The sequence below is a fragment of the Pseudomonas sp. SDO5271_S396 genome, from assembly GCF_054071795.1.
In genome coordinates this window covers 1-351,134 of record NZ_JBSVWB010000001.1, presented here as the reverse complement: position 1 = coordinate 351,134, position 351,134 = coordinate 1, and the positions used below count along the sequence as shown (strand labels likewise).

Annotated in this window: 329 protein-coding genes, 1 tRNA gene and 3 pseudogenes; 169 read left to right on the top strand and 164 right to left on the bottom strand. The window is 61.9% G+C overall.

Translation table 11 applies throughout. The features are described from left to right. Positions 1–76 precede the first annotated feature (76 nt). Genes ACW9IN_RS01665 through ACW9IN_RS01650 form a run of 4 tightly spaced genes read right to left on the bottom strand, consistent with a single transcriptional unit; the run spans position 77 to position 4,649 of the window. Positions 77–1,315 (bottom strand): efflux RND transporter periplasmic adaptor subunit, encoded by a 1,239-nt coding sequence (locus tag ACW9IN_RS01665; protein ID WP_457364237.1) that lies wholly within the window; start codon positions 1,313–1,315, stop codon positions 77–79. Then, positions 1,305–2,783: a TolC family protein gene (locus ACW9IN_RS01660; RefSeq protein ID WP_457364236.1), complete on the bottom strand. Its 1,479-nt coding sequence runs from the start codon at positions 2,781–2,783 to the stop codon at positions 1,305–1,307. Before ACW9IN_RS01660 ends, ACW9IN_RS01665 begins: the two co-directional genes overlap by 11 nt. Continuing rightward, positions 2,776–3,975, bottom strand: coding sequence for an ABC transporter permease (locus ACW9IN_RS01655; RefSeq protein WP_457364235.1), 1,200 nt, complete (start codon positions 3,973–3,975; stop codon positions 2,776–2,778). The genes ACW9IN_RS01660 and ACW9IN_RS01655 overlap by 8 nt, the downstream gene beginning before the upstream one ends. Beyond that, on the bottom strand, positions 3,972–4,649 hold the full coding sequence (locus tag ACW9IN_RS01650) for an ABC transporter ATP-binding protein (RefSeq protein ID WP_457364246.1): 678 nt from the start codon (positions 4,647–4,649) through the stop codon (positions 3,972–3,974). Before ACW9IN_RS01650 ends, ACW9IN_RS01655 begins: the two co-directional genes overlap by 4 nt. 388 nt (positions 4,650–5,037) lie before the next feature. Between ACW9IN_RS01650 and ACW9IN_RS01645 the strand changes: the two genes are divergently transcribed. Further along, positions 5,038–5,790, top strand: coding sequence for a TetR/AcrR family transcriptional regulator (locus ACW9IN_RS01645; protein WP_457364234.1), 753 nt, complete (start codon positions 5,038–5,040; stop codon positions 5,788–5,790). A 256-nt stretch (positions 5,791–6,046) separates the two neighbouring features. Then, complete coding sequence (locus ACW9IN_RS01640) at positions 6,047–9,895, top strand: Ig-like domain-containing protein (RefSeq protein ID WP_457364233.1); 3,849 nt, start codon at positions 6,047–6,049, stop codon at positions 9,893–9,895. Between the two features lie 61 nt (positions 9,896–9,956). Here ACW9IN_RS01640 and ACW9IN_RS01635 read toward each other — a convergent pair whose 3' ends face one another. Together ACW9IN_RS01635 and ACW9IN_RS01630 are read right to left on the bottom strand one after the other, a co-directional pair. Then, positions 9,957–11,021, bottom strand: coding sequence for an FUSC family protein (locus ACW9IN_RS01635; protein ID WP_457364232.1), 1,065 nt, complete (start codon positions 11,019–11,021; stop codon positions 9,957–9,959). 165 nt (positions 11,022–11,186) lie between these two features. Continuing rightward, positions 11,187–12,803: an NADP-dependent glyceraldehyde-3-phosphate dehydrogenase gene (locus tag ACW9IN_RS01630; RefSeq protein ID WP_457364231.1), complete on the bottom strand. Its 1,617-nt coding sequence runs from the start codon at positions 12,801–12,803 to the stop codon at positions 11,187–11,189. A gap of 161 nt (positions 12,804–12,964) precedes the next feature. On the opposite strand from ACW9IN_RS01630, the gene ACW9IN_RS01625 reads away from it, so the two are divergent. Next, the gene (locus ACW9IN_RS01625) at positions 12,965–13,831 is read left to right on the top strand and encodes a Dyp-type peroxidase (protein ID WP_457364230.1); all 867 of its coding nucleotides are present in this window, start codon (positions 12,965–12,967) and stop codon (positions 13,829–13,831) included. 5 nt (positions 13,832–13,836) lie between these two features. Here the strand turns inward: ACW9IN_RS01625 and ACW9IN_RS01620 are convergent, their stop codons facing one another. The 3 genes from ACW9IN_RS01620 to ACW9IN_RS01610 all read right to left on the bottom strand — a co-directional run bounded on the left by ACW9IN_RS01620 (position 13,837) and on the right by ACW9IN_RS01610 (position 15,369). Then, the gene (locus ACW9IN_RS01620; protein ID WP_457364229.1) at positions 13,837–14,181 is read right to left on the bottom strand and encodes a hypothetical protein; all 345 of its coding nucleotides are present in this window, start codon (positions 14,179–14,181) and stop codon (positions 13,837–13,839) included. Between the two features lie 85 nt (positions 14,182–14,266). Beyond that, positions 14,267–14,788 (bottom strand): superoxide dismutase [Cu-Zn] SodC, encoded by a 522-nt coding sequence (gene sodC, locus ACW9IN_RS01615; protein WP_457364228.1) that lies wholly within the window; start codon positions 14,786–14,788, stop codon positions 14,267–14,269. 113 nt (positions 14,789–14,901) lie between these two features. Further along, positions 14,902–15,369, bottom strand: coding sequence for a winged helix-turn-helix domain-containing protein (locus ACW9IN_RS01610; protein WP_457364227.1), 468 nt, complete (start codon positions 15,367–15,369; stop codon positions 14,902–14,904). A gap of 708 nt (positions 15,370–16,077) precedes the next feature. On the opposite strand from ACW9IN_RS01610, the gene ACW9IN_RS01605 reads away from it, so the two are divergent. The 7 genes from ACW9IN_RS01605 to ACW9IN_RS01575 all read left to right on the top strand — a co-directional run bounded on the left by ACW9IN_RS01605 (position 16,078) and on the right by ACW9IN_RS01575 (position 21,782). After that, positions 16,078–16,239, top strand: coding sequence for a hypothetical protein (locus tag ACW9IN_RS01605; protein ID WP_016969018.1), 162 nt, complete (start codon positions 16,078–16,080; stop codon positions 16,237–16,239). A 127-nt stretch (positions 16,240–16,366) separates the two neighbouring features. Further along, positions 16,367–17,257 carry a SctD/MshK family protein gene (locus ACW9IN_RS01600; protein WP_457364226.1) on the top strand — a complete coding sequence of 297 codons (891 nt, stop codon included), beginning with the start codon at positions 16,367–16,369 and terminating at the stop codon, positions 17,255–17,257. Positions 17,258–17,283: 26 nt separating this feature from the next. Next, complete coding sequence (locus tag ACW9IN_RS01595) at positions 17,284–17,640, top strand: hypothetical protein (RefSeq protein WP_457364225.1); 357 nt, start codon at positions 17,284–17,286, stop codon at positions 17,638–17,640. After that, complete coding sequence (locus ACW9IN_RS01590) at positions 17,640–17,975, top strand: type III secretion protein (protein ID WP_457364224.1); 336 nt, start codon at positions 17,640–17,642, stop codon at positions 17,973–17,975. Before ACW9IN_RS01595 ends, ACW9IN_RS01590 begins: the two co-directional genes overlap by 1 nt. Next, positions 17,972–20,110, top strand: a complete 2,139-nt coding sequence (sctV, locus tag ACW9IN_RS01585; protein WP_457364223.1) for a type III secretion system export apparatus subunit SctV — start codon at positions 17,972–17,974, stop codon at positions 20,108–20,110. Before ACW9IN_RS01590 ends, sctV begins: the two co-directional genes overlap by 4 nt. Further along, positions 20,107–21,387 (top strand): type II and III secretion system protein family protein, encoded by a 1,281-nt coding sequence (locus tag ACW9IN_RS01580; RefSeq protein ID WP_457364222.1) that lies wholly within the window; start codon positions 20,107–20,109, stop codon positions 21,385–21,387. Before sctV ends, ACW9IN_RS01580 begins: the two co-directional genes overlap by 4 nt. Positions 21,388–21,401: 14 nt before the next feature. Beyond that, positions 21,402–21,782, top strand: a complete 381-nt coding sequence (locus ACW9IN_RS01575; protein ID WP_457364221.1) for a hypothetical protein — start codon at positions 21,402–21,404, stop codon at positions 21,780–21,782. Positions 21,783–21,859: 77 nt separating this feature from the next. On the opposite strand, the gene ACW9IN_RS01570 is transcribed toward ACW9IN_RS01575, so the two are convergent. Further along, on the bottom strand, positions 21,860–22,624 hold the full coding sequence (locus tag ACW9IN_RS01570; protein ID WP_457364220.1) for a tetratricopeptide repeat protein: 765 nt from the start codon (positions 22,622–22,624) through the stop codon (positions 21,860–21,862). 48 nt (positions 22,625–22,672) lie between these two features. On the opposite strand from ACW9IN_RS01570, the gene ACW9IN_RS01565 reads away from it, so the two are divergent. From ACW9IN_RS01565 to ACW9IN_RS01505, 13 genes are all read left to right on the top strand, one after another. Continuing rightward, the gene (locus tag ACW9IN_RS01565; protein WP_457364219.1) at positions 22,673–23,236 is read left to right on the top strand and encodes a type III secretion protein; all 564 of its coding nucleotides are present in this window, start codon (positions 22,673–22,675) and stop codon (positions 23,234–23,236) included. Positions 23,237–23,248: 12 nt separating this feature from the next. Next, a complete protein-coding gene (locus ACW9IN_RS01560) occupies positions 23,249–23,482 on the top strand; it encodes a hypothetical protein (RefSeq protein WP_457364218.1) in 234 nt (77 codons plus the stop codon). A gap of 9 nt (positions 23,483–23,491) precedes the next feature. Continuing rightward, the gene (locus ACW9IN_RS01555) at positions 23,492–23,926 is read left to right on the top strand and encodes a hypothetical protein (protein WP_457364217.1); all 435 of its coding nucleotides are present in this window, start codon (positions 23,492–23,494) and stop codon (positions 23,924–23,926) included. 4 nt (positions 23,927–23,930) lie between these two features. Further along, entirely contained in the window at positions 23,931–24,713 is a 783-nt protein-coding gene (gene sctJ, locus ACW9IN_RS01550; protein ID WP_457364216.1) for a type III secretion system inner membrane ring lipoprotein SctJ, read from the top strand. Continuing rightward, positions 24,710–25,324: a type III secretion protein gene (locus ACW9IN_RS01545; RefSeq protein ID WP_457364215.1), complete on the top strand. Its 615-nt coding sequence runs from the start codon at positions 24,710–24,712 to the stop codon at positions 25,322–25,324. Before sctJ ends, ACW9IN_RS01545 begins: the two co-directional genes overlap by 4 nt. An 11-nt stretch (positions 25,325–25,335) precedes the next feature. Then, positions 25,336–25,920, top strand: a complete 585-nt coding sequence (locus ACW9IN_RS01540) for a FliH/SctL family protein (protein WP_457364245.1) — start codon at positions 25,336–25,338, stop codon at positions 25,918–25,920. Then, positions 25,917–27,245, top strand: coding sequence for a FliI/YscN family ATPase (locus ACW9IN_RS01535; protein WP_457364214.1), 1,329 nt, complete (start codon positions 25,917–25,919; stop codon positions 27,243–27,245). The genes ACW9IN_RS01540 and ACW9IN_RS01535 overlap by 4 nt, the downstream gene beginning before the upstream one ends. A 73-nt stretch (positions 27,246–27,318) precedes the next feature. Then, positions 27,319–27,792 (top strand): hypothetical protein, encoded by a 474-nt coding sequence (locus ACW9IN_RS01530; protein ID WP_457364213.1) that lies wholly within the window; start codon positions 27,319–27,321, stop codon positions 27,790–27,792. After that, a complete protein-coding gene (gene sctQ, locus ACW9IN_RS01525; RefSeq protein ID WP_457364212.1) occupies positions 27,789–28,796 on the top strand; it encodes a type III secretion system cytoplasmic ring protein SctQ in 1,008 nt (335 codons plus the stop codon). The genes ACW9IN_RS01530 and sctQ overlap by 4 nt, the downstream gene beginning before the upstream one ends. Further along, positions 28,793–29,446 carry a type III secretion system export apparatus subunit SctR gene (sctR, locus tag ACW9IN_RS01520; RefSeq protein ID WP_457364211.1) on the top strand — a complete coding sequence of 218 codons (654 nt, stop codon included), beginning with the start codon at positions 28,793–28,795 and terminating at the stop codon, positions 29,444–29,446. The genes sctQ and sctR overlap by 4 nt, the downstream gene beginning before the upstream one ends. Positions 29,447–29,456: 10 nt before the next feature. Further along, positions 29,457–29,726 carry an EscS/YscS/HrcS family type III secretion system export apparatus protein gene (locus ACW9IN_RS01515; protein WP_457364210.1) on the top strand — a complete coding sequence of 90 codons (270 nt, stop codon included), beginning with the start codon at positions 29,457–29,459 and terminating at the stop codon, positions 29,724–29,726. Between the two features lie 6 nt (positions 29,727–29,732). Continuing rightward, positions 29,733–30,545: a type III secretion system export apparatus subunit SctT gene (sctT, locus tag ACW9IN_RS01510; RefSeq protein ID WP_457364209.1), complete on the top strand. Its 813-nt coding sequence runs from the start codon at positions 29,733–29,735 to the stop codon at positions 30,543–30,545. A 3-nt stretch (positions 30,546–30,548) separates the two neighbouring features. Beyond that, complete coding sequence (locus tag ACW9IN_RS01505; protein ID WP_457364208.1) at positions 30,549–31,595, top strand: EscU/YscU/HrcU family type III secretion system export apparatus switch protein; 1,047 nt, start codon at positions 30,549–30,551, stop codon at positions 31,593–31,595. On the opposite strand, the gene ACW9IN_RS01500 is transcribed toward ACW9IN_RS01505, so the two are convergent. The 6 genes from ACW9IN_RS01500 to ACW9IN_RS01475 all read right to left on the bottom strand — a co-directional run bounded on the left by ACW9IN_RS01500 (position 31,596) and on the right by ACW9IN_RS01475 (position 41,552). After that, a complete protein-coding gene (locus ACW9IN_RS01500) occupies positions 31,596–32,270 on the bottom strand; it encodes an amino acid ABC transporter permease (protein ID WP_457364207.1) in 675 nt (224 codons plus the stop codon). After that, on the bottom strand, positions 32,263–32,997 hold the full coding sequence (locus ACW9IN_RS01495; RefSeq protein WP_457364206.1) for an amino acid ABC transporter ATP-binding protein: 735 nt from the start codon (positions 32,995–32,997) through the stop codon (positions 32,263–32,265). Before ACW9IN_RS01495 ends, ACW9IN_RS01500 begins: the two co-directional genes overlap by 8 nt. A 16-nt stretch (positions 32,998–33,013) precedes the next feature. Further along, a complete protein-coding gene (locus ACW9IN_RS01490) occupies positions 33,014–33,661 on the bottom strand; it encodes an amino acid ABC transporter permease (protein ID WP_457364205.1) in 648 nt (215 codons plus the stop codon). A 3-nt stretch (positions 33,662–33,664) separates the two neighbouring features. Continuing rightward, the gene (locus tag ACW9IN_RS01485) at positions 33,665–34,408 is read right to left on the bottom strand and encodes a transporter substrate-binding domain-containing protein (RefSeq protein WP_457364204.1); all 744 of its coding nucleotides are present in this window, start codon (positions 34,406–34,408) and stop codon (positions 33,665–33,667) included. Positions 34,409–34,845: 437 nt separating this feature from the next. Next, positions 34,846–38,376, bottom strand: coding sequence for a hypothetical protein (locus ACW9IN_RS01480; RefSeq protein WP_457364203.1), 3,531 nt, complete (start codon positions 38,374–38,376; stop codon positions 34,846–34,848). 338 nt (positions 38,377–38,714) lie between these two features. Beyond that, positions 38,715–41,552, bottom strand: a complete 2,838-nt coding sequence (locus ACW9IN_RS01475; RefSeq protein WP_457364202.1) for an ATP-binding protein — start codon at positions 41,550–41,552, stop codon at positions 38,715–38,717. 574 nt (positions 41,553–42,126) lie between these two features. Between ACW9IN_RS01475 and ACW9IN_RS01470 the strand changes: the two genes are divergently transcribed. The 10 genes from ACW9IN_RS01470 (at position 42,127) to ACW9IN_RS01425 (ending at position 49,107) form a co-directional block, all read left to right on the top strand. After that, positions 42,127–42,399, top strand: a complete 273-nt coding sequence (locus ACW9IN_RS01470) for a BufA1 family periplasmic bufferin-type metallophore (protein ID WP_457364201.1) — start codon at positions 42,127–42,129, stop codon at positions 42,397–42,399. Next, the gene (locus ACW9IN_RS01465) at positions 42,396–42,803 is read left to right on the top strand and encodes a DoxX family protein (RefSeq protein WP_457364200.1); all 408 of its coding nucleotides are present in this window, start codon (positions 42,396–42,398) and stop codon (positions 42,801–42,803) included. Before ACW9IN_RS01470 ends, ACW9IN_RS01465 begins: the two co-directional genes overlap by 4 nt. Before the next feature lie 29 nt (positions 42,804–42,832). After that, on the top strand, positions 42,833–43,594 hold the full coding sequence (locus tag ACW9IN_RS01460; RefSeq protein WP_457364199.1) for an alpha/beta fold hydrolase: 762 nt from the start codon (positions 42,833–42,835) through the stop codon (positions 43,592–43,594). A 27-nt stretch (positions 43,595–43,621) separates the two neighbouring features. Continuing rightward, positions 43,622–43,894 carry a BufA2 family periplasmic bufferin-type metallophore gene (gene bufA2, locus ACW9IN_RS01455; RefSeq protein ID WP_457364198.1) on the top strand — a complete coding sequence of 91 codons (273 nt, stop codon included), beginning with the start codon at positions 43,622–43,624 and terminating at the stop codon, positions 43,892–43,894. Positions 43,895–43,955: 61 nt separating this feature from the next. Then, a complete protein-coding gene (gene bufB / locus ACW9IN_RS01450) occupies positions 43,956–44,780 on the top strand; it encodes an MNIO family bufferin maturase (RefSeq protein ID WP_457364197.1) in 825 nt (274 codons plus the stop codon). After that, positions 44,777–45,526 (top strand): HvfC/BufC family peptide modification chaperone, encoded by a 750-nt coding sequence (locus tag ACW9IN_RS01445; protein ID WP_457364196.1) that lies wholly within the window; start codon positions 44,777–44,779, stop codon positions 45,524–45,526. Before bufB ends, ACW9IN_RS01445 begins: the two co-directional genes overlap by 4 nt. After that, positions 45,519–45,971: an alpha/beta fold hydrolase gene (locus tag ACW9IN_RS01440; RefSeq protein WP_457364195.1), complete on the top strand. Its 453-nt coding sequence runs from the start codon at positions 45,519–45,521 to the stop codon at positions 45,969–45,971. The genes ACW9IN_RS01445 and ACW9IN_RS01440 overlap by 8 nt, the downstream gene beginning before the upstream one ends. Before the next feature lie 86 nt (positions 45,972–46,057). Further along, complete coding sequence (locus tag ACW9IN_RS01435) at positions 46,058–47,422, top strand: MFS transporter (RefSeq protein WP_457364194.1); 1,365 nt, start codon at positions 46,058–46,060, stop codon at positions 47,420–47,422. A 70-nt stretch (positions 47,423–47,492) separates the two neighbouring features. After that, positions 47,493–48,623: an MFS transporter gene (locus ACW9IN_RS01430; RefSeq protein WP_457364193.1), complete on the top strand. Its 1,131-nt coding sequence runs from the start codon at positions 47,493–47,495 to the stop codon at positions 48,621–48,623. A 10-nt stretch (positions 48,624–48,633) separates the two neighbouring features. Beyond that, positions 48,634–49,107, top strand: coding sequence for an MEKHLA domain-containing protein (locus tag ACW9IN_RS01425; RefSeq protein ID WP_457364192.1), 474 nt, complete (start codon positions 48,634–48,636; stop codon positions 49,105–49,107). Here ACW9IN_RS01425 and ACW9IN_RS01420 read toward each other — a convergent pair. Further along, positions 49,104–49,625 (bottom strand): DUF3087 domain-containing protein, encoded by a 522-nt coding sequence (locus tag ACW9IN_RS01420; protein WP_457364191.1) that lies wholly within the window; start codon positions 49,623–49,625, stop codon positions 49,104–49,106. The two genes, ACW9IN_RS01425 and ACW9IN_RS01420, sit on opposite strands and share 4 nt — an antisense overlap. A gap of 118 nt (positions 49,626–49,743) precedes the next feature. Here ACW9IN_RS01420 and ACW9IN_RS01415 point away from each other — a divergent pair, with 118 nt between their 5' ends. Both ACW9IN_RS01415 and ACW9IN_RS01410 read left to right on the top strand, forming a co-directional pair. Then, the gene (locus ACW9IN_RS01415; RefSeq protein WP_457364190.1) at positions 49,744–49,920 is read left to right on the top strand and encodes a hypothetical protein; all 177 of its coding nucleotides are present in this window, start codon (positions 49,744–49,746) and stop codon (positions 49,918–49,920) included. Between the two features lie 14 nt (positions 49,921–49,934). Further along, positions 49,935–50,132, top strand: coding sequence for a DUF6021 family protein (locus ACW9IN_RS01410; RefSeq protein WP_457364189.1), 198 nt, complete (start codon positions 49,935–49,937; stop codon positions 50,130–50,132). Between the two features lie 11 nt (positions 50,133–50,143). Here ACW9IN_RS01410 and ACW9IN_RS01405 read toward each other — a convergent pair whose 3' ends face one another. Continuing rightward, positions 50,144–50,665, bottom strand: a complete 522-nt coding sequence (locus ACW9IN_RS01405; RefSeq protein ID WP_457364188.1) for a hypothetical protein — start codon at positions 50,663–50,665, stop codon at positions 50,144–50,146. Positions 50,666–51,092: 427 nt separating this feature from the next. Between ACW9IN_RS01405 and ACW9IN_RS01400 the strand changes: the two genes are divergently transcribed. From ACW9IN_RS01400 to ACW9IN_RS01385, 4 genes are all read left to right on the top strand, one after another. Further along, positions 51,093–51,941 (top strand): hypothetical protein, encoded by an 849-nt coding sequence (locus ACW9IN_RS01400; RefSeq protein WP_457364187.1) that lies wholly within the window; start codon positions 51,093–51,095, stop codon positions 51,939–51,941. A 276-nt stretch (positions 51,942–52,217) separates the two neighbouring features. Beyond that, a complete protein-coding gene (locus tag ACW9IN_RS01395; protein WP_457364186.1) occupies positions 52,218–52,955 on the top strand; it encodes a hypothetical protein in 738 nt (245 codons plus the stop codon). A gap of 216 nt (positions 52,956–53,171) precedes the next feature. After that, positions 53,172–53,717 carry a hypothetical protein gene (locus ACW9IN_RS01390; protein WP_457364185.1) on the top strand — a complete coding sequence of 182 codons (546 nt, stop codon included), beginning with the start codon at positions 53,172–53,174 and terminating at the stop codon, positions 53,715–53,717. 184 nt (positions 53,718–53,901) lie between these two features. Beyond that, a complete protein-coding gene (locus tag ACW9IN_RS01385) occupies positions 53,902–54,198 on the top strand; it encodes a hypothetical protein (RefSeq protein ID WP_457364184.1) in 297 nt (98 codons plus the stop codon). Positions 54,199–54,870: 672 nt separating this feature from the next. On the opposite strand, the gene ACW9IN_RS01380 is transcribed toward ACW9IN_RS01385, so the two are convergent. From ACW9IN_RS01380 to ACW9IN_RS01365, 4 genes are all read right to left on the bottom strand, one after another. Further along, on the bottom strand, positions 54,871–55,080 hold the full coding sequence (locus tag ACW9IN_RS01380; protein WP_457364183.1) for a hypothetical protein: 210 nt from the start codon (positions 55,078–55,080) through the stop codon (positions 54,871–54,873). A 91-nt stretch (positions 55,081–55,171) separates the two neighbouring features. Continuing rightward, entirely contained in the window at positions 55,172–57,481 is a 2,310-nt protein-coding gene (locus ACW9IN_RS01375) for an AAA family ATPase (RefSeq protein ID WP_457364182.1), read from the bottom strand. Between the two features lie 306 nt (positions 57,482–57,787). Continuing rightward, positions 57,788–58,213: a GNAT family N-acetyltransferase gene (locus tag ACW9IN_RS01370; protein ID WP_457364181.1), complete on the bottom strand. Its 426-nt coding sequence runs from the start codon at positions 58,211–58,213 to the stop codon at positions 57,788–57,790. Positions 58,214–58,366: 153 nt separating this feature from the next. Next, a complete protein-coding gene (locus tag ACW9IN_RS01365; protein ID WP_457364180.1) occupies positions 58,367–59,317 on the bottom strand; it encodes a LysR substrate-binding domain-containing protein in 951 nt (316 codons plus the stop codon). A gap of 98 nt (positions 59,318–59,415) precedes the next feature. Here ACW9IN_RS01365 and ACW9IN_RS01360 point away from each other — a divergent pair, with 98 nt between their 5' ends. The 3 genes from ACW9IN_RS01360 (at position 59,416) to ACW9IN_RS01350 (ending at position 61,868) form a co-directional block, all read left to right on the top strand. After that, positions 59,416–60,633, top strand: coding sequence for an MFS transporter (locus ACW9IN_RS01360; RefSeq protein ID WP_457364179.1), 1,218 nt, complete (start codon positions 59,416–59,418; stop codon positions 60,631–60,633). A gap of 290 nt (positions 60,634–60,923) precedes the next feature. Beyond that, positions 60,924–61,334, top strand: coding sequence for a hypothetical protein (locus tag ACW9IN_RS01355; RefSeq protein ID WP_457364178.1), 411 nt, complete (start codon positions 60,924–60,926; stop codon positions 61,332–61,334). A 15-nt stretch (positions 61,335–61,349) separates the two neighbouring features. Next, a complete protein-coding gene (locus ACW9IN_RS01350; protein ID WP_457364177.1) occupies positions 61,350–61,868 on the top strand; it encodes a hypothetical protein in 519 nt (172 codons plus the stop codon). An 87-nt stretch (positions 61,869–61,955) separates the two neighbouring features. On the opposite strand, the gene ACW9IN_RS01345 is transcribed toward ACW9IN_RS01350, so the two are convergent. Further along, positions 61,956–62,459, bottom strand: coding sequence for an NUDIX hydrolase (locus tag ACW9IN_RS01345; RefSeq protein ID WP_457364176.1), 504 nt, complete (start codon positions 62,457–62,459; stop codon positions 61,956–61,958). A 242-nt stretch (positions 62,460–62,701) separates the two neighbouring features. Here ACW9IN_RS01345 and ACW9IN_RS01340 point away from each other — a divergent pair, with 242 nt between their 5' ends. Further along, positions 62,702–63,649: an alpha/beta fold hydrolase gene (locus tag ACW9IN_RS01340; RefSeq protein ID WP_457364175.1), complete on the top strand. Its 948-nt coding sequence runs from the start codon at positions 62,702–62,704 to the stop codon at positions 63,647–63,649. A 109-nt stretch (positions 63,650–63,758) separates the two neighbouring features. Here ACW9IN_RS01340 and ACW9IN_RS01335 read toward each other — a convergent pair whose 3' ends face one another. Continuing rightward, on the bottom strand, positions 63,759–63,995 hold the full coding sequence (locus ACW9IN_RS01335) for a DUF6555 family protein (protein ID WP_457364174.1): 237 nt from the start codon (positions 63,993–63,995) through the stop codon (positions 63,759–63,761). Positions 63,996–64,115: 120 nt separating this feature from the next. On the opposite strand from ACW9IN_RS01335, the gene ACW9IN_RS01330 reads away from it, so the two are divergent. The 4 genes from ACW9IN_RS01330 (at position 64,116) to ACW9IN_RS01315 (ending at position 68,061) form a co-directional block, all read left to right on the top strand. Then, complete coding sequence (locus ACW9IN_RS01330) at positions 64,116–64,934, top strand: arylamine N-acetyltransferase family protein (RefSeq protein ID WP_457364173.1); 819 nt, start codon at positions 64,116–64,118, stop codon at positions 64,932–64,934. A 96-nt stretch (positions 64,935–65,030) separates the two neighbouring features. Next, the gene (locus ACW9IN_RS01325) at positions 65,031–65,387 is read left to right on the top strand and encodes a c-type cytochrome (protein ID WP_457364172.1); all 357 of its coding nucleotides are present in this window, start codon (positions 65,031–65,033) and stop codon (positions 65,385–65,387) included. 77 nt (positions 65,388–65,464) lie between these two features. Further along, entirely contained in the window at positions 65,465–66,793 is a 1,329-nt protein-coding gene (locus tag ACW9IN_RS01320) for a D-arabinono-1,4-lactone oxidase (RefSeq protein WP_457364244.1), read from the top strand. Between the two features lie 59 nt (positions 66,794–66,852). Further along, the gene (locus ACW9IN_RS01315; RefSeq protein ID WP_457364243.1) at positions 66,853–68,061 is read left to right on the top strand and encodes a DSD1 family PLP-dependent enzyme; all 1,209 of its coding nucleotides are present in this window, start codon (positions 66,853–66,855) and stop codon (positions 68,059–68,061) included. 147 nt (positions 68,062–68,208) lie between these two features. Here ACW9IN_RS01315 and ACW9IN_RS01310 read toward each other — a convergent pair whose 3' ends face one another. Beyond that, positions 68,209–69,150, bottom strand: coding sequence for a SphA family protein (locus ACW9IN_RS01310; protein ID WP_457364171.1), 942 nt, complete (start codon positions 69,148–69,150; stop codon positions 68,209–68,211). Between the two features lie 204 nt (positions 69,151–69,354). On the opposite strand from ACW9IN_RS01310, the gene ACW9IN_RS01305 reads away from it, so the two are divergent. Beyond that, positions 69,355–70,392: an AraC family transcriptional regulator ligand-binding domain-containing protein gene (locus ACW9IN_RS01305; protein WP_457364170.1), complete on the top strand. Its 1,038-nt coding sequence runs from the start codon at positions 69,355–69,357 to the stop codon at positions 70,390–70,392. A 42-nt stretch (positions 70,393–70,434) separates the two neighbouring features. On the opposite strand, the gene ACW9IN_RS01300 is transcribed toward ACW9IN_RS01305, so the two are convergent. Next, positions 70,435–70,986 (bottom strand): RNA polymerase sigma factor, encoded by a 552-nt coding sequence (locus tag ACW9IN_RS01300; protein ID WP_457364169.1) that lies wholly within the window; start codon positions 70,984–70,986, stop codon positions 70,435–70,437. A gap of 473 nt (positions 70,987–71,459) precedes the next feature. On the opposite strand from ACW9IN_RS01300, the gene ACW9IN_RS01295 reads away from it, so the two are divergent. From ACW9IN_RS01295 to tagF, 16 genes are all read left to right on the top strand, one after another. Beyond that, a complete protein-coding gene (locus tag ACW9IN_RS01295) occupies positions 71,460–72,377 on the top strand; it encodes an anti-sigma factor family protein (RefSeq protein ID WP_457364168.1) in 918 nt (305 codons plus the stop codon). A gap of 51 nt (positions 72,378–72,428) precedes the next feature. Further along, positions 72,429–73,463 carry a catalase family peroxidase gene (locus tag ACW9IN_RS01290; protein WP_457364167.1) on the top strand — a complete coding sequence of 345 codons (1,035 nt, stop codon included), beginning with the start codon at positions 72,429–72,431 and terminating at the stop codon, positions 73,461–73,463. Positions 73,464–73,541: 78 nt separating this feature from the next. Beyond that, the gene (tssA, locus tag ACW9IN_RS01285; protein ID WP_457364166.1) at positions 73,542–74,588 is read left to right on the top strand and encodes a type VI secretion system protein TssA; all 1,047 of its coding nucleotides are present in this window, start codon (positions 73,542–73,544) and stop codon (positions 74,586–74,588) included. A 39-nt stretch (positions 74,589–74,627) separates the two neighbouring features. Next, positions 74,628–75,128 carry a type VI secretion system contractile sheath small subunit gene (tssB, locus tag ACW9IN_RS01280; protein WP_457364165.1) on the top strand — a complete coding sequence of 167 codons (501 nt, stop codon included), beginning with the start codon at positions 74,628–74,630 and terminating at the stop codon, positions 75,126–75,128. A 91-nt stretch (positions 75,129–75,219) separates the two neighbouring features. Continuing rightward, a complete protein-coding gene (gene tssC, locus ACW9IN_RS01275; protein WP_457364164.1) occupies positions 75,220–76,719 on the top strand; it encodes a type VI secretion system contractile sheath large subunit in 1,500 nt (499 codons plus the stop codon). 30 nt (positions 76,720–76,749) lie between these two features. After that, positions 76,750–77,232 carry a type VI secretion system tube protein Hcp gene (locus ACW9IN_RS01270; protein ID WP_457364163.1) on the top strand — a complete coding sequence of 161 codons (483 nt, stop codon included), beginning with the start codon at positions 76,750–76,752 and terminating at the stop codon, positions 77,230–77,232. Positions 77,233–77,353: 121 nt separating this feature from the next. Next, on the top strand, positions 77,354–77,872 hold the full coding sequence (gene tssE, locus ACW9IN_RS01265; RefSeq protein WP_457364162.1) for a type VI secretion system baseplate subunit TssE: 519 nt from the start codon (positions 77,354–77,356) through the stop codon (positions 77,870–77,872). Further along, positions 77,869–79,746 carry a type VI secretion system baseplate subunit TssF gene (gene tssF, locus ACW9IN_RS01260; protein WP_457364161.1) on the top strand — a complete coding sequence of 626 codons (1,878 nt, stop codon included), beginning with the start codon at positions 77,869–77,871 and terminating at the stop codon, positions 79,744–79,746. The genes tssE and tssF overlap by 4 nt, the downstream gene beginning before the upstream one ends. After that, positions 79,731–80,753: a type VI secretion system baseplate subunit TssG gene (tssG, locus tag ACW9IN_RS01255; protein WP_457364160.1), complete on the top strand. Its 1,023-nt coding sequence runs from the start codon at positions 79,731–79,733 to the stop codon at positions 80,751–80,753. Before tssF ends, tssG begins: the two co-directional genes overlap by 16 nt. Next, entirely contained in the window at positions 80,746–83,382 is a 2,637-nt protein-coding gene (gene tssH / locus ACW9IN_RS01250; protein WP_457364159.1) for a type VI secretion system ATPase TssH, read from the top strand. The genes tssG and tssH overlap by 8 nt, the downstream gene beginning before the upstream one ends. Positions 83,383–83,527: 145 nt before the next feature. Next, on the top strand, positions 83,528–85,489 hold the full coding sequence (locus ACW9IN_RS01245; RefSeq protein WP_457364158.1) for a type VI secretion system Vgr family protein: 1,962 nt from the start codon (positions 83,528–83,530) through the stop codon (positions 85,487–85,489). Between the two features lie 18 nt (positions 85,490–85,507). Further along, the gene (tagH, locus tag ACW9IN_RS01240) at positions 85,508–86,926 is read left to right on the top strand and encodes a type VI secretion system-associated FHA domain protein TagH (protein WP_457364157.1); all 1,419 of its coding nucleotides are present in this window, start codon (positions 85,508–85,510) and stop codon (positions 86,924–86,926) included. Positions 86,927–87,230: 304 nt separating this feature from the next. Then, entirely contained in the window at positions 87,231–88,562 is a 1,332-nt protein-coding gene (gene tssK / locus ACW9IN_RS01235; RefSeq protein WP_457364156.1) for a type VI secretion system baseplate subunit TssK, read from the top strand. A gap of 15 nt (positions 88,563–88,577) precedes the next feature. Next, positions 88,578–89,864: a type IVB secretion system protein IcmH/DotU gene (icmH, locus tag ACW9IN_RS01230; protein WP_457364155.1), complete on the top strand. Its 1,287-nt coding sequence runs from the start codon at positions 88,578–88,580 to the stop codon at positions 89,862–89,864. A gap of 2 nt (positions 89,865–89,866) precedes the next feature. Next, positions 89,867–93,430 carry a type VI secretion system membrane subunit TssM gene (tssM, locus tag ACW9IN_RS01225; protein WP_457364154.1) on the top strand — a complete coding sequence of 1,188 codons (3,564 nt, stop codon included), beginning with the start codon at positions 89,867–89,869 and terminating at the stop codon, positions 93,428–93,430. A gap of 9 nt (positions 93,431–93,439) precedes the next feature. Continuing rightward, positions 93,440–94,099, top strand: a complete 660-nt coding sequence (gene tagF / locus ACW9IN_RS01220; RefSeq protein ID WP_457364153.1) for a type VI secretion system-associated protein TagF — start codon at positions 93,440–93,442, stop codon at positions 94,097–94,099. A 41-nt stretch (positions 94,100–94,140) separates the two neighbouring features. Here the strand turns inward: tagF and ACW9IN_RS01215 are convergent, their stop codons facing one another. The 23 genes from ACW9IN_RS01215 to ACW9IN_RS01105 form a co-directional block, all read right to left on the bottom strand. Continuing rightward, complete coding sequence (locus ACW9IN_RS01215; protein WP_457364152.1) at positions 94,141–94,455, bottom strand: helix-turn-helix domain-containing protein; 315 nt, start codon at positions 94,453–94,455, stop codon at positions 94,141–94,143. Continuing rightward, positions 94,445–94,795 carry a toxin gene (locus ACW9IN_RS01210; RefSeq protein WP_457364151.1) on the bottom strand — a complete coding sequence of 117 codons (351 nt, stop codon included), beginning with the start codon at positions 94,793–94,795 and terminating at the stop codon, positions 94,445–94,447. Before ACW9IN_RS01210 ends, ACW9IN_RS01215 begins: the two co-directional genes overlap by 11 nt. A gap of 239 nt (positions 94,796–95,034) precedes the next feature. Next, a complete protein-coding gene (gene nuoN / locus ACW9IN_RS01205; protein ID WP_457364150.1) occupies positions 95,035–96,498 on the bottom strand; it encodes an NADH-quinone oxidoreductase subunit NuoN in 1,464 nt (487 codons plus the stop codon). A 7-nt stretch (positions 96,499–96,505) separates the two neighbouring features. Further along, positions 96,506–98,038: an NADH-quinone oxidoreductase subunit M gene (gene nuoM / locus ACW9IN_RS01200; protein ID WP_457364149.1), complete on the bottom strand. Its 1,533-nt coding sequence runs from the start codon at positions 98,036–98,038 to the stop codon at positions 96,506–96,508. 40 nt (positions 98,039–98,078) lie between these two features. Then, positions 98,079–99,932 carry an NADH-quinone oxidoreductase subunit L gene (gene nuoL, locus ACW9IN_RS01195; protein ID WP_457364148.1) on the bottom strand — a complete coding sequence of 618 codons (1,854 nt, stop codon included), beginning with the start codon at positions 99,930–99,932 and terminating at the stop codon, positions 98,079–98,081. Continuing rightward, a complete protein-coding gene (gene nuoK / locus ACW9IN_RS01190; protein ID WP_003174727.1) occupies positions 99,929–100,237 on the bottom strand; it encodes an NADH-quinone oxidoreductase subunit NuoK in 309 nt (102 codons plus the stop codon). The genes nuoL and nuoK overlap by 4 nt, the downstream gene beginning before the upstream one ends. Positions 100,238–100,239: 2 nt before the next feature. Continuing rightward, positions 100,240–100,743: an NADH-quinone oxidoreductase subunit J gene (nuoJ, locus tag ACW9IN_RS01185; RefSeq protein ID WP_457364147.1), complete on the bottom strand. Its 504-nt coding sequence runs from the start codon at positions 100,741–100,743 to the stop codon at positions 100,240–100,242. A gap of 9 nt (positions 100,744–100,752) precedes the next feature. Further along, positions 100,753–101,301: an NADH-quinone oxidoreductase subunit NuoI gene (gene nuoI, locus ACW9IN_RS01180; protein WP_003174725.1), complete on the bottom strand. Its 549-nt coding sequence runs from the start codon at positions 101,299–101,301 to the stop codon at positions 100,753–100,755. Positions 101,302–101,312: 11 nt separating this feature from the next. After that, complete coding sequence (gene nuoH / locus ACW9IN_RS01175; protein WP_457364146.1) at positions 101,313–102,320, bottom strand: NADH-quinone oxidoreductase subunit NuoH; 1,008 nt, start codon at positions 102,318–102,320, stop codon at positions 101,313–101,315. Continuing rightward, positions 102,317–105,031 carry an NADH-quinone oxidoreductase subunit NuoG gene (gene nuoG, locus ACW9IN_RS01170; protein ID WP_457364145.1) on the bottom strand — a complete coding sequence of 905 codons (2,715 nt, stop codon included), beginning with the start codon at positions 105,029–105,031 and terminating at the stop codon, positions 102,317–102,319. Before nuoG ends, nuoH begins: the two co-directional genes overlap by 4 nt. Before the next feature lie 135 nt (positions 105,032–105,166). After that, complete coding sequence (gene nuoF / locus ACW9IN_RS01165; protein ID WP_457364144.1) at positions 105,167–106,522, bottom strand: NADH-quinone oxidoreductase subunit NuoF; 1,356 nt, start codon at positions 106,520–106,522, stop codon at positions 105,167–105,169. Further along, complete coding sequence (nuoE, locus tag ACW9IN_RS01160; RefSeq protein WP_457364143.1) at positions 106,519–107,016, bottom strand: NADH-quinone oxidoreductase subunit NuoE; 498 nt, start codon at positions 107,014–107,016, stop codon at positions 106,519–106,521. Before nuoE ends, nuoF begins: the two co-directional genes overlap by 4 nt. Before the next feature lie 2 nt (positions 107,017–107,018). Next, positions 107,019–108,803 (bottom strand): NADH-quinone oxidoreductase subunit C/D, encoded by a 1,785-nt coding sequence (nuoC, locus tag ACW9IN_RS01155; RefSeq protein ID WP_457364142.1) that lies wholly within the window; start codon positions 108,801–108,803, stop codon positions 107,019–107,021. Positions 108,804–108,876: 73 nt separating this feature from the next. Next, entirely contained in the window at positions 108,877–109,551 is a 675-nt protein-coding gene (locus tag ACW9IN_RS01150) for a NuoB/complex I 20 kDa subunit family protein (protein ID WP_457364141.1), read from the bottom strand. A gap of 10 nt (positions 109,552–109,561) precedes the next feature. Next, a complete protein-coding gene (locus ACW9IN_RS01145; protein WP_457341178.1) occupies positions 109,562–109,975 on the bottom strand; it encodes an NADH-quinone oxidoreductase subunit A in 414 nt (137 codons plus the stop codon). Between the two features lie 646 nt (positions 109,976–110,621). Next, the gene (gene aceA, locus ACW9IN_RS01140) at positions 110,622–111,947 is read right to left on the bottom strand and encodes an isocitrate lyase (RefSeq protein ID WP_457364140.1); all 1,326 of its coding nucleotides are present in this window, start codon (positions 111,945–111,947) and stop codon (positions 110,622–110,624) included. Positions 111,948–112,434: 487 nt separating this feature from the next. Further along, on the bottom strand, positions 112,435–113,172 hold the full coding sequence (locus ACW9IN_RS01135) for a secretin N-terminal domain-containing protein (protein ID WP_457364139.1): 738 nt from the start codon (positions 113,170–113,172) through the stop codon (positions 112,435–112,437). Positions 113,173–113,386: 214 nt separating this feature from the next. Then, a complete protein-coding gene (locus tag ACW9IN_RS01130; RefSeq protein ID WP_457364138.1) occupies positions 113,387–113,809 on the bottom strand; it encodes a GNAT family N-acetyltransferase in 423 nt (140 codons plus the stop codon). Then, positions 113,802–114,968: a ribosomal protein uL16 3-hydroxylase gene (locus tag ACW9IN_RS01125; protein ID WP_457364137.1), complete on the bottom strand. Its 1,167-nt coding sequence runs from the start codon at positions 114,966–114,968 to the stop codon at positions 113,802–113,804. The genes ACW9IN_RS01130 and ACW9IN_RS01125 overlap by 8 nt, the downstream gene beginning before the upstream one ends. 83 nt (positions 114,969–115,051) lie before the next feature. After that, positions 115,052–116,422: an adenylosuccinate lyase gene (gene purB / locus ACW9IN_RS01120; RefSeq protein ID WP_457364136.1), complete on the bottom strand. Its 1,371-nt coding sequence runs from the start codon at positions 116,420–116,422 to the stop codon at positions 115,052–115,054. A gap of 125 nt (positions 116,423–116,547) precedes the next feature. Beyond that, on the bottom strand, positions 116,548–117,171 hold the full coding sequence (gene hflD / locus ACW9IN_RS01115) for a high frequency lysogenization protein HflD (RefSeq protein WP_457364135.1): 624 nt from the start codon (positions 117,169–117,171) through the stop codon (positions 116,548–116,550). Next, a complete protein-coding gene (mnmA, locus tag ACW9IN_RS01110) occupies positions 117,168–118,292 on the bottom strand; it encodes a tRNA 2-thiouridine(34) synthase MnmA (protein ID WP_457364134.1) in 1,125 nt (374 codons plus the stop codon). Before mnmA ends, hflD begins: the two co-directional genes overlap by 4 nt. 59 nt (positions 118,293–118,351) lie before the next feature. Then, complete coding sequence (locus ACW9IN_RS01105; protein ID WP_457364133.1) at positions 118,352–118,798, bottom strand: NUDIX hydrolase; 447 nt, start codon at positions 118,796–118,798, stop codon at positions 118,352–118,354. Between the two features lie 185 nt (positions 118,799–118,983). On the opposite strand from ACW9IN_RS01105, the gene ACW9IN_RS01100 reads away from it, so the two are divergent. Then, positions 118,984–119,850: an NAD(P)-dependent oxidoreductase gene (locus tag ACW9IN_RS01100; RefSeq protein ID WP_457364132.1), complete on the top strand. Its 867-nt coding sequence runs from the start codon at positions 118,984–118,986 to the stop codon at positions 119,848–119,850. Position 119,851: 1 nt separating this feature from the next. Here the strand turns inward: ACW9IN_RS01100 and ACW9IN_RS01095 are convergent, their stop codons facing one another. Continuing rightward, positions 119,852–120,757, bottom strand: coding sequence for a LysR family transcriptional regulator (locus ACW9IN_RS01095; RefSeq protein WP_457364131.1), 906 nt, complete (start codon positions 120,755–120,757; stop codon positions 119,852–119,854). Between the two features lie 98 nt (positions 120,758–120,855). On the opposite strand from ACW9IN_RS01095, the gene ACW9IN_RS01090 reads away from it, so the two are divergent. After that, positions 120,856–121,632, top strand: a complete 777-nt coding sequence (locus ACW9IN_RS01090; RefSeq protein ID WP_457364130.1) for an SDR family NAD(P)-dependent oxidoreductase — start codon at positions 120,856–120,858, stop codon at positions 121,630–121,632. A 32-nt stretch (positions 121,633–121,664) separates the two neighbouring features. Continuing rightward, positions 121,665–122,873 (top strand): MFS transporter, encoded by a 1,209-nt coding sequence (locus ACW9IN_RS01085; protein WP_457364129.1) that lies wholly within the window; start codon positions 121,665–121,667, stop codon positions 122,871–122,873. Positions 122,874–122,939: 66 nt separating this feature from the next. On the opposite strand, the gene ACW9IN_RS01080 is transcribed toward ACW9IN_RS01085, so the two are convergent. Beyond that, positions 122,940–125,165, bottom strand: coding sequence for an NADP-dependent isocitrate dehydrogenase (locus ACW9IN_RS01080; RefSeq protein WP_457364128.1), 2,226 nt, complete (start codon positions 125,163–125,165; stop codon positions 122,940–122,942). A gap of 493 nt (positions 125,166–125,658) precedes the next feature. Here ACW9IN_RS01080 and icd point away from each other — a divergent pair, with 493 nt between their 5' ends. Beyond that, complete coding sequence (icd, locus tag ACW9IN_RS01075) at positions 125,659–126,915, top strand: NADP-dependent isocitrate dehydrogenase (protein ID WP_457364127.1); 1,257 nt, start codon at positions 125,659–125,661, stop codon at positions 126,913–126,915. Positions 126,916–126,991: 76 nt separating this feature from the next. Here the strand turns inward: icd and cspD are convergent, their stop codons facing one another. Continuing rightward, entirely contained in the window at positions 126,992–127,255 is a 264-nt protein-coding gene (gene cspD / locus ACW9IN_RS01070) for a cold shock domain-containing protein CspD (protein WP_457364126.1), read from the bottom strand. 223 nt (positions 127,256–127,478) lie between these two features. Between cspD and clpS the strand changes: the two genes are divergently transcribed. Beyond that, positions 127,479–127,847 (top strand): ATP-dependent Clp protease adapter ClpS, encoded by a 369-nt coding sequence (gene clpS, locus ACW9IN_RS01065; protein WP_005789091.1) that lies wholly within the window; start codon positions 127,479–127,481, stop codon positions 127,845–127,847. A 29-nt stretch (positions 127,848–127,876) separates the two neighbouring features. Then, a complete protein-coding gene (gene clpA, locus ACW9IN_RS01060; RefSeq protein WP_457364125.1) occupies positions 127,877–130,147 on the top strand; it encodes an ATP-dependent Clp protease ATP-binding subunit ClpA in 2,271 nt (756 codons plus the stop codon). A 195-nt stretch (positions 130,148–130,342) separates the two neighbouring features. Here the strand turns inward: clpA and infA are convergent, their stop codons facing one another. The 3 genes from infA to aat form a co-directional block, all read right to left on the bottom strand. Beyond that, the gene (infA, locus tag ACW9IN_RS01055) at positions 130,343–130,561 is read right to left on the bottom strand and encodes a translation initiation factor IF-1 (RefSeq protein WP_002553999.1); all 219 of its coding nucleotides are present in this window, start codon (positions 130,559–130,561) and stop codon (positions 130,343–130,345) included. 100 nt (positions 130,562–130,661) lie between these two features. Continuing rightward, the gene (locus tag ACW9IN_RS01050) at positions 130,662–131,369 is read right to left on the bottom strand and encodes an arginyltransferase (protein WP_457364124.1); all 708 of its coding nucleotides are present in this window, start codon (positions 131,367–131,369) and stop codon (positions 130,662–130,664) included. A gap of 55 nt (positions 131,370–131,424) precedes the next feature. Continuing rightward, positions 131,425–132,105, bottom strand: a complete 681-nt coding sequence (aat, locus tag ACW9IN_RS01045) for a leucyl/phenylalanyl-tRNA--protein transferase (RefSeq protein ID WP_457364123.1) — start codon at positions 132,103–132,105, stop codon at positions 131,425–131,427. 497 nt (positions 132,106–132,602) lie between these two features. Between aat and ACW9IN_RS01040 the strand changes: the two genes are divergently transcribed. From ACW9IN_RS01040 to cysG, 6 genes are read left to right on the top strand one after another with little or no spacing between them, the layout of a single operon-like run. Next, positions 132,603–135,011, top strand: coding sequence for a DNA translocase FtsK (locus tag ACW9IN_RS01040; RefSeq protein WP_457364122.1), 2,409 nt, complete (start codon positions 132,603–132,605; stop codon positions 135,009–135,011). A gap of 54 nt (positions 135,012–135,065) precedes the next feature. Then, positions 135,066–135,689, top strand: coding sequence for an outer membrane lipoprotein chaperone LolA (gene lolA / locus ACW9IN_RS01035; protein WP_457364121.1), 624 nt, complete (start codon positions 135,066–135,068; stop codon positions 135,687–135,689). Positions 135,690–135,699: 10 nt separating this feature from the next. Continuing rightward, a complete protein-coding gene (locus tag ACW9IN_RS01030; RefSeq protein ID WP_457364120.1) occupies positions 135,700–137,022 on the top strand; it encodes a replication-associated recombination protein A in 1,323 nt (440 codons plus the stop codon). Next, complete coding sequence (crcB, locus tag ACW9IN_RS01025; protein WP_457364119.1) at positions 137,022–137,396, top strand: fluoride efflux transporter CrcB; 375 nt, start codon at positions 137,022–137,024, stop codon at positions 137,394–137,396. Before ACW9IN_RS01030 ends, crcB begins: the two co-directional genes overlap by 1 nt. Before the next feature lie 16 nt (positions 137,397–137,412). After that, positions 137,413–138,693, top strand: coding sequence for a serine--tRNA ligase (gene serS / locus ACW9IN_RS01020; protein WP_457364118.1), 1,281 nt, complete (start codon positions 137,413–137,415; stop codon positions 138,691–138,693). Continuing rightward, on the top strand, positions 138,694–140,088 hold the full coding sequence (cysG, locus tag ACW9IN_RS01015; RefSeq protein ID WP_457364117.1) for a siroheme synthase CysG: 1,395 nt from the start codon (positions 138,694–138,696) through the stop codon (positions 140,086–140,088). A 219-nt stretch (positions 140,089–140,307) separates the two neighbouring features. On the opposite strand, the gene ACW9IN_RS01010 is transcribed toward cysG, so the two are convergent. The 6 genes from ACW9IN_RS01010 to tusD all read right to left on the bottom strand — a co-directional run bounded on the left by ACW9IN_RS01010 (position 140,308) and on the right by tusD (position 143,744). Continuing rightward, a complete protein-coding gene (locus ACW9IN_RS01010) occupies positions 140,308–141,303 on the bottom strand; it encodes a glutathione S-transferase family protein (RefSeq protein ID WP_457364116.1) in 996 nt (331 codons plus the stop codon). Between the two features lie 88 nt (positions 141,304–141,391). Then, positions 141,392–142,375: a glycosyl transferase family protein gene (locus tag ACW9IN_RS01005; RefSeq protein WP_457364242.1), complete on the bottom strand. Its 984-nt coding sequence runs from the start codon at positions 142,373–142,375 to the stop codon at positions 141,392–141,394. Positions 142,376–142,389: 14 nt separating this feature from the next. Further along, complete coding sequence (locus ACW9IN_RS01000; protein WP_457364115.1) at positions 142,390–142,725, bottom strand: TusE/DsrC/DsvC family sulfur relay protein; 336 nt, start codon at positions 142,723–142,725, stop codon at positions 142,390–142,392. Next, the gene (tusB, locus tag ACW9IN_RS00995; RefSeq protein WP_457364114.1) at positions 142,722–143,000 is read right to left on the bottom strand and encodes a sulfurtransferase complex subunit TusB; all 279 of its coding nucleotides are present in this window, start codon (positions 142,998–143,000) and stop codon (positions 142,722–142,724) included. Before tusB ends, ACW9IN_RS01000 begins: the two co-directional genes overlap by 4 nt. Then, complete coding sequence (gene tusC, locus ACW9IN_RS00990) at positions 143,000–143,350, bottom strand: sulfurtransferase complex subunit TusC (protein WP_457364113.1); 351 nt, start codon at positions 143,348–143,350, stop codon at positions 143,000–143,002. The genes tusB and tusC overlap by 1 nt, the downstream gene beginning before the upstream one ends. Before the next feature lies 1 nt (position 143,351). Further along, positions 143,352–143,744 (bottom strand): sulfurtransferase complex subunit TusD, encoded by a 393-nt coding sequence (gene tusD, locus ACW9IN_RS00985; protein ID WP_457364112.1) that lies wholly within the window; start codon positions 143,742–143,744, stop codon positions 143,352–143,354. Between the two features lie 157 nt (positions 143,745–143,901). Here tusD and ACW9IN_RS00980 point away from each other — a divergent pair, with 157 nt between their 5' ends. Beyond that, positions 143,902–145,065 carry a CaiB/BaiF CoA transferase family protein gene (locus ACW9IN_RS00980; protein ID WP_457364111.1) on the top strand — a complete coding sequence of 388 codons (1,164 nt, stop codon included), beginning with the start codon at positions 143,902–143,904 and terminating at the stop codon, positions 145,063–145,065. Between the two features lie 113 nt (positions 145,066–145,178). Here ACW9IN_RS00980 and ACW9IN_RS00975 read toward each other — a convergent pair whose 3' ends face one another. Next, positions 145,179–145,673 carry a SprT family zinc-dependent metalloprotease gene (locus tag ACW9IN_RS00975; protein ID WP_457364110.1) on the bottom strand — a complete coding sequence of 165 codons (495 nt, stop codon included), beginning with the start codon at positions 145,671–145,673 and terminating at the stop codon, positions 145,179–145,181. Between the two features lie 128 nt (positions 145,674–145,801). Beyond that, on the bottom strand, positions 145,802–146,404 hold the full coding sequence (locus ACW9IN_RS00970; protein WP_457364109.1) for a Yip1 family protein: 603 nt from the start codon (positions 146,402–146,404) through the stop codon (positions 145,802–145,804). A 273-nt stretch (positions 146,405–146,677) separates the two neighbouring features. Here ACW9IN_RS00970 and ttcA point away from each other — a divergent pair, with 273 nt between their 5' ends. Together ttcA and ACW9IN_RS00960 are read left to right on the top strand one after the other, a co-directional pair. Continuing rightward, entirely contained in the window at positions 146,678–147,502 is an 825-nt protein-coding gene (ttcA, locus tag ACW9IN_RS00965) for a tRNA 2-thiocytidine(32) synthetase TtcA (RefSeq protein WP_064598661.1), read from the top strand. Between the two features lie 67 nt (positions 147,503–147,569). Further along, positions 147,570–148,241: a DNA-3-methyladenine glycosylase I gene (locus ACW9IN_RS00960; protein WP_457364108.1), complete on the top strand. Its 672-nt coding sequence runs from the start codon at positions 147,570–147,572 to the stop codon at positions 148,239–148,241. 94 nt (positions 148,242–148,335) lie between these two features. Here ACW9IN_RS00960 and ACW9IN_RS00955 read toward each other — a convergent pair whose 3' ends face one another. From ACW9IN_RS00955 to arsC, 3 genes are read right to left on the bottom strand one after another with little or no spacing between them, the layout of a single operon-like run. After that, positions 148,336–148,755, bottom strand: coding sequence for a DUF2069 domain-containing protein (locus tag ACW9IN_RS00955; protein WP_457364107.1), 420 nt, complete (start codon positions 148,753–148,755; stop codon positions 148,336–148,338). Next, a complete protein-coding gene (gene wrbA, locus ACW9IN_RS00950) occupies positions 148,739–149,353 on the bottom strand; it encodes an NAD(P)H:quinone oxidoreductase (protein WP_457364106.1) in 615 nt (204 codons plus the stop codon). The genes ACW9IN_RS00955 and wrbA overlap by 17 nt, the downstream gene beginning before the upstream one ends. Next, positions 149,350–149,703 carry an arsenate reductase (glutaredoxin) gene (gene arsC, locus ACW9IN_RS00945; RefSeq protein WP_457364105.1) on the bottom strand — a complete coding sequence of 118 codons (354 nt, stop codon included), beginning with the start codon at positions 149,701–149,703 and terminating at the stop codon, positions 149,350–149,352. The genes wrbA and arsC overlap by 4 nt, the downstream gene beginning before the upstream one ends. Before the next feature lie 115 nt (positions 149,704–149,818). On the opposite strand from arsC, the gene ACW9IN_RS00940 reads away from it, so the two are divergent. Continuing rightward, positions 149,819–150,280, top strand: a complete 462-nt coding sequence (locus ACW9IN_RS00940) for a redoxin domain-containing protein (protein WP_457364104.1) — start codon at positions 149,819–149,821, stop codon at positions 150,278–150,280. A gap of 185 nt (positions 150,281–150,465) precedes the next feature. Here ACW9IN_RS00940 and ACW9IN_RS00935 read toward each other — a convergent pair whose 3' ends face one another. From ACW9IN_RS00935 to ACW9IN_RS00915, 5 genes are all read right to left on the bottom strand, one after another. Beyond that, complete coding sequence (locus ACW9IN_RS00935; protein WP_457364103.1) at positions 150,466–150,867, bottom strand: META domain-containing protein; 402 nt, start codon at positions 150,865–150,867, stop codon at positions 150,466–150,468. Then, on the bottom strand, positions 150,864–151,304 hold the full coding sequence (locus ACW9IN_RS00930) for a hypothetical protein (RefSeq protein WP_457364102.1): 441 nt from the start codon (positions 151,302–151,304) through the stop codon (positions 150,864–150,866). The genes ACW9IN_RS00935 and ACW9IN_RS00930 overlap by 4 nt, the downstream gene beginning before the upstream one ends. Positions 151,305–151,375: 71 nt before the next feature. After that, positions 151,376–152,365 carry a 2-hydroxyacid dehydrogenase gene (locus ACW9IN_RS00925; protein WP_457364101.1) on the bottom strand — a complete coding sequence of 330 codons (990 nt, stop codon included), beginning with the start codon at positions 152,363–152,365 and terminating at the stop codon, positions 151,376–151,378. Between the two features lie 154 nt (positions 152,366–152,519). Beyond that, on the bottom strand, positions 152,520–155,273 hold the full coding sequence (locus tag ACW9IN_RS00920; RefSeq protein ID WP_457364100.1) for a response regulator: 2,754 nt from the start codon (positions 155,271–155,273) through the stop codon (positions 152,520–152,522). 168 nt (positions 155,274–155,441) lie between these two features. Further along, positions 155,442–155,957 (bottom strand): DUF2062 domain-containing protein, encoded by a 516-nt coding sequence (locus ACW9IN_RS00915; RefSeq protein ID WP_457364099.1) that lies wholly within the window; start codon positions 155,955–155,957, stop codon positions 155,442–155,444. A 135-nt stretch (positions 155,958–156,092) separates the two neighbouring features. On the opposite strand from ACW9IN_RS00915, the gene ACW9IN_RS00910 reads away from it, so the two are divergent. The 8 genes from ACW9IN_RS00910 to murB all read left to right on the top strand — a co-directional run bounded on the left by ACW9IN_RS00910 (position 156,093) and on the right by murB (position 162,938). Beyond that, positions 156,093–158,318, top strand: coding sequence for a DNA internalization-related competence protein ComEC/Rec2 (locus tag ACW9IN_RS00910; protein ID WP_457364098.1), 2,226 nt, complete (start codon positions 156,093–156,095; stop codon positions 158,316–158,318). Positions 158,319–158,416: 98 nt separating this feature from the next. Further along, positions 158,417–159,052 carry a MotA/TolQ/ExbB proton channel family protein gene (locus ACW9IN_RS00905; protein WP_065940046.1) on the top strand — a complete coding sequence of 212 codons (636 nt, stop codon included), beginning with the start codon at positions 158,417–158,419 and terminating at the stop codon, positions 159,050–159,052. Then, positions 159,049–159,477, top strand: a complete 429-nt coding sequence (locus ACW9IN_RS00900; RefSeq protein ID WP_457364097.1) for an ExbD/TolR family protein — start codon at positions 159,049–159,051, stop codon at positions 159,475–159,477. The genes ACW9IN_RS00905 and ACW9IN_RS00900 overlap by 4 nt, the downstream gene beginning before the upstream one ends. Further along, complete coding sequence (gene lpxK, locus ACW9IN_RS00895; protein WP_457364096.1) at positions 159,477–160,487, top strand: tetraacyldisaccharide 4'-kinase; 1,011 nt, start codon at positions 159,477–159,479, stop codon at positions 160,485–160,487. The genes ACW9IN_RS00900 and lpxK overlap by 1 nt, the downstream gene beginning before the upstream one ends. A 24-nt stretch (positions 160,488–160,511) precedes the next feature. Next, complete coding sequence (locus ACW9IN_RS00890) at positions 160,512–160,697, top strand: Trm112 family protein (RefSeq protein WP_187677807.1); 186 nt, start codon at positions 160,512–160,514, stop codon at positions 160,695–160,697. Continuing rightward, complete coding sequence (gene kdsB / locus ACW9IN_RS00885) at positions 160,694–161,458, top strand: 3-deoxy-manno-octulosonate cytidylyltransferase (RefSeq protein WP_457364095.1); 765 nt, start codon at positions 160,694–160,696, stop codon at positions 161,456–161,458. The genes ACW9IN_RS00890 and kdsB overlap by 4 nt, the downstream gene beginning before the upstream one ends. Continuing rightward, complete coding sequence (locus ACW9IN_RS00880; protein WP_457364094.1) at positions 161,458–161,922, top strand: low molecular weight protein-tyrosine-phosphatase; 465 nt, start codon at positions 161,458–161,460, stop codon at positions 161,920–161,922. Before kdsB ends, ACW9IN_RS00880 begins: the two co-directional genes overlap by 1 nt. Beyond that, the gene (gene murB / locus ACW9IN_RS00875) at positions 161,919–162,938 is read left to right on the top strand and encodes a UDP-N-acetylmuramate dehydrogenase (RefSeq protein ID WP_457364093.1); all 1,020 of its coding nucleotides are present in this window, start codon (positions 161,919–161,921) and stop codon (positions 162,936–162,938) included. The genes ACW9IN_RS00880 and murB overlap by 4 nt, the downstream gene beginning before the upstream one ends. Positions 162,939–163,012: 74 nt before the next feature. On the opposite strand, the gene ACW9IN_RS00870 is transcribed toward murB, so the two are convergent. Continuing rightward, entirely contained in the window at positions 163,013–163,684 is a 672-nt protein-coding gene (locus tag ACW9IN_RS00870) for a Bax inhibitor-1/YccA family protein (protein WP_457364092.1), read from the bottom strand. Between the two features lie 152 nt (positions 163,685–163,836). On the opposite strand from ACW9IN_RS00870, the gene ACW9IN_RS00865 reads away from it, so the two are divergent. Together ACW9IN_RS00865 and ACW9IN_RS00860 are read left to right on the top strand one after the other, a co-directional pair. Further along, positions 163,837–163,927: transfer RNA gene (locus tag ACW9IN_RS00865), tRNA-Ser, on the top strand. A gap of 315 nt (positions 163,928–164,242) precedes the next feature. Further along, on the top strand, positions 164,243–164,746 hold the full coding sequence (locus tag ACW9IN_RS00860; protein WP_457364091.1) for a hypothetical protein: 504 nt from the start codon (positions 164,243–164,245) through the stop codon (positions 164,744–164,746). A gap of 151 nt (positions 164,747–164,897) precedes the next feature. On the opposite strand, the gene ACW9IN_RS00855 is transcribed toward ACW9IN_RS00860, so the two are convergent. Beyond that, positions 164,898–165,809, bottom strand: coding sequence for a LysR family transcriptional regulator (locus ACW9IN_RS00855; RefSeq protein ID WP_457364090.1), 912 nt, complete (start codon positions 165,807–165,809; stop codon positions 164,898–164,900). A gap of 135 nt (positions 165,810–165,944) precedes the next feature. On the opposite strand from ACW9IN_RS00855, the gene ACW9IN_RS00850 reads away from it, so the two are divergent. The 6 genes from ACW9IN_RS00850 (at position 165,945) to ACW9IN_RS00825 (ending at position 171,014) form a co-directional block, all read left to right on the top strand. Then, positions 165,945–166,682, top strand: a complete 738-nt coding sequence (locus tag ACW9IN_RS00850; RefSeq protein WP_457364089.1) for an SDR family NAD(P)-dependent oxidoreductase — start codon at positions 165,945–165,947, stop codon at positions 166,680–166,682. 92 nt (positions 166,683–166,774) lie between these two features. Next, positions 166,775–167,626, top strand: coding sequence for a hypothetical protein (locus ACW9IN_RS00845; RefSeq protein ID WP_457364088.1), 852 nt, complete (start codon positions 166,775–166,777; stop codon positions 167,624–167,626). Between the two features lie 441 nt (positions 167,627–168,067). Beyond that, entirely contained in the window at positions 168,068–168,817 is a 750-nt protein-coding gene (locus tag ACW9IN_RS00840) for a hypothetical protein (RefSeq protein WP_457364087.1), read from the top strand. A 48-nt stretch (positions 168,818–168,865) separates the two neighbouring features. Then, the gene (yddG, locus tag ACW9IN_RS00835; protein ID WP_457364086.1) at positions 168,866–169,759 is read left to right on the top strand and encodes an aromatic amino acid DMT transporter YddG; all 894 of its coding nucleotides are present in this window, start codon (positions 168,866–168,868) and stop codon (positions 169,757–169,759) included. Positions 169,760–169,881: 122 nt separating this feature from the next. Further along, a complete protein-coding gene (locus tag ACW9IN_RS00830; protein ID WP_457364085.1) occupies positions 169,882–170,151 on the top strand; it encodes a hypothetical protein in 270 nt (89 codons plus the stop codon). A 365-nt stretch (positions 170,152–170,516) separates the two neighbouring features. Further along, a complete protein-coding gene (locus tag ACW9IN_RS00825; RefSeq protein ID WP_457364084.1) occupies positions 170,517–171,014 on the top strand; it encodes a hypothetical protein in 498 nt (165 codons plus the stop codon). Positions 171,015–171,064: 50 nt separating this feature from the next. Here ACW9IN_RS00825 and ACW9IN_RS00820 read toward each other — a convergent pair whose 3' ends face one another. Together ACW9IN_RS00820 and ACW9IN_RS00815 are read right to left on the bottom strand one after the other, a co-directional pair. Then, a complete protein-coding gene (locus tag ACW9IN_RS00820) occupies positions 171,065–171,691 on the bottom strand; it encodes a helix-turn-helix domain-containing protein (RefSeq protein ID WP_457364083.1) in 627 nt (208 codons plus the stop codon). A 5-nt stretch (positions 171,692–171,696) separates the two neighbouring features. Further along, positions 171,697–171,855, bottom strand: a complete 159-nt coding sequence (locus tag ACW9IN_RS00815; RefSeq protein WP_457364082.1) for a hypothetical protein — start codon at positions 171,853–171,855, stop codon at positions 171,697–171,699. A 224-nt stretch (positions 171,856–172,079) separates the two neighbouring features. Here ACW9IN_RS00815 and ACW9IN_RS00810 point away from each other — a divergent pair, with 224 nt between their 5' ends. The 3 genes from ACW9IN_RS00810 (at position 172,080) to ACW9IN_RS00800 (ending at position 175,949) form a co-directional block, all read left to right on the top strand. Next, the gene (locus ACW9IN_RS00810; protein ID WP_457364081.1) at positions 172,080–174,191 is read left to right on the top strand and encodes a TonB-dependent receptor family protein; all 2,112 of its coding nucleotides are present in this window, start codon (positions 172,080–172,082) and stop codon (positions 174,189–174,191) included. Between the two features lie 286 nt (positions 174,192–174,477). Continuing rightward, positions 174,478–175,020, top strand: coding sequence for a sigma-70 family RNA polymerase sigma factor (locus tag ACW9IN_RS00805; RefSeq protein ID WP_457364080.1), 543 nt, complete (start codon positions 174,478–174,480; stop codon positions 175,018–175,020). Further along, entirely contained in the window at positions 175,017–175,949 is a 933-nt protein-coding gene (locus tag ACW9IN_RS00800; protein ID WP_457364079.1) for a FecR family protein, read from the top strand. The genes ACW9IN_RS00805 and ACW9IN_RS00800 overlap by 4 nt, the downstream gene beginning before the upstream one ends. A gap of 1 nt (position 175,950) precedes the next feature. Here ACW9IN_RS00800 and ACW9IN_RS00795 read toward each other — a convergent pair whose 3' ends face one another. After that, positions 175,951–177,798, bottom strand: a complete 1,848-nt coding sequence (locus ACW9IN_RS00795; RefSeq protein ID WP_457364078.1) for a sigma-54-dependent Fis family transcriptional regulator — start codon at positions 177,796–177,798, stop codon at positions 175,951–175,953. A gap of 337 nt (positions 177,799–178,135) precedes the next feature. On the opposite strand from ACW9IN_RS00795, the gene ACW9IN_RS00790 reads away from it, so the two are divergent. Genes ACW9IN_RS00790 through ACW9IN_RS00765 form a run of 6 tightly spaced genes read left to right on the top strand, consistent with a single transcriptional unit; the run spans position 178,136 to position 184,061 of the window. Beyond that, entirely contained in the window at positions 178,136–179,230 is a 1,095-nt protein-coding gene (locus ACW9IN_RS00790; RefSeq protein WP_457364077.1) for an ABC transporter ATP-binding protein, read from the top strand. Continuing rightward, positions 179,230–180,327, top strand: a complete 1,098-nt coding sequence (locus tag ACW9IN_RS00785; protein WP_457364076.1) for an ABC transporter ATP-binding protein — start codon at positions 179,230–179,232, stop codon at positions 180,325–180,327. The genes ACW9IN_RS00790 and ACW9IN_RS00785 overlap by 1 nt, the downstream gene beginning before the upstream one ends. Continuing rightward, the gene (locus ACW9IN_RS00780; protein WP_457364075.1) at positions 180,324–181,190 is read left to right on the top strand and encodes a carbohydrate ABC transporter permease; all 867 of its coding nucleotides are present in this window, start codon (positions 180,324–180,326) and stop codon (positions 181,188–181,190) included. Before ACW9IN_RS00785 ends, ACW9IN_RS00780 begins: the two co-directional genes overlap by 4 nt. Positions 181,191–181,200: 10 nt before the next feature. After that, complete coding sequence (locus tag ACW9IN_RS00775) at positions 181,201–182,001, top strand: carbohydrate ABC transporter permease (protein WP_003232361.1); 801 nt, start codon at positions 181,201–181,203, stop codon at positions 181,999–182,001. Positions 182,002–182,012: 11 nt separating this feature from the next. Beyond that, positions 182,013–182,285 carry a DUF2160 domain-containing protein gene (locus tag ACW9IN_RS00770; RefSeq protein WP_457364241.1) on the top strand — a complete coding sequence of 91 codons (273 nt, stop codon included), beginning with the start codon at positions 182,013–182,015 and terminating at the stop codon, positions 182,283–182,285. Positions 182,286–182,318: 33 nt separating this feature from the next. After that, positions 182,319–184,061, top strand: coding sequence for an ABC transporter substrate-binding protein (locus ACW9IN_RS00765; protein WP_457364074.1), 1,743 nt, complete (start codon positions 182,319–182,321; stop codon positions 184,059–184,061). A gap of 229 nt (positions 184,062–184,290) precedes the next feature. Here ACW9IN_RS00765 and ACW9IN_RS00760 read toward each other — a convergent pair whose 3' ends face one another. Beyond that, complete coding sequence (locus tag ACW9IN_RS00760; protein ID WP_457364073.1) at positions 184,291–185,187, bottom strand: AraC family transcriptional regulator N-terminal domain-containing protein; 897 nt, start codon at positions 185,185–185,187, stop codon at positions 184,291–184,293. 138 nt (positions 185,188–185,325) lie between these two features. Between ACW9IN_RS00760 and ACW9IN_RS00755 the strand changes: the two genes are divergently transcribed. From ACW9IN_RS00755 to ACW9IN_RS00740, 4 genes are read left to right on the top strand one after another with little or no spacing between them, the layout of a single operon-like run. Next, positions 185,326–186,069, top strand: coding sequence for an SDR family NAD(P)-dependent oxidoreductase (locus tag ACW9IN_RS00755; RefSeq protein WP_457364072.1), 744 nt, complete (start codon positions 185,326–185,328; stop codon positions 186,067–186,069). Positions 186,070–186,085: 16 nt separating this feature from the next. After that, positions 186,086–186,487, top strand: coding sequence for a VOC family protein (locus tag ACW9IN_RS00750; protein ID WP_457364071.1), 402 nt, complete (start codon positions 186,086–186,088; stop codon positions 186,485–186,487). Continuing rightward, on the top strand, positions 186,484–187,443 hold the full coding sequence (locus ACW9IN_RS00745; protein ID WP_457364070.1) for a saccharopine dehydrogenase family protein: 960 nt from the start codon (positions 186,484–186,486) through the stop codon (positions 187,441–187,443). Before ACW9IN_RS00750 ends, ACW9IN_RS00745 begins: the two co-directional genes overlap by 4 nt. Positions 187,444–187,462: 19 nt before the next feature. After that, the gene (locus tag ACW9IN_RS00740) at positions 187,463–187,927 is read left to right on the top strand and encodes a nuclear transport factor 2 family protein (RefSeq protein ID WP_457364069.1); all 465 of its coding nucleotides are present in this window, start codon (positions 187,463–187,465) and stop codon (positions 187,925–187,927) included. 58 nt (positions 187,928–187,985) lie between these two features. Here ACW9IN_RS00740 and ACW9IN_RS00735 read toward each other — a convergent pair whose 3' ends face one another. Next, positions 187,986–188,108 carry a hypothetical protein gene (locus ACW9IN_RS00735; protein ID WP_457364068.1) on the bottom strand — a complete coding sequence of 41 codons (123 nt, stop codon included), beginning with the start codon at positions 188,106–188,108 and terminating at the stop codon, positions 187,986–187,988. Positions 188,109–188,255: 147 nt separating this feature from the next. Here ACW9IN_RS00735 and ACW9IN_RS00730 point away from each other — a divergent pair, with 147 nt between their 5' ends. Continuing rightward, a complete protein-coding gene (locus ACW9IN_RS00730; RefSeq protein ID WP_457364067.1) occupies positions 188,256–189,005 on the top strand; it encodes an SDR family NAD(P)-dependent oxidoreductase in 750 nt (249 codons plus the stop codon). On the opposite strand, the gene ACW9IN_RS00725 is transcribed toward ACW9IN_RS00730, so the two are convergent. Further along, positions 189,006–189,434, bottom strand: coding sequence for a hypothetical protein (locus tag ACW9IN_RS00725; protein ID WP_457364066.1), 429 nt, complete (start codon positions 189,432–189,434; stop codon positions 189,006–189,008). It lies immediately after the preceding gene. Positions 189,435–189,597: 163 nt separating this feature from the next. Between ACW9IN_RS00725 and ACW9IN_RS00720 the strand changes: the two genes are divergently transcribed. After that, the gene (locus ACW9IN_RS00720) at positions 189,598–190,611 is read left to right on the top strand and encodes an ABC transporter substrate-binding protein (protein ID WP_457364065.1); all 1,014 of its coding nucleotides are present in this window, start codon (positions 189,598–189,600) and stop codon (positions 190,609–190,611) included. 96 nt (positions 190,612–190,707) lie between these two features. Here ACW9IN_RS00720 and ACW9IN_RS00715 read toward each other — a convergent pair whose 3' ends face one another. Next, on the bottom strand, positions 190,708–191,496 hold the full coding sequence (locus ACW9IN_RS00715; protein WP_457364064.1) for an AraC family transcriptional regulator: 789 nt from the start codon (positions 191,494–191,496) through the stop codon (positions 190,708–190,710). 85 nt (positions 191,497–191,581) lie between these two features. Here ACW9IN_RS00715 and ACW9IN_RS00710 point away from each other — a divergent pair, with 85 nt between their 5' ends. The 3 genes from ACW9IN_RS00710 (at position 191,582) to ACW9IN_RS00700 (ending at position 194,223) form a co-directional block, all read left to right on the top strand. Next, positions 191,582–192,580 (top strand): bile acid:sodium symporter family protein, encoded by a 999-nt coding sequence (locus tag ACW9IN_RS00710; RefSeq protein ID WP_457364063.1) that lies wholly within the window; start codon positions 191,582–191,584, stop codon positions 192,578–192,580. Positions 192,581–192,667: 87 nt separating this feature from the next. After that, complete coding sequence (locus ACW9IN_RS00705; protein ID WP_457364062.1) at positions 192,668–193,852, top strand: sugar transporter; 1,185 nt, start codon at positions 192,668–192,670, stop codon at positions 193,850–193,852. 11 nt (positions 193,853–193,863) lie between these two features. Further along, entirely contained in the window at positions 193,864–194,223 is a 360-nt protein-coding gene (locus tag ACW9IN_RS00700; RefSeq protein WP_457364061.1) for a lysozyme inhibitor LprI family protein, read from the top strand. Between the two features lie 18 nt (positions 194,224–194,241). On the opposite strand, the gene nadS is transcribed toward ACW9IN_RS00700, so the two are convergent. Together nadS and ACW9IN_RS00690 are read right to left on the bottom strand one after the other, a co-directional pair. Further along, entirely contained in the window at positions 194,242–194,529 is a 288-nt protein-coding gene (gene nadS / locus ACW9IN_RS00695; RefSeq protein ID WP_457364060.1) for a NadS family protein, read from the bottom strand. A gap of 2 nt (positions 194,530–194,531) precedes the next feature. Next, positions 194,532–194,846, bottom strand: coding sequence for a type II toxin-antitoxin system RelE/ParE family toxin (locus ACW9IN_RS00690; RefSeq protein WP_457364059.1), 315 nt, complete (start codon positions 194,844–194,846; stop codon positions 194,532–194,534). Between the two features lie 280 nt (positions 194,847–195,126). Here ACW9IN_RS00690 and ACW9IN_RS00685 point away from each other — a divergent pair, with 280 nt between their 5' ends. Next, complete coding sequence (locus ACW9IN_RS00685) at positions 195,127–195,822, top strand: hypothetical protein (protein ID WP_457364058.1); 696 nt, start codon at positions 195,127–195,129, stop codon at positions 195,820–195,822. Continuing rightward, positions 195,819–196,718, top strand: coding sequence for a hypothetical protein (locus tag ACW9IN_RS00680; protein WP_457364057.1), 900 nt, complete (start codon positions 195,819–195,821; stop codon positions 196,716–196,718). The genes ACW9IN_RS00685 and ACW9IN_RS00680 overlap by 4 nt, the downstream gene beginning before the upstream one ends. Before the next feature lie 32 nt (positions 196,719–196,750). Here the strand turns inward: ACW9IN_RS00680 and tal are convergent, their stop codons facing one another. The 7 genes from tal to ACW9IN_RS00645 form a co-directional block, all read right to left on the bottom strand. Further along, complete coding sequence (gene tal / locus ACW9IN_RS00675) at positions 196,751–197,674, bottom strand: transaldolase (RefSeq protein ID WP_457364056.1); 924 nt, start codon at positions 197,672–197,674, stop codon at positions 196,751–196,753. A gap of 24 nt (positions 197,675–197,698) precedes the next feature. Continuing rightward, positions 197,699–198,652 (bottom strand): sugar-binding transcriptional regulator, encoded by a 954-nt coding sequence (locus ACW9IN_RS00670; protein WP_457364055.1) that lies wholly within the window; start codon positions 198,650–198,652, stop codon positions 197,699–197,701. A 45-nt stretch (positions 198,653–198,697) separates the two neighbouring features. Then, positions 198,698–199,498 carry a glucose 1-dehydrogenase gene (locus ACW9IN_RS00665; protein ID WP_457364054.1) on the bottom strand — a complete coding sequence of 267 codons (801 nt, stop codon included), beginning with the start codon at positions 199,496–199,498 and terminating at the stop codon, positions 198,698–198,700. Positions 199,499–199,522: 24 nt separating this feature from the next. Next, the gene (locus ACW9IN_RS00660) at positions 199,523–200,287 is read right to left on the bottom strand and encodes an SDR family oxidoreductase (protein WP_457364053.1); all 765 of its coding nucleotides are present in this window, start codon (positions 200,285–200,287) and stop codon (positions 199,523–199,525) included. 155 nt (positions 200,288–200,442) lie between these two features. Next, entirely contained in the window at positions 200,443–201,951 is a 1,509-nt protein-coding gene (locus ACW9IN_RS00655; RefSeq protein ID WP_457364052.1) for a sugar ABC transporter ATP-binding protein, read from the bottom strand. A 14-nt stretch (positions 201,952–201,965) separates the two neighbouring features. Further along, positions 201,966–202,898, bottom strand: coding sequence for a substrate-binding domain-containing protein (locus tag ACW9IN_RS00650; RefSeq protein ID WP_457364051.1), 933 nt, complete (start codon positions 202,896–202,898; stop codon positions 201,966–201,968). A 50-nt stretch (positions 202,899–202,948) separates the two neighbouring features. Beyond that, on the bottom strand, positions 202,949–203,956 hold the full coding sequence (locus ACW9IN_RS00645; protein WP_457364050.1) for an ABC transporter permease: 1,008 nt from the start codon (positions 203,954–203,956) through the stop codon (positions 202,949–202,951). A gap of 350 nt (positions 203,957–204,306) precedes the next feature. On the opposite strand from ACW9IN_RS00645, the gene ACW9IN_RS00640 reads away from it, so the two are divergent. Genes ACW9IN_RS00640 through ACW9IN_RS00630 form a run of 3 tightly spaced genes read left to right on the top strand, consistent with a single transcriptional unit; the run spans position 204,307 to position 207,545 of the window. After that, on the top strand, positions 204,307–205,143 hold the full coding sequence (locus ACW9IN_RS00640; RefSeq protein WP_457364049.1) for a transketolase: 837 nt from the start codon (positions 204,307–204,309) through the stop codon (positions 205,141–205,143). Next, the gene (locus ACW9IN_RS00635) at positions 205,133–206,065 is read left to right on the top strand and encodes a transketolase family protein (protein WP_457364048.1); all 933 of its coding nucleotides are present in this window, start codon (positions 205,133–205,135) and stop codon (positions 206,063–206,065) included. Before ACW9IN_RS00640 ends, ACW9IN_RS00635 begins: the two co-directional genes overlap by 11 nt. Positions 206,066–206,069: 4 nt before the next feature. Further along, positions 206,070–207,545, top strand: coding sequence for an FGGY family carbohydrate kinase (locus tag ACW9IN_RS00630; RefSeq protein ID WP_457364047.1), 1,476 nt, complete (start codon positions 206,070–206,072; stop codon positions 207,543–207,545). A 125-nt stretch (positions 207,546–207,670) separates the two neighbouring features. Here ACW9IN_RS00630 and ACW9IN_RS00625 read toward each other — a convergent pair whose 3' ends face one another. Together ACW9IN_RS00625 and ACW9IN_RS00620 are read right to left on the bottom strand one after the other, a co-directional pair. Next, positions 207,671–207,970 carry a YciI family protein gene (locus ACW9IN_RS00625; RefSeq protein ID WP_457364046.1) on the bottom strand — a complete coding sequence of 100 codons (300 nt, stop codon included), beginning with the start codon at positions 207,968–207,970 and terminating at the stop codon, positions 207,671–207,673. A 74-nt stretch (positions 207,971–208,044) separates the two neighbouring features. Continuing rightward, positions 208,045–208,989 (bottom strand): aliphatic sulfonate ABC transporter substrate-binding protein, encoded by a 945-nt coding sequence (locus ACW9IN_RS00620; RefSeq protein WP_457364240.1) that lies wholly within the window; start codon positions 208,987–208,989, stop codon positions 208,045–208,047. Positions 208,990–209,235: 246 nt separating this feature from the next. Between ACW9IN_RS00620 and ACW9IN_RS00615 the strand changes: the two genes are divergently transcribed. Further along, entirely contained in the window at positions 209,236–210,174 is a 939-nt protein-coding gene (locus ACW9IN_RS00615) for an aliphatic sulfonate ABC transporter substrate-binding protein (protein WP_457364045.1), read from the top strand. After that, the gene (locus tag ACW9IN_RS00610) at positions 210,171–211,490 is read left to right on the top strand and encodes an LLM class flavin-dependent oxidoreductase (protein WP_457364044.1); all 1,320 of its coding nucleotides are present in this window, start codon (positions 210,171–210,173) and stop codon (positions 211,488–211,490) included. Before ACW9IN_RS00615 ends, ACW9IN_RS00610 begins: the two co-directional genes overlap by 4 nt. A gap of 163 nt (positions 211,491–211,653) precedes the next feature. Here the strand turns inward: ACW9IN_RS00610 and ACW9IN_RS00605 are convergent, their stop codons facing one another. After that, on the bottom strand, positions 211,654–212,196 hold the full coding sequence (locus tag ACW9IN_RS00605; RefSeq protein ID WP_457364043.1) for a thioesterase family protein: 543 nt from the start codon (positions 212,194–212,196) through the stop codon (positions 211,654–211,656). Positions 212,197–212,304: 108 nt separating this feature from the next. Here ACW9IN_RS00605 and ACW9IN_RS00600 point away from each other — a divergent pair, with 108 nt between their 5' ends. Next, a complete protein-coding gene (locus ACW9IN_RS00600) occupies positions 212,305–213,264 on the top strand; it encodes a GlxA family transcriptional regulator (protein WP_457364042.1) in 960 nt (319 codons plus the stop codon). Positions 213,265–213,346: 82 nt separating this feature from the next. Here the strand turns inward: ACW9IN_RS00600 and ACW9IN_RS00595 are convergent, their stop codons facing one another. Together ACW9IN_RS00595 and ACW9IN_RS00590 are read right to left on the bottom strand one after the other, a co-directional pair. Then, the gene (locus tag ACW9IN_RS00595; RefSeq protein WP_457364041.1) at positions 213,347–213,772 is read right to left on the bottom strand and encodes a hypothetical protein; all 426 of its coding nucleotides are present in this window, start codon (positions 213,770–213,772) and stop codon (positions 213,347–213,349) included. Positions 213,773–213,928: 156 nt separating this feature from the next. Continuing rightward, complete coding sequence (locus ACW9IN_RS00590) at positions 213,929–214,651, bottom strand: pirin family protein (protein ID WP_457364040.1); 723 nt, start codon at positions 214,649–214,651, stop codon at positions 213,929–213,931. Between the two features lie 179 nt (positions 214,652–214,830). Between ACW9IN_RS00590 and ACW9IN_RS00585 the strand changes: the two genes are divergently transcribed. Both ACW9IN_RS00585 and ACW9IN_RS00580 read left to right on the top strand, forming a co-directional pair. Beyond that, positions 214,831–215,781 (top strand): GlxA family transcriptional regulator, encoded by a 951-nt coding sequence (locus tag ACW9IN_RS00585; protein ID WP_457364039.1) that lies wholly within the window; start codon positions 214,831–214,833, stop codon positions 215,779–215,781. Positions 215,782–215,930: 149 nt separating this feature from the next. Then, the gene (locus ACW9IN_RS00580) at positions 215,931–217,382 is read left to right on the top strand and encodes a winged helix-turn-helix domain-containing protein (protein ID WP_457364038.1); all 1,452 of its coding nucleotides are present in this window, start codon (positions 215,931–215,933) and stop codon (positions 217,380–217,382) included. Here the strand turns inward: ACW9IN_RS00580 and ACW9IN_RS00575 are convergent. Then, positions 217,329–220,091, bottom strand: coding sequence for an ATP-binding protein (locus tag ACW9IN_RS00575; RefSeq protein WP_457364037.1), 2,763 nt, complete (start codon positions 220,089–220,091; stop codon positions 217,329–217,331). The genes ACW9IN_RS00580 and ACW9IN_RS00575 overlap by 54 nt on opposite strands. A gap of 58 nt (positions 220,092–220,149) precedes the next feature. After that, on the bottom strand, positions 220,150–220,548 hold the full coding sequence (locus ACW9IN_RS00570) for a helix-turn-helix domain-containing protein (RefSeq protein WP_457364036.1): 399 nt from the start codon (positions 220,546–220,548) through the stop codon (positions 220,150–220,152). A 204-nt stretch (positions 220,549–220,752) separates the two neighbouring features. Between ACW9IN_RS00570 and ACW9IN_RS00565 the strand changes: the two genes are divergently transcribed. The 6 genes from ACW9IN_RS00565 to ACW9IN_RS00540 all read left to right on the top strand — a co-directional run bounded on the left by ACW9IN_RS00565 (position 220,753) and on the right by ACW9IN_RS00540 (position 227,225). Beyond that, positions 220,753–221,661, top strand: coding sequence for a LysR substrate-binding domain-containing protein (locus ACW9IN_RS00565; RefSeq protein ID WP_457364035.1), 909 nt, complete (start codon positions 220,753–220,755; stop codon positions 221,659–221,661). 150 nt (positions 221,662–221,811) lie between these two features. Then, positions 221,812–222,759, top strand: coding sequence for a hypothetical protein (locus ACW9IN_RS00560; protein WP_457364034.1), 948 nt, complete (start codon positions 221,812–221,814; stop codon positions 222,757–222,759). Positions 222,760–223,091: 332 nt separating this feature from the next. Then, positions 223,092–223,682, top strand: coding sequence for an antibiotic biosynthesis monooxygenase (locus ACW9IN_RS00555; RefSeq protein ID WP_457364033.1), 591 nt, complete (start codon positions 223,092–223,094; stop codon positions 223,680–223,682). Next, the gene (locus tag ACW9IN_RS00550) at positions 223,679–225,517 is read left to right on the top strand and encodes an amidohydrolase (protein ID WP_457364032.1); all 1,839 of its coding nucleotides are present in this window, start codon (positions 223,679–223,681) and stop codon (positions 225,515–225,517) included. Before ACW9IN_RS00555 ends, ACW9IN_RS00550 begins: the two co-directional genes overlap by 4 nt. A 33-nt stretch (positions 225,518–225,550) precedes the next feature. Next, complete coding sequence (gene ycaC / locus ACW9IN_RS00545) at positions 225,551–226,165, top strand: isochorismate family cysteine hydrolase YcaC (protein WP_457364031.1); 615 nt, start codon at positions 225,551–225,553, stop codon at positions 226,163–226,165. A gap of 172 nt (positions 226,166–226,337) precedes the next feature. Continuing rightward, positions 226,338–227,225, top strand: a complete 888-nt coding sequence (locus ACW9IN_RS00540; RefSeq protein ID WP_457364030.1) for a LysR family transcriptional regulator — start codon at positions 226,338–226,340, stop codon at positions 227,223–227,225. Here the strand turns inward: ACW9IN_RS00540 and ACW9IN_RS00535 are convergent, their stop codons facing one another. The 14 genes from ACW9IN_RS00535 to ACW9IN_RS00470 form a co-directional block, all read right to left on the bottom strand. Then, positions 227,226–229,682 (bottom strand): TonB-dependent receptor plug domain-containing protein, encoded by a 2,457-nt coding sequence (locus tag ACW9IN_RS00535; protein WP_457364029.1) that lies wholly within the window; start codon positions 229,680–229,682, stop codon positions 227,226–227,228. Between the two features lie 36 nt (positions 229,683–229,718). Further along, positions 229,719–230,210: a RidA family protein gene (locus tag ACW9IN_RS00530; protein ID WP_457364028.1), complete on the bottom strand. Its 492-nt coding sequence runs from the start codon at positions 230,208–230,210 to the stop codon at positions 229,719–229,721. Positions 230,211–230,235: 25 nt separating this feature from the next. Next, positions 230,236–231,810, bottom strand: coding sequence for an FAD-dependent oxidoreductase (locus ACW9IN_RS00525; protein ID WP_457364027.1), 1,575 nt, complete (start codon positions 231,808–231,810; stop codon positions 230,236–230,238). Between the two features lie 25 nt (positions 231,811–231,835). Then, positions 231,836–233,956: a TonB-dependent receptor gene (locus tag ACW9IN_RS00520; RefSeq protein WP_457364026.1), complete on the bottom strand. Its 2,121-nt coding sequence runs from the start codon at positions 233,954–233,956 to the stop codon at positions 231,836–231,838. Between the two features lie 396 nt (positions 233,957–234,352). Then, positions 234,353–235,297, bottom strand: a complete 945-nt coding sequence (locus ACW9IN_RS00515; RefSeq protein WP_457364025.1) for a D-isomer specific 2-hydroxyacid dehydrogenase family protein — start codon at positions 235,295–235,297, stop codon at positions 234,353–234,355. After that, positions 235,294–236,472, bottom strand: a complete 1,179-nt coding sequence (locus ACW9IN_RS00510) for an acyl-CoA dehydrogenase family protein (RefSeq protein WP_457364024.1) — start codon at positions 236,470–236,472, stop codon at positions 235,294–235,296. The genes ACW9IN_RS00515 and ACW9IN_RS00510 overlap by 4 nt, the downstream gene beginning before the upstream one ends. 27 nt (positions 236,473–236,499) lie before the next feature. Then, complete coding sequence (locus ACW9IN_RS00505; protein WP_457364023.1) at positions 236,500–237,510, bottom strand: ABC transporter substrate-binding protein; 1,011 nt, start codon at positions 237,508–237,510, stop codon at positions 236,500–236,502. A 13-nt stretch (positions 237,511–237,523) separates the two neighbouring features. Next, positions 237,524–238,207, bottom strand: a complete 684-nt coding sequence (locus tag ACW9IN_RS00500; protein ID WP_457364022.1) for a peroxiredoxin-like family protein — start codon at positions 238,205–238,207, stop codon at positions 237,524–237,526. Further along, positions 238,204–239,568 carry an LLM class flavin-dependent oxidoreductase gene (locus tag ACW9IN_RS00495; RefSeq protein WP_457364021.1) on the bottom strand — a complete coding sequence of 455 codons (1,365 nt, stop codon included), beginning with the start codon at positions 239,566–239,568 and terminating at the stop codon, positions 238,204–238,206. The genes ACW9IN_RS00500 and ACW9IN_RS00495 overlap by 4 nt, the downstream gene beginning before the upstream one ends. A 30-nt stretch (positions 239,569–239,598) precedes the next feature. Next, on the bottom strand, positions 239,599–240,573 hold the full coding sequence (locus tag ACW9IN_RS00490; protein ID WP_457364020.1) for an ABC transporter substrate-binding protein: 975 nt from the start codon (positions 240,571–240,573) through the stop codon (positions 239,599–239,601). A gap of 339 nt (positions 240,574–240,912) precedes the next feature. Continuing rightward, positions 240,913–243,366, bottom strand: coding sequence for a TonB-dependent receptor plug domain-containing protein (locus ACW9IN_RS00485; RefSeq protein WP_457364019.1), 2,454 nt, complete (start codon positions 243,364–243,366; stop codon positions 240,913–240,915). 158 nt (positions 243,367–243,524) lie between these two features. Continuing rightward, positions 243,525–244,355 (bottom strand): TauD/TfdA dioxygenase family protein, encoded by an 831-nt coding sequence (locus tag ACW9IN_RS00480; protein ID WP_457364018.1) that lies wholly within the window; start codon positions 244,353–244,355, stop codon positions 243,525–243,527. Between the two features lie 92 nt (positions 244,356–244,447). Continuing rightward, positions 244,448–246,031: a rhodanese-related sulfurtransferase gene (locus ACW9IN_RS00475; protein ID WP_457364017.1), complete on the bottom strand. Its 1,584-nt coding sequence runs from the start codon at positions 246,029–246,031 to the stop codon at positions 244,448–244,450. Continuing rightward, positions 246,028–246,639, bottom strand: coding sequence for a cysteine dioxygenase family protein (locus ACW9IN_RS00470; RefSeq protein ID WP_065906162.1), 612 nt, complete (start codon positions 246,637–246,639; stop codon positions 246,028–246,030). Before ACW9IN_RS00470 ends, ACW9IN_RS00475 begins: the two co-directional genes overlap by 4 nt. Before the next feature lie 219 nt (positions 246,640–246,858). On the opposite strand from ACW9IN_RS00470, the gene ACW9IN_RS00465 reads away from it, so the two are divergent. Next, positions 246,859–247,764: a LysR family transcriptional regulator gene (locus ACW9IN_RS00465; RefSeq protein ID WP_457364016.1), complete on the top strand. Its 906-nt coding sequence runs from the start codon at positions 246,859–246,861 to the stop codon at positions 247,762–247,764. Positions 247,765–247,951: 187 nt separating this feature from the next. Next, entirely contained in the window at positions 247,952–248,746 is a 795-nt protein-coding gene (locus tag ACW9IN_RS00460; RefSeq protein ID WP_457364015.1) for a class II aldolase/adducin family protein, read from the top strand. Positions 248,747–249,250: 504 nt separating this feature from the next. Here ACW9IN_RS00460 and ACW9IN_RS00455 read toward each other — a convergent pair. Both ACW9IN_RS00455 and ACW9IN_RS00450 read right to left on the bottom strand, forming a co-directional pair. Continuing rightward, entirely contained in the window at positions 249,251–250,333 is a 1,083-nt protein-coding gene (locus ACW9IN_RS00455; protein WP_457364014.1) for an LLM class flavin-dependent oxidoreductase, read from the bottom strand. 31 nt (positions 250,334–250,364) lie between these two features. Further along, entirely contained in the window at positions 250,365–252,785 is a 2,421-nt protein-coding gene (locus ACW9IN_RS00450) for a TonB-dependent receptor plug domain-containing protein (RefSeq protein ID WP_457364239.1), read from the bottom strand. Between the two features lie 342 nt (positions 252,786–253,127). On the opposite strand from ACW9IN_RS00450, the gene ACW9IN_RS00445 reads away from it, so the two are divergent. From ACW9IN_RS00445 to ACW9IN_RS00425, 5 genes are all read left to right on the top strand, one after another. Beyond that, positions 253,128–253,991 (top strand): ABC transporter permease, encoded by an 864-nt coding sequence (locus tag ACW9IN_RS00445; protein WP_457364013.1) that lies wholly within the window; start codon positions 253,128–253,130, stop codon positions 253,989–253,991. A gap of 1 nt (position 253,992) precedes the next feature. Beyond that, positions 253,993–254,751 carry an ABC transporter ATP-binding protein gene (locus ACW9IN_RS00440; protein WP_457364012.1) on the top strand — a complete coding sequence of 253 codons (759 nt, stop codon included), beginning with the start codon at positions 253,993–253,995 and terminating at the stop codon, positions 254,749–254,751. After that, positions 254,744–255,721 carry an ABC transporter substrate-binding protein gene (locus ACW9IN_RS00435; protein ID WP_457364011.1) on the top strand — a complete coding sequence of 326 codons (978 nt, stop codon included), beginning with the start codon at positions 254,744–254,746 and terminating at the stop codon, positions 255,719–255,721. The genes ACW9IN_RS00440 and ACW9IN_RS00435 overlap by 8 nt, the downstream gene beginning before the upstream one ends. 75 nt (positions 255,722–255,796) lie before the next feature. After that, positions 255,797–256,540 carry a class I SAM-dependent methyltransferase gene (locus ACW9IN_RS00430; protein WP_457364010.1) on the top strand — a complete coding sequence of 248 codons (744 nt, stop codon included), beginning with the start codon at positions 255,797–255,799 and terminating at the stop codon, positions 256,538–256,540. Between the two features lie 92 nt (positions 256,541–256,632). After that, positions 256,633–257,889: an MFS transporter gene (locus tag ACW9IN_RS00425; RefSeq protein WP_457364009.1), complete on the top strand. Its 1,257-nt coding sequence runs from the start codon at positions 256,633–256,635 to the stop codon at positions 257,887–257,889. Here the strand turns inward: ACW9IN_RS00425 and ACW9IN_RS00420 are convergent. The 7 genes and pseudogenes from ACW9IN_RS00420 to ACW9IN_RS00390 all read right to left on the bottom strand — a co-directional run. Then, positions 257,886–258,680, bottom strand: coding sequence for a thioesterase II family protein (locus tag ACW9IN_RS00420; RefSeq protein ID WP_457364008.1), 795 nt, complete (start codon positions 258,678–258,680; stop codon positions 257,886–257,888). The genes ACW9IN_RS00425 and ACW9IN_RS00420 overlap by 4 nt on opposite strands. Continuing rightward, positions 258,670–259,752, bottom strand: coding sequence for a Gfo/Idh/MocA family oxidoreductase (locus ACW9IN_RS00415; protein ID WP_457364007.1), 1,083 nt, complete (start codon positions 259,750–259,752; stop codon positions 258,670–258,672). Before ACW9IN_RS00415 ends, ACW9IN_RS00420 begins: the two co-directional genes overlap by 11 nt. After that, the gene (locus tag ACW9IN_RS00410) at positions 259,749–260,843 is read right to left on the bottom strand and encodes a hypothetical protein (RefSeq protein WP_457364006.1); all 1,095 of its coding nucleotides are present in this window, start codon (positions 260,841–260,843) and stop codon (positions 259,749–259,751) included. Before ACW9IN_RS00410 ends, ACW9IN_RS00415 begins: the two co-directional genes overlap by 4 nt. Next, a complete protein-coding gene (locus tag ACW9IN_RS00405; protein ID WP_457364005.1) occupies positions 260,840–266,311 on the bottom strand; it encodes an amino acid adenylation domain-containing protein in 5,472 nt (1,823 codons plus the stop codon). Before ACW9IN_RS00405 ends, ACW9IN_RS00410 begins: the two co-directional genes overlap by 4 nt. Continuing rightward, a complete protein-coding gene (locus tag ACW9IN_RS00400) occupies positions 266,308–272,691 on the bottom strand; it encodes an amino acid adenylation domain-containing protein (RefSeq protein ID WP_457364004.1) in 6,384 nt (2,127 codons plus the stop codon). Before ACW9IN_RS00400 ends, ACW9IN_RS00405 begins: the two co-directional genes overlap by 4 nt. Then, a pseudogene (locus ACW9IN_RS00395) lies at positions 272,688–273,992 on the bottom strand (salicylate synthase); the annotation flags it as partial. The gene ACW9IN_RS00400 and the pseudogene ACW9IN_RS00395, both read right to left, overlap by 4 nt. An 84-nt stretch (positions 273,993–274,076) precedes the next feature. Continuing rightward, positions 274,077–275,651 (bottom strand): annotated as a pseudogene (locus tag ACW9IN_RS00390) ((2,3-dihydroxybenzoyl)adenylate synthase); the annotation flags it as partial. 255 nt (positions 275,652–275,906) lie between these two features. Between ACW9IN_RS00390 and ACW9IN_RS00385 the strand changes: the two are divergent. Beyond that, entirely contained in the window at positions 275,907–277,688 is a 1,782-nt protein-coding gene (locus ACW9IN_RS00385; RefSeq protein WP_457364003.1) for an ABC transporter ATP-binding protein, read from the top strand. Continuing rightward, a complete protein-coding gene (locus tag ACW9IN_RS00380; protein ID WP_457364002.1) occupies positions 277,672–279,384 on the top strand; it encodes an ABC transporter ATP-binding protein in 1,713 nt (570 codons plus the stop codon). Before ACW9IN_RS00385 ends, ACW9IN_RS00380 begins: the two co-directional genes overlap by 17 nt. Before the next feature lie 3 nt (positions 279,385–279,387). On the opposite strand, the gene ACW9IN_RS00375 is transcribed toward ACW9IN_RS00380, so the two are convergent. From ACW9IN_RS00375 to ACW9IN_RS00365, 3 genes are all read right to left on the bottom strand, one after another. Beyond that, the gene (locus ACW9IN_RS00375) at positions 279,388–280,278 is read right to left on the bottom strand and encodes a helix-turn-helix transcriptional regulator (RefSeq protein ID WP_457364001.1); all 891 of its coding nucleotides are present in this window, start codon (positions 280,276–280,278) and stop codon (positions 279,388–279,390) included. A gap of 181 nt (positions 280,279–280,459) precedes the next feature. Further along, the gene (locus tag ACW9IN_RS00370; RefSeq protein ID WP_457364000.1) at positions 280,460–282,529 is read right to left on the bottom strand and encodes a TonB-dependent receptor; all 2,070 of its coding nucleotides are present in this window, start codon (positions 282,527–282,529) and stop codon (positions 280,460–280,462) included. A 100-nt stretch (positions 282,530–282,629) separates the two neighbouring features. Continuing rightward, positions 282,630–283,484, bottom strand: a complete 855-nt coding sequence (locus ACW9IN_RS00365; RefSeq protein ID WP_457363999.1) for an AraC family transcriptional regulator — start codon at positions 283,482–283,484, stop codon at positions 282,630–282,632. Positions 283,485–283,593: 109 nt separating this feature from the next. Between ACW9IN_RS00365 and ACW9IN_RS00360 the strand changes: the two genes are divergently transcribed. After that, a complete protein-coding gene (locus ACW9IN_RS00360; RefSeq protein ID WP_457363998.1) occupies positions 283,594–284,004 on the top strand; it encodes a hypothetical protein in 411 nt (136 codons plus the stop codon). 127 nt (positions 284,005–284,131) lie between these two features. Here ACW9IN_RS00360 and ACW9IN_RS00355 read toward each other — a convergent pair whose 3' ends face one another. Then, positions 284,132–284,482 carry a hypothetical protein gene (locus tag ACW9IN_RS00355; protein WP_457363997.1) on the bottom strand — a complete coding sequence of 117 codons (351 nt, stop codon included), beginning with the start codon at positions 284,480–284,482 and terminating at the stop codon, positions 284,132–284,134. A gap of 103 nt (positions 284,483–284,585) precedes the next feature. Here ACW9IN_RS00355 and glsB point away from each other — a divergent pair, with 103 nt between their 5' ends. Both glsB and ACW9IN_RS00345 read left to right on the top strand, forming a co-directional pair. Next, a complete protein-coding gene (gene glsB, locus ACW9IN_RS00350) occupies positions 284,586–285,494 on the top strand; it encodes a glutaminase B (protein WP_457364238.1) in 909 nt (302 codons plus the stop codon). 140 nt (positions 285,495–285,634) lie between these two features. Then, positions 285,635–288,610, top strand: a complete 2,976-nt coding sequence (locus ACW9IN_RS00345) for an amino acid adenylation domain-containing protein (protein ID WP_457363996.1) — start codon at positions 285,635–285,637, stop codon at positions 288,608–288,610. A gap of 23 nt (positions 288,611–288,633) precedes the next feature. Here ACW9IN_RS00345 and ACW9IN_RS00340 read toward each other — a convergent pair whose 3' ends face one another. The 5 genes from ACW9IN_RS00340 to ACW9IN_RS00320 all read right to left on the bottom strand — a co-directional run bounded on the left by ACW9IN_RS00340 (position 288,634) and on the right by ACW9IN_RS00320 (position 292,625). Beyond that, positions 288,634–289,077, bottom strand: a complete 444-nt coding sequence (locus ACW9IN_RS00340) for a cupin domain-containing protein (RefSeq protein ID WP_457363995.1) — start codon at positions 289,075–289,077, stop codon at positions 288,634–288,636. Positions 289,078–289,166: 89 nt separating this feature from the next. After that, a complete protein-coding gene (locus ACW9IN_RS00335) occupies positions 289,167–290,432 on the bottom strand; it encodes an NAD(P)/FAD-dependent oxidoreductase (protein WP_457363994.1) in 1,266 nt (421 codons plus the stop codon). After that, positions 290,429–291,181, bottom strand: a complete 753-nt coding sequence (locus ACW9IN_RS00330; protein ID WP_457363993.1) for an amino acid ABC transporter ATP-binding protein — start codon at positions 291,179–291,181, stop codon at positions 290,429–290,431. Before ACW9IN_RS00330 ends, ACW9IN_RS00335 begins: the two co-directional genes overlap by 4 nt. Then, positions 291,178–291,846, bottom strand: a complete 669-nt coding sequence (locus ACW9IN_RS00325; RefSeq protein WP_457363992.1) for an amino acid ABC transporter permease — start codon at positions 291,844–291,846, stop codon at positions 291,178–291,180. The genes ACW9IN_RS00330 and ACW9IN_RS00325 overlap by 4 nt, the downstream gene beginning before the upstream one ends. Then, the gene (locus ACW9IN_RS00320; protein ID WP_457363991.1) at positions 291,843–292,625 is read right to left on the bottom strand and encodes an ABC transporter substrate-binding protein; all 783 of its coding nucleotides are present in this window, start codon (positions 292,623–292,625) and stop codon (positions 291,843–291,845) included. The genes ACW9IN_RS00325 and ACW9IN_RS00320 overlap by 4 nt, the downstream gene beginning before the upstream one ends. Positions 292,626–292,840: 215 nt before the next feature. Between ACW9IN_RS00320 and ACW9IN_RS00315 the strand changes: the two genes are divergently transcribed. Further along, positions 292,841–293,620, top strand: coding sequence for an IclR family transcriptional regulator (locus ACW9IN_RS00315; protein WP_457363990.1), 780 nt, complete (start codon positions 292,841–292,843; stop codon positions 293,618–293,620). Between the two features lie 192 nt (positions 293,621–293,812). Here ACW9IN_RS00315 and ACW9IN_RS00310 read toward each other — a convergent pair whose 3' ends face one another. From ACW9IN_RS00310 to ACW9IN_RS00300, 3 genes are all read right to left on the bottom strand, one after another. Beyond that, positions 293,813–295,057, bottom strand: coding sequence for a saccharopine dehydrogenase family protein (locus tag ACW9IN_RS00310; protein ID WP_457363989.1), 1,245 nt, complete (start codon positions 295,055–295,057; stop codon positions 293,813–293,815). A 30-nt stretch (positions 295,058–295,087) separates the two neighbouring features. Beyond that, positions 295,088–296,185: a carboxynorspermidine decarboxylase gene (locus ACW9IN_RS00305; protein WP_457363988.1), complete on the bottom strand. Its 1,098-nt coding sequence runs from the start codon at positions 296,183–296,185 to the stop codon at positions 295,088–295,090. Between the two features lie 433 nt (positions 296,186–296,618). Beyond that, positions 296,619–298,262, bottom strand: coding sequence for a sensor domain-containing diguanylate cyclase (locus ACW9IN_RS00300; RefSeq protein WP_457363987.1), 1,644 nt, complete (start codon positions 298,260–298,262; stop codon positions 296,619–296,621). 141 nt (positions 298,263–298,403) lie between these two features. On the opposite strand from ACW9IN_RS00300, the gene ACW9IN_RS00295 reads away from it, so the two are divergent. The 5 genes from ACW9IN_RS00295 to ACW9IN_RS00275 all read left to right on the top strand — a co-directional run bounded on the left by ACW9IN_RS00295 (position 298,404) and on the right by ACW9IN_RS00275 (position 303,834). Next, a complete protein-coding gene (locus ACW9IN_RS00295) occupies positions 298,404–299,012 on the top strand; it encodes a LysE family translocator (RefSeq protein ID WP_457363986.1) in 609 nt (202 codons plus the stop codon). Positions 299,013–299,091: 79 nt separating this feature from the next. Next, the gene (locus ACW9IN_RS00290; protein WP_457363985.1) at positions 299,092–299,778 is read left to right on the top strand and encodes an epoxyqueuosine reductase QueH; all 687 of its coding nucleotides are present in this window, start codon (positions 299,092–299,094) and stop codon (positions 299,776–299,778) included. Positions 299,779–299,863: 85 nt separating this feature from the next. Then, the gene (locus tag ACW9IN_RS00285) at positions 299,864–300,361 is read left to right on the top strand and encodes a sigma-70 family RNA polymerase sigma factor (protein WP_457363984.1); all 498 of its coding nucleotides are present in this window, start codon (positions 299,864–299,866) and stop codon (positions 300,359–300,361) included. After that, positions 300,358–301,311: a FecR domain-containing protein gene (locus ACW9IN_RS00280; protein ID WP_457363983.1), complete on the top strand. Its 954-nt coding sequence runs from the start codon at positions 300,358–300,360 to the stop codon at positions 301,309–301,311. The genes ACW9IN_RS00285 and ACW9IN_RS00280 overlap by 4 nt, the downstream gene beginning before the upstream one ends. 90 nt (positions 301,312–301,401) lie before the next feature. After that, positions 301,402–303,834 (top strand): TonB-dependent siderophore receptor, encoded by a 2,433-nt coding sequence (locus ACW9IN_RS00275; RefSeq protein WP_457363982.1) that lies wholly within the window; start codon positions 301,402–301,404, stop codon positions 303,832–303,834. 38 nt (positions 303,835–303,872) lie between these two features. On the opposite strand, the gene ACW9IN_RS00270 is transcribed toward ACW9IN_RS00275, so the two are convergent. Then, on the bottom strand, positions 303,873–304,925 hold the full coding sequence (locus tag ACW9IN_RS00270; protein ID WP_457363981.1) for a HoxN/HupN/NixA family nickel/cobalt transporter: 1,053 nt from the start codon (positions 304,923–304,925) through the stop codon (positions 303,873–303,875). A gap of 132 nt (positions 304,926–305,057) precedes the next feature. Then, positions 305,058–306,503, bottom strand: a complete 1,446-nt coding sequence (locus ACW9IN_RS00265; protein ID WP_457363980.1) for a hypothetical protein — start codon at positions 306,501–306,503, stop codon at positions 305,058–305,060. Between the two features lie 175 nt (positions 306,504–306,678). Here ACW9IN_RS00265 and yfcF point away from each other — a divergent pair, with 175 nt between their 5' ends. Then, positions 306,679–307,311 carry a glutathione transferase gene (gene yfcF / locus ACW9IN_RS00260; RefSeq protein ID WP_457363979.1) on the top strand — a complete coding sequence of 211 codons (633 nt, stop codon included), beginning with the start codon at positions 306,679–306,681 and terminating at the stop codon, positions 307,309–307,311. Between the two features lie 2 nt (positions 307,312–307,313). Here yfcF and ACW9IN_RS00255 read toward each other — a convergent pair whose 3' ends face one another. Further along, the gene (locus ACW9IN_RS00255; protein WP_457363978.1) at positions 307,314–307,577 is read right to left on the bottom strand and encodes a hypothetical protein; all 264 of its coding nucleotides are present in this window, start codon (positions 307,575–307,577) and stop codon (positions 307,314–307,316) included. 142 nt (positions 307,578–307,719) lie between these two features. Here ACW9IN_RS00255 and ACW9IN_RS00250 point away from each other — a divergent pair, with 142 nt between their 5' ends. Continuing rightward, positions 307,720–308,364, top strand: a complete 645-nt coding sequence (locus tag ACW9IN_RS00250) for an ATPase (RefSeq protein WP_457363977.1) — start codon at positions 307,720–307,722, stop codon at positions 308,362–308,364. A gap of 34 nt (positions 308,365–308,398) precedes the next feature. Continuing rightward, positions 308,399–308,740, top strand: coding sequence for a hypothetical protein (locus ACW9IN_RS00245; RefSeq protein WP_457363976.1), 342 nt, complete (start codon positions 308,399–308,401; stop codon positions 308,738–308,740). Positions 308,741–308,882: 142 nt separating this feature from the next. Here the strand turns inward: ACW9IN_RS00245 and ACW9IN_RS00240 are convergent, their stop codons facing one another. Both ACW9IN_RS00240 and ACW9IN_RS00235 read right to left on the bottom strand, forming a co-directional pair. Then, on the bottom strand, positions 308,883–309,629 hold the full coding sequence (locus ACW9IN_RS00240; RefSeq protein ID WP_457363975.1) for a creatininase family protein: 747 nt from the start codon (positions 309,627–309,629) through the stop codon (positions 308,883–308,885). 29 nt (positions 309,630–309,658) lie between these two features. Then, positions 309,659–310,387, bottom strand: a complete 729-nt coding sequence (locus tag ACW9IN_RS00235) for a murein L,D-transpeptidase catalytic domain family protein (RefSeq protein WP_457363974.1) — start codon at positions 310,385–310,387, stop codon at positions 309,659–309,661. A 41-nt stretch (positions 310,388–310,428) separates the two neighbouring features. Between ACW9IN_RS00235 and ACW9IN_RS00230 the strand changes: the two genes are divergently transcribed. Next, entirely contained in the window at positions 310,429–312,024 is a 1,596-nt protein-coding gene (locus ACW9IN_RS00230; RefSeq protein WP_457363973.1) for a L,D-transpeptidase family protein, read from the top strand. 54 nt (positions 312,025–312,078) lie between these two features. Here the strand turns inward: ACW9IN_RS00230 and ACW9IN_RS00225 are convergent, their stop codons facing one another. Continuing rightward, complete coding sequence (locus ACW9IN_RS00225; protein WP_457363972.1) at positions 312,079–312,846, bottom strand: HNH endonuclease; 768 nt, start codon at positions 312,844–312,846, stop codon at positions 312,079–312,081. Between the two features lie 83 nt (positions 312,847–312,929). On the opposite strand from ACW9IN_RS00225, the gene ACW9IN_RS00220 reads away from it, so the two are divergent. Further along, positions 312,930–313,166, top strand: a complete 237-nt coding sequence (locus ACW9IN_RS00220) for a hypothetical protein (RefSeq protein WP_457363971.1) — start codon at positions 312,930–312,932, stop codon at positions 313,164–313,166. After that, positions 313,163–313,966, top strand: coding sequence for a diaminopimelate epimerase (dapF, locus tag ACW9IN_RS00215; protein WP_457363970.1), 804 nt, complete (start codon positions 313,163–313,165; stop codon positions 313,964–313,966). The genes ACW9IN_RS00220 and dapF overlap by 4 nt, the downstream gene beginning before the upstream one ends. Here dapF and ACW9IN_RS00210 read toward each other — a convergent pair. Together ACW9IN_RS00210 and ACW9IN_RS00205 are read right to left on the bottom strand one after the other, a co-directional pair. Continuing rightward, positions 313,963–315,096, bottom strand: coding sequence for a PAS domain-containing sensor histidine kinase (locus tag ACW9IN_RS00210; RefSeq protein ID WP_457363969.1), 1,134 nt, complete (start codon positions 315,094–315,096; stop codon positions 313,963–313,965). The genes dapF and ACW9IN_RS00210 overlap by 4 nt on opposite strands. Beyond that, positions 315,086–315,901, bottom strand: a complete 816-nt coding sequence (locus ACW9IN_RS00205) for an alpha/beta fold hydrolase (protein ID WP_457363968.1) — start codon at positions 315,899–315,901, stop codon at positions 315,086–315,088. Before ACW9IN_RS00205 ends, ACW9IN_RS00210 begins: the two co-directional genes overlap by 11 nt. 125 nt (positions 315,902–316,026) lie before the next feature. Between ACW9IN_RS00205 and ACW9IN_RS00200 the strand changes: the two genes are divergently transcribed. Next, positions 316,027–317,229, top strand: a complete 1,203-nt coding sequence (locus ACW9IN_RS00200; protein ID WP_457363967.1) for a TPM domain-containing protein — start codon at positions 316,027–316,029, stop codon at positions 317,227–317,229. A gap of 5 nt (positions 317,230–317,234) precedes the next feature. Here the strand turns inward: ACW9IN_RS00200 and ACW9IN_RS00195 are convergent, their stop codons facing one another. Further along, entirely contained in the window at positions 317,235–317,912 is a 678-nt protein-coding gene (locus ACW9IN_RS00195) for a class I SAM-dependent methyltransferase (RefSeq protein WP_457363966.1), read from the bottom strand. Between the two features lie 122 nt (positions 317,913–318,034). On the opposite strand from ACW9IN_RS00195, the gene ACW9IN_RS00190 reads away from it, so the two are divergent. After that, a complete protein-coding gene (locus tag ACW9IN_RS00190) occupies positions 318,035–318,571 on the top strand; it encodes a hypothetical protein (protein WP_457363965.1) in 537 nt (178 codons plus the stop codon). Between the two features lie 39 nt (positions 318,572–318,610). Here ACW9IN_RS00190 and ACW9IN_RS00185 read toward each other — a convergent pair whose 3' ends face one another. The 4 genes and pseudogenes from ACW9IN_RS00185 to ACW9IN_RS00170 form a co-directional block, all read right to left on the bottom strand. Continuing rightward, the gene (locus ACW9IN_RS00185; protein ID WP_457363964.1) at positions 318,611–319,036 is read right to left on the bottom strand and encodes a GNAT family N-acetyltransferase; all 426 of its coding nucleotides are present in this window, start codon (positions 319,034–319,036) and stop codon (positions 318,611–318,613) included. Next, positions 319,036–319,527 carry a GNAT family N-acetyltransferase gene (locus ACW9IN_RS00180; protein ID WP_457363963.1) on the bottom strand — a complete coding sequence of 164 codons (492 nt, stop codon included), beginning with the start codon at positions 319,525–319,527 and terminating at the stop codon, positions 319,036–319,038. The genes ACW9IN_RS00185 and ACW9IN_RS00180 overlap by 1 nt, the downstream gene beginning before the upstream one ends. Before the next feature lie 65 nt (positions 319,528–319,592). After that, the gene (locus ACW9IN_RS00175) at positions 319,593–319,967 is read right to left on the bottom strand and encodes a hypothetical protein (protein WP_457363962.1); all 375 of its coding nucleotides are present in this window, start codon (positions 319,965–319,967) and stop codon (positions 319,593–319,595) included. A 205-nt stretch (positions 319,968–320,172) separates the two neighbouring features. Continuing rightward, a pseudogene (locus tag ACW9IN_RS00170) lies at positions 320,173–321,589 on the bottom strand (purine-cytosine permease family protein). 249 nt (positions 321,590–321,838) lie between these two features. Here ACW9IN_RS00170 and ACW9IN_RS00165 point away from each other — a divergent pair. Beyond that, positions 321,839–322,750 (top strand): LysR substrate-binding domain-containing protein, encoded by a 912-nt coding sequence (locus ACW9IN_RS00165; RefSeq protein ID WP_457363961.1) that lies wholly within the window; start codon positions 321,839–321,841, stop codon positions 322,748–322,750. A 41-nt stretch (positions 322,751–322,791) separates the two neighbouring features. Here ACW9IN_RS00165 and ACW9IN_RS00160 read toward each other — a convergent pair whose 3' ends face one another. From ACW9IN_RS00160 to ACW9IN_RS00140, 5 genes are all read right to left on the bottom strand, one after another. Continuing rightward, a complete protein-coding gene (locus ACW9IN_RS00160) occupies positions 322,792–323,184 on the bottom strand; it encodes a hypothetical protein (protein ID WP_457363960.1) in 393 nt (130 codons plus the stop codon). Positions 323,185–323,865: 681 nt separating this feature from the next. Next, positions 323,866–325,011: an acetylornithine deacetylase gene (gene argE / locus ACW9IN_RS00155; protein WP_457363959.1), complete on the bottom strand. Its 1,146-nt coding sequence runs from the start codon at positions 325,009–325,011 to the stop codon at positions 323,866–323,868. Beyond that, positions 325,008–325,685: a DUF1028 domain-containing protein gene (locus tag ACW9IN_RS00150; RefSeq protein WP_457363958.1), complete on the bottom strand. Its 678-nt coding sequence runs from the start codon at positions 325,683–325,685 to the stop codon at positions 325,008–325,010. Before ACW9IN_RS00150 ends, argE begins: the two co-directional genes overlap by 4 nt. 11 nt (positions 325,686–325,696) lie before the next feature. Continuing rightward, a complete protein-coding gene (locus ACW9IN_RS00145; protein ID WP_010171793.1) occupies positions 325,697–326,107 on the bottom strand; it encodes a RidA family protein in 411 nt (136 codons plus the stop codon). A 25-nt stretch (positions 326,108–326,132) separates the two neighbouring features. Next, the gene (locus tag ACW9IN_RS00140) at positions 326,133–327,464 is read right to left on the bottom strand and encodes a flavin-containing monooxygenase (protein WP_457363957.1); all 1,332 of its coding nucleotides are present in this window, start codon (positions 327,462–327,464) and stop codon (positions 326,133–326,135) included. A 139-nt stretch (positions 327,465–327,603) separates the two neighbouring features. Here ACW9IN_RS00140 and ACW9IN_RS00135 point away from each other — a divergent pair, with 139 nt between their 5' ends. Next, positions 327,604–328,041 (top strand): GNAT family N-acetyltransferase, encoded by a 438-nt coding sequence (locus ACW9IN_RS00135; RefSeq protein ID WP_457363956.1) that lies wholly within the window; start codon positions 327,604–327,606, stop codon positions 328,039–328,041. Here ACW9IN_RS00135 and ACW9IN_RS00130 read toward each other — a convergent pair. Beyond that, on the bottom strand, positions 328,038–328,640 hold the full coding sequence (locus ACW9IN_RS00130; protein WP_457363955.1) for a LuxR C-terminal-related transcriptional regulator: 603 nt from the start codon (positions 328,638–328,640) through the stop codon (positions 328,038–328,040). The two genes, ACW9IN_RS00135 and ACW9IN_RS00130, sit on opposite strands and share 4 nt — an antisense overlap. A gap of 114 nt (positions 328,641–328,754) precedes the next feature. Here ACW9IN_RS00130 and ACW9IN_RS00125 point away from each other — a divergent pair, with 114 nt between their 5' ends. After that, positions 328,755–330,368 carry an ATP-binding response regulator gene (locus ACW9IN_RS00125; RefSeq protein ID WP_457363954.1) on the top strand — a complete coding sequence of 538 codons (1,614 nt, stop codon included), beginning with the start codon at positions 328,755–328,757 and terminating at the stop codon, positions 330,366–330,368. Here the strand turns inward: ACW9IN_RS00125 and ACW9IN_RS00120 are convergent. Next, positions 330,358–330,693 (bottom strand): hypothetical protein, encoded by a 336-nt coding sequence (locus tag ACW9IN_RS00120; RefSeq protein WP_457363953.1) that lies wholly within the window; start codon positions 330,691–330,693, stop codon positions 330,358–330,360. The two genes, ACW9IN_RS00125 and ACW9IN_RS00120, sit on opposite strands and share 11 nt — an antisense overlap. A 235-nt stretch (positions 330,694–330,928) precedes the next feature. Then, positions 330,929–331,852, bottom strand: a complete 924-nt coding sequence (locus ACW9IN_RS00115) for a LysR substrate-binding domain-containing protein (protein ID WP_457363952.1) — start codon at positions 331,850–331,852, stop codon at positions 330,929–330,931. A gap of 117 nt (positions 331,853–331,969) precedes the next feature. Between ACW9IN_RS00115 and ACW9IN_RS00110 the strand changes: the two genes are divergently transcribed. Further along, complete coding sequence (locus ACW9IN_RS00110) at positions 331,970–333,187, top strand: cation:dicarboxylate symporter family transporter (protein ID WP_457363951.1); 1,218 nt, start codon at positions 331,970–331,972, stop codon at positions 333,185–333,187. Positions 333,188–333,265: 78 nt separating this feature from the next. Here the strand turns inward: ACW9IN_RS00110 and ACW9IN_RS00105 are convergent, their stop codons facing one another. Beyond that, the gene (locus ACW9IN_RS00105; protein WP_457363950.1) at positions 333,266–334,879 is read right to left on the bottom strand and encodes an argininosuccinate lyase; all 1,614 of its coding nucleotides are present in this window, start codon (positions 334,877–334,879) and stop codon (positions 333,266–333,268) included. 248 nt (positions 334,880–335,127) lie between these two features. On the opposite strand from ACW9IN_RS00105, the gene ACW9IN_RS00100 reads away from it, so the two are divergent. From ACW9IN_RS00100 to ACW9IN_RS00090, 3 genes are all read left to right on the top strand, one after another. After that, complete coding sequence (locus tag ACW9IN_RS00100) at positions 335,128–336,051, top strand: LysR family transcriptional regulator (protein WP_457363949.1); 924 nt, start codon at positions 335,128–335,130, stop codon at positions 336,049–336,051. 103 nt (positions 336,052–336,154) lie between these two features. Beyond that, a complete protein-coding gene (locus ACW9IN_RS00095; RefSeq protein WP_457363948.1) occupies positions 336,155–336,631 on the top strand; it encodes a (2Fe-2S)-binding protein in 477 nt (158 codons plus the stop codon). Then, a complete protein-coding gene (locus ACW9IN_RS00090) occupies positions 336,628–338,757 on the top strand; it encodes a molybdopterin cofactor-binding domain-containing protein (protein WP_457363947.1) in 2,130 nt (709 codons plus the stop codon). The genes ACW9IN_RS00095 and ACW9IN_RS00090 overlap by 4 nt, the downstream gene beginning before the upstream one ends. Before the next feature lie 93 nt (positions 338,758–338,850). On the opposite strand, the gene ACW9IN_RS00085 is transcribed toward ACW9IN_RS00090, so the two are convergent. Then, entirely contained in the window at positions 338,851–339,318 is a 468-nt protein-coding gene (locus ACW9IN_RS00085; protein ID WP_457363946.1) for a copper chaperone PCu(A)C, read from the bottom strand. Then, entirely contained in the window at positions 339,318–339,923 is a 606-nt protein-coding gene (locus ACW9IN_RS00080; RefSeq protein WP_457363945.1) for an SCO family protein, read from the bottom strand. The genes ACW9IN_RS00085 and ACW9IN_RS00080 overlap by 1 nt, the downstream gene beginning before the upstream one ends. A gap of 195 nt (positions 339,924–340,118) precedes the next feature. On the opposite strand from ACW9IN_RS00080, the gene ACW9IN_RS00075 reads away from it, so the two are divergent. Together ACW9IN_RS00075 and ACW9IN_RS00070 are read left to right on the top strand one after the other, a co-directional pair. Further along, positions 340,119–340,502: a DUF2946 domain-containing protein gene (locus ACW9IN_RS00075; RefSeq protein ID WP_457363944.1), complete on the top strand. Its 384-nt coding sequence runs from the start codon at positions 340,119–340,121 to the stop codon at positions 340,500–340,502. A gap of 62 nt (positions 340,503–340,564) precedes the next feature. After that, a complete protein-coding gene (locus ACW9IN_RS00070) occupies positions 340,565–341,110 on the top strand; it encodes a putative natural product biosynthesis protein (protein WP_457363943.1) in 546 nt (181 codons plus the stop codon). Here ACW9IN_RS00070 and ACW9IN_RS00065 read toward each other — a convergent pair. After that, on the bottom strand, positions 341,085–341,999 hold the full coding sequence (locus ACW9IN_RS00065; RefSeq protein WP_457363942.1) for an aromatic alcohol reductase: 915 nt from the start codon (positions 341,997–341,999) through the stop codon (positions 341,085–341,087). The genes ACW9IN_RS00070 and ACW9IN_RS00065 overlap by 26 nt on opposite strands. A gap of 91 nt (positions 342,000–342,090) precedes the next feature. On the opposite strand from ACW9IN_RS00065, the gene ACW9IN_RS00060 reads away from it, so the two are divergent. Next, positions 342,091–342,492 (top strand): winged helix-turn-helix transcriptional regulator, encoded by a 402-nt coding sequence (locus tag ACW9IN_RS00060; RefSeq protein WP_457363941.1) that lies wholly within the window; start codon positions 342,091–342,093, stop codon positions 342,490–342,492. Here ACW9IN_RS00060 and ACW9IN_RS00055 read toward each other — a convergent pair. Both ACW9IN_RS00055 and ACW9IN_RS00050 read right to left on the bottom strand, forming a co-directional pair. Next, a complete protein-coding gene (locus tag ACW9IN_RS00055) occupies positions 342,477–343,220 on the bottom strand; it encodes an SDR family NAD(P)-dependent oxidoreductase (RefSeq protein ID WP_457363940.1) in 744 nt (247 codons plus the stop codon). The genes ACW9IN_RS00060 and ACW9IN_RS00055 overlap by 16 nt on opposite strands. A 156-nt stretch (positions 343,221–343,376) precedes the next feature. Then, a complete protein-coding gene (locus ACW9IN_RS00050; protein ID WP_457363939.1) occupies positions 343,377–343,667 on the bottom strand; it encodes a hypothetical protein in 291 nt (96 codons plus the stop codon). A 407-nt stretch (positions 343,668–344,074) separates the two neighbouring features. On the opposite strand from ACW9IN_RS00050, the gene ACW9IN_RS00045 reads away from it, so the two are divergent. Further along, positions 344,075–344,281, top strand: coding sequence for a PLDc N-terminal domain-containing protein (locus ACW9IN_RS00045; protein WP_457363938.1), 207 nt, complete (start codon positions 344,075–344,077; stop codon positions 344,279–344,281). A gap of 85 nt (positions 344,282–344,366) precedes the next feature. Here ACW9IN_RS00045 and ACW9IN_RS00040 read toward each other — a convergent pair whose 3' ends face one another. Beyond that, a complete protein-coding gene (locus tag ACW9IN_RS00040) occupies positions 344,367–345,152 on the bottom strand; it encodes a DeoR/GlpR family DNA-binding transcription regulator (RefSeq protein WP_457363937.1) in 786 nt (261 codons plus the stop codon). A gap of 121 nt (positions 345,153–345,273) precedes the next feature. Between ACW9IN_RS00040 and ACW9IN_RS00035 the strand changes: the two genes are divergently transcribed. After that, on the top strand, positions 345,274–346,422 hold the full coding sequence (locus tag ACW9IN_RS00035) for an alpha-hydroxy acid oxidase (protein WP_457363936.1): 1,149 nt from the start codon (positions 345,274–345,276) through the stop codon (positions 346,420–346,422). A 203-nt stretch (positions 346,423–346,625) separates the two neighbouring features. On the opposite strand, the gene ACW9IN_RS00030 is transcribed toward ACW9IN_RS00035, so the two are convergent. Further along, on the bottom strand, positions 346,626–347,552 hold the full coding sequence (locus ACW9IN_RS00030) for an alpha/beta hydrolase (protein ID WP_457363935.1): 927 nt from the start codon (positions 347,550–347,552) through the stop codon (positions 346,626–346,628). Positions 347,553–347,745: 193 nt separating this feature from the next. Between ACW9IN_RS00030 and ACW9IN_RS00025 the strand changes: the two genes are divergently transcribed. After that, positions 347,746–348,333 carry an NUDIX domain-containing protein gene (locus ACW9IN_RS00025; protein WP_457363934.1) on the top strand — a complete coding sequence of 196 codons (588 nt, stop codon included), beginning with the start codon at positions 347,746–347,748 and terminating at the stop codon, positions 348,331–348,333. 195 nt (positions 348,334–348,528) lie between these two features. Here the strand turns inward: ACW9IN_RS00025 and ACW9IN_RS00020 are convergent, their stop codons facing one another. The 4 genes from ACW9IN_RS00020 to ACW9IN_RS00005 all read right to left on the bottom strand — a co-directional run. Further along, positions 348,529–348,942, bottom strand: coding sequence for a hypothetical protein (locus tag ACW9IN_RS00020; RefSeq protein WP_457363933.1), 414 nt, complete (start codon positions 348,940–348,942; stop codon positions 348,529–348,531). A 175-nt stretch (positions 348,943–349,117) separates the two neighbouring features. Continuing rightward, positions 349,118–349,615: a hypothetical protein gene (locus ACW9IN_RS00015; RefSeq protein WP_457363932.1), complete on the bottom strand. Its 498-nt coding sequence runs from the start codon at positions 349,613–349,615 to the stop codon at positions 349,118–349,120. Next, positions 349,581–349,961, bottom strand: a complete 381-nt coding sequence (locus ACW9IN_RS00010; protein WP_457363931.1) for a hypothetical protein — start codon at positions 349,959–349,961, stop codon at positions 349,581–349,583. Before ACW9IN_RS00010 ends, ACW9IN_RS00015 begins: the two co-directional genes overlap by 35 nt. After that, the coding region (locus ACW9IN_RS00005) for an RHS repeat-associated core domain-containing protein (RefSeq protein ID WP_457363930.1) at positions 349,958–351,134 on the bottom strand (1,177 nt) is incomplete at its 5' end. The genes ACW9IN_RS00010 and ACW9IN_RS00005, both read right to left, overlap by 4 nt.

Below are 351,134 nucleotides of genomic sequence, written 5' to 3'. Positions count from 1 at the left end.
TGGTGCGTGGGGGGGGGGTGTGTGGACGGAAACACCGCTTTCGCGAGCAAGCCCGCTCCCACATTTGGAACTTCATTTATCTTGGGACTTTCACCAGCCCGGGTTTCAGGCCGAATACCTCGACGCCTTGCGGTGTGGACTGCCCGGTGGTGACCTTTACCCGCTCCACCGGCTTGTCCATCGTCTCCCGATACTCCACTTCACCGCCCTTGATCGCCTGCGTCGGCACCACAATTGCCTGTTGATTGTTGTACGTGACAATGGTCAAGCGCGCGCTCATGCCCAGTCGCACCCGCTGCAATTGTTGCGGTGTGAGCTTGGGAATCGACAGGGTCACCGGAAACTGCGCGCTGCCCTGGACTTCGCTGGGGATCGCCAGGCCGCTGACGACGCTGACCGAGCCTGTCAGCCGCTCACCTTCAAAACCATCGCCCATCACTTCCACCGTCTGGCCCTGATGTAACTGGTTGATGTCCAGTTCCGAGACTTTGGCGATGATTTTCAGCCGTTCGATATTGGCCAGCCCGAACAACACCTGGCCCTGGCTGACCTTGCTGCCGGCCTGCACGGGCACGTTGCCGCTGCCGCTCTGTGAATTGCTGTTGCCCGGGGCCGGCACCACGATGCCGGAAAACGGCGCCTTGACGTCCTGGCCCTCGAGCAGAGTGTGCAGCGCATCGTACTTCACCGTGGCGTTGGTCAGTTCCATGTCGGCGATCTGGCGATACTCGCCCTTGCCCTGGTCGAGCGCCTGTTGCAGTTCGGCCTTGGCGGCGGCGAGGTCCATCTGTTGTTGCTGGGTCAGTTGCTTGAGGTCATCCAGTTCGTTGCGCGGGATGATGCCGCGCTGGAACAGGTTTTCACTTTCGGCGAGCTTGCGCTGGGTGTTGTCGGCGGTCATTTGTGAGGTACGCAAGGCGCGGCGGGCACGGCTGACGACGGTGCTGCTGTCCCAGTCCTGCATTTCCTGCACGGCGCGCCGTGCCTTGAGCTGCACGGAAAGCGCATCGCGCAGTTGCACCTGAACCGTGGACGGGTCCATGCGCAGCAGCACTTGGCCGGCCTCGACGCGCTGGCCTTGCTGCACCAGGTTGGCCAGGACATTGCCGTCGAAGGGCGCCGTGAGGATAAGGGTGGTTTCGGGCTCGATCTTGCCCACCAGGCCGATCTGATGCTCAAGCCGGTCAGGCTTGACCTCCAGCCATTGCTCGGTGGCCGGGGCAGGGCCGGACGCCGGGCTGCGCAGGGCAATCCCCGCACTTGCCAGCAGCACGAGCGACACCACCACCAGCAGGCGTTTTCGATTAGTAGTCATTAAGGGCGATTTCCCAACTTTCCAGCGTCATGCCCAGGGTCAGATCGAGCTGGGTCTGGGCGTTCAAATAACTGATCAACGCGTTGAGCCGCGCGTTCTCGGCGTTGCGCAGGTCACTCTCGAAACTCAGCACCTGGAAGTTGGAGGAGCGACCGGCGCTGAGTTTTTCCCGTTCGATGTCGATCTTGCGTCGCGACAGTTCCACCGCGCGCTGGGAGATTTCGTACTGGCGCCAGCGTGTGCCGAGGTCGCGCACCACATCATTGACGCTGCGCTCCAGCGCCTGCCGGGCGTCGGTGATGCGTACCGCCTGGTCTTCCACATTCACCCGCGCACGCACCTCGGCCTGGCGGGTGCTGATGTCGCCGATGGGAATCTGCACCTGCACGCCGGCGTAGCTGTCCCAGGTGCGATTGTTGCCGCTGCCGGTGTCGTTATTGTAGGTGTCGCGTATCTGGTTCGCGCCGGCCACGAGGTCTACCTGCCAGCGCCCGGAGTCTTTGGCGATCACCAGGTTGAGGTCGGCCTGTTGGCTGCCGAGCAGGGCGGCGAGGTATTCCGGTTGCTGGTTCTGCGCCAGGTTGAAGGCCTGGCGCTTGTCGATCTCCATGGGCCTGGCTTCCAGTGCTTCGGTGGCGCGGATGGGGGTGGACAGGTCCAGTGCCAGCAGGCGCAGCAGCGACAGACGGCTCGTATCCAGCTGGTTCTGGGCTTCTTCCACGCCCAGTTGCTGGGTAGCGATGTCGGCTTCGGTCTGCACGATCTCGAATTCGGCCATGCGTCCGGCGCTGATCAACGCCTTGTTCACTTCGAGCAGGGTGTCGGAGCGCTTGAGTGCGTCCTGCACGATGTTCAGTTGCTCCTGGGCGCGCAGCAGCTCGCGATAGGTGGCGATGATCTGGCTGATGGTCTGCGCCACCGTGGCCTTGAGGTTCAGGCGGTTGGCCTGTTCCGACAGGCGCGACAGACGCAGGGGGGCGGTGGTGGCGTCCCAGCCGGCGCCGCGCATCAGCGGCTGGATGATCGCCAGGTCCAGGCCGTCGCTGCGGTAGCGGCCGGCGCGGTCGGCGTTGTTCAACTGCTGGGTCCAGGCCATGCTCAGGCGCGTGCCGTACTCGCCCAGCAGGCTGGTGGCGGGTGCCAGGTTGGCGTTGCGCGCGTTGTCTGCCGAGCCGCGTGTGCTGCGGTAGTAACTGTTGAGGGTGAGCTTGGGGTTGAACACATCTTCGGCCACCCGCAGGTCGAACTTCTGCGCGACCCGTTGCAGGTAGGCGCTACGGATCGCCGGGTTGTTGCGCAGGCCCAGGTACACCGCATCGCCCAGGGTCAGGCTGGTGATCTGGGCGTTCAGCGAGACGCTGCGCTCATAGCCGCTGCGGGTGGTGCTCGGCGCCGAGGGCTTGATCACCACGTCGGCGGCCATGCCCGGCAGGCTGACCAGCGTCAGCCACAACAGCCACTTATTCATCGCGCAGGGCCTCCACGGGCTGCAACCGTGAGGCCGAGACGGCCGGGTACAGGCCGAAGAACAGGCCCACCAGCAAGGTACTGCCCACCCCCAGGGGCAAGGCGGCGACCGCCAGCGCGAAACTCCACCCCGACAGCCACGCATAGAGGTACGCGGCGGTCATGCCCAGCACCGCGCCGCACAGGGCGCCGACGGCCGTGAGGGTGACGGCTTCGAGCAGGAACAGGTTGCGGATATCCCGCCGCCGCGCGCCGAGGGCCATGCGAACGCCGATCTCACGGCGGCGCTCCGAAACGTTCATCAGCATCACGTTCATCACCCCCACGCCGCCGCCGATCAGGGAGATCGCACCCAGCGCCAACAGCAGGTAGGCGAAGGTCCGGCTTTGTCGGGTCATGCCATCGATCATTTGCTGGGGGACCTGGATATTGACGTCATGGTCAGGGAGCAAAGGCTGCAGTGCCGCGCGGGTTTGTTGGGCCAGGTGCTCCATGTCCTGGCCGGCTTCGGCGCGGATGATCAGGCTGCCGATCTGCGGGCTGCTGTAGATGCGCCGCATGCCGGCCGCGGGGATGAACAACGATTCGTTGGCTTGCACCGGCATCAGCATCGCCCGGGGTTGGCCTTGCAGGATGCCGATCACCAGAAACAGGTAATCGTTGATGCGCACCCGGTCGCCGAGCTTCACCGGATCGCCCGGAGCGCCGAGGTCCCGGGCCAGTTGGTCGCCGATCACGCCGTAGGTTTCATTGGCGTCGAAGTCCGACAGGAAACGCCCCTCGCGCACCACCAGGCGCATGGCCTCCTTGATGCCGGCTGTGCTGCCGGCAAAACTGGCGTTGGCGCTGCGGCCATGGAACACAACGGGGCCGCTGAACAGGGTCAATGCGCCGATGTGGGCAATGCCGGGCACGGCCAGGTGCACGGCGTCGAGGTCGAGGCGCGCGGGCATCGGCGTGTTGCTGCCGCCTTTGGGCGCAAATTGCGCCACCAGCGTGTCGGTGCCCATGTCCTTGAAGATCAGCGCGGCGTCGACGGCGGCGTTGTGGCCGATATTGATCAGCGCCACCACTGACGAGCTGCCGATCACGATGCCGAGCAAAGCCAGCACCGAGCGTTTGCCCAGGGTGCGCAGGCTGACGAATGCTTCGTGCAACAGTTGGCTCAGGCTCTGTTCGACCCTCAGGCTCATGGGCGCCCGGCCTCATGCACGACACCGTTGCGTACCAGGATCTTGCGCTCCAGGCATTCGGCGATGTGCGGGTCGTGGGTGACGATAACCAGTGTGACCTGGCGCTCGCGGTTCAGCGCCAGCAGCAATTCCATGATGTCCTGGGCGGTGCTGCTGTCGAGGTTGCCGGTGGGCTCATCGGCCAGGATCACCGAGGGGTTGCCCACCAGCGCTCGGGCAATCGCCACACGTTGGCGCTGGCCGCCGGACAGGTCGGCCGGGCGATGGTGGGCCCGCTCGGCCAGGCCGACTTGCGCGAGCATGCGCTGCGCCTGTTCCACCGATTCATGGCGTGACACACCGCGATAGCTCAGGGGCAGGGCGACATTGTCCAGGGCACTGAGGCGGGGCAACAGGTTGAAGCTCTGGAACACGAAGCCGATCTGCTGGTTGCGGATCGCCGCCAACTGGTCGGGCGTGGCGCTGAAAATGTCATGGCCGGCAAAGTGGTACTGGCCGCCGTCGGGCAGGTCCAGCAAGCCGAGGATGTTGAGCAGGGTGCTCTTGCCGGAGCCCGACGCACCGAGAATGCCGCAGCTGTCGCCACTGGCGATGTCGAGGCTGACCTCATTGAGAATGGACAAATGCTGCCCGGCGAGCTGATAGCTTTTGCCGATGCCTTGCAGAGAGATCAAGCCTGGGTGCGCGGGGGTATCTGTCATCATGACTACGCCTTCAGTCTCGACGGTGCCGTCATCCCCCGGTAAAGCTTTGTAACAAGTTCGGGAGCTGCCTGGGACGCATCACGGACTGGTTTTATTTCTTGTTTTTAAAATATTGTTTGAATAGTAACCGCGTTCCCGGCGCTTCGCCAGCCATGGATGTAGAGCGGTTTTACGCGTTGAAACGATTTCTCTGCGGCCCGGCCAGGCTAGCTCGAATCGCCCCCAGCTGACCTTGAGGTGCCCGCCAGTCAAGGCTTTGATGGGGTATGGCGGAGTGTCACCACTTGCTTTCGATCAACCGCCCCGGTATAAAAAATCAAATTATTTTTTAAAACAATATTTCCCGTGTGGAACTTCTATGGTCGCGAAGAAACTCAGCGCTCCAAACGTTACCAAGACTCGACTGCTGGATGCGACAGAGGCTCTCTTCATCAAGTACGGATACGACGCGGTTTTACTCAGGCAGATCACGGAGCGTGCCCAGGTCAACCTGGCCGCTGTGAACTACCACTTCGGGGACAAGGATTCCCTGATGAAAACCCTGCTGATGCAACGCCTGGAGCCGCTCAACGAGCAGCGCCTGGAACTGCTGGCGCGGTGTGAAGCGGAGTCCGACGGCCCCCTCGATTGCGATACCTTGCTCGGCGTGCTGTTCGCCCCGGCCATGGGCCTGGAACGCAGCGATCCGGCCAGCGGGGAAGGGCGTTCGTTTATCCGGTTCCTGGGGCGGGTCTACAGCGACACCTCGCCGTTTATCCAGGAATACCTCAAGGTGCATTACCAGCCGGTGTTCCAGCGTTTCTTTGAAGCCTTCGCCCTGGCCTTGCCGGACCTGCCACGCAATGAGTTGGGCGTACGCCTGCAATTTGCGCTCAAGGCGATTTCCGGGGTAATGGCCGGCACTGAACTGCGCCTGCTGATGAACTCCATGAGCCTGGGTCGCCCCGCCACGGACGCCGAAGTCATGGCCAAGTTGATCACCCTGGTGTCCGCGGCGATTCGTGTGCCGCAGCAGAGCCCGGAAGCCGAAAACGCCTTGGCCAAGGTGCTGGATACACAACGGGCCATTCGCGAACAGGCCAGTGAATCGGTCGCCAAGGCCTCGCGCTAGCTCAAATTCCAGGCAAAAAAAACCCGCTGGGGCGGCGGGTTTGATGTGAAGCATTTGTAACGGATGAGGCTTCACACTACGGCTGACGATGTGAATAAAACGTGAAAAATATGTAGGAAAAGCAGTTGAGTGTCGTCGCGCACTTCTGCCATTGGTCGAGACTGTCAGATTTGACAGGTAGACGCATTTAAGTGTTGGGCGTTTGATTATTTCTCATCGTGCGTGTACGCCGCGCGCTCTAAATGAGGAGATGGTCATGCCCAAAAAGACAGCCGAATCAGAAAAAGATGGCGCACTGAAAAAGAAACAATCGGCCAAGAGTGCCTCGTCGGCGGACACGCCAAAAAAACAGGCGCTTGCCAAAACGCCATCTTCCTCCAGCAAAAAAAAACGCCGAATAACCGATCTGGATTCTCCCTATACATCACCGCTACAGGTCTTTCCTGTAGAGGATCATAATTACGGCCTTGGCATTCGTCACATCGAAGAAGGGCTGGATTACGTATTCGATCGGTGGACAAACTTGAATGTCGGGGACACCTACCGGATATGGATGAACGGCATCCGGATGGCTCAGGACACGGTAAAGCTCGAAGAGGCTTCCGCTCCCAGGTTCTATCTGAATATTCCCAGTACGACCTTATTGTTTGGAACGGTAGTGAACGTCTATGGCGAGGTCGAACGAGTGGGCTCCGGGACGATCAGCAGTTCGCCGCCCTTGCGTGTCTTTTTAAAGAAAACCCGTCCTGGTGGGGCAGACGACCGGCCTGATCAAAACTGGCACTCCAAGCTTGTTCTGACGCTGTCCGAAACCTTCATAGACTCCGTTGTCGCTAGCCGTGGCATTACGGGCACAATCAAGCATTGGGAGCACATGCGCAAAAACGACTTGGTCATGTTTTATTGGGGCGAACACAGGCTGGATTTAGCTCCGGTTACTGCGGATCAGGTGGGACATGATTATGTATTTGACATTCCTCCCAGCTTTTTAAGCCTCGCGGGGTGTGGTCACTTTGTTGCCCAGTTTTATTTGTACGACGAAGTGCGCAACCGTTCGGGTGAACTTCAGCCTTGGAGCAAGCCTGTTCCCGTGACTGTGGACCTGGATATTACTCTGCTTGATGAGCCCATCATTATCGAAGCCGACCAGGACACGCTGGTGCTGGATGCCGAAGCCCTGGGTAGAAATCCGGCAACTGCAGAGGTCGATGTTCGGCGCAACGGGCCTTTTAGATTGTATGACTGGATTGAACTGGAGGTGCACGGAACGACGCCCGAAGGCGAAGATGTCAGCACCCGAATGCGGCAGGAGGTGGTGAGAGTTCCCCAATATTACGAATTCCCGATCGCCAACGAGTTTGTCAGGTCACTTATCCAGAGCACAATTACTGTGAGTTATGTCCGGATAAGAACGGGAGCCGATGATCTTTCTTCCCGCAAGTCGACTTACACCGTTGCCGGTATGCGCTATGTGTTGCCCAAACCTTCCGTTGATCAGGCGCACGGACCGTTCATTCCTGCCGACCTTTCCTTTATCACCGCGCGCATGCCCAATTACCAGCCTCCTGGCAATGCGGGTGACGAGCTGAAGGTTGAGATCGTCGGTCAGTATATTGATGGTTCTGTTGAGCGAAGAACGAGTGTCCGCTCGGCGGGGGTCCATCCGCGGTTGCGAGATATCTTCAAAGCTGATTACGAGGTCTTTGAAGGATTGCGAGACACTCACATTTACTATGAGGTGAGGGATTCGTCTGAAATTCGAGAGTCTGAACGGCTTTATGTGCAGATTGGTCGACCAATACGTGAGTTGCGTGCGCCCACTATTCGAGAAGCCATCAACAATAATGTGGATCCTGAAAATATCGGCAGCGTCGGTACTCTTGAGTTACTGGAGCAGTTTAATTCGGGCGACGTTGTGGTCGTCCAGTATACTGGATCGGTTACCGGAACTGAGGCGTTCAGTTACATCGTGGGAGTGGCGAGCAACCCTTTCATAGCGGATGTCCCTAAGCGACTATTTACCGATAATAATGACGGCACGTTGACGGTCAGTTACACGCGTGAACGCTTTGGCCAGACTCAGTTGTCTGAAGAGCTGGTTGTCACAATAGGCAAGGCGTTGGGCGAGTTGTTCGAGCCTGAAGTGTTGGGCGCTGATCCTGATCTTAAAGAATTGGATCCCGACGTCGCCTGGCCTGCGGGAGTGACCGTACGAGTCAGTTATGAGCATATCAAGCGTAACGACAAGGTAAAAGTATGTTGGTGTGGGTTGTCCGGCCTGGGCAGCTATTTCGACATCAAAGAAAACCAGAGCGGAACATATATTGACTTTACGGTGCCGGCAGAAACGGTAGGCTTCAATATTCACCCGTTGGGTCGACCGATTGAAGTTTACTTTGTGGTCATTCGTAATGGGTTTGAAACGCAGTCGCCAGTGTTGACGTTGCAGCTGCTAACGTTGCGTGGTCTCTCCGGGCCCAAGATTGATAGCATCGGCGAGAACGCAGTGCTGGAAATTCCTCTGCTTCAGGATTTTGATGAAACCCGCGTGGCGCCTTGGAGGTTTGCACGACTGGGGCAGCGTCTGTGGTTGCACTACAAAGGAACGCGCAGTTCCGGTGCAGACTACGATAATTATGTTTTTCTTGGTCGCGCGATCAATGCAGAACAGGTTATCAGCGGTATTACCAGTGAAACACCTGTGTTGGCGCTGCGTAACTTGAAAGAATGGACTGAACTGACCATTACCTTCCTGGTCACGTTTGATCATAGCAATGAGCAGATGAACGCCGTGCCGTTTGACGTCCGGCATCACATGGTGCAGTTGGTTGCCAATACGTACCCTCATCCTGCCATCAAAGACTCTACGCCTGCCACTGGCGCGTCTGTGACTGTCGACCCATTGGTCATACAGAACAAGTGCCAAGTGTTGGTGAGTTATCCCAACATGAACGTAGGCGGCACGGATCGAATTACACTTTATTGGATTCGCGAGGATGGCTTAGCCTTGGAGGTAGCCACAACGGATGGGCTGGCAGGTGGAACGGTAACATTCAATATAAATAATGATTATCCTGCCCAAAGCATTAATAGCACCGTCCGGTTGCAATATACAGCTGTGTTGGGCAGGGGAGGCAGTGCGGAGTCTGAGGAACAAACGGTAAGGGTGGGGACCATTGCCGCGGGTAGTCTGCCACGGGCCTTGATCAATAGTGTTGCCCATGGTGGGACGCTGGTGCCTGCCAGTTTGACGGGCGACGCGATGTTGGCCTTGAACAAATGGATTTACAGCCGCACAGGACAGACGGTATGGATTGAAATTACGGGTACGGGCGTGGGTTCGCGGCACTTACTGACGGCGTACAAAATCAACTCGAGCGAGCAGGCGAATGGTTTGCGTAATATCCCAGTGCCCCGCAGCTTTTTGATGAGTGTGCCAAATAATGGTTCGGTAAGAGTGTTAGTGCACGTAAATTTTACAGGCAGTACCGATAAAAGTAAGGCGGTGGCGTTTAATGTGACGGATTATTCTGTTAGACATACGTCTCCGCTGGATTTTAATCAGACTTCGGTCTACTTGAGTGGGCGTACCTACCTGCTTAATGGGAACAGTACATTGCCTAACTTTAACTCATCAAACTCAATTACTCGCACCGCCTCTGGAGGTACGCCGGGTTACACTTATCGATCCAGTAATACCAATGTTGCAGTTGTGACAACATCGGGCGGCTATGTGACCGTCAGGGGTAACGGTTCTGCGACGATCACCGTTACCGATAATTCAGTTCCGGCTCAAGTCAGAAGTTATATTGTTTATGTTAGCAACGTTGTGTATTGCTATGGTCTTGGGCGTAATCACTACACAGGTATCGTTAATGAGGCGAGTCGTCAGGGAGTACGGCTGGCGAATATCTATGAATTGAGAGAGTTAAGCGCAGCTTATGGTGCACACTGGCCGATGGGTAACGACTATTATTGGTCGAGCACCTATTCGCATAATTTCTTGCTCTTTAACTACTACTACGGAAGAAACATAAACACAGGCGCTGAGGCGACGTTCAAGCAGTGGGTCGGAAGTCAGTTACTGGGGGTGGGGCTACGTTAGACTCTGTCATTCTGAAAGGACCGGGCCAACGGGAGGGTTGGCCCTGCTTTCATTTTCAGTATTATCGGATGCTCCAGTGAGTCGCTGTCGTGGCGAGTAAGCCGCGCATTGAATCGACATTAGTTGCCAATTGCATTGTCAATAATGAAAACCCACCTGACGGACGTTCCCCTGTAGCGGCGGCTACGGGTTCGCTATTGACCGTGTCGAATGGTCGCGCCAACCGCTCCGTCACCCCCGACCTCAATGCACGCGCCATTCCCACCAACTGCACCCGGATCTGCCGGTGCTCGGTCTTCAACATCACCTGCATACGCGCCGTTGCCTGTTCGTCGCGCGGGTCCGGCCGGGTATTGCCGAGAATCTCCAGTGTGCTGATGCACATGCGCAAATGCCGCTGGATGGCATCCAGTTCGGTCATGGAGATGCGCACTTCCTTGGACACCGACGGCATCAGCGAGCGCAATTGCACCATTGATGCATTCAGCCGGTTTAGCACCTTCACATGGTAATCATCGGTCACCGACTGGCCATTGATGATCCGGCTGTAGATCTCGGCACAGTCACGCAATGCGCCAGCCAGGTTGTAGCGCCACGAATACACGGCATACAGAGGCAGGGCGAAGGAAAACGCCAGGGCCAGGACAATGCCGATCAGAATGTCCACCGTGCGCCACAAGCCATCCGACAGCGGGTTGTCACCGTGCCCGGCCACGATGAACACCGTGATCGCCGACAACAGCGCGATGTACCCGCCCTTGCCGATGGCGTGATAGGAAAAGAACCCGCACACCACCGACATCAATAAGTAGGTCAGCAACGGCTGGCCCAGGTACGCCTGTTGCACCACCAGCAACAGGCCGACGGTGGCGCCGATCAAGGTGCCGTAGGCACGCTCGACGGCTTTCTTGCCGATATTGCCGTGGTGCTGCAAACCGCCGATCACAATCAGCATGGTCACCGACGCCCATTCACCGTGGGGCAGGTTGATGCCGGTGGTCAGCAGGATGGTCGCCAACAGGCCGATGGACACGCGCACCGCATGGATCAGCTTGGCGTGGCGATAGCGACGGTAGGGGTCGAGCAACGGGCGCAACAGGCGCCGGGCAAACATGGGCAGGTTCATCGGTAGTAAAAGGCCTCCAAAAGCGCGGGTTAATTCGATCGAATGTAGGAGCTGGCTTGCCTGCGATAGCATCCACTCAGTGTGTCTGAAGCACCGAGGTGCTTGTATCGCAGGCAAGCCAGCTCCCACAGGTGCTCGTTTTTCATAACGGGCTCCGAGATGCCGTCAGAAGATGTAGTCGGTGCTCAGGAAGTTCGAGTCACGGTTGCGCAGGATATCGCTGACCAACGCCTTGTTACTCTCCTGGAACCTGGTCGCCACCAGCGTGCGGATCGAAAACACGCGCAACGCGTCGTGTACCGACAGGGTGCCTTCGGCCGAGTTCTTGCGCCCGTTGAACGGAAAGGTGTCCGGCCCGCGCTGGCACTGGGCGTTGATATTGATGCGGCCCACCTGGTTGGCGAAGGTGTCCACCAGGCGTGCGACCTGTTCCGGGTCGGTGCCGAAAATGCTCAGTTGCTGGCCGAAGTCCGATTCCAGCACGTAGTCGATGACCGTCTCCAGGTCGCGATATGGCACGATGGGCACCACCGGGCCGAACTGTTCCTCGTGGTACACGCGCATCTGCGGGTTCACCGGGTACAGCACCGCCGGGTAGAAGAACGAACCCCGACTGACCCCGCCGTCCGGGTTCACGACTTGGGCGCCATGTTGCCTGGCGTCGGCCACCAGCCCGTTCAGATAGTCAACCTTGCCCACTTCCGGCAACGGCGTCAGCGACACGCCGTCGTCCCAGGGCATGCCGGGCTTGAGTGCCGCCAGCTTCTGGTTGAATTTCTCGATGAACCGCTCCACCACGGTTTCATGCACGAACAGGATCTTCAACGCCGTGCAGCGCTGGCCGTTGAACGACAATGACCCGGTGATGGCTTCGCTCACGGCATTGTCCAGGTCCACCTCCGGCAGCACGATGCCGGGGTTTTTCGCATCCAGGCCCAGGGCCGCGCGCAGGCGGTGCGGCTTGGGGTGCAGCTTCTTCAGGTCGCTGGCAGCCTTGTTGGTGCCGATAAATGCAAAGATATCGATCTTGCCGCTGGCCATCAGCGCGCTGACGGTCTCGCGACCGCTGCCATAGATCACGTTGATCACGCCGGCCGGGAAGCTGTCGCGGAACGCTTCCAGCAGCGGGCGAATCAACAGCACGCCAAGCTTGGCCGGCTTGAACACCACGGTGTTGCCCATGATCAGCGCCGGAATCAGCGTGGTGAAGGTTTCGTTCAGCGGGTAGTTGTAAGGGCCCATGCACAGCGACACGCCCAGCGGTACGCGGCGGATCTGCCCCAGCGTGTCCTGTTCCAGCTCGAAGCGGCTGGAGCGCCGGTCCAGCTCCTTGAGGGCATTGATGGTGTCGGTGATGTAGTCGCAGGTACGGTCGAACTCTTTCTGCGAGTCCTTGAGGTTCTTGCCGATCTCCCACATCAACAGCTTGACCACCGCGTCGCGCTGTTCACGCATGCGCCGCAGGAACGTTTCGACATGCTGGATTCGGTCGGCCACGCGCATCGTCGGCCATTCACCCTGGCCACGGTCATAGGCGCGCACCGCAGCATCGAGGGCGGTGAGCGCGGTGTCGGCGTCCAGCAGCGGGGTGCTCCCGATCACCACGCGCTTTTCACCCAATTGCACCGGGCTCTGTACCTGCGCCAGCGGCCCGTTCCAGGTCTGCAACTGGCCGTCGACCAGGTATTCGCGCTGTTCGATCGGCGCTGCCAGGCGGAAGGGTTCGGGAATATCCGTGATGGCGGTGGGAAACAGCTGGGCGAGCAGGTGTTCGGTGGTCATGGCGCTACCCCTTGGATTATTGCAAAGCATGACTGGAAATCCTGACTAGAGAGTCACCCAACACAGGGCCCTGTGGCAAGGCTTGTACGCCCGGCGCAACGCAAGGCAGCGTACGGCCTGTGCTTTGGGATAAACTGCGCGCCTTTCCAGAAGGAGTTCACATGAGTCAGTACCAGCCGGGCATTCTTGCCGCCCCGGTGCCCTTGCAGGCACGTCATCTGTTTTTCACCGTGGATTCACTCGACGCCGTGCCCGCTGCACTGGACGTGCTGGTGCAGTTGACGGATGCGGCGGTGGTGGTCGGTTTCGGTGAACCGCTGGTGCACGCGCTGGGCGCACAAATAGAAGGGCTGCGTGCCTTCCCGGCGATCAGCGGGCCGGGTGCGCACAACCCGTCGACCCAGCAGGCGCTGTGGGTGTGGTTGCACGGCGTGGACCGTGGCGAGTTGCTGTTGCGCAGCCGCGCCTTTGAAAAGGCCCTGGCGCCGGCGTTCCGTCTGGTGCAGATGACCGAAGGCTTCCGCTACAAGACCGGTTTCGACCTGACCGACTACGAAGACGGCACCGAAAACCCCCACGACGATGCCGCCGTGGAAGCCGCCCTGACCGACAGCGGCGCCAGTTTCGCCGCGATCCAGCAGTGGCAGCACGACCTCGATGGCTTCGCCGCGCTGCCCGCCGAGGAACGTGACCACATCATCGGCCGTCGCCACAGCGATAACGAAGAACTCGACGACGCCCCGGCGTCGGCCCACACCAAACGCACCGCCCAGGAAAGCTTCAGCCCCGAAGCGTTCGTGGTGCGCCGCTCCATGCCATGGGCCGAGAACGGCCAGGCCGGGTTGATGTTCCTGGCGTTCGGGCATTCCTTCGAGGCGTTCGAAGCCCAATTGCGCCGCATGAGCGGGCTGGAGGACGGGATTGTCGACGGCCTGTACCGCATCAGCACGCCATTGACCGGTGGCTATTACTGGTGCCCGCCGGTCAAGGACGGGCGCCTTGATCTCGGCGGCCTGAACGCGGCTTGACTGATTCAGCGGTGAATCTGGATTTCCCGATAGCCCATCTTGTACATGCAGTCCTTGACCACGATGTCCCGGGCGCCGGCGCTCATATCGGTGGAGTTGTAGCTGGTATTGGTCGAGTACAGCGGGCGGCTGCGGCATTTTTTGCTGTTGCGGTCGCAGTCAGAGGCATTGGTCTGTGACGACTCGCTGGTGACCACATAGCTGGGCGGCACGGCGCGGATGGCGTCGGCGGTGCAGGACAGCACCTGGCGGTCCTTTTGCTCGCGGGTGGTGTTGTCCTTGTACCAGTCGTATTGCACGCAGCCCGTCAACAAGAGGGCGAGGCCGGCGCAGGTCATCATCATTTTCATAGGCAGGGGCATTCAAAAGGGGAGTCGAGAAGGTAAGAAAGGGCCGGTCACGGGGGTGACCGGCCCTTTTTTGTGCGGCAGGGTATCAGATCACGCCACAGGCCACGCGCTCACCGCCACCGCCCAGTGGCTTGGGCATGTCGGAATGGTTGTCGCCACCGGCATGAATCATCAGGGCATGGCCCTTGATCTGGGCCAGGGTTTTCAAACGCGGCGCCAGCACCGGGTTGGTGGAGGTGCCGTCCATGTTCACGTACAGCGCGGGCAAGTCGCCCAGGTGGCCGTCAGCATAAGGGCCCAGGTGCTTGCCGGTCTTTTCCGGGTCGAAGTGGCCACCGGCGGCCAGCGCGGCAACTTTCACACCGTCTTTCACGCCGGCTTCGCAACTGCCGTTTTCGTGGATGTGAAAGCCGTGCACGCCCATCGGCAGGGACTTGAGATCAGGGGTGAAGATCAGGCCGTAGGCCGATTCGCTGATGGTCACGCTGCCAACCGCTTGGGGAGCGCCGTCGGCACTCACCAGGTTGACCGGGACTTGCAGCGAAGCCGCCTGGGCGGAGCCGACCGCGAGAACACTGAGCAGGCCGAGCAAAAGGGAGCGATTCATGAAGTAGTTCCTGAGGTTATGTGTGTTGGGCAGTCTCGGGAAATACAACAGGCGGGCCCGCTGAATAATTCCGTCGGAAAAAACTATTTTTCCAACGGAATAACCCTGTTCGGTCAGCTGTTTTGCATGCCCACCTGGGCAAACAGCGGCATCATCCCGGCGCCCCGACAGTGGCGGCAGCCATACACGCCGAGCACCACCGGCTGCTTTTTCACCGGTTCCGGCGGGGTGGCGCGTTCGAACCAGGTGGGTGCGACAAAACGGTAACCCTGGCCCGGCGCCGTTGCGATGTAAAAGGCGTCATCGTCGCCCAGGGCGCGGCGAACGGCCTTGATCTGAGTGCGCAGGTTGCATTCCTCCACCACCAGCCTTGGCCAGGCGAGCTCGAGCAGTTCGGTTTTCTCCAGCAATTCTCCGGGCCGCGAGGCGAGGGCGATGAGCAAGGTCAGGGCGCGGCTGCCCAGGGCAACGGGTTGCCCGTGCTTGAGGAGCAGATGACGTCGGGGCAGCAATTGGAACGGGCCGAAGTGGATCTCGAAGGATGCGTCATCGGTGAACTGGCTGCGTTTGGGGTACGTCATGTCATTAAACCTTTGTGCGTTGAAAACACAGCCCGGTGCAGCTCCCTGTTGCGCCGGTCTGTCGGGGGAGGGTCGGGTGTTGCGTGTCGCGGGCGTTGTCATGGGCATCTGCTAGTTGTTTCATATATCAGGGCCTGCGCACTAAGTGTTTTAGCTATTAGTGCAACTGTACTAATCAGGCGCCGCAGTATTAGTTGGTCGCGGGCACTAAGGTCGCTCGCGCCGAGCTATCAAACGCGATGATCAAGTCGCTTTTGTTACAAATGGAAATATCCGCAAAGTTGGGCAAAGGGCTATTAGCGAAAAATGTGAAGTCGTCGCAAAAAAAATCGTGAAGCCGGCGTGTGAAGGACGGTTAAACGGTGTTGGATCCCGGCCCTTTGGGCACCTCGGCGCAACCTGCGGGCGTGCAGGCCCCGTAAACACTGGAGGCTGCCGTGTTTGGATTTTTGGAAAAAAGTTCCGCGCCGTGCGGGTGATGAATTTTTTTCAACGCCAGGTTGAGCCAAACCTTTCACGCCCTGTATCTGAAACGTTTCACAAGCTTTCACAGCGAAGGCGTTTTGATCGTGAGTAGTATGGAACCCATGCAAACCAACGGCGGTTCGAAAGCTCACTGTCTGACGTTTTGAGCATTCACCGGTTTGCATACATTCAGGTTGCTGTTGCGCAACTGAATAACTTCCCTATCGATGCAAGGAGATGAACATGGCTGATGTCCCACCAGTAAAAGCAGGCGGCGCCGACGACGCTATCGCGAAGATGGAAGCGACCTTCAACATGGCTATCGAGAAGTCGGCCAAGATCACTGAAATCAGCACCGCGAAAAAAGCGGAGCTCGACGCCACCAAACAGCGTCCGCAGAACTGATTCGCCAAACGGGCGGCGCCGGCGCTGCCCGTTTACCCACTGCTTTGTGTTTCACAAAACGTTGCACCGTTGTTGATCGACACAGGCGTGATTGCGGCCTGTGATTCTCAAGGGGGCAAACCCGAACATGACAGCCTTGATTTCCCTGGGCCCGGTCGCCGGTATTGGCGCGCCGACCCTGACAGTGACCGGTGGCTTGCATCAGGGCAGTTCCCTGGTACTCGACCAGCCCGTCTACACCATCGGCGCGGACCTCGCGGCCGATCTCGTTCTGAGCGATCCGGGCATTGCCGGCTTGCACCTGCGCCTGCGTTTTGACGGCGGCCAGGTCGCGGTCGAGGCATTGGGCGGAGATGTGCAGATTGCGGGCCTTGTACGTATTCCCCAAGGCAGCGGCCATCGCGCGCGCCTGCCAGTGCAACTGCGCATCGGCGCGGCTGGCGTCAGCCTGGCGTTGCCGGAAGGCGCGGAAAAACCGACGAAAACCCCTTCTCATACCAAGCGCACACCGTGGATCGTCGCGGCGGCGTTGCTGTTCATTTGCGCGGGCGCGTTGGCGTTTCGCTCGGAGGCACCAGTGTTGCCCGCTGCCGCGGTGGTCGATGCGCCGGCGGTGAAAAAACCGACCCGCGAACAGGCCAAGGCCTGGCTGGAGCAGCAACTGCAAGCGGCGCGCCTGGACGGTGTGAAGGTCAGCAACAGCAACGGCCAGCTCAGTGCCGTGGGCAGCTTCGAACAATCGCAGAAGCCACAATGGCTCGCCCTGCAACAAGCCTTCGACCAACGTTACGGCCAGCAGATCGTGCTCAACCCCCGGGTGGCGGTACGGGCCGACGCCGCGCGGCCACGCGTGCGGTTCCAGGCCGTGTGGTTCGGGACCAATCCTTACGTGATCAATGACAGCGGCAAGCGCCTGTACCCCGGCGCGGCCCTGGCGGACAACTGGGTGCTGGAGCGCATCGAGAACAACCAAGTGACTCTCGCCCGTGGCGAGGAGCGCTTTACCTTTACCTTATGACGCTGCCTTACAGCTAAGGCCCTGGGATGAAAGTCGAACCCCGCCCGTTGATTCCCAGTGACGTGCGCAGTGCACCGGTCGAAGCGATTCGTCCGGTCAGCTCGCGTCAGGCGACCGCTTTCGAAGCGGTCGTGAAAACCCGCAAGGTCCAGACTCGCCGCTCCCTGCGCAGTGACCTGGAAGCACTCACCAGTGCCGCCGGCGTCGACTCGTTGCTGTTCGGCAGTGCCCGTTCCCTGGAACTGCTGGAGCATGTGATGGAACACATTCTGCCAAGCCTGGACGCCGAGCCGCATATCAAGGAACTGGCGGTCGAGCTGATCAGCGAAGAAATCGAGGTGCGCCGCAACCTCGAACAGCAACGCTCGGAGGTACATGCCTGATGGCCCGAGATCACGATGACGCCGTGCAACTGCTCAAGGGCATCGGCGAACTGTACCGGCGCAATGGCCAGTCCCAGCGCGCCCTGGTCATGCTGTTGATTGCCGCCAGCGTGGCGCCCCACGACGGCGTGTTGCTGCGCTCGCTGGTGCTGGCGTTTACCGACAGCGGCGATGCCAATCGCGCCCTCGGCGCCCTTGACCGCCTGGTGGCGCTCGAAGGCGAGTCCGCCAGCCTGTTGCTGCTGCGCGCCCGCGCGCTGTGGTACGGCGAGCGCAAGGACGAGGCGCGTCAGTGCTTCAAGCGCTACCTGGCCGCACGCAGGGCCGGCGCATGAGTGCACTCAACAGCCTGAACAACCTCGCCCGCGTTGCCGCCCAACGCACTGATGTGATCATCGTCGCCTTCATGCTGATGGCCATCGTGATGATGATCATCCCGCTGCCCACCTACCTGGTGGACATGCTGATCGGCCTCAACATCGCCTTGAGCATCCTGATCCTGATCGTTGCCTTCTACATCGGCCATTCCGTGGAGTTCTCCGCGCTGCCGCCGTTGATTCTGCTCAGCACCCTGTTTCGCCTGTCCCTGTCGATCACCACCACCCGCCTGATCCTGCTGCACGGCGACGCCGGTCACATCGTCAAGGCGTTCGGTGACTTTGTGATCGCCGGGCAAGTGGTGGTGGGCATGGTGGTGTTCCTGATCATCACCGTGGCGCAGTTCGTGGTGATCACCAAGGGCGCCGAGCGCGTGGCGGAAGTGGCCGCGCGCTTCACCCTCGACGCGATGCCCGGCAAACAGATGAGCATCGACAACGACTTGCGCAACGGCGATATCGACCAGGGTGAAGCCCGTCGTCGCCGTTCGCGCCTTGAGCGTGAGAGCCAGATGTTCGGCGCGATGGACGGCGCCATGAAGTTCGTGAAGGGCGACGCGATTGCCGGCCTGGTGATCCTGGCGGTCAACCTGCTGGGCGGCATGCTGATAGGCATGATCGAGCGCGACATGCCCTTCGGCGTGGCGGTGCATACCTACTCGCTGCTCACCGTGGGTGACGGCCTGATCGCGCAAATCCCGGCGCTGCTGATTTCGGTGGCCGCCGGTACCGTGGTCACCCGCGTGAACAGCGACGGTGAGAGCGGCGACCTGGGCAGTGAAATCATCAAGCAACTGGGCGCCAGTCACCGCGCCCTGGGCCTGACGGCGTTGATCATGATCGGCGTCAGCCTGTTGCCGGGTTTCCCGACCTGGGTGTTCCTGGCCCTGTCCCTGGTGTTCGGCGGCGCGGCCTTTGTGATGTACCGCCGCCACAACCGTCAACCGCAAGCCGAGGTGGAGCCGTTGCTCGAAGCGCCGGAGCCGCAGGTCGAAGTGCAGGCCGAACTGGACGACAACCTGATGCCCGACACCCGGGTGCTGCTGACCATCGGCAGCGGCTTGTCCCAGAGCGCACCGCGCCAGTTGCTGCGCCAGCGGGTCGAAGCGCTGTGTCACGACATTCGCACCGACCTGGGCGTGGATGTGCCGGTGCCGGGCATCTACATGGAACCCAAGGCCCCGGCCGGTGGTTTCCGCGTGTCCCTGGAAGGCGTGCCGGTGAGCGAGGGCGAAATGCCGGTCAACTGCCTGTTGTTGCAGGACGACCCGGTACATGTGCAGCTGCTCGATATCGCCACTGTGCAGGCCGATTCGCCGCTCAATGGCCGCGCGTCGCACTGGATCGAGCGTCAGCACGAAGAAACCCTGCGCAACGCCGGCATCGGTTTCCTGCTGCCCGATGAAGTGCTGCGCGGTGTGCTGGAACGCAGCCTGCGACGTTACGCTGCCGACTTCCTTGGCATCCAGGAAACCCGCCTGTTGCTGGAGCGCACCGAAGCCACCTATGGCGAACTGGTCAAGGAGGCCTTGCGCCTGGTGCCGTTGCAACGCGTGGCCGAAACCCTGCGTCTGCTGATCGGCGAGGGTGTGTCGATCCGCAACCAGCGCGCCTTGCTCGAAGCCATGGTGGAGTGGGGCGCCCGCGAGACCGATGCTGGCCGTCTGGCCGAACACCTGCGTGCATCCCTGGCGCGGCAGATCAGCCACCAGTACGCCGACCGCAACCGCGTGATCGGTGCCCTGGTGTTGGCGCCGGGCCTGGAAGATCAACTGCGCGGTGCCCTGCGTCGCCAGGAGCCACAGCGCGAACTGATCCCCGAGGAAGTCAGCCGTGCGTTGATCGGCCAATTGCGCCTGGCCTGCGAAAACATCCGCGAAGTCAACAGCGCCGTGTTGCTGGTGCACCCGGAACTGCGGCGCGGCCTGCGGCGCCTGGTGCTGCGCGGCGAACTGGACCTGGCGGTGCTGTCGTTCCGCGAGTTGGCCACCGAGTACAACCTGCAGGCGCTGGTCACCATCAGCCTGACCGATATTTCCAACCGCCGCGCACCTGGCGCGGCTTCCGTCACCCCGCTGGCGTCCGCCTCATGATGCGTTTTTGTGTGTTGTTGTTGGCTGTGTTTTCGTGTGTGAGTCAGGCGCAGGAAATTGCCGCCGGTGCCGCCGGCTCCATCAACCTGGCTTCCGGCGAAGGGCGGATCCTGCATTTTGTTGCGCCAGTGGATTCGGTGCTGGTGGCCGAGCCCAATGTGGCCGACCTGCAAGTGGTGTCGCCGGGCACGATTTACATCTTCGGCAAGGCGCCGGGCAACACCAGCCTGATTGCCCTGGGCGACGACGGTAAACAACTGGCGAGCCTGACCCTGTCGGTGAGCAGTGGCACCCAGGCGGTGACCGCGCCGATGCAGACGCTGCACCCGGGCAACGGCGCGCAAATCAGTGGCGCCGGCAACCGTCTGATCGCCAAGGGCACTGTGGGTTCGGTGGGCGAAGCGACTGACCTCAACGCGTTGCTCAACCCCCAGGGGCAGGGCTTTCAAAGCGCGATCAACACCACCGAATATGCCGGTTCCGCCCAAGTGAACCTGCGGGTGCGCTTTGCCGAAGTGTCGCGTTCCGAGCTGCTGCACTACGGCGTGAACTGGAACGCAATGTTCAACAACGGCACCTTCTCGTTCGGCCTGATCACCGGCGGTCCATTGGCGGCCGCCACGGCGGGTGGCCTGGCCACCGCCGGTACCGGCTCGGGCAACGTGAATATCGACGGCATGCTCGACGCCTTGCAGGCCAACGGTGTGTTGCAGATTCTCGCCGAACCGAACATCACCGCCATGACCGGCCAGACCGCCAGTTTCCTCGCCGGTGGCGAAGTGGCGATTCCGGTGCCGGTCAACCGTGACCTGGTGGGTATCGAATACAAGTCGTTCGGCGTGTCGCTGCTGTTCAACCCGACGCTGTTGCCCAACGGCCGCATCGCCCTGCAAGTGCGTCCGGAAGTCAGCAGCGTGGTCAGTGGCGGGACCGTGGATTTCGGCAACTTCCATGTGCCGTCGTTCAGCGTGCGCCGTGCCGATACGCGGGTGGAAGTGGGCAGTGGGCAGACCTTCGCGATTGCCGGCCTGTTCCAGCGTGAGAGCAGCCAGGACATCGAGAAACTGCCGTTGCTGGGCGACGTACCGATCCTGGGCAACCTGTTTCGCTCCAAGCGCTTCCAGCGCAACGAAACCGAACTGGTGATTCTGATCACCCCCTACCTGGTGGAGCCGGTGCGCGGTCGCACCCTCGCTACCCCACTGGATGCCCAACCGGCTACCGCAGCGGCCACCGGACCGCGCAGCGGCGGGGCGTTCGGTTTTTACATGAATTGATAAGGGGGCCTGCCATGACGGTTATGCGTGTGTTGATGCTGTTGCCCCTGGCGCTGGTGGGTTGCCAGACTCATCTGGCACCGGCGTATTACTCCTCCGAATACCGTGCGGACGGTGTGCCGACCCAGTGTCAGCAACCGCCGGCGACGGACACCATCGGCCTGGGCGAAGACTTCAAGCCGACCCTGGCGCTGGGCTGTGCGAACAACCTGAACCTGATGCAGATGGTGGAGCGCCGCCAGGACCTGACCCAGGGCCGCGCAACCGGCCCGGTGATGGCCGCCCCGGTAGGCCGCGCCGCCCAGGTGTACATCGAAGGCTTCGACCGCGAGCAATTGCAGCGGCGCAAGGACCAGCAGGAAGCCAAGGCCGGCGCGCCGGGGGGTGAGCAATGAAGCCTCAAACGGCTGAGCAAAAAAGCACTTGTGCTGAGCGGTTCACCCCAGAAGCACCGCTCAGATGCGCGACAAACTCAACGCGGATCGACCAACCCCAACTCCCGCGCCTGCGCCACCGGATCACTGATCGCCTTGATGCGCTTCGCTTCGGCCACCAGGCGCTCGCGCTCGGCGGCGGGGATGTCGTCCAGGGGCAGGCTGGCGATGCGTTGTTCGTAACCGGCCAGCACCATCACCAGCAGCTCGTTGCGCTGGTGGCGGGGCAGGGCGCGGGGCGAGCGGGACACCGGGGTGATGGTGTCCAGGGCCTGTTGCGACTGCCCGCCCAGGGCGTAGGCCAGGGCGAGGTTGCAGCGGCTGTCGAGGTCGTCGGGGGTCAGGCTCAGGCTCTTGGCGAAGGCGGTCTGGGCCGCAGCGGCCTGGCCATTGAGGACATTGGCGATACCCAGCCGGGTGTACGCCACCGGCAGGTGGCTGGCCTCGGCGGCCTGGGCCAGCGAGGTGACCGCGCGCTGGCTCTTGCCCAGTTGCAACTGCGCGGTGCCCAGGCCGAGCAGGGCTTCGGCGTTACGCGTGTCGAACCCCAGCGCTTGCTGGAAGGCGCGTTCGGCGCCCAGCGCATCCTTGGCGCCGAGCCTGGCCTGGCCCAGCTTGAGCCACAGCTCGATGCCCGCACCCGGTTGCTGGGCCGCTCGTTCGTACAACGCTGCGGCGCTGGCGTAGTCGCCGCGTTTGCTCAGGTCGTTGGCCAGTTGCAGGGACTTGTCACTGTCGGTCGAGGGTTTGCTGGAACAGGCCGCCAGGAACAGGGCACTGGCGAGCAGAAATTTCTGGGTCATCGTCACAACTCGTTGGGCGAAGGCGGACGCCATGTAAGCATATTTTTGATGGCTGTCCTATGCCTGTTCGGTGTGCGTCTGGCCAATGCCGCCGATGAGCCGGCGTGGTTCTCCCAACCCTACGCCTACGTGCTGGTGGACCAGGACGTACGCAGTGCCCTGGAAGAGTTCGGCCACAATCTCGACGTGCCCCTGGTGCTCTCCGACAAGGTGCGCGGCAAGGCCCGCAGCACCATTCGCGCCGCCACCGCCGGGGAGTTCCTGCAGACGCTGTGCAGCACCAACGGCCTGACCTGGTACTTCGACGGCAACCTCCTGTACCTCAACGCCAGCGACGAGATCACCACCAAGCTGTTCAAGGCCAGCGCCCTGAACCTGGATCAGTTGCAGGCCTACCTCAACACCCTCGACGTGTACGGCCAGCAGTTGTCCATGCGCAACGGTCCCGAGGGCGATGAAGTGTTCGTGTCCGGACCACCGCCGTACCTGGCGTTGGTGCAACAGCACGTCGATCACCTGCAACCCCGTGTCGTGGCCGCCCCGGTGGCGCGCGAGCGTGGGGTGCGGGTGTTCCGCGGTGCGCAAGTCAGTACTGAAACCCCCAACCAGTAAAGGAGCAGCACCATGTCCGTAACGGCCGTAGACAGCAACCTCGCCCCTGGTGGCGCCAGCCCTGAAGCCAAGTTCAATGCGGCGGTGGATAACGCCAAGGCCGCCGACAAACCCAACGAAGCCGATGACCCGGCGTTCACCGATGCGTTGATCACCCAGGCCGTCACCATTGGTGGCCAGTTCATCATCATGCCGAAGATGCAGGAACTGCTGAACGACGCGATGTCCGATGACGGCGAAGAGTAGGAATACCCTATGACTATCAGTCTCGCTGCTGGCGCCACGGCCCTCCCGCCGTCCGCTGGCGCGGGGCCCGCCGGGGCCTCGCAGAACCTGTTCGAGCACATGGCCAACACCGCCAAGGGCATGCCCGAGGGCGCGAGCCCGCATCAGATCGGCTCCGGCCTGATGGAGCGCCTGAACAGTTTTATCGACCGCTCCCGCACCTTTTCCGAGCGCGCCGACCTGCTCACCAACAACCCTTCGGCGCCACCACCGGCCTCGGCGGAGATCCGCACGGCCAGCGCCACGCCTCAAGGCGAGGGCGGGAAAAAAGTCGGCGAACAACAGGTCGACCAGATCGTCCACTCCCTGGGCAAGATGTTCGACTACTCCATCGAAACCCAGATGGTGGTGCGTGGTGCGACGCAGATTTCCGGGTCCGCCAACACGCTGCTCAAGGGTCAATAACGCCATGCCAAGCCCAAACCGCGCTCTGCGCCTGTTGCTGATCGGCCTGCTCGCCAGCCTGTTGCAGGCCTGCAACACCGACCTCTATACCAACCTCAGCGAGCGCGATGCCAACGCCATGGTCGCGGTGCTGCTGCGCGGCGGCATCCCGGCGGAACGCAAGGCCCAGGACAACGGCCAGCTCAAGGTGGTGGTCGACGAGTCACGCTTTGCCGAGGCCATGACCCTGCTCGACAACGCCGGCCTGCCGCAACAGAGCTTTTCCAACATGGGCGACGTGTTCAAGGGCAACGGCCTGGTGTCGTCACCGGTGCAGGAACGGGCGCAAATGATCTATGCCCTGAGCGAAGAGCTGTCCCACTCGGTGTCGCAGATCGACGGCATCGTCGCCGCCCGCGTGCACGTGGTGCTGCCGGACAACGACTTGCTCAAGCGCGTGATTTCGCCGTCGTCGGCTTCGGTGCTGGTGCGCTATGACCCGGGCACCGACATCAACACGCTGATCCCGCAGATCAAGACCCTGGTGGCCAACGGTATCTCCGGCCTGAGCTACGAAGGGGTGTCGGTGACGGCGATCAAGGCCGCCGTGGCCATCAGCCAGAACCCGGCGCAACCGCGCCTGGCGCGGTTCATGGGGCTGTGGCTGCTGGAAGACAACCTGGCCCAGGCGCGGATCCTGTTCGGCGGCTTGCTGCTGATCGCCCTCGGCGCCCTGGGTGTTCTGGCGCGCCAGCATTGGGCGCGGCGTCAGTCCCAGGCGTTGTACGTACTCAAGGAGGGTGAATGAGCTTGATCGAACGCTGGCGGGAGCTGATTACCGAGCCGCTGCAATTTGTGCGTGGGCCTGGCCTGGGCGCGTGTTTTGCCGAAGACATGCCTGAAGAGGTGTTGAGTGTGTTGCAGGGCCAGCCGCGTTTTCGCCAGCGCCTGGAACAGTTGCTGGTCAGCCATTACCAATTGGCGCCGCTGGAACAGTTGGTGACGCCGGCGGCGGCCGACTTGCCGGTGCTGTTGCTGACATCGGCGCAATTTGCCCGCCTGCCAAGGTTGTGCGGTGCCATCTGGCACGGCGCGACCTTGAGCCGTGAGATCCGCCGCGAGGTGGTCAACGAACTGCGCGCAGGGCTTGGCACTGAAGTGTTCAGCCAAGCCCTGGCGTTGCGTCAGCTGGGCGGCGCCGCCGACCTGCTGCGTGAACCGGCGGAACTGATCGAAGCCATCGACCGTGACGGCCATGGCTGCGTGGCGGCCTGGTTGCACGCCCAGCACGCCGACTTCCAAGGCTGGTTGCGCTTGCGCTTTGTCTTCCCCGAGGGCCACAGCACCCGACTGCCGCGTGACCTGGAAATCGTCCAGGCCGCCGCCGCCTGCCTGTTCGCCGAGGAGATTGCCCCGTGAGTGAGCACCCGATGAGTGAATTGCCGAGCCGTCCCACCGCGCGCATCCTGCGGGCCGAAGAGGCGGCTCTATGGACCGACGGGTTCGCCTTTTTGCAGGCGGCCAAGGCCCGCGCCGAACAGGTCAAGGCCGACAGCGATCAGTGGCTGGAGACCGCCCGCGCCGAAGGGTTTGAAAGTGCCCGCCAGGAAGGCGCCGAACAGGTGGCGCAACTGCTGTTGCAGACCCAATCCCAAGTACAGCATTACCTGAGCGGCCTGGAGGCGTCCCTGGCGGATCTGGCCCTGGGCATCGTGCGCGAAGTGCTGGGTGAACTGGACAACGCCGACCGGGTGGTGCGTTGCACCCGTCAGGCCCTGAGCGCGTTTCGCCAGGACCAGGCGTTGACGTTATGGGTGCCGCCCGCCGACGTCGACGCCCTGCGGCAACGCCTCAAGCTCGAAGGTTTGGCCATTGCGGTGGACGCCGATGAGCAACTGAGCGCCGGCCAGGCACGCCTCAACAGCCCGGCCGGTTCCGTGGAACTGGGCCTGGAGGCGCAACTGCAAAACCTGCGTCGCAGCTTGCTGCCGTTCGCCGAGGAGGGCGTGGCATGAGCGTCGCCCTCGAACAGTTGCTGCCCCGCCTGCACGAGCGCCTGGCCCAGGCCCGCTTGCGGCCCATGCACGGCACGGTGCTGAGTATTCGCGGTGTGCTGCTGCGCGCCAGCGTGGCCGGTGCGAGCATCGGCGAACTGTGCCAACTGCGCGATCCGGGCAGTGGCCGCAGCCTGAGTGCCGAAGTGATCGGGTTCGATGGGGACGAGGCGATTCTGTCGCCCATTGGCTCCATGGAAGGCCTGTCGACGCGTACGCAAATCACCGCCACCGGCGAAACCCTCGGGGTCGCCGTGGGCGACGCGCAACTGGGCCGAGTGATCAGCCCCATGGGCGATTTCCTCGACGGCGATGGTGTTCCGCCGACCCTGGCCTTGCAGCATTACCCGTTGCACGCCGAACCGCCGGCACCGTTCTCGCGGCAACTGATCGTGCGCTCGATGGCCCTGGGCATTCGGTCCATCGACGGTTTGCTGACCCTGGCCCAGGGCCAGCGCATGGGCATCTTCGGTGAGCCGGGGGTGGGCAAATCGTCGTTGCTCGCCAGCATCATTCGCAACAGTGAAGCCGATGTGATCGTGATCGGCCTGATCGGCGAGCGGGGCCGCGAAGTGCGTGAACTGCTCGACGTGCAACTGGACGCCCAGGCCCGTGCCCGCACGGTGGCGGTGGTCGCCACCTCGGACCGTCCGGCGGCCGAACGGGTGCGCGCGGCGTTCGTCGCCACCACCCTGGCCGAGTATCACCGTGACCAGGGCCGCAACGTGCTGCTGTTGATGGACAGCCTGACCCGCTTCGCCCGCGCGCAGCGTGAAATCGGCCTGGCGGTGGGCGAGCCGCCGACCCGTCGCGGTTATCCGCCGTCGTTCTTCTCGGCGCTGCCGCGTCTGTTGGAGCGCGCAGGACCTGGCCCTTCGGGCAGCATCACCGCGCTCTACACCGTGCTCACCGAGGGCGATGCCGCCAGTGATCCGGTGGCCGAGGAAGCCCGTTCGATTCTCGACGGGCATATTGCCCTCAGCGCCGAACTGGCCCAGCGCAACTACTTCCCGGCGGTGGACGTGCTGCGCAGCCGCAGCCGTCTGATGGAGCAGGTTGCCGGTGAGGAGCACAAGCGCCTGGCCATGCGCATTCGTGAACTGATGGCGCGTTACGGCGAGATCGAAATGCTGATCCGCGTGGGTGAATACTCCGCCGGCAGCGACCCCCTGGCAGACGAGGCCATCACCCGTCACAACGCGATCGAAGCGTTCCTGCGCCAGAACGCCGACGAACCCAGCAACCTGGAACAGACGCTGATCCGCATGCGCCAGGTGTTGGCATGAGACCAGCCCGCTCACCCCAGTGTCCGGGCATTACCACAACGATTCGTTTTGGCATGAAGAGGGAGACTGCCCGATGAAAACCGATCAACTGCGCACCCTGCAGACCCTGCGAGTGTTGCGTGAACAGCGCGCCGCCAGCCAGCTGGCCGCGCAACAGCAACGCTGCGAGCAGACCCACGGCGTGCTGAACGACGCCAAGGAGCAACTGCGCCTGCACCGTGAAGCGATTGCCGAAGAAGCCCGGCAGATTTATGCGTCCCTCACCGAAGGCTTGTCGGTGGCCAGTTGGCAAGCGGCCCAGGACCGTCTGCGCGGTTTGTCCGACGACCAGGAGCAGCTGGAAAACGACGTGACCCATGTGTCCACCACCCTGGAAAGCCAGGAGCGCGAGCGTGACCTGTTCCGTCAGGAGCGCCTGAGCCGCCAGCGTCAGTCCGACGCCTGGCAAAGTCTGCTGGATGGACGTGAGTACCATGAGCGCCGCGTGGGCGAGTTGCGGGACGAAGGTGAACCCCAGGCCCGCCTCGGGCAAGGCGTCGGCACATGATCGCGGCCCTTGCCGACCCGTTGTCGCCGTGGCTGACCCAGTACGACCCGGCGCTGCTGAGCCTGCATAACCAGTTGCACCGGCGCCGCCATGCCTGGCAGGGGCGTTGCGCCGGGCAGGCGGTGCGGGTGAGCTGGGCGACCGAGCCGCAGCCGCTCAACGCTCCCCGTGATGTGCTGCTGTTGCTCGGCCGCGCGCCGGTACGTCTGCGTTTGTCGCCGGCGGCGCTGGAGCAGGTACTGGCGCCCCTGGCGTTGCCGTTCGATGCGCAAACACTGCCGTCGCTGCCGCGCTCGCTGTTGCTGGAACTGGCGGTGCTCGACCTGATCGAGACCCTGGAGCCTTTGCTCGGCCATCCGGTGCAAGTGCTGGAAGCCACCGAAGGCCTTGAGCAGCGCCCGTTTGCCGTGCATCTGTCGCTGTCGCTGAGCTTCGGCGATGAGTCGGCCATGGGCGCGCAACTGGACTTGAGCGAAGGCGCTGCGGTGCTGGTGGCGCAACTGCTGGAGCAACACACCACGCTGGATCCCGACCCGTTGCCGACGCTGCGCCAGACCGTGACAGTGATCGCGGGGCGCCAGTGGCTGAGCCTCGGCGAACTGCGCAGCCTGCGACCCGGTGATGTGCTGATGCTGGAACAAGGCCCGGGCCCGCTGCTGGACCTGGACGGGCGGTTGCAAGCCCGTTGCCAGTTCCAGGGTGAGGTCTTGCGCGTACAGGAAGAATTGAAAGCGCCCCTTTTGGACATGGAGAACACAATGACTGACGTTGATGCGGCTGCGGCCCTGGATGACTTGCCGCTCAAACTGGTGTGCCAGGTGGGCAGCCTGGAACTGACCCTGGCGCAGTTGCGCGAACTGGGGGCGGGCAGCCTGTTGCAGCTCAATACCCCCGGTGTGGACAACGTCGACCTGATGGTCAACGGACGCCGCGTCGGCCAGGGCCAACTGGTGAAAATCGGTGATGGCCTGGGTGTGCGCCTGCTGAGTTTCGCCACCCCATGACCGGTTATCAGCCGAACCTGATCGAGATCATCCTGGTCGTCGCGACGATCGGGCTGATCCCGTTGGCGGTGGTGACACTCACCGGTTTCATGAAGATTTCGGTGGTGCTGTTCCTGATCCGCAACGCCCTCGGGGTGCAGCAGACCCCGCCGAACCTGGTGCTGTACGGCATCGCGCTGATTCTGTCGGTGTATGTCACCACGCCGTTGATCGGCGACATGTACCGGCAAGTGGAGGGCCGCGACCTCAATATCGAGCATGTGGAGCAACTCAAGGACCTGGGCGACGCCTTGCGCCCGCCGTTGCAGGCGCACCTGGCGCGGTTCGCCAACGAGTCCGAGCGCGGCTTTTTCGTGCAGGCCACCGAGACCATCTGGTCGCCGGAAGCCCGTGCCGACCTGCGTGACGATGACCTGGTGGTACTGGTGCCGGCGTTCGTCAGCTCGGAGCTGACCCGGGCGTTCGAGATTGGCTTCCTGCTGTATATCCCGTTCCTGGTGGTGGATTTGCTGGTGTCCAACGTACTGATGGCCATGGGCATGTCGATGGTCTCGCCGAACCTGATTTCCATCCCGCTGAAGATCTTTTTGTTCGTGTCGCTGAGTGGCTGGTCGCGCTTGATGCACGGTTTGATTCTGAGTTACGGCTGAGGCACGACCCATGGGCCAGGATGTATTTTTGTCGTTGATGAAACAGGCGCTGATGACGGTGCTGATGCTCTCGGCGCCGGCGCTGGGGGTGGCGATTATCGTGGGCTTGAGCGTGGGGCTGTTCCAGGCGCTGACGCAGATCCAGGACCAGACGCTGCCCCAGGTGGTGAAGCTGGTGGGCGTGCTGTTGACCATCGTGTTCCTCGGCCCGGTGCTGGCCGGGCAGGTGGCGGAACTGGGCGGCCAGGTGCTGGACAACTTCCCGATGTGGACGCGCTGACCGCCCATGGATGCCAGCCTTACCGCGCAGTTTCTGGAGGTCGCCTACCCGGTGATCAGTTCCGCTTCGCTCGCCGCTTGCCGGGCCATGGGCGTGGTGGTGATCACCCCGGCGTTCAACCGCCTGGGGCTCACCGGGATGATCCGTGGTTGTGTGGCCGTGGCGATTTCGATTCCGATGTTTTTCCCGGTGTTCGAGGCGCTCACCGCCATGCCCGAACACGGCAGCGTGTTCATCGCCGGCTTGCTGATCAAGGAGTTCCTGATCGGCATTTTGATCGGGCTGCTGTTCGGCATTCCGTTCTGGGCCGCCGAGGTGGCGGGGGAGTTGATCGACCTGCAACGCGGCTCGACCATGGCGCAGTTGGTGGACCCGTTGTCGTCCGGGGAGTCCAGCGTGATGGCGACCCTGCTCACCGTGATGCTGATCACGCTGTTCTTCATGTCCGGCGGGTTTATCCTGATGGTCGACGGTTACTACCACAGCTACCAGTTATGGCCGGTGACCTCATTCACCCCGGTCTTTGCAAGCTCGGCGCTGTTGGCGGTGCTGTCGATACTCGACCAGATCATGCGCGTGGGCGTGCTGATGGTTTCCCCGTTGCTGATCTCGTTGCTGATCACCGACCTGATGCTGGCGTACCTGTCGCGGATGGCGCCGAACCTGCACATCTTCGACTTGTCGCTGCCGGTGAAAAACCTGTTTTTCTCGATCCTGATGGTGATCTACATCGGCTTCCTGATCCCGTTGATGCTGGACCAGCTGGCGGAGTTCCGCGGCACGGTCGAACTGCTCAAGACCCTGTCGGGCATGGAGTAGCCGATGGCCGATACCAGTGAAGAGAAATCCCAGCCGGCCACGGACAAGAAACTCCAGGACGCGCGCAAGAAAGGCCAGGTCGCCAAGAGCCAGGACCTGGTGTCGGGCATGGTCATTCTGTTCTGCACCCTGTGCATTTCCATCCTTGCGCCCCGGGCCAAGGCCCAGGTCACGGCGCTGATCGACCTCACGGCGCAGATCTACGTGCAACCCTTCGCCACCGTGTGGCCCCGAGTGCTCGATCATGCCGAACAGCTGGTCATCAGCATTACCCTGCCGGTGATGGCGGTGACCACCGGCGTGGTGATCCTGACCAACATCATCACCATGCGCGGGTTCGTGTTTTCGGTGGACCCGATCAAGCCCGAGTTCAAGCGGATCAACCCGGCCGAGGGCATGAAGAAGATCTTCGCCCTGCGCAACCTGGTGGAGTTCATCAAGGGCCTGATCAAGGTGCACGTGCTGGCGGTGGCGTTCTACGTGGTGGGCAAGCATGCGTTGCAGGCATTGATGGAGTCGTCGCGCTGCGGGGCGGAGTGCATGGAGTCGACGTTCTTCCTGGTGCTCAAGCCGCTGGTGTTCACCGTGCTCTGCGCATTCATCCTGGTGGGCGGGGTGGACGTGATGATGCAGCGCTGGCTGTTCGGTCGCGACATGAAAATGACCCGCAGCGAAACCAAGCGCGAACGCAAGGACATCGACGGCGACCCGCTGATCAAGAGCGAGCGTCGGCGCCAGCGCAACGAAATGCAGGCCCTGGCCACCAAGCTGGGGTTGAACCGGGCGTCGATGATGATCGGCACCACCGACGGGTGCGTGATCGGCGTGCGTTATGTGCGCGGCGAAACGCCGGTGCCGGTGGTGGTGTGCCGCGCGTCGCCTGAGGAAGCGTTGCTGATGCTGCAGGAAGCCTACGACCTGGGCATTCCCCATGCGCCGGACAAGGCGCTGGCCGCGGATATCTACCGCAAGACCGTGCCGGGCGATCCGGTGCCGGACGCGTCGTTCCAGGCCGTGGCGGACTGGCTGGTGGCGGCGCGCCTTATCTGATCAGTGCCAGGCCAGCCGCGCGTTGCGCCGTTCCAGGGCCCTGGACAGCATAAACACCGCCGACGCCAATACCACGTAGAACAGCGCTGTCAGGGTGTAGGTTTTGAAGAACTCGAAGTTGCCACCGGCCAACTCCTGCATGCGTGCGAAAAATTCCGGGTATTGCACCAGGAACGCGATGGAGCTGTCTTTGAGGTTGTAGATCACCTGGTTGGTCAACGCGGGAATCGAGGTGCGCAATACCTGGGGCAGGATAAGGTTCGTGTAGATCTGGCCCTCGCTGAAACCTTGCGCGGTGGCCGCTTCCAGTTGGCTCTTGTCCAGGCCGTTGTAGGCCGTCAGCAGATACGCCGCATTGTAGGCGGCCACATTGGCGGTAAAACCGATGACCATCACCTCGAACGGGCTGAGCCGGATCCCCAGGGCCGGCAGGCCGTAGTACAGGATGTAGATGATGCAGATCAGCGGCGTCCCGATGAAAAACGACTTGTATGCCTCGATACTTCGGGCCACCCCTGAGCGTTTGCTCAGACTGAGGAAGAACACCAGCACACCCAGGGCAAAGCCGGTCACCGAGACAGTGAGCGTCAACTTGACCGTGGCCAGAATGCCCGACGCGATCAGTGGCCACTGGTCGAGGAAGTCCTGGTAAAAACTCAACCAGCGCTCAAGCATGACGTTTCTTCCCAAAGAACCAGGCGACTTCGGGGATATCCGACTGCAAGGCCAATTGGGCCACCGGCCCCTGGGCGACGATTTTGCCGGCGTACATGAACACCACGTTCTGGCTGATCTGATCGGCAAAGGCGATATCGTGGGTCACGCACACCGTGGTGATCCGGCGCGCTTCGAGCTTCTTGATCAGCAACGCGACTTCCTGGCTCATCAGGGGGTCCAGGGCCGAGGTGGGTTCGTCCAGAATGACGATTTCAGGCTGCATCACCAGGGTTCTTGCCAGCGCGACCCGCTGCTTCTGCCCACCGGACAGTTGGGCGGGAAACTTCTTGGCATGGGCGGCCATGTCAAAGTAGTCCAGCTCTTGCAGCGCCAGTGCCCGCGCTTCTTCACGGCTTTTGCCCTGGAGCTTGCGCAGGCCCAGGGTGATGTTGTCCAGCACGCTCAGGTGGCGGTACAGCGCAAAATTCTGAAAGACGAAGCCGATGTGCTTGCGCAGCGCGCGGATATCCAGCTGCGGGCTGAGCATGTCATCGCCGTGGAACCGGATCGTCCCGGAATCGGGTCGCTCCAGCAGGTTCATGCAACGGATCAAGGTGGTTTTGCCACAGCCAGAAGGCCCCATGATCACCAGGGTGTCTCCGGCGTTGACCGTCAGGTCGATGCCCTTGAGCACGACATGATCGCCAAAGGCTTTCATCAGGTTATTGATTTGCAGGATCGACATGGCGTTATTCCGGGTATCACTGATCGGCAAACCGGCGCTGCAGCCTGCGCAGCGCCAGGGCGAAGATCGAGTAGATGCAAAAGTACATGAGGCCTGCGGCCAGATAGATGTTCACGCCCAGCGACGTGGAGGCGGTGAGGGCCTTGGCCTGCCCGAGGATCTCGGTGAAACCGACGGTGTAGGCGAACGGTGTGTTTTTCAGGACGGCGGTCAGTTCATTCATCACGCCCGGTACGGAAAAACGCAGCATCTGCGGCAGCTCGATGTAAAACACCACCTGCCGGTCACTGAAGCCCATCGCCTGCGCTGCCGCCCGTTCATTGGGGTCGACCGAGGCCAGGGCACCGCGAAAGACTTCCGAGAGGTAGGCCCCGCCAATGACGCCCAGGCTGAGGTTCATGGCCACCATGGGCGAAGGGCGAATGCCCAGGCTCGGCAGGCCGAAATAGACGAGGAAGAGCAGCACCAGCACCGGAATCGAACGAACGATGAACACGGCGGCACTCAGAACTGCACCCGTACGATGGCCGGAGAGCCGCCGTAAAACGGCGACTCCCAACCCCAATGTGAAGGCGGTGATGAAGCACGACAGCGTGATATAGAACGTGGCCACGACACCGTGCAACAACAGCCCTATGACATCGAAGAACTGACGGTCAAACATCCGTTACGACTTCAACCACTTGTCCATGATGGCGGCCAACTTCTGTGGGCCCAGTTCTTTCAAGTAAGCATCGAAGTCCGCACGGATCGGCGAACCTTGCTGGAAGGCAAAACCGAGATGATCAACGCCCTTGAAAGAATAAGTGACGGCGATCGGCAACTTCTGGTGGAACTTGTAGTTGTCGTACACCGGCTCTTCGATAAACGCAAGATCCAGGTTGCCGTTTTGCAGGTCAGTGATCACTTCGTTATAAGAAGGGTACAACTTGGCATCGGCCACTTTGTAAAGACCCTTGGGTTCCAGATCGGTCTTGATCAAGTCGGCATAGGCCATGCCGCGTGGGTAACCGATGCTGTATTTTTTCAACTGCGCCAGGTCAGTCAGGGTCAGTTTCTTGGACGCCAGGCTCACCAGGTTGAACGAGTTTTCATAATACGGCGCCGAGAAGTCCATGACTTTCTTGCGCTTGTCGGTGATCGAAATACCCGAGAACGCCAGGTCCGCCTGCTTGCTGGCAACCGCGCCGAGCATGCCGTCCCAGTCGTATTCGGTGGTCTTGATGGTGCACCCGCGGGACTTGCAGTAGCCGTTGAAGATTTCCAGGTCAACGCCTTGCAGCTTGCCGCTCTGATCCTTGAACAGCATGGGCGGGGAGTTGGGCGAAACGGCGACTTCGAGGGTCTTGCCTTTCAGCAGGTCGTTGGCGCTGGCACCAAAGGCGGCCAGGCTCAACAGGGAGGCGAACATTATTTTTTTCAGGTTTTGCATAGAAGTCTCTCTTCAAAAAAGGGAACAAACCAGGATGGTTCAGCCAATTAACACCTGTGATCCCTCACGCACTCACAGACAAGTCTCCCAACCAATGTGGGTGAACAGTCTCTTTCCAGATAGGGTGTTTACACGATCAAAAGATTTATAAGCTTATTGCTTTAATTGTCTTCGGATCGTGAAGTGAAACGCAGGCAATAGTGGATCCAATTAGTTGTAGGTTAATAAATATGGATCCAATGAGTCATTCCATACGTTGCAATAATCATGATACTTGCACGCTTTGACTACTTAAAGAGAAATGGTTCAAAAATAAAAAATTAGTTATGCGCTTAGAGCGCGCTTAGTTGAAACTCGGCCCGGAATGACCGGGCCAGAGCGTTGTTGCGGGAAGGGAGAAGGGAGGGCGAGTAGGGTCAACCGTTGTCGACATCGTGATAGGGGCCGCCGTAGCCGTCGCCGACCCGCCAGATGATGTCGTGGTTGTCGTTGGTCCACTCCGACGGTTTGAGCGAGTACTTGTAGTCCTCGGAGTTGCGGTTGTTGCCGTCGCCGATGTAGTCCGGGTGATCGCGCCGATGGTCGCCGCCGCGAATGCTCGAGCGCGCGTCCCATTCTTCCTTGCGGAAATCGAAGATGCTCTGGTCCGTCGGCGCATCGCGCTGGCCCCAGTCGGACAGGTAGGTTTGCAGCCACACGTACGCTTCGTCGCCGTTGGGCTTGAGCAGGCCGTCCTGCTTGAAGTCCTGGATCTGGTTCCAGTTCTGCATCGAGATCTTGTGCAGCTTGTGTGATTGCACGGTGCTGAGGATCGCGCCGACAAACGACAGCGCACCGGAGATCAGGAAACCCACCGGGCCCAGGAACGGGATGATGCGCCCGGTAACACCGAGGGTGGTCAGCACTCCGCCGCCCGCTGCCACCAGGCTGCTGACGCCGCCGGCCATGGACAGCGAGCCCGAGGCGATTTTCACCGGGTCTTTTTCGCGCACGCCGTCACGTAAAGTAAACGCCGCCTGGACCACGCTGATCACGCCGCCGGCCACGTCGGTGGCCATGCCGATCACCTTGATCGCGCTGCTGGCGAACTTGGCGCCAAATCCGGCGCCGGCCACGCCGCCCCGGCTGGCGATGCCTTTTTCGATACCTTCCTGGACCTTTTTCGCGCCTTCGTCGCTCCAGCCGCCGCTGTTGAGTACCTTGCCCACGTCCTTGCCGTCGTCCATGGCCTGGTCGACGATCTCGAAGTACTTCTTCTGCACCGCCTCGGCATCCTTGGGCAGCGCGTGGTAGCCCTCGCCGGGCTTGGCCCACAGGTCGGGCAGCGAGCGGTCGAAGCCCATCAGCTTGTAGGCGTTGGTGCCGCGCAGCTTGTCGTAGACCTTCAGGCCCAGGGTCGCGAAGTGCGAACCGGTGCCGAGGAAACCGAGGAAGTCGTTGGCGATCCCGAGGCGCTTCATCGGGGTGTCCGCCAGCTTGCCGCCCTGGCCCGCCAGTTGATACACGATACGCCCCATGCCGATGGCGCCGCCGACCGAACCGAGTACGCCGTTGTCCTTGAGGAAACTCAGGTTCTTCACGAACGAGCTGCGGTTCTCTTCGCTGAGGTTGGGCATGATCTCCTTGCTCACGGCGTGTTCGATGTCGCTGAAGCTGATCACGCCGTTTTTCTGCCAGGTATCGCCTAGGGAAATCATCGCCTTGCCGAAGTCGGCGGCGGCGTTCTTGTCCTTGAGCAACTGGTCGACGAACTTGGAATACACCCCCAGCGCCTGGCGCGGCAGGCCGTCGGCGCTGCCCTTGAGCATCGACAGAATCGCCAGGGTGTTGTCCTGGGTGGCCAGGGCGGTGTTGTCGTCGCTGATCTTGCTCGGGTCATCCATCAGCTTTTCGACGGCATCGGTGTAGCCGTCGATCTGCAGGTTTTGCAGGAAGTTATCGGCCTTGGCCGGGTCCATGTCGGCCAGGGCGGTGTAGGCGGTCTGGATTTCCTGGGTGGCCAGTTCGGTCTTGCCGTCCTCCTGCAGGGCCTTGATGTATTTGGTGAAGTTCTCCGACGAGGTGCTGTCGACCAGCTTCTGGCGGGTTTCATCGACCTTGGCCTGGCCGCCGTCGACCTTGCCCAGGGCCGCATCATGATTGGCCTTGATATCCGCCTGGATGGTCGAGTCGCCGAGCAATTCGCCGATGGTCTTGTCGATGGACTTGGTGTCGAAGATGTTGTCGCGCACATCCCGCGACGTGACGTCGATCGGCGTGGTGGCGATGCCCTGGTTGCCGAACCCGTGTTCGGGAATGATCGACATGCCGTTGTCGGCCATGCTCTTGGCTTCCACCGCGCGCAGGAATTTGGCGCGGGGGTCGTCCTTGCCGATGCTGCCGTCCTTGACCCCGGCGCGATAGCTGTCCACCAGGGTTTTCATGGACAGGTCCTGCACCGACAGCGGGTTGCCGCTTTCATCCTTTTCGGTGGTGGCGAGGTTGTCCACCGAAACGTCCTTGAGCGGCGGCAAGCCGTTGTCGGCGCGCAGCTTGTCGACATCGGTGACCTGCTGGGCGATGTCGGTGCGGTAGCCGGAAATCTGCTCGAACATCTGCGGGTTGGTGTCTTCGCTGACGATGATTTTTTCTTCGGCGCCGCCCGGTTTGTGCTGGGTGAAGGCGATCAGACCGGGGCCGTAATCGCCTGCGCCGCCGACGCTCATGATGTCTTCGGTGGACGACAGGTAAGCGTCCGGCCCGGCCAGGCTGTAGCCGTCGCCTTTGGCCTTTTCGATCCCGGCCAGGCTCTGGCCCTTGGTGGTGTAGGCGGCGAAGGCTTCGGGGGTGATGTCCTTGGACACCACCAGCAATTTGCCGTCGGCCTGGTTGACCACCAGGATGCCGTCCATCGGTGCATCGACCTTGCTGATATCACTCAGCTTGAGGTTGGCTTCGTCCTTGCGCAGCAGTTCCTGGCCCGGCAGGGACTGGGCGTTCTTGATGTAGTCGAATGCCTGGCTGCCTTCACTTTTGTGCACGGCGTGGAGGAAGTTGTAGAGGCTGCTGCCGGCGTTGGGGTTGGGGTTGCTGAGGTCGGCGCCGGGCTGCGGCAGGGCGGCTTCGGACTGGGCAATCATGTATTTCTTGCCCTGGTGCTCGAACAGGATCACCCCGGACTTGGGGTCTTCGGACACGACTTTCAGTTGGCTGAAATCCAGGTCGCCGGGCAGGCTGGTGACTGCTTCGTACCCCTTGGCCTTGCCATCGGCGAGGGCTTTCAGAGTGACGCCGGCCTGGTTGAAGCTGGCGAAGGCTTCGGGGGTGAGTGCCTCGGAAATGACCAAGGTCTGGCCGCTGGCCATTTCGACCTTGACCACGCCGTCCTTGGCTTCGCCCACCGACTTGATGTTGGCCAGACGCACGGTGGGGTCGTCTTCACGCAGCAGTTGCTGATCGGGATTGCCCAGGGCTTCGCGAATCGCCTTGCCGGCGGGCGTGCCTTCGGTTTCGGCGAGGGTGTGCAACAGGTCGTAGAGCGGCGTGCCTTCGTCCGGCCCGCCCTGGTTGACCGGCGCCACCGCATGGCCGAAGTGCAGGCCCTTGAGGGTGTCGAAGCCTTCCTGGACTTTTTCTGCGCCTTCGCGGGTGATCTTGAACTTGTTGCCGTCCTGCTCGAAGTAGATCACCCCGGCGTCCTTGTCCTCGGACACCACCTTGAGTTTGTCGATCTCCAGCTTGGCGGGCAGGGCGGTGACCTCCTTGTAGTCGTCGGGCTTGATCTCGGACGGTTTCTTCAAGCCCTCGCCCGAATGTGCGGCGAGCACTTTGGGAGGGCTGAAGGTCTTATCGCCCGCCCCGGCGGCCGCCAAGGTCTTGGCCTTGTTGAGCAGTGCATCGAAGAGACGTTCCGGTGCTTTGGTTTCACCTACGCGCGGTGAGGCGGCTTTGTCGGGGCGATTGATCATTGTCCAGTCCATGGTGGTGTGGTTTGTGGGCGCACGAGTACTGGATATTAGGGGCTGGCGGGGCGTGAAATCGCGGGAATTGGCAACAACGCACAAGCTTTCACGGCTGTGAAATGGTCGTGTGATCTTCCTGTCACACCGACCCTACAGGTTGAAATCTACCTTTTGGGTGACAGGACGCTTTTGTAGTGAGCAGGCTTGTCGAATCGTCGCACCGCCTGCGCCGGAGCGCGAAGCGGTCCCAAAACCGGATGACGCGGTGGCTGTATTGGGGCTGCTACGCAGCCCGGCGCGGGCGGTGCGACGATTCGACAAGCCCGCTCACTACAAGAACGCCTTCAGCGGTGCTGAAAGCGCGGCAGGGAGGCGATGCGCAGTTTGGGTTCCTGCAACCGTGCCAGGTCTGCCGCGATCTGCGCGCGCCAGAAGTGCGCGCCGGCCAGTTGGGCGTCGACCCACGCCTGGCGCAGCAGCACTTTGGCTTTGTCCACCGAGCCGTATTGGGCCTGGCGCAGGGTCAGTTGCGCCTTGATGCGCAGCATCTGCGGCACGAACCAGCGTTCATGGCGGCCGAGGGCCAGTTGCAGGGTGTCTTCGAGCACTTCCAGGGCGAGTTTTTCCAGGCCCAGGCGCGCCAGGCCCAGAGCGTATTCACAACGCAACAGGCTGTAGAGCTGGCTGTCGCCCTGGCCTTGCAGATGGTGCAAGGCGTCGCCCAGTTGCGGCACGCCTTCTTCCGGCGAGCCCTGGCGGATCAACAGGATGCTCTCGAAGCAGCGGCGAAATTGCTGCCAGATGTGCAGGTCCTGGCCGGTGGTGCTGTCTTGCAGCAGGCCCAGGTAGTGGCGCACTTTCGGCAGGTTGGAGGCGAGCAGTGCAAGCGGGATGGCACCCAGGCACAGGGTGTACCAGAGCGTGGCGGGGTGGTCGAGGTTGATGGCTTCTTCGACACAGGTGCCGATCAGGCGCAGCGCCGGGTCGACGTCGCCTTCCAGCAACTGCACCTGGGCCTTGAGGCAGCGCGCCGCGATGCGTTGGTCGAAATGTACGTCGATGATGTGCGAGCGCGGCGCTGAAGGTGAGCCCAGGGCTTCGTCGATGTTCTGCCGCGCGCCGAGCAGGTCACCCATGTGGAACAAGGCTACGGCGCGCATGCGCTTGCCCAGCAACTGCTGGCTGCCGTTCTGGTTCAGGGCGATGTAGCGCTCGGCCAGTTCCAGCGCCTCGGCGTACTGGTTGCAGCCGCAGCGGTCGCTCCACAGGCCCCACAGGGCACGCAGCTTGTGCTCGGCGTCGCCCAGGTCGCGGGCGTCTTCGCGGACCTGGCGCCAGGCTTCGCGCATCGAGCCGCCGGTGCCGTAGGTGAGCATCAGTGCGCTGGCCAAGGCGGTTTGCAGCAGCATGCGCTGGCGCAACGGCAGTGGTGTCGTGGCGTCGCTCGCCAGGCCCTTGTCGACCCAGGTGCGACACTCGCGGACCAGCGACAAGCGCAGCCACAACGGTACGCCACCGAGGGTCAATTCAATGCCCAACGTGAGGTCGCCCTTGGGCGAGTAGGCCCATTCCAGCGCCGAGCGAATGTTGTTGATCTCCGGGCCGTAGAGCGCGAGCCAGGTTTCCGGGGACAGGCCGTCCAGCGTCTGGCCGGCTTCCTGCAACACGCCGAGGGCATAACGCGCATGGCGCTGGGCGGTGGAATTGGCTTCGCCCTGTTCGGTGAGTTTTTCCAGGGCATAGGCGCGGGTGGTTTCCAGCAAGCGGTAGCGCTTGAGCAACTGGGACTCGCCGGCGATCAGCAGCGACTTGTCCATCAGGCTTTCAAGCAGCGGCAAGGCGTTGCGGGGGTCGAGGCTGCTGCTGGCGGTCATCGCCTTGACCGCGTCGAGGGTGAACGAGCCGGTGAACACCGCCAACTGGCGCAACATCGCTTGCTCATCGTCGCTGAGCATCGCGTAGGTCCAGTCCAGGGTTGCGCTCAGGGAGCGATGGCGGGCGAGGGCGGTGCGACGGCCAGTCATTTGCAGGCGGAAGCTGCCGTCGAGCAGGCCGACCAGGTCCTGGACGCCAAAGGTGCGCACCCGCGCGGCGGCGATTTCGATGGCCAGGGCGTTGCTGTCGAGCTTGCGACAGATGGCGCATACCGCCGACACATCGGCGTCGTTGAACACAAAGTCGGGGTCGAGGGCGCGCACGCGCTCCACGAACAGGCGCACGCCGGACCAGGTCAGGGCTTCGGTGGCGCTGAGGGTTACGTGTTCGTCCGGCACTTGCAGCGGGGCCAGGTCGTGCACGCGTTCGCCTTCGGCGCGCAGCGGTTCGCGGCTGGTGGTCAGCACGCAGCACTGCGGGGCGTTGCGCAGCAGGGTTTCGACGGCGTCGGCGGTGTCCGGCAGGACGTGCTCGCAGTTGTCCAGCACCAACAGCAAGCGGCTGTTGGCCAGGGTCGCGGCGATACTGCGCAGCGGGTCCACGCTGACGGTCTGGATGCCCAGCGCGCTGGCGAGCATGCCCGCCACCCACTGGCCGCTGGTGGCGGGTGCCAGGTCGACGAAGCAAGTGTCCAGGCCGAACTCACTGGCCAACTGGTGCGCCACGGCCATGGCCACGGTGGTTTTGCCGATGCCACCAGGGCCGGTAATGGTCACGAATCGATGGTTCTGCACCTGGTCGGCGAGGCTGCTGATCAGGCTTTCACGGCCGATCACGTCACCCGGCTGCACGGAGGGGGCCAACTCTTCGCCCCTGGCCTGGGGCAATGGTATCGGCACCGGCACGGGCAGCAGCATCTCGTCGCTCGCCGCCTGTACCGTGATGGGCGCGACAAAGCGGTAACCCCGGCCCGGCACGGTCACGATATAGCTGAAGTTGCCATCGTCACCCAATGCCCGACGCAACGCGACGATCTGTGCGCGCAGGTTGCATTCTTCCACGACCACCTTGGGCCAGGCGAAGGAGATCAGTTCGGATTTTTCCAGCAGTTCGCCGGCCCGGTTGACCAGAGCGATCAGCAGGTAGAGGGCGCGGCTACCCAAGGTGACGGGCTCGCCGTTTCGCAGCAACACATGCTGGCGTGCCAGTAACAGGAAGGGGCCGAAACTTATGGCGCTCTCGGCGCAAGCCGGGGCCGGGTGATCTGTGTCCATGTAGGACACTGCGTGGTTCTTGCTCGAGCTCATCAATTCGTCCTTTTTATAGTCGGGCTTGTCGTTGGCGATCAAGCCAGTCGCCCTTTTGGGTGCAGATGTGCAGCAGCAGTCTTGGAAAGTTGATGTCGATCAGAAGGTCGAGAAGGTTGCCCTCCTTTGGGGCACGATCATTTTTATCGGGTGTCACGGCTCTGGATCCAGTGAGTGAGACTGTCTCAACACTGAAACATTTTATTACCAGATGCCTGGATGTAGCAGAATGTATGCCAGTTGGCATGTCGCAAAGATGACAACAACCTCATGAAATTTATGGTGATTTTTGCGGTCGTCGGATCTCTGGATCACGCTTCGTTCGGAAAGGCGAATATTTCCAATTGTGTCGTTCGGGATGCCGAATAAACCGGCGGTGGTTTGGCGTGGTTTTTCTGGCTGTGTATCACAGTGTGTCTTCGCACCATCCTGATACACCCGCATGACGTTCTGTCGCGTTGGCGACACAGACCGGATACACGCCTGGCTTTAACTATGTCCACCAGCTGGCGCAGACGGTCACCGACCGTCGAGACGCCCTGGCCACATTCAGTCAAGCCAGGAGATCCATCCCATGAAGCGTCCTTACGCAGCCCTCGCGGCAACCCTCGCCCTGTCCATCAGCGCCTTCTCGGCCGTGGCCCACGCCGATGAGCCCAAGCCCCAGGAAAAATGCTTCGGCGTGGCCCTGGCCGGCGCCAACGACTGCGCGGCGGGCAAAGGCACCTCGTGCGCGGCCACGTCCACCACTGACTATCAAGGCAACGCCTGGGTGCTGGTCGACAAAGGCACCTGCACCCAGATCAAGACCCCCAAAGGCTACGGCAGCCTGACGGAGCAGCCGTGATCCAGCGTGTCTTGCCCCAGGCGCTGCTGTTGCTGGTGGCGCGGGTAGGGATCGCGGCGGTGTTCTTTCTCTCGGGACGCACCAAGGTCACCGGCTTTCTTGAACTCAAGCCGTCGACTTACACGCTGTTCCGCTCCGAGTACGCCTTGCCGCTGATCCCGCCGGACTGGGCCGCGCACCTGGCGACCTACGCCGAGCACCTGTTCCCGCTGCTGCTGGTGCTGGGCCTGCTGACCCGCCCGGCCGCCGCCGCGCTGTTGGGCATGACCCTGGTGATTCAGGTGTTCGTGTACCCCGATGCCTGGCCGGTGCACCTGACGTGGGCGGGGCTGTTGCTGCCACTGCTGGCGCAGGGCGGCGGTGCCTGGTCGCTGGATCGTCTGTTGTTCGCCAAACGTGGCTGACCTTTATACGACTTTGATGGAGTTTTCTTATGCGCATGCTTTCTTCCCTGGCCCTTGCCATGGCCATGACCGTTCCGCTGCTGGCCCAGGCTGCCGATGCACCGCAGCCCGGTGCCGGTAAAAACGTGGTGATCGTGCCCGGTTCGTTTGTCGACGGTTCCGGCTGGCGAGTGGTGCACGACATCCTGATTCACAAGGGCTACAAGGTCACTGTCGTGCACCAGGGCCACGAAAGCCTGGCCGCCGACGTGGCCGAGGCCCGCGAGGTTCTTGAGCAGCAGGTCGGCCCCGTGGTGCTGGTGGGTCACAGCTCCGCCGGTGGTGTGATTTCGATTGCCGGCGAGCGCGACAAGGTCAAGTCGCTGGTCTATGTGTCGGCCTTGCAGCCGGAAGTCGGCGAGACCATGGGCCAGTTGCTCGGCTCGATGCCGGCACCCAGCGATGACGTGCAGGCAACCCGCGACGGCCACCTGTTCTTCGACCGCGCCAAGTTCAATGCGGACTTTGCCGCCGACCTGACCACCAACCGCACCGACTTCATGGCCGCCTCCCAAGTGCCGGCCACTGCCGCGCTGTTCGGCGGCACCGTGTGGGCCGCGGCCTGGCACAAAAAACCGACCTACGCCGTGGTGTCCACCGAAGACCGCGCCCTGAGCCCCGACCTGCAGCGCTGGATGTACAAGCGCGCCGGTTCCAAGGTCACCGAAATCAAGGCCAGCCACTCGGTGTACATCTCCCAGCCTGAGGCTGTGGCGAAGGTCATCGAAGACGCGGCATCCGTTATCAAGTAATTCACCCCAACCCCTGGAGAAATACCCATGAACACTGCATTCAAATCCCGCTTGAGCCTGGCCGCCGCTGCTGCACTGGTGGCGCTCGCCTCCGCATCGTTCACCCAGGCCGCCAGCGCCGCCGACCAGCCGGAAAAACCTGGCCGCTGCTACGGCGTCAACACCTGCAAAGGCACCAGCCTGTGCGCCACCGCCAAGAACGACTGCAAGGGTCTCAATAGCTGCAAGGCTGAAGGCGTGATCGTCAAGACGCCGTCCGAATGCCTGAAGGCCGGCGGCACCTTGACCGAGCCGAAGTAACACGCCCCCCCTGTGGGAGCGGGCTGGCCCGCTCCCACATGTTTTTCGCGGAGAATCATTCATGCCCACATCCAATCCCCATTTTTCAGGCTACGGCCTGGGGTTGCGCAAGGAGCATTACGGCGACTTCCTGGAGACTTCGGTGCCGGTGGATTTCGTCGAAGTGATCTCCGAAAATTTCATGGTCGCGGGCGGTCAGCCCCGGCATATTCTGCGCCAGGTCCGCGAGCGGCACCCGGTGGCCCTGCATGGCGTGTCGATGTCGATCGGCACCGCCGAAGGCCTGGACCCGGACTACCTGCGCCGTCTCAAGTCACTGGTGGACGAGATCGACCCGCTGTTCGTCTCCGATCACCTGAGCTGGTCGCGCAGCGGCGGTTTCAATTCCCATGATTTGCTGCCCGTGCCTTACACCGACGAGGCGCTGGACCGGGTCTGCGCCAATATTCACCAGGCCCAGGACGCGCTGGGCCGCACGATGCTGTTCGAAAACCCGTCCAGCTACCTGGCCTTTGACGGTGCGTCCATGAGCGAGTGGGAATTTATCGCTGCCATGGCCCGCCGCACCGGGTGCGAGCTGCTGCTGGACGTCAATAACATTTATGTCAGCGCGAGCAACCACGGCTTCGATGCCTTGGCTTTCCTCGACGGCATTCCCGCCGAGCGGGTGCGCCAGGTGCATTTGGCCGGCCATAGCCAGGGTCGCGAATTGCTCGTCGACAGCCATGACAGCCCGGTGTGCGCCGGCGTCTGGGCGTTGTATGCCGAAGCCATCAAACGGCTGGGGCCGGTGGCGACCATGATCGAGCGCGACGACGAGATCCCGCCGTTGGGCGAACTGCTCGACGAGCTGGCCATGGCCCGTGCCCTGGGAGCGTCGCGATGAACCTGGCCGAATTGCAGCAGACCTTTCGCCAGTGGCTGGTGGACGCGTCGGACGAATCCGCCCGTTTGCTGGGCAACCACCGCGCGGGCCTGGCGGTTTACCAGAACAACTACCGCGCGCAATTGGTGGGGTGCCTGGAACAGGCGTTTCCCAACCTGCGGCGCTGGGTCGGCGAAGACGCGTTTCTGACGGCGAGCATTCGCCATATCGACGCGTTCCCGCCCCATGCCTGGACGCTGGATGTGTACCCCGAGGCGTTCTATCGCACCTTGAAGGCGCACTTCCCGCACAACCCGGACGTGCACGAACTGGGCTGGATCGAATGGGCCTTGAATGAAGCCTTCGTCGCCGCCGATGCGCCGGCCCTGGCCCTGGACGCGCTGGCCGAGGTGGACTGGGATGCGGCGGTGTTGCAGCTGGCGCCGTCGTTGCGCTGCCGGGCCATCACCACCAATGCCGAGGCGATCTGGTCGGCGCTGTGGCAAGAGGCACCGCTGCCCGAGGCCGAAATGCTGGCCGAGCCCGGCGGCATGCTGGTGTGGCGTCGCCAGTTCACCTCGCGGCTGCGCCCGGTGGACGCCCTGGAATTGCAGGCCCTGTTGCACTTGCAGGCCGACGGCAGTTTCGCCGGGTTGTGCGAGTTTCTGGTGGCGCGTTTGGGGGAAGAGGCGGGCGTGACCCAGGCGGGTGAGTACCTGGCCACCTGGCTGGGCAGTGAATTGATTGTAGGAGTGACTCATGTTTGATCGTCGACGTTTTTTGCTGTTGGCCGGTGTGGTGATGGCCGCGCCCGCGTTTGCCGTGCAGCAGGTGAGTACCGATGAGGCGGACCTGCGCTATGAGCAGGTCGGGCCGGAGGATGGTCGCGCGATCATTCTGCTGGCGGGCGATGTCGCGGTATTTGCCGAAGTGACAGCTGCGCTGGCGGCCCAGGGCTACCGGGTGATCCTGCCGTACCTGCGTGAGCAGGACGACACCGTGCAGGGTCAGGATGTGCTGGACTTGATGAACGAACTGCATATCCCCGAGGCCGTGCTGGCCGGGGTGGAGCAGGGCGCGCGGGTGGCGGCGCGGACGGCGGTGCTCAAGCCGAGTCGTTGCGTGGGGGTGGTCACCCTGAACACCAAACCCCAGGCCGGGTTCGCCGATGCGGTGGCGGTAATGGCGAAGACCGGCCACTGGCGAACATGAAAATTTCGACAGCCAGGCAATCGGCCACTGAAAAAAATCCGCGCTGCTCGTAATCTAGAGGCCTTTGTCACCTGTGCGGATCGTTCATGTCTTCTGTTGCCGATGGGTTGCCCTTCAATAAACGCCTGCCTGCCGTGATCGCCCTGTCCCTGGGCATCGGCATGGCGACCCTGGACACCGCCATCGTCAACACCGCGTTGCCGACGCTGGCCGAAGGCATCGGCACCGACTCCGCCTCGGTGATCTGGGTGGTCAACGCCTACCAGTTGGCGATCATCGCCACGGTGTTGCCCTTTGCGTCGTTGAGCGACGTGTGGGGCCATCGCCGCGTGTACCTCGGCGGTTTGCTGCTGTTTATCGTCTCGTCGCTGCTGTGCGGGCTGGCCGGCTCGCTGGTGACCCTGACCGCCGCGCGAGTGGCGCAAGGGCTGGGCGCGGCGGCGGTGATGAGCGTGAACACCGCCTTGTTGCGGCATATCTACCCCTCGAAAATGCTGGGCCGTGGCCTGGGCTACAACTCGTTGGTGGTGGGGTTGGCGTTTACCCTCGGGCCGACGGCGGCATCGGCGATTCTCTCCGTGGCCACTTGGCACTGGCTCTACTTGATCAACGTACCGCTGGGCTTGCTGGCCCTGGCACTGGGGCTGCGCTCCCTGCCGAGCCTGCCCATGAGCGGGCACGCTTTCGACCGCCTGGCGGCGCTGCTGTGTGCCGGGCTGTTCGCCTTGCTGGTGTTGGGGCTGGGCACTGCCGTGCACGGCGCCCAGGGTGTGCTGACCCTGGGCCTGGTCGCCGTGGCGCTGGTGTGCGGGGCGTTGCTGCTGCGCCGCGAGGCCGGGCACCCGGCGCCGATGCTGGCGCTGGACCTGTTCAAGCGCCCGGTGTTTGCCTTGTCCTCCCTGACCGCCATCTGCGCCTTCAGCGCCCAGGGCCTGGCGTTTGTGTCGCTGCCGTTTTTGCTGCAAGCGGTGCTCGGCCACAGCCAGGTGGAAACCGGTTTTCTGATGACGCCCTGGCCCGCCGTGGTGGCGGTGATGGCCTTGGTGGCCGGGCGCCTGGCGGACCGGTTGTCGCTGGCGGTGCTGTGCGGCATCGGCCTGTTGATGCTCAGCGCAGGCATGGCCGCCCTGGCGACCCTGGCCAGCGGCGCGTCGGCCTTCGACATCGGCTGGCGCATGGCCTTGTGCGGTGCCGGCTTCGGGTTTTTCCAATCGCCCAACCTCAAGGCCATCATGACCAGCGCACCCCTGGCCCGCAGTGGCGGCGCCAGCGGCATCGTGGCGATTTCGCGGTTGCTGGGCCAGACCCTCGGCGCCTCCCTGGTGGCCTTGTGTTTTCACCTGGCGTTGGACAGCGGCCCGCAATCGGCCTTGTGGTTGGGCTGTGCGTTTGCCCTGGCCGGTGCGCTGGCGAGCGGCCTGCGGTTGTTGCCCTACGGTAAAAAAGCGTAATTGGCGTTGTAAAACACGGCGATAGACGGCTACCGTGGCAGCCTGAGTATTTCGGGATGTTTCAGATTTTATGTCGAGCCAGGCCCTACGCACCGCTGATATCACCTCCCGCCGCGCCGCGCTGACCCTCGGTTTATGCCTGCCCAGTGACGTGTTGCTCTACCTGCTGCTGCCCATGGAATCCCAGGCCTTCGGCATTACCCTGGCCCAGGCTGGGGTGTTGCTGGCGGCCAACCGCCTGGTAAGGATTTTCGGCTACCGCCATGTCTTGAATTTCTACGCACGCCATGGCGATCGCCTGACTTGCTCGCTCGCCGCCGGCGCCGCTGCCCTGTGTGCGCTGGGCAACTCGATGCTCTCCGGGTTTGCCGCGCTGCTCGGATTGCGACTGGTCTGGGGCCTGTGTTTTGCCGCGTTGAACCTGTCGACCCAAGTGTTGGCCACCTCCGAGCCCGTCGGCGCGGCGCGGCGGGCAGGGCGCTCCCGGGCGTTGATCGCCCTGGGGCCGATGCTGGCGCTGCCGCTGGGCGGTTGGCTGACATTGTGGGCGGGGCCGCGACCGATTTTTCTGATCCTCTCCGGTTTATGCCTGGTGGGCCTGTGGATGGCGCGCGGGTTGCCCACCGCCGGGCATGACTTGCAGGGCACGCCGGGGCGGCGTTTCAAGTGGCCCGACAGCGTGGCGACCTGGTCGTTTATCGAAGGCGTGGCGCTGGACGGGCTGTTTATCTTCGGCCTGTCGATCCAGGCCCAGAAAATTCTCGGCGGCGACGCGGTGTTGATCGCCGGTGGCCTGATGGCCCTGCGTTACGCCTCGGAAATGCTCTTGAGCCCCTTGGGTGGCCGTGCCGCGCAACGCTTCGGCGCCACCTCGATGCTGCTGTTGTTTTCGTTTTTGAGTGCCCTGGCCCTGACCGCGTTCGGCAGCTATTGGGTGATTGTCGGCGCGGCGGCGGTGCTGGTGCTGCGCGCCTTGCAACTGCCGCTGGTGACCACCCTGGTGGCCGAGCGCAACCCGGGCTCGATGCGTGTGTCGGCACTGGCTTCCAACGCGGTGTGGCGCGACGTGGGCGCCGGCCTGGGTCCGCTGCTGGCGGGCCTGCTGCTGCCGGTGGCGTCGGCGCCCTGGGTGTTTGGCCTGGCAGGCGCGGCCATCGCCTTGAGCGCGGTGTTCTGCTGGCGAGCAAAGATTTCCAACTGACGATGTGAGGTTGTGTGTGTCCCTTCAACAAGATTTCGTACAACAGCTGGACAAGGCGTACCGACACTGGACCGGCCAGGGACTGCCGGCCCCCGCGCACCTGGACCCGCAGCAACGCCTGGCCTGGCTGCACGCCGAGGCGCCCTACAGCCTGCTGTCCCACGATGGCGCGGCGGACCCGCGTTTTACCTACGTCAATGAATGCGCGCTGAACTGCTTCAAGTACCCGCGCGAAACCTTTATCGGCATGCCGTCGCGCTTCAGCGCCTCGGAACTCGACCGCGCCGCGCGCCAGGTGCTGCTGGAACAGGTCACCGCCAAGGGCATCGCCGCCGGCTACAGCGGTTGGCGGGTGGACGCCCACAACCAGCCGTTCATGATCTACGCCGGTGAGGTGTGGACCCTGCTCGACGACGCCGGCCAAGCCTGCGGCCAGGCCGCGTTGTTCTGGCCGGACGAGTCGCGTATCGGCGTGCTGGCTTAAGCGCCTTTAAGACCCTCCAGCCACGCGGGATCGAGGCGCGGCTGGTCGGTATCGATCCCCAGGGCCTGCATTTTTTCCTGGTGCGCCTGGATCTCGCCGATCAGTTGCGCCTGGGCGCTGGAGTTGGCGTCCAGCGCATGCATCTGCGTCAGCCCCAAATGGTAGAAGCGCAGCACCTTGATCGCCTGCGGGTCATTGGCCTGCACCCGCTCGGTCACCTTGTGCATCACGTTGGTCACGCTCATCAGGCTGCGTTTGAGCTGCCAGCCATACACCGCCGCCGCCATCCACGGCTGGGTCCAGAACGGCCCGCGCAGCAAGGCCAGGGTGATCAACACCGCCGCGAACACCCCACCGACATTGAAGCGAAAATTATCCCCGCCCGTCTCGCCGAACAGCTGCACCGCAAGGGTCGACAGCAGCATCGCCAACGCCAGGAACAACACCGCAATGATCAGCGTGCTGCGTCGGGTTTGCTGGCGGTAGGTGACGGGGTCGCAGGGCTTGAGTTCGAACATCCGGGGCAGGTCTCCAGAAGGGGGCAGGGGAGGCATCTTCGCATGCCTGGGCAAACAAGTTGAACGATGGCTCGTCGCGGTTTCTCTAAAACCCTATAGACCCCGCGAGGTGAACACCATGCCCGACTACACACAGCCACCGCCCGGCACCCCCAACCCCGACCGCACCCCCGGCGAAGAAGAGCGCGACAACGATGCGTTGCGCCCCAACGACCCGGCGGAGCGTCAGGACAACGACGTGGAACAGGTTGAAGAAGACCTGGAAAACCTCCACGACAAGGCCCGCCCGCTGTAAACCAGGAGACCACCATGAGCCATCCCCCGAAAGGCCCCCGTTCGGACGAACACCGCAGCGGCGAAGATGAACTGGGCTTCGACCCGGACTCCCCGGATGTGCAAGACCCGCAAGTCGACCCCATAGGCCCGGCGATTGCGCCGCTGGACAAGGAGAAAGCGCCGGTGGAGAAACAGCGGCCTTATGATCCGTTGGGGGATTTGAAGCCGTAAAGGCCCCACACTCAATCGTTTCTGATCCGTTTGAGCCAATTCCAGAAAGGGTCACTGGATTCATTGGCGTCCATGCTGGTAGTGCTGGGGACGAGCTCCGATGCGCGGGCCGGGATGCCGAGGCCAAGCGTTCGCTCCACGAAATCCCGCAAGGCTTTGGGCGGTGCGGGGTAGTCATTGTCTGCGTATTGCTGGTCCCGCAGATGCGACGGCGTCTGCGTAAACTCCTCTGGCCAGCAGTGTTCGTTGTAACCTATGGCCAGCAAGCGAATCAGGTCTTCCACACTCTGGGTCAAGACGCAGAGCATGGTCGATCCAGAACCCGAGCCTAGATGGACGATTCGCTGCTGACCCTGGTCATCCAGCCACAAACCCGCCCACGACCCATCGCCACCCGTCCTGAGAAATATGCATAGGTGCTCGTTTACCGCAGGGTCGTCGCTGGCGGTCCATTGAGCTGTATCGGCGGCGTTTGGTACGTGGAACGCGGTGATTGCGCTGTTGTTGTATTCGGGGGCGGGGTGCAGGGGCATGTAAGGCTCCCCGGTTCTGTAATGACGGAGGCAGCCTTGGGCCTCTAGAAATTCTAGGGTTTTTCGTAGTAGCGGAGGGAGCGGGTTTCTTGGTGGGAAGGCGGTTGCCAGGGTGGTGGTGAAAGGCATGGTGTTCCTGTTGGGGGCGGTTAGGGTGTTTTTTTTGGGGGGGTATGGTGTGCGGTTTTAGGTTTGCTTTGGCTGATTGTTGCCGTACACGAGTGATTGCTTTCGGCCAATAGCGGACGTCTATCCCGGGCTCTGTTGCCTAAAACTACTAGGGCGGCAGACGAGGGGGCAGTGGATTCGTGTCGTTCCGCCCGTATGTCAGATAGGTCAACGACCTAGAGCAGTTGGAGTCTCTTTCCGAACCGTGTAGGCTTTGGACACCACTCCCCTATCCGTTAATTAGAGCATCGAACTTCTCATGGATGACAGCTACGAGATTGGCCATAGATTCATTGTAGTGGTTCCAGATAAAACCGCTGAAGCAATGCGCGAAGCCCAAATGGCAAAAGAGCTACCTGAAGAAAGTTTCGTCACGAAGCTTGCAAATTCTGTTTTTTCTTTTTATGGAGAGCACTTTGCTATAACTCTCGGAAAGCAAGCCGTAGAAATCATAAAGACAATAATGGATGCTCTGGACAATGGAGCTGATCTGACCACTCTAAGCTATTCCGAATCCAAAAAACTTAATCTTATATTCTCGCCGGGTCATCCGCGAGAAAATGTTGTTTACGCTCAGCACCCCGCAAATCCTCTTGTGTATTACACCGCTAGCTCCTTTCATCGCCAGGCTTTTGAACATAAATTTGCAGAGGTGATAACGCTTTTGTCAAGCCTTGGCGCAAATGAAATCAAAGTCGAACATGTCAGTGGTTGGGATCAAGATTTTTCAGCAGGTCTCGGCATTACAACTCTAAGTCAAGACTCTGCGTCAGCTGGTGTTAAAAGAAATTGCGCAGAGAATAGTGCGGTCCTTTTTGATGCGAAACTCACGGGGCATGATGCTCCCTCAGTTCCTTGCGATTTGACTTGGTATCCTCATGAGTCTCTTTGGCAGGCTGTTGCTATTGCTCGTGTAAATAACGGATTAAAAAATTTCAACCTATCACTAACGTACTCAGATGATTACGGCTTGAATGCTGGTTTCAAGGCAGCATTAAAAGGTACTGGTTTAGATTTGGGTGGGAAATTTGAAGAGCATCAATCTACAGTTTGGAAAATAACAGGCAACTTTGGCCCGGAAAATCCTTTTGATGGCGCCAGTGCATGAGCATTAAAATAGTTGCAGGGAGCACATCCAAGAAAACGCCAGGAAAGTTACTACCGCTCTGCTTGGAGCAGCACTCCCATAAGACGAAACAGTAATGGTAGGACTGTAAATCACGCACGTCAAAGGCTTATCCTTTTATCGATAATTGCAAAAAAAAACGGGTGAGCGGCGCTATTTATTGGAGCTCGTATTAATATGCCGCTGCTTTATTATGGGGCGCTTTTTTGGCTTGGTTAGCATGCATCTTTTTGGTTGTCAAATAAAGGCGGAGCTTACTTGTCCAATTTAAACTTAGCATTTAGCTTTAATATTTTTACTCTCGCCCAGTCTATTTTAGTCATGAAGATGCTTGCCGAACAGACGGAGAAAAATGTGTTATTAGCACTCAAGGAGGCTGATGAACCGGGCGCTGTAACGGAGAAGGAGTTTGAGGATGAAGGGTATGATCAGTATGGCGAAAGCCGCCCATTTACAAATAAATATTATTCCTGCGGATCATCTTTCGGGTATGACGCGGATGAAGTAAAATTTGAACATAAGTTTTTAATAACTCAGCTCACTCGGCGCTCGGCATACCTTACAATCTTTGGTTTGTTCGAGCATCATATCGGTAACTGCCTAAAATTCATGATCGACCTGACTAAAAATGAGGAAGAACTAAAAAGTAAGGGGACGATAGAGAAATTTCACTACATCCTAAAACAATCGGTTGGCGCTAAGGATATAGCTGATGTGGATCACCTAACAGTGGTTAGAAATATTATGACTCACAGCGACGGCACCGCTAAAGACTACAATGAAATCCGATCTAGAAAATATAAAAAGCCCAGTGAAAAAAGACTATTGAGAGCTATTGATAGGGTAGAGGGAGTTCGGATCAACCAGTTCGATGGCCTGGTTATGGATGAAAGTTTTCTAATTTACGCTATAAGTGAATTTAATCGATATGCTACAAGCTTGGACACAGCGATTCAAAATTACCATAGAGAAAAGGTTGACGGGTTGACGGGCTGATGGGAACGTTCAGTTGAATAGCCCACAGTTTCGTAGATACAGATGCTCGTTATTTTTTTGGCCGATAACTGTCGCTCACGGAGGACCGCTACCGGCTAAAAGCGGACCGGTCTACAGCGTCGTATTATGTCTCTATTGAGGATCGGAAGCGTCTACGAAACCCGGAGCGATTCAGTTTCAATCTAACGTTACGAATCATGGAAGGATTAAAATGAAGTGAACGGATATGTTAAGTTCGATCGATTTATTGACCTGGAAGCATCCCTCGAGCAACTTCTTGCTCAGATTCAGAGAGAGGAAATGACGCCAACCTCTTGGAAGTGGGCGCTCATCGCAGCTCATTCTGCCCTTCAGGGTTCTATATGCATTGCGCTTCGAGGCAACGCAGGCTTTGATACGTGGAAGCCAATCCACCTAAAAAAATGGTTAGATGCGTACGAAAAAAATAAAGATTTACCTGATCCTCAGCTTGATTACTTTATGGAGCTATTCGACAGACTATTTGATGGCGAGTCTGGAATAGACAGGGACTTGATAAAATGGCTAAATGATTCTAGAAATAATCTTATTCATTTCAATGCAGATCACTACTCAATAGAGCGCAAATCTATTGTTTGTGCAGTTGATGCGTCAGTAGTGGCGACCATAGCGGCATCGACACGAAGCAAGGGGATTTTTTTCTATGACAAACAGCAGCCGGAGCGGTTTTATATGCTATGCGAGAGCATACGCGCGAGGCTTAAGATGTTAATGGATGCCTAACAATGTAAAGTGCTCAAAATTCATATGCGAATTCAACTTCTTTTGGCCGATTAAACTATTTATTAGACGCGTGAATCGGCCAAAAAATTGATTTTTCCGATGGCTAAGATATCATATATGAGCGATAAAACACGCAGTCAACAATATTCAAGGGCCTGCGATGTAAACCACTGAAAAATTTCAAATGCGCAATGGCTGTATTCTCGAAGACACGATGGTGCGTACCTTCGCAAAAAATGCTGAGGGGGCCTTTGACCAATTCTTGTATGAAAGGGCCAATCCTATTTCTCGTCCGAAACTAGCGCACGACGCTGACGTCTACAATGAACATGAAAATAGAAAGAGTGTGGCGGGAATTAAAACTATAGTTTTCTCGGCGATGGCGCTCGAAGCTGCGGCATTTGAATTTGCCACCATCCAACTTGGGGAGCCTCTCGCAAGACGGTATCTGGATAAGCTTGATCTGGTGGTAAATGGATAGTCATCCCGCGACTGGTTTGTGGTCAATCATTTCGAGAAGATAGTCCGGCCGTGAACAGCCTTAAGTGCTTAGTCAAAGCCCGGAATGCCTTGGTACATCACAAGTCCAGAGAGTGGGACCGTATCAGCAAATTCGGAGAGATGAGAGAAACGATGATAAAACGAAGGAATTTTTGAAATAAATCAAGTTTCTAATGCATTCAAAACGCTGGTCCTGCTGTTACTGGAGCTTGAAGCCTTGCTGGATAAGAGAGCTCCGGGACCGTTGCCTCATTTTGGAAGGGATGCAAACCCCCTGCCTCTAAGCAGTTCGCATATGGAGCAGTTTGTTCATAAGTGCCGCGAGATTCATCGAGATAACTTGAAAGTGGGTTGAGGCGTGGGGGCTTACTATCCAATAGAATCGTTGTCCAATGGCCTCCCAAAATTCAGTCACCTGTTCTTGGTGCGAGAGGCTGCCGAGTATTCGTCAATTTTAAAACTACGATAGGCCGCTTCTGGCCGACTTCTGCCCGCTTTGCCAGCAAAGAGCTGTAGGGTGCGGTCTACCAGCAGTATCACCCTGATTGTTTCATCAGCACTGGGGGGCAATCCGTCCGAGCTGATCATAGATGCGGGGTTCTGAATCAAAGAATTTCGGTGATGCCCGGCTTACGCCGGGCTTATGAAGCAATCACGCTTCGGCGGGTTTAGCACGATATTTGTTGATGTTATCTACTAGTAGTTGAATAGATGCAACATCTGTCTTGATTTCTTCCAATCCCGCTACTGGCATGTCTTTATTCATGGCCTGAAGATGCGCCTCTGTCATCCTATGGCCCTTTTTCCACAAAATTACAATATCATCAGCGTCTTGCTTTCGAAGCCCGGTAATCTTGTGCAAATTCCCGACACCAACCATGTCACTAAACCTAGTAATAACTCCATTTAATACGACATCCTCTACGACCTTCTCTACCGTCGCACGTATGTCGCTATAAAGAATTCGCACATCTCGCACTAATTCTTCGCCTGGATAAACGGGCCATGGCTCCATTTTTTTTTACTCGAGCTTCAAGCTGGCGAATCCGTTCTTTATATCCAGTTTTATCCCACGGTAACCCCTGTTTGACTACTCCAGCAGCATCTCCCACCCATTCTAGATGGTGAACAAGGTGAGGAATCTCTTTCGCCTCCCCTAACGAGTCGATTAATTCACCTAGAAAGGATATATCATGCGTCAAAACAATCACCTGCCTAAAAGCAGCTTCCTCAACTAATCTTCGAGCAACTTGACGTCTCCTCACGTGATCAAGAGACGATACGGGATCATCAAATATAATCCCACCTCGGTGATCCGAAAGTTTAAGTTCCGCTAAAAATGCTCCAAGCGAAACCGCTCGCTGCTCACCTTCACTCAGAACTTGCTCTATTTTTTTTGCAGCAGGCAGATCGAGCAACAGAGTGAATTTTACGGTGCCTCGATCAACTCTTTCCTTGAGTTTGGTTTTTATATGGCCGATACCCAGCTTGATAAACTCCTCATCGAGAGCTTTTCTCAAGGAGTCGGTTATTATTTTCCCCGCTATATCTTTAGATTTTGCTGAAATAGCTCTAGAATTCAATTGTCCCTTACACCCATCAAGCTTGGTACGATAGACAATGCGACTATGAAGGGCCAGTACAGCCTCAACTATCAGAGCAAGAGCTGCACGAGACTTCAGCTCGGCTAACTCATTTGATAGCTTTTTGAGTTTTTCGGGATTTGACGCCCTTTTATAGAATCTGGCTTTACAAAGTTTAATGGCTGCAACTTTACGAAGTTCGCTAACAGGACTAGCATCTAGGTCTGGGACGTCGTCAAAATTTACAGAGCGGGCTGCTTTCAACATCCATGCTTTGTAGCCATTAATTTTATTTTGATAGTTCTTAAGTCGGTCGACCAACCCTTCTGCCTCTCCACCTAGCTCTACTGCCAGGGCTTGGCTAAAGCCGAAATCCAAATTTGAGCGATCTATCTGATCCAGAACATCATCAAGCGCTGTTTTTTTCTCCGAAGCAAGCTTAGTTGCATTTTCTTTTATAAAATTATTGAACCGGCGCATTCTTCCTGCGACTGGTTCTACTGATTGTTGACAGAGCACGCAGACAGCATCTTCCTCACAATTAGGGAAGTCATGATCTGGATACGCAACACTTGTAGAGTACTTCTGCGCAGCAAGAAACAATTCTTTCCAAATGGCTTCACCAGAGCCTGGTAAGAGATCATCTTCGGCTCTAAGCGCTCGTGCAGCAGAATCCACGCCCTCTGTAGCATCGCACGATTCTTTAACCAAACGCTTAAGCTTATCTAAGGCCTTCCCCGTCGTGTACTTCTCTTTCTTCAGAATTGTTTCTGCAAGATATTTGATGTGAGCGGCAGAAGTCTTCAAACTTTGGTATTTCAATATGGGATCGGGCTCTGCTATCGCTAACTCCAGATTACTGAGCCTGTCTCGCTCTTCCTGCGAAAGCGTGCCCAGACCGACAATATTCTCCCTACTTGTCTTTTCCCCAAAGTTTTCGAGCAACCTGCCGACGGCAGTTTCTTTATTAAACCCAGCAAGAATGTCGAGCGAGACGTCAATTCCCTTCAGCTCGTCATTCATTAAGGCTAAGACCTCTGGCACAACCTTACTAGCCAGAGCCTCAACCACGTCTAATCCCCTCGGAAGGTACGCTGCATCGCCCTCTATTAGGTAGGCGCTTGCGCACGAGGTATCGAATACACTCACACAAGAAAGCTGTGGAGGGGGCACCGACCCACTTGTCCAATGAAACGTCTGAGCTACCCCGTTCAACGAAGCGGTGAACGTCGCCTTAGGTTTACCGGCGCCCACCGCCGCTTTGGTAACATCACCGAGTATCTCACCGCCCCTGTCTCGAGCACGGCAGGCATGTTTCAATACTCGCGCATAACCAGACTTCCCGGCGCCATTACCGCCATAAATCACAGTCACGCCCTTCTCCTCAAAGGTAAGGACTTGGCCTGGCATAATTCTATTGACGTTTTCCAGATCACTCATCGACTTGAGCGTGACGCTTAATGCCGCCTCACCACCGGCGGGTATGTGATCGGCACTGAGCGGGTTTGCCTGAAGGCCCTCCACGACTTCAATGTCGTTTTCATGCTTCAGAAGCGCGTAAAAATCACGGAAATCCTGAGGGCCCAATTGCTCATTGAGCAGCAGCCTTCTGGCTGCATCTCGAAGCCAAAGAGATAGGTCTTTTTCCGACCAGAGCAGTACGTCATTCAATATCGACATAATTCCTCCATGAACAGCTTGATGCACCAGGCCAACAACTGGCCAATCGACATTACCAACCGTTCCGAGGATGCAGTCCCTGAAGAGAAATAGCTAGCTGAGCGCGTTCACCTTCCACCAGTTCCCAAAAGGGTTTATCAGTTCCGACTGAGTCTTCATGCATTTTATGGACACGCTCGAATGACTGCTTATGGCCGATAGCGGTAATTCGCGAAAGACAGCCTCCAACCCAAATTTGACGCAAAAGACCAGCGCCAAATAACCAATGCATCCAAGCAAAAAGTGAAGCAATCGGCCAATACCCTGTCAGCACAGCCGTTTCTGATAATAGAACCGGGTATGCCCCGGCGGATAATCTGCCAGGCGTCCAAACTCGGAGTAACCCAGTTTTTGATAAAACCCCGGTGCCTGAAAACTGAAGGTCTCCAGCCAGATACCAATGCAGTGCTTTTTCTTCGCGACGTCTTCCGCCATGTGCATCAACCGCTCTCCGAGACCCTGACCCCGCATCGACTCGGAAACACTGACAAGATCAATGAGTAGCCATCGATAAGAGACCTTGCCATACAGTCCACCAATGACTTCATCGCTATTGGGGGCTCGTAGCAACAACGCAAATGTTTCGTGGGCATCGTCCCCACCCTTGGACTGGTTATGGGCCAGCAGCGGGTTCAAGATTCCTGACCTCTCTGCTTCAGTCACATTTGTCGAAAGCTGGATTTCCAAAGGCATGGCGCTCTCCCTGAGCGATAAATCATCGAGACAACAAACTAGCGCATTTCTGGTGTCGACAAGTGGGTCAGCAAACGCTCATGGGGCAACGCTTGTGCAACTTCCCCTGAAGACTATTCAAACAACGAAACCCCCCTGGCTGCCAGAGCCGGCTCACAATCTCCTCGCACGCGGCGCTTCAACGTCGAGCAACAGCGCTTCGGTTGCGCGACCAAAATGATCAGTCAGAAAATCCAGCAACACCCGTACCCGGGGAACCCGGTAGCGATTGCCGTGCAGCACCGCATAGACGCCGGCCTCACGCACACAAAACTCCGGCAACAGGACTTTCAGCCGTCCAGCACGGATGTCGGCGGCCGCATCCCAAATGGTCTTGCGGGCGATGCCGTGTCCGGCCAACGCCCAGGCGCGAGCGAGCGCGCCATCGTTGGTTTCCCAGGCTTGGTTCATGGGCACGGTGTGGTTCCATTCCTGACCGTCCACGGTGAAGTGAAAGGTGTTCAAGGGGCCTGCGGACGTTACCAGCACGATGAACGTGTGATGATCCAGGTCGGTAGGTGTTTGTGGCTCGCCGTATCGCGCCAGGTAATCGGGCGAGGCGCACAGCACCCGCCAATTGGGCGCCAGTTGCCTGGCGATCATCGAGCCGTCCTGGGGTTGGCCAAACCGGATAGCCAGATCGACATCATCCTGCATCAGGTTCGACACCGAATCCGACAATGTCAGCGCCACGCGCAACTGCGGATGCAACTTGCTGAATGCCTCAAGCCAATCGTTCAAAAGGTTGCGGCCAAAATCAGCCGAAGCGGATATCCGCACCTTGCCCCGCACTTCTGTTTGACTGGCTTGAAGCCCGGCTTCGGCCTCATCGATCGCCCGCAAGGCGACCCAGCACTGCTGCAAGTAAAACCGGCCTTCTTCCGTGAGGCGCAGCTGGCGCGTGGTGCGATCAAACAACTTGGTGCGCAACGCCGCTTCCAGCTTGATCAGCCGCGCGCTGGCCGCAGCAGGCGACAGCGCCAGTTTGCGTCCCGCAGCAGACAAACTGCCGAGTGCTGCCGCCTCGACGAACAAACGCATATCACCCAATCGGTCAGTGGCCATATTCAATTCAGTTTTGATAATTCTTCAAAGAGTAGGCTAATTATCAAAACCATTGCAATTCCCCACACTGGTGCCTCCTATCCCGTTGAGCACAGGTCATGAACGGCGAACCGCAACTTGAAAATAGCGTTTTAACCCCACCCGGCGAGAGCGCACATCGCTCCACCACACGCCTGCCACTGGCGGCTTTGCTGGCCCTGACCCTGGGCAGCTTCATCGCCACCGCCAACGAAACCGTCCCCGCAGGGATACTGCCGCAAATCGCCGAGGCATTCGGGGTGTCGCAAGCCTGGGCGGGCCAGTTGGTGACCCTGTGCGCACTCGGCTCCGGGTTGGCGGCCATTCCATTGACCCTCGCACTTCAGGGGTGGAGCCGGCGTTTGGTCCTGCTGCTGGCCGTCGCCGTGTTTTTTGTGTGCAATGCGGTGACCGCCCTGTCGCCGTGGTTTTCCTTGACGCTGGCTGCGCGCTTCTTCGTCGGTATCGCCACCGGCCTGGCCTGGAGCCTGCTGGCCGGCTACGCCAGACGCCTGGTCGCCCCAGCGTTGCACGGCCGTGCCATGGCGCTGGCCATGCTCGGCATCCCACTGGCCTTGGCCTTCGGCGTACCGCTGGGCACCTGGCTCGGCCAGTTTTCAGGCTGGCGTTGGGTGTTCGGCACGCTCTGCGGGCTAAGCCTGTTACTGATGGCCTGGATCTGCCTCAACGTGCCTGACTACCCAGGCCAGCGCTCCGACCGACGCCTGCCGCTGCGCACCGTTTTGCTTACCCCAGGTGTGCGGCCAGTACTGGTGGTGGTCATGCTTTGGATTCTGGCGCACTACACGCTCTATACCTACATTGCTGCGTTCCTGGCCTCCGTCGGGATGGCCGATCAGGTGGAGCGGGGGCTCTTTGCATTTGGCATGGCGGCGCTGGTTGGGCTATGGATTACGGGCGTGTTGATTGACGGCAGGCTTCGGCGCCTGATGTTGCTTAGCCTTGCAGCCTTCACCCTGGTTGCGTTTGCCTTTGGGGTGGGCGGGCTGTCGGTCAGTGCGATTTATCTGGGTATCGTCCTGTGGGGAATGAGTTTTGGTGGTGCGCCTACCTTGTTGCAAACCGCTCTGGCGGATGTTGCCGGGGAGGGGGGTGACATTGCGCAGTCGACGTTGGTGACGGTTTTCAACCTGGCGTTTGCAGGGGGTGGAGTGATTGGCGGGATAATGTTGGAGTCTTGCGGGGCGGGTGCGATTCCGTGGGTGGTGTTGGGAGTGTTGGTGCCGGGAGGGATGGTTGTTTGGGGAGGGCTAGCCACAAAGGCGATTAGTGGCTGAAGGCTCCACATCTAATTATTAAATAGACAATAGCAAGGCGTTGACTGGATAGTGGCGGTGTGATATCAGCTTGTCCTATCGTTTTATGAGTTTTTAGCTTTTCAATGGGGATGTTATTGAAGAGATAAACAGTGAGACGGTCTCTAAACTGCGGTTATAAATATAATAATAGCGAGGTCAGTATGTTGCTTTTCATTAAGGTCAGCGGTTCCGATCATCGATGTTCATCTTTAAAGGTTTAGTGGGAGTGTTATTTTAGACTTTGACTTTGTCTGAATCGGCAGGAAGCCATGAAAAAACTTTTCCATCTCGTCAGCGTGCTCGCCTTTGCAGTGCAGATATCAGGATGTACACAAAACGTCGTCGCTCGTGGCGCGGAGGGGCTTGCCAATGATGCAAGTGCCTACTTCAAGTCCGAGAATGATTGGTCGTTGGGTGGGCTATCAACTACGGTAGTTGCTATATACCCAGTCGTGGGGAAACCTGTACTGGAACCCAATTCAATTGTGGATTACGGTAAGGTAAAAGTTGCTCCTGGGGTATACGGTGTTGCATTGAGAGTTAATTATGGGTATGGCGTAGCCTATCCTTTTGTCAGTGTCGACGCCAAACCTGGCAAGACCTATCTGTTCACAGCCAAACCTGTGATGGACCGAGCCGCTGTCAGGGCTGAGTATAAAGAAACCAATACCTTTGATTAAACCCAGGGAGGGGGCATGAGGCTGAATTTATCATTTCTTGGTTTTGTGTTGCTCGTCGGAACAGCAGGGTGTGTCTCTCAGAATATTCCAATAGTCGAGGACAATAGCGAATCTTCAACCAAGGTTCGCTTTGTTTCTCCGCGAGAGATGGGATGGATTAACCTATACCCTGAGACAGACTGTAATAACGGTGCACTTGTGGTTTTTGACAATCCCGTCGACAACTTTATAGAGTCACTGCGCGCGCGAGCGCCTAAAAGAATTGGAATGATTGATTCTCCCGATCCAAACTCGCGAGAAGCAGCAGAGTACTCGTTCAAAGGCGGTCAAACGGTCAATATTGCGGTCACCCCTTTCCCTGGACGCTGCCTCGGCGGTTTAAGCTTTCGCACTGAGCCAGGGTCGCAATATGAAGTTGTCCTGGTGAGCAATACATCGAGCGGCTGCAAATTCAAGATCAGTGAACTAAGCCTGCTCAATGGTGTGCCGCATCGGGAGCCTGTTAAAAAAATAGCACCATTGATCTGCAAGTAGCGTACGAAAGCTAACCGCCACTACGTACTGCTGCGAGGTGCAAGACAATGAGACCGACTTTATCCAAAAAAGAGTGGACTACAGGTTTCAGTGTCCGGCGATTTCGGTGGTCAAGCCTTGATGACCGTTCCCACGCTCTGCAGGGGAATCAAAGACCCCCTCAAGCATGCCCACCAACCCCTCCGGCCACACCTGTTCCTCCGTGTCCTTCAGTTCCTGAACCGACCACCAGTAATGTTCCGCCATGACTTGGGTCTCGTGTGTCGTCCATTGCGCACTGGAAACGCTCTCGCTCTGCGCGTGCACAACAAAATACTGCTCGACCGCCAATACCTTTTCACCGTCGGGCAGGCGCAATGCAACGTTGCGCTCCGCTACGGGGCCTGTGACGGTGGTGGTCTGAATACCGGTTTCTTCGCGTAGCTCACGCAACGCGGCGGCGTGGAACGTTTCTCCTGCTTCCAACCCACCGCCTGGGGTGGCCCAGTAGTTGTCGCCGGCCAAGGCCCCGTTTTTATGCACAAATCTGAATAGCAGGACTTTTCGAGAGGGGCTGATGACGAGCAATCGAGCGGCTTTGCGTTCACGCATGGGATGTTGATCTCCTGTAAGGCGTTGAAGTGTGGAGAGCAATCTCATCCACAGCAACCTCGTCCCGCAAGCTGTCACTGGCCGGTAGCTGGCAACCACCATTTCATTCCACGAAACGATCCATTGCCCGGGGCGTCGCTTCTTATCAAAAACAAAGACGTTGATCATTTGGTTCAGCGGGCTAGCCGTACGACGCGGCCAGTTCGGGAACCTCTCAACGTAGTGATAAAGGAGTGATGGTTATGTCTTTTCGGGCCAAGGGTTATCTGGGTGTGTTGTTGGCATTTCTGGTGGGAGCGGGTGAGGCCTGTGCGGCCTCTTCGGGGGCGGCGTCGGTCCGGATGGCTTACCGCGATGTGGTGGTGGACGGCGTCAAGATCGCCTATCGCGAGATTGGTGATCCTGAGGCTCCCGCCGTTTTGCTGCTGCATGGCGTGCCGAGCTCTTCGCGGATGTATGACGCCTTGATGCGTCGCCTGGGGGGACGCTTCCACTTGATCGCGCCTGACTACCCGGGCTTTGGCAACAGCGACGCACCCGCTCCGGGCCAGTTCAGCTATACCTTCGATCATTACGCCCAACTGATGGCGCACTTTACCGATGCCGTGGGCGTCAAGCGCTACGCGCTGTTCATGCAGGACTACGGCGCGCCGGTGGGCATGCGTCTGGCGATGGCCAGGCCGCAGGCGATAACGGCAATGATCTTCCAGAATGGCAACGTGTACAGCGAAGGCCTGGGCAAGATGTGGGAGACCCGCAAGGCGTACTGGGAGAACCGCGCGGCCCATGAGGCTGCGATTCAAACGGCGCATCTTTCGGTGGAGCTGACGCGGGCGCGCCATATCGGCACCGACCCGGATGTCAGTGCCTACGATCCCGACCTGTGGCACGACGAGGTCGCCTTCCTCAATCGTCCGGGTGAGGCGGCCATCCAGATGGAGCTGATCTACGACTATCGCACCAACATCGCCGCTTACCCGGCATGGCAGGCCTGGTTGCGCAGCCATGCGCCTCGCACGCTGGTGCTGTGGGGCAAGTACGATCCGGCGTTTATCGTCGAGGGGGCGCAGGCGTTCAAGCGCGATCTGCCCACGGCGAGCATCGAGATTCTCGACGCGGGACACTTTGCCATGGACACCCGGCTGGATGAGGTGGTCGAGCGCACGGCCAGCTTCCTGGGCAAGCAGTAAGGCGCTGACGGAGGGGGCATCACTACCACGCAATCTCTGACTTCAGGTACACCTGTCATCGAAGTCGTTACCTATAAAAACCCCGCCTGATCAGCGGGGTTTTTCTTGCTTATCTCGGCGCCACCCACGTTACCTCACTGATCCCGAACTTCTCCGCCCACGGTCGTGTGGTCTTCTTCACCTGCTCATGCCCCACACGTCCTACACGACTGACGTGGGCAATATCCGCGTCCACGGCTGCCCAGTGCCAGGCTTCGGCGTTGTTCATCAGTTCGGCGCGGACGACGAAGGTTTTCGGTTGACCGTGCAGTTGGTAGTGGATGGTGTAGATTTTCGCGCTGCTCATGTTGCCTCCCTGTCTTGTTATAAATGGAGAGCGCAAGGTTCCAAAAGGTTCAGTCAAAATGACAAGGTGCATACTGGCGCGGCATAGTGGCGCCTTTGCCATGCGCCCAAGGAGTGTGCCATGTCCCATCTGACCCACAGCCGCCTGTACCTGCAACGCCTGGCCTACGACGCGCCGCCACCGCCCACGCTGCAAACTTTGCGGGAGTTGCAGTTGCGCCATGTGTGTACTTTTGCCTTTGAAAACCTGTCGTCGCTGTTGCATTTGCCGGTGCCGCTGGACCTGGCGAGTGTCGAGCAAAAGGTCTTGCTCGATGGGCGCGGCGGTTATTGCTTCGAGTTGAACCAGTTGTTCCTGGCGCTGTTGCAGGAACTGGGCTTCGAGGCGCGCGGCCTGACGGGGTGGGTGGTGATGGGCGGGCCGCCGGACGTGCGAACCGGGCGCACCCATCGCTTGAGCCTGGTGACGCTGGACGGCGTGCACTATGTCACCGACGTCGGTTTTGGCGGCATGGTGCCGAGCAGCCCGTTGCGGCTGGACACCGAGGCGCCCCAGGTGACGGCCCACGAACCGTATCGCCTGACCTTCAACAACGGCCATTACACGCTGTGGGCCCAGGTGGGCGAGGAGTGGCGGTGTCTGTACGTGTTCGACCTGGAGGAACAGGCCGATATCGACTACGAAATCGGCAACTGGTACGTCTCCACCCACCCGCAGTCATCCTTCGTCGGCCAGTTGAAGGCCGCGCTGCTGGCGCCGGGGCGGCGCTATACCCTGGGCAATGCCAACTACGCAGTGCATTACCTGGACCGACCGAGTGACAAGCGCACCCTGAAGCAGGTGGATGAAGTGCTGGCGGTGTTGCGCGATACCCTGGGGATTCGCTTGCCGCAGCATCCCGGGCTGCATGACGCGCTGGAGCGTTTGCTGCTGGCCTGACAAGCCCCCTTTGTGTCCGCCAAAACCCTCAACGTGAAGCCCTCGCTGCCTTAGTGTGAAAGTCGCTTTCCACACCAATAAGCAGAGAGGGTGGCCATGCGCCGCATTGTCTTGTCGCTGGCCGTTTTCGGCCTGCTGAGCGCCTGTGACGACACCACGAAACACGCCCCCGGACCCGCCACGGCGGCCAACGCCATGCCCACGGATGCGGCGTTGGCGCAGGTGTACGACACCAGTTGCAAGCTGTGCCACGCCAACCCGGCCTCCGGTGCGCCGCTGACCGGCGACCGTACCGCGTGGAGCCCGCGCGTGGCCCAGGGCGCGGACACCCTGCTGGATCACAGCATCAACGGCTACAACGGCATGCCGCCGATGGGCCTGTGCATGCAGTGTTCCGAGGAGCAGTTTGTGGCGCTGATCAGCTTTATGGCCGATGTTTCCATCCAGCCATAAGAAAGGGGAGAGGGCGGATGACGCTTTCACGGCGGCAACTGTTGCAGCGTAGCGGCTTGGCCGGGGCTTTCCTGGCGTTGACCAGCAACCCGGTGCTGGCCCAATTGGCCCGGGCGCCACGCTTGATTCCCTGGCGCAACTGGTCGGGGGCACAAACCTGCCTGCCCCTGGCGCGCCTGGCACCGAAGAACCTGGATGAACTGGTGCAGGCGATCCGTCAGGCGCCGGGGCAGATTCGCCCCGTGGGTTCGGCGCATTCTTTCAGCGCCTTGGTGCCCACCGACGGCACCTTGTTGTCGCTGAGTTACTTCAACGGACTGCTCGACCATGACCCGGCCAGCCTGCAAGCCACCTTCGCCGCCGGCACGCCGATGTCGCGCATGGGGCCGGCGCTGAAAGCGGTGGGCCAGGCGCTGCCGAACATGGCGGACATCGATTACCAGACCCTGGCCGGCGCGATTTCCACTTCTACCCACGGCACGGGCGTGGGGTTTACCTCGTATTCCGGTTGTGTCACCGGCCTGCAACTGGTGACCGCCACCGGCGAGGTGCTGGACTGCGACGCCCAGCGCCACCCCGAGGTGTTCAACGCGGCGCGGGTGTCCCTCGGCGCGTTGGGGGTGGCCACGCAGATCCGCTCGCAGAACCGCGCGCCGTATCGCCTGCGCGAACGCCAGTGGATCGCCAGGACCGAAGAGCTGCTGGAGGAAGTCGACAAGCACACCCGGGAAAACCAGCACTGGGAAATGCTGGTGGTGACCCATTCCGACTACGCCCTGGCCATCGCCCTTAACGAAACCAGCGACCCCGAAACGCCACCGGTCGACCCGGCGGAAGCGGGCGGCAATGAGTTTGTGTCGATCATCGAAAAGCTCGACAAATACGCCAGCGACTTTCCCGACACCCGGCGCACCTTGCTCAACAGCCTGCGCTTTTTCGCCAGCTTCGAGGATCGGGTGGCCGAGTCGTTCCAGGTGTATGCCAACGTGCGCAATGTGCGTTTCAACGAGATGGAATATTCCGTGCCCGCCGAGCAGGGCCCGGCGTGCCTGCGCGAGATCCTCAAGCTGATCACCGACAAGGACCTGCGCACCTGGTTTCCCATCGAGTACCGCTACGTCAAGGCCGACGACATTCCCCTGAGCATGTTCGAGGGGCGCGACAGTTGCTCGATCTCCGTGCACCAGCACCACGCCATGGACCACCATAATTTCTTCGCCGCCGTGGAGCCGATTTTCTGGAAGTACGCCGGGCGCCCGCACTGGGGCAAGTTGCACAGCCTCAACGCCCGCACCTTGCAGCCGCTGTACCCGCGTTGGGACGAATTCGCCCGCGTGCGCCGCGAGCTCGACCCTGGCGGCAAATTCCTCAACGCGCACCTGGCATCCATCCTGGGGGTGGTCTGATGAAACGCCGACATTTTGTAATGGGCGCCGGGGCGTTGCTGGTCGCCGGGGCGTGGGGCTTGCGTCCGAGTGATCGCGGCGGGCCGTACAGCGACTATTTCCGCACCCTCAACGCCGAGCTCAAGGCCCATGGGCCGATGCGTCCGGTGATGCTGATCGACCTCGATCGCCTGGATCACAACATCGATGTGGTGGTGCAGTCGGTCAAGCGCGGCGGCAAGCACCTGCGGCTGGTGGAAAAGTCGCTGCCGTCGCCGGGCTTGTTGGCGTATATCGCCCAGCGGGCGGGAACGCAGCGCCTGATGTCGTTTCACCAGCCGTTCCTGAACCACGATGCTCAGGTGTTTCCCGAGGCCGATATCCTGTTGGGCAAGCCGCTGCCGGTGCGTTCGGCGGAGATTTTCTACCAGGCCCATAAAGGACCGTTCGACCCGTCGCGCCAGTTGCAATGGTTGCTGGATACGCCGGAGCGGCTGCAACAGTATTTGGCGCTGGCCCAGGGCTTGGGTACGCGGTTGCGGGTCAATATCGAGCTGGATGTGGGGCTGCACCGTGGTGGAGTCAGTGATAACGCGATGCTGGGGCAGATGCTCACGCTGATCGGCACGCACCCGCAGCACCTGGAGTTTGCCGGTTTCATGGGTTATGACCCGTTCGTGGGTATGGGCGTGCCGGGGATTCTTGGCTCGCCCCAGGCGTTGTTCGAACAGGTGATGCAGCGCTACAACGGGCATGTGGATTTCGTCCGACAGCAGTTCGCCGGGCTGTGGCGCGACGGGCTGACGCTGAACACGGCGGGCAGCCCGAGTTACCGCATCCATGAGCAGGAACGCCTCAGCAGTGAGGTCTCGGTGGGTACAGCGCTGCTCAAGCCCACTCATTACGATCTGCCGTCCCTGAGCGAACACGTGCCGGCGGCGTTTATCGCCACGCCCGTGTTGAAAAGAACCGGGCCGGTGAACATCCCGGCGCTGGACGGCAAGTCGCGGATGTTTTCGTGGTGGGATCCGAACCAGCGCGGCACCTACTTTATTTATGGCGGCAACTGGCTGGCGGAGTTCGAATCGCCCCAGGGGCTGCAAAGCAACGACCTGTATGGGCGCAGTTCCAACCAGGAAATGGTCAATGGCTCGCCGGCGGTAGGCTTGAACGTCGAAGACCAGGTATTCCTGCGCCCGACCCAGAGCGAATTCGTGCTGTTGCAGTTCGGTGATTTGCTGGCGGTGCGGGGTGGCAAGATCGTCGAGCGCTGGCCGGTGTATAGCTGACAAAGCGGGTTTAACAGCAGCGTCGGGGCGCGCAGCGGCCCTGAAACCCGAAACCTCGGCGTGCCCGGGGAAGCGCGGGTGGTCTTATTGGGGCCGCTGCGCAGCCCAGCGCAGGGCAAGCCTGCTCACCACAGAGTCCGTGTGGGTCTACAGGGCGAAAGGGATGGTGAGCTTGGCCCATAACATGTCGCCTTCGGGGCGGTTTTTCACGTCGAATTCCTTGGCCCAGCGGATTTCGGCGCTGGCGTATTTGAGGAAGGTGAAATACACCGCAGGGCCTATGGCGAACACTTGGCCGCGTACGCCGTCGTCCACATCCTCGCCGAAGATATTGGTGACGGTGCGCCCGTACTGTTTGTCGTCGGTGGTCTGTTTGAGGTAGTAGCCGTTGAGCCCCAGGCTCAGGTTGTCGGTCACTTTGTAGCTGGCCGAGTAGTCGAAGTGGAAGATCTGCCCGGAGCGGTAGTCGGTGTCGTGGTTTTCTTCGTTGAAGCTGTAGGTGGCTTTGATCGACAGCTCGGTGCGGTCGGTGGGCAGCCAGGTCGCCGAGACCAGCGGTTTGTAGGTGTAGAAGTTGTTGCTGGTGTTGGCCAGGCGTGCGGAATCGTATTCGCCGGTGGGCAGGGTGATTTCCACGGCGGCGGCCAGGGTCAGGTCGGGGCCCATGTCCCACAGGATGATCGGCGCCAGCGTCGTGTCGCCCATGCTTTCGCGGGTATCGGACATGCCGAACAGCGACACTTGTTGCTTGAGGTAAGGCTGGGCGATATAGCCGCCCAGGCGCCCGCCGAAAATGCGTACGGGGCTGAGGTAGTCCAGACGCGGGATGATCGCGTCGGATTTGATCCGCACCTCGGAAACCTTGCCGCCCAGGGAGCTGATGTCCAGTTTGCGGGCTTCGTAATGGTTGTAGTACAGGTTGAAGGCGAACATGTGGTCCGGCAGGTTGTTCACGTCCAGGGGCAGGGTGTAGAAGCCGTCGGTGCCGGGACCGATGTTGTCGACGCCGCCTTCGGTGGCCAGCGCCGGCAGGCTGATCAGGCTCAACAGGGCGAGTTGCAGCGGGTGAAGCGCACGGGTGGGGTTCATGTCTGGCCTCTTTAATTATTGTTAGGGCACTGCTGGCCATAGAAATAAGCCTTGAAGGCCGGGCGGGGCAGGGTTTTGGAGGACAGATAGGGGGACTTTGCCGGACAGTTTTCACTCAGGGTGCAGCGACTCTTGCAAGCGCCTATGATTGTCAGAATGTTTCTAAAACAAGAACTGATGCACTCAGTCAGGAAGCCGTGATCCATGCAAAGGAAAGCCGTTGACCCGCATTTCGAGCTGGCGCTTGTGTCGCCGTTTCTGCTGCAAACCCTCGGGCAGGTGGTGGCGCAAAAGGGCGCCAGTGCCGAAGCGCTGTGCCGGGGCCTGGGATTTACCCTGGCCGACCTGGATGACCCGGCCCAGCGGATCTCCTATCGCCAGGCCGTGGCGATGATCCAGCGCGCGCTCAAGGCCTTGCCCGATCAGGGGCTGGGGCTGTGGGTGGGCAATCAGAATGTGCTGGGTACCCTGGGGTTGCTCGGCCATGTGATTTCCCTGTGCAAGACCTTGCGCGATGCCTTCGCCATTGGCGAGCGTCATCAGCACACCTCCGGCGGCATCGCCACCACGCGTACCCATGAACACGGCCCGGAAGTGTTTATCGACGTCGAATGCCTGCTGCCCTATGCCGAGGTACAGGTGTTTGCCGCCGAGGAGTTTTTCGCCAGCCTGATGGTCTACGGGCGCGCGCTGGTCGGGCCGGGTTTCATGCCGTTGCGGGTGGAGTTCGTGCACGCCGCGCCGCCGTATCAGGCGGAGTACGCGCGATTGTTCGGCGCCGACGTGCGTTTTGGTTGCCTGCACAATCGCATGGTGCTGGCGTCCCATTGGCTGGATGTGTGTCTGCCCAATCACCATGCGCTGGCGTTGCGCCAGGCGTTGGAATTGCTGGAGCTGGAAAGCGCCCAGTTGCATCAGAAGATGGACCTGATCCAGGCGGTGGAGCGGGCCATCGCCCGTGATTTGCAAGGCAGCCAGCTGGAAAAGGTCGCCGGCGACCTGAACATGAGTGGCCGCACCCTGCGCCGGCGCCTCACCGAACACGGCCTGACCTTCGAAGCGCTGCTGGAGCAGGTGCGGCGTGCGCGAACCATGGGCTTGCTGGGCAATCCGGGGCTGTCCATCGAGCGGATCACCGAGGAGGTCGGCTACCGCGATGTGCGCAGTTTTCGGCGGGCTTTCAAGCGCTGGACGGGCGTCAGCCCCAGTACGTTTCGCGGTGAAGGCGGCGGGGTGGCGTAATCCTTCGGGTGATCCCGTCAGGAGGCCGATCCAGAGCGGTTGTCAGGAGGCGGACGAACTTTGGGGCCGAGCGCGCAAAGGTTTGCTTTTTGGCGAATCAAAAAGCGCGCCGATCGCCTGACGCGCCCGGGACAAGCGACTCATGATGGTCCCGATCGGCAGGTCGAGCATTTCGGCGGCTTCCTTGTAGCTGAAGCGTTCGACCCCCACCAGCAGCATGACTTCGCGCTGGCCTTCGGGGAGTTTTTCCACCGCTTCGATGATCTGCCGGTGCATCAGGTCGGACTCCGGGTTGGGCGCCTCGGGGTCGCTGACGGTTTCCAGGAACTCGTCGTTCCAGTCCATCCGCGAACGGCTGCGTACTTTGCGCGAGCGCAGTTCGTTGATCCAGGTGGAATGGACGATCGAAAACATCCAGCTCAGTACCGACGTGTCGGGCTGCAACTGATGGGAGCGTTCCAGCGCGCGGACACAGGCGAGCTGAACCAGGTCTTCGGCATCGTGCTTGTCGCCGGAAATGCGCAAGGCGAATGCCCACAAGCGGGGCAGCAGTTCCGGGAGCAGTGCGGGTAAGTCAGCACCGGTGATCGACATATTTCCTCTTTTTATTTCTTGTTGCCTAAAATGGTGCGGTCAGGCTACGAGGTCGATACCGTAGCGGATGCCTGTGTCGCGGCGTCCTTTTTGCGTGCTGAGGGTCCTGGGGTCGCAGTGAATTGTATCAAGATGCTGACAAAGTGTATCAATTTGAAAGCTTTTTGAAAGCTTATGCATGTAACAGGCCAGTATTTCTGACAATCGTGTCAGGAAAATTCGCCAGACACTGAGTGAAACATATAAGATTTATTCGACGCTGGGAATATTTTCAGTTTTAGGGTGTTCTCTTAGAGTATTTGCACGTGTCGCCGAGTATTCGCTGGTTGCTTTAAAGTTTTTTTGCCCTGTTGCAACAGTAAAGATGATATCAATATGATGGCTTGTCGCTACCCGCTGACTCGCCGCTTCGGCTCACAAAGCCGGGAACCACACAGCAAAAAATTGATGAATACAAACGGAGAGATAACCCCATGGTAGCGGATGATGCCTTGCTAATGGCTTATGTTGACGGCGACCTTTCGCCGCAACAGAACCAGGAGCTAGAGCGGCTCATAGACGCTTCGCCGGACCTGGCTCAACGAGTCTCTCGGTTGATGGCTTCCTGCCTGCCTTATGAGGAAGCATTTGCCCGGCAGAACGTGCCTCCGGTTCCCGAGAGTCTGAAGCTCAGTATTGCGGCATTGGCGGCTCAGCATACGGCTGCCCAGGCGCCGAAAACGGCCTCTGCTCCGACGACTGGTAGAACAGACAGCGTTTTCGGTCGCCTGTTCGCGTTTCTCCAACCTAAATTTGCATGGCCTGCGCTGACCTTCGTCGCGGGTGCGGCCTGTTACGCGCTGGTGCTTCAAGTTGGTGCGTTCAGCGGCGTGCTCAAGCCCGGTTTTGATGCATCCGCGCCCGCGGTTGCGCAAGCCTCGCCCTGGGTGCAACAGGCGGCGGCATACCAGCATCTCTATACGCGCGAAACCGTGGCCTATGGCGCTCAGCCGTCCGATGCCGTCATCAAGACCCTGGCCGATATCCGCAACATCGACGGTCTTGCCCTGCGCGTGCCGGACCTCAGCGCCGCCGGCCTGACCTTCAAGCGTGTGCAGCGTTTGCGTTTTAACAACAAAGCGCTGATTCAGCTGGTATATTTGCCGGCCAATGGTGCGCCCGTCGCGCTGTGTGTGATGAAAGAGCCGAAACCGGACCAGTCCATCACCCAGCAAAGCGTCGCGCAAATGAACGTTGTCACCTGGCGTCAGTCCGAACTGGGCTACGCCCTGATCGGCGAGCCCGAAGGTGTGGACCTCAACGCCGTTGCCCGACTTGTCGCCGACCGCAGCGCAGGCCAGTTGTTTACTGGTTCGCCCGCTCCCCTGTGGATCGCCGGCATCCAGAAATGACCATGCTGGGGTCGGGCATGGGTACCCAATGCCGCGATCCCAGATAGCTTGATGAAAAAACTTCTTCTGCTGAAAAAACGTCATCGCCTGCCTCTTGCCCTCACTGCGGTGTCAATCGTCGGCCTCGGTGCGTGGCTTTTTTCCTCCTTGTATGTTCCCTCGGCCACCGCCGAGCGCATCGTCGATGAAATGGAAAACGTCGCCGGCGGTGCCCATCCCGGTTTTCGTCGCAATCACGCCAAGGGCCAGTGCATCAGCGGCCGATTTGAAAGCAACGGCAACGCGGTGGAAATTTCCCGCGCCGTCGTGTTGCAGCGTGGCACCGTGCCCGTGATCGGCCGCCTGTCCGCCGCCGGCGGCGACCCGACCCAGGCCGATGAACATGGCATGGTTCGCAGCATGGCCCTGTGGCTGGTCGGCAGCGATGAAGAGCCCTGGTACCTGGCGATGAACTCCGTGCCGGTGTTTGCCGTGAACACGCCCGAAGGCTTCTACGCGCAATTGCGCGCCTCGGTGCCGGAGTACGGCGGCGTCGGTCCCGACCCGGACAAGATGCAGGCTTTCAAGGACACCCATCCCGAAATGCGCCCGTTCGAGACCTGGCTGGAGGAGCATCCCGGCTCTTCCGGGTTCGACAACACCACGTTCTACAGCGTCAATGCCTTCCGCATGATCGACGCCCAGGGGCGGGTGCGCTTCGTGCGCTGGAGCATGGTGCCTGAGACGCCTTACAAGGAGATGACAGCCGGGCAGCGCAGCGACCCGGATTTCCTCGCCTTTGGCTTCGCCACCTTGCTGGATCAAGGCCCGGCGCGCTGGCACCTGATCTTCACCCTGGCCGAGCCCGGGGATGTCACCACCGATGCCACGGTGCTCTGGCCTGAAGGTCGGAGGCAGATAGACGCCGGCGTGTTGGTGATCGACGACCAGCAGTCCCAGATGGACGGTGCCTGCCGCGACGTTGATTTCAACCCGCTGCAGTTGCCGCCCGGCATCGAGCCTTCGGACGACCCGTTGCTGCTGTCGCGCAAGGCGGCGTATGCCGAGTCTCATCGGCGGCGTGTGGCCGAGGAAAGCTCGCATTAAGAAATTTTCCGGTCCCGCGGAATAAATCATTTCCCTCGCTTGTTCTATCCCCAGAACAACTTGCACGAGGGAAGTACGATGGGCCTGCCCACCGAAGCTCAACCACTGGATTTCACTGCGCTGGCCTTGCCCTTGGGCGAGGCCGATGCCTGTGGCCAGAACTTCGAATACGACCCCGAATTCCTCGAACTGGAAGAAGAGGCCCTCGGCAAACCCGAAGTGCAGTACGGCGACACCATCACCCAGGCCATCGAGCCTAACTGGAAGCGGGTGATGCAACTCGCCTTGCCCCTGATGGAGCGCAGTCGCGATCTGCGTCTGGCCATCTGGCTGACCCGTGCGCAACTCAACCTGCAAGGCTTCGCCGGGCTGGCCGCGGGCCTGCAACTGGTGCACGCGTTGCTGGAACACTGTTGGGACGGCCTGCACCCGCAACTGGATCCTGACGACGACAACGACCCGCTGCTGCGCATCAATATCCTGGCGTTCCTGTGTGAGCCCGTCGGCCTGTTGCGCGATGCGCTGGATGCGCCGCTGGTCAACGCCCGCAATGTGGGACCCATCAGCCTGCGCCAGATCGAGTTGGCCGGCACCGAGCAAGGCGGCGAGGGTGACGGCCTCAGCCTGGGCATGATCGACGGCGCGTTTGCCGAAGCGGATCCTGCCGCGTTGAGCGCCACCGAGGCGGCATTGACACAGGCCATGACCCTGAGCGTGCAGATCGAGCAACGCTTGACCGAAAAAGTCGGCGTGGGCCGCGCCATCGACCTGAGCGGCCTGGCCACCTTGCTGCGCCGGGCCGGCGAAGCGATTCATCGGTATCAGCCCGGAGGCGCATCGGTGCAGGTCGTCGAGAACGTCACGCCAGAAGCCGCAACAGCGCCTGTCGCCGTCGCGCCCCAGGCCCCGCGCGGCGAGATCAACAGCCGTGACGACGCGCGCCAGGCCATCGACCGCCTGTGCACTTATTTCCAGACCCACGAACCCGCAAGCCCGGTGCCGTTTCTGTTGCAACGGGCCAAGACGCTGATCGACAAGAATTTCATGGAATTGCTGCAAGACCTCGCCCCCGACGGGCTTGCGCAACTGGCGCTGGTCAGCGGTATTCGCAACAGCGACAACTGACCCTTTTCGTCCTAACCCTCACTCACTGGAGCTATTCCTGTGGCCAAAGAAAGCAGTCAGAAATTCATCGCCCGCAACCGTGCGCCGCGCGTCCAGATCGAGTACGACGTGGAGATCTACGGTTCGGAAAAAACCGTGCAGCTGCCCTTCGTGATGGGCGTGTTCTCCGACCTTTCCGGCAAACCGGCCGAGCCGCTGCCGCCGGTGGCCGAACGCAAGTTCCTGGAAGTCGACATCGACAATTTCGACGAGCGGCTCAAGTCGATGAAACCACGCGTGGCGTTCCAGGTGCCCAACACCCTGACCGGCGAAGGCAACCTGCCGGTGGAAATCACTTTCGAGTCGATGGACGACTTCAGCCCGGCCGCCATTGCCAGCAAGGTGCCCAGCCTCAACCAGTTGCTCACCGCGCGCAGCCAGTTGTCGAACCTGCTGACCTACATGGACGGCAAGGTCGGTGCCGAGGAACTGCTGGCCAAGCTGCTTGCCGATCCGACCGTGATGCAAGCCTTGAGCAGTGCGCCCAAGCCGACTGAATAACCACCCCGAATAACCGACTGAACGCTTACGCCGCCGGTGCCTCGTTTGCCCCGGTACGGGACGCGTTTGCCCAAAATTCAAGGATACCGTCATGTCCACTACGCAATCGGAACAGCCAGGGCAACTCGCTCCGGCCACGGAATTCGACGCCGGCGACTTCGCCAGCCTGTTGCAGAAAGAGTTCAAGCCCAAGACCGACAAGGCCAAGGAAGCGGTGGAAACCGCCGTGCGCACCCTGGCTGAACAGGCCTTGCACGGCACCAACCTGATGCCCAACGACGTGCTCGGCACCATCGAAGGCCTGATCGCCGCCCTCGACCAGAAGCTCACCGAGCAGGTCAACCACATCCTCCACCACGAGGAATTCCAGGGCGTGGAAAGCGCCTGGCGCGGCCTGCATTACCTGGTCAACAACACCGAGACCGACGAGTCGCTGAAGATTCGGGTGATGAACATTTCCAAGAACGAAGTGCACAAGACCCTGCGCAAGTTCAAAGGTGTGGCCTGGGACCAGAGCCCGATCTTCAAGAAACTCTACGAAGAGGAATACGGCCAGTTCGGTGGCGAGCCCTACGGCGCGTTCGTGGCGGATTACTACTTCAACAACAGCGCGCCGGACGTCGAGTTGCTGACCCAGATGGCTCGCGTCAGTGCCGCTGCCCACTGCCCACTGATCACCGCCGCCGACCCCAGCGTGATGCTGATGGAGTCGTGGCAGGAACTGGCCAACCCGCGTGACCTGACCAAGATCTTCCAGACCCCGGAACACGCCGCCTGGCGCAGTTTCCGCGCCAGTGAAGACTCGCGCTACGTGGGCATGGCCATGCCACGCTTCCTGTCCCGTGCGCCTTACGGTGCCAAGACCAACCCGGTGGAAGAATTCGACTTCGAAGAGACCACCGACGCCGCCGGCGCCAAGGACTTCACCTGGGCCAACGCCGCCTATGCGATGGCGGTGAACATCAACCGCTCGTTCAAACACTACGGCTGGTGCTCGCAGATTCGCGGCATCGAATCCGGCGGCGTGGTGGAAGGGTTGCCCGTGCACACCTTCCCGACCGACGACGGCGGCGTGGACATGACCTGCCCGACCGAAATCGCCATCAGCGACCGTCGTGAAGCCGAGCTGGCGAAGAACGGTTTCATGCCGCTGGTGCACAAGAAGAACAGCGACCTGGCCGCGTTCATCGGCGCGCAGTCGATGCACAAGCCTGCCGAGTATGAAGACCCGGACGCTACCGCCAACGCCAACCTGGCCGCGCGCCTGCCGTACCTGTTCGCCACCTGCCGCTTCGCGCACTACTTGAAGTGCATCGTGCGCGACAAGATCGGCTCGTTCAAAGAGCGCGACGACATGCAGATCTGGCTCAACAACTGGATCGGTCGCTACGTGGAACACAACCCGGCCACCGCCACCGATGCCGACAAGGCCCGCAAGCCACTGGCCGGCGCTGAAGTGGTGGTGGAAGAGATCGAAGGCAACCCCGGCTACTACGGCGCCAAGTTCTTCCTGCGCCCGCACTACCAGCTCGAAGGCCTGACCGTGTCCCTGCGTCTGGTTTCCAAGCTGCCGTCCACCAAAGCCTCATAAAAAACTGATCAACCCTGAAAGGTAACCATCATGATCCTGCTGAACTTCAAAGGCACCCAAATCAAAGGCACCTCCACCGTTGAGGCGCACACTGACTGGATCACCATCGACGCCATGCAGATGGGCGTTGGCCGCGCGATTTCCACCAGCGGTGGCGGCACCGACCGTGACACCAGCAACCCGTCGTTCTCGGAAATCTCCCTGAGCAAGGCCACCGACCTGGCCTCGGCCGACCTGTTCATGCAAGCGGTGTGCGGCAAGAGCCTGGGCGATGCCGAGATTCACTTCATCCAGACCGGCGGTCCGGACAAGAAACAACAGGTGTTCCTCAAACTGATCCTCGGCAGCGCCATCATCAGCTCGTACTCCGCCAGCAGTAACGGCGAGCGCCCGAGCGAAACCATCTCGATCAACTTCACCACCATCAGCTACGAGTTCGACTCCTTCACCGGCGACACCGTGAAAACCGGTACACCGAAGAAGTGGGACCTGGAAAAGAACCAGAAGATCTGATCCGGCTGCCCGGCGGACTATTGCACTGAATGGTTTTTTTGTAGTGAGCGGGCTTGCCCGTTCACCACAAGAAGCCCTTCATCCCGATAAGCCCGCTCACTGACTGATAGAGACTTTACCCATGGCTGAACTCACCAGTCGCGAACGCTTGCAGCCGTCCTTGCTCGATCGCTTGAGCGATGACGACACCGGCCACGCCGTGGAGCCGCGCGACAAGCGTGTGTTGTCCATGCGCGGCTTGCGCAAGGCGGTGCTGCGTGACCTGGGGTGGCTGCTCAACAGCACCAGCCTGGGCAGCTTTCGCGACCTCAGTGCGCACCCGCTGGCCGTGCAATCGGTGATCAATTTTGGTTTGCCGGACCTCGCCGGCAAGACCGCCGCCGGTCTGGACCGTGAAGAGCTGGCGCGACGTATCCGCCAGGCGATCTGGGACTTCGAACCGCGAATTCTGCGTGAAAGCGTGCGCGTGGTGCCGGTTGCCCCCGCAGGCGCAGCGGCCAGCCCCAATCAGGTGGCCTTTGAAATTCATGGCGAACTCTGGGGCCAGCCGTTGCCCGAGCGCCTGTACCTGAAGACCGAACTCGACCTGGAAGCAGGCGAGGCCAGGGTCTTCGATATCGAAACAAGGGACGTGCGGTGAACGCCAAACTGTTGCGCTACTACGAACGTGAACTGGCCCACCTGAGGGAAGTCGGCGGTGAATTCGCCCGCGACTACCCCAAGGTCGCCGGTCGCCTGGGGCTGGAAACCTACGCTTGCGCCGACCCCTACGTGGAGCGCTTGCTGGAGGGTTTCAGCTTTTTGGCCGCACGCGTGCAACTGAAAATCGACGCCGAATTCCCGCGCTTCACCAACCACCTGCTGGAGTTGGTTTACCCGCAATACCTGGCGCCCACACCTTCGATGGCGGTGGTGCAATTACAGCCGGACATGGGCGAGGGCAGGCTGGCCGAAGGGTTCAAGGTCCCCCGCGACAGTGCCTTGCACAGCCAGTTGGGCAAAGGCGACCAGACCGCCTGTGAGTTTCGCACCGCCCACGATGTGACCCTGTGGCCGATGGAACTGGTGGAAGCGCGCTACTTCGCCTGCGGTGCCCAAGTGGCCGGGGTCGACCTGTCGCGCCTCGGCACCGTCAAGGCCGCCTTGCGTCTGCGCCTGCGGGTGGGCGCCGGGTTGACCTTCAGCGAGCTGGCGCTGGACAACCTGTCGCTGCACATCCGTGGCGGTGAAGCCATGCCGTCACGCATCCTCGAGCAATTGCTGGCCCAGGCGGCCGGGGTGCTGGTAATGCCGGTGCAGGAGCATGTGGACTGGCACCAGTTCCTGCCCAAAAGCGCGATTCGCAGCGTGGGCTACAGCGACAGCGAAGCCTTGCTGCCCACCGGTCCGCGTTCGTTCCAGGGCTATCGGCTGCTGCAGGAATACTTCGCCATGCCCCAGCGCTTCCTGTTCGCTGAAGTGGCCGGGCTGGCGAACAGCGTGAGCCGTTGCACCGCCGAACAACTGGACGTGATCGTGTTGTTCAAGAAGCTCGACCCGGTGCTGGAGCAGAGCCTCAGCGCCGCCAACTTCGGCCTGCACTGCACGCCGGCGATCAACCTGTTCCCGATGCGCGCCGAGCGGGTGCACCTGTCGGACCAGCAAGCCGAATACCACGTGATTCCCGACCGTACCCGGCCGATGGATTACGAGATCTACCAGGTCGAAGACGTCACCGGCTATGGCAGCGGCGCCGACGCCAGCCAGACGTTCGAATCGTTTTACCGCGCCAACGACCTGCATGCGCGTACGCCGCCCAAGGCGTTCTACCAGGTACGTCGCGACACGCGGGTGTTGTCCGAGCAGCAACGACGCCAGGGGCCGCGCTCCAGTTATATCGGCAGCGAGTTGTTCCTGTCGTTGGTCGACGCCCAGGAAGCGCCGCACCGCAGCGATCTGCGCCAATTGGGCATCGACACCCTGTGCAGCAACCGCGACTTGGTGCTGAGCATGCCGGTGGGCAGCGGTCGCACCGATTTCAGCGTCGAGTCCGGCGCGCCGGTGCAGTCAGTGCGTTGCGTGGCCGGGCCCACCGTGCCCGCGCCATCGTTTGCCGAAGGCGAGACGGCGTGGCGGCTGGTCAGTCACTTGTCGCTCAACTACCTGTCGCTGCTGGACCAGGACAAGGAGCAGGGCGCCACGGCGTTGCGTGACCTGTTGCGCCTGTACTGCCGCGTCGAAGACGAAGCCGCCCACAAGCAGATCGAAGGCCTGCGCTCGGTCACCGCCGAGAGCATTGTGCGGCGCCTGCCGCTGCCGGGCCCGATCACCTATGGGCGTGGCCTGCAAGTGTGCGTGACCCTGGATGAAGCCGCCTTCGAAGGCGCCGGCGTGTTTGTGCTGGGCTCGGTGCTGGAACAGTTTTTCGCCAAGTACGTGTCGCTCAATTCGTTCACCGAAACGGTGATCAAAAGCACCACCCGTGGTGTGATCATGCAATGGCCGGCGCGGGTGGGCAGATGCGAGATCCTCTGAGCCTGCTCAGCGCCCTTGAAGCGCACCCGGGGCGTTTCGATTTTTATGGCGCCCTGCGCCAGCTGGAATGCGCGTTCCCGCAACTGCCCCGCATCGGCCAGGCCGCGCGCCCGGCGGATGAGGCGGTGCGGTTCGGCCAGCAACCGTCGCTGGCGTTCGAGCCGGCGATGATCGCCGGGCTCAAGCCGGGTGCAACGCCCAGACTGCTGCTGAATTTCTTCGGCCTGATGGGCGCCAATGGCCCGCTGCCGATTCACCTCACCGAATACATTCGCGACCGTCAGCGCAACCAGAATGACCCGACGCTCGCCGCATTCTGCGACGTGTTCCATCACCGCATGATCAGCCTGTTCTACCGCGCCTGGGCCAGCGCCCAGCCGGCGGTGAGCCTGGACCGGCCCGGCGCCGACCGTTTTGCCCATTACCTGGGGTCGCTGATCGGCATCGGCATGCCCTCGCTGCTGGGTCGTGACTCGCTGCCGGACGTGGGCAAGCTGCACTTCGCCGGTCGCCTGGGCCCGCAGACGCGCAATGCCGAAGGCCTGGCGGCGCTACTCACGGATTACCTCGGGGTGCCGGTGAAGGTCGAGCAGTTTGTCGGCCACTGGATGACGCTGCCCGCTGACGGCCTGTGTGCCTTGCGCAGCGGCCCGGATGCGCCGGTGCTCGGCCAGACCACCGTGATGGGCAAGAAAGTCTGGAACACCCAGCACAAATTCCGCCTGCTGATCGGCCCCCTGGACCTGGACCAGACCCGCCGCCTGCTGCCCGGTGGCGACAGCCTGCAACGGGTGCAGGATTGGGTACGCCAGTACGTCGGCCTGGTGATGGACTGGGACGTCAACCTGATCGTCAAAAAAGAACAATTGCCTGGCTTGCGCCTCGGTTCCGCGCCCCTGGGCTGGACCAGCTGGCTGAGCAGCAAAGCCCCCAAGCAGGATGACCGGCAATTGCTGATCAACCCGCGCATCTCCGTCCATTCTTCTCAAGGATCTGCCCATGGCTGATATCAGTCGCGTCGCGCTTTTCGGCAAACTCAACAGCCTGTGCTACCGGGCGATCGAAAGCAGTACCGTGTTCTGCAAGATGCGCGGTAACCCCTATGTGGAGCTGGTGCACTGGTTGCAACAGATCCTGCAACTGACCGACTCGGACCTGCTGCGTCTGATCCGGCACTACGGCATCGACCCGGCGGTGTTGGCCCGGGATCTTACCGCTGCCCTCGACCGTCTGCCCCGGGGCTCGACCTCGGTCACCGACCTGTCGAGCCAGGTCGAAGAAGCCGTCGAGCGCGCCTGGGTCTATGCCACCCTGATGCTGGGTGAAACCCAGGTACGTTCCGGTCACTTGCTGCTGGCGCTGCTGAAAACCCCGAGCCTGCGCAACGGCTTGTATGGTGTTTCGCGCGAGTTCAACAAGATCGGCGTCGACGACCTGAGCGAACAGTTCAGCGCGTTGCTCAAGGACTCCCCCGAAGCGCAGATGACTGCCAGCGATGGCTTCCAGGTGCCCGGTGAAGACGCAGGCGCGCTGGCACCGGCGGCCATGGGCAAGCAGGAGGCGTTGAAGCGCTTTACCGTTGACCTCACCGAACAGGCGCGCACCACCAAGATGGACCCCATCGTCGGCCGCGATGAAGAGATTCGCCAGGTGATCGACATCCTGATGCGCCGTCGCCAGAACAACCCGATCCTGGTGGGCGAGGCAGGCGTGGGCAAGACCGCCGTGGTTGAAGGTTTCGCCCAGCGCATTGCCCGGGGCGACGTGCCACCGAGCCTGAAAGACGTGCAGTTGCTGGCCCTGGACGTGGGCCTGTTGCAGGCCGGCGCGAGCATGAAAGGCGAGTTCGAACAGCGTCTGCGCTCGGTGATCGATGAGGTGCAGGCCAGCGTCAAGCCGGTGGTGCTGTTTATCGACGAAACCCACACCCTGGTCGGCGCAGGCGGTGCCGCCGGCACCGGTGATGCGGCCAATCTGCTCAAGCCGGCACTGGCCCGTGGCACCCTGCGCACCGTGGGCGCGACCACATTTGCCGAGTACAAGAAACACATCGAAAAAGACCCGGCCCTGACCCGGCGTTTTCAGACCGTGCAGGTCGACGAACCCGACGAAGCCCGTGCCCTGCTGATGCTGCGTGGCATCGCTGAAACCATGCAGAACCACCACCAGGTGCAGATCCTCGACTCGGCGCTGGAAGCGGCGGTGCGCCTGTCCAATCGCTACATTCCGGCGCGTCAGCTGCCCGACAAGGCCGTCAGCCTGATCGACACCGCCTGTGCCCGCGTCGCCATCAGCCTGCACGCCACGCCAGCCGAGGTGGACGACAGCCGTCGCCGCATCGAAGCGCTGGAGACCGAACTGGCGATCATCGAGCGTGAAACCGCGATTGGCGTCGAGACCGCCAGCCGTCGCGCGTCCGTCGAAGCGCTGCTGGTGACCGAGCGTGAACGCCTCGACGAAGTGGAGGGGCGCTGGGACAACGAGCTGGCGCTGGTGGAGCAGATCCAGCGGCTGCGCAGCCAGTTGGCCGAAGCGACCGACCGTGAAGCCGGCCTGGCGGAGCTGCGCCAGGTGCAGGACGAATTGGCGGCGCAACAAGGTGAACACCCGTTGGTGCTGATCAGCGTCGACGAGCAGGCCGTGGCCTCGGTGGTGCAGGACTGGACCGGCATTCCCGTGGGGCGCATGGTCAAGAACGAGATCGAAAACGTACTGCGCCTGGCCGACCGTCTGGGCCAGCGCATCATCGGCCAGAACCACGCGCTGGAGATGATCGCGCGGCGCATCCAGACCTCCCGCGCCGGCCTCGACAACCCCGGCAAGCCGGTGGGCGTCTTCATGCTGGCCGGTACCTCCGGGGTGGGCAAGACCGAAACCGCCCTGGCCCTGGCCGAGTCGCTGTATGGCGGTGAACAGAACGTCATCACCATCAACATGAGCGAGTACCAGGAAGCCCACACCGTTTCCACCCTCAAGGGCGCACCGCCCGGCTACGTGGGCTACGGCGAAGGCGGTGTGTTGACCGAAGCGGTGCGGCGCAAGCCCTACAGCGTGGTGCTGCTGGATGAAGTGGAGAAGGCCCATCCGGACGTGCACGAGCTGTTTTTCCAGGTGTTCGACAAGGGCTGGATGGAGGACGGCGAAGGCCGGATCATCGACTTCAAGAACACCCTGATCCTGCTCACTACCAACGCCGGCACCCAGTTGATCAGCCGCCTGTGCCGCGACCCGCAGAACACCCCCGCGCCGGACGCCATCGCCAAGGCCCTGCGCGAGCCCCTGCTGGAAGTCTTCCCGCCGGCCCTGCTCGGGCGCCTGGTGGTGATCCCGTACTACCCGCTGAGCGACGCCATGCTCGGCAACATTATCCGTCTGCAACTGGGGCGCATCGAAAAACGCATCGCCGGCACCCACAAGATCCCGTTCAGCTACAGCGACGACGTGGTGCACCTGATCGCCAGCCGTTGCACCGAGCTGGAAAGCGGCGGGCGGATGATCGACGCGATCCTGACCAACTCGATGTTGCCGACGATCAGTACCGAGTTTCTCAACCGCCTGCTGCTCGGCACACCGGCGACCCAGGTGCGGGTCGGTGTCGAGGGTGGCGAGTTCACGTACGCGTTCGAGGCGCCATAACGCTCTCGCCTGTCGAGGTCGATGCACCCGTGGGTGGAATAAATCCGCTCGCCTGGTTGTTCTCTCCAGGTGAGCGGACTGATCGCGCGTAGCTCGGGCGGCCTGGACAGCATTCTCCCATTGCCTTGCAGGTAGAACACCCACGATGGCGACTCTTCAACAACACCGCGAAATACAAGTGACCAGTGTGCTCGGCACCGACGTGCTGCTGTTTCGGCGCATGCAGGCCGTCGAGGCGCTGTCGCAACTCAGCGAGTACCAGATGGAGCTCTACAGCGAGCGCGCCGACCTGAATATCGACGACCTGCTGGCCACCCAGATGACTATCGCGGTGGACCTGCCCAAGGGCGGCAGCCGTTATTTCAGCGGGCACGTCAGCCACTTTTCGTTCACCGGGCGCCAAGGTCGCTATTCCACGTACAAGGCGGTGTTGCGACCGTGGCTGTGGTTTTTGACCTTGGCCAGCGACTGCCGGATCTTCCAGGAACTGAGCGTGCCGGACATCCTCAAGCAGGTGTTCGCGCCCTACAGCATTGCCGATGTCGACACCTCGGGCCTGAGTGGCAGTTACCAGGCGTTGACGTATTGCGTGCAGTACCGCGAGAGCGATTTCAATTTCGTCAGCCGCCTGATGGAACAGGAAGGCATCTACTACTTCTTCAAGAGCGCTGCTGGGCGTCACACCCTGGTACTGGCCGACTCTTATGGCGCGCATTCGCCGGCGCCTGGCTATGCGCAAATGCTCTTCATGCCGGCCGAAGACCATGCCATGCGCGAAAGCGAGGTGATCTACGACTGGCGCATGAGCGGCGATGTGGAGCCGGGCGGCTATACGCTGCAGGATTTCGATTTTGAAAAGCCCACCGCCAACCTGCTGGCCAAGTCGACCCTGGCCGGCAGCTACCCGCAGTCGCGCCATGAGCGCTATGACTACCCGGGCAAATACACCGAGCGCAAGTGCGGCGAAACCTATGCGCGCACCCTGATCGAGTCGCTGCACACCGGCACCCAGCGGGTCACCGGCGCCACCCGCGCGCGCGGGTTGTTTCCCGGTGCCTTGATGACCCTCACCGAACACCCGCGCAGCGAGCAGAACGCTCAGTTCCTGTTGCTGGAAGCGCGCTATGCGTTGTCCTCGGACACCTATGAACCGACGCCGCCGGACAATCCGCAGCCGGTTCTCACCTGCGAATTCGTTGCCTTGTCGCGCCAGCAGCAATTCCGTGCGCCCTGTGTATCGCGCAAACCGCTGATGCAAGGTCCGCAGACGGCCATGGTGGTGGGCAAGCAGGGCGAGGAAATCTGGACCGACAAGTACGGGCGCATCAAGGTGCAATTCCACTGGGACCGCGAAGGCAAGCGCGACGAAAACAGTTCGTGCTGGATCCGTGTAGCCCAGGGCTGGGCCGGCAAGCGCTGGGGCAGCCTGTACACGCCGCGCATCGGCCAGGAAGTGGTGGTCAGCTTTCTCGAGGGCGACCCCGACCAGCCGCTGGTCACCGGCAGCGTCTACAACGCCGACACCATGCCGCCTTATGCACTGCCGGAAAACGCCACGCGCTCGACGATCAAGAGCAACTCGTCCAAGGGCGGCGGAGGCTACAACGAGCTGCGTTTCGAAGACAAGAAAGGCTCGGAACAGGTGTTTCTCCATGCGCAGAAGAACCTCGACCAGCGCGTGCTCAAGGACTCCCTGGACTGGGTCGGCGGCGACCGCCATTCCAAGGTCGACAAGGACCTGCGCGAGAAGGTCGGCGGCGACCGGCATTCGTCCGTCGGTGGCAACCGCAACGAGAAGGCCACCGGCGCCGTATCGATGACCGCCGGCACCAACATGATCATCGACGGCAAGTTGAAGACCGGCGTGACCGCGGGCCTCGACGTACATATCAAGGGCGGCATGAACGTGGTGATCGAAGCGGGTGCGACCATCACCATGAAAGTCGGCACCACCTTCCTGACCATCACCCCGGCCATGATCCTCGCCTCGACCATTCCCATTCCGTTGCCCCAGGCCGGTACCGCCGCCACCGCACTGGCGCTGTCCGCCGCTACCGGACCTGCCGGCGTGCCGCTGCCGCCCAAGGAGGCCGACGATGGCAAGTAACGCTTTCTGGAGACTGCTATGAACCTAATCCTGCTGGTGAAAAGTTACCGTGACCAACCGATGCCCGGTGATGTCATCTGCCGCTTTACCGAAGCCGGTGGCTCGATTGGCCGTGGGCCGGACAATGACCTGACCCTGGACGACCCGGGTAAATACATCTCGCGGGTGCATGCACGGATCGACCTGCGCGACGGCCAGTTTTACCTCACCGACACCGGCAGCAACCCCAGCCTGGTCAATGAGCGACCGTTGGGCACGGGGCGCGAGCGCCTGCTGGAGGAGGGCGACCGCCTGGTGATCGGCGATTACGCGATGGACGTGCGGCTGGAGCAGCCGGTGGCGCCGGAGCCTGAAGACGATGCCCTGGCCACGCGGATCCTGCCGCCGCTGTTCGTGCCGCCTCCACCGCCGGTGGCGGCCCCGCTGCCGCCGTTGGAAGTGCCGCAACCGTTGCTGCGTGATCCTGAAGTGGTGGTACCTGTGGTGCTGCATGACGACCTGGCCGGTGCGCGTATCCTGGAGGGCGGTGCGCTGTTCGACGGGGCGATGCCGCTGTCGGATCCCCTGGGTTTGAACCCGTCGCTGACCCCGGTGTTTCGCGGCACCGAAAGCGACCATGTGGCGCCGCAGCTGCAAGCGTTCAACCCGCCGATCCGGCAGGCGGAGCCGCAGGTGATCCCGGATGATTATGACCCGCTGTTCGGCCTCTCGACCCAGCCTGCGGTGACACCGGACCCTAATGTGGGAGCGGGTTTGCTCGCGAAGAACGATAACGCGGTCATCCAGGAACAACCCGTCGTCCTTGAGAGCTTCGCGAGCAAGCCCGCTCCCACATTGACCGCGCCCACCAGTGATGACGCCGTGTTGCATGCGTTGCTCCAAGGCCTGGGCCTGCCCGACCTGCACACCTCCCGCACCCCCACCGAGCTGGCCCAACTGGTGGGCGAGATGCTGCGTGCCGCCACCGCCGGCACCATGGATGTACTGATGGCCCGTGCGCTGACCAAGCGTGAAAGCCATATCGACATGACCATGATCGGCGCGTATTCGAACAACCCGCTCAAGTTCTTCCCCGATGCCGACAGCGCCCTGACCCAGATGCTGGGCGGCGATTCGCCCGCCTATATGCGCCCGGTCAAGGCCATGGGGGCCTCGTTCGATGACCTCAAGGCCCACGAACTGGCGGTGATCGCCGGCATGCGCGCGGCACTGGGCGCGGTGGTGCAGCGCTTTGATCCTGCGCGGGTCGAACAACGCCGTACCACCCATGGCGCCCTGGACAAATGGATGCCGGCTCGGCGCAAGGCACGTCTGTGGGACCGCCTGGTGGAGCGCTACGAAGACCTGGCGCGGGATGCCGATGAAGATTTGCAGCGTTTGTTCGGCGAGCTGTTTTCCAAGGCGTACGAGGAACAGGTGGCACGGATGCGTACTTGAAGACAGAGCCGTTGTATCGAGTGGGCTTCTTTTGTGGTGAACGGACTTTTTTGTGGTGAGCGGGCTTGTCCCGCGCTGGGCTGCGCAGCGGCCCTGAAACCAGGCGCCGCGCGTCTAACAGGAACAACGCGGTGGCTTTATTGGGGCCGCTTCGCGCCCCAGCGCGGGACAAGCCCGCTCACCACAACAAGCCCGCTCACCACAAAAAAAGGCCTGCTCACCACAAGAGTCCTGCCCACAGCACACATCTGTTTATCAGCGCAAAACCGGTCAGCCCGAAACGCTTTCACGTTGAGAAGAATTTATGTCCTGGAACAACAAAGTAGTCTGGTCCGAAGGCATGCTGTTGCAGCCTCAGCACCTGCAACAACACGACCGTTTCCTGCAAACCCAGCTGGAAGCCCGGGTGGCGACCCTGCGTGCTTACGGCTGGGGTTTTTCCAGGCTGGAGATCGACCCGCAGCAACTGGCCATGGGCAAGCTGTCGTTGCTGGCCTACAGCGGCGTGTTGCCGGACGGTACGCCCGTGGGCTTGCCGTTCGACGATGAAATGCCGCTGCCGCTGGAAATCCCCGACGACGCCCGCGACCTGAAAGTGGTGCTGGCGCTGCCGAGCCTGCGTCCGGGTGTGCCGGAGGTGGACGATAACCCCAGCTTTGAAAACTTCGCGCGCCATCGCAGCAGCGAATACGAAGCCTGGGACAGCAACGGCCTGGACAGCAGCGCCTTGATGAGCATCGGCAAGCTGCGCCTGCGCCTGGCCTTCGAAGGTGATGTGGCCGACGCCTACACCACCCTCGGCATCGCCCATGTGGTGGAAAAGCGCGCGGATAAAAGTGTGGTGCTCGACCGCGAATACTGCCCGCCATGCCTGGACGTGCGCGCCGCTGAACGCTTGAAAGCGTTCAACGAAGAATTGCTGGGCCTGGTGCAGCAACGGGTCGAAGCGCTGGCGTCGCGCCTGACCCGGCCCGATGGCAGTGGCGCGGCAGAAATCGCCGACTTCCTGCTGTTGCAGGTGCTCAACCGCAGCCTGCCGTTGGTGCGGCATCTGGTGGCGATGACCGGCCTGCACCCGGAGCAGCTTTACCGTGACTTGTCGGCACTGGCCGGCGAGCTGGCGACCTTTACCCGTGATGACAAACGCGCGACGAGCTACCCGGCGTATCGCCATGGCGCCCTGGCGCAGACCTTCGCCCCGGTGATGCTCGACCTGCGGCGCGCACTGTCGACGGTGATGGACGTGCGGGCCATCGCGATCCCGCTGGAAGAGCGCCAATACGGCATTCGCGTGGCGGTGCTGCCCGACCAGGAACTGCTGCGTTCGGCCACCTTCATCCTCGCGGTGCAGGCGCAGATGTCCGCCGAGAACGTGCGCAACGGCTTTCCGCCCCAGGTCAAGATCGGCTCGGTGGAGAAGATCCGCGACCTGGTCAACCTGCAACTGCCGGGCATTGGCCTGCGTCCGTTGCCGGTGGCGCCACGGCAGTTGCCGTTCCACGCCGGCTTCACCTATTTCGAACTCGATCGCAGCAGCGAATATTGGCAATTGCTGAGCCAGTCGGCCGGTTTTGCCATGCATATCGCCGGGGTGTTCCCGGGGCTGGACATGCAGTTCTGGGCCATCCGGAACTAAGGCAAGGTGACTGACGTGAACGATACTTTCGAAGGCACCCAGGACCCGGATCGCACGTTGCTGATCCCCACGCCCGGCGGGCGCCGTGCCGCACCTCAGAGCGCTCCGGCTGCCGATGTGCAACGGGCGGCACTGGTGCTGCACGGTCAGGGCCTCAACCCGCTGGTGCGGGCAGCCAACCCCTTGCTCGACCTGGTGGTGCCGCTGCGCAGCCTCACGGCGATGCCCGACATGGAAAGCCTGCGCCAACGGCTGATCCAGGCGGTGCAGGCCTTCGAGGCCCAGGCGCGGGCCAGTCAGGTCGACGTGGAAACCGTCGCCGCCGCGCGTTACGCGCTGTGCACGCTGGTGGACGAAACCATCGCCAGCACGCCGTGGGGCGCGGGTGTGTGGGGCAGCCGCAGCTTGTTGGTGACCTTTCACAACGAGGCCTGGGGCGGCGAAAAATTCTTCATGATTCTGCAGCGCCTCAGTCAGGACCTGCGCACCCACATCGATGTGCTCGAGTTGATGTACCTGTGCATGGCCCTCGGGCTGGAAGGGCGTTATCGCGTATTGGATCGCGGCCTGGATCAGCTGGGCTTGCTGCGCGAGCGCCTGTTGCAGTTGATCAACCAGCAGCGCGGCAATCAGGAGCAGGACCTGTCGCCGCGCTGGCGGGGTGCCGAAGCGCCCCAGGCGTCGATGCTGCGCCGTGTGCCGCTGTGGGTGCTGGCGTCGGTGGCCGCGGTGTTGCTGCTGAGTGTGCAACTGACCTACAGCTGGCTGCTCAATCGAGCCTCCGACCCGGTGTTCGCTCAGTTGGGTTCGATTCGCGTGGCGTCGCCGCTCAAGGTGGCGGTGCCGGCAGAGCCTGCGCCGGTGCGGCTGGCCGGGTTCCTGGCGCCGGAAGTGGCGCAAGGGTTGGTGGCGGTCAAGGACAGCGCCGACCGCTCGGTGATCACCCTGCGTGGCGACGGTGTATTTGCCTCGGGCAGTGCCGAGGTGTCGAGCAACTTCGACGGCTTGCTCGCGCGCATCGGTGACGCCCTGGCCACGGTGCCGGGCAATGTGGTGGTGGTCGGGCATACCGACAACGTGCGGCCTTCGGCGACCTCGCGACTGGGGTCCAACTTCGATCTGTCCCAGGCGCGCGCCAAGACCGTCGCGCGTTTGCTCGCACAGCGGGCCGGGCCGACCGAGCGCTATCGCAGCGAAGGCCGTGGCGAAACCGAGCCGCTGGTCCCCAACGATTCAGCGGCCAATCGCGCGCGTAACCGCCGTGTCGATATCACCGTGCTGATCCCTTCCCAGGCGCAATAGCCATGAATTTCTCTACGTTGTTTTCGTTGTTATGGTCCCCGGTGGAGCGCTTCATTCTGTGGCTGCTCAAACCCTGGCTGCTGTCGCTGATCGGCGTGGCGCTGCTGTCGCTGCTGGTGTGGTACGAAGGCCCGCTGCTGGCGTTCAACGGCAGTGAACCGCTGGCACCCGAGTCGCGGCGCTGGGCCTTGATCGGGCTGTTCGTTCTGGTCTGGGTCGGCTACTTTGCCTGGCGCCTGTGGCGCGCCTGGCGGGCCAACCGGGGGTTGATGGCCGGCGTGGCCGAAGCCCCGGCGGTGGCCCCCGGCGTGCGTGAAAGCCAGGCCGAAGTGGCCGAGTTGGGTGAACGCATGCGCGCGGCCATGGCGGTGCTGCGCAAGGCCAACCCGGGCTGGAAGATGAGCGGGCAGTACCTGTATCAGCTGCCGTGGTACATGTTCGTTGGCGCACCGGGCAGTGGCAAGACCACCGCGCTGACCCACTCGGGCCTGCAGTTCCCCCTGCGTGAGGCCATGGGCAGCGGTGCCATCGGCGGTGTGGGCGGTACGCGGCATTGTGACTGGTGGTTCACCGACGAAGCGGTGTTGCTCGACACCGCCGGACGTTACACCACCCAGGACAGCTACACCGAAGTGGACAAGGCCGCCTGGGGCGGTTTCCTCGACCTGTTGAAAAAGTACCGCCGCCAGCGCCCGGTCAACGGCGTGATCGTGGCGCTGAGCGTCAGTGACCTGCTTGAGCAGACCGAGGCCCAGCGCCAGGCCCAGGCGGTGGCGATTCGCGCGCGCATCGGCGAGCTGTACGAACGTTTGGGCCTGCGTTTTCCGGTGTATGTGATCATCACCAAGTGCGACCTGCTGGCGGGGTTCTCGGAGTTTTTCGAGACCTTTGGCCGCGACGAACGCGCGCAGGTGTGGGGCGTGACCTTCCCATTGCAACAGCCACCTGCGCCGGACACCGGCCTGGCGTCGTTCCCGGGTGAGTTCGATGCCCTTGAGCGCCAGTTGCAGCGGCGCGTGCTGGAACGATTGCAGCAGGAGCGCGACCTGTCGCGGCGTGCCTTGCTGTACAGCTTCCCGCAACAGTTCGCCAGCCTGGGCGATGGCCTGACCCGGTTTCTCAATACCGTGTTCGAAGCCAACCGCTACCAGGAACCGGCGCTGTTGCGTGGTGTGTATTTCACCAGCGGCACCCAGGAAGGCAGCCCGATCGACCGGGTGCTGACCTCGTTGGCGGCGTCCTTCGGACTGGGCCGCAAGGTGCTGGCGCCGAACGTGTCCAGCGGGCGCAGTTACTTCATCACCCGCCTGCTGCGCGAAGTGATCTTCAAGGAAGCCGGGCTGGCAGGTGTCAATCACCAGGAAGAGCGCCGCCGGCGTCTGCTCGGGCGGGCCGGGCGGATCGGCGCGGGCGTGCTGTTCGTGCTGCTGCTGGTGGGCATGACCATCAGTTACAACCGCAACCTGCAACTGATCGCCGACGCATCGAACGCGGCGACTAATGTCGCGCAACTGGCCAAGGCGCTGCCCGCCGAGGGCGATGTGCTGGTGACGCTGCCGTTGCTCAATGCCGCACGCGCCTTGCCGGGCGGCTATGGCGCGGGCGACAGCAGTGTGCCGCTGCTCAGTCGCATGGGCCTGTACCAGGGCAATAAGCTCGGCGCCGGCGCGGTGACTTTGTACCGTCGCCTGCTGCGCAGCACGTTGCTGCCGCATATCGTCGCCAATATGGAAAATGCCCTGCGCCGGGGGGATGCGAGCAACCAGGAGTTTCTCTATGAAACCCTGCGCGCCTACCTGATGCTCGGCCAGCGGCAGTTCTTCGATGCCGCGTCGGTGCAGGCGTGGGTCGATGTGGACTGGCGCCGTGAACTGCCCCAGGCCACACCTGCGCAATTGCAGCAACTGTCGGACCATGTTGCCGCGCTGCTGGAAGATGACGACGAAGCCGAGCCGGTGCAACTCGATAGCGCGCTGATCGCCAAGGTACGCCTGGCGCTGGCGAGCATGCCGCTGTCCCAGCGCATCTACAACCGGGTCAAGCGCCAGGTGGACCAGCAGCATTTGCCCGAGTTGAGCGTGAATGGCGCGGTGGGGCGTGATGTGTCGTCGCTGTTCACCCGCGCCAGTGGCGAGCCGCTGTCCCGTGGCGTCAGCGGCGTTTACAGCCTGGCCGGGTACCGCGCGCTCACGGACAAAACCCCGCAAGCCGTGGCCGACATGGCCAAGGACAGCTGGGTGCTGGACCGCCAGGAGTCGGCGCAGATCGCTGGCGGCAACCCGGCGATGCAGGCGGCGGTGCTGGCGCTGTATTACGCGGACTATATTCGCCAGTGGGATACCTTCCTGGCGGATGTGCACCTGACGCCCCTGACCAGTCTCGGTCAGGCCTCCCAGGTGACCAATGCGCTGGCGTCTACCGACTCGCCGCTGCGTAGCTTGCTGCAAGCGGTGTCCAGGGAAACCACACTGGAGGGCGCATTGACCTCGGCTACCGCCAAGGACACCGATCAACGCGTGCGCGACAAGATCGCGGCGGCCACCCAGAAGTTGCAATCGGCCTTGGGGGGCGACAGTCCGGCGCCGCTCGCCGAGGCGTCGGCCAACCCGGTGGACCAGCATTTTGCTGCGCTGCACCGCCTGGTGGGCAACGGCACGCCGCCGCAGCCGGTGGATGAGGTGCTGGCGTCGCTGAAGGATGCCGGGCAGTTTTTCGACAGCGCCGATGCCGCCCGTCGCAGCGCGGCGCCGGCACCGTCCAATGAAGTGCTGACCCGTTTGAAGCGTGCGGGCGATACCCAGCCTGCGCCGTTGTCGGCACTGCTGCGGGACGTGGAGTCGGGTGGCACCGCGCTGACCCTGGGCAATGAGAAGGCACGGCTGAACGCACTGTGGGAGGCGACCGGCGCTCCGTTCTGCCGGGCCGCCATAGAGGGGCGTTATCCGCTGGTGCGCAGCTCGGCCCGGGATGCCACTGCCGATGACTTCGGCAAGTTCTTCGGCCCGGGCGGCTTGATGGACGATTTCTTCAGCAAGAACCTAGCGGCTTATGTCGACATGAGCGGCAGCCAGTGGCGCTGGCGTTCCACCGGTGTGACGCCGCTGAACATTTCCCAGGACGTGCTTAACCAGTTCCAGCGTGGCGCACGGCTGCGGGATATGTTCTTCGTGGCTGGTGCGCGCCAGCCGTCGATACGCTTCGACCTCAAAACCCTCGGCGCCGACCCGGCCCTGAGCAAGGTCAGCCTGGACATCGATGGCCAACCGGTGGTGTTTGAAACGGGTAACGTGCCGGATTTCACCAGCATCTCCTTGCCGAGCGGCAAGTCCGGTGGTTTGGTGCGTCTGGATGCCACGCCGGGCCTGGCCAGCCCGCTGCGCACCGACGGACCCTGGGGCTGGTTGCGCATGATGGACAAGGCCGTGGTGAACACTCAGGGCGAACAGTTGCAACTGACCTTCAACCTGGAGGGCCATCGGGTGGCTTACCTGCTGCGTGCCAGCAGCGTGATCAACCCGTTCCGGCGTGATGGCATCGAACAGTTCCATTGCCCTGCGAGCTTTTAGGAATCAGCCATGAATGGATTTTTCGGCAAGGTCGCAAGCCATGGCGACTTTGTCAGTCGTCGTTTGCCAGCCGTCTTTTTGAGCACCTGGGACACATGGTTGCAGGCGGGTTTGCAGCGCAGCCGTGAGCGCCTGGGCGAGCAATGGCTGGAGGTGTACCTGTGCAGCCCGATCTGGCGCTTTGCGCTGGCAGCGGGTGTCTGTGGGGAGCAGGGTTGGTCGGGGGTGATGATCCCGAGCGTGGATCGGGTGGGGCGTTACTTTCCCCTGACCCTGGCGACGGCGGGGCAGGATGTACCGCTGCTGGCACGCCTGGAGCGCGATGTGTTCTGGTACGACCAGTTGGAACGGCTGGCACTGTCGGCGCTGAGCGAGGGGTTTTCGCTGGAGGCGTTCGATGACGCGGTGTCGGCAATGCCGTTACCGGGTTGCTGGACCCCGGCAAACTATTCCCACAGAAGCGTCAGCCCATCACGCTGGCTGGACCTGCCTGACCCGGAACGTATCGGCGACGGCATGCCGCAATTGAACGCACAGCTCGATCCCCAAGGGCTGGCGGGCCATGCGCTGTTCTGGACCGAAGGCTCGCCCCGCGTCGCACCGTCGATCTGGGTGGGGGAGGGGCTGCCCGACGGGGAGACGTTTGCCGATATGTTGGGGGGGCGGTAGCCATACCTGAAAAAGTCCTGGAACTGACAGGGCTTTGTTTGTCAGCTCAATGCCGCCAATTGCGCCACTGTTTCCGGAAAGCGGGCCACCAAGCGTATCAATGTCGCTGCCTGGGCATTGGGCCGGGCCCGACCTTGCTCCCAGTTTTCCAACGTGCGCGTATTGGTGCGCAGATACATGGCAAACACCGACCGGGAGAGGTTGAGTTGCTGGCGCACGGCAACGACTTCCTCTGCACTCAAGGGCGCCAGCTTATTGAAATAAACCTTGTGGGTGCGCAAGGTGATTTTGCTTTCGCGTTCGTCCGCCAGGGCGTCGAAGCCTTCGACCAGTTCGGAAAAAATGTCACGCTTCATGATGTGCTCTCGCTTTGAGTTCCCTGTCCAGCATCTGTTTAAGGGTTTTCTTGTGTTGCGGTGTCAGGTCGTCTTGTTCATGTTTGCCGTACAGCGTAAACAGCCAGAATTGCGTACCGCCCGACCACCAGTAGTAAATGATCCTCAGGCCACCACGTTTGCCTTTGTTGCGTCGCTCATCGAAGAAGCGAACCTTGCGTAACCCGCCTGTTCCTTCGATCACATCACCGGCTTGCGGGTTTTTCATCAATTCCTGTTGAAAACCGTGGAAAAGCTCGTCACTCAGATAGTCCTTGCGATGCCGTTCGAAGGCCGGTAGTTCGATAAATAGAGCGTCCATGTTCTGTACGTAGCCTGCGTATAGTTTGGTGGTCCACCCGTTTGGGGTCAAGTGACCCGATTGTGGGAACTTTCCTAAAGCGCAAACACCATACGATTGCTGTCAGTAAGTAGATGCCGGATGAGAAGGCATGTGGGAGAGGAAATTTCGGCGAGTAAGGCAAGACAAAAATACTTAATCCCACAAACGCAAAACGGCGCCCGAAGGCGCCGTTTTGGTTACTGCATCGACCTAAGCGATCAAACGCCCAGTACCGCGTGCTGCACCAGGGTGAGCAGCGGTTGTGGGTACACACCCAGGAAGAACGCGAGCAGGGCGATGGCCAGCAGCATGACGCCACCGGCTTTCTGTTCCCAGTGCAGCTCGGCGTCCACGCGGCGCAGGTTCGGCTCGATCAGGTACAGGGTGACCATCACGCGCAGGTAGTAGAACACGCCGATGGCGCTGCCCAGGATCAGCGAAGCGACCAACCACCATTCGTGCGCTTCGACACCGGTGGCCACGATGTAGAACTTGCCGATGAAGCCCGCGGTCAGCGGGATACCGGCCAGGGACAGCATCATCACGGTCAATACGGCGGTCAGGTACGGACGGCGCCAGAACAGGCCGCGGTATTCGTACAGGGCGTCGGCGTCACGGCCTTTGTAAGGCGAGGACATCAGGGTGATCACACCGAACGCGCCGAGGCTGGTGATCACGTAGGTGACCAGGTACACGCCGATGGCTTCCACGGCCAGGCCCTTGCTCGCCACCAGGGCGATCAGCAGGTAGCCGAAGTGAGCGATGGACGAGTAACCCAGCAGACGCTTGAGGTTGTTCTGGGTCAGGGCCAGCAGGTTGCCGAACAGGATCGACGCGATGGCGATCACGGTCAGTACGTTGCTCAGCACGCCGGTGTTGGCGGCGGGGGAGATCTGGAACAGACGCACCATCACCGCGAACACCGCCACTTTCGAGGCGGTGGCCAGGAACGCGGCTACCGGCGCCGGGGCGCCTTCGTACACGTCCGGGGTCCACAGGTGGAACGGTACCAGCGACAGCTTGAACGCCAGGCCGATCAGCATCATCGCCAGGCCCAGTTGGGCAATCGGCGCCGGGCTGTTGGTGGTGGCCAGGGCGTGGCCGATACCGGTGAAGCTCAGGCTGCCGGCTTCGGCGTAGAGCAGGGCCATACCGAACAACAGGAACGCGGAGCCGGCAGCCGACAGCACCATGTACTTGATGCCGGCTTCCAGGGAGCGCTTGTTGAAGAAGGCGTAAGCCACCAGGCCGTAGGTCGGGATGGACAGCAGTTCCAGGCCGATGAACAGGCCGGCCAGGTGCTGTGCGCTGACCAGTACGATACCGCCGGCCGCAGCCAGCAGGATCAGCAGGTACAGCTCTTCGCGATTGCCCGGGTAGCCAGTGCCGCCTTCGCCGAGGTAGGCGTGGGCGAGGGTGACGCAGGCCAGTGTCGCGACCAGGATCAGCGCGATGTACAGCAAGGCGAAGTCATCGACCATCATCAGCGGCGTTACCGCCAGTGGCGCGACCTTGAGGGCCGGGATGATCGACAGCAGGGCCAGGTTCAGACCGGCGCAAGACAGCAGGAACGTTTGCGAGTGATTGCGGCGCCAGGCGATCGCCAGCATCACCACGACGATGGTGAGGCTGGTGATCAGCAGCGGCGCAAGCGCGATAAAGTGTTGGATCGTGAATTCCATAGCGCTCTTACCGGGCCGAAGCGAGTTGAGTGAAGGCGGTGCTGAACCACTGCTGCACGCCATGCATCGTCGCGGCAGAAGTGTCCAGGAACGGTTGCGGGTACACGCCGATGTAGATCAGCAGCACCGCAAGGCCGAGCACCATGATCAGTTCGCGACCATCCATCCCTTTCAGGACGGTGTCGGACTTGGCCGGGCCGAAGTAGGCGCGGTGGATCATGATCAGCGAGTAGACCGAACCGAACACCAGGCCGGAGGTGGCAATCGCAGTGATCCATGGGGCGGTGACGAAGCTGCCGATCAGGATCAGGAACTCGCCGACGAAGTTACCGGTACCCGGCAGGCCCAGGGAGGCGGCTGCAAAGAACAGGCTGATCGCCGGCAGGTAAGCGATGCGCGACCACACGCCACCCATTTCACGCATGTCACGGGTGTGCAGGCGCTCGTACAGCTGACCACTCAGGATAAACAGCGCAGCGGCGGAAACACCGTGGGCCAGCATCTGGATCACCGCACCTTGCAACGCCAGCTGACTGCCGGAGTAGATGCCGATCAATACGAAGCCCATGTGGGAAACGGACGAGAAGGCGATCAGACGCTTGATGTCGGTTTGTGCGAACGCCAGGAATGCACCGTAGAAGATCCCGATCAGACCCAGGGTCATGGCGATCGGCGCGAATTCGGCCGACGCATTCGGGAACAGCGGCAGGGCGAAACGCAGCAGGCCGTAGGCCGCCGTCTTCAACAGGATACCGGCCAGGTCGACCGAACCTGCGGTCGGTGCCTGGGCGTGGGCGTCAGGCAGCCAGGAGTGGAACGGCACCACCGGCAGCTTCACCGCGAAGGCAATGAAGAAGCCCAGCATCAGGATGTACTCGGTGGTCAGGGACATCTTGGTCTTCAACAGGTCGGCGTAGTTGAAGGTAATCACGCCGGTGTTGTTGAAGTTGACCAGTACCAGGCCCAGGATCGCCACCAACATGATCAGGCCGGAAGCCTGGGTGAAGATGAAGAACTTGGTCGCCGCGTAGATCCGGGTTTTCTTGCCGTCCGAAGAACTGTGACCCCAGAGCGCGATGAGGAAGTACATCGGCACCAGCATCATTTCCCAGAAGAAGAAGAACATGAACAGGTCGAGGGCGAGGAATACGCCGACGACGCCGCCCAGGATCCACATGAGGTTCAGGTGGAAGAAGCCCACGTGACGCTCGATTTCCTTCCAGGAGCAGAGTACCGAGAGGATACCCAGCAGGCCGGTCAGCAGGATCATCAACAGCGACAGGCCGTCGAGGGCCAGGTGCACGTTGATGCCGAAGCGCTGGATCCAGACATGCTTGAACTCGATGGCCCAGGTCGGATCGGCGCCAGGCGCCGGTGCGAATGAATAGTCGCCATGGGCCCACAGCCAGAGGCCGAGGGCGAGTTCCAGGGACATGGTCAGCAACGCGATCCAGCGGGGGAGGGTGGCGCCGGAGCGCTCACCCAGCCAGCAGAGCAGGCCGCCGATAAAGGGGATCAGGATTAGCCAGGGCAGAATCATGACGGGCTCGTTTCCTTTTGCAATTTCGCAACGTTCATAGTCAGACCGCTACCAGGACAATGGCGCCGATCACCAGCACGGCACCCGCCGCCATGGAAGCTGCGTACCAGCGCAGTTGGCCGGTCTCGCTGCGGCTCAGGGCGGTGTGACCGGCCTTGGCGGTGCGCGGGATCAAACCGATGGTCTGGTCGAGCGGGTCTTTGCGCAGTACATGGCTGATGGCCAGGTAAGGCTTGACGAACAGTTTGTCGTAGATCCAGTCGAAGCCCCAGGCGGCGAACCACCAGGCTGACAGGACACGGCCAATGCCACTGTTGGCAACCGCGGTCACGAAGCGACGCTTGCCGAGGAACAGCAGGGCCGCCAGCAGGATACCGGCGATCGCGATGGCGCCCGAGGCGATTTCCAGGCTGTGCTGGGCTTCGCCGCCGGCATGACCGACGCTTTGCGGCAGTACACCGTGCAGAGGCGGGGTGATCATGGCGCCGACGAAGGTCGACAGGATGATCAGTACCGACAGTGGCAGCCAGTGCGAGATGCCATGGCCTGCGTGGGCTTCGGTCTTGGCTTCACCGTGGAAGGCGATGAAGATCAGGCGGAAGGTGTACAGCGAGGTCATGAACGCACCTGCCAGGCCTGCGTACAGCAGGTTCTGGTGGCCGCTGGCAAAGGCTTCCCAGAGGATTTCGTCCTTGGAGTAGAAACCGGCGGTCACCAGCGGCAGGGCGGCCAGGGCGGCACCACCGACGATGAAGCTGGCGTAGGCCAGCGGCAGTTTTTTCCACAGGCCGCCCATCTTGAAGATGTTCTGCTCGTGGTGGCAGGCCACGATCACCGCACCGGAGGCGAGGAACAGCAGGGCCTTGAAGAACGCGTGGGTCATCAGGTGGAAGATCGCCGCGTCCCAGGCGCCAACGCCCAGGGCCAGGAACATGTAGCCGATCTGGCTCATGGTCGAGTAGGCGAGGATCCGCTTGATGTCGGTTTGCACCAGGGCGGCAAAACCGGCCAGTACCAGGGTCACGCCGCCGACGATGCCCACCAGGTGCAGGATTTCCGGCGCCAGGGTGAACAGGCCGTGGGTACGGGCGATCAGGTAGACACCGGCGGTGACCATGGTTGCGGCGTGGATCAGTGCCGAAACCGGGGTAGGACCGGCCATCGCATCCGCCAGCCAGGTTTGCAGCGGCAGTTGCGCGGACTTACCGACGGCGCCGCCCAGCAGCATCAGGGTCGCGAGGGTGATCCAGAAGTCGCCGACCTGGAACTTCTGCGGAGCCAGCACCAGCAGTTCCTGGATGTTCAGCGTGCCCACCTGTTGGAACAGGATGAACAGGCCGATGGCCATGAACACGTCGCCGATGCGGGTCACGATAAAGGCTTTGAGTGCGGCGTTACCGTTGTTGCGGTTGCTGTAGTAGAAACCGATCAACAGGTACGAGCACAGGCCCACGCCTTCCCATCCGAAGTACAGGAACAACAGGTTGTCGCCGAGCACCAGGAACAGCATGCTGGCGATAAACAGGTTGGTGTACGAGAAGAAGCGCGAGTAGCCCGCTTCACCGCGCATGTACCAGGACGCGAACAGGTGGATCAGGAAGCCCACACCCACCACCACGCCGAGCATGGTGATGGACAGACCGTCGATGTAGAGCGCGAAGTCCGGCTTGAAGCCTTCCACCGCCATCCACTTCCACAGCACCAGGGTATAGTGACCGCCTTCCGGTGGTGCCACGTTGAATTGCCAGATGACGTAGGCGGCCACGATGGCCGACAGGCCAATGGAGCCCACGCCCACCAGGGCAGACAGGTTTTCCGACCAGCGTCCACGGGAGAACGACAGCAGCAGGAAACCGATCAGGGGAAATACGAAAGTCAGAAAGATCATGTTCATCCGCGCATCTCACTGGCAGCGTCGATATCAAGCGTGTGGAAGCGACGATACAGTTGCAGCAGGATCGCCAGGCCGATACTGGCCTCGGCGGCTGCCAGGCTGATCACCAGGATGAACATGACTTGTCCATCCGGCTGGCCCCAACGTGCACCGGCGACGATGAAGGCCAATGCCGCGGCGTTCATCATGATTTCCAGGCTCATCAACACGAACAGAATGTTACGGCGGACCATCAGGCCGACCAGGCCAAGGCAGAACAGGATGCCGGCGACCGCCAGACCATGCTCCAGAGGGATAGCAGGCATCGTCATTGCTCCTTGGCTTCGTTGCGGCCCAAGTGGAAGGCGGTGACGGCTGCGGCGAGCAGCAACATCGACGCCAGTTCGACCACCAGCAGGTACGGGCCGAACAGGCTGATGCCCACGGCTTTCGCGTCCACGGTGGTGTGGCCGATGGCCTGGCCGCTCTGGTGAGCGAACAGCACATACAGCAGTTCACCCAGCAGCAGGGCCGCCAGGATGACCGGGCCGAGCCAGATGCCGGGCTTGAGCCAGACGCGTTCCTGGGCGACCGAGGCCGGCCCCAGGTTGAGCATCATCACCACAAACACGAACAGCACCATGATGGCGCCGGCGTAGGCGATCACTTCCAGCACACCGGCGAACGGCGCGCCGAGGCTGAAGAAGGTCATGGCCACGGCGATCAACGAAATGATCAGGTAGAGCAGGGCGTGCACAGGATTGGTGTTGGTGATCACGCGAAGCGTGGACACCACTGCAATACCGGACGCGAAATAGAAAGCGAATTCCATCTTTCTTCCTTAAGGCAGCAAGCTCTTCACGTTGATCGGCTCGGCTTCGTTTTGTGCGGCGCCCTTCGGCTTGCCGGCAACGGCCATACCTGCAACACGATAGAAGTTGTAATCAGGGTTTTTACCGGGACCAGAGATCAGCAGATCTTCTTTCTCGTACACCAGGTCCTGACGTTTGAACTCGGCCATTTCGAAATCCGGCGTGAGCTGGATCGCGGTGGTCGGGCAAGCTTCCTCGCAAAGGCCGCAGAAGATGCAGCGCGAGAAGTTGATGCGGAAGAAGTCCGGGTACCAGCGACCGTCTTCGGTTTCAGCTTTCTGCAGGGAGATACAGCCCACCGGGCAGGCTACCGCGCACAGGTTGCAGGCTACGCAGCGCTCTTCGCCGTCGGGGTCGCGGGTCAGCACGATGCGGCCGCGATAGCGCGGCGGCAGGTACACCGCCTCTTCCGGGTATTGCAGGGTGTCGCGTTTGCGAAAGCCGTGACCGAACACCATCACCAGGCTTCGCAACTGGGTACCGGTACCCTTAACGATGTCGCCAATATATTTGAACATGGGTCAAATCCTCACTGAACCGCGCCGGCTGGCGTGTTCAACAACACAAGCGCAGCGGTCACCAGCAAATTGATCAGGGTCAGCGGCAGGCAGAATTTCCAGCTGAAATCCATCACCTGGTCATACCGTGGGCGCGGGATGGAGGCGCGCAGCAGGATGAACAGCATGATGAAGAACGCGGTCTTCAGGGCGAACCAGACGAAGGCCAGTTGCGGCAGGATGCCGAACGGACCGTGCCAGCCACCGAAGAACAGGGTGACCAGCAGCGCCGAGATCAAGATGATGCCGATGTACTCACCGACGAAGAACATGCCCCATTTCATGCCGGCGTATTCGATGTGATAGCCGTCGGCCAGTTCCTGTTCCGCTTCCGGCTGGTCGAATGGGTGACGGTGGGTCACGGCGACGCCGGCGATGAAGAAGGTACAGAAGCCGAAGAACTGCGGAATGATGAACCACAGGTTCTGTGCCTGGTACTCGACGATGTCGCGCATGTTGAACGAGCCGACCTGCACCACGATGCCCATCAGGGCCAGGCCCATGAACACTTCGTAGGACACGGTCTGGGCCGAAGCCCGCAAGCTGCCCAGCAGTGCGAACTTGTTGTTGCTCGACCAGCCGGCGAACAGCACCGCATAGACCGACAGACCGGCCATGGCGAAGAAGAACAGCAGGCCGATGTTCAGGTCCGCGACGCCCCAGGTCGGGGTGATCGGGATGATCGCGAAGGCGATCAGCAAGGCGCTCATGGCCACGACCGGTGCCAGGGTGAAGATCACCTTGTCGGCAAACGGCGGGGTCCAGTCTTCCTTGAAGAACATCTTCAGCATGTCGGCCGCGATCTGGAACATACCGAACGGACCCACACGGTTCGGACCGTAACGGTCCTGCCACCAGCCCAGCAGGCGACGTTCCACGAAGGAGAGCAGGGCGCCGGCGACCACCACGGCCAGCAGCACCACGATCGCCTTGAGGACCGCAATGATCACGTCGATCACTTCAGGGGTGAACCAGGTCATTGTGCTGCCTCCTGCAGACCATCAACGGTTTTGCCAAAGATGGCGGGCGGGATGCCGGCGATGCCTTTGGGCAACGCCACCAGGCCAGCGCCCAGCTCTTCGTTGATGCGCAGCGGCAGGCGCAGGGTCTGGCCGGCCACGTTCAGGCTCAGCAGTGCACCGTCGTTGACGCCCAGGCGGTCGGCTTCGGACTTGGCCAGCGCCACGTAGGCCTGTGGAAGACGCTCTTGTACCGGCGCGGCCTTGGAAGAGGTCTCTTCGCTGCCGAACAGGTGGAAGAACGGCACGGCTTGCCAGGTGCCCTGGGCCGGGTTGAACGGACGGGGAACGGCGGCGAACCAGTTCAACGCGTCACCGGTGCTTTCGATCAGGCGGGTGCCCGGGTCGCCAGCGCGGATGTGACCGCCGACTTCGTCCTGGAACTTGTTCCAGGCTTGCGGCGAGTTCCAGCCCGGCGACCACGCGAACGGTACTTGCTGGCGCGGTTCGACGGAGCCCGAGTAGCCTTCCATGGAGAAGGCGAACGCGGTGTCGGTGTCTTGCGGGGTACGTGGTTCATGCACGCTGATGTTGGCGCGCATGGCGGTACGACCGGAATAACGCAGCGGTTCGCGGGCCAGCTTCATGCCCTTGATGCGGAACGCAGCGGACGGGGCGGCGTCGACGATGCCGGCCAACTGCGCGGTGCTCGAGGCAACGGCGGCGGTGACGTGGTCGAGCTGGGTCCAGTCGATCGGCTGGTTCAGCAGAGTGGCGCGCAGGGCGTGCAGCCAGCGCCAGCCTTCGTGTACCAGGATGCTGGCGTCCATGTATTTCGGATCGAACACCTGGAAGAAACGCTGGGCGCGGCCTTCCTGGCTGACCAGGGTACCGTCGCCTTCAGCGAAGCTGGCGGCGGGCAGGACCAGGTCGGCGCGGTCGCTGGTGGCGGTCTTCTGGTGATCGGCGACGATCAGCACCTTGGCGGCGTTGAGCGCAGCGTCAACCTTGGCCGCGTCGGTGCGGGTGTACAGGTCGTTTTCCAGCACCACGATGGCATCGGCCTTGCCGTCGATCACGCTTTGCAGCGCGGCGTCGACCGATTCGCCACCGAGCATGGCCAGGCCGAGGCTGTTGGCTTCCGGCACGACCAGGCTGATGGAGCCGTTCTTCTCGCGCAGCTTCAGCGCCTTGGCGATGTTGGCGGCGGCTTCGATCAGCGCCTTGGAACCCAGCGAGGTACCGGCGATGATCAGTGGGCGCTTGGCGGCCAGCAGGGCGTCGGCGATACGCTGGGCCAGTTCCACGGCTTCAGCGTCCAGGCCTTCGACGGCAGGTGCGCTGGCGTCGAGAGCGTGGGCCACGGCGAAACCGATGCGGGCCAGGTCGTCCGGAGCTGCGTGCACGCACTCTTCGGCCACGTCGTCCAGCTTGGTTTCAGCCAGGCTTGCGATAAACAGCGGGTTCAGCGCGTGCTGGCCGATGTTCTTCACGGCGGCGTCGAGCCAAGGCTGTACGCGCATGGCTTCGGCCATGTCTTCGGCCTTGCCCTTGACCGACTGGCGCAAGGCCAGGGCGATGCGGGCGGCGGTCTGGGTCAGGTCTTCACCGAGGACGAAGACGGCGTCGTGGTCTTCGATGTCGCGCATGTTCGGAACCGGCAGCGGGCTGTCGTTCAGCACTTGCAGGACCAGGCGGATGCGCTCCAGCTCAGCGGCTTCGATGCCGGAGTAGAAGTGCTCGGCGCCGACCAGTTCGCGCAACGCGTAGTTGCTTTCGAGGCTGGCGCGTGGCGAACCGATACCGACGATGTTGCGGCCACGCAGCAGGTCGGCGGCGTTGTCCAGCGCGTCGTCCAGGCTCAGCTTGGTGCCGTTGGCCAGCAATGGCTGGCGTGGACGGTCCTTGCGGTTGACGTAGCCATAGCCGAAACGGCCACGGTCGCACAGGAAGTACTGGTTCACGGAGCCGTTGAAACGGTTTTCGATGCGGCGCAGTTCGCCATAGCGCTCGCCCGGGGAGATGTTGCAACCGCTGGAGCAGCCATGGCAGATGCTCGGGGCGAACTGCATGTCCCACTTGCGGTTGTAGCGCTCGGAGTGGGTCTTGTCGGTGAACACACCGGTCGGGCAGACCTCGGTGAGGTTGCCGGAGAACTCGCTTTCCAGAACGCCGTCTTCGATACGACCGAAGTAGACGTTGTCGTGCGCACCGTACACGCCCAGGTCGGTGCCGCCGGCGTAGTCCTTGTAGAAACGCACGCAACGGTAGCAGGCGATGCAGCGGTTCATTTCATGGGAAATGAACGGGCCGAGGTCCTGGTTCTGGTGGGTACGCTTGGTGAAGCGATAACGGCGCTCGTTGTGGCCGGTCATCACGGTCATGTCTTGCAGGTGGCAGTGGCCGCCTTCCTCGCACACCGGGCAGTCGTGCGGGTGGTTGGTCATCAGCCATTCCACGACGCTTGCGCGGAATGCCTTGGATTCTTCATCGTCGATGGAGATCCAGGTGTTGTCGGTGGCGGGCGTCATGCAGGACATGACGATGCGACCACGGGTGTCGTTCTCGTCGTTGTACTGCTTGACCGCACACTGGCGACAGGCACCGACGCTACCGAGTGCGGGGTGCCAGCAGAAATACGGAATGTCGAGGCCTAGCGACAGACAAGCCTGTAACAGGTTGTCCGCCCCATCGACTTCGAGCGCTTTGCCGTCTACGTGGATAGTGGCCATGGTTCAAAGTTCTTCGTTGGCCCGGTGTCAGCGGGCGTGGCTAATGGAATCTTGTTATTCATGTGCATCTACACAGCCCTGAGGGCGTCAGCACATGAGAAGGCGAAGGGCACGGACCCTTCGCCTTTTTAAGCGTTACGCGCCGACTACGATCGGCTTCGCCAGAGGCGGGACGGCGGCGCTGGTGGGCGCGATGCCGGCTTCGAACTCCGAGCGGAAGTATTTGATGGCGCTGCCCAATGGCTCCACGGCGCCCGGTGCGTGAGCGCAGAAGGTCTTGCCTGGGCCGAGGAAACCGACCAGGCCCAGCAGGGTTTCGATATCACCCTCGCGGCCTTCGCCTTTTTCCAGGGCCATCAGCAGCTTCACGCTCCACGGCAGACCGTCGCGGCACGGGGTGCAGAAACCGCAGGACTCACGGGCAAAGAACTGCTCCATGTTGCGCAGCAGCGAGACCATGTTGACGGTGTTGTCCACCGCCATCGCCAGGCCCGTACCCATCCGGGTGCCGACCTTGCCGATGCCGCCGGCATACATTTGTGCGTCCAGATGTTCGGGCAACAGGAAACCGGTACCGGCGCCGCCGGGCTGCCAGGCTTTCAAGGTATAGCCGTCGCGCATGCCGCCGGCGTAGTCCTCGAACAGCTCGCGGGCGGTCACACCGAATGGCAGTTCCCACAGGCCCGGGTTCTTGACCTTGCCGGAGAAGCCCATGAGCTTGGTGCCCATGTCTTCGCTACCTTCGCGAGCCAGGGATTTGTACCAGTCCACGCCGTCGGCGATGATCGCCGGCACGTTGCACAGGGTCTCGACGTTGTTCACGCAGGTCGGCTTGCCCCACACGCCCACGGCGGCAGGGAAGGGCGGCTTGGAGCGCGGGTTGGCGCGGCGACCTTCGAGGGAGTTGATCAGTGCGGTTTCTTCACCGCAGATGTAACGCCCGGCGCCGGTGTGCACGAACAGCTCGAAGTCAAAACCCGAGCCGAGGATGTTCTTGCCCAACAGGCCAGCGGCCTTGGCTTCTTCCACGGCACGGTTGAGGTGCTTGGCGGCGGTGGTGTACTCGCCGCGCAGGAAGATGTAGCCGCGGTAGGTTTTCAGCGCGCGGGCGCTGATCAGCATGCCTTCGATCAGCAGATGGGGCAGTTGCTCCATCAGCATGCGGTCTTTCCAGGTGTTCGGCTCCATTTCGTCCGCGTTGCACAGCAGGTAGCGGATGTTGATGGATTCGTCCTTGGGCATCAGGCCCCACTTCACCCCCGTGGGGAAGCCTGCACCGCCCCGACCTTTGAGGCCGGCGTCTTTCACGGTCTGGACGATATCGTCCTGGGCCATGTCGGCAAAGGCTTTGCGTGCAGCGGCATAGCCGTTCTTGGCCTGGTATTCGTCGAGCCATACCGGCTCGGCATCGTCACGCAGGCGCCAGGTCAGCGGGTGGGTCTCAGGCGACCGCTGGATGCGGTTGGCCGGGCCGAAAGAAGTCAGGGTCATGGGTAGCCCTCGAGCAATTGGGTGACGCCGGATGCCTGCACGTCGCCGAATGTGTCGTCGTCGATCATCAACGCCGGCGCCTTGTCGCAGTTGCCCAGGCAGCATACCGGCAGCAGCGTGAAGCGGCCGTCCGGGGTGGTCTGGCCGAGGCCGATACCGAGCTTGCTCTGGATCGCGCTGACCACGGACTCGTGGCCACCGATGTAGCAGACCATGCTGTCGCACACGCGAATGATGTGGCGGCCCACCGGCTGGCGGAAGATCTGGCTGTAGAACGTGGCCACGCCTTCAACGTCGCTGGCGGGGATGCCGAGCAGTTCGCCGATGGCGTAGACGGCACCGTCCGGCACCCAGCCGCGTGCTTTCTGCACGATCTTCAAGGCTTCGATCGACGCCGCGCGCGGGTCTTCGTAGTGATGCATCTCGTGCTCGATGGCCGAGCGCTCGGCTTCACTCAAGGTGAAGCGGTCTGTCTGGATAAGCGTGCTGTTCATGCTTAGCGGTCCACGTCGGCCATAACGAAGTCGATACTGCCCAGGTACGCGATCAAGTCCGCGACCATCTCGCCTTTGATCACCGAAGGGATCTGCTGCAAGTGGGCGAAGCTTGGGGTGCGAATCCGGGTGCGGTAGCTCATGGTGCCGCCGTCGCTCGTCAGGTAGTAACTGTTGATGCCCTTGGTCGCTTCAATCATCTGGAAGGATTCGTTGGCCGGCATGACCGGGCCCCACGAAACTTGCAGGAAGTGCGTGATCAGGGTTTCGATGTGCTGCAGCGTGCGCTCTTTGGGCGGTGGCGTGGTCAGCGGGTGATCCGCCTTGTACGGGCCTTCCGGCATGTTGCGCATGCACTGGTCGATGATCTTGATGCTCTGGCGCATCTCTTCGACGCGGACCATGCAGCGGTCGTAGGCGTCGCCGTTCGCGGCCAGCGGTACTTCGAATTCGAAGTTCTCGTAGCCGGAGTAGGGGCGGGCTTTACGCAGGTCGAAGTCGCAGCCGGTGGAACGCAGGCCGGCACCGGTGACGCCCCATTCCAGGGCCTCTTTGGTGTTGTACGACGCCACGCCGATGGTGCGGCCCTTGAGGATGCTGTTTTGCAGGGCGGCCTTGGTGTACTCGTCCAGACGCTTGGGCATCCACTCGACGAATTCCTTGACCAGCTTTTCCCAGCCGCGCGGCAGGTCGTGGGCGACGCCACCGATGCGGTACCAGGCCGGGTGCAGACGGAAACCGGTGATGGCTTCGATCACTTTGTAGGCGCGCTGACGGTCGGTGAAGGTGAAGAACACCGGGGTCATGGCGCCCACGTCCTGGATATAGGTGCCCAGGAACAGCAGGTGGCTGGTGATGCGGAAGAACTCGGCCATCATGATGCGGATGGTGTCGACCTTCTGCGGTACCTTGATGCCGGCCAGCTTCTCGACCGAGAGCACGTACGGCAGGTTGTTCATCACGCCGCCGAGGTAGTCGATACGGTCGGTGTACGGGATGTAGCTGTGCCAGGACTGGCGCTCGCCCATCTTCTCGGCGCCACGGTGGTGGTAACCGATGTCCGGCACGCAGTCGACGATTTCTTCGCCGTCCAGTTGCAGGATGATGCGGAATGCACCGTGGGCCGAAGGGTGGTTCGGGCCCAGGTTGAGGAACATATAGTCCTCGTTCGCACCGGAACGCTTCATGCCCCAGTCTTCCGGACGGAAGCGCGCGGCTTCTTCTTCCAACTGTTGCTTGGCAAGGTTCAGGCTGAACGGATCGAATTCGGTGGCGCGGGCAGGGAAGTCCTTGCGCAGCGGGTGACCTTCCCAGGTCGGCGGCATCATGATGCGCGACAGGTGCGGGTGGCCCGGGAAGTCGATGCCGAACATGTCCCAGACTTCACGCTCGTACCAGCTGGCGTTCGGCCAGATACCGGTGACGGTCGGGACGCTCAGGTCGCTCTCGGACAGCGCGACCTTGATCATCACGTCGCTGTTACGCTCCAGCGACATCAGATGGTAGAACACGGTGAAGTCGGCGCCGCTCGGCAGGCCCTGGCGCTTGGTGCGCAGACGCTCGTCCACGCCATGCAGGTCGTACAGCATGACGTAGGGCTTGGGCAGGTTGCGCAGGAAGGTCAGGACTTCGACGAGCTTGGCACGCGACACCCACAGCACCGGCATGCCGGTGCGGGTAGCCTGTGCGGTGAACGCATCAGCGCCAAAACGGTTATTGAGTTCGACGACCACATCCTGGTCGTCTGCCTTGTAAGGCGGGATGTACAGAGCACTGCCTGTAGTCATGGTCTTTTTATCGCTTTCGGTCAACGTAAAGAATGAAGCCAGGTTTTCGTTCTAATAGAAGAAGCGGTCTGGATCAGACTTCGTCGGGGCTGCGCAGGTTGGTGACTGCGATTCGCTGTTCGCGGCGCTCTTCCTTTTGCGAAGGCATCTCGGCGCGATAAACGCCTTGATCGCCAACGACCCAGGAAAGCGGGCGACGCTCCTTGCCAATCGATTCCTGCAGCAGCATCAAGCCTTGCAGGAACGCTTCAGGGCGAGGCGGGCAGCCAGGCACGTAGACGTCCACGGGCAGGAACTTGTCCACCCCTTGAACGACGGAATAGATGTCGTACATGCCACCGGAGTTGGCGCACGAACCCATGGAGATCACCCACTTGGGTTCCAGCATTTGCTCGTAGAGACGCTGGATGATGGGTGCCATCTTCACGAAGCACGTACCGGCGATGACCATGAAGTCCGCCTGGCGCGGCGATGCCCGGATAACTTCGGCGCCGAAGCGCGCGATGTCGTGGGGCGCCGTGAAGGCGGTGGTCATTTCCACGTAGCAGCACGAAAGGCCGAAGTTGTACGGCCACAGGGAGTTTTTACGCCCCCAGTTGACTGCACCGCTCAGCACGTCTTCGAGCTTGCCCATGAAGATGTTTTTGTGGACTTGATCCTCTAACGGATCGGCAACGGTTTCCCGCTGGCCGATGGGGTACTGCTCGTTAGGAGCATCCGGGTCGATCCTGGTGAGATTGTATTGCATCGCCAAAGCCTCATTGTTTCAGCTTCGCTTGCCGCTTGCGACGAGCTTCCGGAGCCCAATCAAGGGCGCCCACTCGAAATAGGTAGACAAGGCCTGCCAACAGAATTGCTATGAAAACGAGGGCTTCGACGAATCCGGTCCAGCCGCTTTCGCGGACGGACACAGACCAGGCAAAGAGAAAGAGGGCTTCGATATCGAAGATCACGAACAGCATCGCGACCAGATAGAATTTGGCTGAAAGCCGCAAGCGGGCGCCACCTGTAGGCAGCATGCCGGACTCGAACGGTTCATTTTTGCTGCGGCCCCAGGCTTTTGACCCGAGGAGGCTGGAGACGCCGAGCATGAAGGCGCAGAGGCCGCCGACACCGAGGAGGAAAATGGCAAAGCCCCAGTTGTGGGCCATGAGTCCTGTCGCTTCGGTCATGCTGGGAATCCTTAACAGAGAGCAAGGGTCTCTGAGCTTGAAAAAGTAACGATGCAGTGACGATATGTCGCACTGCAATCAATCGCGGTGATTTTATGGCTAAACACCGGGCAAGTAAAATTCCTGTGGCGAAATTATTCGATGGAATAAGGACATAGTGCGCCTTTGTGGGGCTGCAGCCCTTGTGCTGTGGGCATTAGCGGGCTTTTGAACAATTAAGTTTTGTTTGTCTGGTAACGAAGCTTTCATGCTCCAAATGATAATGAATATTGTTTGGGTGGGGTTTAAGCGAATGTTTCTCGAGTGGCCGGGGAAGTTGCCGTTACTTGCTTGATTGTCGGTTAGTTGCTGACGGGGATCTTTTAACCGATCTGGTTCGCGCAAACACCGCTCTGGATCAATGTTTTGCCAAAAAACTCCTGACTGAATGCATTCCCCTTGTGGGAGCGGGCTTGCCCGCGATGGCGGTGTGTCAGTAAATGAATGCGGTGACTGTTGTACCGCTATCGCAGGCAAGCCAGCTCCCACATTGGGTTGTGGTGATCTTGAGATAAAAAAACGCCCCGAACCAGTCGGGGCGTGATGTGTGTGCGGCACTGCGGTTAGGTCTTCCCTGGGGCCGCAATGGCCGTGTACTCGGTACGGCTTAGTGGAACTGCTCTTCTTCGGTCGAGCCGGTCAGCGCGGTTACGGACGAGGTGCCGCCCTGGATCACGGTGGTCATGTCGTCGAAGTAGCCGGTGCCCACTTCCTGCTGGTGCGCTACGAAGGTGTAGCCTTTGGCGGCGTCGGCGAATTCCTGCTCCTGCAGCTTCACGTAGGCGGTCATGTCGTTGCGGGCGTAGTCGTGCGCCAGGTTGAACATGCTGTGCCACATGTTGTGAATGCCGGCCAGGGTGATGAACTGGTGCTTGTAGCCCATGGCGGACAGTTCGCGCTGGAACTTGGCGATGGTCGCGTCGTCCAGGTTCTTCTTCCAGTTGAAGGAAGGCGAGCAGTTGTAGGACAGCAGTTGGTCCGGGTATTCCTTTTTGATCGCTTCGGCGAAGCGACGGGCTTCGTCCAGGTCCGGCTTGGCGGTTTCGCACCAGATCAGGTCGGCGTACGGCGCGTAGGCCAGGCCGCGAGCGATGGCCTGGTCGAGGCCGGCGCGCACTTTATAGAAGCCTTCCTGGGTGCGGGTGCCGGTCACGAACGGCTGGTCGTACGGGTCGCAGTCCGATGTCAGCAGGTCGGCGGCGTTGGCATCGGTACGCGCCAGGATGATGGTCGGTACGCCGGCGACGTCAGCGGCCAGGCGAGCAGCGGTCAGCTTCTGTACAGCTTCCTGGGTGGGCACCAGTACCTTGCCGCCCATGTGGCCGCATTTTTTTACCGAGGCCAACTGGTCTTCGAAGTGCACGCCGGCAGCGCCTGCCTCGATCATGCTCTTCATCAGTTCGTAGGCGTTCAGCACGCCACCGAAACCGGCTTCGGCGTCGGCGACGATCGGCGCGAAGTAGTCGATGTAGCCTTCGTCACCCGGGTTCTTGCCGGCTTTCCACTGGATCTGGTCGGCACGACGGAACGAGTTGTTGATGCGCTTGACCACGGTCGGCACCGAGTCCACCGGGTACAGCGATTGGTCGGGGTACATGGATTCAGCGGAGTTGTTGTCCGCTGCCACTTGCCAGCCGGACAGGTAGATCGCCTGGATACCGGCTTTCACCTGTTGTACTGCCTGGCCGCCAGTGAGGGCGCCCATGCAGTTGACGAAATCTTTGTCGGGACGGAAGGACGGCTTGGCACCCTGGGTGACCAGGTTCCACAGCTTCTCGGCGCCCATTTTTGCAAAAGTGTGCTCAGGTTGAACCGAGCCACGCAGGCGGACGACGTCAGCAGCGGAGTAAGTGCGTGTCACGCCTTTCCAGCGCGGGTTTTCAGCCCAGTCTTTTTCGAGGGCTGCAATTTGCTGTTCGCGTGTCAGTGCCATGGGGAAAAACCTCGTCGCGTCTTGTTGGAAATGTCCGTTTTTTCCAGCCATGCATTCAATGCGTGGGCAGGACTGCTCGCTGACCAGAAGCTTAGGCGGTCATGTCGGGTCTGGCGGGGAATGCGACGGGATGAACGATTGGCGAGAGGGTGGAGCAGGTAAAGGCGGACCGGGAACAGTCTTCGGGCGTCGTGGGCCCTGGGGCGTTCGTCAGTGTGTAGCCGGGTTACCTGGTTGGCTTCCGTCCCTCGGGACAACTTCGTTCCAGTCGCAACCTCGTCACACACGCCTTGTGGGCGGTAAAGACACGAATCGGCTCGGGTGGGATGACTTGGAGCGCGATCCGAAGGCCCTTGCCAGGGCCCCTGATTAGCGGGAGCGAGGCCATCATGCCCATGCTTTTTTAGCGCGTCAAATGTTTTGTAGTGCTTTTTTCAAAGCGCTACATCTTTAGTCTAATACGACTCGCCAGTCAGTTTTTGGTGCTTCAGTTCAGGGTATCGACCTTGACCCGTAAAGTCAGGTCATCCCGGCCCTGGGTAGAGTAGCTGCGGGTTGTAGAGGATTTGTCGGCCTGGGTCTCGCGATTGATGCCGGCCAGAGGGATCCATTCACCCAGGCGTCCGCTGATGGTTGTGTCGGTACTCTGAATGTTCACTACATCGGGACGTTCCTGGCTCATGCGGTCACGGTTGGTACTGATGGCCAGGTGTACGGTCTCGCCGGTGACGCTGGCGGTGACATAGAACCCCTGGGTGACGTTGCGATACTGGGTCTGGTTCTGCAGGCGCCCGTAGCTGTCTTGCTGGGTGGTGGTCAGCGGTACGCTCTGGCCGACCTGGATCAAGGCGGGTACGCCTTCGCTGGCTTGAATCTGCTGGATACCACCGTCACGGCTGGCGGTGCCGTAGCTGATGATGCGGGTCTGGCTATCGCCGGTGTTCTGCTGGTTGTTCTCGTTGGTGTCGACGGTGATCAGCAGGCGCTTGGCTGGCGTGTCCAGCTGTGAGAGCAGGGTACGCAGATCCTGAATCTTGCCGGGTTCGGCGTTCACGATCAGCTGGTTGCCGTAGGCGCTGACGGTGCCGTCCTTGCCAATGAAATTCTGCGCCACGGGCAGCAGGTCGGCGCTGGTGCGGTTGCTCAGGTTGACGACTTCCGTTTCGGCCATGGCTGAGGCGCTGGCGGTCAGGAGAAGGGCGGTGAGCAGCGTGCGTAGGGACATGTCCGTGATCTCTGCGAGTCATTTAGGCTGGATAGTGCCAGTTTGTCGGCCTGGCCGGTCGCAAATTGAATCGTAGACGGCAAAATGCCTTGGCGGTGCAGGGCATTTTGAGGTGTTGCTGCTAAAGCTATCGCGGGCAAACCCGCTCCCACAGTTGAAATGCATTCTCCTGTGGGAGCTGGCTTGCCTGCGATGCAGGCGACTGGGTCTGAAGTCAGACCTCGCGCACCATATCCACATGCGGAATCCCGACCTCAAGAAACTCGTCACTGACGATCTTGAAGCCCAGCCGCTCATAAAACGGCGCCGCATACACCTGTGCACTGAGAAACTGCCGGGTCTGGCCGCGTCGCTCGGCCTCGCCGATCACCGCGTCCATCAGCTTGCCGCCCACGTTCAGGCCACGCCAATCCTTGAGTACCGAGACCCGACCGATTTCGCCCGTGGGCAACAAGCGCGCGGTGCCAATCGGAAAGTCACCTTCGAAGGCGAGGAAGTGCACCGCATCGGCGTCTTCCGAATCCCACTCAAGTTCCGGCGGTACCGACTGTTCAGCGATAAACACCGCTTCACGAATGCGCCGAATCTCGGCGATATCCTTTTGCCAATCCGCGACACTGACGTGAATCTTATTCATCGGCAAATCCCAGGCTTCCTTGCTTGACCAGTTCGTGCAGCAGATCGCGACCATCTTCATCCGCCAGCCATGGGCCGAGGTTGTCGGCGTGCAGGGCGTCGGCGGCGCAGATCAGCTTCAGCAGTTCGCGCAGCTTGCCCGGCAGATAGCGGCTCTGGCCGCTGGCGAACAGCAGGAGGTCGTCGTCCACTTCCGACCAGGCCAGGCGTGCGCTCGGGTTGCGCACCAGGATCGCGCCGTCTTGCAGGCTGCCGATAAAGTCGTCTTCGCCCAGCTCTTCCCCGGCCACCAGTTCAGGGTAGCGCGGCTCGGTCATGAACTGGCCGAACCAGGTGAGCAGCATGCGTTCGTCGCTCATGTGCTCGGCCAGCAGGCTCTTGAGACGGTCGAGGGCATCGCCTTGAATTTGATGTGGGTCCGCCGCCGGTTGGGCGTCAGCGTCAGTGTAGCGTTCTTCGTCGGTGAGGTACTGGCTGAGGAAGTCGGTGAAGTGGGTCAGCACTTCAGCGGCGCTGGGTGCGCGGAAGCCTACCGAGTAGGTCATGCAGTCATCTTCGGCAATACCGAAGTGCGCCAGGCGCGGCGGCAGGTACAGCATGTCGCCCGGCTCCAGTACCCATTCGGCGCTCTCTTCGAATTCAGCGAGGATGCGCAGATCGGCATGTTGCAGCAGAGGGCTTTCGGAGTTGCACATCTGGCCGATTTTCCAGTTGCGCTTACCCTGCGCTTGCAGCAGGAACACGTCGTAGTTGTCGAAGTGCGGACCCACGCTGCCGCCAGGTGCGGCGAAGCTGATCATTACGTCGTCGATGCGCCAGCTCGGCAGGAAGCGGAACTGCTCCAGCAGTTCGGCGACTTCCGGCACGAACTGGTCGACCGCTTGCACGAGCAGGGTCCACTCGCGCTCGGGCAGGGTGCTGAACGCATCTTCGGCGAACGGGCCGCGACGCAGTTCCCATGGACGCTCGCCGTGCTCGATCACCAGGCGCGACTCGACTTCTTCTTCCAGGGCCAGGCCGGCCAGTTCGTCGGCGTCGATCGGGCTTTCGAAATCAGGGATGGCCTGACGGATCAGCAGCGGTTTTTTCTGCCAGTAGTCGCGCAGGAATTCCCGTGCCGTGATACCGCCCAAAAGTTGAAGAGGGATGTCAGGATTCATGTGTAACCTATTGAAAAAAAGCATTTTTCAGACTGAAATAAAAACGCCCGGCGCGGCCGGGCGTCTCAAGGGTCTTGCGTGAATCAGATGCGCTTGGCCTGGGCCACGGCATTGCCAATGTAATTGGCCGGAGTGAGCAGTTTCAGCTCGGCCTTGGCGGCGGCCGGCATGTCCAGCGAGTCGATGAAAGTTTGCAGCGCTTCAGGGCTGATGCCCTTGCCGCGGGTCAATTCTTTCAGCTTCTCGTAGGGGTTTTCGATGTTGTAGCGACGCATCACGGTCTGGATCGGCTCGGCCAATACTTCCCAGCAGGCGTCCAGGTCGGCGGCGATCTTCTGCTCGTTCAGCTCCAGCTTGCCGATGCCTTTGAGACTGGCTTCGTACGCGATCACGCTGTGGGCAAAGCCCACGCCGAGGTTGCGCAGTACGGTGGAGTCGGTCAGGTCGCGCTGCCAGCGGGAAATTGGCAGCTTGCTGGCCAAGTGCTGGAACAGCGCGTTGGCGATGCCCAGGTTGCCTTCGGAGTTTTCGAAATCGATCGGGTTGACCTTGTGCGGCATGGTCGACGAACCGATTTCACCGGCAATGGTGCGCTGCTTGAAGTAGCCCAGGGAGATGTAGCCCCAGATATCACGGTCGAAGTCGATCAGGATGGTGTTGAAGCGCGCAATGGCGTCGAACAGCTCGGCGATGTAGTCGTGCGGTTCGATCTGGGTGGTGTAGGGGTTGAAGGCCAGGCCCAGCTCGTCTTCGATGAAGGCGCGGGCGTTTTCTTCCCAGTCGATTTCCGGGTAGGCCGACAGGTGGGCGTTGTAGTTGCCCACGGCGCCGTTGATCTTGCCCAGCAGTGGCACGGCCGCGACTTGAGCGATCTGGCGCTCCAGGCGATACACCACGTTGGCCAGCTCTTTACCCAGGGTGGTCGGCGAAGCCGGTTGGCCGTGGGTGCGCGACAGCATTGGCACGTCGGCGAAGCGCAGGGCCAGTTCGCGAATGGCGTTGGCGGTCTGGCGCATCAGCGGCAGCATCACGTCATCGCGGCCTTCACGCAGCATCAGGGCGTGGGACAGGTTGTTGATGTCCTCGCTGGTGCAGGCAAAGTGGATGAACTCGCTGACCTTGGCCAGTTCCGGCAGTTTGGCCGCTTGTTCCTTGAGCAGGTACTCAATGGCTTTTACGTCGTGGTTGGTGGTGCGCTCGATCTCTTTGACACGCTCGGCGTGCTCCAGAGCGAAGTTGTCGGCCAGGGCGTTCAGCACGGCGTTGGCTTCGGCGGAAAACGCCGGCACTTCACCGATGCCCGGGTGAGCGGCCAGGCGCTGGAGCCAGCGCACTTCAACCAGAACGCGGGCACGGATCAGGCCGTACTCGCTGAAAATAGGGCGCAGGGCCTGGGTTTTGCCGGCGTAGCGGCCGTCAACAGGGGAAACCGCAGTGAGCGAAGAGAGCTGCATGGGGTGTTCTCGGACAGTCGGGCAACGAAATGGGGCGCGTATCATACATGAAAAAATCCGCCGGTCCGTTGCCAACTGACCGGCGTATTACGCGTGTGGTGCTGAAAAAGGCGGGTTGCTGCGACTTATTCGTTACGCATCAACGGGTAAAGCTCTTTGAGTAATTTTCGACGGCTGATGACCAACTGCCAACGGTGGCCACCCAACTGACGCCACAGCCGTGCCGAGCGAATACCGGCCAGCAGCAGCGCACGGATTTTCGAAGCGTTGTTGGGCTGTTGCAGGTTGCGCATGTCACCGTGCACCTGGATCCGCTGGCGCAGTGTGCTCAGGGTGTCCTGATACAACGCGCCGCAGGCGGCGATCACGTTTTCGTGGGCCGGGCCGAAATGTTCCACCTGGGACTGAATCTGCGGCAGGCGGTTACCGATGGTTTCCAGCATGTCGTCGCGCTTGGCCAGTTGACGTTCGAGGCCGAGCATCGACAGGGCATAGCGCAGCGGCTCGCGCTGCAGGGTGCTGGGGTCGCGCTCCAGGGCGCCGATCAGCGCGCGGTAGCCCTCGCGCAGCGCCAGGTCGTCGCCGCCGTAGACTTCAAGGGTGTCCTTGGGGTCGCGGATCAGCAGACTGCCGAGCATGCAGGTCAGCCCGGCCTCGGTGACCTGGCCGGTCTTGGCGATCTTGTCCACCAGCACCGCCGCCAGAAACACACCGCCCAGCGCCGTCAATTGCTCCTGGATCGGGCTCATGCCGGGTTGCTCCAGGCTTCGGCCACTTCGATCACGCCGCCGCCCAGGCACACTTCACCGTCGTAAAACACCACCGACTGCCCAGGCGTCACCGCGCGTTGCGGCTCGTCGAAAGTCGCGCGGTAGCCGGTCGCGGTTTTTTCCAGGGTGCAAGCCTGGTCGCCCTGGCGATAACGCACCTTGGCGGTCAGGCGGCGCGGAGTGCTCAGGTCGATCGGATTGACCCAGTAGATCTCCGAGGCGAGCAGGGCGCCGGAGAACAGCAGCGGGTGTTCGTTGCCTTGACCAACGATCAGCACGTTGTTGACGAGGTCCTTGACCAGCACATACCACGGCTCGTCCCCGGCGTCTTTCAAGCCGCCGATACCCAACCCCTGGCGCTGGCCGATGGTGTGGTACATCAAGCCATGGTGGCGGCCGATGACTTCACCTTCGGTGGTCTTGATCTCGCCCGGTTGCGCCGGCAGGTACTGCTTGAGGAAGTCGCTGAAGCGGCGCTCGCCAATAAAGCAGATACCTGTGGAGTCTTTCTTCTTGGCGGTGGCCAGGCCGTGCTTCTCGGCGATCCGGCGCACTTCGGGTTTTTCCAGCTCGCCGACAGGGAACAGTGTCTTGGCGATCTGTTCGCCGCCGACGGCGTGCAGGAAATAGCTCTGATCCTTGTTCGGGTCCAGGCCCTTGAGCAGTTCGGTGCGGTTTTCGATGTCGCGACGGCGCACGTAGTGGCCGGTGGCGATCAGGTCGGCGCCCAGCATCAGGGCGTAGTCGAGGAACGCCTTGAACTTGATTTCACGGTTGCACAGGATGTCCGGGTTCGGCGTGCGACCGGCCTTGTATTCGGCCAGGAAATGCTCGAACACGTTGTCCCAGTACTCGGCGGCGAAGTTGGCGGTGTGCAGCTTGATGCCGATCTTGTCGCACACGGCCTGGGCGTCCGCCAGGTCGTCCATGGCGGTGCAATATTCGGTTCCATCGTCTTCTTCCCAGTTCTTCATGAACAGGCCTTCCACCTCATAACCCTGCTCCATGAGCAGAACGGCGGAAACGGAAGAGTCCACGCCGCCGGACATGCCGACGATGACGCGCTTCTTTTGTGTGTCAGAAGGGGCTGGATCACGCATAGGGTTTCAACGGGTGTCTTGAAAAAGGACGCGATTCTAACAGGCTCGAGCCTGCAAGGCTAAAGAGAAGGGCGGATCAGCTCGAGACTGTGGCGCTGGCCGGCCAGGTAATCGTCGATGCAGCGGATGATCAGTTCGCTGCGCCAGTCTTCACGCAGGGCAATCAGCTCGTCGCGGGTCAGCCAGCGGGCGCGGACGATGCCATCGTCCAACGTGTACTCCGGATGATGTTTCAGCGCCTTGGCGATAAAGCACACGCGCTGGTAGGTCACGCCGTTGCTGGGCGCGGTGTACAGATAGATGCCGACAATGCCGGTGGCTTCGACGTCCCAGCCGGTTTCTTCCAGCGTCTCGCGCACCGCGGCTTCGGTCAGGGTTTCGTTCGGGTCCAGATGGCCGGCGGGCTGGTTCAGCACGGCGCGACCCCCCTTGAGTTCTTCAACCATCAGGAAACGGCCGTTGTCTTCGACGATGGTGGCGACGGTGATGTGAGGTTGCCAGCTCATGAGTCCCTCTCGATGGTTAAAAACGCTCGACATCATACGGGCCTGTTCGCGAGGCTTGCAAAAAACTGCTTTTCGCATAAATATATATTTTATTGTAAAAATTTATATTTTTTTCGTGTGTTGGCGGAACTCAATGCGCGATGGGTATTTGTGGATGAATGATTTCCCTATCTGGAGTGTGAACAATGGCAACTATTGCAGTATTGGGTCTGGGCGCGATGGGTTCGCGCATGGCATTGAACCTGTTGCGGGCGGGGCATGCAGTGACGGTCTGGAACCGCAGCGCCAAGGCGGCTGAAGAGCTGGTCGCCGCCGGTGCACGACAGGCGACCACGCCGAGGGAGGCCGCCAGCGGCGCGTCGATTGTCTTGAGCATGGTGCGTGACGATGCAGCGTCACGAGACGTGTGGTTGAACCCGGAACACGGCGCCGCGGCGGGCATGGCGCCCGACAGCATCGCGATCGAGTCGTCCACGGTTTCCCACGAATGGATCCTGGCGCTGGGTAAGGCGTTGCAGGTCAAGGGCCTGGCCCTGATCGATGCGCCAGTGTCCGGTTCGCGACCGCAAGCCGAAGCTGCGCAATTGGTGTTTCTGGTGGGCGGCGCGCCGGCGGTGGTCGAGGCTGCTCGCACCGTGCTGCTGGCGATGGGCACTTCGTTGCATCACGTGGGGCCATTGGGGGCGGGTGCACTGGTCAAGCTGGCGACCAATGCGCTGCTGGGCGTTCAGGTCACTACCCTGGCCGAGCTGTTTGGCATGCTCGGCAAGCAGGGTGTCGACCTGACCAAGGCCTTCGATGCGGTGGCGGCAACCTCGGTGTCCAGCGTTGCCTCCCAACGCAGCGCGGCGTCCATGGCGGCGGGCAATTTTGCCCCGCAGTTCCCGGTGACGCTGATCGAAAAGGATTTCGGCTACGTGGTGAGCGCGGCGGGTGGCGCGCAGTTGGCGCCGACCATCGAAGCCTCGCGCCAGGTGTTCGGTACGGCTATCGAACAGGGCCTGGGCGACCTCAATATGACGGGCGTTGTGCGGCTGTTCACCGAAGGCTAAATCATACGAGTTTCCCGACAAACTCCAGCAACGCGCGGGTCTTGGCCGGAACATGGTGCCGCGACGGGTAGTACGCATACAGCGGGAAGCGCAAATCCGACCATTGCGGGAACACCGGCACCAGCTCACTGGCGGCCAGGTGTTTTTCCGCCCCCATCTCGAACAACTGCCTGATCCCCAGCCCGGCAAGGCAGGTACTGAACAAGGTGCCTGCCTCGTTGAGGGTCAGTGTGCCCTTGGGTTTCACCACCAGCTTCTTGCGCCCTTGATGAAACTCCCAGGGAAACGGCCTGCCGCTGATCGGTTCGCGGAACAGAATGCAGCGGTGCTGTCCGCTCTCCAGCTCCCGTGGGTGGCCGGGGTGCCCGAAGCGTTCCAGGTAAGTGGGCGAGGCCACGGCCAGTACGCGCGTGTCGAACAATTTTCTGGCCACCAGGGATGAAGCTTGCGGGTGGCCGAAACGTAAAGCCAGATCAAAGCCGTCAGCGATCAGGTCGCCCAGTTCGTCACGGCAACGCAGCTCCACTTCCAGCTCCGGGTGAGCATCCATGAACTGACCCAGGCGCGGGCCGAGGATGTGTTGGGCAAACAAGGGGTCGACGTTGACCCGCAAGCGTCCGCTGACTTTCTGCACTTCGCCGGCCGCACTGCCGGTGGCTTCCGCCAGCGCGGCAATCAGCGGCATCACCTGCTCATAGAATTGCCGGCCTTCGTCGGTCAGCCGCACCGAGCGCGTGGTGCGCTCGAATACGCGGATACCCAGGCGGGCCTCAAGCCGTGCAACCGAGCGGCTGACACCTGACTGAGACATGTCCAGCGCTTCGGCGGCACCACCAAAGCTGCGGGTGTCGACCACGGCAGCCATCACGTCGACGCCTTCGAGCAGGTGGGAGCTGAGGGTTGGCATTGTTGATTCCTGCGCATAGAAGTTATGACTTTCATGCTATCGCAATCATGGATGCGTGACCGCAGAATTTCTCTGGCACACATCCTGGAGGTTTCTGCATGGCACGTATTCTTATCACCGGTTCGTCCGATGGCCTTGGCCAGATGGCGGCCCGGCAATTGGTGGACGAAGGACACAGCGTGGTGCTGCATGCACGCAATGCCGTGCGCGCCGCCTATGCCCTTGAACAGGTGCCTGGCGCTGAAGCGGCATTGCACGCCGATTTGTCGAGCATTGAGCAAACCCGTGAGTTGGCCTCGCGCATCAATGCGATGGGCGAATTCGACGCGATCATTCATAACGCCGGTGTCGGTTTTGAAGAGCCGGTGCGAGTGGGAACCGTGGATGGCTTGCCCCATGTGTTCGCGATCAATGCTTTGGCGCCGTATATCCTCACGGCGCTGGTCAAGCGCCCAAGCCGCTTGATTTACGTCAGTTCGCGCATGCACTACTGCGCCGACGTGTCGTTGCAGGACCTGGCCTGGGAGCGGCGCCCGTGGAACGGCACGCGGGCTTATTCCGACTCTAAATTGCATAACGTTCTGCTGGCCTTTGCCGTGGCGCGGCGCTGGCCCGACGTGCTTTCCAACAGCCTGGAGCCCGGTTGGGTCTCGACCAAGCTGGGCGGCGAAGGGGCGACGGATGATCTGGATCTGGCGCCGCGCACCCAGGCATGGCTGGCCGCCGGTACTGCTCGCGACAGCTACGTGACAGGCGGCTACTTCTATCACCAGCGTCCGGCTGCGCCGCTCAAGGCGGCATTTGACGTCGAGCTGCAGGATCGTTTTCTTGCGCAATGCGAGCAGCTGTCCGGTGTCGCGTTGCCGATTCACTGATCCTTTTCTCAAATACCCATCTGGAACACTTCATGGAAACCACTGCTTCACATTTCGCTCCGGAAAACACGGGCGAAGGTCACCGGTTGGCCGTCTCCCGGGCTCGTAGCACAGCAGCGGTGCTGGCACTGAGCCTGGGCTGTTTTTCGTTCGTCAGCACCGAGCTGATGCCGGTGGGTGTATTGCCGTCCATGGCAGCAGGCTTGGATGTATCGCTCGGGCAAGCGGGCTATCTGGTCAGCTGCTTCGCGTTCGTGGTGGCATTGACGGCGGCACCGTTGACCGGACTGCTCGGCTCGATCAACCGCAAGGCGCTGATGGCGATCCTGTTGGCGGTTTGCTGCGCAGGCAATCTGGTGACGTGGCTGGCCCCCAGCTACGCCGTGGTGCTGGTCGGGCGTTTGCTGGTGGCAGCCGCCATCGGGGTGTTCTGGTCGACAGCGGTGGTCACGGCGGTGTACCTGGTGCATGCCCGCAATGCGGTGCGCGCTACCCAGGCCGTATTTGCTGGGGTGTCGCTGGCGACTGTCCTCGGTATACCGGCAGGCACGGTGCTGGGTGAGCATCTTGGCTGGCGGGCGGTGTTCGCGGGGTTGGGGGCATTGAGTCTGGTGGTTTTCGTGGCGGTGACCTGGTCGGTACCGGCAGTGCGTATTTCGGGCGCGGCCACTCGGGATGCAATGGGCAGGGTGCTCAGGAGTGGGCCCTTGCTGGCAGTGTTCGCAGCGACGGCGTTGATCGTGACGGGTAACTTTCTGGCCTACACCTACATCACGCCCTACCTCGAACAACTGGCGCAGATGAGTGCGCTCGACATCAGCCGTCTACTGTTGGTCTATGGTGGTGCGGGGGTGGTGGCCAATTTCGTGGTGGGCCCTTTTGCCGGAAAATCGCTGAAAACCTGCCTGGTGCTGGTGACGGCGTTAATGGCGGCAGGGCTTGTGGCGTTGGGCTTGGCGCTGGTGAGCTTCATGATCATTCTGGCGATCTGGGGTGCTGCCTATGGCGCGATTCCCGTGCTGTTGCAGACGTCGGTGTTCAAGGGCGCCGCATTGATCGAGGGCGGGGCGGACGCGGCAACGTCCATCAATGTTGCGGTGTTCAACGCAGCCATTGGCCTTGGCGCATTGATCGGCGGGTTGATCATCAACGGGGCGGGGGTGAGCCTTATCCCGCCAGTGGCGGCAGGTTTCGTGCTGGCAGGGTTGGGCGTGGTGGTCGGGCTGGTTCGCAAGGCATGATGCTGGAACCGCGCATAAACAAAAGCCCCGGCACATGGCCGGGGCTTTTTTGCAGCGTTTACAACCTTACTTCAGCGCAGCGATGGCGGCGTTGAGGGTGTTGCTTGGACGCATGGCCTTGGCGGTCAGCTCCGGGTTCGGCGCGTAGTAGCCACCGATTTCCACTGGCTTGCCTTGAACGGCGTTGAGTTCGGCAACGATGGTTGCTTCGTTCGCGGTCAGGGTCTTGGCCAGCTCGCTGAAGCGCGCTTGCAGGTCGGTGTCTTCGGTCTGGGCGGCCACGGCCTGAGCCCAGTACAGCGCCAGGTAGAAGTGGCTACCGCGGTTGTCGATGTTGCCGACTTTGCGCGATGGCGACTTGTTGTTGTCGAGGAACTGGCCGGTGGCCTGGTCCAGGGTCTTGGACAGTACCAGGGCTTTCGGGTTGTTGTAGTTCACACCCAAATGCTCGAGGGACGCGGCCAGGGCCAGGAACTCGCCCAGGGAATCCCAGCGCAGGAAGTTCTCTTCAACCAGTTGCTGCACGTGTTTCGGGGCCGAACCACCGGCGCCGGTTTCGAACAGGCCACCGCCGTTCATCAGCGGCACGATGGAGAGCATCTTGGCGCTGGTGCCCAGTTCCATGATCGGGAACAGGTCGGTCAGGTAGTCACGCAGTACGTTGCCGGTTACCGAGATGGTGTCCAGGCCCTTGCGGGTACGTTCCAGGGTGAACTTCATCGCGTCGACCGGCGACATGATGCGGATGTCCAGGCCTTCGGTGTTGTGGTCTTTCAGGTAAGCCTGAACTTTCTCGACCACGACGCCATCGTGGGCACGCAGCGGGTCCAGCCAGAACACGGCCGGGGTATTGCTGGCGCGGGAACGGTTGACGGCCAGTTTGACCCAGTCCTGGATCGGCGCGTCTTTGGTTTGGCACATGCGGAAGATGTCGCCGGTTTGCACCGCTTGTTCCATCAGCACGCGACCGCTGCTGTCGGACACGCGAACCACGCCGTCAGCCTTGATCTGGAAGGTTTTGTCGTGGGAGCCGTACTCTTCGGCTTTCTGCGCCATCAGGCCCACGTTCGGCACGCTGCCCATGGTGGTTGGATCGAACGCACCATTGGCTTTGCAATCTTCGATTACGGCCTGGTAGATGGTGGCGTAGCAGCGATCCGGGATCACGGCCTTGGTGTCGTGCAGTTGGCCGTCGGTGCCCCACATCTTGCCGGAGTCACGGATCATGGCCGGCATCGAGGCGTCGACGATTACGTCGCTCGGCACGTGCAGGTTGGTGATGCCTTTGTCGGAGTTGACCATCGCCAGGGATGGGCGAACGGCGTAGACAGCCTGGATGTTGGCTTCGATCTGCGCTTGCTGTTCAGCCGGCAGGGCCTTGATGCGGGCGTACAGATCGCCGATGCCGTTGTTCAGGTTGAAGCCGATCTGGGCCAGCACGTCGGCGTGCTTGGCCAGGGCATCTTTATAGAACTCGGCAACGATCTGGCCGAACATGATCGGGTCGGAGACCTTCATCATGGTGGCTTTGAGGTGAACCGACAGCAGCACGCCTTGTTTCTTGGCGTCTTCGATTTCGGCGGCGATGAAGTCGCGCAGCGCCGCTTTGCTCATGACGGAGCAGTCGAGGATCTCGCCGGCCTGGGCCTTGGTCTTTTCTTTCAGGACCGAAACGCTACCGTCCTGGGCGATCAGCTCGATCTTGACCGTGTCGGCCGCTTCGATCTGTACCGCTTTTTCGCTGCCGTAGAAGTCGCCGGCGGCCATATGCGCCACGTGGGACTTGGAGTCCTTGGCCCAGGCGCCCATCTTGTGCGGGTGCTTGCGTGCATAGTTCTTGACCGACAGCGGGGCGCGACGGTCGGAGTTGCCTTCGCGCAGAACCGGGTTCACGGCACTGCCCTTGACCTTGTCGTAACGCGCGCGGGTTTCTTTTTCCGCGTCGGTGGTTACGGTTTCCGGGTAATCCGGCAGGGCATAGCCCTGGGCTTGCAGCTCCTTGATCGCGGCCAGCAGTTGCGGCTGGGAGGCGCTGATGTTCGGCAGCTTGATGATGTTGGCATCAGGGGTAACGGCCAGGGCGCCCAGTTCGGCGAGGTGGTCCGGTACGGCCTTGGCGCCCAGTTGCTCGGGGAAGCTTGAGAGGATGCGCCCGGCAAGGGAAATGTCGCGGGTTTCCACGGCAATATCAGCTGAAGCGGTGAAGGCCTCTACGATAGGCAGCAGTGAATAGGTGGCGAGGGCTGGGGCTTCGTCGGTGAAGGTGTAGATGATCTTCGAGCGGGTGGGCATATTCGGATTAACTCTCTTCTTTGCTGAAAGCGTGCGCAGAAACTCGAGATGCGCCGGGTGGAGCGCGTTCGTTCAAAGTCATCCATGAGCGAAATGTCGAGGTTTCTTCGCGGTGATGTTGGGTTGCATCAGTCGAGCGTCAAGCGGGTGGACTATTGTAATAGTCCTGCTTTCTGGCTGAGGGCTACTGTCTAGAGCGGTCAGCTGTCGTGACTCTTGGGTCAGCGGCGGCATTATACATAGGTCGCTATGCTTACGCCGAGCCTTCATACAAAAGGTGTGTCGTCCATTGGTCTAAAGGTCGCAGGCAACGGGTTGCGTCCCTTGTCGCACAATGTGCTCAAGATTGGCGCTTTTCCCTTGGCTTTCAGGCTTGTAGTCGACTAAGTACGCTGTTTTCGATGCAAATGAGCAGGGCGTGAGGTTTCGAACGTCATTTATCTGGAGTAGGCTCGAACGCAGCCAGATGTTCAATCCATAGAGGGAGTTCAACATGGGATACCAGAAGATTCAGGTTCCGGCAGTCGGCGACAAAATCACCGTCAACGCAGACCATTCTCTCAACGTTCCGGACAACCCGATCATCCCGTTCATCGAGGGCGACGGCATTGGTGTCGACATCAGCCCGGTCATGATCAAGGTTGTCGATGCCGCTGTGGCAAAGGCCTACGGCGGAAAGCGCAAGATCTCCTGGATGGAGGTGTATGCCGGCGAGAAGGCGACCCAAGTCTACGATCAGGACACCTGGCTGCCTCAGGAAACCCTGGATGCGGTCAAGGATTACGTGGTTTCGATCAAGGGGCCACTGACCACGCCGGTTGGTGGCGGTATCCGCTCGCTGAACGTGGCTCTGCGTCAGCAACTTGATCTGTATGTGTGCCTGCGCCCGGTGCGCTGGTTCGAAGGCGTGCCCAGCCCGGTCAAGAAGCCCGGCGATGTAGACATGACCATCTTTCGCGAGAACTCCGAAGACATTTATGCCGGTATCGAATGGAAGGCCGGCTCGCCAGAAGCGGTAAAAGTGATCAAGTTCCTCAAGGAAGAAATGGGCGTCACCAAGATCCGTTTCGATCAGGATTGCGGGATCGGTGTGAAACCGGTCTCGAAAGAAGGCACCAAGCGCCTGGCGCGCAAGGCCCTTCAATATGTGGTCGATAACGACCGCAGCTCGCTGACCATCGTGCACAAGGGCAACATCATGAAGTTCACCGAAGGGGCCTTCAAGGAATGGGCCTACGAAGTGGCGGCCGAGGAGTTCGGCGCGACCTTGCTTGACGGTGGCCCGTGGATGCAGTTCAAGAACCCGAAGACCGGCAAGAATGTGGTGGTCAAGGATGCGATCGCCGATGCCATGCTCCAGCAGATCCTGTTGCGCCCGGCCGAATATGATGTGATTGCAACCCTCAACCTCAATGGCGACTACCTTTCCGACGCGCTGGCGGCGGAAGTGGGGGGTATCGGTATCGCGCCGGGCGCCAACCTGTCCGACACAGTGGCGATGTTTGAAGCGACCCACGGCACCGCGCCGAAATATGCGGGCAAGGACCAGGTCAATCCGGGGTCATTGATCCTGTCGGCGGAAATGATGCTGCGTCATATGGGTTGGACCGAGGCGGCGGACTTGATCATCAAGGGCACCAACGGGGCGATTGGCGCCAAAACCGTGACCTATGACTTCGAGCGCCTGATGGAGGGTGCGAAGCTGGTGTCTTCGTCGGGCTTTGGTGATGCGTTGATTTCCCATATGTAGGGCGCAAAAAAAGCCGGCCACTTCGAACTGAATGAGGTGGCCGGTCTTCTGTCGTGATTGCACGCTCGGCCCAGAATCAGGCCGTTGCTTTATTCTCTTTATGAGCGCTGGGTGTTTCGGAAGCTGCGGGGGCGCTCGTGGCGGCAGAGATGTCCACGGCGTGCAACCCTTTGGGGCCTTGAATGATTTCAAAATTTACAGGCTGGCCCGCTTTCAGCGTTTTGTACCCATCCATCTTGATCGCTGAATAGTGCGCAAAGAGATCTTCGGACTTACCGTCTTCTACGACAAATCCATAGCCTTTGGCATTGTTGAACCATTTGACCTTACCGCTTGCCATAACCATATCCCTCTGCACCAGACTCCATCACTGGAGTATCATCCAGTTTATCCGTCCTAACCCGAATAAATAAGGTTGACTGCGCGGACCTTTTTTACCCACTGTGGGTTCTATTGGTTGTAACACCGATTCGCCGATAGTCAAGGTGGCCTGGCGGTAAGAGTTGAAATTCTGACAGGTCGCCCCCACCACTGTATTTGAACCACTGACGAACCTTCTTTCCATGCATGCAAACAGCCAGATTCGACTAACATTCAATCAGGATCGCCCGGATCAGGAACACGATGACGACGGTTCTGCAGGCATTGCTGTTCAGGAGGCCAAGCCTGCTTTACAGGCGCCGCCGATGTACAAGGTGGTTTTGTTCAATGATGACTACACACCGATGGATTTCGTCGTCGAAGTGCTCGAGGTGTTTTTTAACCTGAACCGCGAGTTGGCGACCAAGGTAATGCTGGCCGTTCACACAGAAGGACGGGCAGTATGTGGAGTGTTTACCCGCGACATCGCCGAGACAAAGGCCATGCAGGTCAACCAGTACGCCAGGGAAAGCCAGCATCCGCTACTCTGTGAAATCGAGAAGGACGGTTAACGCCGACCACTTGGGTATGAGGTGAAGCTATGTTAAACCGCGAGCTCGAAGTCACCCTCAATCTTGCCTTCAAGGAGGCCCGTTCGAAGCGTCATGAGTTCATGACCGTCGAGCACCTGCTGCTGGCACTTTTGGATAACGAAGCTGCCGCCACCGTTCTGCGTGCGTGCGGCGCCAACCTCGACAAACTCAAGCATGACCTGCAGGAGTTTATCGACTCCACCACGCCACTGATCCCCGTGCATGACGAGGACCGCGAAACCCAGCCGACCCTGGGCTTTCAGCGGGTATTGCAGCGTGCTGTTTTCCACGTACAGAGCTCCGGCAAGCGTGAAGTCACTGGCGCCAACGTGCTGGTGGCGATCTTCAGTGAACAGGAAAGCCAGGCAGTGTTCCTGCTGAAACAGCAGAGCGTTGCCCGTATCGATGTCGTCAACTACATCGCCCACGGTATCTCCAAGGTGCCTGGGCACGGCGATCATTCCGAGGGTGAGCAGGATATGCAGGACGACGAGGGCGGTGAGTCTTCTTCCTCGGGCAATCCACTGGATGCCTATGCCAGCAACCTCAACGAACTGGCGCGCCAGGGGCGGATCGATCCGCTCGTGGGGCGTGAGCTCGAGGTCGAGCGTGTTGCGCAGATCCTCGCTCGCCGTCGCAAGAACAATCCGCTGCTGGTGGGAGAGGCAGGCGTGGGTAAAACCGCGATTGCCGAAGGCCTGGCCAAGCGTATCGTCGATAATCAGGTACCTGACCTGCTGGCCAACAGCGTCGTCTACTCCCTTGACCTGGGCGCCTTGCTCGCCGGGACCAAGTACCGTGGCGATTTCGAGAAGCGCTTCAAGGCGTTGCTCGGCGAGCTGAAAAAACGCCCGCAAGCCATCCTGTTCATCGACGAAATCCACACCATCATCGGTGCCGGTGCGGCGTCGGGTGGGGTGATGGACGCATCCAACCTGCTCAAGCCACTGTTGTCGTCGGGTGATATCCGTTGCATCGGCTCGACCACCTTCCAGGAGTTTCGCGGCATCTTCGAGAAAGACCGTGCCTTGGCGCGTCGCTTCCAGAAGGTCGATGTGTCCGAGCCTTCGGTCGAAGACACCGTCGGCATCCTGCGCGGGCTCAAGGGGCGTTTCGAGGCGCACCATGGCATCGAATACACCGATGAAGCCCTGCGTTCGGCGGCCGAGCTGGCGTCGCGCTACATCAACGACCGGCACATGCCGGACAAAGCCATCGATGTGATCGACGAGGCGGGCGCCTTCCAGCGTCTGCAGCCGGTGGAGAAGCGCGTCAAGCGTATCGATGTGCCGCAGGTCGAGGACATCGTGGCGAAGATCGCGCGCATTCCGCCAAAACACGTCACCAGCTCCGACAAGGAACTGCTGCGTAATCTGGAGCGCGACCTGAAGCTGACCGTGTTCGGTCAGGATGCGGCCATCGATTCGCTGTCCACCGCGATCAAATTGTCCCGGGCCGGTCTCAAGTCGCCGGACAAGCCGGTGGGTTCGTTCCTGTTCGCAGGCCCGACCGGCGTCGGCAAGACCGAGGCCGCGCGGCAATTGGCCAAGGCCATGGGGATCGAACTGGTGCGGTTCGACATGTCCGAGTACATGGAGCGCCACACCGTGTCGCGCCTGATCGGTGCGCCTCCGGGCTATGTCGGCTTTGACCAGGGTGGCCTGCTGACCGAGGCGATTACCAAGCAACCGCATTGCGTATTGCTGCTGGATGAAATCGAGAAGGCGCATCCGGAAGTCTTCAACCTGCTGCTGCAGGTCATGGACCACGGTACCCTGACCGACAACAACGGGCGCAAGGCGGATTTCCGCAACGTGATCGTGATCATGACCACCAACGCCGGTGCCGAAACCGCCGCGCGGGCTTCGATCGGCTTCAGCCATCAGGATCATTCTTCCGATGCGATGGAAGTGATCAAGAAGAGCTTCACGCCCGAGTTCCGCAACCGTCTGGACACCATTATCCAGTTTGGTCGCCTCAGCCATGAGGTCATCAAAAGTGTGGTGGACAAGTTCCTCACCGAACTTCAGGCGCAGTTGGAAGACAAGCGCGTGCAGCTGGAGGTTACGGACGCGGCGCGCAGCTGGCTGGCCGAGGGTGGCTACGATGCGGCAATGGGCGCTCGCCCAATGGCGCGTCTGATCCAGGACAAGATCAAGCGGCCATTGGCCGAAGAGATCCTGTTTGGCGAACTCTCGGACCATGGTGGCGTGGTGCACATCGATCTCAAGGATGGCGAGCTGACCTTCGAGTTCGAAACCACGGCTGAAATGGCTTGATCGATCGTTGAAAAAAGCAAAGGCGCCGAAAGGCGCCTTTTTGCTGTCTTGATAGACGGGGTGGTCAATATCTATTGAGTGGTAAAGATCAAATGTGGGAGCTGGCTTGCCTGCTCCCACAGGGTCAAGTGGTGACTGTTAAATCGCGTGCACACAAAAACGCCCGGCATAACCGGGCGTTTTGTATTGACTTGCTTAGCGAGCGCGGTAAGTGATGCGCCCTTTGCTCAAGTCATAGGGCGTCAGCTCGACGCGCACTTTGTCACCGGTAAGAATACGAATGTAGTTCTTGCGCATCTTGCCGGAGATATGCGCGGTTACGACGTGCCCATTTTCCAACTCCACACGAAACATGGTGTTGGGCAGGGTGTCGACGACAGTGCCTTCCATTTCGAAGCTGTCTTCTTTCGACATGCAGTAAAGCCCTCGGTATCCAGTGAATGGCCCGGTGCAACTGCGCCAGGCAAAAGCGGCGTGCATTGTGCCCGAAAAAGGGGGGGCAAGCCAAGGGGTTCTAGTTAAGCGTGACCCATCTTTGGTTAATCAGCAGTTCAATAGGCCGATATTGGGTCTTGTAGTTCATCTTTTTGCAGTTTTTGATCCAGTAGCCGAGATACACCGCCTCCAATTCCAGGCGCAACGCTTCGCCGATTTGCCACAGGATGGCGAAGCGACCCAGACTGCGACGCTCTTCGGCTGGCTCATAAAAGGTGTAGACCGCCGACAGGCCATTGGGCAGCAGATCGGTCACGGCCACGGCGACCAGTCGGCCGTCGAGGCGAAATTCATAGAAGCGTGAAAACGGCAGTTCGCGCACCAGGAAGGTGGAAAACTGGTCGCGGCTGGGTGGAAACATATCGCCATCGGCGTGGCGTTCTTCGATATAGCGCTGATACAGGTCGAAATATTCTTCGGTAAAGCGAGGCTTGGCCGGCGTCACGGTCAGGTCGGCGTTGCGCTTGAGGATGCGCTTCTGATTACGGTCCGGCAGAAACTGCGCCACGGGGATGCGTGCCGGAACGCAGGCATTGCAGTTCTGGCAGTGTGGCCGGTACAGATGGTCGCCGCTGCGCCGAAAGCCCATTTCCGACAGATCGGCGTACACATGCACATCCATTGGCTGGCTGGGGTCGAGGAACAGCGTGGTCGCCTGCTCATCGGGCAGATAGCTGCAAGAGTGGGGTTGAGTGGCATAAAACTTCAAGCGCGCCAACTCGGTCATGGTCAACCCTCGGATAAGCTTTGAAATAAGTGTAAGCCAGGTGCGAGGAAGTCGCCTAGCAAACCCACGGTCCAGAGCTGGGTTGATCGAGATGATCGCGCAAAAAGCCCGCGAAGTCGCTACGGGGAATGGAGCGGGCACCCAGGCTGTGCAGATGTTCGTTAGGCATCTGGCAGTCGATCAGCACAAACCCCCAGGCCTGCAATTGTCTGACCAGCGTGGCAAAACCGAACTTCGAGGCGTTGTCGGCGCGGCTGAACATGGATTCACCGAAAAACAGTTGGCCCATGGCCAGGCCGTACAGGCCGCCGACCAGCTCGGGTCCATCCCAGACTTCCACTGAATGAGCATGGCCGCGGCGGTGAAGTTCCAGATAGGCACTCTGAATGCCTTCGGTGATCCAGGTGCCATCGGCATAGGCGCGGGGTGCGGCGCAGGCGCGGATGACGGCGGCAAAATCCTGGTCGAAGGTCACGCGATACCGCTGTTGGCGCAACAGCTTGGCGAGGCTGCGGGAAACATGCAGTTCGTCCGGGAATATCACGGTGCGTGGGTCCGGCGACCACCAGAGAATGGGCTGGCCTTCGGAGAACCATGGAAAGCAGCCGTGGCGATAGGCTTGCACCAGTCGCTCGGCTGACAGGTCGCCGCCGGCGGCCAGCAGGCCGTTGGGTTCACGCATGGCCTTGGCCAATGGCGGGAAGGTCAGGGTATCGCGTTGTAACCAGGTCAGCATGGCATCCAGGCTTGCGGAAGGGGAGGGGAGTCGCAGGCGAGCAACCTGCCGCGGGAATGGTGATTATTGTCGACGCGGCGCTCTGGGGCCAGCCCGAATCCGGGATTGGGGTGTATTAGCATAAGCGGGTGTTTCTGCAACTTGATGCTGGCGATGTGGTCGTAATCGGGTCTGACCCATGCAGGCCATTTGCCAAGCTTGCCTGGATTGGCAAAAACAGCTCATAAGCCTTTGTCAGCAAAGACAATGCATGCTCAAATTGGACATGTCGTGACACATAAATTGGCTATGCTGCTGGGTGAAGGGCAAGGGCGTGGCATCGCGGACGCAAACCCGTACAATGCGGCCAGTGTGGCGCTTTCGTCATTTCATCAAGCAAACATGCTGCATTAAACGTAGATTCAACGACGCTCGTTCATTTTTCACCTGCCCGGATGGGGCAGTCTTTACAGTCATTCAATAGATGGACGCGCTGAAGGCGCAGGAAAAGACCCGTTTTGAAGAAATCCGCCGCAGTACCCAAAGCAGCAGTTGTGCCGGCCTGGCGTCAGCACCTGCATTACCGACTCAAGGAAGGCGCGCTGATCGCGATCGGCGCGCTGTGCCTGTTCCTGATGATGGCCTTGATCACGTACGGCAAGGACGATCCGGGCTGGAGTCACGACAGCAAGATCGAAGACGTGCAGAACTTCGGTGGGCCTGCCGGTTCCTACAGCGCCGATATCCTGTTCATGGTGCTGGGTTACTTCGCCTATATCTTCCCGCTGCTGCTGGCGATCAAGACCTGGCAGATCTTCCGTCAGCGTCACGAGCCGTGGCAGTGGAGCGGCTGGCTGTTTTCCTGGCGCCTGATCGGCCTGGTGTTCCTGGTGCTGTCCGGCGCTGCGCTGGCCCATATCCATTTTCATGCACCCACCGGCCTGCCGGCGGGCGCCGGTGGGGCGCTGGGCGAAAGCCTCGGCGACCTGGCGCGCAGAACCCTGAATATCCAGGGCAGCACTCTGATGTTCATCGCGCTGTTCCTGTTCGGTCTCACGGTGTTCACTGACCTGTCGTGGTTCAAGGTGATGGACGTCACCGGCAAGATCACCCTCGACCTGCTTGAGTTGTTCCAGGGCGCGGCCAACCGCTGGTGGGCGGCGCGTGTCGACCGCAAGCGCATGGTGGCGCAACTGCGCGAGGTGGACACCCGCGTCAACGAAGTGGTGGCCCCAAGTACGCCGGACCGGCGTGAGCAGGCCAAGGTCAAGGAGCGCCTGATCGAGCGCGAGCAGGCCCTGAGCAAACACATGTCGGACCGCGAGAAACAGGTGCCGCCGGTGATCGCCGCCGCGCCGCCCAAACCGCCGGAGCCGAGCCACCGCGTGCAGAAAGAGAAACAGGCACCGTTGTTCGTCGACAGTGCCGTCGAGGGCACCTTGCCACCGATCTCGATTCTCGATCCGGCCGAAAAGAAACAGCTCAACTATTCGCCGGAGTCCCTGGCGGCAGTGGGGCATCTGCTGGAAATCAAGCTTAAGGAATTCGGCGTCGAAGTGGCCGTGGACTCGATCCACCCCGGCCCGGTCATTACCCGTTACGAAATCCAGCCGGCTGCCGGTGTGAAGGTCAGCCGCATCGCCAACCTGGCGAAGGACCTGGCCCGTTCCCTGGCCGTGACCAGCGTGCGCGTGGTGGAAGTGATTCCCGGCAAGACCACCGTGGGTATCGAGATTCCCAACGAAGACCGCCAGATCGTGCGCTTCTCCGAAGTGCTGTCCACGCCGGAGTACGACAACTTCAAGTCGCCGGTCACCCTGGCTCTGGGGCATGACATCGGCGGCAAGCCGGTGATCACCGACCTCGCCAAAATGCCGCACCTGCTGGTGGCCGGTACCACTGGTTCCGGTAAGTCGGTGGGCGTGAACGCGATGATTCTGTCGATCCTGTTCAAGTCCGGTCCGGACGACGCCAAGCTGATCATGATCGACCCGAAAATGCTCGAGCTGTCGATCTACGAAGGCATTCCGCATTTGCTGTGCCCGGTGGTCACCGATATGAAAGACGCCGCCAACGCCCTGCGTTGGAGCGTCGCCGAGATGGAGCGACGCTACAAGCTGATGGCCAAGATGGGGGTGCGCAACCTGTCGGGCTTCAACGCCAAGATCAAGGAAGCCCACGACCGTGGCGAGACCATCGATGACCCGCTGTACAAGCGCGAAAGCATTCACGACGAAGCGCCGAAACTGACCAAGCTGCCGACCATCGTGGTGGTGGTCGACGAATTCGCCGACATGATGATGATCGTCGGCAAGAAGGTCGAAGAGCTCATTGCGCGGATCGCCCAGAAGGCCCGTGCCGCCGGTATTCACCTGATCCTCGCGACCCAGCGTCCGTCGGTGGACGTAATCACCGGCCTGATCAAGGCGAACATCCCGACGCGCATGGCGTTCCAGGTGTCGAGCAAGATCGACTCGCGGACCATCATCGACCAGGGCGGCGCCGAACAGTTGCTGGGCCACGGCGACATGCTCTACATGCCGCCGGGCACCAGCCTGCCGATTCGCGTGCATGGTGCGTTCGTTTCCGACGATGAAGTGCACCGCGTGGTGGAGGCCTGGAAGCTGCGTGGCGCGCCGGAATACAACGACGACATCCTCAACGGTGTCGAAGAGGCTGGCAGTGGCTTCGAAAATGGCGGCGGTGGCGGCGAAGAAGACGCGGAAACCGATGCGCTGTATGACGAAGCCGTGGCGTTCGTGCTCGAAAGCCGTCGCGCCTCGATTTCTGCGGTGCAACGCAAGCTGAAGATCGGCTACAACCGCGCCGCCCGCATGATCGAGGCCATGGAAATGGCCGGCGTCGTGACCGCAATGAACACCAACGGCTCGCGTGAAGTCATCGCCCCCGGGCAGATGCGCGACTGATCACGGGCCGCGTGGCAGCACGCGGCTCGCCCTGACGACTCAATGAGGATTCCCATGCGTCTTATCCGCCTGCTGTTGTTGCCGGCACTGGCCCTGACCGCTGTTTCGGCGCACGCCGACCCGGCCTCCGTCGCCAGCCTGAAGAACCTGTTGGACAAGTCCCAGACCCTGACCGCGCGTTTCTCCCAACTGACCCTGGATGCCGGTGGCACCCAATTGCAGGAAACCGCGGGCGAAATGGCCGTGCAGCGTCCCGGGCTGTTCTACTGGCATACCGAAGGCAAGGCCGAGCAGACCATCGTCTCGGATGGCCAGAAGGTCACCCTCTGGGATCCGGACCTGGAACAGGCAACCATCAAGAAGCTCGACCCGCGCCTGAACCAGACACCGGCGCTGTTGCTGTCGGGGGATGTGTCGAAGATCAACGACAGCTTCGATATCACCTCCAAGCAAACCAGCAACGTGATCGAATTCACCCTCAAGCCAAAATCCAAGGACACGCTGTTCGACACCCTGTCCCTGTCGTTCGGCAATGGTGTGATCAACAACATGCGTCTGGTCGACAGTGTCGGTCAGCGTACCGATATCCTGTTCTCCGGGGTCAAGGCCAACCAACCGGTGCCGGCCTCCACGTTCAAGTTCGACATCCCCAAGGGTGCCGACGTGATCCAGGAATAACACGCTGCCCATGGACCTGTTTCGCAGTGACCCGATTGCCCAGCCCTTGGCCGCGCGCTTGCGTTCGACCAACCTGGATGAGTACGTCGGTCAGGAACACCTGCTCGCTCGCGGCAAGCCTTTGCGCGAAGCGCTGGAGCAGGGCGCCTTGCATTCGATGATTTTCTGGGGGCCGCCGGGGGTGGGCAAAACCACCTTGGCGCGGCTGCTGGCAAAGGTTTCGGATGCGCACTTCGAAACGGTCTCGGCGGTGCTCGCCGGGGTCAAAGAGATTCGCCAGGCGGTGGATGTGGCCAAGCAGCAGGCCGGGCAGTACGGCAAGCGCACCATCCTGTTCGTCGACGAAGTGCATCGCTTCAACAAGTCGCAGCAGGACGCGTTCCTGCCTTATGTCGAAGACGGCACGCTGATCTTCATCGGTGCCACCACCGAAAACCCCTCGTTCGAACTCAACAACGCTTTGCTTTCGCGGGCGCGGGTCTATGTGCTCAAGAGCCTGGACGAAGCGGCGATGCGCAAGCTCTTGCAGCGCGCCCTGAACGAAGACAAGGGGCTGGGCAAGCGCCAGTTGAGTGTCAGCGATGAAGGTTTCCAGATTCTGTTGACCGCTGCCGACGGCGATGGCCGACGCTTTCTCAACCTGCTGGAAAATGCTTCCGACCTGGCCGAAGACGGCGGCGAGATTGGTGTCGACCTGTTGCAGAGCTTGCTCGGCGATACGCGCCGACGCTTCGACAAGGGCGGCGAAGCCTTCTATGACCAGATTTCGGCGTTGCATAAATCCGTGCGCGGCTCCAACCCGGACGGCGCGCTGTACTGGTTTGCGCGCATGATCGATGGCGGTTGCGATCCGTTGTACCTGGCCCGCCGTGTCGTGCGCATGGCCAGTGAAGACATCGGCAACGCCGACCCGCGAGCCCTGAGCCTGTGCCTGGCGGCCTGGGATGTGCAGGAGCGCCTCGGCAGCCCCGAAGGCGAGCTGGCGGTGGCGCAGGCCATTACTTACCTGGCCTGTGCGCCGAAAAGCAATGCGGTGTACATGGGATTCAAATCGGCCTTGCGTGCCGCCGCGGAGCATGGCTCCCTGGAAGTGCCGCTGCACTTGCGCAATGCGCCGACCAAGTTGATGAAGCAACTCGGTTATGGCGATGAATACCGCTATGCCCATGACGAGCCGGACGCCTATGCGGCCGGCGAAGATTATTTCCCGGAGGCGCTTGAGCCGCAGCCGTTCTACCAGCCGGTGCCCCGTGGCCTGGAGCTGAAGATCGGGGAAAAGCTCAATCACCTCGCCCAACTCGATCGACTCAGCCCCAGACAGCGGAGAAAGTAGTGCTCAAGACGATTCTTGCTGTGTCCGTCGCCGGCATCGCTGGTACATTATTGCGTTTCGCCACCGGCACTTGGGTCAGCGCCAATTGGCCGAAGCATTTTTATGCGGCGACACTGGCGGTCAACCTGGTGGGCTGTCTGATCATCGGGCTGTTGTACGGCTGGTTCCTGTTGCGCCCGGAAGTGCCGATTGAAATTCGTGCCGGCTTGATTGTCGGCTTTGTAGGCGGTCTGACGACCTTTTCATCCTTTTCACTGGATACGCTGCGCCTGCTGGAAAGCGGGCAGGCCCCGGTCGCCTTCGGGTACCTGGCCATCAGTGTGTTCGGCGGGCTGCTCGCCACCTGGGCTGGCCTGTCCTTGACCAAACTTTGATAAACGAGAGACCGACATGCTCGATTCCAAACTGTTACGTAGCAACCTTCAGGACGTAGCGGACCGCCTGGCATCCCGTGGCTTTGCCTTGGATGTTGCGCGCATCGAAGCGCTGGAAGAACAGCGCAAGACCGTCCAGACCCGCACCGAAGCACTGCAGGCTGAGCGGAATGCGCGCTCCAAATCCATCGGTCAGGCCAAGCAGCGTGGCGAAGACATCGCGCCGTTGATGGCGGACGTCGAGCGCATGGGCACCGAGCTGTCCGATGGCAAAGTCGAGCTGGAGAACATTCAAAAGGCGTTGGACGATATCCTGCTGGGCATTCCCAACCTGCCGCATGAGTCGGTCCCGGTGGGCGAGGACGAAGACGGTAACGTCGAAGTGCGCCGTTGGGGCACGCCCAAAGCCTTCGATTTCGAGGTCAAGGACCACGTTGCCCTGGGTGAGCTGACCGGCGGCCTGGACTTCGAAACCGCCGCCAAGATGTCCGGTGCGCGCTTTGCCTTGCTGCGCGGCCCGATCGCGCGTCTGCACCGTGCCCTGGCGCAGTTCATGATCAACCTGCACACCGGCGAGCACGGCTATGAAGAGGCTTACACGCCTTATCTGGTCCAGGCGCCTGCTCTGGAGGGCACTGGCCAGCTGCCGAAATTCGAAGAGGATCTGTTCAAGATCACCCGTGAGGGGGAAGCGGACTTCTATCTGATCCCAACTGCTGAAGTGTCGCTGACCAACATCGTGTCCGGCGAGATCCTCGACGCCAAGCAACTGCCGTTGAAATTCGTCGCCCATAGCCCGTGTTTCCGCAGTGAGGCCGGTGCTTCGGGGCGCGACACCCGCGGCATGATCCGCCAACACCAGTTCGACAAGGTCGAGATGGTGCAGGTGGTGGAGCCTTCGACTTCGATGCAGGCGCTGGAAGGCATGACCGCCAACGCCGAGCGCGTGCTGCAGTTGCTGGAACTGCCGTACCGTGTGCTGGCGCTGTGCACCGGCGACATGGGTTTCAGTGCCGTGAAGACCTACGACCTCGAAGTCTGGGTGCCGAGCCAGGACAAATACCGCGAGATTTCGTCGTGCTCCAACTGTGGCGATTTCCAGGCCCGCCGCATGCAAGCGCGTTTCCGCAACCCGGAAACCGGCAAGCCGGAGCTGGTGCACACCCTCAACGGTTCGGGCCTGGCCGTAGGCCGTACCCTCGTGGCAGTGCTGGAAAACTACCAGCAGGCCGACGGTTCGATCCGCGTGCCGGGCGTGCTCAAGCCGTACATGGCGGGCGTCGAGGTCATCGGCTAAATGGAATTTCTGCCGCTGTTTCATAACCTGCGCGGCAGTCGTGTGTTGGTCGTCGGCGGTGGGGAGATTGCCTTGCGCAAATCCCGGCTGCTGGCCGATGCCGGTGCAGTGCTGCGGGTGGTTGCTCCCCAGATCGAAAACCAACTCAATGAGTTGGTGCTGGGCAGTGGCGGGGAACTGATTCTGCGCGGTTATCAGGAGGCCGACCTCGACGGTTGCACCCTGATCATCGCCGCTACCGACGATGAGCCACTGAACGCGCAAGTGTCCAGTGACGCCAAGCGTCGTTGTGTGCCGGTCAATGTGGTGGACGCACCGGCCTTGTGCAGCGTGATCTTCCCGGCGATTGTCGACCGTTCACCGTTGGTGATCGCGGTGTCCAGCGGCGGCGACGCGCCGGTGCTGGCACGCTTGATTCGCGCCAAGCTGGAAACCTGGATTCCGTCCACCTATGGTCAGTTGGCCGGGCTGGCGGCGCGGTTTCGGGCTCAGGTCAAAAGCCTTTACCCGGATGTACAGCAACGTCGTGCGTTCTGGGAAGACGTGTTTCAAGGTCCGATTGCCGACCGCCAGCTGGCCGGGCAGGGTGCCGAGGCCGAACGCCTGTTGATCGAGAAGGTCAATGGCGCTCCGCCGGATGCGCCGGGTGAGGTGTATCTGGTGGGCGCAGGCCCTGGCGACCCGGACTTGCTGACCTTCCGCGCGCTGCGCCTGATGCAGCAGGCCGACGTGGTGCTGTACGACCGCCTGGTCGCACCGGCGATTCTCGAGCTGTGTCGCCGTGACGCCGAGCGCGTATACGTCGGCAAGCGTCGCGCCGACCACGCCGTGCCCCAGGACCAGATCAACCAGCAACTGGTGGACCTGGCTCGCCAGGGCAAGCGCGTGCTGCGTCTCAAGGGCGGCGACCCGTTCATCTTTGGACGCGGTGGTGAAGAGATCGAGGAACTGGCGGCCCACGGCATCCCGTTCCAGGTGGTACCGGGCATCACGGCGGCCAGCGGTTGTGCGGCCTATGCCGGGATTCCGCTGACCCACCGCGATTATGCGCAGTCGGTGCGCTTCATCACCGGGCATTTGAAGGATGGCACATCGGACCTGCCCTGGCATGACTTGGTGGGACCGTCCCAGACCCTGGTGTTCTACATGGGGCTGATCGGGTTGCCGATCATCTGCGAACAGCTGATCCAGCATGGGCGCGCGGCGGACACTCCGGCAGCGTTGATCCAGCAGGGCACCACGTCCAACCAGCGTGTATTCACCGGCACCCTGGCCGACCTGCCGCGCCTGGTGGCGGAACATGAAGTACATGCGCCGACACTGGTGATCGTGGGTGAGGTGGTGGTGCTGCGCGAGAAGCTCAAGTGGTTCGAAGGGGCCCAGGCTGAGGTTTGATCCTGAAACCTCAGCATGTGGTGAGCGGGCTTGTCCCGCGCTGGGGTGCGAAGCACCCCCCAAAATAGACACCGTATTCTGCCTGGCAGAATGCGGTGTTTTCATTAGGGCGGCTGCGCCACCCGGCGCGGGACAAGCCCGCTCACTACAATAACAGCGCATATTCCCTGTAACGGGCTTGCCCGTGAAGAGGCCTGCAGATTCACCGATGAGTCTGGATCAGCTCCAGACCCCTTCGCCCACCAACCTTTCCCGATCATGCGCGCCATCAAACCTCTGCAACGGTCCTTTCGGCACAATCCCCGTCGGGTTGATGGTGCGATGGCTTGCGTAGTAATGCCCCTTGATATGCGCAAAATCCACCGTCTCGGCCACCCCCGGCCACTGGTACAGCTCCCGTAGCCAGTTCGACAGGTTCGGGTAGTCCGCAATCCTGCGCAAATTGCATTTGAAGTGGCCGTAGTACACCGCATCGAAACGAATCAGCGTGGTGAACAGGCGCACATCGGCTTCGGTCAGGTACTCACCGGCCAGGTAACGATGATCGGCGAGGTGTCGCTCCAGGTGGTCCAGCTCGGCAAACACATCCTCAAACGCACTTTCATAGGCTTGCTGCGACGTGGCGAACCCTGCGCGGTAAACGCCATTGTTCACGGCAGGATAGATACGCTCGTTCAGCGCGTCGATGCTCGTGCGCAGCGCTTCGGGGTAGAAGTCCAGGGTATTGCCGGTCAACCCGTTGAACGCGCTGTTGAACATGCGGATGATCTCCGCCGATTCATTGCTTACGATGCGCTTGAGCTTCTTGTCCCACAGCACCGGTACCGTGACGCGGCCTGTGTAGTCGGCGGTATCGGCGGTGTAGCGTTGGTGCATGAAGGCGAAATCGTCGAGCTTGTCGCCAGTCGAACCGTGGGCCTTGTCGAAGGTCCAGCCGTTTTCCAGCATCAGCCAACTGACCACCGATACGTCGATCAGGCTTTCCAGGCCCTTGAGCTTGCGCAGGATCAAAGTGCGATGGGCCCAGGGGCAGGCCAGGGACACATAGAGGTGATAGCGACCGGGCTCCGCCTCGAAGCCGCCTTCGCCACTCGGGCCGGGCGAGCCATTGGCGGTCACCCAGTGGCGGCGTTGTGCCTGTTCGCGTTGGAAAGCGCCGTCTGCGCTACTTTCGTACCACTGGTCTTTCCAGTGTCCTTCGATCAGCAAACCCATGACTGGCCCCTTGGCTAATAAGCGTTGGAGACCAGTCTAAAGGGCTGAGTTCGATTTAAAAGCGCAAAGACCGGGCGTGAATTATCGATTAGATCGATTTGTCCCGCGCATCCCAATATTGCCGGGCCAGGACGAACGCTTGCTCCCGCGGTTGACCCAGGCCGCGCAGGGCCAGGGCCATGGTGGAAATCAGCGCCAGTTGCGGGTAGCTGTCTTCGACATCGCCGCGCCACACGGCCTTCAGATGTTCGGGCTCCAGGCTGGCCGGTTTGACGTGGCGCTGGGCGGAGAGGGCGGGCCATTCTTCGTCCCAGCTTTCGCCGCCGGTGGTGCCGTATAAATGGCTGGCCGAGTCGGGGTTGATTTCGATCTCGCCGCCATCGCCCTTCACTACGATCACGTTGTCCCCCAGCAAGCCGCTGGCATCACGGTGCACGCCCTGATAACCGGGATGGAAAATGCTTTGCAGGCCCAGGCGCGCGTTCAGCGGATTGAGCAGACGCGCCAGGGAGTGGATGGGCGAACGTAGGCCCAGGGTGTTGCGCAAATCGATCATGCGCTGCAACTGCGGCGCCCAATCCCCCAGCGGGATAAACGCCAGGTTGCCACGCTCATAGGCGGCCTCGACCTGCTGCCAGTTGCGGCACAGCGGAATCTGCAAGCCTTCCAGCAATTGCTCGGTGTACAAGCGGCCCGCCGTATGCGCACCGCCGCCGTGCATGAGGATGCGCACACCGTTTTGCGCCAGGCACTTGGCTGCCAGCAGGTACCACGGCAGGTGGCGCTTCTTGCCGGCGTAGGTGGGCCAGTCGATAGCGACGTTCAAGGCCGGGGCATCCTGGCGTTCGCGCACGGCTTCGGTGAACCCGGCGAGTTCCTCCGGGCTTTCTTCCTTGTGACGCAGCAGCATCAGGAAGGCGCCGAGCTGGGTGTCTTCGACTTTTTCGTCGAGCAGCATACCCATGGCCTCACGGGCTTCCTCGCGGGTGAGGTTGCGCGCGCCGCGCTTGCCTTTGCCCAGGATGCGCACGAACTGCGCAAACGGGTGCTCGGCAGGAGTTTCCAGAGTCAGTGGGGCAAAGTCGGTCATAAGCAATTCGTCGGCCTGGGCAGGCCCGCCAGCTTGGCGGCGAGTTTGGCGGGAGTGCCGTTGAACAGTTTGTTGAGGTGCAAGCTGTTGCCCTTTTCCGGGCCCAGCTTCAGCGCGGTGTACTTGATCAAGGGCCGCGTGGCCGGGGACAGCTGGAATTCGGCATAGAACTGGCGCAGCAGTTCGAGGATTTCCCAGTGGGCCGGGCCCAGCTCCAGGGGTTCGGCGGCGGCCAGGGCCTCGGCGACCTCGGCGGACCAGTCATTCAGGTCGACGAGGTAGCCGTCCTTGTCCAGTTCCAGGGTGCGTGCGCCTACGGTCAGGGTGTTCATAGCCAACTGTTGACCTTGTCGTAATCGATCGACAGTTGCAAGAAGCCTGGGTAATCCACGCTATCGGCCCAGTCCGGGAGCGGCAGGTTGCGCGCCTGCAGGTCTTCAGCCAGTACGAAGACCTTCACGCCTTTGGTTTGCAGCGCAGGATTGTGCAGGCCGTAGGCACCGTCGCCGCACAGCAGGATGGCATCTTGAGTGCCGCACACGCGCAGGCAACTGACCAGCCGGCTGTCGGTAAAGGGCGAGTGGGAAATCACATGTAACGTCGACATCAGAGGGTCACCACCTGGTCGTAACGGTCTATCAGGCTGGCGATGCCGGCATCGTCCAGCGGCTGGGCGCTGTCTGGGGCCGCAAGCCCGCGTTCGGCCAGACTGTGCTGGCAGGTGAACACCTCGTCGATGCCGAACAGACCCAGCGCTTGCAGGTTGGCGCCGAGGTCCTTTTGCTGCACGGCTTTGGCGTTCTGGTTCGGCGCCAGCTGGAACACGCCATCGTCCATGAACAGCAGGCCGATGGGCAGATCGAAGGCGCCGCTGGCCAGCACGATATCCAGGGCCTCCCGCGCGCTTGGCCCGGACCACGGTGCCTGGCGGCTGATCACCAATAAGGATTTGGACATGTCACGGCCCTCCAAAGCAGATCAGGCGGTCGGCGGCCTGGATGGCGTCATGCAATTGGCCCAGGCCCGACAGCGCCCATGGTGCATTGAGGTTCACGGCGCTGCGTTGATAACGCCTGGCTTCTTCGCTGTCGAGCACGCCACGGCGCAGGGCGGCGGCGATGCAGACCACGCCATCGAGCTGGTGCTGGCTGACGAACTCGCGCCATTGGCGGGCGATGTCCGGCTCATCCTGGGGGGCGACGATGTTGCTGGAGGCGCTGTACACGCCGTCCTGATAGAAAAACAGCCGTGCAATCTCGTGCCCGCCCGCCAGTACAGCCTGGGCAAACAGCAGGGCACGGCGCGAGGAGGGCGCATGGGCGGCGGAAAACAGGGCAATCGCAAACTTCATGGAACACTCTGCAGGCAAACGTGGGCCAATGATAAAGCCGTCGCCCTGAAAAAGCCCGCCGTGATCAAAACGGTCACTCTCGCTGACCGTTCCGGCGATTGTCGGCAGACGCAAGGCTGCCTAGTCTGTAGGCATCCGAAACGGAAATGGAGTGCCCATGCCTGGTCCCCTGGCGTCCCTCAAAGTGCTGGGTTTTTCCACCTTGCTGCCCGGCCCGTTCACCTCCTTGCTGCTGGCGGACATGGGCGCCGAGGTGCTGCGCATCGAATCACCCACGCGCAGCGACCTGCTGCGGGTGTTGCCGCCCCACGACCGTGGGACGTCGGCGAGCCATGCCTACCTCAACCGCAACAAGCGCAGCCTGGCGCTGGACCTCAAACAGGCCGAGGCACTGGAGATCGTGCGCGCGCTGGTCAAGGACTATGACATTGTCCTGGAACAATTCCGGCCCGGGGTGATGGACCGTCTGGGCCTGGGGTACGAGGCCTTGCAGGCGATCAACCCCCGGCTGATTTATGTCTCGATCACCGGCTACGGCCAGACCGGGCCTTACAAAAACCGTGCCGGACACGACATCAACTACCTGGCCCTGGCCGGCGTGGCCAGTTACACCGGGCGTCGGGACAGCGGGCCGGTGCCGTTGGGCGTGCAGGTGGCGGATGTGGGGGGTGGTTCGCTGCATGCGGTGGTGGGGTTGTTGGCGGCGGTCATCGCTCGGCAGCAGAGTGGGCTCGGCCAGTACCTGGACGTGAGCATGACCGACTGCTCGTTCAGCCTGAACGCCATGGCCGGTGCAGGTTACCTGGCGTGCGGAGTGGAACCGGAGCGGGAAGGGCAGGTACTGAATGGCGGCAGTTTTTACGATTACTACCGCACGCGGGATGGGCGCTGGATGGCCGTCGGCAGCCTGGAGCCCGGCTTCATGCAGCAATTGTGTGACACGCTGGGGCGCCCGGAGTTGGCGGCGCTGGGGCTGTCGCCCAAGCTCAAGCAGGCGCTGCAGGTCGAATTCGAGAAGCGCAGTTTTGATGAGTTGTGTGAGTTGTTTGCCGGGGTGGATGCCTGTGTGGAGCCGGTATTGAGCCTGAGCGAGGCCGTGGAGCATCCACAACTCAAGGCGCGTGAGTTGGTGAGCCAGGTGCCACGGGGGGACGGTTCGACCCAGGCGCAACTGGCTTGCCCGCTGAAGTTTTCACAAGGTTTGCCGGCACCTCGGCATATCGGGGCTGCGGTAGGCGCGCACACTGATGAAGTGCTGACGGAGTTGGGGGTCAGCGCTCAGCGGATAGCTGAACTGCGCAGTGCCAGAGTGGTTGGGTAGTGTCTGGACTGGCGCTTTCGCAGGCAAGCCAGCTCCCACATTTACTACGCGGCGCGGTCAAAATGTGGGAGCTGGCTTGCCTGCGATGCGGCCCTTGAATTCGCCACAAATCCTCATTCCACCCGGGTTTCCCCGGTAAACACCAACGTCTGCCGACACCGCCGGCACACATACCGCCGCCCTTGGGCCACCAACCCATGCCGCTGTGCCGAAAATGGAAAATCACTGTCCGCACACGGGCATCGGTAGATGTAGCGAGTCACCTGACGGCGTTTCACTTCATAGTTATGGCAACGATCCGGCGGCAATTCATACACGCCGCGCATGATCAGTTGCCATTCCTCGCCATGGGGCTGGATGCGCTCGCCAAACAATTGGTGGGCGATCAGGTGCGCCACCTCATGGGCAACGGTCTGTTTGAGGAAATGTTGGCTGTTTTCACGGTACAACTGTGGGTTGAAACGCAGCAGGTTCTCGTGCAAATGCGCGACACCGGCCTTCTGGCCCCGCAGCTTGAGGCTGACCTGGGGGCGTTTGAAGCTTCGTTTGAAAAAGGATTCGGCTAGCAGGAAACAATCTTCGACGCGGGTATTGAGTTGCTCGGGCATGCTGTACATATCTCCAGAGACGCTCAGTATGCCGCAAAGCTGAGTGTTTCCGAATCTGTCAGGCGCCGAATGGTCATGCATCGCGCACAAAGCCACCTTGCGGTGGCCTTGTCTGCGAGTGGACGGGGTCAGTTGGTGTAGACCGGCCCGACGCCCAGGCCCCAGACGATCACGGTGAATGCCATGATCGCCACCAGTACCACGAGGCCCACGGCCAGTACCGAGCTGGAAAACAGAAAACCTTCGTCCGGATCGATGTTCATGAAGGTCGGCAGCCCCACATACAGCAGGTACACCGTGTAGCAAATGGCTGCCGTGCCCACCACCATACCCAGCCACATGTGCGGATAGAGCGCCGCCAACCCGCCGATGAACAATGGCGTGGCGGTGTAGGTGGCAAACGCCACGCAGCGCGCCATGCTGGGGTTGGCATCATAGGTGCGGGCCATCCAGTGAATGAATGCGCCCATCACCGCCACGCCGCCCAGCATCGCCAGGTAGGACATGATGGTCATCCACAGCGCGCTTTCCTGGGTCAGCATCACCGGTGCGCGGCTGCCGATGACCCAACCGACCTGGGTGGTGCCGATAAACGCGGATACGGCGGGGATCGCCGCAAGAATCAAGGTATGAGTGAGGTACATGTGGCTGATGCTTTCTTCCTTATCGCCACGAATTTCCCGCCATTCCTGGTCGGGATGGGTAAAAAGCCCCACGACGTGATGGATCATGCCAGTCACTCCTGTCGTTGTTACCATCGCCCCCCAGCGGAGCGCCCGCGGGCCAAATGGCCTGAAAGGTCTGGAAAACTGTGCGACCTCAAGTGCCAGTATAGAAAGTGATGACCGGAAAAACTGTAGGGCTTTAGAGCAAATCGCGCTGTAAACAGGGGGCCTAATCGCGGCGCGGTCTGTAGATGGCAATGCAACCCACATTGGAACTCGGCCGCTCATACCGGTAAAATGCTGCGCTTTTCGTCACACACTTCAGCGGATCCAAGCGCCATGGGCACTCTTACGGTCAACCAGAACAAACTGCAAAAACGCCTGCGTCGCCTGGCCGGGGAAGCGGTCACCGATTTCAACATGATCGAGGACGGTGACAAGGTCATGGTCTGCCTGTCCGGCGGCAAAGACAGCTACACCATGCTCGATGTGCTGATGCACTTGCAAAAGGTCGCGCCGATCAAGTTCGAGATCGTGGCCGTCAACATGGACCAGAAACAACCGGGGTTTCCCGAGCACGTGCTGCCGGCTTACCTGAAAGAGCTGGGCATCGAGTACCACATTGTCGAAAAAGACACTTATTCGGTGGTCAAGGAGCTGATTCCTGAAGGCAAGACCACCTGCTCGCTGTGTTCACGCCTGCGCCGTGGCACGCTCTACACCTTCGCCGACGAGATCGGCGCGACCAAGATGGCCTTGGGGCATCACCGCGACGACATCGTCGAAACCTTCTTCCTCAATATGTTCTTCAACGGTTCCCTCAAGGCCATGCCGCCCAAGCTGCGGGCCGATGACGGGCGCAACGTGGTGATCCGCCCGCTGGCGTATTGCAACGAGAAGGACATCCAGGCCTACTCCGACTTCAAGCAATTCCCGATCATCCCGTGCAACCTGTGCGGCTCCCAGGAAAACCTGCAGCGCCAGGTGGTCAAGGAAATGCTGGTGGACTGGGAGCGCAAGACCCCAGGCCGTACCGAAAGCATCTTCCGCAGCTTGCAGAACGTGATCCCTTCGCAACTGGCCGACCGTAATCTGTTCGATTTCACCAGCCTCAAGATCGACGAGACGGCGGCTTCGCGTTTCGTCAATGTGGTGAACCTCTAGGCCATTTCAATGCTCTGACACACGGCGCTCGCGGGCGCCGTTTTCAATTCGACTGCCAGGAGAGGGCATGCGCGATTACAAGTGGCTGCACGAATATTGTCTGAACCGCTTCGGCTCGGCGGCCGAGCTGGACGCCCATCTGCCTGTGCCCAAGACCCCGGCGCAATTGCGCAAGGTCAGCGATGATCGCTACCTGTCGACCCTGGCGCTGCGGGTATTTCGCGCGGGCTTGAAACACAGCGTGGTGGACGCCAAGTGGCCGGCGTTCGAACAGGTGTTTTTCGGCTTCGACCCGGAAAAGGTCGTGTTGATGGGCGCCGAGCACCTGGAGCGGCTGATGCAGGACACGCGCATCATCCGTCACCTGGGCAAGCTCAAGAGCGTGCCGCGCAACGCGCAAATGGTGCTGGACATCGAGAAGGAGCACGGCAGCTTCGGCGCATTCATCGCCGACTGGCCGGTGACGGATATCGTCGGGCTGTGGAAGTACCTGAGCAAACACGGTCACCAGCTCGGCGGGCTATCAGCGCCGCGCTTCTTGCGCATGGTCGGCAAGGACACCTTTGTACCGAGTTATGACGTGGTGGCGGCGCTCAACGCGCAGAAGATCATCGACAAGGTGCCCACCAGCCTGCGCGACCTGGCCACGGTGCAGGGGGCGTTCAACCAGTGGCATGCCGAGAGCGGGCGGCCGATGTGCCAGTTGTCGATGATGCTGGCCTACACAGTGAATCATTGAGATTGAGGTGATGCCATCGCAGTCAAGCCAGCTCCCACATTTGATAGGCGGCGCGTTCAAAATGTGGGAGCTGGCTTGCCTGCGATAGCGGACGTCAGGCCGGCACAGGTTCTACAGCCAAGCGGCGATTCAACTGATGCCGCCACCGCACATAGAGCAGCGCGGTGCAAAACAGCACCAGGCTCGCCAGCATCTCCAGCACCCCGAACCATTGCCGGTTCGGGTCATACGCCGCCAGCGCGCCCTTGATGAAATACAGATTCACCACAAAGCACATCCACGAATGCCCGCGCGCGCTGCCCAGCAGCATGCCCGGCGCCAGCACCAGCAGGGGCACCAGTTCGATCAGCAGGATCACCCATGGTCGCGCGCCATGCAGGTCGGCAACGAACAGGTAATAGCCGCACAACAACCCCACCAGGCCCAGAAAAGCCAGCAGGCTCAGCACGCGTGCAAGCTTGACCCGGGGTTCCAGCCACGCCTGGGCGGGCAGGACCTTAGGCTTTCTGGCCACGGCCGTTCTCCAGCAGCGCGGCGGTGTTCGCCAGGCGCAGGCCCAGGGCGCGGCACAGTGCGATTTCGTGTTGATCGAGCATGCGTTTGCCGTCCGGCCCCGAATGGTGGCTGGCGCCATACGGCGTGCCGCCGCCCTGGGTGTCGAGCAGTGCCTGTTCGCTGTAGGGCAGGCCGGTGATCAGCATGCCGTGGTGCAGCAGCGGCAGCAGCATCGACATCAGCGTGGTTTCCTGGCCGCCATGCAGGCTGGCGGTGGAGGTGAACACGCCGGCCGGCTTGCCGACCAGAGCGCCGGTGAGCCACAGGTTGCTGGTGCCATCCAGGAAGTACTTGAGCGGCGCGGCCATGTTGCCGAAGCGGGTCGGGCTGCCCAGGGCCAGGCCCGAGCAGTGCTTCAGGTCGTCCAGGCTGGCGTACAGCGCACCTTCGTCCGGGATGCTCGGCGCCACGGCTTCGCACTCGGTGGAGATGGCCGGCACCGTGCGCAGTCGCGCTTCCAGGCCACCTTGCTCGATGCCCCGGGCTATCTGCCGGGCCATCTCGCTGACCGAGCCGTTGCGGCTGTAATACAACACCAGCACATACGGCGCCGTCACGGCAGAATCTCCAGCACGTTTTCCGGTGGTCGGCCGATAATCGCCTTGTCGGCGGTTGCCAGGATCGGGCGCTCCATCAGCTTGGGGTGCTCGGCAATGGCGGCGATCAGTTGCGCGTCGCTGAGGTTGGTATCAGCGAGGCCAAGGGTCTTGTATTCGTCTTCGCCGGTGCGCAGCAGTTGACGGGCACTGATTCCCAGTTTGCCCAGCAGCGCTTTCAATTGCGCAGCGTCAAGCGGGGTTTCCAGATAGCGCACCACGGTCGGCGCAAGGCCTCGGGCTTCGAGCAGTTCCAGCGCACCACGGGATTTCGAGCAGCGCGGGTTGTGATAAAGCGTCAGATCGGTCATGTGCGGGTCGCATCTTGCGTAAGGTGGCGGGTATTCTACCCGCGCTGTGGTCCGTCCTTAAACCGTAAGAGGCGATAGGTCGCAGCCAACGTTCATTTTTGCGAAGGATTACCCCATGACAAGGCGACTGATCGGTGCATTGGCGATCATCACAACCCTGCTGCTGAGCGGCTGCGGCAATGACTATGGCATTGACCAATATGGCCAGAAAGTCGCCTCCGAGCGCCTGGATAAACAATGGCTGGTGGTCAATTACTGGGCTGAGTGGTGTGGCCCGTGCCGCACGGAAATCCCCGAGCTCAACGCCCTGGCCGAACAGCTGAAAGGGCAGAACGTTGGGGTGTTCGGGGTCAACTTCGACAATGTGCAGGGTGAGGAACTCAAGGCCGCCAGCGAGAAGCTGGGCATCAAGTTCACCGTGCTGGCGCAGAACCCGGACGAAATCTTCGATATTCCCCGTAGCGAGGCGTTGCCGGTCACTTACATCATTGACGACAAGGGCAAGGTGCGCGAACAACTGATGGGCGAGCAGACGGCGCAAGGGGTGCTGGCCAAGCTCAAGGCCCTGCGCGGCTGAATTGGCAACACATAACCCCTGTGGGAGCGGGCTTGCCCGCGAAGAGGCCCTCAGCGTTTAAAACCTTTTGATGAGAAACCACCCTTGCGAGCCACCCCCGCCACCCCCAAACTGACACGCCGTATTCGCGAGCAAGCCCGCTCCCACACAAGCCTGGTCCCACAGTGGATTGCAAGTGGCCAGTATCAGCCCTCTTCGAGCCACAAACGAATCGGCTTGCCTTGTGCCGGCCAGAAGCGCGTCTGTTCGATAGGCGAAATATCCCAGCGTTCGACGCCTTGCAGGGCCTGGAAGAAGCGGTGTTCCTGTTCCATCAAGGCTTCGGCGCAGAGTTTGCGGGTGCTGCCGAGCTTGCCGAAAGTGAGTTTGTCGCCGTTCACGCTGTAGGGGGCAAACCAGTGGTTGCAACCGCCGTTGCCATAGGCACGGCCATCCGCGCCGAGTGTCACGGTCAGGTGCGCGTAATCCATCAGTGGCCGCTCACCAATCCATTCCACCACGTAGCTGTGATCCTGCTTGAGCTTGACCGCATCACCGGCGCAGCCGGTCAAGGCCAGCCCGGCGGCGAGCAGAAGCAGGCCTTTCATTGCGCGGCCTGCTGGCATTTCGGGCAGCGGTGCTTGTCGCCTTCGCTGGCCCAGCCCAGCTCTTTGATACGGGCATTGGCGGCCGGTTGCAACGGTTCTTTGGTCAGCTTGGTTTCCACCGCGAACTCAAACTCCAGCACGTTTTCGCAGCTGTCGCAGTTGACCTTCCAGGTGTGAATCTCCAGTTCACCGAACTGCGGCCCCCGGGCCATGGCAACCCATTGACCGGCAGGGCGGATGGAGTAGCGTGCGTCACCTTCGACGGTGAGGCGCATCGACAGGGTTTTACTGCCGCGCAGGGTGACGATCAACACGTCGCCGTGCTTGATCGATCCACCGCTGCCGGTGACCTGGTAACGGCCCGGCACCAGGGCGCGGCATTCGATCAGAGTATGTTGCGGGCTCAGCAAGCTGAAGCGGAAATCGTGTTCGGCCATGGGTCCTCCAAATAGGCGCGGCATCCTATCACGGGTGCCTGCTCATCATGAGCGTGGTATGTGACCGCTGATCACCCGTCGACAAGGTTCTGCGTCCGACCCTCAGCCCAGGCAAGGATGTTGGCCAAGGTCGTGCCGGCAATCGCCGCCAGGGCCTCACGGGTGAGGAACGCCTGGTGCGCGGTGATGATCACGTTGGGAAAGGTCAGCAGGCGCGCGAGCACGTCGTCCTGCAAGGGCAGGTCGGAGCGGTCTTCGAAAAACAGCTGGGCTTCTTCCTCGTAGACATCCAGCCCCAGGTAGCCGAGCTGGCCGTCCTTGAGGGCGTCGATCAGTGCCGGCGTATCCACCAGACCACCGCGCCCGGTGTTGATCAGCATGGCACCGGGCTGCATGCGCGCCAGGGAGTGGGCGTTGATCAGGTGTTTGCTGTCGGTGGTCAGCGGGCAATGCAGGCTGATGATCTGCGCCTGGGCCAGCAGCTCGGGCAAGCTCACGTAGCGGGCACCAAGCGCCTGGACCTGAGGGTTGGGGAAGGGATCATGGGCAAGCAACTGGCAGCCGAAACCGGACATGATTGTGGCGAAGGTGGCACCGATCTGCCCGGTGCCGACCACGCCGACGGTCTTGCCCACCAGGTCGAAGCCGGTGAGGCCGTGCAGCGTGAAGTCGCCGTCACGGGTACGGTTATAGGCACGGTGCAGGCGGCGGTTGAGGGCCAGGATCAATGCCACGGCGTGTTCGGCGACCGCGTGAGGCGAATAGGCCGGCACCCGCACGACGCTCAGGCCCAGGCGACTGGCGGCGGGCAGGTCGACATGGTTGTAGCCGGCAGAGCGCAGGGCAATCAAGCGCGTGCCGCCCTTGGCCAACTGTTCCAGCACCGGGGCGCTGAGGTCGTCATTGATAAAGGCGCAGACCGCCTCGTGGCCGTTGGCCAGCGCGACGGTGTCGAGGTTGAGCCGGGCAGGCTGGAAATGCAGTTCCAGACCTGACGCCAGTGGTTCGCCGAGAAAACTCTCGCGGTCGTAGGCCTGGCTGCTGAAAAGAATGACGCGCATCAAAGGCTCCCTGCACTCATAAAATAAACACATGACCTTGTGGGAGCGGGCTTGCCCGCGAAAGTGGCGGGTCAGTCATCTCATCAATGACTGAAAGACCGCAATCGCGAGCAAGCTCGCTCCCACAGTTTCTCCTGCATGCCATAAAACTGTATCAGGCGCTGACCCGCGCCTCGCTGGCCAACCGGGCGATGGCCATGTCCAACTCGTCCAGCGCAGCCAGGGCCTTGGCGTCGTCCTGCTTGAGCAGGGTTTCGGCGCGCTGGCAGGCCGCGCGCAGTTGCGGCACGCCGCAATAGCGAGTGGCGCCGTGCAGGCGGTGGACCCGTTCGATCAAGGCCGTGTTGTCATTGGCATCGCGGGCGACGCGGATCGCAATACGATCGGCTTCCAGGGAAGCCAGCAGCATGGCGAGCATGTCCGCTGCCAGGTCGGTCTTGCCGGCTGCCAGGCGCAGGCCTTCCTCGTGGTCCAGCACTGGCAGTTGCAGGCCTGGGCCCAGGTTGTCGGCTGAACGTTCCGGCCCCTGGTTGCGCAGGGCCAGGCCGGTCCACTTGAGCACCACCTGGGCCAGTTGGCGTTCGCTGATGGGCTTGGTCAGGTAGTCGTCCATGCCGCTTTGCAGCAGGGCGCGCTTTTCGTTGGCCATGGCGTGGGCGGTGAGCGCCACCACCGGCAGCGGCGTGCCATGGCGCTCGCTTTCCCACTGGCGAATCGCCTCGGTGCTCTGGCGACCGTCCATGCCAGGCATCTGTACGTCCATCAGCACCAGGTCGAAGGTTTCCTGTTTGACTGCGTCGATAGCCGCATAGCCGCTTTCCACGGCCTGTACCTTGGCGCCCATGTCTTCCAGCAGGGTTTGCACCAGCAGCAGGTTGGCCGGGTTGTCGTCGACGCAGAGTATCCGCGGCGCGCGGCTGGCCAGCGGCTCGCCGGGCTCGTTGCGCGATGGGCGCGGGCTGATCAGGTCGGCCAGGGAGCGACGCAATTTGCGCGTACAGGCCGGTTTGGCCTGAAGCTGGCTGTTGGGGTTGGGCACCGACTGGTTGAACAGCATCTGTTCGGTGGTAGGGCACAGCACCAGCACCTTGCAGCCCAGGTGTTCGAGGTCCCACAGGTGCTGGTTGAGGCGTTCGGGAGGAATGTCATTGGCGGTGACGCCCAGCACGGCGAGGTCGATGGCCTGCTCGGTCTGATGGGCGCTGGTGATGCCATTGGTCAGGTTTTCCAGGCTGTTGAACGGCGTCACCTGCAGGCCGCAATCTTCCAGTTGATGTTGCAGCGCCTGGCGCGCCAGTTCGTGGTTTTCCAGCACGGCCACGCGACGGCCCAGCAGCGGCGCGGCGGGCAGGTCTTCGACGTCGTCGCGGGTTTTGGGCAGGTTCAGGCTGATCCAGAATTCCGAGCCTTCGCCCGGCGTGCTGTCCACGCCGATTTCGCCACCCATCTGTTCGATCAGGCGTTTGGAAATCACCAGCCCCAGGCCAGTGCCGCCCGGTTGGCGCGACAGCGAATTGTCGGCCTGGCTGAAGGCCTGGAACAGGGCGCGCACGTCCTGGCTGGACAGGCCGATACCGGTGTCCTGCACGCTGATGCGCAACTGCACGCTGTCTTCCTGCTCGTCCTCGATCATGGCGCGGGCCACGATGGTGCCTTCACGGGTGAACTTGATCGCGTTGCTGATCAGGTTGGTGAGGATCTGCTTGAGCCGCAGCGGGTCGCCCACCAGCGCCAGCGGCGTGTCGCGGTACACCAGGCTCACCAGTTCGAGCTGCTTGGCGTGGGCAGCGGGGGCCAGGATGGTCAGGGTGTCTTGCAGCAGGTCCCGCAGGTTGAACGGCACGCTGTCCAGCACCAGCTTGCCGGCTTCAATCTTCGAGAAGTCGAGGATTTCATTGATGATGCCCAGCAGGTTGTCGGCGGATTTCTCGATGGTGCCGAGGTAATCCAGCTGGCGCGGCGACAACTCGCTTTTTTGCAGCAGATGCGTGAAACCGAGGATGCCGTTGAGCGGAGTACGGATCTCATGGCTCATGTTGGCCAGGAATTCCGACTTGATGCGGCTGGCTTCCAGAGCTTCTTTGCGCGCCAGGTCGAGCTCGATGTTCTGGATTTCAATGGTTTCCAGGTTCTGGCGCACGTCTTCGGTGGCCTGGTCGATGCTGTGTTGCAATTCTTCCTGGGCGTTTTGCAGGGTTTCGGCCATGCGATTGATGCCCGAGGCCAACTGGTCCAGCTCCTGGCTGCCCAAGGGCGGCAAGCGCGTTTCCAGGTTGCCGTCCTTGAGTTGGGCAACGGCCTGTTTGATCTGCCCGATGGGCGCGTTGATGGTGCGGCTGATGCGCAGCGCCAGGGCGGCGGTGCAGGTCAGGCCGATGGCGATCAACAGCAGGCTGGCGAACAGGCTGCGATAGCCACGCAGCAGCATGCCGTTGTGGGACAGCTCCACCTCGACCCAGCCCAGCAGGCGGTCGGCCTCATCGGGAATCACCTCGCCGGCGAGGTTGCGATGGCGGCCAAACACCGGCAGCAGATAGCGCGTAGCGTCATTGCCGGTGCGCTGCAACAGGTGAGAGCTGTTGCCGACCGGAGGCTGGTTGAGCATGGTCGGGCCCGCGTGGGCCAGGGGCGCACGGTCCGGGGCCAGAAAGGACACGGTGCGTACGTCCGGCTGCTCCAGGGACTGGGTGGCGATGCGCTCGAGCAAATCGGCATTTCTGCTGCTCAGGGCCGGCGCCACCAACGGTGCCAGCTGTTCGGCGATCATTTCGCCACGTTGCAGCAACTGGGTTTGCAGTTCCGAGAGCTGCATCCAGGTGAAATAACCGCCCAACAACAAGGCCATGAGGCTGGTCGGTAATAAGGTCAGCAACAGTACGCGGCCTTTTATCCCCATTCTTCTAAGCACGCCACTCTCCTGCTACCACACTGTTATCAATATCCCGCGCAGGCATCCGGCCCGCGCCACCTGCGCAGTGTAGCCATTTGCGCGGTTCGGAATCTTGCAAATTGATGACAGACGGCAATCCTGGGGTGATGAGAGGCTTGGGCCGGCCTGCGCTTGAAGAGGCGGCGTTCAGTGGCGACGCTGTTTGCGCTTCTTCCACTGGTGGGCGACCCACCAGCGCCAGTAACCCATGGTCAGGCAATAGGCCATTAGGCCCAGCACCAGTCCCAGCACCACCGACCCCAGCAGGAAGGGTTGCCACAGCGTGCTCAACTGACCGCTGATCCATTCCCAGGTGAGATCATCGGGCAGGCTGCGCGGCGGCACATTCATCAACCACGCGCCGGTCATGTAGGTGCACAGGAACACCACCGGCATGGTGAGCGGGTTGGTCAGCCACACCAGGCTGACGGCGATCGGCATATTGCCGCGCACGACGATGGCCAACACGGCTGCCAATAACATCTGTAACGGAATCGGGATGAAGGCTGCGAACAGGCCCACGGCCATGGCCCGTGCCACCGAGTGCCGATTCAGGTGCCAGAGGTTGGGGTCGTGCAGCAGAGTGCCGAGAAATTGTAATGACTTATGTTCCCTGATACTGCTGGGATCGGGCATGTACCGTTTGAATAAGCGCCGGGGCATAAGGGGTCCAGGTCAGTTCGAGGGGCAAGTATGCCCGCATTCTATAAACAGAAAATTCAGACTTTGTGACAAAACGTCATAGGGCACACGGCAAACCCGACCAAGACTGGGTGGATCACTTGGAAGGGATGATTCATGAAAGCAGGGATGTTTGCGTGTGCGTTGGGGCTGTTGTCCCTGCGTTTTTTGCCGGCATTGCCCCATGGGGGCTGGCTGCTGGCCATGGCGATAGTGGCATTGATGGTCTTGCCGTTTAGGACCTATCCGCTGGCGTTTTTCCTGCTGGGCTTGAGTTGGGCCTGTTTCAGCGCGCAATCAGCGCTGGATGACCGTCTGAGCCCGGCGCTGGACGGGCAGACCCGTTGGGTGGAGGGGCGGGTTATCGGCTTGCCGCAGCAAACCGGCAGCGGGGTGCGTTTCGAACTGGCCGACGGCCGGTCGCGCAATGCCCGCCTGCCCAAGCGTATTCGGGTGTCCTGGCACGGTGGGCCGGTGGTGCGCAGCGGCGAACGCTGGCGTTTGGCCCTGAAGCTTCGACGGCCTGCGGGCCTGTTGAATTTCCACGGTTTCGATCGTGAAGCCTGGTTGCTCGCCCAGAGAATCGGTGCCACCGCTTCGGTGAAGGACGGCGAGCGCCTGGGCCCGGCGCGCAACGCCTGGCGTGACACGTTGCGGCAACGGCTGATGACGGTCGATGCCCAGGGGCGCGAGGCTGGTCTGACGGCCTTGGTGCTGGGCGATGGTTCCGGTTTGGCAGCCGAGGATTGGCGGGTGTTGCAGGACACCGGCACCGTGCACTTGCTAGTGATTTCCGGGCAGCACATCGGTTTGCTGGCAGGTCTCATCTACGGGCTGGTGGCCGGCCTGGCGCGTTTGGGGTGGTGGCCTCCTGGCTGGCCATGGTTGCCCTGGGCCTGCGCGCTGGCCTTTGCCGCCGCGCTGGGCTACGGCTTGCTGGCCGGGTTCGGAGTGCCGGTGCAGCGCGCGTGTGTGATGGTCGGGCTGGTGTTGTTGTGGCGCCTGCGATTTCGGCATCTGGGGAGCTGGTGGCCGTTATTGCTGGCGTTCAACGGTGTGTTGATCCTCGAACCGTTGGCCAGCCTGCAGCCGGGGTTCTGGTTGTCGTTCGCCGCCGTGGCGGTGTTGATCTTGACGTTCAGCGGGCGCCTAGGGCCGTGGAGCGTCTGGCAGGCCTGGACCCGACCCCAGTGGTTGATCGCGATTGGCCTGTTTCCGCTGTTGCTGGTGCTGGGGTTGCCCATCAGCCTCAGTGCGCCGCTGGCCAATCTCTTAGCCGTGCCATGGATCAGCCTGGTGGTATTGCCGCTGGCCCTGTCGGGCACGCTGCTGTTGCCGGTGCCCCTGCTGGGGGAGAGCCTGTTGTGGCTGGCCGGCGGGGCGCTGGATATCGGTTTCAAGGCGCTGGCGCTATTGGCCATGAAGGCGCCCGCGTGGTTGCCCGCCGAGGTGCCGGTGGGTTATTGGTGGGTCAGCCTGGCGGGGACGGTCATGTTGCTGCTGCCAAAGGGCGTGCCGTTCCGGTTGCTCGGTTGGCCGATGCTGATGCTGGCGGTGTTTCCTCCGCGCGAATCGGTGCCCCATGGGCAAGTGGACGTGCTGCAACTGGACGTCGGGCAGGGCTTGGCATTGATCCTGCGTACGCGGCACCACACCTTGCTCTACGACGCCGGACCGCGAGCTGGCGAAATGGACCTTGGGGCCCGTGTGGTACTGCCGACCTTGAAAAAGCTGGGAGTAGGGCGACTGGACATGATGTTGCTCAGTCACGCCGATGCCGATCACGCAGGCGGAGCGGCGGCGGTGGCCCGGGGGCTGCCGATCACGCGGGTGGTCGGCGGGGAAACGGAAGGACTGCCGGCGTTCCTGAGGACTCAGCCCTGTGTCAGTGGCGAGTCGTGGACCTGGGATGGCGTGGTATTCGAGCTGTGGCAGTGGCCGCAAGCGACTGACGGCAATGCCAAATCCTGTGTGCTGCGAATCCAGGCCAAAGGTGAAAGCCTGCTGTTGACCGGCGATATCGATCGTGCCGCCGAACAGGCCTTGCTCGCCTCACCGCTCGCGGCGCCCAGCGACTGGCTGCAAGCGCCGCATCATGGCAGTCGCAGCTCTTCTTCAGGGACGTTTCTGCAACGCGTTGCGCCCACGTCGGTGCTGATTTCCCGCGGACGCGGCAATGCGTTCGGCCATCCGCATCCGGAGGTTCTGGCGCGGTACCGGGCGTTGGGTACCCGGGTCTACGACAGTGCCGAACAAGGGGCTATCCGCTTGCAACTGGGGGCGTTTGCAGCACCGGTGGTTGCCCGGGATCAACGTCGCTTCTGGCGTGAACCGCCACCCTGATCCCAGCGGTCGTCCGCGACAGGCGGCACGATGGTCGACGAACCCCGTCACGGAACCTATATGGTAAAGTGGCGCACTTTTTCGAGGGGACATTCACTGTGTGGGAATTGGTCAAATCCGGCGGCTGGATGATGTTGCCGATCATCTTGAGCTCCATCGCCGCTCTCGGCATCGTCGCCGAACGCCTGTGGACCCTGCGTGCCAGCCGCGTCACCCCTGAACATTTGCTGGGGCAGGTCTGGGGCTGGATCAAGAACAAACAGCTGGATAAAGACAAGCTCAAGGAACTGCGCGCCAACTCGCCCCTGGGTGAGATCCTCGCGGCGGGCCTGGCCAACTCCAAACATGGTCGCGAGATCATGAAAGAGTGCATCGAGGAGGCTGCTGCCCGGGTCATCCATGAACTGGAGCGTTATATCAACGCCCTCGGCACTATCGCCGCGATGGCGCCATTGCTCGGCTTGCTCGGCACGGTGCTGGGCATGATCGATATTTTCAGCTCGTTCATGGGCTCGGGCATGACCACCAACGCCGCCGTACTGGCCGGCGGTATTTCCAAGGCACTGATCACCACGGCGGCGGGCCTGATGGTGGGTATTCCGTCGGTGTTCTTTCACCGTTTCCTGCAACGACGCATCGATGAGCTGGTGGTCGGCATGGAGCAGGAAGCCATCAAGCTGGTGGAAGTGGTGCAGGGCGACCGTGACGTGGACCTGGTTGGGGGCAAAGCGTGAGATTTCGCCGCAAGCAACGGGAAAATGTCGATATCAACCTCGCGTCGCTGATCGACGTGGTGTTTATCCTGCTGCTGTTTTTTGTCGTGACCACCACCTTCACCCGCCAGACCCAACTTCGCGTCGACCTGCCGGAAGCGGTGAGCGGTTCGCCCGCCGAGGATCAGGAAGTCAAGACGCTGGACATCGCCATCAGCGCCGACGGGGTGTTTTCGGTGAACAACCAGGTGTTGGAGAAAAATGACCTTGCCAGTCTGATGGAAGCGCTGCAGAAGGAGTCAGGCGGTGATACCAAAATGCCGCTTTCCATCAGCGCCGATGGCAAGACCCAGCACCAGGCCGTGGTCACTGCGATGGATGCTGCCGGCAAGCTTGGTTTCAGTCATCTGCGCATGAGCACCGTCGAGGCGGCGAGCCAACCCTGATGACTATGTCCGATCGTCTGCTCAAGGCCTGGTACGAAGGTCATCCTGCCCTGGCGCTGTTGCGGCCACTGGAATCGTTATATCGCCGGGTCGTGCAGCGCAAACGCGCGCGCTTCGTGGCGGGCGAAGGCGAGATTTATCAATCGCCGGTGCCGGTGGTGGTGGTCGGCAATATCACCGTGGGCGGCACCGGCAAGACCCCGCTGATCCTGTGGCTGATCGAGCACTGCCAGCGCAGCGGCCTGCGCGTGGGTGTGGTCAGCCGAGGCTACGGTGCCAAGCCGCCGCACCAGCCCTGGCGGGTCGAGGCCAGCCACAGCGCCGATGTCGCGGGGGATGAGCCCTTGTTGATCGTGCAGCGCAGCGGCGTGCCGCTGATGATCGATCCCGACCGCAGTCGTGCGGTCAAGGCGCTGCTGGCCAGCGAACCCCTCGACCTGATCCTCTCCGACGACGGTTTGCAGCATTACCGCCTGGCGCGCGATCTTGAATTGGTGCTGATCGATGCCGCCCGCGGCCTGGGTAACCGCCGCTGCCTGCCTGCCGGGCCGTTGCGGGAGCCGGCGGAACGTCTGCAGAGTGTCGATGCGCTGTTGTACAACGGGGCCTCCAGTGATCGGGAGGACGGTTTTGCCTTTCGCTTGCAACCCACGGCCTTGGTCAACCTACAGACCGGCGAGCGTCAGTCGGTGGATCACTTCCCCAATGGTCAGTCCGTGCATGCGGTGGCCGGCATCGGTAATCCGCAACGTTTCTTCAATACCCTTGAAACGCTACACTGGCGACCGATACCCCATGCGTTTGCCGACCACGCGCCCTACAGTGCCGAGGTCTTGAATTTTACGCCGTCATTGCCGCTGGTCATGACCGAGAAAGACGCGGTGAAGTGCCGCACTTTTGCCCGGCCAGACTGGTGGTACCTTGCGGTGGATGCGGTGCCGTCGCCGGCGTTCGTCGCCTGGTTCGACACGCAGTTGATGCGCCTGTTGCCCGCTCGCCTCTTGCCTTGAAACGCTTTTATCCAGGAAACACCCATGGACACCAAACTGCTCGACATCCTCGCTTGCCCTATCTGCAAAGGCCCGCTCAAGCTGAGCGCCGATAAAACCGAGCTGATCAGCAAGGGCGCCGGTCTGGCGTACCCGATCCGTGATGGCATTCCGGTGATGCTGGAAACCGAAGCTCGCACCCTGACCACTGACGAGCGTCTGGATAAATGACCACTGCCTTTACCGTTGTCATCCCCTCCCGCTATGCCTCTACACGCCTGCCGGGCAAGCCGCTGCAACTGATCGGCAACAAGCCGATGATCCAGCTGGTGTGGGAGCAGGCCAGCAAAAGCAGCGCCGAGCGCGTGGTCGTTGCCACCGATGATCCGCGCATCATCGAGGCCTGCAAGGGGTTCGGCGCCGAAGCGGTGCTGACTCGCGAAGACCACAACTCCGGCACTGACCGCCTGGCCGAAGTGGCCACGCAGCTGGGTTTGGCACCCGATGCCATTGTGGTCAACGTGCAGGGCGACGAACCCTTGATCCCGCCCAGCGTGATTGACCAAGTGGCGGCCAACCTGGCGGCCCACGGCGAAGCGCGCATGGCCACCCTGGCTGAGCCCATCGAGGACATCGACACCCTGTTCAACCCGAACGTGGTGAAAGTGGTCAGCGACATCAATGGCCTGGCGCTGACCTTCAGCCGGTCGACGCTGCCGTGGGCGCGCGATGCTTTCGCCAAGAGCCGTGATGTTTTGCCACAAGGTGTGCCGTACCGCCGCCATATCGGTATTTATGCCTACCGTGCCGGTTTCCTGCATGACTTTGTCAGCTGGGGCCCTTGCTGGCTGGAGAACACCGAGTCCCTGGAGCAATTGCGTGCCTTGTGGCACGGCGTGCGTATCCATGTCGGCGATGCCCTGGAAGCGCCACCCGCGGGTGTCGACACTCCGGAAGACCTCGAGCGCGTCCGCCGCCTGCTGGGGTCCTGATGGAGGTTCTGTTCGTGTGCCTGGGCAACATCTGCCGCTCGCCTACCGCAGAAGGTGTACTGCGCCAGAAATTGCGCGATGCCGGGTTGGCGGGGCAGGTAGAGGTCGCTTCCGCAGGCACCGGTGAGTGGCATATCGGTAACCCGCCCGACCAGCGCAGCCAGCGTGCCGCGCGGGCACGGGGTTACGATTTGTCTGCGCAGCGCGCGCAGCAGGTCTCCCGGGCCGATTTTTCGCGATACGACCTGATCCTGGCCATGGACAACAGCAACCTGCGCAACCTCAAGGCCATGCAGCCTGGGCAGGGCAAGGCCGAGCTGGATTTGTTCCTGCGCCGCTATGATGCCGAAGTGGATGAAGTCCCCGACCCTTACTACGAAGGCGAGCAGGGTTTCGAGCGGGTGCTGGACCTTATCGAGCAGGCGTGTGACTCATTGGTAATCGAACTGAAGGGGCGGTTATGACCTTGCAGGTGCGGGCGCAGGTATCGCTCAAGCCGTTCAACAGCTTCGGTATCGACGTGCGTGCCCGGTTGTTTGCCGAGGCGCGCAGTGATGCCGACGTTCGCGAAGCCCTGCTGCGTGCGGCGGCACACGACTTGCCGTTGCTGGTGATCGGCGGCGGCAGCAACTTGCTGCTGACCCAGGACATTGCTGCGCTGGTGCTGCGCATGGCCACCCAGGGCATTCGCGTGCTGCACGACGACGGTGTGCATGTGGTGGTCGAAGCCGAGGCGGGCGAGCCTTGGCATCCCTTTGTGTTGTGGACCCTGGAGCAGGGATTCTGCGGCCTGGAAAACCTCAGCCTGATCCCGGGCACGGTGGGCGCAGCGCCCATGCAGAACATCGGCGCCTACGGGGTTGAGATCAAGGATGTGTTCGCCGGCCTGACCGCACTGGATCGCCATACTGGCGAGTTGCGCGATTTCAGCCTGGATGAGTGCAACTTTGCCTACCGTGACAGCCTGTTCAAGCACGAGACCGGTCGCTGGTTGATTCTGCGCGTGCGTTTTGCCTTGAGCCGTGCGGGCCAGTTGAAGCTCGATTACGGCCCGGTGCGGCAACGCCTGGCCGCGCAGGGCATCGTTGAAGCAACACCCAGTGATGTCAGCCAAGCGATCTGCAGCATCCGCCGGGAAAAACTGCCGGATCCGGCAGAGCTGGGCAACGCCGGGAGCTTCTTCAAGAACCCGTTGGTCTCTCAGGCGCTGGCGACCGAGTTGCAGGCGAGCTATCCGGACCTGGTGGCCTACCCCCAAGCGGATGGGCAGATGAAACTGGCCGCGGGTTGGTTGATCGACAAGGCGGGCTGGAAGGGCTTTCGTGAAGGCGATGCCGGCGTGCATAAATTGCAGGCGCTCGTGCTGGTCAACTATGGCGGCGCCACGGGGCAGGAGATTGCAGAACTGGCCCGGCGTATCCAGCAGGACATTGCCGAGCGTTTCAAGGTCGAGCTGGAAATGGAACCCAACCGGTACTGATCCTGTTCACGTGGCGCGGCAACAAAAATGCCCCGTATCTTTCGATACGGGGCATTTTTTATTGCGGGTATGGATCAGTCATCGCGACCCATGATGCCGAAGATCTGCAACAGGCTGACGAACAGGTTGTAGATCGATACATACAGGCTGATGGTCGCCATGATGTAGTTGCGCTCACCACCGTGGATGATGGCACTGGTCTGGAACAGGATGCACACGGAGGAGAACAGCACGAAGCCCGCGCTGATCGCCAGTTGCAGGCCGCTGATCTGGAAGAACATGCTGGCGACCACGGCAGCCAGCAACACGAAGAAGCCTGCAGTGATGAAACCACCGAGGAAGCTCATGTCCTTGCGGGTCACCAGTACGTAGGCCGACAGGCCGCCGAATACCACGGCGGTCATGGCGAAGGCCGAGCTGACTACTTCCGCGCCGCCGGCCATGCCGAGGTAACGGTTGAGGATCGGACCGAGAATAAAACCCATGAAGCCGGTCAAGGCAAACGCCGACACCAGGCCCCAGGCCGAGTCGCGCAGCTTGTTGGTCAGGAAGAACAGGCCATAGAAGCCGATCAGCACGACAAAGATATTCGGGTAGCCGACGCGCATCTGCTGCGCCACGAACGCCATTACACCGCTGAAGGCGAGGGTAAGGGCGAGCAGGCCATAGGTGTTGCGCAAAACGCGGCTGACTTCAAGCTGCTCAGCCTGCGCGTGACCATTCACTGCGTAATTCTGTTCGCGCATGGCGACACTCCTTCGGTTTTGAAACGTTCAGTCGCAAAGATCATAACAGACGCTCTGTAACAAGCTATGGCGAGAGTTTGACAGTGTGTTTCATTCGGGTATTATGGCGCCCGCTGAGACAGGATGGACTACTATAATCCTGTGATGCGCAAGGGAAATTGGCAGAGTGGTTGAATGCACCGGTCTTGAAAACCGGCGAACGTTAATAGCGTTCCCAGGGTTCGAATCCCTGGTTTCCCGCCAAGATTCAAACGAAAGCCCCGCACTCGCGGGGCTTTTGTGTTTCTGGGGTTCAGGTAGCGAAAGACGGTTTTTCACCGGCGTTCCGAAAGCAGTTCGGTCCACCGTAATTTTCCTACCCAGCTTGTGACTTTTCTGATGAGCTTTTACTCGTCATCTCTTTGTTTTTTTACTATTATCGGGTATCTGTGCGCTCAAGGAAGAGAGGCTGAGCGCCTTGAGGCTGGTAGAAAACTCACACTCGACCATTGAGTGAATCACTGCTTTTACCCAGAACCTAACGACTCAGCCAACCGTAATTACTTTTTGGTGGAACCGATGGATAAAATGTGTGGCATCGTTGTAGCGGTAGGACTTGCCCTCGCGGGATGCGCTACTAAAACTCCAGAAAAGCCTGTAGTGACCCCACCTCCTGCCGTTGTCCAGGAAGCACCTGCTGAAGCCACACCTGCGACACCACCGAATTGGACCGTGCGCTATGAGTCTGAACCGGCACACGCGAACGCCAATGCTGCTCCCCCAAGCGCTGCCTCTTCTCAGGCCGCTGAGTCGGAATCGGAAACGAACTTGAACCAAAGTCGTGCCGAGCAATGCCGTAAAGAGCTGGATGTTTTAAAGCTTTACAGCAAAGCGTCTTACGATAAGTACGAGACGGAATACCGCGTCATCGCCGCCAAAACGGCTAAATACATGGAGATCAAAGACTCCATCGGCGCTGACTTGAACTATATGGTCATGCCTGCTTATCAATTTCAAATTCGTGAGTTCTGCTTCCGGGTCAAGACTCGCCTGTCAGAGCTGGTACTTCGCCAAGCCAAATGATGATTCCACGGCAGGGTGCGTTTTTTACCAGTTAAGCAAACACTGGTCAGAGACTTGCCTCGCACGAATCGAACGGTTAAGTGCCGAGAATGCCCCGACTTGTCGGGGCATTTGCTTTTAAGCGGCGTGTGCTGCGTTCGCATGCAATCATTCATCTCCCGCCCACGCGCAAATGCGGCATTCCGTCCATTTTCTGCGCAATGAAATCGACCAATACCTTGATGGCCCCGGTCATGCGACGACTGCCCGACGCAATCGCGTGGATGGGCACCAGGTCAGCTCGATACTCCTCAAGCACCGCGACCAACGTTCCTTGCTCCAGGTCTTGCGCAAACATCCACCTGGGGCCTTGGGCCAACCCCAGCCCGGCGCGGGCGATGGCGTGAACGCTTTCGGCGTCGTTGGTGCGCAAGCGCGAGCTGGGGGAAATGTTGATGTTTCCTTGCGGGCTGCGAAATTTCCAGGTTTTGGAGCCGCCTTGAAACAGGAACGGAAGGCACACGTGGGTTTCAAGGTCCGTCGGTGATCGAGGCACGCCCCGGGCCGCCAGGTAGCTCGGCGCGCCGACGACGACGGGCTCAAGGCTGCCGATGCGCCGGGCGATCAGGCTTGAGTCTTTCAGGACGCCAATGCGGACCGCCACGTCGATGCCATCCTCCACCAGGCTCACGTAGCGCTCGGACACTTCCATATCGATCGACAGCTCGGGATGTTTCAGCAACAGCTCAGGAAGGTGAGGGGCGATGAATCGGCTGGATAACACGGCGGGCGCCGCCACCCGGATTCGTCCTCTTGGCGCAGTGTCACCGGTGCGTATCCACGTTTCGGCCGCGTCCAGATCTGCCAGCATGCCCAGCGCGAAATCATAAAAGTACCGACCCTGTTCCGTGACGCTCAGCCCCCGGGCGCTGCGACGAATCAATTGGGCACCCAGGCGCTTTTCGAGCGCCGATATCTCCTTGCTGACGGTGGATTGGGCAACGCCTTCGGCTTTGCCCGCGCTGGAAAAGCTGCCGGTTTCTACCACGCGGGCAAACAGCTGCATTCGGTTGATGTGGTCCATCGGGGATGTCCTGCGTTCAGTATCGATGAATTCCAGAATGGAATAAAAGCTATCACAGGTTTCCGTATTGGAAACCGGCCAGTCCGCCTGAATAATCAGAAAACACATCCATTTCAGGGCGCAGAGGTAAGTTGAATGTCGAAGCTTAAAGGCAAGGTAACCGTGATCATCGGCGGTACGACGGGCATGGCCCTCGCCACGGCGAAGCGCTTTGCAGCGGAAGGTGCGCAAGTGGTCATCACCGGGCGACGCCAGCCGATGCTCGATGAGGCGTTGAAAGACATTGGCGGTGACGTGATCGGTGTTCAGGGCGACATTGCTCGCAATGAGGACCTGGACCGGTTGTATGACGTGGTGCGCGCCGAGCGCGGGCGCATCGACGTGCTGTTTGTCAGCGCAGGTGCCCCGGCGAGTGCTACCGAGCATGTCACGACCGCTACCCTGGATGACTTTCACACCACCTTCAGTACCAACGTGCGAGGGGTTTTGTTCGCGGTGCAAAAAGCGCTTCCCCTTATGAGCGATGGCGGCTCGATCATCCTGAATGGCTCGATCGCGGGTACCAAAGGAATGGCGGGCGCCGGTCTATATTGCGCGAGCAAGGCGGCGGTTCGCTCATTTGCCCGCACCTGGACCATGGAGCTCAAGGACCGCGGCATTCGCGTCAATGTGATCAGCCCCGGCCCCATCGATACGCCGTTCACCCGGCCCGCCTCCCAGGAATGGAAGGATTTCATGCAGGCCGGGGTTCCTCTCGGCCGTTTCGGGCGTCCCGAGGAGATTGCCGGCGCCGCCTTGTTTCTAGCGTCAGAAGACTCGAGTTTCGTGACGGGCGTGGATCTGTGTGTCGATGGCGGGTTTACCCAGGTCTAGGGTGAACACTCTTTGCCGCGCCATGGAATTTATCCCTCCGGTCAGCTGTTACAGAAAGGCGATGTCATCCATTCGAACCAGAAGGAAACGCCATGTCTGTCAACAACCCGAACGACCGCACGCCGGTTTCGCTCTTCCGTGATGCCCAGCACATCGAAGAATCAGCCTGGTGGGATATCTACAATGCGGCGCCGGAGGATTACGCGCACCGGCATCAGTTGCGCGCAGAGCGTTTGTCCGGAGGGACGTGTTTTGCGCATAAACATTTTCCCTCGTGGTTGTTTAATCGGGTGCTGAAGTTTGGCACCTCGACACCTGCAACCCAGGCTCAGCTGGATGACATCCAGAGCTGGATAAGCCGCTACGCCAATCCATCGCACACCATTGGCATCGACCCCAATGCAGAGCCGGCACAGGTCAAGGATTGGCTTTCTGCCGCTGGTTTGGGCGTTGCGGGGGGCGGGCTCGCGCGGTTTTTGCACACGGGTGCCGTTTTGCCGGACCCCGTCGACGGTGAATTGAGCGTGCGTGAGGTGGGCGCGAGCGAGCGCAAGGCAGTGGGTGGTCTGGTACGCGCCGCCTTTGGTTTTCCCGAAGGCTGTGACGATTGGTTCGGGCAGTTGGCGGGCCGTCCGGGATGGCGTGTGTATTTTGCCTGCGATGGCGAAACGCCGGTGGGTGTGGGTGCGTTATATGTAAACGATGGGCTGGCCTGGCTGGGTGTGGGCGCCACGCTCAAGGAGCATCGCGGGCGAGGGGCGCAAAGCCTGTTGATCGATCGTCGCGTCAGGGATGCCCTGGCGATGGGTGTAACCGGCGTGCATGTAGAGACCGGGCATCCGCTGCCGGGCGACGCTATCGGCCCGTCTTACCGAAACATTCTGCGCGCCGGTTTCGAAGTGTTGTTCGTGCGTGAGCACTACATGCCAAAGCCCGCACAATAAGGGTACGCCCGCCATTCTCGTAGAGCCTCGCCGTCGCGACGTTTACGATTTAGCGGGCCAATACCTCCCTTCGCTGCGCGGGCAGCGATGGATGGAGCAGGCATCGCGCGCTCAGCAGAACAACTGCGCGACCGATAACAGGCAGATCACCTGGACAACCAGTTGAGCCCGGATTGGATGAATCATCGTCGCCACCTTCATAGGTTCAGCCTGCACGGCCACGGGTGGTGTTGCCCGCACCCCATGCACCTGTACGTTTCAGTATAGAGTCAGAAATCAAATCTTCACGTTTGCGCGGAATCTACGGGGCGCCCAGGCGGTGTGTGCGTTGGCCAGCGTCATTATCTGCGGGCTGCCACTGCACTTTTTCCGATTTGCCCGATCTATCGTTGTCCCAGCCATGCGACCCCCGCGTGGAGACGAGAACCAGACCGGGTGCCGATGGATCGCACAACCAAACTGTTTAATCATCGATGGCCGCGCTGGTGCTGGCTGCTGGCCGTCATGCTGTTGCTCGGCACCACCGGTTGCAGCCAGCAACAGGGACGAGACATCGCCAAGCAGTTCAGCAAGGGCAAGCCGGATGAGTTCTTCCAGACCAGCGTGGATCGCATGGCCACCCTGGGCATGCGCGACAACCTGCAAAGCCTGTATTTGCTGATGAGCAAGCTTTACCTGCGCAACCCCAATCAGTGGCGTCAGTCGGGGTATCCGGATGCAGTGAGTGCCGCGCGCGAAATCCGCCAGGCCATCGAGCAGCGTCGTCCACTGCCGGCCTTGGGTGATCGTCGTGACCTGGCTGCGCTGAGTTATTCCCTGAGCCCGGAGTTCAAGGGCGATCGGGTCGGGGCGTTTATCTATGCGATCGGCAGCATGCTCGTCACCGCCCATGGCGGGCGTACCGAGTTTTACATGACCGATTCGATCAACCCGCAGTTCGTCAGCAACGCCGCGCGCAATATCGAGAAAGCGACCTGGCTGCTCGGCAAGCGCCAGGATGCGAATGGCGCGTTGTTGCTGTTCTCCAACGAAATCTCGGAGGAGGGCAGCAACCTCAGTTTTGCCGTGGAGTTCGGCAAGATCGTCGCGCGTCTCGACCTGCTGACCCAGATGCTCGATGAGCGCTATCGCCGCATCGGTCTCAATTATGCGCAAAGTTTGTTGTTGATGAATTTCCTGCCGGTGCAGTGAACGCTGGTAGCATCCCCCTTCATTGTTTTTTGTGTGCAAGAGGTCAGGATGCAAATCAGCAGCGAACGGGCTGCCACCGCATGCGGGTTGGTGGCGATTCTCCTGTGGAGCACGGCTGCCGGGTTGATCCGCAGCGTCAGTGAGTTCTTCGGTCCGCTGGGCGGTGCAGCGTTGATCTATACCCTGGGCGCGGTATTGCTGGTGCTTCTGCTGGGACGGCCACGGGTGCGCGCCACGTCCTGGTTGTACCTGATCCTGGGCAGTGCGTTGTTTGTCGCCTATGAAGTGTGCCTGTCGCTGGCATTGGGGTACGCCAGTAACCGCAACCAGGCCATTGAACTGGGGGTGGTGAATTACTTGTGGCCATGCCTCACGGTGTTGCTTGCCATGGTCATGAATGGTCAGAGAGCCCGCTGGATGATAGTGCCGGGCACGTTGCTGGCGTTGTTTGGCATCCTGTGGGTCGTGAGCGGTGACGGCCTGTCCGTGGCGACCATCCTCGCCAACGTCAACTCCAACCCGTTGAGCTACAGCCTGGCGTTGGGCTGTGCGATCACCTTTGCGCTGTATTGCAACGTCACGCGCCGCTACGCCGGCGGGCAAAACCTGGTGATGCTGTTTTTCACCCTTACTGCCTGCGTGCTGTGGCTGAAGTATGCCGCGAGCAACGAAGTGCTGCCTGCATTCACTTTGAGCAGCAGCCTTCAACTGCTGGCGGCAGGGGTGGCGATGGCGGGCGGGTACGCGTTGTGGAACCTGGGCATCCTGCGCGGCAACCTGACCTTGCTGGCCACGGCGTCCTATTCCGCGCCGGTGCTGTCCTCGGCGTTCGCGGCGTTGTGGTTGGGGGCACATTTGACGGCGCAGTTCTGGCAAGGCGCGGTGTTGGTGACCTTCGGTTCGCTGATTTGCTGGCAAGCGACACGCTCATCCGCTGAATAACGAAGTTTCCGTGGGGTGTTTCTTTTTGCTGTGTAGGAAGCGGCCTATCTTGCGGCCCGCAGCTTGAAACACGCCACCGTGAGCAATAGCCTCGGATTTTTCCGAAAAGATGAGGCCCTGCCTTGGGTAAGCAAAAAACGGTTTGGCCCACTGACCGCGAGATCCGCCTGCGCTTTATCCTTTTTGCGGTGATCGACGCGGCCAGCGTTCAGGGCGTAGCCGCTGATCTGTTATTGCCGGCGCATAAACTGCTGCGTGAGTCACCCACCGAGGCACAACTGCTCCAGGCCCTTGGCGCAATCCTGGCGGCTGATGAAATGTACGGTTTCAGGTTGGCCCCGGGGTCTGAGGCGGATGAATTGATGCTAAATCTGGAAATACCCACTCCCTGAATTCGCTCCAGGTATTCATATCTCCGGTTTCGGATTGATCGCGCTGTTGATGCGGGGCATGGACCGCAACCTGCCACCGGCTGACGTACAGTTTTCATGGCCTGGTTAGATCGATTATTTCCTTCTGATTGGTCGGCATAGCTGTTTCGAATATCCATAACGCCGCTATTTATCTTTAAGCGGAAGTGGTCGGCGTTATGGCGACGAAATGCATGCAATCACAGCCTGCCTGGCTGTTTTCATCGACCAAGCTCCTTCCGGAACGCCCATTTCCGCTGCTCTGTCGCCGTCTTGCACGGTTGCCCGGCTTCTCTAGAATCGGCCGCAGTGCTTAGCCATTTCCTGTCGATTACGGAGTTTCGAACATGATGAACGCAATGCAAATGCCCATGAACACCAACATGCCGATGATGCCCATGATGGGCATGCCGATGATGATGGCCACCATGAAGTGCGAAATGGCCGCTGACGCCATGATGTGCACGATGAAACCGGCCGCCGGCATGGACATGGCTCAATTCAAGACCAGCGCCGAAATGATGGCGATGATGATGAACTGCGGCATGCCGATGATGATGCAGTGCGCCAACATGTCGATGATGGGGATGTCGGCCGAGGCCATGGCCATGATGACCGGCATGAACCTGATGCCGATGATGGGCATGCAGATGCCGATGATGAAGTGCGTGATGGAATGCACCCTGATGGGCGACAGCATGGTGTGCAAAATGATGCCGATGCCTGGCATGAGCATGGCCATGATGGAAAACTGCTGCATGCTCATGAACAAAATGATGAACGACTGCGCCATGCCTATGATGATGAGCTGCAACGGCATGCCGATGATGTGCTGCACCTGCTGATGCGTGCTGTGCAATGAACAACGCCCCGACTTGTCGGGGCGTTTTGCATTTCAGTCCAGGCGTTCGGGATAGGTGATCACCAGGAACGCCACGGCCTCGCTGTCTGCCGGGTTGCGGTAGCGGTGGGGCTGGTCGGCGTAGAACAGGATCGAATCGCCGGTGGACAGCAGGTAGCGCTCCTCGTTGACACTGACTTCCAGCACGCCCTGGGCCACCACGAGGTTTTCCTGAATCCCGGGGCCGTGGCCTTCGGAGATTTCTTCCCCAAGGGCACGCAGGCGGATCTCGTAGAACTCCGACTGGCGCGTCGTATCGTAGGGGAACAACGCACGGCTGATGAAGGCCCCGTCGGCACTCACCAGGCGCTTGCTCTGTTGCGCCGGCAGCACCTCCACGCCTTCGAAGGCGCGGTCCTCCAGGAACGCCGCCACCGACACTTTCAAACCTTTGGCGATCTTGCACAGCACCTTGATCGACGGCACGCTACGCCCCGATTCGATCTGCGCCAGCATTGCCCGGCTCACGCCGCAGGCGCGCGCCAGGCCATCCAGCGACAAGTGACGCTTGCTGCGCAGGCGTTGCAGGTTGTTCGCCACGCACAGGCTGATCACATCGTCGTCGGTAGTGGGTTTGGGCAGGGGGGCGGGTGGGTCGGCGAGCACGTGCAGGAAATTCATCGGCCTTACGCCCGGCGCGTATCGCTGGACGGTGCCACCTGTGCAGTAAACACCGCCAGCCCGGCCCGCGCTGCATACATCGCCCACATCAGCTCGCCCGCAGCCCGTGCCTGGCGGCGTTTGCGGTGGAGGGTGAAATCGATGACGGCGGCAGATGTTTGCATGGGCGAGATCTCGTAAGGCTCGGTTGACTCAGTGGCTCAACAGTACTGCCTGGTGGTTATTTCCTTAAATACTGAGTTCGCATGTATTAATGCGTTTTTGGACTTAGAAAATAAACTGCGTCCGATCCTGTTGTGGGAACGCTCTGGTCCGTTAATAAGGCGTGACCTGACGGGCGCCATGATCATCCCATCCCGTGCCCCCCGAACCCCCAAGGATCTGCCTGATGTTGTTGCGCCAACCTCCACTGTTGTTTGCTGCCCTGACGTTGAGTTCACTGGTACAGGCCGAAGACCTGCAACTGGCCCCGGTCGAAGTCACCAGTAGCGAAGCCAGCGCCGGCGAAGTGGCCCAGGCCCAGCTCAAAAGCGTGCCCGGCGGCACCAACTACATCGATATGAACAGCGTGCAGCAGGGGCGGGTGAGCACCAACGAGGACGTGTTCAAGTACCAGGCCGGCGTGTACGCCAAGGCAGCGAACAACGAAGGGGTAAAGCTCTCGATTCGTGGCTCGGGTTTGAACCGCAGCCCCGGCGCCCATGGCTCCGGTTTGTATGAAATGTTCGACGGCCTGCCGCTGACCGGTCCCGGCGGCACCCCCTATGAACTCAAAGTGCCATTGTGGCAAAGCCGCGTCGAAGTGCTGCGCGGTGCCAACGGGTTCGATCAGAGCGCGCTGGCCTTGGGTGGTGCGGTCAATTACGTGACCCGAACCGGTTATGACGCGCCCAAGCTGCAATTGCGTTATGAAGTGGGCAGCAGGGGTTACGCCCAGCGTGAAATCAGCTCGGGCCAAGTGCTGGGCGATGCCGATTACTACATCAGCCTCACCGACTCGGAATCCGATGGCTATCAGCACCAGAGCGCCGCCACCGGCAAGGGTTTCGCGGCCAACTTCGGCTATCGCTTCAGCCCGACGCTGGAAACCCGTTTCTACATTCGCTACCGTGAAACCACCAACGACACCCCCGGCAAGCTCACCCGCGACCAGATCAACCACGACCCGCGCGCCGCCGCCAGCCTCAACGTCACCCGTGACTCCAAGCGCCTGGAACCGGGTTCGACCTGGATCGCCAACAAGACCACCTTGCTGCTGGATGACAATGCCCGCCTGGAACTCGGCGTGGCCTACCACGACTACCCCATGGACCTGCGTGAAGGCACCAACCGCCTGAAAGTTGCCTACACCGATCTCAGCAGCACCCTGAACTACATCCGCCAGGACACGCTGTTCGGCCACGACAGTAAAACCACTGTCGGCCTGCGCACCACCCAGGCGATGCCGAACAACGGCGCGTCGGAATACGTACGCACACCCGCCGGCAACACCGCCACCTATGCGCCCGGTACCAAGACCCGTGACTACAGTTATCTGGGCTCCGACACGGTTTTGCATATTGGCAACGACCTGGAGCTGCTGCCCGACCTGTGGCTGACCACCGGCCTGGCTGCGATCTACACCCGCCGCGAAACCCGGGTCACCTATCCTGAAGGGCAGGCGCCGCTCAGCCAGCACGACTGGGACTACGCCTCGCGCCTCGGCCTGCGTTACGACTTCACCCCGCAGTTGCAGGTGTACGGCAACCTGAGCCGTTCGGTCGAGCCGCCGCACGCATGGTCGATGATCTGGGGCTCCAACAAGTACTTTGCGAGCGGCCCCGCCAAAGGCCTGGCACGTGAAGGGGTGAGCCTGAAAAACCAGACCGCGACTACCCTGGAAATCGGCGGGCGTGGCGAAGCGTGGCTCGGGCAGTGGGACCTGGCGCTGTACCGTTCCGAAGTGCGGCACGAACTGCTGACGGTGGAAACCCAGGCTCAGACACCGACGAGCAATGCGGTCGTCGCCGAATCCAACGCCAGCCCCACGGTGCACCAGGGCGTGGAAGTGAGCGTGCTCAGCCCTTTGTGGGACGGTGGTCGCAGCGGCAAACTCGACCTGCGCCAGGCCTACACCTTCAGCGACTTCCACTACCGTGACGACGATCTCTTCGGCGATAACACTTTGCCGGGCATTCCCAAACACTATTTCCAGGCACAACTGCGCTACAGCCACCCGTCCGGTTTCTACACCAGCCTCAACACCGAGCATTCATCGCGGGTAGCGGTGGACTACGCCAACTCCTACTACGCGGCGGCATACACCACCCTCGGCGCTACCTTCGGCTACGACGCGCCCAGACAGGACTGGCAAGCCTGGGTCGATCTGCGCAACCTTACCAACCGGCGCTACGCCAATACCGTCACACCGGGTTACGACGACAAGGGCCTGGACGTTGCGCGCTCTACGCCGGCAGATGGTCGAGGCGTTTACACCGGCGTGTCCTGGAGCTGGCGCTGAATGCCCCTGTGAGCCCTCTTTTGTAGTGAGCGGGCTTGACGAATCGTCGCACCGCCCGCGCTGGGTGGCGCAGCCGCCCCAACAAGCCCACCGCGTTTTTCCTGATACACATGCGGCGACTGGTTTTGGGGCCGCTGCGCGCCCCAGCGCAGGACAAGCCTGCTCACCACAACAAGCCTGCTCACTACAATGAATCCTGTTCACCCCGGTAGACCTTGCCCCGATGCGGTTTTACTGGCATTGTTCGCGCAATTGGTAACACTTCCCATTTGAGAAATTATTGCGCATGCATGACATTCCGGCCGCGCTGGGCGATTCATCGCGTCAGCAGACCCTCACGGCGATGTACAGCGAGCACCACGGTTGGCTGCACGGCTGGCTGCGCAAGAAACTCGGCTGTTCCCAGCATGCGGCCGACCTGGCCCATGACGCCTTCATTCGCGTACTGATGCTGGCCGAGCCGCACCACATCAAGGAGCCTCGCGCGTTTCTGGCAACCACTGCCGGGCGGCTGCTGATCGATGGCGCCCGTCGACGCCGTATCGAAAAAGCCTATATGGAAGCCTTGATGATTCAGTGCGAAGACGCCGGCATGCCCGACCCGGCGGCGATCCATGTGGCATTGCAGGCCCTGGAGCGCATCGCCGAACTGCTGGCCGGCCTGCCGGCCAAGGCGCGCGAGGCGTTTCTGCTGAGTCGCCTCGACGGCCTGACCTACAGCGAGATCGCCACGCGTCTGGACGTGTCCTCCAGCACCGTCAAAAACTACATCTCCAGTGCCCTGGTGCACTGCTACCACAGCCTGCACGGGGCTGACCCGCTGGCATGAATTCCGAACAGATCATCCAGCAGGCCGCGCAGTGGCTCACTCGCCTGCACGACGAAGACGTCACCGACGCCGACCGCCACGCTTTCTATCAATGGTGCGATGCCGATCCGCGTCACGGGGTGGCCATCGAGCGCATGCGCGGCCTGTGGGGCAGTCTCGATACGTTACCCGCCAGGCCCGCGCGCCTGGCCCTGAACCGTGCATTCGCCCCCCGGCGATCCCGTGGCGCGCAGGTGTTCGGCGTGCTCGGCGTTGTCCTGTGCGGCTGGCTGGGCGTGCAGCACGTGCCGGTGTGGATGGCCGATCAGCGTACCGGCGTGGGTGAACGACGCCAGATCGCCCTTGAGGATGGCAGCCGATTGCAGCTCAACAGCAACTCGGCGGTGGACGTCAAATTCGACGGTCAGCAACGGGTGATCGAACTGCTGCAGGGCGAACTCTGGGTGGAGGTGGTCAAGGACGCGCAACGGCCATTCGTGGTCCGTACGGACCAGGGCAGCGCCACCGCCCTGGGCACGCGATACCTGGTCAAGCGTGCCGCCGACGGCACCACGGTGGTGACGGTGATCGAGTCCAGCGTGGCGGTCAAAGGTGAGGCCAGTGACGGGGTCAAGGTCATGGCTGGCCAGCGGTCCATCCTCGATCATGGTCGCGCCCAGGCCCCGCAGGCCATCGGCAGTGCCGACCCGGATGCCTGGACCCGTGGCCTGCTCAAGGTCAACGACCAACCCTTGAGCGACGTGCTGCAAACCCTGGCCAGTTACCGCCCAGGGCTGGTGCGCTTCGACGCACCGGCCTTGCAGAACCTGCGCGTGTCCGGCGTGTTCAAGCTGGACGACACGGCAGCGGCGCTCTCGGCCCTGGCGGATAACCTGCCGATCCAGGTGGAGTACTTCACCGACTGGCTGGTGGTGGTCAAGCCGCGCTGAGTCAGCCGTCGTTCTGGCGCAGGCGTTTGTACAGGGTATTGCGGCTGACCCCCAGTTCCCGCGCCAGGTGGGAAATGTTCCCGCCCGCCGCCTTCAAGCGCTGGTTGAGGTCGGCGCTGTCCTCCATGACGCGGTCCCCCGCATCTTCAATGGCAGGCAGCGGTGCCGCCAGTTTCAGATCTACAAAAAAGTCATCCGGCAAATGCTCCGGGCGGATCGGCTGTTCTTCGGCCATCGCCAACGCTACCTGCAACACACTGCTCACCTGGCGCAAATTGCCCGGCCACGGGTGCCTGTCGAACAGCGCCAACACCTCGTTGCTTAGCCCGGCCCATTGCGTGGGGTCGCGGTGCTGCTGCCACAGTTGTTGGAACAGCGCCTGCTTGTCCGTGCGTTCGCGCAGGGGCGGAAGTTCCAGGGTCAGGCCGCCGATGCGGTAATACAGATCCTCGCGGAACCGCCCGGCTTGCACCTGCTCACGCAACACCAGGTTGGTGGCGGAGATGATGCGCAAATCCACCGGGAACAGTTCGCTACTGCCTACCGGTTGTACGCAGCGCTCCTGCAATACCCGCAACAGGCGGGCCTGGGTCGGCAGCGGCATGTCGCCGATTTCATCGAGAAACAACGTGCCTTTGTCGGCCTTGCGGATCAGGCCGATGCTGCCTTTCTGATTGGCGCCGGTGAACGCGCCTTTTTCGTAGCCGAACAATTCCGACTCCACCAACTCAGCAGGAATTGCCGCGCAGTTCACCGCGATAAAGGCCTGCTGGCTGCGCGAACTGGCCTGGTGCAAGGCCTTGACGAACACCTCTTTGCCCACCCCGGTTTCACCGTGGATCAGCAGTGGAATGTCTTTCTCCAACAAACGTTCCGCCTGGCGCACGGCCTTTTCCACACGCACATCGCCGAAATGCAGGGTGTTGAGGCTGATGCCCGTCGATTTGGGCACCACGGGCGCCGCCGGCTTGGCTTCCGCGAATACCCGGGCCTGCACCGGCATCTGCCGGGGCCGCTTGAGCAAGCACTGGAAGCGGTTGCGGCCGGCCGCTTGCAGCGAGAACGGCAAACCCTCCGGTTGGTTCAACAACTCCAGCAGCGACACCTTGAACAGACTGTCGATCATCACCCGCGACAAACTGATGCCTAACAGATTGTCGGCCCGCCGGTTAGCCGAGAGCACCTGGCCGCTTTCATCGAAAATCAGCAGGCCGGCCCACTGGCTGTCGAGGTTGTTCAGGCCGGTGTTGAAGGTCAGCTGAAAGTGTTCACCGCGAAACAGGTTGAGGATCAGCCGGTTTTCCACGGTCTGGCTCATCATCTTGACCATGCCCAGGGTGTGGGAGGGCGGCAGGTAGCTGTCGCTGGACACATCCAGCACCGCAATGATTTCCCGTTGCGCATCGAAGATCGGTGCGGCCGAGCCCGTCATGAAGCGGTTGGCCTTGAGGAAATGTTCATCGTGCTCGATATGCACCGCCTGGGCACAGGCCAGCGCGGTGCCGATGGCGTTGGTGCCGCTGGAGCGCTCCCTCCAGCTGGCGCCCGGGTTGAAGCCCCGTGCCAGCTTGGGTTCGATAAACCGCTGGGTGCCCCACGAGGTCAGCACCTGGCCCTGGTTGTCGGCCAGCATGATCAGGCAGTTGGAATTGCTGAGGATGTTTTCGTAGTAGGGCAGCACTTCCTGATGAGTGGTCTGCACCAGCGAGTGCTGGCTCTCCAGCAATTGGCTGATGCCCTCCGCAGGCAGTTGGTCGAAGCTGGGCGTGCTCTGGTGGTCCAGGCCGAAGGCGCGGCAACGGCGCCAGGATTCCTGGATAAGGGTGTCGTGAGCCAAGGATTCGACCATGGTGACCTTCTTTTTATTGTTATTTTTATGGAGCCTTGCGCGATCAAACTGTGGGAGCTGGCTTGCCTGCGATGAGGTTGTGTCAGCTTGCACCTCTGTGGCTGATGCACCGCTATCGCAGGCAAGCCAGCTCCCACATTCAGCCTGCATTGGGCATGAGAGTGTTGTTCAGAACTGTTCATTGTCAACCCCCGACCTGTTCAGTTGTTCAGTCAGATTGTTCACTCCCGAACATCGCCTTTACCCCATTTCCTTGCGCATCAAGCACTTGCCGTTTTGGCACGAAACTCGCTTTGCTGAATGGCCAGTTTCATTCCAATAATAAAAAGGTCGTGTCATGTCATTGACCCTGGAACATGTCTCCCGCGTTGTCGAAGGCCAGACCTGGATCGACGACGCCAACCTGCGTTTCGAAGCCGGTTCCTTCAACGTTCTGCTCGGTCGCACCCTGTCCGGCAAAACCAGCCTGATGCGCCTGATGGCCGGCCTGGACAAGCCCGACAGTGGCCGCATCCTGATGAATGGCGTGGATGTCACGCAAAAGCCGGTGCGCCTGCGCAACGTGTCGATGGTGTATCAGCAGTTCATCAACTACCCCACCATGACCGTGTTCGAGAACATCGCCTCGCCGTTGCGCCAGGCCGGTGTGTCCGACGAACTGATCCAGAGCAAGGTGCTGGAAACCGCGAAGATGCTGCGCATCGAGAAGTTTCTCAAGCGCTACCCGCTGGAACTGTCAGGCGGCCAGCAGCAGCGTACGGCCATGGCCCGGGCGTTGGTAAAAGATGCCGAACTGATCCTGTTCGACGAGCCGCTGGTGAACCTGGACTACAAACTGCGCGAAGAGCTGCGTCAGGAAATGCGCGAGCTGTTCGAGGCCCGTCACACCATCGCAATCTACGCCACCACTGAACCGAACGAGGCGCTGGCGCTCGGCGGCACCACCACCATCCTGCACGAAGGCCGGGTGATCCAGAGCGGCAAGGCCGCCGAGGTCTATCACCAGCCGCAGACCGTGCTGGCCGCCGAGCTGTTTTCCGAACCGCCGATCAACCTGATGCCGGGGCGTATCAGCGGCAACGAAGTGAGCTTCGCCAATTTTGTGCACTTCCCGTTGAACGTCGACCTGCGCCCCATCGGCGAAGGCGAGTTCCGCTTTGGCGTGCGTCCCAGCCATATCAGCCTGGTGCCCAGTAACGATGACGACCTGGAGCTGGCCGTCACGGTGGAGGTCGCCGAGATCAGTGGCTCGGAAACCTTCCTGCACGTGCGCAGCGAACACTTTCTGCTGGTGCTGCACCTGCCCGGCGTGCATGAGTACGACGTCGACGCGCCGATTCGCGTGTATATCCCCACCCATAAACTGTTTGTGTTCGATGGCCAGGGCCGTTTGGTCCAGGCCCCCGGGCGCCGTGTCGCGAGGGTTGCCTGATGGCCGAGATCCATTTGCAGAACCTGGCGCACAGCTACAGCGCTGCACCCAGTGGCCCCGAGGACTACGCCATTCGGGAAATGAACCACGTGTGGGAGCAGGGCGGTGCCTACGCCTTGCTCGGACCCTCGGGCTGCGGCAAGTCGACTTTGCTCAATATCATCTCCGGCCTGCTCAGCCCGTCCGAAGGCCAGGTGCTGTTCGATACCCGAGTGGTCAACGACCTCACGCCGGAAAAACGCAACATCGCCCAGGTATTCCAGTTCCCGGTGGTCTACGACACCATGACCGTGTTCGACAACCTGGCGTTCCCGCTGCGCAACCAAGGCATGGCCGAGGCGAAAATTCATAGCAAGGTGCAGGAAATCGCCGAAGTCCTTGACCTGCAAAACCTGCTGACCAAGAAAGCCCGCAACCTCACCGCCGACGAAAAACAGAAAGTCTCCATGGGCCGTGGCCTGGTGCGTGACGATGTGTCGGCGATCCTGTTCGACGAGCCGCTGACGGTGATCGACCCGCACCTGAAGTGGAAGCTGCGGCGCAAGCTCAAGCAGATCCACGAGCAATTCAACATCACCATGGTCTACGTCACCCATGACCAACTGGAGGCATCGACGTTCGCCGACAAGATCGCGGTGATGTACGGCGGGCAGATCGTGCAGTTCGGCACGCCTCGCGAACTGTTCGAGCGACCTAGCCATACCTTTGTCGGCTATTTCATCGGCAGCCCGGGGATGAATCTGATCGAGGTGCAGGCCGAGGCGGGCGGGGTGCGGTTTGCCGGCACTCATCTGCCATTGCCGGATGCCTTGCAGCAACGCATCAGCACCATGGACTACCGGAAATTGCAGGTGGGTATCCGCCCGGAATTCATCCATGTGTGGGACGAGTACAACGCCGACGCTTTGCAGGCCGATGTCCTGCATGTCGAAGACCTTGGTACCTACAAGATCATGACCCTCGAACTCGACGGCGTGCCGTTGAAAGTGCGCTTGGCCGAGGACAAACCGGTGCCCGAAGGCAAAGCCTCCATCAGCTTTCCCGCGCAATGGCTGATGGTCTATGCCGATGACTACCTGCTGGAGGTGCAGCCATGAACAAGGTGCAGAACAACAAGGCCTGGTGGCTGGTGTTGCCGGTGTTCCTGCTGGTGGCGTTCAGTGCGGTCATCCCGATGATGACCGTGGTCAACTATTCGGTGCAGGACATCTTCGACCAGTCCAGCCGCTACTTCGTCGGTGCCGATTGGTACAAGCAGGTACTGCTCGACCCACGCCTGCACGACTCGCTGCTGCGCCAGTTCATCTATTCGGCCTGCGTGCTGCTGATCGAAATCCCGCTGGGCATCGCCATCGCCCTGACCATGCCCACCAAAGGCCGCTGGTCGTCACTGGTACTGATCGTCCTGGCCATTCCGTTGCTGATCCCGTGGAACGTGGTGGGCACCATCTGGCAAATCTTCGGCCGCGCCGACATCGGCCTGCTGGGTTCCAGCCTCAATGCCCTGGGCATCAACTACAACTACGCGGCCAACACCATGGACGCCTGGGTCACCGTGCTGGTGATGGACGTGTGGCACTGGACCTCACTGGTGGCGCTGCTGTGCTATTCCGGGCTGCGGGCGATTCCGGATGTGTACTACCAGGCGGCGCGCATCGACCGTGCCTCGGCGTGGGCGGTGTTCCGCTATATCCAGTTACCCAAGATGAAAAGCGTGCTGCTGATCGCAGTGATGCTGCGCTTCATGGACAGCTTCATGATTTACACCGAGCCCTTCGTGCTGACGGGCGGCGGGCCGGGTAACGCCACCACGTTCCTCAGTCAGACGCTGACCCAGATGGCCGTAGGTCAATTCGACCTGGGCCCGGCGGCGGCGTTTTCCCTGGTGTATTTCCTGATCATCCTGTTGGTGTCCTGGCTGTTCTACACCGCCATGACCCATTCCGACGCCAATCGCTGAGGCCGCCAACATGAGCAAGCGCAAGCTTATCCCGCTGCTGATCTACATCCTGTTCCTGCTGGTGCCGATCTACTGGCTGCTGAACATGTCCTTCAAGAGCAACACCGAAATCCTCGGCGGCCTGACGCTGTTTCCGCAGGATTTCACCCTGGCCAACTACAAGGTGATCTTCACTGACCCGAGCTGGTACACCGGTTACCTCAACTCGCTGTACTACGTGAGCCTGAACACGGTGATTTCCCTGAGCGTGGCGCTGCCGGCGGCCTATGCGTTTTCGCGCTACCGTTTCCTGGGTGACAAGCACCTGTTCTTCTGGCTGTTGACCAACCGCATGGCGCCACCGGCGGTGTTTTTGCTGCCGTTCTTCCAGCTGTATTCGTCCATCGGCCTGTTCGATACGCACATCGCAGTGGCCTTGGCTCACTGTCTGTTCAACGTGCCGCTGGCGGTCTGGATCCTGGAAGGTTTCATGTCCGGGGTGCCCAAAGAAATCGATGAAACCGCCTACATCGATGGTTACTCGTTTCCCAAGTTCTTCGTGAAGATCTTTATTCCGCTGATCGGCTCCGGCATCGGTGTGACGGCGTTTTTCTGCTTCATGTTTTCCTGGGTCGAGCTGTTGCTGGCGCGCACCCTGACTTCGGTCAACGCCAAGCCGATCGCAGCGGTGATGACGCGTACGGTGTCGGCCTCGGGTATCGATTGGGGCGTACTGGCAGCGGCGGGGGTGTTGACTATCCTGCCAGGCATGCTGGTGATCTGGTTTGTTCGCAACCATGTGGCCAAGGGCTTTGCCCTGGGCCGGGTCTAGAGGATTCGATGATGGAATGGATGGCCTGGACCACCCCCACCGCGCTGTTCTTTGGTGCCATAGCCCTGATTCTCGTGGGCATGACCACCTGGGAAATGCGCTCGCCGAGCATCCCTCGGCGCGGTTTTCTGCCGATCAGCACTACCCGTGGTGATCGCTTGTTTATCGGTCTTCTCGGCAGCGCCTACCTGCATTTGCTGGTAATCGGCGTCACCGGCTGGAGCATCTGGGCGGCGTCCGCGCTGTCCCTGGTGTGGCTGTTGTGTGTGATGCGTTGGGGCTAGTGCTCCGATTGAATAAACAACCAGGAGGTCTCTATGTTCGATAAAAACAATAAGCTGCGACATAGCATTTCATTGGCCGCCGTACTGGCCCTCAGCGGTTTGAGCGCAGCGGCCTGGGCCGATGCGTATGAAGATGCCGCAAAAAAATGGATTGGCAGCGAGTTCAAGCCGTCCACCCTCACGGCCGAGCAGCAGCTCGCGGAGCTCAAGTGGTTCATCAAGGCCGCCGAGCCGTTTCGTGGGATGAAGATCAATGTGGTGTCGGAAACCCTCACCACCCACGAATACGAGTCCAAGGTGCTGGCCAAGGCCTTCAGCGAAATCACCGGCATCACCCTGACCCACGACCTGCTGCAGGAAGGCGACGTGGTGGAGAAACTGCAGACCCAGATGCAGTCCGACAAGAATATCTATGACGGCTGGGTCAACGACTCGGACCTGATCGGTACGCACTTTCGCTATGGCAAGACCGAATCCATCACCGACCTGATGGCCAACGAAGGCAAGGACTTCACCTCGCCGACCCTGGACATCAAGGACTTTATCGGCATCTCGTTCACCACCGCGCCGGACGGCAAAATCTACCAACTGCCCGACCAGCAGTTCGCCAACCTCTATTGGTTCCGCGCGGATTGGTTCGAGCGTGCGGATCTGAAAGCCAAGTTCAAGGAAAAATACGGCTACGAGCTGGGCGTGCCGGTGAATTGGTCTGCCTACGAAGATATCGCCAAATTCTTCAGCGAAGACGTCAAGGAAATCGACGGCAAGCGCGTGTACGGGCACATGGACTACGGCAAGAAAGACCCATCCCTGGGCTGGCGCTTCACCGATGCCTGGTTCTCCATGGCCGGCGGCGGCGACAAAGGGCTGCCCAACGGCCTGCCGGTGGACGAGTGGGGCATTCGCGTTGAGGACTGCCACCCGGTGGGCTCCAGCGTCACCCGTGGCGGCGACACCAACGGCCCGGCTGCGGTATTCGCCACCCAGAAATACGTGGACTGGATGAAAGCCTATGCGCCACCGGAAGCGGCGGGCATGACCTTCTCCGAATCCGGCCCGGTGCCGTCCCAGGGCAACATCGCCCAGCAGATCTTCTGGTACACCGCGTTCACCGCCGACATGACCAAGCCGGGCCTGCCGGTGGTGAATGCCGACGGCACGCCGAAGTGGCGCATGGCGCCATCGCCGGTCGGACCGTACTGGGAAAAGGGTATGAAAAAGGGCTACCAGGACGTAGGTTCCTGGACCTTCCTCAAGTCGACGCCTGAGAAACAGAAGCTCGCGGCCTGGCTCTACGCGCAGTTCGTCACCTCGAAAACCGTCTCGTTGAAGAAAACCATCGTCGGCCTGACGCCGATTCGCGAGTCGGACATCAACTCCCAAGCGATGACGGACATGGCGCCGAAACTCGGTGGCCTGGTGGAGTTCTACCGCAGCCCGGCCCGGGTGGAGTGGACCCCGACCGGTACCAACGTGCCGGACTACCCACGTCTGGCACAACTGTGGTGGAGCAATATCGCGGCGGCGGCCAGCGGCGAGAAAACCCCGCAACAGGCGCTGGACAACCTGGCCAAGGAGCAGGACGCGATCATGACGCGCCTGGAACGCTCCAAGGTGCAACCGGTGTGCGGCCCGAAAATGAACCCCGAGCGTGACGCGCAATACTGGTTCGACCAGCCTGGCGCGCCGAAGCCGAAACTGGCCAACGAGAAGCCGAAAGGCGAGACCGTGGCGTACGGCGATCTGCTCAAGCAGTGGGAGGCGGCGCGTAAGTAACCCTGTAAATCCACCGGGGCCTGTGATGAACGGGCCCTTGTGAATCAACCCCTTTGATGAATGGAGTTAATTGTGGTGAGCGGGCTCGTCCCGCGCCGGGCTGCGCAGCAGCCCCAACAAGGTCACCGCGTTTTTTCAGATAAAACTCAGTGGCAGGTTTCAGGGCCGCTACGCGCCCAGCGCAGGACAAGCCTGCTCACCTCAGTAGATCCTGCTCAACCCATTAGGCCTATTCCAGGATGTGGCCTTTAGTCGCTGCCAAAATCCGCGCCGTATCCCGCGCCGGCGGCAACCCGAATACCCGCGCATAGTCCCGACTGAACTGGGTCGGGCTTTCATACCCCACCTCGAACGCCGCGCTGGTCACACTGCTTGCGCTGGCCACCATCAAGGTACGCGCCTGCAACAATCGCACGCGTTTCTGGTACTGCAACGGGCTCAAATTGGTGACCGCCTTGAAGTGCCGATGAAATGCCGAAACACTCATCGCCGCCGCCTGGGCCAGCGCTTCCACGCGGATCGGTTCGGCAAAGTCGCGACGAATCCACTGAATTGCCCGGCTGACCCGCGCCATGGCGGTGTCCGGCGCGGCAATTTCGCGCAGCATCCAGCCGTGGGGGCCTTGCAATACGTGGTAGAGAATTTCCCGCTCATAGACCGGCGCCAACGCGGCAATCGCGACCGGGTCACCCATCAGGCGCAACATGCGCACCCAGGCATCCATCAAGGCCGGCGTGACGGCGGCCACTGAAAAACCGGCGTCCTGTTCGCAACGCCCGCCGGGGGGCGGCAGGTCATTGAGCAGGGTGGTCAGCACGGCGGGGTCCAGGGTCAGACTCACCGCCAGGTACGGCTCACCGGTACTGGCCGGGTTCACCACGCCCACGGCTGGCAGCTCGATGGACATCACAAAGTACGTCGCCGGATCGTAATGCAGGGTGCGGTCGCCCACGGTCATGCACTTACTGCCTTGCAGGATCAGGTTGATCATCGGCTCATACACCGCTGCAAGCAGATGCTCCGGAACCGCGCCCTGGACCATCGCCACGCGGGGGATGCCGGTCTCGGTGCGGCGGTTTTCGGCGCTGGCGGCCAGGGTACGCAATTCGATCAGCTGAGTATTCATGGGGGCCATGCTGTTCCTTCCGACGGCCCATACGCAAGCAAAAAGCAGAAACAGGCAGGATTGGAGTAGGAACGGCTGCGTTCGAGAGTCAGACGATGGCTAATGTGGGCACTCAACTTTTCAGCAGCGGAGCAAGCCATGGGCGTTATCGTAATCACCGGAGGCAGCCGCGGCATCGGTGCCAGTACCGCCGAGCTGTGCGCTCGTCAGGGGCATGGCGTGATTCTCACCTACAACCGCAATCCGGAGGCGGCGCAGGCGGTGGTCCAGCGCATAGAAACGGGCGGCGGGAAAGCGGCGGCGTTGAAATTGGACGTTGGCGCGGTCAGCACCTTCGCGGCCTTTCGTGATGCCGTGGCGCATGCCCTGCACAGCACCTGGGGCGTTAGCAGTCTGAGCGGTCTGGTGAACAACGCCGGTCATGGTTTGTTCAACCCCCTTGAGTCGGTGACCGAGGTGCAGTTCGACGACCTGTTCAACGTGCATCTCAAAGGCCCGTTCTTCCTCACTCAAACCTTGTTGCCGCTGCTGGAAGCACACGCCGGCATCGTCAACCTCACCAGCGCCACCACTCGTGTTGCCACGGCGGGTGTCGCGCCGTACGCCGCGTTCAAAGGCGGCCTGGATGTGCTGACTCGCTACATGGCCAAGGAGTTCGGTGAGCGACGCATCCGCGCCAATGCGGTGTCCCCCGGCGCAATCCGCACCGAATTGGGTGGCGGCTTGAACGATGAGTTCGAAGCGCTGTTGGCCGGGCAAACCGCCCTCGGCCGTGTAGGCGAACCGGAAGACGTGGCACGGGTCATCGCTATGCTGCTGTCGGAAGAAGGCCGCTGGATCAATGCCCAGACCCTCGAAGTCGCCGGCGGCTACATCATCTGAATCAGGAGGCCATAGCATGCTGGATCATCTGTTTATCTCGGTGAGTGATATCCAACGTTCCATTCGTTTCTACGAGGCTGTCCTGAAACCCCTGGGCATCACCGCACGGCTGGACTATGCCGGCAAGGACGGTCCGCCTGGGCATCCGGATCTGAAAGGTTTTGGCGCCAACGGTCGGATGTTCTTCTGGCTGCGCGAAGGCGTGGTGGAAGGGCGCGCAGTGCATGTGGGCTTTGTCGCCAACAATCACGCCGAAGTGGAAAACGCCTACGCCGCTGCCCTGGAAAACGGTGCTACCGACAACGGTGCGCCGGGCGCACGCCTGCACTATCACCCCGACTACTACGCTGCCAATGTCCTTGACCCGGACGGCTACAGCCTCGAATTCGTCTACAAGAACTGGCAGCACACCGCATGAAAACCCTGATGATCTACGGCGCCACCGGCTACACCGGACGCATGGCGGCGCAACACGCGAAACACCTTGGGCTGAACCTGGTGCTGGCCGGCCGCAACGCCGAACGCCTGGCGTCCCTGGCCGTTGAACTGGACGCGCCTTGCCGCGTCTTCACGACGGATGCTGCTCAGTTGGAAGGAATCGACGTCCTGCGCAATTTCGCCGGCCCTTTCGCCCAGACTGCCGGAGCCCTGATGCGTGCCTGCATTGCTAATGGCACCGATTACCTGGACATCACCGCCGAAATCAATGTGTACCGCCTTGCCGAACAACTCGGCGCCGAAGCGGATGTGATGTTACTGCCCGGAGTGGGCTGGGACGTGGTGCCCACCGACTGTCTGGCCATGCACGTTGCCAGTCGTGTGCAGACGCCGCAGTCGATAAAAATCGCCCTGCAGGTGCCTGGCGCTATGTCCCGCGGGTCGGCCATGAGCGTTGGCGAGATCATCGGCGCCGGCGTCATGGCGCGAATCGAGGGTGAACTGGTGGCCACACCGGATGCCCAGTCTCAGCACCTGGACTTTGGTGACGGACTCGCACTGTGTACGCCGCTGTCGTTCGGTGACCTGGTGACGGCCTGGCACTCCAGCGCCATCCCAAATATTTCCATGTTCGTGCACATCAGCGGCGAAGCCTTCCCGGAAGGCGACCTGTCGCTGCTGCCCGACGGCCCCACCCAGGCCCAGCGCGACGCCCATCGCGCACGCGCCGTGGCTGAAGTCACCGGCATCAATGGTTCGGTGGCGCGCTCGGTCATCGAGACCGTCAACGGCTACAGCTACACCCCGCTGGCCGCCGTGGAAGCTGCACGCCGTGTACTCGACGGCGAACGCCGTTCCGGCTTCGAAACCCCGGCAAAGCTGTTCGGCGTGGGTTTTGCCCAGACGATTTTCGGTACGCAGATCATCGATTACTAACGCCACAGGAATTGCACCCATGACGTCTACTGAGTTTCAAACCACCGCCGACACGTTCGCGGTGATCGACACGCTGCATCGCTTCGCTGCAGGCATCGACCAGAACGATTCGGCCTTGCTCGCCTCGGTATTCACCGACACTGCCGTGTCGGATTTCCGCCCGGCTGCCGCCAAGGCTGGCTTTGAATACCCTGTGCTGGAAGGCCGTGACACCATCGTCGCCGCGCTGTCGGGGGCGCTCAGCCAGCTCGATACCACGCACTCGGTGAGCAACGCACGGGTGACGCTGGAAGGTGACAGCGCCCGCCTGGATGCGTTGGTGGAGGCGCAGCATGTGCCGCAAAGCGATCCGACGCGGCACTATCTGATGAAAAACCGTTATGACGTTGAGTTGGTCAGGGAGGCAAACGTCTGGCTGATCCGGCGGGTGACGGTGGATAACGTCTGGCGTTCCGGTGATCCGACGGTACTGGCTGGGGTTTAGCGTACCGAGCAGCTTTGCTTCCTGTGGTGAGCGAGCAAGCTCGTTCACCACAACAGCGTCAGGCCGGGCTTTTGAACCGGGCCGCGTCCTTCACCGGTGGCAAACCAAACAGCCGCGCATATTCGCGACTGTTCTCGGCGCGCATCACAAGGTGGCGCAGCTCATCCAGGTCGTCGTTCATGCCGCGACCTTGAGGCAGGTCGACGGGCAAAGCAAGCCGGATGAGAAGAATAGGCAAGCATGGGAGAAGAACCGGCAACCGGCATTCCTGTGGCGGGCCGAATACTGGTGGCAGGCGACATCACTCAACCTTGGGAAGACTGGAATCATGAAGCTTGACGGAAAAATTGCAGTGGTCACCGGTGCCTCGAAAGGCATCGGTGCAGGGATCGCGAAAGGCCTGGCGGCAGCCGGCGCGACGGTGGTGGTCAATTACGCCACCAGTAAAACCGACGCCGACGCAGTGGTTGCGCATATCCAGCAGCACGGGGGCAAAGCGAGCAGTGTGCAGGCGGACATGAGTGTGGGCGGCGACGTTACGCGGCTGTTCGCAGCGATCGGTGAGCAATTCGGCACGTTGGATATCCTGGTCAACAACGCCGGCGTCGCGGTGTTCCAGATGATTGAAGAGTTGACCGAAGACGCCTTCCACCAGCAGTTCAATCTCAACGTGCTGGGCTATCTGCTGGCGGCCCGGGAAGCCGTGAAGTTGCTGGGGCAGGGCGGCAGCATCATCAATATCAGCTCCATCCTCAGCACCGACCCGTACCTGGCTTCCAGCGTGTATTCGGCCACCAAGGGCGCGGTGGACACGCTGACCTTCGCCCTGGCGCGGGAGCTGGGGCCAAAGGGGATTCGGGTCAACTCGATTCTGCCGGGCCATACCAACACACCCGCCACCGACGGCAATTTTGCCGGCGGGTTTGGCGAGTCGCTGATCGCTGGTACGCCGCTTGGGCGCTTCGGTGAGCCGGAAGATATCGCCCCGCTCGCCGTGTTCCTCGCTTCCGAAGAGGCGCATTGGGTGACCGGCGAATCTATCCGCGCTTCCGGTGGTGTGCGGGGTGTTGGTTACTGATCACGCCGTCTGCGGTTGGATCTGCAATTCGCTTTCAACGTCCTTGACCAACCCACTGGCCAGGAACAGCGGCACCAGGCGTTTATGCAGTTGCGGCTCGACGAACTCCTTCACCGTTTCCAGCGCCAGCGCGCCGCTCAACGGCAGCTCGGCCTTGGTGTACGACAACCATGCTTTCTTCAGTGCCTGCAACACGTCGCTGCCCGCCGTGGAGGCGAAGCGGCGGTGGGTGGGTTTGCCGTCGAAGGTGAAGGTGTGCTGGAACGCGTAGCCGGCTTCATCACCCTGGCTTTCACCACAACGGATGCAGGTGCACGAACCGTCGCCGAAGGCGCTGCGCAGGTAGCTGTTGAAGTCCACCACGGGTTTGAGTGACAGGCGCTTATCGACTTCGAACAGGTCTCCGGTCATTTTTTCGTCAGTGTTCAACGTCCATTTCCTCGCTGGCAGGCTGTGTATCAAAGCGCGGCACAATACCAGCCAGGCGCCGTTTTGTGGGCGATTTGCATAACAATAGATCCCGATATTCTTTTCCCGTCTTAAAAATCGTGGCTACCCTCGCTCACCTTCTCAAACGTGCGGCAGACCTCCCATGACTTTCAAGCGCTCCTCCCTGTCTCTCCTGGCGGCCTCGCTGGCCGCCGCCAGTGCCTTGCTGAGCCCCGGTGCCCAGGCCGAAGGCAAGATCAGCATCGCCCAGCAATTCGGCATCGGCTACCTGATCCTCGATGTGGTGCGCGACCAGCACCTGATCGAGAAACACGGCAAGGAGCAAGGGCTGGACATCAAGGTCGAGTGGAACAGCATTTCCGGCGCCACCGCGATGAACGAGTCGTTGCTGGCCGGCGCGCTGGATGTGGTTTCGGCGGGTGTGCCACCGATGCTCACCCTGTGGGACCGCACCAAGGGCAAGCAGAACGTCAAGGCCATCGCGTCCCTGGGTTCGATGCCCAACTACCTGCTGACCAACAACCCCAACGTCAAGACCCTCAAGGACTTCAGCGAGAAGGACCGTATTGCCGTGCCGGCGGCGGGCGTGGGTTTCCAGTCGCGTACCTTGCAGATCGAAACCGCCAAGCAGTTCGGCAACGACCAATACAAGAAATTCGACGATATCTCCATCAGCCTCGCTCACCCGGATGCCACGGCGGCGCTGATCGCCGGTGGCTCGGAGATCAATGCGCACTTTTCCAGCCCGCCGTTCCAGTACCAGGAACTGCTCAACCCCAACGTGCACAAGGTGCTCAGTTCCTACGACATCCTCGGCGGGCAGGCGACGTTCAACGTGCTCTACACCACGCAGAAATTCCACGACGAAAACCCCAAGACGTACAAGGCGTTCTATGACGCCCTGGCCGAAGCCGAGAAGATCATCAAGGCGGACAAACCCGCGGCGGCCAAGGCGTATATCCGTGTAGAAGACTCCAAGCTGCCGCTGGACCTGGTGGAAAAAATCGTCCAGGACCCGGAAATCGACTTCACCGTGGTGCCGCAGCGCACCTACATCTACGCCGAGAAACTGCAGGAATTGGGTGTGTTGAAAAACAAGGCGGCCAGCTGGAAGGACTACTTCTTCGAAGAGGCCCATGGCGGGAATGGCAGCTAAGCCTTCCCAGGCGTTTGGAATGCAGTCAGAAATGTGGGGCAGGCAAGCCCCACATTGAGTCTCTGGCGCTGGCAAGAAAGTGCCCGGCACGATGAATCAGCGGAAAAACTCACCCGGGGTGGCGTCGAATTGCTGGCGAAACGCATTGATAAACGCCGAGGTCGATTCATATCCGCATCCCAGCGCCACATCCGTGACCCGTTCGCCTTGCTCAAGGGCGGGCAGGGCGGTCAGCAGGCGCAGGCGCTGGCGCCAGGCGCGAAACGTCAAGCCGGTGTCGCTCAGGAACAACCGGCTCAGGGTTTTCTCGCTGACACCCAGTTTATGGCTCCACTGGCCCAGCGTGGTCTGTTGCTCGGGGTGTGAATTCAGGCTGCGATAGATCTGCCGCAGACGTGGATCCAGCGGCAAGGGCAGCATCAGGTCGACTTGCGGCGCCGCTGCCAACTGGTCCAGCACCACCTGGGCCAGGCGCCCGTCGGGGCCATCTTCGGCATATTCCACCGGCAACTGGCTGAAGCTGCGGATCAGCTCGCGCAGCAGGCTGCTTACTTCCAGCACATGGCAGCGCTCGGCGGCCCAGGCGGTGACGCTGCAATCCAGGTACAGGCTGCGCATCTCGGTATGGGGCGAGCTGAATACCCGATGCGGCACGCCCGCCGGGATCCACACTGCACGTTGGGGCGGGGCGACGAAACGTCCGACGCTGGTCTGGATTTCCAACACCCCGGAAATCGCGTAGGACAGCTGCACCCACGGGTGGCTGTGCCGGCGGGTCAGTGCGCGATTGGGCAAGGATTCGGTGCGTCCATACACCGGCCTTGGCAGGCTGGAGAGCCCGGGGACACTGCGGCGGACGGTTTTGTCATGTCCTTTAGGCGGCATTTACTGGCTCATTGGCGTTAGTCGGTAGCAGGCCGTTACGTTAGAGTCGCGGCGATGCTCTTGGCAACCCCTGGAAGATTTGCTTATGACCCGCCCGCGTTTTTTGCCTGACAATTTCACCCTGACGCTGATCGCCACGGTGGTTCTCGCCTCCCTGTTGCCCGCCAGCGGCCAGACCGCCGTGGCCTTCGGCTGGGTGACCAACCTGGCCATCGCGCTGCTGTTTTTCCTGCACGGCGCCAAACTGTCCCGCGAGGCCATTCTTGCCGGTGCCGGCCACTGGCGCCTGCACCTGCTGGTGTTCAGCCTGACCTTCGTGCTCTTCCCGCTGCTGGGCCTGGCGCTCAAGCCGGTGCTGTCGCCGCTGATCGGCAAAGACCTGTACATGGGCATGCTGTACCTCTGCGCCTTGCCGGCCACGGTGCAATCGGCGATTGCCTTCACCTCCCTGGCGCGCGGCAATATCCCGGCGGCGATCTGCAGCGCGGCGGCGTCGAGCCTGTTCGGTATTTTCCTTACGCCGTTGCTGGTGACCTTGCTGCTCAATGTGCATGGCGATGGCGGCTCGACCGTCGACGCCATCGTGAAGATCAGCGTGCAACTGTTGCTGCCGTTTGTCGCAGGGCAAATTGCCCGGCGCTGGATCGGTGCCTGGGTGGGGCGCAATAAAGCCTGGCTGAAGTTCGTCGACCAGGGTTCGATCCTGCTGGTGGTCTACGGCGCGTTCAGCGAAGCGGTCAACGAAGGCATCTGGCACCAGATTCCGCTGTGGGAACTGGGCGGCCTGGTGGTGGCGTGCTGTGTGCTGCTGGGGCTGGTGCTGGTGGCGTCGACCGTCCTGGGCAAGGCGTTCGGGTTTAATCAGGAAGACCGCATCACTATCTTGTTCTGCGGTTCCAAGAAAAGCCTGGCGACCGGGGTGCCGATGGCACAGGTGCTGTTCGCCGGGGCGACCATGGGCGTGTTGATCCTGCCGCTGATGCTGTTTCACCAGATTCAGTTGATGGTCTGCGCGGCACTGGCGCAGCGATATGCCAAGCGACCGGAGTCGATTCCGGAGTTGATGGGGCAGGTCGATCCCTGACGCGGCGTGTTACTATTTTTCGGCGCTGCTCAAGGGTCGGCACTGGGCCGGCTTGATCAGCGCTGAAACCGAGTACGACAGCCGTCAATGAGCATTTCCGCCGCAACGCCCCAAGCCAACTGGCAACCGGTCATCGCTCTCGCGTTGGCCGCCTTTGTATTCAATACCACCGAATTCGTCCCCGTCGGGCTGCTCAGCGCCATTGGCGCCAGCTTCGACATGCCCATCGCCAGCGTCGGCCTGATGCTCACCATCTATGCGTGGATCGTGTCCCTGACCTCGCTGCCGGTGATGCTGCTGACTCGCAACGTCGAGCGGCGCAAGCTGCTGATCGTACTGTTCGGCCTGTTTATCGCCAGCCATGTGCTGTCCAGCATCGCCACCAGCTTTGGCATTCTGATGCTCAGCCGGGTCGGCATCGCACTGTCCCATGCGTTGTTCTGGTCGATCACCGCGTCCCTGGCAGTGCGCCTGGCGCCGGAGGACAAGCAGGTTCAGGCCCTGGGCCTGCTGGCGACCGGCACATCGCTGGCGATGGTCCTAGGTATTCCCCTCGGCCGTCTGCTTGGCGAAGCCATGGGCTGGCGCACCACGTTCCTGGTGATTGGCGCCTTCGCCGCCGGCCTGGTGTTCTGGCTGGCGCGCACCTTGCCGCTGCTGCCCAGTCAGAACTCCGGGTCGCTGCGCAGCCTGCCGCTGCTGTTCAAGCGCCCGGCGCTGGTGGCGCTTTACGTGCTGACCGCCATGACGGTCACCGCGCAATTCACCGCCTACAGCTACATTGAACCGTTCGTTGAAGGTGTCGCCGGCATGGGCGGCAACGCCGTGACCCTGATCCTGTTGGTGTTTGGTGGCGCGGGCATTATCGGCTCGCTGTTGTTCAGCCTGGTGCACCGCTTCAATCCCCATCTATTCGTGGTCAGCACGGTGTTCCTGCTGGCAGCGTGCCTGGCGCTGTTGCTGCCGTTGAGCGGGGCCGAGTCGTACCTGGTCATCCTCGCCGTGTTCTGGGGCATGGCCATCATGGGCTTCGGCCTGGCGATGCAATCCAAGGTGCTGGTGCTGGCCCCGGACGCCACCGACGTGGCCATGGCGATGTTTTCCGGCATCTACAACATCGGCATCGGCGGCGGTGCCCTGATGGGCAGTTGGGTCGGCAGCCACTTCGGTTTTGCCTGGGTCGGCGTTGCCGGCGGCTTGTTGGCGGCGCTGGCATTGATCGGTTATTGCCTGGCTATACACCGCTACGGGCAGGGTGTAGCACGCCATTGAGGAGTCAATCCGTGATCAACAAATCCGCTGTTTTCGCGATTCTGGCCAGTGCGTCCGCACTGCTGCTCAGCCCTTCCAGCTCTGCTGCGAGCTTCGATTGCGCAAAGGCCAAGACGCCCGACGAAATCGCCATCTGCACCCACCTCAAGCTCAACGACCAGGACGTCACCCTGGCGTTGCTCTACGACCTGAGCAAACACTTCATGGCCATGGGCGGGCGCGATGCCTTGATGGACGGGCAAGCCGCCTGGCTCAAGCAACGTCGTGCCTGTGGTGCGAAAGTCAGTTGCCTGGGCGATGCCTATACCCAAAGAATCGGCGTGTTGCGCGGGTTCATCGATGAGCGGGTGATGACAAAAGGGCCGTTTTGAGACGGCCCGTTACCGGCCTCAGATGGCCAAGGCGTTGAGCACATGCACAGGGTCGTTATGGATGGCCCGAAGTAAAGCCTTGGCGGGGCCCGTCGGCTCCCTGCGGCCTTGTTCCCAATTGCGTAGCGTACCGATTTGAACGTCGATCATCGCAGCGAATTTAGCTTGGGTCAGGCCGGTAGCCTTGCGTATTTCTTTGACTTGAAGCGCGTTGACGACAAATTCGCGGGAGGGCTGACGCTCACCTCGGACGATTTCATCCATCTGTTGCACGCTTTCCATCAGCTCATCAAAGAATTTGCTCATGGTTATCTCCAGTGTTCGATGACGGCTTTCAGTGCTTTGCGCTCACCGTTTGTCAGGTCTTGCTGTTCGTTCTTTGTGTAGATCATCAATAACGCGATTTTAGAGGCCGTTACAAAGTGGTAGTAGATTACCCGGGCGCCTCCACGCTTGCCGTGGCCCTTTGCGGCGACTCGGATCTTTCGTATGCCGCCTGTCCCTTCAATCACATCTCCAGCGGTCGGGTTCACCATCAGTGCTACCTGCAGGGTCAGGTAAGCATCGTGATTCATAAGCTCCGTTATTCGCCGGGTAAAAATAGGGGTCTCAATAAAAATCATAGCAAATGTACGCCATTGACTTACTCAAGGGCAATGCTAGTTCAGCTTCGGCTGCAACTCTTCTTCCAGTTGTAAGCAGGTTTTAGGGCAAAGAAAGCGGCAACCAGCGCTTGCGCGAGCTACGACCACTGGTCGCTTCACACCCACCCCATAGTTATTAAGTTGACGCCATTTTCCCTGCCTTTTAATATCGCCAGCCAGTGATGGCAAGGTGATATCTTTTTTCGCCCGCCACCACCCACACTGCTGATAAACCTCTCTCCCCTAAAAGGATTTTCCCGTGGGATTTCGCGCGTTCCGTAACTGCGTTGCCTTGATGCTCGTCTGCTCCGGCCTGTTTGGCTGTGCCGCCAATATCCAGAAACCCATCGAGCTCGACTCGCAGTTCTGGGCTGACAAGAACCAGACCATCGGGGTGGCCATGACCCCGCTGCCGCCGTCGGAGCTGGTACTGGGCGGTAACCAGGGCCTGCTGGACCTGGCTATCAACAAGGGCATCAACAGCAAGCTCAGCACCCAGGTCAGCACCTGGAAGCTGCAAGACACCGCGAGCATTCCCGATGAGATCGTCGCCAAACTGGTGGCCAAGGGTTACAAGGCCAAGCGCATCGACGAGACGGTGGATATCAAGCAATTCAAGGAAAACAAATTCCGCGAAGGTTATTTCGGTCGCGACCTGACGCCCCTGCAAGCCAAGTACGGGGTTGATCGTCTGCTGCTGATTTCCTACACCGCCAGCGGCGCTTACCGCACCTACTACAGTGTGGTGCCGACCAGCGTGCCGACGCCACAAGTGGGCGGCATGGGCCTGGTCATCGACCTGCATGACAACCACATGCTCTGGTACAAACCGTTCGCAGTGACGCAGCCGGCCCAGGGCGAGTGGGATCAACCCAACTACAACAACCTGTCCAATGCCTACTACCAGGCCGTGGACAGCAGCCGCCAACTGGTCATCACGCCGTTCGCCCAATGAAGCGGGCAGGCGGTGTCCTGCTGATCGCCACTCACTTGCTGCTGGGCGGCTGTGCCCAGCAGCAGGTTGCAGAGCCGAGCTTCAACACGCCCTCCGCACAGTCTTACCTCAATGCCCACGGCGCCAAGGTCGAAGTGCGGTTGCCGAAGGAAGGGCTGGTCAGCGCCTCGATGGTGATCGACAGCAAGAACGCACAGAACGCAGCCCAGGTCAGTGACAACGTCACGCGCAGTGCGGTGCAGGCCGGCGGTGTGGTGGGGTTGCTGATCGCCAGTGCCATCAACACCCGTACCGGCGTCGGTGCGCTGGAGCGCGATGCACGCACCAGTGCCGAAAACGATGCCCGTCCGATGGTGGCGCTGCTCGGTGAGCAGAACCTCGATGAGGTGTTCACCCGGCGTTATCGCGATAGCAGTGTGGCGGCGGGAATTCCGGCGGCGCAAGGGCAGGTCAGCGGGTTGCTGTTGATCGAGCCGCGCCTGATGCTCAGTGCCGACCGTGGCAGTTTCATGCTGATCAACCGCGTGCAGGTCCAGGACATCGCCGGCTCCGTGCTGTACCAGCGTCGGGTTGAAGTGGTGGGGCAGCCTTTCCGCAGTTGCGGTGCGCAATGCATCGACGACGGGCGCCTGGAAGCGGCCAAGGTGAACGAACAACTGGAGCGCTGCATCGAGGAATCCATGCGCGTCGTGGCACAGGATCTGCGCGCCGCCGACAGTGACGCGCAGGGCACCGAACAAACCGTGCGCTACGTGCTCGACGGCCGCCGCGTGGTCGAGCGCGGACGGTTGTTGCCTTCCGCGGGTGTCTATCACCGTTATCGCAACCTGGATGGCGCGATCAAGTCAGTGCCCATCCCGTTCGAGAACGTCGCGTCCCAAAGCGTTTCACCGTAAACGCCCCCCCGGGATCAGGGGGGCGTCTGCCGTCAGGCGTTGCCCAGCAGCTGTTCGAGCTTTTCCTGATCCCGCGCGAACTGGCGAATGCCTTCGGCGAGTTTTTCGGTGGCCATCGCATCTTCATTTGACGCCCAGCGGAACTGCGCTTCGTCCAGTTGCAGGCGTGCTTCGCCCGTGGCACCCGGCACCAGTCTGCGTTCCAGCGTGCCGTTGTCTTCGGCCAGTTTTTGCAGCAGGTCCGGGCTGATGGTCAGGCGGTCGCAACCCGCCAACTGTTCGATCTGGCTGAGGGTGCGGAAGCTGGCGCCCATCACCACCGTTGGAATGGCGTTGGCCTTGTAGTAGTTGTAGATGCGTGTCACCGACTGCACGCCCGGATCATCCGCGCCGGTGTAGTCCAGGCCGGTGTTCTTGCGGTACCAGTCGTAGATGCGACCCACGAACGGCGAGATCAGGAACACCCCGGCATCGGCGCAGGCCGCGGCCTGGGCGAAGGAGAACAGCAAGGTGAGGTTGGTCTGGATGCCGGCCTTTTCCAGGCGCTCGGCGGTGCGGATGCCTTCCCAGGTCGAGGCCAGCTTGATCAGTACGCGGTCGCGGCCGATGCCGGCCTGGTCGTACAGGGCGATCAACTGGTTGGCCTTGGCCCACAGCGCTTCTTCGTCGAACGACAGGCGCGCGTCGACTTCGGTGGAGATGCGCCCCGGAATCACCTTGAGAATCCCGGCCCCCACCGACACCGCGAAATGATCGCACGCCACGTCCACATCACCCTTGGCATGGGCCACGGCGCTGCGCAGCAGTTCGGCGTATTCGGGAATGGCGGCGGCCTTGAGCAGCAGCGATGGGTTGGTGGTAGCGTCCACCGGACGCAGGCGGCTGATGGCCTCCAGATCGCCGGTGTCGCAGACCACGGTGGTGAATTGCTTGAGTTGTTCGAGCTTGGACGTCATGGGCGGCAGTCTCCTGAAAGGGGGTTAGTGGTTTAACGCCTGGGCGGTATCGAGGTCGGTGATCAGAATGTCGAGGTAGCCGCCCTTGAGCGCGCCACGAATCGCCTGCACCTTGTTCAGCCCGCCGGCCAGGCCGAGCACGCGTTGAATCGAGCGCAGTTTCGGCAAGGCCACCGACACCACGAATTCTTCATCTTCTTCCAGCACCGGTTTGCCCTGGGCATCGAAGTAGCGCAGGCAGATATCGCCCACCGCGCCACGTTCGGCCAGCAGGCGCAGCATGTCTTCGGTGTAGTAGTTGCCGCTGTTGCGCAGCAGCTGCGAGGGCTCCAGGTCGCCGATGCCGACGATGGCCAGGGTGATGCTGTCAAAGCGTTGCAGCACCTCCTTGACCTCTTCCATCTGCACGATGCGCTGTTTGCTTTCCACCGATTGCTCGATGCTTTGCGAGGGCAGCAGGAACGCCGGGCAGTTGAGCAGGGTGGCCAGACGCTGGGTGAGCAGGGTGGCTTCGAAGGCGCCTTTGTTGCCGACGCCGCCGAGCAACTGCACCACTTCCTCGGCGCCTTGCTTGCCCGGTTGCGCATGCAAGTGGCCGACCATGGCGCGGATGGTGCTGCTCCAGGATGAAATGCCGATATGGTCCTGGGGCGACAGGCTGGTCTCCAGGTAATGCGCGGCGGCCGAGCCGATGGCCTGCTTGATGCTCTCATCGTTGCCGGGTTCGGTGGCTTCCACCACGATCACCCGACGTACGCCGTAGCGGCGCTGGAGTTGGGTTTCCAGTTCCAGGTGCAGGCCTTGCAGGCGCATCACGCTGATCTTCACCACGCCGTCCTGCAGCGCTCGGCGCAGGGCGCGGCTGATGAACGACTGCGACAGGTCCAGCTGCGTGGAAATCTCGGACTGCTTGAGCCCTTCTTCGTAATAGAGGCTCGCGATCTTGGTGATCAGGCGCTGTTCTTCGATCTGGCTCATGAAGGCCTCGGTTGATGTATCAATGCCGGTGAGGATACCAAACCCTCACGACATGATCAGGCCGCCGTCGATATTGATCGCCTGCCCGGTGAGATAAGCCGCATCGTCCGACGCCAGGAACGCCACCAGGCCCGCCACATCCGAAGGTTTGCCGGCGCGGCGCAGGGGAATGTTCTTGACCCATTCGGCCATCAGTTCGCCCTTGCCGTAGCGTTTTTCTTCGGTGCTGAGGATTTCGCCCCAGACGCGGTCGTTGTAGTCCCACATTTCGCTTTCGATGATGCCCGGGCAGAACGCGTTGACCGTGATGTTGTGACGCGCCAGCTCCAGCGCCAGGCTTTGGGTGATGCCGATCACGCCCATTTTGCTCGCGGCGTAGTGGGGCGTGTAGATGAAACCCTGGCGACCCTGGCCGGACGAGGTATTGATCAGTCGCCCACTGCCTTGCTTGACCATGTACTTGGCCGCTTCGCGACAGCCCAGCCACACGCCGGTGGTGTTCACTTGCAGCACCTTGTCGAAGTCGGCGCGGGGCATTTTGTCGTAGTGGTCGATGGTGATGATGCCGGCGTTCTGCACCGACACGTCGATGCTGCCGAAGCGCGCGTGGCCTTCGCGGTAGAGCTTTTCGATGTCTTCTTCGCGGGTCACGTCGATGGCCATGGCCAGGGCGTTGACGCCGTATTCCTGGGTGAGTTGGTCGGCGGTGAAGGTCACGCGCTCCAGGTCGTTGGAGGCCAGCACCAGGTTGGCGCCTTCGCGGGCGAAGCGCTCGGCAATGCCGGCGCCGATGCCACGGCAGGCGCCGGTGATCACGATGGTTTTACCGCTGAAACGTTGCGACATGACAAAAGGCTCCAGAAAAAAGGCTTACCAGCACACGAAACCGCCATCGACCAGCAGGTCGACACCGGTGCAGAACGACGATGCCTGGCTGACCAGGAAAATCGCCGGGCCGACCATTTCTTCCACGCTGGCCATACGGCCCATGGGCGTGGTCTGTTCAAAGATCTTCACCTGATCGGCCACTTCCGGTCGCGAGTTCATCGGCGTGGCGGTGTAGCCGGGGCTGATGCAATTCACGCGCAGGCCCTTGTCGGCCCATTCCATCGCCAGGCTTTTGCTCAAGTGGATCACCCCGGCCTTGGAGGTGTTGTAGTGCGCCTGCAACAGCCCACGGTTGACGATGCTGCCGGACATGGACGCGATATTGACGATAGCGCCCTTGCCCCGGGGCAGCATCACCGCGGCCTGGGCCTGGCAACTCAGGAAAATCCCGGTGAGGTTGATGTCCAGCATGGTCTGCCAGCGTTGCAGCTCGAGGTCTTCGCCGGCCTGGGCATTGGCGATGCCGGCGCAGTTGACCGCGACGCTCAGTTCACCCAGTTCGGACTCGGTACGGGCTACCGCTGCGTCCAGTACGGCGCGTTCGGTGACCGTGCCACCCAGCGCCAGGGCGCGACGGCCCAGGGCCTGGATGCGCTCGACGGTACTGGCGATGCCGGGGCTGTTCGGCAGATCGAAACAGGCCACATCGGCACCGGCCTCGGCCAGCCCGACGGCAATGGCCTGGCCAATACCGCTGCCGGCACCGGTGACAAAGGCGACCTGGCCCTTAAGACTAAAAAGTTGCATGAACGACTCCATTATTTGAAATCACACCGAACCCCTGTGGGAGCGGGCTTGCCTGCGATGGCGATAGCTCAGTCACATCTGCATTGGCTGACCCTCTGCTATCGCAGGCAAGCCCGCTCCCACATTGGATCTTCATTGTTTGTGAGGGTAGGGCACTAGGCCGTGGCCATCTCCATCACCGACACCGGAGTGGCCTCGCCACGGGCCAGAATCCCCATCTGCCTCCCGCGGCTCATCACCATCACGCGGTGAGAAAGTCCCAGCACCTCATCCAGGTCGGAACTCACCACAATCACCGCCATGCCCTTGGCGGCCAGGTCGGCGATCACTTCATAGATCGCTGCCCGCGCGCCCACGTCGATGCCGCGCGTGGGCTCATCGAGGATGAAGACCTTGGGATTGCGCGCCAGCCATTTGGCAATGATCACCTTCTGCTGGTTGCCGCCGGACAGGCTGGAAATGCGCGATTGCGGCGCGCCTTTCACGCCCAGCCGCGCCACCGCCGTGCGGGCGAATTCGCGCAGCGGGGCAGGGAGCACCCAGCCGCGTTTATCCAGCAGGTCGGTGTTGCCGTAGATCAAGTTGTCTTCGATGCGGTGTTCCACCACCACGCCTTGCTGCTTGCGGTCCTCGGGTACCAGCACCACGCCGGCCTGGATCGCCTCGAAAGGCGAGCGCAATTGGCGCACTGCACCGTCCAGCACCATATGCCCCTGAATGTCCTGGGCCGCACCGGCGAGGGTACGCACCAGCTCGGTCCGCCCAGCGCCGACCACCCCGGCAATCCCGAACACTTCACCGGCACGCACGCTGAAATCGATGCCGTGCAAGGCGAATTCGCGGCAGCTCAAGTCCTTGACCTGCAACATCACCCGCTCCTGGGGCGCGTGCAGGGTGGGGAAAATCCGTTCCAGGCTGCGCCCGACCATCTGTTCCACCAGCTCGCGCACCGGCACCTGGGCCGTGGCGTGCAGTGCGATCTGGCGACCGTCGCGCAGCACCAGTACGCGGTCGGCGATGCGCGCGATTTCTTCCAGGCGATGGCTGATATAAATGAACGACACGCCTTCGGCCTTGAGTCGTTCGACCTGCTGAAACAGCAGCTCGGTTTCTTCACCGCCCAGGGCCGCCGTGGGTTCATCGAGAATCAGCAGTCGCGCCTTGAGCGTCAGCGCCTTGGCGATTTCCACCAGTTGCTGGGCCGCCACACTCAGGCCCTCGACCTTGCGTGACGCCGGTACCTTGAGTCCCAGGCGTTCCAGCTGGATCTGCGCCTGGGCCTCGATGTACTCGCGGTCCACCCGCCCGTGACGCATGGGCAGGCGGCCGACGAAGATGTTTTCGGCGATCGACAATTGCGGCAGCAGGCGGATTTCCTGGTGAATCAGACCGATCCCGGCCCCCAGTGCGGCCCCCGGCGAGTTTGGCGCGTAGGGCTGCCCGAGCCAGGTCATGCTGCCCCCGGCTTCGGGTTGCACCAGGCCCGCGATGATCGACGACAAGGTGGACTTGCCCGCGCCGTTTTCGCCGAGCAGGGCCAGCACTTCACCGGGGCGAATGTCCACGTTCACCTGGGACAGCACCTGTACCGGGCCGTAGGCCTTGCTGATATCACGCAGGCACAGCACCGCCTCGGCGGGCTGTTCCAGAGCGGCTGCGTTCATGACGACCTCCGGGTTCACGGGTGCTGTTGCAGGAACGGCGCGACGTTTTCTTGAGTGGTCAGCACGGTCGGCAGCAATTGCTCCTTGGGCACGTCTTTACCGGCCTTCAGGTCGATGGCCGAGGACACGGCCAGGCGGCCCATCTTCTGGGTCTGCTGAGTCATGGTCGCGTTCAGCACGCCACTTTGCACGGCCTTGAGCCCGGCCACGTCGCCGTCGAAACCCACCACCACGACTTTATGATCGAGGTTGCCGACCTTCACCGCCTGGGCGGCGCCGAGGGCCATGGCGTCGGCGCGACCAAAGAATACGCTGATGTTCGGGTCACGCTGGAGCAGGTCCTGGGCCACGGCGAAGCCTTTGTCCTGGGCCCATTCGGCGGGTTGCTGGGCCACGACCTTAAGGTCCGGGAACGCTTTGAGGCCTTCCTCAAAACCTTTGGCGCGGTCGATTTCCGGCGTGGTGCCCAACTGGCCTTGCAGGATGGCGATGCGGCCCTTGCCGTCGGTGATCTTGCCCACGTACTCGGCCAGGGTCTTGGCGCCGGCCACGCTGTCGCTGGCGATAAAGGTGTCGCCCGGCGCGTCGGGGGCGTTGCGGTCCACGGCGATCACCGGGATGCCCGCTGCCTTGGCGGCTTTCACCGGCACGCCGGCGGCGGTGGCGCCGGCCGGAATGTAGATCAGCACGTCGATCTGACGGGTGATCAGGTCTTCGATCTGGCTGACCTGGGTGGACGAGTTGCCCTGGGCGTCCACGGTGATCACCTTGACCCCCTTGGCTTTGCCCTCGGCTTCCACCGACTGCTTGATCTGGTTGAAGAAGTCGGCCTGCAGGTTCGCCACGGCCAGGCCGATGGTCAAATCCTTGGCCCAGGTGGTGCCGGCAGTGGTGAGGGTCGCGGCGGCGAGGGCGGTGGCAAGCAGCAGTTTCTTGGGGCTGAACATGTCGGTGACTCCTGGTTTTATTGTTGGAGGGTGTCAACTGTCGAACAGGTTTAACGGGCAGTGCTGGAGCGGCGGCGCAGGGTGTCGATGGTCACGGCCAGGGCGATGACCACGCCGATCACCACTTGTTGAATAAAGGGCGAGACGCCCAGCAGGTTGAGGCCATTGCGCAACACGCCAATGATCAGCACGCCCACCAGGGTGCCGCCGATGCTGCCGACACCGCCGCTGAGGCTGGCGCCGCCAATCACCACGGCGGCGATGGCATCCAGTTCCAGGCTCAGGCCGGCGCTGGGTTGGGATGAGTCGAGACGCGCGGCCAGGGTGACGGCGGCGATGCCGGCGAGGGCGCCGCTGACGGCGTAGACCCACAAGGTGATCGCGCGCACCTTGATGCCCGACAGGCGCGCCACTTCCGGGCTGCCGCCCATGGCGTAGAGGTTGCGACCACCGGCACGAAAGCGCAGGAACACCCATGCCACCAGCAGCATCACCAGAAACAGCCCGACCGTGGCCGACAAGAAACCGAAATGCCGAACCGTGGCCAGGCTGGTGAACCAGTCCGGGTAACCGACGATCTGCCGACCTTCGGTGAGGATGTTCGCCAGGCCGCGCGCCACCGACATCATGGTCAGCGTGGCAATGAACGGCGGCAGCTTGGCGTAGGTGATCAGCGCGCCGGACACCAACCCGGCGAGCATGCCGCTGGCAATCGAGATCGGGATGGCGAAACCCAGCGGTATCGCCTGGTCCTGATAGAGCCAGCCGAGCATCATCATCGAGAAGGCGAGGATCGAGCCGACCGACAGGTCGATGCCGCCGATCACGATCACCGCCGTCATGCCGATGGCCAGGATGCCCAGCACGGTGACCTGATCAAGAATGTTCAGGCCATTGCGCAACGAGAAGAAGAATTCTGAGCTGAAGGAGAAGACCAGCACCAGCAGCACCAGGCCGATCAGCGGGCCGCCGATATTGCTGGGGAGCAGTTTCACCAGCCGTGGGCGGCGGGTCGGCTTGAGGTCGGCCGGGTGATGGACAGAGGCTTTGGCGTCCACAGTGTTCTCCTGATTTATTTTTTTTGGAGTGTTTTCAGGTCGCTTGAATATTTATGCGTGCCTGACTGTTAATTCAGATTCCAGTGACACCGTGGCAAAGTCAAGCGCTTAATTTTTCATGTATGCCTCTAGCTCGCTGCTTTCACCTGGCGCAAAGCCACGGGATAGATAAGCCGCCGTAGGATTTTGGCCGTCTGTCCGAGGGATTTATTTCATTTTTCCGCTGTTCGGTCCCTTGACCGCGTGGTGGATCGGCGTCTAAATAGAAATATATTGTCAGTACTGAATAAATATTCAAATGCAGTGCTGAACACTTTCACCCGCGTGGTCAGCCTCAAAGGAGCCGCTGCATGAATGCCTTCCAGTACGACGCCCACCAGATCAAAGAACAGGCCCGCCTGATCCGGCGCCACGTGATACGCCTCAATGCCGATTCGCCTGCCGGCGGGCATACCGGGGCCGACCTGTCGGAGACCGATATTCTCGCGACCCTGTATTTCCGCATTCTCAATACCGGCCCGGAACGCACCGAAGACCCTGAGCGCGATATCTATATCCAGAGCAAGGGCCACGGCGTGGGCGGTTTGTACTGCTGCCTGGCGCAGGCGGGTTACATCCCGGTCGACTGGTTGCCGACCTATCAGCATTTCAACTCCCATTTGCCCGGCCATCCGGTACGCCAGAAAACCCCCGGTATCGAACTCAATACCGGCGCCCTCGGCCACGGCTTGCCGGTGGCGGTGGGGCTGGCGCTTGCGGCGAAGATGTCCGGCAGCAAAAAACGTATCTATGTGCTGACCGGCGACGGCGAGCTGGCCGAAGGGTCGAACTGGGAAGCGGCGATGGCGGCGGCCAAATACGGCCTGGATAACCTGTTCGTGATCGTCGACAAGAACAAACTGCAACTGGCCGGGCTGACCGCCGAGATCATGCCGCTGGACCCGCTGGACGTGAAATGGGCCGCCTTCGGCTTCACCGTCAGCGAGTGCGACGGCAACGACGTGGGTCAGTTGATCGAAACCCTGGAAAACATGCAGACCCGCACGGGCGCGCCCCAGGTGTTGATCGCTCACACTATCAAAGGCAAGGGCGTGTCGTTTATCGAAGCCCGTCCCGAATGGCACCACCGCGTGCCCAAGGGTGACGAAATCAACGCAGCACTGGAGGAGTTGAATCATGGCGAGTGAACATCTGGCGAGCGTCATGGTGGAGGCGTTCATTGCCGCCGTCGACGCAGGCCTGGACCTGGTGCCGGTGGTCAGCGATTCCACGTCCACGGCCAAGATCGGCCCGTTCGCGCAGCGCTTCCCCGAGCGGCTGGTCAACGTCGGCATTGCCGAGCAGTCGTTGGTTAGCGTTGCCGCCGGGCTGGCGTTGGGCGGCAAGATCGCGACCACCTGCAATGCCGCGCCGTTCCTGATTTCGCGGGCCAATGAGCAGATCAAGGTGGACGTCTGCTACAACCAGGCCAATGTGAAAATGTTCGGCCTCAATGCCGGTGCCAGCTACGGCCCGCTCGCCAGCACCCACCACAGCCTCGACGATATTTCGGTGATGCGCGGCTTCGGCAATGTGCAGATTTTCGCCCCGGCCGATGCCGTGGAGTGTCGCCAGATCGTCGATTACGCCCTGCGCCACAACGGCCCGGTGTACATCCGGCTCGACGGTAAGGCCTTGCCCGACGTCCATGCGGGCGACTATCGATTCCAGCCGGGCCAGGTGGATATCCTGCGCCAGGGTGCCGACGTGAGCATCGTCGCCCTGGGCTCCGTGGTGCATGAAGCGGTGGACGCGGCGGCCACGCTCGCCGGGCAGGGCATCCAGGCGCAGGTGATCAACCTGTCGTCGATCCGCCCGTTGCAGCGGGACGTCTTGCTCAGTGCCCTGAGCGGCACGCGTGCGGTGATCACCGTGGAAGAACACAACATCAATGGTGGCGTCGGCAGCCTGGTCGCCGAGGTGCTGGCCGAGGCCGGGCTGGGCATCGCGCTGACCCGTCTCGGCATCGGCGATGGCGAATACGCCGCTGCCGGCGCCCGCGAACCCACCCGCGCCTTGCATCACATCGATGCAGCTGGGATCGTGGCGGCTGCCACTCGGTTGCGGTGACCCCATGACTAACCAAGCTCCGCTGATCCTGGCGATAGATGAAGGCACCAGCAACGCCAAGGCGGTGCTGGTCAACGAGCGCGGGCAAGTGATTGCCCGCGGCGCGCGGCCATTGAGCATCAGCCATCCCCAGGCCGGGTTTTCCGAGCAGGATCCCCTGGCGATCTGGCACGCCACCCTGGCGGCCATCGAAGAATGCCTGGCTCAGGTCGACCGTCCGATCACCGCACTGGCCATCAGCAACCAACGCGAGTCGGTGGTGGCCTGGGATCGGTACACCGGCGAGCCGTTGTCGCCGTGCATCAGTTGGCAATGCCGTCGCTCCACGGCGTTGTGCGCGCAACTGCATGCCCAGGGGCACGAGGCGCGGATCCTGGAAAAAACCGGGCTGGCCCTCGACCCGATGTTTTCCGCCGGCAAGTTCCGCTGGATCCTCGACCATCTGGACAACGGCCATGCCCGCGCCGCCGCCGGCGACATTTGCCTGGGCACCGTCGACAGCTGGTTGCTGTGGAAGCTCAGTGGCGGTCGGGTGTTTGCCACCGACTATTCCAATGCCGCGCGCACCCAATTGTTCAACCTGCACACCGGCGCCTGGGACCCTGAGCTGCTGGACCTGTTCGCCATCCCCTTGGCCGCATTGGCGCCGATCCAGCCCAGCGCCGGTTTCTTCGCCGACACCGTTGCAGCCGGTGCGTTGCCCGGTGGTGTTGCGGTGATGTCGATGATCGGCGACTCCCATGCTGCGCTGTACGGGCAGGGCGGTTTCGCCCCGGGACTGGTCAAGGCCACGCTGGGCACCGGCTCATCCCTGATGACCCCCATGAGCGGCCCGATTGCGTCCACCCATGGCCTGTCCACCACCCTGGCCTGGCACGACGGCGGCAACGCCACGTTTGGCATGGAAGGCAATATCGTCCACACCGGTGCTGCCGTGCAGTGGGCATCGCGGCTGGTGGCGGGAGAATCGCTGGATGTCTTGACCGAGCAGGCGGCGCAGTTGCCCGACAACGGTGGCGTGTACTTCGTACCGGCACTGTCCGGGCTGGGCGCGCCGCATTGGCAAGCCGATGCCCGTGGCCTGATCTGCGGGCTCACCGAAGCCACCTCGGGCGCGCATATTCTGCGGGCGTCGCTGGAGTCCATCGGCTATCAGATTCGAGATGTCTTCGAGGCCATGCAGCAGGATATCGGTACGCCGCTGAAGGAACTCTGGGTCGACGGCGGGGCGACGCGCAACCGCTGGCTGATGCAGTTTCTCGCCAACCTGTTGCAACGTCCTGTTGTGCGCAGCCTGTCCCCGGAAGTCTCGGCATTGGGCGCGGCGCACCTGGCGGGCAGGGCGCTGGGAATCTGGGCCAGCGATGAAGCCTTGGCGCAATTGGAACGCCAGCGCGAGCGGTTCGAACCGCAGGACGATCCGGCCATGTCAGCGCGTTATACCGAGTGGAAAAAGGCCCTGGCCCGCACCCTGCTGTGACGGTTTGCAGTGAGCAGGGTTTTCTTCTGACAGAAATGCGGCGTCTGGTTTCAGGGCCGCTGCGCGGCCCGGCGCAGGACAAGCCTGCTCACCACAATAAATCCTGCTCACCCCACTGGATCGAATCAAACCTCGGGAAAGCCGGTTTTCTGCGGCCAGCGATTCTGGAAAATCTGCAGGTCCAGCCTGGCGAATAACCCGCCCTGGGTAAAAGGCTCTTCGGCCAGCCACGCCTTGGCGTGCGCTTCATCGTCAAAGTCCACCACCATCAGCGAGCCCACCGGTTCGCCTTGGGCGTCGAGCAACGGCCCGGCAAACGCAATGCGTTGCGCGACGGTGGCCAGGTAGGCGCGGTGGCTGGCCAGCAGGGCGGTACGGCGCTCGGCGACATCGGGTTTGTAGTGCGCGTGAATGGCAAAAATCATGCGAAGGAACCTGGTCATTGGCAGAGGGAATGCCCTTTATGCGGCAACCCGATCAGCTTGCCAAATGAAACTTTTCACGGCTTCCAGGTCTGCACGTCCTGGGCATCCACCGCCTTGGGCAACAGCCCTGCCTTGAAGAACGCATCGGCGATTTTCTGCTGTTCGCCCAACTGATCGAGCGTCACCGGCTGTACCTGGTAGCTGCGGTGGGCGTTGGCGGCTTCGACCGTGGCCGCGTCCAGATTGCCCCACAGCGGGCCGAGGATTTTCGCCGCGTCCTGCGGGTTGGCTTTTACCCATTGGCCGGCTTTTTCCAGTTGCGCGTACACCACGTTCAACACCTCGGGGTGGGCCTTGGCGTAGGGCGTGCCGGTCAGGTAGTAGCGTTTGTAGCTGGCCAGCCCGGCGCCATCGGCCAGGGTGCGCGTCGGCAGTTGGCGTTGCACGCCGGTGAGGAAGGGTTCCCAGGTGACCCAGGCATCGACCTTGTTGTTTTCGAACGCCGCACGCCCGTCGGCCGGCGTCAGATAGGCCGGTTCGATATCGGAGAAGGCCAACCCGGCCTTGGCCAGCGCCGCGATCAACAGATAGTGGGTGCCGGCGGCCTTGGTCACCGCGATTTTCTTGCCCTTGAGATCCGAAAGCTGCTGGATCGGCGAGTCCTTGCGCACCACGATGGCTTGGGCCGAAGGCGATGGCGCTTCCTGGGCAAAGTAGGTGAGCTTGGCCTGGGCCGCCTGGGCGAAGATCGGCACGGTGTCGGCCACGTCCGCGCTGATGTCCACGTTGCCCACGTTGAGCGCTTCCAGCAGCGGCAAGCCGCTGGGGAACTCATGCCAGGTGACGTCGATATGCTCGGCCTTGAGCGCTTTTTCCAGGGTGCCCTGGGTTTTCAGCAGGGTGATCAAGGTGGAGGACTTCTGGTAGCCGATGCGCAGGGTTTGTTCGGCTTCGGCATTGATGGCCACGGAAAAGGCCAGTAGCCCCAGGACAGCGATGAGAGGACGACGGATGGACATGGCGAACTCGATCTTCAGCGAAATATCGCCAAGCATAAAGTTCTAAAAACCATTCGCTAAATACTCTTTGGATCTGAGCTTAGGGCGCTTTTTGCACCGTCCGACGAATTGGGCATAACGATAGAATTATAGGGTTCTTTCATAATTGCTCGCCCTTAATATAATAGAATTAACTTTATTGCCAGGCTTTGTGCCGTCTTTGGGCATATGCAACTTCCTTTCACCGTTTCTACGCCAAGGCCTTTCATGACCCTCAGGAAAATCGTTATCGCCGCCAGCCTGCTATTTGCCGCAGCGGCGGCCCATGCCGAACAGACCCTTGATATCAGCTACCAGCGTTCGTCCACGTTGTGGATTCTGCTCAAGCAAAATGGCCAGCTCGAACAGCGCCTCAAGCCGCTGGGGTTCACTGTCAGCTGGCATGAGTTCAGCACCGGCCTGCTCAGCTCGCTGAACGCCGGCAGTGTCGATCTGCACGCGGACGTGGCCGATGCCTTCGCCCTGTTTACCCAGGCCGCCGATGCCCCGTTGACCTATTACGCCCAGGAAAACTCTTCGCCCGGCGCCCAGGCGATCATCGTGCAGGACAAATCGCCGATCCACAGCCTCGCCGACCTCAAGGGCAAGACGGTGGCCGTGTCCAAGGGCTCGGGCAGCAACTTTCTGTTGATCTCTGCGCTGAAGAAAGCCGGGCTGACCCTGGCCGATATCACACCGCGTTACCTCGAAGCGCCGGATGGCGGCGCGGCGTTCGCCAACGGCAGCGTGGACGCATGGGTCATCTGGGACCCGTTCCTTGCCACCCAACAACTCGAGCACCATGTGCGGGTAATCGCCGACGGCAAGGATGGCCTCGCTGACTACAACCGGTTCTACCTGGCCACCACGAAGTTCGCCAAGGCGCATCCCGAGGTGCTGCAAGCCACCTTCGACACCCTGCGCGAGACCGGCCAGTGGGTGAAAGCCCATCCCAGGGAAGCCGCTGAAATTCTCGGGCCGTTGTGGGGCAATATCCCACCGGCCACGGTGGAACTGGCCAACAGCCGACGCAGCTACGACATCATCCCGGTCAAGGTGGGCAACCTCGCCGAACAGCAACGCATCGCCGATACCTACTACGCCGCCAAGCTGATTCCCAAGCCGCTGAAAGCCGCCGATATCACCCTGTGGACGCCAAAACCATGAGCCGCCAGATCCATTTATCCGCATTCCTGTTGAGCGGGCCGGTGGTGCACAGCCATGCGGTATGGCGCCACCCGCAAACCCAGGGCAACTACCTCGATCCCGATTACTACGCCCGTGTGGCCAGGGTGGTGGAAGAGGGGTTGTTCGACTTTCTGTTCTTCGCCGATCGCCTCGCGGTGGGCGACCAGATGGGCGGCTCCCGCGAGTTTGCCCTGCGCCATGGCGCCCAGGACGCCACGCGCCTCGACCCGTTGCCGATCCTGTCTTATCTGGTGGGGCAGACCCGCAAGCTGGGCCTGGGCGCCACGCGCTCCACCACTTATTACGAACCGGCGCACATCGCCCGCGAGTTCGCCACCCTCGACCACCTGTCCAGGGGCCGCGCGGCCTGGAACATCGTCACCTCGATGAACGACAGCGAAGGGCGCCTGTTCGGCAAGGACAAGCATCTGGAACATGACCTGCGTTATGACCGCGCCGACGAATTCGTCGAAGTCGCGCTGAAACTCTGGAACAGCTGGGGCAAGGACGCCCTCAAGCTGGATCGCGAAAGCGGTGTGCTGGCGGACCCGGCATTGATTCGGTCGGTGCAGCACCAGGGGGAATGGTTCAAGGTCGAGGGCCCGTTGAACATTCCGCGCACGCCCCAGGGCCGGCCCGTGCTGATCCAGGCCGGTTCGTCCGGGCGTGGACGACGCTTTGGGGCACGTTGGGCCGAGGCGATTTTCACCATTCACCCGCACCTGGCGGCCATGCGTGCGTTTCGCGATGACGTGCGTGCGCAAGTGGTGCAACAAGGCCGCGTGGCTGACAGCTGCAAAGTGCTCACGGCGGTCATGCCGTTCATTGGCGGCAGCGAAGCCGAAGCCCGCGCCAAGCGCGACCGGCACAATGCCCTGGCGCGGCCGGAGTTGGGCCTGGTGACACTGGCCTCGCAACTGAACGTGGACCTGTCGCCATTCCCGCTGAGCGCTACCCTGGCCGAGATCGCCCAGTCGCCGCTGATCCATGCCGCTGCCGCCGAAAAGCTGCTGATGCAGGGCCCGGACACCACCCTGGAGCAACTCGGGCGCATCTTCGCCAGCAGCGTGCGCGTGCCGCAACTGGTGGGCACCGGCGCACAGATCGCTGACCAGTTGGCGGCGTTGTTCGAACAGGGCGGTTGCGACGGATTCGTGATTTCCCCGGGCTACCTGCCGGGATCGTTCACTGAGTTTGTCGAAAGCGTGATTCCACACCTGCAACGCAAGGGCTTGTTCCGCACCGCGTACGAAGGCTCGACCCTGCGCGAGCATCTGGGGTTGGCTGATCTATAACCAGATCACCGCGTTTCTCCAGAAAAACGGGGTGGCAGGTTTCAGGGCCGCTGCGCGCCCCGGCGCGGGCGGTACGACGATTCGGCAAGCCTGCTCACCACAGTAATTCCTGTTCATCACAATCAATCGGCTTACCCCTGACCTGAACCCTCAAAGGTGTTGTTCAGGTGTGCTCTTCTTCCCGCAACTGTCCACTCATCTCGTCACAACTGCGCGCCCAGTCGCTGAGCCATTGCGGCATGGCCGGCGACGCTTCGGGCAGGCCCAATTCGCCCAGGAAGTCCGCCGGGGGCAGGGTGCCTTTGGCGGAGCGAAACAGCCCGCGCATCACCACCACGCCGACTATGCGACCGCCGCTGACAAAACGATGCTCCATATAGCTCCATTTGGCGTCCCAGCCGAGCATGCGTGTATGCACGTCGAAAGCTTCGAACAGTTTCAATTCGCGGCGGAACTTGCCCCAGGTGTCGCCCACGATCGGCAGTGCCTTGTTGCGCAAGGCCACGCGAAACGCGCCGGTGCGCAACACGAAGTCCATGCGTGCGATATCGGCCAGGGAAAAGTAGCGGCCATTGGTGACATGCCGGTTGATGTCCAGGTCCAGCGGCCAGACCCGCATGCGGATGACCGTGGTGTCCAAACCATGGGCCGGTGTGCGCCAGGGGCGACGGGACAGCATGTGCAGCAAGCGAAACCAGAGATTCATAAAAACGCCAGGCAGTTGATCGATGGCTGCACTGTAAGGGCGTGCAATCGGCTAAGGTAGGTGCGTAAATGACGTATTGCATGCCAAAAGCGCAAACAAGGTTTCCTTATGCACATCACCTTGCTCCTCGCCGATCAATGTTCCGCCGCCAGTGCCACCCTGGCTTTGGAAATGCTCAGCGCCGCCAACCTGTTCGCCGACAGCCCGCCCTTTGAAATCACCGTCGCGTCCCTCGACGGCCAGGCCGTGAACGCCTGGGGCGGGCAGCGTTTGCAGGTAAACACCGCGCTGGCGCAGGTTGGGCGGACCGACCTGGTGCTGGTTCCCGGGTTTCTGTTCACCTTGAAAGAGGCACTGCCTGCTTTCGCCGCCTATGGCCCGTGGCTGCGGGAACAACATGCGCGCGGCACCGTACTGGCTTCGATGTGCACGGCCACCTTCCTGCTGGCTGAAACCGGCGTATTGCAAGGGCTGCGCGCGACCACCCATTGGGCGTTCGCCGAGTGGTTCCGGAGGCGTTATCCCGGGGTGAACCTGGACGATGGGCAGATCCTCTGTGAAGAAAACCGCGTGATCACCTGCGGCGGCGCCAGTGCGGCGATGGATTTGATGTTGCACCTGATCCGTCGCTTCGGTTCGCCGGAACTGGCCCAGACCTGCGGCAAGTACCTGCTGATCGACAACGTGCGCACCGAGCAGTCGGTGTACGCCATGTGGTCGCTGCCCAAAAGCCACGGCGACGGCGATATCCTGAAGGTGCAGCATTGGCTGGAGCAGCACTTCGCCAAATCCCTGGTGATCGATGACGTCGCCCAGCGCTTCGGCTTTGGCGCACGTAATTTCAAGCGGCGCTTCAAGGACGCCACGGGGCTGACGCCGATTGCCTACCTGCAAACACTGCGTCTGGAGCGCGCCAAGCAGATGCTTGAATCCAGCCGCATGACGCTGGAAAGCATTACCTACGCGGTGGGTTATGAAGACAGCAACTCGTTTCGTCGACTGTTCCAGCAGCGGGTGGGCATGCTGCCGGCGGCTTATCGCAAGAAGTTCCTGGTCACTACGGACTGAATCAAGGGGGCGAAAGGTTATTGCGGACGAAAAAAAACCGGCTGATCAGGCCGGTTTGGGGTGTCCCGCCAACAGCGCGGGGTTATGCATGGTTGCTCAGCAGACGATCCGCACCGCCTTCGGCCAGGCCACGTTCTTGCAGACGATCCGCACCGCCTTCAGCCAGGCCACGTTCTTGCAGACGGTCCGCACCGCCTTCGGCCAGGCCACGTTCTTGCAGACGATCGGCACCGCCTTCGGCCAGGCCACGTTCTTGCAGACGGTCGGCACCGCCTTCAGCCAGGCCACGTTCTTGCAGACGGTCAGCACCGCCTTCGGCCAGGGCACGTTCCAGCAGGCGGTCAGCACCACCTTCGGCCAGGCCGCGTTCTTGCAGACGATCCGCACCGCCTTCGGCAACGCGGCTGTCCATCAGGCGATCAGCGCCGCCTTCGGCGACAACAGGGTGAGCGAAAGCGTTTACAGCGAAAACCGAGAAAGCGAGGCTAAGCAGGATTTGGCGTTTCATGATGGTGTGCTCCGAATGTTTGATTTAGGTGTTCGATTCAGGTGTCGCTTGGTATGGGGTTGATGTTACGCGCTGGATTTTTTAAGAGAACTTCATTGCACTGATGGTGACTATCGACGCCAGCGATGACCCATTTTGGGGCCACCGCCGTACCGGTCATGGCATCTGCGGCAGGTCGTGGGGACGCAGGTCGAACACCAGCACTTCGGCGTCTTCGCCCTGGCTCAGGCGGATGTATCGCTCGTCCCGCACCCTGGCGCCGTCGCCTTCCTGCAAGCGCTGACCGTTGACTTCAACACTGCCCCGGGCCACGTGGATGTAGGCATGCCGTTGTGGCGGCAGGTCCAGAGTCGCGCTTTCGTCGCCGTTGAACAGCCCGGCGTACACCCGTGCGTCCTGGCGTACGTTGAGGGAGCCGTCGGTGCCTTCCGGCGAGATGATCAACTGCAAGCGCCCACGCTTTTGCGCCTCGCTGAAATGCTCCTGCTGATAGCGTGGCTCGGCGCCGGTCACATTGGGCACGATCCAGATCTGCAAAAAGTGCACGCCACGGCTCTGGCTGTGGTTGAACTCGCTGTGGGCCACGCCGCTGCCGGCGCTCATCAGTTGCACATCGCCGGGGCGGATCACCGAACCGGTGCCCAGGGTGTCCTTGTGTTCCAGGGCGCCTTCAAGCACATACGAGAAGATCTCCATGTCGCGGTGCGGGTGTTGGCCGAAGCCTTTACCGGCCGTCACGCGGTCGTCGTTGATCACCAGCAGGTCAGAAAAGCCCTGCTCGGCGGGGTTCCAGTAGTTGGCGAACGAGAAGGTGTGGAACGACTTCAACCAGCCATGATTGGCGGCGCCGCGTTCGGAAGCTTTGCGAAGGGTCAGCATGGTCTTGTCCTCAAGTGAGCGCGGTCTGCAAAAGGCAGTGCGCTGGGGTTGAGAACAGATTAATGGTTACTGGATGATCCATTAAGAAGATGAAATCTGAATAACTGTCTCTTTCAGGTTGACTATAAAAGACATGCCATAATGCGCACCGCCTTTCTTCTCAATGGACCTCTCCCGTTATGAAAACCGTGGCCATGGCGCTGTTTCCGGACTTTCTCTTGCTCGACATGGCCGGACCGCTCGAAGTGTTCTCCATTGCCAATCGCTACCTGCCGGCGGCGGCTCACTATCAGCTTCTCACCGTGGGCACCGAACCTGGCGCGTTGTACGCCTCCAATGGCGTCAAGGTGCAACCCGACCTGTCGCTGGACCAGGCACAGGACGCCTATGACCTGCTGCTGATCCCCGGCGGTCCCGGTGCCTATAACAAATGTCACCCCGAGCTGTTGCCCTGGCTGAGAGAGGCGGCGCCACGGGCGCAGCGCTTCGGTTCGATCTGCACCGGCGCTTTCGTGCTGGGCCATGCCGGGCTGCTGGACGGCCATCGCGTGACCACCCACTGGCATTACACCGAGCGGTTGATCAAGGCGTTCCCCAAGGCCATCGTCGAGACCGACCGCATTTACTTGCAGGACGGTCGCCTGATCACCTCGGGCGGCGTCACGGCAGGCATTGACCTGGCGCTGTCGGTCGTCGCCCAGGACCACGGCAAGCAGGTGGCGGTGGAAGTGGCGAAGGTGCTGCTGGTGGTGATGAAGCGCCAGGGCGGCCAAGCCCAGTTCAGCCCGATGACTGCCGCCGTGGCCCCCCTGGAAACCCCGGTCACCCGTGTGCAGAACCATGTGCTGGCCCATCTGGAGCAACCCTTCAGCATCGAGTCGATGGCGGAATTCGCCGGCATGAGTGCGCGACACTTCTCGCGGTTGTTCACCAAGGAGGTGCAGATGACGCCCATGGCCTTTCTGCAAGGCGCACGCATCGACCGCGCGCGACATCTGCTGGAAACCACCGACCTGCCGCTCAAGACCGTGGCCTTCCATGCAGGCTTCGGCAGCGTGCGCTACATGCGGTTTCTGTTCAGTGAAAAACTCGGCCTCAATCCCACCCAGTACCGCCAGCAGTTCAGTTGACCGGGTGATGTCCGTCTGACGCACCCGAATGTCCGTGTCGCTCCCCGTGCCGGCATTGTCCTGTCACAGGTAGCTGGCAAGATAGCCGGACGCTCCGGGAAAAGGATGCGCAGACGCCCAAGACCGGGCGTTCCAGCGCGGTGACCGTCATGAATAACCCCCACACGGTGAGCTTCGGCCCCTACATTTTTCATCGGCAACAACGCCTGGTCAGCAAGGGCGGTTGGCCGGTGCCGTTGGGCGGTCGGGCGCTGGACATTCTTGCGACGTTGCTGGAGACGCCGGGACAATTCATCGGCAAAGACACCCTGATCGCCCGGGTCTGGCCCAATACGGTGGTGGAAGAAAATAACCTGCGGGTGCACATCGCCGCCTTGCGCCGCGCACTGGACGGGCAGCGCTACATTCTCAACGAGCCCCACCGGGGTTACTGCTTCGTGGTGCCGGCGCAGGACAGCGCTCCAGCCACCAGGCCTCGGCACAACCTGGCCACCCGTCTCAGCCCGGTGATCGGCCGCGACGAGCTGCTGGGGGCGCTGGTACGCCGTTTGTCCGGGCAACGCCTGATGACCCTCACCGGGTGTGCCGGCGTGGGCAAGAGCACCCTGGCCCTGGCATTGGCCGAGCGCGTGCTGCCGCGTTATCCAGACGGCGTGTGGTGGGTGGACCTGGCCACGGTGCAGGCGCCGGTGTCGATGCTGGGCCACATCACCCGCGCGCTCGACCTTGAACCCTGCATGAACGCCAATGCGTTGGCCCGCCAGCTGCTGTCACGCCGGCTGTTGCTGGTGCTCGACGGTGCAGACTTGTTGCTTGGGGCCTGTCGCCATCTGGTCAAGGTGATGCACGCACTGGCGCCTCAAGTAAGTGTGTTGGTGAGCAGCCGCGAGCCTCTGCATGTGCCGGGTGAATGGCTGCAAACCGTACCGCGCCTGGTGGTGCCGGCACCTTCGCAACTGGGTAGCGTTGAACAGGCCATGGCCTGCCCGGCAGTGCAGTTGTTCGTCGCACGCGTGCGGGCCGGCCAGCAGGGCTTCGAACTGCGCCCGCAGGACCTGGCGCCCCTGCGCGACATCTGCCGGCGCCTCGATGGCATTCCCCTGGCCCTTGAGCTGGCGGCGGCCCAGGTCGAAGCACTGGGCGTGCGCGGCGTGCAGGCACAATTACGGCAGGGTCTTCAGGTACTGGTGGGCGGTCGACGTACGGCAGTGGAACGGCATCGATCGCTGACAGCCGCGCTGGACTGGACCTACGAGCGCTTGAGCCTGCCGGAGCGTTGGCTGTTCCTGCAATTGGGTTTGTTCAAGATGGCGGTGACCCTGCCCGTACTCAGCGAGCTGGTGGCCGGCACCGAGCTGGAACATGCCGACCTGTCCTACCTGCTAAAGCGCCTGGTGGCGACGTCGCTGCTGACGATGGAGCCCGGGCCGGGGCCCGAGCGCTACCGGTTGCTCAACAGCATTCGCAGCTATGCCCTGGGGCAGTTGCGCGACCCCATGCAGGTGGCGCGTTTGCAGCAGGGTTACGGGCATTACCTGGGGGCTTTTTCAGGCCGGCCGTTTGTCCTGCAACTCGTCGAGCAGGCTGCGTACGCGGAGTAGGTCACGGGTGGCGAAACCTTCGGTGAAGCGCCCGTAGACCGAGGTCAGCAGGTCGCGGGCAGCCTGTCGGCGCCCCTGGCCTTGCCACAACCGCGCCAGCGAGGCGGCACTGCGCAATTCCCAGGCCAGCGCGCCTTGTTGGTGGGCCAGCCCCAGGGCTTCCAGCAGCAGGGTTTCGCGAGCGCGTATATCCGGTACGGCTTCGGCGCGCACTCGCAGGATCTCTGGTGTGCACCAGCCGGCGGCGCCGCTTCTGGCGCGTTCATGCAGGGCATCGCTCACGTCGAGCGTTTCGAAGGTCACCAGGATGTCTTCAACCAGGCCAATGCCTTGCAAGTCCTCACGCTGAGCGCTGCCGTCGTAATGACGGGCCCAGGTGTGGAACAACTGCACCGAGTGTTTGTGCGCCTGTTGCAGCAACAGCTCCAGCAGTGAGTGGGCCGACGCGGTGTCACCGTTGTAGCGGGCGATCACTACGCCCGCCAGGGCCAGGGTGTAGCAGATCGAGGTGCCATGGTTGATCTGCAGGGCCAGTTCCAGCGCCTGGCTGGCGGTGCGCCAGGCGCGTTCGGGAAACCCCCGCAACCAGAGGATGCGGGCGAGGATGGTCAGCGACGCCACGCTCTGGTCGTACTGCACGCCAAAACCATGGGTGAAACGGTTGAGATGGCCGCTGTGGGCCATGCGCTGGATCACCTGTTCGGCGTTGTGCTGCGCCAGCGCCTGGTGGCCGGCGAAGTGCTGGGCCAGCACCCGCAGGCGTTGGGCGCTGAGGGCCAGCAACGGTTCGGTCTGCGGGCCCAATTGATCGAAGTGCAGGCTTTGCGCCAAGGCTTCACGGTAATTGCCGCAGCACAGGTTGACCGCCATGTGCCCCGATACCGCGCGCAACTGGCCGGCAAGATCCTTGCCTGCTTCCGCCAGGCGCCGCGCGCAGGCGAAGGCGTCGATGGTCTGCGGCGTACCGCCCTGGGTATGGTAGGCAAAGCTGCCCAGTGCCAGTTGCAATGCCATGTGCAGACGTTGGCTCGGCGCCGTCGACTCGGCCAGCCGAGCCAGGGCTTTGCCCACGTACAGCCCGTGTTCGCGCAGCAATGACAGCTCCTGCCACAGCGGCATCGCGCTGACCGTCAGGCGAATGCCCAGCAGGTGCACGCCGTGTTCGCCCAGGCCCCAATCGAGGGCGGCGCGGATGTCTTCGCGCAGGGGCGCATACCGGTCGATCCAGGTCTGGGTCGCGGTCAATTCCCAATCGTCCTGCGCCTGATCCATCAGTGCCAGGCAGCGGGCGGCGTGACGTTCGCGGGTGGTGTCGAGTTCTGCTGCGGCGCTGAGTTTTTCCAGGGCGTAGGTGCGCGTGATAGCCAGCAGGCGATAGGTCATTTCGTCATCGCCGACTTCCACATTCAGCAGCGACTTGGCCACCAGTTGGGTGATCGATCCCAGCACCTCGGTCGGTGCGATCCGGTCCCCGGCGATCACCGCCGCTGCGCTGGCCAGGCTGAATCCGCCCCGGAACACCGCCAGGCGACGCAGGCAAATCTGTTCGCACGGCGTGAGCAACTCGAAGCTCCAGTCCAGTGTGGCGCGCAGCGTCTGGTGACGGGGCAGGGCGCTGCGTCGGCCACGGGTCAGCAGGCGGAAATTGTCCTCCATCTGCGCCAGCAGCCCGGGCAGGCCGAAGCGCTCGAGCTGGGCCGCCACCAACTCGATGGCCAGGGGGATGCCGTCGAGGCGCTGGCAGATATCGATCGCCAGGGGCAATTGGGCTTCGCTGAGCTCGAAGCTGTCCTGATGGGACATCGCCCGTTCGATCAGCAGTTGCAGGGCCGGGTAACCCAGGGCCTGGGCGCGGTTACCGGTAGCGGGTGGGCACGCCAGGGGTTCCAGGCGTTGCACGTGTTCGCCTTCGGCGCGCAAGGCTTCGCGGCTGGTGGTGAGAATATGCAGGCCCGGCGCATGGCGCAGCAGGGTCTCGCTGATCAGTGCGATATCGTCGAGCAGGTGCTCGCAGTTATCGATCACCAGCAACAAGTGATGGTCGTGCAGGCTGTGCGCCACGCCTGGCAGCGGGTCGTGTTCGGCCAGGGTGAGGTCGAGCAGGGCGGCGAGGTTGGGCAGGATCAGTGAGGACGTGCTGAGGGGCGCCAGGTCGAGCAAGCGAATGCCGTCGCGGTAATGACCGATCAACAATTCCGCCACGCGCAGCGCCACGGTGGTCTTGCCGATGCCACCGGCGCCGGTCAGGGTGATAAAGCGCTGCTGCGGCAATTGCTGCACCAGCGTGTCGATCAGCGCCTGGCGGCCGATCATCCGCGTACGCCGCAACGGCAGGTTGTGGCACGGGCGCTGTGGAGTGCCTTCGGTGGGCAGCGTCATCGGCTCGATGCTCAGTGGCGCGACAAAACTGTAGCCCCGCTGGGCCACGGTGACGATATAGCGCTGACCGGCCTGGCCATCGCCCAACGCCTTGCGCAACGCCGCCATGTGCACCCGCAGGTTGCCGTCTTCCACCACGCTTTTGGGCCACACCCGTGCGATCAGTTCCTGCTTGCTCACCACGTTGCCGGCCTGCTCCAGCAGGATCAGCAGGATGTCCATCGCACGCCGGCCCAGGCGCAGCGGACGGCCGGCTTCCAGCACCAGGCGCTGACGCGGGTGGATGCGGTAAGGACCGAAATGCACGGCCTGGTCGCTGAGGTCACTCATGGGTGGCCATGCTCCGGTAAACAAGAGCGGCCAGCATAGGCCACGACGCCAAGGACCACTAGGCCGCGATCACGTGAGGTTTGTCGCGCACGTGGTGATTGCGCCAGGTCATCGGGTTGATGCCTTCGCTGCGGGTGAACATATGGCAGAAATGCGCCTGGTCGCAGAAGCCGCATTCCAGGCTGATTTGCGTGAGGCTCAGGGACGATCCGATGATCAACTCCTTGGCTCGCTGGATGCGCTGCTGGCGAATCCACTCCTGGGGCGACAGCCCGGTGTTGCACTTGAAGGCGCGGGAAAAATGGCTGCGCGACAGCGCACAGGCCTGGGCCAGTTCGGCGATCGCCAGGCTTTCGCCGAGGTTGTCGAGGATCAGTTGTTTGGCGATACGCTCGCGCCGTGGGCACAGGCCGCCGGTGGCGGATAAACGGGGAGTACAGTGCGCGAGTCGGGCCATGACAAATATCCGCAGTCGATGGGAGCGTTCCCGTTGAATGGATGCAGTGTAGACCGGCTCATTCTTGGTGCCGGACCCTCTGGCTGACGAGTTAATCGTTGTTAATTTCGCCAGCGGGGGGCACACAAAAGACAGCACAGGCGTGCAATCCCGGCGTGGCTTTGCGTGCTTTTCTGGCCGCCTGACAACCCTGTGGATACGCCCATGAACCGCAACGACCTGCGCCGCGTCGACATGAACCTGCTGGTGATTTTCGAGGCCTTGATGTTCGAGAAGAACCTGACCCGGGTCGCCGAAAAACTCTTCATGGGCCAACCGGCGGTGAGTGCGGCACTGGGGCGTTTGCGCGACTTGTTCGACGACCCGCTGCTGCTGCGCAACGGGCGGGGCATGGAGCCCACGCCACGCGCCGTGGCGATACTCAAGGAGTTGCAACCGGCCATGGACACCATTTCCGGCGCCGTCAGCCGCGCCAAGGATTTCGACCCTTCCTCCAGCTGCGCGGTGTTCCGCATCGGTCTGTCCGATGACGCCGAGTTCGGGCTGTTTCCGCCGTTGCTCAGCCGTCTGCGCGAAGAAGCCCCGGGCATTGTCGTGGTGGTACGCCGCGCCAACTACCTGTTGATGTCATCGCTGCTGGCCAGTGGCGAGATTTCGGTGGGGGTCAGTTACACCACGGAACTGCCGGCGAATGCCAAGCGTAAGAAACTGCGGGATATTCCGTGCAAGGTACTGCGTGGCGATGACGGCGCCGCGCCGCTGACCTTGGATGACTACTGCGAACGGCCCCATGCGATGGTGTCGTTTTCGGGGGACCTGAGCGGCAATATCGACCTGGACCTGGCGCGTATTGGCCGCGCCCGCCGGGTGGTGCTGGCGGTGCCGCAGTTCAGCGGGTTGCGGGCGTTGCTGGCGGGCACGCAGATCATCGCGACCGTGCCGGATTATGCGGCCTGTGCGTTGACCGAGGGGACCTCGCTGCGGGCCGAGGACCCGCCGTTCGAGATCGACGCGGCGGAGTTGTCGATGGTGTGGAGCGGGGTGCATGACAATGACCCGGCGGAGCGGTGGTTGCGGGGGCGGATTGGGGAGTATATGGCGCGGGGGATTTGAGTACTGTAGGAAATGACGTGTAACCAACTTCAATTTCAAAGGTGTGTGGTTAAGTAAAGTCCGAGCCGCTTGCGTGATGTATCTGATAGTCACGCATGTACAAGCATTTCTACTGTTGTGAGGTTATTTCACAAAGGCCACGTAACCATCATGCAGATAAATCGCTTTCTATCTAATTCGCCAGTAACGCTTCCTGCACAACCCCAAGTGACTCAAAGTGAGGAACATGCGGAAAGTACGCTGTCGGTGCAACATGCACCTGTTCCCCCTCCAAAAATAACTACCCAGGGCTCAAGCACAACCGAACATTCAAAACTTGATCGGGTAAGCGATCCCAAACTTGAAATAAAAAAAGTGGCCACGGCGCCCAATGGTTTATTTCACATCAGTTATTCACTTCCCGCCCCCGCGCCTGGGCTGAGTAACATCACCTTTCCCATGAGTATTGACGCAGGGCTTCAAAGGAAGAGTGCCAAGGACGGCGGAAATTATTTTGCGATGCAGTTCGGCGTCAATGATAAGAAGGGCAAGCATCTCGGGACTGGATACATCGGAATGCAGCCACGCGGGGATGGCAAGGCATTGATCGTGTTTTCCGGGTTCGGTCCGCACTTTAGTGCCCCCAAGGGGCGCTCCGAGGCAGATGGGGGGAAAGGTGGAAGTAATAGCACACTGGTGGATTTCAAGTTTGGCCATAAATATAACCTGACCGTGGAACGAGACCCTGAAAACGCCAAGAGATTGAAGGCCTATATTCAGGATGTCACCGATGCGAACACACCTGGTCCCAAGCAACATGTCAAAGATTTAGACGTTGATAAAGAAGTTGCGTTGGCCGGTCATAACACGGGGTTCGTCGAGCATTACGGGGCAAAAATCGATCGAAGTTCCCAGATAGCGACGGTAGGTGGCAGCTTTTCAGCACCGTTCACTCAAGATGACAAGGGCAATATCAAGACGGGATCTATCAAGAGTGATGGTTTATATGGCAGGTATAAAAATGCAATGGTAGGTAACCAGGAAATTACCAGGGAGGCGGGTAAGGGGAAGGAGATAAAGTTTTCTTTACAGGGCGTTGGTTATGAAAAGAAGAGTTGAGCGATAGGGTGTTAAACGGTTTCTTGCGGTATATCTGCTTTGTCTGTGGAGGCTGGCTTGCCCCAACACTCGGCACCTTGCTGTGGTTTGAATCCGTGGGCCCCGGATTCAAGCCTGCGTTCGGCCAGCGTGTTTGATGGGGCGCCCAAGATCAAAATCAAAAGCGCGGCGGCCTGGTAGGTGAGCGGTTTCTGGAAGCCGGTCTCGGTCCAAATGTGGGAGCGGATATACCCACAATCCCAAAAAAGCACAGCACAAACATCCAATCCCCACACCCCCAACCCCACCAAACTCCCCTCATCGCTCAACACTCCCGGGGGAGACGCATCACCATGGACCCAACACCCCAAACCGGCCCCGACGAAGTCGTCACCCTGGTCGTCAAGCACCTGATCAAACCAGGCTGTGAGGCCGACTACGAAACCTGGCTGCGCCGCATCGTGCGCATCGCCGGTGAACGCCCCGGCCACCTTGGCGTCGATGTGGTCCGCAGCCAGCAGAACGGCCTGGCGCTGTTCACCTGCGTACTGCGTTACCGCTCCACCGACGACCTTGAGTTGTGGCTCGACTCCCCCCAGCGCAAAGCACTGGTCGACGAAGCCGCGCCGATGCTCGCCGATGGCGACAACACTGAAGTCGGTGCACTCAACGAATTCTGGTTCGCGCCACTGGCCGACAGCGCCTTCAAGCCGCCACGCTGGAAGCAGGCGGTGGTCACGCTGTGCGTGATCCTGCCGCTGACCCTGCTGGTGCCGATCCTGTGGGGCCCGGTGCTGCGTCTGCACCCGTTCCTCTCCAATTACGTGGTCGCCACCTTCCTGGTGACCCTGACCATCGTCTTGCTGGTGGTCTACCTGCTGATGCCGGCGGCCACCCGCCTGTTCGCTCCCTGGCTTGAAGCCTCTGTAAAGGAAACCCTATGAACGCCGACCTGATTCTGTTCAATGGCCAGTTCCACACCGTGGACCGTGAAAACCCGCGCGCCACCGCTGTCGCCATCAGTGATGGGCGCTTCGTCGTCGTCGGCACCGACGGTGAGGCCCTGGCCTTGCGCGGCAGCGGCACCCAGGTCATCGACCTCAAGGGTCGCACTGTCATCCCCGGCCTCAATGACTCGCACCTGCACCTGATCCGTGGCGGCTTGAACTACAACCTCGAGTTGCGCTGGGAAGGCGTGCCGTCCCTGGCCGATGCCCTGCGCATGCTCAAGGACCAGGCCGACCGCACCCCGACGCCGCAATGGGTGCGCGTGGTGGGCGGCTGGAACGAATTCCAGTTCGCCGAAAAGCGCCTGCCCACCCTGGACGAACTCAACCAGGCCGCGCCGGACACCCCGGTGTTCGTGCTGCACCTGTACGACCGCGCCTTGCTCAACCGCGCGGCCCTGCGCGTGGCCGGGTACACCAAGGACACGCCCAACCCGCCGGGCGGCGAGATCGTGCGTGACAGCCAGGGCAATCCCACCGGCATGCTGGTGGCGCGACCCAACGCCATGATCCTCTACGCCACCCTGGCCAAGGGCCCCAAGCTGCCATTGGAGTACCAGGTCAACTCGACGCGCCAGTTCATGCGTGAACTCAATCGCCTGGGCCTGACCAGTGCCATCGATGCCGGTGGCGGCTTCCAGAACTATCCGGATGACTATGCGGTGATCGAACAGTTGGCCAAGGAGGAACAGTTGACGGTGCGCATCGCCTACAACCTGTTCACCCAGAAGCCCAAGGAAGAGCTGGCCGACTTCAAGAACTGGACCGGCAGCGTCACCCTGCACCAGGGCGATGATTACCTGCGACACAACGGCGCCGGCGAGATGCTGGTGTTTTCGGCCGCGGATTTCGAAGACTTCCTGGAGCCACGCCCGGACCTGCCGCTGACCATGGAGCAGGAACTGGAACCGGTGGTGCGTCACCTGGTGGAACAGCGCTGGCCGTTCCGTCTGCACGCCACCTATGACGAGTCCATTTCGCGCATGCTCGATGTGTTCGAGAAGGTCAACCGCGACATTCCGTTCAATGGCCTGCCGTGGTTCTTCGACCACGCCGAGACCATCACCCCGAAAAACATCGAGCGCGTGCGTGCGTTGGGCGGCGGCATTGCGATCCAGGACCGCATGGCCTTCCAGGGCGAATACTTTGTCGAGCGCTACGGCGCCAAGGCCGCCGAGGCCACGCCGCCGATCAAGCGCATGCTGGCCGAAGGCGTGCCGGTGGGGGCGGGCACCGACGCCACGCGGGTGTCGAGCTACAACCCGTGGACCTCGCTGTACTGGATGGTCAGCGGTCGCACCGTCGGCGGCCTGGAGTTGCATGCCGAAGGCCTGCCGCGCCTCACCGCACTGGAACTGTTCACCCATGGCAGCGCCTGGTTCTCGTCCGAACAGGGCAAGAAGGGCCAGATCAAGGTCGGCCAACTGGCGGACGTGGCCGCGCTGTCGGCGGACTTTTTCAGCGTCGATGAAGAAGCCATCAAGTGGATCGAGTCGGTGTTGACCGTGGTCGGCGGCAAGGTGGTGTACGGCGCCGGTGACTTCGAGGATTACGCACCGCCACGGGTGCCGGTGCTGCCGGACTGGTCGCCGGTGGTCAAGGTGCCGGGGCACTGGCGTCCGGCTTCGCCGCTGCAAGCTCAGGTACACCAGTGCAGCGGTCCGTGCGGCGTGCACGCCCACGGCCACGAAAAAGCGCGTCTTTCCAACGTGCCGGTCAGCGACTTCCAGGGTTTCTGGGGGGCGTTCGGCTGCTCGTGTTTTGCCTTCTGAAAAACGCTTCAAACCCCCAAAGGAGTTACCCCCATGGCTTACAACCGTTTGAACAAAGATGATGCGGTCGTCCTGTTGGTCGATCACCAGACCGGCCTGATCTCCCTCGTACAGGATTTCTCGCCGAACGAGTTCAAGAACAACGTGCTGGCCCTGGCCGACCTGGCGAAGTTCTTCAAGTTGCCGACCATCCTCACCACCAGCTTCGAAACCGGCCCCAACGGCCCGCTGGTGCCCGAGTTGAAAGAGCTGTTTCCGGATGCGCCATACATTCCGCGTCCTGGCCAGATCAATGCCTGGGACAATGCCGACTTTGTCCAGGCGGTGAAAGCCACCGGTCGCAAGCAATTGATCATCGCCGGTGTGGTGACGGACGTCTGCGTGGCGTTCCCGACCCTGTCGGCCCTGGCTGAAGGCTTTGAAGTGTTCGTGGTCACCGACGCCTCCGGGACCTTCAACGAAACCGTGCAACAAGCCGCCTGGGCACGCATGACAGCAGCTGGCGCGCAATTGGTGAACTGGTTCTCCGTGGCCTGCGAGCTGCAGGTGGACTGGCGCAACGACATGGAAGGCCTGGCCAACCTGCTGTCGCCGCGCATCCCCAACTACCGCAACCTGATGAACAGCTACGCGGCGTTTACCCGCTAAGCACTGCTGTTGAACCCTGTGGGAGCCGGGCTTGCCCGCGATGGCGGTGTATCAGTCGACAATAACGTCGGCTGACACAGCGCCATCGCAGGCAAGCCAGCTCCCACATTTTGTTTTGTGGTGTGACCACTGGCAGGCTATAAATCCGAAAAATGTCCACCGAGAAGCGACAATGAACCCCTTCGAAGACATGCGCCTGTTCTGTCAGGTCATGGAGTCCGGCAGTTTCACCGCCGCCGCTGACCAACTGGGCCTGTCCAAGCAATTCGTCAGCCGGCGTCTGATCCAGCTGGAAGACCGCCTGGGCGTACGCCTGCTCAACCGTTCCACGCGGCGGCTGGATGTCACGCCGCTGGGCCAGAGTTACTACGAGTCCGCGCTGCGCCTGCTTGCCGAAGTCGAGCAGGTGGAGCAGGGCATTGCCGGCCAGAACAGCGAGCCGCGCGGCACGATTCGCCTGAGTGCGCCGCTGTCGTTTGCCATGGCGCACCTGGGCTGCCTGCTGCCAGTGTTTCTGCAACGCCACCCGCTGGTGTCGGTGGAGGTCGACCTGAGCGACCGCCCCGTGGACCTGATCGGCGAAGGCTACGACCTGGTGCTGCGCATCGGCACCCTGGAAGATTCCACCCTGATCGCCCGCCGCATCGCCAGCATCCCGCGGGTGTACTGCGCCAGTCCCGACTACCTGGCCTTGCGCGGTACGCCATTGAAACCCGAGGACCTGGCCGATCACGATTGCCTGCCCTACGGCCATGGCCGCCAGGTGCAATGGCGGTTCCAGACCAAGGGCAAGGTGCAGGCGTTGAATGTCAGCGGGCGGATGCGCGTCAACAACGGCGAGCTGTTGCGCGACACCGCCGTGGCCGGCCTGGGCATCACCTACCTGCCGACGTTCATCGTCGCCGAGGCCTTGCAGGACGGGCGCCTGGTGACCTTGCTGGACGCGTTCGCCCCCGAGGCTCTGACGTTGTCGGCGGTGTACCCCCAGCACCGGCAAAGCTCGCGACCGGTGCAGGCGCTGGTGGAGTTTCTGCGCGAGCGCCTGGCCAGCGGTTGCTGATCAGAACGCATACTGCACGCGGCTGTAGTAATAACCCCCCGTGAACCCGAACGGCGAGTAACTGCCCCAGTTGTCGCCGAACGAGGAATTCTTCACGCCAATGTGGTCGGGGTACTTGTCGAACAGGTTCTGCGCGCCCACCGCCACGGTCAGTTGTTTGGTGAGGGCATAGGCCACGTCGAGGTCGGTGATCCACTTGGCCGAGTAGGTGCGGTCGAGGCTGGCGTCGCTGGAGCTGTTGACCTCGGTGTAGGTGCCATAGCGGGTCAGGCGCAGGTTCACGTCGACATCATGGATCGCCCAATCGGCCGAGAAAATCAGCTTGCTGCTGGGCGAGGTCTTGGTGATCAACGCACGGGACTGGCGCCCCATCAACTGGAAGTCGCCCAGGGCACGCAGTTCCGCCGGCGTGTCGTTGACGCTGAGGATTTGCGTGTGGTTGTAGTTCAGCGCTGCCGTCCACTTCACCGACCCGTAGCGGTCGAGGTTCTGCCGGTAGTTGCCCACCACGTCGACGCCCGAGGTTCGGGTGTTGGCGCCGTTGGTGAAGTACTGCGCGCCCGCCGTGGCCGGCACGCCGATGCCCTCCAGCAGGGCCGCGACCCCCGGGCCCTGGAAGCGTTCGCTGAGCACCAGGCGGTCGCGCAGGTTGATCACGTAGCCGTCCACGGTCAGGCTCAGGTCATCGCTGGGGGTGAGGGCAAAGCCGAGGCTGAAGTTGGTGGAGCGTTCCGGCTTCAATGACTTGGCTCCCAGCGCCTGGGCCCCGGCTGAGTCCACCGGCAGGATCACGTAGTTGTACGACTGGTATACGCCATTGATGGTGTCGAAACCGGTGGAGCGTGCGGTGAAGATCTCGTTGGCCAGGGACGGCGCGCGAAAGCCGTTGCTCAAGGTGCCACGCACCGAGAACAGCGGGCTGAACGCATAGCGGGTGCTGAGCTTGCCGCTGCGGGTGCCGCCCACGCCTTCGTTGTAATGCTCGTAGCGCCCGGCCACGCCGATGTACCACTGCTCGGTGGGGTAGAAACCCAGGTCGATGTAGCTGGCGACGCTGTTGCGGCTGATCTTCGCCGCGTCCTGCGGGCTGATGCCATTGGTCACCTGCGCCCCCGGGTCGGGGCTTTGCCCGGCACGCGGATGGCCGACCGGGAACACATAGCCGCCGTCGATGTAGGAGGCCTCGGAGCCGGCACGGGTTTCGTAGCTTTCACGCCGATGCTCGAAGCCGAACGCTACATCCAGCGGTTTGGCCAGGCCAATCTCATAGCTGTTTTTCAGGTCCAGGTTGCTGGTCAACTGGTCGGCGATGTAGATCCCCGAGGTGAACTTGTTCGGTGTGCTTTCTCCCAGGGACGGGTTCTGGTTGTCGTAGGTGCGCTGCTTGGCGTAGTTGCGCCCGTAGGTGCTGCTCAGGTCCCAGGCCCAGCCGGCCACAGCGTCACCCTTGGCGCCGAAGGCCGACTGGAAGTCCGTCTCGTTGACCAGCCAGTACGGGCTGTAGCCGTCGGGATAGCCGTTGGGCCCGGTGGTGATGGTGTTGCGCCCGTTGGGCAGGCGGAAGTTCTGGCCGTCGTTGTTCTCGCGGGTGGCCAGGGTAGAAAACGAATACAGCGTCAGGTGGTCGTTCAGCGGCAGGTCGAGGTTGTAGGCCACATCGGCCAACTGGCTGCGCGGCGCGCCATAACCCTTGTAGGTATGGTGGCTGGCGCTGGCCTCGCGCGGGTCCGGCGAGCCGTCGGCCAGCGGGTAGTAATGGCTGCTGTAGCCGTTGCTGCCGGCCTTGTTGTCGCGCTCCTGATAACGGGTGTCGAGGGACACATTGAGCACACCGGCTTCACCCACTTGGAACCCGTAATTCAAGGCCTCCTGGCCAGTGCCGCGCTTGCCGTCGTAGTTCTGCCCCAGGGTGGTGTCGGAACTGCCGCCAGTGGTTTGCTTGAGGATGATATTGATCACCCCGGAAATCGCATCCGAGCCGTACTGGGCAGCGGCACCGTCGCGCAGCACTTCCACATGGTCGATGGCCGCCACCGGGATCAGGTCGAGGTCACTGGGCGCCGCGCCGCTGTTGATGCCGTTGATGTTCAGTGTCGCGCTGGTGTGCCGGCGCTTGCCATTGACCAACACCAACACGTGAGAGGCGGTGAGGCCGCGCAGGGTGGCTGAGCGCACCACACCGCTGGCATCCCAGCCGGCGCGGTCGGGCAGGTTGAACGAGGGGATCAGCTTGCCCAGCGCTTCCAGCAGGCTGGGTTTGCCCACGGCGCGCAACTGCTCGCCGCTGATCACATCGATGGGGGTGGGGCTGGTGGTGACCGTGCGTTGTTCGGCGCCACGGTTGCCGGTGACCACCACGGTGTCGAGGGTGGGGGAACGTTCTTCGGCCGCGTCGAGGCCGAGCGATGCCAGGCCGCACGCAAGTGACAGCGGCAGCAATAGGGGGCGGGTGTGCATGGGAGTGAAGCTCCTTGAACTCGGTGGATGTCCTGGTCAGCGTTTGCGCGCGGCAACCGCCTCTATTTCCACCAGGCCGCCCGGCAGCGGCAGCGCCACCACCTGCACGGCGGTGCGTGCGGGTTTCTTCGGTTGCTCGGCACTGCCGAAGAACGGTGTGTAGCCTTCCTGCAACCCGGCGAAATCCAGCTTGCCGCCCTTGGCCGGATCGCCTACCAGGAAGACACGCAGTTGCACCACATCGCCCAGGTCCAGGCCCTGGTCTTGCAGCACACCCTTGAGCTTGTTGAGGATCGACGTGGTCTGGGTCGCGGTGTTGCCGTAGGCGGCGAACGAATCCTTGGGCGCAGTGGGGTCATGCAGGTCGGCGAGCAGGCCGCTCACAAACAGTAATTCGGTCTGCGGCGGAACCGACACCGCCAGGGAAATCGGGAAGCTGGAGTTGGGCAGCGGCACACGCTTGATGTCATCGGCGTGGGCGGTGAGGGTGGTAGCGGTCATCAGCAAGCCTGCGAAGAGGGTTTTCATGGGGTCAGTCCTTGAGTGAGAAATGTCAGGCGGCCACGCCCGGTTGCTGGCGTTCGGCGTGGCGGCCGATCAGCGACACGATGCGTCGCGCCGAATCGGCGGCGCTGTTCTGCCAGATGCCCACGCCGCCATGGGCCAGGGCGTCGCTGGCCAGGTAAGTGCGGCCCTGGGGCTCGTTGAGCAGGCGGTAGGCGCTTTCGCCGACCTCGTCGTTGACGATCCACGGGCCCTTGCTGAAGCTGACCTTCGACCAGTTGATCGCCACCGGTTTGTGCAGTTTGGCGCTGTGGCCGGGGTGCAGCAGCTCCACCGCCTGGCGCGATGAGGCGAACTGTTCGGCGAGGGATTTGCGGCTGAATGCCTGGGCCGATTCGCTGGTGTTGTAGGCCGCCACCAGAATGCCCTGGGCACTGTTGAGGCGGTCGCTGGGGTACCAGAGGCCTTTGACTTCATGGTCGAGGTACGACAAGCCGCCGTAGATGTTGAAGTCGGTCTCCCAGAAGCGCGGAGACTGCCAGGCCACCTTGTTGGCCTGGTCGCTTTGTGCGGTCTGGATCGCTTGCTTGAACGGCGCGCTGAAGTTGCTCGGCAATTTCGCCAGCAACGGCAGGGGCACGGTGACGATGGCGTAGTCGGCACTCAGCACCTGAGCCTTGCCGCTGATACGGTCGCGATAAGCGATACGGCTATCGTGCTCGGAGGTCTGGATGTCGGTGACTTCGGCGTTCAGGCGCACCGCATCCTTGAGGTGCTCGTAGAACGCCGCCGGAATGCGGTCCATGCCGCCCACCGGCTGGAACATGGTCGAGGAGAACTCCGGGATTTCATCGAATACCAGCGCGCCCCACAGCTTGGGGTTGAGCAGGGTTTGCAGTTCCAGCGGCGCGCGGGTCACGCCGGTCTGGTCGCCGGCACCGGGCACGCGGGTGTAGCCGGAGCGCACCGAGCCTTTGTATTGGAAGTCGCTGTTGAGGTCGCCGTAGACCTTGAGGAAATTCAGCAACGCCTTGCGGTCATCCACGCTCAAGTCCTGGTCCAGGGCCTTGCGGCTTACCGTGCGCGCCAACAGTTCCGAGAGCTGGCCGCGGGTGTCATTCACCGCCTGGCGCAGCTGGAACGCGGGTTGCCGGGTATCGGGCAGGGCCAGGGCGTTGCGGCTGCTGTTGACCAGCACCTGCAACTCCACGCCCAGCTCGCGGCAGTAACCGAGCAGCGTCTGGTGATGGCTGGGAATGCGCGCGGGGCCGGCGTTGAAGAACTGGCCTTCGTCAAAGTCGACGGTCTGGCTGATACCGTCATCGAAGTCGACCCGGGTACCACGGCGCAGGGTCCAGTTGCGCCCACCCACACGGTCACGGGCTTCCAGGATCGTGACGTTGAAGCCGGCCTTGCGCAGCTCGTAGGCGCTGACCAGACCGGAAATCCCGGCACCGACCACCACCACGTTCTTGCCTTTGCCGGCGCTGCCCAATTGCAGCGGGGTAAAGGTCGAGGCCACGGCCTGGGGCGTGAGCCCGAGGGCGTCCAGGGCGCTGACCGCGGCGGAATAACCGCCCACGGCGGCGATACGGGAAATCAGTTCCCTGCGAGTGAAAGCCATGATTCTCTCCTTGAAACAGCGGGGGTCAGAGGTCGTAGCGCACGGACAGCAACAGCGTCCGAGGGTCATTGATCGAGTAGTAGCGGGCACCGCTGGACGGCACATAACCCACCGATTGCGGGTAGGCGCGATCCAGCAGGTTTTTCACCGCGAGGGTGGTGGTCCAGTGGCCGTCGCCGCTGATGTAGCGGGTGTTGGCATTCCAGAAGGTCTGTTGCGGCACTTCCTGGATGTCGTCGTTCAACGCGTTGGCGTAGGACTTGGTCTGGAACTGCGCATCGGTGCCGGCCAGCCAGGTGCCGGGCAAACCGGCGGGGATCGTGTAGTTCAAACCGACGCTGGCGTTCCAGCGCGGCGAGAGCACCAGCTGCTTGCCGTTGGCATCCACGCCGGCACCGGCGGCGTTCTGGAAGTCGTCGTACTGGCTTTCCAGGTAGCCGAGGTTGGCGCTCAGTTGCAGGTCGCGGCTCAGGGCGGTGAGGGTTTCCAGCTCAACACCGTAGGTGTGGGCCCGACCAACGTTGGTACGCAGGCTCACCCCCAGCGCCGGATCGTAGGCATTGGTCTGCAAGTCTTTGTAGTCGTTGTAGAACAGCGCCACGTTGGCGCGCAGGCGCTGGTCGAAGAAGTCACCCTTGAAGCCGGTCTCCCAGGTGGTCACATCCTCCGGAGAAAACGCCTGTTCAGCCGCGAGCCGGGTTGGCGCGCGGTTGTCATAGCCCCCGGCCTTGAAGCCCTTGGCGACGTAGGCGTACTGGTTGAAGTGGGGCGTCCAGGCGTACTCGACGCCGATTTTCGGGCTGGTGGACTGCCACGATTTGCTCGACTCGGCCACGAAGTTGGTGCCGGTGATCTGCCGCTCGGTGGTGATCGCGTAATTGGTGAAATCGAAGTTCTTGTGTTCGCGGGTAAAGCGCAAGCCGGCGATCAGTGACAGTTGTGGCGTGAGCTTGTAGGTGCCTTGGCCATACAACGCGTAACTCTCGGTGTTGGTGGTGCTGTACTGGCCCTGGCCGATCACCTGGTTGCGCGCGATGGAATAGGTGAGGTTGTCGCGGTCGGCGTCGAAGCGTTCGCGGTACAGGTACAGACCGGTGCTGAAACTGAAGTCGTCGTAGTCGCCGTTCAGTTGGAATTCCTGGGTGGCGTAGTTCTGCTTGTAGAGGATCAGGTTGTTCTGGATCAGCGCGGCCTGGCCGGAGTTGTCGTAGTCCACCGGCTGGTTGAAGGACGACCAGGCGCTGACCGACTTGACGTTCAAGTGATCGTCGATGGTGTAGATCGCGCGCAGTACCGAACTGCCCTGATCGAGGCGGTTCTTCGGGTCGAGGCTGCTGTAGCTCTTGAACTTGTCGAAGTGGCCGTTGGCATCGAACGGTGTGTAGCTGGTGGTATCGCCACGGTCGAAGGTGCCGGCGAGGGTCAGTTGCACATCCCATGGCGAATCTTCGGGTTTGTAGCGCAGCTTGCCGCGATAGGACTGGATATCGATGTTGTTCACATCCTTGCCGCGCGTAGGGTCGGACACCGTGCCATCGCGGCTCAGGCGGATCGCCGAAAAGCTGCCGAACAGGGCGTTGTCCACCAGGGGGCCGCTGATCAGGAAGCGCCCGTTCTGCGCGTTGTAACTGCCCGCGCCCAGCTCGACGAAACCACGTGTTTCCTGGGTGGGATCGCGGGTGATCACGCGTATCGCACCGGCGCTGCTGTTGCGTCCGTACAAGGTGCCTTGGGGACCGCGCAGCACTTCGACGCGCTCCACATCGTTGAAGTCGAGCATCGAGGAAATCGCCCGCGGGATGTAAAGATCGTCGGCATACACCGCCACGGCGGCTTCCTGGATCGGGTCGGTTTCACCGATACCGCGAATGCCGTAGGTCTGGGCGCTGTATGAGATCGACTGGCGGCTGAGGGTCAGGTTCGGCACCTGGCCCGCCAGGTCACGCACGCTGCGGATCTGTTTATCGTCGAGGTTTTTTTCATCGAACGCAGAAATCGCCAGCGGGGTTTTCTGCAGGTCTTCGCTGCGGTGTTCGGCAGTGACGTTGACCACCGGCAGGGCGGCGTCGTCAGCGTGGACAGACGCACCGAACAGCGCGAGGGAAATGGCGAGTGCCAGGCGATCGGGAACGGCGATGTGACGCATGATGAACCCCTGATTGAATTGACGGTTTAGGCAAGGCCTCCACCTGGTCAGGGGTCGGTGCTGGATGTAACAGTATTTGTATAGATCGCCGTCGTAAAAGTCCGATTAGTTATAAGTTAATTATAAAAAATAGACATTTATATTTTTATAGTAATGCGAATATCTGATGATATTACGAGTATGAAAAGCTGGACTATAGTGAGCGGGCTTGCCCCGCGCCGGGCCGCGCAGCGGCCCCGAAACCTGCCACCCAGTTTCTCCGGAAAAACGCGATGACCTTGTTGGGGCCGCTGCGCAGCCCGGCGCAGGCGGTGCGACGATTCGACAAGCCTGCTCACCACAAAAAGCATCAGGGCAAGCCGCTATTTTTGGGGTAAGCAGGACCTATCTCAACTATCAGGCGTTAACCAGGTTCGCCAGTGGCGCACCCGTCACATAACGCTCCAGGTTGGCCAGAAACGCATCGGCGATCTCATACCGGCTTTGGGTCGAAATCGCCGAGGTATGCGGCGACAGCCTGACCCTCGGGTGCGTATACAACGGGTGCCCGTCCGGCAACGGTTCAGGCTCCGTCACATCCAGCGAGGCCAGGCCGATCTGGCCGTTGTCCAGCGCTTCCAGCAGCGCCTCCTGATCCAGCAAACCACCACGCGCAATGTTGATCAGGTGCAGCCCCGGCTTGGCGCTGCGCAGTACGTCGCGGTTGATGATCGTGCGCGTGGCCTCGGTCAGCGGTGCGGCCACCACCAGGTGGTCAGCGCGGGCGAACAGGTCATGGATATCCCTGGCGGTTTCCACCCCCGCACTGAACGGCGTCCGGCTTTGGCGCAGCGCCACGACGTTGATTCCCAGCGCCAGGGCTTTGTGCGCCAGCCGCTCGCCAATCGCACCAAAGCCGAGAATGCCCAGGGTGGTGCCCTTGAGCGGACGCAACGGTGTGAAATGCCACTGCGCGTCTTTCACCCAGATATCCGGCAAATGCTTGGACGCCGCGAAGATCGCCGCCAGGGCAAATTCGGCCAGGTTATCCGCGGCGCTGCCTCTTGAAGTGGTCACTGGCGGGCCGTTGAACAGCCACTGTGGATAGAAGTCGATGCCCGACGACACCAGGTGCACCCACTGCGCCCCGTAGGGCCAGCCCGGTGGCGGGGTGTCCGGCGCGGTATAGCCGCGCACGTTGATGGGGCGCAGCAGCAGGATATTCGCCTGGGGCGGCAAGTCGCTCGGCACACCGGTCGGCACGCCGATCACCTTGGCCTGCGGGTGACTCAGCGCCAGGCGCTGGCGGATCACGGCGTTGAATTCTTCGTCCAGCTGGCTGGCGACAATCACGTGGCTCATGGGCGTTCCTTCTGACGTTGGGCGAAGACGGCCTTGCCGACGCCTTGCAGCACGGCGTCGTTCTGTGGCGTATGCACGCGGCTGCACAGCACGTCGCGGTAATGCCGTTGCAGCGGGCTGTGGCGTGACAGACCGGGGTTGCCCGACGCTTCGATGGCCAGTTCCACCGCGCGGATGGCATTGCCGGTAACCAGGTACTTCAACTGCGCAGCATTGGCCGCCGGGGTGTGGCCGTCGGCAGCGGCGTCGAGCAGGCTGCGGTTGGCGAACAGCAGGGTGTCGATGTGCCCGACGGTTTCCTGAAAGCGTGGCAGGCTGGACAGCGCGGCGCCGAGGTTGGACGGCTTGCGTTCTTCCAGCCAGTTCACCAGCCAGTCCCGCGCGGCCTGCGCCACCGCGTCGTACACCGACGACAGCAATACCGACATCCACAGGAACAGCTCGGCATCGAGCTCCGCTTGCGGGGCGCTCCACGGGCTGACGCTGACTGCGTGGTCCAGCGGTACCAGCACGTTGTCGAGCACGACTTCATGGCTGCAAGTGGCGCGCATGCCCAGGTGATCCCAGGTGTCGATGATGTTCACACCGGGGCTGTCCTTGGGCACCAGCCAGGCGCCTACCAACGGGTCGTCGTCGTCACTGCGCGCCCACACGGTGAACCAGCTCAGGCCATGGCTGCCGGTGGAGTAGATCTTGCGCCCGCTGATGCGCCAGCCTTCGGCAGTGCGCACCGCAGTGGTCGCCGGCAGGCCGCCACGGGCCGGGGTGCCGAGGTCGGGCTCGACGCGCAGGGCGTTGATCAGCGCGCCGTTGCGTACCGCGTCTGCGGCGACTTGCGTACGCAGGTGCGCCGGCCAGCTCTTGCTGTCTTGCAGGCGCGCGTGTTGCAGGTATTGCATCACCAGGATCAACGCGGTGGAGGGCTCGCCCTTGGCAATCGCACTGATCGCCTTGCGCGCCTGGGGCAGGCTGGCACCGCCGCCGCCCAGGGCCTTGGGCACGGTCAGGGCGACCAGACCCAGCGCGTGCAGCCGTTTGAAGTTGGCATGGGGGAAGGCGCCGCTGTCGTCGTACAGGTGCGCGGTGCCGGCCAGCTCGGCGCTGAGGTGTTCGAGCAACGCGTCGAAGTTGGCCACTTCCACGGAACGTAAAGAGGGTTGTGAGGATTGGCTCATGAGGGGCTCGTCGTGTGGAGGGCGGGTTCAGATCGGCAGCAGCTTGAACTGCCGGTCCCATAACGGGCTGACGTCCAGTCGTTCGCTCAACACACCGGCATTGAAAAACAGGTCCGCCACTTCCTGCTGGGAGGCGATGGCCGCGTCGTTCACTTCGCGCAGTTTGTAGGGCTGGCTGCGGCTGTTGTACATGTCGAGGAACACCGCCTTGTCCACCCCAAGCAGTTGCGCGGACTTCGCCGCCCAGGGCTCGGGATTGTTGTTCATCCATTCCAGTGTGCGGGCCTGGCGTTGCAGGTAGTCCTGGATCGCCGTGACGCGCAGCGGGTCCTGCAGTGCGGCGGGGCGGGCGCCGATCAGGTAGTTGCCCGAGAGATAACCCAGGGCGGTTTTCAGCACCCGCGCGCCGCTGCGGAATTTCGCCAGCTGGATAAACACGCCATAGATCACCCAGGCATCCAGCTGGCCGCTCTGGAACGCGCTGAAACCGTCCTGCGGGGTGAGCGGCACGGCGGTGATGTCGTTGAAGGTCAGGCCCTGTTCTTTCAGCGCCTTGATCAGAAAATAGTGGGACGTGGTGGAGCGCACGTACCCCACGCGCTTGCCCTTGAGCTGGTCGATGGTTTCGAGTCTTGAGTCCTTGGGAATCAGGATCACCTGGTTGTTCACATCGCCTTCGAGCACTGCGATCAGCCTGGGTTCGCGGTGGCTCTGGATCGCGAAGATCGGCGGGATCTCGCTCATGCCGCCGATGTCCAGGCTGCCGGAGGCCAGGGCTTCGACAATCAGGTTGCCGCCGGCGAACTCGGCGAAGTCGACCTTGTAGGGACGCTCGGAAACTCCGGCGTCATCGCTGAAGTAGGAGTCCTGGCCGCGATAGGTAGCCACCGCCAGGGTCAGCTCCGAGAGTGTATTGGCGGCGCCGAACGCACGCGGCGCCAGCCCCAGGGAGGACAACCCCAGGGCACCCAGGGCCAGGGAACTGGCGCCGAGAAAGCCGCGACGATTGAACTGTCCGTGTTTGATCGTGTGGGTCATGGTCGGCTCCGAGTCAGATCGCCAGTTGCACAGGCTGTTGGCCCAACAGGTGTTCGACGACGCGCAGCACCGGTTCGGCTTCGGTGCGCACCAGCCAGTCCGGGCTGACCTCGACAAAGGCCACGGTGCCGTCCTGGGCAATCACCACAACGGTCGGTTGCGGCAACTCCCAGGTACCGGTGCCGGTGGTCTCGCCGATGCTGTTGCCCTTGGCCAGCGCGGCGCTGCGTGAGGCTTCGTCGAAGCTGTAGAGGATGCCCAGGCGCCGCCCGAGATTATTGTCCCGGTCGCTGGCTACCAGCAGTTGCAGGTGGTGGCGGGTCTTGATTTCCACCAGGCGCTCCGGCACCTGAGGGCTGACCGCCACCAGCGGCACACCCAGTTCGCGCAAGCGCGGGTATAGCTGGCGTTGGTAATAGGGCAGGGCGATGTTGCACGCCGGGCAGCCGGCGAAGCGGAAGAAGATCAGCACCGCCGGGCCGTCGGCCAACAACAGGTCGCGACTGAGTTCGCCGCCTTCGACATTGAGCAGGGTGAACGGGTCGAGCTCGTCACCCACCTGCACGTAGTCGTCTTCCCGCGCTTCATCCACCAGGCGCTGGCGCTGGTCGATATTGATCTTCAAGGCAGCCGGCGCCCAGGTCGCCACACGTTCGGCGTGCAGGTCGGCCAACTGACGATTGAGGGATTCGCTCATGCCAGCGCCTCCTGCGGTGCTTCGACCTCGGTGGTGACGTTGTAGCGGTTGGTCGGCACGTCCAGGCCGAGGTTGTCGCGCAGGGTCTGGCCGGTGTACTCGGTGCGGAACAGGCCGCGTTGTTGCAACACGGGCACCACCAGTTCGGTGAAGTATTGCAGGCCATCCGGCAGCACCGAGTTGATGATGAAGCCATCGCTGGCGCCGGTTTCGAACCAGGTCTGGATCGCGTCGGCGACCTGCTCGGGCGTGCCTACAAAATCACGCTTGGGCCGCGAGAACCGCAGCGCCACTTCGCGCAGCGTCAAGCCCTCGTCACGGGCCAGTTGCTTGATGCGGTCGGAACCGCCTTTCTGGCTGTTGGAACCGAGGTCACCGAGCTCCGGGAAGGGCGCATCCAGCGGGTACTGGCTGAAGTCGTGGTCGTTGAACGGGCGACCCAGGGCGACGATGGCGTCTTCCACCGTGACCAGGTCCACGGCCTGCTGGTAACGGCTTTCCACCTCGGCGGCATCACGCCCGACGATGGGGCGGATGCCCGGCAGGATCGACAGGCTGTCGGCGTTGCGGCCAAAGCCACGGGCGCGGCGCTTGAGGTCAGCGGTATAGGCCTTGGCCTCGTCGATGTTCTCGACGTGCACGAAGATCGCGTCGGCATTCTCGGCGGCGAAGTTGCGCCCGTCCTCGGAGGTGCCCGCCTGGAAAATCGCCGGCTGGCCCTGGCGCGAGCGGGCGATGTTCAACGGGCCTTTTACCGAGAAAAACTCGCCCTTGTGATTCAGTGCATGCAGCTTGTCGGGGGTGAAAAATTCGCCGCTCTGCTTGTTATAGGCAAAGGCGTCGTCTTCCCAGGAATCCCACAGGCCCTTGACCACGCTGAGGTGTTCCTTGGCGATGCGATAACGCACGGCATGGGGTGGGTGCTCGGCCTTGCCGAAGTTGTCGGCGGTACCGCTGAGCCACGAGGTGACCACGTTCCAGCCGGCGCGGCCGCCGCTGATATGGTCGAGCGAGGCGAACTGGCGCGCCACCTGGTAGGGCTCGGTGTAGCTGACGGTCACGGTGGCGACCAGGCCGATATTCGTGGTCAGCGCCGCGAGCGCCGAGAGGATGGTCAGTGGTTCGAAACGGTTGAGGTAGTGCGGGCTGGACTTGGCGTGGATGTGCAGGCTGTCGGCGATGAACACGAAGTCGAACTTGGCGCTTTCGGCCAATTCGGTTTGCTGCTTGTAGAAACCAAAGTTCGTGCTGGCATTCGGCTGGGCCTGCGGGTGGCGCCATTCGCCCCAGCCGTGTCCGACACCATGCACCATGGCGCCCAGCTTCAAATGACGGGGTTTGGTTTGCTTGGATTTGCTCATGTTCTGCTCCTTGGGGCGCGGTGCGCTTGATCAGCGCGAGGCTTGGGAAATAAGTGCGCGTTTGGCGTTAAAGCTTTTGTCGAAGCCTTGCGATACATCGATGTGTTTAGTCAGCAGGCCTTCTTGCTGGTAAATGTCGGCGGTGGTTTGCAGGCCGCTGATTACCTTGTCGTCAATCGCCACCGGGCTCAGGTGGGTGTCCTTGGCCACGGCCTCGTGCACGGCCAGGGGCAGGCCGGTGATCTTGGCCTGGGCGGCGGCGTATTCGTTGGGGTGTCCGTTGGCCCAGGCGTAGGCGCGGTCGAGCCGTGCGACAAAGTCATCCAGTTGCGCGCGCTTGGCGGCGATGGCCTGGCTGGTCGCCGCAAGGTAGAGGTGGTTGCTCAGCAACTGGTTGCCGCTGATCAGCACGCGGGCCTGGCTTTGGGAGGTGACCACGGTGGTGTAAGGGTCCCAGGTGGCCCAGGCGTCGGCGGTACCGTTGTCCAGCACCAGGCGCGACTCGCTGGGCAGCAGGAAAATGAACTGCACGTCCTGGGTACTCAGGCCGGCGCCGGCCAGGGCCTTGATCGCCAGGTAATGGCCGATGGAACCCCGGCCTGTGACGATTTTCTTGCCCTTGAGGTCGGCCACGGTCTTGATCGGCGAGTCCTTGGGCACCAGTACGGCGGTGGTGTTGCGCCCTTCGGCGTGGATGATGCTGACCACCTTGAGCGAGGCGCCGGCACCCAGGGCGAACACATAGGGCGCATCGCCCAGGGCACCGATGTCCACGGCGCCGGCATTCAAGGCTTCACCCAGGGGCGAGGCGGAGGGGAACTCCGACCACTGGATTTCATAGGGCACATTTTTCGCTTCGCCGGAAACCTCCAGCAGCGCCTTGATCGTGGATTTCTGGTTGGCCACCCGCAGCGGTTGCAGGTCGGCGGCGTGGGCGGTGGTGATCAGGCCGAGGGCCAGGGCGGTGCCCAGGAGCAGGCGTTTGAACGGAGTGACAAAGACCATGGGATACAGGCTCCAGGCAAATCAGAAAGGGGTTGGGCTACCTCCGCCTGGAGAAGGGGTCGGTGAGAGGTTCAAGTTATGCCTATAAAAACTGCCTGTGAAGTTCTTTTTGGTTATATGTTAATTATTAAAATAATTGATTATTTATCGATTGATTATTCTCTTGTTGCATTTGATTGGGCGTGGGGTACACCCCCCATTGTCTAATGTCATGGGTTTTCTGTAGTGAGCAGGCTTGCTCTGCGCCGGGACGCGCAGCGCCCCCAGACCTGCGCCTGCGGTCCGCCAGGAAAACCTCGGTGGCCGCAGCGGGCCCGCAGCCCAGCTCCCGCAACGACCTCAGAAGTTGTACGCCAGGCGCGTGTAGTAGTACGCGCCGCCAAAGCCGAACGGAGAGAATTGCCCGTATTCATAGGCGCCGGCCCAATCCTTGATGCCTTTTTTGTCTGGGTACACGTTGAACAGGTTGTTGGCGCCCAAGGCCACGGTGAAGTGCTTGTCGATGTCGTAGGCGGCATCGATATCGCTGATCCATTTGGCACTGAACGTGCGGTCGTTGATCGGGTTGTTGTCGCCTTCGGTGTAACTGCCGAAGCGGGTCAGCGCCAGGTTCAGGGTGTAGGCGCTGACCTTCCAGTTGGCCGCCAGAATCAATTTGGATTGCGGGGTGGCGACGGTCAGGTCCTTTTGCAGGCGCCGGTCGAAGATCTGGTAGTTGGAGCCCAGGCTGGCCAGTGCAGGCGGGGTGTCCTGAAGTTTTTCGATTTTGGTCTGGTTCCAGTTGTAGGCGAGGCTCCAGCGCACCTGGCCGTAGCGGTCGAGCTGCTGGCGGTATTCATTGACGATGTCGATGCCACGGGTGCGGGTGTCGACAGCGTTGGTGTAGTACTGCGCGTACAACCCCGGCGACAGGCCATTGGCGACCAGGATCTGCGACACCGCCGGCCCGCCCAGCAGGCTGGTGGAGACGATGCGATCACGGATGCCGATCTGGTAAACGTCGGTGGTCAGGCGGTAGTTCGGCGTGGGTTCGTAGGTAAAGCCAACGCTGTAGTTGAGCGACTTTTCCGGCTTGAGTTTTTCGGCGCCCAGGGCCTGGGCCTCGGGGGTGTCCACCGGCAGGACCTTGACCGGCACCGAGACCTGCTGGCCGTTGACCACGCCGCCGGAGGTGAAGGTGGACGACGCATAAATCGTCTGCGCCAGCGACGGTGCGCGAAAGCCATTGTTGATCGTGCCACGCAAGGAAAACTCGGGCGTGAGCTTGAAGCGCGTCGACAGCTTGCCGCTCCAGGTGCTGCCGATGTCCTGGGTGTAACGCTCGTAGCGCGCCGCCGCGCCGACGTACCAACGGTCCGTCACGTCGAGGCCCAGGTCCAGGTAACTGGCGACGTTACTGCGGCTGATCTCGCCGGCATCCGCCGGGCTGGTGCCGTTGTAGGAGGCCAGCCCCGGTAGCGGGGTCTGCCCGGCGAACGGGCCGCTGGGCAACACGTAAGTGCCGGGCGTATAGGACGCGTAGTCGCCGGCCTCGATCTGGTACTTCTCCCAACGGTATTCAAAGCCGAATGCGGTTTGCAGCGGGTGGCCGAGGCCGATGTCGAAGCTGCGGCTCAAGTCCAGGTTGTTGGTCCACTGGTCGAAGATCTGCGAAGCCAGGTTGAACGAGGTCGGACTGGTCGGCCCCCATGACGGGTTGAGCGTGTTGTTGGCGTTGAGCGTGGAATCGTCTTCGCCCCAGGTGGAACTGATGTCGTAATCCCAGCCACCGACCAGGCCCTTGAAACCGCCGGCGATCTGGAAGTCCTTGGTGCGGTTGCGCCGTTGCGCATGAATACCGTCGGGGTAGGGCGTGTTCGGGTCGCCGGCCAGGGAGGTGATTTCGTTGGGACGATAGTTGCCGGTGACCTTGGTGGTCTCCAGGTAACTGGCGGTGGAAAACGAGTAGAACTTGAGGTCATCCTGCAGCGGCAGTTCAAGGTTGTAACTGGCGTTGGTGACTTTCTCGCGGCCCAGGCCATAGCTGGGGTTCCAGCCATGCCGGTTGACGGTCTGGTCACGGCTGTCGGGGGCGGCGGCAGTGCCGTAGAGCCGGCCCGTGGCACTGCCGGTGCGGTCGAAGGGTTCCTGTTCCTTGGTGTCCAGGGCCAGGTTGGCGAAGCCGTCGTTGGGCAGCGCCAGGCCGTAGTTGACGGTCTGGTGCACCGTGTCGCCGTCGCCCGCGCCGTAGCGGCCAAAAGAGGTTTCGGCGCTGCCGCCGCTGTCGTTTTCCTTGAGGATGATATTGATCACCCCGGCAATCGCATCCGAGCCATATTGGGCGGACGCGCCGTCGCGCAGCACTTCGATATGATCGATGGCCGACACCGGGATCAGGTCCAGGTTGACCGGGACCGCCGCCGTGCCGATGCGCGCCAGGTTGTTGATCAGCGCGGTGTTGTGGCGGCGCTTGCCGTTGACCAGCACCAGCACCTGGTCGCCGGACAACCCACGCATGGTCACCCCGCGTACCGACCACGACGTACCGCCGCCGTTGATCGCCGGCAGGTTGAACGAGGGCAGCAGGCGCGCCAGCAATTCCTTGAGGCCGACCTTGCCGCTGGCCTGCAATTGTTCGGCGCTGATCACGTCGATGGGTGAAGGGCTGTCGGCGATGGTGCGCGCCTGGTTGCCGCGGTTACCGGTGACGACCACGGTACCGAGGGTTTTGTCGGGATCTTCGGCGTGGGCGGGCAGGTGCAGCGCGAGCAGACTCAACGCTACCGCGCTGTATTGACTACGGGATGGAGGCATGGGGTTGATTCCAAAAGACGAGAGAACACCGCAAATCTCCTGTGGAAGCGGGCTTGCTCGCGATTACGGTGCGTCAGCCATGGATGAGCCGGCTGAATCAACGCATTCGCGAGCAAGCCCGCTCCCACATGGGATCTGTGCAGGTTTACGGAGTGCGATCAGGCCGCGCTGGCCGCTCTGACCCGATGGGGAATGTCGTCGTAGGCAATCAGCACCCGTTCCATGCGGCGGGGGTAGTCGCCGTAGTTGTAGACCGGGTAGTGCAGGGTGGAGCGGTTGTCCCAGAAGGCCACCGAGCCTGGGCGCCATTTGAAGCGCACCTGGTGTTCCGGCTTGTTGAACTCCTGCAACAGGCGGTCGATCAGTTGCTTGCTTTGTTGCGGGGTCCAGCCGATCACTGACGGGTTTTGCGAGAAATTGATGAACAGGCCATCTTCACCGGTCTCCGGGTGCGTGCGCACCAGTGGGTGGGCGAGGATCGGATAGTCATAGCCAACCTTGTCCAGGGACTTCTTGAAATCGTGCACCACATAGAGGTTGTCGATTTCTTCGCGCAGCTCGTCCGGCAGCGCCCGGTACACCGTGCCGGTGTCGGCCCACAGCGTGTCGCCGCCGACGTCCGGCAAGTCCACGGCGCGCAGCACCGCGCCGAGGGTCGGTTGCAGCAGCCAACTGGTGTCGGTGTGCCAACGCCCGCTGATGCGCGGACCGTAGAGTTTGCGTTCGTCCTGGGCCTCGATCAGGTGCGCGTGGGGGCGCGCCGGATCGTTTTGCCGGGTGGTGGGGTGAACGTACAGCTCGCCGAATTGCTTGGCGAAGGCGATCTGCTGTTCGGTGTCGATGGCCTGGTCGCGAAAGAACAGCACCTTGTGCTTGAGCAGTAATTGGCGCAGTTCATCGCGCAAGGCGGGGGACAGTGGCCGGCGCAGGTCGATACCGGCGATTTCGGCGCCGAGGGTGGGTTCCAGGCGAGTGATGTGCAAGGTCATGCGGGTGTCCTCTCGTTGTGGGTTCAGCCTCCGCCTGGAGAGGGGTCGGATGTGGGGCCTGCACCCTCGGTGGGTGCAGGTGTCGGGGTGGGTCAGATCACGTAGAAACCGTGGGTGCCGTCGCGGCCCAGTTGGGCCACCAGGCCGAACTCCCAGTCGAGGTAAGCCTGCATGGCTTCCTTCGGGTTATCGGTACCTTCGTAAGGGCGGCGGTAGCGGTCGATGCGCGGTGAGGCCAGGTTCGTCTCGCCTTCTTCCAGCGGCAACTGTTCGGCGATCCAGTGGGTGGTGCCGCCTTGCAGCAGGAACACCGGCTTGCCGGTCAGGGCTTCGACTTCGGCCACCGCCAGCCGCGCCAATTGGCTGCTGCCGCACGTGAGCACATAACGCTCGGCCGGCGGTACCTTGGCCAGGGCCTCGGGCAGTTGCGCGCGCAGCGCCCAGAAAGCACCGGGGATATGGCGTTTGACGTAATTCACGCTCGGGGTGAAATCCAGCACCGCCGTGTCACCGTGCTTCAGCCAGTCGGCCAGGGTGTGGGGGCTGATCAGTTCGGCCTGTTGCGGGGCGGGTACCGGGGCGACCCACGCACCGGGCTCACTGAAATGCGCCGGTTGCAGATCGTCCAGCACATGCACCTCCCAGCCCAGTTGCGCGAGCCATGAGGCGGACATATTCGCGCGCACACCGTCGTCATCCGCCAGTACCAGGCGTGCACCGCGCACGCTGGCGACGTGATCGGTCTCTTGCACCAATTGGCCGCCGGGGGTGGAGCGGGCGCCCGGTAGGTGGCCGGCTTCGAATTCTTCCGGAGTGCGCACATCGAACAGGTAGGTGGTGCGCGTCGTGTCCTGCTGCCAGCGTTGCAGGTCGGCGAGGGTGGCGCGACCGACGCGGGCCTTGTCGGCGACACGGCGCGCGTCCACGGCGGCGACCTGGCGATGTTCTTCGCAGGTGGGTGCGAAGCGGCGCGACTGGCCATGGGCGAGCTTCTGCCCGGCCAGTGTCCAGCCGATGGTGCCGTTGCGCAGCGCCGACACCGGGTTGGCCACGCCGGCATTGATCAGCGACTGAGTGCCGATGATGCTGCGGGTGCGTCCGGCACAGTTGACGATGATGCGGGTGGACGGGTCCGGCGCCAGTTCACGGGCGCGCAATACCAACTCGGCCCCGGGCACGCTGATGCCGGTGGGAATGCTCATGGTCTGGTACTCATCGAAGCGGCGCGCGTCGAGTACCACCACGTCGGCCTGGCTGTCGAGCAGCGCCTGTACTTCTTCGGCGGCCAGGGACGGGGTGTGGCGTTCGCTTTCGACCAGTTCGCCAAAGGCTTTGCTCGGTACGTTGACGTCGATGAACAACTCGCCACCGGCCTGGCGCCAGCCTTCCAGCCCGCCTTCGAGCAGCGCCACATCGCTGTAACCCAGATGCAGCAGGCGCTCGGCGGCGCGGACGGCCAACCCTTCGCCGTTGTCATAGACGGTGATGGGCGTGTCTCGGCGCGGAATCCGCGAATACACCTCCAGTTCCAGCTTGGACAGCGGGATGTTCGCGGCGAACAAGGGGTGAGACTCGGCAAACGGCGCTTCCTCGCGCACGTCGACCAGGGCGACTTCTTCACGGTCCAAGAGGGCCTGGCGAATCCGGGCGAAGCTGCGGTGCGATACGGTGCTCATAGGGCAGGGCTCTTTTCTTTGGACAAATCCCAGATGTTCGGGAGGAAGGCGTTGGAATAACCGGAGATAAACAGTTTCTCGCTGCCGTCGGGTTGGTACACCGCGCGGCGCACTGCACCGATATTGGCGCCGTAAACATGAATGCTGATGGACACCTGGTCGCTGTGGGCATTGCTGACCTGGTGGATGTCCCCGACCTTGGGCGACACCGCCTCGACCTGGCCCGGTACCAGTTGAATGGGCTTGCCTTCGGCCACCAGGCGGCCGTCAGGCGCGCGTTCGAAACCCTGGGAAAATTCCGCGCCGCGCAGCATGCCGATCAGGCCCCAGACCCGATGGTCATGGATCGGTGTGCTTTGCCCCGGCCCCCACACAAAGCTGACGATGCTGAAACGCTGGCGCGAATCGGCGTGCAGCAAAAATTGCTGGTAGCGCTCGGGATCGGGTTGGGCGAATTCGTCGGGGAGCCAGTCGTCATGGCTGACCAGTTGCGCCAGCAGCTTGCCGCCACGGTGCAACAGGTCGCCTTCGCGAGGATTGCCGTCGATCAATTCCGCCAGGGCGCCTATGAAGGCTCTGAGTCTCTCGGGGTGTCGGGCCTGGGTCATGACAATTCCATCGTGGATGTTCGGTGGTGATGGGTTTATCTAAGCATAATGTTTATAGTTAATATGCTATTTTTTAATGATTAGCTTATAGCAGAAGGTAATTTAGAACTGGTCTGAATAGCGTTAGACGTTATCGATAGCAGCACGGACTATCCAGAGCGTGTCCGGACAACTATGCTTCGCACACATCTTAATGACGGTTCTCTATGTGCGGTCCAAATGAAAATTGACGATATCGATGCCTTTGTCGAAGTGATTCGTTGCCAGTCCATCAGCCATGCCGCCGAGTCGTTGCAATTGACCCAGCCGGCGATTACCCGTCGTGTGCAGAACTTCGAGCAGGCGCTGGGGGTGGAACTGTTCGACCGCAACACCAAGCCCCTCAAGCCTACGCTGATCGGCACGCGGGTGTATGAACAATGCCGGCTGATCCTGCGCGAAATGGACGCCCTGCGCGAGTTGGTGGCCACCGACGCGCCGCCCACCGGCCTGCTGCGCCTGGGGGTGCCGCAAACCATCGGCGACGTGGTGCTGCTGGATGCGCTCAAACACCTGCGCACCGAATACCCGGACCTGCGCGCCCAGGTCGCCACCGGCTGGGGCAGCCAGTTGGTGGGCAAGATCGAGCGCGGCGAGCTGGACGCGGCGGCGGCGTTGTTCCCGGCGGGCAAGATTTTCCCCGACAACATCATCGGCGAGTCCATCGGCAAGATGGAACTGGTGGTGGTCTGTGCCAAGGCGCAACTGCCGAAGAAACCGTGCAAGCTGGCCGACGTGTACCAGAACGGCTGGATCCTCAATCCGGATGGCTGCGGCTTCCGTGCCGGTTTGCAGCGCACCTTGTCGGACCAGGGCCTGGCCTTGCAGGTCAACCTGGAAACCTTCGGCACCGAGCTGCAACTGGGGCTGGTCGCCGACGGGCTGGGCCTGGGCCTGGTACCCCGCCCGTTACTGGAGCGCAGCGCCCACCGCGAGCAGTTGGCGGCAATGCCGCTCAAGGACTTCAAGCCGGTGATGGACCTGTGGCTGATCTACCCGCATTTCCTGGGCAACCTGCAGGGACCGGTGGATGCGTTTGGCAAGTGGGTGGCGGCTGCGTTGCACAAAATCAGAGACGCCGCATAACCCCCGACCCGATCGTTCCCACGCTCCGCGTGGTAACGCCGCGGGGGACGCTCTGCGTCCTAATTGCTGTGTACTCCTTTTATGAAAAAAAATAATAATTAGCTTAGATTAAAATGTGCTTTTTATTATTTTTTTGCATCCCATAGGCTTGCCTGGAAGTCCTTAAGGCCATCCAGGAAGTTTTGCCATGAGCAGCGTCACCTCGCTATCCAGCGTCTCCAGCAACGTTCGCCAACGTGTCACTCCCGAAGAATGGGAGGTGCGTGTCAAACTGGCCGCCGCTTATCGCCTGGCGGCCCTGTACAAGTGGACCGATCATATCTACACGCACTTTTCCGCCCGTGTGCCGGGGCCGCAGGAGCATTTTCTGATCAACGCCTACGGGCTGTTGTTCGATGAAATCAGCGCCTCCAACCTGGTCAAGGTCGACATCGACGGCACTATCGTCGACGACCCCACCGGCCTGGGCATCAACTACGCAGGTTATGTGATTCACAGCGCTATCCATGCCGCACGTCACGACCTCAAGGCGGTGCTGCACACCCACACCCGCGACGGCATCGCGGTATCGGCGCAGAAGGACGGCTTGCTGCCGATTTCCCAGCACTCCATCGGTTTCTCCGGGCGCGTGGCCTATCACGGCTACGAAGGCGTGGCGCTGGACCTGGACGAGCGTGAGCGGCTGGTGGCCGATCTGGGCGACAAGAGCGTGATGATCCTGCGCAACCACGGCCTGTTGACCGCCGGGATCAGCGTCGAGCATGCCTTTCAGCAACTGCAAGGGCTGGAGCGCGCATGCAATATCCAGATCGCCGCGCAAGCGGCGGGGAATGCGGAACTGGTGTTCCCGCCCGCCGAAGTGGTGGCCAAGGTCGAGAAGCAGGCCGAGGTGTTCAAGGCCGGCGACGGGCCCGGCGTGGCGCGGCACTGGAATGCGCTGATTCGCCAGTTGGAGCGCACGGACACCGACTACAAAAACTGACCCACGGTACACAGCAGATCCAAAAATAGGGGAGCTGGCTTGTCGGGTCGCCGCACCGCTGCGAAAGCGGCGGCACAGCCAACACAGATGCCGTCTGACCCACCGCTTTCGCAGCCTCGCCAGGGCTCGATAGCTCCCACAGGGGATTGGCAGTGGCTGGAAAAACTCCATCAGCAGGGCCATCGCGCCGGGCACTTTCTCCTCAACGACGGAGATCCCCTGTGGGAGCTGGCTTGCCTGCGAAGACGGCGGCACAGCCAACACAGATGCCACCTGACCCACCGCCTTCGCAGCCTCGCCGGGGCTCGACAGCTCTCACAGGGTCTTGCAGTGGCTGGAAAAACTCCATCAGCAGGGCCATCGCGTCGGGCGCTTTCTCACCAACAACAGAGATCCCCTGTGGGAGCTGGCTTGTCGGGTCGCCGCATCGCTGCGATGACATCCACTCGGTACCTCTGAACAACCGAGGTGTTTGTATCGCAGGCGGCCGGTTGGTGTTCCGGATCAAGCGACCTGTTTGGCCCGTTCGCGCTCTGCGATCAGTTGCCGGGTCAGGGGGATCAATCGCTTGCCGTAGTCGATGGCATCCTCGAGCGGGTCGAACCCGCGAATCAGAAATGTGGTAATCCCCAGGTCGTAGTAATCCAGCAGTGCTTCGGCCACTTGCTCGGGCGTGCCGACCAGTGACGTGGAGTTGCCCTGGGCGCCGAGCAAACCGGCAATCCCTGTCCACAAGCGCTTGTCCAGGCGTGAACCCTGCGCCGCCGCTGCGAGTAAGCGGCGTGAGCCTTCGTTTGGCGGTTCACGCCGTACGAACCCGTTCTTCTCGGCGAGTGCCGTGGCTTGTTGCAGGATCTTCTCGGCGCGTGCCCAGGCCAGTTCCTCGGTCTCGGCCAGGATCGGCCGCAACGACAGACTGAAGCGAATCGTACGCCCATGCCTGGCGGCTTCCGCACGGACCTGGGCGACGATTTCACGCACCTGCTCGTAGGTTTCGCCCCACAGCGCGTACACATCCGCATGCTTGCCGGCCACGGCGATTGCGGCCGCGGATGAACCGCCGAAGTACAGCGGAATATGCGGCTGTTGCGGCGACTTCACCGTGGAGTGCGCGCCTTCCACCTGGTAGTAGGTGCCGTCGAAATCGAAGGGCTCGTCGCGGGTCCATTCCTGGCGCACCACGCTCAGGTATTCGTCGGTGCGTGCATAGCGTTCGTCCTTGCCGATATGGCTGCCATCGGCGCGCAGCTCGCGGTCGTCGCCGCCGGTGATGATGTGCACCGCCGTGCGCCCTCCGTTGAATACGTCCAGGGTCGCGAACTGCCGCGCGGCCAGGGTTGGCTGGGCAAATCCCGGGCGATGGGCAATCAGGAATTGCAGCTTTTTCGTGACGCTGGCGGCATGGGCGGCGATCAGCGTGCTGTCCGGGCTGTTGGAATGGAAAGCCACCAGGGCACGGTCGAAACCGGCGGCTTCGTGGGCCCGGGCCACGGTTTCGACGTAGTCCGGTTGCAGGGTCGGGCCGCTGCGCGGGTGAATCTCGGAAGCGTGGTGGCCGCCGATATAGCCGATGAATTCAATGCTCATGGTCAAGTCCTTTCGTTGTGGTGGGGGAGGGTCAGAAGTCATACGCCAGCTTGCTGTACCAGAAGCCGCCGCCCGGGTAGAACGGCGGATTGCCGTACAGGTTCAGGCCCACGGCGGAGGGTACGGCGTGCTTGTCGGGGCGCACATTGAAGAGGTTGGTGCCGCCGATGCTCAGGGTGATGTTCTCCAGCAGGGTGTAGGAGATATCCAGGTCGGTGATCCATTTGGCGCCGAAGCTGCGGTCGCCGCTTTCCAGTTGCTGCAAGGTCTTGACCTTGCCGTAGCGCGTGCTTTGCAGGTTGACCGACAGGTCGTGCAGCCGCCAGTTGCCGCCCAGGATCCACTTGGTGCGCGGTTGCGCGTCGGTGAGATCGCCCTGGCGTGCACGGCCCACCCAGGTGAGGCTGCCGCCGGGGTTGGCCCCCAGGCCCTGGAGCGCGGCGGGCGGTTGCTTGAGGCTGGTGATCACGGTGTCGTTGTAATTGAACGCGGCGTTCCAGCGCACCTCGCCGAAACGGCCGAAATCGGTGAAGTGATCGGCCACCACATCCACGCCACGGGTGCGGGTGTCGAAGGCGTTGGCGTAGTAGGACGTCCAGGTCGACGGGTCCACACCCAGGCCGGTGAGGATCGGCGTGAGTGCCGGCCCGTAGAGGCTTTCGGTACGGGCGATGCGGTCAGCGATTTCGATCCAGTAGGCGTCCACGGTCAGGCTGGTGCGCTTGGCCGGTTGCCAGGTCACGCCCAGGCCGTAGTTGCGTGATTTCTCCGGGTCCAGGCTGCTGGCGCCGAGGGCTTTGGCCAGGGCTGAATTGACCGGCGCGATGCGCGTGACCGCCGGCACGATGGTGCCGTCCGGTGCTGCGCCGACCCGATTATCGGTGATGCTGTAGCCGATCTGCGTCAGCGACGGCGCACGGAATCCGCTGCCGACGGTGCCGCGCACGGCCAGGGTGTCGGTCAGTTCATAACGGGAGTTGACCTTGGCGCTGACGGTATTGCCCGAGTCGTCATCGAAGTGCTCGGCCCTTGCCGCCACGTCCACGAACAGACGCTCCACCGGGGTGATGCCGAAGTCGACATAGGCCGCGTAATTGTTGCGCTTGATATTGGCCTCATCCTGCGGCGCGATCGTGGCGGCCGCCTGCGCCGCGATGGCGGCCAGTTGCCCGGCCAGCGGGTTGGGCTGGCCATTGGGCAGCGTCGCCGGGAAGCGATAACCGCCCACCTGATAGGCCAGCGGATCGCCGGCAAACGTACTGAAACGCTCCCAGCGGTGTTCCAGGCCGGCTGACACCTGCAGCGGGAACCCAAACAGGCCGTCGAACGCACGGGTGATGTCGAGGTTGTTGACCCACTGATCGAAGCGGTAGGTCGCCAGGTCATCGAACGAGGTCGGCGAGGCCGGGCCCAGGGACGGGTTGATGGTCAGGTCGCTGAACTGGTGGTTGGTGTTGCGCCCGTAGGTGGTGCTCAAGTCCCAGTCCCAGCCCGCCACCTGGCCCTTGCCGCCGAACAGGAACTGGTAGTCCTTGTCGTTGAGGTTATTGAGCGGGTAGTAGCCGTCGGGGAACAGTTCGGGGATGTTGGCGTTGCCGTTGGGGTAGCGGAAGTAGTTGTTGATCACTGCCTTGCGTTCGCCATAGGTGGCGTAGGAATACAGTTTGGTCTGCTCGTTCAGCGGCAGTTCGGCGTTGTAGCCGAGGTTGAACGCCTTGATCTGCGGGTCGCCATTCTTCACACCGACGCGGTCCCAGGTGGCGTTGCGCGGGTCGCCGGGGAAATACGCCTGGTTGGTGGCTTTCTCGTTCCAGCTGGCATCGCCGCGCCGGCGTACGTCACCAGACAAATGCAGAAAACCGCCATCGCCGAGGGCGAAGCCCACATCGCCTTCCGTCTTGGTCACTTCACCTTCACCGCTGTAGAGCTTGCCGTAGGTCACGCCCAAGTGGCCGCCTTCGGCACTGGACTTGAGGATCACGTTGATGACTCCGGCAATCGCGTCCGAGCCGTACTGCGCGGCGGCGCTGTCCTTGAGCACCTCGATGCGCTCCACGGCGCTGATGGGGATCATGTCGATGTCCACCGAGTTGGCGCCACTGCTGTCAGTGGAACCGTTGGCGGGCAGCGCGCTGTTGTGCCGACGCTTGCCGTTGACCAGCACTAGGGTGTAGGCCGGCGCCAGGCTGCGGTTCGATAGGGGACGGATGGTGGAGTTGTAGCCGGCGATGTTGGTGCCGTAGTTGAACGACGGCAGCAGTTTGGAAATGGCTTCGGTGAGATCGGCACGTCCGGTCTTGAGCAATTGCTCACCGGTGACCACGTCAATCGGTGCCGGGCTTTCGGCCACCGTGCGCTGGGTGCCGCGCACGCCGGTGGATATCACCGTGACTTTGTCCAGGCGTGTGTCTTCGCTGGTTTCGGCCTTCACCGAGGGGCTGCCCAAAGCCATGCCGCAGGCGGCAAGGCTGAGCAGCAGGGGGGAATGTTTGAGCGGGGCAGCAAGCATAGGGCGACTTCCGGTTCGGGCGTTGGGTAGGCGTGATTCAAGCCTCCGCCGTGTCGGGGTCGGTCTGTGGGGGTCGAAAGTAGGGGCAGGGTGGGGCGCTGTAAAATGCCGTTTTGTTCTATCCTAATTATTAAAATAACGAATCATCATTTTGACTATATATCAGTAATTCGCATTTTAAGTTCATTAGCTTATTCCTATAAAGACTTTCACTGCGGTTTTTTATGCGCTTAGCATGGGTCCGCAACGGCGCTCCTGGCCGTGTCTTTTTGAGGAAGGAAGCCGATGACCGAGAAGTCTCTGAACGCCAGTTCGTTCTCCGTTGACAAGGTAGAGGGGCAGACAGGCGCCGCCACCCAACTGTTACCGCTGTGGCTGCGCAACTGGCGCACACCGGATGTGCTGCTGCGACTGATCAGCCCGCTGGTGCTGTTGTTGCTGTGGGAACTGGCGTCCCAGGCCGGGTTGATTCCGCAGCGCGTGATCGCCGCACCGTCGCAGATCGGCGGCACCTTGTGGGCAATGATCGTTTCGGGCGAACTGCGCCGGCACTTGTTGGTGTCGCTGCAACGGGCGCTGGTGGGCTTGAGCATCGGCGTAAGCATCGGGGTCGTAGCGGCACTGGTTACCGGCCTGTCGAAGCGGGGCGAAGTGATCCTCGACTCGCCCATGCAGATGCTGCGCACCATTCCATCCCTGGCCCTGGTGCCGCTGTTTATCCTGTGGTTCGGCATCGGTGAGTTCACCAAGATCGCGCTGATTGTCACCGGCACCACCTTCCCGGTGTACCTCAACCTGTTCGCCGGTATCCGCAACATCGACCCCAAATTGATCGAGGCCGCGAACACCCTCGGCCTCAGCCGTCGCGAGCTGATCTGGCACGTGATCCTGCCGGGGTCCTTGCCGTCGTTTTTCGTGGGCCTGCGTTATTCCCTGGGCATTTCCTGGCTGGCGCTGGTGTTTGTCGAGCAGATCAACACCACCGCCGGCATCGGCTACCTGGCCAGCGATGCGCGGGACTTCATGCGCACCGATGTGATCGTGATCTGCCTGTTGATCTACAGCGTGCTGGGCCTGTTGATCGACGGCCTGATCCGCACCCTTGAACGCTTTGCGCTGGCCTGGCGCCCATCCTTTGTGAGGAACTGACATGACGACTTTCGAAGCACCGGTGCAACTGCGCAATGTGGTGCGCCAGTTCGGCCAACAACGGGTCATCGACGGCCTGGACCTGGACATCGCGCCGGGTGAATTCGTCGCCTTGCTCGGTGCCAGCGGCTCGGGCAAGACCACACTGCTGCGCAGCCTGGCCGGGCTCGACAGCATCGACAGCGGCCAATTGCGCGTACCCCGGGCGCGGGCGGCGGTGTTTCAGGAACCGCGCCTGATGCCATGGAAGCGCGCATGGAAAAACGTGATCCTGGGCCTGCGCATTCCCGATGCCAAGGCGCGTGCCGTGCAAGCCTTGACCGAGGTCGGACTGGCCCATCGGCTGGAGGCTTACCCGGCCACGCTGTCCGGCGGTGAAGCCCAACGCGTGGCTCTGGCCCGGGGCCTGGTGCGCGAGCCCAAATTGTTGCTGCTGGACGAACCCTTCGCTGCGCTCGACGCCCTGACCCGCATCAAGATGCATCGCCTGATCATCGAACTGTGGCGCAAGCACACCCCGGCGGTGCTGTTGGTGACCCATGACGTGGACGAGGCGATTCTGCTGGCCGACCGCGTGATCGTGCTGGCCGATGGCAAGATCGCCGAGCAGTTGACCATCGATTTGCCCCGGGCGCGGGATACCGGCCAGGATGGCTTCCAGGCGATCCGCGCACGTTTGCTGAGCCTGCTGGGAGTGGAGGTGGAAGCCCCGGCGGCGCGCCCAGCCACCGTCAGCGTCAGGCGTTTTGCCCATGGTTGAGTTCAGAACGTTATTGCTGTTGGGCGCCGCGCTGTTGCTGGGCGGTTGCGACAAGCCGGCGCAAGCGCCGAAGTCTTCGACCGACTTGTCCGGCGTCACCTTGATCCTCGGCGATCAGGCCAAGGGCTTGCGCACGGTGGTAGAGGCCGCCCATGCGCTGGACGGCATCGACTACAAGGTCGAGTGGGCCAACTTCCAGGGCGCCGCGCCGCTGTTCGAAGCCCTGCGCGCCGGGGCCGTAGACCTTGGCCCGGCGGGTGATACGCCGGTATTGGCGGCAGCCACCGGGGGCACGCCATTGCGCATTGTCGCGGTGCGCCGCAGCCAGTCGCGGGGCATTGCGATTCTGGTGCCGCCGGACTCACCGATCCGCAGCGTGGCCGACCTGAAGGGACGCAATGTGGTGGTGTCTTCGGCCCGGGGCAGTATTTCCCAATACCTGCTGATTCGCGCGCTGGCCAATGCCGGGGTGGATGAGCAGGACGTCAAGGTCGGCTTCGTGCTGCCCACCGATGCGCTGCCGGCGTTCAATGCGGGCAAGATCGAAGCCTGGGCAACGTTCGGCGTGTATCAGGCGTTCGCCGAAGAGAAGGGGGCGCGAGTGCTGATCACCGGCGAAGGCATCAACACCGGCCTGACCTTCATCACCGCATCGGACGAAGTGCTCGGCGATCCGCTCAAGCGCAAAGCCTTGAGCGATGTGTTGCAACGCTTCGCCAAGGCCTTCGACTGGGCGCAGAAGAACCCCGAGGACTATGCGCGGGTGTTCGCCCAGGTCAACGACATTCCCCTGGGCGTTTCGCAGTTGCTGCGCCAGTGGGGCGACGAAACCTTGCAGCCGGTCGAAGCGCGGGACGTGCAGGCGTTGCAGCAGGTGGATGACCTGTTCGTGGAGAAGAAAATCTTTCCCCACCGCGTCGACGTCGAGAAGCTGACGGATGCTGAGGTGTTCTCCGTCGTTGCACCTTGAGGCGTTCCCCGGGTTGAATTGGTGTTGAGAGTAGTTATCATTACGGCTCGAAAGTCAGCCAATGGGAATGCCTTCATGACCACCGCTCTGCACGCCGATCCGTATGCTTTGTCCGCCGAGTTCTACGATGTGTTGTGTGAACAACAATGGGTGCAGCGCCGGGGCCCGATTGCCCAGGCGTTGCAGGCAGTCGACCCCGAGGGCGTGATCCTCGATGTCGGCGCCGGTACCGGGCCGTGCGTGCAGGTGATCGCCGACGCCTTGCCCCAGGCACGGATCCTGGCCGTTGAACCGTCGGCGGCGATGCGCGCGGCGCTGGTGGGACGGATCATGCGCAGCAGCGACCTGCGCCGCCGCGTCACGGTGCTGGCCGGTACCCTGGATCAAGTGACCTTGCCGCCTCGTCTGTCCGCCGCCGTTATCTGCGGCACCATCGGTTACCTCGAGGCGCCCCAGCGCCGGCAACTCTGGCAGCAACTGGCCGAACGCCTGGATGCGCGCGGCATCGTCATCGTCGATGTGATGATGCTCAAGGCCCCGCAAACCGTGCCGTCGATGCAAGCCGCCAGCGCCGCCATCGGCGAGCATACCTACCACGTCGCCTTGCACGGTGAGCCCGCCGGCGGTGACCTGATGCACTGGACCCTCGACTACCAGGTGCGCGCCGGCGAACAGGTGATTCGCCAGTTCCAGGCCGACCATCACTGGCACACCTTCGGTCTTGAGCAGGTGGCCGAAGAGGCTGGCGCCGCTGGCTTTGTCCTTGAGCCCCTGGGTGATGCGCTGATCCCCGCCGCGGTCTTGCGCAAGCGCAGTTAATCCCGATTCGGGGGGCCGTTACGGGTTACGGGCGGCACCCTGTCGGTGTATCGGATCAGATGGACTTTTGTGGCTTGGGGCAGGGTGAACACATGCAATCGGTTGTCGAGACTTCGTCCGTGGGCCACCATCCGGTGGTCACGCGGGATTGGCGAATTGTGCTGTTGGTGGCCGGTCTGTACCTGGCCCAGGGCCTGCCGGTCGGGCTGGCGTTCCAGGCGTATCCCACGCTGTTGCGCAACATGGGGGCTTCCCTGGACCTGGTGGCCTTGACGCCCTTGGCCAGCCTGCCCTGGGTGGCCAAACTGCTCTGGGCTGCCGCGGTGGAGAACCGCTGGAGCCCGCGCCTGGGGCGGCGACGCAGCTGGATTCTGCCGTTGCAGGCCGGCTCGGTATTGACCTTGGCGGCGATGGCCTGGGTGCCCTTCGATGTGCCGAACATGGGGCTGCTGTTGGGCCTGATTGCGCTGCTGTCGTTGTTCAGTGCGACTCAGGATATCGCGGTCGATGGCCTGGCGGCGGAGCGTCTGCCCAGTGCCAGCCTGGGGCGGGTCAACACCTTCCAGGTTGCCGGGTTCATGGTAGGCATGCTGGTGGGCGGTCCGGGCACCATGCTGCTGTTCGATCACTTCGGCGCAGCGGCGGTGTTCGGCCTGCTCGCGGCCTTGGTGTTGGTGTGCAGTCTGCCGGTGCTGTTCTGGCAGGAGCCGCCCGCCGTGGCAACGACCGACAAAGCCAGCCTGCGGCACTTTTTCAAACGACGCTTTTCCGGGCGCCTCACCGCGCTGGTGATGCTGGTGACCCTGGGCGGCTCGACGTTCTTCGGCCTGGCCAAGTTGATTCTGCTGGATGCCGGCTGGTCGGTGAGCGATGTCGGCGTACTCGCCGGGGTCGGGCAGTTACTGACCATCATCGTCGGCTGCGGTTTGGCCGGTTTGTTGCTGCGCCGCTGGTCTCGCTGGGCCACCTTGCTGGCGGGCCTTGTGCTGGTCGCCAGCGCCGGTTTGCTGTGGCTGGGGCTGGTGGTGCAACCGGGCTGGTCGACGATGGGCTATGTGATCGTCGCCACACTGTCGGGCGGCCTGGGTATCGGTGTCACCAGCGTGGCGTCCTATACGCTGGCGATGCGCTTTGCCCAGTTGGGCGAGCAACCGGGGACCGATTGTTCGGTGTTCCAGGGTTTGCAGACCCTGGGGGAAATCCTGGTTTCGTCGGTGGCTATCGGCATAGCCGCCAGTTGGGGTTACAGCAGCGGCCTGGGCGTTGGCCTGTTGGCCCTGGGGCTGGCGCTCGTCATGCTCTGGCATGTGCGGCGCAGCACCCGTGGCCTTGGCCTGGACGACGCCTAAGGCATTTCCAGGGCCTGGGGGCTGCTCACTCCCAGGCAGCGGCTGACGCAATGCAACACCGCTTCACGCTGGGGTGTCAGGTAAAAATGCCCACCGTCGAAAGGGTGCAGGCGCACCCCCTCGTCAGTTTCATCGGCCCAGGCTTCTGCGTCGCCCGGGTTGAGTTCCGGGTCATCCCGCCCCAACAGCACTTCGATCGGCACATTCAGGCGCGCGCGCTGCGGGTCGGGTTGGTAGGTCTCGATCAAGCGATAGTCGTTGCGCAGGATCGGCAAGGCCATCGCCTGCAACTCCACGCACTGCTGCAACGCCGCCGGGCTGCCGCCCAGATCGGCTATGTCGGCCAGTAGTCGTTCGTCGCTCGCCAGGTGTAAACGACCGCCATGGTGCCGACCCGGCCCTTCGCGACCGGACACCATCAAGCGCGTGGGCAGACGCAGCGATTGACGTTGCAAGGTCAGGCATAGCTCATGGGCCACTGCCGCGCCCATACTGTGCCCGAACAGCGCGTAGGGCCGGTCGAGCCAGGCCGGCAGCACCGCCGCGAGGCCGTTGACCAGCGGGCGCATCTGATCGATCAATGGATCGTTGATACGCTCTTCGCGCCCGGGCAATTGCAGGGCGATCACCTCGATGCTCGGGGGCAGCAAGCGCGCCCAGTCGGCAAAAAAACGCGCGCCGCCACCGGCATGGGCCAGGCAGAACAGGCGCAGACGCGCGTGGGGCCTTGGTTCGAAGCGTCGAATCCAGCGTTGCTGATGGTGTTGCAGGTGCAGGATCTCATTGAGCACGGGGCAGGTTCCTTTCAGGGGCGACCCAGGCATGCATCGCCAAGGGCACCGGAGCTTCGGGGTGGATGGCTTGCGCGGGGCCCAGTACCGCGCCCAGTTGCTGCCAGGCTTTGCAGGCACTGAGCTGAAATTGCGCGAGGGCCGAATCGTTCGGGTGGCCGATGCTTGCGTGCACGCGCAACAGGGCGTGGGCGATGCTCTCGGGCCACAACTCGCTGAACACCTGGCGCAGGGTCGGCGGCTGCGGGTGGCCGATCAGGCTACTCACGGCCAGGTCCAGGGCCGGCGAGTCGCCGTCCATTTCCAGCACGCCCAGGGCATTGCGTTGCACATGAGCGCGTGGACTCCACAGTACGCTGGCGTGGGTGTCGGTCAGGCTCAGGGTGCCGCCGGTGGTGCCCAGCACGATGCGGTGCAGCAGTTGGGTGTGGTTGTCCGGGTCGCCGGGGTGCATCTGGTTCTGCACCCGCAGGTGCAACGGCACGCCCGCCAGTTCGCCGCTGATGCTGACAAACGGGCCCACCGTGGCGGCCTGCAGGTTGAACGCCCACGGACGCAACCCACCGAGTGCCTGGCCGAGCATTTCCACCAGCGGGAACAGCACATGCACGCTGCACGCGGCGTCGATATACACCGCCTCGCGCTGGCTCAGCACATGGCGGGCCGCGTCGATAAAACTGCGCACCGGCGCCAGGTCGCTGTAGAACGGGTTGAGCCGGTACAGCACGCCATGCTGGCGGGCCAGGCGCAGGCAGTCGACGACTTCATCGTGGTGTACCGGGTGTTCCTGCACCACCGAGATGCCCCGCGCCAACAGCGCCTTGGCCAGCTCGGTACCGTTGCCGCCCACCACCGCCGAGCGCACGGCGACGCACGCCAGATCCACCTCGGGCAGCTCCTCGAGGTTGCGATACAGCGGCACGTTCCAGTATCGGGCGCAGGCTTCGGAGTGTTCGCTACCACGTCCCAGGATACCCACCAGTCGGTAGTGCGCCGGCAGCCGGGCGATGCCCTGCAGGTACACATTGCCAAACGTGGTGCCGCAGACGATCACACGCAGTAGCGCGGTCATAACACGCCTTCCTCTTCGCTAGTGGCCGCTTGCGCGGCAAGGTTGACGATGCTCAGCGCCTGGCAGGCGGTGCCGGTTTGCATCGCGTCGATCACCCCGTCCGGTGCCAGGCAATCACCTGCCCAGTGCGCGCCGCGCCACGCGGGGTCGTGCAGCAGTTGCAGAACCGCGCACACCGCCACGGTGGCGCTGATGCCGTAACTGTCCTGGCTGCTCAGCACCGCGCGTTGATGCAGCGGTTGCCCGGCGCGCCAGCCGCTGAGATCGACAGTGAGGCGGTAATAGGCGCGGCGCCCGAGCAGTTGCAGCTCGGCGGCCTGGATCAATTGCTCCACCGCCTGGGGCAGGGCGCTCGGATCCTGGCTCAGGCGCTGGCACAGGCTGGCGATCAGTGCGGGCACCGTCGCCTGGTCGAACACGTTGTGAAAACTGGCGTGGGGCACCCCCAGGGTACCGGCCAGGCGCTGCAGTTCATCAGTGAGGTAGGCACTGCGAAACACCGGTTCGGGGAAACCGGCCAGGCGCTGCGCCTGTTGTTCCACGGGCAGCGCCTGCACGCGGCCGTCCAGCCACTGGGCGTTTGGCGTACCAAAGCCGCCCAGGGCGCTCAGCAACACATCGGCGCCACCGGCGCTGCTGCAATGCTCACGGCCGCCGGCATGGATGTGCAAACGGGTCACCCGGTCAAAGCCGCGCCCGGCCAGCCAGCGTGGCAGCAGCGCCGTGAGGCCGGGAAACACCCCGGCGCCGATGATCGACGGCTGCCGTGCGTCGTGCAGTGCCGCAAGCAGCGCGGCATTGCCGAAGGCATCGACATACCCGGCGCCGGCGGCATGGGCTGCTCGGGCGACGCGATCCCCTACACGCCAGGACGGCCCCGCGCAATTGAGTACCACCTGGCAGCCGTTGCAGAAGTCCGCCAGGGCTGGAGCATCAAACAGGTCCAGCACCTGCCCATCGACGCCTTCCGGCCAGACCCGCGACTGGCGTTGGCCGGCCCGTATGCGTACGGCCTGTGGCAGCAACTGCGCCAGTGCCGCACCGCCCACGGCCCCGCCGGCGCCGATCAGTCCGATCAAGGGCCGGCTCATGCGTGCACCTGCGCGCCCAGCAGGGCGGGCAGCCATTGGCTGACATGGGGCGTGTGCATGCACGACACATGGTCGCCGCTGATGCTGTGCAGGCTGATGTTGCCCAGGGCCAGGTCATTCCAGAAACCGCGCATGTCACCTTGCAAACCGGGCAGGAAGTGCAGGGTTTCGTCGTCCAGCAGGATGCGCAGGTCGCCGGTGAATGGCGCCGGTTGATAGCGCGCTACCGCGTTGAGGCTGTGGCGGAACACGCGGAACAACGCCTGCACCTGCTCGGCCGGCATCGGATCGGCCTGGCTCCGCACCTGGGCCGCGAGCGCTTGCAGGCGCTGGTCGCTGGGTTGCTGCGCCAGTTGGCGGTAGCTGGCGGCGATGGGCGCCCATTCGCCGTCCAGCTGTTGCAGGCAGTCCGCCGGCAACTGCCGGCCATGACGCTCGATCAGATGGGCCAGCGCGCGGTGCAGGCCAGCGTCATCGACGGCATGTCCGGCGGCGTGGATGTCGGCACCCAGCAGGCGGCCAAAGGCTCGTTCCAGCAACAGCTCGTCGGCGATTTCGTAGCGGAAGCGATCACTGCTGATGATGCTTACCGTGCCCACATCGGCTCCGGCTTCCAGCAGGCAGCGCGCGACTTCGGTGGCCAGCAGGCCGCCCATGCAATACCCCACCAGCTCGAAGCGCATCGCGCCATGGGCCAGCAAGTGCCCGGCATAGTGTGCGCCCAGCTGCTCGATCAATTGCTCGGCATCCAGCGCAAGATACGCACGCTCATCCAGCAGGCTCAACCCGAGGATCGCGCCCTGGCGCTGGGGCGCGTTGCGCAGTGCAGCGAGCACGCCACGGTAAGGCGCGAGGGTGCCGCTGCCGTCGTGCAACAACACGTGCACGGTGCGACATGCCGGGTCGCGCGCCGGGGCCAGCACGCTCAGCGGTGATGCACCGGTGTGGGCGTCGGTGGACGCTTGCACCGAGGTGTCCTGCAAGCGTGCCGCGATGGCCTTGATCGTCGGCTCGCGGAGCATTTCCCGCAACAGGCGATCCCATTCCCAGTCCGCCGCTTCAGGCAGTTGCTCGCGCATCTTCGCGACGATCTGTGCCACCAGCAGCGAGTCGCCGCCGGCGGCGAAAAAGTCCTGGTCACGGGTCAGTTCGGTGCAGCCCAGGGCCTGGCTCCACAGTTGGGCAATACGCCGTTCCAGCTCGGTTTGCGGGGCTTCACCGCTGTCCATCAAGTGACTGTGAGCGTACAGGCGCTCAGCCAGGCGGGCGCGGTCGACTTTGCCGTTGGCCGACAGCGGCAATCGCTCCAGCACCTGCAACTGACTGGGCAGCATGTACGCGGGCAGGCGCTGTTGCAGGTAGTCGTGCAACTGCTCGCTGCCCAGCGCCACGCGGCGTGCAGGGAAGCACGTGACAAAGGTGGTCTGGCCGGCGCAGTCGAGCACGTCATGGGCTTCGGGCCAGGCCGCCACCAGTTCGGCACCGGCATCGCTGAACAGCGTTTGCCACTGGGCGCGGCTGATAAAGGTCTGGTCGCTGCCGGCGCGCAGGTCGGTAAACCCGTCCAGGCCTTCCTTGAACTCCATGGAGGTCAGCAGCGAGAGGATTTCCCGCGTGGCCTCCATCACCACCAGGTGCCCACCCGGTGCCGCCAGTTCCCGCAGGTTGTTCAGCACCGTGGGCGCATGACGAGCGTTGTGCAGCACGTTGGCGCAGACGATCAGGTCCCAACTGCCGGCATTCAAACCCTGGGTCAGTGCATCGCGGTTGATGTCGAACAAGCCGTAGCGCACCCACGGACGGTCGGCGAAATGCTCGCGCGCCTCGTTGATGAAGAACGTCGAGACATCGGTGAACAGGTAGTCCACCGCAAAGCCGTCCAGCGCCGGGATCAGGTCACGGCTGGTACCGCCCACCCCGGCACCGATCTCCAATACACGCAGCGGCTGGCCGAGGGCCGCGCGTTCGCGGGCGATCTGTCGGGCGCTGGCGCAGATCACCTGGTTCATGCAGCGCATCAGCAGGTTTTGGTTATAGGCCGCCAGCGCGGTGTCCATGTTGCCCTGGGGGAACAGCAGCGCCAGTGGATCGACCTCGCCGCTGAGCAGCTGCGGTAGGCATGCGCTGGACTGTTGCAGGTAACGCAGCAGTTCAGCGCCGTAGTTCAGGCGTTGCTCCAGGGTGGTCATCGCCTGCCAGCACTGCGCGCTTTGCTCGGGGCCCGGGGCTTCGCCCAGGCGGTAGTGGTCGGCCTCGTGCAGCAGCCAGCCCTCATGAACCAGCGCTTTCAGCCAACGCCGCATCAAGCGTTGATGGGCCAAGGCGACGCGGCATTGCTGCTGCACCTCGGCCACACTGTGGCGCGCCTGAGCGTCGCGGAACAGGCCGGCATCGCGCAGGGTCTTGAGGATGTCGAGCAGGGCGATGCGGTTGGCCATCGCCACCCACTCGGCGAACAGCGAGCGGTCGAGGTTCGCCGTGGCGTCGGCCCCGCACGCCAGGACACAGTCGGCCAGCGGCGCGGTGCGGGTGTCGGCGTGCTGGTGACGGGCTTCGACAAAGGCCGCCAGACGCCGCTCCATCGGGTTGTCGCCGCTGAGCAGCACCACGCCGTGGGCCACGTCCGGGTGCTCGTTGAGCAGGCTTTCGATTTCGCTCAGTTCGATACGGTGACCGCGCAGCTTCACCTGGGTGTCTTCGCGGCCAAGGAACTCGATCTGTCCGTCGGCGCGGTAACGTCCGAAGTCGCCGGTGCGGTACAGCCGCGCGCCACTGTGCGGGTGCCGGATAAAGCGCTGGGCGGTGCGTTCGGGATCATTGAGATAACCCTCTGCCAGGCCCACGCCGCCGATGTACAGCTCCCCGGCCACGCCGTCGGGACGGTCCTGGAAGTGTTCGTCCAGCACATGGAATTGCTGGTTGGCCAGTGGCGCGCCGTAGGGAATGCTGCGGGTGTTGGCCGGCACCTCGCCGATCTCATGGCCGATGGACCAGATCGCCGCCTCGGTGGCGCCACCCAGGCTGACCAGGCGCAGCCCCGGGCAGTGCGCCTTGATCGCAGCGGGCAGGGTGACGGCGATCCAGTCCCCGGACAGCAGCGCCGTACGCAGGCACTTGGCCGCGGCATACGGCTCGGCATCGAAGTAGCTGCACAGCATCTGCATCTGTGCCGGTACCGAGTTCCACAGGCTGACCTGATGCAAGTTGATCAACCCGGCCCAGTGCGCCGGATCGCTGCGTTGAGCCGGGTCCGGCAGCACCAGTGCGGCACCGGCGAGGAAGGTGCCGAACAGGTCGTACACCGACAGGTCGAAGCCCAGGCTGGCCAACCCCAACACCCGGTCGCAGGCGCCGAGTGCCACGCGCTGGTTGATGTCCAGCAGGGTATTGAAAGTCGCGCGATGGCTCATCATTACGCCTTTGGGCCGTCCGGTGGTGCCCGAGGTGTAGATCACATAGGCCAGGCTGGCCGGGTCGGTGGCGACCCGTGGCAATTGCTCGAACGGCAGCGGCGCCAGGCGCTCGACGGCGATCAGCTTTACCGTATTCGACCAACTGCGGCGTTCGGCCTGGGCGCTGTCGGTGAGCACATGATGGATGCGCGCGTCGTCGAGGATCGCGTCCCGGCGCGCGTCCGGCTGGGCGCTGTCGATGGGCACGTATACCGCACCGCGCAACAGCGTGCCGAGTACGGCTGCGACTTGGTCCACGCCCTTGTCCAGGGTGATTGCCACCTTGGCACCCGCTGCACAGCCTTCGCGGTGCAGGGCCTGCGCGACCGCATTGGCGCGCTCGGCGAGTTGCCGGTAGCTGAACGCGCCCTCGTGGCTGATCAAAGCGATGGCCTCGGGAGTGCGTTGCAGGCTGTCGATAAAGCCGTCATGCAGGCAGCCTTGGGGCCAGTCGACCTGGGTGGCGTTGCTGCGCACACGGCGCTCGGCCATGTCCACGGGCAACTGCGACGGGGTGGACGCCTGCCAGTCGGTCGCCGCTGCGGCCAACTGGCGCAGCAGCGTGACGAAACTGGCAAATGCCGCTTCGATCAGGCCTTCGGGAAACACGCCGCTGCGCACATCCCAGTTCACCTGCAAGCCTTGCGGGCCTTCGCTGACCTGGCAGTCGAGCCATACTTGCGGGGTCTGGGTGATGCCGTAGCCCAGGGTGGCGCCGCGCATGAACGGCCTGACGCTACCCACCCCCAGGGTGCTGGTGAACACCACCGGCATCAGGCTGCGACCGTGCACGCGGGCGCGTTCGCGCAGCACCTCGATGCCGGAGAAGGCATCGTGTTCCAGGTCTTGCCAGAGTTGTTCCTGCAACGCCGCGGCGCGCTGCTGGAAGTGGCTGTCCGGCGGGGGTTGCACGGCCAGTACGTTGACCGCGGTGAAGTCGCCCAGCACCTTGTCGATATCGGCGTGCAGCGCCGGACGCTTGAGCACGGTAACGCTGAGGCTGAAGGCAGAGCGGCGCGACCAGCGCCCGAGGGTTTCGGCGAACGCCGCCAGCACTGCCGCCGAAGGGGTGAGGCGTTGTTGCGCGGCATGGGTACAGAACTGCTGCCACAACGCGGGCGACAGGCCGTTGGCGTGGCGTTCGAAGCGCGGCGTGGCGCCGGTCTGGGGTTCCAGCGTCGGCAGTTCGGGCGCTGGCGGCAACTGGTCCAGGCGCTTCAGCCAATAATCCCGGTCGCGGCTGTGGCGCGCCTGGGCGGCGGGGGTGTCCCGGGCCGCGCGTTCGGCGAGCAGAGCGTCGCGGAAGGTCAGTCCGAGGGGCGGCAAGGGCTGTTCAGGGGCGTGATAGAGCTGGTCCAGCTCTGCCAGCAGACACTGGATGCTGACAAAGTCGGCCACCAGCAGGTCGATGGACAGGTGCAGGCGGCTGCCGTTGGCGCGCTGGCTCAGGCGCAGTTCATACAACGGCCAGGCGTCGGCGCCGTACACGCGATGGGCCAGGTCGTCACGGGTCGCCAGCAAGGCTTGTTGCTCGGCCTCAAAGGGCAGCTCGCGCAAGTCCTGGCTGAGCAGCACCGGCAGTTGCACCTCCGGCAGCACGCACTGATGCCCGGCCTGGGCGATCACCGCGCGCAGCATCGGGTGGCGCTGGATCAACTGGTGCCAGGCGCGTTCCAGCCGCTGCGGGTCGAGGGCCGGGCCGTCGAGTTCCACGTAGCCGTGGCAGCCCACGCCGCCGTAGTCATAGGCATCGCTGCGGCCCACCAGATAGGCGGCCTGCACATCGGTCAGGGCGAAGGGCTGGAACTGATTCGCGGGGTCGGCGACTACCGTCGGTTGCTGCGGGCTGAACCACTGCAACAGCTGCTCCTTGTGCTCGCGCAGGCGTTGCTTGAGTGCCTCGTCCAGGGCGCCGGCCGGTGCGCGAAAACGCAGTTGGCCGTCTTCGGCCCACAGGCGGATACCCAGGGCTTCGCATTCGGCGAGAAATTGCGACAGGTTCAATGGGGAATTCATAAGGTGCCTTCCTCGAAATGCTCGGCGTGGTGTTCGGTGTGGCTGCCCAGGTAGTCGCACAGGGCGGCGATGCTCGGATGAGCGAAGAGTTCGCGCAGGCTCAGGGGGGCCTGGCACAGGTGTCGGCGCTTGAGGATTTCCACCAGGCGCGTGGCACTCAGGCTGTCGCCCCCCAGCAGGAAAAAATCACTGTGACGCCCGGGGATCGGGCGTTGCAGCACCTCGGTCCAGGCTTCGATCATGGCGTTTTCCAGAGCGCCCTGCGGCGCATCGCTGTGTTCGGCGGCACAGTCCAGCAGCCGTTGGCGCACCGCAGTGCGATCGGCCTTGCCATTCGCGCTCAGGGGCAACGCATCCAGAATGTGCAGGCTGGCCGGCACCATGTAGTCCGGCAGGCGCTGGCGCAGGTGTCGGCGCAGCACGTCCAGCGAGACTTCGGCGTCCACCACCACGGCGGCGGCCAGGCTGGGCGGGCTGCCCAGGGTCACGCTCAGCGCCTGGCGTACCTGGGGGCAGTCGAGCAGGGCGTTGTCGATTTCTCCCAGCTCAATGCGATGGCCGCGCACCTTGACTTGTTGGTCGCGGCGGCCCAGGAACTCCAGGCAGCCATCCGGCCAATAGCGCCCCATGTCGCCGGTGCGGTACCAGCGCTGGCCGTCGCGCTCGACGAAACGCTCGGCGCTCAATTCGGGCGCGCCGCGATAGCCCATGGCGACGCCGCGCCCGCCGATCCACAGCTCGCCGGTGACCCAGTCCGGGCAGTCGCGCTCCTGGGTGTCCACCACGCGATAACACTGGTTGCCCAGCGGACGGCCGTAGGGAATCGATTGCCACTGTGCGGGCAGCGGCAGGCTCACCGGCTGGTAGTTGGACCAGATTGCCGCTTCCGTGGCGCCACCCATGGCGATCAAACGACAGCGGCCCTGACTGGCCGCGTGCAGGCGTGCGGGGAGGTCGAGCCCGATCCAGTCACCGGATAGCCACGCCTGACGCAGCGGCAGGTGGTCGGCCACGGTGAGCAGCATGTCCAGCAGCATCGGCACCGAGTTCCACAGCGTCACCCGGTGTTGCTGGATCAACTGGTGCCAGGCCACGGCATCCCGGCGTTGTTCTTCCTCCAGCAGCACCACGCTGCCGCCTGCCGCCAGTACGCCAAAGAGGTCGTACACCGAGAGGTCGAAGTCCAGCGCGGACACGGCCAGCAGACGGTCGTCAGCCTGGATGCCGAAGCGCTGGTTAAGGTCGTCCAGGGTGTTGCAGGCGGCGCGATGGCTGATTTGTACGCCCTTGGGTTCGCCGGTGGAGCCGGAGGTGAAAATCACATAGGCCGGGCTGTCGACCGAGGTGGCGAGCGGCGCCGCCAACGGCTGGCCGTGCAGCGCGAACGCCAGCCGTTCGGCGTCCAGCGTCAGACAAGTCCCTGCGCGCTGCTCGATGCGTTGGCGGCGCTCCAGGGGTTGACGCACGCCCATCGGCACATAACAGGCACCCGCGGCGAGTACGCCGAACAGGGCGATCACTGCGTCGGCCCCCCGAGGCAGGTGCACGCCCACGGCGTCCTCCGGTTGCACGCCCTGGGCCTGCAACCAGGCAGCTACGCGCAAGGCGCCATCGCGCAACTGGCCATAGCTCACGCGCTGCTCGCCGTCGATCAAGGCCAGGCGCTGCGGGTCGATGGCGAAGGGCGCGTCGAGCAGATTGCGTGGCGCGATCTCGACAGCGCTGGCATTGGCCTGGATGCGCACCCGGGTCTGATCGCCAGGCAGCGGCAGGTGCAGTGGTGCGTGCCAGTCAGCCTCGATCAGCCCCAGCAACGCGTGGGTGTAGCTGGCAAACGCGGCGTCCAGCAAACCGTCGGGGAATAGCGCGTCGACCGCGTCCCAGCACAGCACCAGCGCCCCGCGATGCTCATAAAGTTGGTGATCGAGCCACACCTGCGGAGTTTCCGACAGGCCACCGGCGACGAGATCGGGGAAGCCGACCGGCAGGTCTTGCAGCAGGTCATCCGCCAGCCCCAGGGTGCTGGTGAACACCACCGGCAGCGCCGCGGCCTGGGGGCCGACCCGGCGCGCCCGTTCGCGTTGCACCCAGATGGACGAGCATGCGGCGTGTTGCAGTACATCCGCCACTTGGGCCTGCACCGCCTGGGCTTCGTCGAGGAAACTGCTCCGGACCTGCGGGTAGACACTCACCGGCGCGAGCGAGGTGAAATCCCCCAGCACCCGGCCGATATGCGGATGGATGTCCTGGCGGTCGAACAGGGTCAGGTTGAGGGTGTGAGGCTGGCCGTCGCTGAAGCGCGCGAGGGTTTGCGCGTAGACGCTGAGCAACAGCACCGACGCCGTAATGCCGGACTCCCGCGCACGCTGGCGCAAGGCTTGCCACTGAGCGGCGGGCAGGCGGAACTCACGACGGCTGAAGTGCACGTCGCTCAGCTCCTGCGGCGCGGTGCGCAGCGGCAATGCAGGTGGGCCGGGCAGATCGTCGAGGCGCGCCTGCCAGTAGGCCTGGGCTTGCTGGACGCTGGCCGGGTCTGGTTGCACTTGCAGCACATAATCGCGAAACGACAGGTCGATGGCCGGCAACGGGCTGTCGGGCCGGGTGTAGATCAATGCCAGTTCCGCCAGCAGGCGCTTGATGCTCAAGCCATCCAGGGTCAGGTAATCGAAGAACAAGCCGACGCGGCAGCGGCCCTCGCCATAGCCCACGGTGTGCACCTCGTACATCGGCCACTGGCTGCGCTGGCGCGGACGCTCGGCCCAGCACTGCGCCAGGCAGTCGTGTGCGGCGTCGGCGGTGTCGACGTGATGCTGTTGCACGTGCATTGGCGCGACGCTGGCGAGGATCACTTGCTGGTGATCGCCGAGCAACTCGGCGCGGAGCATTTCGTGTCGCTGAATCAGTCGGTCCCAGGCCCGTTCGAAACGCGGGATGTCCAGCGCTTCGCCGTCCAGTTCGACCAGATAGGTAGTACCGCAGGACAGCGGCAGGCCCTGGCTTTGGCCATTCCAGTAGGCTTGCTGTACTTCGGTCAGCGGGAACGGTTGGTGACGCTGGTCCGGATCGGCCAGCAGGCGTTGTTCGGTGTGCACATCCGGTGCTTGCAACTGCGCGACGAATTCCGCCAGGCACGGCGTGGCGAACAGTTGCCGCAGGCTCTGGGCATTCGCCAGGCCGGCGCGGCGCAGACGTGCGCTGCACTGGGTGGCGAGCAGACTGTCGCCGCCGAGGCGGAAGAAATCGCTCTGGCGATACACCTGGGCGCCCGGCAGCAACTCGCGCCAGATCGCTGCCACCTGTTCCTCGCGTTCACCGCAGGGCGCTTCATTGGCGACCGCCTGTTGCGGACCGGTTTGGGCGGCCAGTTCCATCAGGGCGTTGCGGTCGAGTTTGCCGTTGGCGCTCAGGGGCAAGGTGTCGAGCAGCAGCCATTGGCTGGGCAGCATGTAGTCCGGCAGGTGCGTGCTCAACTGCTGACGCAGGGCGTCGGTGCACAGCGAACCTTCGCTGGGGACCACCGCCGCCACCAAGTGCAACGGCGTGCCCACCGCCAGGGAGACGGCCTGGCGCACCTGGGGTTGCAGGAGCAGGGCGTTGTCGATTTCGCCCAGCTCGATGCGATGGCCACGTACCTTTACCTGGTGGTCGCGACGGCCCAGAAATTCCAGACGGCCATCCGGCCAGTAGCGGCCCAGATCGCCGGTGCGGTACCAGCGTGCTCCCTGATGCTCGACGAAGCGTTCCGCGCTCAGTTGTGGTGCGCCCCGGTAGCCATCGGAGACTCCAGCGCCGCCGATCCACAACTCGCCGGCCAGCCAGTCCGGGCAGTCGCGACCCAGGCTGTCGACCACGCGATAGTACTGATTGCCCAGCGGCGTACCGTAGGGGATCGAGCGCCAGTGTGCCGGTAGCGGCAGCTCGACGGGTTGGAAGTTGGACCAGATAGCTGCCTCGGTGGCGCCGCCCATGGCGATCAAGCGGCAATGACCTTGGCTGGCGGCATGCAGCCGAGCAGGCAGGTCGAGGCCGATCCAGTCGCCGGACAGCCAGGCCATGCGCAAGGGCAAGCGTTCGGCCACGGTGAGCAGCATGTCCAGCAACAGCGGTACCGAGTTCCACAGTGTCACCTGATGCTGCTTGATCAGGCGGTTCCACGCGCTGGCATCGCGGCGTTGGCTGTCTTCCAGCAGCACCACGCTGCCGCCCACGGCCAGCACGCCGAAGAGGTCATACACGGAGAGGTCGAAGTCCAGCGCAGAGACCGCCAGTAGGCGGTCGTCAGCACCAATGGCGAAGCGCTGGTTGAGGTCATCCAGGGTATTGCAGGCCGCGCGATGGCTGATCTGCACGCCCTTGGGCTCACCGGTGGAACCGGAGGTGAAAATCACATAGGCCGGGCTGTCGGAGCGCACTGCCACGGGGGCGGACAGCGGTTCGAAGGTCAGGGCGTTGTCCAGCCAGGCCGGCTCGATCAGCGTGCGAATGCCGGCGCGTTGGCAGATGCGTTCACGGCGCGCCTGGGGTTGGTCGGGGCTGATGGGCACGTAGCAGGCGCCCGCCGCCAGCACGCCATACAACGCCAGCACCGCGCGGTGGCCACGGGGCAGGCAGACGCCTACCGCGTCACCCGGCTGAACGCCCTGTTCCAGCAAGGCGGCGGCAATGCGCAGGGCACCTTGTTGCAGGCGTGCGTAGCTGATGCGCTGGTCGCCGTCGATCAGCGCCAGGCGTTCGCCTGGCACGGCGAATGGGGCCTGGTACAGGGTGCGCGGTGCAACCGGCAGGTCGGTGGCGTTGACCTGCGCGCGTGTACGCTGTTGCGCCTCCGGCAGGTGGGCCAGTGCCGGAGCGTCCCAGGTCGCATCATGCTGCAGGTCGTGGAGCAGCGCGAGGTAGGCACCGAACATACTGTCCAGAAGGCCTTCGGGGAACAGCGCGTCCTGGGCATCCCAGGCCAGCAGCAGGCCGCCGTCTTCTTCGTAGACCTGATGATCGAGCCACACCTGCGGCGTCTGGGAAATCATATGGCTGAGGGTGCCGAGGGTGTGTGCTGCCTCGGGGCCGAGCAGTGGTGTCCCCAGGTTGCAGGCGAACACCACCGGGGAAAAACTGCGCTGACCGGCGCCGCGCTGGGCCAGGTCGCGTTGCACCTGCACGCCGGAATACTCGGCATGTGCCATGTCGCGGTGGAACTGCGCCTGCACGTTCGACAGTTGCGTGGCGAGGCTGGCGGGTTGGCGCAGGTCGACTTCGAGCAAAAGCAGGTTGGTGAAGTCGGCGACCACCTGGTCCAGCCCTGGCGTATCGCCCTGGCGATCGAACAGCGGCAGGTTGAGCAAAAAGTGCGGCACCTCGCTCCAGCGTCCCAACACTTGGGCAAAGGCTCCGGCGAGCAGCATGGCCGGGGTGAGCTGACGTCGCGCGGCGGCATCGCGCAGGCGTTGCCACACCTCGGCGGGCAGGTGTTGTTGGCGCCGGGTAAAGTGCACCTGTGCGATGGCGTGAGGTTCACAGGCCAGGGGTATGACGGGGCCGGCGGGCAGCTGATCCAGGCGCGCTTGCCAGTACTGCGCGGCGCTCGCCCTGGGGGCCGTGCGCCGGGCCAGGTAGTGGGCGAAATGCCAATCGCGCCCGGCTTCGGGCAGGTGTTCATCGCGGTACAGCGCGGCGAGGTCGCGCAGGATCAGGTGCAGGCTGTGCACGTCGGCCACCAGCAGGTCGAGGTCGAGATGCAGGCGGGTGCGTGCTTCGGGCAGCAGGCTCAATTGCAGTCCGGCGACCTCGCCGCGCTCCACCGCCAGTTGCCGATGGGACAGGCCTTCGCGAATCTTCAACAACGCTTGTTCGCTGGCACCCGGCGTGAGGTCGCGCAGGTCGTGAACCTGAAGCGCCGACAGGCCTTCATCCAGGATTTGCTGGCGGCCTTCATCGTCGAAACGTGCGCGCAACATGCCATGCCATTGCTGCAAGGCCTGCCAGGCAGATGCCAGGCGCTGCGGTTCGAGGCCATGGCCGTCCAGTTCCAGGTAGGCGTGGCAGCCGACGCCGCCGAGCACCTGTTCGGCGCCGCGACCGATCCAGTAGGCATGTTGCACATCGGTGAGGGCGAAGGGTGCGGCGGGGTCGATGTCGACGTGGGTGTTGGCGGCCTGGCGCGGTGCGGCGGTCAGGCGTGGCAGCCAATGGGCGAGAGTGGGTTGTTCGATCAGGTCGGCGAAGGTCACCGGCGCACCGGCCTGGCGCCATTGGTTGACCAGGCGCATCAGGTGCAGGGAGTCCAGGCCCAGTTCGATCAGGTTGGCCTGGTCGTCCTGGGCGGGACCGCCGTGCAGCAGTTCACCGATCTGTTCGCGCAGGTGCTGCGAGGTCAGCGCGCTCATGGCTGCACCTCGGCGGCGCGCTGAGTTTCCGCGGCCAGCAGCTTTACATGGGGCGCGATGCTGGCGAGTTTTTCGCGGGTTTCTTCCAACTCACGCTCGGGCAAAGACAATGACACAATCCCCGCGCCGGCTTGCACCCAGGCCTCACCCTGGTCTTCGAACACGCTGCGCAGCACCAGCGCGGCGTCGAGGCTGCCATCGCTGTCGGCGATCATCACGCAGCCGCTGTACAGGTCACGGCTGCGGCCTTCGTGCTCGGCAATCGCGGAAATGGCTTCGCGCTTGGGAATGCCCGAGGCGGTTACCGCCGGGAACAACGCGGCAAAGGCATGCCAGGCATTGCAATCGGGCTTGAGCCGGCCTTTGAGGCGCGAACTCAAATGCTGCACGCTGCCGCGTCGCGAGATGCCCATGAATTCACTGACGCCCAGACCCTGGACTTCACAAATCGGTTGCAGCTCCTCAAAGGCGAGCTTGACCGACACGGCGTGCTCGGCGATCTCCTTCGGGTCCTGGTACAGCGAATGGCGCAGTTGGGCTTCTTCCTGTGCATCGCGGCCCAAGGCTCGGGTGCCGGCCAGCGGCTGGGTGCTGACGGCCCCGCCGGCACTGACTTCCACCACGGTTTCCGGGCTGAAACCCACGCAGGAAAAACCGCCTTGATGGTGCAGGAACGAACGCGCCGGGGTGTTGGCGCGGCGCCCGGCGCGGTAGCTGGCGATCAGGTCGACACGTCCTTCGAGGGGCACTTTGCGCGACAGGATGATCTTCTGGTAATCGCCACGAATAATCTGCGCCACGGCGCTCTCCACCTGGGCGCAATAGCGCGCCGCATCGTGCCGGGCAACATCCACCTGGGCGGCTCGGGGCATGGGGCGGTCGAGGACGCATTCGGCGTCCAGTGCCTGCACACGACTCTGCGCGGCACTGAGGGCAGTCGCGTGCAGGGCACGGATCAACACGCTGCCTTCACGGATACGCAATTCCAGCGGCGGGATATCCAGTTGCAGCAGTGGGCGACTACCGGGCAGGTCGCTCAGTTGATGGAAGCGTCGCGCCAGTTCGAATGTGGCGGTGCCGTAGGCGCGCCAGTGTTCGAAAGGCAGCGCCTGGGCGGCTTTTTCCAGGGCCAGCGGAATGTCGTCGGCGGACCAGCTCCAGCGCTGGCCGGCCACGTTCAATTGCACGCTGTTGCCGCTCAGGCGCACCTGGGCGCTGCTGCCGATGCCGAGGGACCATTCGCCCTGATGCTCGTAGAGGGTCAGGTCCTGGGGCAGGTAGTCACCGGCCAATGCGGCGGCCAGTTCCTGGGGCGCGGCGCTGATGGGTACACGGCATTCCAGGTAGCGCTGGCGGGACTCGGCATTGGGCTGGAAGCGTTGTTGCAACTGGCGCTTGTCGAGTTTTCCGACGCTGGTCAGCGGCCAGCTGTGCAGGGTTTCCAGCTGGTCCGGCCACTTATGGCGAGGCAGGCCCAGGTTCTGGAAATGCTGGTGCAGGGCACCGAGGGTGAAGGGTTGCGGCTGGCGCAGGATCACGCAGGCGCACACGCGTTCACCCAGGCGTTCGTCGTTGAGGGCGACCACGGCGGCGTCCTGCACCAGGGGGTGTTCGCGCAGCAGTTGTTCGATTTCGGCGGCGGCGATTTTTTCCCCGGCGCGGTTGATCTGTTCCTTGATGCGGCCTTCGACCACCAGGTTGCCGTCGGCGGTCCGGCGCGCCAGGTCGCCGGAATGGAAGAAGCCGGCGGCGTCGAATACCTGCTGATTGTGCGCCTCGGCACGGTAGTAGCCGCGAATGGTGTAAGGGCCGCGCACGATCAGCTCACCCACGTCACCCTCGGCCACCGGCAGGCCGTCGGCGTCTACCAAAAGTACCTCGTCGGCGGTGCAGAGCGGGCGACCCTGGGTATTGAGGATGACCGCCTGCGGATCATCCAGACGGGTGTAGCACAGCAGGCCTTCGGCCATGCCGAATACCTGTTGCAGGGCGCAGCCAAGGACCGGGGTGACCTGCGCGGCGACATCGATGGATAGCCGCGCGCCGCCCACCTGCAACAGGCGCAGGCTGGACAGGTCGCTGTGGTCCCATTCCCGAGCCTGCAACCACAGCTTGACCAGTGGCGGTACCAGCGCGGTGTGGGTCACACGGTGACGTGCGATCAGATCGAAGGCTTCATCGGCCCCGGCGGTGCGGGAAAACACCACGCGCCCGCCGCAGGACAAGGCGCCGATCAACCCCGGGCAGGCCAGCGGGAAGTTGTGGGCGATGGGCAGCGCGGCGAGGTACACCGCCTCCTGGTCGAACCCGCACAAGCGCGCCGAAGCCATGGCGTTGTAGGCGTAGTCGGCGTGGCTGCGGGGGATCAACTTGGGTGTGCCGGTGGTGCCGCCGGAGAGCAGCAAGAGCGCGGTGTCGTGTGGGTCCACCGGCGCCGGTTCGTGTACGGCGCCGTCGACCCGGGCCAGTGCCACGCCGCGTTGGGCGACTTCACCGGCAATGATCAAGTGGCGCAGGGAAGGGCACAGGTCCAGTTGGCGTTCGGCCATGGGGCGGTAGTCAAAACCCAGGAAACGTTCGGCGACGATATAGGCGGTGGGTTCGGCCAGTTCGCACAGGGCCTGGATCTCGCGCTCGCGGTGCGCCGGCATGGCCAGGATCGGCCATGCGCCCAGACGCAGCAGGGCGAACAGGGTGCGGGCGAAGTCGATGCCGTTGGGCAGTTGCACCAACACGCGGTCGCCACTGTGGATGCCGAGGTCAGCCAGCCCGCCGGCCAGGCAACACACCTGGTGTTCGAAGTCGCGGTAGCTCAGTTGTCGCTCACCTTCGATCAGGGCAATGCGCGGTCCGAAGGCGCGGGCCCAGCCTTGCAGATGCTCGTTCAGGCTCTGGGGTTGCCACAGTCCGCCGCCGGTGAGGTGCTGGGTCTGGGTGTCACGCCAATGAAGAGGGTGCATGGATCGGGCTCCTTGTGAGGGTCGCTGGAAATCGGGTTTGTTGAGAATCATTCTCCTTATTCGACGAGTGGACTGCCCGAAACCGAACGTCATGGCCCTGATCCGAATTTTTTGGTTACAACCTTATGCCCAAAAGTGCGCAGTACCGGGCCAGCAATAATTCCCATCCGGGGGCTGTGTGAACCGATCAGGGGAGCCGGCGGCGGGCTGCTTGATCAATCATTCATCCACACTGAAAGCAGGCTGGGGGCCGCGATGAATATTGAACAGGCCGACACACCGCCACCGAGCTGGCGCTGGCTGCTACGGGGTCAGGGACGACGCTTGGGCCTGGCGGTGGCCATGGCTGTCGCGGCGGCGGCGGTGGAATTGCTGCCGTTTTTTTTGCTTGCCTGCGGGGTGAACCGGGTGGTGCTGGGCGGGCCCGGCCTGGGGGCGGACCTGACGGTGCTGGCTGGCTGGATGGCGCTGGCGTTGCTCGGCAAATATGCGCTCTACACCCTGGCGTACTACTTGAGTCATGTGGCGGCATATCGGGTGTTGCTCAACACCCGGCGCGCGCTGGTGCGGCATTTATCGTGGGCGCCGTTGCCATGGCTGAGTCGACTTAGCAGCGGCGAGCTCAAGCAGCGGGTGATCCAGGACGTGGAACGCATGGAGCAATTCATCGCCCACCACAGCGTGGAGTGTGTGGCCGCGCTATTGAGCCCGTTGTGGGTGTTTATCGCCTTGTGTTTTCTCGACTGGCGCCTGGCGCTGTGTGCCTTGTTACCGGTGCCGCTGGCGCTGCTGGCCCAGGCCTGGATGATGCGTGGCTTGGGCGAACGGTTGGCACAGTACGCCGGCGCGGTGGATGACCTGGACGGCGCCGTACTGGAGTTTTTGCGCAATGCGCCGCTGATGAAAGCCTTCCGCCAGGACGCGCGCTCGTTCAAGCGCATGCGCGAGGCCCTGGCGCATTACCAGCACCTGATCGGTCGCATGATCGGCCTGACGGTGCCCGGTTGGTCGGTGTTCGTGGTGCTGCTGGGAGCCAATGTGGCGGTGTTGTTCCCGGTGGGTATCTGGCTGTATGCGGCGGGGCAGTTGACTCAGGCCGAACTGGTGCTGGTGCTGATCCTCGGTACCGGCATGTTGCGCCCGTTGTTGCGGGTGGCGCGGCTCAATTCCCAGGTGCAGGAAATCATGGGCGGTGTGCGGCGTTTTGCGCCGCTGCTGGTGTGGCCTCGACCTGCCCACGGGGATGAGCACGCCTTGCGACAGCCGCTGGCGGTGAGCTTCGACGCGGTGTCGTTCAGCTATGACCGCCAGCCGCTGTTGCAGTACCTCGATCTGCACTTGCCCGCTGGCAAAATGACTGCGCTGGTTGGTCCGTCGGGCAGTGGCAAAAGCACCCTGGCCTGGCTGCTCGGCGGGTTGCTGGACGCCGACAGCGGGCGCGTGCTGCTCAATGGCGAACCGTTGTCGACACTCGGTGAAGCGGCCCGCGCGGCGACGGTGGGCGTGGTGTCCCAGGACGCCTTCATCTTCCAGGGCTCTTTGTTGGATAACCTGCGCATCGGCTGCCCTGAGGCGACACCTGCGCAAATCGCCACGGCCTTGCACGTGGCCCAGGCCGATGACTTTGTGCGCGCGTTGCCCCAGGGCCTGGACACGCTGATGGATGAGCGCGGGGTGCGTTTGTCCGGTGGCGAACGCCAGCGCATCGGCCTGGCCCGGGCGCTGCTGGCCGAGACGCCGATCCTGGTGTTGGACGAAGCCACCGCTTTTGCCGACAGCCGCACCGAGCAGCGTTTCTACCAGGCTCTGCGTGCTACCTGGCCAGACAAGACGCTGCTGGTGATTGCCCACCGCCTGACCAGCATCCGCGAGGCCGAGCAGATCGTGTTGCTGGAGCGCGGGACGATTCAGGCACAGGGCACCCACGCGCAATTGCTGGCAAGCAGCAGTACTTACGCGACGCAATGGCAGCATCAGTTCGACAGTGAAGACTGGACCATCCGGGAAGGGAGTACGCGGCATGCACGGGTTGATTGAAGGGCTGCGCCAAGTGGTGAGCATCGCCGATACCCGCTCGCGCCGACTGTGGCTGGGCCTGGGGCTGCGCGTGCTGGAACGGGCGTGCGCGATTGCACCGTTTTTTCTCGGGTTTGTGTGGCTGGTGAGTGAGCCCACGCTTTCTTTGTGGTGGCTGAGCATCGGTTTGCTTGGGCTGTTGGCGGCGCAGTTGGTGTGTTCGCACTTCGGCCAGCTCAACAGCTTTCTTGGCGGCTATGAATTGATGCAGGGTTACCGGCGGCACTTGCTCGACCATGTGGGGCGGCTGCCTCTGGGGGCGTTGCGTCAGGAGCGTATCGGGCATATGGGCGAGCGCTTGACCGAGGACGTCAAGCGTATCGAAACCCTGTTCACTCACGTGCTCGGCGAACTGCTGGCGGCGCTGGCGGTGCCCTTGCTGTGCATGCTGGTGCTGGTGTGGGTGGACTGGCGCCTGACCCTGGCCTTGCTGGTGACTTTGCCCGCGGGGTTCTGGTTGTTGAACCGGCTGAGCGGGTTCTTCCTGACCGCAGGTCGGCGCAAGCAGCACAGCTTTTTGCAGGCGGCGGGGCTGTTGGTGGAGTTTATCGCCGGGTTGCGCACCTTGCGCCTGTTCAATCGTGCCGATGCCTGGCGTGGGCGCCTGGACCAGCAGTTCAGTGAAATCGAACGGCACAGCCTCGGGGTGGAGGTGTGGGGCGGCAGTGCGATTCAGCTCTACCGTTTGTGCGTGGACCTGAGCCTGGTGTTGCTGTTGCTGACGGCGAGCGCGCTGGCGGACATGGGGCAATTGCCGTTGATGACCTGGTTGCTGTTCGCCCTGGTGACACCGCGCCTGCTTGATCCGTTGCTCGACGTGGCGGCCTACCTCAGCGAACTGCGCGGGCTGGCCCAGGCCCAGTCGCGTTTGCAGGCGTTGCTGGAGATCGAACCGGTTGAAGAGCCTGCCCGGACTCAGTCCATGGAGGGCCATGTTGTGCGTTTTCGTGAAGTGGGCCTGCGCTATCCCGAACAACCGGAGTGGGCGTTGCAAGGCCTGAATTTCAGCGTGGAGCCGGGGCAGATGCTGGCGATTGTCGGCCCGTCCGGCGCTGGCAAGAGCAGCCTGTTGCACCTGCTGGCGCGGTTTTATGACCCGCAGCAGGGGCGCATCGAATTGGGCGGAGTGGATATTCGCGAGCTGCGTCTGGACCAGCTCTACGCCGCGTGCAGTTTTGTGTTCCAGGACGTGCAACTGTTCGACGCCAGCGTGCTTGACAACGTGCGCTTGGGCAAACCCGAGGCCAGCCTGGCGCGAGTGCGCGAGGCGTGTATTCAGGCCGGTTGCGATGGGTTTATCCAGCAGTTGCCCCAGGGCTATGACACGCCGATCGGCGAGAATGGCCAGCGCCTGTCCGGCGGCGAACGCCAACGCTTGTCCATCGCCCGTGCCTTGCTCAAGGATGCGCCGATTCTGTTGCTGGATGAGGCCACGGCGTCGGTCGACCCGTCGGCCCAGTACGAGATTCAGCGCGCGCTGTCGCGCCTGGCCGAGGGGCGCACCGTGATCATGGTGGCGCACCGTTTGCGCACGGTGCGCCATGCCGATGTGATTCTGGTGCTCGACCGCGGCCAGGTCGTCGAGCGCGGCCGCCACGCTGCGTTGCTGGCGCAGGGCGGGCTGTATGCCGAGTTGTGGCAACAGCAGGCCGGCTGAGGCTTACTCGAGGGCGCCGCGCCGGGCATCGCGCGGCAGCACGCCGTACTGTTTGCGAAACGCCACGCTGAAGTGGCTGATGTTGCTGTAGCCGAGCATGGAGGCGGTGTCGGTCACCCCATGCTGTTGCAGCAGTTGGCGCGCCTTGCCCATGCGTTCACGCTGGAACAGCGCGTAGATGCTCACATCGAACATCGCCTTGAACCCGCGCTTGAGCTTGAGCTGGTTGAGCCCGGTTTCGCGCGCCAATTGCTCGATGGTTGGTGCGGCGCTGAGGTCCATCAGCAGACGTTCGCGCGCCGCCAGCAGTTGCTTCTGTTCGCGCCGGGAAATCTGCTCGCTCTGATCCTTGGGGTTGAACGCCTTGAGGTGCCAGGCGAGGAATTCCAGGCTGGCCGAATGCACCAGCAGCGGTGAGGCCGAATCATCCCCCAGCAGCCGCTCCAGGCGCAGTGCGGCGTCCTTGATGCGTTGGTTGCCGTGGGTGGTGTGCAGGCAGAAATTACCTTCGATGCTTTCGCCCAGGCGCTGGTAGTCATCACCGGCCAGTTCGCTGAGGCGTTGGGGGGTGATGCGCAGTTCGAGGTTGCGGTGGGCCGGGGCGAATTCCAGCTCGAAACGTTCAGCGGGAGCAAAGCTGGTCATCACCTGGTCTTTGCCCAGGTGCAGGCCCTTGCGGCCGACGCGTACGTCGATATCGCCGTTGAGCATGCAACTGAAATGCAGGTGAGGGTTGTCGTCGAGGGTGCTGATGCGCACGGCCTGGTTGGCGTCGAAGGTCACCAGGGACACCTCCAGGCCGGGCTGTACCACCTGGGTGCGCACGTGGCAACCGGGTGGCCCGGCCTGGGGGGCGGTTTCGTCGAAAAAGGTGGAAGCGCGCAACTGGTACATGGTCGTCCTCGCAGGCGACCGCCCAGAAGACCTGGGCGGGGGGCAGACGGCTCGCAAGTTTCCCTGTTCCTGCGGTGCGCCGGTTGGCGTCACCGCATTGCCCGGAAGTCCCTGCGAGCATTCAAGATGTGTCGCAGGTTATTACTAACGGTTCTCATTTGCAAGGTTGTAACACCGCGCTTCAGAACTCCATGCCGACCCGTACACCCAGGGTGCGCGGCTGGCCGGCGATGACCATGCCGTTGGACATGGCGCGGGTGAAGTAGGTGGTGTCTCCCAGGTTCTTGCCGAACAGGCCGATGGTCCATTGCTTGAGGCGATAGTCGATGTTGGCGTCCCACAAGGTGTACGCGTCCTGGGACTGCGTCGCGTTGGGGTACAGGTAGGACTGGCCCTGGCGGGTGAGGCCGGTGCCCACGGTGATATGGTCGGTGGCGGCCCAGTCCATCGACACGCCATAGCTGTGCTTGGGTGTGCTGGGGAACTGTTTGCCGGAGTAATCGACGGCGCCGCGGGTGTAGTCGTCGAACTGGGCTTCCAACAGACTGGCGTAGGCGTTGACTTGCACCGAGTCCAAGGGACGTACGGTAGCGGTGAGTTCCAGGCCCTTGTTGTGGGACTTGCCGGCGTTGCTGGTGGAGGTTTGGCCACCGCCATCCTCGACGATCACTTGCTGATCACGCAGGCGGGTGTAGAACACATCGGCACCCACTTCCCACACCTTGCTCGGCGCGCGATAGCGATAACCCAGCTCGGCGTAGCTGCCGTACTCGGGGTTGTAGGCATCGCCGGCGGTGGCGGCGGTGGTGGAGTAGGTGTTGAAGCCCGAAGCCTTGTAGCCGCGCGCCAGCACCAGATAGGTGAAGTGTTGTTCGCTGGGGCTGTACTCCAGGCTGAAACGCGGGAGTGCCACGGTCTCGCTGACCTTGCGGTCGTTGAACGATTCGAGGCTGGCAAAGGCGGTGTCCGGCACGCCGTCACCGTCGCTGTCGAACAGGCCGCCTTGCTGGCTGCTCCAATCCATGGTGCGGCGGTTGTGTTCCACGCGCAGGCCGACGGCGGCGCGCCATTCCGGCTGGAAGCGCCAGCCCAATTCGCCGAAGGTTGCCACGGTGTCGCCTTCGACTTTGGCCTTGGTGTCGCTGAGGAAAAACGGGCTCAGGTCGAACGTGTAGGGCGCGTCACGCCGCACATGGGAGAGGAAACCGCCCACCAGCCAGTCGATATTGCCGTTTTTGCCGTTCAGGCGCGCTTCGCCGGAGTATTGGCGAGTCTTCATGTCGTAGCCGGTGGGGCCGCCGAACAGTGACTTGGGCAGCCAGTAATCCCATTCGGTCTGGTTGGCGCCGACGTTGACCACCAGTTGGGTGTCATCGGCAAAGTGTTTGCGGTATTCGCCGGTGAACAGGGTGTATTCGGTGTTGTTGGTGCCGGGGTCGGTGGCGTTGGACTGGTACTTCTTCGCCAGGTCGCGGGTAGCGAAGTAATCGTTATCGCCATGGGTGTTCATGTGGTGCAGGCCGAAGCGCCATTCGCCGCCATCGTCGTCCAGATGCAGCAGCTTGATGCGCCCGAAGCCGCTGTCCCAACCGGCGGTGTCGTGCCGGCCCAAGGTGGAGTTGGCGATCATGCCATCGTTCTTTTCACCGCCGACGGTGACGCGTACGGCGGTGTTCTCGGTCAGTGGAAGGTTGCCGGTGACTTCCGCGCGCTGTTGGTTGTGGGTGCCGTATTCGAGTTTGACCTTGCCACCGGCGGTGAACTCCGGGTCGCGGGTGCGCAGGGCGACCAGGCCGCCCATGCTGTTCTGCCCGTACAGGGTGTTTTGCGGGCCGCGCAGGATCTCGATCTGGTCAAGGTCATACAACTGGCCGAGTACCAGGCCGTTCATCGGCACGCCGTCGATGTATACGCTGTTGCTGATGCTGTCGCCTTCGTCATCGGAAAAGCCCAGGCCGCGAATCGTCAAGGCCGGCGTGTGCCGGGTGAAGGTGCTGAAATACAGGTTGGGCTGGCGCTGGGCCACATCGCCCAGGGTGTCGAGGTGGCTGTCCTCGACCTTTTCGCCCTTGATAACGCTGACGCTGTTGGCCGTCTTGAACTGCGGCGTGTCTTGCTTGGTGGCGGTGATGACGGTGGCGTCCAGCTCTTCGATGTTGACGTCGGCAGCCATTACCGGTTGCATCAACGGCAGGGTGCAGGACAACAGCAGGGCACAGCGTACGGCTTGGGAAAGGGAAGAACGTTCCATGGGGTCCACGCCTGAAGGGGAATGGTGCAAATGATACGGGTTCTCATTTTGCGCACTACCCGATTCGGGTTTTAAATCACCCGATTGCAGTGCAACGTTGCTAGCCTTTTGCCTCCTTGAGCGCAATGGTCGCCGGCGACGGAGATTTCAACGCCCCGGTACGGTCCGCCAGATAACGTGCCGGCGGCTGGCCCACGGTCTTGCGGAACATGGTGATAAAGCCGCTGGCGTTCTCGTAGCCCAGGTCCAGCGCCACGCGCTGCACGCTCTCGCCCTTGGCCAGGCGTTGCACCGACAGGATCACATGCAATTGCCGGCGCCAGCGTCCGAAGCTCAGGCCCAGTTCCTCCAGCAGCAGGCGGGTCATGCTGCGCTCGCTCATGCCGATGCGCACGGCCCATTGGTCGAGCGTGGCCTTGTCGGCCGGATCGGCCAGCAGGCGATTGGCCAGGCGCCGCAGCCGCAGGTCCCGAGGCATGGGTAAGTGCAGGTCTTCGACCGGCGACTGGGCCAGTTCATCCAGCAGCGTGCCGATCAGGCGCCCTTGTGCGCCCGCTTCGTCGTACAGCTGTGGAAAGCCAACGGCCTTGCTGATCAATTCATGCACCAGCCCCGACACCGCCAGGGTGCAGCACTTGGAGGGCAGGGCGTTGGCGGCCTGCGGATCGATCAGCAGGCAATACACCTGCGCTTCGCCGTTGCCGCGCGCCGCATGGGGAATGCTGCCGGGTATCCACAGCGCGCACTGCGGCGGCACCAGCCAGATCCCCGCTTCGACTTCGCAATGCACCACACCGCGCAAGGTGTAGATCAATTGACCCTTGAGGTGCTGGTGCTGCACGTGCTCCCAGCTTTCCGACGCACTGCTGGCACCCACGGCCACCACGGCGCGGGGGATCAGGTCGGCGTTCATGGCTATGTGCGGGTCATGGGTCTGGAGACGATGCTGTTTCATGGCGCTACGACAGGTTGGCTGAATTGCGAAATAGTCTGGCTATTCTGTGCAATGCCGTCCAGTGGCTTGGCGATTAAAGTGAGATCAGTTCTCAATAAGGAGCTCAGTCATGCGATTCGACAGTTCAACGTTTCCCGTGGTGAATATCTTGTTCGACGCACCCAGCGACAGCGGGCCGGAGGAAGTTTTCGGAGCCTTCGAAGGCTTGTTGGCGCGCCAGCAACCGTTCGTGCTGCTGCATGAAAAGGCCGTCGACGAACACAACCACGAACATGCCCATGAGGAGCGCCGATACGCTTCGATCTGGATGAAAAAGAACCGCCAGGCGCTGCGCATGTTCGTCAAAGGCATGATCCAGGTGGAGCCCAGCGCCGCCAAGCGCCTGGCGCTCAAACCGTTCACCGTGACGTTCGGCAAGGCCTGGGGTTATCCGCTGCTGGTGGTGGAATCCAGTGATCGCGCCTGGGCGTTGGCGCGGGATGTGCTGGATGAGCGGGTGTCGGATGTGGCGCAATTCTGAACAACGGCACACTTCCACAGGGGATTGGCTGTGGCTGGAAAAGCGCTGCCAGCAGGGCCATCGCGCCGGGCGCATAGAGATCCAATGTGGGAGCTGAGTTGCTCCCACCGTTTCATCGAAGCGTCGTTCAGTCGATGCAGATCGCCCGGCCCAACTGGCCTTTCTCCACCGTTGCCGAGCAGCCGAAGTGGCCGTTGTCCGCCTGACAGGCGCCGGTCACCGGGCCTTTGCCCGATTGGGTGGTGACGCTGGTCTGGCATTCGCCTTCGCACTGGCTTGAATCGGTACAGGCCTTGCCCGCGTCCTTGTAAGGCGTGATGCATTGCCAGCTTTGCAATTTGCCGACCTGTCTCATCGTGCCGCCACCCGCCAGGCACTCGGAGGCGCTGGCATTCTTGGCCGGTGGCGTGGTGGTGTGTGGGGTCGAGGTGCAGGCGCTGACCAGCAGCAGGCTGGCGAGGGCGAGGTAGCGTTTCATTCGGGGCATCCTGAGTGCAGAAGGGGAGCGCATCTTAGCATCCGCTTCGGGTATCCTCCGCGCCCCGCGATCACTGATTCAACGAACCATGACAGCACAAGACATGCAGGCGATGCTTGCGTCGATTCTCGATGAAGTCCGCCCCCTGATCGGCCTCGGCAAAGTCGCCGACTACATCCCCGCGCTGGCCGATGTGCCGGCCAACCAACTGGGCATCGCCGTGTACGGCAACGACGGTTCGGCCTATTGCGCCGGCGACGCCCACACGCTGTTTTCGGTGCAGAGCATTTCCAAGGTGTTCAGCCTGGTGCAGGCCATCGACCATGGCGGTGAAACCATCTGGGAGCGCCTGGGCCACGAACCTTCGGGACAGCCGTTCAACTCGCTGGTGCAGCTGGAGTTCGAGCGCGGCCGGCCGCGCAACCCCTTTATCAATGCCGGTGCGCTGGTGATCTGCGACATCAACCAGTCGCGTTTCGCCGTACCGATCCTGTCGATGCGCGATTTCGTTCGGCGTCTGTCGGGCAACCCGCAGATTCTGGTGGACAGTGTGGTCGCCGACTCCGAGGCCCGGCATGGCGCGCGCAATGCAGCCATGGCCTACCTGATGAAATCGTTCGGCAACTTCCACAACGATGTGGACGCCGTGCTGCACAGCTACTTCAACTACTGCGCGCTGCAAATGAGCTGCCTGGACCTAGCGCGCGCGTTCAGTTTCCTGGCCAACGAAGGCGTGAGCGCCCACAGCGGCGAACAGATCCTCACTGCCCGCCAGACCAAACAAGTGAACTCGATCATGGCCACCAGCGGGCTGTACGACGAAGCGGGCAACTTCGCCTATCGCGTGGGCCTGCCGGGCAAGAGCGGCGTGGGCGGCGGGATCGTTGCTGTGGTGCCGGGGCAGTTTACGGTGTGCGTGTGGTCGCCGGAGCTGAATGCGGCGGGGAACTCGCTGGTGGGGATGAAGGCGCTGGAGTTGTTGAGTGAGCGGATTGGGTGGTCGGTGTTTTGAGGTTATAGGTGTTATTAGAAAACACGCTTAAAAACTGTCAGTATTGACAGGTTACGTTTTGAAGCGTGCGAGGAAAAATACGGGGTTCAACGTGCCACGCAGTGTGTTGGCGAGGAGCTATTCGTCAGGAGGATCCTGAAATGTCGCCGCTTACAGTGCTGCACGCGTTTCGCCAGCAGGTCGCTCAAAATCCAAAGCATCTGGCAGTCGTAGGCCTTGATCAGCAACTCACCTACGCTGAGCTTGACTGTCAGAGCGGCACCATAGCCGCGCATTTGCAGCGAATGCAGATCGGGCCCGGCGACTTGGTGCTGGTGCAGGCCGAGCGTTCGGTGGCCTTGATCATCGCGCTGCTGTCTGTGCTCAAGACCGGGGCCGCCTATGTGCCGCTCGACCGGGCACTGCCGCAAAACCGCAAGGAGTATATTGCCCGGCAATGTGGCGCCTCCCTGGTGCTTTCAACTCGGTTCGATGATCAGGCCGCGCTGCCCGATTGTCGCCTGGTCTCCGTCGACGAACTATTGGCCACGCCGCAAGCTTCAGTATTTCAGCCGGTCGAGATCACGCCTCGCGATGTGATGTACGTGATTTTTACCTCCGGGACTACCGGGAATCCAAAGGGCGTCGTCATCGAACATCGCTCGGTGATCGAATTGCTGCGGGTACACAACGCCAATCTGGGTATCGGCACGTTCAGCCGTTCCACGTTGATGGCAGCGGTGGGTTTCGATCTGAGCCAGGCGGAGATCTGGTCAAACCTGATCGCGGGTGCGTGCCTGTTTGTGCTCGATGAAGAGTCGCTGCTCAACAGTGCGGCGTTCCTGGCCTTTTGTGTGAACCATCACATCACCCATGCCTTTGTACCGACGTTAAGAATCTACGACGTTGTGAATGCCTCGCAACCGGACGGTCTGAAACTCGAATACCTCTACACCTGCGGGGAGAAACTGCATCCCGTCGCGCTGGAGCATTTGCCTTATCGGCTGGTGGATTGTTATGGCCCCACCGAAACGACGATTTTCGTGACCTCGCACGTCGTGCAGAGCAAACGACTGAAACGGCCTGACACCATCGGGTTTCCCATAGGTGCCTGCAAGGTGTACATCCTCGACGAGCAACAGCAGGAAGTTCCGGCGGGGGGTGTGGGCGAGTTGTGTATCGCCGGCCCTTGCCTGGCACGTGGCTACCTTGGGGCGCCTGAGCTGACTGCGCAGCGTTTCATCCATTCTGAAACCCTTGGTTGCCGCCTGTACCGCAGCGGCGATCAGGCCCGAACGCTGGAGGATGGCAGCCTTCAGTTCCTTGGCCGGCTCGATGGGCAAGTCAAAATACGCGGCTACCGTGTTGAACTCGGCGAGATTGAAGCGCGTTTGCTCAAGGAACCGGCTGTTCGAAGTGCTGCGGTCGTGGTGGTGGACGAGGGGACGCAGGCGGAAAAACGGCTGGTGGCGTTTGTCGTGCCCACCAGTCGAAAACTGCACCCGATGCAGCTGTCAGCCAACCTGCGCCGTAGCCTGGAGGCCGACTTGCCGGATTACATGGTGCCGTTCGAATACGTCTGTCTGGAGGTGTTGCCGAGTAACGCCAATGGCAAGACGGACAAGGTCGCCTTGCTTGAAAGGCTGAAGCATCAGAAACCCGGGTCCCTGGACGTTGAGCGATTTACCGACAAGCATCAGCTTGAGGTTGCACAGGCTTGGTCCGAGCTGCTGGGCCATGCCGAGTTTTCGCCGAACGACAGTTTTCTTGAAGTGGGCGGCCATTCACTGCGTGTTGCGCAGATGGCCCACCTGTTATCCGCTCGCTTCGGGCTGTCGGTGTCCGTTCGCGATGTCTATGAGCATGGCGTGCTCAAAGACCTGGCCGCCGAGCTTGGGCGTCGCACACAGGCAGGTGCGCAAGAGCGGATCCAGCCGGCGAGCGAATTCGAGAAAGACCTGTACCTGGACCCCGACACTGAGTTTTCAGACCATTTTGACGATGCTCAACTCAGTTGTCCCACCCACGTCCTGCTGACCGGCGCGACCGGATTTGTCGGTATCCATCTGCTCAAGGAGTTGCTTGAGACCAGCGAGGCCCTGATCCACTGTCCAATCCGTTGCGACTCACCGGCAGCCGGGCTGGCGCGGCTTCAGCAGATCAGCGAGCGCTATCACGTCCAGATACGGTCCGATGACTGGGCACGCGTGCAGGTTTGTGTCAGTGACCTGGCCAAGGCGAACATGGGGATAGAACCGGCGACCTATGCGTGGCTTTGTACGGCAATCGACGTGGTTGTGCATTCAGCCAGCGCGGTCAATTTCATCCGGCATTACTCGCACATGAGGGCCGATAACGTCGAAGGCCTCAGGCGTGTCCTGCGTTTTTGCGGTGACGGAAAGACCAAGGCCTTGATGCTGATGTCGACCATCTCGATTTACAGTTGGGGGCACCGTTACACCCACAAGCGCCGTGTGTTCGAGGGTGATTCCATCGATGAAAACCTGCCGGCCATCCGGCACGACTTGGGGTACGTGCAAAGCAAGTGGGTCATGGAAAAGATCGCTGATCTGGCGGCAGCCAAGGGATTGCCTTTGATGACATTCCGTCTGGGATATGCGACTTGTCACAGCCGCACCGGCGCCTGCGCCGAATACCAATGGTGGGGGCGGTTTATCAAGACCTGCCTTGATAAGGGCGCGGTGCCGGACCTGCATCAAATGCGCGAGGGTTTGACCACCGTTGACTACATGTCCCGGGCCGTCGCTCACATTGCCCGTCAACCCGCAGCCTTGGGCAAGAAGTTCAACCTGTGCCAGACCGCGCGCACTGACCTGAGCCTCAAGCAGTTTTGCGCGCGGGTTGGCCGGTATTACGGGCGACGTCTGGCGGTGGTGCCTTACGCACAGTGGGTAGCCTTATGGGAGCACGACCTGGAATCACTGCTTTACCCGCTACTGGGGATGTTCAAGGATGATATGCACCACGGTGAAACCATCCTCGAGCTGTACCAGCGCAACTACGCGTGGGATCGCACCAACACCCGGATGTTTTTACGGGGCAGCGGCATTCACGAGTCCGAATTATCCGGGGAGGTGCTGGCGCGTTATCTGGAATGGTTGCAGCGCCACGCCTGAAGCGTAACCGCCTCTTTAGAGCGTTACTTCTTCGTGGCCTCTGCATCGTAAATCGCATAAATCTTTTCGTAGCCCTTGGTCTCGAACACTCCCGTCCAGCCTTTGGGAATGGACACCGACTCGCCGGCCTTGACGGTGATCACCTTGCCGTCGGTGGAGGTGAGGGTTACGCCGCCGGCAGTGAAGTACAGGAACTCTTCATACGGCGTGCCCGGTGCGCCCAGTTCTTCGCGCATCGGGCCGGATTTGTACATGCCGGTCTGGAAGGCTTTGTCTGCGGATTCGTGGGTCACCACGTCAACGGTCGGAGCGCCGGCGAAGGTGCCTTTGACCGCGTCGGGGCGTGAGAAGATGCTGCCGCTGACTTGTTCGTGGGACGTCTTGGTGGGGCTGAGCGTGTCAGCCATGGCGACGCCAGTGCACAGCAGCGGGGCGGTCAGGAGGGCGACAGCGAGGGTGTGTTTCATGGTTCTCTTCCTTGGGCGAGCATTTTGCGGGGAATATTCGCGGGTATAACGTTTCAGCGCCGCTGAATATTCCCTGCAATCGACAATGCCTACAAGGACAGCCGATCCAGCAAGCTGTACCACGCCACGCCGGCACCGATGTAAAAACGCTGCAACCCGTGCATCGGCAGGCGCTGCAACGGGGTCACCGGGTAGGCAAACGTCGGGCGGCTGTCGCACAGCTTGCCAGCCAGTTGCTGGCCCAGGCTGGTGCACAGCGCGATGCCCCGGCCATTACAGCCCAGCGCCAGGGTGAGCCCAGGTGCGGGCTCGTGCACATGGGGCATGAAGTCCCGTGTGATCGCGATACGCCCGGCCCAGCGGTACTCGAATGCCAACGGCCCCAGCTCGGGAAACAGCAGCGCCAGCGAGCGCTCCAGATGGGCGAAATCCGTGGGCGAGCCGGGGTCGTTGAACAGCCCGCGCCCGCCCATCAGCAAGCGGCCATGGCTGTCTTTGCGGAAATACAGCAGCAACCTTTGTGCGGTGGAAACGGTTTCCTGTCCCGGCAAAATGCTGTCGGCTGCGCGTCCGCTCAATGGCCGGGTGGCGACGATAAAACTGTTGGCCGCCAGGATACTCTGGGCCATGCCGGGCCATAGGTTGCCGCTGTAGCCATTGGTGGCCAGTACCACTTGATCGGCCCGTACCTGGGCGCCGCCGACGGTGGTCAATTGCCAACCCGAACCCTGGCGCTGCAAGTCGGTCACTGCGCTCTGCCCATGAATCCGAGCCCCCGCCGTCAACGCCGCACCCACCAACCCACGGGCATACGCCAACGGTTGAATCGCCCCCGCGCGGCCATCCAGCCAACCCCCGGCAAAGGCCGTGCTGCCCATGCGTGAAGCCACGGCGCTGGCGTCCAGGCGCTGCACCGGCACGCCGCGCTTGGCCCATTGATCGGCCCGGGCGTGCAGCCCGGCCACGCCTTTTTGGCTGTACGACACCTGCATCCAGCCTTTGCGTACCGGGGCGCATTCGATGCCGTGCTTGTCGATCAAGTTGAACACCAGGTCTGCCGAATTCGACACCGTGGCAATCAACGGCTCGGCGCGTTCCGGCCCGTACAGGCGCACCAGTTGTTCAGGGTCGTATTTGAGTGTGGGGTTGACCTGTCCGCCATTGCGCCCCGAGGCGCCCCAGCCCGGCTCATTGGCTTCCAGCACACATACGTTTACGCCGCGCTCGGCCAGGTGCAGCGCGGTGGACAGGCCGGTATAGCCGGCGCCGACGATGGCCACATCCACGTTTATCGATTCGCTCAACGCGGGCGTCGGCACCGCCGCCGGCGCGGTCGCTGACCACAATGACGTCATGACAGGCTCCGCGTTTCGCCAGTGGGGTGCAGCACGCGGCGCAGGAAGTCCTGGGTGCGCGGTTGCTGCGGGTTGCCCAGCACTTGCTCGGCCGGGCCGCTTTCGACGATGTAGCCGCCGTGCAGGAAACACACGCGGTCGGCCACTTCGCGGGCGAAGCCCATTTCGTGGGTGACCACGATCATGGTCATGCCTTCATCGGCCAGGGTGCGCATCACCGCCAGCACGTCGCCGACCAACTCCGGGTCGAGGGCCGAGGTCGGTTCGTCGAACAGCATGGCTTCGGGTTTCATCGCCAGGGCGCGGGCAATGGCCACGCGTTGCTGCTGGCCGCCGGAGAGTTGTTCCGGGTAGGCGTCGGCCTTGGCGCTCAAACCGACTTTTTCCAGCAGCACCAAGGCTTCTTCGCGAGCTTGCCTGGGCGACTCGCCTTTGACGTACACCGGGCCTTCCATGACGTTTTCCAGCACCGTGCGGTGTGGGAACAGGTTGAAGCGCTGGAACACCATGCCCATGCGGCTGCGCAGGGCATGCACGCTCTTGCTGGCGCGCTGCACCGTTTCGCCGAACGCGGTGATGCTGCCACCGTCGTAGGCTTCCAGCGCATTGATGCAGCGCAGCAGGGTGGACTTGCCCGAGCCCGAGGGACCGATCAGACACACCACCTCGCCTTTGGCCACGTCGAGGTCGACGCCATGCAGCACGCGGTGGCTGCCGTAATGTTTTTGCAGTTGGCGAATCTCGATCATGCTTTTTTCCTCCGGCTCAGGTGCTGTTCCATGCGGCGCAGGGCATACACCAGCGGCAGGCTCATCAACAGGTAGAGCAGGGCGACCATGGTGTAGACGGTCATGTTCTGGAAGGTCGACGAGGCGATCAGTTGGCCCTGGCGGGTCATCTCGGCCACGGTGATGGTCGACACCAGGGACGAGTCCTTGAGCATCATCACCAGTGTGTTGCCGTAGGGCGGCAGGGCGATGCGAAACGCCTGGGGCAGGATCACCCGGCGCATCATCAGTACCGAGCGCATGCCCAGGGCCTCGGCGGCTTCGCGCTGGCCCTGTTCGACGGCGATGATGCCGGTGCGAAAGTTCTCGGCCTGGTACGCCGAATAGGCGATGCCCATGCCGATCACACCGGCATAAAACGCGGTGAGGTGTACACCCATGTCCGGCAGCACGAAGTAGATGTAGAACAACTGCACGATGATCGGCAGGCCACGGATCACATTGATGATGGTGCTGGCCACCCACGACAACGCACGGATCGGCGACAGCTTGAGCAACGCCAGCACCAGGCCGATGGCACTGCTGAGCAGGAACGACAGCACGGTGATCTGGATCGTCACCCAGGCGCCTTGCAGCAAAATAGGCAGGAAGTCCTGGGCGTTTTGCAGGAACTCACTCAGGTTCATGGGCGCACCTGGGCATCGAGCCCCCATTTCTTGAGGATGCTGTCCAGGGTGCCGTCGGCCTTGATGCTGGCGATGGCGCTGTTCAGGCGTTCCAGGGTTTGCGTGTCGCCCTTGCGCACCACCAGGCACACTTCGCCGACGTTGGCGGGCTTGTAGTCAGGGGCAAGCTTCACGCCTTTGAACAGCTTCTGGCGAATCTGGTACGCCACCACCGGCTGGTCGCCTACGGCGGCCTTGATACGCCCCAGGGACAGGTCGCGAACCATCTCGCCGATGGAGTCGTAGGTGCGGATTTCCTTGAAGATGCCGAGCTTGTTGAGCTGGTCATAAAAGATGGTGCCGGCCTGCACACCGACCACTTGGTCTTTCAACGGCGTGAGATCCGGGTAGGCGGCGTTGTCGTCGGCGTTGACGATCAGCCCTTCACCGTAGGCATACACCGGGGCGCTGAAGTCGACGACTTTGGTGCGCTCTTCGGTCTTGAGCATGCCGGCCGAAATGAAATCCAGCTTGCCGGAGGTGAGGGAGGGGATCAGCGCGGCGAAATTGGTCTGCTCGATCTGGCTGGTGAAGCCGCCGGCCTTGCCCACGGCCTCGGCCACGTCGACCATTACACCCTGGATGCTGTTGCTCTTGATGTCGAGGAAGGTGAACGGCGAACCACTGGCCGTTGCACCGACTTTGTACGAAGACGCACCCTCGGCGTGCACGGCAGTGGCACACAGCGTGGCGCACAGGGCGAAGGCAAGGCGGCGAAACAAGGGCGAAAGACTGTTCATCGGGTTACTCCAGAAGGAAAACGGAAAGTCAGTAGCGCAAGCGGCTGCGGATGAAACCGCAAGCTCTGTGCCATTGCGATTGATATGAATCGTATATCGCTATAGAAAATCGACAAAATGAACCATTCGTATCGATATGCGATATTTTGTGGCCTGTTTTTGTGATTTGCGGTAGAAATATCGCCACGCTTGATCGACCTGACCGCGAGTCCGCCATGTCTGAAGAACGCAACAGTCTGCACAACCAATCCCTGGAAAAAGGCCTGTCGGTGCTCAAGGCATTCAGCGCACAGCGCCGCAGCATGAGCCTTGCAGAGGTGGCCGAGGCCGCGGGCATGACCAAAAGTTCGGCCCAGCGCATGGTGTTTACCCTCGAAAGCCTGGGTTACCTTCGGAAACACCCGCGCACACGGCATTACCAACTCACCCCGCATGTGCTGGAACTGGGCTTCAGTTACCTGGATGCGCATTCGTTGATCGAGGTGGCCAACCCGTTCCTGTCGGAGTTGACGCGGTTGACAGGCGAGACCTCGTGCCTGACCGAGCCGGCGGGCTATGACATGACCTATATCGCGCGATTCGTCAGCTCAGGGTTCGTGCCGGTACACATGCCGATCGGCTCGCGGGTGCCGATGTACTGCACCGCATCAGGCCGGGCGTATCTGAGCGCGTTGCCGCAGGAGGAGGCGCTGGTATTGATCGAGCACAGCCAACGGGTTGCCCATACCAGCCAGACGCTGACGGAAGTCGACAGGATTCTGGAGTCATTGCAACGGGTGCGCGAGCAGGGTTATGCGGTGAACGGCCAGGAGCTGTTCCTGGGTGACATGACCATCGGCGCGCCGGTGCTGGGTGCCAATGGCAGGCCGGTGGCGGCGGTGCATGTGGTGGCGCCCACCAGCCGGTGGAGCAGGGCGGATGCCGAGCGGCAGTTGGCGCCGGCGTTGTTGCAGTGTTCAAGAGCGCTGAGCAATTCGGCGCGGAACCTGGAGTAACCGACGCAGGAAGCAGATCGTTCCTACGCTCAGCGTGGGAATGCCTCCTGTGACGCTCTGCGTCACGACCTTTAAGAGTGAACGCGGAGCGTCCAGGGCTGCGTTCCCACGCGGGAGCGTGGGAACGATCAACCGCGCTACAAAAAATGCGCCCCTGGAGGCGCATTTTTTTGTTCGGTCAGCGAGCGCCTATCAGGCAGTCGCATCCCACGCACGATCACCGTGCTCGTCCTTGATACGGGTCGGCAGGCCCATCACATCCAGCGCCTTGAGGAACGGCTCGGCCGGCAGTTCCTCGACGTTGACCATGCGCGACACATCCCACTCGCCACGGGCAACCAGCAGCGCAGCGGCCACGGGTGGAACGCCTGCGGTGTAGGAAATGCCCTGGCTGTCGGTCTCGGCGAAGGCTTCTTCGTGGTCGGCCACGTTGTAGATGAACACCTCGCGCGGCTGGCCGTCCTTGGTGCCCTTGACCAGGTCGCCGATGCAGGTCTTGCCGGTGTAGCCCGGGGCCAGTGAAGACGGGTCGGGCAGCACGGCCTTGACCAGTTTCAACGGCACGACTTCCAGGCCTTCGGCGGTGGTGACCGGCTTTTCGGAGAGCAGGCCGAGGTTGTTCAGCACGGTGAACACATTGATGTAGTGCTCGCCGAAGCTCATCCAGAAACGCACGTTGGGCACGTCGAGGTTTTTCGACAGCGAGTGCACTTCATCGTGGCCGGTGAGGTAGAGATTCTGCGAACCGACCACCGGCAGGTCATCGGTGCGCTTGACTTCGAACATGGTGCTGCTGGTCCACTGGCTGTTCTGCCAGCTCCACACCTGCCCGGTAAATTCGCGGAAGTTGATTTCCGGATCGAAATTGGTGGCGAAATATTTGCCATGGGAGCCGGCATTGACGTCGAGAATGTCGATCGAATCAATGCGGTCGAAATGCTGTTGTGCTGCCAGCGCGGCATACGCGTTGACCACACCCGGGTCGAAGCCCACGCCAAGGATGGCCGTGATGTTCTTCTGCTTGCACTCTTCCAGGTGGTTCCATTCGTAGTTGCCGTACCACGGCGGGGTCTCGCAGACCTTGCCCGGCTCTTCGTGGATGGCGGTGTCGAGGTACGCAACGCCTGTGTCGATGCAGGCCCGCAGGACCGACATGTTGAGGAACGCGGAACCCACGTTGATGACGATCTGCGATTCGGTCTCGCGGATCAGGGCCTTGGTCGCTTCCACGTCCAGGGCGTTCAGCGTGTAGGCCTTGATGTCGGCGGGAACTTTAAAGGCTCCCTTGGCCTTGACGCTGTCGATGATGGCCTGGCATTTGGAGATGTTGCGCGACGCGATAGCAATACGACCGAGTTCGTCGTTGTGCTGCGCGCACTTGTGGGCCACCACCTTGGCGACACCTCCTGCACCAATGATAAGAACGTTCTTTTTCAATTGCTTTATCTCTCCTTTATCTGGCCGGCCTCAGGACAGGCTGGACAGGTAGTCTTCGTAACCAAATTCACGAACCACCTCGACAGTACCGTCGAGTTGTTTCACTACGATGGACGGCATTTTCAGGCCGTTGAACCAGTTTTTCTTGACCATGGTGTAGCCTGCGGTGTCGATGAACGACAGCCGATCGCCGATGGCCAGCGGACGATCGAATTGGTACTCGCCGAAGATGTCCCCGGCCAGGCAGGATTTGCCGCACACCATATAGGTGTGTTCGCCATCGCTCGGCGCCAGCTTGGCGTTGAGGCGATAGATCAGCAGGTCCAGCAAGTGGGCTTCGATGGAGCTGTCTACCACGGCGAGGTTCTTGCCGTTGTAGAGGGTGTCGAGCACGGTCACTTCCAGGGAAGCACTGTTGGTGATCGCCGCTTCGCCGGGTTCCAGGTAGACCTGCACGCCGTACTTTTCGGAGAACGCCTTCAAGCGGGCGCAGAATGCGTCCACCGCATAGTCTTCACCGGTGAAGTGGATGCCGCCGCCGAGGCTGACCCACTGGACCTTGTGCAGCAGCGCGCCGAAGCGTTCTTCAATCACGCCAAGCATTTTGTCGAACAGGCTGAAGTCGCCGTTCTCGCAGTTGTTGTGGAACATGAAGCCGGAAATCTGATCGATCACGCCTTCGATCTTCACCGGGTCCCATTCGCCCAGACGGCTGAACGGGCGCGCCGGGTCGGCCAGCAGGTAGTCGGAACTGCTCACCTGCGGGTTCACGCGCAGGCCGCGGGTCTTGCCTTCGCTGCGTTCGGCAAAACGCTGCAACTGGCTGATGGAGTTGAAGATGATCTTGTCGCAGTTATCCAGCATCTCTTCGATTTCATCGTCGGCCCAGGCCACGCTGTAGGCGTGCGCCTCGCCTTCGAACTTCTGGCGGCCGAGCTTGAGCTCATACAGCGAGGACGAGGTGGTGCCGTCCATGTATTGCTGCATCAGGTCGAACACCGACCAGGTGGCAAAGCACTTGAGCGCCAGCAGAGCCTTGGCGCCGGAGTGTTCGCGCACGTAGGCAATCTTCTGCATGTTGACCAGAAGCTTCTGTTTATCGATGAGGTAATACGGCGTTTTGATCATTTTTGAGAGCCTGCGGCGGTGCCTGCCAAAAAAGGACACGCATTGTGCCCGCACTTGGATCGAATCGAAAGGTTAGTGGGCGGATTTTGCTGCCCGGAGTTCGATGCTATCTGCTGAGTATGACTATTGATCGCTCTCAGCGCAGGACAAGCCTGCTCACCACAGTGGTTGTGTGTTGAGCCAGAGGGCGTTGCCGGGGCAATAGACTTTGCGTCAAAACACCAGCCGCCCCACACTCGCCAACAACCACGCCAGGCTGCCGATGCCGAGCAAAGTGAATACAAGCGCTGCGAGGTGTGCCAGCAGAACCGTCAATGGATGCATGGACAGGCTTCCCGGGTCGATGAGGAAGCCTGATTATGGAAAGCGGCGGCGGTCCGATACAGACGCCGGCGGATATTTCAGTGATAAGCAAAACCCCGGGGTCGTGTTTTTACGCGACCCGGTTCCTGCCCGCACCCTTGGCCTGGTACAGCTGCATGTCGGCGCGTTTGAGCAGCGCCGAGGAGTCACGGTCCGACGGTTGGGCGACGCCCACGCCGATACTTACGGTGACGTGCCCCACGGTGGGGAATGACGCCGCGGCGACGGCGGCGCGGATTTTCTCGGCGACCACTTCGGGGCTGTCCGGTTCTTCGACTTCGGGCAGCAGCACCGCGAATTCTTCACCGCCGTAACGGGCGACGAAGTCGGTGGCGCGGGTGGTGTTTTCGATCAGCGCGGCGAGTTGGCACAGCACGTCGTCACCGACGGCGTGACCGTAGGTGTCGTTGATCCGCTTGAAGTAGTCGGCATCGATCAGCAACAGCGCAAACGTACGGCCGGTGCGCTGAAACAGCAGGCTGTTCTCGGCGAGTTTTTCATCGAAGCGACGACGGTTGTAGACCCCGGTCAGGGCGTCGTGAGTGGCCAGTTTCAACAGCTCGGCATTGGCGCGGGTGAGGTCGGCGGTGCGTTGGGCCACGGTGGCTTCCAGGGAGGCGTTGGCCTCTTGCAGCTCGCGCTCCTTGGTGAGCAGCGACTGGGTCATGCTGCTGATGGACTGGCCCAACTGGGCAATTTCCCATACCGCATGTTCCTGGGGAAACACCGCCCCGGGCTTTTGCTCCTGCACCTGTTTGGCAGACCGGGCCAACCGCTCGATGGGCTTGCTCAGGGTCAGCGCCAGGTAGTACGCCACCAGGGTAAAGACGATGGCAGCCAGCACGCCCAGTACCAGCAGTTTGTACAGCAGCCCTCGCGCCGGTTGCAGGGCGATGTCCAGCGGCTGGCGCACCACGATGTACCAGGCAAGGTTGGCATTGGACGGGCTCGGCACCGCCACCGAGGCGCTGACGTAGCCGTCGCCGGTGGACCAGCCGGAAGGTGTGTCGAGGCTGTCCTTGGGCATTTGCTGGCCGGCCAGCACCTCGGGGTAGAGCACCCTGCCATCGAAGTCGATGATCAGCGCTTCCAGGTTGGGCGCGGCATCTTTTTGCATCACGGCGGCCTTGACGATTTGCGTGACCCAGCTCCAGTGCGCATGGGCGCCCAGCACGCCGATGATCTCGCCCTTGGCATTGCGGATCGGCGCGGCGAAGTCGATGAAACGCAGCGGCTCGCCATTGGCCGCGCCGGGCAGCAGCTTGGCCAACAACACTGCCTCATGGGGATCGCCGGTGTATTCGCCGCGCAATCCGGCCTGGAACCACGGGCGTTGTTGCACCGACTGGTTGACCAGCAGGCCATTCACCGCCTGGCGCACGCGACCCTCGGCGTCGGCTACGCCCATCCAGGCGTATTCGGCGCGCGATTGGGTGCGCAATTGCATCAGGGTCATGATGTCGGGCGCGTCGAGGTTGCCTTGGCGAAACAGCGGCGCCTTGCTCAGCAGCGAGACTTCCAACTGGCGTTCACGCAGTTGCACCGCCAGTAGGGCCGCGCTGGAACGCGCGGTGTTGAGCAGGGCATTGCCGCTCGCCTGCTTGGCCTGTTCCGTGGCGATATGCCCTACATAAAACCCCACGATCAACAGCGTGAGCAGCGACACGCCGGCAAACCACAAGGTCAAGTGACTACGCAGACTAGCTTTGATCATGGGGCACTATCTGAGGCTGTGATGCATGACATGGTAGGCGTAATGTCACGCGCGTTGCCAGCCACGGCGACCACAAACGTACAAGAATGCCTGGGACCCGCCTCATTAGACTCGCTGCACTTCTTCTACAGCAGGTCAGCCATGGACATCTTCCTCTACGCGTTCAGCGTCATGTACAGCCCGGGCCCAGTCAACTTCATGGGCCTCAATGCCGGGCTCACCGGCAAGTTCCGTCGTTCCACCGGGTTCTTCATCGGCGTCGGTTGCGCGATGCTGATGTTGTTCGTGCTGTTCGGCTACACCGGCGAGGCGATCGTTTCCCAGGCGGCGTTGCCTTACATCTCCCTGGTGGGAGGGCTGTACACCCTGTACCTCGCCTACCAGGTGTTCACCGCTCGCACGGTGGTGGATGAGACTGCGTCCACGACACCCACCCAGAGCCTTACCTTCTGGAACGGCCTGGTCATCCAGTTGCTCAACCCCAAGGGCATCATGGCGGTGCTGCCGATCACCAGCGTGATGCTGCCGGCGGCGCATATCACCGGAGCGTCCATCGCCGGGGTTTCCGCCTTGTTGGCGCTCGGTGCCTTCGGCGCGCCGTGGGTCTATGCGTTGTTGGGCGCGTTGCTCGGACGGCGCATCACCGGGCAGTCGGCGTTCACCCTGTTCAACCGCTGCATGGGCTTGGCACTGGCCGGATGCGCATATTTCATGTTTCACGCGTTCTATGTGCACCTGACGGCAACGTGAGCGAATCTTGTGATCATCTGGAATGAAATGAGTTTGTCTCGGCTGGAGCGGGTATCGACAATGTCGCTTGCATTTCCAGATGAACTTTCGAAAAGGCCGCTATGTTCCCCGTCAACCGCCGACACTCACACTGCCCGAAGGCGCCGACAAACTCCTGCTGCATTCCTGCTGTGCGCCGTGTTCCGGCGAGGTGATGGAAGCGATCACCGCGTCCGGCATCGACTACACGATCTTCTTCTACAACCCCAATATTCACCCCGAGCGCGAGTACCTGCTGCGCAAGGACGAAAACATTCGGTTTGCCGAAGAACACAACGTGCCGTTCATCGATGCGGACTACGACACCGATAACTGGTTCGCCCGCGCCAAGGGCATGGAGCACGAGCCCGAGCGCGGCGTGCGCTGCACCATGTGCTTCGACATGCGCTTTGAGCGCACCGCGCTGTATGCCTATGAGCACGGCTTCAGCGTGATCTCCAGTTCGCTGGGGATTTCCCGCTGGAAGGACATGCAGCAAATCACCGACAGCGGCATCCGCAGCGCGCAGAAGTATCCCGGTATCACCTACTGGGACTACAACTGGCGCAAGGGCGGCGGTTCGTCGCGCATGATCGAGATCAGCAAGCGCGAGCGGTTTTACCAGCAGGAGTATTGCGGCTGCATCTATTCGTTGCGTGATACCAACCATCATCGCAAGGAGCAGGGGCGCGACATCATTCGCCTGGGGGTCAAGTATTACGGGGATGAAGAGACGTCGAACGACTAAATTGCCAGCGTCCCCCCGGGCAGATTAGAATGCGATCAATTCTTAATTACTGCTCGGCATTGGTGCCTGGCGCCCGGTGATTTGCATGTCGTCTTCGCTCAATCTGCCTATCCAGGACCTGTACTGCGAACACCACGGATGGCTCTACCGTTGGCTCGACCGCAAGCTGGGCAATGCCAGCGATGCCGCCGACCTGGCCCATGACACCTTCATGCGTCTGTTGACCCGCCAGCAGGGCGCCGGTTACGGCAGTGAACCCCGTGCGTTGCTTACCCATATCGCCAAGGGCCTGATGATCGACAGCTGGCGCCGCCAGGAAGTCGAGCGTGCCTACCTGGAAACCATCGCCCACTTGCCCGAGCAGGAGGTGCCGTCGCCCGAAACCCGCTGGCTGATCCTCGAAGCGCTGTACCGCATCGAGGCCATGCTGCGGGACCTGCCGGAGAAAACCCGCACCGCCTTCCTGATGTCGCAGATCGACGGCCTGACCTATCAGCAGATCGCCGATGAATTGAAGGTGTCGCTGGTGTCGGTCAAGCGTTACATGCGCGATGCGTTCCTTGCTTGCCTGAGCGTGGCATGAACCCGTCCATCGACCCGCTGATCCTCGGCGAAGCCGCCGACTGGATGGTGCAGTTGCAGTCCGGCAGCGCCACCGAGGAAGACCGCCGCGCCATCGCCCAATGGCAGGGGCGCAGTGCCCAACATGCCCAGGCGTGGCAGCGTGCCGAAGCGATTCTCGGCGATTTCAACAGCGTGCCGGGCGCGATTGCCGGCGACACGCTCAAGCGCATCGGCCGCAAAAAGTCCCTGGGTCGGCGCCAGGCCCTCGGGCTGTTGCTGCTGGCCGGGCCCGCGACGTGGCTTGCGTATCGGCAAAAGCCCTGGCAGAACTGGACCGCCGACCAGCACACCGCCGTCGGCGAACAACGCCAACTGACCTTGCCCGACGGCACGCACCTGCTGATCAATACCCACAGTTCGTTGAATATCGCCTTCACCGACCAGCTACGGCGCGTCGAACTGCTGCAAGGCGAGGTGATGATCACCACCGCCAAGGATCCGGCCGCCGTGCATCGCCCGTTTATCGTGCAGACCCGCCACGGCACCGCCCGTGCGCTGGGCACGCATTTCAGCGTGCGGGTGGGCGAGCAGCGCAGCCGTGTCGCAGTGCTTGAAGGCGCGGTGCAAATGCTGCCGGAGCAGGGAGGCCACGGGGTGATCCTCAAGGCCGGCGAGCAGGGTGCATTCGATTGGAACGACGTGGCGCCGGTAGAACCGCTGGATATGAGCGCGGTCACTTGGGAAAACGGCATGCTGCTGGCCCAGCACATGCCCCTGGCGACGCTGCTCGACGAGCTGGGCCGTTACCGTTCCGGCGTGTTGCGCTGCCATGCCAGCGTGGCGGGGCTGAGCGTTTCCGGAGCGTTCCCGTTGCGCGACACCGACGCCAGCCTGCGCCTGTTGCAGCAAACCCTGCCGGTGAAAGTCAGCAGCCTGACCGGCTACTGGGTGACCGTCGAGCCGCGCTGAAATTTTTTCACCTTTACCTGATACCTTTTCCGTGGTCGTGCGGTGTAGGGGGAGAACCCTCAACTTTGCAGCGCGTCGACAGGTATGCCCATGATCTCCACCCCGCACCCCAACCGCCCCTTCAAGGCCCTGAGCCTGGCTGTCGCCCTGGCCGCCCTCGCACCGTTGCACAGCGCGGTGGCGGCAGACGCGGCGTCTGCCAGCGCTGCGCGCAGCTACAACATCGAGGCGGGTGCATTGGGCAATGTACTGGCGCAGTTCGCTGCGCTGTCGGGGGTGCCATTGTCGTTCGACTCGCGCCTGCTCAATGACCAGCAAAGCCCCGGGTTGCACGGCAACTTCACCGCAGAAGCCGGGTTCGCCCAGTTGCTGCAAGGCAGCGGCTACACCGTGCAAAGTACCGGCGGCACGGGCTACACCGTGGTGCCCCAGGCCAGTGGCGACGCCGTGCAGTTGGGCGCGACGATGATCAGCGGCGAGGCGGGCGGGGCGCAGGCCGACACCTACGGCGGTGGTCAGGTGGCGCGCTCGGCGCGTCTCGGCGTGCTGGGGAATCGCTCGATCAATGACGTGCCGTTCAGCGTGGTCAGCTACACGTCCAAGACCATCGCCGACCAGCAGGCGCGCACCGTGGGTGACGTACTGCTCAACGATGCGTCGGTGCGTCAGTCCTCAGGGTTTGGCAACTTTTCCCAGGTGTTCACCATTCGCGGCCTGCCGCTGAGCACCGACGATATCGCCTTCAACGGCCTGTACGGCGTGTTGCCCCGGCAGATCATCACCACCGAGGCGCTGGAGCGTGTCGAGCTGTTCAAGGGGCCCAACGCCTTCGTCAACGGCGTCTCGCCGGCAGGCACCGGTATTGGCGGCAGCGTCAATCTGGTGCCCAAGCGTGCCGAAGACATCGCCACCCGCAGCGTGACCCTCGACACCACCAGCGACGGCCAGACCGGCGGCCATATCGACCTGGGCCAGCGTTTTGGCGAAGACAACCGCTTCGGTGCCCGGGTCAACCTGGCCCGACATGGCGGCGACACGGCCATCGACGATGAATTCAAAAGCTCGCAGCTGATCGCCGTCGCTCTGGACTACCGCGGTGACAACCTGCGTCTTTCCACCGATTTCGGCTACCAGAAAGAGCGCATCAACAACGGTCGCTCCGTGGTTTACCCCAACGGTACCCAAGTGCCGAAGGCGCCGTCGGCCAAGCATAACTACGCGCAGGACTGGAGCTGGTCGGAGCTGGAAGACACCTACGGCATGTTCAACGCCGAATACGACCTCAATGAAAACTGGACGGCCTACCTGGGCGGCGGCGCCAAACACACGCGGGAAAACGGCCAGTATTCGTCGCTGTACGTGGGCAACGATGGCGCAGGGCGTGTCGGGTTTCTCTACTCGCCCCATGATGAAGACAACAAGAGCGCCATGGCCGGGTTGAATGGGCACTTCGATACGGGGCCGGTCACGCACCAGGTCAATTTCGGTTTATCCGGGATCTGGGGCGAGCAGCGTTCGGCGTTCGAGGCGATCCTGCAAGCCAACCGCCGCCCGGGCAACCTGTACAACCCGACGCAGATCCCGCGTCCGACCGTGACTTACTTCGGCAGCGATATTCACGACCCGCGCATCGTCGGCAAAAACCGCATCAAGAGCGCAGCGGTTTCCGATACGCTCGGGTTCATTGATGATCGCGTCTTGCTAACCCTGGGCGTACGGCGTCAGACCATCGAGGTGGATGGCTGGAACACCACCACGGGAGCGCGCAACGCCAACTATGCCGAGTCGATCACCACACCGGTGTACGGCCTGGTGATCAAGCCGTGGGAGCATGTTTCGTTCTACGCCAACCGTATCGAGGGGTTGGCCCAGGGGCCGACGGCGCCGCTGAACAACGTCACTAACCCCGGCGAAGTGTTTGCGCCCAACCGCAGCAAGCAGACCGAGGCCGGTGTGAAGCTGGATTGGGAGAGCTACGGTGCGACCCTGGGTGTGTACCGTATCGAGCAGCCGAGCAGTGCGACCAACCGCAACCCGAATGGCACCAATACCTTCAGTGTCGATGGCGAGCAAATCAACAAAGGCGTGGAACTCAATGTCTTCGGTGAACCCATCGATGGCCTGCGCTTGCTGGCCGGGGCCACCTGGATGCACACCGAGTTGAAGAAAACCTCCAATGGCCTTACCGACGGCAATAGCGCGGCGGGCGTGCCGCGCTTCCAGTTCAACGTCGGCGCCGATTGGGACGTGCCGGGCCTCCAGGGCGCTGCACTCAGCGGCCGCCTGCTGCGCACTGGCGGCGAATACGTGAATGCCACCAACACCCTGAACATCCCGGCCTGGACCCGCGTCGACCTCGGTGCCCGTTATGGCTTCAAGGCCGATGACAAGTACATCACCCTGCGCGCCAACGTCGAGAACGTGGCAAACAAGGCGTACTGGGCCTCGGCCTCGACCGCCAACAACTACCTGACCCAGGGCGAACCGCGCACGGTCAAGGTCTCGGCGACGGTGGATTTCTAAGGCTCGGCGGGTGTTTCAGGAGACACGCAGTGCCGGGGTTAGGCGACTTCGATCCGATCAAAACCCTTCAGGCGATACAGCAGCACCGACGCGGCCCAACTGGCGACGAAGATTCCGATGATGAGGTAGCCCAGCAAGCCGAAACTGTCGTTGAGGCTGCCGATAAAACGCCAGAAATCGCCCTTGAGTTCCAACTGGTCGCCGATCAGGCCCAGGGCTTCGATGCTGCCGATAATCACCGCCACCACCACGGACACCAGGGTGATGCTCAGGTTGTAGTAGAGCTTGCGGATCGGCTTCATGTACGCCCACCCGTATGCCCCAAGCATCAGGTGTCCGTCCAGCGTGTCCACCAATGACATGCCGGCGCTGAACAGCAGCGGGAACACCATGATCGACCATGGGGACAGGCCCTGGGCGGCTTGTGTGGCGGAAATGCCCAGCAGGGCGATTTCGGTGGCGGTATCGAAACCCAGGCCGAACAGAAAACCCAGCGGGTACAGGTGCCAGCTGCGGCTGACCAGGCGAAACAGCGGGCGAAACAGCCGCGCCAGCACGCCACGCTCGGCCAGCAGCAGGTCGAAATCATCGTCCCCATAAGCGCCGCCCTGGCGCACATGACGCCACGCCTTGTAGATCGAGCGCAAAATCACCAGATTCATCAGCGCGATCACCCATAGAAACAGCGCCGATACCGAGGTGCCGATCACCCCACCCACGGCTTTGAATCCTTCGAAATGGTCTTTGAGGGTCGCAGCGGCAAGCGCCACACCAATGGAAGCCAGCACCACCACTGAGGAGTGCCCCAGGGAAAAGAAGAAACCCACGGCCACCGGGCGCTTGCGTTCTTGCATCAGCTTGCGCGTGGCGTTGTCGATGGCCGCGATGTGATCGGCATCCACCGCATGGCGCAAGCCGAAGCTGTAGGCGAGCAGGGCGGTGCCCAGCAGCACCGGATGCGTGTGGAACGCCACCAGCGCCCAGAGCCAGGCGCCGATGTTGAGGGCGATCAGTACGCCATAGAGGCCAAACAATCGGGAGCGGACTCCATGGCTGGAGTCACTGAAAATCTGGGCAAGGCGGTGGATCATCCGATAAATCCTGTGTGCAGTGACGCCACCGCTCCATGGCAGGAGCGGCATGCGGTGCTGAAACAGTCAGGCACGGTGGGCGACGTTAATCGATTCTGCGCGGATCCAAGATGAAATCTGCGGGCAGGCCGGTCATGCGCTGGCTTCGGCCTCCGCCACCGGTTCTTTGGCAGGCGCCGAGCGGAAGCGGCGCAGCCCTTTGAGGTCGACTGCCCAGCGCAGGGCTTCGGTGGCTGAAGGGCGCAAGCCCTGGCGAATGGCATGTTCGTCGCGGGTCAGTTGATCGAGGTAACCGCGGGCACCGTGGCGCTCGCTCCAGTATTGGGTATGGCTGAGCCAGGAACGGGCCAGCCAGCCGTTCCATTTGCTCACGGTGACCGGCAGGTCCAGGACGCCCAGGCCCATCACCGGCTGGACCGGACCGCTGACGATATCGCCGAACAGCCCGTAGGGCGCGGGGAAGTACAGGTTGGTCCAGCGTGTGACCGCAAAGGCCGCCGCGTGGTGCAGGTACTGCGGGGTGTAGGGCCGTTCGCCCAACATCACCGGCTGGCGGGCGTTGTAGCCGTAGCCTTTGTCGTCTTCAGTGGGCGGGCAGGCCGGGGCTTCGCGACGTTCGATGCGCTGCTTGAAGTCACTGACACTGCGGCCCAACAACAGGCTGGCATGGGCCATCGGGCTGCCCACCGTGACCAGGTCGGTGATACGCCACGGGTTGCCCAGGCCGCGTTGTTCGTTGAAGGCTTCGGCCTGCTGCTCGCGAAACGCCAGGGTGCGGCCCAGGCTGCCATCCAGCGCCAACCCGGCCTCGGGCAGCGCCTGCTTGACCACCGGTTGCAGCGGTTCGTGGTTGGCGTGACGGGCAGCCAGTTCGCGGTTACTGGGAATTACCTTGGTCAGTTGGTCATGGTGCTCGTGCCACAGGTAACCGACGATGTCGTAGGCAATCACGCTGCCGAGGCTGTGGCCGACCACGATGATGCGGTCGTAGTCGCCCTTGCTGTGCAGGGCGCGCAGCAACGCGACGCCATCGGCGCGGATTTGCTCACGCACCATGACGTTCTGCGGGTTGGGGCTGAGATAGCGTGCGGCGTCGCCCAGATAGGACAGCGCGGAATAGCGCAGCCCCAGGCCGATGGCGCCGAGCACCAATGGAATCAGGGCGAACGGGTTGTCGTTGTGTTCGAACCGGCCCCACGCTGTGGCCAGGGTGCCACTGACCACCAGGAGCAGGAGTGCGATCACGGTCCAGCGGGTGGTGCGCCAGATCGGCACGATGGCCTCGGGAATGTCCCGGCGCGGGCGCTTGAAAATGTCCCACAGCCAGCCCAGCAAGTGGCCGACCTTGGTGCCCTGCATCTTGTGGGCCCAATAGTATTCGTAGAAGTCGGTGGTGTTGCGTCCCGCCGATTTCAGCACGCGCAGGTCGAAATTGCGCGACAGCCGGTCGGGCTTGCTCCAGTAGAAGGGTTTTTCGCCAGGGGAATCGGTCGGGATCATCGCCTCGACGAAGCTGTGCAGGGTATCCATCGGGCGCTGTTCGCCGATGCCATGTATGACGACAACCGCTTGTTTCATGAGGGGTTCATTCCTTGAAAATCACGAAGGGCAGGGCGACGGTGCGGGTGCGGCGCGGTGCCATAATATTGCCATTAGTGTTGCCATTCCCGCCAGGAATAGCCCCATAAAAACCGTGCATTGTCTTTCTGCTCGCACTTCTCGTAGCGTAGCCCTTCACCCAAGGAGACCTGCCATGCAACTGCGTCCGTTACGCCTCTACGTCGATTCCCGGTTCACCAGCCCCTACGCGATGTCGGTGTTCGTGACCTTGCGCGAAAAAGGCCTGGCCTTCGAAACACTCACCCTGGACCTGGACGCCGCGCAGCATCACTCGGCGGATTTCGCCCGCCTGTCGTTGACCCAGCGCGTACCGACGCTGGTCGAGGGCGACTTTGCGCTGTCGGAGTCTTCGGCCATCTGCGAGTACCTGGAACAGCGTTATCCGGCGCCAGCGGTGTATCCCGCCGATCCGCAGCAGCGTGCGAGGGCGCGGCAGGTGCAGGCGTGGCTGCGCAGTGATTTGCTGCCGATTCGCCAGGAGCGCTCGACACTGGTGGTGTTTTATGGGGAGAAAATGCCCGCGCTGTCTGCGGAGGGTGACGCGGCCGCGCAGAAGCTGATCCGTGCGGCGCAGGCGCTGCTGGCGGGGAGCCCTGAGTATTTGTTCGGGGCATGGTCGATTGCCGATGTGGAACTGGCGGTGATGCTCAATCGCCTGGTCCTCAATGGCGATAACGTGCCTGCCGACCTGGTCGAGTATGCCCGGCGCCAGTGGAGCCGACCGTCGGTGCAAGCCTGGGTCAACCTGCAACGTCCGGCACTGTAGGCCTATTCGGCTTCCACCGTCCGTAGCCATGCCTGTTCCACCCGCCGGTCCAGGTCTTCCCAGTCGGCCATGCCCAGCACGCGGGTGGTGTTCAGCCCGCGCAGATAACCCCGCAGTTGCTGGGCGCTGGCGTGGCGTTGATGGCTGTCGGTCGTGTCGTCCTGCAGCACGTTCTCGTAGTCGACCAGGTAATCGGCGACTCGCTCGCGAAACTCCGGCAAGACGGCTTCGCGGATGCGGTCGAAGGTTTTCTGGTGGGGCTTCATGGCGAGTCCTTATGGTTTTTGACGTTCAGGCCGCGCGGCACTATCGGTTCAGATAATAGTCACCATCACGCATCGCAAGTTCTGTTTTTGTGGGAATAGCGGAAAATTGCCCCATCGAGACGCTGCTCAAGGAGACCGCGCGATGAGGACAATTATCCAACTGACGTTGATGGCCCTGATGCTGGGCAGTGTCGTCATGACCAACCCGGCGATTGCCGACGAACTGCGTACCAGCCATTTGCTGCCACTCGTGGGTAGCGTAGACTCCCTGCAGCGTGGGCAATCGGTGGGTGTGTTGTACAGCGACAACACCCGCGACAACCTCAATTACCTTGAACGCTACCACGCCATGGCCTTGAATGGCGCCAAGGATGCCCTCGACGGGCGCATCCGCGAGGCGTTCGTCAACAGCTCCGACCCGGAGTTGGCCATCGATTGGTTGATGAACTCGCTGCAAGGGGCATTCGTGTCGGTGACGTTCTACGACACCCTGGATGACCTGGTGCAAGCGCATCCCGATGTGGTGGTGATGCTCGACACCCATAATCAGCTGTTGACCCGGCGTAACGATCAGGTCGAGGCACGTTTTACTGCGCGATTCTACGACGCGGACCTGCAATACATCGCCAAGGCCGAAGGCGCGGTGAACCGTCAGGTGCCGTCGGTGTGGGTGCGGGACAAGGCTGCCCCCGAGATTGCCGCGCAGATCGAGCAGCAGCGCGATGTACAGCTCGATGCCTTGAAGCAGTTCGATGCCTCGCTCAAAGCCTTGGTCCGTGCGGGCTGATTGAATTCTTTCTTTTTGATATGCAGGATTTTCTATGCGTTCTTTGTGTGTACCGGCCCTGGCCATTGCTTCGTTCGTGCTGACCGGTTGCGTTTCCGCGCCCAACGCTCCGACCCTCACTCTGCAGACCGGCAAGGGCCCTGAAGCCTATGTGCAGTGCGTGGTGCCCAAGCTGGAAAAACATGGCATCACCTCGACCGTGACGCAGAATTCGCGCCACGCCAAGGTGGTGTTGACCAGCAAGATTGCCGCCGATGATGTACTGGAAGCCTACAAGTCCCAGGACGGCGGCAAAGTGTTCCTGTATGAGCGCAAGCCGCTGGCGTCGGCGATTACGCCGTCGCGGTTGGAGTTGGCGGCGCAGGAGTGCAAGTGATGATTGATCGTTCCCACGCTCCGCGTGGGAATGTCGCCCTGGACGCTCCGCGTCTGCCTTTTAAAGTCGTGACGCGGAGCGTCACAGGATGCGTTTCCACGCAGCGCGGGAACGATCAGCCATCATTCGATCGGTACTCGGCTTAAGGCCTGGCTTCGTTGCTGAAGGCGTCGACCGTTTTGAGCAAGCCCTGCGCCGCCAACGCCACCAACTCCCCACCTTTTTCCACGGTGGCCAGCGCAGGGTCGGAGCCCATGCGCCCATCGGGGAAGCGGGCGCGGAAGTCCAGGGCCTCGCGGATCGGCCCGGTATTGGCGATCTGCGGCGAGTAGTCGGCGGACTTGATCGAGGCCGGGTAGGCCCACTGGGTCACCGCGATTTCCGACGGTGTGGCATGGCTGCCATGGCCGACCGGGAATTGACGTTGGGCCAGCTCGTTGACGCCTTCCAGGTCCCACCAGTTCACCAGCTTCAGCGCAAACCCGGCCGGGCGGCGGGCGAAGCTGGCTTCGGCGTACAGCTCGGAGAATGCCGCCTCGATCGTGGCAATGTTGCCGCCATGTCCGTTGAGAAACAGGATCTTGTCGAAACCGTGCGCGGCCAGCGAGCGCACCCAGTCGCCGATGGCGGCAATGAAGGTGGAAGGACGCAGGGAAATGGTGCCGGGGAAGCCCAGGTGATGCTGGGCCATGCCGATGTTGAAAGTGGGGCCGACCAGGATGTCAGCGTTTTTCTGCGCCTCATGGGCGATGATTTCCGGGCACATCCAGTCCGTACCCAACAGGCCGGTAGGCCCGTGTTGTTCATTGGAGCCGATGGGGATCACCACCGTACGGCTGCGCTCCAGAAACTGCCCGATTTCGATCCAGGTGGACGTGTGTAGAAGCATGTGGCGCTCTCTTATCGCTGTGGGACAGGCTATCCGCCACGGATTGTACGACTACTCGCCACCTGTTGGGGTTTGCAATTGAGGTAGGTCGAGGACTTGAGCCAGCGCTGGTCCGGATACCACGAAAACATGAATTGACCGTCCTTGAGTTTGTCGACCACCTGACGCGCCACTTGCGGGCGCACCGCCGGGCAACCCTGGCTGCGCCCGATGCGGCCTTCGCGCTTGCTCCACAGCGGGCTGACATAGTCGGCGGCGTGGATCACCAAGGCACGGTCGCGGGCCTGATCATTGAAGCCCGGTTCCAGGCCGTCCATGCGCAATGAATAGCCGTGGGTTCCCAGGTAACTTTCCTGGGTGCGGAACAACCCCAGGCTGGACTGGTGGCTGCCTTCGCGGTTGGAGAACTGCGTGGCGAAGTTTTCCCCGGATTTGGCACCATGGGCCACCAGATCACGCAGCACCAGGGTCTTTTTGCGCAAATCGAAGATCCACAGCCGACGGGCGGTCGAGGGCTGGGAATAGTCAATCACAGCCAGGCGCTCTGAGCGTTCTTCTCCATTATTGACCGCGCACTGCACCGCGCTCAGGGCGCTTTTGAGCACAGTGGGATTGAGTTCTGGAGCCGAGCGCGCCAGGCTGCTATACAAGGAAGGAGGGGTGCCGTTGGCGGCGAGCGCAGAATGGCTCAACACAGCCAGGCTCAAAGTGATCAGGCTCGCGGAAGTCACCCGCAGCCGGCACAGGAAAGTCAGCATCTACAGTACATCCCCCACACTGTGGATTGGAGCAAAGCCAATTGTTCAAAAAACACGCATGTTACTTGAGCATTTGCCTGCTCGTTGCACCATTGGTCGCGACAGCCGAAACCCCGGCGGGTGAGCCCCTGCCCGTGGCGCCACCGGTTCTGGTGAACTCCGCGCCCGTGCAACAGGCCCTGGCCCAGCTGCCCAGCGTCTGCCCAAGCCTCGCGCCGCAGATCGACGCCGCCGCCCAAGCGCGCCTGCAAGCCTTTTATCAGCAGCAGGGCGATGTGCCCCTGTGGTCTGCCGATGAACGCCGCCAAGCCTTGCAAGCGCAGTTGCTGATGCTCGCCGATGACGGCCTGGATCCCACCCACTATAGCTTGCCTGCGCCGGATGCCACGGCCAACGTGCTGTGCAGCGATATCGGTAACAGCCGGCAGTACCTGCAAGCCCTGCAGGACCTGCACTACGGGCGCCTGCAACAATCGCGTTTCGAACCACTGTGGCATTCCCAGCCGCCCACCCGGGATCCGAACACCGAAGTTCTGACGTTCGCTGCCCTCGGTCTGCAAGACATGGCTCGGGCGTTTGATCAGGCACGGCCCAGCGCCGACTTGTACCGCAGCTTGCGCAATGCCTATTCCAGCGTACGCCAGCAGCCGTTGCCGCACTGGGACCCGGTCGGCAGCGGACCATTGCTGCGTCCCGGTATGGAAGACCCGCGCGTGCCGGAACTGGCGCGGCGGCTGGTCAGTGGCGGCTACCTGGCGCAGGCGCCCAGCGGCAAGCAGTACCGCGACGAGTTGGTCAAGGCGGTCAAGGCGTTCCAGCTCAGCCACTCCCTGCAAGCTGATGGCGTGATCGGCGCTGGCACCGTGGCCGAGCTGAATATCAGCCCGGTGGTGCGCCGCGAACAGTTGCGCATCAACCTTGAACGTTTCCGCTGGCTGGCCCAGGACCTGGAACCTGAAGGCGTGCTGGTCAACGTCGCCGCTGCGCAACTGAGTGTCTACCAGAGCGGCATTCCGGTGTGGCAAACCCGTCTGCAAGTCGGGCGTGCCGAGCGCCAGACACCGTTGCTCAAGTCGCGCATCACCCGACTCACCCTCAACCCCACCTGGACCATCCCGCCGACCATCATGCGCGAGGACAAACTCCCGGCCATTCGCCTCAACCCCGAATACCTGCGCCAGCAGAACCTGCAAGTGCTAGACGCCGAGGGTCACCCGCTGACCGCCGAGCAGATCGACTGGGCGCGCCCGGGCAATATCCTGCTGCGTCAGGAGGCCGGCCCGCGCAACCCGCTGGGCAAAATCGTGATGCGCTTCCCCAATCCGTATTCGGTGTACCTGCACGACACCCCCAGCCAGCCGCTGTTCACCAAGGGCCCACGGGCGTTCAGCTCGGGTTGTGTGCGGGTCGAACAACCGTTGCTGCTGCGTGACCTGCTGGTTAGCCCGGCCGAACGCGCGCGCACCGACGAATTGCTGGCCACCGGCATCACTCACGAGTTTCGCTTGGCCACGCCGGTGCCGGTGTTGCTGGGTTACTGGACCGTGGAAGTCGACCGCCAGGGTGGCCTGGTTTACGCGCCGGACATCTACGGGCGGGACCTGGTGTTGATGAAGGCGATGGGGAGTGTGTTGTAAGGGCGCAGAGGTGTTGTGGTGAGCAGGTTAGTCCTGCTCACCACAACGTCCTCGTTACTTATTCAACTTCAACGCCTTGACGAAATCGATTTCCCCGATGAGTTCTTCAATGCTGATGTTTCCACCTCGGTGGAGCATGGCATGACAGTTGGGGCAAACCGGACGCAAGTCCTTGACCGGGTCCAACTGGTATTCACCCCGGATTTCGCTCAACGGTGTCAGATGGTGCACGTGAATGAAATCGCGCCCACGCGGACCATAAAAGTCATGGAAGTCGAAGCGGCAAACCGTGCATTTCACGCCATGGGCCTGTATGCATCGGTCCCGTGCCTCGGTGCTGCGCTCGTAGGCATTGACGGTAATCTGCTTGCGGGCACCTTCGGTTACGGTCTGCGGCACCTCTTCGGCAAGAGGGAAGTCATCGGGTAGCGTGATACCGCGTCGTTTGAGCTCCAGGGTCCAGTCAAGCTCGCAGGCACGGGTGATCTGCTCGCGTTGCCATACAAAATCCAGGTCTTCACGATCGTGAAACGTAAAGTACGTTTCAGACGGCATTCCCCTGCGCTCGGAATTGTGTGAGCTGAGTTTGTTGATGATGACGCCGGTTATCGCCGGCAGACCATTTTCGACAAGCCATCCTGCGAGCGCTCCCATGCCATAGGCGTTGAGGCTGTCACCTATCGTCTTGCCATCAGGAGGAATACCCAGATCCGCGTAGACCTTGGAGTAGGGCAGGTGCGTTCGTGGATTGTTTGCGACGATGTTCCCGGTCCTGAAGTGTGAGATCAGATAGCGCAGTAGCGTGATTTCGTTCTCTGTCACGGGCGGCTCGTCCATGGGGTTTGATTGGGGCGGTCTGTTGACCGTTTGACGCTGGGGGCAAAGAATATCTTGAGTGATGGCATATGGCTATTTTCGACGCTATGGGTGGTGCGCAGGGTCGTGGTAGTGAATGGCTTATTGTGGTGAGCAGGCTTGTCCTGCGCTGGGCTGCGAAGCAGCCCCAACATGAGCCGGAAAAACCGCGTCGCCCGGTTTCAGGGCCGCTGCGCGCCCCGGCGCAGGGCAAGCCTGCTCACTACAAAACACCGGTTCATCCCGATAAGATTGTTTTTCTCCAGCCTGCCAAGGACGTTCCATGAGCTTGCCCTTTGTGAAGATGCATGCCCACGGCGATGATTTCATCATCCTCGACCGCCGTGGCCTGGACGACCCGATCACCGAGCAGGTGGCGCGTCGCTTGGGTAACCGTCACACCGGGATCGGTTTCAACCAACTGGCCGTGGTGCTCGATTGCGAAGACGCCGCCGCACGAATCAAGTTCTGGAACCCCAATGGCACGCCGCTCGCCACTTGCGGCAGTGCCACCCGAGGAGTGGCTGATCGGTTGATGCTGGAAGCCGGCACGGATTCCATCGTGTTGCGTACCGACCGTGGTCTGTTGACCTGTGTGCGGGCGTCGGGGCGGCAGGTGTCGGTGGACATGGGCGCGCCGTCCCTGGAGTGGGCGGTAGTCCCCCTGGCCGAGGCGCTGGACACTCGCGTGTTGCCGATCGAAGGAGCGCCGGCGGCGTGCAGCATGGGCAACCCCCATTGCACGTTTTTCGTCGATGACATCGCTGCGGTCGATGTCGCTGCGGTGGGGCCGGCACTGGAGCACCACCCGTTGTTCCCGGCCCGGACCAACGTGCATTTCGTGCAGGTGCTCGACCGTGGCCGCATCCGTCTGCGTATCTGGGAGCGTGGCGGCGGCGTGCCGCTGGGGTCGGGTTCGTGCTGCTGCGGCGCGGTGGTCAACGGCATTCGGCGCGGGTTGCTGGATGACCGGGTCGAGGTGCAGTGCGACGGCGGCAGCGTGACGGTGCAATGGGACGGCAACAGCGGAGTGATCCTGACGGGCAGCGTGGAGGTGGTGATGCAGGGCCACGTCTATGGGGTTTAGAACGTCACCGTAAAGGTGGTGCCGTCGGTGGCACACGAGCTCACAGCCACATCCCCGCCATGCACCCTGGCCAATTCGCGCACGATATACAGGCCCAGGCCGACGCTGCGCACTTCGCTGCCCTGGTCGGTGCCACGGGTCATGGGCTCGAACAATCCCATGAGCAATGTTTCGGGAATCGCCGCACCGTGGTTGTGTACCGAGACGGCACACCCACCATCCCCAAGGCGTGACGTAATAGTGATCGGCTGCTGCGGGTCGCCGTAGGCCACGCTGTTGGCCACCAGGTTGCCGATGATCTGCTGCACCCGGTCGGCGTCCAGATGGGCGTCGCCGGCGCCGATGGCGTGATGCTCCAGCATGGCCTTCGGGAACGCCACACGCAGCTCATCCACCGCCTGGTGGGTGACCCCGTGCAGGTCCAGCGGCGCAGCCTTGATGGTGATGCCCTGGCCGACGCGGGCCTGGGTGAAATCCAGCAGGTCGGCGATCATCCGCTGGGCGCGCTCGGACGACTGGCCGATATGCCCCAGCAACTGGCGCTCCTTGGCGGTGCGTTCGCCACGGCCGAGAAAGTCGGAGGCCATGCGGATGGCCGTGAGCGGGTTTTTCAAGTCATGGCTGACGATGGCCACCATCTGTTCGGCAAACAACGCACGGCGCTGGGCGATGGCGTACGCCTCGCTCAATTCGGCCTGAGCCTGTTTGAGTGCCTCCTCGGTGGCGGTTTTTTCCTGCAACAGCGCTTCGGCCAGGTGGCGGGCGCTAAGTAGCTCGCGCTCGTACTTGTCACGGTCGGTGGTGCCGAACAGCGCCAGGTCGTACAGCGTGCCGTCGGCGGTTTCGCGTTGGGTGCCATTGAGTAGCACGGTCACTTTGTGGCCGTCGCGGTGCAGCATGTCCAGCTTCACTTCAGTGACGCTGCCGCCCATGCGCAGCATCGGTGCCAAGTGGGTCTGGTGGAAAATCCTGCCACCCATGGTCAGCAGATCCTGAAAGCGCCGGCTGCACAACTCGTCGTGGCTGAACCCCAGCCAGTCGCTGAACCGCGCATTGGCTTGCAGGATCGTACCGTCCTGGGCGGTAACGGCGAGGGCGCACGCGGCGCTGTCGAACAGGTCAGCCGGCATGGACGCTCGCCCACGGTGCCAGGAAATCATCCATGGCCGCTGCGCAGGCCTGCGGCGCACTCATGTGCGGGCAATGGCCGACATTTTCCACCCGGCAATAGGTGCTGTTGGGCATTACGCGGTGCAGGTATTCGCCCACGGCAAGCGGGACGATCAAGTCGTCGCTCGATTGCAGGATCAATACCGGCGTGGCCAGGCCGTTCACGTCCTGACGGTTGTCCGACATGAAAGTCACTCGCGCGAATTGCCGGGCGATCTCGGGCTCGGTGCGGCAAAAACTGTCGGTGAGTTCGGCGCTCAGCGCAGGTTGTCCCGGCGCGCCCATGATCACCGGGGCCATGGCGCCGGACCAGCCGAGGTAATTGCTGTCGAGGGTGTCGAGCAGGTCATCGATGTCGCTGCGCTTGAAGCCGCCGACATAGCCTTCGTCATCGATGTAGCGCGGTGACGGGCCGACCATCACATGGGCGGCGATGCGGCCGGGCGCCAGGCGGTCGGCGAGGGTGGCGATCATGGCGCTGACCGAGTGGCTGACCAGGATCACCGGGCCGACGGCGAAGGCGTCGATAATTTCGTTCAAATCGCGGGCGTAGCCGTCCAGCGCGCTGTACTTGGTTTTGTCGAATGCCGAAAGGTCCGACAGGCCGGCACCGACCAGGTCATACATCACCACGCGAAAGCGCGCCAGAAAATGGGGCGCCAGGTAGTTCCACATGGCCTGGTTGCAGCCAAAACCGTGGGAAAAGACCAGGGTTGCAGTCCCTTTGCCCATCACGCTGACATTGTTGCGGTGTTTCAGGTCCATGGGCTTCTCGATGATGGCGCGGTGCTCTACGTGCCAGGAGTGTAGATAGTCCACGGCATGGGGTCACGCGTTATAGCGACGATAGGGTAGAGTTGGCGCATTCATGAAATTTCAGGTAACAAAGCATGGTGGCGATTTTGCGGCAGTCCATCCTGGGCCTTGTGGCACTGGTGTTTATCAGCCTGTTCAGCACAGTCCAGGCGGACACGTCGCCCATCGGCGTCGCCCTCGACCAACGGGTGATCGACCTCACCAACACCCTGGACGCTGGCACCGTCACGCACCTCAAGGACCAACTCGCCGCCCTGGAGCAGCGCAAGGGCGCGCAAGTCGCGGTGTTGCTGGTGCCAACCACGGGCGATGCGAGCATCGAAGACTTCGCCAACCAACTGTTCCGTGCCTGGAAGCTGGGGCGCAAGGACGTCAACGACGGCATCCTGCTGGTGGTGGCCAAGGGCGACCGCAAGGTGCGTATCGAAGTGGGTTACGGCCTGGAAGGCATGGTGACCGATCTGCTGGCCCACCGCATCATCGAAGAACACATCACCCCGGCGTTTCGCCAGGGTGATTTCGCCGGTGGCATTGCTCAGGGGGTAAACGACCTGATGGTACTGGTGGAGGGCGGCGACTTGCCCGCGGTCGCGGGTGACGGCGTGCCTCGCCAGGCCATCGCGGTGTTGCTGGCGTTTATCGCGGGCGGCATCGGCGGCGTGCTGATGGCGGCCCGCAAGCTGGCGTGGCGCCGGGCATTGATCGCCGCTGCCGTGGTCACTTTGTTACTGACGCTCCTGGGCGGTGGGCACGACTGGCCGGTCTACCTGTTGCTGCTGCCGCTGAGCCTGTTGATCGGCGGCGCTACGTTTGGCGCGCTGTGGATGGCGCGAACGGCTTTTTACTGTGTGCTGGGGTTGTTGGGGTATGTCGCCACGCTGGTGATCGCCGACCAATATGTCGACGTCAACTTCATCCATTGGCTGGCCTGGCCACTGGGTGCGCTGGTGGTGCTGGGCTTGTACCTGTTGTTGCTGTTCATCATGAAGGACGCCTGGGACAAGAGCCGGGTGGGTTTTGCCGTGCGCCTGGCGGTGGTGGGCGCTGTGTATGGGGCGGCGGGGTCGGTTGCCGACGCGGGCCGGGATGGCTGGCTGCTGGCGTTTCCGATTGCCTCGTTCGTGGCGCTGTTCATCTTTGGCAAGACGTCCGGTGGGTCGGGATCGGGTTCCTCCGGGTCGAGTTCCGGCAGTTCCGGCAGTTCCAGCTCGGGTTCCAGCAGTTCGTCCGGGGGCGGTGGCTCCAGTGGCGGCGGCGGAGCGTCGGGCAGCTGGTAAAGCCGCTAGCGCGGCTTGTAGCCCACCCAACCCTTGAAGCTGAAGCCGGCGTAGAACAATTCCACCCCCTCAAAGCCGGCTTCGCGCAGCAAGGCCTCATCCGCCTCGGGTGACAACACCGGCAGCTGTGCGCTGATCGCCGTGATCGCGCGCTCGGCATCCGCCGCCGGCACGCCGGAATCCACTGCAAACGCTGCATAGCGCTTCAGCCAACGGGATTTTTCCTCCGCTGCCTGAGGGAAGCTGTGGTGTGCCACCACCAGCGGTGCGCCCGGCAACAAGCGTTGCCATAGCGCCTTCAAGGTTTGCAGGCGTTCTTCAGCCGCAATGAAGTGCAGGGTCAGCAAGCAGGTTGCGCCATCGAATGGCCCTGCGGGCGCCGTATCGATATAACCCTCATGCAGCTGCACGCGCTCCAGCAATGGGCCCAGGGTCGCCTGTGCCAGCTTCAGCATCTCGGCCGATGGGTCTACCCCGGTGAAACGCCAGCCCGGCTCGGCGTCGGCAAAACGCTTCAGCTCCAGACCACCCCCGGCCCCCAGCACCAACACGCTGCCCGTGGCCGGCACGCATTCGCGCAGCAGCAGGGTAGTCATGCGTTGCAAACCCTCGAAGCCGGGTACGAGGCGCACTGGCCCTTCGGCGTAACGGGCGACGGCGTCAGGGTCGGAAAAAAAGCTCATGGCAGGCTCCAGGGCAATGGGCGAGGCGACAACCCTACTGCGGCAAAACCCGTGTGGCAATCGCCTCAAGTATTCAGTGGTGATGTCGATATGATCTCATCGCACACAAGGACCGTCACCCGATGAAATTGCTGAAACTCGCCGCCGTCATGACTCTGCCACTGCTCGGCGCCTGTTCTTCCGACTATCACTACAAAAACTACCAGGGCGACTGGGCCCCGGAAAAACTCCACCCCGTCGACCTCTCGGACAACGCTCCCGACGCTGCGCTGGTGTATTTCGACACTTGGCGCGAGCGCGAACTGGGCGTCCCGTTCCATCGCCTGGTACTGGCCTATGAAGTGGACGGCGTCAAACTGGCCGGGGCCGGGCGCAGTTCGATCCTTGATGTCACCGGCGAACAGGCGTTGAAGCTCAGCCCGGGCAAACACTCGCTGCGCTGGTGCAATGTGTCGATGAATGCCCTGGGCACCGGCGGCGCGTTCTGCAACAACGGTGCGGATAACGTGGACTTCAAACCCAATCAGCGCTACCGGGTGAGCTACCGACTGAGTGCCAGCACCAAGGGCGTGGGGCCCAACTACAGCACTGAATACAGCACCTATTCGACCATCCGCAATATGGACACCCAGGAGATCATTTTCCCGGTGGGCCAGTAAGGTCAGGCGGCGGGAGAACGCTTGGGTGAACGCATGGCCTCATAACGCCTTGGATAAAAATACTCGGCTGCTGCCTTCGGGTTCACAGGCGATCTCGCCAAACCGCACCCACCCGTGCTTTTCGTAAAACCCCGGCGCCTGGAAACTCAAGGTGTACAGCACCGCGTGACGACAGCCCCGGCGCCGGGCTTCGTCTTCGAAAGCCTGTAGCAGCTGGCTGCCGATGCCAGAACCACGCAGTGCGTCCGGCAGGTGAAACAGGTCGAGAAAGGCCGTGCCCAGGCTGGTCTTGCCGGTGATACCGCCGAGGATCTGCCCGCTGCTGGAGTCTTTGATCAATACCGACAGCGGTTGGCGATCGTTGAAGCCCGTGATGCCCTTATTGAAAGCGGCGAGGCCGGCGCCGAGTATGCGTTCGGCGTCGGGGCAGGGTTGGTCGCTGATTTCAATCTGCGGCGGCGTCATCAAATATTTCTCACCATCTCGTGCCACGCCATGCCGCCGTGCTCCGACGGCGAAGGCTGCACATAGCTATAGCCCATGCGGGTGTACAGCGGCACATGCTGTTCCTTGCACATCAGGTGAATCGTCTGTTTGCCCATCGCCTGCATGCGCTGCACGAACTCGGTCATCAGCAAGCGGGAATAGCCCTTGCCCTGCTGCGCGGGGTCGACCACCACCGACATGATCACCACATTCGGTGCCTCGGGCGCATGCCCCACCAACTCCTTGAACGCCTCGTCCGACATCACGACATCAAAGGCGCAACCGCAGTTGATGAACCCCACCACCGCGCCCTCGTCCTCAAGAATCAGGAAACCCTCGGGGTACTGCGCGATGCGCGTGGCGATCTTCTCCAGCGTCGCGGCTTCGTCGCCTTCGTAGGCGGTGGTTTCAATCTCGAAGCAACGCGCGGCGTCGGCGGGGAGGGCGTTGCGGAAGGTGAGGGTGGGCATGGGTGGTTCCTGGCGCGTTGAGCGAAAGGCCACATGATAAAGAAACATCGCCCTCCAGACAGCTGTCAGGCGAACATATCCGGGCCTATATCTTCGATCCCTTCATGGCGCAGTCTCTCTTCAAACTGTTGCTTGAACTGGTTGATTTTCTGTTGAAGCCCGTGGGTATAGGTGCCGTCAGGACCATCAGGTCGGAAATCGAATTTGATGGGATAGACATTCTCAGGTGTCGCAAAACGAGCTTGCTCCGGCCCGCCAACATCCGCATTCGGCAGTCTCATGCCCAGTGCTTCCGCTGTCCTGAATGCAATTTCCATCGTCCTGTCGACATCGCTCGCCTTGACCAGCACCTGAACTTTTTCCCTGGGCGATGGTGTGTGGCCGGATACTTCGATCTGAAGCGGATGATGTGGCTGTACTGCTGAGGAAATACTGGACATCGTGGATACTCGTAAGTGAATGATGCCAATTTAGTCAATTGGCCGGTTCACTCTGTGGCCGAATGGTCAGATTGAGTTCCAGGCACACTGATGCGATATCCATGCTTCAACGATGCCCCCGGCGGAAGCCGTCTAGCGTCGCATCACCCGCTAAAACCAGAAAACCCGCCAAAGCGGGTTTTCTCCTATCAGGCGCAGCAGGCGATCAAACCCCGCCCACCAACTTCCCGCCCTCCATCCGGCGTTTGTACGCACTGTCCCGATTCGCCAGCCAGAAGTACAACGGCGAGGTCACCACCAGCCCCACCACCCACGACAAATCCGCGCCGTTGATGTGCTCGGAAATCGGGCCTACATACAGCGGCGTGTTCATGAACGGAATCTGCACCACGATGCCCACTGCATACGCCAGCAGCGCCTGGGGGTTGTAGCGGCCATAGATCCCGCCGTCGACGCGGAAGATCGAGGCAATGTCGTATTGGCCTTTGTGAATGGCGTAGAAGTCGATCAGGTTGATCGCGGTCCAGGGCACCAACACGACCAGCAATACCAGCACCATGTCGACGAAATGGCCGATGAAGTCCTTGGAAGCGAACACCGCCGCAATCGCACAAGCCGCCAGCACCAGGATGGAAATCACCGCACGGCTCTTGGCGGTGGGGATCCAGCGGTAGGCGAAGGTCTGTACCAGGGTGATGATCGACAGCACCGCACCGTACAGGTTGAGGGCGTTATGGCTGATCACGCTGAGCAGGAACAGCACCAGCATCAGCGGGCCGATGGCGCCGGTCGCAAGTTTGACTGCGTCCATGGTGTCCATGCCTACCGGGGTGGCGAGCACGGCGACGGCGCCGAAGATGAACGACAGGCTCGAACCCAGGGCCGAGCCCAGGTAGGTGGTCCAGAAGGTCGACGCGACTGGCACATCAGCCGGCAGGTAGCGCGAATAGTCGGAAACGTACGGCGCGAAGGCGATCTGCCAAAGCGCGGCCAGCGACACGGTGGCCAGCCAGCCGGAAATGTTGAATTCGCCGCGGGTCAGAAAGTCTGTGGTCTGCACGTGGGTGAAGATGTAGCCGAAGCCCAGCACGATGCCGGCGCCCAGCACCCAGGTGCCGATACGGTTGAGCACGTGGATGAAGCGGTAGCCGATGATGCCGATGATTCCCGAGCCGATGGCGCCAATGACGATGCCCACCGGCACGGGCACCACATCGACCACGCCATGCAGGGATTTACCCGCAAGCACGATGTTGGAAGCGAAGAAACCGACGTACATCACACCCGCGATCACCACCACCAGCAGCGCACCGAGGGAGCCGAACTGCGCGCGGCTCTGGATCATCTGCGGGATACCCATTTGCGGGCCCTGGGCCGAGTGCAATGCCATCAGCACGCCGCCGACCAGGTGGCCGACGAGGATGGCGACGATGCCCCAGATCAGGTTCAGGTGAAACAGTTGCACACCCAGTGCGCCCGTCACGATCGGCAACGGTGCGATATTGCCGCCGAACCACAGGGTGAACAAGTCTCTTACCTTTCCATGGCGATCTTCGGGGGGGCACGTATCCAATCGTGTGTTTTTCGATGAGCGGGGCGGAGGATGTTGCAGTGGTGACCATGACGAGCTCCAAGGCAAGGTGAGTACGTTGACGTACTTCGCTGTGCGCCACCAACGCGGCGCTTGTTGTTGGAGTGATCATCTGCAATGGGCGCAGGGAGGTAAATTAGTAAGTTTGTTGCTATAGACCTTAAAAAATATAGCTCGCGACGGATTATGCTCCGGTATGTTGCATGCACTTGAATCTGCGTGAAAAAGGCGTTTTTCACGCACTTGTTTGGGGCGAAATCCCACGTTTTCGGAGGTCCCGATGGCTGCCTACAACCTGCGCCAACTCAGATATTTTGTCACCACCGCCGAATGTGGCAGCGTCGCTGAAGCGTCGCGCAAGCTGTATATCGCGCAACCGTCCGTGTCCACGGCCATCAAGCAGTTGGAAGACAGCTTTGGCGTGCAGTTGTTTATCCGGCATCACGCCCAGGGCGTATCGCTGACGCCCAGCGGCGCACGCTTCTACCGCAAGGCGCTGGAGTTGCTGCGGGTGGCCCACGAATTCGAACAGAATGCCCTGGCGGACAACGATGTGGTGGCGGGGCAGATCGATATCGGTTGCTTCGAAACGGTTGCGCCGCTGTACCTGCCGCGCCTGATCGCCGGCTTCAAGGCGTTGTGGCCGGGGGTTGAGATCCGTATTCGCGACGGCGAGCAACAGGAACTGGTGCAGGCGCTGACGGCGGGCAGTATCGACGTGGCGATGCTGTTCGAGCACGACCTGGGCGGCACCATCGAAACCACGCCGCTGATGCCGCCACAGCAGCCCTATGCGCTGCTGCCGGCGGATCACCGTTTTGCGCAGCAGGCGAAAGTATCGCTGGCGGACCTGGTGTTGGAGCCGATGATCCTGCTCGACGTGTTGCCCAGCCGCACTTACTTCGTGAGCATCTTTGAAGAGCGCGGGTTGACGCCGAATATCGTGTTCAGTTCGCCATCCATTGAGATGGTACGAGGGATGGTAGGGCGGGGGTTCGGCTTCTCCATCCTCGTGACCAAGCCGTTCACCGAATACACCTACGATGGGCAGAAGGTGGTATGTGTGCCGCTGGCCGAGACGGTCACCGGGTCGGGATTGTCGGCGGTGTGGTTGCGGCGCGCGCCGTTGACCAAGCCGGTGCAGTTGTTTGTGGATTATTGCCGCGAAGAGCTGGCAAGGCTGTTGGCTTGATGTTCCAGAGTTCCCACGCAGTGCGTGGGAACTCTTCAGCTTTAGGCCTCGGGGGCGTAATTCCGGATGCCTGCGTTCTGCAGGCGCTCCTGGAATTTCCGATTGAAGTCACTGATCCCCATCTGTAAGGCAGGGCTGAAGGTACCGTCGGGATTGTCAGGTTTGAAACTGAAATGGACAGTGTTGTACAGACCGAATCCACCGCCGTAGTCGCTGGCTTCAAAGTCATCGAATTCTTGTTTGACGACAATATTTTTTAACCGTGCAAGATCGTTGAAGAGGTTCATCGCTCCGCGATAATCCTCAAACTTCACGGTGAAGCGGATTTCGGTTTGCTCCGGCATGCCTGCACCAGGATGCATACGCAATGCCTCAGGCGCTCCTGAAAGGGTTAAAGGGCTCTGGGTGATCGGTTGGGATTGGATGCCTTGCATCGTGACTACCTACGAATTGATTGATGTGGCCACCACTGGGTGGGACGGCAATAAGTGGTTGAGCGGTGCACTGCGTTCCTGGCGATTGGCGTCGAAGTGAATCGAAACATTACACGTCGACAATGGAACGCTTTCTTGCGAACCAGGCGGAGAGTCAGCCGCCAACGCTGCTGGCTGATGTACCGCTATCGCAGGCAAGCCAGCTCCCACAGGGGTCGGCAGTGGCTGAAAAAGCTCCGTCAACCGGGGCATCGCGCCGGGTGCATTCTCACCAGCAATAGAGATCCAGTGTGGGAGCGAGCAAGCCCGCTCCCACATTTGATTTGTGCTCGGCTCGGAAGCGGACCGACCGGCAAGACTCCTCGACTAAATCTGGAATGCAACCTGACAGGTAATAGCGACCAACTGTGGGAGCCGGGCTTGCCCGCGATGGCGGAGTGTCAGCCGCCAACGCTGCTAGCTGATATACCGCTATCGCAGGCAAGCCAGCTCCCACAGGGGATGGCAGTGGCTGAAAAAGCTCCGCCAACAGGGTCCTCGCGCCGGATGCATTCTCGCCAGCGATAGAGATCCAGTGTGGGAGCGGGCTTGCTCGCGATGGCGATGGCCCCGTCAAAACAGTGGTGACTGGTATTCCGCTTTCGCGAGCAAGCCAGCTCCCACATTGGGTTTGTGTTCGGCTCAGGCGCTGATCGAGTCGAGCATGCGCCGCAACATCTGATCGCAGCCGGTGAGTTGTTCCAGCTTCACAAACTCATCCGGCTTGTGCCCCTGGTCCATGCTCCCGGGGCCGCACACCACCGTGGGGATGCCCACGGCATCGAACAACCCGCCTTCGGTGCCGAACGCCACTGTGCCGAAGTCCCGCGAGCCGGAAAACGCCGCGATCAGCTCCGCCGCCTGGCTGCGCTCATCGGTGACCAGCCCGGGGTACGCCGACAGTTCGGTAAAGCGAATCGCACTCTGCGCGCTCACCGCCTGCATGCGTGGCAATACCTGTTGCTCGGCGTAGGCCTTCAGTTCGTCTGCCACCTCTGCCGGGTCCTGGGACGGCAAGGCGCGCACTTCGAAGTCGAACCGGCAGTCCGCCGGCACGATGTTCAACGCCTTGCCGCCGCTGATCACACCCGTCTGCACGGTGCTGAACGGCGGGTCGAAGCGCGTGTCCTGGGTCTGGCGCAGGCGTTGTCCGATGCGGCCCAGTTCGCCAATCAGGTCCGCTGCGTGCTCGATGGCATTCACGCCGTAAGGCGCATACGCCGAATGGCACGCCTCGCCATGCACGTCGCAGCGCATCGCCAATTTGCCCTTGTGACCCAGCACCGGCTTGAGCTCGGTCGGCTCGCCGATGATGCACAGCAGCGGCTTGATAGGGCGCTGTTCCAGCACCTTGAGCAACGAGCGCACGCCCAGGCAGCCGACTTCTTCGTCGTAGGACAGGGCGATATGCACCGGCTTGCGCAACTGCGCCTTGACCAGTGCCGGTACCAGCGCCAGCACGCAGGCGATATAGCCTTTCATGTCCGCCGTGCCACGGCCAAACAGCTTGCCGTCGCGCTCGGTCAGTTCGAAGGGCGGCACGGTCCACGGTTGACCGTCCACCGGCACCACGTCGGTATGCCCCGACAGCACGATGCCCGGCACGTCCACCGGGCCAACGCTGGCAAACAGGTTGGCTTTGCTGCGCTCGTCGTTGTACACCAGCTCGCTGGCCACGCCGAAACCTGCCAGGTAATCGCGCACGAACTCGATCAGTTGCAGGTTGGACTCGCGGCTGGTGGTATCGAATCCCACCAGCGCTTGCAGCAGTTCGCGACTGCTGCTCATCGGTCGTCTCCCGCCACGCCGTAGCCTGGCGCGCGATCGGGAGCGAGGGCGCGGTCGACGTAGTCCTGCACTTGTGGACGATAGGCATCCCACAGGGTTTGCAGCTCGCGGATCGGTTGCTCGTCGGCCCAATCCACGCGCAGGTTGATGATCGGCCAGGTCAGCTCACCGACCACCACCAGTGCGGCGGAATGCACCGGGCCGGCTTCGCCACCAGCGGCGATGGCCGCGTGCATGGCCGCCAGCAGGCGGTCGGCCAACTGGCCTTCGCCGTGTTCGAACGCCTTGACCATGGCATCGATCACCCCGCGGTCGGCGAGCATGTTGCCCGCCGCCACGCACTGTTCGCCGACCACGGCGTGGTGGGTGCCCAGGGTTTCGCTGCCACTGAAATGCACGGCACGGCCCAGGTGGTCAATCGCGGTCAGTTGCCGGTACTGGCTGTAACCATTGCGTGTCAGGGCGGTGTCGATGGCCTCGGCCGGAGCCAGGCCCTGTTCCAGCAAGTCGAGCACATCCGGGCCCAGGGCCGGCAGGGTGATGTTCTGCGTCGACACCGCGCCCACGCCGGGGCGCAGCCATGGGCAACGGGCGCCCACGGCAATGCTGGAGGAACTGATGGCGACGCCCATCTGGCCGGTCTCGGCACAACGGGCAACAATTGAAAAGGTCATGGGTTGCCTCCTTACTCCGGGATCACCGCGATCACATCGATTTCCATCAGCCATTGTGGCTGGCCAAGAGCCGACACCACCAGCCCGGTAGAGATCGGGAACACGCCTTTGAGCCATTTGCCGACTTCCTGGTAGACCGGCTCGCGGTAGCGCGGGTCGATCAGGTAGGTGGTGGTCTTGACGATGTGGCTCAGGTCGCTGCCGGCCTCTTCCAGCAGTTGCTTGACGTTGCGCATGGCTTGCTCGGCCTGGGCGCGGGGATCGCCCAGGCCCACCAGGTTACCGTCAAAGTCGGTACCCACCTGGCCGCGTACATACACGGTGTTGCCGGCGCGCACGGCCTGGCACAGGTCGTTGTCCAGGCTTTGGTTGGGGTAGGTTTCCTTGGTGTTGAACATGCGGATGCGAGTGTGAGTAGGCATCAGAAAAACTCCGGAAAATAGGGGGTCAGGCGCTGACAGGGGTTGGACGAGCCACCGGGGCGGCTTCACGGTATTCAAGGTATTGGCGCTGGATGGCGATGTGGTCGGCAACGTATTTGGCGTCGTGCCACACCCCCCAGATAAACGATGAGCCCCGGCGCGACTGCCACGGCAGACCGAGGAAGTAGATCCCGGCCTCGGTGGAGACGCCGCGTTGGTGTGCAGGCTTGCCGGCGGCATCGAACGCATCGACCTTGAGCCAGCTGTAGTCCACGGCGAACCCGGTGGCCCAGATGGTCGAAGTCACGCCGGCCTTGGCCAGGTCCAGTTCCAGGATCGGCTGTTTGATGCACTCGGCGTCAGGGAACACGCGGCGGGCCTCGGGCTCCAGCGGCAGGTCCAGGCCATTGCGCTCGATATAGGCATCGGCGGCGTCCAGCAAGGCGAGGTAGTTTTCATCGCCACGCTGGAGGTTTTCCACCAGGTTCGGCTGGAAGCGGGCGACGCTGCCGTCGAAGGATTGGGTCAGCCCGACCAGGGTCATACCCTGCTGGGCCAGCTCACGGAAGTCGATGGTCTTGCCGCCATGGGCGCCGCTCACGGCAATGGTCACGTGCTCGCGCCCTGGCTTCATTGCCGCCTGGTCCCACTCGCCCAGCACACCGAGCCACCAGCAGAAATCGCGGTGGCGGTAGGCGCGGGGCGGGCGGTCGTGGGCGCCGACCGAGAGGTACACCTGGCGACCGGAGCGTTGCAGTTCATCGGCAATCTGTACCCCGGACGAACCGGCGCCCACCACCAGCACGGCACCGGCTGGCAGTTGTGCGGGGTTGCGGTAATCGGCGGAATGGATCTGATGCAATGCGCTGCCAGTGGGTGCAATGGGCGGGATCACGGGCTTCTGGAACGGACCGGTCGCAGCCACTACGCGATTGGCTTCGATCACGCCGTCGCTGGTGTGCACGGTAAAGCCCGGGCGGCCCACGTTACGTACCACGGAGGTGACGTCCACACCGGTGCGGATCGGTGCATTGAACTTGCGTGCATAGGCTTCGAAGTAAGCCGCCACCCGCTCTTTGGGCGCGAAGCCATCGGCGGCGACGTCATCGAATTCCAGGCCGGGAAAACGGTCATGCCAGGCCGGCCCGTTGGCCACCAGCGAATCCCAACGCCCGGTGCGCCAGCGCTCGGCGATACGGCTGCGTTCCAGCACCAGGTGCGGCACGCCTTGCTTGCTCAAGTGCTCGCTCATGGCCACGCCAGCTTGGCCGGCGCCGACCACCAGCGTGTCTGTTTTTGTTATTGCTTCAGTCATGTCTCTGTCCTTGCGTAATGCAGTTGGATGCAGCGTTGGCATGACCTCAAGGCTAGGGGGAGGGGGGTTATAAATAAAATATTATTAAGCTGGGAAGTGAGCATAAATATCGGATGCAGAGCGCTGCGCAGCGTCACAAAAGTATGCCAACCTGCCAGGCCCTCAATGCCAGGCCAAGCCCATGTTCAAGATTCGCGTGATGACGCCAGCCGACTACGACGCAGTGATATCCCTCATGCAGAACACTCCCGGCATTTCGCTGCGCGACGCCGATTCCCGCGATGCCACCGAGCGTTACCTGGCGCGCAACCCCGACTTGAGTTTTGTCGCCGAGGCCGACGCCAGCGAGTTGATCGGCTGCGTCATGTGCGGTCACGATGGCCGGCGCGGGTACCTGCAACACCTGCTGGTGCTGCCCGATTTTCGTCGGCAGGGTATTGGGCAGGCGCTGACGCAACGCTGCCTGGATGAGCTGGAGCGCCTGGGCATTCACAAATGTCACCTGGATGTGTTCAAGACCAACACCAGCGCCGCCGCTTACTGGAAAGGCCAGGGCTGGAACCTGCGCACCGACATCGACCGCTATTCCTTCACCCGCCCCGGCAATGAAAACGCCTAGAACTCGCCGGAGTACTTCACTGCTGCCGCTGCGCGCGAGGGCACATCCAGGGTGCGCAGCAGTGATGACACATGGATGCGCACGGTGAACGGCGAAATATCCAGGGCCTTGGCGATTTCCTTGTTGGTCTTGCCCTGGGCGATCAGGCGCAGCACGTCCTGCTGGCGGGCGGTGAGGGTATGGGTGTCCAGCGGCAACAGCCCCGAGGGTTCGAACTTGACCAGCACTTCGCCGTCACGAATCGCCAGTAGCGCCTGACCGATTTCGTCGGGGGCGATGTTCTTGCCGATAAAACCGTCTGCGCCCAGGGCCATCACCTGATCGATCAGCGCCGGGTCATCCACCATCGACACCACGATCAGCGTGGTGCGCCGCAGTTGCTGGCGCAGTTCGGCCAGTTGGCTCAGGCAGGTCAGGCCGGGAAAGCGCAGGTCGAGGATCAGGGTGTCGACTTCGTCGGCCTCGCGGATCAGCGCGTGCACCTTGTCCAGGTCGCCGGCCTCCTGCACCACGGCCTCGGGCAGCAGACGCTGCACGGTGCGCAGCATGCCTTCGCGAAACATCGGATGGTCGTCGGCGATGATGATGCGGCCGGTCATGGGGGGCTCCTTCCTGGGGCAGGGTGGTTCGCTGGCATGCTACCTTACCACCCCGTCCGCAGCCCGCGTGGAGGACGTGACGGATATGACGAATGCCGCACAAGGACGTAACCCATGGCACTTGAGACCAACTCCGAGCTTGATCAGGCCAACCTGCGCATCGTGGTGGCGGTGATTGCGTTCGTCTACATCGGCGTACTCGGCGGCCTGCCGGGCCAGTCGTTCGACACCTATCTGCCGGTGCTGCTCTACATTCTGTTGTTCCTGCTGGCCTCCATCGTGCTGCGTCAGGTGATCGCCCGCTGGCCCGGGCATTACCCCGCGCGGCGGATCTTCGGCATGGTCCACGACTACACCGGCACCTCGTTCGGCCTGGTGGTGGGCGGCGAGGCGGCATTGCCGCTGTATGCGGTGATGGTGTGGGTCAACCTGGGCAACGGCATGCGCTATGGCTCGCGCTACCTGGCGATTGCCACCGCGCTGGCGTTGCTGGCGCTGCTGGTGGTTTATCGCATCACGCCGGTGTGGCAGGCCCAGCCGTTCATGGTGCTGATGCTGATGATCACCAGCACGGTGATTCCGGTGTACGCGCATATCCTGCTGGAGCGCACGCGCAAGGCCTCCGAAGAGGCCATCGCCGCCAACCTGGAAAAATCCCGCTTCCTGGCCCAGGCCAGCCATGACCTGCGTCAGCCGATCCACTCCATCGGTTTGTTCACCGCTTGCCTGCGTGAGGCCCGGCTGGGGGATGAAGAGCGGCGCCTGGTGGACAACATTGACCGCTCGCTGCTGAACGTGTCGCAGCTGTTCCGTTCGATTCTCGACCTGTACACCCTCGACAATGGCCGCCTGCTGCCCAAATACCGCGCCGTGCACCTGGGCGAGTTTCTCGCCGACCTGGTGCGCCAGAACGCCGAAGCCGCGCGCTGGGCCGGGGTGGAGTTGCGCCTGCGGCCCTGCGCCCATTGGGTCTTGGTCGACCCGGCGCTGCTGGCGACCATGGTGCAGAACGTACTCTCCAATTGCTTCAAATATGGGGCGCAGCGCCCGGTGCTGATTGGCGTGCGCTTGCGTGACGACGCCCTGGCGGTGGAGATCCATGACCGGGGGCGGGGAATTGCCGAGGAGCATCTGTCAAAGGTCTTCGAAGAGTTCTATCGCGTGCGCCAGTTGCGGGACAAGGACGTCGAAGGCGTGGGCCTGGGATTGTCCATCGTCAAGCGTCTGGGCCAACTGATGGGAATGCAGGTGAGCCTGCGTTCGCGGGTGGGCCATGGCACGTCCGTCAGCCTGCTGGGGCTGGCCCTGGCGGCGGCACCGCGTCAGCCGGCACCGCGCGACGATGCGCGCCAGGCCGGCCTGCTCACGGGCTTGAAGGTGTGTCTGGTGGAAGATGACCACAACGTGCTGCTCGCCACCCAGGCGCTGTTGGAGCGCTGGGGGTGCGTCGTGCAGGCCGAGTCGTCAGGGCAGGGGCTGGTCAGCGACTGCGACATCATCGTTGCCGACTACGACCTGGGCAACCATGCCACCGGCATCGAATGCATCGATGCCCTGCGGGCCCAACGTGGCTGGGCGGTGCCGGCGCTGATCCTTACCGGGCACGATATGGAAAAAATCCAGGCCGCCTTGCACGACCGTCAGATCGCCATCCTCTCCAAACCGGTGCGCCCCGCCGAACTGCGCGGCACCCTGCGGGACCTCAGCCTGGCGAAGGTTACTGGTTGAACGGCGTCAGCCCATTGCCGCGTGCACCTTTGGGCTGGCAGTAGGCGGCAGGTTTCATCAAGCCGAAACTGGCCACCGCAAAGGCACCGCCGCTGGCACCGCTGGGTACCGAGCAGTTGTATTCGCCGGACGCTGCGCTGGCCACGTAATAAGTGGTCATGGAGTCGCTGCGCACATTGGAGATGCGCTTGACCGGCTCACCCAGGTTGGTTTCCGACAGCGTCTTGAGATGGTCTTCGGTGGGCTTGATATTGCTGCAGCCGGCCACGCCGATGATCAAGGCGCCCAACAGGGTAAGGCGGGTAACGGGGGAGTGCAGTTTCATGGTGCTTCTTCCTTGGTGTTGTTTGGGTTTTTCCAATGCACAACGCGCCCGCGCGCAATGAAAGCGCGGTGCCAGAGGAGCGTTGGAAGTGCCGGGGAATATAGCGCCGCAGGGGGTGGGGGTCGATTAGCACAAGTGTGCTAATGGCAGAGTGAGGTCATGGAGATGTGTTCAGCAGAGCATCATTTTTTTGTGAGCGGGTCCGCCCCGGTCGGCTTAACGCAAACACCTGATTTCAGGCCGCAGAACCTTTGCGATACACCCCCGCCAACTCCCGCGCCAGCCCGATAAAGTTCTGCAGCGGCGCCGAGGGGTTGAAGGTGCGCCGCACCAGGGTGATTGGCGCCAGCAACTTGGGCCTTGCTGCGCTGATTCGGCAATAGACCACGCTTTCGCGGTGCACGTCGCGCATCGAGGCGGGTACCACGGAGATGCCTTCACCGGCGGCCACCAGGCTGACGTTGGTCAGCATGCGTTCCACTTCGAAGGCGATCTTCGGTTCGAACCCGGCGTTCTGGCAGGCTTTGATCAGGTTGGCGTACATGCCGGGCGCGCCCGGGCGGCGGACCAGGATAAAGCGTTCGTCGCGCAGGGCGGTGAGGGGGATGGCGCCGCCGGCGTTGTCCAGCAAGGGATGGCCAGTGGGCAGGGTCAGCAGCATTTCTTCGTTGAGCAGGCGGTGGAAAGTCAGGCTTTGATGGGTGCTGACTGGGGCCCGCAGGATGCCGATGTCGATGCGTTTTTCGATGCTGTCTTCAGTCACTTCCCGGGCGCTGCCTTCATTGATCGACAATTCCACACCGGGGTAGCGTTCCCGGTAGGCGCGGATGATGCGCGGGATCAGCGGATGTGCGGCGGCCGAACTGGTGAACCCGATCACCAGCGTGCCTTCGATGCCTTGTGCGGCGCGGGATGCCTTGAGCGCGCCCTGGTCGACGCGGGCGAGGATGAACCGCGCTTCATCGAGGAACACCAGGCCGCCTGCGGTCAGGTCAACGCCCTTGGGGTGGCGCTTGAACAGATCGAAGCCCAACTCCTGCTCCAGGGCTCGAATCTGCTGGCTGAGAGGCGGTTGTTGCATGTTGAGGCGAGCGGCGGCACGGGTGAAGTGTCGCTCTTCGGCCACCATGATGAAATAGCGTAAATGGCGAAGTTCCATGGTGGTATATCCCGTGGCAAGACTTTACTATTTGCCGCCTGGGGCGACCATGGCGCCCAATATGCCGAACGCGGCGAACAACGACAATAACAATAGCCAAAAGACCATGGAGAGCGGATGCCGACCCCCCGTGCCAAGAACGGAACCCTGCCTATTCTGATTGCCATTGCCGTGGGCATGATGTTGGGTCTGGTGTATCCGAACGTGGCCGTCGAGATGAAAGTGCTCAGTGACGGTTTTATCAAGTTGGTCGGTTTATTGATGCCGTTTTTGTTGTTTGTGCTGGTATCCACCGGAGTGGCGGGTATCAAGCGTGAACCCCATCACCGGCATGTGGTGCGGCGCATCATCCTGTATTTCCAACTGATGTCGATGGCCGCGTTGCTGCTGGGCATGGCCACGGGCTGGGCGTTCAATCTCGATCACACCGGCTTGCCACTGCTGGCGACGCCCCCTCTGCCGGAAAGCTTTCTGCACGAGCTTTCGCTGCTGTCGGCATCCTCGACCCTTTATCGCGTATTTACCCAGAGCCTGGTCCTGCAGGTGATGTTCGTTGCGGTCATCTGCGGCCTGTGGATGGGGCGTGGCAGCGCGCTGGGCAACCGTTGCCTGGGGTGGTTGGAAACTGGTGTCGAAGGGTTGTTTTATGTATTGCGGATCATCTTGAAATTTGCGCCTCTGGCGGCATTTGGTGCGATGGCCTTTGTGGTGGGTAAATACGGCGTAAGTTCGGTGGTGCCGTTGTTGAAGTTTGTGGTGGTTATCTATCTGGTCAGCATCCTGTTTGTGGCCGTGGTGTTGGTTGCTGTGACGCGAATGGTCGGCGTGCGGTTATCTCGCCTGATTGTTTATTTGAAGGAAGAGTTGTTGTTGGTGATGTTTACCGGCGCGTCGGTGGCGGCAATTCCCGGGTGTATCAATAAACTTGAAACACTGGGTTGTGATCGACAGTTGGTGCGGCTGGTATTGACCACCGGTTATACGTTCAACCTGGCCGGTACCAATCTGTATCTGACCACCGCCATCATGTTTCTGGCCCATATGGGTGGTGTGCAGATGGGCGTTGCGGAGTTGCTGGCGGTGCTGGTGATTTGCCTGTTCACGTCGTTGGGCTCCACCAGTGTGGCGGGCTCGGCGCTGTTCACATTGATCGCGACCCTGAACATCCTGCAACTGGTGCCGCTGGAAGGTGTCGGGCTGCTGTTGGGAGTGGAGCGCCTGATGAAGTGCCGCTCGCTGACCAATGTGCTGGGCAATTGTGTGGCGTGCCTGGCGATTTGCGGGTGGCAGAAGTCGATCGATCGTGAGGTGCTGCAACGGGAAATGCCGACCTGAGCCAGCAGGAGAGGTGGGGGCGCTTCGCAGCCCCACCCAGCCCGGCATAAACCGCTCTCCCGGATGGCTGGTCGTGCTTCAGCCCTTGAGCTTGTCGAACGCCTTGTCGAGATTCTCTTCAGCGCCCTTGAGCTTTTCACGGCGCTCCTTCAACCACTGCTGATCGCCTTCCAGTGTCTTGCGTGCCTCGGTCAGCATGCGTTTGACCTCTTCCGGTTGCGGGCCGCCGGTGCCCTTGCGGGTCTTGACCATGGTGGTCGGCGACAGCGCCGCACGAAAACCGGCCTCATCCAGTGGCAAGGTGTTGGGCGTCCACTTGTACTTGTCCGCCGCCTGGCTATACAGCTTCTGCGCATCGGCGTACGGGAAGGTTTTTGGCGTGGTGCCGTTGCTGCGGGCCTCGGTCACGATCAGCGAGGCAAAGCTGTGGCCGATGCGGAAAGGTACCTTGTACTGGCGTTCCAGGGTGTCGGCCAGCTCCATGGAGGTGGTCCATTCCGACTCCAGTTCTTCCAGGGCACGTTGCGGATTGATCTGCAACGCGTCGAGCACAGCGTCCACGCTTTCGAACATTTCCTGGGTGGAACGGAACACCCCCAATGAGTCGAAAGCGAACTTGTAGTCGGTCATGCCGGTGGTGACGTTGTGCGCGCGCAGCGTCACGGCCTGGGCCAGGCCGACCACGTCGGAGGCGGTCTCACGGGCGCGCATCAGCAGCCCGGGATTGCGCTTTTGCGGCATCGCGCTGCTGGTGTAGGTGGCTTCCTCATCCAGCAACAGCCATGGGCGAATCTGGTGGTACTGGGTGTGGATGTCGCCGATCATCGCGCCGACCCGAATCGCCGACGATGACGCCAGGTTGGCCGCCTCGATCGGAATGTCGTAGGTCGATACCTGGCTCGAATCCAGGGAGTTTTCGCGCACGCCATCAAAGCCCAGCAACTCGGCCAGACGCTCGCGATTCAGCGGGTAGGCGGAGTTCGCCAGCACAGCAGTGCCCATCGGGCTCTTGTTCAAGCGGGTGTACAGCTCACGGATGCGCTGGCCGTCGCGGTCGAACGCGGCTTCAAAGGCCAGCAGGTAATGCGCGTAGCTGATGGGCATGGCCTGCACGCCGTTGGTGTAGGCAGGCACCAGGGTGTCGACGTTTTTGTCGGCGATGTTCAGCAGGCGCAGGCGCGTGGCGTTCAGCGCCTCGCTGTAGGCCAGCACCTGGTTGCGCAGCGCGGCCAGGCGGTAGGTCGCCAGCATGTCCTGGCGGCTGCGGCCGGAGTGGATCAAGGAAGCTTCCGGACCGATCTTGTCGGTCATGATTTTTTCCAGCTGCAACACATCGCTGGGGCGCGTGCCGCCGGGCTGGTCGGCCTGGGCGATGGCATAACGCACGCCGCCGGCGATCTTCTGGCCCATGGCGGGCGCCACGATACCTTCTTCGGTCAGCATCACCAGCGAGGCTTTGTTGATACGGTTGAGCCAGGCGAATTGGGTCTGGGTCGGGTCGCCCTTGGCCTTGTGCGCGGTTTGTGCGCTGTCGGGTGTGGCGCCCACTTTTGCCGCCTGGGCCGCGCATTGTTCGGTGGTGGTGCAGGGCAGTTCGCCGGTGTTGGCGGCATAGGCGTTGTGGCTGTTGAACAGGGCGAAAGCGATGGCGAGATGAAGCAGGCTTTTCAGGGCACGAGGGGATGTGTTCACAGTGATACCCGTTGTCTGATACTTATTTTTGGAGTTGTGGGGCCGTAGGCGACAGGGAGGCGCGAGCGACAGGATCAGGCTATCGAGTCTATTTGCAGATTGAAAATATATAGTAAGTGTTGATCGCAGATCTTTTATGTATGAATACAGGTTTTGGTTGCACAGACTAGTCCTGAAACGCTGATAAGGTCTTGAAGTCCATCTTCATAATGCATGTGCTTTACTGTTCGTTTTCTGCGGAACAATTCATGCGCCAGGATCAACTCGACGGGCTGGTTACGTTCGTCTGTGTCGCCGAACATGCCAGCTTCTCGGCAGCGGCCGTGCGTCTAGGGGTATCGCCGTCGGCCGTCAGCCAGGTGATTCGCAACCTGGAGCGGCGGCTGGGGGTGGCATTGTTCAACCGCACCACCCGCAGCGTCAGCCTCACGGAGGCGGGGTTGGGTTTCCTGGCCAAAGTGCAACCGGCGGTCACGGCCCTGACCGCCGCCGCCATGGAAGTGGGCGATAGTGTCGGCGCGCCGTCCGGCCTGCTGCGCCTGAACGTGCCGCGCGCGGCTTATATGACGGTGCTGCAACCGCTGCTGTCGGCGTTTCTCGACGCCCACCCGCAGATCGACCTCGAACTGACCATGGAAAACGCCCTGGTGGACATCGTGCGCCTGGGTTATGACGCGGGCATTCGCTTCGGTGATTTCGTCGAGCAGGACATGGTCGCGGTCAAGGTCGGTGCCGCGCTGCGTATGCGCGTGATCGCGTCGCCGGCGTACCTGGCGCGGCACGGAACACCGCAGCATCCCAGTGAATTGCTCAACCACAACTGCATCACCTTCCGGGCGTCCAGCGGCGTGGTCGAGCGCTGGGACCTGGTCAAGGGCCAGGAATCATTGCTGCTGCCGGTGCGTGGGCGGATGATCGTCAACGACTCCTCGGCGCTGGTGCAAAGTGCCCTGGATGGCCTGGGGATCGGCTACATGATCAGCGGCCATATCGATGCGTTTATCCAGCGCGGTGAGCTGGTCAGCCTGTTCGAAGACTGGTGCCCCGCGCTGCCGGGCTTCACCCTGTATTACTCCGATCGCCGGCGGGTCAGCCGCAAGCTGCGGGCGCTGATCGACTTCCTGCGCGAACCGCCCGGTGGTGTGGCGCCGCAGCCGTTGAAGATGCTCTAGGCTGCATTTGTTAGAGACGCTTCAAAGCGTATGAAGCCCGACAGCGTTCTATGGGGGCTGGCTGGCATCCTAAGATGGGTTGCCTATCTCCAGGAGTCGCACCATGGCCCAGACGCTGAACATCAACGGAACCACACACACCGTGGACGTCGACGACGACACGCCCCTGCTTTGGGTGTTGCGCGATGTGCTGGGCATGACCGGTACCAAGTTCGGCTGCGGCATGGCGCTGTGTGGCGCATGTACCGTTCACATGAACGGCACGCCGATCCGCTCCTGTGTGATGCCGGTGAGTGCGTTGAGCGGTGCGCAAATCACCACCATCGAAGCGATTGGCGACACGCCCGCCGGTCACAAGATCCAGGAAGCCTGGCGCGCGCTCGAGGTGGTGCAGTGCGGTTACTGCCAGTCCGGGCAAATCATGTCGGCCTCGGCGCTGCTGGCCAGCAACCCCAACCCCAGTGACAGCGATATCGACAATGCCATGGCCGGCAACATCTGCCGCTGTGGTACCTATGTGCGCATTCATGCCGCGATCCGGCAGGCGGCGGGCGCCGAATTCGTCAAGGTGGGCGCATGAACGCCGCGCTGCTCAGCCGTCGCGGTTTCCTAAAGGTCAGCGCGGCCAGTGGCGGTGGTTTGCTGCTCAGCCTGAACTTGCCCCTGGGCCAGGCGCTGGCGGATGAACCGGCATCGTTCGTGCCGAATGCGTTTATCCGCATCGACCGCGATGGCCGGGTGACATTTACCATTGCCCAGGTAGAAATGGGGCAGGGCACCTATACCTCGATCCCGGTGTTGATCGCCGAAGAACTCGCAGTGCGCCTCGACCAGGTGACGATCGAGCATGCGCCCGCCGACAACAAACGCTATGCCAACCCGCTGCTGGGCTTTCAGGTGACGGGTGGCTCGACCTCGATTCGCAACGCCTGGGCGCCGTTGCGCCAGGCCGGTGCCACGGCGCGGACCTTGTTGCTGCAGGCTGCCGCTGTGCTCTGGAACGTCGCACCCAGCAGTTGCGCCGCCCGCGACGGCGTGGTGTACCACACGCCGAGTCAGCGCCAACTGGCGTATGGCGAGCTGGTGGAAAAGGCCGCCACGTTGCCGGTGCCGGACAAGGTTGAGCTCAAGGGCGCCGAACACTTTCAGTTGATCGGCCTGACCCGGCAGCGCACCGATTCGGCGAGTAAGGTCAACGGCACCGCCCGTTATGGTATCGACGCGCGACCGGAGGGTTTCAAGGTGGCCGCGATCATGATCTGCCCGGTCATCGGCGGCACCCTGGCCAGTGTCGATGACCGCGCCGCGCGGACGGTAAAAGGTGTGGTGCAGGTGTTGCGCACTGATAACGCCGTGGCGGTGGTGGCGGAGCACATGGGCGCCGCCCGCAAGGCTCTGGCGCTATTGGGGGTGCAGTGGAATGACGGTGCCAACGGCCAGTATTCCACCGCGCAGATGCTGGCCGATATCGAACAGGCGTCCCAGGCACCGGGAGCGATGGTCAAGACCGTGGGCGATGTCGAGCAGGCCCTGTCTGCCGCCAGCAAGACCCTGAGGGCGGTGTATGAAGTACCGTTCCTCGCGCACGCCTGCATGGAACCGATGAATTGCACGGTGCACGTCCGCGCCGATGGCTGTGATTTGTGGCTGGGCACACAGGTGCCTGCGCGGGCGCAGGCTGTGGTGATGCAATTGACCGGGCTCGCCGAGCACCAGGTGCAAGTGCACAACCATCTGTTGGGGGGTGGTTTTGGCCGGCGTCTGGACGTGGACTTCGTGGCCCACGCTGTGGCACTGGCGAAGCAGGTGGCATTTCCGCTCAAAGTCATCTGGTCGCGGGAAGAAGACACCCGTCACAGCACCCTTCGTCCTTACCATTTCAACCACCTCAGCGCCGGCCTGGATGCCACGGGCAAACCCACGGTGTGGACCCACAAAGTCACCGGTTCATCGATCCTCGCGCGCTGGCTGCCGGAGCGCTTCGCCAACGGCATCGACGGCGACGCAACCCGCGACCCCAGTGGCCCTTATGATTTCGCCAATATCGGCGTGAGCTATGTGCGCCATGAGCCGCCAGCCGGTATCACTACCGGTTTCTGGCGCGGGGTGGGGCATACGCAGAATGTGTTCATGGTCGAAGGTTTTATCGACGAACTCGCGGTCGATGCCGGTCAGGACCCGATTGCCTATCGACTGGCCCTGCTGGACAAACATCCCCGTGCCCGCCGTGTGCTGGAAGCGCTGCGACAACGCTCGGGCTGGGGCACGCCGCTGGAGGCCGGACGCGGGCGTGGCGTGGCACTCACCTTCTGTTTTGGCACCTATGCCGCGCAAGTGGTTGAAGTCAGCGTCGATCCTGCCGGCCAGGTGCGTGTCCACACACTCACCTGCGTGGTGGATTGCGGTCGCGCCATCGTGCCCGACAGCGTGGTGGCGCAAATGCAGGGCGGGGCGATCTTCGGGCTTACGGCAACGTTGTTCGGCAACATCACCTTCAAGGATGGGCGGGTCGAACAGGCCAATTTCGATACCTACCGCATGCTGCGCATGAACGAGGCGCCGCGGATCGAAACCCATGTGCTCGACAGCGAAGAGACCCCGGGCGGGATTGGTGAAGTGTCGACGGTGATGATTGGCCCGGCGGTGGTGAACGCGGTGTTTGCTGCGACGGGCAAGCGCGTGCGCCGGCTGCCGGTTGTGCTGTGAGCTGGATAGGTTCGTTGGTGTACAGGGCCGCTGCGCGCCCCGGCGCAGGCGGTGCAGCCAGCTCACTACAAAAGCCAGCTGCTCCTATTCGGCTCAATGCATCTTGCTATGGTCCATCCCGTCCAGGCCACGGGCAGGGGCGTTCACTTCGATCGATTGCTTCTCGCCCTTGGCGTTTTCCACGGTCAGGGTCAGGGGTACCTGGTCGCCTTCCTTGATCTGGCCGGTCAGGCCCATCAGCATCACGTGGTAGCCATCCGGGTCGAGGGTGACGGCCTTGCCGGCAGGCAGGGCTACCGAGTCCACCGGGCCCATGTGCATCACGTCGTCTTTCATGCTCATTTCATGGATCTGCACGTCCTTGGCCACAGGAGTGGCCACGCTCAGCAGTTTGCTGTCGCTGTCGGCGGTGACGGTCATGAACGCGCCGCTGGACGGCTGGCCCGGCACGGTGGCGCGCACCCAGGCGTCGGTCACTTGCACCTGGGCGCTGGCGTGCGCCGCGAGGCCCAGCAGGGTCAGGCCCAAAGCCAGGCGCTTGAAAGATTGAAAGGCAGTCATCAGCAGACCTCCATGACGGTGAGCAGGTCTTCTGCGCACTCTTTGGCGTTGAGCGAAGCCGACAGGCCCAGGCGCAGGTTGCCGCGGGTGTCGAAAACGAAACTGGTGGCCGTGTGGGACAGGGTGTAGGTGTCACCGGCCGGGATTTTTTCATAGAAGATCCCGAACTCCTTGGCGGCCACGGCGATTTCTTCCGGGGTGCCGTAGAGCGCTTCGAAGCTGGGGTCGAACGCCTTGACGTACTTGTCGAGGATTTCCGGGGTGTCGCGCTCGGGGTCGAGGGTGATGAAGATCACCTGCATGATCTCGCCGTCGCGGCCCATCAGCTTCTTGGCCTGTGCGGCACGGGCCAGCGTGGTCGGGCAGACCGCCGGGCATTGGGTGAAACCGAAGAACACCACCGGCATCAGGCCACGGTAGGAGCTGAGGGTGACGGTGTCGCCCTCGGTGTTCTTGAGCTTGAAGGTACGGCCCATGATCTTGTCGCTCAGGTCCTTGCCGTACTTGAAGTTCAACCTGGGGCTGTTGTCACAACCGGCCAGCAGGCCCAGGCCCAGCAAACCCATGCCGGTCAGGACGTTGCGGCGGGTGAATAACGTGCTCATCAACTTTGCATCCTGTGAAGCGCCCGCATTGCGCTGAATCTGGCCATCAGGGCAGTGAACCGCAGGCTTTGAAAAGGAGAACCGAAGAGGGCGCCAAGTCTATCAACCCTGGCCGGCCCGCGTAATCTGCGACGTTCTGCCACAGGGGCCTGCCGCGCTTCATCCCATGGCGGCTTCGATGGTAGAGTCGCCGCCATGAAAATGAGCCACCCCAACCGTTCGCTGGTCGCCTGGGCCCTGTACTTCTGCGTGCTCATGAACCTGTTCGTGTGCGGTTTGGGCCATGGTCAGATGCTCGGCCAGCAGCTCAACGGCATCGGCGGAGCGTTCTGTTCTCTGGATGGCAGTCAGGCGCCACTTTCCGACAAAGGGTTGGGCAGCCCGTCTTCCAGTAACATCTCGAACTACTTTGCCTGCCCGGTGTGCAATGCCGTTACCGTTGCCCTGGTGTTTTTCATCGGTCTTGCCTGGCTGCTTGGGCTGGGGCAAACCCCGCGACCGGCCCATGAGCGGCGCAACAAGGCGCCGCCACGTTATTCCTGGCCCTCGGCCAACCCTCGCGCCTCTCCTGTTTGCTGACGTGTACCCGGTGTCTCCCGTGATCGGGAGGCGTTCTATCGTCACGACTGTGAGTGCGTTTCATGAACCACCTGTTGCCTGCCGGCGCCAGCCGCCTGGTCAGCAAGGCGTCGCGCCGTCTGCGCGCGGAGCCGGTGCTGCCTGAGTACCCGAGTAATTCCCGCTGCTTCGTGCACCTGGATGCACGCCTGCTGCCGTATTGGCATGCCTTGTTCGATATCTGCCCGGCACTGCTCAAACTCGACCCGCCCGAGGGTTTGAACCTGTTCCGCAGTTTCATGACCTGGGCCTATCGCCATCGACCGCCGCTGGACTGGACCTACCACGTGAATGTCTGTCGCTGGCTGCTGGGCTCTTCCTATCGCGCGCGGATTGACGACGAGCCCATCGATGCCTTCATGGCGGCGGCCGCCGCGTGTTGGGTCAACACCGACAGGAGCGCAGACCGGGGCGTGGTCCTGGCCTGGAAGGGCTCAAGGGTGTTCGACTGGAAAGGGCCGGCGTTGGGCGCTGCCGAGCACCAGGCGTTACCCGTCGTAGAGTGGGATTTCGCCTGGTGCGCGTTGAATGCCCGGGGTGAGTTCAGTGGCTGGTTGCCGGTGCCGTGAGGTGCTGGCGGATCCAACTGGCGACATCGGTCACGGCGACGCCGTGCTGAACGTTGAAGGTCACGGCGGGGTCCCAGGCTACGCCGTGGCCCTGGGCGAACACGGCACGGTATTTTTTCAGGTTGTCATCGGGGTCCTGGGCCAGCGCTTCCAGCAGTGAGGGGACTGACCACGGTGCGCGCTTGAGGGTGATGCCGAGGACTGTGTCCACGGTATCGGCCAGTTGTCCGTAGGTCAGGGTGTCGCCGGCGGTGTACACCACCTGGTTGGTGATGGCCGGTTCAGCCAGCACGATCTGCGCAGTCAGTCGACCGATGTCTTCCGGCGTGGTGACCGTAACGGCGGTGTCCCAGCTGCCCAAGGCGTGCACGCTGTTGTGCGCCAGGTCGACCACGCCGAACGAGGGCTCGAACAAGAAACTGGTGAACATCCCGGTGGAAATGATCAGCCACTGGGTGCCGTGCTGGCTGCGCAACAGCTCGCGCACGTCCAGCTGTTCGTCGAAGGTGTCTTGCGGGCTGCCGCGACCGATTACGTCGTAATCCACGCCGAACTGCCAGGGCACGAAGCGCTGTACGCCAGCCTCGATCGCTGCACGTGCCAGCTTGCACTGGGTGCCGGGTCCAGCGGCAAAACCGGTGCAACAGATCACGGTGGTAAAGGCTGAAAACTGCTGGGCCAGGGTACTCTGGCTATCGTGCTGCAAGTCGCCGGCGAGCAGTTCGACACCCAGTTCGCGCAGGGTCTCTGCTCCAGGCGATTGCAGGCTGGCCGGGCGCAGCAGCGCGGCAATGCGGGTGTGGCGCGGCGTGGCCTGGGCCGCCAGTTCGCGCAGCACGGCCATGCCCAGTTCGCCGGCACCGAGTACCAGGATGGAAGAGGCTGTCATGGGGTTCTCCGTCGGTGTTGAAAGTCGTGGCATGCTTGCAGAATTAATCGCCCTGCATAAGAAGGCACACCAGTGATACCGGGAGGACACTATGGATAACGACGAGATCATCCGACGCTCACAGGCGGCGTGTGACGCGCTGAGCGCCGACGATGATGGCCTCAAGCGCGAAGTGCTGACCCATGCGGGCAACCGCTGGTCATTGGGTATCGTGCATGCGTTGGGGGTGTCCGGTCGTTTGCGGCATGCCGAGATTGGCCGGCGCATGGAAGGGGTCACGCAGCGCATGTTGACCCGCAGCCTGCGCCAGTTGGAGCGGGATGGGCTGGTGCTGCGTCATGATTTTCAGGAAGTGCCACCCAGGGTCGAATACGAGCTGTCGACCCTGGGCAAGCAGTTGCTGGTCCACATGATCCCGCTGTGGACCTGGGTGGTGGACAACGGCGAAGCGTTTCGTGAGGCGCGGGGGCGTTTCGATCAGCGCAGCGTGTAGCCGCCATCTACCACCCAGTCTTGGCCATACACACTGCGAGCGCCTTGGCTCAACTGGAACAGGATCACGTCGGCCACGGCTTCCGGCTCAAGGAACTGCTCGTTGAGCAAGCGCTGATTGACGGTTTTCGCCACGCCGCCCAATGCCTCGTCAGTCAACCCCAGGGTGCTCCAGATCGGCGTGGCGGTGGGCCCCGGGGAGACCATGTTCACGCGAATGCCATGGGGCGCCAGTTCCACCGCCAGGGTGCGCATCTGGGCGCGTAACGCGGCTTTGGAAGCAATGTAGGCGGCCAGGCCGGGGAAGGTGACCTGCTCCAGGAAGGTACCGATGAACACCACCGATGCCTTTGCGGCCAACTGTCCACGCAGGCTGGAGAGGGTGTTGAGGGCGCCGGCGCCATTGACCGCCCATTGACGCTCGAATGCGCTTGGGTCAAGACCGTCCGCCAGGCAGGCAATGCCGGCATTCGGCACCAGGAAATCCACCGGGCCGATGGCGGTCGTCAACTGTGCCAGGCGCGCCTGATCCGCCGCACTGGTCACGTCGCCGGCCAGCCACACCAATTGCTCGCCGAAGCGCTCGGCCAGTGCCCCCAGTTCTCCCAACTTTCGTGACATGGCGACCACTTGGGTGTCCTGTTCCAGCAAGCCGCGAGTGACGGCCAGGCCGATCCCCGAACTGGCTCCGGTAACAACGGCAAGGCGACGATTGAATTCATTGCGCATGGTGATTTCTCTGTGGGTGTTGAGGTTGTTCTTCACCTCATCAGGAAATGTGCCAGCTATTAAATTCATATAAATCAATTGGATATGTTTTAAGGAGTCATTAAGACACCCTCTATTGATTGTCTTAATGACTCCATGTAGTCGATATGACTCACTTTAGCTGCCAGTGCGTGGCGTTTGCTTTTTGGGCGCCTTACCGTCGTGTGGCTTTTGCTTCGATGAACTGGGCGAAGGTTTTTCTTGAGGTGACGTTTCAGCTTTTTTGTCACTGTCCGCAGGGCTGCTGGGGTAAGTGCCAGGCGGCAGGGCGAAGCCTGCGGCGCTGTTACCGTTCAGAGCGCTTGGCGATGGAGTGGTGTCATCACCGAACGCGGCGAAGGCGGGGTTGGCAAGCAGGGCCGAGAAGCCGATAACCAGTAGAATCCTTTGGGAAATAAAGGTCTTCATGACGCAATCCCCTTGCTGCTGTGAGTCATCGAAGCCTGGCTGACCCAGGCTTCGCCGAGTGGGTATCAGGCCGCCAATGGCTTGGTCCCCATGGGTTTTTTTGGGCTGTCTATGGCTTCCATTTCTGCCCCCAGCGCTGAAGTGAACGCCTTGTCCGGAGGAGTCTTGCATTTGCTGTACCAACGCGAACACCTCTGAAAATAGGTCAGTAATCAGTGGGTTAGTCATTTGAATCGCTTCAGGTTGTCGTGCAGCCTGCATGATCGAGCAAGATTCGGGTTGCATTTCCCCGATTCGGACTGCACTCGAGCTTCTACGTGTTCCCGAGGCTTGAGCGGTTGCGGTAAATCCGATGGAACCCTTGGGGCTATCGCTTGACCTAATGCACAGACCCCAGGAGGTGAATCATGCAAATAGAATATGTCTGGATCGGTTTGGCGGTGATTCTGCTGCTCTTGGAATTGTGGGCGATCAATATCGTATTGCGCAGCACCAGTGGCTGGGAGACCAAGGGGCTGTGGCTGGTGATTCTGATCTTCGTGCCCTTGCTCGGTCTGATTGCCTGGGCGATGTTCGGGCCCAAGCGGGAGATGGCTCAGCAGCACAAAAGCTGAGGGGGCGAGGTAAAAAAAAACAGGCGCCGATCGGCGCCTGTCTGCATTTTTAGGGGGGCGTTTCTTGTTCGGCGAGTGCTTGTACCTAATCGACCGCCACCCGCATCACTTCCAGCCCTAACTGCTCGTACGCTTCGACACTCGGTACGTGCCACTCGGTAATCAATGTGCCGATACGGTTGCACGGCGCGACCACAAATGGCTCCACCGCACCGAGTTTGTCGGCGGTGGTCACGGCTACTACATGGGAGGCACTGTCGAGCAGCGCCTGTTTGACGGCCACTTCATCGAAATGCAGCGAGCTGATACCGACCTCGGGGTGCAAGGCGCACACGCCCGTGAACAGCAGGTCGGCTTTCACGCTCTGGATCAGGCGCACGGTTTCCTGGCCGGTGGTAGACAGTGTTGCCGGGTTGAGCTGCCCCCCGGTGAGGATCACTTTGACGCGGGGGTGGTCGGCCAGCGCGATGGCGATCATCGGTGACGGCGTGACCACGGTCAGGTGGATATCGCGGGGCAGCGACTGGGCGATTTTAAGGGTGGTGGAGCCGGAGTCGAACAGCACGATCTGGCCATCTTGCACGCGGTCGGCAGCCAGTTGGGCGAGATGGCGCTTGACGTCATTGGTCTCGCCGACGCGAGTGAAGAAGTCTTTGCCGGTGTCCTTGGGGCGGGGCAGGGCGCCGCCATGGACGCGTTGCAACAGACCGGCGGCGGCCAGTTCGCCAAGGTCGCGACGGATGGTGTCCTGGGACACGGCAAAATGCTCCACCAACTCCGACGCGGTGACCTTGCCGTCGCGCTCCAGCAGCAACAGGATTTTTTGCTTGCGCAGCGAAGGCAGGTCAATGGCTTGATGGGTGCTATGCATGATTTTGCGTCTTTTTGCAGGTTTGTGCGGAGATTAGCCTGCGTTTGATCCAAGTGCAACGACTGGTTGCGAAGCCGATGGGCGGTTACTCTCTGTGTTCAGTTCAGGGAGAGGTGACCCGATGTCGTTGATCACAACCATCGAAGATTTACGCAAGCTGGCGCAAAGACGTGTCCCACGGATGTTCTACGACTACGCCGATTCCGGCTCCTGGACTGAGAGCACATACCGGGCCAATGAGAGTGATTTTGCCCGTATCCAGTTTCGTCAGCGGGTGGCGCGCAATATCGATCAGCGTTCCATCCGCGCCCCCATGATCGGCCAGGACATGGCCATGCCGGTCGCCCTGGCTCCTACAGGACTCGCCGGCATGCAGCATGCCGATGGCGAGATTCTTACTGCTCGCGCGGCGGCGGCGTTCGGCCTGCGCTACACCTTGTCGACCATGAGCATCTGTTCACTGGAGGACATTGCCGAGCATGTCGGCCAGCCGTTCTGGTTCCAGCTGTACGTGATGCGCGACCGTGCCTTTATCGAGCAATTGATCGATCGTGCCAAGGCCGCCGGTGTGGATGCGTTGGTGTTGACCCTGGACTTGCAGATCCTCGGTCAGCGTCACAAGGACTTGATCAATGGCCTGTCGGCGCCGCCCAGGCTGACGTTGCCGAACATCCTCAACATGGCCACCAAGCCACGCTGGGTGATGGGCATGTTGGGTACTCGCCGTCGTGGCTTCGGCAATATCGTGGGGCATGTAAAGGGCGTGGCAGACATGAGTTCACTGTCGTCCTGGACCGCCCAGCAATTCGACCCGCGCCTGAACTGGGGCGATGTGGAATGGATCAAACAGCGCTGGGGCGGCAAGCTGATCATCAAGGGCATCCTCGATGTGGAGGATGCACGGTTGGCGGCCGACTCCGGCGCCGACGCGCTGATCGTGAGCAACCACGGCGGCCGTCAGTTGGATGGGGCACCGTCGAGCATCAGCCAGTTGCCGGCGATTGTCGAGGCGGTGGGCGAGCGCATCGAGGTGTGGCTCGATGGCGGCATTCGCTCCGGCCAGGACGTGCTCAAGGCGATGGCATTGGGTGCCAAGGGCACGTTGATCGGACGCGCCCATTTGTATGGTTTGGGCGCCTTGGGTGAAGCCGGTGTGACCAAGGCCCTGGACATCATTGCCCGTGAATTGGATGTGTCGATGGCCCTCTGTGGCTATAACGATATACGTGATGTGAACCGCGATATTTTGCTGCCGGGCACCTTTCCCTGAAGGGTTTGCCGAGCAAAAAAATCATAAAAGTTTGAAAAGAGTTGTCCACGAAAACCGTGGGTATCTCTGTGGATAACTTTGTGAGGCCCCGACAGATATGGCGATTTGACCCGAGGTCAATATTTGATCAACTTCCAGCGCGGCCCCGCATAGGCTGGGTTTGCGCTTGACAGGCAAGCGCAAACACAGTGCCGAAAACCATTTTATGAGTCGCCGCTACGGCCTGTGGAGTGCGTCACCACCTGGGCCGGCATCTTCGCTTGCATCAGGTTGTCGAGGGCCTGGCGATAACTGCGTCCGGCCAAGCTCATGCTGTTGTTATGGCTCGCGCCGGGTACCAGCAACAGGCGCTTGGGTTCCCGGGCGGCTTCGAACAGTTGCTGGCTGAAACGGGGTGGCACATAACGGTCATCAAGGCCGTGCACCACCAGCAAGGGCATATGGATGTCGGGGATCTTGTCGATGGAATCGAATTTCTGCGACAGCAACCAGCGCACCGGCAGCGAAGTGTTGGCCACGGCTGCCGCGACATCCGCGAGGGAAGTAAAGGTCGACTCGATCACCAGCCCGCGCACGGGCAGTGGTACTTGCTTGCCCAGTTCGGCGGCGAGATCGATGGCCACTGCGCCGCCCAGGGAGTGGCCGTAGATCAGGCGCTTGCTCGGATCGGGTTGCAGCACCTGGAAGCGTTCCCAGGCGATGCGTGCGTCTTCATACACCGTGCTTTCCGAGGGTAAATCGCCCTGGCTTTGGCCAAAGCCGCGGTAGTCGATAGCCAGTACCGAGAAGCCCAGCGCATGCAGTTGTTCGATGCGAAACAACTGCCCGGTGAGGTTCCAGCGCACGCCGTGCAGATAGAGAATGGCCGGCGCGTCCTTGCGCTCTGCCGGCCACCACCAGCCGTGAATGTTCTGCCCTGATTTGAAACTGGCCGGTGTGAGTTCGAACTCCTGCACAGCCTTGGGCAACCCGCTGTACCAACTGGCCGTGCCCGGTTCGATGCGGAACACCAGCTCACGCTCCTTGTGTTGCAGCACGGCGCAACCCACCGGCAGGCCGACGATCACGAGTGCCATGCACAACAGGGGAAACCAGCGCAGGTTCCAGCGTGAAAAAAAACGAGACGACATGGAGGTTCCAGAACAAGAACGAAGCAGCGTTTTTACCAGATGGCTTACGAGGGCAGGGATTAATTCGACAGCCGTTGAGGGGGATTGCTTGCAAAGTGTTACAGCGCAGCAAGATTGGGCTGTCACCGTGCTCGGCTTGACGCTGACAATGCCCGCGCGACATGCTCCTGCTCCTTTGAGCAAAGGCCCGACCATGGACAACAGCCCCGTTCGCATCACTGCTGAAGAAACCCTTTCGGACAACTGGTACCTGCTGAAAAAATACAGCTTCGACCTGCGCCGCCGCGACGGTACCTGGCAGGCCCAGACCCGCGAAGTGTACGACCGGGGCAACGGTGCCACCCTCCTGTTGTACAACCGTGCGCAACGCACCGTGCTGCTGATCCGCCAGTTCCGCATGCCCACGTTCGTCAACGATTACCACGGCTACCTGATCGAGGCCGCCGCGGGCTTGCTCGACAATGCCAGCCCCGAAGAACGCATCCGCCTGGAGGCCGAGGAAGAAACCGGTTACCGCGTAGAGCATGTGGAGCAAATCTACGCCGCGTTCATGAGCCCGGGCTCGGTTACCGAGCGCATCCACTTTTTCATCGGCGAATACCAACCGGAAGACCGTGTGGGCAACGGCGGCGGATTGATCGACGAAGGCGAAGACATCGAAGTTCTGGAACTGGGCTTCGAACAAGCCCTGGCGATGGTGCAGAAGGGTGAGATTGTCGATGGCAAGACCATCATGCTGTTGCAGCATCTGGAGTTGCGCATGCTGAAGGAAGGGTGGTGAGTCAGGCGTTTGTGATGGGTGTTTTTTGTAGCGTGAACCCCGTTTTTGTAGTGAGCAGGCTTGCCCTGCGCTGGGCTGCGAAGCAGCCCCAAAATGGACGGCGCTGATCCAACGGAAGAAACGCGTGCCTGGGTTGGGGCCGCTTCGCAGCCCGGCGCGAGCAAGCTCGCTCACTACAGGGGATAGGAAAGAGGCTTAATTGAATTTTTCATAGTCTTGGGCACCTAGTGATGCCAGCCATTTTTTAAAGAAATCGATTTGTTCTTGTGGGTTGTTTGTAAGGTTTTCTTCTTCATAATCAAATAAGTGAACAATATTTTCGTTGGTGGCCTGTTTTCCTAACGTCATTTCATATGCCACAAGACCAGAACTCATTTGAGAGGCCATTCTTGAAGGTTTGACATTTAACTTTGCGCCTTTGCATAGAAAGGTTATATGGGGAAAGTCGGCTCTGATTTTTGCCAGGCAAACATACATGTCTGCTCCTTCGTAGACTTTTTTGAAGTCGTCGGCCTCAGAGAATGTCATGATTGATTTGGTGGTGTCATATTTTACGGTGACTTCTGTGTTTTCATTTTCTACGATTGTGTGAATTTTCTGTTTTTTCATTTGTATTGAAGGGTGGTTTGAGTATTTTAAAATTAAAGTGAGCGGGTCCGTTTACCCCAGATTATGACTTGGCCAGTTTCTGTAGTGAGCAGGCTTGTCCTGCGCTGGGCTGCGGAGCAGGCCTAAAATGGTCTGTGCTGATCCAATGGAAGAAACGCGTTGCCTGGGTTATTGTTTATTCGGTTTTAATTGGATCAGGTTCGATCATGACAATTGATTCTATCCATTTTTTATAAAATGCTTCCTGTTCTAGTGGATCGTTTGTGAGGTTGTGATCCTCATAATCAAATATATGAACAAGATCCTCTCGTGTTGCTCTCTTTCCAAGTGTTAGCTCATAGGCAACCATGCCTCCACTCATTTGGGAGGACATACTTGAAGGCCTGACGTTTATTTTTGCGCCTTTGCATAGAAATTGTATTTGAGGGAAGTCGGTTCTGATTTTTTTCAGACAAGCATACATGTCTCCTCCTTCGTAGATTTTTTTGAAATTGTCGGCTTCCGAGAATGTCATGATTGATTTGTTGGTGTCATATTTTACGAAAACTTCTGTTCTTCTATTTCCAATTAATGCATGGATGTTCTGCTTTTTCATTTTTTGTTTGTGCAAGTGAGCGGTCTGGAATTTTTTAGGAGATTTAACAAGATTTTTCCCATGTTGTGCAGAAGTCATGCTGCTCTTGTATGTCGTTGGTCAAGTCGTTTTCCTCATAGGAAAAAATGTGTACAGGAATGCCTTCAGGTTGTCCTATTGATAGTTCGTATGCGATAAGTCCATTTGACATGTGTGAAGACATTCCTGAGGTGTGAACATTGATTTTTGAGCCTTTACATAGGAATTTAATCTCTTTCAGGTCCGCTCTCATCAAACCAAAGCAGTCATATAAGTCCAATGCTGTATAGGTTTTTCGAGTCCCATCGCTCATCAGTATCTCAAGCGTAGGCTTGCTTCCTTCGTATTCTATAACTGCGCTTTCACGCAACCCGTTTTTAATGATGCTGATCTCACGTGATTTCATGGGTATTCTCTATTGGGGTTTAATATAGTGTATCCCTTGAATGTTCCGTCCTCATTGACAGGTGAAGCGCCTAAAATATCTTTGGTGTCTATTCTCCCTGGAATTGCGATTTCCGATTCATAGCTGTGTTTGGAACGTGAGCCCAGTTCTTTGTTTACATCTATTCCAGGGATTCTTTTGAGTGTGTATAGGAAGCCATCCTCGAATCCAAAGTTTGAAGCAAACTGCAATGCCTGTTTTCTTGATGTTGATGTGGGGACGAAATTGCTAGGCGGGCTCGCGTTATTCAAAATGTGCAGGAAAAGGTCTGTACTCGAGCCTCTGCTCTCAAATCCCTTTTCAAATATCTCATCCGGCTCTCTCATATCTCCTCGGTATAAATAGCTACGTTTCTCCTGCGGCCTCGGCTGTGGTGGGGAGCGGTCTTCAACCTTTATTTGATCGGTTGGGCTTTCTATTTCCGATTGTGGCTTACACCCATCACCCCCCGGACACGTACTTAACCCCAGCGGATCCACCCACCCCGTAGGATTGGGCACGTACCGGTAGGCATTGATCCCACCCGCCAACTTCACCGGATCCGGCGTCAGGTAGCGTCCCAGATCCGGATTGTAGTAGCGATGCCGGTTGTAGTGCAGCCCGCTTTCCTGATCGAAATACTGCCCCTGAAAGCGCAACGGGTTGTCGATTTTTCCCGCGTCGAGTCGGGCGATTTCGCCGTAGGCGCGGTAGTGTGCGGACCACACGATTTCGCCGTCGGGGGCGGTGAGTTCCTGGGGTGTACCCAGGTGGTCGAGTTGGTAGTGGTAGGGTTTTGTGTCTTTGGGCCCGAAGCCTTCCAGCAGAGCGAGCGGACGAAAACTATCCGGCTCATACAGATAACTGCGATGCCGATCCTTGTGATGCTCGGCAATCAGCTTGTCGCCTTGCCAAAAAAACTCGGTCGTTATCCCGTCGACGGTTTTGCTGATACGCCGCCCAAACGGGTCGTAGCGGTAGCTGGCGGTCTGCCCATTGGGTTTTGTAACGCCAGTTAATCGATGCTGGCCGTCGTAGCGGTATTCGGTGACGAGCGCGCGCCCTTTACCGCGCCGCTCACGGATCAGGTTGCCAAAGGTGTCGTAGTCGTAATGCCGGTCACCCTGGATCATCAGGCGGTTGCCGGCGACGATG

What these genes read in the sequence shown, in the direction of transcription:
- ACW9IN_RS01340 (WP_457364175.1), top strand. Translation starts at nt 62,702, where the DNA reads ATGTCTTTTCGGGCCAAGGGTTATCTGGGTGTGTTGTTGGCATTTCTG.
- ACW9IN_RS00280 (WP_457363983.1), top strand. Translation starts at nt 300,358, where the DNA reads ATGAACCCGTCCATCGACCCGCTGATCCTCGGCGAAGCCGCCGACTGG.
- ACW9IN_RS00320 (WP_457363991.1), bottom strand. Translation starts at nt 292,625, where the DNA reads ATGAACAGTCTTTCGCCCTTGTTTCGCCGCCTTGCCTTCGCCCTGTGC.
- ACW9IN_RS00740 (WP_457364069.1), top strand. Translation starts at nt 187,463, where the DNA reads ATGACGTCTACTGAGTTTCAAACCACCGCCGACACGTTCGCGGTGATC.
- ACW9IN_RS00635 (WP_457364048.1), top strand. Translation starts at nt 205,133, where the DNA reads ATGGCGAGTGAACATCTGGCGAGCGTCATGGTGGAGGCGTTCATTGCC.
- ACW9IN_RS01355 (WP_457364178.1), top strand. Translation starts at nt 60,924, where the DNA reads ATGAAAAAACTTTTCCATCTCGTCAGCGTGCTCGCCTTTGCAGTGCAG.
- ACW9IN_RS01480 (WP_457364203.1), bottom strand. Translation starts at nt 38,376, where the DNA reads ATGATCAATCGCCCCGACAAAGCCGCCTCACCGCGCGTAGGTGAAACC.
- ACW9IN_RS00300 (WP_457363987.1), bottom strand. Translation starts at nt 298,262, where the DNA reads ATGATCAAAGCTAGTCTGCGTAGTCACTTGACCTTGTGGTTTGCCGGC.
- ACW9IN_RS00180 (WP_457363963.1), bottom strand. Translation starts at nt 319,527, where the DNA reads ATGCCCACCCTCACCTTCCGCAACGCCCTCCCCGCCGACGCCGCGCGT.
- ACW9IN_RS01440 (WP_457364195.1), top strand. Translation starts at nt 45,519, where the DNA reads ATGTTTGATCGTCGACGTTTTTTGCTGTTGGCCGGTGTGGTGATGGCC.
- ycaC (WP_457364031.1), top strand. Translation starts at nt 225,551, where the DNA reads ATGGCTTACAACCGTTTGAACAAAGATGATGCGGTCGTCCTGTTGGTC.
- ACW9IN_RS00855 (WP_457364090.1), bottom strand. Translation starts at nt 165,809, where the DNA reads ATGGACCACATCAACCGAATGCAGCTGTTTGCCCGCGTGGTAGAAACC.
- ACW9IN_RS01370 (WP_457364181.1), bottom strand. Translation starts at nt 58,213, where the DNA reads ATGCCTTTGGAAATCCAGCTTTCGACAAATGTGACTGAAGCAGAGAGG.
- tagH (WP_457364157.1), top strand. Translation starts at nt 85,508, where the DNA reads ATGAACCTAATCCTGCTGGTGAAAAGTTACCGTGACCAACCGATGCCC.
- ACW9IN_RS00195 (WP_457363966.1), bottom strand. Translation starts at nt 317,912, where the DNA reads ATGAGCTTTTTTTCCGACCCTGACGCCGTCGCCCGTTACGCCGAAGGG.
- ACW9IN_RS00270 (WP_457363981.1), bottom strand. Translation starts at nt 304,925, where the DNA reads ATGATCCACCGCCTTGCCCAGATTTTCAGTGACTCCAGCCATGGAGTC.
- ACW9IN_RS00255 (WP_457363978.1), bottom strand. Translation starts at nt 307,577, where the DNA reads ATGAAGCCCCACCAGAAAACCTTCGACCGCATCCGCGAAGCCGTCTTG.
- ACW9IN_RS00575 (WP_457364037.1), bottom strand. Translation starts at nt 220,091, where the DNA reads ATGAGTGACCTCAGCGACCAGGCCGTGCATTTCGGTCCTTACCGCATC.
- ACW9IN_RS01350 (WP_457364177.1), top strand. Translation starts at nt 61,350, where the DNA reads ATGAGGCTGAATTTATCATTTCTTGGTTTTGTGTTGCTCGTCGGAACA.
- ACW9IN_RS00975 (WP_457364110.1), bottom strand. Translation starts at nt 145,673, where the DNA reads ATGCCCGAGCAACTCAATACCCGCGTCGAAGATTGTTTCCTGCTAGCC.
- ACW9IN_RS00465 (WP_457364016.1), top strand. Translation starts at nt 246,859, where the DNA reads ATGAAAATTGACGATATCGATGCCTTTGTCGAAGTGATTCGTTGCCAG.
- ACW9IN_RS01490 (WP_457364205.1), bottom strand. Translation starts at nt 33,661, where the DNA reads ATGTTTGACCGTCAGTTCTTCGATGTCATAGGGCTGTTGTTGCACGGT.
- sctQ (WP_457364212.1), top strand. Translation starts at nt 27,789, where the DNA reads ATGATCGCGGCCCTTGCCGACCCGTTGTCGCCGTGGCTGACCCAGTAC.
- tssH (WP_457364159.1), top strand. Translation starts at nt 80,746, where the DNA reads ATGGCTGATATCAGTCGCGTCGCGCTTTTCGGCAAACTCAACAGCCTG.
- ACW9IN_RS00330 (WP_457363993.1), bottom strand. Translation starts at nt 291,181, where the DNA reads ATGATCGAGATTCGCCAACTGCAAAAACATTACGGCAGCCACCGCGTG.
- yfcF (WP_457363979.1), top strand. Translation starts at nt 306,679, where the DNA reads ATGCAACTGCGTCCGTTACGCCTCTACGTCGATTCCCGGTTCACCAGC.
- ACW9IN_RS00265 (WP_457363980.1), bottom strand. Translation starts at nt 306,503, where the DNA reads ATGAAACAAGCGGTTGTCGTCATACATGGCATCGGCGAACAGCGCCCG.
- nuoI (WP_003174725.1), bottom strand. Translation starts at nt 101,301, where the DNA reads ATGTTCAAATATATTGGCGACATCGTTAAGGGTACCGGTACCCAGTTG.
- ACW9IN_RS00020 (WP_457363933.1), bottom strand. Translation starts at nt 348,942, where the DNA reads ATGAAAAAACAGAAAATTCACACAATCGTAGAAAATGAAAACACAGAA.
- ACW9IN_RS00160 (WP_457363960.1), bottom strand. Translation starts at nt 323,184, where the DNA reads ATGCAAGGCATCCAATCCCAACCGATCACCCAGAGCCCTTTAACCCTT.
- ACW9IN_RS00525 (WP_457364027.1), bottom strand. Translation starts at nt 231,810, where the DNA reads ATGGCTTTCACTCGCAGGGAACTGATTTCCCGTATCGCCGCCGTGGGC.
- ACW9IN_RS01245 (WP_457364158.1), top strand. Translation starts at nt 83,528, where the DNA reads ATGGCGACTCTTCAACAACACCGCGAAATACAAGTGACCAGTGTGCTC.
- ACW9IN_RS01605 (WP_016969018.1), top strand. Translation starts at nt 16,078, where the DNA reads ATGGCTGATGTCCCACCAGTAAAAGCAGGCGGCGCCGACGACGCTATC.
- ACW9IN_RS00040 (WP_457363937.1), bottom strand. Translation starts at nt 345,152, where the DNA reads ATGCATAGCACCCATCAAGCCATTGACCTGCCTTCGCTGCGCAAGCAA.
- ACW9IN_RS01660 (WP_457364236.1), bottom strand. Translation starts at nt 2,783, where the DNA reads ATGAATAAGTGGCTGTTGTGGCTGACGCTGGTCAGCCTGCCGGGCATG.
- ACW9IN_RS00560 (WP_457364034.1), top strand. Translation starts at nt 221,812, where the DNA reads ATGCAGATAAATCGCTTTCTATCTAATTCGCCAGTAACGCTTCCTGCA.
- ACW9IN_RS00790 (WP_457364077.1), top strand. Translation starts at nt 178,136, where the DNA reads ATGTCATTGACCCTGGAACATGTCTCCCGCGTTGTCGAAGGCCAGACC.
- ACW9IN_RS01080 (WP_457364128.1), bottom strand. Translation starts at nt 125,165, where the DNA reads ATGCCCACCCGCTCGAAGATCATCTACACCTTCACCGACGAAGCCCCA.
- ACW9IN_RS00200 (WP_457363967.1), top strand. Translation starts at nt 316,027, where the DNA reads ATGGTGGCGATTTTGCGGCAGTCCATCCTGGGCCTTGTGGCACTGGTG.
- ACW9IN_RS00600 (WP_457364042.1), top strand. Translation starts at nt 212,305, where the DNA reads ATGCACATCACCTTGCTCCTCGCCGATCAATGTTCCGCCGCCAGTGCC.
- ACW9IN_RS01325 (WP_457364172.1), top strand. Translation starts at nt 65,031, where the DNA reads ATGCGCCGCATTGTCTTGTCGCTGGCCGTTTTCGGCCTGCTGAGCGCC.
- ACW9IN_RS00730 (WP_457364067.1), top strand. Translation starts at nt 188,256, where the DNA reads ATGAAGCTTGACGGAAAAATTGCAGTGGTCACCGGTGCCTCGAAAGGC.
- ACW9IN_RS01485 (WP_457364204.1), bottom strand. Translation starts at nt 34,408, where the DNA reads ATGTTCGCCTCCCTGTTGAGCCTGGCCGCCTTTGGTGCCAGCGCCAAC.
- ACW9IN_RS00925 (WP_457364101.1), bottom strand. Translation starts at nt 152,365, where the DNA reads ATGCGCGTCATTCTTTTCAGCAGCCAGGCCTACGACCGCGAGAGTTTT.
- ACW9IN_RS01330 (WP_457364173.1), top strand. Translation starts at nt 64,116, where the DNA reads ATGTCCCATCTGACCCACAGCCGCCTGTACCTGCAACGCCTGGCCTAC.
- ACW9IN_RS00150 (WP_457363958.1), bottom strand. Translation starts at nt 325,685, where the DNA reads ATGACCTTTTCAATTGTTGCCCGTTGTGCCGAGACCGGCCAGATGGGC.
- ACW9IN_RS00630 (WP_457364047.1), top strand. Translation starts at nt 206,070, where the DNA reads ATGACTAACCAAGCTCCGCTGATCCTGGCGATAGATGAAGGCACCAGC.
- ACW9IN_RS01635 (WP_457364232.1), bottom strand. Translation starts at nt 11,021, where the DNA reads ATGAACCTGCCCATGTTTGCCCGGCGCCTGTTGCGCCCGTTGCTCGAC.
- clpS (WP_005789091.1), top strand. Translation starts at nt 127,479, where the DNA reads ATGCATGCAAACAGCCAGATTCGACTAACATTCAATCAGGATCGCCCG.
- ACW9IN_RS01420 (WP_457364191.1), bottom strand. Translation starts at nt 49,625, where the DNA reads ATGTTCGAACTCAAGCCCTGCGACCCCGTCACCTACCGCCAGCAAACC.
- ACW9IN_RS00455 (WP_457364014.1), bottom strand. Translation starts at nt 250,333, where the DNA reads ATGAGCATTGAATTCATCGGCTATATCGGCGGCCACCACGCTTCCGAG.
- ACW9IN_RS00325 (WP_457363992.1), bottom strand. Translation starts at nt 291,846, where the DNA reads ATGAACCTGAGTGAGTTCCTGCAAAACGCCCAGGACTTCCTGCCTATT.
- ACW9IN_RS00665 (WP_457364054.1), bottom strand. Translation starts at nt 199,498, where the DNA reads ATGTCGCAACGTTTCAGCGGTAAAACCATCGTGATCACCGGCGCCTGC.
- ACW9IN_RS00080 (WP_457363945.1), bottom strand. Translation starts at nt 339,923, where the DNA reads ATGAGCACGTTATTCACCCGCCGCAACGTCCTGACCGGCATGGGTTTG.
- ACW9IN_RS00825 (WP_457364084.1), top strand. Translation starts at nt 170,517, where the DNA reads ATGATGAACGCAATGCAAATGCCCATGAACACCAACATGCCGATGATG.
- ACW9IN_RS01545 (WP_457364215.1), top strand. Translation starts at nt 24,710, where the DNA reads ATGAGCTTGATCGAACGCTGGCGGGAGCTGATTACCGAGCCGCTGCAA.
- ACW9IN_RS01010 (WP_457364116.1), bottom strand. Translation starts at nt 141,303, where the DNA reads ATGGGTTTGCTGATCGAAGGACACTGGAAAGACCAGTGGTACGAAAGT.
- ACW9IN_RS00850 (WP_457364089.1), top strand. Translation starts at nt 165,945, where the DNA reads ATGTCGAAGCTTAAAGGCAAGGTAACCGTGATCATCGGCGGTACGACG.
- ACW9IN_RS00720 (WP_457364065.1), top strand. Translation starts at nt 189,598, where the DNA reads ATGACTTTCAAGCGCTCCTCCCTGTCTCTCCTGGCGGCCTCGCTGGCC.
- aceA (WP_457364140.1), bottom strand. Translation starts at nt 111,947, where the DNA reads ATGGCACTGACACGCGAACAGCAAATTGCAGCCCTCGAAAAAGACTGG.
- ACW9IN_RS00240 (WP_457363975.1), bottom strand. Translation starts at nt 309,629, where the DNA reads ATGCTTCTACACACGTCCACCTGGATCGAAATCGGGCAGTTTCTGGAG.
- bufA2 (WP_457364198.1), top strand. Translation starts at nt 43,622, where the DNA reads ATGAACACTGCATTCAAATCCCGCTTGAGCCTGGCCGCCGCTGCTGCA.
- ACW9IN_RS00910 (WP_457364098.1), top strand. Translation starts at nt 156,093, where the DNA reads ATGAAAGCAGGGATGTTTGCGTGTGCGTTGGGGCTGTTGTCCCTGCGT.
- arsC (WP_457364105.1), bottom strand. Translation starts at nt 149,703, where the DNA reads ATGACCGATCTGACGCTTTATCACAACCCGCGCTGCTCGAAATCCCGT.
- ACW9IN_RS00610 (WP_457364044.1), top strand. Translation starts at nt 210,171, where the DNA reads ATGAGCCGCCAGATCCATTTATCCGCATTCCTGTTGAGCGGGCCGGTG.
- ACW9IN_RS01620 (WP_457364229.1), bottom strand. Translation starts at nt 14,181, where the DNA reads ATGAAAATGATGATGACCTGCGCCGGCCTCGCCCTCTTGTTGACGGGC.
- mnmA (WP_457364134.1), bottom strand. Translation starts at nt 118,292, where the DNA reads ATGCGTGATCCAGCCCCTTCTGACACACAAAAGAAGCGCGTCATCGTC.
- ACW9IN_RS01125 (WP_457364137.1), bottom strand. Translation starts at nt 114,968, where the DNA reads ATGAATCCTGACATCCCTCTTCAACTTTTGGGCGGTATCACGGCACGG.
- ACW9IN_RS01555 (WP_457364217.1), top strand. Translation starts at nt 23,492, where the DNA reads ATGACTATCAGTCTCGCTGCTGGCGCCACGGCCCTCCCGCCGTCCGCT.
- ACW9IN_RS00680 (WP_457364057.1), top strand. Translation starts at nt 195,819, where the DNA reads ATGAAGCGGGCAGGCGGTGTCCTGCTGATCGCCACTCACTTGCTGCTG.
- ACW9IN_RS00450 (WP_457364239.1), bottom strand. Translation starts at nt 252,785, where the DNA reads ATGGCTTTGGGCAGCCCCTCGGTGAAGGCCGAAACCAGCGAAGACACA.
- ACW9IN_RS01415 (WP_457364190.1), top strand. Translation starts at nt 49,744, where the DNA reads ATGCCCGACTACACACAGCCACCGCCCGGCACCCCCAACCCCGACCGC.
- nadS (WP_457364060.1), bottom strand. Translation starts at nt 194,529, where the DNA reads ATGAGCAAATTCTTTGATGAGCTGATGGAAAGCGTGCAACAGATGGAT.
- ACW9IN_RS01580 (WP_457364222.1), top strand. Translation starts at nt 20,107, where the DNA reads ATGATGCGTTTTTGTGTGTTGTTGTTGGCTGTGTTTTCGTGTGTGAGT.
- tssC (WP_457364164.1), top strand. Translation starts at nt 75,220, where the DNA reads ATGTCCACTACGCAATCGGAACAGCCAGGGCAACTCGCTCCGGCCACG.
- ACW9IN_RS00205 (WP_457363968.1), bottom strand. Translation starts at nt 315,901, where the DNA reads ATGGACCTGAAACACCGCAACAATGTCAGCGTGATGGGCAAAGGGACT.
- nuoC (WP_457364142.1), bottom strand. Translation starts at nt 108,803, where the DNA reads ATGACTACAGGCAGTGCTCTGTACATCCCGCCTTACAAGGCAGACGAC.
- ACW9IN_RS01575 (WP_457364221.1), top strand. Translation starts at nt 21,402, where the DNA reads ATGACGGTTATGCGTGTGTTGATGCTGTTGCCCCTGGCGCTGGTGGGT.
- ACW9IN_RS00775 (WP_003232361.1), top strand. Translation starts at nt 181,201, where the DNA reads ATGAGCAAGCGCAAGCTTATCCCGCTGCTGATCTACATCCTGTTCCTG.
- ACW9IN_RS00405 (WP_457364005.1), bottom strand. Translation starts at nt 266,311, where the DNA reads ATGAATTCCCCATTGAACCTGTCGCAATTTCTCGCCGAATGCGAAGCC.
- ACW9IN_RS00050 (WP_457363939.1), bottom strand. Translation starts at nt 343,667, where the DNA reads ATGAAGACCTTTATTTCCCAAAGGATTCTACTGGTTATCGGCTTCTCG.
- sctT (WP_457364209.1), top strand. Translation starts at nt 29,733, where the DNA reads ATGGATGCCAGCCTTACCGCGCAGTTTCTGGAGGTCGCCTACCCGGTG.
- ACW9IN_RS00030 (WP_457363935.1), bottom strand. Translation starts at nt 347,552, where the DNA reads ATGTCGTCTCGTTTTTTTTCACGCTGGAACCTGCGCTGGTTTCCCCTG.
- ACW9IN_RS01610 (WP_457364227.1), bottom strand. Translation starts at nt 15,369, where the DNA reads ATGACGTACCCCAAACGCAGCCAGTTCACCGATGACGCATCCTTCGAG.
- ACW9IN_RS00820 (WP_457364083.1), bottom strand. Translation starts at nt 171,691, where the DNA reads ATGAATTTCCTGCACGTGCTCGCCGACCCACCCGCCCCCCTGCCCAAA.
- ACW9IN_RS00015 (WP_457363932.1), bottom strand. Translation starts at nt 349,615, where the DNA reads ATGACTTCTGCACAACATGGGAAAAATCTTGTTAAATCTCCTAAAAAA.
- ACW9IN_RS01500 (WP_457364207.1), bottom strand. Translation starts at nt 32,270, where the DNA reads ATGCTTGAGCGCTGGTTGAGTTTTTACCAGGACTTCCTCGACCAGTGG.
- ACW9IN_RS00980 (WP_457364111.1), top strand. Translation starts at nt 143,902, where the DNA reads ATGCCTGGTCCCCTGGCGTCCCTCAAAGTGCTGGGTTTTTCCACCTTG.
- cspD (WP_457364126.1), bottom strand. Translation starts at nt 127,255, where the DNA reads ATGGCAAGCGGTAAGGTCAAATGGTTCAACAATGCCAAAGGCTATGGA.
- ACW9IN_RS00940 (WP_457364104.1), top strand. Translation starts at nt 149,819, where the DNA reads ATGACAAGGCGACTGATCGGTGCATTGGCGATCATCACAACCCTGCTG.
- ACW9IN_RS00365 (WP_457363999.1), bottom strand. Translation starts at nt 283,484, where the DNA reads ATGAAACAGCATCGTCTCCAGACCCATGACCCGCACATAGCCATGAAC.
- ACW9IN_RS01090 (WP_457364130.1), top strand. Translation starts at nt 120,856, where the DNA reads ATGGCACGTATTCTTATCACCGGTTCGTCCGATGGCCTTGGCCAGATG.
- ACW9IN_RS01270 (WP_457364163.1), top strand. Translation starts at nt 76,750, where the DNA reads ATGATCCTGCTGAACTTCAAAGGCACCCAAATCAAAGGCACCTCCACC.
- ACW9IN_RS00060 (WP_457363941.1), top strand. Translation starts at nt 342,091, where the DNA reads ATGGATAACGACGAGATCATCCGACGCTCACAGGCGGCGTGTGACGCG.
- ACW9IN_RS01145 (WP_457341178.1), bottom strand. Translation starts at nt 109,975, where the DNA reads ATGACCGAAGCGACAGGACTCATGGCCCACAACTGGGGCTTTGCCATT.
- ACW9IN_RS01645 (WP_457364234.1), top strand. Translation starts at nt 5,038, where the DNA reads ATGGTCGCGAAGAAACTCAGCGCTCCAAACGTTACCAAGACTCGACTG.
- nuoK (WP_003174727.1), bottom strand. Translation starts at nt 100,237, where the DNA reads ATGCCTGCTATCCCTCTGGAGCATGGTCTGGCGGTCGCCGGCATCCTG.
- ACW9IN_RS00550 (WP_457364032.1), top strand. Translation starts at nt 223,679, where the DNA reads ATGAACGCCGACCTGATTCTGTTCAATGGCCAGTTCCACACCGTGGAC.
- ACW9IN_RS00025 (WP_457363934.1), top strand. Translation starts at nt 347,746, where the DNA reads ATGGACAACAGCCCCGTTCGCATCACTGCTGAAGAAACCCTTTCGGAC.
- ACW9IN_RS00515 (WP_457364025.1), bottom strand. Translation starts at nt 235,297, where the DNA reads ATGAGCCACGTGATTGTCGCCAGCCAGCTGGACGAAGAATTCAACGCC.
- ACW9IN_RS01505 (WP_457364208.1), top strand. Translation starts at nt 30,549, where the DNA reads ATGGCCGATACCAGTGAAGAGAAATCCCAGCCGGCCACGGACAAGAAA.
- dapF (WP_457363970.1), top strand. Translation starts at nt 313,163, where the DNA reads ATGAGCTTGCCCTTTGTGAAGATGCATGCCCACGGCGATGATTTCATC.
- ACW9IN_RS00760 (WP_457364073.1), bottom strand. Translation starts at nt 185,187, where the DNA reads ATGAATACTCAGCTGATCGAATTGCGTACCCTGGCCGCCAGCGCCGAA.
- ACW9IN_RS00125 (WP_457363954.1), top strand. Translation starts at nt 328,755, where the DNA reads ATGGCACTTGAGACCAACTCCGAGCTTGATCAGGCCAACCTGCGCATC.
- glsB (WP_457364238.1), top strand. Translation starts at nt 284,586, where the DNA reads ATGCAGGCGATGCTTGCGTCGATTCTCGATGAAGTCCGCCCCCTGATC.
- ACW9IN_RS00370 (WP_457364000.1), bottom strand. Translation starts at nt 282,529, where the DNA reads ATGGAACGTTCTTCCCTTTCCCAAGCCGTACGCTGTGCCCTGCTGTTG.
- ACW9IN_RS00540 (WP_457364030.1), top strand. Translation starts at nt 226,338, where the DNA reads ATGAACCCCTTCGAAGACATGCGCCTGTTCTGTCAGGTCATGGAGTCC.
- icd (WP_457364127.1), top strand. Translation starts at nt 125,659, where the DNA reads ATGGGATACCAGAAGATTCAGGTTCCGGCAGTCGGCGACAAAATCACC.
- ACW9IN_RS01210 (WP_457364151.1), bottom strand. Translation starts at nt 94,795, where the DNA reads ATGGACGCTCTATTTATCGAACTACCGGCCTTCGAACGGCATCGCAAG.
- ACW9IN_RS01385 (WP_457364184.1), top strand. Translation starts at nt 53,902, where the DNA reads ATGCGCAATGGCTGTATTCTCGAAGACACGATGGTGCGTACCTTCGCA.
- ACW9IN_RS00335 (WP_457363994.1), bottom strand. Translation starts at nt 290,432, where the DNA reads ATGACGTCATTGTGGTCAGCGACCGCGCCGGCGGCGGTGCCGACGCCC.
- ACW9IN_RS00010 (WP_457363931.1), bottom strand. Translation starts at nt 349,961, where the DNA reads ATGAAATCACGTGAGATCAGCATCATTAAAAACGGGTTGCGTGAAAGC.
- ACW9IN_RS00935 (WP_457364103.1), bottom strand. Translation starts at nt 150,867, where the DNA reads ATGAAAGGCCTGCTTCTGCTCGCCGCCGGGCTGGCCTTGACCGGCTGC.
- ACW9IN_RS01470 (WP_457364201.1), top strand. Translation starts at nt 42,127, where the DNA reads ATGAAGCGTCCTTACGCAGCCCTCGCGGCAACCCTCGCCCTGTCCATC.
- ACW9IN_RS00375 (WP_457364001.1), bottom strand. Translation starts at nt 280,278, where the DNA reads ATGTACCAGTTGCGCGCTTCCACCTTTTTCGACGAAACCGCCCCCCAG.
- ACW9IN_RS01400 (WP_457364187.1), top strand. Translation starts at nt 51,093, where the DNA reads ATGGATGACAGCTACGAGATTGGCCATAGATTCATTGTAGTGGTTCCA.
- ACW9IN_RS00445 (WP_457364013.1), top strand. Translation starts at nt 253,128, where the DNA reads ATGACCGAGAAGTCTCTGAACGCCAGTTCGTTCTCCGTTGACAAGGTA.
- ACW9IN_RS00385 (WP_457364003.1), top strand. Translation starts at nt 275,907, where the DNA reads ATGAATATTGAACAGGCCGACACACCGCCACCGAGCTGGCGCTGGCTG.
- ACW9IN_RS00670 (WP_457364055.1), bottom strand. Translation starts at nt 198,652, where the DNA reads ATGAGCCAGATCGAAGAACAGCGCCTGATCACCAAGATCGCGAGCCTC.
- ACW9IN_RS00880 (WP_457364094.1), top strand. Translation starts at nt 161,458, where the DNA reads ATGGAGGTTCTGTTCGTGTGCCTGGGCAACATCTGCCGCTCGCCTACC.
- ACW9IN_RS01595 (WP_457364225.1), top strand. Translation starts at nt 17,284, where the DNA reads ATGAAAGTCGAACCCCGCCCGTTGATTCCCAGTGACGTGCGCAGTGCA.
- ACW9IN_RS00115 (WP_457363952.1), bottom strand. Translation starts at nt 331,852, where the DNA reads ATGGAACTTCGCCATTTACGCTATTTCATCATGGTGGCCGAAGAGCGA.
- ACW9IN_RS00480 (WP_457364018.1), bottom strand. Translation starts at nt 244,355, where the DNA reads ATGACCTTGCACATCACTCGCCTGGAACCCACCCTCGGCGCCGAAATC.
- ACW9IN_RS00595 (WP_457364041.1), bottom strand. Translation starts at nt 213,772, where the DNA reads ATGAAACGCCAAATCCTGCTTAGCCTCGCTTTCTCGGTTTTCGCTGTA.
- ACW9IN_RS00120 (WP_457363953.1), bottom strand. Translation starts at nt 330,693, where the DNA reads ATGAAACTGCACTCCCCCGTTACCCGCCTTACCCTGTTGGGCGCCTTG.
- ACW9IN_RS00970 (WP_457364109.1), bottom strand. Translation starts at nt 146,404, where the DNA reads ATGATCCATCACGTCGTGGGGCTTTTTACCCATCCCGACCAGGAATGG.
- ACW9IN_RS00165 (WP_457363961.1), top strand. Translation starts at nt 321,839, where the DNA reads ATGGCTGCCTACAACCTGCGCCAACTCAGATATTTTGTCACCACCGCC.
- nuoM (WP_457364149.1), bottom strand. Translation starts at nt 98,038, where the DNA reads ATGATTCTGCCCTGGCTAATCCTGATCCCCTTTATCGGCGGCCTGCTC.
- ACW9IN_RS01495 (WP_457364206.1), bottom strand. Translation starts at nt 32,997, where the DNA reads ATGTCGATCCTGCAAATCAATAACCTGATGAAAGCCTTTGGCGATCAT.
- ACW9IN_RS00805 (WP_457364080.1), top strand. Translation starts at nt 174,478, where the DNA reads ATGCATGACATTCCGGCCGCGCTGGGCGATTCATCGCGTCAGCAGACC.
- nuoH (WP_457364146.1), bottom strand. Translation starts at nt 102,320, where the DNA reads ATGACCTGGTTCACCCCTGAAGTGATCGACGTGATCATTGCGGTCCTC.
- ACW9IN_RS00220 (WP_457363971.1), top strand. Translation starts at nt 312,930, where the DNA reads ATGGCTATTTTCGACGCTATGGGTGGTGCGCAGGGTCGTGGTAGTGAA.
- ACW9IN_RS01030 (WP_457364120.1), top strand. Translation starts at nt 135,700, where the DNA reads ATGGACCTGTTTCGCAGTGACCCGATTGCCCAGCCCTTGGCCGCGCGC.
- lpxK (WP_457364096.1), top strand. Translation starts at nt 159,477, where the DNA reads ATGACTATGTCCGATCGTCTGCTCAAGGCCTGGTACGAAGGTCATCCT.
- ACW9IN_RS00095 (WP_457363948.1), top strand. Translation starts at nt 336,155, where the DNA reads ATGGCCCAGACGCTGAACATCAACGGAACCACACACACCGTGGACGTC.
- ACW9IN_RS00810 (WP_457364081.1), top strand. Translation starts at nt 172,080, where the DNA reads ATGTTGTTGCGCCAACCTCCACTGTTGTTTGCTGCCCTGACGTTGAGT.
- ACW9IN_RS00620 (WP_457364240.1), bottom strand. Translation starts at nt 208,989, where the DNA reads ATGTCCATCCGTCGTCCTCTCATCGCTGTCCTGGGGCTACTGGCCTTT.
- ACW9IN_RS01000 (WP_457364115.1), bottom strand. Translation starts at nt 142,725, where the DNA reads ATGAACACCCTGACCGTAGGCGCACGCACCCTGGAACTGGACAAGGAC.
- ACW9IN_RS00410 (WP_457364006.1), bottom strand. Translation starts at nt 260,843, where the DNA reads ATGAGCCGGCCCTTGATCGGACTGATCGGCGCCGGCGGGGCCGTGGGC.
- tagF (WP_457364153.1), top strand. Translation starts at nt 93,440, where the DNA reads ATGAATGGATTTTTCGGCAAGGTCGCAAGCCATGGCGACTTTGTCAGT.
- nuoJ (WP_457364147.1), bottom strand. Translation starts at nt 100,743, where the DNA reads ATGGAATTCGCTTTCTATTTCGCGTCCGGTATTGCAGTGGTGTCCACG.
- tssA (WP_457364166.1), top strand. Translation starts at nt 73,542, where the DNA reads ATGGGCCTGCCCACCGAAGCTCAACCACTGGATTTCACTGCGCTGGCC.
- ACW9IN_RS00400 (WP_457364004.1), bottom strand. Translation starts at nt 272,691, where the DNA reads ATGAGCGCGCTGACCTCGCAGCACCTGCGCGAACAGATCGGTGAACTG.
- sctR (WP_457364211.1), top strand. Translation starts at nt 28,793, where the DNA reads ATGACCGGTTATCAGCCGAACCTGATCGAGATCATCCTGGTCGTCGCG.
- ACW9IN_RS01305 (WP_457364170.1), top strand. Translation starts at nt 69,355, where the DNA reads ATGCAAAGGAAAGCCGTTGACCCGCATTTCGAGCTGGCGCTTGTGTCG.
- ACW9IN_RS01570 (WP_457364220.1), bottom strand. Translation starts at nt 22,624, where the DNA reads ATGACCCAGAAATTTCTGCTCGCCAGTGCCCTGTTCCTGGCGGCCTGT.
- ACW9IN_RS00890 (WP_187677807.1), top strand. Translation starts at nt 160,512, where the DNA reads ATGGACACCAAACTGCTCGACATCCTCGCTTGCCCTATCTGCAAAGGC.
- ACW9IN_RS01410 (WP_457364189.1), top strand. Translation starts at nt 49,935, where the DNA reads ATGAGCCATCCCCCGAAAGGCCCCCGTTCGGACGAACACCGCAGCGGC.
- sctV (WP_457364223.1), top strand. Translation starts at nt 17,972, where the DNA reads ATGAGTGCACTCAACAGCCTGAACAACCTCGCCCGCGTTGCCGCCCAA.
- sctJ (WP_457364216.1), top strand. Translation starts at nt 23,931, where the DNA reads ATGCCAAGCCCAAACCGCGCTCTGCGCCTGTTGCTGATCGGCCTGCTC.
- ACW9IN_RS00750 (WP_457364071.1), top strand. Translation starts at nt 186,086, where the DNA reads ATGCTGGATCATCTGTTTATCTCGGTGAGTGATATCCAACGTTCCATT.
- ACW9IN_RS00510 (WP_457364024.1), bottom strand. Translation starts at nt 236,472, where the DNA reads ATGAGCCAATCCTCACAACCCTCTTTACGTTCCGTGGAAGTGGCCAAC.
- ACW9IN_RS00305 (WP_457363988.1), bottom strand. Translation starts at nt 296,185, where the DNA reads ATGATCAAAACGCCGTATTACCTCATCGATAAACAGAAGCTTCTGGTC.
- ACW9IN_RS01095 (WP_457364131.1), bottom strand. Translation starts at nt 120,757, where the DNA reads ATGCCAACCCTCAGCTCCCACCTGCTCGAAGGCGTCGACGTGATGGCT.
- bufB (WP_457364197.1), top strand. Translation starts at nt 43,956, where the DNA reads ATGCCCACATCCAATCCCCATTTTTCAGGCTACGGCCTGGGGTTGCGC.
- nuoG (WP_457364145.1), bottom strand. Translation starts at nt 105,031, where the DNA reads ATGGCCACTATCCACGTAGACGGCAAAGCGCTCGAAGTCGATGGGGCG.
- ACW9IN_RS00435 (WP_457364011.1), top strand. Translation starts at nt 254,744, where the DNA reads ATGGTTGAGTTCAGAACGTTATTGCTGTTGGGCGCCGCGCTGTTGCTG.
- ACW9IN_RS00345 (WP_457363996.1), top strand. Translation starts at nt 285,635, where the DNA reads ATGTCGCCGCTTACAGTGCTGCACGCGTTTCGCCAGCAGGTCGCTCAA.
- ACW9IN_RS01530 (WP_457364213.1), top strand. Translation starts at nt 27,319, where the DNA reads ATGAAAACCGATCAACTGCGCACCCTGCAGACCCTGCGAGTGTTGCGT.
- tssM (WP_457364154.1), top strand. Translation starts at nt 89,867, where the DNA reads ATGAATTTCTCTACGTTGTTTTCGTTGTTATGGTCCCCGGTGGAGCGC.
- ACW9IN_RS00640 (WP_457364049.1), top strand. Translation starts at nt 204,307, where the DNA reads ATGAATGCCTTCCAGTACGACGCCCACCAGATCAAAGAACAGGCCCGC.
- tssE (WP_457364162.1), top strand. Translation starts at nt 77,354, where the DNA reads ATGGCTGAACTCACCAGTCGCGAACGCTTGCAGCCGTCCTTGCTCGAT.
- purB (WP_457364136.1), bottom strand. Translation starts at nt 116,422, where the DNA reads ATGCAGCTCTCTTCGCTCACTGCGGTTTCCCCTGTTGACGGCCGCTAC.
- ACW9IN_RS00175 (WP_457363962.1), bottom strand. Translation starts at nt 319,967, where the DNA reads ATGTCCAGTATTTCCTCAGCAGTACAGCCACATCATCCGCTTCAGATC.
- clpA (WP_457364125.1), top strand. Translation starts at nt 127,877, where the DNA reads ATGTTAAACCGCGAGCTCGAAGTCACCCTCAATCTTGCCTTCAAGGAG.
- ACW9IN_RS00845 (WP_457364088.1), top strand. Translation starts at nt 166,775, where the DNA reads ATGTCTGTCAACAACCCGAACGACCGCACGCCGGTTTCGCTCTTCCGT.
- ACW9IN_RS01105 (WP_457364133.1), bottom strand. Translation starts at nt 118,798, where the DNA reads ATGAGCTGGCAACCTCACATCACCGTCGCCACCATCGTCGAAGACAAC.
- ACW9IN_RS00705 (WP_457364062.1), top strand. Translation starts at nt 192,668, where the DNA reads ATGAGCATTTCCGCCGCAACGCCCCAAGCCAACTGGCAACCGGTCATC.
- ACW9IN_RS00110 (WP_457363951.1), top strand. Translation starts at nt 331,970, where the DNA reads ATGCCGACCCCCCGTGCCAAGAACGGAACCCTGCCTATTCTGATTGCC.
- ACW9IN_RS00585 (WP_457364039.1), top strand. Translation starts at nt 214,831, where the DNA reads ATGAAAACCGTGGCCATGGCGCTGTTTCCGGACTTTCTCTTGCTCGAC.
- ACW9IN_RS00135 (WP_457363956.1), top strand. Translation starts at nt 327,604, where the DNA reads ATGTTCAAGATTCGCGTGATGACGCCAGCCGACTACGACGCAGTGATA.
- ACW9IN_RS01100 (WP_457364132.1), top strand. Translation starts at nt 118,984, where the DNA reads ATGGCAACTATTGCAGTATTGGGTCTGGGCGCGATGGGTTCGCGCATG.
- serS (WP_457364118.1), top strand. Translation starts at nt 137,413, where the DNA reads ATGCTCGATTCCAAACTGTTACGTAGCAACCTTCAGGACGTAGCGGAC.
- ACW9IN_RS01150 (WP_457364141.1), bottom strand. Translation starts at nt 109,551, where the DNA reads ATGCAATACAATCTCACCAGGATCGACCCGGATGCTCCTAACGAGCAG.
- ACW9IN_RS00490 (WP_457364020.1), bottom strand. Translation starts at nt 240,573, where the DNA reads ATGGTCTTTGTCACTCCGTTCAAACGCCTGCTCCTGGGCACCGCCCTG.
- kdsB (WP_457364095.1), top strand. Translation starts at nt 160,694, where the DNA reads ATGACCACTGCCTTTACCGTTGTCATCCCCTCCCGCTATGCCTCTACA.
- ACW9IN_RS01365 (WP_457364180.1), bottom strand. Translation starts at nt 59,317, where the DNA reads ATGGCCACTGACCGATTGGGTGATATGCGTTTGTTCGTCGAGGCGGCA.
- ACW9IN_RS01290 (WP_457364167.1), top strand. Translation starts at nt 72,429, where the DNA reads ATGAAAAAACTTCTTCTGCTGAAAAAACGTCATCGCCTGCCTCTTGCC.
- ACW9IN_RS00770 (WP_457364241.1), top strand. Translation starts at nt 182,013, where the DNA reads ATGGAATGGATGGCCTGGACCACCCCCACCGCGCTGTTCTTTGGTGCC.
- ACW9IN_RS00530 (WP_457364028.1), bottom strand. Translation starts at nt 230,210, where the DNA reads ATGAAAACCCTCTTCGCAGGCTTGCTGATGACCGCTACCACCCTCACC.
- ACW9IN_RS00130 (WP_457363955.1), bottom strand. Translation starts at nt 328,640, where the DNA reads ATGACCGGCCGCATCATCATCGCCGACGACCATCCGATGTTTCGCGAA.
- ACW9IN_RS01050 (WP_457364124.1), bottom strand. Translation starts at nt 131,369, where the DNA reads ATGACCGAGTTGGCGCGCTTGAAGTTTTATGCCACTCAACCCCACTCT.
- ACW9IN_RS01345 (WP_457364176.1), bottom strand. Translation starts at nt 62,459, where the DNA reads ATGCGTGAACGCAAAGCCGCTCGATTGCTCGTCATCAGCCCCTCTCGA.
- ACW9IN_RS01630 (WP_457364231.1), bottom strand. Translation starts at nt 12,803, where the DNA reads ATGACCACCGAACACCTGCTCGCCCAGCTGTTTCCCACCGCCATCACG.
- ACW9IN_RS01335 (WP_457364174.1), bottom strand. Translation starts at nt 63,995, where the DNA reads ATGAGCAGCGCGAAAATCTACACCATCCACTACCAACTGCACGGTCAA.
- ACW9IN_RS00035 (WP_457363936.1), top strand. Translation starts at nt 345,274, where the DNA reads ATGTCGTTGATCACAACCATCGAAGATTTACGCAAGCTGGCGCAAAGA.
- ACW9IN_RS00590 (WP_457364040.1), bottom strand. Translation starts at nt 214,651, where the DNA reads ATGCTGACCCTTCGCAAAGCTTCCGAACGCGGCGCCGCCAATCATGGC.
- ACW9IN_RS01215 (WP_457364152.1), bottom strand. Translation starts at nt 94,455, where the DNA reads ATGAAGCGTGACATTTTTTCCGAACTGGTCGAAGGCTTCGACGCCCTG.
- ACW9IN_RS00340 (WP_457363995.1), bottom strand. Translation starts at nt 289,077, where the DNA reads ATGAAACACACCCTCGCTGTCGCCCTCCTGACCGCCCCGCTGCTGTGC.
- ACW9IN_RS01430 (WP_457364193.1), top strand. Translation starts at nt 47,493, where the DNA reads ATGTCGAGCCAGGCCCTACGCACCGCTGATATCACCTCCCGCCGCGCC.
- ACW9IN_RS00140 (WP_457363957.1), bottom strand. Translation starts at nt 327,464, where the DNA reads ATGCCAACGCTGCATCCAACTGCATTACGCAAGGACAGAGACATGACT.
- ACW9IN_RS00355 (WP_457363997.1), bottom strand. Translation starts at nt 284,482, where the DNA reads ATGAAACGCTACCTCGCCCTCGCCAGCCTGCTGCTGGTCAGCGCCTGC.
- argE (WP_457363959.1), bottom strand. Translation starts at nt 325,011, where the DNA reads ATGAGCAGCAGTCGCGAACTGCTGCAAGCGCTGGTGGGATTCGATACC.
- ACW9IN_RS01405 (WP_457364188.1), bottom strand. Translation starts at nt 50,665, where the DNA reads ATGCCCCTGCACCCCGCCCCCGAATACAACAACAGCGCAATCACCGCG.
- hflD (WP_457364135.1), bottom strand. Translation starts at nt 117,171, where the DNA reads ATGAGCCCGATCCAGGAGCAATTGACGGCGCTGGGCGGTGTGTTTCTG.
- ACW9IN_RS00250 (WP_457363977.1), top strand. Translation starts at nt 307,720, where the DNA reads ATGAGGACAATTATCCAACTGACGTTGATGGCCCTGATGCTGGGCAGT.
- nuoE (WP_457364143.1), bottom strand. Translation starts at nt 107,016, where the DNA reads ATGAACAGCACGCTTATCCAGACAGACCGCTTCACCTTGAGTGAAGCC.
- ACW9IN_RS00715 (WP_457364064.1), bottom strand. Translation starts at nt 191,496, where the DNA reads ATGCCGCCTAAAGGACATGACAAAACCGTCCGCCGCAGTGTCCCCGGG.
- cysG (WP_457364117.1), top strand. Translation starts at nt 138,694, where the DNA reads ATGGAATTTCTGCCGCTGTTTCATAACCTGCGCGGCAGTCGTGTGTTG.
- ACW9IN_RS01310 (WP_457364171.1), bottom strand. Translation starts at nt 69,150, where the DNA reads ATGAACCCCACCCGTGCGCTTCACCCGCTGCAACTCGCCCTGTTGAGC.
- ACW9IN_RS01085 (WP_457364129.1), top strand. Translation starts at nt 121,665, where the DNA reads ATGGAAACCACTGCTTCACATTTCGCTCCGGAAAACACGGGCGAAGGT.
- ACW9IN_RS01565 (WP_457364219.1), top strand. Translation starts at nt 22,673, where the DNA reads ATGGCTGTCCTATGCCTGTTCGGTGTGCGTCTGGCCAATGCCGCCGAT.
- ACW9IN_RS00210 (WP_457363969.1), bottom strand. Translation starts at nt 315,096, where the DNA reads ATGCCGGCTGACCTGTTCGACAGCGCCGCGTGCGCCCTCGCCGTTACC.
- ACW9IN_RS01300 (WP_457364169.1), bottom strand. Translation starts at nt 70,986, where the DNA reads ATGTCGATCACCGGTGCTGACTTACCCGCACTGCTCCCGGAACTGCTG.
- ACW9IN_RS00090 (WP_457363947.1), top strand. Translation starts at nt 336,628, where the DNA reads ATGAACGCCGCGCTGCTCAGCCGTCGCGGTTTCCTAAAGGTCAGCGCG.
- ACW9IN_RS00555 (WP_457364033.1), top strand. Translation starts at nt 223,092, where the DNA reads ATGGACCCAACACCCCAAACCGGCCCCGACGAAGTCGTCACCCTGGTC.
- ACW9IN_RS00075 (WP_457363944.1), top strand. Translation starts at nt 340,119, where the DNA reads ATGAAAATGAGCCACCCCAACCGTTCGCTGGTCGCCTGGGCCCTGTAC.
- ACW9IN_RS00460 (WP_457364015.1), top strand. Translation starts at nt 247,952, where the DNA reads ATGAGCAGCGTCACCTCGCTATCCAGCGTCTCCAGCAACGTTCGCCAA.
- infA (WP_002553999.1), bottom strand. Translation starts at nt 130,561, where the DNA reads ATGTCGAAAGAAGACAGCTTCGAAATGGAAGGCACTGTCGTCGACACC.
- tal (WP_457364056.1), bottom strand. Translation starts at nt 197,674, where the DNA reads ATGACGTCCAAGCTCGAACAACTCAAGCAATTCACCACCGTGGTCTGC.
- ACW9IN_RS01375 (WP_457364182.1), bottom strand. Translation starts at nt 57,481, where the DNA reads ATGTCGATATTGAATGACGTACTGCTCTGGTCGGAAAAAGACCTATCT.
- ACW9IN_RS00960 (WP_457364108.1), top strand. Translation starts at nt 147,570, where the DNA reads ATGCGCGATTACAAGTGGCTGCACGAATATTGTCTGAACCGCTTCGGC.
- ACW9IN_RS00380 (WP_457364002.1), top strand. Translation starts at nt 277,672, where the DNA reads ATGCACGGGTTGATTGAAGGGCTGCGCCAAGTGGTGAGCATCGCCGAT.
- ACW9IN_RS00245 (WP_457363976.1), top strand. Translation starts at nt 308,399, where the DNA reads ATGCGTTCTTTGTGTGTACCGGCCCTGGCCATTGCTTCGTTCGTGCTG.
- ACW9IN_RS01435 (WP_457364194.1), top strand. Translation starts at nt 46,058, where the DNA reads ATGTCTTCTGTTGCCGATGGGTTGCCCTTCAATAAACGCCTGCCTGCC.
- ACW9IN_RS01135 (WP_457364139.1), bottom strand. Translation starts at nt 113,172, where the DNA reads ATGTCCCTACGCACGCTGCTCACCGCCCTTCTCCTGACCGCCAGCGCC.
- ACW9IN_RS00190 (WP_457363965.1), top strand. Translation starts at nt 318,035, where the DNA reads ATGAAATTGCTGAAACTCGCCGCCGTCATGACTCTGCCACTGCTCGGC.
- ACW9IN_RS00650 (WP_457364051.1), bottom strand. Translation starts at nt 202,898, where the DNA reads ATGTTCAGCCCCAAGAAACTGCTGCTTGCCACCGCCCTCGCCGCCGCG.
- ACW9IN_RS00710 (WP_457364063.1), top strand. Translation starts at nt 191,582, where the DNA reads ATGACCCGCCCGCGTTTTTTGCCTGACAATTTCACCCTGACGCTGATC.
- ACW9IN_RS00360 (WP_457363998.1), top strand. Translation starts at nt 283,594, where the DNA reads ATGCGATTCGACAGTTCAACGTTTCCCGTGGTGAATATCTTGTTCGAC.
- ACW9IN_RS00860 (WP_457364091.1), top strand. Translation starts at nt 164,243, where the DNA reads ATGGATAAAATGTGTGGCATCGTTGTAGCGGTAGGACTTGCCCTCGCG.
- ACW9IN_RS00285 (WP_457363984.1), top strand. Translation starts at nt 299,864, where the DNA reads ATGTCGTCTTCGCTCAATCTGCCTATCCAGGACCTGTACTGCGAACAC.
- ACW9IN_RS00045 (WP_457363938.1), top strand. Translation starts at nt 344,075, where the DNA reads ATGCAAATAGAATATGTCTGGATCGGTTTGGCGGTGATTCTGCTGCTC.
- ACW9IN_RS00505 (WP_457364023.1), bottom strand. Translation starts at nt 237,510, where the DNA reads ATGACCCACACGATCAAACACGGACAGTTCAATCGTCGCGGCTTTCTC.
- ACW9IN_RS00235 (WP_457363974.1), bottom strand. Translation starts at nt 310,387, where the DNA reads ATGCTGACTTTCCTGTGCCGGCTGCGGGTGACTTCCGCGAGCCTGATC.
- aat (WP_457364123.1), bottom strand. Translation starts at nt 132,105, where the DNA reads ATGCTGACCTGGTTACAACGCGATACCCTGACCTTCCCGCCATTGGCC.
- ACW9IN_RS01460 (WP_457364199.1), top strand. Translation starts at nt 42,833, where the DNA reads ATGCGCATGCTTTCTTCCCTGGCCCTTGCCATGGCCATGACCGTTCCG.
- tusD (WP_457364112.1), bottom strand. Translation starts at nt 143,744, where the DNA reads ATGAAGTTTGCGATTGCCCTGTTTTCCGCCGCCCATGCGCCCTCCTCG.
- ACW9IN_RS00780 (WP_457364075.1), top strand. Translation starts at nt 180,324, where the DNA reads ATGAACAAGGTGCAGAACAACAAGGCCTGGTGGCTGGTGTTGCCGGTG.
- tssK (WP_457364156.1), top strand. Translation starts at nt 87,231, where the DNA reads ATGTCCTGGAACAACAAAGTAGTCTGGTCCGAAGGCATGCTGTTGCAG.
- ACW9IN_RS00415 (WP_457364007.1), bottom strand. Translation starts at nt 259,752, where the DNA reads ATGACCGCGCTACTGCGTGTGATCGTCTGCGGCACCACGTTTGGCAAT.
- ACW9IN_RS00815 (WP_457364082.1), bottom strand. Translation starts at nt 171,855, where the DNA reads ATGCAAACATCTGCCGCCGTCATCGATTTCACCCTCCACCGCAAACGC.
- ACW9IN_RS01600 (WP_457364226.1), top strand. Translation starts at nt 16,367, where the DNA reads ATGACAGCCTTGATTTCCCTGGGCCCGGTCGCCGGTATTGGCGCGCCG.
- ACW9IN_RS01640 (WP_457364233.1), top strand. Translation starts at nt 6,047, where the DNA reads ATGCCCAAAAAGACAGCCGAATCAGAAAAAGATGGCGCACTGAAAAAG.
- ACW9IN_RS00440 (WP_457364012.1), top strand. Translation starts at nt 253,993, where the DNA reads ATGACGACTTTCGAAGCACCGGTGCAACTGCGCAATGTGGTGCGCCAG.
- ACW9IN_RS00580 (WP_457364038.1), top strand. Translation starts at nt 215,931, where the DNA reads ATGAATAACCCCCACACGGTGAGCTTCGGCCCCTACATTTTTCATCGG.
- ACW9IN_RS01130 (WP_457364138.1), bottom strand. Translation starts at nt 113,809, where the DNA reads ATGAATAAGATTCACGTCAGTGTCGCGGATTGGCAAAAGGATATCGCC.
- ACW9IN_RS00085 (WP_457363946.1), bottom strand. Translation starts at nt 339,318, where the DNA reads ATGACTGCCTTTCAATCTTTCAAGCGCCTGGCTTTGGGCCTGACCCTG.
- ACW9IN_RS00520 (WP_457364026.1), bottom strand. Translation starts at nt 233,956, where the DNA reads ATGCGTCACATCGCCGTTCCCGATCGCCTGGCACTCGCCATTTCCCTC.
- sodC (WP_457364228.1), bottom strand. Translation starts at nt 14,788, where the DNA reads ATGAATCGCTCCCTTTTGCTCGGCCTGCTCAGTGTTCTCGCGGTCGGC.
- ACW9IN_RS00100 (WP_457363949.1), top strand. Translation starts at nt 335,128, where the DNA reads ATGCGCCAGGATCAACTCGACGGGCTGGTTACGTTCGTCTGTGTCGCC.
- tusB (WP_457364114.1), bottom strand. Translation starts at nt 143,000, where the DNA reads ATGTCGACGTTACATGTGATTTCCCACTCGCCCTTTACCGACAGCCGG.
- ACW9IN_RS00295 (WP_457363986.1), top strand. Translation starts at nt 298,404, where the DNA reads ATGGACATCTTCCTCTACGCGTTCAGCGTCATGTACAGCCCGGGCCCA.
- yddG (WP_457364086.1), top strand. Translation starts at nt 168,866, where the DNA reads ATGCAAATCAGCAGCGAACGGGCTGCCACCGCATGCGGGTTGGTGGCG.
- ACW9IN_RS00055 (WP_457363940.1), bottom strand. Translation starts at nt 343,220, where the DNA reads ATGCGCAATGAATTCAATCGTCGCCTTGCCGTTGTTACCGGAGCCAGT.
- ACW9IN_RS00660 (WP_457364053.1), bottom strand. Translation starts at nt 200,287, where the DNA reads ATGCAACTTTTTAGTCTTAAGGGCCAGGTCGCCTTTGTCACCGGTGCC.
- ACW9IN_RS01590 (WP_457364224.1), top strand. Translation starts at nt 17,640, where the DNA reads ATGGCCCGAGATCACGATGACGCCGTGCAACTGCTCAAGGGCATCGGC.
- ACW9IN_RS00570 (WP_457364036.1), bottom strand. Translation starts at nt 220,548, where the DNA reads ATGGCCCGACTCGCGCACTGTACTCCCCGTTTATCCGCCACCGGCGGC.
- ACW9IN_RS01360 (WP_457364179.1), top strand. Translation starts at nt 59,416, where the DNA reads ATGAACGGCGAACCGCAACTTGAAAATAGCGTTTTAACCCCACCCGGC.
- ACW9IN_RS00930 (WP_457364102.1), bottom strand. Translation starts at nt 151,304, where the DNA reads ATGGCCGAACACGATTTCCGCTTCAGCTTGCTGAGCCCGCAACATACT.
- ACW9IN_RS00915 (WP_457364099.1), bottom strand. Translation starts at nt 155,957, where the DNA reads ATGCCCCGGCGCTTATTCAAACGGTACATGCCCGATCCCAGCAGTATC.
- ACW9IN_RS00290 (WP_457363985.1), top strand. Translation starts at nt 299,092, where the DNA reads ATGAACTTTCGAAAAGGCCGCTATGTTCCCCGTCAACCGCCGACACTC.
- ACW9IN_RS00625 (WP_457364046.1), bottom strand. Translation starts at nt 207,970, where the DNA reads ATGATTTTTGCCATTCACGCGCACTACAAACCCGATGTCGCCGAGCGC.
- ACW9IN_RS00615 (WP_457364045.1), top strand. Translation starts at nt 209,236, where the DNA reads ATGACCCTCAGGAAAATCGTTATCGCCGCCAGCCTGCTATTTGCCGCA.
- ACW9IN_RS01535 (WP_457364214.1), top strand. Translation starts at nt 25,917, where the DNA reads ATGAGCGTCGCCCTCGAACAGTTGCTGCCCCGCCTGCACGAGCGCCTG.
- ACW9IN_RS01560 (WP_457364218.1), top strand. Translation starts at nt 23,249, where the DNA reads ATGTCCGTAACGGCCGTAGACAGCAACCTCGCCCCTGGTGGCGCCAGC.
- ACW9IN_RS00605 (WP_457364043.1), bottom strand. Translation starts at nt 212,196, where the DNA reads ATGAATCTCTGGTTTCGCTTGCTGCACATGCTGTCCCGTCGCCCCTGG.
- murB (WP_457364093.1), top strand. Translation starts at nt 161,919, where the DNA reads ATGACCTTGCAGGTGCGGGCGCAGGTATCGCTCAAGCCGTTCAACAGC.
- ACW9IN_RS00690 (WP_457364059.1), bottom strand. Translation starts at nt 194,846, where the DNA reads ATGATTTTTATTGAGACCCCTATTTTTACCCGGCGAATAACGGAGCTT.
- nuoF (WP_457364144.1), bottom strand. Translation starts at nt 106,522, where the DNA reads ATGACCCTGACTTCTTTCGGCCCGGCCAACCGCATCCAGCGGTCGCCT.
- ACW9IN_RS00070 (WP_457363943.1), top strand. Translation starts at nt 340,565, where the DNA reads ATGAACCACCTGTTGCCTGCCGGCGCCAGCCGCCTGGTCAGCAAGGCG.
- ACW9IN_RS01540 (WP_457364245.1), top strand. Translation starts at nt 25,336, where the DNA reads ATGAGTGAATTGCCGAGCCGTCCCACCGCGCGCATCCTGCGGGCCGAA.
- ACW9IN_RS00425 (WP_457364009.1), top strand. Translation starts at nt 256,633, where the DNA reads ATGCAATCGGTTGTCGAGACTTCGTCCGTGGGCCACCATCCGGTGGTC.
- ACW9IN_RS00870 (WP_457364092.1), bottom strand. Translation starts at nt 163,684, where the DNA reads ATGCGCGAACAGAATTACGCAGTGAATGGTCACGCGCAGGCTGAGCAG.
- ACW9IN_RS00535 (WP_457364029.1), bottom strand. Translation starts at nt 229,682, where the DNA reads ATGCACACCCGCCCCCTATTGCTGCCGCTGTCACTTGCGTGCGGCCTG.
- ACW9IN_RS01655 (WP_457364235.1), bottom strand. Translation starts at nt 3,975, where the DNA reads ATGAGCCTGAGGGTCGAACAGAGCCTGAGCCAACTGTTGCACGAAGCA.
- tssG (WP_457364160.1), top strand. Translation starts at nt 79,731, where the DNA reads ATGCGAGATCCTCTGAGCCTGCTCAGCGCCCTTGAAGCGCACCCGGGG.
- ACW9IN_RS00795 (WP_457364078.1), bottom strand. Translation starts at nt 177,798, where the DNA reads ATGGTCGAATCCTTGGCTCACGACACCCTTATCCAGGAATCCTGGCGC.
- ACW9IN_RS00800 (WP_457364079.1), top strand. Translation starts at nt 175,017, where the DNA reads ATGAATTCCGAACAGATCATCCAGCAGGCCGCGCAGTGGCTCACTCGC.
- ACW9IN_RS00315 (WP_457363990.1), top strand. Translation starts at nt 292,841, where the DNA reads ATGTCTGAAGAACGCAACAGTCTGCACAACCAATCCCTGGAAAAAGGC.
- ACW9IN_RS01295 (WP_457364168.1), top strand. Translation starts at nt 71,460, where the DNA reads ATGGTAGCGGATGATGCCTTGCTAATGGCTTATGTTGACGGCGACCTT.
- nuoL (WP_457364148.1), bottom strand. Translation starts at nt 99,932, where the DNA reads ATGAACATGATCTTTCTGACTTTCGTATTTCCCCTGATCGGTTTCCTG.
- ACW9IN_RS00430 (WP_457364010.1), top strand. Translation starts at nt 255,797, where the DNA reads ATGACCACCGCTCTGCACGCCGATCCGTATGCTTTGTCCGCCGAGTTC.
- ACW9IN_RS00655 (WP_457364052.1), bottom strand. Translation starts at nt 201,951, where the DNA reads ATGAACGCAGCCGCTCTGGAACAGCCCGCCGAGGCGGTGCTGTGCCTG.
- ACW9IN_RS00565 (WP_457364035.1), top strand. Translation starts at nt 220,753, where the DNA reads ATGAACCGCAACGACCTGCGCCGCGTCGACATGAACCTGCTGGTGATT.
- ACW9IN_RS00785 (WP_457364076.1), top strand. Translation starts at nt 179,230, where the DNA reads ATGGCCGAGATCCATTTGCAGAACCTGGCGCACAGCTACAGCGCTGCA.
- ACW9IN_RS01445 (WP_457364196.1), top strand. Translation starts at nt 44,777, where the DNA reads ATGAACCTGGCCGAATTGCAGCAGACCTTTCGCCAGTGGCTGGTGGAC.
- ACW9IN_RS00065 (WP_457363942.1), bottom strand. Translation starts at nt 341,999, where the DNA reads ATGACAGCCTCTTCCATCCTGGTACTCGGTGCCGGCGAACTGGGCATG.
- ttcA (WP_064598661.1), top strand. Translation starts at nt 146,678, where the DNA reads ATGGGCACTCTTACGGTCAACCAGAACAAACTGCAAAAACGCCTGCGT.
- ACW9IN_RS00275 (WP_457363982.1), top strand. Translation starts at nt 301,402, where the DNA reads ATGATCTCCACCCCGCACCCCAACCGCCCCTTCAAGGCCCTGAGCCTG.
- ACW9IN_RS00145 (WP_010171793.1), bottom strand. Translation starts at nt 326,107, where the DNA reads ATGCCTACTCACACTCGCATCCGCATGTTCAACACCAAGGAAACCTAC.
- ACW9IN_RS00745 (WP_457364070.1), top strand. Translation starts at nt 186,484, where the DNA reads ATGAAAACCCTGATGATCTACGGCGCCACCGGCTACACCGGACGCATG.
- nuoN (WP_457364150.1), bottom strand. Translation starts at nt 96,498, where the DNA reads ATGGAATTCACGATCCAACACTTTATCGCGCTTGCGCCGCTGCTGATC.
- ACW9IN_RS01625 (WP_457364230.1), top strand. Translation starts at nt 12,965, where the DNA reads ATGAGTCAGTACCAGCCGGGCATTCTTGCCGCCCCGGTGCCCTTGCAG.
- ACW9IN_RS00185 (WP_457363964.1), bottom strand. Translation starts at nt 319,036, where the DNA reads ATGACGCCGCCGCAGATTGAAATCAGCGACCAACCCTGCCCCGACGCC.
- ACW9IN_RS01665 (WP_457364237.1), bottom strand. Translation starts at nt 1,315, where the DNA reads ATGACTACTAATCGAAAACGCCTGCTGGTGGTGGTGTCGCTCGTGCTG.
- ACW9IN_RS00485 (WP_457364019.1), bottom strand. Translation starts at nt 243,366, where the DNA reads ATGCCTCCATCCCGTAGTCAATACAGCGCGGTAGCGTTGAGTCTGCTC.
- ACW9IN_RS01515 (WP_457364210.1), top strand. Translation starts at nt 29,457, where the DNA reads ATGGGCCAGGATGTATTTTTGTCGTTGATGAAACAGGCGCTGATGACG.
- ACW9IN_RS01475 (WP_457364202.1), bottom strand. Translation starts at nt 41,552, where the DNA reads ATGAGCTCGAGCAAGAACCACGCAGTGTCCTACATGGACACAGATCAC.
- ACW9IN_RS00475 (WP_457364017.1), bottom strand. Translation starts at nt 246,031, where the DNA reads ATGAGCACCGTATCGCACCGCAGCTTCGCCCGGATTCGCCAGGCCCTC.
- lolA (WP_457364121.1), top strand. Translation starts at nt 135,066, where the DNA reads ATGCGTCTTATCCGCCTGCTGTTGTTGCCGGCACTGGCCCTGACCGCT.
- ACW9IN_RS00735 (WP_457364068.1), bottom strand. Translation starts at nt 188,108, where the DNA reads ATGAACGACGACCTGGATGAGCTGCGCCACCTTGTGATGCGCGCCGAG.
- ACW9IN_RS00495 (WP_457364021.1), bottom strand. Translation starts at nt 239,568, where the DNA reads ATGAGCAAATCCAAGCAAACCAAACCCCGTCATTTGAAGCTGGGCGCC.
- tusC (WP_457364113.1), bottom strand. Translation starts at nt 143,350, where the DNA reads ATGTCCAAATCCTTATTGGTGATCAGCCGCCAGGCACCGTGGTCCGGG.
- ACW9IN_RS00470 (WP_065906162.1), bottom strand. Translation starts at nt 246,639, where the DNA reads ATGACCCAGGCCCGACACCCCGAGAGACTCAGAGCCTTCATAGGCGCC.
- ACW9IN_RS00765 (WP_457364074.1), top strand. Translation starts at nt 182,319, where the DNA reads ATGTTCGATAAAAACAATAAGCTGCGACATAGCATTTCATTGGCCGCC.
- ACW9IN_RS00755 (WP_457364072.1), top strand. Translation starts at nt 185,326, where the DNA reads ATGGGCGTTATCGTAATCACCGGAGGCAGCCGCGGCATCGGTGCCAGT.
- ACW9IN_RS00500 (WP_457364022.1), bottom strand. Translation starts at nt 238,207, where the DNA reads ATGAGCGAATCCCTCAATCGTCAGTTGGCCGACCTGCACGCCGAACGT.
- ACW9IN_RS00840 (WP_457364087.1), top strand. Translation starts at nt 168,068, where the DNA reads ATGGATCGCACAACCAAACTGTTTAATCATCGATGGCCGCGCTGGTGC.